This window comes from uncultured Maribacter sp. (genome assembly GCF_947500405.1).
Classification (GTDB): Bacteria; Bacteroidota; Bacteroidia; order Flavobacteriales; family Flavobacteriaceae; genus Maribacter_B.
In genome coordinates this window covers 115,344-467,986 of the sequence record NZ_CANMRY010000003.1, presented here as the reverse complement: position 1 = coordinate 467,986, position 352,643 = coordinate 115,344, and the positions used below count along the sequence as shown (strand labels likewise).

General features: G+C 32.1%; 276 protein-coding genes, 6 tRNA genes and 1 pseudogene (1 of these 283 only partly in view). 196 read left to right on the top strand and 87 right to left on the bottom strand.

Annotation, left to right across the window (positions count from 1 at the left end):
• Positions 1 to 102: 102 nt before the first annotated feature.
• A complete protein-coding gene (locus tag Q0945_RS06405) occupies positions 103 to 1,029 on the top strand; it encodes a DUF58 domain-containing protein (RefSeq protein WP_299432260.1) in 927 nt (308 codons plus the stop codon).
• Positions 1,030 to 1,104: 75 nt separating this feature from the next.
• Positions 1,105 to 1,178 (top strand) — tRNA-Asp (locus Q0945_RS06400).
• Between the two features lie 130 nt (positions 1,179 to 1,308).
• On the opposite strand, the gene Q0945_RS06395 is transcribed toward Q0945_RS06400, so the two are convergent.
• Together Q0945_RS06395 and Q0945_RS06390 are read right to left on the bottom strand one after the other, a co-directional pair.
• Positions 1,309 to 3,666, bottom strand: coding sequence for a DUF5060 domain-containing protein (locus Q0945_RS06395; RefSeq protein WP_299432236.1), 2,358 nt, complete (start codon positions 3,664 to 3,666; stop codon positions 1,309 to 1,311).
• Positions 3,667 to 3,719: 53 nt separating this feature from the next.
• Positions 3,720 to 4,760, bottom strand: coding sequence for a LacI family DNA-binding transcriptional regulator (locus Q0945_RS06390; protein WP_299432233.1), 1,041 nt, complete (start codon positions 4,758 to 4,760; stop codon positions 3,720 to 3,722).
• Between the two features lie 153 nt (positions 4,761 to 4,913).
• Here Q0945_RS06390 and Q0945_RS06385 point away from each other — a divergent pair, with 153 nt between their 5' ends.
• From Q0945_RS06385 to Q0945_RS06365, 5 genes are read left to right on the top strand one after another with little or no spacing between them, the layout of a single operon-like run.
• Positions 4,914 to 5,993 (top strand): isocitrate/isopropylmalate family dehydrogenase, encoded by a 1,080-nt coding sequence (locus Q0945_RS06385; RefSeq protein WP_299432230.1) that lies wholly within the window; start codon positions 4,914 to 4,916, stop codon positions 5,991 to 5,993.
• A gap of 4 nt (positions 5,994 to 5,997) precedes the next feature.
• On the top strand, positions 5,998 to 6,636 hold the full coding sequence (locus Q0945_RS06380; RefSeq protein ID WP_299432228.1) for a cyclase family protein: 639 nt from the start codon (positions 5,998 to 6,000) through the stop codon (positions 6,634 to 6,636).
• A 3-nt stretch (positions 6,637 to 6,639) separates the two neighbouring features.
• Positions 6,640 to 8,025 (top strand): four-carbon acid sugar kinase family protein, encoded by a 1,386-nt coding sequence (locus tag Q0945_RS06375; protein WP_299432225.1) that lies wholly within the window; start codon positions 6,640 to 6,642, stop codon positions 8,023 to 8,025.
• Positions 8,022 to 9,290: an MFS transporter gene (locus Q0945_RS06370; protein ID WP_299432222.1), complete on the top strand. Its 1,269-nt coding sequence runs from the start codon at positions 8,022 to 8,024 to the stop codon at positions 9,288 to 9,290. Before Q0945_RS06375 ends, Q0945_RS06370 begins: the two co-directional genes overlap by 4 nt.
• A 1-nt stretch (position 9,291) precedes the next feature.
• Positions 9,292 to 10,317 carry a Gfo/Idh/MocA family oxidoreductase gene (locus tag Q0945_RS06365; RefSeq protein WP_299432219.1) on the top strand — a complete coding sequence of 342 codons (1,026 nt, stop codon included), beginning with the start codon at positions 9,292 to 9,294 and terminating at the stop codon, positions 10,315 to 10,317.
• Between the two features lie 114 nt (positions 10,318 to 10,431).
• Here the strand turns inward: Q0945_RS06365 and Q0945_RS06360 are convergent, their stop codons facing one another.
• Genes Q0945_RS06360 through kduI form a run of 3 tightly spaced genes read right to left on the bottom strand, consistent with a single transcriptional unit; the run spans position 10,432 to position 13,250 of the window.
• Positions 10,432 to 11,598, bottom strand: a complete 1,167-nt coding sequence (locus tag Q0945_RS06360; protein WP_299432216.1) for a DUF4861 family protein — start codon at positions 11,596 to 11,598, stop codon at positions 10,432 to 10,434.
• Positions 11,599 to 11,616: 18 nt separating this feature from the next.
• On the bottom strand, positions 11,617 to 12,408 hold the full coding sequence (locus Q0945_RS06355; protein WP_299432213.1) for a gluconate 5-dehydrogenase: 792 nt from the start codon (positions 12,406 to 12,408) through the stop codon (positions 11,617 to 11,619).
• Positions 12,409 to 12,410: 2 nt separating this feature from the next.
• Entirely contained in the window at positions 12,411 to 13,250 is an 840-nt protein-coding gene (gene kduI, locus Q0945_RS06350) for a 5-dehydro-4-deoxy-D-glucuronate isomerase (RefSeq protein ID WP_299432211.1), read from the bottom strand.
• A gap of 120 nt (positions 13,251 to 13,370) precedes the next feature.
• Between kduI and Q0945_RS06345 the strand changes: the two genes are divergently transcribed.
• The 4 genes from Q0945_RS06345 (at position 13,371) to Q0945_RS06330 (ending at position 17,180) form a co-directional block, all read left to right on the top strand.
• Positions 13,371 to 14,396 (top strand): LacI family DNA-binding transcriptional regulator, encoded by a 1,026-nt coding sequence (locus tag Q0945_RS06345; protein WP_299432208.1) that lies wholly within the window; start codon positions 13,371 to 13,373, stop codon positions 14,394 to 14,396.
• 76 nt (positions 14,397 to 14,472) lie between these two features.
• Positions 14,473 to 15,420: a TRAP transporter substrate-binding protein gene (locus Q0945_RS06340; protein ID WP_299432257.1), complete on the top strand. Its 948-nt coding sequence runs from the start codon at positions 14,473 to 14,475 to the stop codon at positions 15,418 to 15,420.
• 1 nt (position 15,421) lies between these two features.
• Positions 15,422 to 15,883 (top strand): TRAP transporter small permease, encoded by a 462-nt coding sequence (locus Q0945_RS06335; protein ID WP_299432205.1) that lies wholly within the window; start codon positions 15,422 to 15,424, stop codon positions 15,881 to 15,883.
• A 1-nt stretch (position 15,884) separates the two neighbouring features.
• Positions 15,885 to 17,180: a TRAP transporter large permease gene (locus Q0945_RS06330; RefSeq protein ID WP_299432202.1), complete on the top strand. Its 1,296-nt coding sequence runs from the start codon at positions 15,885 to 15,887 to the stop codon at positions 17,178 to 17,180.
• A gap of 7 nt (positions 17,181 to 17,187) precedes the next feature.
• Here Q0945_RS06330 and Q0945_RS06325 read toward each other — a convergent pair whose 3' ends face one another.
• Entirely contained in the window at positions 17,188 to 18,057 is an 870-nt protein-coding gene (locus tag Q0945_RS06325; RefSeq protein ID WP_299432199.1) for an AraC family transcriptional regulator, read from the bottom strand.
• Positions 18,058 to 18,461: 404 nt separating this feature from the next.
• On the opposite strand from Q0945_RS06325, the gene Q0945_RS06320 reads away from it, so the two are divergent.
• Both Q0945_RS06320 and Q0945_RS06315 read left to right on the top strand, forming a co-directional pair.
• Entirely contained in the window at positions 18,462 to 19,508 is a 1,047-nt protein-coding gene (locus Q0945_RS06320) for a sugar kinase (RefSeq protein ID WP_299432196.1), read from the top strand.
• A 64-nt stretch (positions 19,509 to 19,572) separates the two neighbouring features.
• Entirely contained in the window at positions 19,573 to 20,241 is a 669-nt protein-coding gene (locus Q0945_RS06315) for a bifunctional 4-hydroxy-2-oxoglutarate aldolase/2-dehydro-3-deoxy-phosphogluconate aldolase (RefSeq protein WP_299432193.1), read from the top strand.
• A gap of 287 nt (positions 20,242 to 20,528) precedes the next feature.
• On the opposite strand, the gene Q0945_RS06310 is transcribed toward Q0945_RS06315, so the two are convergent.
• On the bottom strand, positions 20,529 to 21,416 hold the full coding sequence (locus Q0945_RS06310) for a LysR substrate-binding domain-containing protein (RefSeq protein WP_299432190.1): 888 nt from the start codon (positions 21,414 to 21,416) through the stop codon (positions 20,529 to 20,531).
• 77 nt (positions 21,417 to 21,493) lie between these two features.
• On the opposite strand from Q0945_RS06310, the gene Q0945_RS06305 reads away from it, so the two are divergent.
• From Q0945_RS06305 to Q0945_RS06270, 8 genes are all read left to right on the top strand, one after another.
• Positions 21,494 to 22,402, top strand: a complete 909-nt coding sequence (locus Q0945_RS06305) for a DUF1338 domain-containing protein (protein ID WP_299432187.1) — start codon at positions 21,494 to 21,496, stop codon at positions 22,400 to 22,402.
• A 61-nt stretch (positions 22,403 to 22,463) separates the two neighbouring features.
• Positions 22,464 to 22,886 carry a DUF983 domain-containing protein gene (locus tag Q0945_RS06300; protein ID WP_299432184.1) on the top strand — a complete coding sequence of 141 codons (423 nt, stop codon included), beginning with the start codon at positions 22,464 to 22,466 and terminating at the stop codon, positions 22,884 to 22,886.
• Positions 22,864 to 23,496 carry a Crp/Fnr family transcriptional regulator gene (locus Q0945_RS06295; RefSeq protein WP_299432181.1) on the top strand — a complete coding sequence of 211 codons (633 nt, stop codon included), beginning with the start codon at positions 22,864 to 22,866 and terminating at the stop codon, positions 23,494 to 23,496. Before Q0945_RS06300 ends, Q0945_RS06295 begins: the two co-directional genes overlap by 23 nt.
• 171 nt (positions 23,497 to 23,667) lie before the next feature.
• Positions 23,668 to 24,015 carry a rhodanese-like domain-containing protein gene (locus Q0945_RS06290; protein ID WP_299432178.1) on the top strand — a complete coding sequence of 116 codons (348 nt, stop codon included), beginning with the start codon at positions 23,668 to 23,670 and terminating at the stop codon, positions 24,013 to 24,015.
• A gap of 24 nt (positions 24,016 to 24,039) precedes the next feature.
• Positions 24,040 to 24,252 carry a DUF2892 domain-containing protein gene (locus tag Q0945_RS06285; RefSeq protein WP_299432175.1) on the top strand — a complete coding sequence of 71 codons (213 nt, stop codon included), beginning with the start codon at positions 24,040 to 24,042 and terminating at the stop codon, positions 24,250 to 24,252.
• 138 nt (positions 24,253 to 24,390) lie between these two features.
• Positions 24,391 to 25,722, top strand: coding sequence for a cytochrome ubiquinol oxidase subunit I (locus tag Q0945_RS06280; RefSeq protein WP_299432172.1), 1,332 nt, complete (start codon positions 24,391 to 24,393; stop codon positions 25,720 to 25,722).
• 3 nt (positions 25,723 to 25,725) lie between these two features.
• Positions 25,726 to 26,799 carry a cytochrome d ubiquinol oxidase subunit II gene (cydB, locus tag Q0945_RS06275; RefSeq protein ID WP_299432169.1) on the top strand — a complete coding sequence of 358 codons (1,074 nt, stop codon included), beginning with the start codon at positions 25,726 to 25,728 and terminating at the stop codon, positions 26,797 to 26,799.
• A gap of 9 nt (positions 26,800 to 26,808) precedes the next feature.
• Positions 26,809 to 27,102, top strand: coding sequence for a hypothetical protein (locus Q0945_RS06270; protein ID WP_299432166.1), 294 nt, complete (start codon positions 26,809 to 26,811; stop codon positions 27,100 to 27,102).
• On the opposite strand, the gene Q0945_RS06265 is transcribed toward Q0945_RS06270, so the two are convergent.
• Positions 27,099 to 28,097: a metal-dependent hydrolase gene (locus tag Q0945_RS06265; protein ID WP_299432163.1), complete on the bottom strand. Its 999-nt coding sequence runs from the start codon at positions 28,095 to 28,097 to the stop codon at positions 27,099 to 27,101. The two genes, Q0945_RS06270 and Q0945_RS06265, sit on opposite strands and share 4 nt — an antisense overlap.
• A gap of 81 nt (positions 28,098 to 28,178) precedes the next feature.
• Between Q0945_RS06265 and upp the strand changes: the two genes are divergently transcribed.
• Positions 28,179 to 28,832, top strand: a complete 654-nt coding sequence (upp, locus tag Q0945_RS06260; RefSeq protein ID WP_299432161.1) for a uracil phosphoribosyltransferase — start codon at positions 28,179 to 28,181, stop codon at positions 28,830 to 28,832.
• Positions 28,833 to 28,851: 19 nt separating this feature from the next.
• On the opposite strand, the gene Q0945_RS06255 is transcribed toward upp, so the two are convergent.
• The 7 genes from Q0945_RS06255 to nirB all read right to left on the bottom strand — a co-directional run bounded on the left by Q0945_RS06255 (position 28,852) and on the right by nirB (position 36,262).
• Entirely contained in the window at positions 28,852 to 29,514 is a 663-nt protein-coding gene (locus Q0945_RS06255; protein ID WP_299432158.1) for a response regulator, read from the bottom strand.
• Positions 29,515 to 29,890: 376 nt separating this feature from the next.
• On the bottom strand, positions 29,891 to 30,259 hold the full coding sequence (locus Q0945_RS06250) for a hypothetical protein (protein ID WP_299432155.1): 369 nt from the start codon (positions 30,257 to 30,259) through the stop codon (positions 29,891 to 29,893).
• Complete coding sequence (locus tag Q0945_RS06245; RefSeq protein WP_299432153.1) at positions 30,249 to 30,842, bottom strand: bifunctional precorrin-2 dehydrogenase/sirohydrochlorin ferrochelatase; 594 nt, start codon at positions 30,840 to 30,842, stop codon at positions 30,249 to 30,251. Before Q0945_RS06245 ends, Q0945_RS06250 begins: the two co-directional genes overlap by 11 nt.
• A gap of 2 nt (positions 30,843 to 30,844) precedes the next feature.
• Entirely contained in the window at positions 30,845 to 32,680 is a 1,836-nt protein-coding gene (locus Q0945_RS06240) for a PAS domain-containing protein (RefSeq protein WP_299432150.1), read from the bottom strand.
• A gap of 35 nt (positions 32,681 to 32,715) precedes the next feature.
• Positions 32,716 to 33,303 (bottom strand): DUF4202 domain-containing protein, encoded by a 588-nt coding sequence (locus Q0945_RS06235; RefSeq protein WP_299432147.1) that lies wholly within the window; start codon positions 33,301 to 33,303, stop codon positions 32,716 to 32,718.
• A gap of 27 nt (positions 33,304 to 33,330) precedes the next feature.
• Positions 33,331 to 33,708 carry a nitrite reductase small subunit NirD gene (gene nirD, locus Q0945_RS06230; protein ID WP_299432144.1) on the bottom strand — a complete coding sequence of 126 codons (378 nt, stop codon included), beginning with the start codon at positions 33,706 to 33,708 and terminating at the stop codon, positions 33,331 to 33,333.
• A gap of 37 nt (positions 33,709 to 33,745) precedes the next feature.
• Positions 33,746 to 36,262, bottom strand: coding sequence for a nitrite reductase large subunit NirB (gene nirB, locus Q0945_RS06225; protein ID WP_299432141.1), 2,517 nt, complete (start codon positions 36,260 to 36,262; stop codon positions 33,746 to 33,748).
• 127 nt (positions 36,263 to 36,389) lie between these two features.
• Between nirB and cobA the strand changes: the two genes are divergently transcribed.
• From cobA to Q0945_RS06155, 14 genes are all read left to right on the top strand, one after another.
• Complete coding sequence (gene cobA / locus Q0945_RS06220; protein ID WP_299432138.1) at positions 36,390 to 37,163, top strand: uroporphyrinogen-III C-methyltransferase; 774 nt, start codon at positions 36,390 to 36,392, stop codon at positions 37,161 to 37,163.
• Between the two features lie 124 nt (positions 37,164 to 37,287).
• On the top strand, positions 37,288 to 38,721 hold the full coding sequence (locus Q0945_RS06215) for an MFS transporter (protein WP_299432135.1): 1,434 nt from the start codon (positions 37,288 to 37,290) through the stop codon (positions 38,719 to 38,721).
• Positions 38,722 to 38,791: 70 nt separating this feature from the next.
• Complete coding sequence (locus Q0945_RS06210) at positions 38,792 to 39,514, top strand: Crp/Fnr family transcriptional regulator (protein ID WP_299432132.1); 723 nt, start codon at positions 38,792 to 38,794, stop codon at positions 39,512 to 39,514.
• Positions 39,515 to 39,768: 254 nt separating this feature from the next.
• Positions 39,769 to 40,182 carry a globin family protein gene (locus Q0945_RS06205; RefSeq protein WP_299432129.1) on the top strand — a complete coding sequence of 138 codons (414 nt, stop codon included), beginning with the start codon at positions 39,769 to 39,771 and terminating at the stop codon, positions 40,180 to 40,182.
• Between the two features lie 20 nt (positions 40,183 to 40,202).
• Entirely contained in the window at positions 40,203 to 41,036 is an 834-nt protein-coding gene (locus Q0945_RS06200; protein ID WP_299432126.1) for a DUF3365 domain-containing protein, read from the top strand.
• Between the two features lie 41 nt (positions 41,037 to 41,077).
• On the top strand, positions 41,078 to 41,557 hold the full coding sequence (locus Q0945_RS06195) for a resistance to Congo red protein (protein ID WP_299432123.1): 480 nt from the start codon (positions 41,078 to 41,080) through the stop codon (positions 41,555 to 41,557).
• A gap of 8 nt (positions 41,558 to 41,565) precedes the next feature.
• Positions 41,566 to 42,594, top strand: a complete 1,029-nt coding sequence (locus Q0945_RS06190; RefSeq protein ID WP_299432121.1) for a ferredoxin--NADP reductase — start codon at positions 41,566 to 41,568, stop codon at positions 42,592 to 42,594.
• 5 nt (positions 42,595 to 42,599) lie between these two features.
• Positions 42,600 to 43,313 carry a cytochrome c3 family protein gene (locus tag Q0945_RS06185; protein WP_299432118.1) on the top strand — a complete coding sequence of 238 codons (714 nt, stop codon included), beginning with the start codon at positions 42,600 to 42,602 and terminating at the stop codon, positions 43,311 to 43,313.
• A 310-nt stretch (positions 43,314 to 43,623) separates the two neighbouring features.
• Complete coding sequence (locus Q0945_RS06180; RefSeq protein WP_299432115.1) at positions 43,624 to 44,994, top strand: CmpA/NrtA family ABC transporter substrate-binding protein; 1,371 nt, start codon at positions 43,624 to 43,626, stop codon at positions 44,992 to 44,994.
• Positions 44,995 to 45,018: 24 nt separating this feature from the next.
• Positions 45,019 to 46,125: an ABC transporter permease gene (locus tag Q0945_RS06175; RefSeq protein ID WP_299432112.1), complete on the top strand. Its 1,107-nt coding sequence runs from the start codon at positions 45,019 to 45,021 to the stop codon at positions 46,123 to 46,125.
• 18 nt (positions 46,126 to 46,143) lie between these two features.
• Positions 46,144 to 46,983 (top strand): ABC transporter ATP-binding protein, encoded by an 840-nt coding sequence (locus tag Q0945_RS06170; protein WP_299432109.1) that lies wholly within the window; start codon positions 46,144 to 46,146, stop codon positions 46,981 to 46,983.
• 11 nt (positions 46,984 to 46,994) lie between these two features.
• The gene (locus tag Q0945_RS06165; protein ID WP_299432107.1) at positions 46,995 to 47,825 is read left to right on the top strand and encodes an ABC transporter ATP-binding protein; all 831 of its coding nucleotides are present in this window, start codon (positions 46,995 to 46,997) and stop codon (positions 47,823 to 47,825) included.
• Positions 47,826 to 47,931: 106 nt separating this feature from the next.
• On the top strand, positions 47,932 to 49,185 hold the full coding sequence (locus Q0945_RS06160) for a hypothetical protein (protein WP_299432104.1): 1,254 nt from the start codon (positions 47,932 to 47,934) through the stop codon (positions 49,183 to 49,185).
• A gap of 115 nt (positions 49,186 to 49,300) precedes the next feature.
• On the top strand, positions 49,301 to 49,978 hold the full coding sequence (locus Q0945_RS06155; protein WP_299432101.1) for a response regulator transcription factor: 678 nt from the start codon (positions 49,301 to 49,303) through the stop codon (positions 49,976 to 49,978).
• On the opposite strand, the gene Q0945_RS06150 is transcribed toward Q0945_RS06155, so the two are convergent.
• The 12 genes from Q0945_RS06150 to Q0945_RS06095 form a co-directional block, all read right to left on the bottom strand.
• Positions 49,979 to 50,734 carry a DUF5995 family protein gene (locus Q0945_RS06150; protein ID WP_299432098.1) on the bottom strand — a complete coding sequence of 252 codons (756 nt, stop codon included), beginning with the start codon at positions 50,732 to 50,734 and terminating at the stop codon, positions 49,979 to 49,981.
• Between the two features lie 252 nt (positions 50,735 to 50,986).
• Positions 50,987 to 54,121 carry a cytochrome c biogenesis protein CcsA gene (gene ccsA / locus Q0945_RS06145; RefSeq protein ID WP_299432095.1) on the bottom strand — a complete coding sequence of 1,045 codons (3,135 nt, stop codon included), beginning with the start codon at positions 54,119 to 54,121 and terminating at the stop codon, positions 50,987 to 50,989.
• An 81-nt stretch (positions 54,122 to 54,202) separates the two neighbouring features.
• Positions 54,203 to 55,696 (bottom strand): ammonia-forming cytochrome c nitrite reductase, encoded by a 1,494-nt coding sequence (nrfA, locus tag Q0945_RS06140; RefSeq protein WP_299432092.1) that lies wholly within the window; start codon positions 55,694 to 55,696, stop codon positions 54,203 to 54,205.
• Positions 55,697 to 55,707: 11 nt separating this feature from the next.
• Entirely contained in the window at positions 55,708 to 56,304 is a 597-nt protein-coding gene (gene nrfH, locus Q0945_RS06135) for a cytochrome c nitrite reductase small subunit (RefSeq protein WP_299432089.1), read from the bottom strand.
• A gap of 239 nt (positions 56,305 to 56,543) precedes the next feature.
• Positions 56,544 to 57,050 (bottom strand): ATP-binding protein, encoded by a 507-nt coding sequence (locus Q0945_RS06130; RefSeq protein WP_366135942.1) that lies wholly within the window; start codon positions 57,048 to 57,050, stop codon positions 56,544 to 56,546.
• Positions 57,050 to 57,550, bottom strand: coding sequence for a YdeI/OmpD-associated family protein (locus Q0945_RS06125; RefSeq protein WP_299432083.1), 501 nt, complete (start codon positions 57,548 to 57,550; stop codon positions 57,050 to 57,052). Before Q0945_RS06125 ends, Q0945_RS06130 begins: the two co-directional genes overlap by 1 nt.
• Positions 57,551 to 57,603: 53 nt before the next feature.
• Entirely contained in the window at positions 57,604 to 58,725 is a 1,122-nt protein-coding gene (locus Q0945_RS06120) for a PepSY-associated TM helix domain-containing protein (protein ID WP_299432080.1), read from the bottom strand.
• A 71-nt stretch (positions 58,726 to 58,796) separates the two neighbouring features.
• The gene (locus Q0945_RS06115; protein ID WP_299432077.1) at positions 58,797 to 61,196 is read right to left on the bottom strand and encodes a TonB-dependent receptor; all 2,400 of its coding nucleotides are present in this window, start codon (positions 61,194 to 61,196) and stop codon (positions 58,797 to 58,799) included.
• A 115-nt stretch (positions 61,197 to 61,311) separates the two neighbouring features.
• On the bottom strand, positions 61,312 to 62,073 hold the full coding sequence (gene bla, locus Q0945_RS06110; RefSeq protein ID WP_299432074.1) for a subclass B1 metallo-beta-lactamase: 762 nt from the start codon (positions 62,071 to 62,073) through the stop codon (positions 61,312 to 61,314).
• A gap of 46 nt (positions 62,074 to 62,119) precedes the next feature.
• The gene (locus Q0945_RS06105) at positions 62,120 to 62,683 is read right to left on the bottom strand and encodes a hypothetical protein (protein ID WP_299432071.1); all 564 of its coding nucleotides are present in this window, start codon (positions 62,681 to 62,683) and stop codon (positions 62,120 to 62,122) included.
• A gap of 74 nt (positions 62,684 to 62,757) precedes the next feature.
• Positions 62,758 to 63,156, bottom strand: coding sequence for a hypothetical protein (locus tag Q0945_RS06100; RefSeq protein ID WP_299432068.1), 399 nt, complete (start codon positions 63,154 to 63,156; stop codon positions 62,758 to 62,760).
• 142 nt (positions 63,157 to 63,298) lie between these two features.
• Positions 63,299 to 63,973 carry a hypothetical protein gene (locus Q0945_RS06095; RefSeq protein ID WP_366135917.1) on the bottom strand — a complete coding sequence of 225 codons (675 nt, stop codon included), beginning with the start codon at positions 63,971 to 63,973 and terminating at the stop codon, positions 63,299 to 63,301.
• Between the two features lie 11 nt (positions 63,974 to 63,984).
• Here Q0945_RS06095 and Q0945_RS06090 point away from each other — a divergent pair, with 11 nt between their 5' ends.
• Positions 63,985 to 64,503, top strand: coding sequence for a hypothetical protein (locus Q0945_RS06090; protein WP_299432065.1), 519 nt, complete (start codon positions 63,985 to 63,987; stop codon positions 64,501 to 64,503).
• Entirely contained in the window at positions 64,500 to 65,360 is an 861-nt protein-coding gene (locus Q0945_RS06085; RefSeq protein ID WP_299432061.1) for a hypothetical protein, read from the top strand. The genes Q0945_RS06090 and Q0945_RS06085 overlap by 4 nt, the downstream gene beginning before the upstream one ends.
• A 268-nt stretch (positions 65,361 to 65,628) precedes the next feature.
• Here the strand turns inward: Q0945_RS06085 and Q0945_RS06080 are convergent, their stop codons facing one another.
• Positions 65,629 to 66,282 carry a hypothetical protein gene (locus Q0945_RS06080; RefSeq protein WP_299432058.1) on the bottom strand — a complete coding sequence of 218 codons (654 nt, stop codon included), beginning with the start codon at positions 66,280 to 66,282 and terminating at the stop codon, positions 65,629 to 65,631.
• A gap of 322 nt (positions 66,283 to 66,604) precedes the next feature.
• Here Q0945_RS06080 and Q0945_RS06075 point away from each other — a divergent pair, with 322 nt between their 5' ends.
• Complete coding sequence (locus Q0945_RS06075) at positions 66,605 to 70,132, top strand: nitrate reductase (RefSeq protein ID WP_299432055.1); 3,528 nt, start codon at positions 66,605 to 66,607, stop codon at positions 70,130 to 70,132.
• 11 nt (positions 70,133 to 70,143) lie between these two features.
• Positions 70,144 to 71,586, top strand: coding sequence for a rubredoxin (locus tag Q0945_RS06070; RefSeq protein ID WP_299432052.1), 1,443 nt, complete (start codon positions 70,144 to 70,146; stop codon positions 71,584 to 71,586).
• 392 nt (positions 71,587 to 71,978) lie between these two features.
• Here the strand turns inward: Q0945_RS06070 and Q0945_RS06065 are convergent, their stop codons facing one another.
• From Q0945_RS06065 to Q0945_RS06050, 4 genes are all read right to left on the bottom strand, one after another.
• Positions 71,979 to 73,160: an MvaI/BcnI restriction endonuclease family protein gene (locus tag Q0945_RS06065; RefSeq protein WP_299432049.1), complete on the bottom strand. Its 1,182-nt coding sequence runs from the start codon at positions 73,158 to 73,160 to the stop codon at positions 71,979 to 71,981.
• The gene (locus tag Q0945_RS06060) at positions 73,157 to 75,364 is read right to left on the bottom strand and encodes a DNA cytosine methyltransferase (protein ID WP_299432046.1); all 2,208 of its coding nucleotides are present in this window, start codon (positions 75,362 to 75,364) and stop codon (positions 73,157 to 73,159) included. The genes Q0945_RS06065 and Q0945_RS06060 overlap by 4 nt, the downstream gene beginning before the upstream one ends.
• A gap of 226 nt (positions 75,365 to 75,590) precedes the next feature.
• Positions 75,591 to 75,773: a hypothetical protein gene (locus tag Q0945_RS06055; protein ID WP_299432043.1), complete on the bottom strand. Its 183-nt coding sequence runs from the start codon at positions 75,771 to 75,773 to the stop codon at positions 75,591 to 75,593.
• Positions 75,774 to 75,776: 3 nt separating this feature from the next.
• Positions 75,777 to 76,667 (bottom strand): sugar phosphate nucleotidyltransferase, encoded by an 891-nt coding sequence (locus Q0945_RS06050; protein WP_299432040.1) that lies wholly within the window; start codon positions 76,665 to 76,667, stop codon positions 75,777 to 75,779.
• A gap of 239 nt (positions 76,668 to 76,906) precedes the next feature.
• Here Q0945_RS06050 and hemN point away from each other — a divergent pair, with 239 nt between their 5' ends.
• From hemN to Q0945_RS06035, 3 genes are all read left to right on the top strand, one after another.
• Positions 76,907 to 78,268 carry an oxygen-independent coproporphyrinogen III oxidase gene (hemN, locus tag Q0945_RS06045; RefSeq protein ID WP_299432037.1) on the top strand — a complete coding sequence of 454 codons (1,362 nt, stop codon included), beginning with the start codon at positions 76,907 to 76,909 and terminating at the stop codon, positions 78,266 to 78,268.
• A gap of 11 nt (positions 78,269 to 78,279) precedes the next feature.
• Positions 78,280 to 79,101, top strand: coding sequence for a universal stress protein (locus Q0945_RS06040; protein WP_299432034.1), 822 nt, complete (start codon positions 78,280 to 78,282; stop codon positions 79,099 to 79,101).
• Positions 79,102 to 79,192: 91 nt separating this feature from the next.
• The gene (locus Q0945_RS06035) at positions 79,193 to 79,411 is read left to right on the top strand and encodes a hypothetical protein (RefSeq protein ID WP_299432031.1); all 219 of its coding nucleotides are present in this window, start codon (positions 79,193 to 79,195) and stop codon (positions 79,409 to 79,411) included.
• Between the two features lie 76 nt (positions 79,412 to 79,487).
• Here the strand turns inward: Q0945_RS06035 and Q0945_RS06030 are convergent, their stop codons facing one another.
• Entirely contained in the window at positions 79,488 to 81,278 is a 1,791-nt protein-coding gene (locus Q0945_RS06030; RefSeq protein ID WP_299432028.1) for a hypothetical protein, read from the bottom strand.
• Between the two features lie 234 nt (positions 81,279 to 81,512).
• Between Q0945_RS06030 and Q0945_RS06025 the strand changes: the two genes are divergently transcribed.
• On the top strand, positions 81,513 to 82,229 hold the full coding sequence (locus Q0945_RS06025) for a hypothetical protein (RefSeq protein WP_299432025.1): 717 nt from the start codon (positions 81,513 to 81,515) through the stop codon (positions 82,227 to 82,229).
• Positions 82,230 to 82,232: 3 nt separating this feature from the next.
• On the opposite strand, the gene Q0945_RS06020 is transcribed toward Q0945_RS06025, so the two are convergent.
• The 9 genes from Q0945_RS06020 to Q0945_RS05980 all read right to left on the bottom strand — a co-directional run bounded on the left by Q0945_RS06020 (position 82,233) and on the right by Q0945_RS05980 (position 91,352).
• A complete protein-coding gene (locus Q0945_RS06020; RefSeq protein ID WP_299432022.1) occupies positions 82,233 to 82,625 on the bottom strand; it encodes a group III truncated hemoglobin in 393 nt (130 codons plus the stop codon).
• Positions 82,626 to 82,652: 27 nt separating this feature from the next.
• Complete coding sequence (locus Q0945_RS06015) at positions 82,653 to 83,357, bottom strand: sulfite exporter TauE/SafE family protein (protein ID WP_299432019.1); 705 nt, start codon at positions 83,355 to 83,357, stop codon at positions 82,653 to 82,655.
• Between the two features lie 4 nt (positions 83,358 to 83,361).
• A complete protein-coding gene (locus Q0945_RS06010) occupies positions 83,362 to 83,808 on the bottom strand; it encodes a FixH family protein (protein ID WP_299432016.1) in 447 nt (148 codons plus the stop codon).
• A 101-nt stretch (positions 83,809 to 83,909) separates the two neighbouring features.
• Positions 83,910 to 85,325: a cytochrome c oxidase accessory protein CcoG gene (ccoG, locus tag Q0945_RS06005; protein ID WP_299432013.1), complete on the bottom strand. Its 1,416-nt coding sequence runs from the start codon at positions 85,323 to 85,325 to the stop codon at positions 83,910 to 83,912.
• Positions 85,326 to 85,366: 41 nt separating this feature from the next.
• A complete protein-coding gene (locus Q0945_RS06000) occupies positions 85,367 to 86,260 on the bottom strand; it encodes a cbb3-type cytochrome c oxidase N-terminal domain-containing protein (RefSeq protein ID WP_299432010.1) in 894 nt (297 codons plus the stop codon).
• Positions 86,261 to 86,265: 5 nt separating this feature from the next.
• On the bottom strand, positions 86,266 to 86,457 hold the full coding sequence (locus Q0945_RS05995) for a CcoQ/FixQ family Cbb3-type cytochrome c oxidase assembly chaperone (protein ID WP_121063262.1): 192 nt from the start codon (positions 86,455 to 86,457) through the stop codon (positions 86,266 to 86,268).
• 3 nt (positions 86,458 to 86,460) lie between these two features.
• Positions 86,461 to 88,662, bottom strand: a complete 2,202-nt coding sequence (ccoN, locus tag Q0945_RS05990; RefSeq protein ID WP_299432000.1) for a cytochrome-c oxidase, cbb3-type subunit I — start codon at positions 88,660 to 88,662, stop codon at positions 86,461 to 86,463.
• Positions 88,663 to 88,681: 19 nt separating this feature from the next.
• Positions 88,682 to 88,870, bottom strand: coding sequence for a cbb3-type cytochrome oxidase assembly protein CcoS (ccoS, locus tag Q0945_RS05985; protein WP_299431997.1), 189 nt, complete (start codon positions 88,868 to 88,870; stop codon positions 88,682 to 88,684).
• A gap of 91 nt (positions 88,871 to 88,961) precedes the next feature.
• A complete protein-coding gene (locus tag Q0945_RS05980) occupies positions 88,962 to 91,352 on the bottom strand; it encodes a heavy metal translocating P-type ATPase metal-binding domain-containing protein (RefSeq protein WP_299431994.1) in 2,391 nt (796 codons plus the stop codon).
• 185 nt (positions 91,353 to 91,537) lie between these two features.
• On the opposite strand from Q0945_RS05980, the gene Q0945_RS05975 reads away from it, so the two are divergent.
• Positions 91,538 to 92,173 carry a Crp/Fnr family transcriptional regulator gene (locus Q0945_RS05975; protein ID WP_299431991.1) on the top strand — a complete coding sequence of 212 codons (636 nt, stop codon included), beginning with the start codon at positions 91,538 to 91,540 and terminating at the stop codon, positions 92,171 to 92,173.
• A 93-nt stretch (positions 92,174 to 92,266) separates the two neighbouring features.
• Positions 92,267 to 93,169 (top strand): universal stress protein, encoded by a 903-nt coding sequence (locus Q0945_RS05970; RefSeq protein ID WP_299431988.1) that lies wholly within the window; start codon positions 92,267 to 92,269, stop codon positions 93,167 to 93,169.
• Positions 93,170 to 93,175: 6 nt separating this feature from the next.
• Here Q0945_RS05970 and Q0945_RS05965 read toward each other — a convergent pair whose 3' ends face one another.
• Positions 93,176 to 94,366 (bottom strand): hypothetical protein, encoded by a 1,191-nt coding sequence (locus Q0945_RS05965; RefSeq protein WP_299431985.1) that lies wholly within the window; start codon positions 94,364 to 94,366, stop codon positions 93,176 to 93,178.
• Positions 94,367 to 95,006: 640 nt separating this feature from the next.
• Between Q0945_RS05965 and Q0945_RS05960 the strand changes: the two genes are divergently transcribed.
• The gene (locus Q0945_RS05960; protein ID WP_299431983.1) at positions 95,007 to 95,558 is read left to right on the top strand and encodes a nitroreductase; all 552 of its coding nucleotides are present in this window, start codon (positions 95,007 to 95,009) and stop codon (positions 95,556 to 95,558) included.
• Positions 95,559 to 95,613: 55 nt separating this feature from the next.
• Positions 95,614 to 95,805 (top strand): hypothetical protein, encoded by a 192-nt coding sequence (locus tag Q0945_RS05955; protein ID WP_299431981.1) that lies wholly within the window; start codon positions 95,614 to 95,616, stop codon positions 95,803 to 95,805.
• Here the strand turns inward: Q0945_RS05955 and Q0945_RS05950 are convergent.
• Complete coding sequence (locus tag Q0945_RS05950; RefSeq protein ID WP_299431978.1) at positions 95,802 to 96,311, bottom strand: DUF456 domain-containing protein; 510 nt, start codon at positions 96,309 to 96,311, stop codon at positions 95,802 to 95,804. The two genes, Q0945_RS05955 and Q0945_RS05950, sit on opposite strands and share 4 nt — an antisense overlap.
• 144 nt (positions 96,312 to 96,455) lie before the next feature.
• Between Q0945_RS05950 and Q0945_RS05945 the strand changes: the two genes are divergently transcribed.
• From Q0945_RS05945 to Q0945_RS05860, 18 genes are all read left to right on the top strand, one after another.
• A complete protein-coding gene (locus Q0945_RS05945; protein WP_299431975.1) occupies positions 96,456 to 96,815 on the top strand; it encodes a BlaI/MecI/CopY family transcriptional regulator in 360 nt (119 codons plus the stop codon).
• Positions 96,815 to 98,848, top strand: coding sequence for a M56 family metallopeptidase (locus Q0945_RS05940; protein ID WP_299431973.1), 2,034 nt, complete (start codon positions 96,815 to 96,817; stop codon positions 98,846 to 98,848). Before Q0945_RS05945 ends, Q0945_RS05940 begins: the two co-directional genes overlap by 1 nt.
• A 174-nt stretch (positions 98,849 to 99,022) precedes the next feature.
• Positions 99,023 to 99,499 (top strand): hypothetical protein, encoded by a 477-nt coding sequence (locus Q0945_RS05935; RefSeq protein ID WP_299431970.1) that lies wholly within the window; start codon positions 99,023 to 99,025, stop codon positions 99,497 to 99,499.
• Between the two features lie 6 nt (positions 99,500 to 99,505).
• Positions 99,506 to 100,108, top strand: a complete 603-nt coding sequence (gene ruvC, locus Q0945_RS05930; protein WP_299431967.1) for a crossover junction endodeoxyribonuclease RuvC — start codon at positions 99,506 to 99,508, stop codon at positions 100,106 to 100,108.
• A gap of 23 nt (positions 100,109 to 100,131) precedes the next feature.
• Positions 100,132 to 101,292: a radical SAM family heme chaperone HemW gene (hemW, locus tag Q0945_RS05925; protein WP_299431964.1), complete on the top strand. Its 1,161-nt coding sequence runs from the start codon at positions 100,132 to 100,134 to the stop codon at positions 101,290 to 101,292.
• 134 nt (positions 101,293 to 101,426) lie between these two features.
• Positions 101,427 to 102,185, top strand: coding sequence for a cyclase family protein (locus Q0945_RS05920; RefSeq protein ID WP_299431961.1), 759 nt, complete (start codon positions 101,427 to 101,429; stop codon positions 102,183 to 102,185).
• The gene (locus Q0945_RS05915; protein WP_299431958.1) at positions 102,175 to 102,528 is read left to right on the top strand and encodes a DUF4260 domain-containing protein; all 354 of its coding nucleotides are present in this window, start codon (positions 102,175 to 102,177) and stop codon (positions 102,526 to 102,528) included. Before Q0945_RS05920 ends, Q0945_RS05915 begins: the two co-directional genes overlap by 11 nt.
• 7 nt (positions 102,529 to 102,535) lie before the next feature.
• Positions 102,536 to 103,150 (top strand): DUF4230 domain-containing protein, encoded by a 615-nt coding sequence (locus Q0945_RS05910; RefSeq protein WP_299431955.1) that lies wholly within the window; start codon positions 102,536 to 102,538, stop codon positions 103,148 to 103,150.
• A 5-nt stretch (positions 103,151 to 103,155) separates the two neighbouring features.
• Entirely contained in the window at positions 103,156 to 103,554 is a 399-nt protein-coding gene (locus tag Q0945_RS05905) for a Dabb family protein (protein WP_299431952.1), read from the top strand.
• A 10-nt stretch (positions 103,555 to 103,564) separates the two neighbouring features.
• Complete coding sequence (locus tag Q0945_RS05900; protein ID WP_299431949.1) at positions 103,565 to 103,924, top strand: MmcQ/YjbR family DNA-binding protein; 360 nt, start codon at positions 103,565 to 103,567, stop codon at positions 103,922 to 103,924.
• A 31-nt stretch (positions 103,925 to 103,955) separates the two neighbouring features.
• Complete coding sequence (locus Q0945_RS05895; protein ID WP_299431946.1) at positions 103,956 to 105,731, top strand: DNA mismatch repair protein MutS; 1,776 nt, start codon at positions 103,956 to 103,958, stop codon at positions 105,729 to 105,731.
• Between the two features lie 191 nt (positions 105,732 to 105,922).
• Positions 105,923 to 106,327 carry a response regulator gene (locus Q0945_RS05890; protein ID WP_299431943.1) on the top strand — a complete coding sequence of 135 codons (405 nt, stop codon included), beginning with the start codon at positions 105,923 to 105,925 and terminating at the stop codon, positions 106,325 to 106,327.
• Between the two features lie 85 nt (positions 106,328 to 106,412).
• Entirely contained in the window at positions 106,413 to 106,955 is a 543-nt protein-coding gene (locus Q0945_RS05885; RefSeq protein WP_299431941.1) for a heme NO-binding domain-containing protein, read from the top strand.
• Complete coding sequence (locus Q0945_RS05880) at positions 106,948 to 108,561, top strand: PAS domain S-box protein (protein WP_299431939.1); 1,614 nt, start codon at positions 106,948 to 106,950, stop codon at positions 108,559 to 108,561. Before Q0945_RS05885 ends, Q0945_RS05880 begins: the two co-directional genes overlap by 8 nt.
• Positions 108,539 to 109,672: an FIST N-terminal domain-containing protein gene (locus Q0945_RS05875; protein WP_299431936.1), complete on the top strand. Its 1,134-nt coding sequence runs from the start codon at positions 108,539 to 108,541 to the stop codon at positions 109,670 to 109,672. The genes Q0945_RS05880 and Q0945_RS05875 overlap by 23 nt, the downstream gene beginning before the upstream one ends.
• Positions 109,672 to 110,721: a HAMP domain-containing sensor histidine kinase gene (locus tag Q0945_RS05870; protein WP_299431933.1), complete on the top strand. Its 1,050-nt coding sequence runs from the start codon at positions 109,672 to 109,674 to the stop codon at positions 110,719 to 110,721. Before Q0945_RS05875 ends, Q0945_RS05870 begins: the two co-directional genes overlap by 1 nt.
• A gap of 4 nt (positions 110,722 to 110,725) precedes the next feature.
• Positions 110,726 to 111,049, top strand: coding sequence for an Hpt domain-containing protein (locus Q0945_RS05865; RefSeq protein WP_298484382.1), 324 nt, complete (start codon positions 110,726 to 110,728; stop codon positions 111,047 to 111,049).
• A gap of 1 nt (position 111,050) precedes the next feature.
• The gene (locus Q0945_RS05860) at positions 111,051 to 111,767 is read left to right on the top strand and encodes a LytTR family DNA-binding domain-containing protein (protein WP_299431930.1); all 717 of its coding nucleotides are present in this window, start codon (positions 111,051 to 111,053) and stop codon (positions 111,765 to 111,767) included.
• Between the two features lie 106 nt (positions 111,768 to 111,873).
• On the opposite strand, the gene Q0945_RS05855 is transcribed toward Q0945_RS05860, so the two are convergent.
• Positions 111,874 to 113,883 (bottom strand): tetratricopeptide repeat protein, encoded by a 2,010-nt coding sequence (locus Q0945_RS05855; RefSeq protein WP_299431927.1) that lies wholly within the window; start codon positions 113,881 to 113,883, stop codon positions 111,874 to 111,876.
• A gap of 421 nt (positions 113,884 to 114,304) precedes the next feature.
• Here Q0945_RS05855 and Q0945_RS05850 point away from each other — a divergent pair, with 421 nt between their 5' ends.
• Genes Q0945_RS05850 through Q0945_RS05840 form a run of 3 tightly spaced genes read left to right on the top strand, consistent with a single transcriptional unit; the run spans position 114,305 to position 117,080 of the window.
• Complete coding sequence (locus Q0945_RS05850) at positions 114,305 to 114,607, top strand: STAS domain-containing protein (protein WP_299431924.1); 303 nt, start codon at positions 114,305 to 114,307, stop codon at positions 114,605 to 114,607.
• A complete protein-coding gene (locus tag Q0945_RS05845) occupies positions 114,594 to 115,859 on the top strand; it encodes an oligosaccharide flippase family protein (RefSeq protein ID WP_299431921.1) in 1,266 nt (421 codons plus the stop codon). The genes Q0945_RS05850 and Q0945_RS05845 overlap by 14 nt, the downstream gene beginning before the upstream one ends.
• Before the next feature lie 15 nt (positions 115,860 to 115,874).
• On the top strand, positions 115,875 to 117,080 hold the full coding sequence (locus Q0945_RS05840; protein WP_299431919.1) for a glycosyltransferase: 1,206 nt from the start codon (positions 115,875 to 115,877) through the stop codon (positions 117,078 to 117,080).
• A gap of 106 nt (positions 117,081 to 117,186) precedes the next feature.
• Here the strand turns inward: Q0945_RS05840 and Q0945_RS05835 are convergent, their stop codons facing one another.
• The 3 genes from Q0945_RS05835 to Q0945_RS05825 are packed head-to-tail and all read right to left on the bottom strand — an operon-like array spanning position 117,187 to position 123,044.
• A complete protein-coding gene (locus Q0945_RS05835; protein WP_299431916.1) occupies positions 117,187 to 118,725 on the bottom strand; it encodes a glycoside hydrolase family 2 TIM barrel-domain containing protein in 1,539 nt (512 codons plus the stop codon).
• Complete coding sequence (locus Q0945_RS05830; RefSeq protein ID WP_299431913.1) at positions 118,706 to 119,953, bottom strand: hypothetical protein; 1,248 nt, start codon at positions 119,951 to 119,953, stop codon at positions 118,706 to 118,708. The genes Q0945_RS05835 and Q0945_RS05830 overlap by 20 nt, the downstream gene beginning before the upstream one ends.
• Position 119,954: 1 nt before the next feature.
• Positions 119,955 to 123,044: a hypothetical protein gene (locus Q0945_RS05825; protein ID WP_299431910.1), complete on the bottom strand. Its 3,090-nt coding sequence runs from the start codon at positions 123,042 to 123,044 to the stop codon at positions 119,955 to 119,957.
• Between the two features lie 252 nt (positions 123,045 to 123,296).
• Here Q0945_RS05825 and Q0945_RS05820 point away from each other — a divergent pair, with 252 nt between their 5' ends.
• Positions 123,297 to 124,439 carry a response regulator gene (locus Q0945_RS05820; RefSeq protein WP_299431907.1) on the top strand — a complete coding sequence of 381 codons (1,143 nt, stop codon included), beginning with the start codon at positions 123,297 to 123,299 and terminating at the stop codon, positions 124,437 to 124,439.
• A gap of 360 nt (positions 124,440 to 124,799) precedes the next feature.
• Here Q0945_RS05820 and Q0945_RS05815 read toward each other — a convergent pair whose 3' ends face one another.
• Together Q0945_RS05815 and Q0945_RS05810 are read right to left on the bottom strand one after the other, a co-directional pair.
• Positions 124,800 to 125,900, bottom strand: a complete 1,101-nt coding sequence (locus Q0945_RS05815; protein ID WP_299431904.1) for a DUF4407 domain-containing protein — start codon at positions 125,898 to 125,900, stop codon at positions 124,800 to 124,802.
• Positions 125,901 to 126,079: 179 nt separating this feature from the next.
• Positions 126,080 to 127,468: a dipeptidase gene (locus Q0945_RS05810; protein ID WP_299431901.1), complete on the bottom strand. Its 1,389-nt coding sequence runs from the start codon at positions 127,466 to 127,468 to the stop codon at positions 126,080 to 126,082.
• 97 nt (positions 127,469 to 127,565) lie between these two features.
• On the opposite strand from Q0945_RS05810, the gene Q0945_RS05805 reads away from it, so the two are divergent.
• From Q0945_RS05805 to Q0945_RS05750, 12 genes and pseudogenes are all read left to right on the top strand, one after another.
• Positions 127,566 to 127,647 (top strand) — tRNA-Leu (locus Q0945_RS05805).
• 296 nt (positions 127,648 to 127,943) lie between these two features.
• Complete coding sequence (locus Q0945_RS05800) at positions 127,944 to 129,830, top strand: O-antigen ligase family protein (protein ID WP_299431898.1); 1,887 nt, start codon at positions 127,944 to 127,946, stop codon at positions 129,828 to 129,830.
• Entirely contained in the window at positions 129,830 to 130,954 is a 1,125-nt protein-coding gene (locus tag Q0945_RS05795; protein ID WP_299431895.1) for an efflux RND transporter periplasmic adaptor subunit, read from the top strand. The genes Q0945_RS05800 and Q0945_RS05795 overlap by 1 nt, the downstream gene beginning before the upstream one ends.
• 37 nt (positions 130,955 to 130,991) lie before the next feature.
• Positions 130,992 to 134,081: an efflux RND transporter permease subunit gene (locus Q0945_RS05790; protein ID WP_299431893.1), complete on the top strand. Its 3,090-nt coding sequence runs from the start codon at positions 130,992 to 130,994 to the stop codon at positions 134,079 to 134,081.
• Positions 134,068 to 135,624, top strand: a complete 1,557-nt coding sequence (locus Q0945_RS05785; RefSeq protein WP_299431890.1) for a TolC family protein — start codon at positions 134,068 to 134,070, stop codon at positions 135,622 to 135,624. The genes Q0945_RS05790 and Q0945_RS05785 overlap by 14 nt, the downstream gene beginning before the upstream one ends.
• 22 nt (positions 135,625 to 135,646) lie before the next feature.
• A complete protein-coding gene (locus tag Q0945_RS05780; RefSeq protein ID WP_299431887.1) occupies positions 135,647 to 135,850 on the top strand; it encodes a hypothetical protein in 204 nt (67 codons plus the stop codon).
• A 259-nt stretch (positions 135,851 to 136,109) separates the two neighbouring features.
• Complete coding sequence (gene lepB, locus Q0945_RS05775) at positions 136,110 to 137,150, top strand: signal peptidase I (protein ID WP_299431885.1); 1,041 nt, start codon at positions 136,110 to 136,112, stop codon at positions 137,148 to 137,150.
• A gap of 19 nt (positions 137,151 to 137,169) precedes the next feature.
• A complete protein-coding gene (locus Q0945_RS05770; protein WP_299431882.1) occupies positions 137,170 to 140,334 on the top strand; it encodes an efflux RND transporter permease subunit in 3,165 nt (1,054 codons plus the stop codon).
• A gap of 393 nt (positions 140,335 to 140,727) precedes the next feature.
• Complete coding sequence (locus tag Q0945_RS05765; RefSeq protein WP_299431879.1) at positions 140,728 to 140,979, top strand: hypothetical protein; 252 nt, start codon at positions 140,728 to 140,730, stop codon at positions 140,977 to 140,979.
• Positions 140,980 to 141,179: 200 nt separating this feature from the next.
• Positions 141,180 to 142,214 carry a BF3164 family lipoprotein gene (locus Q0945_RS05760; protein ID WP_299431876.1) on the top strand — a complete coding sequence of 345 codons (1,035 nt, stop codon included), beginning with the start codon at positions 141,180 to 141,182 and terminating at the stop codon, positions 142,212 to 142,214.
• Positions 142,215 to 142,410: 196 nt separating this feature from the next.
• Positions 142,411 to 142,767: a hypothetical protein gene (locus Q0945_RS05755; protein ID WP_299431873.1), complete on the top strand. Its 357-nt coding sequence runs from the start codon at positions 142,411 to 142,413 to the stop codon at positions 142,765 to 142,767.
• 87 nt (positions 142,768 to 142,854) lie between these two features.
• Positions 142,855 to 142,967 (top strand): annotated as a pseudogene (locus Q0945_RS05750) (BfmA/BtgA family mobilization protein); the annotation flags it as partial.
• 157 nt (positions 142,968 to 143,124) lie between these two features.
• On the opposite strand, the gene Q0945_RS05745 reads toward Q0945_RS05750, so the two are convergent.
• A complete protein-coding gene (locus tag Q0945_RS05745; protein ID WP_299431870.1) occupies positions 143,125 to 143,850 on the bottom strand; it encodes a response regulator transcription factor in 726 nt (241 codons plus the stop codon).
• On the bottom strand, positions 143,847 to 144,920 hold the full coding sequence (locus Q0945_RS05740; RefSeq protein WP_299431867.1) for a histidine kinase: 1,074 nt from the start codon (positions 144,918 to 144,920) through the stop codon (positions 143,847 to 143,849). The genes Q0945_RS05745 and Q0945_RS05740 overlap by 4 nt, the downstream gene beginning before the upstream one ends.
• Positions 144,921 to 145,053: 133 nt before the next feature.
• Between Q0945_RS05740 and Q0945_RS05735 the strand changes: the two genes are divergently transcribed.
• The 15 genes from Q0945_RS05735 (at position 145,054) to Q0945_RS05665 (ending at position 170,775) form a co-directional block, all read left to right on the top strand.
• On the top strand, positions 145,054 to 147,309 hold the full coding sequence (locus Q0945_RS05735; RefSeq protein ID WP_299431864.1) for a GH92 family glycosyl hydrolase: 2,256 nt from the start codon (positions 145,054 to 145,056) through the stop codon (positions 147,307 to 147,309).
• Complete coding sequence (locus Q0945_RS05730) at positions 147,309 to 149,186, top strand: sodium:solute symporter family protein (protein ID WP_299431861.1); 1,878 nt, start codon at positions 147,309 to 147,311, stop codon at positions 149,184 to 149,186. Before Q0945_RS05735 ends, Q0945_RS05730 begins: the two co-directional genes overlap by 1 nt.
• Positions 149,187 to 149,195: 9 nt before the next feature.
• The gene (locus Q0945_RS05725) at positions 149,196 to 150,164 is read left to right on the top strand and encodes a glycoside hydrolase family 130 protein (RefSeq protein WP_299431858.1); all 969 of its coding nucleotides are present in this window, start codon (positions 149,196 to 149,198) and stop codon (positions 150,162 to 150,164) included.
• 3 nt (positions 150,165 to 150,167) lie between these two features.
• Positions 150,168 to 151,247: a carbohydrate-binding family 9-like protein gene (locus tag Q0945_RS05720; protein WP_299431855.1), complete on the top strand. Its 1,080-nt coding sequence runs from the start codon at positions 150,168 to 150,170 to the stop codon at positions 151,245 to 151,247.
• A gap of 6 nt (positions 151,248 to 151,253) precedes the next feature.
• On the top strand, positions 151,254 to 152,348 hold the full coding sequence (locus Q0945_RS05715; RefSeq protein ID WP_299431852.1) for a family 10 glycosylhydrolase: 1,095 nt from the start codon (positions 151,254 to 151,256) through the stop codon (positions 152,346 to 152,348).
• A 3-nt stretch (positions 152,349 to 152,351) separates the two neighbouring features.
• On the top strand, positions 152,352 to 154,628 hold the full coding sequence (locus Q0945_RS05710) for a GH92 family glycosyl hydrolase (protein WP_299431849.1): 2,277 nt from the start codon (positions 152,352 to 152,354) through the stop codon (positions 154,626 to 154,628).
• A gap of 2 nt (positions 154,629 to 154,630) precedes the next feature.
• The gene (locus tag Q0945_RS05705; protein ID WP_299431846.1) at positions 154,631 to 155,608 is read left to right on the top strand and encodes a N(4)-(beta-N-acetylglucosaminyl)-L-asparaginase; all 978 of its coding nucleotides are present in this window, start codon (positions 154,631 to 154,633) and stop codon (positions 155,606 to 155,608) included.
• A 296-nt stretch (positions 155,609 to 155,904) separates the two neighbouring features.
• The gene (locus Q0945_RS05700) at positions 155,905 to 156,876 is read left to right on the top strand and encodes a type I phosphomannose isomerase catalytic subunit (RefSeq protein ID WP_299431843.1); all 972 of its coding nucleotides are present in this window, start codon (positions 155,905 to 155,907) and stop codon (positions 156,874 to 156,876) included.
• Between the two features lie 11 nt (positions 156,877 to 156,887).
• A complete protein-coding gene (locus Q0945_RS05695) occupies positions 156,888 to 159,230 on the top strand; it encodes a GH92 family glycosyl hydrolase (protein WP_299431840.1) in 2,343 nt (780 codons plus the stop codon).
• An 8-nt stretch (positions 159,231 to 159,238) separates the two neighbouring features.
• A complete protein-coding gene (locus Q0945_RS05690; protein WP_299431796.1) occupies positions 159,239 to 161,533 on the top strand; it encodes a GH92 family glycosyl hydrolase in 2,295 nt (764 codons plus the stop codon).
• 224 nt (positions 161,534 to 161,757) lie between these two features.
• A complete protein-coding gene (locus Q0945_RS05685; RefSeq protein ID WP_299431793.1) occupies positions 161,758 to 164,847 on the top strand; it encodes a SusC/RagA family TonB-linked outer membrane protein in 3,090 nt (1,029 codons plus the stop codon).
• A 14-nt stretch (positions 164,848 to 164,861) separates the two neighbouring features.
• A complete protein-coding gene (locus Q0945_RS05680) occupies positions 164,862 to 166,391 on the top strand; it encodes a SusD/RagB family nutrient-binding outer membrane lipoprotein (protein WP_299431790.1) in 1,530 nt (509 codons plus the stop codon).
• An 11-nt stretch (positions 166,392 to 166,402) separates the two neighbouring features.
• The gene (locus tag Q0945_RS05675) at positions 166,403 to 168,268 is read left to right on the top strand and encodes a LamG-like jellyroll fold domain-containing protein (RefSeq protein ID WP_299431787.1); all 1,866 of its coding nucleotides are present in this window, start codon (positions 166,403 to 166,405) and stop codon (positions 168,266 to 168,268) included.
• A 79-nt stretch (positions 168,269 to 168,347) separates the two neighbouring features.
• Positions 168,348 to 169,658, top strand: coding sequence for an L-fucose:H+ symporter permease (gene fucP, locus Q0945_RS05670; RefSeq protein ID WP_299431784.1), 1,311 nt, complete (start codon positions 168,348 to 168,350; stop codon positions 169,656 to 169,658).
• Positions 169,659 to 169,695: 37 nt separating this feature from the next.
• On the top strand, positions 169,696 to 170,775 hold the full coding sequence (locus Q0945_RS05665) for a peptide-N-glycosidase F-related protein (RefSeq protein ID WP_299431781.1): 1,080 nt from the start codon (positions 169,696 to 169,698) through the stop codon (positions 170,773 to 170,775).
• Positions 170,776 to 170,877: 102 nt separating this feature from the next.
• On the opposite strand, the gene Q0945_RS05660 is transcribed toward Q0945_RS05665, so the two are convergent.
• Both Q0945_RS05660 and Q0945_RS05655 read right to left on the bottom strand, forming a co-directional pair.
• Positions 170,878 to 174,486 (bottom strand): glycosyl hydrolase-related protein, encoded by a 3,609-nt coding sequence (locus Q0945_RS05660; protein WP_299431778.1) that lies wholly within the window; start codon positions 174,484 to 174,486, stop codon positions 170,878 to 170,880.
• Between the two features lie 17 nt (positions 174,487 to 174,503).
• Positions 174,504 to 178,106 (bottom strand): glycosyl hydrolase-related protein, encoded by a 3,603-nt coding sequence (locus Q0945_RS05655; RefSeq protein WP_299431775.1) that lies wholly within the window; start codon positions 178,104 to 178,106, stop codon positions 174,504 to 174,506.
• A gap of 415 nt (positions 178,107 to 178,521) precedes the next feature.
• Here Q0945_RS05655 and Q0945_RS05650 point away from each other — a divergent pair, with 415 nt between their 5' ends.
• From Q0945_RS05650 to Q0945_RS05640, 3 genes are read left to right on the top strand one after another with little or no spacing between them, the layout of a single operon-like run.
• Positions 178,522 to 179,724: a CaiB/BaiF CoA-transferase family protein gene (locus tag Q0945_RS05650; protein ID WP_299431772.1), complete on the top strand. Its 1,203-nt coding sequence runs from the start codon at positions 178,522 to 178,524 to the stop codon at positions 179,722 to 179,724.
• 28 nt (positions 179,725 to 179,752) lie between these two features.
• On the top strand, positions 179,753 to 182,446 hold the full coding sequence (locus Q0945_RS05645) for a GH92 family glycosyl hydrolase (RefSeq protein ID WP_299431769.1): 2,694 nt from the start codon (positions 179,753 to 179,755) through the stop codon (positions 182,444 to 182,446).
• A 43-nt stretch (positions 182,447 to 182,489) separates the two neighbouring features.
• Entirely contained in the window at positions 182,490 to 184,814 is a 2,325-nt protein-coding gene (locus tag Q0945_RS05640; protein WP_299431766.1) for a GH92 family glycosyl hydrolase, read from the top strand.
• Between the two features lie 103 nt (positions 184,815 to 184,917).
• Here Q0945_RS05640 and Q0945_RS05635 read toward each other — a convergent pair whose 3' ends face one another.
• Both Q0945_RS05635 and Q0945_RS05630 read right to left on the bottom strand, forming a co-directional pair.
• The gene (locus Q0945_RS05635) at positions 184,918 to 186,495 is read right to left on the bottom strand and encodes a solute:sodium symporter family transporter (protein WP_299431763.1); all 1,578 of its coding nucleotides are present in this window, start codon (positions 186,493 to 186,495) and stop codon (positions 184,918 to 184,920) included.
• 33 nt (positions 186,496 to 186,528) lie between these two features.
• A complete protein-coding gene (locus Q0945_RS05630; RefSeq protein ID WP_299431760.1) occupies positions 186,529 to 187,398 on the bottom strand; it encodes an inositol oxygenase family protein in 870 nt (289 codons plus the stop codon).
• A gap of 400 nt (positions 187,399 to 187,798) precedes the next feature.
• Here Q0945_RS05630 and Q0945_RS05625 point away from each other — a divergent pair, with 400 nt between their 5' ends.
• The 23 genes from Q0945_RS05625 to Q0945_RS05515 all read left to right on the top strand — a co-directional run bounded on the left by Q0945_RS05625 (position 187,799) and on the right by Q0945_RS05515 (position 225,816).
• Positions 187,799 to 190,852 carry a TonB-dependent receptor gene (locus Q0945_RS05625; protein ID WP_299431757.1) on the top strand — a complete coding sequence of 1,018 codons (3,054 nt, stop codon included), beginning with the start codon at positions 187,799 to 187,801 and terminating at the stop codon, positions 190,850 to 190,852.
• A gap of 18 nt (positions 190,853 to 190,870) precedes the next feature.
• A complete protein-coding gene (locus Q0945_RS05620) occupies positions 190,871 to 192,532 on the top strand; it encodes a RagB/SusD family nutrient uptake outer membrane protein (protein ID WP_299431755.1) in 1,662 nt (553 codons plus the stop codon).
• A 107-nt stretch (positions 192,533 to 192,639) separates the two neighbouring features.
• Positions 192,640 to 194,715, top strand: a complete 2,076-nt coding sequence (locus Q0945_RS05615) for a GH92 family glycosyl hydrolase (RefSeq protein ID WP_299431752.1) — start codon at positions 192,640 to 192,642, stop codon at positions 194,713 to 194,715.
• Positions 194,716 to 194,717: 2 nt separating this feature from the next.
• Positions 194,718 to 196,346: a glycosyl hydrolase family 28 protein gene (locus Q0945_RS05610; RefSeq protein WP_299431749.1), complete on the top strand. Its 1,629-nt coding sequence runs from the start codon at positions 194,718 to 194,720 to the stop codon at positions 196,344 to 196,346.
• A 5-nt stretch (positions 196,347 to 196,351) separates the two neighbouring features.
• Positions 196,352 to 198,658 carry a GH92 family glycosyl hydrolase gene (locus Q0945_RS05605; protein WP_299431746.1) on the top strand — a complete coding sequence of 769 codons (2,307 nt, stop codon included), beginning with the start codon at positions 196,352 to 196,354 and terminating at the stop codon, positions 198,656 to 198,658.
• 98 nt (positions 198,659 to 198,756) lie between these two features.
• On the top strand, positions 198,757 to 200,196 hold the full coding sequence (locus Q0945_RS05600) for a glycoside hydrolase family 125 protein (protein ID WP_299431743.1): 1,440 nt from the start codon (positions 198,757 to 198,759) through the stop codon (positions 200,194 to 200,196).
• Positions 200,197 to 201,273, top strand: a complete 1,077-nt coding sequence (locus tag Q0945_RS05595) for a phosphatidylinositol-specific phospholipase C1-like protein (protein WP_299431740.1) — start codon at positions 200,197 to 200,199, stop codon at positions 201,271 to 201,273.
• Positions 201,236 to 204,214, top strand: a complete 2,979-nt coding sequence (locus Q0945_RS05590; RefSeq protein WP_299431737.1) for a glycosyl hydrolase 115 family protein — start codon at positions 201,236 to 201,238, stop codon at positions 204,212 to 204,214. Before Q0945_RS05595 ends, Q0945_RS05590 begins: the two co-directional genes overlap by 38 nt.
• A 7-nt stretch (positions 204,215 to 204,221) precedes the next feature.
• On the top strand, positions 204,222 to 206,015 hold the full coding sequence (locus Q0945_RS05585; protein ID WP_299431734.1) for a metallophosphoesterase: 1,794 nt from the start codon (positions 204,222 to 204,224) through the stop codon (positions 206,013 to 206,015).
• Positions 206,016 to 206,030: 15 nt separating this feature from the next.
• On the top strand, positions 206,031 to 210,062 hold the full coding sequence (locus Q0945_RS05580) for a two-component regulator propeller domain-containing protein (protein WP_299431731.1): 4,032 nt from the start codon (positions 206,031 to 206,033) through the stop codon (positions 210,060 to 210,062).
• A gap of 146 nt (positions 210,063 to 210,208) precedes the next feature.
• Complete coding sequence (gene fucP / locus Q0945_RS05575; protein ID WP_299431728.1) at positions 210,209 to 211,519, top strand: L-fucose:H+ symporter permease; 1,311 nt, start codon at positions 210,209 to 210,211, stop codon at positions 211,517 to 211,519.
• A gap of 148 nt (positions 211,520 to 211,667) precedes the next feature.
• On the top strand, positions 211,668 to 212,693 hold the full coding sequence (locus Q0945_RS05570; protein ID WP_299431725.1) for a LacI family DNA-binding transcriptional regulator: 1,026 nt from the start codon (positions 211,668 to 211,670) through the stop codon (positions 212,691 to 212,693).
• A gap of 64 nt (positions 212,694 to 212,757) precedes the next feature.
• Positions 212,758 to 215,613, top strand: a complete 2,856-nt coding sequence (locus Q0945_RS05565) for a glycosyl hydrolase-related protein (protein ID WP_299431722.1) — start codon at positions 212,758 to 212,760, stop codon at positions 215,611 to 215,613.
• A 23-nt stretch (positions 215,614 to 215,636) separates the two neighbouring features.
• The gene (locus Q0945_RS05560) at positions 215,637 to 216,341 is read left to right on the top strand and encodes an RraA family protein (RefSeq protein ID WP_298554141.1); all 705 of its coding nucleotides are present in this window, start codon (positions 215,637 to 215,639) and stop codon (positions 216,339 to 216,341) included.
• A 38-nt stretch (positions 216,342 to 216,379) separates the two neighbouring features.
• On the top strand, positions 216,380 to 217,840 hold the full coding sequence (locus Q0945_RS05555; protein WP_298554138.1) for a sugar porter family MFS transporter: 1,461 nt from the start codon (positions 216,380 to 216,382) through the stop codon (positions 217,838 to 217,840).
• A gap of 1 nt (position 217,841) precedes the next feature.
• Positions 217,842 to 218,258, top strand: coding sequence for a hypothetical protein (locus tag Q0945_RS05550; protein ID WP_299431718.1), 417 nt, complete (start codon positions 217,842 to 217,844; stop codon positions 218,256 to 218,258).
• An 11-nt stretch (positions 218,259 to 218,269) separates the two neighbouring features.
• Complete coding sequence (locus Q0945_RS05545) at positions 218,270 to 219,067, top strand: glucose 1-dehydrogenase (RefSeq protein ID WP_299431715.1); 798 nt, start codon at positions 218,270 to 218,272, stop codon at positions 219,065 to 219,067.
• A gap of 53 nt (positions 219,068 to 219,120) precedes the next feature.
• Positions 219,121 to 220,173: a lactonase family protein gene (locus Q0945_RS05540; RefSeq protein WP_299431712.1), complete on the top strand. Its 1,053-nt coding sequence runs from the start codon at positions 219,121 to 219,123 to the stop codon at positions 220,171 to 220,173.
• 29 nt (positions 220,174 to 220,202) lie between these two features.
• Positions 220,203 to 221,357: an ABC transporter substrate-binding protein gene (locus Q0945_RS05535; protein ID WP_299431709.1), complete on the top strand. Its 1,155-nt coding sequence runs from the start codon at positions 220,203 to 220,205 to the stop codon at positions 221,355 to 221,357.
• A complete protein-coding gene (locus Q0945_RS05530; protein WP_299432254.1) occupies positions 221,344 to 222,114 on the top strand; it encodes an enoyl-CoA hydratase/isomerase family protein in 771 nt (256 codons plus the stop codon). Before Q0945_RS05535 ends, Q0945_RS05530 begins: the two co-directional genes overlap by 14 nt.
• 2 nt (positions 222,115 to 222,116) lie before the next feature.
• Positions 222,117 to 223,304 (top strand): CoA transferase, encoded by a 1,188-nt coding sequence (locus Q0945_RS05525; protein WP_299431706.1) that lies wholly within the window; start codon positions 222,117 to 222,119, stop codon positions 223,302 to 223,304.
• 6 nt (positions 223,305 to 223,310) lie between these two features.
• Positions 223,311 to 224,381 carry a mannonate dehydratase gene (locus tag Q0945_RS05520; protein WP_299431703.1) on the top strand — a complete coding sequence of 357 codons (1,071 nt, stop codon included), beginning with the start codon at positions 223,311 to 223,313 and terminating at the stop codon, positions 224,379 to 224,381.
• A 43-nt stretch (positions 224,382 to 224,424) separates the two neighbouring features.
• On the top strand, positions 224,425 to 225,816 hold the full coding sequence (locus Q0945_RS05515) for a glycoside hydrolase family 76 protein (protein WP_299431701.1): 1,392 nt from the start codon (positions 224,425 to 224,427) through the stop codon (positions 225,814 to 225,816).
• A 938-nt stretch (positions 225,817 to 226,754) separates the two neighbouring features.
• Here the strand turns inward: Q0945_RS05515 and Q0945_RS05510 are convergent.
• Positions 226,755 to 227,990 (bottom strand): glycosyltransferase N-terminal domain-containing protein, encoded by a 1,236-nt coding sequence (locus Q0945_RS05510; protein WP_299431698.1) that lies wholly within the window; start codon positions 227,988 to 227,990, stop codon positions 226,755 to 226,757.
• A 96-nt stretch (positions 227,991 to 228,086) separates the two neighbouring features.
• Here Q0945_RS05510 and Q0945_RS05505 point away from each other — a divergent pair, with 96 nt between their 5' ends.
• From Q0945_RS05505 to Q0945_RS05495, 3 genes are all read left to right on the top strand, one after another.
• On the top strand, positions 228,087 to 229,235 hold the full coding sequence (locus Q0945_RS05505; protein ID WP_299431695.1) for a DegT/DnrJ/EryC1/StrS family aminotransferase: 1,149 nt from the start codon (positions 228,087 to 228,089) through the stop codon (positions 229,233 to 229,235).
• 55 nt (positions 229,236 to 229,290) lie between these two features.
• Positions 229,291 to 230,307 (top strand): UDP-glucose 4-epimerase GalE, encoded by a 1,017-nt coding sequence (gene galE / locus Q0945_RS05500; protein ID WP_299431692.1) that lies wholly within the window; start codon positions 229,291 to 229,293, stop codon positions 230,305 to 230,307.
• Positions 230,308 to 230,382: 75 nt separating this feature from the next.
• Entirely contained in the window at positions 230,383 to 230,742 is a 360-nt protein-coding gene (locus tag Q0945_RS05495; protein ID WP_366135880.1) for a hypothetical protein, read from the top strand.
• Between the two features lie 4 nt (positions 230,743 to 230,746).
• Here the strand turns inward: Q0945_RS05495 and Q0945_RS05490 are convergent, their stop codons facing one another.
• Positions 230,747 to 231,151 carry an alpha-ketoglutarate decarboxylase gene (locus Q0945_RS05490; RefSeq protein ID WP_366135878.1) on the bottom strand — a complete coding sequence of 135 codons (405 nt, stop codon included), beginning with the start codon at positions 231,149 to 231,151 and terminating at the stop codon, positions 230,747 to 230,749.
• 218 nt (positions 231,152 to 231,369) lie between these two features.
• Between Q0945_RS05490 and Q0945_RS05485 the strand changes: the two genes are divergently transcribed.
• Both Q0945_RS05485 and odhB read left to right on the top strand, forming a co-directional pair.
• Positions 231,370 to 234,168 carry a 2-oxoglutarate dehydrogenase E1 component gene (locus Q0945_RS05485; protein ID WP_299431683.1) on the top strand — a complete coding sequence of 933 codons (2,799 nt, stop codon included), beginning with the start codon at positions 231,370 to 231,372 and terminating at the stop codon, positions 234,166 to 234,168.
• 23 nt (positions 234,169 to 234,191) lie between these two features.
• Complete coding sequence (gene odhB, locus Q0945_RS05480; RefSeq protein WP_299431680.1) at positions 234,192 to 235,403, top strand: 2-oxoglutarate dehydrogenase complex dihydrolipoyllysine-residue succinyltransferase; 1,212 nt, start codon at positions 234,192 to 234,194, stop codon at positions 235,401 to 235,403.
• A 46-nt stretch (positions 235,404 to 235,449) separates the two neighbouring features.
• Here odhB and Q0945_RS05475 read toward each other — a convergent pair whose 3' ends face one another.
• Entirely contained in the window at positions 235,450 to 235,896 is a 447-nt protein-coding gene (locus Q0945_RS05475) for a retropepsin-like aspartic protease (RefSeq protein WP_299431677.1), read from the bottom strand.
• Between the two features lie 36 nt (positions 235,897 to 235,932).
• Between Q0945_RS05475 and Q0945_RS05470 the strand changes: the two genes are divergently transcribed.
• From Q0945_RS05470 to Q0945_RS05435, 8 genes are all read left to right on the top strand, one after another.
• Complete coding sequence (locus Q0945_RS05470) at positions 235,933 to 236,700, top strand: TatD family hydrolase (protein ID WP_299431674.1); 768 nt, start codon at positions 235,933 to 235,935, stop codon at positions 236,698 to 236,700.
• A gap of 31 nt (positions 236,701 to 236,731) precedes the next feature.
• On the top strand, positions 236,732 to 237,769 hold the full coding sequence (locus Q0945_RS05465) for an asparaginase (RefSeq protein WP_299431671.1): 1,038 nt from the start codon (positions 236,732 to 236,734) through the stop codon (positions 237,767 to 237,769).
• Between the two features lie 67 nt (positions 237,770 to 237,836).
• Positions 237,837 to 237,924, top strand: a tRNA-Ser gene (locus Q0945_RS05460).
• Between the two features lie 75 nt (positions 237,925 to 237,999).
• Positions 238,000 to 238,746, top strand: coding sequence for a MotA/TolQ/ExbB proton channel family protein (locus Q0945_RS05455; protein WP_121063147.1), 747 nt, complete (start codon positions 238,000 to 238,002; stop codon positions 238,744 to 238,746).
• A 24-nt stretch (positions 238,747 to 238,770) separates the two neighbouring features.
• Positions 238,771 to 239,202 (top strand): hypothetical protein, encoded by a 432-nt coding sequence (locus tag Q0945_RS05450; RefSeq protein WP_299431667.1) that lies wholly within the window; start codon positions 238,771 to 238,773, stop codon positions 239,200 to 239,202.
• Positions 239,203 to 239,220: 18 nt separating this feature from the next.
• A complete protein-coding gene (locus Q0945_RS05445) occupies positions 239,221 to 239,847 on the top strand; it encodes a biopolymer transporter ExbD (RefSeq protein ID WP_299431664.1) in 627 nt (208 codons plus the stop codon).
• 20 nt (positions 239,848 to 239,867) lie between these two features.
• A complete protein-coding gene (locus Q0945_RS05440) occupies positions 239,868 to 240,344 on the top strand; it encodes a biopolymer transporter ExbD (protein ID WP_299431661.1) in 477 nt (158 codons plus the stop codon).
• An 82-nt stretch (positions 240,345 to 240,426) separates the two neighbouring features.
• Positions 240,427 to 241,116: a porin family protein gene (locus Q0945_RS05435; protein WP_299431658.1), complete on the top strand. Its 690-nt coding sequence runs from the start codon at positions 240,427 to 240,429 to the stop codon at positions 241,114 to 241,116.
• Positions 241,117 to 241,266: 150 nt separating this feature from the next.
• Here Q0945_RS05435 and Q0945_RS05430 read toward each other — a convergent pair whose 3' ends face one another.
• From Q0945_RS05430 to pyrH, 6 genes are all read right to left on the bottom strand, one after another.
• Positions 241,267 to 241,872, bottom strand: a complete 606-nt coding sequence (locus Q0945_RS05430) for a hypothetical protein (protein WP_299431655.1) — start codon at positions 241,870 to 241,872, stop codon at positions 241,267 to 241,269.
• Entirely contained in the window at positions 241,872 to 243,326 is a 1,455-nt protein-coding gene (gene rpoN / locus Q0945_RS05425; protein ID WP_299431652.1) for an RNA polymerase factor sigma-54, read from the bottom strand. The genes Q0945_RS05430 and rpoN overlap by 1 nt, the downstream gene beginning before the upstream one ends.
• Positions 243,327 to 243,366: 40 nt before the next feature.
• The gene (asnS, locus tag Q0945_RS05420) at positions 243,367 to 244,800 is read right to left on the bottom strand and encodes an asparagine--tRNA ligase (RefSeq protein ID WP_299431649.1); all 1,434 of its coding nucleotides are present in this window, start codon (positions 244,798 to 244,800) and stop codon (positions 243,367 to 243,369) included.
• An 80-nt stretch (positions 244,801 to 244,880) separates the two neighbouring features.
• On the bottom strand, positions 244,881 to 247,268 hold the full coding sequence (locus tag Q0945_RS05415) for an MMPL family transporter (RefSeq protein ID WP_299431646.1): 2,388 nt from the start codon (positions 247,266 to 247,268) through the stop codon (positions 244,881 to 244,883).
• A gap of 155 nt (positions 247,269 to 247,423) precedes the next feature.
• Positions 247,424 to 247,981 carry a ribosome recycling factor gene (gene frr, locus Q0945_RS05410; protein WP_121063132.1) on the bottom strand — a complete coding sequence of 186 codons (558 nt, stop codon included), beginning with the start codon at positions 247,979 to 247,981 and terminating at the stop codon, positions 247,424 to 247,426.
• 40 nt (positions 247,982 to 248,021) lie between these two features.
• Entirely contained in the window at positions 248,022 to 248,729 is a 708-nt protein-coding gene (pyrH, locus tag Q0945_RS05405; RefSeq protein ID WP_298484349.1) for a UMP kinase, read from the bottom strand.
• A 181-nt stretch (positions 248,730 to 248,910) separates the two neighbouring features.
• On the opposite strand from pyrH, the gene Q0945_RS05400 reads away from it, so the two are divergent.
• Entirely contained in the window at positions 248,911 to 250,782 is a 1,872-nt protein-coding gene (locus tag Q0945_RS05400) for a peptidase M61 (protein WP_299431641.1), read from the top strand.
• 105 nt (positions 250,783 to 250,887) lie between these two features.
• On the opposite strand, the gene tsf is transcribed toward Q0945_RS05400, so the two are convergent.
• From tsf to rplM, 4 genes are all read right to left on the bottom strand, one after another.
• Positions 250,888 to 251,844: a translation elongation factor Ts gene (gene tsf / locus Q0945_RS05395; RefSeq protein WP_121063125.1), complete on the bottom strand. Its 957-nt coding sequence runs from the start codon at positions 251,842 to 251,844 to the stop codon at positions 250,888 to 250,890.
• Positions 251,845 to 251,942: 98 nt separating this feature from the next.
• Positions 251,943 to 253,013, bottom strand: coding sequence for a 30S ribosomal protein S2 (gene rpsB / locus Q0945_RS05390; protein ID WP_299431636.1), 1,071 nt, complete (start codon positions 253,011 to 253,013; stop codon positions 251,943 to 251,945).
• 233 nt (positions 253,014 to 253,246) lie between these two features.
• The gene (gene rpsI, locus Q0945_RS05385; protein WP_121063121.1) at positions 253,247 to 253,633 is read right to left on the bottom strand and encodes a 30S ribosomal protein S9; all 387 of its coding nucleotides are present in this window, start codon (positions 253,631 to 253,633) and stop codon (positions 253,247 to 253,249) included.
• Positions 253,633 to 254,088, bottom strand: a complete 456-nt coding sequence (gene rplM, locus Q0945_RS05380) for a 50S ribosomal protein L13 (RefSeq protein ID WP_299431632.1) — start codon at positions 254,086 to 254,088, stop codon at positions 253,633 to 253,635. Before rplM ends, rpsI begins: the two co-directional genes overlap by 1 nt.
• A 251-nt stretch (positions 254,089 to 254,339) precedes the next feature.
• Here rplM and Q0945_RS05375 point away from each other — a divergent pair, with 251 nt between their 5' ends.
• Positions 254,340 to 254,825 (top strand): lipocalin family protein, encoded by a 486-nt coding sequence (locus tag Q0945_RS05375; RefSeq protein ID WP_299431629.1) that lies wholly within the window; start codon positions 254,340 to 254,342, stop codon positions 254,823 to 254,825.
• A gap of 58 nt (positions 254,826 to 254,883) precedes the next feature.
• Here Q0945_RS05375 and polA read toward each other — a convergent pair whose 3' ends face one another.
• On the bottom strand, positions 254,884 to 257,724 hold the full coding sequence (gene polA, locus Q0945_RS05370) for a DNA polymerase I (RefSeq protein WP_299431626.1): 2,841 nt from the start codon (positions 257,722 to 257,724) through the stop codon (positions 254,884 to 254,886).
• A 301-nt stretch (positions 257,725 to 258,025) separates the two neighbouring features.
• Between polA and Q0945_RS05365 the strand changes: the two genes are divergently transcribed.
• Together Q0945_RS05365 and Q0945_RS05360 are read left to right on the top strand one after the other, a co-directional pair.
• Complete coding sequence (locus tag Q0945_RS05365) at positions 258,026 to 259,255, top strand: metallophosphoesterase (protein ID WP_299431624.1); 1,230 nt, start codon at positions 258,026 to 258,028, stop codon at positions 259,253 to 259,255.
• 92 nt (positions 259,256 to 259,347) lie between these two features.
• Positions 259,348 to 259,644, top strand: coding sequence for a thioredoxin family protein (locus tag Q0945_RS05360; RefSeq protein WP_121063107.1), 297 nt, complete (start codon positions 259,348 to 259,350; stop codon positions 259,642 to 259,644).
• Between the two features lie 79 nt (positions 259,645 to 259,723).
• On the opposite strand, the gene Q0945_RS05355 is transcribed toward Q0945_RS05360, so the two are convergent.
• The gene (locus tag Q0945_RS05355) at positions 259,724 to 263,032 is read right to left on the bottom strand and encodes a DUF2723 domain-containing protein (RefSeq protein ID WP_299431620.1); all 3,309 of its coding nucleotides are present in this window, start codon (positions 263,030 to 263,032) and stop codon (positions 259,724 to 259,726) included.
• Between the two features lie 165 nt (positions 263,033 to 263,197).
• Here Q0945_RS05355 and Q0945_RS05350 point away from each other — a divergent pair.
• Positions 263,198 to 263,269: transfer RNA gene (locus Q0945_RS05350), tRNA-Gln, on the top strand.
• A 78-nt stretch (positions 263,270 to 263,347) separates the two neighbouring features.
• Here the strand turns inward: Q0945_RS05350 and Q0945_RS05345 are convergent.
• Positions 263,348 to 263,809, bottom strand: a complete 462-nt coding sequence (locus tag Q0945_RS05345; RefSeq protein WP_299431617.1) for an RNA methyltransferase — start codon at positions 263,807 to 263,809, stop codon at positions 263,348 to 263,350.
• A 12-nt stretch (positions 263,810 to 263,821) separates the two neighbouring features.
• Complete coding sequence (locus tag Q0945_RS05340; RefSeq protein WP_299431614.1) at positions 263,822 to 265,144, bottom strand: cation:proton antiporter; 1,323 nt, start codon at positions 265,142 to 265,144, stop codon at positions 263,822 to 263,824.
• Between the two features lie 222 nt (positions 265,145 to 265,366).
• Here Q0945_RS05340 and rimP point away from each other — a divergent pair, with 222 nt between their 5' ends.
• Genes rimP through infB form a run of 3 tightly spaced genes read left to right on the top strand, consistent with a single transcriptional unit; the run spans position 265,367 to position 269,939 of the window.
• A complete protein-coding gene (gene rimP / locus Q0945_RS05335) occupies positions 265,367 to 265,828 on the top strand; it encodes a ribosome assembly cofactor RimP (RefSeq protein ID WP_298484336.1) in 462 nt (153 codons plus the stop codon).
• Positions 265,829 to 265,841: 13 nt separating this feature from the next.
• Positions 265,842 to 267,074 (top strand): transcription termination factor NusA, encoded by a 1,233-nt coding sequence (nusA, locus tag Q0945_RS05330; protein WP_298484335.1) that lies wholly within the window; start codon positions 265,842 to 265,844, stop codon positions 267,072 to 267,074.
• Between the two features lie 42 nt (positions 267,075 to 267,116).
• A complete protein-coding gene (infB, locus tag Q0945_RS05325) occupies positions 267,117 to 269,939 on the top strand; it encodes a translation initiation factor IF-2 (RefSeq protein ID WP_299431610.1) in 2,823 nt (940 codons plus the stop codon).
• Positions 269,940 to 269,975: 36 nt separating this feature from the next.
• On the opposite strand, the gene Q0945_RS05320 is transcribed toward infB, so the two are convergent.
• Positions 269,976 to 270,359, bottom strand: a complete 384-nt coding sequence (locus Q0945_RS05320; protein ID WP_299431607.1) for an SPOR domain-containing protein — start codon at positions 270,357 to 270,359, stop codon at positions 269,976 to 269,978.
• A gap of 227 nt (positions 270,360 to 270,586) precedes the next feature.
• Between Q0945_RS05320 and Q0945_RS05315 the strand changes: the two genes are divergently transcribed.
• The 9 genes from Q0945_RS05315 to Q0945_RS05275 all read left to right on the top strand — a co-directional run bounded on the left by Q0945_RS05315 (position 270,587) and on the right by Q0945_RS05275 (position 283,204).
• Positions 270,587 to 271,927, top strand: coding sequence for a cytochrome c3 family protein (locus Q0945_RS05315; protein ID WP_299431604.1), 1,341 nt, complete (start codon positions 270,587 to 270,589; stop codon positions 271,925 to 271,927).
• Positions 271,928 to 271,961: 34 nt separating this feature from the next.
• Positions 271,962 to 275,075: a TAT-variant-translocated molybdopterin oxidoreductase gene (locus Q0945_RS05310; RefSeq protein WP_299431601.1), complete on the top strand. Its 3,114-nt coding sequence runs from the start codon at positions 271,962 to 271,964 to the stop codon at positions 275,073 to 275,075.
• A 35-nt stretch (positions 275,076 to 275,110) separates the two neighbouring features.
• Positions 275,111 to 276,847 carry an NrfD/PsrC family molybdoenzyme membrane anchor subunit gene (nrfD, locus tag Q0945_RS05305; RefSeq protein WP_299431598.1) on the top strand — a complete coding sequence of 579 codons (1,737 nt, stop codon included), beginning with the start codon at positions 275,111 to 275,113 and terminating at the stop codon, positions 276,845 to 276,847.
• Positions 276,848 to 276,851: 4 nt separating this feature from the next.
• Positions 276,852 to 277,382 (top strand): DUF3341 domain-containing protein, encoded by a 531-nt coding sequence (locus Q0945_RS05300; RefSeq protein WP_299431595.1) that lies wholly within the window; start codon positions 276,852 to 276,854, stop codon positions 277,380 to 277,382.
• A gap of 2 nt (positions 277,383 to 277,384) precedes the next feature.
• A complete protein-coding gene (locus tag Q0945_RS05295) occupies positions 277,385 to 277,945 on the top strand; it encodes a cytochrome c (RefSeq protein ID WP_299431592.1) in 561 nt (186 codons plus the stop codon).
• Between the two features lie 15 nt (positions 277,946 to 277,960).
• Entirely contained in the window at positions 277,961 to 279,295 is a 1,335-nt protein-coding gene (locus tag Q0945_RS05290) for a quinol:cytochrome C oxidoreductase (protein ID WP_299431589.1), read from the top strand.
• 28 nt (positions 279,296 to 279,323) lie between these two features.
• Positions 279,324 to 280,382, top strand: a complete 1,059-nt coding sequence (locus tag Q0945_RS05285; RefSeq protein WP_299431586.1) for a cytochrome c oxidase subunit II — start codon at positions 279,324 to 279,326, stop codon at positions 280,380 to 280,382.
• A 43-nt stretch (positions 280,383 to 280,425) separates the two neighbouring features.
• On the top strand, positions 280,426 to 282,252 hold the full coding sequence (locus Q0945_RS05280) for a cbb3-type cytochrome c oxidase subunit I (RefSeq protein WP_121063077.1): 1,827 nt from the start codon (positions 280,426 to 280,428) through the stop codon (positions 282,250 to 282,252).
• A 127-nt stretch (positions 282,253 to 282,379) separates the two neighbouring features.
• The gene (locus tag Q0945_RS05275) at positions 282,380 to 283,204 is read left to right on the top strand and encodes a DUF2807 domain-containing protein (RefSeq protein WP_299431583.1); all 825 of its coding nucleotides are present in this window, start codon (positions 282,380 to 282,382) and stop codon (positions 283,202 to 283,204) included.
• A 35-nt stretch (positions 283,205 to 283,239) separates the two neighbouring features.
• On the opposite strand, the gene Q0945_RS05270 is transcribed toward Q0945_RS05275, so the two are convergent.
• The gene (locus Q0945_RS05270; protein ID WP_299431580.1) at positions 283,240 to 285,501 is read right to left on the bottom strand and encodes an acyl-CoA dehydrogenase; all 2,262 of its coding nucleotides are present in this window, start codon (positions 285,499 to 285,501) and stop codon (positions 283,240 to 283,242) included.
• Positions 285,502 to 285,618: 117 nt separating this feature from the next.
• Between Q0945_RS05270 and ruvB the strand changes: the two genes are divergently transcribed.
• Together ruvB and queG are read left to right on the top strand one after the other, a co-directional pair.
• Positions 285,619 to 286,641, top strand: a complete 1,023-nt coding sequence (gene ruvB, locus Q0945_RS05265) for a Holliday junction branch migration DNA helicase RuvB (RefSeq protein ID WP_299431577.1) — start codon at positions 285,619 to 285,621, stop codon at positions 286,639 to 286,641.
• Positions 286,642 to 286,662: 21 nt separating this feature from the next.
• Positions 286,663 to 287,583 carry a tRNA epoxyqueuosine(34) reductase QueG gene (queG, locus tag Q0945_RS05260; RefSeq protein WP_299432251.1) on the top strand — a complete coding sequence of 307 codons (921 nt, stop codon included), beginning with the start codon at positions 286,663 to 286,665 and terminating at the stop codon, positions 287,581 to 287,583.
• A 2-nt stretch (positions 287,584 to 287,585) separates the two neighbouring features.
• On the opposite strand, the gene Q0945_RS05255 is transcribed toward queG, so the two are convergent.
• Positions 287,586 to 288,623 carry a LacI family DNA-binding transcriptional regulator gene (locus Q0945_RS05255; protein ID WP_299431574.1) on the bottom strand — a complete coding sequence of 346 codons (1,038 nt, stop codon included), beginning with the start codon at positions 288,621 to 288,623 and terminating at the stop codon, positions 287,586 to 287,588.
• Between the two features lie 248 nt (positions 288,624 to 288,871).
• Between Q0945_RS05255 and Q0945_RS05250 the strand changes: the two genes are divergently transcribed.
• The 29 genes from Q0945_RS05250 to tsaB all read left to right on the top strand — a co-directional run bounded on the left by Q0945_RS05250 (position 288,872) and on the right by tsaB (position 324,490).
• The gene (locus Q0945_RS05250) at positions 288,872 to 291,517 is read left to right on the top strand and encodes a TonB-dependent receptor (protein ID WP_299431571.1); all 2,646 of its coding nucleotides are present in this window, start codon (positions 288,872 to 288,874) and stop codon (positions 291,515 to 291,517) included.
• Between the two features lie 71 nt (positions 291,518 to 291,588).
• Positions 291,589 to 291,930 (top strand): glutaredoxin domain-containing protein, encoded by a 342-nt coding sequence (locus tag Q0945_RS05245; protein ID WP_299431568.1) that lies wholly within the window; start codon positions 291,589 to 291,591, stop codon positions 291,928 to 291,930.
• A 2-nt stretch (positions 291,931 to 291,932) separates the two neighbouring features.
• A complete protein-coding gene (locus tag Q0945_RS05240) occupies positions 291,933 to 293,228 on the top strand; it encodes an MFS transporter (protein ID WP_299431565.1) in 1,296 nt (431 codons plus the stop codon).
• Between the two features lie 64 nt (positions 293,229 to 293,292).
• Positions 293,293 to 294,231, top strand: a complete 939-nt coding sequence (locus Q0945_RS05235) for a sugar kinase (RefSeq protein ID WP_299431563.1) — start codon at positions 293,293 to 293,295, stop codon at positions 294,229 to 294,231.
• Positions 294,232 to 294,275: 44 nt separating this feature from the next.
• Positions 294,276 to 295,997: a glycosidase gene (locus Q0945_RS05230; protein ID WP_299431560.1), complete on the top strand. Its 1,722-nt coding sequence runs from the start codon at positions 294,276 to 294,278 to the stop codon at positions 295,995 to 295,997.
• Positions 295,998 to 296,109: 112 nt separating this feature from the next.
• Entirely contained in the window at positions 296,110 to 298,404 is a 2,295-nt protein-coding gene (locus Q0945_RS05225; RefSeq protein WP_299431557.1) for an NADP-dependent malic enzyme, read from the top strand.
• 27 nt (positions 298,405 to 298,431) lie between these two features.
• Positions 298,432 to 299,013 carry a Holliday junction branch migration protein RuvA gene (ruvA, locus tag Q0945_RS05220; protein ID WP_299431554.1) on the top strand — a complete coding sequence of 194 codons (582 nt, stop codon included), beginning with the start codon at positions 298,432 to 298,434 and terminating at the stop codon, positions 299,011 to 299,013.
• 5 nt (positions 299,014 to 299,018) lie between these two features.
• Positions 299,019 to 306,197 (top strand): cell surface protein SprA, encoded by a 7,179-nt coding sequence (sprA, locus tag Q0945_RS05215; RefSeq protein WP_299431551.1) that lies wholly within the window; start codon positions 299,019 to 299,021, stop codon positions 306,195 to 306,197.
• Between the two features lie 103 nt (positions 306,198 to 306,300).
• Complete coding sequence (gcvH, locus tag Q0945_RS05210) at positions 306,301 to 306,681, top strand: glycine cleavage system protein GcvH (RefSeq protein ID WP_299431548.1); 381 nt, start codon at positions 306,301 to 306,303, stop codon at positions 306,679 to 306,681.
• 37 nt (positions 306,682 to 306,718) lie between these two features.
• A complete protein-coding gene (locus Q0945_RS05205) occupies positions 306,719 to 307,072 on the top strand; it encodes a VanZ family protein (RefSeq protein WP_299431545.1) in 354 nt (117 codons plus the stop codon).
• Positions 307,073 to 307,128: 56 nt separating this feature from the next.
• Positions 307,129 to 307,833 (top strand): energy transducer TonB, encoded by a 705-nt coding sequence (locus Q0945_RS05200; protein WP_299431542.1) that lies wholly within the window; start codon positions 307,129 to 307,131, stop codon positions 307,831 to 307,833.
• Positions 307,834 to 307,951: 118 nt separating this feature from the next.
• A complete protein-coding gene (locus Q0945_RS05195) occupies positions 307,952 to 308,755 on the top strand; it encodes an energy transducer TonB (protein ID WP_299431539.1) in 804 nt (267 codons plus the stop codon).
• Between the two features lie 217 nt (positions 308,756 to 308,972).
• Positions 308,973 to 309,875, top strand: a complete 903-nt coding sequence (gene cyoE, locus Q0945_RS05190; RefSeq protein WP_299431536.1) for a heme o synthase — start codon at positions 308,973 to 308,975, stop codon at positions 309,873 to 309,875.
• A 2-nt stretch (positions 309,876 to 309,877) separates the two neighbouring features.
• Positions 309,878 to 310,459: a cytochrome c oxidase subunit 3 gene (locus tag Q0945_RS05185; protein WP_298484308.1), complete on the top strand. Its 582-nt coding sequence runs from the start codon at positions 309,878 to 309,880 to the stop codon at positions 310,457 to 310,459.
• A 99-nt stretch (positions 310,460 to 310,558) separates the two neighbouring features.
• The gene (locus tag Q0945_RS05180; protein ID WP_299431533.1) at positions 310,559 to 311,533 is read left to right on the top strand and encodes a cytochrome c oxidase subunit 3; all 975 of its coding nucleotides are present in this window, start codon (positions 310,559 to 310,561) and stop codon (positions 311,531 to 311,533) included.
• Between the two features lie 50 nt (positions 311,534 to 311,583).
• Entirely contained in the window at positions 311,584 to 311,967 is a 384-nt protein-coding gene (locus Q0945_RS05175; protein WP_299431530.1) for a cytochrome C oxidase subunit IV family protein, read from the top strand.
• A gap of 83 nt (positions 311,968 to 312,050) precedes the next feature.
• Positions 312,051 to 312,677, top strand: coding sequence for a hypothetical protein (locus Q0945_RS05170; protein WP_299431527.1), 627 nt, complete (start codon positions 312,051 to 312,053; stop codon positions 312,675 to 312,677).
• A 5-nt stretch (positions 312,678 to 312,682) separates the two neighbouring features.
• Positions 312,683 to 313,390, top strand: coding sequence for an SCO family protein (locus tag Q0945_RS05165; RefSeq protein WP_299431524.1), 708 nt, complete (start codon positions 312,683 to 312,685; stop codon positions 313,388 to 313,390).
• 1 nt (position 313,391) lies between these two features.
• Positions 313,392 to 313,925 carry a DUF420 domain-containing protein gene (locus Q0945_RS05160; RefSeq protein ID WP_299431521.1) on the top strand — a complete coding sequence of 178 codons (534 nt, stop codon included), beginning with the start codon at positions 313,392 to 313,394 and terminating at the stop codon, positions 313,923 to 313,925.
• 10 nt (positions 313,926 to 313,935) lie between these two features.
• Positions 313,936 to 314,145 carry a hypothetical protein gene (locus Q0945_RS05155; protein WP_299431518.1) on the top strand — a complete coding sequence of 70 codons (210 nt, stop codon included), beginning with the start codon at positions 313,936 to 313,938 and terminating at the stop codon, positions 314,143 to 314,145.
• A 107-nt stretch (positions 314,146 to 314,252) separates the two neighbouring features.
• Entirely contained in the window at positions 314,253 to 315,497 is a 1,245-nt protein-coding gene (locus Q0945_RS05150; RefSeq protein ID WP_299431515.1) for an ABC transporter permease, read from the top strand.
• 3 nt (positions 315,498 to 315,500) lie between these two features.
• Positions 315,501 to 316,760 carry an ABC transporter permease gene (locus Q0945_RS05145; RefSeq protein WP_299431512.1) on the top strand — a complete coding sequence of 420 codons (1,260 nt, stop codon included), beginning with the start codon at positions 315,501 to 315,503 and terminating at the stop codon, positions 316,758 to 316,760.
• A 34-nt stretch (positions 316,761 to 316,794) separates the two neighbouring features.
• Positions 316,795 to 317,907: an efflux RND transporter periplasmic adaptor subunit gene (locus tag Q0945_RS05140; protein ID WP_299431509.1), complete on the top strand. Its 1,113-nt coding sequence runs from the start codon at positions 316,795 to 316,797 to the stop codon at positions 317,905 to 317,907.
• A 103-nt stretch (positions 317,908 to 318,010) separates the two neighbouring features.
• On the top strand, positions 318,011 to 318,712 hold the full coding sequence (locus Q0945_RS05135; protein WP_121063037.1) for an ABC transporter ATP-binding protein: 702 nt from the start codon (positions 318,011 to 318,013) through the stop codon (positions 318,710 to 318,712).
• Positions 318,705 to 319,934, top strand: coding sequence for an ABC transporter permease (locus Q0945_RS05130; protein WP_299431503.1), 1,230 nt, complete (start codon positions 318,705 to 318,707; stop codon positions 319,932 to 319,934). Before Q0945_RS05135 ends, Q0945_RS05130 begins: the two co-directional genes overlap by 8 nt.
• Position 319,935: 1 nt before the next feature.
• Positions 319,936 to 321,198: an ABC transporter permease gene (locus Q0945_RS05125; RefSeq protein WP_299431500.1), complete on the top strand. Its 1,263-nt coding sequence runs from the start codon at positions 319,936 to 319,938 to the stop codon at positions 321,196 to 321,198.
• Between the two features lie 32 nt (positions 321,199 to 321,230).
• Positions 321,231 to 322,388: an efflux RND transporter periplasmic adaptor subunit gene (locus Q0945_RS05120; protein WP_299431497.1), complete on the top strand. Its 1,158-nt coding sequence runs from the start codon at positions 321,231 to 321,233 to the stop codon at positions 322,386 to 322,388.
• A gap of 32 nt (positions 322,389 to 322,420) precedes the next feature.
• Positions 322,421 to 323,791, top strand: a complete 1,371-nt coding sequence (locus tag Q0945_RS05115; protein ID WP_299431494.1) for a TolC family protein — start codon at positions 322,421 to 322,423, stop codon at positions 323,789 to 323,791.
• An 18-nt stretch (positions 323,792 to 323,809) separates the two neighbouring features.
• The gene (gene tsaB, locus Q0945_RS05110) at positions 323,810 to 324,490 is read left to right on the top strand and encodes a tRNA (adenosine(37)-N6)-threonylcarbamoyltransferase complex dimerization subunit type 1 TsaB (protein ID WP_299431491.1); all 681 of its coding nucleotides are present in this window, start codon (positions 323,810 to 323,812) and stop codon (positions 324,488 to 324,490) included.
• Positions 324,491 to 324,532: 42 nt separating this feature from the next.
• On the opposite strand, the gene Q0945_RS05105 is transcribed toward tsaB, so the two are convergent.
• Both Q0945_RS05105 and Q0945_RS05100 read right to left on the bottom strand, forming a co-directional pair.
• Positions 324,533 to 324,733 (bottom strand): dodecin family protein, encoded by a 201-nt coding sequence (locus Q0945_RS05105; protein WP_298484292.1) that lies wholly within the window; start codon positions 324,731 to 324,733, stop codon positions 324,533 to 324,535.
• A gap of 69 nt (positions 324,734 to 324,802) precedes the next feature.
• Positions 324,803 to 325,705 (bottom strand): NifU family protein, encoded by a 903-nt coding sequence (locus Q0945_RS05100; protein ID WP_299431487.1) that lies wholly within the window; start codon positions 325,703 to 325,705, stop codon positions 324,803 to 324,805.
• Positions 325,706 to 325,828: 123 nt separating this feature from the next.
• Between Q0945_RS05100 and Q0945_RS05095 the strand changes: the two genes are divergently transcribed.
• Positions 325,829 to 326,824, top strand: a complete 996-nt coding sequence (locus Q0945_RS05095) for a type IX secretion system membrane protein PorP/SprF (protein ID WP_299431484.1) — start codon at positions 325,829 to 325,831, stop codon at positions 326,822 to 326,824.
• Between the two features lie 64 nt (positions 326,825 to 326,888).
• Here Q0945_RS05095 and Q0945_RS05090 read toward each other — a convergent pair whose 3' ends face one another.
• Together Q0945_RS05090 and Q0945_RS05085 are read right to left on the bottom strand one after the other, a co-directional pair.
• Positions 326,889 to 328,058 carry a vWA domain-containing protein gene (locus tag Q0945_RS05090; RefSeq protein WP_299431481.1) on the bottom strand — a complete coding sequence of 390 codons (1,170 nt, stop codon included), beginning with the start codon at positions 328,056 to 328,058 and terminating at the stop codon, positions 326,889 to 326,891.
• Positions 328,059 to 328,092: 34 nt separating this feature from the next.
• Positions 328,093 to 329,034: a DUF4349 domain-containing protein gene (locus Q0945_RS05085; RefSeq protein ID WP_299431478.1), complete on the bottom strand. Its 942-nt coding sequence runs from the start codon at positions 329,032 to 329,034 to the stop codon at positions 328,093 to 328,095.
• A 111-nt stretch (positions 329,035 to 329,145) separates the two neighbouring features.
• Between Q0945_RS05085 and Q0945_RS05080 the strand changes: the two genes are divergently transcribed.
• The 7 genes from Q0945_RS05080 to Q0945_RS05050 all read left to right on the top strand — a co-directional run bounded on the left by Q0945_RS05080 (position 329,146) and on the right by Q0945_RS05050 (position 340,353).
• Positions 329,146 to 331,341, top strand: a complete 2,196-nt coding sequence (locus Q0945_RS05080; protein ID WP_299431475.1) for a histidine kinase — start codon at positions 329,146 to 329,148, stop codon at positions 331,339 to 331,341.
• Positions 331,341 to 332,069, top strand: coding sequence for a LytTR family DNA-binding domain-containing protein (locus Q0945_RS05075; RefSeq protein ID WP_299431472.1), 729 nt, complete (start codon positions 331,341 to 331,343; stop codon positions 332,067 to 332,069). Before Q0945_RS05080 ends, Q0945_RS05075 begins: the two co-directional genes overlap by 1 nt.
• Positions 332,070 to 332,081: 12 nt before the next feature.
• Positions 332,082 to 332,597: a gamma carbonic anhydrase family protein gene (locus Q0945_RS05070; protein ID WP_299431469.1), complete on the top strand. Its 516-nt coding sequence runs from the start codon at positions 332,082 to 332,084 to the stop codon at positions 332,595 to 332,597.
• Between the two features lie 47 nt (positions 332,598 to 332,644).
• Entirely contained in the window at positions 332,645 to 333,529 is an 885-nt protein-coding gene (gene fabD, locus Q0945_RS05065) for an ACP S-malonyltransferase (protein ID WP_299431466.1), read from the top strand.
• A gap of 161 nt (positions 333,530 to 333,690) precedes the next feature.
• Complete coding sequence (locus Q0945_RS05060; RefSeq protein WP_299431463.1) at positions 333,691 to 337,410, top strand: Calx-beta domain-containing protein; 3,720 nt, start codon at positions 333,691 to 333,693, stop codon at positions 337,408 to 337,410.
• A 5-nt stretch (positions 337,411 to 337,415) separates the two neighbouring features.
• Positions 337,416 to 338,423, top strand: a complete 1,008-nt coding sequence (locus tag Q0945_RS05055) for a type IX secretion system membrane protein PorP/SprF (RefSeq protein ID WP_299431460.1) — start codon at positions 337,416 to 337,418, stop codon at positions 338,421 to 338,423.
• Positions 338,377 to 340,353, top strand: coding sequence for an OmpA family protein (locus tag Q0945_RS05050; protein WP_299431457.1), 1,977 nt, complete (start codon positions 338,377 to 338,379; stop codon positions 340,351 to 340,353). Before Q0945_RS05055 ends, Q0945_RS05050 begins: the two co-directional genes overlap by 47 nt.
• Before the next feature lie 4 nt (positions 340,354 to 340,357).
• Here Q0945_RS05050 and Q0945_RS05045 read toward each other — a convergent pair whose 3' ends face one another.
• From Q0945_RS05045 to mutS, 5 genes are all read right to left on the bottom strand, one after another.
• Positions 340,358 to 341,617, bottom strand: coding sequence for a divalent metal cation transporter (locus Q0945_RS05045; RefSeq protein WP_366135850.1), 1,260 nt, complete (start codon positions 341,615 to 341,617; stop codon positions 340,358 to 340,360).
• Positions 341,618 to 341,671: 54 nt separating this feature from the next.
• Complete coding sequence (locus Q0945_RS05040) at positions 341,672 to 342,307, bottom strand: ElyC/SanA/YdcF family protein (RefSeq protein ID WP_299431454.1); 636 nt, start codon at positions 342,305 to 342,307, stop codon at positions 341,672 to 341,674.
• Between the two features lie 118 nt (positions 342,308 to 342,425).
• Positions 342,426 to 342,512 (bottom strand) — tRNA-Leu (locus Q0945_RS05035).
• A gap of 41 nt (positions 342,513 to 342,553) precedes the next feature.
• A tRNA-Gly gene (locus tag Q0945_RS05030) sits at positions 342,554 to 342,625 on the bottom strand.
• A gap of 99 nt (positions 342,626 to 342,724) precedes the next feature.
• Positions 342,725 to 345,307 carry a DNA mismatch repair protein MutS gene (mutS, locus tag Q0945_RS05025; protein ID WP_299432245.1) on the bottom strand — a complete coding sequence of 861 codons (2,583 nt, stop codon included), beginning with the start codon at positions 345,305 to 345,307 and terminating at the stop codon, positions 342,725 to 342,727.
• Positions 345,308 to 345,487: 180 nt separating this feature from the next.
• Here mutS and Q0945_RS05020 point away from each other — a divergent pair, with 180 nt between their 5' ends.
• Positions 345,488 to 346,033, top strand: a complete 546-nt coding sequence (locus Q0945_RS05020) for an RNA methyltransferase (protein ID WP_299431451.1) — start codon at positions 345,488 to 345,490, stop codon at positions 346,031 to 346,033.
• 99 nt (positions 346,034 to 346,132) lie between these two features.
• Here Q0945_RS05020 and folK read toward each other — a convergent pair whose 3' ends face one another.
• The gene (gene folK / locus Q0945_RS05015; RefSeq protein WP_299431448.1) at positions 346,133 to 347,278 is read right to left on the bottom strand and encodes a 2-amino-4-hydroxy-6-hydroxymethyldihydropteridine diphosphokinase; all 1,146 of its coding nucleotides are present in this window, start codon (positions 347,276 to 347,278) and stop codon (positions 346,133 to 346,135) included.
• Between the two features lie 71 nt (positions 347,279 to 347,349).
• On the opposite strand from folK, the gene sppA reads away from it, so the two are divergent.
• Positions 347,350 to 349,110: a signal peptide peptidase SppA gene (sppA, locus tag Q0945_RS05010; protein WP_299431445.1), complete on the top strand. Its 1,761-nt coding sequence runs from the start codon at positions 347,350 to 347,352 to the stop codon at positions 349,108 to 349,110.
• Between the two features lie 73 nt (positions 349,111 to 349,183).
• On the opposite strand, the gene Q0945_RS05005 is transcribed toward sppA, so the two are convergent.
• On the bottom strand, positions 349,184 to 351,370 hold the full coding sequence (locus Q0945_RS05005; RefSeq protein WP_299431442.1) for a DUF5723 family protein: 2,187 nt from the start codon (positions 351,368 to 351,370) through the stop codon (positions 349,184 to 349,186).
• Between the two features lie 137 nt (positions 351,371 to 351,507).
• Here Q0945_RS05005 and Q0945_RS05000 point away from each other — a divergent pair, with 137 nt between their 5' ends.
• The gene (locus Q0945_RS05000) at positions 351,508 to 352,221 is read left to right on the top strand and encodes a queuosine precursor transporter (RefSeq protein ID WP_299431439.1); all 714 of its coding nucleotides are present in this window, start codon (positions 351,508 to 351,510) and stop codon (positions 352,219 to 352,221) included.
• A 44-nt stretch (positions 352,222 to 352,265) separates the two neighbouring features.
• Positions 352,266 to 352,643 carry the 5' portion of an AsmA family protein gene (locus Q0945_RS04995; RefSeq protein ID WP_299431436.1) on the top strand. Its footprint extends 2,364 nt past the window's final position, so 378 of the gene's 2,742 nt are visible here — the first part of the coding sequence; it begins with the start codon at positions 352,266 to 352,268; the stop codon falls past the right edge of the window.

Genomic DNA, 352,643 nt, shown 5'->3' with positions numbered 1-352,643 from the left:
AGCCAAAAGCCAAAAGCCAAAAGCCAAAAGCCAAAAGCCAAAAGCCAAAAGCCAAAAGCCAAAAGCCAAAAGCCAAAAGCCAAATATTGTTATATTAGTAGTATGAAGTTGCAATCTCAATTACAAAAAGCCTCCATTTTTCAAAATTTAGAATTACTTGCTAGTCAGGTTGTAGAGGGTTTTATAAGCGGAATACATAAAAGTCCTTTTCATGGGTTTTCTGCTGAATTTGCAGAGCATAAAATCTATAATAGTGGAGAAAGTACAAAGCATATTGATTGGAAGTTATTTGCAAAGACAGATAAGTTGTATACTAAAAAATACGAAGAAGAGACTAATCTAAGGTGTCATATGATTTTAGATAATTCGGCATCTATGTATTATCCTAAAGTAGAAAAAATAGGGATAGATAATTTAAATAAAATAGGATTTTCTGTACTTGCTATTGCAGCTTTAATGAACGTTTTAAAAAAGCAAAGAGATGCAGTTGGTTTAAGTGTGTACGCTTCTTCTTATCAAAATTACTATCCAGAAAAGGGTAGTGAGCGTCACCATCAAATGTTATTGACAAAACTTAGTGAAATAAGTCAAGATGCCAGCCCTAGTAAAGAAACTAAAACCTATACCTATTTACATGAAATAGCAGAAAATATAAAAAGAAGGAGTTTAGTGTTTTTGTTTACTGATATGTTTCAGTCTACATTAGATAACAAAGCTTTGTTTGATGCATTACGTCATTTAAAGCATAATAAGCACCAAGTAGTGCTTTTTCATGTTTTAGATAAGCAAACAGAATTAAATTTTGATTTTGAAAATACACCAAAACGTTTTGTAGATGTAGAAACAGGTGAACATATAGATTTGTATTCAGATACAATTAAAAAGAATTATGAAAATAAGTTACATGCTGCAATAGAGGAACTTAAGTTAAAATGTGCCCAGTATAAAATTAGATATGTGGATGTAGATGTAGCGTCAGATTTCTCTAAAGTCTTAAATACTTTTTTAGTAGAGAAACATAAATTTTAAAATTATATAAATTTTTAATGAAAATTGTTTGTGTAATTCAATAAGCGGCGTATATTTGCAACCGCTAAAAGCCACGGTCTGGTAGTTCAGCTGGTTAGAATACCTGCCTGTCACGCAGGGGGTCGCGGGTTCGAGTCCCGTCCAGACCGCTTTTAAGAAAAGCCTTTCAAGCAATTGAGAGGCTTTTTCTTTTTAAATAGGTGCAGTATTCATTTTTCTTTTTTATTACGGATCAAGCGCAATTTTTGCTTAAACACAACTTTTAGGAATAATACTATACTATTCTTTAACAACAAGAATAACCCAGTCTAATTGTTTCTTGTCAGGGGACTTTCCTAAAGCTACAACACTGCCCCCTTTGACTTTTTTTACTTTAGATTTCTTTAAAGTACCACCTTGTTTTGGGTTATACCAAAGAACTTTATATTCTCCTGTAGCATTTGTTAAATCTAAAGTTGAGGTTAACTTAGAGTTTAAATAAACAACATAAGTGTCATTTTCTTTTGCAAGACAATAGACTGTATTCTTGTTCTCAGAATTGTCTACTAAGTTATTGTTGTTTTCCATTTCCCAGAAAGGAACGTTGTTGTCTTTAAAGAAATTAATGGCATGTACTGCTTGGTTCCAAAACAAATCTCTAGAACGGTAATCTTGGCAAGTAATATCAGAATTAGCGTGCTTGTAACCAAAGTACCATTCGTTACCCCAACCACCGGCCATGAAAGTACCCCAAAGAGCATTTCTTCTAGCAACATCATGCCCTGGGTTTTCATCATCTGGTAATAAAGAATGTTGTGCATCGCCAGGTTCATCTACTGCAGCCGCCCATTGAAAACCAGCTTCTTTTGATATTTTTAATAAGTGTAATACCTCTTTATGAACGGCGCTAAAATCAGATTTGTGGGTTTGTATAGATGGGCCAGTTAATCCACTATCAGGGCCTAATAAATCATCATACTTTACGCCATTATGTATTACCAGATGATGATGGTAAGGATCGTGTTTTTTAAAATAATGTGTCATTGCTAATCTTTCTTCTGTACTTTGCGGAGGTGTTGGGTGGTCTTTTATCCATTCTCCATTTTCTTCACATAAATTCCAGTTTAAAGCTAAGTGATGTCCAAACCTAGCCATTAATTCTCTATAATATAGTTTACTGTTAGCGCCTACACCACCATTATCTAGTAAGCCTTGGTTTTCTACTTCTAAAGTTTTAAAATGAAGAAATAAACCTAATTTTTGCGCATATGCAAAAAGAGATTCCCATTGGTCCATTTTAGAAACATCAATACGGTCATAGGTATCATAATTTATATAGGGAAATACATTTTGATCATCGCCAGCAATATTATTAGTTAAAAAGGAAACTGAATTTAAATTTTTGGATGCTAAATAATTTAAAGCGCCAACTATTGCTTTCCCTTTACCATTTTTCCATGTTAAATCTCCATTTTTCCAATCTTTTTCATGTGCTTCCCAGGTCTTTACTAAATTGTCTTTATGACCATCATTATGGAAAGTACCATCAAAATCTATATATGATAGAAAATTTTCTGGAGCATCTGGCCCTTGTTTTAAAAAGTATTCTCCTGTTTCAGCAAATTTTAAATAGCGTTCACCAACATATTGGAGCCTACCTTTTGCTCTAAAATCTTTTCCTTTTTTATCGGTATTTTTAATGGTAAATTTACCTGTAGTACCATCCATATAACCGCCACTTAGTCCTGAATTAATTTTATCGCTAATAGCAACCCAATTCCCTTTTCTGAAATCTACTTTGTAAGTCCATTCTCCTATTTCATCTGGGGCAAAATGTACACGCCATTTATTACCTTCTGTTGCAGAAGATTCTCCAGCATAACCATCTGCAGCAAAATAGCCTGGGATTACATATTTTTTACCCGTTTTAGTATGTGTAAAGGTAGTATTAAAACGGAAGTTCATAAATGGATTATTTTTCTTAGTCTCAGATGTAAGAGGTCCATCAAAAGTAAGAGTTACTTTATGCCATTTTTTTAATTCACCTTCTATTTTAATGCTAGTATTTTCGTTTCTATCATTTAGACTTTTAAGTAGTTTATCACCTTTCCCTATTGGGGTAATATTTATACCACTCCATCGGCCTCTACTAAATTCTTTTTGATCTTTACTTCCAATTTTCCCATCAATGGTAATAATGTCATTTGTGTTTAATTGTACATCTAAAAATGTTTTACCGTAGTCTGCCCCTTCTTCAAAAGCCTCTGTGCTTAATTCTGGTCTAAATGTTCCTTGTAAAAAGTTATTTACGGTAAGTGTAAAAGAAGATCTACCGTCATTTTCTCCAACACCATGCACTACTATATCAAATAACCCAGAAGCGCCTGTATATTTATAAGTTGCTTTGGCAGTTTCATTTTTATTAGGGTTAATTGCTAACCAATTCTTATCTACATAAAAACTATTGTTTTCTATATTAAAATCAGTCGCTTTAATGGATGTATAATCTGGGTATTTTTCTTGAATTTTATCCATTAAACCAACATCATTTTTTTCTTCAGAAATTTTCTGATTTTGAGCGTTGGCATTAATTGTAAATAAAATAATAGTAAGTGTAGCTGCTAAATTTATTCTTAGTTTTTTACTTAAATGTTTCATTAATGAAGTTTAATTGTAAGCGTTAATTCTTTTTTGGTGTTTTAGATTTAAGTTTACGTTTTTCTATTTTTATTTGTAGAGTTACGTACCACTAAAAATGATTTTAATATTCTCTTTTCATATACTTTTTTAAAATTGGTGAGTTGTTTTAAAAGAAGCTGTGCAGATTCTTTTCCCATTCTATAACCAGGCTGATCTATACTAGTTAAAGAAGGTTCTAAAAGTTCATCTATAGGTTCATTATTAAAACCAATTAAAGACAAATTTTCAGGTATAGCAATTCCTCTTTCCTTTGCAGCTAACATTACACTAATTGCTATTTGATCACTAAAAGTTAAAATCCCATCTGGGTAATCAGGAGAGTATAGTATAGATCTTGCAGCAGTTAATGTACTTTCTCTATCAAACCTGCTATAAATTATATGATTGTTATCTAATACTATATTATTATCCGCTAAAGCGTCTTTAAAACCCTGAGCTCTTTCTTTATTTATTTGTAGTACCTCTGGACCTCCTATATACGCTATTTTTTTACATCCAACAGAAATTAAATGCATAACAGCTTCATAAGCAGCTCTTTTATTGTCTATGGTTACTTTATGCGTAATTACATCATTACACTCTCTATTAAAAAAAACTAAAGGAATACCTAATTTTTTTAACTCAAAAAAATGTGAAAATTCTTTGGTTTCACTAGCCAAAGAAGCTATTATGCCATTTACCCCAGCTTGTATAAGCTCTTTTACTAAGCTTTTTTCTCTTTCATAAGATTCATTAGATTGGCACACTATAATATGCATCCCTTTTTGTTCTGCAACATGCTCTATACCGCTTATTGCCATGGCATACAAGTGATAACTAATTTTAGGAACTATTACTCCTATAAGGTTAGATGCTTTCTTTTTTTCTTCACTAAGTATATCTATAGATAAATACCCCATTCTTTTTGCGGTATTTTTTACCATTTCTTGTGTTTTTCTACTAATCCTAGGATTGTTTTTTAAAGCTCTAGAGACGGTAGATATAGAAATGTTTAGCGTGTCTGCAATATCCTTTAAAGTAGGAGCTTTTTTATCTCTTGCTTCTTTTGTCATAATTGTATTTTTGCGCAATTTTTTGCACAAAAAATAGTGTATATTCAATCAAATGTAGTTAAAATTACATAATTTTGAATTCAATTAATACTAAAATTATTAAATAAACATTTTGTAGTTGCGCAAAATTGCGCAAAAATAATTCACTTATAAATGGGAAAAGCGTATAAAATAGCCGTTGTAAACGGAGACGGAATTGGAGCAGAAATTGTACCAGCAGGTGTTTCTGTATTAAAAGCTGTTGCAAAAAAGCATGGTTTTGATTTAGATTTAAATGAATTGTCTTGGGGAGCAGGTCATTATTTAAAATATGGAGAATTTATGCCAGAAGATGGTATAGAGCAAATGAAAAAATTTGATGCAATTTATTTTGGAGCTGTTGGTTTACCCGAAGTAGATGATACTTTACCAGCTAGAGATTATACATTTAAAGTAAGGGGAAAGCTTAAGCAGTATGTAAATTACAGGCCTGTAAAATTGTTTTCTGGAATAGACAGTCCGTTAAGAGATAAAACACAAGAGGATATAGATTTTGTTGTGGTTCGTGAAAACAATGAAGGAGAATTTGTTCAAAATGGACAAATAATGCATGCAGAAGAAGCTGGTGGAGTTGCTACAGATACTAGTGTGTTTACTAGATTTGGAATAGAACGTATTGCGCACTACTCTTTTAAATTAGCAAGAAAAAGGAGAAGTAAAGTAACTAACGTAACTAAATCTAATACCTTAATACATAGTCTTGCTTATTGGGATAGGGTTATTGCAGAGGTTGCAGAACAGTATCCAGATGTAGAATACAATACAATGTATATAGATAATGCATCTGCAAGTTTTGTGCTTCGTCCAGAAGTTTTTGATGTAATTTTAACTACAAATCTTTTTGGAGACATATTATCAGATTTAGGAGGTGCTATTATGGGTAGTCTTGGTCTTGGAGGAAGTGGAAACATTAATCCTGAAAAGGATTTTCCTTCTATGTTTGAACCTATTCATGGTTCTGCTCCAGATATTGCAGGGCAAAATATAGCAAATCCAATAGGTCAAATTTGGTCTGCTGCAATAATGTTAGAGCATTTAGGAGAAATAGAAGCAGCTAAAGATATTATGAAAGGGATTGAGCACACTACTTCTAAAGGTAATTTAACCAAAGATCTTAAAGGAAATGCATCTACCTCTGATGTAGCAAATAGTGTTGTAAATTATATAGAATCTACAGAATTAATAGTTGCATAAGAGAATGAACGACAAGAAAATTATAGATTTAACCCTGTCCATAAATAATACTATGAATGGGGTTTCTATAGAACCTTCTCGTACAATTTCTAAAGACGGTTGGAACGCAACAACTCTAAATTTATACTCTCATAGTGGCACTCATATGGATGCGCCCATTCATTTTGGTGTAAATACGCAGACCATAGATGCTATACCTGTTAACAGGCTCATTTCTAGTGCTTGGAAGGTAAATGTAACAGCAATAAAGCCCAAAGAATTAATTACTATAAAACATCTAGAGGCTATTACAGATAAAATTAGCCCTGGAGATAGTGTTTTATTACAAACAGGTTGGAGTAAAAAAATAGAATCAGAAGAGTATCGTAATGCATTGCCTAGAATAAGTAAAGAATTGGCTTTATGGCTTGGAGAAAAAAAAGTAAATATTATAGGTGTAGAGCCACCATCTGTTGCAGATGTTAATAACATTGAAGAAGTAACGGAAATACATAATATTTTAATGAAGAATGATATTATAATAATTGAAGGGCTTACCAATTTAGAAGCCCTTTCTTCGTCAAAGTTTACATTGGTTGCACTTCCTATAAAGGTAGAAGGTGGAGATGGTGCTCCGGCAAGAGTAATAGCAATAGAGGAATAAATAATGCTAAAAGAAGAAATTTTAAAATCTATTGAAGGGGGAGAACAGTTACAAGGTTTTGTAGATGCGATACGTAAAGAGCTAAAAAAAAAACCTAAAACTATTGTTGTTTTAGATGATGATCCTACTGGAACACAGACAGTTTATAATGTACCAGTAATTACGGAATGGACAAACAAGGTTCTTGAAAAAGAAATACTTAGTAGCCCTGTTTTTTTTATTTTAACTAATTCTAGAAGTTTGCAAATACAAGATGCGAATATATTAGCAGCATTAATTGGTTCTAGACTTAATAAGTTATCTAAAAAACATAAAAAAGAGTTAGTTTTAATTAGTAGAGGAGATTCTACTTTAAGAGGACATTATCCTAATGAAGTATATGCTCTTGCAGAGGGATTACAAATACCAAAAGCTAAACATGTATTAGCACCTGCTTTTTTTGAAGGAGGTAGGTATACCTATAAAAATACTCATTACGTAAAAGAAGGTAAGGAGTTTATTCCAGCAGCAAAAACACCATTTGCAAAGGATAATACTTTTGGCTACTTATCTTCTAATCTTATAAATTGGATAATAGAAAAAACAAATACTAAAGCAGACCCTAAAAATATTGGGAGTTTATCTATTAAAGAATTAAGAGAAAATTCAGAGGAAGATTTACAAAGTGTTCTTATAAATCCAAATATATCATATATAGTTGCTAATGCAACATCTTATGCAGATTTAGAGAAACTAGCCTTGGCATGTTTGCAAAGTAAAGAAACTATAATATATAGAACAGCTGCATCTTTTGTGAATGCTATTACAGGGATACTTCCAAAAGATTGTTTAACTAAAAAAGAAATATTTGAAGAAAATTCTAAATCAGGTTCTTTATTAGTAGTAGGGTCTTATGTTCCGAAAACGACATTACAATTAAATTATTTAAAAGAAAATACAAATGCTATTTTTTTAGAGTTAGATGTTACTAACGTATTAAATACTGCTGTTTTTAGTAAGGAAATAGAAGAGTTAATTTTTAGAGTAAATAGTAATTTAGAAAAAGGAGAAGACGTAGTTCTTTTTACTAGCAGAACTATTATTAAGGGGGCTTCAGAGTCTAAAAGTCTAGAGATTGTAAACTTAGTATCTAATGGGCTTATATGTATAGTTAAAAATTTGTCATGTACTCCTAAATATATAATTGCAAAAGGAGGAATCACCTCTAGTGATGTTGCTACAAAAGCATTGAAAGTTAAAAGAGCTCTTGTAATGGGGCAAGCAATAAAAGGCGTTCCTATTTGGCAACTAGGAGAGGAGAGTAAATTTCCTAAAATGCCATATATTATTTTTCCAGGAAATGTAGGAGATGAAACAGCATTATATGAACTATTAAAACTTTTAAAATGAAAAAAAACAGCTTTTTTCCCAAACGTTATTTTATGGTAGTAGGCACTTTTCTTTTAGCCTTATTATTATATGTAGATCGTATTTGTATTTCTGTAGCTAAAGAGCCTATTGCAGAGGCTCTTAGTTTAAGTGATAAACAAATGGGATGGGTTTTGGCTGCTTTTTCTCTTGGGTATGCTTTTTTTCAAACGCCTTCTGGGATAATGGTAGATCGTTTTGGTCCAAGAAAAATATTGACTATTATAGTTGTTTTATGGTCTTCTTTTACGGCAATTACAGGAGCTGCATGGAATTTTATTTCATTATTAATAATTAGATTTTTATTTGGCGCTGGAGAAGCTGGTGCTTTCCCTGGTATGTCTAGAGCAATTTATAGTTGGATTCCTTTAAAAGAAAGAGGAATAGTTACAGGAATTAATTTTTCTGGCTCTCGTTTGGGAGCAGCTTTTGCTGTACCCATTGTTGCTTGGGCAATAACAGATTTTGGTTGGCGTAACACTTTTGTAATATTAGGAGTTTTAGGTGGCGTTTGGGCAGCTTGTTGGTATATGTTTTTTAGAGATACACCAGAAGAGTTAAAAAATATTAGCGATGAAGAAAAAGACTTCATAATATCGCAAAGACAAGAAAAAAACACGAATGCTACTACCAAAAAAATACATTTTGGAACATTAATGAAATCTAAAAATATGTGGCTTGCGATGGGGCAATACTTTTGTAGCAATTTCACTTTTTTCTTTGCACTTACTTGGTTGTTTCCATATATTAAGAGTGAATATCAACTAGATACTGTAGAGGCAGGGATGTACACTGCAATACCTTTAATTTTTGGAGCTTTTGGGAATTGGTTTTCTGGTTGGTTAATAGATAAGATATATAAAAAAGGAAAATGGGATAAATCTAGAATATTTCCGGCATCATTAGGCTTTGCTCTGGCAGCAGTAGGTTTATTAGGGAGTGTTTATATGAGTTCTGCTTTAGGTGCAATTATTTTTTTAAGTATTGCCATTTTTGGTGCAGATATGACCCTGCCACCATCATGGGCATTTTGTATAGATATTGGTAAAAAACATGCAGGGACTGTTTCTGGCACAATGAATATGGCTGGTAATATAGGAGCGTTTATAACAGCTTTATTATTTCCATATTTATTATCTTGGACAGGAAGTACAATTTTATTTTTCATTTTGGGGGCAATATTAAATGTTATAGCTATTCTATTATGGTTTAATATGAAGCCGCGTAAACACTTTTCAGAATATTAAGATGAATAAATTAAGAGGAGTAGCCGTTGGTACAGGATATTTTAGTCAGTTTCAGTATGAAGCATGGGAGCGTATAGATAACGTAGAAATTGTAGCGGTTTCTAGCAGAAGAATAGAAAAAGCTCAAAAAATATGTGATACATATGGTATTAAAAAAGCATACGGGGACTTTGAACAGATGTTAAAGCAGGAAAAGCCTGATTTTGTAGACATTATTACGCCACCAGAAACACATGCTAATTTTTGTAGAATTGCTATACGTCATGGTGTCCATATTATTTGTCAAAAACCATTAGCGCCAACCTATGAAGAGTCTTTAGAAATTACTAATGAGATTAAAAAATCGAATGTACGAATGATGGTACATGAAAATTTTCGTTTTCAGCCATGGCATAGAGAAATAAAAAAACTCTTGAATAAAAAAACCGTAGGAGATAAGTTACATACAATTAATTTGCGCATGCGTATGGGTGATGGTTGGCAAGAAGATGCATATATGAACCGTCAACCTTATTTTAGAGAAATGGAAAAGCTGCTTATATACGAAACGGGAATACATTTTATAGATGTGTTTCGTTATTTAGTAGGAGACATATCTCAAGTGTATGCTAAATTAAGAACTTTAAATTCTAATATAAAAGGAGAAGATTTTGCTTGGGTACAGGTAGAATTTTCTAATGGAACGCTTGGGTTTATAGATGCTAATCGTTTTAATGAAAATACATCAGAAGACCCAAGATTAACATTTGGGGAGATTTTAATTGAAGGAGATAAAGGAAGTATACGTTTATATCATGATGGTGTTATTACAATACAATTGCTAGGAGAAAAAGAAGTGAAGCATGATTATGTATATGAAAAAATTAATTTTGCTGGCGACTGTGTGTATTTTACGCAAGAGCATTTTATAGATTGTTTACGCTCTGGTGCAGCATTTGAAACGGACGTTTTTGCGTATTTACAAAACATAAAAGTTCAAGATAAAATTTATGAGTCTAATAGTATAGGCGCACAAGTTACCATCTAGTAAAATAGGGGTAAAAATAAAACTCATAATTTAAATTTAATAAATTATGAGTTTTAAAAAAGTAGATTTTTTTAGTTATAAAGTGCTTGTTTTAAACTATGATTATAGTGTTGTTTAACGCCACTTTAGAGTTATAGGGGAATTTATTTTTTTTGAAAAATTACGAATATGATTTTCCCATTCATGTTGGGAATTTAATTCTACTCTTTTTTTCCAACCAAAACCTGAATAATAAGTTACGTGGTTGTTTATTACTTTAATATTTGCAAATGCATTACTTAAATCTTTAGTAGGAGTGTCGTATTTTTCGAAGGAAGAAATATAATTTTTGGGTACTATAATCGCCGTTCCTAATTCAGAATCTCCATGTGGTTGCCAATAGCTTGTCCATCCTTCTTCGTTATTTGTATTAACTATACCGTCTTTTTCGTGAAGTGTTAAGCCCGCAGAAATTTCATTAGTTCCTTTAATAGTACAACTAAATTTAGAAAAGTAACTACCATAATCTAAACTTATAATTTTTGACTCTTTTATAATACTTCCATTAGCACTCCAATCTGCATATTCTACATAAAAGCTAGTTCTAATAGGACCAGTAGTTATTGTTCTCCATTTTGTATAATTTTTAGAAAAGTAATAAGCAGAGTCCTTTTTAACAGCAATACCTCCCACACCGCGGCTAACACCAACATGAAAGTTATCTAGACCCTCTCCGTTATCTTCGTGGTAGCTTCCGTCTGTTTTTAATTCTTTATGGTACCATTTATTTATAATTGGGTAATCTACTTTTTTTAACCAAGCGTCTACACCACTAGAAAGAGTTCCTCCTGGTGTACCATCTTCTTTCATTTTTTGGGCAGTAGGGCCAAATATTCTAAAAGCAACTTTATTATTTTCCCAAGCGTAGTCATCTGTACGTTCAGGTACAAAACGAGAGTAGCAACTTTCTTCCGTCTTTGGAATTTTTTTAAGTTGTATTACTTTATATTCTTTTTCTGAGTTTGGTGCAATTTCTGGTTGAAATAAAATCTCGTCCATAATGCCATCCCCTTCATTATCTATTAATTGTGTAGTGATGATTTTGCCAGTGGCAACATCTTTAATCCCAATACTATCAAGAGTTTCTTTTTTTAAAAACTCTTTAGATAAAGAAACAGTTTCAAAAGACCTTTGTAAATTAAGCGAATTTTTAACAATGAAAATAGAATTCTCTTTTTTAGAGTTGCAAGAAAATAATAATACTATTGTAGCTATAAATATAAAAGTCTTTTGAGTGTTCATGTTATAATTTTCTTTTTTTTATTCGTTACTAGGTTTACCTATAGTTGCAAGTATGCCGCCATCTACGTATACTACATGACCATTTACAAAATCACTTGCTTTGGAGCTTAAAAAGATTGCAGCGCCAGCTAAATCATCTGGGTTTCCCCATTTTGCTGCAGGTGTTCTGTTAACTATAAAATCATTAAACGGGTGTCCGTCTACACGTATAGGTTCTGTTTGTGAGGTAGCAAAATAGCCTGGTCCAATACCATTAATTTGTATGTTATGTTTTGCCCATTCTGTCGCCATATTCTGAGTTAACATTTTTAGACCGCCTTTAGCTGCAGCATACGCACCTACAGTATTTCTGCCAAGTTCGCTCATCATTGAACATATATTTATGATTTTGCCTTCTTTCCTAGCAATCATTCCTTTTACAACATGCTTAGAAACAATAAAAGGACTTACTAAATCAACATCTATAACCTGCTTAAAATCTGCAACCTCCATGTTTTCTAGTGGAATACGTTTAATTATTCCAGCATTATTTACTAAAATATCTATTGAGCCAACTTCTTTCTCTATAGTTTGTATAGCTTTTATTACCGCATTTTCATCCGTAACATTAAATTTATATCCAATGGCATTAATGCCCTCAGTTTTATAATATGCTACAGCTTCATCAATTTTTTGCTGCGATGAATTTCCGTTAACAATTATAGTAGCGCCAGCTTTTCCAAGTCCTTTGGCCATTGCCATTCCAAGTCCATGCGTACTACCAGTAACTAAAGCTACTTTTCCTTCTAAATTAAATAGTGAAATACTCATAATTATCTTAATTCAGTTATTTTAGCAACATCCATATCTGAATAATCTAAATTTTCACCAGCCATACCCCAAATAAAGGTATAATTAGAAGTTCCAGAACCACAGTGAATAGACCAAGGTGGAGAAATTACTGCTTGGTGGTTTTGCATCCAAATATGTCTTGTTTCTTGTGGCTCCCCCATAAAATGACAAACAGCTTGTTCTTCAGGAATGTCTATATAAAAATAAACCTCCATTCTACGGTCATGAACATGTGCAGGCATAGTGTTCCAAACACTTCCTGTTTTAAGTTCTGTCATTCCCATTTGTAATTGGCAAGTAGTTACAACACCACCTATTATCATTTGGTTAACGGTTCTATGATTGGCGGTTTCTAAAGAACCTAATTCTAATTTATTAGCTTCTTCTAAACTTACTTTTTTTGTTGGATAATTGGTGTGTGCGGGAGCAGAATTTAAATAAAATTTAGCAGGATTTTTAGGGTCATCACTTTTAAAAACAACATCTTTTATTCCCATTCCAATATATAGAGCATCTTTAAGTCCTAGAGTGTATACTTCACCATCTACTTCAACAGAACCATTTCCTCCAACATTTATGATTCCTAATTCTCTTCTGTCTAAAAAGAAACCAGCTTTTAAAGGATCTATTGCTTCTAATTTTATAGGAGTAAGAGGAACAGCAGAACCAGCAATGTAACGATCATAATGAGAATAGGTAAGGCTTATTTTACCAATTTGCATTAGATTATCTATTAAAAATTCTTCTCTTAACTTTTTGGTGTCGTATTCTTTTACTGCTTCTGGATTAGAAGCATATCTAGTTTCGTAAATAGTATTCATAATAAATGATGTTGCGTTAATTAATTATACTACAAACGTAGTAAAAATAATGAATTAATACAATCGATTGTTTTTTTTAATATATTTTAAGTTATATTTGGAGAGAGTTTTTTTTGAACAATGGAAAATAATACAATAACTATACATGATATAGCTAAAACTTTAGAGATAGATAGCTCTACTGTTTCTAGAGCTTTAAATAATAGTGATAGGGTTTCTTTAAAAACGAAAAAAAAAATATTAGATAAAGCAAATGAATTAGGGTATCAAAGAAATTTATTGGCATCTAATCTTAGGAAAAATAAAACAAATACAATAGGTGTTGTTGTTCCAAGAATATCTAGACATTTTTTTTCTTCTGCCATTTCTGGTATAGAAAAAACTGCTTTTAATAAAGGATATAACGTAATTATTTGCCAATCTTTAGAGCAGTTAGAAAGGGAACAAAATTTAATAGATACTTTAGCTGCAAATAGAGTAGATGGCGTTATAATGTCTATATCCATGGAAACGTTTAATTATAATCATCTTGAAAAATTAAAAAAAAATGGAACCCCAGTTTTAATTTTTGATAGACATTGTAATTTTTCGGTTCATAGTACTGTTTTACTAGATGATTTTCAAGGTGCTTTTGAAGCTACGACGCACTTAATTAACCAGGGGTGTAAGAATATTGTTCATTTTTCAGGCCCAAGTAATTTAAAAGTATATCAAAACAGACTACAGGGGTATAAAGCTGCACTAGAAAAGAGCAATATGAATTTCGAGGAGAAATATGTTCTTAATTCTCATTTAATGAATAATGATGGAATCTTATTAGCAGAAAAAGTATTAAAATTTTCAGAAAAGGTAGACGGTATTTTTTCGGCAAATGATGTTGCTGCTATTAGCGCCATGCAGCGTTTTAAGAAAGCAGGTATTCGTATACCTGAAGACATTGCTATGGTTGGCTTTAGTAACGAGCCAATTTCATCCGTTATAGAACCTGCGCTAAGTACTATAGATCAGTCGGGAAGTAAAATGGGTAAAATAGGAACTGAGTTGTTAATAGAGCAAATTAAAAATAAATCAAAATTAGCAAAACCAGAAAAAGTGATAATTAAGCCTTCTTTGCTAATACGCGAATCTTCACTAAGAAAAAGATAATAATTGATTATAAGTTACAATGTATAAAAGTATGGTTTATAAGAGAAATAGAGGTGTAACTTTTGGTATTCTACTAATGGTAGCTATATTAATAAACGGTTGCGGAGAAATATTAGAGAAGCGAACATTAAAACTAGGGCACGGATTAGATGTTAGCCATTCTGTACATATTGCCATGGTTAAAATGGGAGAGGATTTAGAAAAATTATCTGGAGGAAAAATGACTTTAGAAATTTATCCTAGTCAGCAATTAGGAACGGAAAGACAATGTTTAGAGTTACTACAAATAGGGAGCCTAGATATGACCAAGGTTTCTGTTGGGGTTTTAGAAAATTTTGCTCCAAAAATGAAAGTGTTAGGACTTCCTTTTTTGTTCCGAGATAGAGAGCATTCTTTTAAGGTTTTAGATGGTCCTATTGGGCAAAAATTATTAAGCGATGGGGAGAAATATTGGTTAAAAGGATTAGGTTATTATGATGCTGGTAGCCGTAGTTTTTACACTAAAAGCAACCCAGTTAATACACCAGAAGACCTTGCAGGATTAAAGATTAGAGTAATGGAGAGCGTTACTGCAATGGATATGGTAAATAAATTAGGCGGTGCGCCAACGCCTATTTCTTGGGGAGAACTTTATACCTCATTGCAGCAAGGAGTTGTTGATGGAGCCGAAAATAATCCACCTAGTTTTTATTTATCTAGACATTATGAGGTTTGTAAGTTTTATAGTTTAGATGAGCATACAGTTTTACCAGATGTTCTTATAGCTGGAACACATTTATGGGAAAAGTTAAATGAGCAAGAAAGAGTTTGGTTAAAAGAAGCGGTTAAGAATTCTGTTATTTACCAAAGAAAACTATGGATGAAAGCAGAAAAAGAAGCTCTAGATGCAGTGCAAGAAGCTGGAGTAAAAATTATAAGACCAGACAAAACATTGTTTTTAGAAAAGACAAAAGACATCTTTAATCAATATAAAGAAGATGAAACTATGTACTCATTAATTAAAGATATACAAGCAATAAAATAGTATGGAACTAAGAGATAAAATAGATAAAATATTAGGAAAAATCTTAATACTGATAATGAGTATTATGGTTATAAATGTTTTGTGGCAAGTGTTTAGTAGATATTTTCTTGGCGCGCCAAGTTCTTTTACAGATGAATTAGCAAGATACCTTATGATATGGGTTGGCGTTTTAGGAGCAGCTTATGTATCTGGTAAGAATAAACATGTTGCTATAGATGTTTTACCATCTAAACTATCAAAGAAAAAGCAAGGTAAATTAAACCTAATTGTAAAAATATTAATTATACTTTTTTGTCTTTTTGCATTTGTAATAGGTGGAGCTAGACTTGTATATATTACTTATGTTTTGCAACAATATTCTCCCGCATTACAAGTGCCATTAGCTTTAGTATACATGGTATTGCCAATTAGTGGCATATTAATTATCTATTATAAAATTTCAGACATCTTAAAAAATAAATAGCATGGAGTATTTTCCAATTCTTGTTTTAGTAATTAGTTTTGTTGGTTTATTAGCTATTGGGACACCAGTAGCATGGAGTATAACCATTTCTTCACTGTTAACAATGCTTGTGAGTATACCTGCAATGCCTGCTTTTACTACAGTAGCGCAACGTATAGGTACTGGTTTGGATAGTTTTTCGTTGCTTGCCATACCGTTTTTTGTTCTCTCTGGAGAGTTAATGAATAAAGGAGGTATAGCACATAGGTTAATTGCATTTGCAAAAACAATAGTTGGAGCTCTTCCAGGAGGGTTAGCTTTAATAAATGTTATTTCGGCAATGCTAATGGGAGCTATTGCAGGCTCTGCAATGGCATCGGCTTCTGCAATGGGAAGTATTTTAGGACCAGAAATGGAAAAAGAAGGATACTCTAAAGAATTTGGAGCGGCAGTAAATATAACTTCGGCTACTACCGGGTTAATTATTCCTCCTAGTAATGTTTTAATTGTTTACTCACTAGCAAGTGGAGGTGCATCTATAGCTGCTTTATTTTTAGCAGGATATATCCCTGGAATACTAACAGGATTGTTTTTAATGATAGTAGCCTCTTTTTGGGCTAAGAAGAAAGGATATAATGTGGGAAAGAGGAGTAGCCTTAGAGAGATTTTTAAAACTTTTATTACTGCTTTACCTAGCTTATTTATGTTAGTTGTTGTTATTGGAGGTATTGTAACCGGTATTTTTACAGCAACAGAAGCTTCTGCCATAGCAGTTTTATATAGTTTAATTCTTGGTTTTGTCTATAAAGAAATTTCATTTAAAAGTCTACCTCAAATTTTATTAGACTCTTCTGCTACCACTGCAATTGTTATGTTGTTAATTGGAGCTTCCATGAGTATGTCTTGGGCGCTTTCCTATGAGAATATTCCGCAAGATATTAGTACAGGATTATTAGGACTAAGTGATAATAAAATTATGATACTTCTTATCATAAACTTACTATTATTAGTAGTTGGAATATTTATGGATATGACGCCAGCAGTACTAATTTTTACACCAATATTTTTACCAGTGGTTACTAAATTGGGCTTAGATCCGGTGCATTTTGGAATAATAATGATTCTTAATTTATGTATTGGTTTATGTACACCACCAGTTGGCTCGGTCTTATTTGTTGGCGTTGGTGTGGCGCAGACAACCATAGAAAAGGTGGTAAAGCCATTATTACCGCTCTTTGTAGCAATGATAATTGCATTATTTTTGGTAACCTATTTTCCTCAATTAAGTTTATGGTTGCCAGGGTTGTTTAATTTATAGGAATGTGTTAATTAGTATATGTAAAATGCTTTAAATATTCTGAAGGTGTTTTGTTTGTAATATTTTTAAATTGTCGGTTAAAATTGGAGATGTTATTAAAGCCAGATTCATAACAAATACTTGCAATATTTCCTCTTTGTTCTATAAGTTGGTTACATGCATAGCCTATACGTACTTCATTTAAATACCTGGAAAAGGTTTTTCTATTAATACGTTTAAAATACCTGCTAAATGCAGAGGGGTTCATATTTGCAACATTGGCAACATCTTCTAAGGAAATAGGTTTATTAAAATTTTCAAATATATATACGTACGTATTGTCTAATGTTACATTTTTTGTTTTGTTAAAGGCCTTAATGTACCCTTCACTAGATAGTACTTCATAATTATTATGTGATGCAAGATTGTTTAAAATTTTTAATAATTCTATAGTTCTTTCAAAACTATTTAATGAAGAAATGTTTTCAATTTTTTCGGGTATAGAAGAGTCTACATCTATAAATTTAATTCCAAATTTTGCTTTTTCTAAAAGTTTTCCAATAGGTTTCATTTCTTTGGCTTCAAAAAAATCTTTTCCTAAAAATTCTTCTTTAAAATGGATAACAATGTCTTCGGCCATTAGGCCAGAATTTGCTTCAAAATAATAATCATCATTAACCCACATGTGTGGAAGGTTCTTTCCAATTAAAACAAGGTCACCTTCTTCAAATTTTTTAATACTATCGCCAACAAATCTTGTTCCAGTACTTTTTAAGGTTAAAACCAATTCTAACTCCGGATGGTAATGCCAAACTTTTAAAAAAGAAGGTTCGTTATGTCTAGTAACTGTAAAAGAGGTATTCTCAAGGTTGTCTCTACTTATAAGGTGTAATTTCATAGTATTTACTTAGATACTGCCCGCTAATCTTAACAATATAAAACAAAATTAACGGTTATCTGTTGTTTATGGCAAAAATAGTATTACTATTGGTCGTTTTTGTGGTAGGAATTCTTTATTTGGTAATATACATTTGCATAAATTATCAAATTTTAAATAAAAGAGTCTAATGAATGTGAAATGCATAGCTTTTGAGACTCTGAAACTTTTTTGCTAAAAGAAACTTACTTCTGTCTTTATTTGAAATGCAACATTAGAAGATTTTAAGATATAGTAAGTAAATTAAATCAATTTTCAATGGAACCTTTACCTCGCATAGTGTTGATTCTTTAGAAAAAATATAAAATTATGATAGTTGTTAAAACTTAAATATTTTTTAAAAACTTTAATCAATTTAAAATCAGATGAAAAAAGTAGTAACCTTCGGAGAGATAATGCTAAGATTAGCACCTCAAGGATTTTTAAGATTTTCACAAGCAAATAACTTTGATGTTGTTTATGGTGGAGGAGAATCTAATGTTGCAGTATCATTAGCTAATTATGGTGTTCCTGTAGATTTTGTAACTCGTTTGCCAAAGAATGATATTGGTGAATGTGCATTAATGGAAATGCGTAAGCGTGGTGTTGGTGTAGATAAAATTATATATGGTGGAGACCGTTTAGGGATTTATTTCTTAGAAACAGGAGCAGTAAGTAGAGGTAGTAAAGTAGTTTATGATAGAGCGCATTCTGCTATTTCTGAAATAGAATCAGGAATGATTGATTGGGATGCTGTTTTTGAAGATGTAGAATGGTTTCATTGGACGGGCATTACTCCTGCAATTTCGCAAGGAGCTGCGGATGTATGTTTAGAAGCAGTAAAAGCTGCTAGTGCAAAAGGAATAACAATTTCTACAGATTTAAACTATAGAGCTAAGCTTTGGAATTTCTGTGATGATGCGCATAGAGAGGCTATTATGACCGAGATAACTTCTTACTGTGATATAGTTTTAGGAAATGAAGAAGATGCAGAAATGCATTTTGGTATTAAGCCAGAAGGGATTAGTGTACAAACAGAAGGGCATAATGTAAAAGCAGAAGCTTTCTTATCTGTTTGTGAGCAAATGATGAAAAAATTCCCGAAAGCTAAAAAAGTAATTACTACATTACGTGGTTCTATTTCGGCTTCTCATAATACATGGGCAGGAGTATTATATGATGGTAAAACATTATTCCAAACGCGTCAATACCAAATTACGGATATAGTAGATAGAGTAGGTGGTGGCGATTCTTTCATGGGAGGATTAATCTACGGATTATTAAAATACCCAGAGGATGACCAAAACGCACTTGATTTTGCTGTTGCGGCATCTTGCTTAAAACACACAATTAAAGGTGATGCCAACTTAGCTACTGTTTCAGAAGTTGAAAAACTTATGGGTGGTGATGCTTCTGGCCGTGTTGCTAGATAAGTTTTTAAATTTAAAATAACAAATCCTCTTCTTAATTGGGGAGGATTTATACATAAAAAAAGATATGGCACAATATTCAAGAATAGAAGTAGCTAGTGTTATGAAAGAAACTGGGATGATTCCTTTATTTTTTCATAATGATATAGAGTTAAGCAAAAAAGTTTTAAAAGCTTGTTACGATGGTGGAGCTCGTTTAATGGAGTTTACTGCTCGTGGAGATTTTGCTCACGAAGTTTTTGGTGAGTTAACAAAATATGCAATTGCAGAATTACCTGGTATGATTATGGGAGTTGGTTCTGTAACTGATGGAGCAGCTGCTTCATTATATATGGCTTTAGGAGCTAACTTTATTGTAACTCCAGTTTTAAGAGAAGATATTGCAATTGCTTGTAACCGTAAAAAAGTATTATGGTCTCCAGGTTGTGGTACTTTAACAGAAATTACTAGAGCAGAGGAATTAGGTTGTGAAATCGTTAAATTATTTCCTGGCGATATTTACGGACCACAGTTTGTAAAAGGAATTAAAGGCCCGCAACCATGGACAAGTGTTATGCCTACAGGAGGAGTTTCTCCGACGGAAGAAAATTTAAGAGGTTGGTTTGATGCCGGTGTTACATGTGTTGGTATGGGGTCTAAATTAATTTCAAAAGAAATTATAGCAAATAAAGATTATGCTAAATTAGAGCAAGACGTAAAAACGGCACTTGCACTAGTAAAAACGGTAAGAAAATAATTTTTTAAAAGAGGCTGTCTAAAGACGGTCTCTTTTTTATTATTTCTTATCATCAAGGGAATGAAATCTAATCTTATACGGAAGACCGACAGTCGGTATAAATTGAGTATTCCTCTGTACTTGCAACAAAAAAGAGGTTTATTAATTACGAGCTTTAAGTTGCTACATTTTGGTTATACTTTCCTGTTTCAAATTCATTAATTCTCACAACTATATACCTAGTCTAATCATAACTATTTTACAATATAAAACGCAAGTATAAAAGGCTATGCTGAAGCTTTTATTACTTAAATTAAAGTTAAAAGGTGCTTTAATCCTGGGTTGTCATTATTTTTATGCCAAGCAGCATAAAGCTCTGTTTTCTGCGGAATATTTTTAAGTTCTATATACTGTACTTTATAATTAAAGTTATCTCGTAAAGAATTTGGGATGATAGAAATACCCATGCCGTTTTCTACCAATCTAAAAATTGTAGGGGCATGTATAGATTTGTGCGAGACTTTTGGACTAAAACCATGTTCTGCACATAAGTTTAGTATTTGCTGGTAGTATAACGGGCTATTTTCGTTTGGGAAAAGTATAAATGAAGCCTCAGAAAGTTGTTTTATAGTTTTAAAGTTAGATGTATTTATAGCGTAATCCTGTGGTAAAACTAAGGTAAAATGTTCTTTAAAAATTGGTTTTAATAGTATGTTAGCGTTTACTTTATTAGAACGCATAAAACCAATATCTATAGTGTTATCTTCTAGATGTTTTAATTGGTCAATATTAGTTAGCTCTTCTAGCTGTAGTTTTATTTTAGGATGTTCATCATCAAAAGATTTTAAAATAGGAGGCAAATATTGTTGCATTGCCGATGCTACAAAACCTATTTTTAAAGCTCCTTTTTTTCCTTCATTTTGTAATATCCAATTTTGAACAGAAGAATCTACTTGTTTTATTATTTTCTTAGCTTCAATTAAAAATAATTCCCCAGAGGTATTTAAAGATACATTTCTATTATTACGTTCAAAAAGTTTTGTTCCAACAATAGATTCTAAAAGAAGTATTTGCTGACTTAAGGCCGATTGTGAAATAGATAAAACCTCGGCAGCTTTTCTAAAATGTAAAATTTCTGCTAAAATAATAAAATAGCGAAGTTGTCTTAACTCTATTTGATTAGTAATACTTATCATTTAATAATTAATAAGAATTGTTATTAATTAAAAGTACTATTAATTTTAAGAGATATAGATGCAAAAAATATGCTATTATGAATTTTGATAAAAAAAGTGGGTTAGGTAACGTTTTAGAAGGCTTGTTTAAGCCATATTTAGAGCGTGTGCCAGATGTTAGTAAAATAACAGCTGCAATGGTTAGTAATGGTCTTATAACAAGTCAAGAAGATATTGTAAATGACCATATAGCTTTTAGAACTTTAGGTGTTCCTAATTTAGGGGTAAACTCTTTTGAAAAAATATTTTTGCATTACGGGTATACTAAAGAAGATTACTTTTTTTTTGAAGAAAAAAAACTAGATGCTTACTGGTATGCACCACCTTCTCCAGAATATCCACGAATATTTATTAGTGAGTTACGTGTAAAAGATTTGTCAAAGAATGTACAAGGCGTTATCTTAAAATATACTAAAAATATTACTATAGATCCGGTAGATAAATTAGATTTAAATATTGCAGAGGAAGTAGGAGACTTCTTTTATAAATCGCTTTGGCAATTACCTTCTTTAGAAGATTATAAAACACTACTTGCAGAGAGCGAATATGCTTCTTGGGTAATCTATAACAGGTATTATTTAAACCATTATACAATTAGCGTACATGAGTTGCCAGAAGCCTATAATACCGTAGCCAAGTTTAATGATTTTATAGAATCTATAGGGGTACGTTTAAATACTGCTGGCGGAAAAATTAAAACTAGTGCAGACGGACTTTTAAAGCAAAGTAGTACTGTTGCTAAAATGATAGACGCAGAGTTCTCTAACCATAAAAAAGCCAAAATATCTGGTAGTTACGTAGAGTTTGCAGAACGCTTGCCTTTACCAGAATTTGCAAGTATAGATCCTTCTAAATTAACAAGAGAGCAAAGAAGAGAAGGTTTTGAATCTGCAAATGCAGATAAAATTTTTGAGAGCACGTTTAGTACGCAAACACAAAAAGAATAGTGTAACATTTGTTACTTTTATAGTTAGCGTAAAAGGCTATTTTCGTAGGTAAAAGAATACGATGTCTTTTAAGGGAACAAAACTTTACAGTATTTTATTTCTAAAATGTCCAAGGTGCCATGAAGGTATTTTTTTGGAGGCTAACCCTTATAAAATAAATAACTTTAATAAGGTTAAAAAAAACTGCCCTTGTTGTAATTTAAAATATAGTATAGAACCTAGCTTTTACTATGGCTCTATGTATGTTTCCTACGGTGTTGGTATTGCTGTTGCTGTAGCAGTTTATGTATTAATTCAAATTTTTAACTTAGAGTTTAACCTTTTTTTTACCTTTATTAGTATTATTATAGGGTTACTAGTAACTATGCCATATATAGGTGCAGTTTCAAAGTCAATTTGGGCCAATATTTTTTTTAATTATGATAAAGATATTGCGTCTAAAGTAAAAAGGGAAAGGCAAAATGATTCAAGAATTAAAGGATAACTACAAAGACGTTTTTGAAGAAGGTTTAATTAATGAAATTAACCAAGTGGCTACCTTTAAAGAAATTCCAGAAAATTTTAAGATAATAGAGATAGGAGATTATATTAAATCTATGCCTTTACTATTATCTGGAGTAATAAAAATATTTAGAGAGGATACTAATGGGGATGAATTGTTACTTTATTTTTTAGAGAATGGAGATACTTGTGCCATGACCTTAAGCTGTTGCATAGGACAATCTAAAAGTGAGATTAGGGCAGTTACAGAAACACAGGTTAAGTTACTTATGATTCCTGTTCAAAAAATGGAAGAATGGATGGCTAAATATACTAGCTGGCGCGCTTTTGTTTTAAATAGTTATCATAACCGTTTAAATGAAGTTATGGAGACGGTAGATAGTATTGCTTTTCTAAAAATGGATGAGCGTTTGCTAAAGTACCTTAAAGATAAAGCAAGAGTTACACATAATAATAGTATACATAATACCCACCAAGAAATAGCTTATGAACTACACACTTCTAGGGTGGTAGTTTCTAGACTTCTTAAAAAGCTAGAAAACATGGGTAAAATAGAGCTAAATAGAAATCATATTCGTTTAGTAGAATTATAATTTTTTCTTTTCCAATGTAACATATGTTACCGTAGTATACAATTTCATAACCTAAATTTACATAGTGTTTAAATAGTACAATTTGGATGCATCTTGGTTGGTTGTTTAAGGAAGCGGTTATGGAAAAATAATCGTTTCCTTTTGTTAACTTATTTATTTTAAAAATATAATATGTCATTATTACGTAGTTTGTTTGGCGCAAAGAAAGATTATTCAGGGATTGTTGAGGTGTTACATAAAACATCTTTTAAATCTGCTATTTCTGATAAAAAAGTCCAGATTATTGATGTTAGGACTCCCAATGAATTTGGACAGGGACACATAGAAAACGCAATGAATGTAGATTTTTTTAATCAATATAGTTTTACTAGTTATTTTAAGAAGATAGATAAAAAAGAGCCATTATATATTTATTGCCGCTCTGGAGCGCGCAGTAAAAAAGCATCTCACAAATTAGCCGATATGGGTTTTGAGAAAATTTACGATTTACAAGGAGGATATTCTAATTGGAAGTTATAAAAGTTTAAACTAAAATTTAATAGTATGAAAAAAAATATGAATACCACAGACCGTATTATTCGTTTTATTATTGCAGGAGTAGTTTTAGCATTATATTATACAAATGTAATAGGCGGAACTTTAGCATATCTACTTATTACTTTATCTATAATTTTTATTGTTACAGGTTTTGTAAGTTTTTGCCCGTTGTATAGAATTTTTGGAATAAGTACTTGTAAAATAAAAAGCAATAAATGAGTAATTTTTTAAAACTAAATTTTGTTAAAGGTGAAACAAATGTTTCGCCTTTTTTATGCTATAATAATTTCCTTTTTTAGTTCTATGGAGTACCTTGCAATTGTTTAAATGAAATAAGCTTCAATAAATTTCTTTAGTATGGAAGACATGCTTTTTTATGATAGGTTGCAATTTGCTTTTACTATCACATTTCACTACATATTTCCGCAATTAACCATGGGATTGTCTTTGTTGATAGTCTTTTTTAAAGGGAAATACCTAAGGAATAATATTGAGAAGTATAATGATGCTGCTAAGTTTTTCATGAAAATTTTTGCCATAAATTTTACTATGGGAGTGGTAACGGGAATTCCTATGGAATTTCAATTTGGTACCAATTGGGCAAAGTTTTCAGAATTAACAGGTAGTGTAATAGGGCAGACTTTAGCAATGGAAGGAATGTTTTCTTTCTTTTTAGAATCTTCATTTTTAGCACTTTTTATTTTTGGAGAAAAGTTAATGGGGCAAAAGCTACATTTTCTAACAGGTTTTTTAGTTTTTTTAGGCTCCTGGGCTAGTGGTTGGTTTATTTTGGCAACCAATGCTTGGATGCAACACCCAGTAGGGTACGAAATTTTAGATAATGGTAAATTTGTTTTAGAGAATTTTTCGGCATTATTCAGTAATCCATGGCTCATACCTGCTTTTTTGCATAACCAATTGGCATCCGTTGTAACCTCTTCTTTTGTTGTAGCAAGTATAGGTGCTTTTTATGTGTTAAGAAATAAACAAACAGAATACGGAAAACTGTTTTTAAAAACAGGAGTAATTTTTGGATTAATATCTAGCCTTTTAGTAGCTTTCCCAACAGGAGATTGGAATGCAAAAAACGTTGCAAAATACCAACCAGCGTCTTTTGCTGCTATGGAAGGAATTTTTGAAACAGAAGAAGCAGGAGCAGAGATTGTACTTATTGGGCAGCCCAATATGGTAGAAAAAAAGTTGGATAATAAAATAGCAGTACCTAATATATTGAGCTTTTTAACCTACCAAGAATGGGATAGGCAAATTCCAGGAATGGACCATTTTAAAAAGGAAGAATTGCCAGATAACATTCCGGCTCTCTATTATTCTTATCATATAATGGTTGGTTTAGGAACTATTTTTATTGGGGTTATGTTTTTGTCGGCTTTCTTTTTGTGGCGAAAAAAATTATATACATTAAAGCCACTATTATGGACTATTATGTTTTTAGTTCCTTTTCCTTATATAGCTAATCTTACAGGTTGGTACACTGCAGAGTTAGGAAGGCAACCATATTTGGTTTACGGTTTGTTAAGAACAACCGAAGGTATTTCTCCCACAGTTTCTTCTGGGAATACATTATTTACTTTACTAGGTTTTGTAGCCCTGTATATGCTTCTAGGATTATTATTTTTAGTCTTGGTAGGAAAAACTATTAACGAAGGTCCAAAACACCAAACACATTAAATTATGGAACTATTTTGGTACATAGCAATAGCAGTTGTTTTAACAATGTTTTTTATTTTAGATGGATATGATTTTGGAACAGGAATAATTCATTTATTCTTTGCAAAAGAAGAGAAAGACAAAGAAGTAATTACAAAAGCTGCAGGTTTATTTTGGGATTCTAATGAGGTTTGGTTAGTAGCCGCAGGAGGAATGCTTTTTATGGCTTTTCCAACCTTTTATGCATCTGTATTTAGCGGCTTTTATTTGCCTTTAATTTTAGTTTTGTGGTTAATTATTTTTAGAGCAATAGGATTAGAACTTAGAGGTCAATTTAAGTTTCAAATGTGGAAAGATATTTGGGATGCTTCTTTTGGAGTTTCTAGTCTATTACTAGCTTTATTTTTTGGTATTGCTCTGGGTAATATTGTTAGAGGTGTAAATTTAGGTGGGGTTGAGAAAGGAATTTCAGAATATGAAGCACATTATTTTTTCCTACCATTATGGGATAGTAGTTTTAGTCCGTTAAGCAAAACTCCTGGAGTTATAGATTGGTTCACCATTATTATAGGAATAATATCTGTAGTTGCTTTAACAATTCATGGGGCCAATTGGATTATTTTAAAAACAAACTCAACTATAAATAATAAACTTAAAGGTGTAATTTTAAGACTAAATATTGTACTTGCTGCACTTACCATTTTCTCTTTAATTGTTTGGAAAATTATTAACCCAAATTCCTTTGATAATTTTATACAGAAACCCTATTTAATGGTATTTCCTATTATTTACCTTACTGGTTTAATAGGACTGTTTTTTATTAAAAAATTAAAGAAAGATGTGTATGCTTTTACACTATCTACTTTGCTGATATTAGGAGGAATTACATCATCCTTAGCATCTTTATTTCCAGTGTTGTTACCTTCTGTAAATACGGTAAATGAGCCTTTAACTATATATAATACTGCTGCTACAGAATATGGTTTGTCTGTTGCTCTAAATTGGGGAATAATAGGTTTTATACTTCTTTTTGTTTACATGATTATTCAAAAAAGATTAATGGGAGGTAAAATTGATACTATGGATTATGGGCATTAATATTCTGGTATGACAGGTACGCTAATAGCATTAATTAGTATTCTAGTAGGAATAATAGCTGCTAATAGTTTTGGGTATACAGTTAAAAAATATTCCTTTGGTATCATGGGTAATACCATAGCCGGCGTTTTTGGAAGTGTATTTTTAATTAAATCTTTTGGAAGATTAGGCTTTGACCCTTGGTCTATAATGAATAACGAAGATTTTGTAGGTTTACGACTAGTTATAAATATAGTAGTTTCTGCATTAGGCGGAGTTGTAGGTCTAATTTTAGCAAAATTGCTTTACAATAAGATTAATTAGTTTCCTTTTAATCGGCCCCATAAATCGCTAAGTAATTTTTTCCCATTCTTAGAATTTTTTGGAACTTCAGTAAACATAACTTTGTTAGAATCCTTTACAGTAATCTTATACTTAAAAACAAAATTTTGCGAGTTTGGCTCTAAGCTTAAAAGACCAAATCGTAAATCATTAAAATATAAATTGTTATCATTTTTTTGGATAATATACCAGCCCTCAGAAATAGCAATCATTCGTTGTACACTCGTATCTTCAACTAAGTTTTTTAAAAGATGATGGTTTTTGGGGTAAGTTTCAAACCGGATTGGTTGGGAATCAAAAAAAGAATAGTTTCCTAATAAATAATTATCCTTAGTTTTTACATTTGCGCTCCACAAAATAGTATTTAAAGCAGATGGTCTTGTGTCTAATTGTAGATACGCTATATTTTGTTTTTCTAAGGCATCTTTAAATTTATTAAAAGCAATCCATTTTAGTAAAAGTGTTAGTAGCAAATAACCAGAACTTACCAGTAACCCCATTCTATTATAATAACCGCGTTTTTTTGTAGTACGCTTTTGTCGCATTGCTAGTAATAAAAATATTAAAAACGGTAATGTATACAAAGGGTCAATAACAAATATGTTTTTAAAGGCTAATCGTAGATCTAAGGGCCAAAATAGTTGCGTTCCCCAGGTGGTATGCGCATCTAACATTGGATGCGTTATAAAAGCCCAAAAGAATAACCAAGACCATGCATTAATGTCTTTATGTTTTTCATATCTAGAAACTAGCCAACCAAATATTGGCGCAAAAACAATAGAAAATAAAATAGAATGCGTAAATCCGCGATGAATTTCTAACGCTGAAACAGTATCTGTAAAGTAGGAAGCAAATACATCTAAATCTGGAATAGTACCAGCAATGGCACCATAAAGCATTGCCTTATTTCCAATTTTTTTTCCTAAAACAACTTCGCCAACTGCTGCTCCTAATACAATTTGTGTGAGTGAATCCATAGTATGTATTCAAAAGTAAGTTATAGCAACATACTTTACCAGTATAAATCTGTAATTTAGTAAGCGAAATTTAAATGCCTTATGATCATACATCACCTTGCTTTAGAAAATTCGATTTTAAGCAAATTTATAACAGAAATAAGAGATAGCACTATTCAGAAAGATACCATGCGTTTTCGAAAAAATATAGAGCGTATTGGAGAGGTTTTAAGTTATGAGTTAAGCAAAACTTTACATTTTGAAGCTACAGAAGTGCAAACTCCTTTAGGTATAAAAAACACATCAAAATGTATAGATAATATTGTTCTTTGTTCCATTATGCGTGCAGGATTACCTTTACACCAAGGAATATTAAATTATTTTGATGATGCGGAAAATGCATTTATATCAGCATATAGACATCATCCAGATGGGAAAGATAATTTTGATGTAATTGTAAAATATTTAGCAGCTCCTTCTATAGAAAAAAAGACTTTGATTTTAGCAGACCCAATGTTGGCAACAGGTAAAACATTAGAGAATGTTTTAAAGGCATTAGAAACTCATGGTACACCAGAACAAATACATATTGTTGCGGTAATAGGATCAGAAGAAGGTGTAAATTTTATTGAAAATGTATTTCCTGAAAATACGCATCTTTGGATTGCTGATATAGATTCTGAGCTTAATTCCAAAGGTTATATTATTCCTGGTTTAGGAGACTCTGGAGATTTGTCTTATGGAGGAAAATTGTAAGGAGAAATAATTTTATAAACTATATAAACCCTTTTTCTTTAGCAGTTTCAATAAGCTCCCTATCTGAGGCTTCTTTGTTTCCAAAATAAGCCTTTATTTTCTTTTTACGCCTTTCTATACTAGCAATAGATAGGTGTACAAAATCTGGTAAATTCTTCATTTTTTCACCAACCGATAAAAAGTATAAAATTTTAATGTCATAAACATCTAGAGTAGGGTTCTCCGAGTTTTGAACATTCTTTAGTTTTTTAATTTTGCTAGAAAAGTAGTTTCTATCATTTAGAACAGCATCAATAGCATCTAGTAATATTTCTGGAGTTGTTTCTGTTTTAATAATATATCCATCTGGCTCTAAATTATTAAGAATGCTGTATATTCTTTGGGTATCTCCTATAGAGCTTAAAACAATAATTTTAGAGTTTATTGTTTTTCTAATTTTAATTCCTAAATCTTCACCATTTATTAAAGCATAATCATTATTAACTGGTAAGCGTATATCTAAGAAAACTATATGAAAAAAATCTGGTTCATTTTGTTCAATTAAATTTATAGCTTCTACACTATTTTGTGCTTTGTAAAATTCAAATACATAATTATCACTAAATTCATTTAATGACAGTTCATAACCTTTTAGGATTATTGGATGGTCATCGACCATTAAAATTTTTATTATAAGTTTCAAAATTTCAAAAATCTAGTTTAAACCAGATATATTTTTTTATACATAAGTTTCTGTAACAATTGTAAAATTATTACAGAAGCACCATAGTACTTTTTTATGTAATTAATGGTTAGTGTTAATAATTGCGCAATATAAAAATTACTTTATAAGATGATTTTACTTTACGTAAGTAAGTTCTCACTTATTGCCTAAAAACACTGTTTTTTAGTAAAATAGAAGGAAAAACCATCACGTTATGATGTGTTTATGCTCTATTGTTGTTACCAAAGGAGTATAAATATTTATGAATAAGATATTGACGCAAGAATATTTTAAAAATAAAAAAACTAACGCTTATTGTATGAAATTTGTTATTGTAAGAAGAGTTTGTAAAAAATTAAATTAATGCTTTGGGGTTAGGATAGTTATCGGATTGATCCTCTACGGTTTCATCCATACAAACAAAATCTTTTTCTACAAGTATAGATAATGAATTTGCAGCATCAATTTTTAGAGTGTGTTTATGGCCAATTATAGTATTGGTAGGCCATTCTAAACAATCTTTTTTTGGTATATAGATGGTAATTGTGTTCTCTAGATAAGAAGCCTCCATCGTATTTATAACTTCTTTAGCAGTAATTGTGTAGATTAGTGTATTGTCTGGAAATACAATTTTTTCTGAAAATGAACCTGTTTTTGCTAAACTGTCTACTTCTGTTTTTGTAAGTCTAAGACGTACAGAATTTCCTCTTATTCTAATTTTCATTAGTATCTTTTTTACTTACTAAACCTTTAGTAAATTCATTTAATGTTTCTACTTTTTCTTCAAAATCTCCTTTAATAGTTTTCCTAAATTCATTAAGATTTTTTACTAAGTCATCTATATTATCAGGAATAACATCTTCAAAGAATTGTCGTAATCTTTTTGCTGTGGTAGGCGATTTTCCGTTTGTAGAAATTGCAACTTTTACATTCCCTTTTGTAACAATGCCTCCCATATAAAAGTCGCAAAATGGTGGATTATCGGCAACATTAACAAGAATGCTTCTTTCTCTACAATCATGGTATACTTGCTCATTAACAGTAACCTTGTCTGTAGTAGCTATAGCTATATGCTTCCCTTTTAAATATTTCTCATGATAAGCATCTTTAATAATCTTTACATGATGTTTTTTTGCTAAGGCAAGTGTTTTATCTAAAAAATCTATAGAAACCATTTCTACTTTTGCATTAGGACTTGACTTTAATAAAAAAGTAAGTTTTTCTAAACCAACATTACCCCCGCCAACAACCAAAATACTAAGTTCCGATACTTTTAAAAATATGGGATATAACTCGTTACGCTCCATTTTTAATCTTCTTTATCTGTTTTGTAGTTTATAGTTATTCTAGTGCCTTCTTCTGGAATAGAGTTTATAAACAATCTGCCATTAATATAACTTATTCTTTCTTTCATAAAAAATAACCCCATGCCACCATCACTATTATTTTTAGGGGCTTCCTTTAAAATAACAGGGTCAAAACCTTTACCATCATCGTCTATTACTACACTTAAAATATGGTCAGTATAATTTATGGTTAGTAAAATATAGTTAGATTCTGCGTATTTTATGGCATTATTTATGGCCTCTTGTGTAACTCTATAAATATTGGTTTCTGCTAGAGAATCAAACCGAAAATTACTTTCAGTTTTGTTATCAAAAAGAATGTTTTTTCCAGTTAATCTAGAAAGTTCTGTGGTCATTTTTTGTAGTGCAGGTAATATACCATGATCACTTAATTCTGGCGGTGTTAAATTAAAAGTGGCAGTACGCACCCCTTTTATTAAGTCAGAAGTTAATTCTTTTAAATAGATGATTTTTTCTTTCGCTTTTTCTTGATTTTCTAGGTCAATAGATTCTATATTAAATCGTAAAGCTGTTAACATTTGCCCTATACCGTCATGAATATCTTTGGCAATACGTTTGCGTTCTTCTTCCTGTCCTTCTACTATTTGGCTTGCTTGTCTCTTTTTTTGAAGTATTCTTTCTTCATAATTTTCTTTTGTAAGTTTTTCAACTTGCATTAAGTGTTTTTTTCTTTCAGTAATATCAGAACATAAAATTAAAACACTTTGTTGCCTGCTAGATTGGTACATAGGAATTATAGAAATGTCTAACCAAATGGTTTTACCTGTAGTAGTAATTTTTATTTCTTCATTTCTTATGCTATTCTTTTTATTGCTTTTTAAAATCTCTTTTAAATACTTTTGTTGCCCTTGATCTGTAGTTAAAAGTTCTTGAAGTGGTTTTTTTAAATCTTCATGAGAACACCCAAGTAGGGTAATAAATTTTTTACTAATAAAAACAATACTACCGTCTTCTCTAGCACTTGCAAATAAGGCAGCATTATCAATTACAAAATTTAATTCTTGAAGCTCTTGTAAAGACTTTTCTTTCTCATCATACAGTTTTTGTATTTGAGAAGCATTTTTATCTGATATTAATTTGTGTTTCATTAACTTAGAAATACTATTTCTAATTTGGATAGAAAGAGGTCTAAAAATAAAAACCATTTCTAGAAATAGAATTAATAAAGAAAAAGCTAAAAGTAGATATTCTTTGTTTTTTAATTTTTGAAGTTCCTTTCTACTTTGTTTATCATACGTATTAACAATAGTGTCCATTATGTTAAGAAAAATTCTTTCTTTTTTTAGTAAGATAGAGGTGTTTTCTTGGTATTCTTTTGTGGTGTGGTAGTTGGGAGTATTTGCTGCTTTAAGAATTTTAGTAATGGCACTTACCATTGCATTATGGTGCGGGTTTAAATCTTTAAATAGTTCTTTAATTGGGCTGTAGTTTTCAACAACAATATCCATTTCTTTGTCGCCAAATTGTAATGCTTTATGAGAAGCAGTCCATTTAGATAAAGTAGTTTTTATTTCTCCAATAATTTGGTCTTTTTCACTTTCATTTTTCACCTCTTTTAAAAGCAATATTTCCTTTACTAGTTTTTGACTAAAAGCCCGCTGCCTACCTGCAATATTTATTATTCTAGAATCGTCTAGTTGGGTATTAATATTTGTTTGTATTAATATTTGCGCTATAATAACCGTAAGTGCTATTGCAGATAAGGCAAGCAAATACCATTTGCGAATCCTATTAAAGGTTTCGGTATCTAATGGTTGTTGCAATTTATCTTCGCTCATATTAGAATAAAATTATTCCCGATAAGGGTAATTTTTTAGGCTATTGCTTTTGTTACTAATGCTAAAGAAGCATCTGATAAAGGTAGTTTTAAAGCTGCTTGGTGTCCTTTGTCAGACATTTTACGCCATGTTTTCTGTAAAATATCTATTAGTTTGTCCTCTTCATATTTTTTAGCAAAAGGTTCAAAATAAAACTCTAGAAAAACCAAACAAATTACATCTTCTAATATTTGCGTTTCTTCATTTTTTTTAAGTTGTTTCTTTTCTAGAAGGAAAGCAACTTTATCTATGGTTTCTTGATCATAGCCTACTTCTTTTAATATTTCAGAAGATTTTTTAGCATGATATTTTTTTAAATCTTGTCTCCATTTAAGATAACCAACTCTATTCATTTCATAGCTACCTCTTGCAATTTCCCATCTGCAAATATGTTGGCAACGTGCAGTAAGTTGCAATGCTTCTGATGCATTTGGTGCAAACGTATTTAATTTGTTTGTCATCCTTATAGCATATAATACTTCTTTTGCGTATGTTTTTCCTTGGTATTCTTCTTTATTTGGGTCTTTTTCATTTGCAGCATCAAATAAAGAATATGCTTTTTGTAATTTTTCTGTAGTTGCCATATATAACTAGGATTAGTAAATCCAAAGCTATTCAGAAAAACCTACATACACAAAGTCATTTTCAATTTTTACAGGATATGTTGCAATTGCTTCTAAATCGCCATTTAGATTCTCGCCATTTTCTAATGAAAATATCTTTTTGTGTAAAGGGCAAGCAACCATAGGAATACCCTTGTGGTCCCCAATCATTCCTCTACTTAAAACCATTTCTTGTTTTTCTGGAGATAGGTTTTGGCAAGCATACCATGTATTTAGTCTTTTAAAATTAAATACGGCAATTTGCAAATCTTTATATTTTACACATGCGCCTCCATCTTTTGGAAAGGCAGTAACTGGTGCTGCTTTAAACCAGATAGTTACATCTTCTGGTTTTACTGTGGTATATTTATCTGAAAGTATGTTCATTATTTAAAATTTAGAAATTGGTTGTTTTAAAACTTAATTAGACCCATTTTTCTGGCATTTTCTGCTCTCTTAATGGCACAAAAACTAAGTTGTCATCTTCCTCTTCACTATTTACGAAGTGGTTAAAACGTTTCATCATTTCTGGGTCATTAATAGCTTGTGTCCATTCGCATTCAAACTTATTAACTAGCGTTTGCATTTCATTTTCTAAATCTTCTGCAATTCCTAATTTATCTTCAATAATTACTTCTTTTAAATAATCAAGACCACCTTCTAAACGTTCTTGCCATGCTGCTGTTCTTTGTAGTGGTTTAGCAGTACGCATGTATAACATTAAGTAACGGTCTATATATTTAATTACCGTTTTGTTATCTATTTGCTCTGCAAATAACTCGGCATGTCTTGGTGTAGCACCACCATTGCCACCAAGGTATAAGTTCCAACCACCTTCTACAGCAATTAAACCAAAATCTTTTCCACGAGCTTCGGCACATTCACGAATACAACCAGAAACACCACCTTTAATTTTGTGAGGTGCGCGTATTCCTCGGTATCTATTTTCTAGTTCAATACCAAAACTTACACTTTCATCCATACCGTAGCGACACCAAGTAGAACCCACACAAGTTTTTACAGTTCGTAAAGATTTTCCGTAAGCATGTCCACTTTCAAAACCATGGCCTATTAAATCTTTCCAGATTAATGGTAATTGGTTTAGAGTTGCACCAAATAAATCAATACGAACGCCACCAGTTACTTTTGTATATAAATCATATTTCTTAGCAATTTCTCCTAGTGCAATTAACTTATCCGGTGTAATTTCTCCACCAGGAACACGAGGAACAACAGAATACGTTCCATTACGTTGAATATTGGCTAAGAACCTATCATTAGAATCTTGTATGGCATATTCTTTATTGGCAGTATCTGCATTTATACTAGCCATTAAAGATGCTACAACTGGTTTGCATAACTCACAACCATGACCACCGTTTCCGTGATTGTCTAGAACTTCATCAAAAGTTTTATATCCTTTTACTTGTATTATTTTATATAAATCCTGTCTGTTTAAATCAAAGTGTTCACAAACGGTATCTTTAACTTCTATACCTAAAGATTTTAAAGTAGCTTCCGTAAGGTCTTTAACCATTGGTTTACAACCGCCGCAGCCAGTACCTGCTTTGGTGCAACTAACTACATCTGCTAAATCTTTAGATTCTCCACTTTCAATAGTCCCGCAAATTTGTCCTTTTGTAACATTTTCGCAAGAACATATTTGCGCTTCATCTGGTAAGTCCATAACATCGCCAAAAGAACCGCCACCTTCAGTAGCAGGTAAAATTAATTGTGCAGGGTCTTCAGGAATGGCCATTCCGTTTAAATAAATTTGGTGTAACATGCTATAATCTGTAGCATCACCAACTAGAATACCACCTAATAATTTTTTGCCATCAAGACTTACGTTTATTCTTTTATATAAATGTTGGGTTTTATTTTCAAATATTATAGAATGTCCTTTTGCTGCGGGCATAAAAGGTTCTCCAAAACTAGCAACATCTACTCCAATAAGTTTAAGTTTGGTAGACATGTCTATTTCTTCTGCCATTACACTCTTGTTTTCTCCTAATATTTGGTCTACAGCAACCCCTGCCATATCATAACCTGGAGCAACTAAACCATATATCATTTGGTTATAAAGAGCAATTTCTCCTATAGCATAAATATTAGGATCCGAGGTTTGCATTTTATTATCTACAACAATACCGCCACGTACGCCCATTTCTAAGCCGCTTGTTTTAGCAAGTTCATCTCTTGGACGAATACCTGCAGATATAATTAGCATTTCTACATCTAATACATCGTCTTCTCCAAATTCCATTCCTGTAATAGCTTTATCTCCTAAAATTTGGTTGGTAGCTTTACTTAAATGTATGTTTAGTCCTATAGATTCTAACTTGAGTTGTAATACCTGACTACTTCTAGAATCTAGTTGCCTTGGCATTAATTTAGGTGCAAATTCAACAATATGTGGTTCTAGTCCCATATCCATTACAGCTTTTCCTGCCTCTAAACCTAATAATCCACCGCCAAGTACAGCCGCTTTTGCATTTGGGTTAGTTTGTTTTAGTTTAGCGGCATAAGCAAGCATACCTTCTAAATCTTCAATAGTTCTGTAAACAAAAACCCCTTCTTTCTCCACACCTTTAATAGGAGGTACAAAAGCAGAAGAACCGGTTGCTAAAACCAAATAGTCGTAGGATAACTCACGGTCTTTTGCTGTGGTAATTTTTTTTGAGGCCTTGTGAATATCTGTAACACGTTCGTCAACAATTAAATCTATGTTATTTTCCGCATACCATTTAGCAGGAGCCATTTCTAATGCTTTTGCATCTTGATTTTCAAAAAACTCACTTAAATGTACACGGTCATAAGCAGGCCTTGGTTCTTCACCAAAAACTATAACCTTAAATTTTTCACTTCCTTCTTTGGTGACAAATTTTTCACAAAACTTATAACCAACCATCCCATTTCCAACTACTATTATAGTTTTCATACGTACTTGTTTAGATATTACATTACAAAAATACGTATAATTACGTATTTTTTATATAATTTTATCAAAATAAACGCGTAGTTTTGTTGCAGAATTCACAATTGTTAGTCCTAAAAAATTAGAAATTATGATTAAAAGCAAAAAACCAAGAATATCTTTAGTAGGAGCTGGCCCTGGTAGTAGTGACCTAATAACACGTAGAGGTTTTAAGCTTTTACAGTCTGCAGATGTAATTTTATATGATGCTTTAATTAGTAAAGAACTCTTATGTGAGATTGATGAAAATATTCCAAAAATATACGTAGGTAAAAGATGTAATAAGCATTCTTATACACAAGATTCTATAAATAAGTTATTAGTAGAAAAAGCATTTGAATGTGGTCATGTAGTACGTTTAAAAGGTGGGGATCCTTTTGTTTTTGGCAGAGCTAGTGAAGAAATAGAATATGTAGAAAATTTTGGTATTCCAGTTAGTATAGTTCCTGGGGTAACTAGTGCAATTGCTGTTCCGCAAAGCCAAGGTATTCCGGTTACTAAAAGAGGGGTTAGTAGTAGTTTTTGGGTAATGACTGCAACAAAAAAAGACAATAACTTTTCTGAAGATTTAAAGTTAGCTGCGCAATCCTCTGCAACTATGGTTGTTTTAATGGGAGTACGTAAGTTTAATGCTATTGTTAAAACCGTAGCTATTTATAGGGGTAATAATACTCCTTTTGCATTAATACAAAACGGGACCTTAGTAAATGAGTCTTGTGTTTTAGGAACTTTAGGAGAGGCTATGAGTTTGTATAGTAAAATAGATGTTACACAGCCAGGGATTGTTATAATTGGTAATGTTGTATCAGAACATCCTGCATTTTTTGAAGAAGAATTACAGCGAGTTCTGCATGATTACATGTAATTTCTATGTCTTTTAATAGTTTTATTTATGATTTTCTGTTTTTATACACCTACTTTTTCTCATTTTCGTAATTTTTTCATATTTCATAGTAAAATGATTTATAATTAAGTATAAATACGTAGTTTTGAAATTCATTACTAAGTACAAACGTATAGTTATAGAAAATATGGATTCTAAAAAAGCAACAAAGCTACAGTTACTTAATTTTAAAAGTATTTCTACAAGAACATTTTGGATAACCTCTATAGCATTTTTCTTGTGCTTCTTTTCATGGTTTGGTATAGTGCCTTTTATGCCAGATGTTGTTAAGGATTTAGGGTTAACACCAGAACAAAAATGGAACTCTATTATTCTTGCCGTTTCAGGGACTGTATTTGCAAGATTGGCAATTGGTAAATTATGTGATAAATATGGACCGCGCTTGTGTTATACCTGGATGTTAATGATTGGAGCTTTGCCCGTTATATTAATAGGGTTTGTACAAACGCCAGAACAATTTTTAATATGTAGGTTATTTATAGGTTTTATTGGGGCTTCTTTTGTAATTACCCAAGTACATACCTCTATAATGTTTGCATCAAATATTGTTGGTACAGCAAATGCAACTTCTGCAGGATGGGGTAACCTTGGAGGTGGAGCTAATAGATTAGGAATGCCAATTATTGCAGCTGCGGTAGTGAGTTTAGGAATTGCTGAAGCGGAAAATGCTTGGAGGTATTCTATGATTATTGCAGGTATTACTTGTTTTATAATGGGTATTGTATATTTCTTTTTTACGCAGGATACGCCAGAAGGAAACTATAAAGAATTAAAAGAAAGAGGGGAGTTACCTACAAGTAAAAAAGACGAAATAGGTTTTTTAGAAGTTTTAAAAGATTATAGAGTTTGGATACTTTTTTTAATATACGCTGCTTGTTTTGGAATGGAACTTACAGTTTACGGTACTATGGACGATTATTTGCAAAATAGATTTGGATTAAGTAGAAGTTTTGCAGGAAATTTAGTTCTGTCTTTTGCTTTAATGAACATTTTTGCAAGAACCTTAGGAGGGTATTTTGGAGACATGTTTGGAAGGCTCAAAGGATTAAGGGGTCGTGTAATTTTCTTGGCTGTAATCCTTGCTATAGAGGGTATTGTTCTTACCACTTTTTCTACAGCAACTAGTATAGTAGTGGGTATGGGATTTTTAATTGCCTTTAGTTTAAGTGTACAAATGGCAGAAGGTGCAACATTTTCTGTAGTTCCTTTTATAAATAAAAAAGCAATAGGTTCTATTTCAGGAATTGTAGGAGCAGGAGGTAATGTAGGTGCTTTTGTTGCAGCTATGCTTTTAAAATCTAAGTCGGCAGTAGCAGAAAGTGCTGCAATAGCTTCCAATTCTCAGCTTGGAGAACAGGCAGTTAAATCTGCACAAATGGCAGCATCAGCATCAGCGGTTTCTAGCGGTTATTTTATAATTGGAGGTTTTGTTGTTCTTGCAGGAATATTAGCATTGACTATTAAGTTTGCTCCTGTAACAGAAGAAACACCAGAATTGGTTTTAAAGGCAGATAAATAATGGTTTAGTAGATGAGCATTGGTAATTTAAAGCAGTAAATATGCAATCAAACACAGAAAACATACAAAAAATGAGAAAGAAATCCATGTCTGGTATTTCTTGTAATACGTGTGAGAATGCAAAGTGTTTGATGAAAAAAAACATTGCATCTAAAATAGTTTTAGACTTCTCTTATGAGAAAACAGATATAAACTGTAAAAAAGGACAGCAGTTTATTATGGAAGGAGCACCTGTAAATGGATTGTTTTTTATTTTAAAAGGAAAAGTAAAAGTTTTTAGAACAGGTATTAATGGTAGAGAGCAAATAGTACGTTTTGCTAAAGAAGGAGAAATAATTGGTCATAGAGGTTTTGGAACCGAGGAGTATTATTCCATTTCTGCAGTAGCATTAGAAAATACTACACTATGCTATTTTTCTAAAAATTTGTTGCAATATGCTTTAAAGGAAGATGCAAGTTTTACCTATGATTTAATGCTTTTTTACGCAAATGAACTTAATAAGAGTGAGGCAAAAGTAAAATCAATATCTCAAATGACAGTTAGGGAAAGAGTAATAGATACACTTCTCTATGTTAACAGAAAATTTGGGCAACTTAATGGTTATATAAACCTTCAATTAAGTAGAAAAGAATATGCAGATTATGCTGGCACAACAGAAGAGCAAGTAATACGTATTTTATCAGTCTTAAAGAAGGAAAACTTAGTAATAGCAAAAGGAAAGCGTATAGGTATTCCAGATGTAAAACTTCTCAAAAGAGAAATATCGGAGCACAATTTCTATTTAGATACATAGTAAGTGTTTGTAATAGTTAGTTGTTTATTTTTTTCAAACCTTTCTGAAAAGGCTGCATTTATGCAGCCTTTTTTATGTATTAAAATCACATTTAATAAGAGAAAAAAACATTATTGTTTATGAAATAATAAATATTTTCTTCTGCCTTTAATCATACAAGATTTAAGTTTCGGTCTTTACATTTGTCTAAGTAAGAATACGTAAAATACGTAATCTTTATTTTTAGAATAACCATTAAACTAAAACAATCTATTATGGAAGAAAAAACAATTTCTCTTGTTCAGGAATCATTCGAAAAGGTAAAACCAATTGCCTCTACGGCAGCAGAGATATTTTACGCTAAGTTATTTGAGCTGGATCCAGCATTAAAGCCTTTATTTCCATCGGATCAAGAAAAAATGGCAACGCAAGGTAATAAGTTAATGACCATGTTAGGTAGTGCTGTTGCAGGATTAAGTAATCTGGAAATGTTAGTTCCTGTTTTAGAAAACCTTGGAAAAAAACACGTGGAATACAAAGTAGAACCCTCTCATTATAATACCGTAGGTGCAGCTTTATTAGACACACTTTCTGTGGGGTTAGGGGATGATTTTACTCCAGAAGTTAAAGAAGCATGGGCATCAGTTTACGGAACTATGTCTGACGTAATGATAAAAGCATCTTACTAATAAGTCTAAAATATACTCATATGAAAAAAATTGAAAAAAACCCAGTATTAGTAATCGCTATTTTATTAACTAGCCTTATTCTTCTTAATTCATGTGGAGGGGTTCCTGAAGAAAAAGTAAAAAATGGGGAGATGGCTAATAATGCTTTTTCTGTAGAAGAGGTTCTGGAAATGGTTGCAGAAGAGAATGATGTTACGAGAACTCTATACACCAAAGCTATTGTTGGAAAAGGAAAATTACAAGGAATGAAGTTTGATGAGGATTGGAGAAAAGATGATGTAGAAGCTGGACCTTTACCAGCTCTTTTTTTAAGAGGTGTGGCAACAAGTATAAGAAAAAGCCCAGTGCCATTAGGACTATATTTGGGTTCCGATTTTCCTGTAAATGCGGCAAATAAGTTTGAGGGGAAACAAGCAGAGCTTTTTGAAAAAATAAAAGAGGATCAAAAACCACAATTTTTTTATGAAGAGGATACAAAATTACATACCGCTATGTTCGCAGATTTGGCTAGTGCAGCCGCATGTGTTACTTGTCATAATAAACACCCACAAACTACAAAGGATGATTGGAAACTAGGAGATGTAATGGGTGCAACAACATGGCAATATCCTAAAGATTCTTTAACCTATAAAGAAACAATTGATGTGTTAAACTCTTATGCAATGGGGACTGTAGATATATACGTAGAATACTTAAATGAAATAGCTGCATTTAAAGAAAGTGAGAAACCAACAATTGGAGATAAATGGCCAGTAGAAGGGAATTACTTGCCAACGTCTGAAGTGTTTTTAGATAGTGTTAAGAAATTAACTTCTTACAAAACAATGAAAAAATTAGTAGCTGTAAGGGAGTAAACTAAATAGCAAATTTTTAACCTCTATTAGATTTTATATTAGTGAAAAGTAATAACAACTCTACTATTTTAGGATTGGTATTGTTATCCGTCTTTTTTGTATTCTATTTTGGGAATATAGAATGGGTGTGGTTACAAGAACTGCAACAACAAGAAAACTATAAAAGATGGTCTGGCTTAGGAGTGGCGTTGTTTATCATTTTTCAGTGGCTGTTGACCTTTACTCGTGTAATAAAAAGGTTTAGACAAAATGCCATAAAAATGATAACAATCCATAAATGGTTAGGAGCAATGAGTCCTCTTCTTTTTTATATTCATAGTGTAAAATTAGGATACGGCTATATAGCTCTTATGTCTTATTTGTTTTTTGCTAATGCCCTTTTAGGGTATATAAATTTAGATGTTATAAAAAGTAAAGGAGAAATTTTATTTAAAGGTTGGATGATTTTTCATGTGGCATTTTCAATAATCATCTCCATTTTAATGTGTTTCCATATAGTAATGGTGTTTTATTATAAATAAGTCTATAAATGAAGTTATTAGTAAAAGAAATAATACAGGAAACAAAAGACGCTGTAACAATCTGTTTTAAAAATGGGAATTTTTTTAAAAAGTTATCTTATAAACCAGGGCAGTTTATGTCAATAAATGTCCCTATAGATAATGCAGTACATAAAAGAGCATACTCCTTTAGTAGTAATCCCTACACCGATTCAGATTTGAGAATAACAATAAAAAGAGTAGATCAGGGCTTAGTATCTAATTATATTCATGACAATTTTAAAGTAGGAGATAAATATGAGGTGGATAAACCAACAGGAAGTTTTTATATAGCCCCAAGAAAAGAGACTATAAAACAATATGTTTTTTTTGCTGGAGGTAGTGGTATAACCCCAATATTTTCTATTGTAAAATCTGTTCTAGAAAAAGAACCAAACTCTAAAATCCTCTTAGTGTATGCTAATCAAAATTACGAAGGAATTATTTTTAATAAAGAGATTGAAAACTTAACTAAGAAATATCCTTCATCATTCAAAGTAGAACATATACTTTCTAAGAGTGATAATGCACCATTAAATTATTATTCAGGATTGCTTACAGAAGAAGTTTTGATAGCAATTATGGAAAAGCATAATTTAAAATTCGATTCTAATGAATATATGATTTGTGGTCCTTTTGGATATATGGAATGTGTTAAAGAAATTTTAAACACTAAGAACGTTTCGCCATCTAATATTAAGGTCGAAGTTTTTGCAAGTCCCAAAATAGCAGTTGTCGGGGAAAATGAAGAATGCGATGTAGAAATTAATTATGATAATGAATCCTATAAAATTAAAGTCCCTAAAAATAAATCTATTTTACAAATGGCAATGGTAAACAATATTGCTTTACCATATTCTTGTAGGTCTGGTATGTGTTCTACATGTAAAGCATCTTGCTCTAAAGGAGATGTAGTAATGACAGAGGGGCATTTTATGCCACCAGAAGAAGTAGAAGAAGGTAAAATATTAACCTGTATAAGCTACCCTGCTAGTGAAAATGTTGTAATTAATTTTTAAAAGGTATGTTTAAAATAAGTCCATTAAGAAAAAGACAATTTACTGGAGGTATTATAGGGGTACTAATAGGAATATGCGTTGTTCTGTTTTTAACCTTAAAGTCTTCTGAGGAATATATCTCATTAGGGCCAATGAATGAAGGGCATGATGATTTATCTTGTGTTACTTGCCATGCCGATGCTAAAGGGAATTTATCCCAACAAATACAATCTAATATACAATTTGCAATTGGCATGAGAGAGCATAATGTAGATTTTGGAACCCAAAATGTTACGGTTGAAAATTGTTTGCAGTGCCATGATAGACCAAATGACAGACACCCTAATCATCGTTTTTCGGAACCAAGATTTAAAGAAATTATAAAAGTAATAGACGCTACAACTTGTATTACTTGCCACTCAGAACATAATGGAGAGAGAGTTACTATTGCAGCTGTTAATTATTGTATGAACTGTCATCAAGATTTAAAAGTAGAAGAGGACCCTATAGATGTTGCTCATGAAACACTTATAGCAGAAGAACAATGGAATACATGTATACAATGTCATGATTTTCATGGAAACCATAGATATGAAGTTCCAACAAAATTGCAAGATACTATTCCTATGCAAACAATTAATGCATATCTAAAAGGAGGCAAAGATCCTTATGGAACGGATAAAAAATATATTGGTTTGTCTGAGCCAGAATGGATAAAATTAAATTTAAATAAGAAATAAATTAAGAGCACATTTGTTTTTATAAAAAAGCCAACTAAATACGTATTTAGTTGGCTTTTTTTATTCTAAGTAGTAGTTACGTAGCCTTTTTTATTAGGTTATACGTATTGATTATTTTTTGTAAAGTATTATAAAACACACTGTTATTGTGTAAATATGTTTTTTGATAGTTTTTAATCTGTTAGTTGTATGGTATAACCATGGTGTAAAAGACGGATTTAAGATGGGTAATGCCATAGAATACTTTTAGTGTTACGTATATATTTGCCTTGAATAAGTATTAATACGTAGAACATTTAAAATTATAAATATGAAAACTATCTTTAAAAAAACCGCTTTTTTGTTACTTCTTGTCCTAGCGGCATCCTGTGGTGATAAAACAAAAAAGGCAGCTACCGAAGCGGCAACTGAAGCTGCGGCTACAACATTAGAAATTGAAAAACCACAATTAACTTTTGGCTTTATAAAATTAACGGACATGGCGCCTTTAGCCATTGCAAAAGAAAAAGGCTTTTTTGAAGAAGAAGGATTGTTTGTTTCTGTAGAAGCACAATCTAACTGGAAAAATATTTTAGATCGTGTTATTGATGGTCAGTTAGATGGTTCTCATATGTTAGCAGGACAGCCAATTGCTGCAGGAGCAGGTTTTGGTAGACAAGCAGAATTGGTTACCCCTTTTTCTATGGATTTAAATGGAAATGGTATTACAGTATCTAATGATGTTTGGTCTAAAATGAAGCCAAATGTTCCTAAAGGAGCAGATGGTAAACCAGTACACCCAATTAAAGCAGATGCTTTAAAACCAGTAATTACAGAGTATAAAAATTCTGGTAAAGCTTTTAAAATGGGAATGGTATTTCCAGTATCTACACATAACTATGAAATTCGTTATTGGTTAGCAGCAGCTGGTATTCACCCAGGAATGTACACAAAAGATAATGTGCAAGGGCAGATTGATGCTGAGGTATTATTATCAGTAACTCCTCCGCCACAAATGCCAGCAACTCTTGAGGCAGGTACTATTTATGGATACTGTGTAGGAGAGCCATGGAACCAACAAGCAGTATTTAAAGGTATTGGTGTACCAGTTACAACAAACTATGATATCTGGAAAAATAACCCAGAAAAAGTATTTGTAATGACAAAGAAATTTGTTGAGGAAAATCCTAATACGGCAGTAGCTGTTACTAAAGCACTTATTAGAGCTGGTAAATGGTTAGATGAGCCAACTAATAGAGCTGAAGCTGTAAAAATATTATCTATGTCGCAATACGTAGGTGCAGATGAAGCAGTTTTAGCAAACTCTATGACAGGTACGTTTGAGTTCGAAAAAGGAGACAAGCGTGAGATGCCAGACTTTAATGTATTCTACAAGTATAATGCAACTTACCCATTCTATTCTGATGGTACTTGGTTCTTAACACAAATGAGAAGATGGGGTCAAATTCCCGATGCTAAGCCAGTAGAGTGGTACTCAAATACTATCAAAGATATTTATAGACCAGATATCTGGGAAAAAGCAGCGAAAATATTAGTAGCAGAAGGGCATATTCCTGCAACAGATATTCCAGATACAGACGGGTATAAGCCAGCTACAACAGATTTTATAGACGGTACTAAATATGATGCAAAAGACCCAATAGGGTACATCAACAGCTTTTCAATAGGAAACAAGGATTAAAGCTAACTATTTAAACTAATAATTATGAAGCAAAGTATTACTTTAAATAAAATAACGCAACTAATGGGTTTTGGTTTTTTAAAACCCATTACAGCACTATTTACAGGAAAACCACAGAAAGAAGATATTGTAAACTTTTTAAAGAAGATTATTGTACCACTATTGTCTATTCTTTTATTTTTAGGAGTTTGGCAAGGAGGATCTACAGCTCTTTTTAATAAGGAAGCAAACTTTAAGATAGAAAAAGCCTTAGCAGATCAAGGACAAGCAGCTGCCGATGAAATGAGAGCGTGTATTGCTTCTGGAGAAATTAGTTGCCAGCCAAATACATTGCCTTCTCCATCTCAGGTTTGGGCTTCTTTTAAAACTTTATTAGAAGATCATAAAGTTATTAGCGCAGATAAACTTGCTTTTAAAGAAAAGACTGCAGTAATGAATGAAAAAAGAATTGCTGCAGGTAAAGAGCCTATAACTTATACAGGAAGACCTTCTTTTGTAGATCAAATATTTACAAGTTTAAAAACGGTATTCGCGGGGTTCTTATTAGCATTAGTTATTGCAGTTCCTATTGGAGTCGTAATTGGTTTAAGTACAACATTAAGAAGTTCTTTTAATTGGTTAATTCAAATATTTAAACCAGTATCACCAGTAGTATGGTTGCTTTTAGTTTTCATGATTGTTAAAACATTAACTAAAGATTCAAATTCAGATAGTGCATTTATCATTTCTTTTATAAGTGTTGGTTTGTGTTCTATGTGGGCAACATTAGTGAATACGGCAATGGGGGTTTCATCCGTGGATAAAGATTATATAAATGTAGCAAAGGTTTTAAAATTAGGGCCAATGCAAAAAGTGTTTAAAGTTATATTACCTTCCTCATTGCCGTTAATTTTTACAGGATTACGTATTACACTATCTGTTGCTTGGATGGTACTTATTGCTATTGAACTTTTAGCACAAAGTCCTGGATTAGGATCCTTTGTTTGGGAAGAATTTCAGAATGGAGCAATAGACTCTAATTCTAAAATAATTGTAGCAATGTTTATTATTGGAATTATTGGATTCTTGTTAGACCGTATTATGCTAACCATACAAAACATGGTTTCATTTAATAAAAATGAAGGAGTATAACCACTAAAAATTAGGACTATGGCATATTTAGAACTAAAAAATGTTTGTAAAACATATGAAGACGCTTCAGGAGGAACAGAGGTTCTTTCTAATATAAATTTAACCATTGAAGAAGGAGAATTTGTTGCTATAGTAGGTTTTACAGGAAGTGGAAAAACAACACTTGTAAACTTAATAAACGGACTAATTAAACCTACTAGCGGAGAAGTTTTGTTTAAAGGAGAGCCTGTTACAGATACTAGTCATGAACGTGGCGTTATTTTTCAAAACTACTCTTTACTACCTTGGCTTACGGTTGGTCAAAATGTTTATATGGCAGTAAAAGAAGCTTTTCCAAAAGAAAGTAAAGAAAAATTACAGGCTATCGTAAAAGACTATGTTGCTATGGTTAGTTTATCTCCTGCAATTAATAAAAGGCCAAAAGAACTTTCTGGAGGTATGCGTCAAAGAGTTGCTGTTGCAAGAGCTTTGGCAATGAACCCAGAAATGATAATTATGGACGAACCTTTAGGGGCTTTAGATGCGTTAACCAGAGGTAATTTACAAGATGAAATTTTAAATATTTGGTCTAAAGATAAACGTACTGCTTTGTTAATTACGAATGACGTAGATGAGGGTATTTATATGGCAGACCGTATAATTCCTCTAAAGCCAGGACCAAATGCAACTCTGGGGCCAGAGTTTACTATAGATATTGAAAGGCCAAGAGATAAAACTTCATTAAATGATAATGAAACCTACAAGAAGAATAGAAACGCTATCATAGAATACTTAATGGATATAGGAAATGAACGTAAATCTGTTTCTAATGAAACCTATGAACTTCCAGAAATAAGTCCAAAAAGTTTTGTTGCATAAAAAAATATAAGATGAAAACAGCGACAATAAATACAGACACTAGCACATTATCAGAAAACGGAATTCAGTTTCCTTCTAAAGTAATGTTAGATCTACATAATTTAAAAAAAGTATACCCAACTCCAAAAGGAGATTATGTAGTGTTAGAAGACCTAAACCTTCAGATTATGAAGGAAGAATTTGTGACAATAATTGGGCATTCTGGTTGTGGAAAAACAACCATGTTATCTATGATTGCTGGTTTAAACCCTATTTCTGGTGGAAACATAGCAGTATTAGGAAACCCTGTAAAAGGGCCAGGTCCAGACCGTGGTGTTATTTTTCAGGCGCCAAGTCTTATGCCTTGGATGACTGCATTAGAGAATGTGTTATTAGGAGTAAACCAAGTTTTTCCTCATGCTTCTAAAAAGGAGCGTAAAGATATTGCTAAGTATTACTTACATAAAGTTGGTTTAGATGGTTCTTTTGATAAAAAAGCAATAGCACTTTCGCAAGGTATGCAACAGCGTGTAGGTATAGCAAGAGCTTTTGCAATAAAACCTAAAGTACTTCTTTTAGATGAGCCTTTTGGAATGTTAGATTCTTTAACGAGAGGAGAATTACAAGACATATTAATTGAAATTTGGAATAAAGAAAAAATAACAGCAGTAATGATTACACATGATGTGGATGAAGCAATTTTTCTTGCGGATCGTGTGGTTATGATGACAAGTGGCCCTAGTGCAAAAATTGGAGATATTTTAAATATAGATTTTGAAAGGCCAAGAACTAGAAAGTCTGTCTTAGAACATGACGATTATTACAAATACAGAAAACACTTAATTGAATTTTTGGAGCATTAAAATATAGTATTAAAAAATAAGATGTTTAAGCTTTGGTTAAAACATGATAAGCATCATAAAATTAAGTAATTAAAAAAAATATTTTTATCACATCAAACAAACTATTATGAAAAAACAATTATTACTTTTAGGTATAGCCTTACTAAGCATCCAATTTGGATATTCGCAATTTATTTTAGAAGGAGAATTTCGTCCAAGAGCAGAACTATTTAATAACGGATTTAATTATAGATACCAGCCAGCTACTGCTGCTCCCGCAGGGAACCTTTCTGGTCGTGAAGGTACAGATGCTTTTGTAGGTACTTCAGTAAGAGTAGCGCTAAATAGCACCTATATGACGGAGTCTTATAAGGTATACATTGGTATACAAGAAGTATTTAGATTTGGAGATAGAACACAAATATCTGCGGCTGGTAATGGTAATTTTAGAATTCAAGAGGCTTGGGCAGATTTAAAGCTTTCAGAATTTTGGAGTTTTAAATTAGGTAGGCAACCGCTTTCTTATGATGATCAAAGAATTTTAGGGGGCTTAGGTTGGGCGCAACAAGCACGTACCCATGATGTAGGGGTATTAAAATATAAGAAATCTGGCTTTGCATTAGATGCAGGTTATTCTGTAAATACTCTTGGCGATAATATTTATGATACTGCCTTATTATTTTCATACAGAAACTTAGCTTTTGCCCATATTAGTAAAAAATCTGAAAAGTTTAATATTAGTGGTTTAGTAATGAATACTACTTTTCAAAATGGAACAGATGATAAATCAAACCTTTTAACTGCTGGTGTACATGCAGGGACTAAAATTGGTAAATTAGGTTTAGCTGCAAATGCTTACATACAATCTGGTGAAAGAGCTGGTGCTGTAGATGTAAAAGGCGCTTATTTATTGAGTTTAGATGCGACACTTAAAGCAACAGATAAATTTACAGTTCTTGGAGGTGTAGAGGTAATTTCTGGTAGGGAAGATGATTCGGCTCCTTTCTTCCCATTGTATGGAACAAACCATAAATTTAATGGTCTAATGGATAGGTTTTATGTAGGTAACCACGCTATAGGTAATGGCTTGGTAGATTTAAACCTTGGAGCTAGTTTTAAAGTAGGTAAAGGATACAATATAACTTTAAAAGGGCACACGTTCTCTGAAGCATCTAGCGATAAAAATTCTTTAGGGTCAGAAATAGATTTTGTAATTGCAAAAGGCTTTAAAGGGTATAAGTTAGTAGCAGGGTATTCGCAATTTTTTGAAAGCGATGATTTTCCAAATCCAGCTGGAAACCCAGAAGCTAAATCAACACAAAATTGGGCTTGGGCTATGTTAATTCTTAAACCTAAATTTTTAAATACAACAAAAGAATAAGTTATAAAGAAGCTTTGCTTCAAGCATGCTACCATGGTCCTTTAGTTTCAGTGGCTGTGGTAGCTTTTTTTGTACTACGTATTTTAAATTATATTTGTAAAAATTTGAATATTTTATGAGTACAACTACAAGCATAGTTTTAGCAGATGATCATTCTTTAGTAAGAGACGGTATTAGAGCATTATTAGAAAGCGAACAGGACTTAGTGGTTATTGGGGAAGCTTCTAATGGGCAAGAAGCTATTGCAATGGTTGAAGATAAAAAACCAGATGTTTTAATCATAGATATACGTATGCCTGTTTTAAATGGCATAGATGCTGTTGCTCTTTTAAATAAACAAAATGTAGTGGTTAAAACCATAATACTTTCTATGCACGATTCAGAAGAATATATTTTAAAATCTGTTAGTGCTGGTGCAAATGGCTATTTATTAAAAGATACTGGTAAAACAGAATTTATAAAGGCTATACATACGGTTAGAGAAGGAGGTAAGTATTTTAGTGGAGCAATATCTAATGTATTGGTAAATAATTTATTAAACCCTTCTAAGGAAACTGCTGAAGTAGTTAGTAAAGAGACAGAAAAAGAAACTCCTTTTAACCTTACAAATAAAGAGTTAAAAGTACTTGAGCTAGTATTATCTGGACTAACAAACAAAGAAATATCAGAAAAATTACAAAATAGTAAACGTACAGTAGAAACGCATAGGTTTAATTTAATGCGTAAAATGGAGGTTAAAAATTTAATGGAGCTTTCTAAAAAAGCCCAAGATTATAATTTAACTAGTATCTAATTAGTTTTCTTTTAATCTTTGAATAATTTTACCAACATTTTTTTCTTCAAAAAAGCTAATTAGCTTTAAAGCTGTTCTTATAAGAAAAGCTCTTGGAGCTTTTATAATTGTACTTAAAGAGACTACTAATTGGTCTAGATCTTCAATAGCTTTTTTATTTGCATTGCCATCTAAAGTGTGTAAATGCATTGCACTAATCCAAGATTGTTCTCTGGCTTTTCGCATGCTAAAATCTATAATTTGTTCATCAGATTTTACACCAATAACATCTAATAAGAATAATAGTGGAGATACTCTTCCTAATCTTTTTTGAAGTTCGTTGGTAATGTTAAAAAGAACCGTATTTACTTTGTTAAAATCCTTTGCAATAGCTCCAATATCTTTCCCTTTCATAGTTTGGCTTGTAGCAATGCCTAAATCTAAATTTATATGCGCATTAATACCAAGCATTATATGTTGTAGAATGGTAAGAGGCTCTGTTTTACATTGAAATGAAAACTCCCAACATTTACTAACAGGAAACCCTTTTTTATAGTTATGGTAAGCTTCTAAATATAGATTAGCAAAAGCAACATCCATTCGTTGTAGTTGGCTATTATCTTCAAAATTTCCAAGTTCTACTTCTTTAAGAACTTCAGCAGTTGTTCTTCTATATACATAAGCAAACAGACCTAAACGATCATTATTTGCAATAGCATCATCAATTATGAGGTCTAGTTCTACTAAAACCTCGGATATTGTAGTAGGTTTATGCATGTTTGTGTTAAAGTTAAGCTATACATGTTGATCAAATAAAATTGGGTTACCGTCGGGGTCGGTTATTATAAACAACTATTAGTGTCATTTTTTATTGTATCTACTTTATTCCAAGACTCTAATAGGAATATTAAAAAATATTAAATTGTTTTAGGATTTTATATACTGAGAGTATTAGGAAACGCTCCTAATTCAACATTAATTACTATAGTTGGCTTATTTTTAGAACGGAAATTTTTAGATTTTAAAAACTTATACATTAATGGGGACCTTATTTTTATTTCTAAAATAAGCTACTATAGCAACTACAAACATAAAAGCAACTAAGTAATACACAAACTGCGGTATAGGTATTGGGTCTCCTGCTGCATAACTGTGCAAACCAGATAAATAATAGTTAACCCCAAAAGACGTCATTATAATAGACCAAAAGGCAAACATACTAGCTACATTTAGCACATAGCTACTTTTTAAAGCTGGCACAAAACGTAAGTGCAATACTATGGCATAGACTATAATACTAATTAAAGCCCATGTTTCTTTGGGATCCCATGCCCAATAACGCCCCCAAGATTCGTTTGCCCAAATACCTCCTAAAAAAGTGCCTATGGCTAGTACAAACAAACCTATGGTCATAGAAGACTCATTGATATACGAAAGCTCTTTAATTTTAAGGTCTATCCTATCTTTTGTTTTTGGCGTTTTAATAATCATTAAAATAAGTGCCATTAACCCTAATACTGCAGATAATGCTAAAGGCGCATAACTACTTACTATAGTTGCTACATGTACTTTTAACCAGTACGATTTTAGTACCGGCATTAGGTTGGTTATTTCGGGATTAATCCAATCTAAATAACTCACAAATAATAAGGCTCCAGAAAATAGTGTTGCTAAAGGTAATGCAAAGTCCGACTTTCTAAACGTTAGAAACCCGCATAGCATAAGTACCCATGCCACGAAAATTAGCATCTCGTACCCATTACTCCATGGCGCATGCTGCGCTACATACCAACGTAATAGTATATTACCACCAAATAGTATAAAACTAATTAGAGTTATTACAATGCCTATATTCCATACTATTTCTATACTTTTTTTATCGGTAAATACTTTTACCATGGCTAATACTAAAAGCACTAATCCTATCATGAAAAGCACTTGAAACAGCCAAAAATTAAGGTTTATATCGTTATACCAAAGTTCTGCAGCTATACGCTTTTCGCTAGGAATAATATCTTTTCCTAATACATTCTGGTAAGTATGTATATACCCTAACTGTTCTGTGGCATCTTTCCATTTTTGCCCAGCTACATTATTAAAATAAGCTGGCATAATTCCTTTTGCAAAATTACCGTCTTCTTCTGGAAAATCTTGAAAATGGTGGGTGTAGGTAAACCAGGTGTTATTAGGATCATTACTATTCGGAAAAATCTTTAAATAATTACCAATAAATACATTGTAGAGAATATTAAAACGCTCATCTACTTTTAAAACTTCTTTATCGAACTCATTACGTTCTGCTGGTTTTTTCTGGTTGGCAATTTCTACATCTCTAGAGAATCTATATTTCCCACCTTCTCCTAAAAGATTTTGGAAAGAAATTAATCCGTTTTCTCCTAATTCTAAAGACTCGTAAATAGTCCCTAATTTTTGCTTATCAATTTTAATTATTGGTACGCTTTCCCAGTAATTTGCAGAGACATGCATGGCCAAAAAGGTTTGATTGGCATCTAGTTTTACCGTTGCTCCATTCTGACTTAATTTAAAATATGGTTTTCCAGAAATTTTACGTAAAAATTCTGATGCTAGTGTATTTATAGGTTTAATTCTACCATCTAAATCTTGCACCACGAGCCTACCAAATAAAGCGGCATGGTCTACATCTATAATTTGCTTGGGTTGTTTCTCTTTGGTCTGAATAGGATTTGCATGCAATGCACCAAAACCTAAAAATAAGAGCATTAGTATCACCGCTTTCTTTTTCTTTAGTTTACTTAGTTTTTTATTTACTTCTCTAAACCTAGATGCTTTACCAAAGAGTGTAAAAAACATACCTATTCCCATTAATAAATAGCCTATATACGTAACCCAAGTACCTACAGCATCATGATTTACAGATAAAACTGTTCCTTGCTCATCGGTATCATAACTAGCCTGAAAAAAGCGATAACCTTTATAATCCAAAACGTTATTCATAAAAATACGATAAGGCGTCTCTACGCTTTCATCTATAACCGTAACCTCACTAGCATAAGCAGACGGACTTGTAGAACCTGGATAGCGTTCTAATTGAAAATCGTTTAGTTTAATAGAAAACGGAGTTTCTTGTGCTTCTGCACCATAGGATAATACCACAGAAAGGTCTTTAAACTCTGCTTTATGCTGTGTTGGTAAAAAACCTTGTCTATATAATAAATTAGTGGTTTTCATTTCGTCATTTAAAACCACATCTACCAATAAGGCATCATCTTTATTAGGGTCATTATCTTTTATTTTATCAGAAGTACTTACAATAGCAATTTTTGCATTGGGATAAAAGGCTGTTGGAACAAAAGAGGCATCACCATCTCTATACAAGGTTCTTAAAGTCATATTCATAAGGGTATCTTTCTTTATTACCCCAGCATTCTGCGTTGCCATTATAAAGAAATCTAAATTTCTTGGTGAATGTATTTTAAAGTCTCCATCTTTCTCTATAATATTTATTACATCTTCTCCTTCGGTCTCAAAACCAACCAAATGCTTGTGTTCCCCTATTTGTTCTATTTCTCCTTTTTCTAAAAAAACGGTTCCTCTACCATTCCCTGAAGTAACCACGAGCTCTAATAAGGATTTTCCGCCTTCTACATTATCCTCAATTTTTGGTAAAGCATCGGCAACAAATTTGTTATACTTAATCTCTATTGGCGTATTTTCAAAATCTGTTTGTATAGAAAAATTATTATTGGTTAAAGGTGAAAAGCTAATTTCTTTAAGTACCACTTTTGTAGTCTTACCGTCTGATATTTGAGCCTTAATAAAATTAGCATCAGAAATAATAGTGTTTGATGAAGCTCCTTCTCGTATACGCATAACGCCACCATAAGAAGTATACCTTGTAATCGCTGCGCCAATTATTATGAGTATAAATGCTAAATGAAAAAGAAGAATGGCCCACTTTTCTTTTTTAAGAAGTTTGTATTTAAAAATATTAAGAAAGAAACTAATAGCAAGCCCAACCATAACTAGCTCAAACCAGAGTGCGTTATAAATTAATTTCCAAGCTGTAGCGGTACCATAATCATTCTCTACAAATGTGGCAATTGCCATAACGACTCCAAAAGTTAAAAGAAGCAATAAAGCTAAAACAGGAGAAGCTAGTATTTTATATATTTTTTTGGTCATATCAATCTTAAAAAAAATATCCTCATGCACTATAACAGTGATGAGGATGAGTTATATAATTATTTCTATTGTATTAGAAATTTAGTTCATAGAAACAGCTTTTGTTTCCATTTTAGCCTCACGAGCTTTGGCAGCTTCCATCCACTTAGGTAATAAATTCTTTTTAAATGCTTCTTTATCTGCCTCTAATTTTTCTATATCCATACCAATATATTCTTGAGCTTTCTCTTTTGTAGAAATATCTGGCATCTTTATAGGTTTATTATGTCCTAAATCTGCTAATAAACGTGCTAATTTAACTCTAGCTTCTGCAGCAACATCTAAACCACTACCAATTACTCTTCCTATTTCTACAGGAGAGTGGAAAGATGCTCCGTGAGACGCTGCTGAATAATCCCAACGCCATTGTGCATGACGAATATCTTGTAATACAGGTTTCATTTGCTCTTCAGATGCTCCTAATTCCCATGCTTTACCAGCTTCTACGTGTGCCTTAACTAATAGGTTTTCTAACTTAATTCTATTTTCAGTTGCTTTGCGCTGACGTTCGTAAACGTTCTCCATTAACTTTTCTGACTCTTCTCTATGGCAAGTTTGGCAAGCATTAGCCATATTGTTTAAAGGAGATTGCACATGGTGGTCCGTAAATTTCTGTCCTCCTTCACTCTTATATGGCATATGACAATCTGCACAAGAAACACCTCTATCTGCATGCACACCAGTTTTAAAAGTTTCATACCCTGGGTGCTGTGCTTTTAGCATTGGTGTTTTACTAATTTTATGTGTCCAATCAGAAAATTCTAAATCGTCATAATACTTTTCCATATCTTCTACAGCCATACCTTCTTTCCAAGGGAAAACTAAATACGGCACTCCTTCTTTACCTGGTAGATTTTTATTAAAGTAATATTCTACGTGACATTGCGCACAAACTAAAGAACGCATTTCTTGGTGTGTTGCTTGGTTAATATCTTTCCCCATAGCATCAAAAGCCTCAACCAATGCAGGTCTTGTGATTTTTAGTTTCATATTATCTGCATCGTGACAATCTGCGCAACCAATTGGGTTAACAATTTCTTCTCCTTTATCAGCCCATTTACCAGAGTAAAATTCTGTAACTCCGTTTTCACTCATTAATCTAGGAACATCAGGACTTTTACACGTCCAACATGTAGCAGGCATTGGGCCATCGCCTTTACCTGTTGGGCCTCCTGTTCTTAAAGTGTTATGAATATCTTCTATTGCATAAGAGTGTCCTCTACCTTGGTTATAATCTTTAGAGAAACCATACCCTGCAAAAAGAACCACTAGTCTTGGGTCTTCTTCTAAGACATCGCGCATTGCAGAACCACCTTGGTAACTAGCAAAAGTTGTATCTGCAGTTTGCAACCAAGATTGGTATTCTTTAGGATAGTTTTCTCCCCACACCTCATTCCTAGGTTCATTTTCGCTAATATCTACTTTGGGTACATATTGGTACTTTGCTTCGCTTTTTCTATTAATAATACTAGATGCAAGTAATCCTAATAGAAATACAGCAATGATGGTTACAATGAATAAGACTTTATTTTTCATATTCTTGGTCGTTATTTGTTCGTTTCTTTTTCTAACCAAGAAGGAATAACTGCTTCTTCTTGATCGGTTGGTAATGGTGCTATATTATATTGTAATGTTGAAATACCTTGGACTTTTCCATGTGGAATCTCCACATGACAGCTCCAACACTGTCTTTCTGTTCTGTTTTCCGCATGGTTATCTATCCAACCATCATATTTAGTTTGTGTTACTTGCTGAACATGACAACGAATACAATTGTTTTGTACAACTTTTTGCGATGCCTCTTTCATAGTTATAACATCTGGCTCTGCTCTTAAGGTAAAAACAGAAGCATGATATAATCCGTCTTTGGCTTTAAAAAAGTATTTATTTATTACATTGTCTTGAGGAACGTGACAATCATTACAATTTGCCCATTCTCTATGCGAGCTATGCATCCATCCATTATACACTGGAGTCATAACATGGCAGTTAACACATGCCTCCGGATTGTCTGACATATAAGAAACTACTTCTCCTTCTTTTGCTAAAAACAAACCTATACCTATAAATACAGCAATAAGAGATACCGCTGTAGTTCTCCATTTGGAGTTTTTTTTAGGTAATATTTTTGGTATTTTTTTCAATTTTGGTTGTTTGTTTCATCAGTAAATATAAAGAATAAAAATTGACTTATTCTCCTGATTTACAGTTTTTTAAGTAAAAAAATTGCATTTTAAAAGTAAATGATATTTTATGATAATTATCATTTTTTATTTAAAATATTTTGAATAAGAAATAAGTTTATAGTACTTACAATACTATCTTATAATAGTCATTAATAAAATAATGATTTGGGGTTTTGTCCTGTGTAGAAAAAGAACAATTACCCTGTAATGATAATTCCGTTTTTCATTTCTAATTCTGAAGGTTTCTCGAACCAAGTTTCCATAAAATCAAAATTTTCCTGACTCACCTCAAATTCAAAGGTTTCCCCTTTTTCTGTATTTCTTTGTAATACTCTCTGCAGTCTTATTTCTTTAGAAATATCTAAAAAATGCGTAGTTGTTTTAAAACCTTTTAATGCAGCAAACGTTCTAAATTTTTCACGATGTTCTAATTTAGAAAGACCTAAGTCTAGAATAGAATCTACACCAGAAGCTTCTAATTGTTCTATTAAATTGCATATCATTTTTTCAACCCTTTCAATCCTTTCTAAAAACCAGCCTAAGCCATCGGTTTCTTTTTTATCTGCAAGGAATAAAGTATTGTTCCATGTATCTATTGAAAAAATGATACCATTGTTTTTTGTTTTTAAAGAGTTAGAGTATGTTGTTTTTCCAGAACCAGTATTACCAACAATTAAATGTATCATTCTATTTTTTTTCTTAATTATAGGGAGTTTTCTTTATCTCTAAAACGCAATTTTTTCTCCACTTTTTCAAGCATTTGTGCTATCCTATTTGCTTTAGTTTCTTCGGTCTTTGCTTGGTATATCCAATCTAAATACGTCTTTTGTTCTCCTTCGGTAAAAGAGGTAAAGTTATGTAGGATTTGTTTAGGTTCATTTTTAAAGCATGCTAAAATCTCAGACGGAATTTCTAATGTAGATATATCAGAATATAAAACAACATGAACATAGTCTCCAGACTGTTTTTTAATTTTTTTGCGAATCTCAGCCTTTACAGGTAAAAACAATTTACCATTCCCCATTGGCATTAATTTGTATTGTTTTAAAGCATAGGCATCAATGGAACCTTTTACTTTTACCCATCCAAAAGGGGTGTTTTTGTTCTGAAGTATCTCAGGTATTTCGGCATAGGTCCAACCACCTTTGCCTGGGAATTTTTGAAGTAGATATTCTTTATTAACTAAAGGTTTTTCGTCTTGCATTATTTGCTATGGTAGTAATAAACAAGCCTAAAGATATAGAATTTGTTTATTATTTAGTTATAGCTTTTTTTCTTTTTATAAGTTCTTCCATACCAAAGTAAAATTCCAGTAACCGGTAAGGTTGCAGTAAGTAAGCTAACTAAAAAAGTAATTATTTTGCCAAAAATCCCGCCAATAGCTCCAATATGAATATCATAATGCATGCGCAAAATTTTATCGGCCACTTTAGCATTTTTATATTTACCATAAATACTAGTTGTCTCTAATTCTTCTAAAGTGTTTTGGTCAAAAAAACGAAAGTCCGAATCGTAAAATGTACTTTTATTATTAGAGACTTCTATATAAATACTTTCTTCTTTGGTTTTAGGGTAGTGTAGTTCAAAACTTTCGGCTTCGGAAGACTCTTTTAAAAGTTTTGTGATTAAAAAATCCATAGGGACTGTTTTTTCATCCATTACAGGTTCGCTTGTGTTTTTTGGGATTATAAAACGAGTTTCTTTTTCTCCACCAGATGCAATATAAACCACATATTTAAGCCAGTTATAAGAAATCATAGAACCTGTGAAAGCCAGAATTAATGCAAGAGAGCAAATGTAAAAGCCAACTACGGTATGTAAATCAAAGTTTTTGCGCTTCCATTTGGTGGTATCTTTCCAATCAAATTTTAGGCGTTGTTTTAAGTTTTTCCTTTTTTTAGGAACCCATAATATAAAGCCAGATATAATGATAAGAATAAAAATTAATATGGATGCGCCTACTACTTGCTCTCCAATATATTTAGGAAGCCATAAACGCATATGCCCTTTTAATATAAAAGCAAAAAAACCAGAAAGGTGATTATCTATTTGTATTACTTTTCCAGTATACGGATTTAAAAAAACACTTTGATAAAATTCTGGTTCTGCATTATAAAAAATTACTTCAATAGCATCCCCTGCTTTTTTAAAAATAGTACCATGAATGGTGTTTTCTGGGAGTACTTTTTCGGCAATTTTTTTTGCTTGTGTTGGGGTTAGTATAGCTTTATCTTGTATTTCAACTTTTTTGTAGTCATCATATAAACTTTCTATTTCTTCTCTAAAAGCCCAACAACAGCCAGTTATAGAAACAATAAATACTACTATACCAGTAGCTAAACCTAATATTTTGTGGAGTTGAAATATAACTTTTTTCACTTTGTTATTTTGTTTAATAAAAAAGACTTAACTATAGATGTGGGGAACTACACCTATAATTAAGTCTAAAACTAAAATTTATAATTTACTGCCGCTAAGATTACTCTTTGTTGTTGTGGAGTTACTGTGCTCCATCCTGAGTAATATGTTTTGTCGCTTAAATTGTTTCCTTTAACACTACATCTAAATTTATCTGTTTCATAATATACAGATGCATTAAAAATAGTATAGGATGGAATATCGAAGCTACCAGTAGTAGATTTGTAATCTACCATTGTATCGTATTCAGATGCACCATTGAATCCTGCTCCAACTCCAAACCTACTTAGGAATTTATAGTCTGCCCAAAAGTTATACGTAATTTCTGGCCCAGATTCTCCGTAGCGATTTCCTTCTAAACCGGTCGCAGATGGAGAGTCTTTAATTTCAGAATCATTATAACTAAATCCGCTATGTAAATTTAGCCCTTTAACTGGGCTGGCATTTAGCTCTAGTTCTATCCCTTGGCTATTTATTTTAAGGTCTTGTGTTTTTGTAGCCCAATAATACTTGTTATCTACAGTAATATTATAGTAGCTTAAAGTTGTTTCTAACTTGTTATGAAATAAGTTGGTTTTAATACCAAATTCTAGTTGATTGGCTTCCTCTACATCATACGATTGTAACGTAGTTTCTCCAGTGCCAAAATCTGTTATGTATTGTGGGTTAACATAAGAAAATCCGTTTTGGTAGTTAGTAAAAATAGATACTTCGTTAAGTATTGGCTGAAAAACAATACCAAATTTTGGTGACCAAGTAGATTGGGTATATTCTGTTTCATTATCAGTATCCGTATTTTGGTCTCCCTTATAATCAAATCTATCATAACGTACACTTCCCATAATAGATAAAGAAGGGAGTATATTTATAACATCAGAAACATAAGCGCCTAAAATATTTTGATGAACATCACTATCTATATTTTCTAAACCTCTTAGTGCTGCGTTTATATTTTGAGCATTAATTTCTGGCTCTCCAAAAATTAAATCTCCATTAATATTTATGGTGTGTAAATACCCCCAGTTAGAACTATTATCTATTGTTTTTGTATCTAAATAATCTACCCCAACAAGTAATTTGTTTTTTAAATCTCCAATTTTAAAATCTCCGGTAAAGTTTTGTTGCAGATTTAGGGTTTTTGTTCTAGCGTCTGTATCTTGTGCAGATAAACTAAAATTTTCTGTACCTATTGGTGCACTTGGGTCTGTATAATCTGCAACATTCCATAAGTAGGTATAATACCCGTTAGATTTTGCAATACCACCAGCAATAAGAGTTTGTGAAGACCAATTGTCTGTTATTTTCCATGCAATTTCTCCGCGGTAATTTTGTGTTACATTTTCTATGGTTACATCATTATTGGTAAATGATAAATTGTTGTCGTACCCTAATTCTTCAATAGTATTAAAAGCTATAGGGCCAAATCTATTTAAGAATAAAAAGGGTTCATTAGTTTGCTCGTTACTAGAGGCTTCATATGAAAAGTTGAACGCCAATTTATTATTTACTTTGTAAGTTAATGAAGGGGCAACAAAAACAGATTTTTTAAAGCCAGCATCTTGAAAACTATTATCTTTTTGGAAGCCAGTATTAAAGCGTAAGGATAGTTTTTCATTATTAGAAATATTTACATCTACATTTAATTTTGCAAAATCATTAGAACCGCCAGAAATTGTAATTTCTCCACCTGTACTATTGTATGGTTTTTTAGTAATAATATTTATTAAGCCTCCGTAAGAGATAACAGAGCTTCCAAATAAAGTTCCAGATGGGCCTTTAATAACTTCTACACGCTCTACGTTTGATGGGTTAATAAAACCATTGGTAATACCAGCTACACCATTTACAAGTTGCGGTTGTACTGCAAATCCACGGCTAGAATAATAACCAGCACCATCGCCACTTCTACCAGTAGAGGACCATAATTTAGAAATACCTGCTGCATTTTTTAAAGCATCTTCAAAGGTGTTTACAGACTGCGATATTAGTAATTGACTGGTAATAGTATTATACACCTGTGAGTTTTCTATATTTTTTAAAGGCATTTTAGATACATAAGCACTTTTTTTTCTAGAAAACTTATTCGTTCGGCTTGCTTCTACAACCACTTCATTAAGCATTTCATTCCCTTCTAATAAAAAAATAGGATCTAGATTTAAAGAAGTATTATTGGTAATGCTAATTGGAACTTCTTTTGTTTTATAACCAATGTAAGATATAGAAACTATGTATTCTCCATTTGTAATATTTTCTATTTTAAACTGTCCATTTTCATTAGTCTGTGACCCGTTTATAGTATTCTTAAGTATAACATTTACACCAAATAATGGTTCTTTGGAATTGTTAGTAATAACTCCCGTAATGCTTGCACTTTGTGATAATCCTAATTGTGTTACTAGAAAAAGTAATAGGATAAGTAATGGTTTGCTCATTTATTCTTATTTAGACTTATTAAAAATAATTTATTTTTGACAAATGTATTCTTTGGAGTTTAGTTCTCCAAATTATTTATAATAAATCTAAATAGTGATTTTGTAAGGTATTGGTTTACTTAAGAATGGCTTTATTTAATTTATTAGAAAATAAGCTAATTGTATAGTCCAAAAGTTCTGTGCCACCTATTTTTCCATGACCAGGAATAACCACTTTTATCTCTGGTTTTTCTTTTTTTATTTTAGCAACAGTTGCAGACCATTCATTTTCATTAGCATCTCCCAAATAGCCTTTTGTTGCATTTAGAGTTTTAATTAGGCAACCTCCAAAAAGAACTTGTTCCTCTGGGATGTAACTAACTACATTGTCTTTGGTATGCCCTTCTCCATAAAAGTTTGTAAAAACAGGTTTTTTCCCAATAATTAGTTTTAATTCTTTAGTAAACCCTTCTTGGGGCAACACTTTAACTTTGTTTTTCTTTGCTAGTGAAATTGTTTTAGTACTAGCGTAACTTTTTGTCCCGTTTGCATGAAATTCTTCAAGTCCTCCTAAACAATCGTTATGAAAATGAGTAGCTACTACGGCTGTAAGTTTCTTTTTTTGTACGTTTTCTATCCAATTTATAAGTTGTCTAGAAACCGTATTATTAGTAGGAGTATCAAAAACTATAGCTTCATCTTCATTAAAATACACCATGCCATTACAGGCAACTTTTCCAAAGTCATTAGTTTGTAAATAGGAGGTATGAACAAAAGTATTAGTACTAACCTGTTTAATTTTTAAACTATCTGTAGTTAACCCTTTTATAGTTTTTTTTGAGGTAGAACAGGAGTAGCAAATAAAGATACTAAGTAGTGATAAAAGAGCCTTGTACATAGAAAAATAAAAATTATAATAATTCTGTTTTTTAGATTAAAAGGACTTAATTTTCTTTATTATATAAGTTTATTGCTTTTATATATTTTTGCCCTCCTTTTTTAGTTTGGTCATAAATAAAACCGTCCAATTCTGGATGTTTTATACTAACCCAGTTTAAAATTTTAGTTCTGTTTTTAATAAATATTGTATCCTTAAAATTTAGATAATCTGTTGTTTCAATACTACTTATTTTAGCATTTTTAAAATGTATAGTTTGCTTAGTAACAATTGGTTCTTCATGTAAAAATAATATTCTCTTATCCATTTTGGAAATGGTGGCTTTAACAACTCCGTTTTCTTCTTTAATATCAAGTGTTTTGTAAGTAGGTTCAAATATAGCATCCCATTGGAGCCATTCTTTATATTCTTCTATAGAAAATATTTGTTTATAATTACTCTCTTTAGTTAATAGGCTGTCTCTTAATAAAGCTTCTATTCCTACGTCATCAGAATTGTTAAGGGCTTTGTAGTATTCTTTTGCAATTGTAAGTTTCCCTATTTTTTCTTCAGAATTTTTGCAGGATATAAATCCAATTAATAATAGCGTTACAATTATAAGTTTATTCATTATTATAATGCTCAGTTTTTTTAAATTCAATACTTCTGGCTTTTAATTATTCCCAATTTCCTCTATTATTTTAACTAATTCTGAGAAGATTTAGAGTCTTGTTTTATGGTGTTATACACTTTTTCTAGTTTTTCCCAATACGTAGCAAACATTCTTTTATTAATTTGAAAGTAAGCTTTAATTATAATAGTTTTTAATTTATTTCTTTTAGATAAGGAGTCTATTATGCTATTTGTTAACCAGTCTTCATCAAAACCAGTCCAGACACCTGCAACACTAATTAAGTTATAATGTAAAACCGGAAAAAGCTCATAGGTATTAATTTCTTTTACTTTGTTTAAAGAGTATGGACTTTCTATAATTTTTTTTGCAATGGATTTTAAGGCATATTCTTCAAGTTCGGTATCCAGATAAAAATTGGATAAGGCAATCCAAATAGGTTTTCTTTCTTCTATGTTTAAAGTTTTACTCATTTAAGTAAAATGTAATATTTAAACTAAATTAAGCATATTTCTAAAGTAATTAGGGACTCTTTTTTAACATTTAAAAAAGAGGATTATCTATACGAAGTATGCCCTACAGAAGAACGATATTTTTAGTAGTTTTTTGTAAATTTTAGGAAAGCGTTCTTAACCAGCTCATATGGTTAGATATTAAGAAGGCTTCTTGCAGGCCATGAAGGGTGTCTGTATCTATTTCTGTCTTACCTTGCTCAATATTTTTGTCTCTTAAATTAGATAATTTTGTGTATTTGTCTAATAAATTCTCCTGAGCATCTTCAATAGCCTCTTCTGTAATTTTATTTTTATCTTCATTAGATTCTAGACTGTTTAAAGATAATTGTAAACTAATAGAAATCTTTTTAATAAGATTATTAAAGTCCTTAGAAGCAGGAGTAGTTTTATGGTTTATTATAAAATTTCCTATAGACGCAATAGCAGAAATCATTGTTTGGTTAAGAGTTACAATTTCATAAATTAATTGAAATTCTTTTTGCTTAGATTTTGGATCTTGTGTTAAACGCTGAAACGCCGCATTTAAATTACTAATAGCTAAAAAGGCTTCTTTTCTAGCTAAATTATATGGCAATCTGTTTTTTGAAGGTTCTTTATAAAGGTTTTGCATTGCTAAAAGATATTCCCTGTTCATTTTTAAAGTTTCTAGAAGTACTTGTTTTATATTATTTACTTCCCAACTTGGAAAAAGTAGGTAGTTAGCAACTATAGATATGGTTGCGCCAATAATAGTATCAAGTACACGGTATTGTACTTTCGAATTTGGATACTTCAATTAACATAAAAGTGAAAAACAGACTTGTTCCATTAAATGAATATTTACCAGATTTTTTAAAAATAATTATTAATAAAGATAGTTTTCAACACTTTGCTAATGATGATGAAGATATTATAATAAATCAACAAAAGTTTATGCCCCTAATATGTTACGAAGTTTTCTACACTTTTTTTGTTAATCAACACATTAGAAATTCTCCTGTAATTTATTTAATTTCAAGTGAAAAATTTTTAAATGATTCCTATTATGGTAGATTACAATATGACAATATTTGTAAACTAAGAGCAATTGAACAAAGAACACCTATAATAAAGGCTTCAAACTATGGAAAATCACTTTATATAGACTCCAAAGGTAAAATCGAAAATGAGTCTGAAGAAAAAATTAACTTTTTTAAAGTATATATCCCTGATGTTAAAGAAACGATATATAATAAAACAGGGAATTGGATATCTTTTTTAGTCATATTAGCGCTACTTTTAATTAATGTAATCTTTGAATGTTTTTCTAAAAAAATAATGAAATGAAATATATAATATATATTATCATTAGCTTACTAGCATTAACTTTTTCATATTCACAAAACTCAAATACCGAAATGGCATTGTATAATATAGGGTCAGGGGCTATTGGTGGGAGTATTGGGGCAGTTATTAATAAAAAGAAAGGAGAAAAAACAGGAAAGGTTCTTCTCAAAGGTTTTTTACAAGGAGCTCTAGGGGGTTATTTAGTTTATGAAAGTAAGAACCGAATTGGTAAAATAGTAGAAAAAGGAAGGCTAGAACATTCTTGGGAAGGCAAAATACTTAACTCAGCAGGTGTTTCTATTATTGAAAACGCTGCTTCAAATCGTGATTTTTGGGATAAATGGCACATTAATATCGGATTTAATAGACTTGAATTTTATACAAAAAATAAATTTAAATTTAAATATAAAATAACGCCAGTATCTTTGATACTCACAACAATTGTGGCAACTAAAAATCAATTTGATTTTGAAAATACTTTACGAACAGGAGAATTAATTTTTAAAAATAACGCTATAAATGGAAATAACTACTCTGGACTTACTTACGGTAATGTAATAATATTTAATAAAAACCTAGATGATATAACAAGGACACTTTCACATGAAATTATTCATGTTTATCAATACTATGATTTTAATTATATAAATTCATATTTTGATAAACCTCGCAAAAAATGGAAAGAAAACATTTCCTTTATAGAAAAAATGAATTCTGTTTTTTATATGGATTTTCAAGCAGGAGTTTTAAGAAGCCTCTATTTAATAGAAAATTCTAACAGGACCAATTATTATGATAATTTTTTTGAATATGAAGCTGGTTTTTATTCCAAAACAAGCGACTTTATTTTAAAATAAATCATACGTTATAGAACTTATCCTAAAATTCTAAATTGACCTTGATAATATCATTAATTTTACTAGTATAATTTGGAGATAAAAAGTTGCGTTACATCTTCAACTTGCTTTTAATTCCATAGGGAGCATTGAGAAATCTAAAGCGTTTTTAGTACTATGCAGCTGTAGCATTTTTGTGTAGTTAGAACCAATATCTCAAATATCACTCACCAATAAGCACTTTTAAACCTTCTTTCTTTTTTCCTCCGACCCCATGATATAAACACCATTATTTATTCTTCTTAAAATTGTAAGCAATTCTAAAACTTAAACCAATTGCTTTGGTATTATAATTTTCGTTAGAAAAATCTTCTGCTGTAAAATCTAGTTTATTTAGTGCTTTCCCTGCGTTAAATCCTGTGTAAATTAGATAAAGGCCACATATGGTATTGTCTGACCATCCGTAGCCTTCAATCCCAAATGCAAAAGACCAAAAATGAATATCTGCTTTCGATTTTTTTTCAATTTCAAGAGAATTAGAATCTATTAAATTTCCAGTTGCATGAATAGTTCCGAAACTATATTTAGGTATTAGTACCAAACGATATTCTTCATCACCATAGAATAATTTAGGGGCAAAACCCCAAATAACGGTACTGGCATCCCGTTTTAAAAAAGATTTGTAGTTTACCATTCCAAGGTTGTCAAAATCTGAATTTTCATCTTCATCATTACCTTTATAATATGAAATATCAATTTCAGGAGCTAAGAATTTATAGGAAAACAATTCAGCCCCAGCAGACAATTTTAAATATACGTTTGGACTAGGTTCAAATTGTTCTTCATAGAAGCCGCCAATTTCACCAAATACTTTTGGAGTGGAAAATTGGTTAAAAACCAAAACAGGGAATACGAAAAGGCAATACAAGAAAATTTTAAGCATTTCAGAGTATCAACAATTATTATACGAAATAATTCTAATTTTTAAGATATTTTTTTAGGTAGATTATAATTTTTCCTACGCTAAAATAAGGTGAATTTAAAAGCAATTATTTAGAAATTAAAAATATGAACTAGGATTTTAGTATCAATGTATAGCCTACGTAATTGTATAGATTTGTTATACATATTTCTTGTTAAGAACTATTGTTTTTTGAGAATTCTGTTTTTTAAGCCCTAAACAATTATGATATATTTACTACGTATTTATACGTAATTTTATATCTTGCATGCATAGAATATAAGTGTCCCATAATACAAAGACAATGCAAGAAAATAAGATTCATAAAACTATATGTAGCTATTGCGGTGTAGGCTGCGGGATAGACGTATCGGTAGATAACAAAGGAACCATTACAGTAACAGGAGACCAAGATTATCCTGTGAATAAAGGAATGTTATGTTCCAAGGGTATGAATCTTAATTACGTAGCACAAGATACTACAGACCGTATTTTGTATCCAGAAATGCGTTATAGCCGTAACCACCCAATGCAAAGAGTGTCTTGGGATACTGCTTTTAAGCGTGCGGCTGGTGTTTTTAAAAGTATTATAGATAAGCATGGCCCAAATAGTGTAGGGTTTTATGTGTCTGGGCAATGTTTAACAGAAGAATATTATTTGGTAAATAAACTTACCAAAGGTTTTATAGGTACTAATAATATAGATACCAACTCGCGTTTATGCATGAGTTCTGCGGTTGTAGGCTATAAAAAAACAGTAGGAGAAGACTCGGTTCCTATTGCCTATGCAGATATAGAATTGGCAGATTGTTTTTTAATAGCGGGGGCAAACCCAGCATGGTGTCATCCAATTCTTTTTAGGCGTATAGAGAAACATAAGGAAGAGAATCCAGATATTAAAATAATAGTAGTAGATCCTAGAAAAACGCAAACATGTGCCTCGGCAGATTTGCATTTGCAAATTCTCCCTGGTACCGATGTTATTCTTTTTAATGCTATTGCTCGTTGTTTAATAGACAAGAAAAAAATAGATAAGAAATTTATAAAGCAACATACCGTAAATTTTGAAGCTTGTAAAGAAAGTGCCTATCAATTATCGGTGCGCCAAGCAGCAGAAAAATGTGGTATTCCTGCAGAAGATATTCGTAGAGCTGCCAAATATATTGGCGATGCTTCTGGGTTTATTAGTATGTGGACTATGGGGCTTAACCAAAGTATTATTGGAGTAGATAAGAATGTGTCTTTATTTAATCTTTCTCTACTAACAGGACAAATAGGAAAACCCGGTTCTGGGCCATTTTCACTTACAGGGCAACCAAATGCTATGGGTGGTCGTGAAGTTGGTGGTATGGCAAGTTTATTGGCTGCGCATAAAGATTTAGAAAACCCGGAGCACCGAAAAGAAGTATCCGATTTTTGGGGTGGAAAAGAAATACAAGCAGCAGCAGGTTATACTGCTACCGAAATGTTTGATGCTCTAGATAAAGGAGATTTAAAAGCAATATGGGTAATTTGTACCAACCCAGTAGTATCTATGCCAAATGCCAAAAAAATAGAGCGAGCCCTTAAAAATGCAAGTTTTGTTGTGGTACAAGATATATCTCATAATTCTGAAACTTCTAAATATGCAGATTTACTTTTACCAGCCGCTGGTTGGTTAGAGAAAGAGGGTACCATGACCAACTCGGAACGTAGAATTAGTTATTTGCCTAAGGTTATAGACGCTCCAGGAGAAGCATTACCAGATGCAGAAATTCTTTGGAAATTTGCACAGGCAATGGATTTTAAAGGTTTTGATTATGAATCTGCTAGTGAGGTGTATGATGAACATTGCTTACTTACCAAAGGCACAAAAATTGATATTTCTGGTCTTTCTTATGATAGATTAAAGGAAGAAGGTAGTTTCCAATGGCCAGTACCACACCGTACACACCCAGGAACGCCAAGACTTTTTGAAGATAAGAAGTTTTATACAGGAGACAATAAGGCGCATTTTAATGCTCCAAAAAATATCTATAATAAATCCGAAGAAACAAATACTGAGTTTCCTTTAATCTTAAATACAGGAAGAGTTCGGGACCAATGGCATACAAGAACTAAAACAGGAAAAGTAAATAGGTTGCTTACTCATATACCACAACCCTATTTAGAAATGAATAAGGTAGATGCTTATTTGCGCCAACTAAAAGAAGGCGATATTGCAGTAGTAAAAAGCCGTAGGGGAGAGGTACAAGTTAAAGTTCAGATTAATTATGATATTAGAGAGAGTGTTGTGTTTTTACCAATGCACTGGGGAAAAATATTAAATAACGATTTTGGTAGGGCTAATAACCTTACTAGTGAGTTGGTAGATCCAATTTCTAAAGAACCAGATTTTAAGTATTGTGCGGTACAGGTAGAAAAGTTTACTAAAAAAGAACAAAAAATTATTGTAATTGGAGCGGGAGCAGCAGCCTACCGCTTTATACAATCGTATAGAGAAAAGAATGAGGTAGATGAAATTCATGTTTTTTCTAAAGAAAAAGACCCTTTTTATAATCGGGTACTTTTACCAGAATATGTAAGTGATGAACTTTCTTGGGAAGCGTTAGAAAAACTTAAAAAAGGAGAGTTAGAAAAACTAGAGGTAGATTTACATCCTGGAAACGGAATAGCAAAAATTAATGCAGAACAAAAAACTGTAGTAGACGAAAAAGGCAATACTCATTCTTATGATTTACTTATTATGGCTACAGGAAGTAGAGCTTTTGTTCCTGCAGATGTGCAAATACAATTACCTGGGCGTTTTACTATGCGAGAGCGTGGCGACGCAGATAAGCTTAAAAAATATTTAGGAGAAACTGGCTTGCCTTCAGAAGAGCAGCATGTAGTAATTGTTGGAGGTGGTTTGTTAGGATTAGAACTTGCTGCCGCTCTTAAAAAAAATAAAGTAAACATTAGTATTGTACAACGTGCCCCTCGTTTAATGGAACGCCAATTAGATCGTATTGCAAGTAGGTTATTAGCAGAAGACGTTAGAGAGCGTGGTATTGAAATTTATTTTGATAATGAGGTAAGTACCGTTTTTCAAGAAAAAGATAGCAAGCATTCTCTTTTAGTAAATCTAAAAACTGGCCGAACTATTAAATGTAACGCCATTGTATACGCTATTGGTACCAGACCAAATATAGAACTTGCAAAGCAAAGTAACTTAAAAACAAGAAGGGGCGTAGTGGTAAATTCTTATTTAGAAACTAGTGAGCCTTCTATTTTTGCTTTAGGAGAAATTGCAGAATTTAATAGCTCGCTCTTTGGAATAACGTCCGCAGCAGAACAACAAGCAGATATAGCTGCAAACTATATTTTAGGAGATTATGGTAGTATGTATTCTGGTTCTGTATTAATGAATATTTTAAAGTTCGAGAATCTAGACCTTTGTAGTATTGGTATGGCTTATGCTCCTGCAAACGATCCTAGCTATGAAGAAATTATTTTAATGGATGTGAGTAAGCGTTTTTATAAAAAATGTATTGTAAAAGACGACATGTTAAAAGGCGCTATTTTAATGGGGGATAAAAATGAGTTTGCAGAATTTAAAAGACTTATAGAAGAGGAAATAGAATTATCAGAAAAAAGGAACGAACTTCTCCGTGGTGCTACAAATACAGTTCCTTTAAAAGGGAAATTGGTTTGTTCTTGTAGCCAAGTAGGCGAAGGCAATATTGTAGAAGCTATACAAAATGGATGTACAGAGTTTTCTAAATTATGTTCCGAAACAGGTGGCGGATTAGGTTGTGGTAGTTGTAAACCAGAGATTAAAGATATTTTAAATTCCCAATTAGCAACAGTTTAAAAAGAAGTGGTATGAATGATGATTTGCATAGAATTTTAATAAAAGGCGGAATTACTTCTCCAGGAGAATTAAAAGATAGTATTACTATGTTAGAAGCTGCTGGGTTAAAAGAAGTGTATTTTGGTTCTCGCCAAGATTTACTTTTTCCGCTTAAAGATGTAAGTGAAAAACGATTAGAAAGTCTGTCACAGTTTAATACGGATATAGAATCGGAAAGAAGCTATCAAAATATAGTATGTTCCTACGTTTCTGCCGATATTTTTAATATGACGCATTGGTTAAAAGGTTCTACCTATCTCTATATTTTAGAAGGTTTTAATTACCAACCACTTCTTAAAATTAATATTACAGACCCAAAGCAAAGACTGGTGCCAATTTTTAGCGGAAACCTAAACTTTATAGCATCAGAAAATGAAGATTATTGGTATTTATATATAAAATTGCCAGAATGGGAAGAGGGTGCTTATTATCCTGTGTTAGTCTATAGCTGGGATATTACTAAAATATCTAGTGCTATAGAGGAGATTTATGAGGAGGTAGCATCTATAGACGATATCTTTTTTCTCCTAAATAAAAAGCTAGATACCAATAATAAGATTATGGAAAAGGAACTACAAATTCCGTATTTAACTTTTCCGTATTATGAAGGTATGAACCGTATGGGTCTAGATGAGTATTGGCTAGGTTTATACTGGCGCAATAATAAATATGATTTAGATTTTTTAAAGCATTTTTGTGATTTTTGCTTGGATAATAGTATTGGTAAAATATGTATTACCCCATGGAAATCTTTTATTGTAAAAGGAATAAAAACAGAAAGTAGACCACAATTAGAGCGCTTTTTAGGACAATGGGGAATTAATATTCGTCATTCCCAATTAGAAATGAATTGGCATTTACCTGTAGACGATAAAGAAGCCTTAGAGCTTAAAAAATTCCTAGTTCGTAGTTTTGATCAAAATGATATTAGTACCTACGGACTTACCTTTGGCATTAGTAATTCTCCTGGTAAAAGAACGCATTTTGCATCGGTTTTAATAGAAAAAAACACACCGCCAACTATTGTAAAAGACTATGAAGTAAGGCCAACGTATAATGTGCTGCATTTTAAAAACTTTGACCCTAATACACAAGTGTATCAAATGTATGCCCAAGATGTAGATAAAATAGAATTACCTGGCTTGTTAATGGAACTTAGTAAAAAATATTTTGGACAATTAGGAAGTGTATCGGTACCAACTAAAAAGAAAATTAAGACCAACCCAGAAGAACCATCAGAAGTTTACCAATGTAATTCTTGTTTTACTATTTATGACCCTTTTTATGGAGATTTTAAAAGAAATGTAAAAGCAGGTACTTCTTTTGAAGAGTTGCCAGAGAATTATTCTTGTCCTGTTTGCGAGGCTCCAAAAAGTAGTTTTAAAGAAACACATTTAGTTTTAGGAACTAAGTAGAAGGGTTATTACTTACCAATCACCGTTTAAGGTAGATAAGTAGCTATTGTTGTCTCTTGTTTTTAAAACTCAATTGTAGTATAATTATCGGTCTAGTGTATGAAACGTAGTGTGTAAAAAGACACTAACTTTTCGGATTAACACAGAGCCGAAATTTTAATTTTTATGTTTATTTTTTTCTAAATAAAACCAAACTAAAAATTTGGCGGACTTAATAAATAAGTAAAACCTTTGGTAAAGCCTTTACAAGCTATGTTTTATACATATTGTTACCTGGTTGGCGTTTTTCCGCAAACTTACTAGTGTTGGCAAAGACATACTCTTTTACAGTTTTGGTTTAACTTGGATAGTGCGACTGGAAATGTGTATGGTTTTCAGCGTTGGCAATTCTGCTATGTCATTAAATCATACCTTTCACTTGGCGGAAACAGTAATTCAATTCCTTTCGGTTTAATTTTAAATAAAGGACCTTTTTCTACAACTTTCCCTTTTAAATTTCGTTTAATTAAATGGTCAAGTGTTATAATTCCTTGCTCAATTAACAAATCAAATTGGGAAGAGATTGGCTTTTTAGTATGTTCTACCAGCTTATATTGAAAATGCTCACGGTCATTTATTCTGGTACTTTCGGCTTCTACCCAAAAGGTTTCTTTATGTTTTGACTTTAGTCGACTATGAAGTTTGTCTAACGTCCAAACCACAAAATCGCCAACCTCTGGTTTGTCAGAGTTTTCAATCAGTTGTTTAATGTCACTATCGATTCTTAAATTCAATCCTTGCGAGTTTCTCGTAATTGCCGAAACTGTGCAATACAGCTTAAAATCCTCTTCTCGTTCATAGCCGAAGTTATCAAGAATTTCTGCCGAACTTTTAAATTTACTCAATTTCCAATCTGGAACTTGTGCAAATAGATTTTTTCGATTTGTTCTACTGTTTCTAAATGATTTAAGCTCAATTCCTTTGTAATCTGGTTGTTTGGAGGAATTAATGTCAATTCCGAGTGCTGTTTCAAGTGTTCTTCCAACCGAAGTGTCAGCGTCAACCATTGAAGGAATTGGGCCAGCATTTGCTATTTTTCTTAACATAGCCAAAAGCTCAAAAGCGACTTCGTTCTCAGTTGTGTTAATTGCATTAATTAACTCTTGAAATGGATTCAGAATTGAAGAATTAATCAATTCTCTGATATCTAATTTTGTTAAGTTGAAAACTTGAAATCGGTTATTAAAGTAAGTTATTCCAATAATATCGTTTGGGTCAGCAACCTTTATTAGACTATAAAACCAAATCCTTGGGTCTCCCTTTTTTGTTGAAGGACGATATAAAGATGCTTTCGATTCTATAGTCTTATAACCAGTATGAATAATTGCTGGAATCATTACTTTACTCTCCGTTCCTTGACTTTGTAATTCGTAGTCGTGTATATTCTCACTTTTTAAATAATTACGGACAGAACCAGTCGCATCCATTATGGATTTTTTTAATCCTGTTTCGGTTGGTTCAATTAAAGTGAGAGAAACTTGGTTTTTGGTCAGTAATTTTATTTTGTCTTGTTCTACGGTTGTAAGTTTTCTCACTTTATATGTTTTAAAATTTCACTTGCTACTGCTCTCGCTAATAATGGTGGAACAGCATTGCCCACTAAAGTGTATTGTGGCACTTCTGTTTTTCTGTTATTTCCACCTGTTGAGCGTTTTCCTTGAAATACAAAAGAGTCATCAAAGGATTGTAAACGTGCCATTTCTCTTACTGTTAAAGACCTTGGCGAATTATAGTGAATATAATCGTCAGCAATAGTCATTATGGTAGAGCTTTGTTCGTCTGGTTTTAAAACATTGTAATTTCTCTTATTTGTAGAAAGATTTAACTTTTCAAGTTCAGGTTGAGCTTTTCTGTAGTTTCCATTTTTTAAAATGACACCAAGTCTTTCAATAACGGTTTCGTTTTGATTACTCGTTTTGTGATTGTTTAGTATGTCAAAATACTTTTCTCCATTTTCAAGTGCTTCACTATTTCTAACATAAAACGGCTTAGTTTGTGGTTTGAAACGTTCAATCAATCGACCTTTTTTTGACCACTCAGCAAATGATTTTCCACCTTTTGAAATTGGTTTTCCATCAATTCTACGTTTCTTTAAAAGTTTAGCCATTTTTTTGGCTGTTCCATTGTATTGAGCTGAAATGTCAACCATTTCGTAGCGGTGAGCTTCTTGATTATTACCTATGAAATCCAAGTCATACAAAGCCTCAAAAATGGTGACTTTTTCTTCTTCTGAAACTGTTGCCGGAATTTCAGAAATATACTTTTGGTCTTTGCGGCAACCAATAAAAAGTACTCTTTCTCTATTTTGTGGAACACCATAATTTGATGCGTTAGCAACAAATGGCTGTTCTATTTTATAAAGCCTAATGTTTTTAAGAATCGTTTCTAACTCTTTGATTTGTTTTGTATTACAATGCGATTTTAATATTTCAATGGATTCATCAAAAGACGTTGTGTAGATTTTTAAAGATGTAATAATGTCTTCGCAATCTTTTTTATATGCACTTGGTACTTTTAAAATTTTGAAAGCGTCTTCAATTTTTGAAATCACATTTTCAGAACTAATTTCTGTAAGGAAATCTGTGAACGCATTTGCGAAATTGTCGCTATCTATATTGCAGAAATCTTTTTCCTTTATAATATCACGTTTTAGTTTCTCCCATTCTTTTGTTCTAGCTAAAAGGTTAAAACCGTGGCGAATTGTGTTGATATTCTCGTCCGTTTTACTTGTTTTGTAATCAGCTATTTTTGGCGTTAATTTTCTAAATCTATTTTCCACAAAAGTGATGAAATCAGCTTTTCCAATTTCTTTATCTTTTTCTAGTAGTTTCTCTAGTTCTACACGCTTTATAATACTATCAAAAAGGAATGAATTTGATTCTTTTCTTATTTTTTTAATGAATGAGATTAGTAATGGAATTTCTTTTGTGTCGACAATCGAGTTAATCTCTTTGATGATTAGTTCTTTTATTTTACCTTTTTCTTTTGTCAAAACCCCTTTGACATTTTCCATAACGAAGTATTTTGGTTGTAAAACCTTTATTACTTCTAGATAATGAGAGAATAAATCATCCTTTTTATCGAATTTTTTTCTTTTCCCTGCAAGACTGAAACTTTGACAAGGTGGTCCGCCACAAACAACATCTATTTTTCGTTCATTTATTTTTTCTAATAAGTTGTCTAAAAAGTCTGGCTCAGTAATATCTTGTTTAAGAAATTCTGCATCTAAGCCTAATTGGTGGTTGTAACGAACAACGTGAGTTAATTCGCAATTTTCATTGATATCATTGGCAACTACGAAATCAAAGAATTTGTTGTTGTGCTCAGCTTGCAAAAATCCCTCACTAAAACCACCTGCTCCTGCAAATAAGTCTACAAAAGTGAAGGGTTTTCCATAAAGAGCTAACTGTTCTTTTACAATATTTACATTGCTATTCTCTTTATAGTTTTCGATGTGTTCGTTTAATACGCTTTTGACTTCATCCTGAACAAAGGTTTTTTTGTTAGAATGGTGCAGAAGTTCATCCGCTCGTTCTCTTAGAAAATCCAAATAATGGTTGATTTCGTGAGATTCTACACTTAATCCAATAGCTTTCTGTTTGGATTTGTTGAACTTTTTCGGTTCTATTTTCTGTCCCGTAGAAACCTTAACTTGACTTCCGTTACAGTTTATTCGTAGGTGAATTGGTGCAAACCCTTTTTTGTCTGGTTTGTCTAAATAAAAATTAATTGTTGCCATAATTATTCACGGACGTTTTTACGTACACGGACAAATTTACGGACATATTTTATAATTCCTAACTTAATTTTGTTTTTTATTCAGATTAAGAGTTGGGAAAAGGCAATCTCTTTTTATTTTGTGAGGAAAGAGCAAAATAAAATGTGCTTGGTTGTGCGGCCGGTTTTCGATTGCAGATAACTTCCTGTAAGGAGGTAATAACATTGGTTATGTTTTGCATTAGTGTTTACTGTATAAAAAAAATAGTAGAATTTATATGCTGTAAAATGTATTTTGGGGTATTCTTCTTAGATCCTGAGAAAGTAGTATTAATTAATCCGTTTGTAATAGGAGTAAAATGATACTTTCTAGCATCGTCTATAAAGTTAGATATTATGTTTTGTAATGCAGTATTAGAATACGATTGCATAATTTAATCTTGCCACATAGGAACAGGGTATTGTTCATTATCTGTTCTTTCTTTTAAAGCTTTTACCACTTCTTCACGATCTGCGGCATAGGTAATACCAAACCACTGTTCATTAGAAGGGATTGTCTTAATAGTATCCTCGCCAGACTCCATTATTTTTTTAATAATTAATGGTAGGTATAATTCACTGCTTTTTACTAATCTATCGTCTTCCAAAAAGGTAATAAATTCTTCTTCAATAGTTTGGAAAATTTCTGGTTGGCATACCCAAAAATTTAGACTAACTAATTCCTCTCCATTAAAATTTACTCCAGTAGTAATATCGGTAATTACATTGGCTTTCTTTTCAATTTTCAAATGTTCGTCTATAGCAATTAAATTATTGTCACCATCTGTTTTACAAATTCCTCTAGAAACAGAACCGTTGGTAGATAAGGTGTCTTTTAAGGTATAGCCAACCAAGCCATAGCTATTTTCGCTATCTGGATTATTTAAGAATTTTGCAGCATTAACAAAAGCTTCTTTACCGTAATAATCATCAGCATTTATTACTACAAAAGCATCTTCAATTACATTACGGGCAGACCATACGGCATGAGCAGTACCCCAAGGTTTTTCTCTATCTTCCATAAAAGCAACACCATAAGGAATGTCAGAAGTTTCTTGTGCAATTACATCTAACTCTATATCTTCAGGAATACGTTCGTCTAAGTGGTTGTGTGTAAAGTCTACTTTATCTTTTTGGGTAATAACCACAATTTGCGTAAAACCGGCTTCTATAGCATCAAAAATACTGTACTCCATTAAGAGCTCTCCATTAGGGCCTAAATCATCAAACTGTTTTAATTTTCCATATCGGCTTCCGCGTCCGGCAGCCATTAATAATAATGTCATAATTTAAAAATGTTAAAAAGTAGTATTTATACTACTATAAAGATATTTCAAAATTTGGTTAGCATTAGAATTTAACGTTAAATCTAATATTTTGTTTTGTGTAAATAAAAGAAAATCATCAAAAAAAATATTTAAAAAAGTAAAGGAATATAAATAGCTGTAATAATAGTCTATTTACATGATATTTATCATATTTTTTAGAACTATGCATGTCTATGTTTGTAGTGTAAATAACAGGTATGTGCAGTTTAATAAAAAAATATAATGTTTCGGGTCCTAGGTATACTAGTTACCCTACGGTTCCTTACTGGAATATGGATACATTTTCTGGAAAAAAATGGGAAACTACCCTTGTAAAAAGTTTTAAAGAAAGTAATTCTAAAGAAGGAATTAGCTTATATATACACTTACCTTTTTGTGAGAGTATGTGTACCTTTTGTGGATGCCATAAACGCATAACAAAAAAACACAATGTAGAAGAACCTTATATAGATGCCGTTTTAAAAGAATGGGATTTATACACCCAATTATTTTCGGAAAAACCTAAAATAAAAGAATTACACTTAGGTGGTGGAACGCCAACGTTTTTTGCTCCTGAAAACTTAGAAAAACTTATAAGAGGAATTTTTAGAAAAGCTGATAAAGCGGATGGATATGAGTTTAGTTTTGAAGGACACCCAAATAATACCACTAGAGAACATTTACAAGCTTTATATGATGTAGGCTTTAGAAGGGTAAGTTATGGAGTACAAGATTATAATGAAACCGTACAAAAAGCAATACATAGAGTACAGCCTTTTAAAAATGTAAAAAGTGTTACAGAAATTGCTAGAGAAATAGGGTATACCTCTATTGGACATGATATTATTTTTGGCCTGCCGCACCAAACTTTAGACCACGTTAAGGAGACTATTTTAAAAACTAAAGAGTTACGTCCAGACCGTTTAGCATTTTACAGTTACGCACATGTGCCATGGTTAAAGGGTAATGGACAAAGAGGGTATAAGGATACTGATTTACCATCTGCAGAGGAAAAAAGAGCGCAGTATGAAGAGGGTAAAAAATTATTAGCACAAGTAGGGTATACAGAAATAGGAATGGACCATTTTGCACTTTCTAATGATAGTTTATATACCTCTATGAAATCAGGAAAATTGCATCGTAATTTTATGGGGTATACGGCATCTAAAACGCAACTTATGGTTGGTTTAGGGGCATCTAGCATTAGCGATAGTTGGTATAGTTTTGCGCAAAATGTAAAAAGTATAGAGGAGTATAAACACTTGGTAAATAATAATATAATTCCAATTTACAGAGGACATATATTAACCAAAGAAGACCAAGTAATAAGAAAGCATATTTTAAACCTTATGTGTACTTACCAAACTTCTTGGGCCTATGAAACAATGAGTTTTAATGATGTAGATACAGTTTTAGAAAACCTAAAAGAAATGCACTTAGATAATTTAGTGATTATTTCTCATAACAAATTGGAAGTAACCAAAAAAGGAAAGCCTTTTATTAGAAATATATGTATGGCTTTTGATGTGCATTTGCATAGAAAAGCACCAGAAACAAAATTATTTTCAATGACAATTTAAACCCTACTATCATGAAAAAAATAATAGTACTTATAGATTTTTCAGAACAGTCAGAAAATGCATTAAAAGTAGCTGTTTCTATCGCAAAAAAACACGATTCAGAGATTTTAGCATTGCATATGTTAGAACTTAACTCTGCTTTAATTTCTTCGGAAGCCGGAATGCATCCAGAACAAACGGTGTTCTTTTTAAAACTTGCAGAAAAACGTTTCAAAGATTTTTTAAATAAAGACTATGTAGCAGATAGTACAATAACGCCAATAATTAAACATTTTAAAGTTTTCTCTGAAGTTAATGAGGTAGCCAAAAAGCACAATGCAGATATGATAATTATGGGCTCTCATGGTACTGATGGGTTAAAAGAAATATTCATAGGTTCTAATGCAGAAAAAGTGGTTAGAAATGCTGAAATTCCTGTTTTGGTAATTAAAAAAGAGCATATAAACTTTAAGATAGATCGTTTTGTTTTTGCTTCTGATTTTGAAGTAGACAAACTACCTGCATTTAAAAAGGCAAAAGATTTTGCAGCTATGTTACGTGCAAAATTAGATTTGGTATATATAAATATACCTGGAGATAATTTTTTAAGTACTTCAGATGCTTATGAGAAAATTAATCTTTTTTTACAAGAAGGAAATATAGGAGCTGAGGTTACTATATATAACGATTATAGTGTAGAAAAAGGAATTTTAAATTACAGTGAAGCTAGTGGTGCAGATATTATAGGCATTCCTACACATGGTCGTAAAGGGTTATCCCATTTTTTTATGGGTAGTATAGGAGAAGATATTGTAAACCATGCAGATATGCCTGTAGTTACTTTTAAAATGTAAGGATTAATTTTTATATACGTTTTGTTGACGTGAAGGGGGAGGTTGTAGTTGGCCTTCCCCTTTTTTATGTGAAATTTAAAATAATAGAATTATGTACAAAATAAATAACAGTATTAAAGAAACAAAGTTTAATGGTTTGCAAATAAGTAAACTAGCAAAAACCGATACTTTAGAGATTCTTAGTATAAGTATGGAAAAAGTGGCCGTTTTTCCAAAACACAGCTCTCCTACAGATGCTCAATTAGTAGTTCTAGAAGGAGATATTTCCTTTCATATAAATAATGAAATTTATAGTCTAAAGAAACAGTAAAGTTTTAGTTTTCCAAAGGATATAGAACATTGGGTGGAGGCTAATGATAACTCAAAATTTTTAATAATAAGATAATTTATAGGCATTCCTGTTTTAGATGTCCGTCTAATATAATAGATAATTCATTTAATTTAGCCTCCTGTTTAGTAAGCCCTTTTAGAAAATTAAAATCTTCACTAAAAAGAGATTTATAATAATTTATACCATCTAATAAGTTATTTCTAAATGTAATTAAATATTTAATTTGCTTAGGAGTACTTAGGGTGTTAGTCTCATTAATTTTTTCTTTAAAATAGGTAAGGTAAATACCTAGTTCTTTAATAAACATATGAGGGCGGTCCTTTCTACTAATTACATTTTTACGACCATAAATATGGTCGGTAATTTCATTAAGATTCATGATTTTAGAAAAATAGGCCATGTTAGGGCCAGGGCATATAGATACCCCATCTCCTTCGGTCTTTGTACTTAAACCGTATGCTAGTAAAGCAGACGTTCCTAAACCAACACATGTACAAGATTTTTCTATAATTTTTGCGTATTGTTTTTCGTATGCTTCTTTAGGTACCCCCTCTTTCTCTAAGGCTTTTATTTTTAAATATTGGTATTGTCTAGATGCCGTACATAAACCAGACTCTTTAAAGTCTTTATTTAGAGAAACAAACTTTTTAGGGCAAGAACTTCCTGGTCTTCCTTTACGTATGTTGGTGGCTTTTTCTACATCTTTTGTGTTGCCTTTTAGACTGTGAAAAGGAATTCCTAAAGGCGAAATGTTACTTAAATATAAATCATTTTCTTTAGCAGTTGTAAGTTTGTCTACCGTAGCTTTATCTACTGTTGTAGCTTCTGGAACTAATAAAAAAGGAGAGCCCCAACCAACTGAATCTACTTGGTAGTGGTTTAAAATAAAATTATGTTCTTCAGCAGTACCAACACCACCTTGTGCAGTTAGCTTAATAGGAAGTATGTTTTGCGGTATAGTTTTGTTTTTTCTTTCTAAAGCGGGAATTAAAATAGCATAAATATTTTCGGATAAAGCATCTTTTTCGTTTTTAAATTGCTCTAAAATAGGCCCCATTAAATAGCCGTCTGTAGCAAAAGCATGTCCGCCACAGTTTAAACCAGATTCTATTCTATATTCAGAAACCCAAAGTCCCTTTTTAGCTAAAAATTTACCCTGTATTAAGGCAGACCTATAGTCACTTACCTTAAGAACAATTTTCTTTTTAATATTTCCGTTTTTGTCTGGGAAAAAGTCATCAAACTGTTCTATATAGCTATACAATTTAGGATTCATCCCTGCCGATAAAATAAGAGAAGAATTAACGTTACTGTTAGCGTAGCCTCTAAGTGCAGCATGCGCATCGTTATATTCTGTTGGGAGTTGTTTGTTTTTTATATAATTGTCTTTATCTACTTTGGTCATAATATTAACATCTATACTACCCATAGTAAGATTTTCTTTCAACCAATTTTTAATTTCCTCTAGATTGAAATTGTTTTTTGTTCGTTTATTAAATTCTTTTTTTAAGTAGGAAGTGTCTGGTAAAATAGAAAAGTATTTTTTTATTTCGGAGCTAGACTCTTGGGTTGCCACCTTTAGTGCTTGGAACTTTTCTTCGGCTAAATTTTGAATAAGATTTAGGTAAGATGTTATTCTTAAAGCTCTAAAATCTTTTGTTTTATCTGTAATTTCCGCATAGGGTAAGTTAGAAATCTCGCAATACATTTTGCGTAGTTTTTCTAATAAAATATCATCTACTAAAGAGATAACAGAATCTATTCCTAAGTAAGAAACCTTTAAAGGAGAATCTATAGTAAACCCAATTCCCATTACAGGAATATGAAAAGAATGTGTATTTGCCATGAATATTTTTGTTTTGCAGTTTTATGAAAATAACCAACTGCAAATTTTCTACTATTCTGGCTCTTAGAATATGATATATGTCAGTTCTTGGGGGATGTTTATTTTAATTAGTTAGAGATTTAATAATTGTAAGTATCTTTATTTTGAAGTTGAGCTGAATTTAATATGAATCTTTGCCCTTTATGTCAAACAAATCTAGCGGACAAGAAAAATTCGCATATCATACCAAAATTTTTGGGTAAACCTTTATTTAAAAATATAAAGCCAGGGAATATATTTCAAGTAAATAAAAGTGGGAAGACTAGGAAAATACAAGATATTCCCAAACAGGATTTTTTAATTTGTACAGTTTGTGAAAAGAGAATGGAAATATTGGAAACTTATTTTGCAAAAAAATTAGTTTCAATTAATGATTACAATAACAGAAAAGATAAATTTAAAATAATTAAAATTGGCCCTAATGAAATATTAAATTGCTTGGATATAGACCCTTTATTATTTAAGTTATTTTATTTTTCTATTATATGGAGAGTTTCAGTTACTTCAAATTCTTCATTTAAAAATTTTAAATTACCAATTAAAATTGAATCAGAAATTGGTTCGTTTTTAAATGATAATCTCTTTAGTAGTCATAAAAACTTATTGAAGAATTTAAGTCTAATAAAATCATACCCAAAATATCATTTAATAGTTTATAAAAATAAAGAAGCTAAAAGTCTTTTTTCAGGAATTTTAACAGCTTTCCGTATGTCTGAGGATCATTTTGGAATTTTCACAAGTGATATGATTTTGTTTTTTTATTTAAATGATAATAAAATAGATTATCTATCTGAATTAATTTCGAATAAAGAAGATGGAAAAGTTAAGTTTGTCTTGACGAACTCCAATCAATGGAAAGATATTAACTTAGCTGTTATTGAGCATCGATTACTAAATAATAAGTATAAGTGAAATCTACTTCCCTCTACTCTCAAACATTTTCAGGAACAACATGGTAGACATTTTTTGCGCTCTATTTTTTGCAATCCAGGCGGTTTCTCCATCAAACAAATCATCTATAGTAGCGTACCAGGTATTTAACCACAAACCAAAATGTTCAGAAGTAATAGTGACATTAGTTTTAGCATCTACCTCTTGGTGCGCTTTAACAGGATTTCCATGGTATTTACGTTTTAGAAAGAGTTGGGTTTCCCAAAAATCGGTTAATAGATTTAAATGCGTATCCCAATCTGTAATTATGGTGTTAAAAATTGGCCCCAAAATTTCATGTACTCTTATTTTATCATAAAAAGTATGTACAAGCAATTTTACATCGCTTCTATCTTGAATATCTTGCTTTTTAGACATATCTTATCTATTAAAATGGTAAGATAGTTAATTATGGCATTCTATTTTTGCAGAAACAATTTCGGTAACTGGTTTTGGAGAAATATAAGGTATACCCAAACCTAGTCCTCTTAAAATAAATAGAACTCCTATTATAATTACAAAAGTTGGAATTAATTTTTGCACCTTTTGTTTAGTAACGCCTTTTAATAAATTGCTAAAATAAATAGTAGTAGTCATTAAAGGAATAGTACCTATACCAAAAAGGAGCATGTATAAAGAGCCTTCCCAAATGTTTGCCATAGCAATTGCGCCAAATAATGCCATATATACCAATCCGCAAGGGAGAAAACCATTTAAAAAACCTATGGTTAAAAAAGTATCTGGAGTTTTCTTTTGTAATTCTTTTCCTAGTTGCGATTTAACCTTGCTTATTACTTTGTAAATGGGCTTAGAAAAATTGTATTTATGAAACGTTTTATAGGGAATAAGAATTACCAATATCATTACTATACCAATAATAATGGAGAGTTTTTGTTGTAAACCAAATACCTGTAAGCTCTTGCCTAAAAGTCCAAATAAAAGCCCCATAATGCTATAGGCTAGTAACCTTCCAAAGTGGTAAATAAAAATTTGTGTAAATTTTTTAAGATTACTTTCTCTATCTACCGGGAGCATAAATGCAATGGGGCCACACATGCCTACACAGTGTAAACTTCCCATAAGTCCCAATAATAAGGCAGATAGTATCATTTTTTTACTTTATATAAGTAATACTTTCTTTATGTAAGTAGTCTTTTTCGTTATAATTCCAGAATATTTTAATATCCCAGCGACCATCTAACAAGCGTTTGTCAGGTATGAGCAAATGTGAATTGGACAGACGTAATGGTAAGTCAAAATCCAAGTGCTTATTAGATGGTCTGTAAAAGGATATGTTACCTGTAATATTTTCTTCTTCAATATTTTTTGGAAATTTAATAGATAAACCTTCGGATGTTTTTACAAATTCTATTTTTATACTTTTTCCATTAATGGTAGCATCTATTTCGTTTTGATAGCCTAGTTCTGCTTTATAATATTCTTCAATTACTAAATCATGATTAGCTTTATGATCGGTACTCATTTTAAAAACAAAAAAGAGAATAAAGCCTATAAAGCCAATAAATGCGATAACAATTCCGGTTCCCCAATTAATTTTCATACTTTTTCTTTTTATTATTTGCTATTTATATACTTCGACGCTTGCTTCTAAATATTAAATTAATTTTCCATTAACTACCTCATGGGATTACCTAGAGGTTGTTACTTATAACTTCTAGGCCCTAAAAAACGAGCCGTTGTAGTTTCAATGAGTTTATCTTTACTAAATATTCCTATTTTTAGTTTGTCTTTATCGCCATTTAAGGCTGCATTATTTATTTCTATAAATAAAGTTCCTTCCGCTAATTCTTGTGCAGGCACCGTAAAATCGTCATGGCGAACTAGCTCTATAGTACCTTTATGAGATAAGAGTTTAAAGCTTACATCATCAATATTTTTTGAAGTCTTGTTTACTAGTTTGTAGGTGTACACATTACTAATAATATTTCCTTCTTTATGCTCGTATAATTGGCCAGGTAATCGTAAAATATTTGCTTCTACTTCATTTCTTAAAAAAAGCATCCCGGCAAGAATTCCAATTAAAATAAAAAGCACAGCAGAGTATCCTTTTAACCTTGGTGTGAACTTAAATTTTGCTTTTTTCTCTATATTATCTTCACTTGCATAACGTATTAACCCTTTTGGAAGATTTACTTTTTCCATAATAATATCGCACTCATCTATACAAGCAGTACAGTTTACACATTCTAGTTGTGTTCCGTTCCTAATATCTATACCTGTTGGGCAAACATTTACGCATTGAAAACAGTCTATGCAATCGCCATTACCAAGCGCATAACGGTCTTCGTTTTTCCTAAACTTTTTTCTTCCGTTTTCTCCTTCTCCTCTTTTATGATCATACGCAACTACAATAGATTTATTGTCTAAAAGTACACCTTGCATTCTGCCGTATGGGCATGCAATAATGCAAACTTGCTCTCTAAACCACGCAAAAATAAAGTAGAAAACTCCTGTAAATATTAACAAAGAAATTAAGGTGCTTATATGGTTTAAAGGATTTTCTGTTACATATTGTATTAGGCGGTCACTACCAATTAAATAGGCAAGAAAAACGTTAGCAATAAGAAAAGAAATGATGAAAAATATAAACCATTTTAGAACTCGTTTTCTTATTTTATCTGCATTCCAAGGCTGTCTTTCTAGTTTTATTTGTGCGCCACGGTCGCCATCAATCCAAAACTCTATTCTTCTAAAAACCATTTCTAAAAAAATAGTTTGCGGGCACATCCATCCACAAAAAATACGACCAAAAGCTACGGTAAAAAGGGCAATAAAAATTACACCAATAATCATAGAAATTACAAACAAATGAAAATCTTGAGGCCAAAAAGGAAATCCGAATATATTAAAACGTCTTTCTAAGACATTAAATAGTAAAAACTGATTTCCGTTTATTTTAATAAAAGGAGAAGCAACTAAAAATAATAGAAGACCATAGCTTACCCATTTGCGATAATCATAGAATTTACCACTTGGTTTTTTAGGAAAAATCCAAGCACGTTTACCCTCTTCATTGATGGTGCCAATTGTGTCTCTAAAATTTTCGTTTTGCGCCATTACAAACCTTTCTTTATGTTAAAATTAGAATTGTTTGGTAGTTATTCTTGCGTTGTATCTGGGGCCTCCCAAATGTCCCCTTCAGGAGCTTTAGGGTTAGCAGGTTCTTTACCATTAATTTCTACTAAAACGTAACTTGCTACTTGTGCAATTTCTGCAGGTTTTAAGTTTTGTTTCCATGCAACCATTCCTTTTCCGTCTCGTCCACCTTCAGAAATGGTATTAAATACATTTTTAATACCGCCGCCAAGAATCCAGTTTTTATCGGTTAGGTTAGGTCCAATACCACCGCCGCCATCAGCCATGTGGCAAGCAACACAGTTTGCGGCAAAAATAGCTTGGCCGGCCTTAATATCAGTAGCTTCTGTTAATAGCTCTACCGTGCTAGCATCCACTAAATCTTTAGCTGTTTTTTTATATTCTTCTATTGCTATTTGTGCTGCAGCAACTTCTTGCTCATATTCTAAATCTTGGTCATAATCATTAAAAACATGAAAGCGAAGTAAGTAAACTACAGCAAAGATTATAGTGCCGTAGAACATATAAACCCACCAAGGTGGTAAAGTGTTGTCTAACTCTCTAATACCATCATAATTGTGGTCTAGAACAATTTCTCCTTCTTTTTCTATTGGTTTGTTGCCCGTAAGTTTCTTATATATTTTAGAACCATAAGCCCATTCTCGTTGTTGGTTTTTGGATTCTGTATATCGTTTTTTTGCCTCTTCGGAAAGGGTTTGGTAGAGTACATTTTCTATTGCTTTTAATATTATTTCTATTGCAATTAAAAGAAGTAATACTAATAGTAAAAAAACGAGGCTAACAGGGTACTCTATAAATGCAGGTTTATCTCCAGAATCTATGTAATATTCCATTATTCCAAAAACAAGGAAGAAAATTACAGGAACTCTTATCCACCAAGGTGCTATATTTTTCATAGTATTTATTCTTTAGATTGGTTATGGTTATCGTTTTCTAATGGAATATTACTTACTTCTTTTATATGTTCTTTTGATGCGGTTATTACCCATAAAAAAAGAACAACAAAAAATAAGAAGAAGATTAGTAAGGATAGCATTGGGTATGTTGCAACACCATCTATAGTTTCCATATATCCTTTTACAAATTTGAACATAGCTTATTTATTTTCTGAGATTAGTTCTCCTGTTTCTTTAACTTTAATATCGGTTCCTAAACGTTGTAGGTAAGCAATAAGAGAAACTATTTCTCTATCTCGCATTTCTACAAAATCTTCTCCGTTTTCAGCAGCATATTTTTTGTCTTCTTCATAGTTTTTAGCAAAATCTGGATCCGCGTAAAGGTTTTTTTCAATCTTTTCTGCTTGTTTTGCCATTGTAGCATTTGCATTAGCAATATCTTTTTTGGAATATGGTACTCCTAAACTTACCATGGCTTCCATTTTTGCTTGCACGTCGCTACGGTCATGTTTATCTCTTACCAACCATTGGTATGCTGGCATAATAGAACCCGAGGAGGTGCTTTGCGGATCGTACATATGGTTTAAATGCCAGTTATCTGAGTATTTTCCACCTACACGTAATAAATCTGGTCCAGTACGTTTACTTCCCCATAAAAATGGATGGTCATATACAAACTCTCCTGCTTTTGCATATTCGCCATAGCGTTCTACTTCACTTCTAAATGGTCTTACCATTTGCGAATGGCAACCAACACAACCTTCTCTTATATATAAATCTCTACCTTCTAATTCTAGTGGTGTATAAGGTTTTACACTGGTAATAGTTGGGATATTAGATTTTACCATAATAGTTGGTATTATTTGAATAATACCGCCAATTAAGATTGCAACGGTTGCCAAAATGGTTAATTGTATTGGCTTACGTTCTAACCAAGTATGAAAAGTTTCGCCAGCAGTTCTCTTTTTAGAAACTCTAGTAAGCGGAGCAGCCTCTGCTAATTCGTCTTCAACTTTTACTCCAGATTTTATAGTTAGTACAATGTTGTATACCATTACTAAAGCTCCAATTATATACATGCTACCACCAATAGCACGCATCCAATACATAGGAATAATCTCGGTTACAGTTTCTAAGAAGTTACCGTAAACTAAAGTTCCGTCTGGGTTAAATTCTTTCCACATTAACGCTTGTAGGAAACCAGCAACATACATTGGCAGAGCATAAAGGATGATTCCTAAAGTTCCTATCCAAAAATGGAAGTTAGCTAGGCCATTGGAGTATAATTTTGTTTTAAACATTTTTGGCGCCAACCAGTAAATCATTCCAAAAGTCATAAAACCATTCCATGCTAATGCACCTACATGTACGTGAGCAATAATCCAATCGCTAAAATGGGCAATGGCATTTACATTTTTTAAAGAAAGCATAGGTCCTTCAAACGTTGCCATGCCATAACCAGTAATGGCTACTACCATAAATTTTAAAGTTGGGTCTGTTCTTACTTTGTCCCAGGCACCTCTTAGAGTTAATAAACCATTTATCATACCACCCCAAGAAGGAGCAATAAGCATAATAGAAAATGCAACTCCTAAATTTTGAGCCCAATCTGGTAAGGAAGAATATAATAAGTGGTGCGGTCCTGCCCAGATATAAATAAATATTAAAGACCAAAAGTGAACAATAGAAAGTTTATACGAATAAACAGGTCTGTTCGCTGCTTTAGGAACAAAATAATACATAAGCCCTAAGAACGGAGTAGTTAAGAAAAATGCTACGGCATTATGACCATACCACCATTGTACTAAGGCATCTTGTACTCCTGCATAAACTGAGTAACTTTTTAAAGCACTTACCGGAAGTTCTAAGCTATTAAATATATGAAGTACGGCTACGGTTACAAATGTACCCGCATAAAACCAAATGGCAACATATAAATGACGTTGTCTTCTTTTTATCATAGTACCAATTAGATTTACCCCAAAAGCAACCCAAACTAAAGCTATAGCAATATCTATAGGCCATTCTAGCTCTGCATATTCTTTTGATGTTGTATACCCTAATGGTAATGTAATTGCTGCTGCAACAATAATAAGTTGCCATCCCCAGAAATTAAATTTACTTAGAAAATCGCTAAACATTCTAGCTTTAAGTAAACGTTGGGTAGAGTAGTAAACTCCTGCAAAAATTGCGTTACCCACAAAGGCAAAAATAACTGCGTTTGTATGTAAAGGGCGCAAACGACCAAAACTTAACCATGCTATGCCATCTGTTACATTTGGGAACAAAAACATAAAGGCTAATAAAAGTCCTACCGACATTCCTATAATACCCCAAAACATAGTGGCGTAAAGGAAATTTTTTACGACTTTGTTATCGTAATAAAACTGTTGTACTTCCATAATTAATTCCTCTTTTTATTTAGTTGGATTTATTTTTAGAATCTTTTTTTGGTGTAGTTTTTACTACTAGCTCATCTTCAAAAAGCATACGTACAGATGGGGTATAGGAATCCTCATACTGTCCATTTTTAACGGATAGAATAAATGCTACAAAAAAAATAATAGCAACAATAATACTAATCGTTAATAACACATATATAACACTCATACCTACCTGAATTGCAATGTAAAATTACACCTGCTATACTACCTATTATATGACTTTTATCAGGTTTTGAATTTATTTTTAAACCTGCGTTTTAGCGTAATTTTTTACCTAAAAAGTTGGTTGCAATTGTTGTAAAAGCAACTACGCTTATAGAGCTTAAAGGCATTAATATGGCTGCTATTACTGGCTCTAGTTGCCCTGTAATGGCAAAGTATAGCCCTATTATATTGTATAATAATGAGAGCAGAAAACTCCATTTAATAATTTTTATCGCTTTTTTAGAAGCTAGGATATAAGTGTATAATTCCTGAAATTTTGTAGCATCTAAAATGCCGTCGCAGGCAGGAGAAAATACATTTACATTTTCTGAAATTGCAATACCAACATTACTCTGTGCTAAAGCTCCAGCATCATTTAAACCATCGCCAACCATCATTACCGTTTTTCCTTGGTCTTGAAGAGATTTTATAAACTCTAATTTATCTTCTGGTTTTTGATTAAAATATAGTGGAGTAAGTTTTGGAAGTAATTTTTCTAATCTAGTTTTCTCCCCAGAATTATCCCCAGAAAGTATAGCTAATTTTAATGTTTTAGACATTTTTGAAAATAAATTAGACACCCCTTCTCGGTATTCATTTTTAAAAATAAATCTCCCTTTGTATTTATCATTACTACTTATGTGTACCGATGTGTTTTTAGCATCTTTAATGCTAGTATTTTTTACAAAACTTGCGGAGCCAATTTTAATCGTAGCATTTTCTTTAGTGCCTATTATTCCTTTTCCTATATGTTCTTCATATTCGTCTAATGTTACAATACTTTGTTCTGTTAGCATACCATATAATGACCTACTTAAAGGGTGGTTAGAAGAACGGAGTGTATTCTTTAATAAAGCCTCTTCTTCCTGGGAGAGGGAATAACCTTCATAAGTAGCAGTGCTTTTTTTGGCGGTAGTAATAGTACCAGTTTTATCAAAAATTGCAGTGTCTATTTTAGCTAATTGCTCTATAGTATAGGTGTCTTTAAGATAGAATTTATTTTTACCAAAAATACGGAGCATATTTCCTAAGGTAAAAGGAGAAGCTAATGCAATAGCACATGGGCAGGCAATTATAAGTACGGCTGTAAAAACATTTAGCGCCATACTTGGATTATACAACAACCAAAATAAAGTAGATAAAAAAGCAATACTTAAAACCCCAATAGTAAAACGTTTTCCAATACTATCTGTAATAGATTGGAACCTGCTTATTTTATTGGTTTTAAAAATAGAATTACTCCATAGTTGTGTAAGATAACTTTGAGAAACTGTTTTTAAAGCTTCCATTTCTATGGCACTATGTAGTTGTTTGCCGCCAGCAAAAATTTTATCTCCAGAGACTTTTGTTACAGGTTCCGATTCTCCTGTAACAAAACTATAATCTATTTTAGAATACACACTAAGTAAAATGCCATCTACAGGAATTAATTCTTCATTTCTAATAAGAATTTTATCTCCTTTTTTTATGGCATAAACTTGAGTGGTTTCTTCTTTTTTGTTAGGTAAAATACGTGTTACAGCAATAGGAAAGTAAGATTTATAATCCCTTTCAAAAGACAAAAAGGAATAGGTTTTTTGTTGAAAAAATTTCCCTAATAATAGAAAGAAAACTAGCCCAGTAAGGCTATCAAAAAAACCGGGTCCCCATTGTAGAATAATTTCTGTTGTACTTCTTAAAAATAAAACTAAAATTCCAAGAGCAATAGGAACATCAATATTTAAAAGCTTAGAACGTAATCCTTTATAGGCCGAAATAAAATAATCTTGCGCAGCATAAAAAACTACAGGTAGCGAAAAGGCAAACATAATCCACCTAAAAATATCTTGGTATTTGTTTAACCAAAACTCGCCGCCATTTTGGGCACTAGAAGCTAAATCAAAATATTCTGGGAATGATAAAAACATAACATTGCCAAAAGCAAAACCTGCAATTCCTAATTTATAAAGGAGTGTGTTGGTAGTACTTTTTTTTGGATTATTATAATCTTCTAAAGAAATGGTAGGTTCATACCCAATATGCGATAATAGTAACACTACTTTTTTTAAAGAAATAGACTTTGGATTATAGGTAATACGGACTGTTTTTTTTGGGAAATCTACCTGAGAATTACTAATGTGTTGGTTTAATTTATTAAGGTTTTCTAATACCCAAATACAAGAACTACAATGTATATGAGGAATGTATAGGTTTATTATTTGTATGTTGGTATCCTTAAATTCTAACAGTTTCTCTGTAATTTCAGTCGCGTCTAGAAAATCATACTTGCCTTCTACAATATTAGGTGTAGCTCCTGCAGAAGTTTCTATATCATAATAATAAGATAAATTGTTGGTAGAGAATATTTCATAGACGGTTTTACACCCATTACAACAGAATTTTTTTTCATCAAAATCTACTATAGTGCTTGTACAATCATCACCACAATGGTAACATTTTTCCATTTTATTTAAACATTTGCTAATACCTGATACAAAGGTTGTCATAAGGGCAATAAGGAAACATGATATTTGTCAGGTTTTGTTTACCTTGTTACGTGTAATTTTGTAGTGTCAGGTAAAAAAAAGCAGTACTTATGGAAACAAGATGTGAAAATTGTATAGTCCGAAAATTTAATTCCTTAAGGGCAATGAATAAGGAAGAGTTAAAACAAGTTTCTGATGCTAAAGTTTCTAAGAAATTTAAAAAAGGAGAAGCACTTTTTGAAGAGGGAGAGAAGTTAAATGGAGTATATTGTGTTAGGGATGGTGTTTCTAAACTTTCTAAGCTAAGTGCAAACGGGAAAGACCAAATTGTAAAATTAGCAACTACAGGTGAAGTAATGGGGCAACGTGCAGTAATTGTAGAAGAGCCTACTAATTTAAGTGCTGTAGCGGTAAATGATGTTGAGGTATGTTTTGTTCCAAAAGAGATTATTTTAGATAGTATGCATAAAAACCCCGATTTTACTTTAGAGGTTTTACGGCATATGGCGCATGATTTAAAAGAGGCAGACGATGTTATTGTAAACATGTCTCAGAAGACTGTAAAGCAACGTGTAGCAGAAGCTTTTTTATATTTAAAAAATAATTACGGAGTAGATGAGGAAGGATTTTTAAACCTTACTTTATCTAGAGAGGATATAGCTAATGTGGTTGGCACTGCTACAGAGTCTTGTATTCGTATTATATCAGAATTTAAGAAAAAAGGGTATCTTAAAACTTCCGGAAAACGTATTATTATTACCAATGAAAAAGAACTGCAAGATTTGGTAAAAGGATTCTAAAATTAAATATTTTTCATAAATACCAAAACTGACATTTGTCATAGTTTTAAAAATGCACTAAAGATAACTTTACAACTTAGTTAAAAGAGTAGCATGAAAAAAATAGTAATACCCACCGATTTTTCGGATAACGCTTGGAATGCAACTAAATATGCATTGGAACTTTTTAAAGAAGAAGAATGTACTTTTTTTTTAGTTAATACCTATACTCCAGCAATAGCAAATAGCCGCTTTATGGCAGCCGCTATAAATGGAACGCTAATTGAAGGTGGAGTTTCTTTAGCATCTAAAAAAGGCTTGCAAGCAATAGTGAAAAAAGTAAAGAAAAGTTATAATAACCCCAAACATTCTTTTAGAACCATATCTTCTTTTAGCTTATTAGTTGATGAGATAAAGGAAATCGTAGAACAAAAAAATATAGATTTAATAGTAACAGGAACCAAAGGTAGTTCTGGTGTAGAAGAAATTTTTATGGGAAGTAATACGGTTCGTATTATTAAATCCATTAAAAATTGTCCTGTTTTAGCAATACCAGAGCGTTTTGACTATAGTAGCCCTTTAGAAATGGCATTTGCGACAGATTTTAATCGGTTTTATTCTCTATCAGAATTACAACCATTAATTACTTTAGCAAAAGCTTTTAAATCTGTAATACGCATTGTACATGTACAATATGAGATAAAGGCATTAACAGAATTGCAGCATTTTAACTTAGGAATGCTTCGTAAATATTTTGATGAGGTAGAGCATTATGTGCATACGGTGTCCGAGTTAAATTCTATCTCTAAAACATTAGAAATTTTTAGCTCGGAGTTAGATATTCATTTATTAGCAATGCTTAATTACCAACATAGTTATATGGAAAAAGTGACAAGAGAACCTGTTGTTAAACGTATCGCTTTTCATACACAAATACCATTACTAGTAATTCCGGAACTAGGAATGGTGCCACCATCTAATGCTTATAAAAAAGAACAAAATGTTCTAGTTAAATAGCTTGGCTTAGTTAGTTTTCCAAAATTTATCAGTTTCAGGAATGTCTTTTTTATGTCCTAATGTAAAGGGACTAAAATGTAATTTCGCAAAAAGATACCAAGCAGAGGAAGATATTGCAGGAGTAAGGTCTGCATGATCCCAAAGAAGACCTGCACCATAGCTTGTACCATGATTTGTGGTATACGGTATACCCTGTGCATTTTCAGAAGAGGTGCTTTTTATAAATGTTTTCTCTAAATTTTTAATTATATCGCTAGCTTCTTTATTTTTATTTTTTTGTTGATAAGCAACTAAAATTTGTGCAGTACCTTCTAACCATATAACATCTTTATCCTCATCAAAAGCATACCCAGTAATATGCTTCCCATTTGTAGTATTAATTTGAGTGTTTTTATAACGGTCTAATTTTGTTAATGCTTCTACAGGGAAATCAGGGAAAATACCAATACTTAAACCATGTAAGTCTAAAGCATATTTGTAATCCGGATTTTCTGGCCAAGCAGTTAATAATTTCTCGGTGCTATCCCAACGGTTTGTTTTTAAAAAAGAAAGAATACTAGTATGAAAGTTGTCATATCCAGATACCGCATTAAAAGCAGTTATGATACCTTCGGTTACTTTAGGAATTTCTGAGCCATCTTCATTATAACCACCAATTAAACTACCGTCTTCTATTTGTAAAGAACGCAACCAACTTTCAAGAGCATTTGCCATTACGCCATATTTTTGCGTTTGTGTTGCTTTATGGTAGTGATTAAGGGCAATTAGTAACCATGCATTATCTCCCATCCAAGTTCTACTACCTTGTTCTCCTTTATTGTTTCTAAATTGATAAAACCCGCCAGAACCATGTAATAACTCTGTTTGAACCTTATCGTTAAAAAAATCAAATATTTTTTCTGCCTTTAAAATTTCTCCTTGTTTTATATAAACTAAAGCAGCTAAAGAGTTATCGTATAAAGAAACAAAATCAGAATTTTCAGAACTTTCTAAAAGCCCGTTTGCTTGTTGCATATTTAAAACCCATCTATTAGTTTTTATTGCAGCTGCAGATAAATTAATAGTAATAGGTTCTTCTATTGGCATTAGCTCTGGAGTTAACTTGTCTTTAGAGGGTTCTTCAAATGTTAGCTCTTCTTTAGAACAAGAAGTAAGTGCAAAAGAAATACAAATTAAAAGTAAAACAGATATACGCATAGCTTAGTAAATAATTATCTGTTGTAAAATTAAATACCATTCTAATGTTGAAAATGAATACACGTTGAAATGTAAGGTTTTTCGCTATATGTTACAATTGCTTATAGTTAATCTTATTTAATAGTTATTAAACAGATGGGATGATTTTATAGAAGAAACATTTGGTAGTTAAAAATGGAAGTTTGTCTATATGTTTTATTTATTCAAATACTTAAATAGATAAAAACTTTAGTATCTTTGAGCCGTTGTGTTGTGTTTCAATTTTATATTGAAACAAAGTGTAGCTATCGATAATAGTATCGATACTATCCGATGAAAGGCTTTCCATAATGGGAGGCTTTTTTTGTGAGCATTTGTTAAGTTTTGATATTTAGCTTCTTATGGTTTTGTAGAATGTAGTGAATTGAAGGAGATACTAATTTTACAGCTCAGGTATCACTTGTAAATATTTTTAATAAATAAAGACTTTAAGATGCACATAAAATTTATAGAACTAAAAAATATATAGCAACGAGCAGTGCTCTCTGCAGTTTGGAAAAATGACCATAGAAATAAGTCATTGGGTACATGTATAAGTATGTTGTTCTCTACTAAAGAATCTACCTCTTAAAATCTTATCTTTATAGCAAATTAAATGTGAATGATTTTTGATATAATAAAGAATAGACGCTCTATTTTTCCTGCACAATATAATACGAAGCCAATTGCAAAAAAATCTATAAAAAAAATACTAGAAGCTGCCAATTGGGCTCCTAGTCATAAAAAAACCGAACCTTGGCGTTTTAAAGTCTTACAAGGCGAGAAGAAAGCCGAGTTGGGAGAATTTTTATCTAATACATACATAGATATTACGGAAAACCCCAAGCAAATAAAATCTAAAAAACTTATAGAGAATCCTAAAAAGGCTGGAGCAGTAATTGCTATTTGTATGCAAAGAGACCCTTTAGAAAGTATTCCAGAATGGGAAGAAGTTGCCGCTGTAGCAATGGCAGTACAGAATATGTGGCTTTGTTGCACAGAAATGGGAATTGGTAGTTATTGGAGTTCTCCGGGACTTATAAAATATATGGATGAGTTTTTTGATCTAAACGAAGGAGAAAAATGTCTTGGTTTTTTCTATATGGGATATTCTGATGAGGAACCAGTAGAAGCTGTTAGAAAGCCAATAAATGATAAGGTAGAGTGGTTGTAACAATTTAGGATAAAGCTTATTGGAGCATATTTTTATTTTTTAAATACTAGAATTTATGTTAATAAAAAATATAGTAATAATCGTTTTTGGTATTTTTCTATTGGGTTGTGATGGAGACCTTAAGCAAGGAAAATGTGAGGAAGGTTTTTTTGAGCAAAACACCCCTGATGGTGGTAGTTATTGTGTGCCTTTAGGAGAGCAAGACAGTATTGAAAATGAAAATCCTGATGCCAAAAAGTTGCATTAATTAATAAAAGGAAATAGTTCATTTTTATATTCCCATGTTTTAGAAATAAATAGTACAAGGAAAATAATAGAAACAGCAAATTTTAAGAAGGTTCCAGTAAGGAAACCCAGAAAAGAACCAAAAGCCGCTTTAAGAGCAGTTTTATTGTCTACTTTGTTTGTTAGCTCACCAACCAATGCACCTAAAAAAGGGCCAATTATTATTCCACCAGGAATAGGTATAACTATACCTAGAATTAAACCAATAGCAGTACCTACCATACCAGCTTTAGTACCTCCAAATTTTTTTGCGCCTAAAATGGGGATTATATAGTCTAGAACCCAAATAATAACAGCAACAGCTAAAGTTGCGCCTAATAACCAGTATTCTTTAGGAACAACAGAAGTTAAATGTAAAACTAAAATTCCTAGCCAACTTATTGGAGGGCCAGGTAAAACAGGTAAAAAGCTACCTATTATACCCACAAACATTAATATTAAGCCTAAAATTACTAAGAAGATATCCATTTAACTGTTTTTCTATAGGACTAATGTAGTACGTTATTGTTACATATTTGGTATAAATTATCATAGATTTTAATAGTTTAAACTAAAAAATTAGTTTAAACTAATTTTTTAGTTATATTTGTGTAACTAAACTTTTAGTTCAATATGAAACAACTCACAAAAGCAGAAGAAGAGGTAATGCAAATTATATGGCAATTACAAAAATGTAATGTAGCATCTATAATAAAAGAATTACCAGAACCAAAACCAGCATATAATACAGTATCTACTATTGTTAGAATTTTAGAAAGTAAAGGTTTTGTAGATCATGAAAAAGAAGGGAAGGGGCATTTTTATTTTGCGTTAGTTCCTAAATCTGACTATAGTAACCAGTCTATAAATAAAATAGTAGATGGTTATTTTCAGGGTTCTTTTAAGAGTATGGTATCTTTTTTTATGAAGAAAAATGATATGAGTCTGTCGGATTTAGAAACCATATTAAAGGATATTAAAAGCGAAGAATAATGATACAGTATGTGGTAGAATGCATTGCTTTTCAGTTAGTTTTTCTAATGGTATATGATTTTTTTTTAAAGAAAGAAACATTTTTCCAATGGAATAGGGTATATCTTATTGGTTCTTATGCGTTGTCTTTGTTGTTTCCTGTAATAAAAATTACAGCGCTTAAAACTAGTCTGCCAGAAGATTTTATAGTGTATCCAGAATATTTCTGGCAACAAGACTTGCCAGAAATAGTTGTTACAGAAAAAGCCTCTAATTGGTTTTTGAATATGCCTTTAGAAAATAGAATTTTAGCAATAGGAATGTGCATAGCATTTCTAATTTTTAGTTATAAATTATATCAACTTAGAAGATTAAAAAAACAGGGTAAAATTCAGTTTTTTAGTAATTATACCCAAGTGCTATTAGAAAAGAGCACTTCTGCTTTTTCTTTTTTTAAGACCATTTTTATGGGAGATCAGATTAAAAAGGAATATTATGAGAGTATTTTAGAGCATGAGTTAGTGCATATAAAACAAAAACACACCTACGATTTAATGTTTTTTGAGGTTATGCGTATTATAAACTGGTTTAACCCTTTGGTCTATATCTATCAAAGAAGAATATCCGAATTGCATGAATTTATTGCAGATTCTCAAGTATCAAAAAAGAATAAAAAAGAGCAGTATCAGATACTGTTATCACAAGTTTTTCAGACAGAAAATATATCATTCATCAATACATTTTTTAAATCATCATTAATTAAAAAACGAATAGTTATGTTACAAAAACAGAAATCAAAAAAGAGTTACCAGTTAAAGTATTTACTATTAGTGCCCTTAGTATTGGGGATGTTGTTTTATACTTCTATGGCCAAAGGAGAAGGAGTTACAAGTAATTCTGAATCTAATAATCCAGAAGACATTGTATTAATAGCGGAGATTAAAAAGGAAATTAAGAAGGAATTAGATAAGGGAGGTACAATGGAAGAAGTTTCTAAAAGCTTCGCTAATCAAATAAACATAAAAGGCGATGAGTATATTTTTTCTAAAAAAGAATATTTTAAATTTAGAATAGTAAATAATTTAATGTCTAAAAATTATAAGGTTAGGTTTGGAGATGATGTGAAGACGGATTATAAGCCAAGAAAACAATCATTACCAAGTTCTGAGGAATATGAATATTATTTGAATAGAAGAAAGGCTTTTCAGATTTTAGATAAAAATTTAGATATATCTATTCCAAGAAAAACACATGATGTTGTTTTGGTAAAAAAAGCGGATACTTATGGTAGAGATTGTTATGTATATAAAGTCTCTAACATTAAAGATTTATCAGGGGTAGAAATCCAGAGTTTTAACGAAAAGATGGGAAAGGTATTTGCTTTAGGAAGTCTATATAAAAGTGTTATAGTAGAAGATGTTAAAAATGCAGTTCGCGTATTTAAAAAAGAAAGTTTACAAAAAGAAAAAGGAAAGACTCCAATTGCTTTTTCAAAAGTAGATAAAGTTCCAGTTTTTCCGGGTTGCGAGGGTATGGAAGATAAGAGAGCATGTTTTAATACAATGATGCGAAAACATATTGGAGATAATTTTAAGTATCCACTTGAGGCTCAAGAAAAAGGAATACAAGGGAAAGTATATGTTTTATTTGTGATTTCTAAAAATGGAGAGATTACAGGTTTAAAAATGAGAGGGCCTCATAAATTACTAGAGAAAGAAGCAAAACGTATTATATCTAAACTCCCGAAGATGAAGGCAGGTGAGAGTAAGGGTAAGAGTGTAGATGTAGGTTATTCTATTCCAATTGAATTTAAGTTAAAGAAAGATGTAAATAAAAATTCTAGTGGAATAGAGATTCAAGATAATGGAGTTAAACTTAAAATGGATAATCCTCCTTTAATTTTAGTAGATGGGAAAGAAATAACCAAAGAAGAAATGGAAAAAATTGATAAGGATAGAATAGAATCTATTAATGTTTTAAAAGACAAATCTGCAACCGAAAAATATGGTAATAAAGGTAAAAATGGAGTTATAGAAATAACTTTTAAAAAGTAGAATAACATTCTCATTGTTTATTAAAAAATCCGAAGATTTTCTTCGGATTTTATTATTTGAATTATGTTTTTAAAGAGGAAATAAGGAAAAAGCATTTTTGTTATTTATTAAATTATTTTACTAAAGTTAAAAGTCCTTAAAATATCGTAATTTTCCCCAAAAGAATAGTGTAAAATGAATAAGCTTTGGATCTTTGTGTTTATATGTAGCCTTGCTTCATGTAATCCTTTTGTATCTAAAGAAGAAAAAACGCAAAATCTAGTAAATAAAGAATTGCTAGAAATGGACTGGAATACTATAGATAATTACCCACTTTTTTACACTTGTGATGAAACAGCAACTAAAGAGGAACAAAGAATTTGTTTTGAAAACGAATTGATTTCTCATTTTTCTGAAACTCTAAAAGAGTTTGAGTTTACTATTGCTCCTGAGGTAGATAGTACGGCATATGTTGTATTTGTAATTGATAAAATGGGAAAAATTAAAGTACTTAATATAGAAAAGGACCCTGCAATTATAGAAGAAATGCCAGAGTTTGATGGTGTAATAACCCAAAGCCTTAAGAACTTACCAGAAATAGACCCAGCATTAAAAAAAGGAATTCCTGTAGCTACAAAATTTAGAATTCCTATAGTTTTACATAGTAATTAAAAGAACTTGGCAAACGAAAAAATTATATTAGGAATAGACCCTGGAACTACCATAATGGGATTTGGAGTAATTAAGGTGGTAAATAAGAAGATGCAGTTTGTTCAAATGAATGAGTTATTACTTCAAAAATACAAGGATCCTTATACTAAGCTAAAACTTATTTTTGAACGTACTATAGAGCTTATAGATACCTATCATCCAGATGAAATTGCTATAGAAGCACCATTTTTTGGCAAAAATGTACAATCCATGTTAAAACTTGGTAGAGCGCAAGGTGTGGCAATGGCTGCGGGTTTGTCTAGACAAATACCTATTACAGAGTATTTACCAAAAAAAATTAAAATGGCAGTTACTGGTAGCGGTAATGCTAGTAAAGAACAAGTAGCAAAAATGTTAAAAAGTATGTTAGGTTTAAAAACCTTACCAAAAAACTTAGACAGCACAGACGGACTCGCAGCTGCGGTGTGTCATTTTTATAATTCGGGCAGAATAGAAGTTGGTAAAAGTTACACCGGTTGGGATTCTTTTGTAAAACAGAATAGCCCCCCAACCCCTAAAGGGGGTGTAAAAAATACAACGGTAATAAATTTGCGTAAAAAGAAAAAATAATAGCTTTAGAATCAAACTTCAAAATGAAAAATAAAAGGAGTTCCCCCTTTGGGGGCGGAGGGGGCTTATACATCCACATCCCTTTTTGTAAACAAGCCTGTCATTATTGCGACTTTCATTTTTCTACCAGTTTAGGAAAAAAAGAAGCTATGCTTTCTGCTATTGGTAAAGAATTAGAACTACGAAAATTTGAGTTTAAAGATGCCATTGTAGAAACTATTTATTTTGGAGGAGGTACACCATCTGTACTAGATACCTCTGAAATTAACAAACTTATAGAAACGGTTTATGGTAATTTTAAAGTAATAGAGAATCCAGAAATTACTTTAGAGGCTAATCCAGATGATTTAACCTCAGAAAAGTTACAACAACTTCATGCATCAGACATTAATAGATTAAGTATTGGTGTACAGTCTTTCTTTGAGGACGATTTAAAGTTAATGAATAGAGCACATTCTAGTACACAAGCACATCAATCTTTAAAAGCAGCAACAACACTTTTTGATAATATTTCTATCGATTTAATTTACGGAATGCCAAATATGACAAAGGAACTTTGGTTACAAAACATAGAAACCGCATTGTCTTTTAATATTCCACATATATCTAGCTATGCTTTAACGGTAGAACCAAAAACGGCTTTGGCTAGTTTTATTAAAAAAGGACAATTAGCACCTTTAGATGAGGAGTTGGCACAAGAACATTTCTTTATTTTAAAAGAACGTTTAGAAAAAGAAGGGTTTATTGGGTATGAGGTTTCTAACTTTGGAAAACCTAATTACTTTTCTAAAAATAATACGGCGTACTGGTTGGGTAAAAAGTATCTAGGAATAGGGCCTTCTGCACATTCCTATAACGGAGAAAATAGAAGTTGGAATATAGCAAACAACCCCAAATATATACAAGCAATAGAAAAGGGAGAGCTTCCTGCTGAGGTAGAAAAACTAACTATTGTAGATAGGTATAATGAGTATGTAATGACGGGGTTGCGAACCATTTGGGGAGTTTCTTTAAATAGGGTTGCATCTGAATTTGGGGAAGAATATTATGAATATTTAGTACAACAATCTAAAAAGCATATAGATGAAGGTTTGTTAGTTGTAACCCAAAATGTATTGCTGGTTACTCCTAAAGGTAATTTCTTAGCAGACGGAATTGCTTCCGATTTATTTAGGATTACATAAGATTAGAATTTATCTTTAACTTAATATCAAGATTTAAATGCTTTGAGACTTTCCTTGAATTCTAAAAGTATTCTTGTACACTTATTTCTTAAGCTTGTTATGATGTTATATCGTAGAAAATAAAAAATTAAACTGTGTTAGCAACTGTTCAACATAAAACTAAAACTGTAAAAATAGACCTATCTAAACCTTTGGATATTTCTATGGCATTGCAAGGGAATGCCTCTAATGTAAATGCCTGGTATGTAAAGCACCCAACAATAGAACCCCATACAGAAAGCGATTTTATAGGGAAAGTAAGTGAGGGTAGTTCTACCAATTTTAATGATATAACATTTAATCCGCATGCGCACGGGACACATACCGAGTGTTTAGGACATATTACAGAAGAATTTTATTCTATAAATGAGCAGTTAAAACAGTTTTTCTTTTTAGCAGAAGTGGTAACTGTAGCTCCAGAGGCGTTGGGAAAAGATTTTATTATATCTAAGAAGCAGTTACAATATGCTCTAGGTAATAAAAAAAGAGAAGCTATTATAATACGAACACTTCCTAATTTAAGCGATAAGAAAATAAAGCAGTATTCTAATACTAATCCACCATACTTAACAGAAGAAGCCATATTGTTTTTGGTAGATAAGGGTATAGAACATTTGTTAATAGATTTGCCTTCTGTAGATAAAGAAAAAGATAACGGAGCACTTGTAGCACATAAAGCATTTTGGAATATAAATGGGGAACCAAGAAAGCAAGCAACAATAACAGAGTTTATTTTTGTAGATAATAGTATTGAAGATGGCACTTATATGTTAGATTTACAGGTAGCACCTTTTCATAATGATGCATCGCCAAGTAAGCCTGTTTTGTATAAAATTATAACGAATGAAAAATAGTCTAAAAATAGAAGAACTTTGCATGTTTTTTCTTGGCATTTTTATGTTTAGCATTTTAGGATACCCTTGGTGGCTTTTTTTAGTATTAATTTTAGCACCAGATATAGGGGCTCTTGGATATATAATAAATTCTAAAGTAGGGGCTTTTAGTTATAATTTATTTCATCATAAAGGAGTGGCAATTGCATTATATTTTATTGGAATATATTTGTCATTCCCTCTTTTGCAATTAGCAGGGACTATTCTGTTTTCACATTCTTGTTTGGATAGAATTTTTGGTTATGGTTTAAAATATGAAAAAGGATTTAGATTTACACACCTTGGAGAAATAGGAAAAAAATAAAATTACTATGTTGGAAAGTTTTTTAGGATTACTTCTTGGTGTTGTAGGTACATTTTGGGGATATTCTATTTTTAAAAGAAAAGAAAGTAAAGAACTAACAACACACCAATCTACCGTATTATTAGAAAAGATTAAAAGTGTGTGTAAGTTAATATCTGTAGAAGGAGACTTTGCTGAAATATATAGATATGAAAATACTAAAGAACGTTTTTTAAGTCTTGTAAGTAGTAAAAAGAAAGCATTAATAGTAATTAATGCTAAGGCGCAAATAGGATACGATTTAAAGAAAATATTTATGCATGCCGATACTAAGAATAAAAAAATTATTTTAGAGCAGTTTCCACAACCAGAAATTTTATCTATTGTTCCAGAATTAGAATTTTATGATATTAAAAACGGACTTTTTAACTCCTTTACACCAGATGATTTAACATCATTAAATAAAGAAGCAAGAAAACATATTGAGGAAAAAATACCAGAAAGCGGATTAATGGATACCGCTAGAAGAGAGGCGTTAGAAGCAGTTTTAGTTATAGAGAGTATTGTACAAACAATAGGTTGGAAATTAGATTATTCTGCACTTGAATTAACAGAATCACAAAGAAAATTAGTAGAAAAATAAATAAAATGAAAAAGTTACTTATAATTGCAATAGTATTAATTAGTAACGTAAACAGTTACGGACAGACAAAAGAAAACGTGAAAGAGTTTGATTCTAATTTTGCACATACCGTTTATTTTTGGTTAGAAAACCCTGATAAAGAAGAAGACCGTAAAGCCTTTATTACATCGTTAAGAAAATTTTTAAATGCGTCTAAGTATGCAAAAACTAGTTTTATAGGCTATCCTCCAAAAGCAAGTAGAGATGTGGTAGATGGTTCTTTTACATTCTCTTTAATAGTCTCCTTTGCTTCTGCAGAAGCGCAACAAAATTATCAGGATGAAGATGTGCATTTAAAATTTATTGAAGAGTCTAGTAAACTATGGACTAAAGTAATTGTCTATGATTCTGTAAGCGCAGAGTAAATGTAAACGAATGAATGTTGAAGAATTAAGAGATTATTGTATTGCAAAAAAAGGAATTACAGAAGAATTCCCTTTTGATGAGCATACCCTTGTCTTTAAAGTAATGGGTAAAATGTTTGCTTTATGTTCTTTAGAAAGAAAACCACCGCAAGTTAACCTTAAATGTAACCCAGAAAGAGCAATAGAATTAAGAGAAACTCATGACGGGGATATAATAGCAGGGTATCATATGAGTAAGGTACATTGGAATACCTTATTTTTAGACCAACTACCTAAAGATTTAATAAAAGAGCTCATAGATCATTCCTATGAACTAGTAGTCTCTAAGTTTACAAAGAAGCTTAAGGCACAGTTAGATGCTCTTTCTTAATACTTCTAATATTTAATTATACACCCTTTTTATGCAGGAATTAATTTCCTTTTATATCCAAGAAATAAGTAAGCATCAAGATAAATTAGCACGTACAAAAAAGCAATTATACGCATCTAGTATGTTGCGTCTGTTAATTTTTTGTATTGCAATAGCGGGAATTTATTTTTTTTATGGAAACACAAAAATTATTGTTGCTATTATTTTAATAACAGTAGTAGTATTTCTTTATTTAGTTACGCGGCACGGTGGGTTACAAAAGAAAAGAGATAAAATAAAAGCTCTTATAGCTATTAATGAAACAGAGGTGCAAGTTCAAAAAAGAAATTTTTTGAACTTGCCAGATGGTAAAGAATATAAAAACCCATTACATGCGTATAGCCAAGATATAGATTTATTTGGTCGAGGTTCTTTTTATCAATATTGTAATAGAACAGCTTTAGTACATGGTAGTGAAACTTTGGCAGACTTGTTTAAAGAAAATACTGTAAATATTATAGAGGAAAAACAAGACGCTATAGAAGAACTTAGCCAAATGCCTAAGTGGCGGCAAGAATACTCTGCGATAGCTTCTATGACTAAAACGGAGACTTCTGTACATGTGATTCAAAAATGGCTGGGCAATTACACACCATTCATGCCCAAAATAATGCAATACATTCCTTTGGTTTTTTCTATTTTATCTATTGGAGTGCTTTGTTTTTATTTTTTTGATAAGCTACCAGAATCCTCTTTAATAATTTTGTTATTTGTTGGTTTAGCAATTACAGGTATGTATACCAGGAAAATAACTAGGTTAGGTACTAATGCATCAAAAGTTCAGAATACCTTTGAACAATACAACCAGTTACTTACCATCATAGAAAACACAGATTTTAAATCTTCATTACTACAAGAAAAGAAGCAACAAATTATATCAGAAAGTATAAAAACTTCTAAAGTTTTGCATGAGTTTTCACGTCATTTAGGAGCACTAGACCAGAATAATAATGTTGTGTATTTAATATTTGGGAATGGACTTTTTCTAAGAGGATTAGCAACCTGCTGTAAAATAGAAAAATGGATAGCTTTGCATGGAAAAGCTGTAGAAAAATGGTTTCAAGTAATAGCTTTTTTTGATGCTTATAACAGTCTGGGGAATTTTGCTTTTAATCATCCAAAATATACGTATCCTATTATAAAACAAAATAGTAATACAATTCTTAATGCAAAAGAGGCTGGGCACCCACTGCTAAATCCTGAGAGTACTATTTTAAATGACATAGACATACAAAAAGAACAGTTTTTTATTATTACAGGAGCTAATATGGCAGGGAAAAGTACGTTCTTAAGAACAGTATCCTTGCAAATAGTAATGGCAAATTTAGGATTACCTGTTTATGCCAAAGAAGTATATTATTCTCCTATTAAACTAATTACGAGTATGCGAACTACAGACTCGCTTACCGATGATGAATCTTACTTCTTTTCAGAATTAAAAAGACTAAAGTTTATTGTGGATCAAATACAGCTGGATCGTTATTTTATTGTTTTAGATGAAATTTTAAAAGGAACCAATAGTACAGATAAAGCAATTGGCTCTAGAAAGTTTATACAAAAATTAATTCGTTCGCAGTCTACAGGTATAATAGCAACGCATGATTTAAGTTTATGTGAAGTGTCAAAAGAACTCTCACAAGTAAAAAACTATTATTTTGATGCAGAGATTATAGATAATGAATTACATTTTGATTATAAATTTAAAGAAGGTATTTGTAAGAATATGAATGCATCATTTCTACTTAAAAAGATGCAAATTATAGATTAATTGTTAATTTTATTAACAAGTATGATGCTCTACAAACCTATTATTTAATAGGCTCTCATCGTTTAAAAGCATAGTTTAATCTGTTCTTATCTTTATTTATTTTCCATTCATCTATAGTAAATTGCATTTTACCGTTAGTTCGTTACTATATTAAATAAAAAAAAGAAATTTGTAGTATAAATCTTATTAATATGTTAAATGTATTATTTATTGAAGACGATGCTATTGAAACAATGAAACTTAATAGAACAGTTTCTAAGTTACAATTAAAGCACAAAATTACGGAAGCTAAAAATGGAGAAGAGGGACTTGAGTTTTTAAGGTCTGATGAGGTCTTGCCAGATATTATTCTTTTAGACTTAAATATGCCTAAAATGAGCGGCATAGAATTCTTAGAAATACTAAAGGCAGATTCTGTTTTAAAATATCTTCCTACAATTGTTCTTACAACATCTGAAAATAGAGCAGATTTGCTAGAATGTTACCGTATTGGTATTGCAGGTTATGTTATAAAGCCTTTAAAATATGAGGATTACGAAAAGAAATTAGAAAGTGTTTTTACGTATTGGCAAAATAATGAGCTAGTTAAAGCCTAACAAAATATTAAGTTTCACAACATTATTTTTACAAAAAGAAGTATAATTCCTACATTTATTCAAGAAATTTTATATATTTTTTAGAATGAAAGGAATTGTTTTTACTGAATTTTTAGAAATGGTGGAGTTAGAATTTGGCTTAGAAGTCGTTGATTCCATTATTGAAAATTCAAATTTACCTTCAGAAGGTATCTATACATCTATAGGTACGTATGATTTTAATGAGATGCTAAGTTTAATCACAAATCTTAGCGCAGAGGTTAAAGCCCCCGTAGATGATTTAATCTATGCCTTTGGCCTTTTCTTATTTAATAGTTTAGTAACAGCACATCCAGAGGTTGTAGAAAATTATAAATCTCCTTTAGGTCTTATTTATGCTATAGAAGACCATATTCATGTGCATGTAAAAAAACTTTATCCAGAGGCACAACTACCAACATTTAAAATAGTAGAAACTACCCAGAATTCTATGTCTTTAATATATTGCTCATCAAGAGGTTTATATAGATTAGCGCATGGTTTAATAGAAAAAACTTTTGAGTATTTTAATGCTACAGCAATAGTAAAGTACACACTTATAAAAGAGGACGGTACCGAAGTTAAATTTGATATTGTACAAAATGGATAGTAAGGAAGTTATTTTACTTAAAAAGGCGCTAGAGCGTCAAAAGAAGGCTAGACAACAAGCTGAAAGAATTTTAGAGGAAAAGTCTAAAGAATTGTATGATGCTAGTTTACATTTAAAACAAACTAATAAAGTACTAGAAAATCTTTTAGATCAAAAGACAGCGCAGATAGATAATGTTTTTGTAAACATTATTGACCCCTATCTAATAATGGATTTAAAAGGGAAAATAATAAAAATGAATTCTGCAGCAGAAGAATTTTTAGGATTTTCTAAAGAAGAAAATGTAAAACTTACAGAACTTATTCATCCTGATTATAAAGAGTATTCTAAAGCATCTTTTAAATCTTTATATACAACCGGATTAATTAAAAAATTTAGACCAGGAATAATAACAAAAAATAATGGACTTAAATTTATAGAGGTAAATGGTAGTCTAATAAAAGATAAAAAAGGAAATATAAGTGGGGCACAAGGCGTATTCCGAGATATTACTGCCGAGTTAGAAATGAAAAATCTTTTAAATACACAAAGGCAACGTTTAGATATTATTGTAGAGCATTCTCCGCTAGGTATTTGGTTAACTTCTAAAGATGCTTTGATAAAAGTTAATAGTACTATGCAAAAAATGTTGGGATATACAGAAGAGGAGTTGCATTCTATGAACCCAATGGAAATTACTTCTTTAGAAAGTTTAAATGCATCTAAAGAATACAGAGAAAAACTATTTAAAGGAGAAATAGACGACTTTTCTCTAGTAAAAAAATACTTAAGAAAAGATGGTTCTTCTTTTTCTGCAAAAACAACAGTTAGTGCAGTAAGGAATAATAAAGGAGAGCTAAGGTATGAAGTAGCTTTAATAGAAGACATAACCCATGAAATTGAGCTAGAAGAAGAAAAAAAACAATTAGTAAAAGATTTAGAATCTAGTAATAAAGGATTGCAAGAATATGCGCACATAGTTTCTCATGATTTAAAATCCCCTTTAAGAAGTATTAGTGCACTTACTACTTGGATGTATGAAGATTATAAAGATAAATTAGATGATAATGGTGTATATAATCTAAAAATGATGCAGGATAAGGTAGAGTCTATGGATAAACTTATAGATGGTATTTTAAAATACTCTACCATAAAGAGTGATAATTTAGATAACTCTATTGTTGACGTAAATGAGGTGGTACAAGAGATAAAAGATATAATTTTTATTCCAGATCATGTAACTGTAAAAACAGCAAATAAATTACCAATAATTTATGCAGATCGCACCAAAATTCATCAATTAATACAAAACTTTTTAAGTAATGCAGTAGTACATATAGAACGCGAAAAAGGTTTAGTAGAAGTTGGTTGTGAGGACCGGGGCACACATTGGGAATTTAGTGTAAAAGATAATGGCGTTGGTATTCCTAAAGAATATCACGAAAAAATATTTAAAATATTTCAATCTATAGGAAATAAAGAAAGGTCTACAGGAATAGGACTTTCTATCGTTAAAAAGATAATAGATTTATACGAAGGAAAAGTTTGGTTGCAAAGTGAAATAGGTAAAGGAACCACTTTTTTCTTCACCCTAAAAAAACAAGATGAAAATACAACAAGCAATTAAGGAAGATAATAAAGGGTGGCGTTTTTTAGGTAATAATGATGAATTAACCAAGCCTTTAGTATTAGTTTTTGGAAATAGATTTTTATTAGAAAATAGTCATATTTATGAAGAAATTAAATCACTTTTTCCAGATGGCGAGATTGTATTTGGCTCTACTTCTGGCGAGATTTTAGGAGAAAAAGTAATAGATAATAGTATTTGTTTAACTGCTATAGAATTTGAAAAAAGTACGTTTAGAATAACAAGTGCTAATAGTAAAAATTATAAAGACAATACTGAAAAATTAGGAGTGGAACTATTAAAAACATTACCCCAAGAGGGTCTTAAACACGTTTTTGTAGTATCGGAAGGTAGCACTGTAAACGGTAGCACTTTAATTTTAGGATTAGAAAAATATTTAGGAAAAAATATAAATATTTCTGGCGGACTTTGTGGCGATGATTCTAGGTTTGAAAAAACTTTAGCAGCATATAATAAAAACCCCGAACAAGGGGAGGTTGTTGTAATAGGACTTTATGGAGAAACGCTAGAGGTTAGTTGTGCAAATTATGGAGGCTGGACAGGTTTTGGTCCAGAAAGAATAATTACAAAATCTGTAGATAATATATTGTATGAATTAGATGGGCAACCAGCTCTAGATCTATATAAAAAATATTTAGGTGATAAAGTAAAAGAATTGCCAGAAGCAGCATTACTTTACCCGCTAAGTGTAAAAGCACCAGGAGAGAAAGTAACAATAGTACGCACTATTTTAAACATAAGTGAAAAGGATAATAGTATGATACTGGCAGGAGACGTACCAGTAGGGTCTACAGTGCAATTAATGATGGCAACCGTAGATGATATTGCAGAAGGCGCTTTTAAGGCAGCAAATTTTGCTATGAGAGATAGAAAAACGCAGCCAGAATTGGGACTTTTAGTTAGTTGTGTAGGCAGAAAACTTGTAATGGACCAAAGAACTGAAGAAGAAGTAGAAGAGGTAATAGATGTTATTGGAGAACAAGCAAAAGTAGCTGGTTTTTATTCTTATGGTGAAATGGCACCTTTTGCGGGGCAAGAAAAATGTAAATTGCATAACCAAACCATGACACTAACCCTTATAAGCGAATAATGCACTCTTTACTAAAAAGACAAATAAGAAAATTTTTACCCGATAATTTAGAAGGTACACCAGAAATGGACGAGTTTTTATTGGCCATAAGTAAATCGTATTATAATAATGATGAAAAGTTAGAAATGATACAAAGATCTACTACTATTAGTTCTAAAGAACTTTCTATAGTAAATGCAGAACTAAGAAAAAAAATAGAATCTCAAAAAAATATATTTATTTCTTTGAGTAAAGTAGTAAAAGTAATGGATGATGATTCTATAGATGCTGTAGATTATGAAGAAGAACATATAGATCCATTAAAAATAGCGGCAAGTATAGAAGAGCAGACAGAAAGAATTATTGCCTTAACAGCAGAAAGAAAAGAGTTGTTAAAAGATTTAGAAGAACAAAATGAGTCTTTAAATAATTATGCGCATATGGTTTCTCATGATTTAAAGTCGCCAATAAGAAATATGCATACTTTAATGAGTTGGATATCTGAAGAGGAGAAAGAAAATTTTTCGGAGGAAAGTGAATACAATTGCTCTTTAGTTATACAAAACCTAACCAAAGTAGATAATTTAATAGATGGTATATTAAGGCATGCTACTTTAGAGGCGCATGAAGAAGAGAAAACTAATGTTTCTATAACTCATTTATTAGAAGAAATAAAAAGTACAATATATATACCACAAAATATAGAACTTATAGTAGAGGGAGATTTACCTGTTATTTATAAAGATAAATATAAGGTAGAACAGTTATTTAAAAATTTAATTACAAATGCGGTTACAGCAACAGAAGAGATTAAAGAAGGAAAAATAATAGTAGGGTCCATAGAAAAAAAAGATTATTGGAAGTTTAGTATTAAAGATAACGGAAAAGGAATACCAGAAAAATACCAAGAAAGCATATTTAATATGTTTAAAAAATTGGAAAATAATGCAAATGCAACTGGTATAGGGTTAGCTTTAGTTAAAAAAATAATTAATATCTATGAAGGAGAAGTATGGCTAGAGTCCCAATTAGGAAATGGAACTACTTTTTATTTTACAATAAAAAAATAAGATTATGAGTGAAGAGCAACCAAATTTAAATTATGTAAAAGAATTAGCTGGAGGAGACCAGTCCTTTGAGCAAAAATTTTTAGGAATAATAAAAAGTGAATTCCCAGTAGAAAAACAAACCTATATAGATTGTTTAGCAAAAGAAGATTATAATGCTACAGCAGAAATAGTTCATAAACTAAAACATAAATTTAATATCTTAGGCTTGCAAAAAGGGTATCGTTTAGCAGTTGGTTTTGAAGAACAACTAAAATATGGAAACAGTAAGCTTAAGGATGATTTTTTAAGGATACTAATTACCATAGAAAATTATATTTTAAATATTTAATATGAAATGCATTATTGTAGATGATGAGGCAACCGCTAGAGCAGTGGTCGCTAAATTTTGTGAGGATTCCCCCGAAATATCCGTAGAGGAGGACTTTTCTAATGCAATAGACGCAATAAAGTTCTTAAATAAACAAGAAGTAGATGTTGTTTTTTTAGATATACATATGCCAGGGTTTACGGGTTTTGATTTTGTAGAGACTTTAAAAAACCCTCCCAAAATAGTTTTAATAACATCGGATAAGGATTTAGCACTACAGGCTTATGAGTACGAAGCCATTGTAGATTATTTGGTAAAACCCCTTACTAAAGACCGTTTTATTAAATGTCTTAATAAAGTAAAAACGGCAATACAAAACCAAGCTATTATAGAAAATGCTTCCAGTACTAATAATACTCTAGGTTTAGGAGAGCTATTTATAAATATAGACCATCGCTTAATTAAATTAAAGTTCAATGAGATACTTGTAATACAAGCCTTAGGAGATTATATTAATATAAAAACAGAAAAAAACGAATATAAAGTACACAATACATTAAAGAAAATAAAAGAAAAATTACCTACAGATGTTTTTTTACAAATACACCGTTCCTATATAATAAACTTCACAAAAATTATAGATATAGAAGATAATAGTGTGCTAATAGACAAAAATGTTATTCCTATTAGCAGGTCTAATAAGCCTAAACTTATGCAACATTTAAACCTATTAAAGTAATAAATATTAGTAATTCTATATTACCAATATTTAAATTTCTCTAGGCCTCCTTATATTTTAAAAGCTGTTTTTTAAAGAATACCTCATTGTTTTTCTCTGAGATTATTTACTTTAAAGCTATTTGCTTTTGCAGCTTATTATAGAATAATGGTTGTTTAGTAAAAAGCCACTTTATTTTTAAGCCTACCTCTGTAAATTGAAACCCTGCTGCGGTTGCAGAAGCTATATTACTATACTTACCATATACAGAACCGTTAAGTCTTTTAGAAAATTTATGTTGTATGCCCGTTTCTGCTCTAAAAATAACAGTCATTGGGTCTTTTTCTACCTTTTGGTATCCAGAAGCAGCACTAATCATGGCTGTTGTTTTCTCTGAGAACTTTCCTCTAATATCTGCGAATAATTCCACAGCTTGGTAAATAGACGGACTAAAGTATATAGTTGGTACTTGGTTGGCAAAACTTAAGTACTGATAGTTAATACCAACTTTTACAGCAGGTTTTTTAAATAGATTATAATACAAAGAACTAAATAATAAATTTCTCGCATTACTATCTGTTTGTTCTGTGTACATAAGTTGTGTGTACCATCCTAAATTAAAAGTGGTTCCTAAATTATAGGTTAAGCCATAATGGTTCATAACAATTTCCCTTTCAATAAGGTCGGCATTAAAACTTTGTACTTCTCTAGTGTAAATAAAGTCTAAGTTTTGTAAAATAAATGGTTGTGTTTGTAACCTAATATCTAAAACAGGTTGTGAAAAATCTGTATCTGTAGAGATAGATTTATTTATACCAATTATGGCTTTAAGATTAGTTTTTGGAATAAGTTTATACTCCAAGCCAGCCGTCATTACATGAGAAGTAGCTTTGTTTAAATTTATACTATTCTCTGTTGTTCTAAATTGATAGGAGAAGAATGAAGCAAATTTTGTGGATAACAGTAAGTTTGCGGAAGTTTTACTAGAAAAAGCAGTGTTATTACCGTTATCAAAAGTATAGCTTGCATGCTCCTCTACACTGGGAGTGTATTTTAAATCTAATTTTTCAATAAAATTAGAAGCATCTTTTTGTTTTTTATAATAAACTAAGGTTTGCTTAGCCGCTCTATATGCAGATATTATTTTATCAGAAGCAAATAAGGCATTTGCTTTTCCTAAATTTCCATCAAAAGAAGCACTATCATTTTTAAGTATTCTATCATAATTAGTAATACTCTTTTTAAAATTTGCGGTGTACATGCCTAAAGTAGCGTCAAGAGCCATTATCCAATTTCTATTTGGGGTTGCCCTATTAAGACTATCTATTTTTAATCTAGCTTTTTTATATTTCTGGTTCCATATTAAAGCCTGTATATATCTATTATAAGTACGTTCTGTTAACTCTGTATCTTTTAATGGTAATACAGCTTTTTTTGCTTTAGAGGCAATATTTAATGCCTCTTTATCATGTTCTCCAATGTGTTCTGCAAGGGCAATACCATTTAGTGCAACTATAGAATCCTTACTATTAGTTGCATATCTCTTATAGGTTTTTTTTGCTTTTTCTACACTCTTAGTAATTAGGTAAAGATTTGCTAAATTTTTTAAAGCATCTTTATCTTCAGGAAAGTCTTTAAAAATACTTTTTAAGTATGTTTCTCCTTTTGCATATTGTTGGTTATTAACAAATTCATTAGCATACCCTAAACGCATATACTTTTTAGACACTAATGCACTTTGGTTTTTAGGGTCTAGCGCTATAGCTTTATCTACCCATTCTAGAGCTAATTTATATTCCTTAAGATTACTTAAAGTATTTGCATATCCTAAAACGGCACCAAACTTATCAGGAAAGTCGGCAACTAATTTTTTGTATAATGGTTTGGCAGATTCATAATCTTTAGACCATAAATAAGATTCATTGTAATTAATTTCTACTTCAAAATCTCCAGGGTATTCTTTAAGTAAATCTGAAAATAAAGCATTTGCTTTTTTAGGTTCTCCACTTAAACCAACTGCTCTACCATAACATAATCTTGCTGTTTTATTTGTAGGATTATTTTCTAGAATATCTTTAAAAAAAGACTCTGCATTTTCAAAATTTCCGTTTTCAAGAAGTTTAAAGCCTTTACTCATATCTTCTTGAGACCTTATTATAAGGGATATAAATAGAAATAGGAGGATACTATATTTTTGCATTTTTATAAAGTAAGTAATTTATTACATTGTGATAACGAATGTTTTTTTAAAATATGCGATAATTATGTAATAAATTATTTGTGCAAAAATTAATTTTTCAATGTAAATTATTAAAAAACAATATGTTAAGTGTTTTTTTTGTATTTGTTTCAAATATATCGTATAGTATATGTCTTCTTCATGTTACAATTACTTTCTTCGTTTTTTTTGTATTTAATTTATTGTTTATCAGATAATTAAGTTATTTAATAAAATTAAATAAGAAAAAACTTACAATTTTTTAAACAAATTACGTTATCTATTATACTGTAATTAATAGTACAGGCAATAAATCTTAACCTACAAAATAAAAATACCTATGGCAATAGAAATTAAAGAGAATAGCGGAATGTTTGAAATTTTGGGAAATATATCTTCTCAGAATATGACATCTTTAAAAAATTATTTTGAATCTATCATTCCAATATCAGAAAGTATTATTCTCAATATAGAAAAGGTGGGAGGTATAGATAAAAGTGGTGCTTATATGTTAGAAAAGTTATATAAAGGCGCTGTAGAAAAAAATAAGATTATATCTATAATAGGTAGGCAAAACAAGAAAATAGCTTCTATTATGAAAAATACTAAAACGCATTATATTTTAAGCAATGATCGCGTTTAAACTTGTATTAAAAAAAATATCCCCCGAACAATGGTTTATGGGTAGTGTACTTCTAGTAAATGGAGGTAACTACCTGTACAATCTTTTTTTAGGAAGAATTTTAGGCCCAGCAGCATTTGCAGAAGCAGCTCTTTTAGTAACCTTATTACTTGTGTTGTCTTTTATGGGAATGACTTTTCAGTTAGCAACTGCAAAATTTGCAGTTATTTTTGCAGATGAAGAGTGGCAAAATTTTAGAAACAAAATATATAAACAAGCTAGTTACGTAGGTCTTGTTATTGGTTTGCTAATTTTAGTTTTTGCAAAAAAGTTGCAAATCATTTTTAATACAGAGAGTCACTGGATGTTTGTAGTCTTTGCTATAGGTATACCTTGTTACTTTTTTATGAGTGTAAATAGAGGTACTTTTCAAGGGCAATTAAAGTTTAATAAACTATCTATTACTTACCAAACAGAAATGTGGAGTAGGTTATTAATTACTATTGCTTTAATTTATTTAGTGCCTTTGCAGCCAGGAATATTAGTGGCTTTAGGAATATTAATATCGTTTTTGTTTGGTTTATTTCCTTCAGATGTTAAAGGGTTATCCTTTAAGAAAGTTGGCGAAATGTTACCAGAAAACACAAAAAAAGTTTCTCAATTTATTTGGTTAACAGCGTGTTATGAACTAACTCAAATAATAATTAATAATAGTGATGTCCTTTTAGTAAAACATTACTTTAATGCTTTAGATGCTGGTTTGTACGCTTCTTTGGCTTTAATTGGTAGGGTTGTTTATTTTGTAGCTTGGATGTTTGTAATGTTGTTATTACCAACGGTAGTACAAAAACAAAAAGACGGAGAACCAACTGCACCAATTTTATTTAAATATGTTTCCTATATAAGTTTACTATCGGCTTGTATAGTTGTAGTATGTTATCTTTTTCCAGACTTAATTATTACGCTTATGTTTGGAGATGCTTACATATCTGTAGCAGGTTTGTTATGGCAATATGCTTTAGCAACATCACTCTTTGCAATCTCTAACATCTTTGCATATTACTTTTTGTCATTAGATCATTACATACCAGTAATACTTTCTGGTTTGTTAGGAATGTCGCAAGTACTATTAGTTGCGTTTTTTCATGAAAATTTAGAAATGGTAGTACATATGCAAATAATTGCAATGACTATACTTTTAGTAGTACAACTTATATATTTTATCAATAAAAAGAAAATATCTAAAAAAAAGGATAATAGACCCAAGTTATAACCTAAACCTATAAATATGAAATTAGCAATAGTAACAGCCTACCCACCTAGTAAGGTTACTCTAACAGAGTATGGCTACCATTTAGTAAAACATTTTAGATTACAAGATCAGGTAACAGAAATTATCTTAATAACAGATAAAACGAAAGAACTTAAAGATTTAAGTTTTGAAGAAAAAGGTTGCAAAATAACAGTAAAAGAAGCCTGGGATTTTAATAGTTATTCTAATATTTTTAGAATTAATAAAGCAATTTCTGAAACCAAACCAGATGCGGTATTATTTAACTTGCAGTTTTTAAAGTTTGGAGATAAAAAAGTACCTGCGGCATTAGGTTTACTATTACCTTTTATATGTAAAATGCGTGGTATACCAACAATATCTTTACTACATAATATTTTAGAAAAGGTAGATTTAGCAAATGCTGGATTTACGAATAATAAACTATTACAAAGAATATATAATTTTATAGGAACAACGCTAACACGTTTTGTTTTAGCATCAGATATTGTAGCTGTAACTATTAGTAAATATGTTACTACATTAAAGAAAAAGTATGATGCTACAAATATTGCATTAATTCCTCATGGAGCTTTTGAAACTCCTCCGGAACCAGATTATAATTTACCTGAAGGACCAAAACAAGTAATGGCTTTTGGAAAATTTGGAACCTATAAAAAGGTAGAAATATTAATAGAGGCTGTTGAGGAAATTAGAAAAAGAACATCTGAAAATATAGAAATAGTAATTGCAGGAACAGATAGCCCTAATACTCCGGGATATTTAGATAAAATGGCTAAGAAATATGCGCAAGTTTCCCAGCTAAGATTTACAGGATATGTAGCAGAGGAAGATGTTCCTAAAATCTTTGGAGATAGTGCGTTAGTTGTTTTCCCGTATACCTCTACAACAGGTAGTTCAGGTGTATTACACCAAGCTGGTAGTTATGGAAAAGCAGTTTCTTTACCAGATTTAGGAGACCTTAGTATTTTAGTAAAAGAAGAAGGATATAAAGGAGAGTTTTTTGAGCCAGATAGCGTAAATTCTTTAGCAAACGCAATAGAAAGTATATTAACTAATGATGCGTATAGAAGAAGTTTAGGTAAAGCAAATTATAAAGCAGCATGTTCTTTACCAATGTCTGCAATTACAGAAATGTATATAAATCATTTTAACAATATTATTGCTAAGAAAACAGGTTCTCCTGTTTTAGAAAGTAAGTAAAAAATAGAGTTCGTTTAGGTTAGTTGAAAAAGGAAGGTAATTTTAAATTACCTTCCTTTTCTTACTTAAACACTTTTACTAAATAATTAATATTTAACAAAAATATTTACTTTAAAGATAAAGCTTTAAAAGCTGGTTTTTTATTGCCTAAAGAGTCTAAACATCCAAAAAAGTGTTGTTTTTTAGATTTCCAAGGTAAGCTACCTGCAACAGAACTAGGTACATTTTTAAAATCATAAAGTGTCCAGAACATATAAGGAACTTTTTCTTGTTTAAGGATATTTTGCATTTCATTGTAATACTCAAGTTGGCCCTGTTCGTCGGCTCCTCTATAAAAATTCCATAACCCTTTATATGAAGACATACCATATTCTTGTAAAAGTTTTGGTTTAGTAGGTATAACACTTCTTAAGGTATTATAAGCTTCAGTAAACTTACTAGGTTCTCTATAGTAATGAAAAGAAATAAAATCTACATTATTGGCTAGCTCTATTCCGGCCTCAGGAGAAGACCACCCTATAGTAACAGGATGATTTTTGTCCCATTTTTTTATATTCTCAATCATTTGTTCCAACCAACTTAAAACACGTTCTTTTCCGCGAGATTCAAAATCTAAATCGGGTTCATTTTTTATATCCCATGCAAGTAGTGCAGGATGGTCTTTTATGGCATTAACAATTTGTTCTGCATGCCTATGGGTTAAGGTCCAATTAGACACATCATAGTCGCCATAAAAATCAAAAAGAGTAATTAAAACCTCTAAATTAGTTTCTTCTGCTAAATCTAAAACCTTTTTAAGTAGTGCTAGTTTTTTTGGGTTAACTCTATTTTTTCCAAAATCTTCATATTGTATAAAAATTCTTAGCGTATTTAATCCCATACGCTGTATTATTTTAAAATCATTTTTAATAATACTGTCGTTAAATCGCTTCCCAAAAGTATCCCAAGAAGAGTCTTTGGGGTAGTAATTTATTCCTTTTATATTCTCAATCTTTTTTAACTTTCCTTGAATTTTTCGCGGCTCTATTTTAGTAGTGTCTTTTGGTGTGGGTATTTCTTTTAAATGCCTTATACGCCAAAAGCCGTCTTCTAAAAGCATCATTACTTGGTAGCTCGTAGTGTCTTTTTCTTTAAAGAGGAGCTTTTCTCCTTCATAGGTTTCCTGGTATTCTTCTACATTATAATCTTTAAAAACTACCATGGTGCCATCTGCAGTATAAAAATCTAAAGAACCATTGTGGTTTAAAGTTGTGCGTTTGTACCAGTTTTTGTTTTTTAAATTTAAATCTATATTATCATATAAACGAACTCTAGCACTGTCTGTATAAAAATCTTCAATACCATAACGATCATTTTTTTTGTAGGCTATATTACGTACATGCCAAGCGTTCATGTAGTCATTGGTAATTTCTCCCAATGCTTGTTCTTCCATTTGTCTTCCTGGGTTTTCTATGCTAGACCACACTAAACTTGGTTTATACACATCATCCATAGGTACTTCTAAATGTAACATAGAAGTTTTGTCTGCTCCAGTATTCATAAATGCCCACGCAGCACCTATTCCAGATATGATAAGGCCATTTATAGCTAGGAAGGTAGTTATAAGAACAATTCTGTATAATGTTTTATTTAGTTGTATTGCCATGTATATTCTTTGTAAACTCTTTAATAATACCTGCAGCTTTTAACTTTAATATATATTCCCCATCGGCAAGAAAATACTCGCCTAAGAATATATTACAAACTCCGTCTTTGGTAGTTGTTTTTTTAGATTCAATGAATTTCCCATTCGTATCATAAATATCTAATTGTAATAGTAGTCCGTCGGGAATAAGCTGTTTCATAAAACTCTCAAACGGACCAATATCTATATTTCTATTTCCTTTTGAAAAATGAACAGGATAGTCTTTAATAGCGGCTTTAAAGCTGAATTCTGTAACATTACTTTCTGCAGCACCTGTTATAAAGGCTTGTATTTCCCATTTAGAGGCTTTGTCTGGGTGTAAGGTTTTGGCTTCTGCAATACCATTTAATGTGGTTCCAATAGTATATAAATACGCATCTTTTTCATTTTTAATAATAAAAGTTACAAGTGTACCATTAGTTACTATGTTTCCAAATTCATCTTTGATAATATCGGATGTAAATGTGATTATTTGATTACCATCTGCAAAATTATGAGCGCTAGAACTACTAATAGAAAAATTTACAGCATTAGAAGGATAAACAATAGTAGCAAGCTCTTTAGAGGTAGTTCCGTTGCATTCTGAGGTTACCAATATTCTGCCAGATTTTAGTGTAGCAGCTACATTGTACCAAGCAACAAAATTTTTTGTAGCAATTTTTAATTCCTCTATATTTTCTAAAAATTGATGTTTAACAGTTACTTCTGTGCCATTGTCTAAAGGATTGTCATAAGCATCTGTTGGAGATATAGTTAACATAGAAAAATCATTGTAACCAGCAGTTACACTACGTGGGCCAAAGTATGATTCTACATACGTGGCTTTAGGAGCATTAGTGGTAATAGTATGTTTGCCATTTAGTACTGTTTTACCATGTAATAATAGTTTCCAACGAAAAGGACCAGCTATTCTTGTAAAGTTTGTTGGAATATTAAAATTGATTTGTTCAGAATCCTTTATCTCTGGATGCAGTAAAACATTCCCGTAGGCATTTTTAATTTGTAGTTTGTATGCATTAGCATTATTATCTGTTTTAAATGATAGTGCAATAGGAGTGCCAGCAATAGTATTGTTTAGGGTAGTGGTAAGCGCAATATTTTGGGTGTTAGTAACCTTTGGTTGTTCTTCTTTTTTATCAGAACACCCAAGTAGTAAAAGACTTAAAATTATAAAAACTTTAAAGGGCATACTATTTAGGATTACCTATGTAACTGTTAATTTCAAATTTTAAATATTCATATCCTTTTCCTTTAAAAGGATAGGTCTGTTTTTTGCCATGTGTTAACTCTCTATTAGGGAATATTTTGTCTGCAATAGCTTTGTTTGGAGAACCATTAACAAAGCAGTTTTCTAGACCACTGGTTATTACTTCTAAACTATCTAGATCTAGAGGTTTGTAATTAAAAAATTGTTTTCGTTGTATACGAACCCCTTCTGTGACAAATTTATGATCTACCCAAAGTAGTTTACTATTTGCATCATAATAAGAAATTATTAATTGCGGAATAGTAACTTCTTGCACACCAGAATTAAATAAAACCCCATTAAAACCTTGTTCCGTGTATTCCATGTCTTGTAGGGCTAAATGTTTGTATAAATCTGTATTAGCTGTGTTACCAGCAGATTGCAAATTAAATTTAGTAGGTTGCTCCTCAAAACTAACAGGTGTAAACTCGTCAGGATTAAAAGTTGGTGGTAAGGTATCTTTGGTAGAAGACCATGCTATACCTTCAAAGTTAATTTTAAAGGTTGTTGTTTCCTTAGGCATTAACTTATGTTTAATTTGATGTTTGGCATTATAATTAGCTAACTCTTTGTTATTGTCATTGTAGAGTGTTGCTTTAATAACAATATCTGCTGGGGTATTATCCACGTTTTGTAACTCGCCAATAATACTATATTGACCTTTGTATTTTACAAGTTTGGCCGATAGTATTTCTAAAACAGGTTGCTTTAAAACATCTTCATGGTAAGTTTCTTGCGTAGTAATTTTTCTTCTACCATGATTATAATAAGTGGTGCCGTTTGCAGTAAAAAGTTGGTCTGGAGGTATATCATTATCTACTTTTAAAGTTTTTATATACCATTTGTTTTTCCTCTTTATTAGTTCATGAAAGTCGTTGTTAAATACATTTTCTAAAGGGGTAATCCATCTTGTAGCTACTTTTGCTTTTGCGCTATTTTTGGTTTCATCATAAATTTCTATGCCCAAAGAATCTAGTTTAGCGTAAGAACTTAAAATACCATCGGTAACGGAAACCTCTAACATATACTGGGCAATATCAATATTTTCTTCTGGGTCTATGTAGGAATGTGCTCTAGAAAACTCTTTAAAATCTAAAGCATCATAATAAGATTCTACAACATTGTTTGGGGATAATTGCGTAACGTTTTTTATATAAAATATATACATGCCGTACCCAATACATATTAGTACAAGTAAGGCCCACCAGTGCGAAAATGTTAAAAGTCTAGACGGGAATTTATTATAAGGGAGCTCTAGTTTCATAAAAGAATGTTCTTCTAATTTTCTAGACTTTAATAAACGCACCCATATCATTTGGATATTAACAAATATGGCTATTAGTACAGTTGATAGAGGAATTATTCCCCACATAATTTTCATTATGGTTGGTACATCTTGTTTGGGCATAATTTGCGGTATGGGAGCCACATTTAGTTTCTCCCAAACCATAATTCCATTTTCTAATTGTTGCAGGCGTTGCCAACCGCAATAATATAGAATGGGGTCATAGAATTTATCATTAGAGAAAATATATTTTAGATTATATTTTTCTGGTACGGTTAAAAATTGCTGTAAGGAACCTATACCTTCTACACCTCTAAATTTAGAATTTTCTATCCGTTCAATAGCTCTAGTTGTTAGTTCGGGTAACCTTCGAGCGGAATGATAATTTCCATCTACAGTCATGGCTTTAGTTTGTGCAGATAACCAAGCCATTTGGTCGCCAAAACCTAGCGGTAAATATCGCCAAGAATCATGGGAGTCTGCCCCTAAAAAGTTTACAATGGGTAGCATTTTAATTTTGGCGGGTTGAGACGGTCTAAAGTACCCTAATGTCATGGTAAAAAGTACCATGAATAACATTCCGCCAGCTATTAATCCGCCAAGAACTCTATGGTAAACACCTCCAAATTTTTCTTGGACTAATGTTTTTAAATCCCCTTCTACCATGCGGTATGCAAACTCTGCAAATATGGGGAGCGCCATAATGGTAGCCCACAGTGTAAATCTATCTAGTGTAAGAATATTAAAGGCCATTTCGCCCAACATTAAACGTGGAATAGGAGTAGTACCTCCAGTTCCTAAAATGGTTAATAATGTAAAAGACAATCCAAAGAAAAGATACCTTTTACTAAAATACCTATAGAAGAAATAGGGTAAAATAAATAGAAAAACACCCCATGGTATTAAGAAGAAAACTAATCCTGAAGAAGTTATTTCTAAGAAGTTATCTCTTGAGCCATGCGGAATAGCAACTTGGGTAATTGGATTTCTTTTAGAGTTGTACCAATAAGGGAAAATACAGAATACAAGTAAAAATATGGCGGTACCACCAAACTTAGCTATACGCCAAAAGTGTTGTAAAGTAGTGCTCCAGAATACTTTAAAGGAAAGTTTTTTATAAGAATTAACCTTTTCTCTGGCGGCATCCATTACGGTCATTCCCATTAATGGAGCAATAAAAAATACCATACCAAAAAGCGGTGTTACATGATGTGATGTAACTGTCACGGCGAGCATAGTTGCAGACGTAATAAAATAACGTGTTTTACCAGTTTTGATATATAAATATATTTCTGTCATGGAATGCAACAAAATAGAAAGTGCGGATACGCTAGGTAATTGTCCAAAAATATGTAAGGTTTCAACAAACGTAGAGGAGAAAACAGCCATAACAGCACCGTAGCCAGCAATTCTTCTACTACCCGTCATTAATAAGGTGTACCTGTAGGCTCCTGTAATGAATAATACAATAGCAATTAATGCTACGGTATACATTCCAAATTTTAAGCCACCAATATAAGAGAGTATTCCAATGAGTTGATGTACTAATGGGGGGTAAGATTGTACCGTAAAACCAGTATACCACCTATATTCCCACGGGTCAAACCAACTATCTGCATAATGGTCTGCAAAGAAAAGATGTATTAATGCATCATAGGTATACTCTAAAGTGAAGAAAATAGCAGAACCATGAAAGGCAAGCCCAACTATAAGGGCTAAAATTAAGAGAGTGTTTGTTTTTTTCTTCAAAAGCTATTAAAAATCCAATTCTGTATAAAGATATAAATAAATTTATGAGATGTGCATTACAATAAAAGATGAATAACTTGCGTTTTATGAAAGAAATTACTTACAAATTGAGTATATTACTCTATATTTTAGAGAATTAGAAATTTTTTTTAAGAGTGAGTCTCTTTTGTAAAGTACAATTTTTTTTAAAAACCCAAACTTAATAAACAAGAACCTTAAAAAGGATCATGTTATAAACTTAAAAATGTATTTATGAAAATCCTCGCTATTGATGACCAACAACTAATACTATTATCTCTGGAGAAGAGACTAGTAGAGTTAGGGTATGATATTAAAACAGCCAATTGTGGTAATGATGGTAAATTTTTATTTGAATCTTTTAAGCCAGACTTAGTAATAGTAGATATTAATATGCCAGATATGTCTGGATTAGAAGTGGTTAAACACATTAGAGTAGAAAAAAAATCTGATACTCCAATAATGGTTATGTCTGGTAATACAGATGAGAATGTAATTATGGATGGTTTTGATCTAGGAATAGATGATTATATGAAAAAACCAGTGAGTTTAAATGAAGTTGCAGCTCGTGTTAAGCGTATTTTGGGAGATAACAAAACTTCTGTTAAAAACACTGAAGAAACTTCTTCTAGAATGTTGCAAGAATATTGTGTTGGTGTTGTTATACCATGTTATAACGAAGAAGAACGTTTGTCTGGAGTGGAGTTTAGAGATTTTGCGCACCGTAATTTAGGATACCATTTATGTTTTGTAAATGATGGTAGTACAGATAAAACCTTAGAGGTTTTACAAGAGCTTAGAAAAGGAAATGAAGATACGATTAGTATTTATGATTGCGAGAAAAATGGGGGTAAAGCCGAAGCCGTTAGGCAAGGGGTATTACACTTAGCAAAAGACGAGCAATTAGATTATATAGGATATTTAGATGCAGATTTGTCTACAGACTTTAGAGACTTTGATGATTTAGTAAAAACCCTTCAGAACTCTGACTTTAAAATTGTTAGCGGCTCTAGAATGAGTAGGATGGGAGCAAATATTACAAAAGAATCTGCAAGAAAGATTATTAGTATGACTATAAATCTTATTATAAGAACTATACTAGGAATGCCATTTAATGATACCCAATGTGGTGCTAAAATAATGGACAAAGACATTGTAGAGAATATGTTTTCTAAAAAGTTTATTACAAGATGGCTTTTTGATGTGGAAATATTTATGCGTATGCGTAAACATTATGGAAAGAAAAATGTGCAAAGTTTAATATGTGAGCAACCCTTAAAAAGATGGGTGCATGCAGATGGTTCCAAACTATCTATGAAAGATTCTGTAAAAATTGTGGGGCAATTAGCTAAAATTGCTTTTCATTACAATACCTGACAGCGAGGTAATTAGTTGGTTTTGTAAAGTGCACTATGTCCATGACTATAAGTGCACTTTTCTTTAACTATGGAGAATAAGTGTTGAGAGGTAGTAAACGGTCATTCGTCTAAAATTTATAATTAGCTTTTTAATAGTTGACTACTTTTGGAGTAACCAAAAACCCAAATTATGAAAGCTAAGAAAAAAAAGAAATACACTGGTTTTATTTTAACGAATAAAGCAAAAAAAATTTACGAAATATGTGACATAAAATTTTCAGATAAGGCAATTATCTTGAGTACATTATAAATAAAAATAATTAGGTAGTTTCCCCAAGTATTACCAAAAAGACCAGTTTTAGACAAAACTGGTCTTTTTTTATGTTTGCTTTACTTGTATATGATAAAATGCATTAGCCTGTTTTTTTAGGAGTTCTTTTGCTTTTTCTTTTTTAAATGCATAGACCTCTTTTTCTTCCTTTATTTCGGAATATATTTTATTATTTAAGTATACATCTGTTTCTAATAACTCTTCTCTCTGCTGTATTTTTTGGTTTATCCAGGTTTTTATGGAGCTTTCTTGTTCTTCTAATTTCCAATCATATTCTCCTTTTGGAGACAGTAATTTGGCAATTATAGGAGAGGTTTCAATTGCCAAGAAAAGCAAAAAGATAAAAAAAGAAGGGAGCCATGGCAGTTTTTTCAAAGCATTGATTCTGGCCATTAACCCATCAAAACCATCAATAATTGGTTGAGATGTATTTATAGCATTATTATAATCTTCTTTTAGCTTTGAAATTTGCTTTTCAATAACAGTAGTTTTTTGATTATTGGTTTCTTTTAAAGCTTGTAATTCTATTAAGGAAGCATCGTGCTTTTCTCTTTTTTCTTCGTAAACGGGACCTTTGCCCAAAAGTTTAGTCCCAGCAGTACCTTCTGCTTCCAAAATGTAAATATCATATAAAGTATTGGTTTCCTTTTCTTTTAAGAGAATCTCATTCTTTAATTGAATAATGTTATTTTTTAATGCAGATATCTCAGGAGTATACTGCTGTAAAATTTGTTGCTTATTGGCTAGAGAAAGATTATTCTTTTGTTCTAATAAAACTTGATTAATTTCTTTCTCGAATATTTTTATTTCTAATGGTTTAGATATTACAATGGCAATAATAATTGCTATAATTATTCTAGGTAATGCTTGTAAAAATTCTTTTTTAAAAGAGTCTCTTTTCTTAATTGTAGAGACAATAAAACGGTCTAGATTAAAAATTAAAAGACCCCATAGAAGTCCAAATAATATAGAAATATAAATAGTGTTAAATACATTGTATAGTGCATAGGAACAGGCAATAAATGCCATTAGTGCTGTAAAAAATACTGTTGCGCCTATACCTACATATTTATTTTGCTCTCCATTAGAGCAGTTTTTTAAGATAGCAGAGTCTGCCCCAGAACAGAGGATAAAAAATTGCTGTAACATAATTTGATTGATTGATGAATTACATAGGACGCCAATTGAGAAAATTAGTTACATTTTTTTAATTTTTTCTTGCGTTAGGGATTGAAGTGGCATCCTTTCTTTTTTAAGTTTTTCTCTTAAGAAAGAAAGATATAACGGAAAGCCCGCCCTTTAGGAACGCCACAATAATTGCTCTTTTTTTATTTAGATAGCTCTGTAAAGTATTTATAAAAATATGGTATTGTTTCTATACCTTTTAGATAGTTCCACACGCCAAAATGCTCGTTTGGGGAATGTATAGCATCACTATTTAGACCAAAGCCCATAAGTATTGTTTTACTGTTTAATTCTTTTTCAAAAAGGGCTACAATAGGAATACTACCACCACTGCGTTGCGGAATTGGTTTTTTTCCAAAAGTAGCTTCATAGGCTTTAGAGGCGGCACTATAACCAATAGTATTAATTGGAGTAACATAGCCTTGACCACCATGGTGTGGTGTTACTTTTACCGTTACAGCTTTGGGCGCAATTTTTTCGAAATGGGTTTTAAATAGTTGGGTAATTTTTTCCCAATCTTGGTTAGGAACTAATCGCATGGAGATTTTTGCATAGGCTTTACTGGCAATTACGGTTTTAGCACCTTCGCCAATATAACCACCCCAAATTCCATTTACGTCTAAGGTGGGTCTTATAGAGTTTCTTTCATTAGTACTGTATCCTTTCTCGCCATATACCGCATTAATGTCTAACGTTTTTTTGTAGTTTTCTAAGCTAAAAGGAGCTTTTGCCATTTCGGCTCGTTCTTCTTTAGATAGCTCCTCTACTTTATCATAAAAACCAGGAATGGTAACACGATTATTTTCATCATGCAAAGAAGCAATCATCTTGTTTAAAATATTTATTGGGTTAGCAACAGCGCCACCATATAAACCAGAATGTAAATCTCTATTTGGACCAGTAACTTCTACTTCTACATAACTAAGGCCACGTAATCCTGTGGTAATTGAAGGCACATCATTAGCAATCATTCCAGTATCAGAAATTAGAATAATATCATTTTTTAGTTTTTCTTTATTCTCCGCTACAAATATCCCTAGGTTGTTACTGCCAACTTCCTCTTCTCCTTCAATCATAAATTTTACATTACAAGGCAGTTGATTGGTTTTTACCATAAATTCTAGAGCTTTAACATGCATATACATTTGCCCTTTATCATCACAAGCACCACGAGCAAAAATAGCACCATCGGGGTGTTTGTCTGTTTTTTTAATTATAGGTTTATATGGCGGAGAATCCCAAAGTTCTATAGGATCTGCTGGTTGTACATCATAATGGCCATACACTAAAACTGTAGGTAGGTTTTTATCTATTATTTTTTCGCCATAAACAATTGGAAAGCCTTTAGTTTCACAAATTTCTGCCAAATTACAACCTGCATTTAATAAGGATTCTTTAATTTTCTGTGCTGCTTTTATAACATCTTTAGAAAAAGCAGGGTCTGCACTAACAGACGGTATTTTTAATAGATCAAAAAGTTCGGATAAGAAACGGTCTTTATTGTTTGATATGTAGCTTTTTATGTCTTTCATTGTGGGCTCTAATTCGTTAGCTTAAAAATACAAAAGAACTTTTTTAAAGATAGATTATTTTAAAATTGATTTTTTACTTTATATTTGCAATCCTTTTGCAGGCGTGGTGGAATTGGTAGACACGCTAGACTTAGGATCTAGTGCCGCGAGGTGTGAGAGTTCGAGTCTCTCCGCCTGTACAAATAAAAAGCCTTTCAAGAAATTGAAAGGCTTTTTTAGTTTAAAAATTCTGTTTTGATTTTCAATTTAATAATATCAATGTTTTTAAATTAATATTCACGGTGTAGGATAAATACATCTAATATATAATAGAAAGTTATTTTTTTAAACACCTCTCAAAAAAGTTCTAGAATTTAAAATAGGAAATTACCTTTTTATTTTTACATACAGGTTAGAGCAGGACATTTATAATATATTTAATTTCTTACTTTATGTGTGCGTATTATTTTGTATATGTGGTAAAAATAAGTATTATATGGTTGCTATTAGAATGACATGGATTACTTTTCTTCAAGCAACTAAAAAAACACTTATTTTTCTTATATTTATAGTTCTATTAATTGGCCTTCCGCAAGTAAATTTAGTAGATTACCCACAATCTACAATTACTAGTAAATTTATTATTTTTTCATATGGTTGCTTAACTATTTTGAGTATTAGTTTACTTCTAATATTACTTAAAAAAAGAGCAATTCATATTTCCAAAATAGATATACTTCTTTTATTTTTTTTAGGGTATATTATTTTAAATAGATATTTGATTCAATCAGATTTTGGCTTTTCAATTAGGTATTTTGAGCTAATAGGTTTAGGAATTCTATATGTAGTGTTAAGAAATCTTTCTTTTAAGGAGTTTACATGGTTATTGGTAGCTGTAATAATTTCAGGTATTATACAAACAAGTTATGGTAACTTACAATTATTAGGGTATTATGCCTCAAATCATTCTGGATTTGCATTAACAGGAAGTTTTTTTAATCCAGGACCCTATGCGGGGTTTTTAACTGCCGTTTGGTGTATAGCTCTTGGCATGTATTTGTTTAAAGAAAAAATAGTTACACATATTCAGATTAAAAACAAAACGAAAATAAATAAGTTTATAACATTTTTTTTTAAATACATTTCTTTTATAGGTATTGTATCTATTGTATTGGTTTTGCCTGCTACACGTTCTAGAGCTGCTTGGTTAGGAGTATTAGCTAGTAGTGTTGTTTTAATAGAATATAGGTATTCTTTTTTCATTAACTTTTTAAAAAATTCTAAAAAAATAAAAAAAATTATTTTTTTAGTAGTATCCATAATTATTACAGGTTCTTTATTGATAGGCGCTTATTATTTTAAAAAAGGTTCTTCAGATGGACGTTTATTTATTTGGAAAGTTGCAACATCTATGATTAAGGAAAATCCTTTTTTTGGTGTTGGTTTTGATCGTTTTAAAGCGCATTACATGAACTATCAGTCGGGTTATTTTGCTCAACAAGGAAAAACTATGGAAACTTTAGTTGCGGATAACACATATTATGGGTTTAATGATTTTTTGCAATTCATGACAGAGAACGGATTTTTTGGAATTGTATTTTTTCTTTTTTTACTATATTTTTTTATTAAAATAAAAGTAAAAAAGGAGCATTATTTTGTTCTTATCATTTTAAATTCTAGTTTGTTAGCTATTGGATGTTTTGCATTTTTTTCATACCCGATGCAAATAATACCAATTAAGCTAATTTTAGTATTAATAATAGCTTTCTTATCTACATTGGATGTTAATAAGTATATCTTTTTAAAAGATTTTAAAGCATTGAAAAGATTTAAAGTAGTAATTTTTAGTATTGGTGTTATTAGTCTTTATCAAACGATTCCATACGTTATTACGTTAGATCAAAATTTTAAAATTTGGAAATCAGCTTTAAATAGTTATCAGTATGGCAATTACGAAAGTGCAATAGAAGAGTATGCAAAAGTATATCCAGAATTAAAAAAAAATGGAGATTTTTTAATGAATTATGGTAAAGCACTTTCCATGAATAATCAAAATACAGAAGCTATAAGAATTTTGGAAGAAGCTAAATTATACTTAAATACAACGATTATTGAAACTGCTTTAGGAGATAGTTATAAGAGAATAAAACAATATGATAAGGCAGAAATGGCTTATAAAACGGCTGCAAATATGATACCCGTTAGGTTTTATCCCATGTATTTGTTAGCGAAATTATATGAAGAAAGTGGCGAAACAGTAAAAGCAATGACTATTGCTAATAAAATACTGAATAAAGATATAAAAATACCTTCAACAGCAATTAAAGAAATCCAAGCAGAAATGAAAATGATTCTACAACGTTCTGAAAAACTTATTAAATAATGCATTCAATACACAAAGTAAATTGTCTAAAAGCATTAATGTTGGTTTTAGGATTAATAGCTTTTTTTGTTTTTACCAATTGTTCAGAGAAAAAACAGAAAGAAACAGAAGTAGATGTTATAGAGAAAAAACAATTTCTACCTGAAAAAAATGAAGTAGATGTTATTGTTCTGGAAAAAGCTGTTTTTAAGAAAGAGATAGTAAGTAATGGTAAGTTAGTTGCACTTCAAAAAAACGATTTAAAATTTGATCTAACTGAAAGCCTTGAAAAATTATATGTTAATAATGGAGATTATGTAAAGAATGGGCAAACATTGGCTTCTTTAAAGAGCTTTACATATGAACAAACATATACTAAAGCTATAATTAATTTAAAGAAGGCAGAATTAGAATTTCAAGATAAACTCATTGGTCGCGGGTATGATACATTTAATAAAGACAGTATTCCTAAGAAAGAGTATACTATGCTAGCTATACGTTCAGGTTATAAAAATGCTTTGCATGAATTAGAAAATGCAAGATTTAATTTAAAAGCAGTAAAATTGGTAGCTCCTTTTAATGGTAAAGTTGCTAATATTAAACGTAAGCAGTTTGAGCAAATAAATGCGGGAGAGACCATTATGACATTAATTAATGATGCCATTTTTGAAGTTGAGTTTTATTTAATAGAATCAGAAATAGGACAAATAGATATCCATACAAAAATACAAATGGTACCTTTTGCTCTTTCTAAAAGCTATGAAGGGAGTATTGTGGCCATAAACCCAGTAGTAGAAAAAGACGGTACTATTTTGGTGAAAGCCAAAGTTAAAAATGACGGTAGTTTACTGGAAGGTATGAACGTAAAAGTACGTATCCAAAAAGACATTCCAAATCAATTTATTGTACCAAAAGAAGCGGTTATTTTAAGACAAAATCAGGAAGTATTATTTACTCTTAAATCTAATAAAACCTATTGGACTTATGTGCAAACTACGAATGAGAATAGTAATGAATACACAGTAATTTCTCACCCAGAGAAGAGTAGTGCTACATTAACGTTAGGAGACACTATTATTGTTTCCGGTAATTTAAATTTAGCACATGATACCGAAGTTTCGATTAAATCTATACAAAGTAATTAATACAAGTTTTAGAAAAAATGACGAATTGTAATTTTCTATGGTAAAATTTTTAATTCATAAGCCTATAGCCGTTTTAATGACCACTTTAGGAATCCTTATTTTGGGTTTGTATGCTTTTGGGTTTATACCTGTCTCTTTAATGCCAGATATTGATATTCCAGAAATAACAGTACAGGTTTCCGTAGATAATATGTCCGCAAGACAATTAGAAGATGTTGTGGTTAAGCAATTACGTAGAAATTTAATGCAAGTAAGCCATTTAAAAGATATAAAAACAGAGACAAGTAGTGAAAAGGCTATATTAAGATTGAGTTTTTATCATGGGACTAAAATAGAATACTCGTTAGTAGAAGTTAATGAAAAAATAGATAGGGCTATGGGAAGCTTCCCAAATTCGATAAAACGCCCAAAAGTTATTAAGGCAAGTGCTACGGATATTCCTGTATTCTATTTAAATATGACTTTAAAGCAGGACTTTGAACAGAGAAAGGAGCTATCTCAAAATCACTTATATCCTGTAACACAGGAATTTGTAGATTTTAATAGGTTTGCTAACCACGTAATTCGTAAACGAATAGACCAGATCGCTGAAGTGGCCATGGTAGATGTTAGTGGTTTGGTGGCTCCAGAGATTTTAATAATGCCAGACTATAATAAACTAAGTGCACTACAAATTAGTTTAGATGAATTAGAAATTTCGATTAAAAAATACGATTTAGAGATAGGGAGTTTATTAATTAAAGACAACCAATATCAATACGATGTAAGGCTAGGATCTTCCTTAAAAAATATTCAGGAAATAGAAAATATTTATATTCATAAAAATAATAGACTTTTTCAACTAAAAGAATTAGCACAAGTAGTAGAGCATCCACAAAATAGAACAGGTTTAGTATTGTCTAACAGCAAAGAAGCTATTACAATGGCAATTATTAAGCAAAGCGATGCTCGGATGGGTAATTTAAAAAAATCATTAAATACTCTTTTAAAGAATTTAGAAAGAGATTACCCTAATATAAACTTTTCTATTAATAGGGATCAGACAAAGCTATTAGACTATGCAATCAATAATTTATTACAAAGTTTAATCTGGGGAATGCTTTTAGCATTTGGTGTTATGTTTTTATTTTTAAAAAATGTAAAATCACCTTTGTTAATTGGTATTACCATTCCTGTGTCTATTATTATCTGTTTGTTATTCTTTCAATTGTTAGATGTCTCTATTAATATAATTTCTCTTTCAGGATTAGTATTAGGTATTGGATTGATGATAGATAATTCTATTATTGTTATAGACAATATTACACAATATAGAGAGCAAGGCCATACCTTATCCAAAGCTTGTGTTTTAGGTACAAATGAGGTTTTAAGACCATTATTTAGTTCAGCGCTTACAACCTGTGCGGTATTTTTGCCATTGATTTTTTTAAGCGGTATTACTGGAGCTTTATTTTATGATCAAACTATAGCTATTACAACGGGGCTCTTTGTGTCCTTATTAGTATCTATTACTTTATTACCAGTTTTATATAGATTATTTCACTTTAAAAGTACCAACAATGTAATATATATAAACCGTTTTCTTTCGAACATAAATACACTAGATTATACCGTTTTGTATGAGAAAGGGTTTAGGTGGGTTATGCGTAAACAAATTGCCTCTTGGAGTATTTGTTTTTTATTGTTAATTACAGCTATAGTTTTGTTTTTGGTACTTCCCAAAACTACAATGCCTAATTTTTCGACTACAGAAACTTTGTTAAAAATAGATTGGAATAATCAAATAAATGTAGATGAGAATAAGCGTAGAGCCTTGGAATTACTAGAATTTGTAGAGAAAAGTGTAAAAAACCATACGGCTCTTGTTGGAACCCAACAATTTTTACTAAATAAAGAAACAAAAGCAAGAACTTCTGAAATTACTATTTATTTACAGTGTAATACTTCTAAAGAATTAACTAAAATTAAAGAGGACATAAGACAATTTCTAAGGGATAAATACCCGACATCTCTTTACAAATACAAAGCTGTAGATAATATTTTTAATTTAATATTTTCTGAGGAAGAGGCATCTTTGGTGGCACGTCTAAGGCATGTAGAGGATTTAGGAAGTTCCCAAAACAAGCAACTTCAAAATATATGGTATCAGGTACAACAAAAACTTAAAAAGTTAGAATTAAAACCTATTGCTTGGCAAGACTATATGACTCTGGTTGCAGATAAAGAAAAACTAATGATTTATGATGTAGAAGCAAGTACGCTATTTAATACATTAAAAAGTGCCTTTAACGAACGAGAAATAGTATCCATTACGGACAATCAGAATTTTGTGCCTATTATTTTAGGAAACACTACAAAAAGTATTAATGCGGTATTAAAAGAAACTACTGTAATGTCCAAAGATAGTGCTGTTTTTCACGTGCAAGATTTTATTAGAGTTGCTACTTCTAAAGACTTAAAAACAATTAGTGGTGGTAAAGAAGGAGAGTATTTTCCTTTAGAATTACAAGTGGAAGACAATAATGTAAAATCCACGATAAGTAGTATAAAAAATATCTTATTAAAGAACAAAAATTATGATGTTAATTTTAGTGGAAGTTTTTTTTCCAATCAAGAATTAATAGAAGAACTAAAAATAATACTATTCATTTCTTTGATTTTGCTCTACTTTATTCTGGCATCTCAATTTGAGTCCTTTTTAATTCCTTTAATAATTTTATTAGAAGTTCCATTAGATTTAGCTGGCGCTTTTTTGTTTCTAAAACTATTTGGCATGAGTATAAATTTAATGTCTATGATAGGTATTGTTGTCATGTGTGGTATTATTATTAATGATTCTATTTTAAAAGTAGATACTATTATTCAATTACAACAAAGAGGTTTCTCATTAATGAAAGCTCTTTTGGTATCAGGGAAACGCCGTTTAAAGCCTATTCTTATGACTAGTTTAACTACCATATTAGCGCTTGTGCCCTTATTATTATCAAATGGGTTAGGGGCAGAGTTACAAGCGCCATTAGCTATCGCGTTAATTGGAGGAATGTTGGTGGGCACGCTAGTAAGTTTGTATTTTATTCCTTTATGCTATTATTATTTATCTAAAAATAAAATCTATGCTAAGAAATAAATTAAACAACCTGTTCGTAATTGAGGCTAGATTTACCCATGTCTTATTTCAAATCACTCTAGTTATATATTTAGCCTTAAGTAATTTTAAAGTCTACTCGCAACACGTAAATGCACCTGTACAAATTAAGGAAAACTTTACGCTTACTAATATTTTAGACTTAGCAGCTAAAAATTCATTAGATGCAGTTAAAGCAAAACAAGAATATAGTGTAGGTTATTGGGAATTTAAATCCTTTAAATCTAGTCTATTACCTAAAGTAAATTTAAGCCTACAACCCTTAACCTATAATAGATCGGTAATACAGCGTTATGATTCGCAGCAGAATATTGATGTATATAGATCTCAGCAAAATTTAAATAGTTTTGCTAATCTTTCTGCAACGCAAAATATACGAGCTACTGGTGCCAGTTTGTTCTTAAATTCTACTCTTAATAGATTAGAAAATTATGGCGATTTAGCTAATGAGAGCTACAATGCTAAACCTTTTAGTATAGGTCTTATACAACCTTTAATGGCTTTTAACGAATTTAAATGGCAACATAAAACAGCTCCTCTTGAATATGAAAAGGCGCAACAAGATTTTATTTACGAGTTGCAAACTATTAACTTAAAGGCTGTTAAGTTATTTTTTAGATGGGCGCTAGCTAATAAAAAATTAGAAATAGCAGAAGAAAACAAAGTTTCTTCTCAAAAATTATTTAAAATGGGGAAACAACGTTATGATATTGGGTCTATAGAAAAAGACGATTTACTTAATTTAGAATTAGACGTATACAATGCTAATACTAACTTAACGCAAAACGAACAAGATTTAGAAAAAACAAAAGCGGAATTGAAACTATTTTTAAGGTATGATTTACCTTCTAAAGCAATACCAGAACTCCCCGAATTAATTTCAGAATTGCAGATAGATATTAACGAAGCTATTAACTATGCCAATACAAATAACCCAGATATTTTAAATTTAAAATTGCGAAAGATAAAAGCGTTAAGAGATTTAGATCAAGTCATAAAAGAAAATCGTTTTGATTTATCCTTAACAGCAAGTTACGGTTTAAATCAACAGGCAAATACATTTAATGCCGTTTACGGAAATTTTTTAGAACAAGAAATGGTTGCTATACAATTAAATATCCCCATTTTAGATTGGGGAGAACGTAAAGGAACTATTAAAACAGCTAAAATAAATAAGGAAGTTGTTGCAATAGAATTGCAGCAAGAAGAGAATAGTTTTAAACAAAATATTACAATAAAGATTAATGCTTTTAACCTTCAAAAAGAATTAGTTTTAGGCGCATTACGTACTAGTGAAATTTCAAGAGAGTCCTATAAAATAACAGAAAAACGCTTTTTATCTGGTCAAGTAGATTTGTTGAATCTAAGTAGCTCTAGACAAGCATGGCAATTAGCCACAGAAAATTATATACAAAGTTTACAAAATTATTGGGCACTCTATTATGAAGTGCAACAATTAACATTATACAATTTTAGAAGTAAACATCATTTAAAACAAGATTTTAATGTCATTTTAAGCAATTAACATAATAACAAATACAACTATTATGACATATTCTGAAAGAAAAGAAAAGGAAAAGCACTTATTGTATTTAATTGAGCATAAAATGCTGTATTCACTAGAAAAAGTGGCTGTAGATTATGACTGTAGTATAAAAACTATAAGAAGAATGATTGGTAGTTTACGAGAAGAGGGTTATGATATTTATTTCTGCAGAAAAACCTATAATTATTATTTAAAAAGTATCTAATAGACAAAATTTGTCCATGAAAGATCTTAATTTTGTAGGAATTAGATTTAACATTTGAGTTTAATAACCTCTTTTTTAGAATTTTAAAATTAATAGTTATTAAGTATTCTTTTATTTTAGAAGATAAATTATTTTCCCTCTAAAGATATATTTTATAGGGGAAGAGAGGTAAAATTATAAAAATCTCTTTTGTTTTACAGATAGCTCTTTTTCACTATTTTTTTAGTTATAAGCTAAGGTTTAGTAAAGTTTGTTATATATGGTAAATATTGTTAAATATTCTTTTTTTAGAAAAATTTATAAAAGAATACTACTAGTACTTTTAGTTTTTAGTATTACTATTTTTTTAAAGTTACTAATTTTCGATATTTATAAAATACCAAGCTCATCCATGAATAATACATTATATCCAGGTGATGTTATTATGGTTAATAAGCTAAAGTATGGACCAAAATTACCACGTTCTCCTTTTGAAATACCATTGGTTAATATAGCTTTTTACTTAAATAATAAAACTAGAGCAACTATGAATACCCAGTGGTGGAGTTATAAAAGATTGCCAGGGACTACAACTGTGAAAAATGGGGATGTTTTTGTTTTTACTATGTTTAAAAAAAATATGATAATAGTAAAGCGTTGTATGGGTGTAGCGGGAGATACTTTAAAAATAGAAAAGGGAGAAGTTTATGTAAACAATAAAATTTTAAGACCTTCTAAATTGATACTTAATAACTATAAATTTAAAATTAAGGATAAAAAAAAATGGGATGATGCATTAGACTCTATAGGGTTAGATATAACCATTAATAAAATTCAAGATAATTATTTTGGGGCTGCACTATCGCATGAAGAAAAAAAACGACTTCAAAAATTAAGCATTGTGAGTGATTTAATTAAATATAAAGACTCTTTAACTCTTGAGAGTTCTGTATACCCAAAATCTCAATACAACCAATGGAATTTGGATGATTATGGTCCCTATATTGTTCCAAAAAAAGGAATGGAAATAAAAATGACTCCCGAAAATTATGCTCTGTATAGTAAGGCTATTAATTCACATGAAGATGTAGAAATAAAAAAAAATAAAGACGATTATTATTTAAATGAAAAAAGGATAACACACTATACTTTTAAACAAGACTATTATTTTATGATGGGAGATAACAGAAAAGGCTCTCTTGACTCTAGGCGCTGGGGGGTTGTGCCAGAATGTAGAATTATTGGTAAAGTACAGTGCGTATTATTTTCTTATTATCAGAATAAATTTAGATGGAATCGTTTGTTTAAAAGTGTAAACTAATGAGATTATAAAATAATAGATGAAATATAACCTGTCCTCCTTTTCTATTATTATAATTTTTGCCAGCCTATCTATAGTTGGTGTAAGTTTAACACCTTTACTAGGTCTACAGTTAACACCTACAAAAAAAACAACATCTTTATACGTAAATTATAATTGGCAAAATACTTCTTCTAAAGTTATAGAACAAGAAGTAACTTCTAAATTAGAAGGTGTTTTTAACACCATAAAAGGGATTAAAAAAATAAGTTCAGAATCTAATAAGGGAAGTGGATCTATTACAATAGATTTTAAAAAAAACACAGATATGGATGTGGCGCGTTTTGAAATAGCAAACCTAATCCGTCAAAGTTATACAGAACTTCCAGAGGGCGTTAGCTATCCAAAACTATCATCGAGCGGTGAAAACGAAAACAACCCTCCTTTACTATCGTATAGTATTAATGCAAATGAAACTCCATTTCATATTAAAAAATATGTAGAGAATCATATGATTCCAAAAGTATCCAATATTAAGGGTATTAATAAAATAAATGTATATGGCGCATCTCCTTATGAGTGGGTATTGGAATATGATAACAGAAAACTTAAACAACTCAATATAACTATAGAAGATATTAAAACAGCAATAGATGATTTTTTAAAAATTAGGGCATTAGGAAATGGTATCATAACATCAAAACATAATGCAACCGTACAAGAAATATCCTTAGTCTTAAAACATAAACTAGAAGATGAGAATATTGTTTGGGATAAAATCCCTATAAAAAAAATAAATAACAGAATTATTTATTTAGAGAATTTAGCTAAATCAAGGTATAAGGAAGGGGTTATAAATAATTATTATAGAGTTAACAGTTTAAATACGGTGAATTTAGTTGTATATGCAGAAAAAGGAGTTAATACTATTGCATTGGCAAAGAAGATTAAAAATCTTTTAAAAGTTTTAAAAAAGGACTTACCTAATGGATATTCTTTAAAACTAACGAAAGATTCTACGGAATATATTGTACAAGAATTGCAGAAAATAAAATTACGAACCCTGTTTTCTTTTGTCATTTTATTAGTACTAATTATTTTAATAAATAGAAGTTTTAAGTATTTATTGGTATTGTTTTTAAGTATTGTAACAAATTTGCTCATAGCTATTATTTTTTATTATCTACTTAAAGTAGAGCTTCAATTATATTCATTTGCTGGTATTACTATTTCATTTGGAATAATAATAGATAATAGTATTATTATGATAGACCATATAAGAAACAAGGGTAATAAAAAAGTTTTCTTAGCTATTTTAGCGGCTACTTTAACAACCATTGGAGCTTTAATGATGGTTTTTTTATTAGAAGAAAATCAACGAAATGATTTATGGGATTTTACTTTAGTTATTTCCATTAATATAGGGGTGTCTTTATTAATATCTCTGTATTACGTACCTGCTTTATTGAGGGAAATAAATTTAAAACAAAAACCTATTAAATTTTCTAGGAAGCGAAAACGAAGCATTTCTAAATTTACCAGAGTATATTTTAATATTATAGTTTGGATGCGTAAGCCGCAATTTAAGTGGTTTTTTATTGTATTATTTATTCTTGGGTTTGGGTTGCCGTTACATTTATTACCTAAGGACGTAGAAGGAGAAAGTAATTGGGTAAGTATATATAATAGTACCCTAGGTAATGTATGGTTCAATACTGAAATACGTCCTGCATTAGAAAAATATTTGGGAGGGTCTTTACGATTATTTACGGAGGATGTATTTGAGAATTCTTATTACAGTGAACCAGAACGAACAACGCTTAATGTAACAGGAACTATGCCTGATGGTTGTACTATAGGACAGCTTAATACAGCTATTCAGAAAATGGAAAAATATATAGGGCGTTTTGATGAAGTGGAGTTATATGAGACTAGTATTAGTAGTTATAAAAATTCTAATATTTCTATCTATTTTAAAGATGAATATGAGTTTGGTGGTTTTCCTTTTAAATTGAAAAATTTATTAGAATCTAAAGCTATTAGTTTAGGAGGTTTAGATTGGTCTGTAAGTGGAGTGGGAAGAGGTTTTTCTAATGCTTTAGCAACAGGATTTAAAAGTAATAGAATAGAATTAGAAGGGTATAACTACGACAATTTATACAGCTATGCTGAACTTTTAAAGAAACAGCTGTTAGTGAACTCTTCTGATAGAATTAAAGATGTTGAAATTACTAGTGATGGTTGGGGAAGTAATACATTAGAAGAGTATTATTTAGATTTTAATTTAGAAAAACTAGCTATAGCAAATACCTCACAGTTGCACTTGTATAGTTATTTAAAAAATCAAGTGTACTCAGGAACATTAACGTCTATTATTCAAAATAATGAATTACAACAAGTTAAATTGGTATCAGAGAGTTATCAAAGATTTAATGTCTGGGATTTAAAGAATACCCCTATTTCTATTGAAAATAAGCAATACAAATTAGACCAATTAGCAAGTATTGAAAAAAGGAAAACAGGAAATGTAATACGAAAAATTAATCAACAATATAGATTAACTGTAGCTTATGATTTTCTAGGTTCCCCAACTTTAGCTAAAAAAAATAGAGATTATAATGTTAATGAGTTAAATAGAAAATTACCTATAGGATATAGGGTTTTCGAAAATTCATATAATCGTTGGGATAAAAATAATAAAGAACAATATTATTATTTGCCTTTAATCGTAGGTGTTATTTTCTTTATATGTAGTGTTTTGTTAGAATCGTTAAAACAACCTATCGCTATTATAAGCATGATTCCTATTTCTTTTATCGGTGTATTCTTAACATTCTATTTTTTTGATTTTAATTTTGATCAAGGTGGTTATGCGGCTTTTGTTTTATTATGTGGTATTAGTGTTAATTCAGCATTATATATTATAAATGATTATAATAATTTAAAAAAACAATACCCAAAGAGAAATACTCAATTACTATATTTTAAAGCTTTTAATTACAAAATAATTCCAGTAACATTAACTATAGTATCTACTATAGTTGGTTTAATCCCTTTTGTTTGGAGTGGACAAAATGAAGCCTTTTGGTTTTCATTTGCTGCTGGTTCCATTGGAGGATTGTTGTTTTCTTTACTTGGAATATTTTTTTATCTACCTATTTTTTGTCTAAAAACCAAAATAAATTACTTGAAAAGTTTAGCATAAATTAAGAGTAATTACCATAAGTGCTCTTTTTTTTTGAAAAAGACTTGCTAGTAGTCAAAACTAATTTTTAAAATTCATTTTTCATATAATATTCTTTCTTTTTAATAGCATATATTCCTACAAATTTGTATATTGTATACATCTAAAAAAGTAGAGTATAGTGTGTTATTATATAGCCAATGATGAAAAATTATGAAGTAATAATATATTCTATGTTTATAGCAATAATTAAGAGATAATTTTTTCAAAAAAAGTATAACCTAAATTAAATAATCTGCCAATGAATTAAATTTAAAATAGATAATAAGAGGAGGAAGTTTAGCTTTAATAAATAGGGAGATATTATCCTCATGTTAACATTTTATTAATTATAAATAAAACAAAATATAAATTATGAAAAATATTAAAAAAATAAAATATGCATTGTTTGCAGTAATGGCTGCTTTTGTAATGGTTTTAACGCTTACCACAAATAGCGAAGGTTTTTCATCAGGAGATACAGATTTAGTTGGTCTAGATGCAATAGCTAGTGCAAACGCAGAAGATTGTACAGTTGCTCTTTATTGTGCTCCAGGTAGGCAAATTTGCAAAACTGTACCAAATGGTGGAGTATACCTCGGAATACCATATTGGGATTGTAGATAATTTTTTGAGAGAGAATATTACCCTCTATAAATAGCAAAAGTGAAACGGTTTAGTGATGTATTTTTGTATATGAATATTTAATTTTTTTAAATATTCATTATGGGGTATAATTATATACTAATTGCAAAGGTGTTTCTACAATAATTATTGTAAATGAGCGCCTTTGTTTAATTTAGAAAAAGAACACAAACTTATTTTTTATGAAACTTACAATAATATCTTTTTTTATTTTACTCATTTTTATGTCCTGTAAAAAGGAAAAACAATTAGATTCTTTCGAAGAATTTTTTAATTCTACAGACATTAAAGAATTAGTTGGAAATGAAGTTATACTAAAATCAGATACTCTTTTTTTTTCAAGTATGTATGAAATGTTAAATGCAGAAAACCTTTTAATTATAAGTGACCCTGACCCTGAGTATAATTTAAAAATTGTGAATTTAATAACTGGGCAGGCTCGAGGATTTTGTAAAAGAGGAAGGGGGCCTTACGAAATGAAAGCTCCTATTTCTACTTTTTCTCTTGATTCTAAAAACAGATTGTTATATGTGACGGATAATTTTAATTACTATAGTTTTTCTTTAGATAGCCTAAAAAGAAAAGTTGATGCACCTCTTTCTTATATTGAAATTAAAAATAATGGAGGTAATTTTTTACATTCTACTTATGCCTATGGAGGTTATGTAGTAGGTGGAAGTTTTGAAAATAAGATTAGTACAATGAACATTGAAAATTACAAAATAGAACAAAAATATAATTACCATAATGGTCCCTTAGTAGAGCAAGCCTTTTTTTATAATCATCCAAACAAAAATAAGTGTGTATATTTTCAATCGAAGTCTGCAATAATGGGGTTAGTAGAATATGATAAAGGGGAAGTAGACCTAAATGAAAAATCTTGGTGGAGTACAGAGGAAAAAGAGGTTGTTAGTGAGAAAATAAGAAAAACAGAACCTTCGAAGAATCCTAAAAATGGATTTATTACCAGTGCTGTTTCTTCAAAATATATTTATACACTCTACAGTGGGAAAATTTTGAAAGGCAAGAATTCTGAAGCATTTATGGACTATTTTACATCGAATATGGTTTATGTTTTTGATTGGAAAGGAAACCCAATCAAGAAATATAAACTAGATAGGGAAGTAAGTTCTATTGCAATTGATGATAAAGACGAAATTCTGTATGCAGGATCCTTAGATAGTAAAGATTCTAATATCATTAAATATGCGCTGTGAATTTAAAAAGACTCTAGTACTATTCATGGGAGTATGTTTCATAAGCTTAATTTACTCTTGTAAGAACAATGAAATACGTAGGATTAGTAAAGAGATTAAACCTTGGTTAGGAAAGCAAGTGTATCTTCCTAAACTTTCTAATAAGAGAACTCTTGAAAGGAACCCATTATCTCCTCTTGAAAAAAAGGTTAAAATTATGACGATTATCGATGCAAGCTGTGGAACTTGTATAGAAGAATTTGATAAATGGAAAGATTTTATGAAATCTACCGATACAACCTTAGTTGGGTATGTTTTTTTGCTGTATTCTAATGATGATTTAATGACATTTGAAAGTACAAATGCAAATTACTTACAATTCACGTATCCCTATTTTAATGATAAAAAAAACGAAGTAATAACGAAGAATGGTTTTAACCTTGAACAAAAAAACAATAACACATTTTTATTAAACAAAAAAAACGAGATTATATTGGTTGGAAATCCAATTTACAGTAATTCAGTGTCCAAATTATATTTAAAAGAGATTTCTAAGATTTCTAATGCAGATTAATGTTATAAGGATTTTTTATTACAAATTTGCTATATAGTTGAAGTAGAATATATACTCCTCAACTATTTAGGCCTATTTTTATAAAGCACAAGAAGAACCATTGAAGTTAAACTTTTAAAAAGAATCAATGCAGTAATCGCCATAATACGAGACGTAGAAAAAAGTAAACTAAGCCAACTGTGGCTATGACCCAATCCTTGATTTGAAATGAAACAGCCAACAAAAAAGGCACCTAGTTTATTAAGTAGTCCCTAACGTTAAAAATGGATACTAGTTAGCTGTAAAGAAATATAATAAAGTCGGTATATGGTAGACTACGATAGAAGCGTTTAAGCATTATCATTTTTTGATAAACTGTTAGTGAGTTTTATAGTTTAGTATTTTACTTTTTACATTCTCAACATAAGATCTTCCAATAGTATATCTTATGCCTTCAATCTCAATGCTACTTCCTTCAACAACGTCAATTTTATCTATGGCCACAGTATAAGATCTATGTATTCGTATAAAATCCTGCTCTGGAAGTAAATTAGTGAAATTAGCTAAGGTGCTATGAATTATGTATTTTCCTGCTGAGGTATTAATTTTTAAATAATCTTTTAAACATTCAATAATAAGAATTTCATCTAAGAATATTTTCTTCATTTTTTTCTTATCAATCTTAATAAAAAGATGCCGGCGCACTTTTTTAGAATTTTGTAGGTCATTATTAGATTTATTATCAATTTTTAATCTCCTAGTAATTTTATTTAGCGCATTTAAAAACCTTGGAAATTCAATAGGTTTTACTAGGTAATCTATAACATCTAATTCATAGGTTTGAACAGCAAATTCATGATATGCGGTAGTAACAACTAGTAAAGGTGGGTTTTTAAGGCTTTTAATAAACCCTAATCCATCTAAAACTGGCATGTTTATATCTAAAAAAATAACATCAACGGTATTTTTTTTTAAAAAGTTTAAGGCATCTATAGCATTGTTAAATGTATTTACAAGTTCATAACCTTCTATTTGTTTTAAATAATTTTTTACAACATTTATAGCTAATGGTTCATCATCTATTATTAAACATTTTATACTCATGATACTCTTATTTTAAGTTCTACAAAAAAAGTATTTGTCAACTGTTCTTCTTTGAGAGTTAGTTCGTAGTCGTTTTCATCATAGCCTAGAGCAAGTCGTTTACTTACGTTTTTAAGGCCTATACCTCCAGAATGGCCAATGTGATTTGTTTGGGTAACTTCAGAAGGCATTGGGTTTGAAACTGTAAAGTAGAGAAAGTTTTCTTTAATGACTAATGATATATTGATTTTTACATAACCAATATTTTTATTCACACCATGTTTAAAAGCATTTTCAATAAATGCAAGTAATAAAATGGGGGCAATTTTCTTATCTTTTATATCTCCAGAAATAGACATTTTAACCTCTAATGTATTATCATGTCTTACTTTTTCTAAGTCTAAGTAATTTTGAATGCAAAGAATTTCGTTTTCTAATGTTTGTCGTTTTTTTCTTGTTTCATACAAAAGATAACGCATTAACTCGGATAGTTTTAAAATTATTTTTGACGTTTTGTCAGATTTTTCTATAGCTAGGGAGTGAATGTTGTTGAGGGTATTAAAAAAAAAATGAGGAGAAATTTGAGTTTTTAAAAATAATAATTCTGTTTCAAGATTTGCCTTTTCTAAGTCAGTTACGCGTTTATGTTCTTGTAAAAAGTCGAGAGTAATTTTAATGGCAGTTACAAAGGTAATAACATAAAGTTCCCCAATCATCATGTCTATTGCATAATTTAATGTGAAATTAGTAGTTACAGAAGGTCCTTCTGGCCAAACATTGGTACTTACCAAGAAGTAGGTTAAATTAAATTTTAAAAGTACCATTAAAAATATACTAGCCAATAAAGTAACTATAAATACTAAATATTTTTTTTTGAAAAGTAACTTAGGAATTAGTAGATAAATTGTCATGTAAGACAATATCATATGAATAGGAAATCCAATTAAATTGGTTTTTAAGGAGTATACATAATCATTAAAATAGCTTCCCCATCTTAAAGTATTAAATGAAAAGTAAATCAACCAAAAAATGATATGATAGGTTATTGATACTTTATAATTACGCCCAGAATCAAGCTTTATATTTGGCATAGATGTTTGTTTTTTCTAACGAATCAAACTTAGATTAAATTAGGTGTTTAGCTTTGTTAAGATGTTATCCGTCTAAAATTATTTGTGATTTCGATAAAATTATGAATTTTTATATTATCAAGAATTATTCACTATGAAGCCTTTAATTAAACTTTTTTTTTTAGTAGTATTTTTATTTAGTTGTAAAGATAAAAAGGCGCTAGTTAAAGGTACTAAAACTACTTTAATAACTAAAGTAAACCCTTTTATTGGTACCGGAGGGCATGGTCATACCTATCCAGGTGCTACTATTCCCTTTGGAATGTTACAAGTTAGTCCAGTGAATGGTATAAGTGATTGGGATTGGTGTTCTGGTTATCATTATTCAGATTCTATAGCCATTGGGTTTAGCCATTTAAGTTTAAGTGGAACGGGTATTGGAGATTTGGCTGATATTCTTTTTATGCCAATAAATAGAGAAGTTGATTTATCAATAACCCCAAAATCTAGAGACAGTTTATGCTATAAGTCTAAATACAATCATGAAAATGAAATAGCTACGCCTGGATATTACCAAGTTTTTTTAGAAGATCCTAAAATAAATGTAGAAATAACAACATCAAAAAGAACTGCCTATCATAAATATACTTTTAAAAAAGATGAGAAGCAATCTGTAGTTATTAATTTAGGCTTTGCCATAAATTGGGATAAAGCAACAAAATCTGCTATAACTATTGAAGATGAGCAAACCATTAGTGGGTACAGGTTTAGTGAAGGATGGGCAAAAAATCAGAAAGTATTTTTCGTTGCCAAGTTTTCAAAACCTATATCAAATTCAAAGCTTTATGCAGATGGCATTCTAAGTAATAGTAACATTTCAGAGGGAATAAAAACTGCATCACAGCTATTTTTTGAAACTAACAATGATGAAAAATTATTGGTAAAAGTAGCAGTGTCTTCAGTAAGTGTTGCAAATGCTAAAGACAATTTAGAAACAAATGGTTTTAATTTTGATGTAGTTAAAAAAGAAACAGAAGGTATATGGAATAGTGCTTTAGCTAATATTGTAGTAGAAACACCAGTAGACTCTTTAAAAACGATATTTTATACAGCATTATACCATAGCCAACTGGCTCCAGTAACTTTTAGTGATAAAAATGGACAGTTTAGAAAAGAAAACGATAGCATTATAAAAGCGGATAATTATACCGCTTATTCAACACTATCGCTATGGGATACCTTTAGAGCTGAACATCCTTTACTTACATTAATAGCGCCCAACAAAGTTACCGATATTGTAAAGTCTATGTTGGCGTATTATGAAACAAAAAAAATACTTCCCGTGTGGACGTTATATGGGAATGAAACAAATACCATGACGGGCTATCATTCCATACCAGTAATTGTGGAAGCTTATGTAAAAGGTATTCGTGGTTTTGATGCTGAAAAAGCGTACGAAGCTATGAAAACAACTATGATGCAGGATGAAAGAGGGCTAGTACATTATAAAAAACATGGCTATATTCCTTATAATTTACAAGATGAGTCGGTTACTATAACACTTGAATATGCTTATAATGATTGGTGTGTTGCACAAATGGCAAAGGCATTAGGTAAAAATGAAGACTATAACTTCTTTTTAGAACGCTCTAAAGCATATCAACATTTGTTTGATAAAGAAACAGGTTTTATGCGTGGAAAGTCTGATGATGGAGTATCATGGAATAAACCCTTTGATCCTAAACACTCTAATCATAGAGAACATACAGATTATACAGAAGGTAATGCATGGCAGCACAGTTGGTTTGTGCCGCATAATGTTGAAAATTTCATTAAACTTCACGGAAATTACGAAATCTTTACTAGTAGATTAGAACAGTTATTTAGGGAGAATTCAGAAATTACAGGGGATAATGTATCAGTAGATATATCTGGTTTAATAGGTCAATACGCACATGGTAACGAACCTAGTCATCATATTGCATATTTGTTTAATAAAGCGGGGAAACCATGGCGAACTCAATACTGGGTAAAGCATATTTTAGATACGCAATATAATACCACTCCAAATGGGTTAAGTGGTAATGAAGACTGTGGGCAAATGAGTGCATGGTACGTGTTAAGTTCTATAGGTTTGTATCCTTTAAATCCGGCTTTAGCTGAGTATGAAATTGGGAGTCCTATTTTTGAGAAGACAACTATAAACCTACCAAAAGATAAAACATTTAGCATAATAGCTGAAGGGGTATCTAGCAAAAATATCTACATACAATCTGCAACACTTAATGGAGCTATTTTTAATGAAACATCTATATCACATAAAAAAATATTAGATGGTGGAACATTACATTTTATAATGGGAGCAGTGCCTAATAAGAGTTGGGGAATAACTAAACTTATAAAAGAATAATGAATAGTATTGATGTTACAATTATCATATTATATGTAGTACTAACCCTAGGTGTTGGAATTTGGATTTCCAAAAAGGCATCAAAAGGGTTAAGTTCTTATTTCCTTGGCGGAAAAAGCATTAAATGGTATTACTTAGGCTTAAGTAATGGTTCGGGTATGTTTGATGTTTCTGGTACAGCTTGGATGGTTGGTATTCTTTTCTTGTATGGCGTAAAGAGTTTTATGTTTATGTGGGTGTGGCCAATTTTTAACCAGATATTCGTAATGATATTTTTAGCTGCATGGATAAGGCGCTCCAATATAATGACTGGTTCTGAATGGATTTTAACACGTTTCGGAGATGGTAAATCTGGAAGAGCCTCTCACTTAATTGTAGCTATTTTTGCTATAATAGCATCTGTTGGTTTTATAGCCTATTTTTTTGAAGGTGTTGGTAAGTTTATGACCATTATTTTACCATGGGATTTAACACTTATGATGGGAGATGCTGTGTTATTAAGCTCAGATCAAAATTATGCTTTAATCATCATATTTTTAACTACTATTTATACTATTAAAGGTGGTATGTTTTCTGTAGTTGCTACAGAAGTGTTGCAATATTTTATTATGGTACTCGCAGGAGTCTTGGTGGCAGGTTATGCGTTTATTAATGTAACAGATGTAGAAATTACCAGCGTATTGTCTGAACAATGGAGTAATTTGTTTTTTGGAGCTGAACTAGAAGGTTCGTGGACTGGAAAGTTCGAAGCGTTTAATGAACTTATAGACACACATGGTTATAAAATGTTTGGTGCGTTTATTGGTATGTCTCTTTTTAAAGGGTTTTTTGCAAGTATTGCAGGTCCTACACCAAGTTATGATATGCAACGTATTTTGTCTACAAGGTCTGTAAAAGAAGCTGCATATATGAGTGGATTCACAAACCTTGTACTTTTTATACCAAGATATTTACTTATTGGGGGTATCGTTGTTTTAGGATTAGTGTATTTGGCTCCCGAAATGGCAAGTTCCAGTTCACTAAGTCTTGGGGATTTAGAGGTTATTTTACCCAAAGTAATCAACAATCATGTACCAGTAGGTATAAAAGGGTTGTTGTTAGCAGGACTTTTAGCGGCTTTTATGTCAACCTTTTCGGCTTATGTAAATTCGGGGCCTGCATACATAGTTAATGATATTTATAAAAAGTATTTTAAACCTTTGGCTACACCAAAGCACTATATAAAAGCAAGTCATTTAGCATCTTTTGCTATTGTAGCTTTAGGTGTGTTTATGGGTTTTTTTGCAGAGTCTATCAATTCATTAACATTATGGATAACAAGTGCACTTTTTGGCGGTTACGTAGCAGCAAATTTCTTAAAATGGATTTGGTGGCGTTTTAATGGTTGGGGTTATTTCTGGGGTATGACATCAGGTTTATTTATTGCAACTATTCAATTTTTACTAGATCAAAATAAAGACAATTTTGAAGTAGGAACCTGGATGTGCGATGCTGCACATATGCCAGCTATTTATGTGTTTCCCGTAATATTTATAGTGTCTATATTGGGTTCTTTTTTAGGAACTTGTCTTACGCCTCCAACAAGTATGGAGACTCTAAAAAGTTTTTATTCTAATGTGCGCCCTTGGGGTTGGTGGAATCCTGTTTATAGAGTTCTTAAAGATGAAGATGAGAATTTTGAAAAAAACAAGGACTTTGTAAGTGATATGCTAAACTGTATTGTTGGAATTGTTTGGCAATCTAGTATGATATTATTACCCATATACCTCATGATAAGAGATTATCCAAAAATGTGGTTAGCTCTTGTAGTGTTTATTATAACTACCGTTATTTTAAAATTCACGTGGTTAGATAAAGTAAGAAAATATAAAAATTAAATAGATTAAATGAGTTCAATTCCATGGCAAGATAAACCAGAAGGAAGTCAAGATGTTGTTTGGCGCTATTCTGAAAATCCAATAATTAAAAGAGATGCTATTCCAACATCTAATAGCATATTTAATAGTGCTGTAGTTCCTTTTAAAGAAGGTTTCGCAGGCGTATTTAGGTGTGATAATAAAGCGGTGCAAATGAATATTTTTGCAGGTTTTAGTAATGATGGAATTAATTGGAATATCAACGAAAATCCAATAGATTTTAAAGCAGCAGACGAAGCACAAGTTTTAGGTGATTATAAATACGACCCTAGGGTTATTTTTATAGAAGATCGCTATTGGATTACATGGTGCGAAGGACATAATGGTCCAACTATTGGAATTGGTTATACCTATGACTTTGTAGAATTTTTTCAATGTGAAAGCGCTTTTTTACCCTTTAATAGAAATGGTGTGTTATTTCCTAAAAAAATAAATGGAAAATATGCTATGATGAGTCGCCCTAGCGATAACGGTCATACTCCTTTTGGCGATATTTATATGAGCTATAGTCCAGATATGAAATATTGGGGGGAACACAGGCACATGATGTCTCCAACAGCATTTAAGGATAGTGCTTGGCAATGTACAAAAGTAGGTGCAGGATCCGTACCTTTTTTAACCAATGAAGGTTGGCTTATGTTTTATCATGGCGTTATTAATACCTGTAATGGGTTTAGATATGCCATGGGTTCTGCAATACTGGATGAAAATAATCCACACATTGTGAAGTTCAGAACGCAACCTTATCTACTAACGCCGTCGGAACCTTATGAGCAAATTGGAGATGTTCCTAATGTAATTTTTCCATGTGCCTCTTTACAGGATGTTGAAGCCGATAAAGTTACTATTTTTTATGGTGCCGCTGATACAGTTGTAGCATTAGCCTTTGGTTATATAAGTGAAATATTAGAATTTACTAAAAGTAATAGTATTGTTTAAAATATGTATAAAATAGTGTTATTATGTTCTATTTTTAAGAAAGACTTATGTTTTATATGCCTTTTATTTCTATGTCTTCCGCTAGCTAGTTGCGCTCAAGATGCAACAAACCGTATTATCCCTAAAACATATATTGCAAATCATATAAAAGAACCTATTAAAATAGATGGTTTAGGATTAGAGAACTCTTGGAAAAATGCCGAGTTTTCTGATTTGTTTATAGATATAGAAGGAGTAAAAAAACCAAAATATAATACCCGTGTAAAAATGCTCTGGGATAATGAGTATATTTATTTTTTAGCAACTATGGAAGAACCTCATGTGTGGGGGACTTTAAAACAAAAAGATACGATTGTTTATTATAACAATGATTTTGAAATTTTCATAGACCCAGATGGCGATGCACATAATTACTATGAATTTGAATTTAATACTTTAAATACACTTTGGGATTTATTCATTACAAAACCATATAGAGACGGTGCATTGGTATTAAATGATTGGGATGCTAACGGTATAAGATCTGCTGTGCATATTGAAGGGACATTAAATAATCCTAACGATATAGATAAAAGTTGGAGCGTAGAAATTGCTATTCCTTTAAAGGTGTTTAATACGTCGTATCATCAAATTGTAGAATTGAAAGATAAGTTTTGGAGAGTAAATTTTTCTAGGGTTCATTGGGATTTTCAATTAGAAAACAATAGGTACTCTCGCAAAAAAAATAATTCTGGAGTATTTGAGTCAGAATACAATTGGGTATGGTCTCCGCAAGGCGTTATTGCAATGCATCAACCAGAAACTTGGGGCTATGTGTATTTTGCAAGAGGAGCTTCACAAGAAGCTAAAAACTTTGTAATTCCTAAAGATGAACATATCAAGTGGTTTTTATTTGATTTGCATAAAGGTTTAATGGATAAAACAATAACACCTAAAGATGTTGGTGCTGCAAAATTAGTTTTAAAACAAGAAGTAATACCTACATATCAATCTCATGAAACGGGATATAATATTTGGGTTAAAAGTCCATTTACGGGAAATAAAATTATTATAAACAAAAACGGTCAAATCATTATAAAATAATTCAAAATGAAACATAATTTATATATTATAATCATCACTTTGTTTTTAGTGGTTTCATGCACTCAGCAAAAAAAAGAAACAGTTGCTAAAACAGATGAGCCTGTAGAACTAGCTTTTAAATATTGGGCATGGTACGGTGCAGGTGCTGGAGTAGCCGATAGTATTCATAAAAAACAATTTAAAAAATATGCAGATAACGGCATAGATGCTGTATTAATTGATACCAGAGCAGATGCCAATTATTTATCTAAAATAACACCTCTCGCTATAGAAGAAGGTTTGGAAGTGCATGCGTGGATGTTTACCATGAACAGACCAGGCGACACAACTGCCCTAAAACACCCAGATTGGTATATGGTAAGCCGTAGTGGTAAATCGTGTTTTGACAACCGCCCTTATGTAGATTATTATCAATGGTTATCGCCAAGTCATCCAGATGCGCGTCAACATATATGGAATTTAGTTGAAGGTTTAGCTAAAGTTGATGGGGTTACAAGTGTGCATCTAGATTATATAAGATATCCTGATGTGTATTTGCCAGTAGGTTTATTACCGAAGTATAATTTGGTTCAAAATGAAGAATTACCAGATTTTGATTTTGATTATTCTGATGCTGCCGTAGAAAAATTTGAAAAATTATATGGACGAAACATAAAAGAAGTAGAAGTGCCAGCTATAGATATTGAATGGAAACAGTTTAGATTAAACGAAATTAAAACAGTAGTAGATGGCGCTTATGACATAGCACATAAACACGGTAAAAAATTAACAGCCGCTGTATTTCCATATCCAGAAATGGCAGACCATATGGTGCGTCAACGTTGGGATAAATGGAATATTGATGAAGTATTACCTATGATTTACAATAATTTTTATAATGAAGGTTTAGATTGGGTAAAATTTGCTTCAGAACAGGGGATAAAAGATTTACAAGGTAGAAATACACAATTACACACGGGTTTATACCTTCCTGAAATGGATGATGAAACCGTAGTTAATGCTATTAAAGCAGCTAAGGAAAGTGGAGCGAGTGGTGTCGCATTTTTCGATATTCAAGATTCACATTTCGAAGTGATTAAAGTATCAAAAACAGAAAAATAATCTATGAAAAAAAGCTTCATTTATATAACTTTTGTATTGGTATTTGGAGCATGTAGTAAATCTAAAACTACAAAGGCGGACACTAATAACATGTTGGTGGATTATGTTAATCCTTTTATAGGAACAGATGGTCCTGGTAATACCTACCCTGGTGCAACAGTACCTTTTGGAATGGTGCAATTAAGTCCAGATATTGGTATTCCTGGCTGGGATAGAATTGCAGGGTATTATTATCAAGATTATATAATTACGGGCTTTTCACACACGCATTTATCGGGAACTGGAGCTGGAGATTTATATGATATTTTGGTAATGCCAGTAAACAGTAGGTCAAAAAAAAGGATTGAAGCTAATAATTTTAAACCCTTTTCGTCTTTTAGTCATGACCAAGAAAAAGCATTTCCCGGCTACTATTCTGTAGATTTATTAGACTATGGTATTAAAGCAGAATTAACCGCTACAAAACGCGTAGGTATTCATCGCTATACCTTTCCAAAAGATGGCAGTAGCGAAATACATATAGATTTAGGCTATGCTTTAAATTGGGATAAGCCTACAGAGACTTATCTAGAAAAAGTAAACGATACCACTATTCAAGGTTATCGTATGTCTACAGGTTGGGCAAGAAACCAAAAAGTGTATTTTCAAATGCAGTTTTCAAAACCTTTTGATACGCATAGCTACTTTAAAGGTGACACACTGAAGATTTACCCCATGAAAGGGAACACTAAAATGGTGCTCAAATATCAAACGATGGAAGATGAGCAGATTATTATCAAAACAGGATTATCTTCAACAAGTTGTGAGGCTGCTTCCTATGCCATAAAAATGGAAACTACAGGTTTCGATTTTGATTATCAACAGGAAAAAACAACGCTTATTTGGGAAAATCAACTTAAAAAAGTAAAAATAAAATCAAAAGACGACAATAAGAAAAGTGTGTTTTATACAATGATGTATCAATCCATGTTAGCACCAACATTATTTAGCGATTATGGTGGCACTTACAAAGCGGCTAATGATGAAAATGGAAATTACAAAACAGGCGTAAAACCTATTGCTAGAGCACGAGGGTTTCATCGATACGATACTTTTTCGTTGTGGGATACCTACAGGGCGGCGCATCCGCTTTACACCATTTTACAGCCAAAATTAGTGCCAGATATGATAAAATCACTCTTGGCACATTATGATGAAACAGGTGAGCTTCCCGTTTGGTCTATGCAAGGGAGTGAAACTAATATGATGATTGGTTATCATGCGGTGCCAGTTATTGTAGATGCTTATTTTAAAGGCTTTAAATTTAATACAGAAGTAGCCTATAAAGCGTGTAAAGAAAGCGCTATGGTTAATGATAGACAAATAGATATTTATAGAGCCAAAGGATATATTCCTGTTGATAAACATCATGAAAATTGGTCGGTTTCAAAAACCATGGAATATGCTTATGATGATTGGTGTATCGCTATGTTTGCAAAAGGTTTAGGAAAGCTTGACGATTACAGAATTTTTATAGAACGCTCTCAAAATTGGAAAAACCTTCACAACAAAAATAACTCGTGGTTTCAGCCTAAAGATGAAAAAGGGAATTTTATAACCCCTTTTATTCCAAAAGAATATAGTCCATATTTTTGCGAAAGCAACGCATGGCAATATTACTGGTACGTGCCGCATGATGTTGGTACACTAATTGAAAAAACAGGAGGTGCAGAACGTTTTGAGCAAAAGCTAGATTCTATGTTTTCGTATTATCCCGAGCCAACGGACAAACTACCTGTTTTTAGCACAGGGATGATTGGGCAATATGCGCACGGTAACGAACCAAGTCATCATGTAGCGTATCTATATAATTACTTAAAAACACCATCTAAAACTCAGAAATTAGTTCGAAATATTTTAGAAAACCAATATAAAAATGAACCAAATGGGCATTGTGGAAATGAAGATTGCGGACAAATGTCGTCTTGGTATATTTTTAATGCATTAGGGTTTTACCCTGTAAATCCTGCACAAGGAGTTTATAATTTGGGAGCACCATTGTTTGAAGAAGCAACAATCCAACTGCAAAATGATAAAACCTTTAAGGTTATTGCAACCAATCATGCTTCAGAAAATATTTATGTTGAAAGCATGACCCTAAATGGAAAAGTATTAGATAGACTATATATCACACATAAAGAAATTATTAATGGTGGTGTTTTAGAATTTAAAATGACAAATACTCCCAATGATGCTTTGTTTGATAAAACACGCTTGCCACAACAAAATAACATCTATTGAATATGAGATTTTTAAAAGCCATATTAATTTTTAGTGTAATATTTAGTTTTAATGCTTGCGAAAATTCAACTTCAAAAAAAGAAAAAAAGCAAATTATAAAACCAGTAGTCATTTCAACATGGAATCACGGGTTAGTAGCGAACGAATCGGCTTGGGAACTTTTAATAAACGGAGGAAGTGCTCTCGATGCCGTTGAGGTTGGTGTAAAAACCGCAGAAGCAAACCCAAATGTACAAACTGTAGGTTTAGGTGGCTTTCCCGATAGAGAAGGAAAAGTAACTTTAGATGCTTGTATTATGGACCAAAATAATAATTGTGGTTCGGTAGCATTTTTGCAACATATAAAACACCCTATTTCTGTAGCGCGAAAGGTTATGGAAGAAACACCTCATGTAATGTTAGTTGGAGAAGGCGCATTACAATTTGCATTAGAACAAGGGTTTGAAAAAGAAGACTTGTTAACCGAAAAATCTAAAAAAGCTTATGAAGCGTGGTTAGTTAATTCTAATTACAAACCTATAATTAATATAGAAAACCACGACACGATTAGCATGTTGGCGTTAGATGAAAACGGTAACCTTTCTGGGGCGTGTACCACAAGTGGGGCATCATGGAAAATGTATGGACGCGTAGGAGATTCGCCAATAATTGGAGCAGGCTTATTTTTAGATAACGAAGTTGGTGCAGCAGCAGCTACAGGCATGGGAGAAGCCATGATAAAAACAGCAGGAAGCGCTATGGTAGTAGAATTAATGCGCCATGGAAAATCGCCAGAAGCAGCCTGCAAAGAAGTGGTAGAACGTATTTATAAAATATATCAAAACGAGCCAGATTTAGAGTGGTTGCAAGTAGGCTTCATTGCTTTAAATAAAAATGGCGAATATGGTTCTTATTGCTTAAGGCCAGGGTTTAATTATGCTGTACAAACGAAGTCTATAGAGAATCAATTAATAGATGCTAAATATAAAATCAAAATATAAGAGCTCTGTTGCTTTTTAACGAAAATAAAGAATAAGGTAAATATAAAGAAGGAGTCCTTAGAGTTTACTACATTTAAAGATGGATTAGTTATCTAAAAAAATAGAAAATCAATATATCTCCATGATTTTGATTAAATATTACAGCTAAAATTATCGCTATAAATGTAATTTTATATATGAAAAAACTTAGCATTATTTCTACGTTTTATAATACTGCTTTTAGCGATGTTATAGTATAATGAATTGAAAAAAGGTGCTGTTTGGAAAATATATTGTAAAACTTTAACTAAATATAAATGAATTTATACCCTTTAAAATTTACGCCCCTTTATAAATATAGAATTTGGGGAGGCGAAAAATTAAAAACAGTTTTAAATAAAGATTATACAGAAGAAAGCATAGGAGAATCTTGGGAGATTTCAGGAGTTGAAAATGATGAAACCTTGGTTGCAGAAGGGCTTCTTAAAGGTAAAAGTTTAAAAGCATTAATAAATGAGTTTAAAGGCGATTTTGTAGGTAATAGTGTCTACGAAACCTTTGGCGATAAATTCCCGTTACTCATTAAATTTATTGATGCTAAAACACCATTATCCATACAAGTGCACCCAAGTAATGAGATAGCAAAAGAGCGTCATAATTCGTTTGGTAAAAATGAAATGTGGTATGTTATGGGAGCCGATAAAGATGCAGAATTAATTGTTGGTTTTGATGAAAAAATAAATCAAAAAGACTATAAAACCCATTTAGAAAATAATACGATTTTAAATGTAATGCATCATGAAATTGTAGAAAAAGGCGATACATTTTATATTCCAACGGGTAGAGTCCATGCTATTGGTGCTGGTGTTTTATTAGCTGAAATTCAGCAAACATCAGATATTACCTATAGAATTTATGATTACGATAGAGTAGATGCTAAAACGGGTGAAAAGCGCGAGTTGCATAACGATTTAGCAATTGATGTTATAGACTATGAAGTGCACGATGCTTATAAAACAGATTACAAAGTAGAGACAAATAAATCAAATACACTAGTGCATTCGCCATATTTTAAAACCAATATTATTGCATTAGATGGTGCGATGAAAAAAGACTATTCAAATGTAGATTCTTTCGTTATTTATACGTGTGTTGAAGGTGCAGCTAATTTAAGTTGTTATGGTGAACGCTACGATATTAAAAAAGGGGAAACAATTTTAATTCCTGCAAGTTTAAATGAACTAGAATTAGAATCAAAAGGGGCTAAAATTTTAGAATCGTATTATTAATGAAAAGATGCATGAAGACAGTTAAATATTTATTTTGTGTATTATTTTTAAGTATGTTTTCTTGTAATCAAGAAGCGGAAAAAGAAAGTACTTCGAATATAATTTCGGAAAGCGAAAGTTTAGTAGATTTTGTAAACCCTTTAATGGGAACAGACTCTTCTTTCGATTTATCAAACGGAAATACATACCCAGCAATTGCAACACCTTGGGGAATGAATTTTTGGACACCAATGACTTCCAAAATGGGAGATGGTTGGACATACAAGTACGATGAAAACAAGATTCGAGGGATTAAACAAACCCACCAACCTAGTCCGTGGATAAACGATTATGCCGCATTTTCATTAATGGCGGTAACGGGCGATTTAAAATATCAAGAAGACGAACGTCAATCTTGGTTTTCTCATAAAGCAGAAACTGTAAAACCACACCATTATAGTGTGTATTTAGCAGATTATGATGTTACTGCTGAGGTTACACCAACAGAGCGAGCAGCTCACTTTAAATTCACCTTTCCAGATAATCAATCTTACATTCTATTAGATGCTTTTTTTAAAGGATCTATGGTTAAAATTATACCCGAAGAACGAAAAATTATAGGCTACTGTAGAAATAATAAAGGAGGCGTTCCAGAAAATTTTCACAACTATTTTGTGGCAGAATTTGATAAAGATTTTGAAGTAACGCACACTTGGGGCGATAATTGGAAACTATTAAAAAACTCTAAAGAAAGCGAGGGAGAACATGTTGGAGCCATTGTAGGTTTTAAAACAAAACGAGGCGAAGTAGTTCATGTAAAAGTAGCATCATCATTTATAAGTTTAGAGCAAGCAGAACTCAATTTAAACCGAGAAATAGGAGCCGATACTTTTGATAATACGTTAGCAAAAGCAAAGGCATCATGGGAAACCGAGTTAAATAAAATTACAATTGAAGATGATAATATAGATAACATCAGAACCTTTTATTCTTGTTTATATCGTGTTTTATTATTCCCAAGAAAATTACACGAATTAGATAAAGACAATAACATAGTGCATTACAGTCCGTATAACGGCGAAGTTTTACCAGGTTATATGTTTACCGATAACGGATTTTGGGATACCTTTAGAGCTGTTTTTCCTTTTTTCAATATGGTCTACCCAGAGCTAAATAGCCAAATTATGGAAGGATTGGCAAATACCTACAAAGAATCTGGTTGGTTGCCAGAATGGGCTAGTCCTGGACATCGCGATTGTATGATAGGTTCTAATTCATCTCCAATTATTTCAGATGCATTTTTAAAAGGTGTTACTATAGATAATGTTGATTTGCTTTTAGAAGCCATGATTAAAAATGCGACTACAGCAGAAAATAGACCGCTTTCTAGAGGTGGAAAAGTGATTAAATCAGTAGGACGAGAAGGGGTTAATTATTATAACAAATTAGGTTATGTGCCTTACAATGTTGGGATAAAAGAAAACGCTGCCCGAACCCTTGAATATGCTTATGCCGATTTTACAATTGCGCAAATGGCAAAAAAACTAGGTGACGAAGATTTGGCAAATACATTTTATAAACGTTCTTTAAATTATAAGAATTTATTTGATTCTGAAACAGGTTGGATGCGTGGTAAAAATGAAGACGGTTCGTTTCAATCGCCTTTTAATCCATTAAAATGGGGCGATGCGTTTACCGAAGGTAACAGTCTACATTACACATGGTCTGTTTTTCATGATGTCAATGGTTTAATTGATTTAATGGGAGGGAAAGAAGCTTTTGTAAACCAATTGGATGCTGTGTTTAACATGCCGCCAGATTTTGATAATTCGTATTACGGCTTTACCATTCACGAAATAAGAGAAATGCAAATTATGAATATGGGGAACTATGCGCATGGTAATCAACCTATTCAACACATGATTTATCTGTATAATTATGCAAATACAAGTTATAAAACGCAAGAAAAAATCAGAGAGGTATTAACAAAATTATACACGCCAACACCAGATGGGTATTGTGGAGATGAGGATAACGGACAAACATCAGCTTGGTACGTATTTAGCGCATTAGGTTTTTATCCTGTTACGCCAGCCGTAAATCAATATGTTATTGGCAGTCCTTTATTTAAAAAAGCAACCATACATTTAGAAAATGGAAAAACGTTTCAAATTTCGGCACCTAATAATTCAAAAGAGAATTTTTATATTCAATCGGCAACTTTAAATTCCGAAGCTCATAACAAATCATTTATTACGTTTGATGCTATTCAAAATGGAGGTGAATTATATTTTGAAATGGATAGTACACCAAATAAAAAATGGGCTAGTGATGCTGATACTGTGCCGTATTCGTTGAGTTCAAATTTAAAATAATTCCAAATATGAAATCTTTTTCAATAGTATTATCTCGATTATTAGTTGTTCTTTTTATTTCTTTTTTAGGATGTAAAAATGAGACTTTAAAAGATGCTACAGCGAAAAAAGAAATTGAGAAATTAAAAGATTTCACGCAATATGTAAATCCGTTTATAGGAACTTCCAATTTTGGAACCACCAATCCTGGTCCTATTGCGGTTCGTGGTATGGCTAATGTATCGCCGTTTAATGTAGCAGGTCATCAAAACTTACCTTTAGAAAAAGATAGCCGTTGGTTATCAACACCGTATATCAATGAAAACCCTTTTTTAACGGGCTTTAGTCATGTTAATTTAAGTGGTGTGGGTTGCCCAGAGCTTGGCGTAATTTTAGCAATGCCAACAATAGGGAGTTTAGAAACAAATCATTTAAAATATGGTTCAACTTATTCAGAAGAAAACGCAACTGTAGGTTATTACAGCAATAAAATTGATAAATACAATGTGAAAGTTGAAGCTACGGCTACAACACGAGTAGGTGTAAGTAAATATCATTTTCCTGCTGGAGATGCTAATATTCTTTTAAATCTAGGTTTAGGATTAACGAATGAAGAAGGTGCTATGGTAAAAGTGGTATCGTCTACTGAAATTGAAGGAATGCGTAGCGTAGGGTCATTTTGTTATTACAAACCAGAAGAAGCTTATCCTGTTTATTTTGTAGCGCGCTTTTCAAAACCTGCTGATGAATTTGGTATTTGGAAAAAACCAAGAAACTACACAGGTGTGGAAGCAGACTGGATGACGTATAATGCCGAAACACGAATTAAAGAAAACTATACAAAAGAAGTGGTTGGCGATAGTATTGGTGCGTTTATGCGTTATAAGTTTGATAAACCATTAACGGTTGAAATGAAAATAGGCGTCTCCTACGTGAGCATAGAAAATGCACGTGAAAATTTAGAAAAAGAAACAGCAGATAAAAGTTTTGACGATATTCTTGCTGATGCTAAAAAAGAATGGAACACGTATTTATCGAGAATAGAAGTTGAAGGCGGTACAGCCGATGATAAAACTATTTTTTACACTGCTTTATATCATACATTAATTCACCCTAATACTTTAAACGATTTTAACGGCGAGTATCCAAAAATGAAAACTAGGGAAACTTTAAAAACCGATGGTACGCGTTACACTGTATTTTCGTTATGGGATACTTACAGGAATTTGCACCAATTGATGAGTTTGGTATATCCAGAACAACAATCGAATATGGTAAAAAGTATGTTGCAGATTTATGATGAATCAGGTTGGTTACCAAAATGGGAACTAAATGCAACTGAAACCACAACCATGGTAGGCGATCCAGCGGGTATTATTATAGCAGATACTTATTTAAAAGGTATTCAAGATTTTGATGTTGAAAAAGCTTATGAGGCCATGAAAAAGAGTGCAACACAATTAGATAATAACCCGTTGCGCCCAGGTATTAAAGATTATATTAATAAAGGGTATTTAACTACAACAACTGTTTATAGCGGCTCAGTATCAACCACCCAAGAGTATAATGTTTCAGATTTTGCTATTGCGCAATTAGCCAAAGTATTAGATAAAAAGGAAGATTATGAGGTGTTTTCTAAACGCTCTATTTCATATAGAAAACTCTTTGATAAAGAATTGAATTTATTGCGTCCTAAAAATCATGATGGGAGTTGGGTAGCACCATATAATCCTGAAGCGGGTGCTAATTTTCAGAAAAACTTAGGTTTTATAGAAGGTAATGCATGGCAATACACCTTTATGGTTTCTCATGATACTAAAGGGCTTATAGAATTAATGGGAGGCGATACACCTTTTGTAAATAGATTGGAAGATGTTTTTAAGAAAAACCAGTTTGATATGGCTAATGAGCCAGATATAAATTATCCATTTTTGTTTAATCATATAAAAGGGCAAGAATATAAAACGGGACAAAAAGTGCATGAACTATTAAAAAAATACTTCAAAAACACACCAAACGGACTTCCAGGAAATGATGATACAGGTACTATGAGTGCTTGGGCTGTTTTTTCTATGATGGGAATTTATCCAGTAACTCCTGCAGAACCTAAATATGCTATTACTACTCCTGTTTTTGATAAGATTACAATAAGGTTGAATAATAAATATTATAAAAATAGCCAATTAGTTATTAAAGGAGGGGGAAATAAAAAAGGTAAGATTAAGGGCGTTAAATTAGGCAATACGAATATAAAAGGGTTTTTTATTAATCACTCGGATTTGATAAAAATGGGTTCCTTAACTATTAGCAATAAGCAAGATTAGCCTTTTTTTAAAGAATCGTTTTTATCATATAATATACAGGATTTAGTGATTGGTTTAATTAAGGTTTTATTTTGAAAAATTACTAATCAGTTACAATATAGAATGTTATAATCGCAAACTCCTTTTCAAAACTGTTGTTTGTCGAAAAACTACTTCATTACTAGCGTTTTTTTTGTTGTTTTATATTTAACAATTAATTAACTAAAAATAAAACTCAATAAATTATGACAAAAAATGTACTTAAACTTCTGTTTATGTTAAGTATACTGTTTTGTTACAGTATGCAAGCTCAGACGACTGTAAGTGGAACAGTAGTTGATCCAAGTGGTCTTCCATTGCCTGGGGTAAACATTACAGAAAAAGGAACTTCGAATGGTGTGTCAACAGATTTTGATGGTAATTATTCTATTAATGCAAATTCTTCTTCTGTACTATTATTTTCTTATTTAGGGTTTGTATCTCAAGAGATTACTGTTGGAAATCAGAAAACAATTAGTATTACTTTGATTGAAAGTCTTGAAGCTCTTGATGAAGTTGTAGTAACGGCTTTAGGTATTAAAAAGGAAAAGAAAGCATTAGCTTATGCTGTACAAGAAGTAGATTCTGAAACCATTACAGCTACTGCAAATCCTAATGCAACATCAGCTTTACAAGGTAAAGTAGCTGGGGTTAACATCACCAATTCTGGTGGTATTACTGGTAAGCCTAGAATTGATATTCGTGGTGCGAGTTCCCTAAGCGGAAATGATCAATTGCTCTGGGTAATAGATGGCGTGCCGTTTTCTACGCAAGATTTTACAACAGATGCAGAAGATTTATTTGGTGGTAACTCTAATGGTGGAGGTTTTTTGGACATTAATCCAGATGATATAGAAAGTATGTCTGTTTTAAAAGGTGGTCCTGCTGCTGCATTATATGGTGCACGTGGGGGTAATGGGGTTGTACTTATAACAACCAAAAGTGGTAAACGTTCCCAAGGTTTGGGAATATCCTATACAGGCTCTACAACATTTTCTAAAGCTGGATATTTTCTAGATACGCAAAAAGAGTATGGTCAAGGTATAGATGGCGTTTATGATTCTAGTTCTAGAGTAGCATGGGGACCTCGATTTGATGGCGTAGAAAGAGTGGCTTGGACTGGTGAGTCAATACCTTATCAATCTGAATCCAATTTATTAGAAGACTTTACAAGAACAGGTGTAAGTACAAGACATGCTATAACTTTTACCAAAGGAAGTGAAGATGGAAACTTTAAAGTATTAGTTAGTAAGGATGATACACAAGGTATTTATGAAGGGCAAGCTTTAGAGCGTTTAAATTTTGATTTTAAAGCTAATTATGATATTAATCCTTGGTTAAATGTTGATGCTAAAGTGTCTTACATTAATACACAAGGATTTCAAAGACCTACCATTGGTAGATATAGTTTTGTATCGTTTTTTAATACAACACCTGCGAATATTCGAACTCAAGACTTATCACCAGGCTTCATTTTTGAAGACAGTAAGAACAAAGAAATTTTATATGGACCTAGTGCTGTTCTGACCGAAAATGCAAATGCAAATAACAGGAATCCATATTTCTTACAAGCGCAAACTTTTAATAATGATCAGCGTAATAGATCATTTGGATATTTGGCAGCCAATGTTAAGTTTTCAGATGCGCTTAGGTTAAAAGTTAAGTATGGTTTAGATATTTATAGATATGAGCAAGTATTTGGAACGCGTTTTGAAGATCAAATATTTTTTAATAATTCACCAAGTATTAATACTTCAGAGTCTTTTTTTAAAGAAGAAAACTCAGAGTTTTTGTTAAGTTACACTAAAGACCTGAACGAAGATTTTAACTTTGGTGTAAGTGTAGGTGGTAATCAAATGCGAAGAGGAGTAGAAACTCTAAATGCTTTGTCAGGTAAATTGGATTCTGAAAGTACACTTTTCTTAAATGCAGGTACTAACGTTCAAGCTAATGAAGAATTCATAGATGAAGAAATTCATTCCCTATATGGTTTTGCTGATGCATCTTACAAGAATTATTTATTTCTTAATGCTACGGTTAGGAATGATTGGTCCTCTACATTGCCTACAATAAATAACTCTTTTCTGTATTCATCTGTTGGATTAAGTGCATTAATTTCAGAAATGGTTGAGATGCCAGATTGGATGAATTATTTAAAGGTAAGAGGAACTTGGGCAGAAGTAGGTAAGGCATCTACACCACAAACTACAAACCCAACATTTAACGTTTTTTCAAGTAATTTCAATTTGTCACAATCTACCACTCCAAATGAAGGAGTCGATCCTAATTTGCAGCCAGAAATTTCAACTACAACTGAATTTGGTGTAGAGTTTAGGTTGTTGAATAATCGTTTAAATTTTGATATTGCTTTGTATGACGAACGTACAAGAAATCAAATAGCACCTGTGCCTGTAAATTCAACAGGTCTTTTTTCAACTTTACTTACTAATGTAGGTGAGATTTCTAATAAAGGTATAGAGGTGTATGCAAACATAGTACCTATTAAAACCGAAGATTTTAATTTAGGATTGACTTTAAATTTTGGGACTAATAAAGGGGTAATCGAGGAGTTGCCAAATGGCACTGATTTTTTTCCATATTTTACGAGTAACACCATTATAGAAGAAGTTCGCGGTTATGAAGGGGAAAAATATGGCGATATTTACGGATTTAAATACCAAAGAGATAATGCTGGAAATATTATAGTAGGAGCAGATGGTTTACCTGCAACAACTAGTGAAAAAGAGAAAATTGGAAATATTCAAGCAGATTTCACAGGATCTGTTGGTCTTAATGCTACTTATAAGAGTTTTTCATTAAATACTTTGTTTATAATGCAACAAGGAGGAGATATATACTCGTTAACAGAAGCTTCAGCAACAGGTTCAGGTAATACTCCAAAAACACTTTCTTTTGGGAGAGATCCATTTTTTACGCCTAATGGTGTTTTAGCAGATGGTAGTACAAACACTACAATTGTATCTGCTCAATCCTACTGGCAGACAGTTTCTGGGATATCCGAAGAGTTTCTTTATGATGCTTCTTTTATGAAATTGGGAGAGGTTTCCCTTGGTTACTCTTTACCTAAATCCACTTTGAATTCTTTAGCTAAAGGTTTTTTGAGTGATGTTAAAATTTCTGTAATTGGGAGAAATTTATTTTATCTTTTTAGAAATACTCCAGGTACAGTACCTGATGCTGGTGTTTTTAATTCTTCCGTAGGGGGTCAAGCTTTTGATTTTTCAGCAGTACCCGTTGAGAGAACCTATGGTGTTTCACTAAATGTTAAATTTTAAAAAAAAAGAGAATTATGAAAAAAATATTAATGTTATTAACAGTCGTCTTTTTTATGGCGTCTAGTTGTACAGAAAATTTTGAAGAAATTAATACAAATCGTACTGCGGTTACTGTTCCAGAGCCAGGGCAATTATTTAATAGAATTGTAACTACTCCTGTTTTTGATTATCAACGTAATGTGAATTTATATGCCGATTTTTATGCACAATACTGGTCAAATACTGTTGGTGGTTTTGAATCTGGTCGTTACGAGTATGTGGATGGATGGGCTTTTACAGGATGGAATCATTTTTTTGTTGACGGTTTAGCCAACATCAAATCACTTCAACGCATATATGGTAATGATCCATTTTACAATAATTTAATACAAGTTTTAGAAATTTGGGAAGTTTCCGAATGGGCTCGTATGTTAGCCTATTATGGCGATTTACCATATTTTGAAATTGATTTTGCATCAAAAGTACCATATGATTCAGAACGGGATATTTACTATGATTTATTTGAAAGATTAAACAACGCTGTAAATGCATTAGATTCTAGCGCAGCGGACCAGTTTATAATGTCTAGTGATCAAGATTTAATTTATGGTTGGGATTTAGATAAGTGGAAACGTTTTGGTAATTCTATGCGACTAAGGTTAGCTATGAGAATATCCAATGTAGATCCCGCTAAAGCTCAAAGCGAAGCTGTAGCAGCTATTAATGCAGGTGTTATGCAAAGTAATGGTGATGTAGCCCATATACCAGCTTGGGTAAATGGTTTTTATGATTATTTGCGTAATATGGCTATTTTATGGGACAATATCAGATGTTCTAAAACATTTATTGATATGATGTACTCTCAAACATCAATGGAAGATCCTAGGGCAAGAATTTGGTTTGATTACAAAGAAAGCTCGCCAATGTTTGGCAGTGAACGTCTTGAAGGGGTAGAAAATGGATATAATATCTTACCCGCAGATGCTAATGATTTTGCAACAATGAATACGAATACTACATATATTGGTTTTACTGGAGATGATGGGGAAATAGATCATTATCAACCAGTAATGCTTTATCCCGAAGTTTTATTTTTACAAGCCGAAGCCGCATTGCGTGGATGGACAGGAGGAGATCCAACAGCGCTTATGCAAGAAGGTGTTAGAGCTTCCATGGAATTTGTTGGAGTAGATCCTGTAGCAGCTAATAACTATATAAGTGAGCTTTCTCCTTTATCAGGGTCTAATGAAGAACAATTAAAACAACTAATTACGCAAAAATATATTTCAAATTTTCCTAATGGAAGAGAAGCTTGGGTAGACTTTAGACGTACAGATTACCCAGATCTTACTTTACCTATTGACGGTGTAAGTAGTTCATCATCTGTATCTCCTGATACATATGTTAAAAGAATTAGATATCCTGATAATGCTTTTAACACAGAGCAGGATATGTTACCTGCAGATCAAAATACAATTGATACAAACCGTATGGATAATAGGTTATGGTGGGATACTGCCGATAGTAAGACTAAATCAGGCGGTTTGATGAATAGTAATTTCTAAAAAAAAAGAATATGAAAATATTAAATAATTTTAAAAAGATAGCGGTAATACTACCTTTAGTATTGTTGTTTTTTATAGTATCGTGTGATAATGATGATGAGCCAACCCGCTCTTTTGATATTGCTCAGTTAGAATCTAAAATATCCGAAGCGGAAAGTTTAATTGCAACAAGTGTTGAAGGAATTAATGCCGGGGATTTTCAGCCAGGTTCTAAACAAAGTTTACAAGATGTTGTAAATTGGATTTATAAACGTATTGAAAGTTCAAAAGCTCAAGGAGATATAGATGACGCTTTTGTAAAACTAAATGCTGCGATAGATAAATTCTCAGTGAGTCTTGTTTCTGAAGCTTTCCCATGGGTACAACACGGGGTTGGTTCTGGAATAGAACTTTCAGACAATATTAAACAAGCAATGTATAAGCCTTCTACTATTGAAATGGAAATATATATAGTAGACCTAAACCAATTAGGATATGCTAATAATCTATTTAGTACTGAAGATGAACCATCTAGAGGATTGGGGTCTAGATATCAAGGCAGTGGTCGAATACAGGTTCAAGCTGGTACTGCTGATGGGTGGCCAGAGTCTCCTTGGTCTCCAGATGGAACTATGAAATCTGGTGAGTGGATGAATGTTGCTTATACTAATACTGGTAACGAACAAAAACTTTATATAAACGGACAACTGGTAACAACTCTTAGTTCAGTTCCAGAAATGACAGACGTTGCAATGTATTTAGGAAACAGCCCTTCTTTTAATGATCGTTCATGTAATACTTTATTTAAAGAATTTAAGGTATGGGATTCTGTATTTGACCAAGGAACAATACAAGCAAATATTGGAGTAACAGTTGATGGAACTGAATCTGGTTTAGTTGCCTATTTCCCATTTAGTTCTAATTTAGGAGATAGTTTTTCTGATGTCATTGGTAACTCTACAGCCACTTTAAAAGGAAATTTTGAATGGGTAACAGAGCCGCCAGTTATAGTTTTAGACTATACAAATTTAAATGCTGCTATTCAGCAAATGACAGATTTTAGAGCTACTGCAGTAGAAGGCGATATGGATGGTGATTATCCAGTAGGTACAATTGATTATATAGATACTTTATTAGCTAATGCTAATGATGTATTGGCTAATGATGGAAGACAAATAGCCTTAGATGATACAGCGAGTGCATTAATTGATTCAATAGCTCTGATAAACGCGAATTTAGTAGCACCGGCAGACGGAGTTTATGTTGATAGCGAAGATCCAAGTTCCGTTGGTTTAAGAATTACACCAAACTATACACCACAAGGCGATTATACTTATGAATTCGAAGTAAGGTTAAAAACTTTAAACTTAACAACTAACCCTCCAATAGGGGATATCATGGGTAATGGTAATATTGGTTTTCGTGTAAATGGTTATGCTGAATTAACAGAAGAAAATGTACTTAATTCTGGTGGAGGATGGAACTGGACTAACGTAGAAGGGTTTGGTTACATTGGTCCAATGTATCCTGCTGGAACATTAAAATCAGGAACTTGGCATCATGTAGCTATCGTACATGATAATACAGCAATGACAACTTCAATATATGTTGATGGTGATATGGTAGGACAGTCTACTGATATAGGAGTTCCAGCAGTATCTGGGTGGGCAGAAATTTGGTTAGGAAATTCATTTGGTTTTAAAATGAACGGTGATATAAAAGACTTTAGGATTTGGGATGAAGTTCGTTCTGTTGGACAATTTGATGCTGACATAGATGGTACAGAAGCGAATCTTCAAATATATTTCCCACTAGATAGAGTTAAAGGTATTCAGTTTACAGATGAAACTGGAGATTATGCTGGAGAAATGAGAGGTATTATTTGGAATAAAGAATAGCTTAATCTAAATATTTTTAAAAAAAAGAAGAACCTTTTACTGGTTCTTCTTTTTTAATTATCAATGAATTTAGAATATTATGGAAAAAAGGGATAGCAAAGTTAAAGTAGTTCCTAAAGAGGTTTTAGTGCCTTTTATATTAGTTACTTCTTTATTTGCGTTATGGGGTTTTGCTAATGCTGTAACTGACCCAATGGTGCAAGCATTTAAAAAAATTTTAGAATTGTCTAATTCCCAAGCAGCTTGGGTACAAATGGCATTTTATGGTGGCTATTTCTGTATGGCTTTACCAGCAGCTATATTCATGCGTAAATATTCTTATAAAGTAGGTATATTAATAGGCTTAGGCTTATACGCTATAGGTGCTTTATTGTTTTATCCGGCAGCTATTACAGAACAATTTTGGTTTTTTTGTTTAGGCTTATATATTTTAACTTTTGGATTAGCTTTTTTAGAAACGGCTGCAAACCCTTATATATTAGCAATGGGTTCAAAAGAAACAGCTACACGACGTTTAAATTTGGCGCAGGCATTTAACCCTGTAGGTCTTATTGCTGGTTTGTTTGTTGCACAGCAGTTTGTACTAAAGAATTTAAAATCTGACGATGTTGTAGATTTTAATTCCTTAGATGAAGCTTCAAAGATTTTGATAAAAACATCTGACTTATTAGTTATTCGTAATCCTTATGTAATTCTTGGTTTGGTTATTTTAGGAGTTTTTGTATTGTTCTTAATAAATAAAATGCCACAGTCTAAGGAAAATGGTGATATGTCTAATATTACCGAAACCTTTTCAGCTCTTTTTAAGAATAAAAAATATGTTCTGGGAGTATTAGCGCAAGTATTATATGTTGGGGCGCAAATTATGTGTTGGACCTATATTTATCAATACGCAGAGGCTATAAATATGGATAGTGTTACAGCGGGTTATTATCAAATGATTGCTTTTGTCATTTTTACAATAGGACGAATAATAGGAACTTATTTGTTACGATTTATAAGTTCTGGAAAATTACTTATGTATTTTGCTATTTTGGCAATGGTATTTGTTGGTGCTACGATCCTAATGAAAGGTGTTATTGGTTTGTATAGTTTAGTGGGTGTGTCTTTTTGCATGTCTTTAATGTTTCCGACCATCTATGGGATTGCTTTAAAAGGCTTAACGGAAGAGCAATCTAAAGTTGGTTCAGCAGGTTTGGTGATGGCGATTGTAGGTGGTGCTTTAATGCCAAAATTACAAGGAGAAATTATTGATATTGGAGGTAACGGGGTTGCCGATGTGAGTATTTTATCAGTGCCAGAAGTAAATATCTCTTTTGTACTACCTTTATTGTGTTTCACCTATATTGCTTGGTATGGTAAGAAGGTATTTTCTAATTATGAAAGATAATATAGATGCCAAAATAAAAGTCAGCAAAAATAAATCTATGAAAAAGTATTTTTTCAAAAAAAAAATAAAGTTGTCATTTTACCTAATTTTTATTTTAGTATTTAGTTTTTGTAGTAGTGATGCCGTAAATAATGAAATTAAATTCGGGGATGAAAATCCACCAGAGAATTTTGAAATCTTAAATTATAAAACATTTAGTCAAACAAGAATTGCGTTTGGAGCAGGCTTAAGCCAAAGTAAAATTAGTACGTTTACTTTAAACGCGAATAATGCAAAAGTAAAGTCCATCAAAATGTTTATCAATTTGGATTGCCCATCTGTTGGTTGTAATATATGGGACGTATATGCTAACATAAGTGTTAAGGACAAAAAAACGAAAAAGTGGTTTGAACTAGGTCGTTATATTACACCCTATGGCGTTGATACATCACAGCTTACTAGAGGTATAGAAATAGATGTTACCGATTTTAAGTCTTTGCTCGAAGGTCAAGTTGAGCTAAGAGCATTTATTGAAACTTGGGGCGACGATGGCTGGAATTTATCTGTTGAATTTGATTTTGAAGAAGGTATTCCTGATTATCCTTATTATGCCGTTTCAGAAGTTATAGCATATAACGCTTTATCTTTAGCTGGTGTACCTTACGGAAGTAGTACTGCAGGATTTGATTTAACCAAAACCATAGCAATACCAAGTAATGCCTTTAGTACACATTTACGAACAGTTATATCTGGTTGGGGGCATGCCACTCCTGCAGATAGCGATGGCAGAGGTTGTGCAGAATGGTGCTTTAGAACACACCAAATTTTAATTAATAATGACCCCAAATTTACACACGAATTAAAACCTATTGGATGTGGAAGTAATAAAATAAACCCACAACGCGGTAATTGGGCACCCGATAGAGCAGGTTGGTGTCCTGGTATGGCTGTACCACCAAGAGTTGATAAGTTTGATAAATCTAACTCAAATGTAACTTTCGATTTTGAGTATGATTTTGAAGATTGGGTGTCAGATGGAGGAACACAATCAAGCCAAACTGGAGCTTATTATGCTATTTCAACTTATATTGTAGTTAAAAGCAAAACGCCAATAGAAGCTCCTGTAGTGAACGATTAAAGTACAATTTTGATGTTTTTTGGAAGTTACGTTGATTCCAATAAATAAAAATGGCTATCTAGATTCGGATAGCCATTTTTATTAAAAAAAGGATGGTTGCTATTAATCAGTTTCTAAGCTAAAAGTCTCTATTGAGTATTTACCCACTTTTAATGCAGGAGCAACAGGTACTGGATTTTCTTCAATAATATTAGTATGGTTTTGAGACTTAATATTAAAGTAAGAAGATATGTTTACCGTTTCGTTGGTATCCTTTACATTATACATTCTTGCAATAAAATCTTCTGAGTCTTCTGCTTTTTTAACCGTAGTTACAATCACATTTTCAGAATCTATAGAAAAGAAACTTAATTGTTCTGGTAAATACGATTTAGCTGATGTTACAGTGTTTAAAACTACTTGTATAGGCTCATTTTCTTGTTTAGCAACTTTTTGTCCTACAATACTTCCTGCTTTAGTTGAGGTAAATACATTATGAAAGTTGTGGTTGCCACCTTGCGAATATTCATTGCCTTCCCAATGGCAAGAGGTTCTACTTGCTAATAAAAGGTTTTGTAATATTGGTGTGCCAGCTTTAGTTTTACCAGTTGGATCTATCCAATCTGCTGCAGCTACAGATGAGCTTAAGGTTACTGATATATCATCATCAGTAGCCGAAATCCAATCTATAATAGCTCTTGGGTGTACATCTTTGCAAAGTGGCGTATAACGTTCTCCTGCTGTTTCAATTTCGTCTTTTCCAACACGTACACTTCCAAAAGGTACTTCATGCGCTATTTCTGGATTATCCATATTTAATGGAAATGCGGTTCTAAATTCTCTGTATAATTCTCCAGACCAATTACGTAAGCTTGTATTAAAATAAACACGTTTTAAATCGTGATATAAGGTTACATCCTGTCTTACAATAGCATGATTAATTTGTTGTTCTAATCTGTATTTGGTGTAAACCACACCATTTTCTAAGATTTTCCATTCGGTATTGTGAGCACTTACTTGATCGTAATCTTTCATGGTAGGTTGTTGCACATCTCCAAATTCTCCTGCGCCATTTCCAACCGATTCCATTGTAAACACATCGCCAGCTTTAAATACACTGCTGTCAAATAATTCTTTCTTCAGTTCTTTGTCATATACGCTAGTAATACCACCTTTTTCAAAATTTATAGCGTAAAATGAATTCTCATACGTACTAGTTGTAGCTGAATTGTTTTTACCTTTTGAGGCCGAATTTTTATCTTGTAAGTAGTACGTAGCATAACCTATGGAAGGAATATCTTTTGCTATAAAAGTAACATCAATACTTCTAATACTACCATCGTTATAATATTTAGCATTAGATGTTTGAGATGGCACTTCTTTTTTATTAGCAGATACAATAGTGACATGTTTTATATTGCCTTTAGTAAATTTTAAAGTTGTAGTTATTGGGTCTGTTCTTTTCCATGATAAACTATTAAAAAGCACGATAGGTTTTCCTAATTTTTCGTTCTTTTTAATTTTAGATGAAATAAGTTCTATACCATCATTTAAAAGGTTTTGCCCCATGGTTCTAGATTTTACAAAACTCTCTTTAAAAAGGTTGTCTGTAACATCGCCATCATGACCACCCCAACCATGGTCTGGGTAAATTTTGGCCTGCCACGCTTCATCAAAGGCTTCAAAGGGATATGGCGATAAATCTGGTTCAATTTTATTTGCTATAGATAAAAACTTTTCAGCGGCTGGTAATAATTTAGAGGCTTCTCTACTTGCTGTAAGTGCATCGTGATGCCCAGGGCCATGAATGTAAACCCATACATTAGGGCGTTCTCCCATTATGGTATCTACTTTAGTGGCATTCTTTTCTGCTAAAGGAAAAAATTCATCAACTGTCATTAATTCCATTTTTGGTAAATTAACGTCTATAGCTTTACCTTCAGCATCTTTTACTTTATCAAAGGTATTCCAGGTATCAATATAATCTGAATAATCAATAGCAGGTAGCATGTCTTGACTAGATAGTAAAGGGGTTTGTATCTTACCTTCGGCAAAACTATTTTCCCAATACAATACTTGTTCTGCACCATATTTCATTTTGTTATTCATATCTCTAGAAAGATACAGTAAATCGTTACCGTAATGCCCAGGTGAATAGGTAAATACAGAGCTTCCGTCAGGGCTAGCCCAATGGAACATGCCTTTTGCATGCCTACTAATTACCATATAATCAACACCAGCTTTTTTTAATATTTGTGGGAGTTGCATTGTTTTTCCTGGTACATCAACATTCCAGTAAACTTTAGAGTCGTAACCACCAAAGGTTTTCTTTACCCATTTTTTTCCTAAGTACAACTGTCTCACTTGGTCTTCAGCATCATACATATCTTCGTAAGGGCAATTGTAAGTAGCGCCAACAGACATTAATTTTCTTTGCAGCAATGTTGTAATTTGCTCTTCAGAGCCTGGGTGTCTTTCAATATATTCGCGAAGCATTAATCCATCTTCAATATCAAAACCATAATCATCTCTTATAAAAGCATCTTTAAGTACTGGTGCAAGGAGTAAGGTGTCTCTTAAAATAATGCATACTTCTGGTCTGTCTACCCAAGCAATATCTTGGTGGCTAGAGTTCATAATAGATACCAGTCCTTTTTCATATTTTTTATTAAAAAAGTCATCATAGGTGTCAAAAAACTCTGGCTTGTATAATTTTGCTAATGAAGCTGTCCAGTTAGGGTTGTAATTAGTAATATGATGGTATAAAAAAGGTCCTTCAATATCTGATTTCATGGCTTTACCGTCGCCTTTATTAAAAGTTAAAGCAATTTCTTGATTATTGTAAACAATACTGAACGATTGTTTTGGTGCTGCTATGTTAAATGATGTTTTGGCAAGTTGGGCTTGGCCAGAAAAGGTTTTAGTTTTACTTTTTTTTCCGTCTGAAATGACGTAAACAGATCTTCCTGAAAAATGTGCAGGTGCATCTATATAAAGTTTTCCATCTTTTTGTTTGATACTAAAGGCAGCTTCATCGGTAACAGATTTATTGATGCGTTCTACAACATCTGTACCTTTAAAAATCATAAACCAACAGTTGGAGCTTTTTTTACGCCCAACAACTTTAATTTTTGCACTTTTTCCTTTTTTTAGAGATGATGTAGGTACGGTTAAACGAAAAGCACCAAGACCGTCGCCGTTTAAATCACGCCTTACTAAAATGTATTCGGCATGACCATTCCCTGGGTTTTCTGTTATAGAAAGTGAGCCATCTTTATTAGAATTGAAAGTTAGTAATGGTTTGTCATTTACAATAACATCAAACGATTCTCTGAGGTTAAAATCAATATCACTAATAAAAAAGAAGTTGACTTTATCTTTAGCATAGTTTTTAGGAACTTCTCCTGTTAAAAATTCGAATCCTTTTTTTCCTGTGGTAGCTCTTGAAATCATCGCTACATTCATGTCTTCTCTTATAGACGGATATAAGAAATATTCAGAACCAGAAAGCATTTCTTTATATCCTTCAATATCATCTTTACAAATTTGGTGTAAACGATAATTGGTGTTAAGACTCTCTATATGCCCAACATTACTCGTGCCACCGTGAATAATTGAAGTGTTGGTATTAGGCTTTATGCTGTTGTTAGCATAACAAATACTAATTGTAATTAAGGTAATGCCTAGATAACAAATTAGATTAAAGATTGATTTTCGGTTTTTAATTTTCATTTTTTAATGTATTAATTTTATTTAGTTCCAAGGCTAAAAGTTTCAATGGCATATTTACCAAGTACTAATTTTGGTGCTATTGGTTTAGGATTTTCTTCTATAATATTAGTATGCTTGTAAGAGTTTATATTGAAATAAGAAGACATATTTACGCTTTCATTTCCATCTTTAAGATTGTACATTCTCGCAATAAACTCTTCAGACTCTTCCGCTTTTTTAATTGTTGTGATGATGACATTTTCCGCATCAATTTTAAAGAAACTCAAATTTTCTGGTAAGTATGGTTTTAAAGTGGTTACAGGGTTTATAACAATTTGTATAGGTTCGTTTTCTTGTTTTGCTATTTTTTGTCCCTTTACACTTCCTGATTTGTTGGATGTAAATACATTATGGTAGTGATGGTCTCCACCTTGTAAATATTCATTACCCTCCCAATGGCAAGATCTTCTACTGGCTAGTAATAAATTTTGTAACATAGTTGTATTGGTTTTTCCTGTTGGGTCAATCCAATCGGCAGCAGCTACAGATGAGCTTAAAGTTATGGCTACATCATCATCTGTTGCAGAAATCCAATCTATAATGCCTCTTGGGCGTACATCTTTACAAAACGGTGTGTACCATTCGCCACCAGTTTCAATTTCATCTTTACCAACGCGTACGTTTCCGAAAGGTACTTCGTGAGCTACCTCAGGACTATCCATGTTTATAGGAAATGCTGTTCTAAATTCACGATACAATTTACCAGACCAATTGCGTAAACTGTTATTAAAGTAAACGCGTTTTAAGTTATGATACAGCGTTACATCTTGTCTTACTATACTATGTAAAATTTGTTGCTCTAGTCTATATTTTGTATAAACTGGGCCATTTTCTATAATCTTCCATTTAGGATTATGAATGCTTACTTGGTCAAAATCTTTCATAGAAGGTTGCTGTATATCTCCAAACTCGCCAGCACCTGTTCCAAAAGATTCCATAGTAAATACTTCTCCTATTTTAAACACATCTGTTTTAAATAAGTTTTTCTTAAATGCTTTATCATATACTTGTGAAATACCACCATCTTCAAACGTGATATTGTAAAACGGATTCTCGTAAGTATCTAGCGTGGCGTTTTCATATTTGTTTTGTTTAGAGCTGATTTTGTTTTGAATGTAATAGGTACTATAACCAATAGAAGGAACCTCAGCAATAAACGTAATAGCTATACTTTTAATACTGCCATCATCATGTAATTGTTTGTTGTTAGTTTGTGATGCTATTTCTTTTTTATTTGCAGAAACAATAGAAATATTTTGAATTTTTCCTTTAGGAAAATGAACCGTAGTGGTTACAGGGTCATTCCGTTTCCAGGATAAACTATTATACAATACGATGGGTATACCTAATTTTTTATTAGATTTTACATAGCTTGATAAAAAGTTAATCCCTTTATCTAAAAGGTTTTGCCCTAAAGTTCTTGATTTTACAAGATTTGCTTGAAATAAATTATCGGTAACATCGCCATCATGACCACCCCAACCGTGGTCGGGATAAATTTTAGCTTGCCAAGCTTCATCAAATTCCTCAAATGGATAAGGCATTTTAGCAGGTTCTATTTTATTAGCTATTGATAAGAATTTTTCGGCAGCTGGTAGTAACTTAGAGCCTTCTCTACTTGCCGTAAGTGCATCGTGATGCCCTGGCCCATGAATGTAAAGCCATACGTTTGGGCGTTCTCCTAAAATAGTATCTACTTTTGTAGCATGTTTTTCGGCAAGTGGCATATACTCATCTACAGTCATTAATTCCATAGGTGGTAAATTCACGTCTTTAGGTTGTCCTTTTTCATCTTTTAAAGTATCAAATGTATTCCATGATGCTATATAATCAGAATAGTCAATAGCGGGCAACATATCTTGGCTAGATAGTAGTGGCGTTTGTACTTTACCATCTTCAAAATTCTTCTCCCAAAACTTTATTTGTTCAGCACCATATTTTATTTTAGAGTTCATGTTACCTCGCCTTAGCATAGTTTCATCAACACCATAATGCCCAGGGGAATATGTAAAAACAGAGCTTCCATCAGGACTAGCCCAATGAAACATCCCTCTAGAATGTCTACTAATTACCATATAATCTACACCTGCTTTTTTTAGTATTTGTGGTAATTGTAACGTTTTTCCAGGTACATCTACGTTCCAGTATACTTTAGAATCGTACCCCCCAAAGGTCTTTTTTACCCATTTTTTACCAAGATATAATTGACGTACTTGGTCTTCGGCATCATACATATCTTCGTAAGGGCAATTGTATGTAGCGCCAACAGAGATTAATTTCTTATTTAAAAGTGTTGTAATTTTTTCTTGAGATTCTGGGTGTCTGTTAAGATATTCTCTTAGCATTAAACCATCTTCAATATCAAACCCGTAATCGTCTCTAATAAAAGCATCTTTAATTACAGGTGTTAAAAGCATCGTATCTCTTAATATAATGCAAACCTCTGGTCTGTCTACCCATGCAATGTCTTGATGACTTGAGTTCATGATGGAAATACCTCCATCTGCATATTTTTTATCAAAGAAATCGTCATACGTATCAAAATATTCGGGACGATACATTTTTGTTAAAGAAGCTCGCCAACCATTTTTATAGTTGGTTTTATGATGGTATAAATAATGCCCTTCAATATCGGTTTTTGATGTTGTACCATCGTTGTTTTCAAAAAGTAATGACAGAGCTTCGTCTCCATAAACAATTTTGAAGTCATTTTTAGGAGGCGCAATAGTGAATGATGCTTTTGATTGTTCGCCCAACACCTCAAATGTTTTTACTTTGCTTTTTACACCGTCGCTAACAACATATACCTTTCTTCCAGAAAAATACCTAGGAGCGTCTATATAAAGTTTTCCATTTTTTTCTTTAATATCAAAAGCAGTTTCAGTAGTTGCAGATTTTTTAATACGCTCTACAGCATCAGTAGCTGTAAAAATCATAACCCACGCATTATCGTTTTTTCTATGGCCTTCTATTTTAATTTTTGCAGATTCTCCTTTTTTTAAAAAAGAAGTTGGTACGGTTAGTCGCATGGCACCATAACCATCTCCATTACCGTCACGCTTAATCAAAACAAACTCAGCCTTGCTTTTGAATATATTATCTGAAATATTTAAAGTTCCATCTTCATTGGCCTTAAACGTAAGTAGAAATTTGTCGTTAACATGTATTTTAAAATGGTCTCTATGCTTTAGCGAAATGTTGCTTAACATAAAAAAGGTAACGCTCTCTTTAGTATAATCTACAGGAATTGTACTTGTCAAAAACCCAATAGGCTCATCGTTGCTATTAGACCGGGTAAATAGTGAGCTATACAGCCCATCCCTAATCGACCCATAAGCTCCAAATTCTCGTCCGCTTAGTGATTTGCTATAGCCTTCTGTATCATTTTTGCAATTTTTGTAGAGTTTGTAGTTGGAGTTTAGCTCATGAATGTGACTATTACTATTACCTTCATGAAATACTATTGTAGTTTTAGTTAAATTAGGTTTAACTCCATGGGCATGAATATTAACAGCCAAAAGAAGTATAAAACAAAAACAATCCTTAAAATAAATAGAAAGTTTTTTAATATTCAAGAGCATAATTAATTAAATTTAAACAAATTTTTAAGAAAAACTAAATCGGTTTAGTTATCAAATATATTAAATAAATTTAGTTTTTTTAGTATTGAAAACGATAAGTACTTACTTTATTTATAGCTATTTATGAGTTGTATTTAAGTTTTGAGGGTTTTTATAGCCTTAAAAGTGCTATTTAGGTATTTCTAGGAGGTGTTCGTCGAAATGTTAATTTTATTAAATATTTGAAAATTATATTTATAGAGTAGTTTAAAATTCTTGAAAACTAGTATAAAATGGATTTTTAGAAGTATTTATTTCGTTCTGCTTAGTTAGAAAAGAAGTTAAAATAGTCATGAAATATCTCAAAAATGAAAATTTAGAATGAGCTTAAAAAGTTTTAAAAATTTAGATTTTACACTAATATAAAATTATAAAAATGCAAGAAGCATTAGAAGGCGTTAAGGTTTTAGATTTTTCACAATTATTACAAGGGCCTTATGCAACCCAAATGATGGGTGATTTGGGTGCAGATATTATAAAAATAGAAAGAAACGGAACTGGAGATATTTATAGAGGTATGACATTTTTAAACAAATGGATTGCCAAAGACGAATCGCCTTGTTTTATGGCTTGGAATAGAAACAAACGCTCATTATCTATAGATATTAAATCTGAAGAAGGAAAAGAAATCATCTACAAACTTGTTAAAGATACAGATGTAGTAGTTGAGAATTTTCGTCCTGGAGTGATGGCGCGTTTGGGTTTTGGATATGAAGATTTAAAAAAGATTAACCCAAGCATTATTTATTGTTCAGCAAGTGGTTGGGGTGCAGATGGCCCTTATGTAACTAGACCAGGGCAAGACTTGTTAGTGCAGAGTGTTAGTGGTGCTGCGATGACTAGTGGAAAAAAATCTGATGGCCCTGTGGTATTAGGAACATCGCTTTGCGACCAAGTAAACGGATTGAATTCTGTTTATGCTATTCTTGCAGCATTATATTTTAGAGAGAAAACGGGTAAAGGGCAAGAAATAAAAACAAATTTATTGTCGTCTGCTATAGCTTTTCAAATGCAGGATTTCTTTGCAATTCAGAACTTAAATACCCCTTTTGAACGACCAGAATCAAATATAGGACACCCAGGAAGTGGAGCACCATTTGGAACATATAAAACAAACGATGGCTATTTAACAATAGCTATGAATCCATGGGCTAAGTTAGTTGAGGCATTAGGAGAACCTAAGCTTATGCAATATGATGATGCGCAAGTACTTTATGATAAACGTGACGAAGTTCATGCTGCAATAGAAGCTGTAACAATAACCAAAACAGCAGATGAGTGGTTAGATATTATGCTGGAAATGGATTTGTGGGTGGCCAAAGTACATAACCATACTGAAGTAGAACAGAATCCGCAGGTCATTCACAATAAAACATTTGTAGAGGTAGAACATCCTAAAGCTGGTAAAGTAAAGGTTACTAATATACCATTTACTATGAGCGAAACTCCTGGGAAAATAAAACGACCATCGCCAATGTTGGGCGAACACGGAGAAGAGATTTTAGCAGAATTAGGACTGAGTAAACAAGAAATTCAAGAGTTAATTAATGAGAATGTTATAACAATAGAGAGGCTTTAAAAGCAGTTTATTAAACCTTTAGAAATATATGAAAAGCGTAACCTTAACAGTATCCTCAAAATTAGTATATACATTAGTAATAGGTACGCTTTTAACAGTAAGTTGTAATCCTAATAAAACTCAAGATTCACTTACCGAAGTAAATTCTTCAATAGATTACATTGATACACGAATAGGAACAAAACCATGGTCTGGTAAATCTACCTTAAGTCAAGCCGAATTACCGCAAGGACATGTTTATCCTGGTGTTGGAGCACCTTTTGCAATGACACAGATTAGCCCACAAACCACAAAAAAAGATATTCCGTATTGGTGGGAGCATGAAAAAATTCAAGGATTTAGAAGTACGCATTATCCAAACGGAGCCTCTATGTCTGAATATGGTTCGCTAACTATAATGCCTATGGTTGGAGATTTAAAAATTACACCAGAAGAACGCGCATCCACATTTAACCATGCTAATGAAATAGCAAAACCACATTATTATTCGGTTACTTTAGAGGATTACAATATTAAAGCAGAATTAACTGCTGTTGCTAAAGCTAAGTTTTTACAGTTTACGTATCCAGAATCAAAAGAATCCCATATTATTATAGATAACCCTGTTGCACATGGTTATTTTCGTGTAAATCCAAAAAAAAATGAGATAGAAGGTTATACAGACAATACGGGTAGAACTGGAAATATGGGCTATACCGGCAGAGAATTTGCATCGTATTTTGTGGCAAAATTTAGTAAGCCTTTTGATAGTTTTACGATAGTACCAAAACCTGATATAACTAAGACATCTCTACTATTTCCTGAAGGATTTACAGGTGAATTTTATAACAATCTAAACTTATCTGGAAAACCAAGTGTTACAAGAAATGATGCTATTATAGATTTCGAGTGGAGCGGATCTCCTTTTGCAGGCATAAAACCAGATCTATTTTCAGCAAAATACATTGGTGAACTCGTAACAAAACAATCAGGAATTCATAAATTCTATGTTACTAGTGATGATGGCGTACGCTTATTTATAGATGAAAAATTAGTTATAGATTCTTGGTATAATCGAGGTGCAACTACTGATACGTATAGCATTTCTTTAGAAGCCACTAAAACATATAGCATTAAAATTGAATATTTTGATAGTGGTGGCGGTGCTACATTAAAGTTTGGTTGCGCACCTCCAGTAACACATGCGCCAGAACAAATTAGTCTAATGGCAACTAAAGGCGCTGAGGCTAATGCAGTTCATATATCTTTTAAAACTAACGAAGGCGAAAAAGTACAAGTTAAAATTGGGACTTCTTTTATAAGTATAGACCAAGCAAGAAAAAATCTAAATAGTGAAATTAATCATTGGGATTTTGAAAAAACAGCAGAAGAAACCAAAAATAAATGGAATCAAGCACTAAGTAAAATCAAAATTGAAGCCTCAGAAACAGATAAGAAAATTTTCTACACCGCTTTACAACGTTGTATGCTTTTACCAAGAAATATAACAGAAGATGGTTATCATTATAGTGCGTTTAATGGCAAAGTAATGCCAGGAGTTATGTATACTGATTTTTCTTTATGGGATACATTCCGTTCGGAACATCCATTGCTTATACTTCTTGAACCTGAGAAGGTTTCAGTAATGATTGAAGCGTTGCTTAACTCTTATGATGAAGGCGGTTGGATTCCAAAATGGCCAAGTCCAGGCTATTCAAACATTATGCATGGTACACATGGCGATGCTGTAATTGCGGATGCATACGTAAAAGGAATCAGAGGCTATAATGTTGATAAAGCGTTTGAAGCCATGATGAAAAATGCAACTACTAAAAGTACTGGTCGTTATGTGGCGCGTGCAGGAATTTTAGAGTATCAAAAATTAGGGTATGTACCTACTGATAAATATGGAGAGTCTGCCATAAGAACCATGGAGTTTGCTTATGACGATTATTGTATAGCTCAAATGGCGAAAGCTATGGGTAAAACAGATGTTTATGATGAATTTATGGCACGTGCATTATATTACAAGAATTTCTTAGACCCGGAAACCAAAATGGTGCGAGGAAGAAATGCAGATGGTTCTTGGCGAGATGCTAACGACCCATCAATTAGTGGGTGGGCGTATGGAAGCGACAAGGATAGAGAAAATTATTTTCGAAATATTACTCTTTTTGCACCACAAGATGTGCAAGGATTAGCCAATTTTATGGGAGGCAATCATAAACTAGAGGAATACTTAGACCATTTCTTTAAAAACGACTTCTATTACGTAGGCGATGAATATTCAATGCATTCCCCATACTTATACAATTATGTTGGAGCACCATGGAAAACGCAAAAATTAATCCGAGAATTAATTAATGATAATTTTGAAGACACTCCTGGTGGCTTACCAGGTAATGAAGATTGCGGACAAATGTCGTCTTGGTATATTTTTGGAGCCATGGGATTTTATCCTACCTGCCCCGGAAGTCCAACCTATCAAATAGGAAGCCCCGCATTTAAAAAGGTAAGTATAGATCTTGCAAATGGTAAAGTCTTTACTATAATAGCGAATAACAATTCAAAAGAAAATGTGTACATACAATCTGCGACTTTAAATGGAGAAGCTTACACAAAATCTTGGATTCATCATGATGCTATTATGAACGGCAGTACTTTAGAATTTGAAATGGGACCAAAGCCTAATAAAGATTGGGGAGCCTTGAAAGGAGATAGACATGCTTCAATTAGTGAATAATTGAAGCGAAAAAATAGTATTGTTTATAATTAAAAAAACTTTTATGAAGACTAGAATAATAAATATAAAGCTCATTTTATTGATGGTTTTTTTCGTGTTGAGTTGCACAAAAAAATCAAAACAAAAAGCACCAATTCACGCAGTGGATTATACCTCCTACGTAAACCCATTTATAGGAACCCAAAACGAAGGACATACATTTCCAGGAGCAACAACGCCCTTAGGAATGGTGCAACCAAGTCCAGAATCTTATAATATTCATTACAAAGGATATGAAATGGATCATATTGCTGGTTATCAGTACAACGATCCTTGGTTAATAGGCTTTACTCAAACACATTTAAATGGTGTAGGATGCCCTTCTATGTCCGATATTTTATTACAACCTCTAAACACAGATACTATTAATAGTGAATCTAGATTTAACTATAAATCTACATACACAAAAGATTCTGAAATAGCCAAACCAGGTTATTACAAGGTGTATTTAGATGATTTTAAAGTACAGGTAGAGTTAACGGCTACAGAACGAGTGGCATATCATAGATATACTTATGACAATGAAAAAAATGCAAAACTCCTAATTGATTTACAATACGGCGTCTCTTGGAATATTAATGAAATACCTTTAAATATTTTAGAAGCTAATCAACAATTTGAAGACGACTATACGTTAACTGGCTATAGAAAAGCTAGGGTTTGGGCACCCAGAGATTTGTATTATGTAATCAAATTCAATAAGAAAATTGTGAAAAAGCAAGAGCTAACACCAGCAGAAAACAAAGATGAAAAGGCACCACGCTATATTCTTGATTTTGATATGCAAGGTGCTAAAGTTCTTGAAGTAAAAATTGGAGTATCTACAGTAGGAATAGCAGAGGCTAAAAAGAACTTAGATACAGAAATAAGTACATGGAATAGTTTTGATTCCATTAGAGCAGCAACCAACAAAAAATGGAATGACATATTAGCAAAGTTTCACTTAAAAGGAAACGAAGATAAAAAAGTAGCGTTTTATACTAGCTTGTACCATCTTTATATTCAACCTAATAATATTGCAGATGTAGATGGAGGATTTAGAAGTGCCGATTCGGGTGTGCAAAAAGCAACCAGTGGTAAATACTATTCAACATTGTCTCTCTGGGATACGTATCGTGCGGCAAACCCAATGTACACAATTCTTAGTCCAGATTTAGTAAGCGATATTAATACCTCTATGCTTGATAGTTATAAATTTATGACTGTTGATTCATTAAATCCCAAAGAAGCTAATAAGTACTTACCAAGATGGCAACTTTGGGGGCAAGAAACGCATACTATGGTTGGTAACCATGCTGTACCTGTAATTGTTGATGCTTATTTAAAAGGCATAAAACCAAAAGGTTATAGTGATGAGGAAATTTTTGATGCTGTTTGGACATCTTTAACCAAACCACATTACCGCAATCATGTAGAATTGATAGATTCCTTTGGATATATTCCTTACGATGTTAAACTGTCTAGTATTGATGATGGTAGAGAAACGGTATCACGTCTTTTGGAGAATACATACGACGATTATGCAGGGGCTTTACTTGCTGAAAAGCTAGGAAAACAAAAAGAGGCTGACTTCCTTAAAAAAAGAGTTACTTATTATAAAAATGTATATGACAAAGAAAGTGGTTTTATGCGAGGTAAAAATGCTAAAGGAGAATTTAAAAAAGAGGTAGATTTATCTGAAGTGGTTGGCGAATGGCTTAAAGGTTCAGATTTTACAGAAGGTAATGCATACCATTATCAATTTCATGTCTTACACGATATTTCAGGTTTGGTTGCTATTATGGGAGGTAAAACAGAATTTGGAAAAAAATTAGACGATTTATTTTATTCAGAATCTAAACCAGAGGTAAAAACTTTAGTTTGGAATATTCATGGTACGTACGGTCAATATTGGCATGGAAATGAACCTTGTCACCATTTGCCTTATTTGTACAAATATTCAGATAAACCCTATAAAACAGATAAAATCATAAAAACACTAATTGATGAATATTATTACACAAAACCAGATGGTTTGATGGGGAATGACGATTGTGGGCAAATGTCTGCATGGTATATGTTTGGTGTACTTGGTTTTTATCCAGTAAATCCAACAGGAGGACACTATGTTTTAGGAGCTCCGCAGTTAGAAGAAGTAGTAATAAAACTTCCAAATAATAATACATTTACAGTAAGAGCTAAAAATTTAAGTAACACCAATTTTATTGTTGAATCTGTAGCACTAAATGGAGAGGTATTAAATAGAAATTATATCACTCACGAAGAAATTATAAATGGGGGAGAATTAATTTTTAAAATGATTAGTGAAGCGTCTTTAAAGAAGCAGTAGCTTTCATATAGAGTAATAAATAACAAAGGAGGAGTAGAAAATATTTAGTCTCTTCATTTTAAAATAGAATAAAAAAAGGTGTAATATTAATTTTATAAAATTCTTACGAAAGCAAGAAATAGATAAGAACTGTTAAAAAAACAAGTGCAATTCCATAAGCCTTCACTTTAGGCCAAGACTTTTCTACAACTTCTTGTTTCATACTATAATAATCCGTTTTAATTTCTGAAGGATACATTTTAGAAACTAAAAACATGATTGCAAAATTTAAAAGAAATTCGATACCCCACAAATGCACAAAATGGATGTTTACTTTAAGTATAAAAGTGGTTAGAATGTAAAATGTAAATCCAAAGAAAAGTCCTGCTTTTGCGCCCTTAGTATTTATTTGTTTAAAGAATATTCCAGCAATTATAATAGAGGAAATAGGAATAAAGAAAATGCCGTTTAGTTCTTGTAATAACTGGTATAAACCATCAGGAGCATAAGCAACCATTGGTGCTACAGCAATAGCTATTAAAGCTAGAATAACAGACGATATTTTACCATATTTCACCAATTTAGCATCGGAGGCATTTTTATTAAAAATCTTTTTATAGATATCTAAACAAAAAATGGTGCTTGCTGAGTTTAGTACACTATTAAATGTGCTTAAAACAGCGCCCAGAATAACAGCAGCAAAAAAACCAAAAAGATAAGATGGTAATACCTTTTTTACCAACATAGGATATATTAAATCAGGTGTTGCATAATAGGTATCTTGAAAATAGTAATAAGCAATTAGACCTGGTAAAACAATTATGGCAGGAACAAAGAGCTTCAATACACCAGTGTAAATAAGTCCTTTTTGAGCTTCAACTAAATTTTTAGCTCCAAACGCTCGCTGAATAATAGCTTGATTCATTCCCCAGAAATACAACTGATTAATCATTAATCCGGTAAACAAAACAGAAAAAGGAAGCACCGAATCTGGCTTACCAATAATATCAAATTTATCTGGCGCAAAATGGTACACTGTGCTTAAGCCATCAAACATATTACCATTACCAATTTGATATAAGGCAATTGTGGGTATAAGAAGTCCTCCTAGCATTAAGCCAATACCGTTTAAAGAATCTGAGTATGCTACAGCTTTTAAACCGCCAAAAATGGCATACATAGAACCAATAATACCTATGGCTAAAACAGTATAAATAAGCGATTCACTTTTTGATACATTGAATATTGCAGAAAAATCAAAAACACTTTCAATATTAATAGCTCCAGAATATAAAACAATTGGTAAAAGCGTTATAATAAATGATGACATTAGCAAAAAGGCAACAACAGAGCGTATTACACCATCAAAACGCCTTTCTAGAAATTCGGGGATGGTAGTTATCCCCAATTTTATAAACTTCGGAATAAAATAAATAGCTGCAATAACTAAAGCAATAGCAGAAGTAACCTCCCAAGCTATTATAATAATACCGTTTTTATAAGAACTTCCATTCATTCCTATTAAGTGTTCCGTAGAAATGTTGGTAAGTATCATAGACCCTGCGATGATTGGGCCTGTTAAACTTTTTCCAGCTAAAAAATAACCCTCTGAGGTTGTGAATTTATCTTTTCGGAGTTTATATGTTGTATAAAGTATTACGAATAAGGTAAATCCAAAAAATCCTAAATAGGTATAAAACATTATTGTTTGGCTGGTTAGTTAGTTTCTTAGTTCTTAAAATTTTAGCGTGTCGGGTAGGTATTTTTTAACAAGTTCTTGGTAATAAGGTTTTAGAGATTTAACATCTGGTTTAACAGGTGCTTTTGTATATAAATCGTAAGGATTGAATTTCTTTACCCATTCAAACATTTCAACATCTTTTTCATTCATCAAGTGGCTATATTCGTTTTCTCGATGTTGTGCATAGAAAGAATGATATCTTATAATATATAATGCTGGCTCCGGTAAATGATCTTTCATGATTTGATATAAATACTCATCATGTCCCCAGCTCATTTTAACATTGTCTAACCCACAATTTGGAGAGTAGATACCATATTTAGTATTGTATTTTGGGTTTGTTGAATCAGGGTTGTTAGCAAAATAATTAGCGTGTACAATTTTATCAGAGAATTTACAACCTACAGGGAAAGTATCTCCAACTACAGCCCATTGAGGTTCTCCAAATAAACAAAGCACCTTGCCAACATCATGTAAAAATCCCGTTAAGACAAACCAGTCTGGATGTCCGTCGGCTCTTATTGCTTCAGACGTTTGTAATAAATGTTGTAGTTGATCTAAATCAATATCAGGGTCGCTATCATCAACAAGGGTGTTTAAGAAATCAACAGCTTCCCAAATAGACATTTCTTTTCTATTAAACTCTAAAAAACCAGCTTCTTTTTCCGAGACAAAATCATAGGTTTGAAATATATGATTAAGTCTATAAAATTCTTTTACACTTTCAGCTCTATCTGAATCTTCGTAGTTTCTAAAGTCTTCTTTTTCTTTACCATTAGTATCGGGGTCAGGATATCTTTTAATTAGATCTTCTTCCCAATGCTCTATATTCTCTAGAGGTTGATGAATTGATGATTTTTTCATACTACTAACTTTATTTAATTTTTATTGGCTAATTTCTCATTCTAAAAATTGAATTAGTTTAATAAGCTTAAATTTTCAATACAATAAATGAGATAAAATGATGTAAAATCAGTTTATAACAAATTTAAGAACAGTAGTATATGCCATGATGGACTAATAATTTATTTATATGGATTATTTAATCAAAAACACTTCACTACTTTATTTATTTTAGAGATTTATATAATGTATTTTTTTGATAATGATTGAAATTTAAGATTAAATTTATGTAAGATAAAGCTTATATTTTTAATTAGCTTTAAAGAATATTTCCATGTTTTTGATGTAAAATTCCATATCAAATTTCAAGTCTTAACTTAATTTTAACGAAATAATTATGCCTAATCTAAAATTTATTAAAATGAAAAAACTAAAACTATTATTGATTGCCTTTTTTATAGGTGTTTTATCAGTTTTCGCACAGGATAATGTATCAGGTGTTGTTACTGATGAGCAAAATGTGCCTATACCTGGGGTCAATGTACTTATTAAAGGGACTTTAATTGGTACGTCAACAGATTTTAATGGTAATTATGAAATACAAGCCAACAACGGTGATGTAATTATATTTTCGTACTTAGGGTTCAAAACAAAGACAGTTGGGTATTCGGGACAATCAACTTTAGATATGCAATTACTAGAGGACACAGCACAGCTAGAGGAGGTTGTTGTAATTGGTTATGGGTCAGTTAAGCGTAAAGATTTAACAGGTTCAGTAGCTTCAATTGGAAGTAATGAAGTAATTGAGCAGAGAAAAACAGATGTAGCTCAAGCTTTACAAGGTCGCTTAGCAGGTGTAGATGTTAGGTCGCTAAATAATAAACCTGGTGCACCTCTTTCCATTACAGTAAGAGGTAATGGAGCTCTTAGAAACAATAACCAACAAAATGATGGTATAAGCGATAGTCCTACGGATGATTTAGGAGCGCCTCTGTATGTTGTTGATGGAATTTTTGTTGATAATATCAATGCATTGAATCCTGCAGATATTCAACAAATAGATGTTCTTAAAGATGCTTCTTCTACTGCTATTTATGGAGCAAGGGGAGCTAATGGAGTTGTAATAATTACAACGAAAAGCGGTGTTGAAGGTAGAACACGTTTTACGTATGACTCATCTTTTGGTGTGCGTAGTGTAGTTAATTCACCAGATTTTTATGATGGTGATGAGTATGTTGCGTTTACTAATGATGTGGTAAGAGCACGTGAGTTTGCTAATTTACTTAATGCAGGACCTGCTACAGCTTCGGATTATAATAATATTGTACCAGATAATACAGTTGAATTTATAGGCGCGGAAGAACAGAGTAACGTTGCAAACGGAAGGTATACTGATTGGATTGGAATGTTTCAAGAAACAGGAATTCAAACAAGTCATACATTGTCAGCATCTGGAGGACAAGATGGACTTATTTATAATGCATCAATAGGGTATTTAAAAGATGAAGGCGTTGTAGGTATAGAAGATTTTGAAAGATATAATCTTTCTGGGTCGTTATCTAAAAAGGTTAGTGATAAGTTAACATTTGGTTTAAAAACATATATAGCTTTTTCTGAAAGAGAAGAAGGAAGCCGCGAATTATTTAGAAGCTCTTTCCGTTTGGCACCAACAGTAGATCCTTTTGAGGATGATGGCTCAATTACATTAATCCCTGATCAGCAAGATCAACGTTTTATCAATCCAATTTATGAACAAGAGGGAGCTTGGAGAACTAATACTAAAAGGTTTGATATCATAGCAAACGCATTTTTAGATTATAAACCTTTAAAATGGCTAAGCTTAAAAACCCAGTTCTCCCCAAGTTTAGTTTATAGTAGATTTGGTGAGCATAGGGCTTTATTGACAAAAGCAGCTAGGAATGATCCAGGAAGAACTAGGGCTGTATATAACTCAGCGTCTATAGTAACTTATGCTTGGGATAATATTGCTAATATGAATTTTAATGTTGGCGATAATAATAGTTTAGGAGCTACATTAATTTCCTCACTGTATCATAAAGAATTTGAAAAAGGAGATATACAAACACGTAATTTAGCGGATGAATTTTTATTTTATAATACTGGACAAGGTACAGATATACGTGATTTTGATAGTGATTTTATTAAAGAGAATATAGCATCTTTTGCAGCTAGATTAAATTACTCATTTAAAGACAAGTATCTATTAACTGTTACAGGTCGTTATGATGGAGCTTCGCGTTTGGCTACAGGTAATAAATGGGATTTCTTTCCATCTGCTGCTTTTGCTTGGAAATTATCACAGGAAGATTTTATGCAAAATATTTCTTGGCTTAATAACATGAAGTTGCGTTTAAGTTATGGACAAACAGGTAATATAGATACAATAAGACCATATCAGTCTTTTTCTGCTCTTAGTGGAGGAACTTATTTATTTGGAGATGATTTGGTATCTTCCCAACAGGTTGATCGTTTGTCAAATAGAGAATTAACTTGGGCAGTAAATACTGAAACTAATATTGGTGTAGATATAGGGCTATTTAACAATAGAGTTAATATAACTGCAGATTATTACAATAAAGATACAGACGGGAGTTTGTTCGGAAGATCTTTATTAGCTGTTTCTGGTTTTAGCACTGCAGTTGGAAACTTTGGAGAAGTAAGAAATAGAGGTCTTGAGGTTGTTTTGAATACTACCAATATAAAAACCGAAAATTTTAAATGGCGAACTAGTTTTAACTTTACAAAAAACAAAGCAGAAGTATTAAAAATTGACGGTGGTATTGAAGAAGTACCTTTTAACCGTCATGGTGTAACAAAAGTAGGAGCAGACCCATCAGCTATTTTTTCTTACGAAAATGATGGTATCTGGCAGCTAGATGAGTATGCTGAAGCAGCTACATTTGGTGCCAGACCTGGGCAATATAAATTTGTAGATCAAAATAACGATGGTGTTATTAATAATGAAGATAAAGTAGTAATAGGTTCTACTTCACCTGATTGGTTTGGAGGTATGACTAATACTTTTAGCTATAAAAACTTTGAAGCAAGAGTTCAGGTAAACACTCGTCAAGGATCATTAGGACATTCAGAGTTTTATCAAAATTTTGCACCTTATCAAAATGACCAAGCAAAATTTAATAAAATTAATTTAGATTACTGGACTCCTAATAACCCCAATGCGTCAAGACCGGCACTATCTTATGCTCACCCAGGAGAATACTACTATGAGGAGTTTGATTTTGTTAAAATAGGTAATATAGGTTTAACTTATTCACTTTCATCAAATATATTAGACAAGTTAAATCTAAGTAGTATGAGACTGTCTTTAGATATTCAAAATCCATTTATTTTCACGGATTATGAAGGGCCAGATCCAGAAACTGGATTACAGAATTCTTACAGTTCTGCTTATATGACGAAAACAGTATTGTTTGGATTAAATGTATCATTATAATTATAAATTGTAAACAAGATGAAATCAATTTTTAAAATACAAAAAATAGTTTTATTACTAGGCTTAATTTTTACGGCCTGTGACAGCTATATAGAAGAGGAGTTTTATGGCGGTTTAGTTGCCGAAAACTTTATAGACGAAGATAATGCAGACCAGTTAGTAGCAGGAATGTATAGTAATTTACGTGAACTTTATAAGAAGGGCTACGGTATTATGTTTTCTGGTACGGATATGTTTACCTCACAAGATGATGTAAGAAGTAACTTGCCGATAAATGATTATTTTGGTTTAACAGCAAGTGAAGGTAATGCAGCAGAGTTTTGGGGGAAAAATTATAGTTTAACTACAGATGCTAATACAGTTATCAATCGTTATGAAAATCAAATTTCTTGGAGCGATGCTAATTTAGCTGTTCGTGATAATGGAATTGCTCAGGCAAAAGCTTTAAGAGCTCTTGGTTTCTATAATTTAGTTAGACATTTTGGAGGAGTAGTTTTAGATTTAAATGAAACAACAACCATACGTACAGATTATGTACGTGCTACCGAAGCAGAGACATTTACTCAAATTATAGCAGATTTAGAGGCCGCTATTCCTAATTTAGGAGATACTCCACAAACAGGCAGAATGTCTAAACGTGCAGCGCAGCATTTATTGGCAGATGTTTATTTAACAAGAGCTTATAAATCGTTTGGAAGTGATGCAGATTATACAACAGCTGCAAATTTAGCAGAACAAGCTATTGGATCTTATGATATAAGAAGTCAAACTTATGCTCAAGTATTTGACTACGGTAATCAGGTAAACCCTGAAGTCCTTTTTGCAGTACAGTATGGGTCAAATGGAAACTTTGACGATAGAAATAATAATAAGCATGGTGTTTTTATGAACCCTATTGATAATTATGCAGGTATAGGAAGAAATAATCCATACGGAGCCAATAATACTAGCTTAATGCCAACACCTCGTTTCTATGAGTTATTGGAAAGTAATGACTCGAGAGATGAAGTAACACTACATAGGGTCCTATTTGCAGATGAAGATGCTACTTTTACATCTCCTGAAGGCTCTGATAATGTTGTTGTAGGAGATACAATCGTATATTATCCTAAAGAGTCTATTGATGCCGTAGAATTAGCAGATAAATTAAACAGATATTGGGTATATCAACCAGATCAATATTTATTTGGACTTCCAGATAATATACCTGGAGCTATTTATCAATATTCTTCTAATGTTTTAAGAACTAATTTCCCAATATTTAAAAAGTTTGATGATGTAGGTATTGACGCCGAAAATGGTGGATCTAGAGATACGTTTTTATTTAGAATTGCAGAAACGCATTTGATTGCAGCTGAGGCTAATTTAGGTGCTGGTAATACAAGTGCAGCATTGAGTCATATTAATAGAGTAAGAGAACGTGCTACAGGTGTAGCAAATCATTATGCTTCTGTTGATATTGATACTATTTTAGATGAAAGAGCTATAGAACTTGCTGGAGAAGAAGACCGATGGGCAGTTTTAAAGCGAACAGGTAAATTAGAAGAACGTATCAATATGTATAACCCACATAATGTTGATCATGGAGTGTTTGCTGCAGATACGCATCTAGTAAGACCAATTCCTGATAACGAGGTTGCTCTATCTGAAGGATCTTTAGATCAAAACCCTAACTACTAGGTAGGATTTTGCTTATTAGAAATAAAAAAGTTTAATTGTTTAAGTTAGTTATTTTAGTTTATAAAGGCAGATGAGTTTTTTGTCTGCCTTTATTTTTTAACTTCATTATGCGCATATACCTTACACTTGTTTTTCTAAGCTTGTTTTGTTGTAAAAGGCAAAATAATATAGTTCCTCAACCAGAGGAAAAGCAAAGCAATGCAGTATATATAAACCCTTTTATTTCTACAGAAAACGACCATGGGCAAACAGATGTTGCTGCCAGTGTTCCTTTCGGAATGGTAAAACCATGTCCAGATACAAACCCAATAGCACATTCTGGGTACGATTACAGTGCTAAAGAAATCATTGGTTTTTCAAATACCAGATTTTCTGGTGTTGGATGTAGAGGCGTAGGAGGGAATTTAAGAATATTACCTTTTGTTATTTCAAAAGGAGATTCAATTTCTAAAGGTCTAACATATTCAAAAGAAAGTGAAAAAGCTAAAGCTGGATATTATTCAGTGAACTTAAACAACGGTGTAAAAACGCAGCTTACTGCAACTAGGCAAGTAGCATTTCATCAATATACATTTCCAGAATCTAAAAATGCTGGATTTACCATAGATTTAGCAAGTAGTTATGCAGGTCACGTATCTCATAGTTATCATGTAGAAAATGGTATTATTAGTGGCAAAATAACAAGCGTTAATGTTTGTAGAAAAGGTAAATACACATTTTACTACGCTATTAGATTTAATCATGAAGTATCAGAAGTAACTGAAGATAATTCTAAATTAATTTTTAAGTTTTCAACTAAAAATAATCAAGATATTTTATTACGATGTGCTTTGTCGGTTGTTGATGAAAACAGTGCCATTCAAAATTTAAAGTTATCAGAAAAATTAAGCTTTCCTGAAGTTAAACAGCAAGCATTTAAATCATGGAACAATCTTATGGATGTTGTTCATGTAGAGACAGAAAATGATACACTAAAGGAATTATTCTATACACATTTGTACCACGCAACACAATCGCCATTTATTATAAATGATGAAAATGGAGTGTATAGAGGTAGTGATGGTAATCAATACAAATCTAATTCATCGCATTATCACGGTTGGTCTGTATGGGATACGTTTAGAACAAAACTTCCTTTATTTTCATTTTTATATCCAAATAGATATAAAGACATGTTAACGTCTTTAAAAGCATTGTACAAACAAGGAAAACCTGATTGGGCAACAGAAACAGAACCTTTCTTAACCATTAGAACAGAGCATACCATAGCTATTGTGTTAGATGCATATCAAAAAGGAATTTTGCCATTTCCATTATCAGATATTTATGAAGAAATGAAAGCAGAAGCTGAACATTTACCGTTTAAATCGCCAGATAATGTACTAGAATCGAGTTATGATTTATGGGCACTTTCAGAAATTTCTAAAGCTTTAGGAGAAAATGCAGATGCTAAATTTTATAGAGATAAAGCTTTTGAATATAAAACCCTTTGGAAAGACAAGTTTTTAACTATGGATGAAAATTCAGATATCATGCATGGAGACGGATTGTACGAAGGCACGTTGTGGCAATACCGATGGTTTGTACCTTTTGATATAAAGGGAATTCAAACCATGATAGGAGGTAAAGATGAGTTTGAAACTCAATTAGATTATTTCTTTGAAAACGAATTATTTAACATAGGTAACCAACCCGATATTCAAGTGCCGTATTTGTATAATTACACAAATTCGCCATGGAAAACGCAAAGGTTAGTCGACCAATTGTTAAACAAGGAAACGAATAATTGGTACGGAACACACCATAAATTAGAACAACCCATTACGCGTAAAATTTTTACCAATACGCCCAATGGTTACATCAAAGAAATGGATGACGATGCAGGAACTATGTCGTCATGGTACGTATGGTCTACAATGGGGGTATATCCTATTTTTCCAGGAAGTACTCAGTTGGCATTAAGTACACCACAATTTGATAAAATTACTATAAAAACAAATGATAAACCGTTGCAAATAATTACAAACGGTAGAACATCAAAAAAGATATACATTCAAAAAGTAACATGGAATGGAGTAGAAATTAACTCAAGTATTATAGACTTTAATTTAATTTCTAAAGGCGGCATTTTGCAATTTGAATTAACAGATACACCCAATAAAGACTGGGGTAAACAAAATTAAACATGGCATACAAGACAAAATGTAGTACTTCTGTTTTATATGTTTTTTTACTGATTTTATTTTTTTGGTCATGTAAAGAAGCAACTGAAACACCTGTAAATGTCTCTCAAAGTGAAGTTAAAAAAGAGTATCTAAAAAAGACTAATAATAAAGAATATTTGGTTACAGATTATGGTATAGTTGGTAACAGTAAAATATTAAATACAGTTGCTTTACAAGAATTAATAGATAAAGTTCATCAAGCCCATGGTGGTACTTTAGTATTTCCTAAAGGAGAATACCTTTCTGGTAGTCTTGTAATGAAATCTAATGTAAGCTTGTATTTAAAAGCAGGTGCTGTTTTATTAGGGAGTACAAATCCTTACGATTATAAAGATGTACCAATGCCAGAACGACCTGAATCTCCAAAGAGAGACGATTACTCGAATATGGCATTTTTAGTAGCCTATAAAGCCAATAATTTTAAAATCTACGGCAAAGGTAAAATAGATGGACAAGGGAGAGCTTTGGCACTAAGTATAGATAGTTTACACCATTCAGGAGAACGTATAGACCCAAAGTATAATTACAGGCGCATGCGTCCCAATGAAACGGCAAGACCTAAATTATTCAGGTTTTCAATGTGTAAAAATGTAGATGTCTTGGATTTAAATCTTCAAAATGGAGCATGCTGGGGACTTTCTTTTGAGTTATGTGAAAAACTAAAATTAGATAATCTTAAAATAGTTAATAGAGCCTTTTGGAATAACGATGGTATGGATATTACCGATTGTAAAAATGTACAAATAACCAATTGCGATGTAGATTCTGCCGACGATGGCATTTGTTTAAAATCGTATTTCCCAAAGTATTATAATGATAGCATATATATTGCAAATTGTACAATTAAAAGTAGTGCAAGTGCATTAAAGTTTGGAACCGCTTCTTACGGTGGATTTAAAAATGTAACTATCGAAAATATTAATGTTTTTGATACATTTCGTTCTGCAATAGCTATTGAAAGTGTTGATGGAGGTGCTATAGAAAACATTAGTGTGTCTAATATTGTTGCTAAAAATACAGGTAACGGTATTTTTATTCGCTTAGGTCATAGAGGTGGAGAACAACCGGGAACCATAAAAAATGTACATATAAAAGATGTAAAGGTTGAAATACCTTTTGGAAGACCAGATATAAATTACGATTTAAGAGGACCAGAGGTCGATTTTTTCCACAACCCTTTTCCATCTTCAATTGTAGGTATTCCTGGGCATAATATAGAAAATGTAATTATAGAAAATATAGATATTACGTATCCTGGTAGAGCATCAAAAGGAATGGCTTATGTGCCTTTAAGTAGATTAGAACAAGTGCCTTATAAAATAAAAGATTATCCAGAGTTTTCAATGTTTGGAGAACTGCCTGCTTGGGGGTTTTACGTTCGCTATGCAAAAGATATTACTTTTAAAAATGTAAATTTAAAACTAGAAAACAAAGATTTTAGACCAGCATTTGTATTTGATGAAGTAAACGTTTTAAATATAGAAAATGTGGTTTTACCAGAAACTAATCACAAACAATTTGCATTAAAAGGAACGCATGAGGTAACAAAAGATGATGAATTGAAAACGGCTACTGCCATTATTAAATAGGCCCAATGAGATATTGTAAATTTTTTATATTGTTTATACTATTATCAGTTTTTGCTTGTAAAAATGATAGTAAACAAATAATCACAGATGAGGTTTATAAAGAGGTCGATTTTTCAAATATGGTCTATCCTCAACTAGATACAGAAAATTCTAGATGGTTTTTCTTTTCGTCGGCATGCCGTCCTTTTGGAATGGTAAATTTAAGTCCAGATAACGAAATAGACGGAGCTTGGGGTAGTGGTTATCGTTATAAAACAGATACAATAAAAGGATTTAGCCATATTCATGGTTGGCAAATATCTGGTGTTTCTGTAATGCCAGTTACCTTTTCCGAAGAAAATAAAAATAGCATTTTTACCGATTTCTATTCTAAATTTAGTCATGATAATGAAGTGGTAAAACCAGGTTATCATAGCTTAGAACTTCAACGTTTTAATATTAAAACAGAATTAACAAGTACCAAACGTGTCGGTTTTCATAAATATACATTTCCTGAAAAATCTGAAGCAGGAATCCTATTAAATTTAAATACCGTTTTAGGGCCTAGCGATAATGCAAATGGCATATTAAAACAAATTAACGATAAAGAATTTGTTGGCTCTGTAGTAGCTACGCCAACCCATAGAAGACCAAAAGATTTAAAAGTATTTTTTAAAATAGCTTTAAATCAGTCTGTAAATCATCTTCAAAAAGATGAAGAAACAGGGAATTACATGTTGCATTTTAAGGATTTGAATACGCCGCTTTTAATGAAAGTTGCTATTTCATATACCTCAGAAGAAAATGCTAGTTTAAATATGAAAACAGAATTACAACATTGGGATTTTAATGCTGTAGTTTCAGATTCAAAAGACGAATGGAATAGCCTTTTAGGTAGAATAAAAGTTGAAGGGAATACTGAAAAGCAACAAAAGAGATTTTATACAGACTTGTGGCATGCGCTTCAAGGAAGACGAACCATAAGTGATGTAAATGGTGCGTATCCAGATAATACAGGAAAAAGCTTTAGAATAGGGCAATTGCCTTTAAAAGAAGATGGTACGCCTAAGTTTAATCATTATAACTCAGATGCTTTTTGGGGAGCGCAATGGACAATAAATACTTTATGGGGCTTAGTATATCCAGAAATTTATGAAGAGTTTACATGGTCTTTACTGCAATATTATAAAGATGGAGGTTTAGTTGCTAGAGGACCTTCAGGAGGAAATTACACGTTTGTAATGACAGGAAGTTCGTCCACACCATTTTTTGTGAGTGCCATTCAAAAAGGTATTCTAAAAAATAATTTAGAATATGTATACGAAGCTCTAAAGAAAAACCATATGCCAAATGGTATTATGGAAAAGGCGGGCTATGAGCATAAAACACAAAAAGGAGGTGGTCTTAAATATTATTTAAAAAATGGTTTTGTGCCGCATCCAAATCCAGAAGGTAAATTTGGAGGGCATCAAGATGGTGCAGGTTTAACTTTAGAATATGCGTATCAAGATTGGACGTTAGCCCAATTGGCATTAAAGTTAGGCAAGAAAGTAGATTACAATTATTTTATGAAGCGTTCTAAAAACTATCAGAACCTATTCAATAAAAAAATCGGGTGGATGCAACCCAAAAATATAAAGGGACAATGGCAAGCTGACTATAGTCCTTACAATTATGAGGAAGGTTTTATAGAAGCCAATGGCGCACAATCCACATGGTTTGTACCTCATAATATTCCAGAATTAGGAGAATTAATGGGAGGAAAAGATGTGGCTGCCGATAAATTGAATACCCAATTTGAAGAAGCAGAAACCTTAAATTTTACCTCTGGAACATCACATGCATCAGAATTACATCCAGAATACAGAAAGATTCCAATAAACTATGGCAATCAACCCTCTATACAAACAGCTTTTACTTTTCATAAACTAGGCAGACCAGACTTAACACAGTATTGGTCTCGAAAAGTAACATCTACCGTTTTTGGAGGTTTAGCACCATCAACAGGTTATAATGGAGACGAAGACCAAGGATTAATGGGAAGTCTTGCTGTGTTAATGAAAATTGGTTTATTCCAAATAAATGGCGGAACAGATGCAGATGCAGAATATCAAATAGGAAGTCCTATTTTCGATAAAATTTCCATTCAATTGCATCCCGATTATCATTCAGGAAAAACCTTAGAAATTCTAGCCACTGATAATAATGAAACCAACGTTTTTGTAAAGGAAGCGACCTTTAGTGGTAAGTCATTAAAAGAATTTACCTTGTTTCATAAAGACATAACGAGTGGTGGTGTGCTTAACATGAAAATGGAAGCCAGAGATAATTAAAGTGTATTATCTTTAGTGTATTAGGATGATATCTATTTTCTTAGAGACACTAATCCTTATTTTATTCGTACCATTTTCAGATGCTAATTCTTAAATAAATGACAACAAGAAGAAAATTTATAAAACAAAGTGCTTTGGGTGTTGCTGGACTTACGGCATTAAACTGTTCTGCTTTAGGAGTAGCTCAGGATTTTCAAGCGTATCCTTCCAACAGACCTATTCCTTCTAAAAGAACATTTGTTAGTGATGCGGTTGAAAAAACTATAAAAAATGTAAAAAAAGGTATCAATAATAAAGAATTGGCGTGGATGTTTGAAAACTGTTTTCCAAACACTTTAGATACCACAGTAGATTATGAGATTATTGATGATAAACCAGATACATTTGTTATAACAGGCGATATTGATGCCATGTGGTTGCGAGATTCTACAGCTCAAGTTTGGCCATATTTACCTTTGGTTCATAAAGATGAAAAACTAAAAAATTTATTTAAAGGCTTAATAAATAGGCAAACCAAATGCGTGTTGCTAGACCCTTATGCCAATGCATTTTACAAAGATGTTGCAAGACCAACAAAATGGAAAGACGATAAGCCAACGCCACAGTCAGGTATTCACGAACGTAAATGGGAAATAGACTCTTTATGTTATGCCGTTCGTTTGGCTTACGGATATTATAAAGAAACTGGAGATACTTCTGTTTTTGATGCAGATTGGGATAAGGCCATGCGATTAGCAGTAGAAACCTTAAGAACAGAACAACGCAAAAATGGAACAACACCCTATTATTTTGAACGCGTTAGAAGAAATAAAAACGTTACAGCACCTTTTAGTGGAAAAGGCAGACCAATAAAACCAGTAGGACTCATTTGTTCTGCATTTAGACCATCTGATGATGGTACGATGTACCCCTTTTTAATTCCATCAAACCTGTTTGCAGTAGAATCTTTAGCACAATTAAGTGAGGTTTATAAAACGGTTTTTAAAGACGATTTGTTTTCTAAAGAATGTGCTTCATTTTCTAGCGAAGTATTGCAAGCAGTAAATAAATATGCCATTTCAGAGCATTTACACTATGGTAAAATATATGCCTACGAAATAGATGGTTTTGGGAATAAAGTATGTATAGACGACCCTAATATTCCGTCATTAATCGCCATGAAATATTTGATGAATGAAGCGTTTTACGATTCCGAAGTCTATAAAAATACAAGAGCCTATTTGTTGAGTGATGATAACCCTTATTATTTTAAAGGGAAAGCAGGCGAGGGGCAAGGTGGCCCACATGCAGGTTTAGATACCATTTGGCCTATGGGCATTATTTTAAGAGCCATGACAAGTGATAATGATGAGGAAATAATTTGGTGTATCAAACAATTGATGAATACGCATAATGGTTCAGGATTTATGCATGAAACCTTTCATAAAGATGATGCTTCTAAATTCTCTAGGTCTTGGTTTGCTTGGGCGAATACCTTATTTGGAGAACTAATTTTAAAGCTATACAACGAAAAACCGAAACTTTTAAAATCTATTTAAATGAAACAGCGGGCTCTTTTATGTCTGATTATTGTTGTCTGTTTTGGGTGTGTAAATAAAACACATTTAAAACTGAATGATATTCAGGTTATTGGAAGTCATAATTCATATAAAATAGGTATAGAAAAACCATTGTTAAATTATATTGGAACTATTGATTCTAGCAAAGCAAAATCTTTAGAATATGAGCATATTAGTATTAAAGAACAGCTAAATCTAGGTTTGCTAAATTTAGAATTAGATGTGTTTTACGACCCAAAAGGTGGTCATTTTTCCAATCCGAAAGGTTTAGAAATTGTAAAACAATCTGGAGCTATTCCAATGCCTTATGATGAAGATAATACTTTAGAAGCATCCGGATTTAAATTATTTCATATTCAAGATATCGACTTTAGAAGTCATCATTTGTTATTCAAAGATTGTTTAAGCGTGATGAAGCAATGGTCGGATGAAAACCCAACACATACACCGATTGTCATCTTAATGAATACGAAAGATAAAGCACTACCACAGTTAACAAAACCACTGCCATTTTCAGTCAAAGCCTATCAAGATTTAGATGCTGAAATACGTTCGGTTTTTTCAAAAGACGATTTGATAGTACCAGATGATGTGCGGAAAGATTTTAATAATTTGGAAGAAGCAGTCCTAAAAAACGGCTGGCCAAAATTAGAAGACTGTAAAGGGAAATTCCTTTTTGTTTTAGATGAAAAAGAACAAAAAAACAAGCTTTACATCAACGGTGATAACACACTAAAAAACTGCGTATTTTTTGTGAATAGTAAAGAAGGAAATCCTGAAGCTGCGTTTAGAATTGTGAATAATCCCATTACCGATTTTGAATATATAAAGCAGCTAGTTGCAAAAGGGTATATGGTACGCACGCGTGCCGATGCAGGAACTAAAGAAGCTAGAGCAAACGATTACACCAAATTTGAAAAAGCAAAAGCATCAGGAGCGCAAGTAATATCTACCGATTATTATAAACCATCAACATTATTTAAATCTGATTTTGAAGTGAAGTTTGATGATGGCACTTATGAAAGGATTAAAAAAGCAGCAGAATACAATGACTAAACTAGCTATTCAACTTTTATTTTTAATGCTCTGTTTTTCCGCATGGGGGCAAAATACGGTTCAATTTCCATTGGTTAAAAATGGAGAAATAGCTTCAATATTCATTGATAAAAAAGACGCAGAAGTGGTTAGAATTGCTTCTGTAATTTTAGCAAACGATGTAAAAAATGTTTCAGGAAAAACAGTTGCAACTCATCAAAATAGAGCAGCACACCAAATTATAGCAGGCACATTAGGGAAAAGCAAAGTAATTCAGCAATTCGTTAAAAATCATAATATTGATGTTTCTCAAATTAAAGGCAAATGGGAAACATATAACATTCAAGTTATAAATAATCCTTCCAAAGGAATAAAAAAAGCATTAGTAATTATCGGTTCAGACCGAAGAGGAACTGCCTACGGACTGTTAGAAATATCTCGAAAGATTGGTGTATCTCCTTGGGAATGGTGGGCAGATATTACGCCAGAAAAGCAACAAGAATTAGTTTTAAATATAGAAAACAAGACTTATGGTGCGCCATCAGTAAAATATCGAGGCATTTTTTTAAATGATGAAGATTGGGGCTTACAACGTTGGGCAGCATTAAATTACGAACCTGAAACGGGAGATATTGGCCCCAAAACGTATGCAAAAGTATTTGAGCTTTTATTGCGTTTAAGAGCCAACACCATTTGGCCTGCAATGCATAAATGCACAAAGGCATTTTATCATTATCCAGAAAATAAAATAGTTGCCGATAATTATGCCATAGTTATTGGAAGTTCGCATGCAGAACCCATGCTGTGTAATATAAACGCTGAATGGCATCATGAAACTATGGGCGATTATAGATACGATACGAATTCAGAATCCATAAAATCATTATTTAAAAAACGAGCAAAAGAAACGGCAAATTTTGAAGGTATTTATACTGTCGGAATGCGTGGAGAACACGATTCGCCTATGATAGTTGGCGAAGATGATACCGATGCTCAAGTAAAACTTCTAGAAAAAGTGATAGCCGACCAACGCCAGATTCTTAGAGCCAATACAAAGCGAGGAGTTGCAAAACCACAGGCATTTGTACCTTATAAAGAGGTGTTGCATTATTACCAGAGTGGTCTAGACTTGCCCGAAGATATTAGTTTGGTTTGGACAGATGATAATTACGGATACATGCGCCAATTAAGTAACGAACAAGAACAAAAAAGAAGCGGAGGGGCAGGAGTTTATTACCATACCTCGTATTGGGGAAGACCCCACGATTACCTTTGGTTAAATTCTACAAATCCTGTTTTAATGTGGGAGGAAATGACGAAAGCCTATGAGTTTGGGTCTCAAAACATTTGGATTCTGAATTGTGGCGATATCAAACCACACGAGTACAATATCGAGTTGTTTTTAGATATGGCTTGGAATATTGATGCTTTTAAAAATGACGATTCAGTTAAAAATCACCATCTAAATTGGAGTGCTAATGCATTTGGAAAAGAAAACGCAAAGGCTATTACCGATTTGATGTTTCAATATAACCAATTAGCCTTTCAGCGCAGACCAGAATTTATGGCTTGGAGTAGCGTAGAACCGGTTACCAAATCAGGAGAAACGGAGTTGACACAATATCATTATGGCGATGAAGTTGGTAAGCGCATTCAAGCACATCAAAATTTAATTAGTGATGTAAATGAAATTCAAAAGAATATTCCAGCATACCGAAAAGATGCCTTTTATCAACTAATTCATTATCCCATTACAGGCGCATCGAATTTAAATCTTAAATGGCTTTACAGTTATAAAAATAAATTTGTTGCAGCTCAAGGAAGAGAAAGTGCTAGCTACTTTGCTACGAAATCTTTTGATGCATTTAAAGCAATTCAAAAAGAAACGGACTATTTTAATAATACGCTTCAAAATGGAAAGTGGAAGCATATTATGACAATGGAGCCAAGGCATTTGCCTGTGTTTGCTGAACCAACGGCAACAATCCCTCTAAAAGAAAAAACGAGTACTTTGGGTATGGCATTAGAAAGCTATCAAATGGAAGTAAATGATGCGGTTATAAATTCCTATGCCGATGTTTTACCCGTTTTTAACGCTTACACCAAAAACAAGTATTACATCGATTTATTTTTAAAAGGAAAAGATGAATTGGAATGGGAAGCAGTGCCTAAAGCAAATTGGATTATAATCTCGAAAACATCAGGAATACTGAATAAAAACCATTTAGAAGAGCGTATTTGGGTAACTATAGATTGGGATAAAGTCCCGAAAGGGGAAAACAGAAAAGAAGCACCTTTGGGGCACGATTATCAACTGATTCCACCAAGTTTTAAAGTAAATTCTGGAATAGATTTTATTTCAAAAGGAAAAACGACTCATATTGGAGTATCTGTTTTTAATCCAAAATTAAAGGAGTTGGAAGATTACAAAGGCTTTGTTGAAGACAAAGGATTTGTTTCTATAAATGCAGAAAACTTTTCTCGTAAAGTTGATGGGAAAGAAGCAAAATGGACGACTTTTAATGGTATTGGTTACACAGGAAATGTAAGTGTGGCATTACCACGAAAAGCAAATTCTGAAACAGAATTGGAAGCTATAAAACAAAATAGTCCTATTTTAGAATATGACTTTTATGCGTTTAATTTTGGAGAAGTCGATGTGTTTTTGCAAGCCATTCCAACACATGCACCCAATAATAAGACAGGTGTGCGTTGTGCCATAGCTATAGATGATGCAGAACCTGTTATAGTCGATTTTCAAACTTTTGGGAGAAGTGATGCTTGGAAACAAAATGTATTAAAAAATGCATCACTACAATCTGTAAAGCAAATTGTAAATACAGCAGGAAAACACAAATTAAAAATTTGGATGGTAGATGCTGGCGTAATGATAGACCAAATTTTAATCGACTTTGGAGGATGGAAAAAATCGTATGCATTTCCTTCAGAAACTAAAATGTAGTATCTAAATGTTCAAAAGACTTAGTGTCATTTTTATTGGTTTGCTATTGTTTACTTGTAATGAGAAGCAAGGAAAAATAGATAAGAGTTTTAAAGTGGCTTTTATGGCAGATGTGCATTTGCAAGATATTTACGGAACGTTTTCAGATAATGAGTATAAAGGTGTTTTAAATTCAGCAACAGGCAAATATACCTTGGCAAGAACCATGCAATCGCAATTGCAATCTACGCGATTATTCAACGAAAACTATTTTGCTTTTTTAGCTGCTTTAGATGATGTAGCGTCTCGAAACATAAAATATGTAGTACTACCAGGCGATTTTAGTGACGACGGACAAATGCTTAACATAAAAGGATTAAAACGGATATTAAAAAAGTATTCAGAAACGCATGATATTGAGTTTATACTTACAACAGGAAATCATGACCCTGTGCGCCCGTTTTACCAAGAGTCGGGTAAATACGATTTTCTTGGAGAAGGCGGAAAACAACAACCTATTTTTAGTTCCGAGAAAGCATTTAAAGCTGAAGAAAATCAAGAATTGAACCCCATTTTCACCAAAGACATTGCTAAGTTGGGGTATAAGGAAATACTTTCCGAATTAAAGGATTTTGGCTTTTTCCCAAAGGAAAAAGATGTGTATTGGGAAACACCGTTTTCAGATTATACGTATTCAAATTATCAATTTAATGAGGCAATACAACAGGCCGATTTATTGAACAGAAATTATGAAATTCCGCCTTTTGGCAACAAAATTCCAGATGTAAGTTATTTAGTAGAACCCACGGATGGACTTTGGTTTTTAGCTATCGATGCGAATGTTTATGTGCCAAAGAATTCAAAAAATTATGGTAGTGCAAGTATTGGTTATAATAATGTTTTAACGCATAAAAAACACTTGTTAAATTGGATTAAAACTGTTACACAACGTGCAGAAAAGTTAAATAAAAAACTAATTGTTTTTAGTCATTATCCAACTGTAGATTTTAATGATGGTGCCTCGGAACACATTCAAAATTTATTAGGAGAAACTAAAATGCAATTGCACAGAGTACCTAAAGAAGTTGTTGCAAAAGCTTTTGTAAATGCTGGTGTAAAAGTCCATTTTGGCGGGCACATGCATATTAACGATACGGGCATAGCAACTTTTAAAAGTGGTAGTTTGGTAAACTTTCAAATTCCATCATTAGCAGCATATATTCCAGCGTATAAAATTGCAACTGTATCAGCCAAAGAATTTAAAATAGAAACTATTGTAGTGGATAGTGTTCCTAGGTTTAGGGAGTTATTTTTCCTTTACAAACAAGAACATCAAAATTTGAAAAAGAATAACTCAAAAACAGTATGGGATTCCGCTATTTTAGAAGCCAAAAGTTATAAAGATTTTACGCAATTTCATTTAAAAGAATTGGTGCGATTACGATTTTTAGAAGAAGATTGGAATATTTCTTTTACCGATTTTCTAGTAGAAGCAACAGGGGAGGATTTACTAAAGTTTGCTTCAGAGGATACTAAAAATAATACTGAATTTAAAACTTGGACGGGTTTTGATATGCTTTTTGATTTATACCGTTTACGTTCTGCCGATGCTCTTGCTTTTAGTGATATTGGAGAAAAAAGATTAGATAATTACAAACAAATCATTGAACTGTTTCAGGATAAATTTCAGCATTTAAAAACACCTTCTAATAGACAAAAAGACTTCAATCAGTTTTGCTTCATCTTTAAAAAGTTTTTAAATGGCGAGCCATCTGAAAATTTTGTGATAAATTTAGAAGAGCACAAAATTATAGTTAACTAAATATCGAGCACCAATTTGAAAACGAATAGCCTGTTTATATTTTTCATTTTTATTAGTACTTGCATAACAAGTGCTCAAGAGCTCGTTTTTGAACATTATAATGAAGTAAATGGACTATCTCACAACTCAGTAAGGTCTATTGTACAAGATAGCAAAGGCTTTTTGTGGATTGGTACATTTGGAGGAGTAAACAGGTTTGACGGTTACGATTTTAAAACCTTTGAAGTTAAAGTTGATGATCCTAATTTTCTGAATAGTGATGATATTTTAGAGATTGTTGCAGACAAGCACGATAATCTTTGGATTGCAACAGACTTTGGTTTAACTAAATACAATATTCCAACACATACATTTAAAACGTATCATAGCAATAAAAAAAAGAAGAATGCAATTGTAGGAGATAAAATCAGGTCTATTTTTATTGATAACTCAGATAGACTTTGGGTGGGCACCATGCAAAATGGAATATGTTATTTTAATAAAAAAGAAGAACGTTTTTATAAAGTCAATGCAGATGGAGCTAAGAATATAAGGTCAATTTATCAGACTAGCGATGGTAAAATATGGTTTACAACTTTTAATAAAGGTGTTTTTAGTCTTACCATAGATGAAAATAATAATATATCTAATTTTAAAAATTATAAACTATCTCCAAAAAAAGAAGCGTTTATTAATGATTCGGATGCGTATTTTATTTTAGAAGATAAGTTGCATGACTTATATGTAGGAACAAAAGATGGATTATATCAATTTGATAATAATGATAACGAATTTAGCCTGATTCATAAAGATAATTCTGCAGATTATTTTAGATGTTACACTATAGCACCAGACGGGAAATACTGGTTTGGAACACTTAATGGTATTATAGAATGTGAAAGTATTGATGACATAAAAAACAATACATTTAACCGTTATGTTCCAGATATTAGAAACACAAGTTCTTTAGTAAATAACTATATTCTTTCACTTTTTTTTGATCAATCTGGCATACTATGGATAGGTACTGAGAATGGCTTAGATAAATTAGATCCTTACGAAAATCAATTTAAATCCATAAAGGCAAATTTTACTTCAAGTGGCAATATTCCAGTGATAAGCTCTTTTGCAAAAATCTATGATAATAAATTGTTAGTAGGAACTCACTCTAATGGATTATACATTAAAGATGGAAATCAATTTAGTCAAATATTAAAAAAATATAAAAAAATTAGTAGTATTTATACAACTAACAATGTTGATTTTTTTATTGGATTATGGAATGGAAAAGTTCTGAATTATAATATAAAAACAAACAAACTCAAAGAATTAGATGTTGGTTTTAAATCATCTCCAATATCAACGTTTTATAGATTATCTGACACAAAATTATTAATAGGTTCTGTTGGTGAAGGTTTAATGGAGTTCGACTTAAATAAAAAAACGTTTTCCAAAATTAATCCAGAGTTAGATGCCATGCAAGACATCAATAAAATTGTTCCTGATAACGAAAATATTTTATGGTTGGCTACAGAGGAAGGTATTATTAAATATAATATTGCTAACAAGGAAACAAGGCATTATAAATCTGAGGAAAATAAAAAAGGACTATCTAGCAATAAAGTAAAAGATATTATTATTGATAGTAAAGGAATAATTTGGGCGGGAACACGAAAAGGACTCAATTTCTACGATCCTTTAAAAGATGATTTTTTTGTTAAAGAAGATCCAACTGAATTGAAAAATAGCTGGATAACAGATATGACTACCGATGTTCATGGTTGTTTATGGCTAAACATGAACTACAATAAAATAGTAAAATATGTTCCTGAAAAAAATGAGTATAGATCATTTCATATTAATAACGGTGTGCGTTCTAATCTTATTAATAAACGTGGTTTTTTACAATATGATAATACTAGAATTTATATAGGAGGGGATAAGAATATTATATATTTCTCGCCTATTGATATAAAGGAAAACACAAATGTACCTAAACCTTTAATAACGGAATTTAAAATACAAAACAAGGAAGTATTACCGGGAATTGAAATTGATGACCAAATAGTGCTTAATAAAGATTTAAACTATGATAATGCGGTTGATTTAAAATATCGGAATCGTAATTTTTCAATAAAATTTACAATACCATCTTATGCCAATGAACGTTTAAATACATACGAATATAAATTAGAAGGTTTTGATGATACTTGGAATACTACTCCAAGCAATGCAAGAACTATTCAGTACACAAACTTATATCCAGATGATTATATTCTAAAAGTAAAAGCTTCAAACAATAATGGTTATTGGAGTAAAATTTCATCTTATAATATAACAATAGCTCCTCCTTTTTGGTTAACATATCAATTCTTTATTATAGTTTTAATATTGCTATCAGTACTCATTTATTTTTTAAGAAAGCAGATAAAATATCGAATTAAACTAAAGCAAGAACTTTTACTTGAAAAGGTTAAAAGAGAACGAGATGAGAAATTGAATAACGAAAAGCTACGGTTTTTTACAAATATTTCTCATGAATTGCGAACACCATTAACCCTCATTTTAGGTCCTGCAAAACAATTGTTAAAATCACAGGGTGAAGAACAGCAATTAAAACATAAAATAGGATTAATTCATCAAAATGCAAATAGGCTTTTAAGGCTTGTAAATCAAATACTAGATTTTAGAAGAGCAGAAACAGGAGAATTAAAATTAAAAGTTTCTGAAGTTGATGTTATACAGAGTACTAAAAGCATTTTTTATTCTTTTATAGAACTAGCGCAATCTAAAGATATAAACTTCAATTTTAATACCGAAGATGATTCAATTATATGCTGGGTAGATATAGATAAGTTGAATAAAATACTTTACAACCTCTTGTCAAATGCCATGAAGTTTACAAACAATCATGGGAATGTAGATTTATTTATTGGTATTGGAGGCAAAAAAAAGAAATCCTTAATTATTGAAGTTAGTGACGACGGTATTGGTATTCCACTTGAAAGTCAGGAGAAAATATTTTCAAGATTTTACCAAGCTAAAAACAGTATGAAAAGTACCACTGGAACAGGTATAGGTCTTTCCTTAGTTAAAGCTCTAGTCGAAATTCATAAAGGTGCTATAAAGGTAGAAAGCGCTACAAAAAAAGGAAGTGTTTTTACCATTGAATTACCTGTTTATAAAAATGCGTTTACTATAGATGAAATTCAAGAATTAGATAATGAAGATATTCAGAAAGGGACAAATGAAATCATAATTGAGGCACCTTTAGCTTTAAGTAAAACAGATAGTACGAGTTTAAGTTTAAATACAAATATTAAACATAAAGTTTTAGTAATAGAAGACAATTCTGAACTAAGAAAATACGTAGTAGGCTATTTATCTGAATTTTATACAGTTTATGAAGCTGAAAATGGAAAAGAAGGTTTAGAAATATGTAAAAAGATAAAACCTGCTTTGTGCGTTGTAGATGTTATGATGCCCATTATGGATGGTTTTAAATTCGTAGAAGCTTTGAAAAGTGATGAAAATATAAGTCACGTTGCAGTTATTTTGCTAACAGCTTTAGCAGAAAATGAAAATAGGATTAAGGGCTATAAAATAGGTGTAGATGGTTATTTGGTAAAACCATTTGACCCTACCTTATTAAAATCGAGAATAGACAATGTTATAAAAATTCATTTTGATTTAAAACAACGATTTTCAGGAGTCGCAGAAAGTGATGTAATGACCTTGGCACATTCTCAGATTGATATTGATTTAGTGTCTAAAATTAAAGAGGTAATTGAGACTAATTTAAATGAGCCTAATTTATCGCCAAGTTTTATTTCAGAAGAAATGGCGATGAGTTCTTCAAAATTATATAGAAAAATTAAACAATTAACAGATTTATCGCCAAACGAATTCATCCGAACAATTCGTTTAAAAAAATCAGCCAAACTTTTAAAGACTAAAAACTACAATGTATCTGAAGTATCAGATATGGTTGGGTTTAATGACCCATTATATTTCAGCAGAGTTTTTAAAAAGCAGTTTGGGTATGCTCCAAGTAAACTAATAAAATAGAAGCTTTTTAAGTTTAAAATACCATTAATAAAAAACGATTCTTTTGTGAATATCCATGTATTTGACTAATATGTCTGTATGCAATAATTAGCTAAATGCGATATTTGATTTTCTAAAACAAAACTTTAAAACTTATTAGTGAACATATGAATTCAAAACAAAAATTTGAAGTTGTACCTAAAAATATGTTAGTGCCTTTTGTATTAGTAACATCACTTTTCGCACTTTGGGGCTTCGCAAACGCTGTTACCGATCCAATGGTACAAGCCTTTAAAAAAGTATTAGAACTTTCAAACTCTCAGGCTGCATGGGTGCAAATGGCATTTTATGGCGGATATTTTTGTATGGCTTTACCAGCAGCTATATTCATGCGAAAATATTCTTATAAAACGGGAATTTTAATTGGTTTAGGTTTATATGCCGTCGGGGCTTTATTGTTTTATCCTGCTGCGACAACAGAACTGTTTTGGTTTTTTTGTTTGGGTCTGTATATTTTAACTTTTGGTTTAGCATTTTTAGAAACTGCTGCAAACCCTTATGCTCTAGCAATGGGTCCCAAAGAAACAGCAACACAGCGATTAAATTTAGCTCAAGCATTTAATCCTGTAGGATTGATTCTTGGATTATTTGTTGCGCAACAGTTTGTTTTAAAAAATTTAAAATCTGATGATATAGATAATTTTAGTGCCCTTGAAGAAGCCTCCAAGTTATTAATAAAAACTTCAGATCTATTAGTAATTAGAAACCCATATGTAATTCTTGGACTTGTACTTATAGGTGTTTTTATTTTATTTTTTGTTAGTAAAATGCCGCAATCTAAAGCCGAAGGAGGCATGCCTAGTATTGGTGATACTTTTGCCAATTTAGCTAAGAATAATAAGTATATTTTAGGTGTTTTAGCTCAAATATTATATGTAGGCGCTCAAATAATGTGTTGGACATATATTTATCAATACGCAGAGGCTATTGGAATGGATAGTGTAACAGCTGGATATTACCAAATGGCTGCATTTATATTGTTTACATTAGGGAGAGCTATTGGTACTTATATGTTACGATTTATTAGTTCTGGCAAGTTATTAATGCTTTTTGCTTTATTGGCTATGGGCTTTGTGTTAGGAACAATTTTTATAAAAGGTTTAGTTGGTTTGTATGCATTAGTTGGCGTATCGTTTTGTATGTCTTTAATGTTTCCAACAATATATGGAATTGCACTTGGAGATTTAACTGAAGAGCAATCAAAAGTTGGGTCAGCAGGACTAGTTATGGCTATTGTTGGCGGAGCATTAATGCCAAAATTGCAAGGCATGATTATAGATTTGGGAGGTAATGGCGTATCTGATACTAAAGTATTAGGTGTTTCAGAGGTTAACTTTTCATTTATATTACCATTGTTGTGTTTCTTATATATTTCATGGTACGGTTATTTTGTGAATTGCAAACGGGTAGTAGTTTAATTTTTTCAATTTATAAAAGAAGGCCAATAAACAATAATTTTGTGTAGTTGGTTTGTATGTGTTAAATTTTAAAAGCAATTTTTTAGGATAATTAAATCTAATTAACTTTATTTGTATAGTTAAAGCTAAACCGATTTAGTCTCTGTAAATGAAAAAAGTATATCTAAAGGATATTGCAAATGATTTAAACGTTTCCAAGACGGCGGTTTCACTAGTTTTAAATGGTAAAGGAGACGAAAACAAAATAAGTCAAGTCACCCAACAAAAAATTGTAGAATATGCTAAAAAGCATAACTATATTCCAAATCAATTAGCACGTGGGCTAAGTAGAGGTAAGAGTGAAACTATTGGTTTAATTATTCCTAATATTTCAGATACATTTTATTCTAAAGTCTCGGGTGTAATTGAAAGGAAAGCAAAAGAACAAGGGTACACAGTACTTTTTAGTAGTTCTTATGAAGATTCTGAAAAGGAGGGAGAGCTAATACAGTCAATGTTAAATAGGCAAGTGGATGGACTAATTATAGCATCTACGCAGAAGAATCAAAAAGAAATTGATTTTTTAAAAAAAGAGAAGTTTCCTTTTGTTTTGTTTGATAGACATTACCCTAATAAGGATACCGATTATGTGGTAGTTGATAATTATTTAGGCACTAAAAAAATTACTGAGCACCTTTTAAATTTAGGCAGAGAACAAATAGGGTTGATAACATTGAAACCAGCTTTAGAACCTATTGCGCAAAGACTTTTGGGATATAATGATGCATTGAAAAGTTTTAATATTGAATCAAGAAAAGAGTATATAATTGAAATTGAGCGCGAAGCATATTTAGAGGAAATTGAAAAGGCTGTATCAAAATTAATATTAAGTTCAACGCCTGTTGATGCTATTGTATTTGCAACGCATTATTTGGCTTCACAAGGATTAAGAGTACTTAAAAAACTAAATATAAATGTCCCGCAAGATGTAGCAATTGTTAGTTTTGATGAGTTAAGTGCTTTTGATATTGTTGAGCCACCAATTACAGCGGTAATTCAGCCTATTAAAGAAATAGGTTGTTCAGTCATAGAAATATTATTAAATAAAATTGAAAGCACAGTTCAGCAAGACATAAAGCCAACTGTCTTAAAAACAAAACTTGAAATAAGAGAATCTTGTGGTCAATTATTATGAGTAAAATAATTTTTTAATCAATAACTAAACCGATTTAGTGAAAATATAATTAAAATTAATAGTAATGAAAAAACACTCAATTTTAATCCTAATGCTAGTTTTTAGTTTTGCATTTGGACAAAAAACAATCAACATTAATTACGTAGAACCTTATGAATATACAGAGGTTACCGGAAATTTATTAGCTAAAGCAAGTTTAGATGTTGAGAAGCATCAACATTATAAAAAAGTAGTTTTAGAAAGTGGTAAAACAATAGAGGTTAAATATGAAGATGGTAAAGCGTGGCTTTGGTTGCCAGTTTTTGGAACTCCAGAAAGCATGACATTCGTTGGTACTTCTAGAAAGTATACTACAAAGCAATTATTCACACCTTTAGTGACAACAGACTGGGGGTATTTTGAAGAAGGTACATTTCATGTTATTTCTTCATCACACCAAGATATAGCGTGGATGGATACACCTGGCCATTGTAGACATGAACGTATACATGATATTATTGCGCCAGCCTTAGACATCATGCATGACGATAAAGGGTTTCATTTTGGAATGGAACAAACGCTAAACCTTAAAGAATTTATTGAAGAGTTTCCAGATAGAAAGCAAGAGGTTATGACACGCTCTAACGAAGGAAGATTTACGTGGGGAGCAACCTACAATCAACCTTATGAAGGGATGCAAACCGATGAACAATTGATTCGAGAAATGTATTTTGGAAGACGTTGGCTTAAAAAGAATTTTGAAGGTAACGATGTGGTTACCGCTTTTAATACAGACGTACCAGGAAGAACGCTACAGTTTCCTCAAATACTAGCAAAATCTGGTGTAGAAAACTTATTTGTTTCGAGAATGAAAGAAGGTTTTTATAATTGGTACTCCCCCGACGGTTCATCAATACCAACATATAGCCCAGGGAATTATGGCTGGGCTGTTATGTTTTATAAACTTTTTGAACAAGATGCCATTGAGGCAATGCACAAATTACAATCAAGAGTAAAAATGTGGGGAGATTATTATAAAGAACGAAATCTGCCACCTCATTTTGCTATATTAATTAGTAACGACGCTGCTGGACCTGCAAATTATGGGAATATTGTGTCTGAATGGAATGCTATTATAAAGAAAACAGGTGTAAAAATGCCAATACTAAGGCATTCTACGGTAACCGCATTAATGAATGAAGTAAAAACACCAGATGCCGTTTTTGAAACAATTTCTGGGGAAAGACCAAATATATGGTCTTACATTCATGGACCTGGACATGCAAAAGCAATTACTGCTTCAAGAAAAGCAGGACGTTTATTGCCTTCAGCAGAAATTTTTGCTTCAATAGATGCCGTTTTAAATGATTCGTTTAATAATTATCCAACAGAAGCAATTTCTAATGCCTTTGAAGAATCCATTTATCCAGATCATGGTTGGGGAGGAAAGAACGGACATATAACCGATAGTATTTTTCGTTCTAAATTAGAATTTGCTGCTTCTGAAGCAGATAGATTAATTGAAAAATCACTTCAATCAATCACTAAAAAAGTAAAAACCAACCGCAACAATGCCATTGTTGTTTATAACGACCTTTCTTGGGCAAGAACCACTACTGCAACTGTAGATTTAAAAGACAATTCAAATTATTACGTTGTTGATGCTAATGGAACAGCTGTTGCTTCACAGATAACGAAACGAGACGGAAAAAGAACACTGGAGTTTGTGGCTCCGAACATTCCATCTTTAGGATATGCTACATTTTACTTAAAAAAAGGAAAAAAATCAGTTAAGATTAAAAAAACGGTATCCCCTAACGCACTAAGTAACGAATTTTACACATTACGATTAGGAGATGGTGGTTTAACTTATTTGTTTGATAAGAAGTTAAATAAAGAAGTAGTGAAAACAACAAGATTTACTGGTGGAGATATTATTACCATGAAATATGATGGTAATGGTGCAGGGGAGTTTACCCAAATGACAGAACCTAAAATGGACGGTTTTAATAAAACAAGTCAACATAAATCAAATTGGGAAATAGTAAGTGATGGGGCAGTTTATACCGAGTATAAAAACAAGGTTAAGTTTAAACATGCAGATATTGTTCAATATGTAAAAGTGCATCACCATATTAAAAAAATCGATTTTTCAGTTGATATTTTAAACTGGGATGGTACTCACAATCGTGAGTTTAGATTCATGCTACCTTTAGATATGGAAGATTCCACAATTAAATATGAAGTACCTCTTGCAATTGCAGAAGTAGGAAAGTCAGAAATGAAAGAAGCACCACGCGGGTGGGCGTGGGGTGGAACTTACGATCAAAAACCTGTAGAGATTCATCCAAGAGAAGTAATGAATTTTATTTCTTCAGAAAAAGATGGTTTTCAAGTAACCTTAGCTACGGATGTTTCATTAGCAGACTGGATAGATCCAACGAGAGAATCGGTAGAATATACAGTGCTTCAAGGTATTCTTATGGCATCACATAAAAGTTGCCACGGCGAAGGGAATTGGTACCATCAAACAGGAGATCATCATTTTGAGTTTTCAATAACATCAAATAAAGCCAATGATGAAACGTCTTATCAATTTGGAAATGGTTCAAACCACCCATTACAAGTTGTAAAACAAGACAAGAAAAACTATTCAGGAACTTTACCTACAAGTCATAGCTTCTTTAACGTTTCAGACCCTATGGTACGCGTTAGTACTATTAAAAAAGCGGAAGATGAAAATGCACTTATTTTAAGACTTGTTGAGCTTGATGGGAAAAATAGTCAACCAACAATTACTTTACCTAAAGCAGCTTCAGAAGTGATTAAAACAAATTTAATTGAAGAGGAAGTTAAAACACTTGATGTAAATGGTAAGAATATAAAAATTGATTTAGGTAACAACGCTATTGAAACCTATAAGATTCTACTAAACAACTAATTAATATTTTGTAATTAAATTATATGAGCAGTACAAAGAAAATATGGAAAAATGATAAAGAGCTATTCAGTATAGCTAAATCAGAATTATTCGTTGCCTTAGTAGGCGATATTTTAGATACACTTGGTTATCAACATCAATTTCTTCCACCAAATATAAAACCTTTAAACACAGATTTTGTTTTAATAGGAAGAGCTATGCCTGTGTTAGAAGCGGATGTTTTTGAAGAGTCTGCTGAAAATACCAATAACCCAATGATGAAAAAACCTTTTGGGATTATGTTCGAAGCTTTAGACGATTTAAAGGAAGATGAAGTTTACATCTGTTCAGGGTCGTCTCCAAGATATGCACTTTGGGGTGGATTAATGAGTACAAGAGCTATGAAACTCAAGGCAGCAGGGGCTGTACTTCATGGCTATTCCAGAGATACAAACGAAGTTTTATCGCTTAATTTTCCAACATTTTCTTATGGTGGTTATGCACAAGACCAAGGTCCACGAGGAAAAGTGATAGATTATAGAGTGCCAATTGAAATTGAAGGTACGCGCATCAATCCAGGAGATATTATTTATGGAGATAGAGATGGTGTAATTATAGTACCTAAAGCTGTTGAAGAAGAAGCATTTATGGGTGCCATAGGAAAAGCTAGAGGCGAACAGTTAGTTAAAAAAGCTTTAGAAGAAGGTATGAGTACTGTTGACGCTTATAATAAATTCGGAATTATGTAAAAGTAAAATGCAAACTAACTAAACTAAAACCACATATTATGAGTACTAAAAAATCTAACTATTTATTGGGAATCAGTTTTGTGTCTACCATCGGAGGATTTCTGTTTGGATACGATACAGCTATTATCTCTGGCTGTAATTCGTTTTTAGAACAGCACTTTCAATTGTCCGCAGCCATGTTAGGTTGGGTAGTATCATCAGCATTACTGGGTACAATTTTAGGCTGCGTAGTGGCAGGGTCTATAACAGATAAATTTGGAAGAAAAAAGGCACTTATTTTAGCGGCACTTTGTTTAACCGTATCGGCCTTAGGTTCTATGTTACCGCCACAATTTTTAGGTAATTTGGATAACAACTTTTGGATAACATCAGATGTTACTACATCTTTTAATTTCTTAATAGTAGTCAGATTAATAGGCGGTATTGGTGTTGGTATAACATCTGTAGTAGCACCAATTTATATTTCGGAACTTTCTAAACCAGAGAGTAGAGGCAAAATGGTGTCTTTATATCAGTTGTCCATTACTTTAGGTATTTTATTAGCCTTTTTAATAGATTGGATTGTATTAAGTAATGCAGGCGATGCGGCAGGAGTCATTACTAAAGAGCCGTCTTCATTTTGGAATTGGCTATTTGTAGATGAGTTATGGCGTGGTATGTTTGGTACAGAAGTTCCTATTGCATTACTATTCTTAGGCTTACTTTTTATAGTGCCAGAAACCCCTAGATGGTTAATTACTAAAGGGAGAAAAGTTGAAGCGTTAGCGATAATGGAAAAGATACTTGGAAAAGAAGAAGCACAACTGGAGATGAAAGAAATAGAGGCTCTAGAAAAAGAAGAGACAGGAGGCTTTAAAGAATTGTTTCAACCGTTTTTAAGAATTCCACTTTTAATAGGTATTCTACTTCCAATGTTTGCGCATTTAAGCGGTATTGCAGCAATAATGTACTATGCACCAAATATTATTAACGAATCTGTAAAAAGTGTAGAAAGTGCTTTTTTAGGTGCGGTTTTAGTGGGGGTTGTAAATAGTGCATTTACGTTTGTAGCCATTTCTCAGATTGAAAAGTTTGGTAGAAAAAAACTACTACTTATAGGAGTTGTAGGCGCTTTTATTTCACTATCTGGTGTTGGTATATTGTTCGCTATTGGTTCACAATATGTTATCATACCGTTACTAATGTACGTAGCAAGTTTCGCATTCTCATTTGGTCCAATTGTTTGGGTTATTATTAGTGAGATTTTCCCCACTAGAATACGAGGTTTAGCGGTGTCTATCGGAAGTTTCTCATTAATGGTTACTGGTTTTGTAGTCACGCTTACCAATCCTGTTTTAATAGAAACTATTAATGCTTCTGGAACCTTCTTTTTATATGCCTTTTTAACCATGCCAGCCATTTGGTTTATATGGAAATTTGTTCCAGAAACAAAAGGAAAAACTTTAGAAGACATAGAAAAACACTGGCATTCATTAATTAAGACTAGAAACAAATCATAAAATGATAGAAACATATAAAATAGAGGGCGATGGGTACCATCCTTTTTTAATACGAGAAGGATGGCAAGTAGCTCAGCTTAACTATCAGGAAGAACAGCATATTGATAATATAAAAAGACTAGATGTTCATCTAGAAACAGATGAGGTTTTTGTTTTAACAAAAGGAAACTCAGTATTAATTGCAGCCAAAATAGAAGATGGAGAGCCCGTTTTTGAATTGCAGCTCATGGAACAACAAAAAGTTTATAATATCCCACAAGATATGTGGCATAATATAGCCATGGAAGAAGGTAGTGAAGTTATAATTATAGAAAAATCGAACACACACATTTCTGATTTTGAATTTTTTCCATTAAGTAATGAGAAACAAATTGAATTAAAGGAAAAGGTTAAAACTCTTTTTAATACAGTAAAGTAAACATAAGCAACATGAAACATATTGATTTAACTAGAAAAACAGCTTTAGTTACTGGGGGAAGCCAAGGTATAGGAGCCGAAATTTGTAAGCAACTAGCAGCTTGTGGTGCAAACGTTTTTATAAATTATTACAGTAATAAGGAAAAGGCAGAACTCGTTGCCAAAGAGATAAGAAAGTCTTTTGATGTAAAAGTAGCTATTGGTAGAGCAAACGTATCTAAATTTAAAGAGGTTAAAGCTATGTTTAATAAACTAGATGAAGAACTCGGCAGTTTAGATATTTTAGTAAATAATGCTGGTAGTGAAAGCGTAGAGCATGTTTTAGATTTAGAAGAAGATGAATGGGATAGAGTATTAGACATCAATCTAAAAGGTCCTTTTTTGTGTGCTCAAGAAGCGGGACGAAGAATGGAATTAAAGAAATCTGGTGTTATTATAAATATTTCATCCATTCATGATACAGTTCCTAGAAAAGGTTTAATTCATTACTGTTCTGCAAAAGCGGGTTTAAAAATGTTCTCAAAATGCTTGTCTCTAGAATTAGCAGAAAGTAATATAAGAGTGGTTTCTCTAGCACCAGGAGCTATAGAAACTAATATGAATAGAGAAGAAATTAACAAATTTGGTCGAGAAAAATTCAACAATTGGATTCCATCTGGTCGCGTAGGTAATGTTACCGAAGTTGCAAATACTGTAGCCTTTCTTGCTAGTGATATGGCAGCCTATATTAATGGTTCAGACCTTTATATAGATGGTGCGTATATGAATCATACCATACAGTATGACCCACGGCCACCACGTAAAAAATAATAAATCATAATTTATTTATGAAACTGATTCTCTTAACATTAACGCTACAAAGTATGGCAATATTCTATACAGGAAGTTACACGCAAGCGGGTGCACCTGCCGAAAACCCAACAGGTAATGGTATAGGGTGCTTTCAGCTAAATTTAGAAACTGGAGAAATTAAAAACCTGTACTATACAAAACAACGTAGCCCTAGTTATCTTACAATTTCTGAAGACAAAAAATATCTCTATGCTCTTGAGGAAATGTTTGAAAACTTAAACCCTAAAGTGTATGCGTATAAAATTGAAAAAGATGGGGCATTAACACTTTTAAACTCACAAAAAATAAATGGAGATTATGCATGTCATTTAGATATAATTGAGGATAAACTGGTGTTAGCTAATTATGTTTCAGGAAATTTATTGTCTTTTCCAATTCTAATCGATGGGAGTTTAGCACCTTGTTCGCAAGAGATTAAACACAAAGGTACAGGGCCTAATACAGAACGACAAGAAGCTGCACATGCCCATATGGTATATCCTTTTGGAGAAGATAAAATGTATGGAGTAGACTTAACTTTAGATACAGCCAAGGCATATCAACTAAATCCTATTTCTAAAAAATGGGAGGCTAAACCAAATCTTGATATTACAATTGAGAAGGGTAGCGGTTCAAGACATATGGTTATGGATAACACCGAAGGTTTTGCTTATATATTGGGAGAGTTAACAGGAGAAATTTCTGTGGCTGACTTACAAGGAAGTAAACCTGAAATTATACAAAAATTAAGTTTTATTCCAGAAAATCATACGGGAGCTATTGGTGGTGGTGCTATTAGAATACATCCAAACGGGAAGTTTTTGTATGCTTCAAATCGAGGGACAGAAACTATCGCAATATTTAGAATAGATAGTGAAACTAAACAATTGAATCTTGTGGGGCATCAATCTACTAATGGTAAAACACCTAGAGATTTTAATATAGATAAAACTGGCAATTGGCTTATTGTAGCAAATCAAGATTCAAATGTATTGGTAGTATTTCAAATTCATCCAAACACTGGAATGCTTCAAGAAAAATCTAAGCTAGAAGTACAAACACCAGTAAATATTTGCTGGTTGTAAATTGAAAAAATAAATAATCATAATCTAAAATGATTGAACTTAAAGGTATAGCGTGGGACCACCCACGAGGGTATGAACCTCTGATTGCAGCATCAAAGGCATTCAAAAAAACAAATCCGAAAGTAAATATTCAATGGGATGTACGCTCTTTAAAAGAATTTGGAGACATGCCAATAGAGGATTTAATTGGTAAGTACGATTTTATAACTATTGACCATCCTTACATGGGGCAAGCTGATAAAAATGGATTGTTACTTAAATTAGAAACATGTGTTTCTTCGGGAGCATTAGAAATATTAAAATCTGACGCTTTAGGTAAATGTTACGATATATATAATTACAACAGCCATTTCTATGCAACGCCTATAGATGCAGCGGCTTTAGTGGCTTCATATAGAAAAGACCTTCTTAAAAATACAGGTTTAAGCTTCCCAAAAAACCGTGAAGAACTTAAAGGGTTTTATAAAAAACTACCATCAGAGTTTTCAGTAGCATGGGCACTATGTCCAACCGATATTTGGTGTACATTTCTAAGCCTTTGTGCTCAGAATTATGGTAAAGGCTTTATTCAAAATCAATATATAAATTCGCAAGTTGGAGTGGAGGCATTAGACGATATAAAGTTTCATGCAACGCATAGTTATCCAGAGTCTTTAAACTGGAACCCTATTCAAATATTAGACAGCATGGGTAATGAAGATGAAATCATTTATTCACCGTACTTATTTGGATATACCAACTATTCCCGAAAAAATTACACCAAAAACATTGTGCATTTCACCAATAGTCCAGTTGGCCGGCAACAAAACGTGTCAACAATAATGGGAGGTGTAGGACTAGCAGTATCAGCTTTATGTAAGCATCCTTCAATAGCTGCAAATTTTGTGATGTATGCCGCAAGTGCAGCTATTCAAAAAGGTGTTTTTACTTTAAATGGGGGGCAACCCGCAAGTAAAACTGCTTGGGAAAATGCAGAGAACAATGTGCTATGTAATAACTTTTTTAAAGACACTAAGTTAACCATTGAAAACGCTTACATACGTCCACAACATCCAGGATGGAATCAATTTCAGGAGCATGGTGCAGATATTATTCATGAAGGGATATTGAAAAATATAAGCTCTGAAATTATCATGAAAGATTTAAACGAACTTTATAAATCAGTTGGTAATGAAAACATTTAAAACGATACAGATTGAAGTTACAGATAAAATAGCGGTGTTAAAATTTAACCGCTCCTTACAATTAAATGCCATGAATAGGCTGATGATGGATGAAATTGTTGAAGGTATTCGATGGATTAATTCAAATAATAAAGTAAACGTCGCTGTCATAACCGGAGAAGGAAGAGCGTTTATGGCTGGAGCCGATATAAAAGAGTATGGTAGTCAAACTGCTGAAGAGTTTGATGCATTTCAAGAAAAAGGAATGCAATTGTATGATGCTATAGAACATGCATCAAAACCATGGATTGCCGCCGTAAACGGTTTTGCGCTAGGGGGTGGCTTTGAAATTGCTTTGTCTTGTGACATGATTGTAGCTTCAGAAGATGCCAAAATGGGATTGCCAGAAGTGTTTTTAAGTTTAATTCCTGGAGGTGGTGGTACACAGCGATTGATTCAAAAGATAGGTGTAAACCGTGTTAAGGAAATGTTGTTTTTAGGAGGGCAATACGATGCTAAAACCTTAAACAATTGGGGTATTGTTAACGTCATATTTTCAAATGATGACTTTCTTTCTCAGGCTATGGATTACGCGGGTAAATTGTCTAGAAGACCACAACAGTCTATTGCGCAGTTAAAACGCTTGGTAAACTTAAGTATGACGGCAACCCCTTTTGAAGAACGCATAAACAATGAAGCACGCACCGTTAAAAAATTGTTTTTACATGAGGAAGCACAACAGGCCATTCAAAGTTTTATAAAAAAATCAGAAAAATAACTATGGAACAAAACGGACCATTAAAAGGATTGGTTGTTGCCGATTTTTCACAATTAGCGCAAGGCCCTTGGGCAACACAGATGTTAGGAGACATGGGTGCGGAAATCATAAAAATAGAGCCCCCCAAAGGCGATTGGATGCGTCATTATGCTTATGGCAATCTGTATCCAAAAGGCGAAAGTATTTCGTTTATTAGCTTCAACAGAAATAAAAAAAGTATTGCACTCGATATGAAAACCGATGAGGGCAAACAAATAGCAAAAGATATTATTGCTAAAGCCGATATTCTTTTAGAAAATTTCCGTCCAGGAGTTATGGAGCGTTTGGGTTTAGGCTATGACAATATGAAAGTGCTAAACCCTAAATTGGTGTATTGTTCAAGCTCGGGTTACGGTGCATCTGGCCCTTATTTAAAACGACCAGGACAAGATTTACTGGCACAATCTATTAGTGGTGGGCCATTTCTAAATGGAAAAAAAGGAGATTTACCAGTAGTTACAGCCGTTGGACAAGCAGATTTATTAACGAGTTTGTTTATTGTACAATCGGTTTTGGCAGCTATTTATTCACGCAGCGTTACAGGAAAAGGTCAAAAAATAGAAGCTAATTTATTGAGTTCGGCAGTAGGGTTTCATACTCAGGAAATAACGGCGTTTTTACATAAAGGTGAAAATCCTGAACGTAGTGAAAGTGGTATTCCAAATCCGTGGCTTGGAGCACCGTATGGATTGTACGATACAAGTGATGGCTATATTGCTATAGGCATGAATACCGTGCGCAAATTAGCCCAGGTTATCGGTTTGGATAAATATGATAATGAAGCATTCAATTCAAATAATATTATAGAAGGAAGGGATGATATTCGCAATGATTTCAATGCGGTTTTTAAAACAAAAACTACTACCAAATGGTTAGATATATTGCTAGCAGAAGATATTTGGTGTTCCCAAGTTAATAGTTTTAAAGAGATGGTAGAAGACCCTCAGATAAAACACAATAACATGATTTTAGAATATGAACACCCAACAATAGGTAAAGTAAAAACTACAGGTTTCCCTGTTCAATTTAGTGATACGCCACAAAAAATTGATAAACCTGCACCATTATTAAATCAACATGCCGAAGAGATATTAAAGCACTTTAGTAGCTATACAGATGAAGAGATTAAAGCATTTTTAAAACAAAAATAGTATAAGATGAAATTAGGATTTGGATTATACCGTCACATGCTCAATGAGCAGCATTATAAGTTTGCAAAACAATGTGGTGCTACACATTTAGTGGTACACATGGTAGATTATTTTGGTAATGCAGACAACAGTAAATCTAACGCCAACCAGCCTATTGGTGGCGATAGAGGTTGGGGTAAAGCAGGTAATGGCGAGCTATGGACTTTAGATGAACTTCTTAAAATTAAAAAAGAGATAAATAGTCACGGTTTGGAATGGTATGCCATTGAAAATTTCGACCCTTCTATTTGGCATGATATTCTTTTGGATGGCCCAAAAAAAGAAGCACAAATAGAATTGGTTAAAGAGCAGATTCGTATAGTTGGAAAAGCAGGAATACCTGTTTTTGGATACAATTTTTCTTTGGCTGGCGTATCTAGTAGAGTTGAAAAACCATTTGCTAGGGGAGGCGCTGTTTCTGTTGGGATGGAAGGTTCAGTAGACGAAAAACCAATACCTAATGGCATGGTTTGGAATATGGTTTACGATGAAAATGCGCCAGAAGGCACCGTAGAACGCGTATCTCATGATACACTATGGGAAAGATTGCAGTATTTTCTAGATGAAATTATTCCTGTTGCAGAAGAAGCGGGTGTGAAAATGGCTGCTCACCCAGACGACCCACCAATGCCCTATGTTAGAAACACACCGCGATTGGTTTATCAACCAGATATGTATCAGCGTCTTATAGACATGCAACCCAGTGAAAGTAATAATCTTGAATTTTGCTTAGGCACCATTGCAGAAATGACAGATGGCAACGTTTACGAAGCAACAAACAAATATAGTAAACAAAATAAAATTGCTTATATCCATTTTAGAAATGTAGTAGGTAAAGTGCCTAATTATAAAGAGGTATTTGTGGATGAAGGAGATATTGATATGTTTAAAATTTTAGAAATTTTAAAACAGAATAATTTTGAAGGCATTTTAATTCCCGACCATACACCGCAAATGAGTTGCGATGGTTCTTGGTACGCAGGTATGGCTTATGCTATGGGCTTTATGAAAGCAGCTTTAAGGGCTGTGAATGAGTAATAAAATTGAATAATCATTATTAAATAGTATTAAAAGTCAAGACGTGGAAAGAAGAAAATTTATTCGAAATACGAGTTTATTTGGAGTGTCTTTAATGAGTTTTTCTTCATTTACTTCTTTTGCTCATTTTAATTCAAATGTACCAGAAAAGATATTAAAAAATCAAGCTTTATTAGCATTTAAGCGCTTTTCGGAAGTTTGGAATTTTAACGATTTTTGGAAAAGAGGAAATACCTTCGATGCTTGTCTTGTTTTTGCTGATGCGCTACAAAAACGTTGGCCTGATGATAATCAAGTTAATGATATTCAAAAACAAATTGAAGTAATGCTAGAGGAAAATTTAACCTTTTTCAATAGTTATGATCCTGGTGAACTTTGGGCGGATGATTTTGGTTGGTGGGGGTTAATGGCACTAAATGCAAGAAAACATCTTTTAAAAATTGATAATAAAGAGTTGTCTGATACTTATTTAAAGCTATCTACCGATTTATGCTGGGAGTATAAAAAGAAAACAGCTTACGATTATACAGAGGATGCAAAACCTGTCCTTCACGGATGTAGAAATGGAGATGCCAACGGACATAGTAAAGGGGTTAAAAATACAGTAACTAACGTATTACTTTTTTTATTATCATCACGTATTTATAGACTTTTATTGGATGAAAGTATTAAAGAAGATAAGAATAAATATCTAGATATGGCCTATAGCCAATGGGTTTGGTTTGATAACTGGTTCGGTCTACAGGAATTCGAGTACCTAAAGAAACTAGACGCTAATGGGGCATTAGTTCAAGAGCGACCAATGGCTTTTGTTGAAGATTCTACATATCAAGAAAAAATTCACCCACCATGGGCAGAAGGATGGGTTTGGACTGGGGATCAAGGAATGATAATTGCTGCTTTAGTAGATATGTTAGCTATTAAGAATGAATTATCTGATTATTTAATTGAAAACAATATCGACCCCGATTTTAAAATAGATGATTACGAATCAAAACTAAAAAAATATATAAAATTACTGGGAAAAGGTGTAAAAAATGCATTTGTGTCTGATGCTGATGGTATTATTAGAGAAGCACCATGCTTATCCAGTTTTGGACCCAAACATGGTAGAGATTATTTAGCTGGTAGAGGTATTATGATGCGTTACTTAGGTCAAAAAGAAATAGATAATTTAATAGATATAGATTTAGCCGAAAACGTATCAAAAACTTTAAATGCTATTTGGGAAACAAGAGATAAATCTAATAATCAGTTTCAACCAGAGTTTACAACTTTGGAAAATGATAAATTATATGTTAAACAATTTAAACAACTTTGGGGTTTAGCTGATGAGGTTTATGAGTGGAATCTGGATATGATGAAAGAAAAGAATAAAAATGGGGTTTGCCAGTCTATAGGTTTAGATTTTTTAGGCGCAGCCCTTCGGAAATAAACTATATAATTTGGTTATTAAAAAACTATATGATAAGATATTAATATAGAGAGAAAAGAGGCAGACTTAATGCAAATCTTTTTTTTAAGTTATTACACAAAAATCTAACGGGGAACTTAAAATTATTTGGTATGATGTGATAATACAAGACGGTCGTGTTATTTGATAGGATGAGTTGAATCATCATAATAGTATGTGTTCAATATAGAGATGAAAAACTATCAGATATTATGTTTACTGATTTTGGGAGGAGTGAAACATAATTAGAAGATTCTTATGAACGTGTCAAAAGAATGAATAGAAGTCCTTAGAATATATATTCAGGATAGATTTACAAACAAAAAGCTCCTTTAATAAGGAGCTTTTTTGACTTGTCATAATCAAATTTTAAACAATAAATAGGAAGTTAATTTGGGGAAACCTGCGCTTTTAATCTAAAAAACACCTACGGCCCAAAGAATAAGACATACTACTACAGTAAGTAAAATACCAACTAAAGTAATTACGGTTAAACTAAGGAATCCGTTCAGTAATTTTGTACCGAATGTAATTTCCTGTTCCATAATTATTATTATTTGTTACAATGTAATGTTTTAGGAATAAATAAAGCCGATTTTTCAAGGATATTTCGACTAAATGCTTAGTTTTTAGTATGTTGCTTCGGTAAAATGCGTGTTTTTTCGATGAAATAACAAAGTTTAATACTTAATTCTTGGTAAATGAAAAGAGGATATTTGTGCAGTGATTTATTAATTGAGAGCAATTATTGGTCTTAAAGTGTTTTTTTTCTTGACTTTCTTTTGGTTTAGGAGCTTCTTTAAGAATATTAGGTTTTGTTTTTTTATCACTTTTAGAATTTTTTCAAGAAAACAGGCAAAGGAAACTAAGTATTAAAAAAATGTAATCTGGAGTAACTTTATAGATATTGAAACAAGGAGTTACAATACTTTACGAATATAATCTAGTATTTGGATGCTTGCTCCAGTATTATTAATTACATAGTTTTTGTTAATATCACTTGTTTGGTTATATAATATTTTGTCTGAAAGGAATAGATTCATTATTTCTTTGAACTCTAAAACATTTTTTATGGACAATATTCCTTTCTGTAGTGTAAGCTCTTCTGCTTCTTTAAATCCAGAGTAATTAGGGCCAATTAGTATAGGAATTCCAAAAACAGCAGGTTCTAAAGTGTTATGTAGGCCAGTTACAAATCCTCCTCCAACATAAGCAATATCTGCGTAACTATAAATTTTAGTTAGTAACCCAATAGTGTCTACTAATAAAACATCATAGGAGTTAATAGTTGTTTGTTCTATTTCGGAATAAAGTACTACTTTTTTTGATATAGACTTTTTTAAATTATTTATATGTTCTTTTTTAATATTATGAGGTGCAATTACATATTTTAAGGTTGATGAATTATTATTTATATAGTCTACTATTATTTCTTCATCTTCAGGCCAAGAACTACCAGCAATAAAACATTTAGAATTGCCTTTAAAATTTTGCATAAAATCTAAGGTATTATCTCTTTGGAGTATTTCGGAAACTCTATCAAATCTAGTGTCTCCACTTATAGTAGTATGGGTGTAATTTATACTATTTAATAGAATTTTAGAATTACTGTCTTGCACAAAAATATGAGTAAATTTAGATAGTATATTCCGCATGTAATGACCATAACTTTTAAAGTAAATTTGTTCTTTGTTAAAGAAGGCAGATATAAGTATGGTAGGGATTTTTCTTTTGTGAAGTTCTCTTATGTAATTAGGCCAAACCTCATACTTTACAAAAATAGCTAGTTTGGGTCTCGTGGTTTTAATGAAATTTACTGCATTAGATTTAGTGTCTAATGGTAAGTAGGTTACTAGGTCAGCAGTTTTTGTGTTTTTCTTTACTTCATAACCAGAAGGAGAAAAGAAAGTAACTAAGATTTTATAAGAGGGATAGTTGTCTTTTAATTTTTCAATAATAGGGAGCCCTTGTTCAAATTCGCCAAGAGATGCTACATGAATCCAAATTATAGAATCATTCGGAGTCAGTTGTCCTTTTAAGATTGGAAAAACATTTTTTCTTCCCTTTATAAAAAGAGCAATTTTTGGACTAAAAAGAGCAATAACTCTAAGTAGTACCCCTGCAAGTAAAACTATAATATTGTAAAAAAAATGCACCTATTTGTGGTTTGTTGCTAAAATACGTTTCTTTCCATAAAATCATTGGTAGAGCTGCCTTAATTTTTTGTAATTTTATACACTTAATAAGAGCAAATGAGAAAAATTCAGATGGTAGACCTTCAAGGGCAATACCAATCTCTTAAAGAACAAGTAAATGTATCCATTACACAAATTTTAGAATCTTCTACATACATTAATGGGCCTCATGTACATGCTTTTCAGAAAGAATTAGAAGAATATTTAGGCGTAAAACATGTAATACCATGTGCTAATGGTACCGATGCTTTACAAATTGCAATGATGGGGTTGGGGTTACAACCAGGAGATGAGGTTATAACAGCAGATTTTACTTTTGCAGCTACAGTTGAGGTAATTGGTTTATTGCAATTAACACCAGTTTTAGTAGATGTTGAGCTAGATACCTTTAATATAGACCCAGTGGCTATAGAAAAAGCAATAACGCCAAAAACAAAAGCAATTGTACCGGTGCATTTATTTGGGCAATGTGCTAATATGGACGCTATTTTAGAAATAGCGGATAAGTATAATCTTTTTGTAATTGAAGATAATGCACAGGCTCTAGGTGCAGACTATAATTTTGAAAATGGGAGCAAGCAAAAGGCAGGAACTATAGGGCACGTTGGCTCTACAAGTTTTTTCCCTTCTAAAAATTTAGGCTGCTACGGAGATGGAGGGGCAATATTCACAAATGATGATACCTTAGCGCATACTTTAAGAGGAGTTGTTAATCATGGTATGTATGAAAGATACCATCATGACGTTGTGGGTGTAAATTCTAGATTAGATTCTATCCAGGCAGCAGTCTTAAGCGCAAAATTACCAAACTTAAATTCGTATTGTGAAAGCAGAAGAACAGCTGCAAGAAAATATTCAAAAGCATTTGAGGGTCAGGCAAATATTGTTGTGCCAGAAATGGCTCAAACCAAAGGTAATAATTCCTATGACAATCATGTGTTTCATCAATACACATTAAGAATAACTAATGGAAAAAGAGATGCATTAGTAAAACATCTTAGTGAAAAAGATATTCCTTGTGGTGTTTATTATCCTATTCCTTTACACAAGCAAAAAGCTTACGTAGATGAAAGGTATTTAGAAGAGAATTTTACAATAACAAATCAACTTGTAAAGGAAGTAATCTCTTTACCAATGCATACGGAGTTAGATAGTGAGCAGATTAACTATATAACTAATGCAGTTATCGGTTTTGTTAATGAATAAACTAGCTTAATGGTATTATTGCAATGTCTAAACATTTACCATAAAATAAAAATAAATGAAAATACTTGTTACTGGAGGTCTTGGGTTTATAGGCTCGCATACGGTAGTAGAATTGCAAAATGAAGGTTATGAAGTAGTAATTATTGATGATTGTTCTAATTCTTCTGAGAAAGTTTTGGAAGGAATTACAACTATTACTGGAAAGACACCTTTATTTGAAAAAATAGATTTAAAAGAAAAATCTAAAGTAGAAGATTTTTTTAAACGCCATGCAGATGTACAAGGTGTTATTCATTTTGCGGCATCAAAAGCTGTTGGTGAGAGTGTAGAAAAGCCTTTGTTATACTATGAAAATAATATAGGAACATTAGTATATCTGTTAAAAGAGTTAGTAGCTAAAAACAAAGCTAGTTTTATTTTTAGCTCTTCTTGTACGGTTTATGGGCAAGCAGATGAAATGCCAATAACGGAGAGTGCTCCAGTAAAACAGGCAGAATCTCCTTATGGTAATACCAAACAAATGGGAGAAGAAATAATTGCAGATACTTGTAAAGTAAATGCTAACTTAAATGCAATAGCATTACGATACTTTAACCCAATGGGTGCGCATCCAAGTGTTCAGATTGGAGAATTACCAATTGGAGTGCCACAGAACTTAGTGCCATTTATAACACAAACGGGGGCTGGTTTAAGAGAGCAGTTATCTGTTTTTGGAGATGATTATCCTACATCAGATGGTACATGTGTTAGGGATTATATATATGTAGTAGATTTAGCAAAGGCGCATGTTTTAGCATTAAAAAGATTGTTAGAAGGTAAAAATTCTGATAATTATGAGGTATTTAATGTGGGGACAGGAAAGGGGAGTACTGTTTTAGAAGTAATCAAGAGTTTTGAAAAAGTATCTGGTAAAAAATTAAATTACAAAATAGTAGATAGAAGAGCAGGAGATATTACTACCGCTTACGCAGATACAACTAAAGCAAATGAAGTTTTAGGTTGGAAATCTCAGTATTCCTTAGATGAAGCAATGAAATCTGCTTGGAATTGGGAGCAGAAAATAAGAGGTTAATTAAAGAGAATATAATTATATTAAACAGGGGAAACATATTTATATTTCTCCTGTTTTTTTATTATTAGAGAATAAGTGTTTTTGGAAGAGAACTATAATAATAGTGAGGAGATTTTACAACAAGCAATAAAAGAATTGTTGTATGCTAATTTAGTTGCACAACTAACTAAAGATTTTTCTTTAGCGAATATTCCTTTTTATGTGAAAGAGGATATTAAAAATAAAGAGCTGCAAAGGTTACTTCATGAGAAATTGTATCTGCTCATCATGGAAAAATTTAATGATTATCTCAATTTGTTATATATTATAGATGTTCCTGAGAAATTGTTTAAAGGAATTAAAGTAACAGATGTTGTGGAAGTAGCAGAACAAGTCTCTTTTTTAATCTTAAAAAGAGAATTTCAAAAAGTAAGACTAAAGGCAAAGTATAGTTAGTTTTTTAGAAATAGACTCTTACAAAAGGCATCCATGCATCAGCATAAATACTTTTGTTTTTATCATATAGTAAATCATATCTAATGCCAAAAGTAACATTGTTACTTCTATACCCGGCACCTAAAAATAAAGCAGGAGACCAATAATCGTTTTCAAATATTGTATTACTTTCATTAACCCTTAATTGTTCTATTTCTGCAGATAATTGTAACAAGGGTATTGGGTTATAGAAAGTAACAATACTACCACCGTATGCTAAAAATTTATTGGCATCATATTTAGCATAATTTACGGATAGACCAACACCGGCAGAAAAATAATTATTTACATCATAAATTGCGCTAGGAGATATAGTCCCGTTAAAACCTCCGTTAGTAAATCCTAAACCTATACCACCTCCAAATCTCACATTTTTCCAAAATGAGTTCTGTGAAGTAGAGTTTTGAGAGAAACAAAAAGTATTGCTAAACGCAAAAAAAATAAAGATAAACAGGCTTTTTAATAAGGTTTTACTCTTTTTAATCATAAATATTTATTTATTACTAATAATAACACCTAATGTACTACTAGAAATGGTAAAAGTTGTATTTTTGATAAAATTTGTTCTAAAGTTACAGAAAAAAATTCATGGATAAATATTCCTTTTTAAATGCTGTGCATACCTCTTTTTTTGCAGAGTTATATGACAAATATTTAGTAAGCCCAGATAGTGTAGAGCCAAGTTGGAGAGCATTCTTTCAAGGCTTTGATTTTGGTATGGAGAGTTCTATAGATGAGCTTGATATTGCACCAAGTAGTGGAGCAATAATTGATGCCAATGGGCAAAAAATAGAAGTCCCAGAATCGTTGCAAAAAGAATTTCAGATAATAGGCTTAATAGATGGGTATAGAACTAGAGGTCATTTGTTTACAGAGACTAATCCTGTAAGGGAAAGACGTAAGTATACACCAAGCCTAGATATTGAAAACTTTGGTCTTTCAGAAAACGATTTAGATACGGTTTTTAGTGCAGGAGAAATAATTGGTATAGGGCCAAGTTCTTTAAGAGAAATTATTAAAAATTTAAAAAGTATATACTGCGACGCTATTGGTGTGGAGTATATGTATATACGTAATCCTGAACGTGTAAAATGGATTCAAAATTGGCTAAATGTTAATGATAATAGACCTAAGCTAGATGCTGATGGAAAAAAACATATATTAAAAAAGTTAAATCAAGCAGTTTCTTTTGAAAACTTTTTACATACCAAATATGTAGGTCAAAAAAGATTCTCTTTAGAAGGGAATGAGTCTTTAATACCAGGGTTAGACGCAATTGTAGAGAGAGCTGCCGAAATGGGAGTAGAGCAATTTGTAATGGGAATGGCTCACCGTGGAAGACTAAATGTTTTAACTAATATTTTTGGTAAATCTGCTAAAGATATTTTCAGTGAGTTTGATGGAAAAGATTATGAAGAAGAGATTTTTGATGGAGATGTAAAATACCATTTAGGTTGGACCTCGGACCGTATGTCTGATAATGGTAATAAAATAAAAATGAATATTGCGCCAAACCCATCGCATTTAGAAACGGTTGGTGCTGTTGTAGAAGGTATTGCAAGGGCTAAGCAAGATGCCCATTATAAGGATAATTTTTCTAAAGTATTACCAATTGTAGTGCATGGAGACGCAGCAATTGCAGGGCAAGGTTTGGTTTATGAAGTTGTACAAATGGCAACTTTAGATGGGTATAAAACAGGAGGTACAATTCATGTAGTGGTAAACAACCAAATAGGGTTTACTACGAATTATTTAGATGCTAGATCTTCAACATATTGTACAGATGTTGGTAAAGTTACTTTGAGCCCCGTTTTACATGTAAATGCAGATGATCCAGAAGCTGTAGTTCACTCTTTCCTATTTGCATTAGAGTTTAGAATGCGTTTTAGTAGAGATGTATTTATAGATTTACTAGGATACCGTAAATATGGACACAATGAAGGAGATGAGCCTAGATTTACACAACCTAAACTATATAAAGCAATAGCCAAGCATAAAAATCCAAGAGATATTTATGCGGCTAAATTAATTGCAGAAGGTGTAATAGGTGCAGATTATGTGAAAGAATTAGAAAACCAATATAAAGCCTCATTAGAGGAAGAATTGGTAGACTCTAGAAAAGAAGATAAAACAGTTATAACCCCTTTCATGGCAGATGAATGGAGCGGATTTGAAAATGTTCGTGAATGGGAAATGATGAAACCTATAGATACTACATTTAATGCTAAAGATTTATCTGAAATTGCTAAAGTAATTACAGAGCTTCCATCGGATAAAAAATTCTTAAGAAAGGTTGAAAAGTTAATAAGAGATAGGAAAAAAATGTTCTTCGAATCTAATAAATTAGATTGGGCTATGGGAGAACTTTTGGCTTACGGCTCCTTATTAAAAGAAGGCTATGATGTAAGAATGTCTGGTCAAGATGTAGAAAGAGGTACTTTTTCTCACCGTCATGCGGTAATGAAAGTGGAAGAAAGTGAAGAGGAAGTTTTATTGTTAAACGCCATTAGTGGTGACCAAGGAAAGTTTCAAATTTATAACTCTTTGTTATCTGAATACGGTGTGGTAGGTTTTGATTACGGTTATGCCATGGCAAGCCCTAATACATTAACTATATGGGAAGCACAATTTGGAGATTTTAGTAATGGAGCTCAAATAATGCTAGATCAGTATATTTCTGCAGCAGAAGACAAGTGGAAATTACAAAACGGATTAGTAATGCTTTTGCCTCATGGTTATGAAGGGCAAGGAGCGGAACACTCTTCTGCAAGAATGGAGCGCTATTTACAATTGTGTGCAAGAGATAATATGTATATCGCAGATGTTAGTACACCAGCGCAAATGTTTCATATTATGCGTAGGCAAATGAAAGCGAATTTCAGAAAGCCATTAATTATTTTTACACCTAAGAGTTTACTAAGGCATCCAAAAGCAGTTTCTTCTGTAGAAGAGTTTGCTGAAGGAGGTTTTAAAGAAGTTATAGACGATGCTACTGTAAGTGTTGCAAAAGTAAAGTCGGTAGTATTCTGTACAGGTAAGTTTTATTATGATTTATTAGCGGTAAAAGAGGAAGATAATAGAGAAGATGTTGCTTTAGTTCGTGTAGAACAATTATTTCCTTTACCTGCGGACCAAATGAAAGCAATTATCAGTAAATATAAAAATGCAGATGATTTTGTTTGGGCACAAGAAGAGCCTAGAAATATGGGAGCATGGAGTCATATGATGATGCATTTTAGCGATGCTCATAAACTTCGTGTAGCATCAAGACGTTTTTATGCAGCACCAGCTGCGGGTAGTGCCGTACGATCTAAAATGAGACATCAACAAGTAATAGATTATGTTTTTGATAAAACCAAAGACAATTTAACAAGACAAAAGAAATAATAATACATCAAATTAGATAAGTAATGATTCTAGAAATGAAAGTTCCTTCTCCGGGGGAGTCTATAACAGAGGTAGAAATAGCAGAATGGTTAGTAGAAGATGGTGATTATGTAGAAAAAGACCAAGCCATTGCTGAAGTAGATTCAGATAAAGCTACTTTAGAATTGCCAGCAGAACAGAGTGGTATTATTACACTAAAAGCTGAGGTTGGAGATGCAGTTGAGGTGGGTGCTGTAGTTTGTTTAATAGATACTAGTGCTGCAAAACCTGAAGGTGGTGAAGTAGTAGCGGAACAGAAGAAAGAAGAAGCACCAAAAGAAGCTCCTAAAAAAGAAGCTCCTGTAGCAAAGGAAAGTTATGCAACAGGAAGCGCGTCTCCAGCGGCTAAGAAAATACTTAGTGAAAAAGGAGTTAGTGCTGCTTCTGTAAAAGGAACAGGAAAAGATGGTAGAGTAACTAAGCAAGATGCGGTTAGTGCAGTTCCATCTATGGGGACTCCGTCTGGAGGTAGTAGAGGAGAAAGTAGATCTAAACTTTCTATGTTGCGCCGTAAAGTTGCAGAGCGTTTAGTTTCCGTTAAAAATGAAACGGCAATGTTAACTACTTTCAACGAAGTAGATATGGGGCCTATCTTTGCGTTGAGAAAACAATACAAAGAAGATTTTAAAAATAAACATGGAGTAGGTTTAGGTTTTATGTCTTTCTTTACTTTAGCAGTAGTACGTGCATTAGAGATGTATCCTTCTGTTAATTCTATGATAGATGGTAAGGAGATGCTTTCTTATGATTTCTGTGATATTAGTATTGCGGTTTCGGGACCAAAAGGATTAATGGTTCCTGTAATTAGAAATGCTGAAAATTTAACTTTTAGAGGAGTAGAGGCAGAGGTTAAGAGATTAGCTATACGTGCAAGAGAAGGAGAAATTACCGTTGATGAAATGACAGGTGGCACCTTTACAATTACAAACGGAGGTGTATTTGGTTCTATGTTATCTACACCAATTATTAACCCACCACAAAGTGCTATTTTAGGAATGCATAATATTGTAGAAAGACCAGTTGTAAAAGACGGAGCAGTAGCAATTGCGCCAATAATGTACGTGGCACTTTCTTATGATCATAGAATTATTGATGGTAAGGAATCTGTAGGTTTCTTAGTAGCAGTAAAAGAAGCATTAGAAAATCCAGAAGAAATACTAATGGATTCTAACGTTAAAAAAGCATTAGAAATGTAGTTTTTTTTACAATTATAACTTATTAAAAAACCTAAAGACTATTTCTTTAGGTTTTTTGTTTTAAGTAAACACATTTTTTACTGTAATCTATTATAGCTTTTGCTTTTTTTAGCACATCTGCACCAATTATACCATCTACAGGTAAACTATTTTGGGAGGCTAAGGCAGTGTTTACATGCTGTAAATCAAATAAAACAAGTTTCAGTTTTTTGGTTTCCCAGCCCTGAATTGTTAAGTTGTTTTTTGTGGAAACTAAGGTTTCCATCTCTGTGGCACCTGCTCCAGCAGCCTTTATTTTAGATTCCTTGGTAGTAAGATTAAAAAAGGTGATTTTGTTAAAGCCCACACATGTGTTAGATGCTCCTGTGTCTAAGATAAAACGACCAGTAGTTCCATTTAATGAGGCTATTATTTCAAAATGATTTGTTGCTGTAAGTACTAGTGGTACTTTAATATAGTTTTTCTTATTTAAAAAACTTTTCAGAGACGCCATAGATTCTTTTTATAAAGATAACGCTATTTTTACAGGATGATTATAACAGATACACACACACATTTATATAGTGAGGCTTTTGATGAGGATCGTACTGAGGTTATTCAAAATGCTATAGATAATGGAATAGAAAGATTTTTTATCCCGGCAATAGATTCAACGTATACAGAGTCTATGTTACAGCTAGAAAAATCTTTTCCAGACAATGTCTTTTTAATGTCTGGATTGCACCCTACACATATTAAGGAAAATTTTAAGGAAGAACTAGAACATGTAGAAGTGCAATTAGAAAAAAGAAACTATTATGCGGTAGGTGAAATTGGTATTGATTTGTATTGGGATAAAACGTTTCTAAAAGAACAGCAAGAAGCTTTTAGGCTGCAAATACAGTTAGCTAAAAAATATAAACTTCCAATAGTTATACATTGTAGAGATGCTTTTGATGAAGTTTTTGAGGTCTTAGAGCTAGAGAAAGGAGAGAACTTATTTGGAATATTTCATTGTTTTACGGGAACATTAGAACAAGCTAAAAAAGCTATTACTTATAATATGAAACTAGGAATAGGGGGTGTGGTTACTTTTAAAAATGGAAAAATAGATACTTTTTTAAATAAGATAGATATAAAATATATTGTATTAGAGACAGATGCTCCTTACTTGGCTCCGGTGCCGTATAGAGGTAAAAGGAACCAAAGTTTGTATGTTTTAAATGTATTAGAAAAAGTAGCTACTATATATGAAAAGACAAAAGAAGAAATTGCGTTACAAACAACATTAAATTCTAAAGAAGTGTTTGGGGTGTAAATGCTTAGATTTAAAAAAGGATATGCCATATATGAGTTTAAAAAATAGCAAAAGTAAAATACTATTAATTTATACCGGCGGTACTATAGGTATGGTTAAAGATTATGAAACCGGAGTATTAAAGGCATTTAATTTTGATGAACTTTTAAGTAAAATACCAGAGCTTAATCAATTAGATTGTACTATAAACACTATTTCTTTTGAGAACCCAATAGATTCATCAAATATGAATATAGAGCATTGGGTAAGTATAGCTACTATGATAGAAGATAATTATGATGCTCACGATGGATTTGTTGTATTGCATGGGAGCGATACTATGAGTTATACTTCTTCTGCACTGAGTTTTTTATTAGAAAACTTAGCAAAACCAGTAATATTTACCGGGTCACAATTGCCAATAGGGGATTTGAGGACTGACGCTAAAGAAAATTTAATTACTTCTATTCAGATTGCGGCACTAAAGGAAAAAGGAAAAGCTGTTGTGCAAGAAGTGGGATTGTATTTTGAATACAAATTATATAGAGCTAATTGTACTACAAAAATTAATGCAGAACATTTTGAGGCCTTTGCATCCTTAAATCACCCTCCGTTAGTTGAATCTGGAGTGCATTTAAAGATTTATGAGGAAAATTTGTTCAAACAAAAAGCTTCTAAAAAATTTTTTGTGCATAAAAAAATGAATAATAATATAGCTGTATTAAAACTTTTTCCAGGTTTAAGTTCTCAAGTTGTAAAATCGGTTATTAAAACATCAGGTTTAAAAGCAATAATTTTAGAAACCTATGGCGCAGGAAATGTTTTTACAGAAGAATGGTTCTTAGAATTGTTAAAAAAAGCAAAAAAAAATAACATATTAATTATTAATATAACGCAGTGTTCTGGAGGTAGTGTAATAATGGGGCAGTACGAAACTAGTAAGGCATTAAAGGATATGCAAGTAATTAGTGGTAAGGATATTACAACGGAAGCGGCTATAGCTAAGGTTATGTATATGTTAGGTAGTGGTGTATCTTTAAAGTCCTTTAAAACTATTTTTGAAACATCCCTTCGAGGAGAAATGCGTTAAAAATAACTTAGAATATTTCTCTAACTAATATTTTTTTTGTTATTTGGCACACCTTTAAGGCTAATCTAGAGAGGTGGCCGAGTGGTCGAAGGCGCACGCCTGGAAAGTGTGTATACCCCAAAAGGGTATCGAGGGTTCGAATCCCTTCCTCTCTGCAGATTTTTTTAATTATAATATAAATTTTAATTATCTTTAACCCTATTAACTAACTAAATTTAAGTTTGAAAAAAATGAAAAGATTATTCTCTACCCTAGCAATGACTGGGTTATTTGTTCTAAGTGCAAATACAGTAAGTGCAAAAACATCAGCAGCAGTTGTAATATTACAAGGAGATGCTGAAGCAGCAAAAAGCTTTACACAAGTATTAAAAGAAATGTTTATCACTGGGGGCGCTGGCTTCATGGGGATAGTACTTTTGTGTTTAATATTAGGTTTAGCAGTTGCAATTGAAAGAATTATTTATTTGAACTTGGCGAGCACAAACTCTTCTAAGTTAAAGCAACAAGTAGAAGATGCTTTAGCTTCAGGTGGTGTTGAGGCTGCAAAGGAAGTTTGTAGAAATACAAAAGGACCTGTTGCTTCTATATATTACCAAGGTTTAGATAGAGCTGGTGAAAGTGTAGAATCTGCAGAGAAAGCTGTTGTAGCTTATGGTGGTGTACAAATGGGTCAGTTAGAAAAGAATGTTTCTTGGTTATCTTTATTTATCGCAATTGCTCCAATGCTTGGTTTCATGGGTACGGTAATTGGTATGATCCAAGCCTTCCAAAAGATTGCAGCTGTAGGTAATTTAAGTGCATCTCTTATTGCAGGAGATATTCAGGTAGCATTATTAACAACAGTATTTGGTCTTATTACGGCTATTATTCTACAAATCTTTTATAACTACATTATCGCTAAGATTGATAGTATAGTAAATGATATGGAAGATTCATCAATCTCTTTGATTGATATGTTGGTAGATCACAAAAAATAAGTCGGACTAAATTCAAGTAATGTCATGCATAAAATATTAAAAATAGTTTTAATAGTAGTGGGTCTTATCGGGGCAGCCTTATGGTTTATGCTTCCAGGTAAAGATGTTCCCGTTGCTGAAGCTGCAGAAAATGGCGCAATGGGCGCAATGTTCTTAATTACATATTTATTGCTAGGTGCAGCAGTTGTATTTAGTTTAATATTTACTATTAAGAATTTATTATCAAACCCTCAAGGTATAAAGAAAGCTCTATTTGTTATAGGTGGATTTTTATTAGTTGTAATTGTTTCTTACGTTTTAGCTAGCGGTACAGATGTAGATGATAAGGCTATGGCTATGAGCGATGAGAGTACTGTAAAGAAAATAGGAATGGGATTAAATATATTTTATATCCTTACTATAATTGCAGTAGGATCTTTGGTAATACCAGCAGTAAAAAAAATGTTTAGTAAATAAAAAAATAATAGAACAACTATGGCAAGAAGAGCGGGAGCACCAGAAGTAAGCGCCGGTTCTATGGCAGACATAGCATTCTTATTGTTAATCTTTTTCTTAGTAACTACTACTATTGAAACAGATGCAGGTTTGGATCGTATGTTACCGCCAATTGAGCCGCCAGAGACCGATGTTGTAATTAAGCAGAAAAATATTTTTCAGGTTAATTTAAACAAAGATGGTCAGTTACTAGCCGATGGAGAGTTAGTACAATTAAATCAGTTAAGAGAAAAAGCAACAGCTTTTTTAGATAATGGAGGAGCAGTTTCAGGTTCACCTGATTATTGTAACTATTGTAAAGGGAAAAGAGATGCAAGTTCATCAGATAGTCCTGCAAAAGCAATTATCTCTGTAAAAAGTGATAGGGAAACCAAGTACGGAACGTATATAACTGTACAAAACGAATTGGTGGGAGCTTATAACGATTTAAGAAATAGAGAAGCGCAGCGTTTGTATAAAAGAGATTTTACAGACATGGAGGCAGAATATCTTAATCCAGAAACGGATGCAAGTGTAAAAGAAGATTTAAAGAAGAGAGTTAAGAGAATACAAGAATTGTTTCCTCAAAAGCTTTCAGAAGCAGAAACTTCTTCTTCATCTAATTAATAAAAGTTAAATAAAACAGTATGTCAAAATTTGCAAAAAAGAAAGATGGTGAAGTGCCTGCGGTATCTACTGCATCCCTTCCAGATATTGTATTTATGCTTTTATTCTTCTTTATGACGGTTACCGTTATGAAAGATAGTTCTGTGAAAGTAGCTAATGAACTTCCACAAGCTAATGAGATTAAGAAATTGGAGAAGAAAGATAGGGTAATTACTATATATGTTGGTGCACCTACAAAAGAGTACACCAAGACATTTGGTACAGAACCTAAAATTCAATTGAATGATAAATTCGCTAATCCAAATGAAGTTGGAGATTATATATTAATGGAGCGTGCTAAGAAATCGCAAGAACTTCAGAATGTATTAACTACTTCTTTAAAAGTGGATAAAGAAGCTAATATGGGTTTAATATCTGATATTAAACTAGAATTAAGAAAAGTAAATGCCCTTAAAGTAAATTATACTACTTACGAAGGAGATGCATTTAAAAATTAAATTAGTTAGTAAAATTTTTCAAACTTTTACAAGCGCTTCAAATTTTGTTTGAAGCGCTTTTTTATTTCTGTAACTTTACCTTATGGTACGGATTTTAATTTCTCTTGTATTTGTTTTTGCTTCTTTATTTGTAAATGCGCAAAAAGAGATAGATTCTACATTTGTGGATTCTAATTTTTTGGAAGACCAATTTTACATTGGTGTTACCTATAACTTTTTGGTTAATAAGGATGATGCAATTAATCAAAGAAATTTATCCTACGGTTTGCAAGGTGGTTTTATAAAAGATATACCATTAAATACATCTAGAAAGTTGGCTTTAGGTATAGGCCTAGGTTATGCTTTAAATAATTACTATTCTAATCTTAGGGCCACCGATACAGGTTCTGGTATAGATTATTCTATATTAAATAATACTGGAGATTATAAACATAATAAAATAGAATCTCATGTAATTGAAATGCCATTAGAGTTTCGTTGGAGAAACGCTACAGGTACTGATTATAAGTTTTGGAGAATTTATGCTGGTCTTAAATTAGGCTATGTACTAAGTACAAGATCTAAGTATATTGGCAACATTGTTAGATCTTCGTTTTATAATAAAGACACTTCAAATTTTCAGTACGGTTTGTCTTTTAGTTTTGGGTATAATACCTTTAATATTCACATGCACTACTCGTTAAGTAATTTGTTTAATGATTCTACTTTTTTAAATGGCGAGCGTATAAATATGAAACCATTAAGAGTGGGTTTAATTTTTTATATTTTATAATTAAGTGTAAAATATAAGTGTTCTGCTTAATTATTGCTATATCATTATAATAATGGAGAAAACTTCACTGAGCCTCTTAAAATGCGTTATAAGCTAGTATAGAGCGCAGAAGTTATTGGTGTTTTGTAATTTGTAGAATAGGAATTTATATTATAACCAAAATTTAATGGTAAGTAGTTGTGAAAATACTCCCACAAAAAAGCCGATTAAAATTTCGGCTTTACTATGTGCTTTTAAATATAACCTTGAAGAAGCAACTAGACCAGTAGCAATTGTAAAAAAACAAAGACCAAGAATTATATTTATTTCAAAATGAACGCTAAGGCTAATTAAATACATTAATAAACTACCCATGCTTATTAAATGCATGCTGCTTTTAAAGTTAAAAAATAGTAAAAGTAAAGAACTAAAATAAGCGCCTATAAGCCCTATAAAGAAATAATATAACTCACTAGTATAGTTGTAGGGTATAACCTTATAGACTATTATAAATAATAATGTAATGTTTATGTATAGGGGGTATTTTCTTTCCTGTAAAGAAGGCATAAATATAGTGTTAACTATGCCTATACTTTTTAGGATAAAATAAGATATAATAGGAATAACAATGGTTAAAATAAAAATTGGCAATATGCTACTGCTTTGTAGCTGTATTGGACTGTATTTAGGGGTTAACAAAAAATAAGAAAGTGTGCCAATTATAGGTGTAAATAATGGATGAAATATATAAGAAATTACTTCTTGAAAATTTTTCATTAAATCTTTTTACGTAATCTTGCTACAGGTATTCCTAGTTGTTCTCTGTATTTAGCAACAGTTCTTCTAGCTATAGGATATCCTTTTTCTTTTAAAATTGCAGCTAACTTATCATCTGTTAATGGTTTTTTCTTAACTTCTTCTTTAATAACAGTTTCTAATATTTTTTTAATTTCTTTTGTAGATACATCTTCTCCTTGCTCATTTTTCATAGATTCGGAAAAGTATTCTTTTATCAATTTTGTACCATATGGGGTATCTACATATTTACTATTTGCAACTCTTGAAACAGTTGAGACATCCATTTGTATTTCATCAGCAATATCTTTTAAAATCATAGGTCTTAAGCTACGCTCATCTCCAGATAAAAAGTATTCTTTTTGGTAATGCATTATGGCATTCATGGTAATAAATAGAGTTTGTTGTCTTTGTCTAATAGCATCAATAAACCATTTCGCTGCATCTAATTTTTGCTTAATAAATAGAACCGTATCTTTTTGTGATTTAGACTTTTCTTTAGAGTCTTTGTAGCCTTGTAACATGTTGTTGTATTCTCTACTTACATGTAATTCAGGAGCATTTCTGCCATTTAAAGTTAATTCTAATTCGCCTTCTACAATTCTAATAGAAAAATCTGGCACTACATGTTCTACAAGTCTGTTATTTCCTGCAAAAGAACCTCCTGGTTTTGGATTTAGTTTCTCTATTTCAGAAATAGCATCTTTTAGTTGTTCTTCTGTTATATTATGTTTTTGAATAAGTTTCTTGTAGTGCTTTTTTGTAAATTGGTCAAAGGATTTTTCAAGAATGGTTATTGCTAGTTCTATGTTTAATGTTGCTTCTTTTCTTTTTAGTTGTATAACTAAACATTCTTCTAAGGATCTAGCGGCAACACCTGGTGGGTCTAATTCTTGAACAATTTTAAATACTTTTTCAATTTTATCTTCATCCGTATATATATTCTGGGTAAAAGCTAAATCATCTAAAATATCGGCAACAGGTCTTCTTATATAGCCACTTTCATCGACGCTGCCAACTAGAAATTCGGCAATAGACCATTCTTCATCAGTTAAATTAACCGTGTTTAGTTGGTTTATTAAATATTGATTAAAAGTGGTTCCTGCAGCATATGGAATACTTTTTTCGTCCTCATCTGCACTGTAGTTATTTGCTTTTGTGCGGTAATCAGGAGTCTCATCATCACTTAAGTAATCGTCAATATTTATATCTTCCGCAGCTATAGTTTCGCTATCTGTTTCTTCATAAATATCGTCATAATCCTCTTCATTATTTTCGCTATCTTCTTTACCTTTTTCTAACGCAGGATTTTCTTCTAATTCTCTTTTTAGTCTTTGTTCAAAAGCTTGTGTAGGTAGTTGTATTAACTTCATCAGCTGTATTTGCTGTGGAGATAACTTTTGAGATAATTTAAACTGTAAATGTTGTTTAAGCATAGATTTACCTTGTACTACCTACTAAATTAGTGAAATTGAATTAAAATTCAGCATTTTGTGGGGTTCTTGGAAAAGGAATAACGTCTCTAATATTACCCATTCCTGTAGCAAAAAGGACTAAACGCTCAAAGCCTAATCCAAATCCGCTATGAACAGCACTTCCAAATTTTCTTAAATCTAAATACCACCAAAGTTCTTTTTCATCAATTCCTAAAGCAGCTATTTTTTCTTTTAAGACATCTAAACGTTCTTCTCTTTGAGAACCACCAACTATTTCTCCAATACCAGGGAAAAGAATGTCCATAGCTCTTACTGTTTTACCGTCTTCATTTAAACGCATGTAAAATGCTTTAATATCTGCTGGATAATCAAATAAAATTACTGGACATTTAAAGTGTTTTTCAACTAAATAACGTTCATGTTCACTTTGTAAATCTGCTCCCCAACCTTCTATTGGATAGTTAAATTTTTTCTTTTTATTTGGTTTGCTATTTCTTAAAATGTCTATTGCTTCGGTATAGCTAACTCTTTTGAAATTGTTATCGGCAACAAATTTTAATTTTTCTATAAGAGGCATTTCACTACGTTCTGCTTGCGGCTTAGTTTTTTCTTCATCTAGTAACCTCTTTTCTAAGAAAGCTAAATCTTCTGCACAATTTTCTAATATGTAGTTAATCACGTCTTTAATAAAATCTTCCGCTAAATCCATATTAGCATCTAAATCATTAAAAGCAACTTCGGGTTCTATCATCCAAAACTCAGCTAAATGCCTAGATGTATTAGAGTTTTCTGCTCTAAAAGTAGGGCCAAAGGTGTAAACTTTCCCTAATGCCATTGCGTAAGCTTCGGCTTCTAGTTGTCCAGATACTGTTAAGTTGGTTTCCTTACCAAAGAAATCTTCTTTATGATTAATTTCTCCTTCTTCTGTTAAGGGCGGATTTTTTTGATCTAGTGTTGTTACTCTAAACATTTCTCCTGCGCCTTCTGCATCTGAACCAGTAATAATTGGGGCGTGAAAATAATTAAAATCATTTTGTCTAAAATAATTATGAATTGCAAAAGATAATGCGGAACGCACACGCATTACAGCAGCAAAAGTATTGGTACGAATACGTAAATGAGCTTTTTCTCTTAGAAACTCAAGAGAGTGTTTTTTTGGTTGTATAGGATATGTTTCTGGGTCTGCAATACCATGAACATATATACTTTTAGTTTGTATCTCTACGCTCTGACCGCGACCTTGGCTTTCTACTAAAGTTCCAGTTATTTTTAAAGCAGCACCAGTTGCTATTTGTTTTAAAAGGGAGTCATCAAATTCTTCAAAGTCTACTACACACTGTATATTGTTAATAGTAGATCCATCATTTAAAGCAATAAAACGATTACTTCTAAATGTTTTTACCCATCCATTAATAGTTACTTCTTGTAATAATAAGTTGCCAGATAAGAGTTCTTTTACGCTAGTAGATTTCATATTAAAATGCATCAAAATTTAAAAAGTCAAAGATATGCTTTTTAATAAAAAATTGATGTTTCTAACAGGTATAAATAGGATTAGTTTCTATCTTCTTCTTTAGGTAAAATATCTATCTGAGGCTTTTTTAATACTTGTTTGTTAGCTATGCTTCTTTCTAAGGAAAGCAGTAGAGAGGGGAGTAGGATTAAATTGGCAAGCATTGCAAAAAGTAAAGTTGCAGAAACTAAAGCCCCTAGAGCTACCGTGCCACCAAAATTTGATATAATAAAAACCGAAAAACCAAAGAATAAAACAATAGAGGTGTAAAACATGCTAACTCCTGTTTCTTTTAACGCAGCATATACAGATTTTTTTATTCTCCAGCGGTTTGCTATTAGTTCTTGCCTATATTTTGCTAAAAAGTGTATTGTATCATCTACCGATATGCCAAAAGCAATACTAAACACTAAAATTGTAGATGGTTTTATGGGTACTCCAGCAAACCCCATAACACCAGCAGTTACAACTAGCGGTAAAAGATTAGGTATTAGAGAAATAACTATCATTCTAAAGGAACGAAATAAGTACGCCATAAATAATGCAATTAATAAAATTGCAAGTGCCAACGATAGGATTAAGTTTTTTACAAGATACTTAGTGCCTTTTAAAAAGATTAAAGCACTACCAGTCATATATACTGTAAACCTTTCATTTGGGAATATTTTAGCAATATTTTCATTTAATTTTGCTTCAATTTCTTCCATTCTGCTTGTTTTTACATCTTTCATAAAAGTTGTAATCCTTGCAGTTTGCCCAGTACTGTCTACAAAACTTTTTAGCATGTTGCCATTATCTGCAGATTTACGAGCAACATCCATGATAAAATTATTCTCTTGCGTAGTTGGTAATTGGTAATATTTTGGAATACCATTATAAAATGCCTGTTTAGAGTATTTTACTAAGTTTACAACAGAAACAGGTTTAGAGAGTTCTGGAATTTCTTCAATAATGCTACTCAACCTGTCTATTCTTTTTAATGTTGCAGGTTTTAAAACACCTTTAGGGCGTTTGGTATCTACAACAATTTCTACAGGCATTATACCATCAAACTCTTTTTCAAAGAAACGAATATCTTTAAAAAATTGTTCTTTTTTTGGCATATCTTCGATTGGGCTTCCAGAAATATCAATCTGGTAAATCCCTATAATACTAACTACTAGTAAAACTATAGAAGTAATATAAACTGTAATTCTTTTGTGTCTAACAATACGTTCTGTCCAATTTACAAAAGCATCAATCCATCGTTTATTTAAATGTTTTAAATGTTTTGTTTTAGGTAAAGACATAAAACTATAAATAATAGGAATTATAAGTAGTGATAAAATAAAAATCCCAATAATATTTATAGAAGCTACAATACCAAATTCTTTTAAAAGCTTACTATCTGTAATAATAAAAGTAGCAAAGCCAGAAGCAGTGGTAATGTTTGTCATTAATGTAGCATTACCAATTTTAGAAATTACACGCTGTAAAGAAAGAGCTTGGTTACCATGTTTTTTTACTTCTTGTTGGTATTTGTTTATTAAGAAGATGCAATTTGGAATACCTATTACAATAATTAGTGGCGGTATTAGAGCTGTAAGTACTGTAATCTCATACTGTAAAAGACCTAAGATTCCAAAAGCCCACATAACACCAATTATAACTACACACATAGAGATAAATGTTGCTCTAACGCTCCTAAAAAAGAAAAAGAAAATTAAAGAGGTTACTCCTAAAGCAGCTAATATAAACTTCCCAATTTCATCAATAATGTTTTGGGAGTTCATGGTGCGTATATATGGCATCCCTGATATACGAACATCTAAACCTGTTTCTTCTTCAAAATTATCTATAAGATGTGTCATATCTTTTAAGATAAAATCTTTTCTTACCGAGGTGTTAACAATGTCTTTGTCTAAGTACATTACGGTACGTAGCGTACCGCTTTTTTTGTTGAATAATAAATTTTCGTAAAATGGTAAATTATTAAATAAATGATTTTTAATGCTATCTACTGCTGCTTGTATTTTGGGAGCCTTTTTTAATAATGGTTCCATAACAAACTGCATTTTGGTGGTGTCTTTTTTTAGTTCTTGTAAGTTATCTGTAGATAAAACAAAATCTACTTCTGGAAAAGCACCTAATTGTTTGCTAAGTTTGTTCCAACGATTAAAATTATCTGTAGTAAAAAAAGTACTGTCTTTTATTGCAAATACAACAGCATTACCTTCTTCACCAAATTGTTTTAAAAAAGAATTATATTCTAAATTAACGGGGTGGTCATCTGGTAATAAATTTGCTTGGGAACTGGAAAAGCGCATATTTTTCCATTGTAAGCCCATAAAAACAGTGAAAGCTACTATTAGTAGTAAAATTAAAATTCTATTTCTAAGGATTATATTTGCGGTTTTAGCCCAAAATCCTTTTGTAAGTTTAGCTACCATTAATTAACGCTTGTTTTTGTAAAAGCAATTGTAAAATTGCAAAGGCAAAGGTAAAAAATGATACCTTGTGTTCCTAAAATTACCTAGTTAGAATAGTCTTATAAGTACAAAAGCGACCATTATAGTCGCTTTTGTAAGAAAAATTTGTAGATAGATTATACTTTCATGATTTCAGCTTCTTTTAATACAAGAAAAGCATCAATCTTTTTGGTGTATGTATCTGTTAATTCTTGTATGTCTGCTTCTGTGTTTTTCTTCACGTCTTCAGAGGCATCTTCTAAATTTTTTACTTCTTTGTTGCCATCTTGTCTTGCAGAACGAATACTAACTTTTGCATCTTCAGCTTCCCCTTTTGCTTGTTTAGCTAAATCTCTTCTTCTTTCTTCAGTTAACGGTGGAACGTTAATGATAATGCTTTCCCCATTATTCATAGGATTAAATCCAAGATTTGCAATCATAATTGCTTTTTCTATTTCTTGAAGCATATTTTTTTCCCAAGGCTGTACTGTAAGAGTTCTTGCATCTGGAGTGTTTACATTTGCAACTTGAGATAACGGTGTTTGTGATCCATAATAATCTACCATTACACTAGATAGCATTGCAGGAGTTGCTTTTCCAGCGCGGATTTTTAAAAATGCTTTTTCTAAATGTAATAAAGCAGATTCCATACTTTCTTTAGTGGCATCTAGTATAAATTGTATTTCTTCGTTCATTAGTTAATTTTTAATATATCTAACATTAATAGAGTAAAGATTATAGATTTACTACCGTTCCTATATTTTCTCCATTTACAAGTTTTATTAAATTACCTTTTGTGTTCATATCAAAAACAACAATAGGTAATTCATTTTCTTGACTTAAAGTAAAAGCAGTAGTATCCATTACTTTTAGGCCTTTATTTAATACTTCCTTAAAAGAAATAGTGTCAAATTTGGTAGCAGTTTTGTCTTTTTCAGGATCAGAGGTATAAATACCATCTACACGAGTACCTTTTAAAATTACATCCGCTTCAATTTCAATTGCTCTAAGTACTGCAGCAGAATCTGTTGTAAAATAAGGATTTCCTGTTCCGCCACCAAAAATAACAACACGGCCTTTTTCTAAATGGCGCATTGCTTTTCTTCTAATGAATGGCTCGGCAACTTCATTTATTTTAATAGCAGTTTGTAATCTTGTTTGTACATCTTTTAATTCTAGTGCACTTTGTAAAGCTAGTCCATTTATTACAGTAGCTAACATACCCATATGGTCTCCTTGTACACGATCCATTCCTGTGGCAGCACCAGCTACTCCTCTAAATATATTACCGCCGCCAATTACTATAGCAACTTCAATACCTTTAGCTACAACTTCTTTAATTTCTTCGGCATACTCCGCTAATCTTATTGGATCTATTCCGTATTGCTTTTCTCCCATTAGTGCTTCTCCACTAAGTTTTAAAAGTATTCTTTTGTATTGCATGTTATATAATTAGTTGTCGCAAAAATAATCAAAAATATTTATCCTTATAGTATTGTTTTTGGGATATGATTGCCTTAATTATTTCTAAATACATCTGGAATACTCTATTAAATTTTATATCCTTGCATTTAAGAAAATAATATAGCCTTAAGGTTACTTTAATTTAAAATTAAAAAGCATAATGAGAAAAATAATTTTTGTATTAATATTGGGGATGTTGTTATATGGTTGTGGTGCAACAAAAAATGTAGGCACGGTTACTAATTCTACTATAATAACGCACATAGATATTTTAAATGTTGTAGATGATAAAGTTTTAGTTACAATCAACCCTGGAGTAATAAATACAGATACGACAACATTTTTAATTCCCAAAACAATTCCTGGGACGTATAGTATAGATGATTATGGTAAATATATTGATGGTTTTAAGGCGATAGATTATGAAGGGAATCAATTATCATTTACACATAATGATGTTAATTCTTGGGTAATATCTGACGCAAAAAAATTAGATAAAATTATGTATTATGTAAATGATACATACGATACGGAAGCACAAGTATCTGATGCCGTTTTTTCTCCTGCAGGAACAAATATTTTGAAAAACCATAATTTTGTGCTTAATCTTCATGGTTTTGTTGGTTATTTTCAGAATTTTAAAGAGGTGCCTTATGAATTGCATATAACAAAACCTAAATCTCTTTTTTCTACGACATCACTAAAGGTTAAGAGTAATAAAACTTTACAATTAGAGAAAGATGTTTTTACTGCTAATAGGTATTTTGATGTTATTGATAATCCAATATTATATGCTAAGGCAAATACCGAAAGTTTTCAGATTAATGATATTACGGTAACTTTAAGTGTATACTCTCCTAATAACGTGTATACTGCTGCTAGTTTAAAAGAGCGTATGGAGAAAATGATGACAGCTCAAAAAGCATTTCTAGGAGATATAGATGGAACAAAAGAATATAACATTCTTTTGTATTTATCTAAAATGGATAATGCAGATGCTAGTGGTTTTGGTGCTTTAGAACACCATACTTCAACGGTGGTTGTTTTGCCAGAAGCTATGCCTAGAGAAAGATTAGAACAGGCAATGGTAGATGTTGTTTCTCATGAGTTTTTTCATATAGTAACGCCATTAAATGTGCACTCTAAAGAAGTGCAGTATTTTGATTTTAATGATCCAAAAATGTCACAGCATTTATGGATGTATGAGGGAACAACTGAATATTTTGCTAACCTATTTCAAATTCAACAAGGCTTAATTTCTGAAGATGAATTTTATAAAAGAATAATGGATAAAGTGGCTAACTCTAAAAGCTATGATGATGCTATGTCTTTTACTACAATGAGTAAAAATATACTAAAAGAACCTTATGAGAAAAACTATGCTAATGTATATGAAAAAGGAGCTTTAATAAATATGGCTCTAGATATTACATTACGTGAATTAAGTAATGGGGAAAAAGGAATTTTATGGTTAATGAAAGAACTTTCTAAAAAATATGATGTTTCTACTCCTTTTGAGGATGATAAATTAATTACTGAAATTGTAAAGATGACGTATCCAGAATTACAAACATTTTTTGATACCCATGTTATAGGAAGTACACCAATAGATTATGCTACTTATTTTGCTAAAGTAGGTTTAGGGAATGTAACAGAGCAACAGCAAACTGGATATTTTTTAGCAGGAGAAATACCGTTTATAGATGTAGACCAAGAAAATAATAATGCCGTTTTTGTAAGAGAAGGTATAGAATTGAGTACTTTTTATACAGATTTAGGTGTACAAGGAGGAGATGTTATAAAAAGTATTAATGGCACTCCAATTAATTTAGCAGCAATAAGACCTATAATAGGAGAGAGCTTTGGTTGGACTCCAGAAACCCTAATTAAGATGGTTGTGGTTCGTAATGGTAAAGAAGTTGTTATTGAAGGAAAAGTTGGTAGTCCAATTTTGAATGTAACTAAACTATCTAGTATGGATTCTGTGTCAGAAAAGAGTTTAAATCTTAGAAACGCTTGGTTAAAAAATTAATCGGTTGCTAAAAATTAAATATGCTGCTTCATAAAAGCAGCATATTTTTTTACATAAAAAAACCGTCTCTAGAGACGGTTTTAATAATTTGTGTTTAGGGATTATTTATCCTAAAGCAACGCGCTTAAAGCTTGTTACAGATAAATCTCCAGCAGAAGCAACATATTTAGCAACGTTTATTTTCTCGTCCTTAATAAAATTCTGATCTAATAAGCATTGTTCTTGGTCTAAAGTAGTATTGTCTGCAATAAATCTTTGCATTTTACCAGGAAGAATTTTATCCCAGATTTTCTCTGGTTTTCCTTCTGCAGTAAGCTCTGCTTTTGCAGCTTCTTCAGCTTTAGCTAAAGCTTCGTCAGTTAATTGCGCCATAGAAATATACTGAGGTACGTTTTTAAGAGTTTTTCCTAAACGGCCTAATTCAATATTATCTTTTTCTATAACTGCAATTCTAGCTTCTGTTTCAGAAGCAATATATGCAGGGTCAAAATCTTTATAAGATAAAGTTGTTGCACCCATTGAAGCTACTTGCATAGCAACATCTTTAGCAACTACTTCGTTCTTAGAAGTTAAACCAACTAAAGCAGCAATTTTGTTAATATGAACATAAGTGCCAACATAAGGAGCTTCTAACTTCTCAAAAGAGTTAATTTCTAATTTTTCACCAATTACACCTGTTTGTTCAATTAATTTATCAGCAACTGTCATTCCTCCAAAATCAGATGCTAAAAAATCTTCTTTGTTGTCAAAGTTTATTGCTTTGTCAGCAAGTTCATTTGCTAAAGCAAGAAAGTTTTCGTTTTTACCAACAAAGTCAGTTTCACAACCTAATACAATTGCAACACCAACAGTATTGTCTGCATTTACTTTAGAAACTGCAGCACCTTCAGATGAATCTCTATCTGCTCTTTTAGCAGCAACTTTTTGTCCTTTTTTACGAAGAACTTCAATTGCTTTGTCAAAATCTCCTTCTGCTTCTACTAGGGCTTTTTTGCAGTCCATCATTCCTGCACCTGTAGCTTTTCTTAATTTATTTACTTCTGCGGCGGTAATTTTAGCCATTTTCTTTTATTTTTTTTGATTATGTAAAATAAGACACAATTATTGTATCCGGTTTTAGGGTAATGTTAAATTATAGATATTTTGATGTATCTATAAATTTATTCTACACCACCTTTTACGTTATCTTGCCATTCTTTAAGCTCGTCCCACTTACCATCGGCAGCCATTTGTGCTTGCTTTGGCCAAGAAGTTGGATCTAAATGAGCCATTCTTGAGCTAGCTTCTGTTAAGATTGTTTTAATCTTTTCTGCATCACCTTTAGCTAAATCAGCGAAAGTAACAAATCCAGCATTTACTAGAGCCTCAGCAGCTTTAGGTCCAATTCCTTCTACTTTTGTTAAATCGTCTGCTTTTGCAGGAGCAGCTTTAGCTACAGGAGCAACAGGTGCTTCAACTTTAGCTTCTTCCTTCTTAGGAGTTTCTGTTTTTGGAGCTGCTTCTTTTTTAGGAGCATCTTTCTTTGGTGCTTCTTGCTTGCTAGATTTACGTTCTGCTAATCCTTCTGCAATTGCTGCAGTAACTTGCTCCATAATAATGTCTATAGATTTAGATGCATCATCATTTGCAGGTACTACATAATCAATATCTCTTGGATCACAGTTAGTATCTACCATAGCAAAAATTGGAATATTCAATTTTTGAGCTTCTTTAACAGCAATGTGTTCTCTCATAGTATCTACTATGAAAAGAGCGCCAGGTAAACGAGTCATTTCAGAAATAGAACCTAAGTTCTTTTCTAATTTAGCTCTTAAACGATCTACTTGTAAACGTTCTTTTTTAGAAAGAGTCATGAAAGTACCGTCTTTCTTCATACGATCAATAGAAGCCATTTTTTTAACAGCTTTACGAATAGTAACAAAGTTGGTTAACATTCCACCAGGCCATCTTTCCGTAATATATGGCATGTTTACTTTAGATACTTTATCAGCAACTATGTCTTTCGCTTGTTTTTTTGTTGCAACAAATAAGATTTTTCTACCAGATGCAGCTATTTTGTGTAGTGCCTCGTTAGTTTCGTCTAATTTTGCAACCGTTTTGTAAAGGTTAATTACGTGAATCCCATTACGCTCCATGTAGATGTAAGGAGCCATGTTTGGATTCCATTTTCTTGTAAGGTGTCCAAAGTGTACACCTGCTTCTAATAATTGTTTTACTTCGACTTTCGCCATTTTTGTTTTAGTTTACGTTCTTATGAATTAGCAATACTAGAGTGGTATGCATATGTATGCAAGCCTCTACTATTTAGATGCTAAACTAAATGGGCGATTTTAAAAACCTACCCTTACTTATTACTACTAGAAATGGTAATAAGATTTTTAAGTGTCTCTTTTTTGAGACTTTCAATGAACTAGTTATAAAATATAAAAAAGGGTATTCGAAAGAATACCCTGGTATTTCTGTATTAACGTTTAGAGAACTGGAATTTCTTACGAGCTTTCTTCTGACCAAATTTCTTACGTTCCACCATTCTTGGGTCTCTAGTTAAAAGACCTTCTGGTTTAAGAGATAATCTGTTTTCAGCGTCTACTTCGCACATAGCTCTAGATAAAGCTAAACGAATAGCTTCAGCTTGGCCAGTGTTACCACCACCATAAACATTTGCTTTAACATCATAACTATCAACAGTGTCCGTTAATGCAAAAGCCTGTTTAATTTTGTATTGTAAAGTTGCAGTTGGAAAATATTCTTTTAAATCTCTAGAGTTTATAGTAATATTTCCTGTTCCTTCAGAAAGATAAACACGAGCAACAGCTGTTTTTCTTCTACCAATTTTATGAATTATCTCCATTATTTAAATTCGTTTAAGTTAATAACAGTTGGTTTTTGTGCTTCTTGACCGTGGTTAGGACCTACATTAACTTTAAGGTTTCTGAATAATTCAGCACCTAATCTAGTTTTTGGAAGCATTCCTTTTACAGCCTTTTCCACAATACGCTCAGGTGTCTTAGCTAACATATCTTTTACAGATGTGTGGCGTTGACCTCCTGGGTATTCTGTATAACGACTATAAGATTTAGTATCCCATTTGTTACCAGAAAGGGTAATTTTTTCTGCATTAATAATAACTACGTTATCTCCACAATCAACATGAGGAGTGTAATTTGTTTTATGCTTTCCTCTAAGTATTTTTGCTACTTTTGAAGCAAGTCGCCCTAACGTTTCTCCTTCAGCATCAACCAATACCCATTGCTTGTCTACGGTTGTTCTATTTGCTGAAACAGTCTTATAACTTAATGTATCCACTACTGCTATTTTTTTCTATTATACACTTCTTTCCCTTTAAGAGGGCTGCAAATGTACAACTATTATGTTGAAATACAAATGGTTGTTTCTTATTATTTTTTATTTTTTTATTCCAGTTTGTGAATTTATTGATTTTCCTTTGTTTTATATACGGTTTGTGTTGTTTTATATAGTTCAGGCAGTGCAATATTGTTTGTTAGTTTACGTTTTGTTCTAGTTACCAGTAAAATAAATAACCAAATACTAAACCAATGAAAAAATTAACATTTATTATAATTGCAATGGGTACTCTTTTTTCTTCTTGTTCAAAAGATGCAATATCTGAAAAGGATTCTCTTATTGGAAAATGGGAACTTGTAGAGTTTAATGTAGATGCAGAGGCTGCAGGCACATATTTAAATTTAGCAGAAGATGCTTTAGAGAAACTTATAAAGGAAGATTGCGCTATCGTAACTTTTGAGTTTAAGGAAGATGCAACTTTAGTTAGTGAAAATGCAATTAATTATCTAGAGTTCAATGCAGGTGCTACAGGGTTAATAGTTGATTGTCCAAGTGAAAAGGATATTGAAACTACAACATATACCTATGAAGATGGGGTCTTGCAATTTAAAGATGAAAATGGAGAAGATATTAGAGCAAAAGCTTCAATAGAAGGAGATGTGATGACAGTAGATGCAGAAGGCTTAGATTTACCTAATTTTAATACTAAAGGTGAACTTATATTTAATAGAAAATAAATAAGCTCATTTTAAAATATATAATAAGCTATTAAGAATTTTCTTAATGGCTTATTTATTAATGAGCTTCTAACCAATTGTCTCCTAAACCAACTTCAACATCTAATGGAACTGCTAATGTATAAGCATTTTCCATTTCAGTCTTAATTAAATTTTGTAGTTTTTCTAATTCCGGCTTATAAACATCAAAAACCAATTCATCATGTACTTGCAGTAGCATTTTGGATTTGTAATTGCCCTCTTCAAGTTTTTTGTAAATATTAATCATGGCAATTTTAATAATATCTGCTGCACTACCTTGTATTGGTGCATTTACTGCATTACGTTCTGCTGCGCCACGAACTATAGCATTACTGCCATTGATATCCTTTAAATATCTACGACGACCTAAAACGGTTTGTACATAACCATTATCGCGAGCAAAATTTACTAGCTCACTCATGTAGTTACGTAGTTTAGGGTAGGTTTTGTAATAAGTATCTATAAGTTCTTTTGCCTCTCCTCTAGAAAGGTCTGTTTGGTTACTTAAACCAAAAGCAGATACACCATATATTATTCCAAAGTTTACAGTTTTTGCATTGCTACGTTGCTCTCTTGTAACTTCTTCTATGGGAACATTAAATACTTTTGAAGCAGTAGATGCGTGAATATCTTCTCCATTTTTAAAAGCTTCAATCATTGTGGTTTCTTCACTTAAAGCAGCAATAATACGAAGTTCTATTTGTGAGTAATCTGCTGCTAGTATAGTGTAATCTTTATTTCTAGGTATAAAAGCTTTACGTACTTGTCTTCCTCTCTCCGTTCGGATAGGAATATTTTGTAAGTTAGGATTGTTACTACTTAATCTGCCTGTAGCGGCAACTGTTTGCATATAATCTGTATGCACGCGACCAGTACTTTCTTCAATCTGTTCCGGTAAGGCATCTACATAAGTGCTTTTTAATTTAGCAAGACCTCTGTAATCTAAAACATTTTGAATTATTTCATGGTCTTTTGCTAAATACGATAAAACATCTTCCGCGGTAGAAAACTGACCTGTTTTGGTTTTTTTAGGTTTGTCTACTAGTTTTAATTTATTAAATAAAATTTCTCCTAGTTGTTTTGGGGATGCAATATTAAATTCTTCGCCAGCAGCTTCATATATTTTTGAAACTAGAATATTAATATCATTATCTAAATCTTTAGAAAGAGAGTTTAAGAATGTCTTATCTAAGTTTATGCCTTCTAATTCCATTTTTGCTAAAACATGTAAAAGTGGAATTTCAATATCTTTAAAAAGACCATCTGTTTTAGCTTCAGAAAGTTCTGGTCTAAAGTGTTGCGCTAATTGGTAGGTAATATCTGCATCTTCAACAGCATATTCCGTTTGTTTTTCTAACGGAACATCTCGCATGGATAACTGATTTTTACCTTTTTTTCCAATTAACTCGGTTATAGAAACTGGCGTATAGTTTAAATACGTTTCGGCTAAAACATCCATATTATGACGCATATCTGGGTTAATTAGATAGTGTGCTAACATGGTGTCAAAACAAGGGCCTTTAACTTTTATGTTGTATTTATCAAGAACCTTAATATCATACTTTAAATTTTGTCCAATTTTTTCAATAGCCTCAGATTCAAAAAATGGACGTATCTCCTCTATAAGTTTTTGAGCTTCTTCTTTATTTTCGGGAAAAGGAATATAAAAGCCCTTTGTGGCTTCCCAAGAAAAAGCAATACCTACTAACTCAGCAGTTAGTGGGTTTAAACCGGTAGTTTCTGTATCAAAACATACAGAAGCTTGCTTTATTAAATTTTGAACAAAAAGTTTCATTGCCATTCCTGGAGCAATACTTTGGTAGGAATGTGCAATGTCTTTTATTGTTTTTCTGCTAGATACGGCTTCTAATGTTGCAGGAGAATCTCCGTCGTTTCCAAAAAGAGAAAACTGGCCTTGACCAGCTGGGTTGGCTTTTTTAGGGGCTGTTTTTTCTGTTTTTGATGGGGTTTCTGTGAGGCTTTCTTCTTCTTTTGGAGCAAAAAGCTTTAAGAACTGATCTCTAAGTCTTCTAAATTCTAGTTCTTCAAAAATTTCCTGAACTTTTTCGCTATTAGGAGTAGAGAGCTTATAGTCATCTGCTTTAAAAGTAACATTACAGTTAATATCTATTGTAGCAAGTTTTTTAGAAAGTAATCCTAATTCTCCGTTAGCTTCTACTTTTTCTTTCATTTTTCCTTTTAGCTTATCGGTATTTGCTAAAAGACCTTCCATAGAGTCAAACTGTTCTATAAACTTTTTTGCAGTTTTATCTCCTACGCCTGGCAATCCTGGAATGTTATCACTGGCATCCCCCATCATCCCTAAATAATCTATAACCTGTTCTGGTCTTTGTACGCCAAATCGTTTTTGAATTTCTGGAATCCCCCAAATTTCAATACCATTACCCATGCGAGCAGGCCTATACATGAAAATATTTTCGGAAACCAATTGCCCAAAATCCTTATCAGGAGTAACCATGTAGACTTTGTAATCTTCTTTTTCGGCTTGTTTTGCTAAGGTTCCTATAATATCATCGGCCTCGTAACCTGGTAAAACAACAACAGGGATATCCATAGCATTTAAAATGTCTTGAATATAAGGTATGGCTATACGAATAGCATCTGGTGTTTCGTCTCTATTAGCTTTATATTCGGGGAACATTTCGGTTCTTTCTACACTACCACCTTTGTCAAAACAAACGGCTAAATAATCGGGTTTTTCTCTTCTAATAACATCTAAAAGTGAATTCATAAAACCCATAATTGCAGAAGTGTCCATTCCTTTAGAATTTATTCTTGGGTTTTTTATAAGTGCATAATATCCTCTAAAGATTAATGCAAATGCGTCTAGTAAAAAAAGTCTTTTTTGTTCTGCCATTAGTGTTATTGTTGTAGAATTTCAAAACTACGAATTAATGTGGTAAGGTATAAAATATTGTGTTTTTAATATAAGGTTTTATATCTAGTTTAAGAATGATGTAGATAAAAAAGAGGGATGTTTGTTAAGAAAAAGAAAGGGTTTTAAAAAAAATATACCTATGTTACTTTCTTAGAAAGTTTTACAAAGTGGGGGACACGAGTTTAAGTGCTAAAAGAACAGAAGTGTAAAGCGTTAAATAAAAGGTAAAATATTAATAAAGAGTTTTCTAATCAAATACATTTGCAAAAAAATAATAAGAATGATTCGTATAGTACTATTTACATTACTTTATTTAATTTTAGGATTATATGTTGTGCAAGGCTTTAAAACGATAACAAAAAATCCGTGGATAGTTTACCTTTATATTAGTTTGTCTGTATTGGTCTTGCTTAATTTTTTATATCAGTTTGTAATTGTAGAGGGTTCCAGTGGAGCTTTAACTAGGGTGAAAACGTATGCTTTTAGTTTTTTTGTCATACTATTAGTATTTAAGCTGGTGACAGTTATTTTTCTGTTTTCTGAAGATGTTTTTCGTTTTTTATTTGCTACTTATAGTAAGTTTTTTGGTGAAGATAAAGTATTTAGTATGCCCGATAGGCGTAAATTTATAAGCACACTAGCATTAGGTATAGCAGCAATTCCTTTTGGAGCATTGCTTTATGGAATGTATAAGGGGAAATATAACTTTAAGGTTTTAAAGTATGATTTAGAGTATGATGATTTACCAGATTCTTTTGATGGATATCAAATTACCCAAATATCCGATGTGCATAGTGGAAGCTTTGATAATCGTGAAAAGATTGAATATGCTATAAATTTAATTAACGAGCAGAAAAGTGATATTTTATTATTTACGGGTGATATGGTAAATAATAAAGCAGAGGAAATGTATCCTTGGAAAGACCTTTTTTCTACTTTGGAAGCTAAAGATGGAAAGTTTTCGGTTTTAGGAAATCATGATTATGGAGACTATGTTAAGTGGCCTTCTAAAGAAGCTAAAGTAGAAAATCTTAAGGAGCTAAAAAAAATACAAAAGGAGATGGGTTTTCATCTTTTGTTGAACGATAGTAAGTATATAATTAAAGGGGAGGATAAGATAGCATTAGTAGGTGTTGAAAATTGGGGAAAAGGCGGATTTAAAAAAGCGGGAGATTTACATAAGGCTACTTCAAAAATTAATAATAAGGATTTTAAAATATTAATGAGTCATGACCCTTCGCATTGGGAGCAAAAAGTTATAAAACACCCATACCATTATCATTTAACTTTAAGTGGGCATACTCACGGAATGCAATTTGGAATTGAGATTCCTGGATGGATAAAATGGAGCCCAGTTAAATGGCGTTACACCTATTGGGCAGGTATTTATAAGCAGGCAGGACAGTTTATAAATGTAAACCGTGGATTTGGATTTTTAGGATACCCTGGTAGGGTAGGAATATGGCCTGAAATAACAGTAATAACCTTAAAGAAGAAAAAGTTAACATGAATTTAACCTATTGTGTGGCTTGCAAATGCCTATGTATTAGCGGTATTTTAACATTTTTTATTACATTTGGCTAATAATGCAAAGTTAAACATATGTCTAAATTTGGTGAATTAATAGATTTAAACGTTCCTGTATTGCTTGATTTTTACGCAGAATGGAATGATCAATCTACTGCCATGCATGCTATATTAAGAGATGTGGCCGCTGCCTTAGGGGATAAGGGAAAGGTTATAAAAATTGATGTAGATAAGAATAAAGAGCTGGCTCAGGCTTTAAGAGTAAAAGGCTTACCTACTTTGATGATATACAAAAAAGGAGAAATGGTTTGGCGACAAAGTGGCGAGCAAGATGCTAATACACTTATTGGTATTTTAAACGAGTATTTATAAATTCCTCTTATTAAAAACAAAAAGCAAGGTGCATATACACCTTGCTTTTTTATGCTTTTGTTTAAGAATAAAACATTAGTTATTCGCTAACGGTTTGTAAAGTGCTGTCTTTTATTTGTACAGTATCTTTTAAATCAGGATTAGTTGTGTTGGGCTCAATAATAGGTTCTTCTACTATTTCATCTTTATAAAAATGCTGGAATTTATCTATGTATTCATTAAATATTAGCGTTTCCTTTTCGGCCATCTCGCGATCGTTATTAGAGATAAGAATATCTATATTTCTTCTATAAGCTTCCATGTCAGTAATAATTTCATCAATTTTACTATATTGCTCATCTAGCGTAGTGCCAGCATAATAGTCTAAACGTTCTTGGTATTTGGTTTTTAGCTTACTAAATAAATCTCTTGCTTTTGTTGTTTCGCCTACTTTATAGTAGCCATCTACAAAAGGTTCTACAAAAGTATAATACCCAAAGTAATCTACAGGCATTTGTGTAATAGAAAGATCTATTATTTCTTTTGCCTTGTCTATTTTGTTTTCTTGTAATAAAGCTTCTGTAAGGCGTGCTAGATTCCCTCTAAAGGATAGGCCTTGGATTCTTGTTTGTGTATCATGATAAATATCTGAACCAGAATTTCCCCAGTCCCAACTTTTTACTATGGAATACATTAAATCGGTATCTATACGTCCCATGTCAAAAGAATTTTTTCTTTCTGTTTTAATAGGAACTAATTTGTAGGCAAGACCGTCTAATTGTAAATAATCTTTCATCCAAATAAATTCTGCATCGTCAAAACTTCCTCCAGAAAAATAGATAGGCCTTTTCCAATCATTATTGGCTAGAATGTCTAGCATCATCATACTCTTTTTGGTAATAGCAGAAGGTAGTTCAATGTCAATATAATCAACAATTAATGCACTATCTTTTGCTTTTACAAGTCCATTTTCAAGAACATTCTTTTTGTTTACAGGTATCCGTATTTTATTAGTTGGGTAATACACCATATTCTGTGTGTTTTCAGAATGAGCACTAAGGTCTCCACCTTGTTGTTGTAAAATGTATTTTAGTTTAGTACGTGGTTTGTCACTATCTATCCAGTTTATAAAATCTTTTACAGACCACCTGTTTTCTGTCATGCTTTGGTGGTATAATACATCTCTTGAACCCCAACGGTATTTATTGTGAGTAATTTGTGATGGTATAGGGTCGCTTTCATAAGCTTTTCTCTTCATTTGATCTACATACCAATCTGTTTCAAAAAGGCTTGTACATATTATGCGAACATCTGTACGATACTTTTCAATTTCTTGCGCGTACCATAGTGGAAAAGTATCATTATCTCCTATGGTAAATAATATTGCTCCAGCATCTTTTTGACAAGAATCTAAATATGCTTTGGCTGATGATTTTGCAGTAAATTTTCCGGATCTGTCATGATCATCCCAGTTTTGATATGCCATTAATGTTGGTACTGCTAAAAGACAAATAATGGTTATTGCGGGGGCTAAAATTTTTGGGGTTATTAATTTTTTAAGTTCAAAAAATAAACCATATACACCTATGCCTACCCAAATTGCAAAAATATAAAAAGAACCTACAAGGGAATAGTCTCTTTCTCTTGGCTGAAATATATATGGGTTTGTATAGAATTGGATAGCTAAACCGGTGAATAAGAAAAATACAAGTAAGGCCCAAAAATGTTTTGGATTTTTAGAAATTTGAAAAAACAAACCTACAATACCAAGAATTAGTGGTAAAAAAAAGTAAGTGTTTCTTCCTTTGTTATTTAAAACATCAGAAGGTAGGTTTTCTTGACTTCCTAGTCGCCAGCTATCTATAGGGGTAAAGCCGCTTATCCAATTTCCATTGTCATTATATCTACCTTGAATATCGTTTTGCTTACCAACAAAATTCCACATAAAATAACGTGTATACATGTAGTTAAATTGAAACTCTATCATGTATTTAATGTTTTGCCAAACAGTTGGTGGTTGCACCTCTATATATTCACTAAACCTTCTTAGGAAACTAATATATTGTTCGGTATCTATTTCTCCGGTTCTTAATCCTTCTTTAACCTGACTTACGGCTTTTCTTAATTCATCATTAGATTTTGTCATTTTAAAATCTAATGGTCCAAAATAGCGCATGTAGTTTTCGGCGTGTTGTGTACTCCACATTCTGGGTAAAAAGCCAACATGCTTTTCATTTGGCCCAGGTAGCGCATTTTTGTAATGATTTACAATTACATATTTGCCTAAGGCGTAGTCTTTTTCGTATTTTGGTTTTTCATCTCTTTCAGGACCAGCTTCTGCAAAAGCATCAGAATAGTAACCTCCAAAAAATGGACTGTCTACGCCTGGGTATTGTTCTCTGTTGTAATAGGCTAATAATGATCTAGCGTCTGATGGGTTATTTTCATTAATAACAACATTTGCATTAGCTCTTATAGGTAACATTAACCATGATGAAAATCCTAAGAATAAAAATAAAAGACATAAAACTATGGTGTTTGCTGTTATAAAATTGTTTTTTCTAGTATAGTTTAATCCAAAATAGAAAGCCGCAACAAATAATATTCCTATTATTATAGAGCCAGAGTTAAATGGTAGACCTAAATTGTTTACAAAGAAAACTTCTCCCCATCCAAAAACTTTTAAAACATAGGTTAAAGAAAATTTATATACTAACATTAAAATAGCAATGACAACCACATTGGCGATAAGAAAGTTTTTTACAGTAGTTTTTTTGTACTTTTTAAAATAATAAAGTAAACCTATAGAAGGTATAGCCAAAAACCCCATAAATTGAATTCCGAAGGTTAGGCCAACTACAAAAGAAATAAGAATAATCCATTTACTTCCTCTGGGGTTTTCTAAATCATCAGTCCATTTAAGTCCCATCCATAGTAATAAAGCCATTATAAAGCTAGCCATAGAATAGACCTCTGTCTCTACAGCATTAAACCAAAAACTATCAGAATAAGTAAAAGTTAAAGCGCCAACTACACCACTTCCTAAAACAGCAATAGCTTTGCTGTTAGTAAATTTTTTATCAGGATTAATTAATTTTTTAGTTAAGTTGGTAATGGTCCAAAACATAAACAATATAGTAAAGGCACTAGATACACCAGATACAAAATTTACCATACGAGCTATTTGTTCTGGTTCAAATGCAAACATAGCAAAGAAAGCACCTATCATTTGTAGTAATGGAGCTCCAGGAGGGTGGCCAACCTGTAGTTTAGCAGATGTAGCTATATACTCTCCTGCGTCCCAGAAACTACTTGTAGGTTCTACGGTTAAAAAATATGTAATAAGTGCTATAGAGAAAACTACCCATCCTAAGATAGTGTCCCATTTTTTGAAGTTTTTAGAAAACATGTAATTCGAAGTTTTACCTGATGGCGAATTTACTAATTAATATAGATACAAAGGAATAATTTTTATAAACCTTAACAGGCTTTTTACGTATTTTTTAAATTATTATTTAAAAAATGCTTGTGCAAATGAAAGTTTGTTTTAAATTTGCACGCTCTTAATGATTATTGGCCCATGGTGTAATTGGCAACACTCCGGTTTTTGGTACCGTCATTCAAGGTTCGAGTCCTTGTGGGCCAACTAAAGTTTAAGTTTAAATCCTAGCATCCTAGATGTTAGGATTTTTGTTTTTTATATAGATGCTTTTTTGCGTGATTTTTATTGCATAGGTTTGTTTCTGCTTCTGTCATAGAGTACTATGCTTCCTGCTACAGCTACATTTAAGCTAAATTCAGAATCAAATTGAACTAGAAAATGGCAACGTTCCATGGCTTCAATTGTTAGTCCATTGTCTTCTGCACCTAGTAAGTATACACAACGTTTGGGATGAGAAAAGGTTTCTAGGTTTACTGCATTTTTGGTTTTTTCTACGCCAACAATGCGTACTCCTTTTGGTAAGTGTTCAAAAAAATCATCAAAATCTTTGTAATGGTAGTAAGGGAGTGATTTTACTGCATTATGGGTATCGCAGGCTTGATTAGCATATCTTTTTCCGATAGTAAAAATAAAACTAGCTCCTAAATTTTGAGCGGTACGCCATAAAACCCCTAAGTTTTCAGGTGTTTTTCCGTTTTGAATGCCTATTCCAAAAAAGGTCGTTGTAAAATTATCTGGTTGCATTTTTTATAGGGGTTATTCTCCTTTTGAGGCTTTAAGTGTATTGTCTTGGGGTTCCATGTTTTCAATTTCATGGTCATCTGTATTGTTTAGTATGTCTTCAGCTTCATTTCTCTCCATAACTTCTTCATCTATCTCATCTAAAAGCGTATTCATTTTACGTTTGTCTTTAATCATTGCCCAGGTCATAACTAAGCTAGTTGCAATTATTACAAAAAGTAAAATTCCAGATTCAAAAGTTGCTACTTGGGCTTCTTTGGGTATATTGTAAAATAAGAGAACGGTAATAAGACCTCTAGGAGCAATAAAAAGTTGAGGAGTTATGTCTTTCCCTAAAAATAGTTTCAGAATTATAAATCGGATAATATATATAGACACTATAATTAATAAACTTACAAATACTACGGTAAGGTTAAATAATGAGGATAGGACAATTGTTATTCCAAATATTACAAAGAAAAATGTGCGAACAATGAATGCCGTTTCTAGGGTTATGATATGGAGTTCGTGGTAAATTTGATGAATTCTCTCGCTTTCTAGAAATACTTTTGTTTTACCAGGAAAAAACAATTTTACATTAGCAATAACTAATCCAAAGATTAATATTATAATTAGAGAAGATAAGTGCATTTTTTTTCCAATGGCGTAAAGAAGTAGTAGTACTGCTATCAATAAAAATTGTTTAGCTTGACTTTTTATGCGTTGAAAAACAAGGATTATCGCGTAACTAGCTATAAGCGCAATGCTAATAGTTAAAGCAATGTTTCCTGCAAATGCTGTAACACCAGTACCCTCGGAAGGATTTAAGCCTCCAATTAAGAAATAAAACATCATTATGCCCATAATATCAGAGAATGTACTCTCGTAAATATGAAATTCTTTCTTGTGTTCAGATAGTCCGCTAACACTAGGTATAATTATGGCACTAGAAAGTATGGATAGTGGCGTGGCGTAAAGCCAAGCAGACTGAATACTCATGTCTTCAATAAAATAATGTAGTATTAGTGCTGCTACCCATGCAGAGCCTATTAATCCTAGTAAAGCAATGGCGGTAGCTTTTAGTATGGGTATTATTTTACTTTTTTTAAGTTCTAATTCTAATGCGGCTTCTAGAACAATCATAATAAGCCCTATAATTCCTAGGAGTTCTAATGCGCCATCAAAATTTGGTAGATTGGGCATAAAAGATTTTAGGGCGTATTGTAAAATAATCCCAAGTACAATTAACATAAGTACAGATGGGATATTGGTTTTTTTAGAAATTCCGTTAAACCAAAAAGAAAGAACTACAATAAGAGAGGCTCCTATAATTAGGTTGTATGAAGAAAATATTTCCATTATAGTTGGTTAATGTTGGTTTAAAAGTAGTATTTCTAAATTGTAATTTTAAAATAAATAACAATAGATTATAGTATTTTACTAGTTATCTTGTTTTTAGGGTGTTAATTTAGTGCCTTAAGCATGTGTAAGAAAATAAAATTATTTGTATATTTGCAAAACTGAAAGGATATAAAGTATTCATGAGGGGACATTTTGTCCCCTCTTTTATTACTTAAAATTATGCTTAAACATAGGGTTAAAGAGTTGTTAGAGGTTGCTTTGCAAGAAGATGAGTCTATTTTTTTGATAGATTTAGCAATTACATTAGATAATAAAATTAACGTGGTTATTGATGGAGATAACGGAGTTACAGTTAAGGATTGTGTAAGAGTAAGTAGAGCAATTGAGCATAATTTAGATAGAGAAGAAGAAGATTTCTCTTTAGAAGTAGCTTCGGCAGGAGCAGCTTCTCCATTGGTTATGCCTAGGCAGTATAAAAAAAATATAGGAAGAAAAGTAGAGGTAGAAACCGAAAACTCTTCTTATGAGGGTAATTTGACTGTTGCAAATGACGAGTCTATTACGCTAGAATGGAAAGCAAGAGAACCTAAGCCTATTGGTAAGGGTAAAGTTACAGTTCAGAAAAAAAAGGAAATTCCTTTTTCTGAAATTAAGAAGGCAAAAGTTGTATTAAAATTTTAATAGATAAGTAAAAATGGAAAATATTGCGCTGATTGAATCTTTCTCGGAATTTAAAGATGACAAATTTATAGACCGAGTAACGCTAATGGCGATTTTAGAGGATGTTTTTAGAAATGCTCTAAAAAAGAAATTCGGTTCGGATGATAACTTTGATATTATTATAAATCCAGATAAAGGAGATTTAGAAATTTGGAGAAATAGAATCGTAGTTGAAGATGGTGAGGTAGAAGAGCCTAATGAAGAAATATCTTTAGCGGAAGCTCGTAAGATTGAACCAGATTTTGAAGTTGGAGAAGATGTATCTGAAGAGGTAAAGTTAATAGATTTAGGAAGAAGAGCAATTTTAGCATTACGTCAAAATCTTATTTCTAAAATCCATGAGCACGATAATACTACTATATATAAGCAATTTAAAGATTTAGAAGGCGAAATATATACTGCAGAAGTACATCATATTAGACATAAGGCAATTATTATGTTAGATGATGAAGGGAATGAAATAATTTTACCAAAAGACAGGCAAATACCTTCAGACTTCTTTCGTAAAGGAGATAATGTAAGAGGTATTATAGAAAGTGTAGAATTAAAAGGTAGTAAACCAACCATAATAATGTCTAGAACTTCTCCTAAGTTTTTAGAGCAATTATTTTTCCAAGAAATACCAGAAGTTTTTGATGGTTTAATAACGGTTAAAAAAGCAGTTCGTATTCCTGGAGAAAAAGCAAAAGTTGCTGTAGATTCTTATGATGATCGTATAGATCCTGTAGGAGCTTGTGTGGGTATGAAAGGTTCTCGTATTCATGGAATTGTTAGAGAATTGGGTAACGAGAATATAGATGTTATTAATTTTACAACAAATCCCCAATTATTAGTTACAAGAGCGTTAAGTCCTGCAAGAGTCTCTTCTGTTAAGTTAGATGATGAGAAAATGACAGCTCAAGTTTACTTAAGACCAGAAGAGGTTTCAAAGGCAATTGGTAGAGGTGGTCATAATATTAGATTGGCTGGTCAATTAACTGGTTATGAGATAGATGTGTTCCGTGAAGGAGTGGAGGAAGATGTAGAATTAACAGAGTTTTCTGATGAGATAGATGCTTGGATTATTGAAGAATTCAAGAAGATTGGAATGGACACTGCAAGAAGTGTTTTAGAGCAGGATGTTAATGATTTGGTAAAAAGAACCGATTTAGAAGAAGAAACAATTGTAGAAGTTGTTCGTATTCTAAAAGAAGAATTAGAAGATTAACTATATATTAGCAGTAATTTTTAAGAACGGCAATCAGTATTTATGGCAGATAATGCAAAAATAAGACTTAATAAAGTTCTTCGTGAACTTAATATTTCATTAGATAGGGCGGTAGATCACCTTAGTTCTAAGGGGCACTCTATAGAAGCAAGGCCTACTACTAAAATTTCTGATGAAGTTTATCAAGTCCTTCTGGATGAGTTCCAGACGGATATGAGTAAAAAAGTTGCGTCTAAGGAAGTAGGAGAAGAGAAAAGGAAAGAGAAAGAGGCAATTCGTGTTCAGTTAGAACAAGAGCAAGAGGAAAGAAGACTTGTTAGGGAAAAGAGAAATGCTTCAGAGCGTATCATAAAAGCTAAAGTAGAGCTTTCGGGACCTAAAACTGTTGGTAAGATAGATTTAAGCCCAAAAAAGAAAGTAGAAAAAGTTGAGCCTGTTGAAGAAAAATCGACTCCAGAAAAACAACCAGAGGCTCCAGTAAAGGAAGAGCCAGTAGTAGAGAAAAATGTTGAAGCTGCTGAAATTAAGGTTGAAGTAAAAGAAGAGGTTAAGCCTGTTGAGGTCTTAAAAGATGAGGAAAAATCTCAGACAAAGAAAGAAGAAGTGAAGGGAGCGGTTACTCCTGAGGTAGAAGATAAAGAAACGGCAACAGAAGAAGCTGCATCCCCAGAGAATGAGAAGATAACCACGCAGTATAAAAAACTTAGTGGACCAAAAATTACTGGTGATAAAATAGATTTATCCAAATTTCAAAAACCAAAGAAAAAGAAAGAGGATACTAAAGATTCTAATGCGGGAGGAGATAAGAAAAAGAGAAGAAGGAGAATTGTAAGTAATAATTCTGGTGGGGCAGGGTCTAACAATAGAGGTCCGGCAAGACCAGGAACTAGAGGAGCGGGGCCAAGAGGTAATAATAACAAAGGTGGTAAGCGTTTTACACCTGTTGCTAAAGTGGAGCCTACAGAGGAGGATGTTCAAAAACAAGTGCGTGAAACCTTAGAGAAACTACAAGGGAAGTCTAAAAAAGGTAAAGGTGCTAAGTATAGAAGAGATAAAAGGGATCAACACCGTCAACAAACAGAGAAGGATCTTGAAAAACAAGAACAGGAAAGTAAAGTATTAAAAGTAACAGAGTTTGTTACGGCTAGTGAAGTTGCAACTATGATGGAAGTTAGTACAACAGAAATTATTTCTGCATGTATGTCTTTGGGTATGATGGTTACCATGAATCAAAGATTAGACGCAGAAACATTATCTATTGTTGCTGATGAGTTTGGTTATGAAGTAGAGTTTATAACTGCGGACATTGAAGAAAGTATTGTTGAAGAGGTGGATGCTCCTGAAGATTTAGAAGCAAGGGCTCCTATTGTTACGGTAATGGGACATGTGGATCACGGTAAAACTTCGTTATTGGATTATATTCGTAAGGAAAATGTAATTGCAGGAGAAAGTGGAGGTATCACCCAGCATATAGGTGCCTATGGTGTTAGTTTGGAGAACGGTCAAAAAATAGCGTTCTTGGATACTCCTGGTCACGAGGCCTTTACAGCAATGCGTGCTAGAGGAGCTCAAGTAACAGATATAGCTATTATTGTTGTTGCTGCAGATGATGATATAATGCCGCAAACTAAAGAAGCAATTAGTCACGCGCAAGCTGCTGGTGTGCCAATAGTTTTTGCGATAAATAAGATAGATAGGCCAACGGCCAATCCAGATAAGATTAAAGAAGGTCTTGCGCAGATGAATTTATTAGTAGAAGATTGGGGAGGTAAAATACAATCTCATGATATTTCTGCTAAAACGGGTACTGGAGTAAAAGAACTTTTAGAAAAAGTATTATTAGAAGCGGAGTTGTTAGAATTACAAGCGAATCCTAAGAAGTTGGCAAATGGTACTGTTGTAGAAGCTTTTCTGGATAAAGGAAAGGGGTATGTATCTACTATTCTAGTGCAGACGGGAACTTTAAAAATTGGAGATTATGTATTAGCGGGTACCACTAGTGGTAAAATAAAAGCAATGCATGATGAAAGAGGGAATAGTATTAAGACAGCTGGTCCTTCAACTCCAATATCTATTCTTGGTTTAGATGGAGCTCCTCAGGCAGGGGATAAATTTAATGTTTTAGAAGATGAGCGTGAAGCTAAACAAATAGCTACAAGACGTTCTCAGTTGCAAAGAGAGCAGTCTGTAAGAACACAAAGACATATTACATTAGATGAAATTGGTCGAAGAATTGCACTTGGAGACTTTAAAGAGCTTAATATTATCCTTAAGGGTGATGTGGATGGTTCTGTAGAAGCTCTAACAGATTCTTTCCAGAAATTATCTACTGATGAAATACAAGTAAATATAATTCATAAAGGAGTTGGTCCAATAACAGAATCAGATGTGTTGCTTGCATCAGCATCAGATGCCGTTATAATAGGATTTAATGTCCGTCCAATGGGTAATGCTAGGCAAGTTGCAGAAAAAGAAGAAATAGATATCAGAATGTATTCAATCATTTATGATGCTATCAATGATCTTAAAGATGCAATGGAAGGAATGTTGTCTCCAGAGATGAAAGAAGAAATTACAGGAACAGCAGAGATTCGTGAAACCTTTAAGATTTCTAAGATTGGAACAATTGCTGGTTGTATGGTTACAACAGGTAAGATATTTAGAAACTCTAGTATTAGGTTAATTAGAGATAGTGTAGTAATTTATACTGGAGAGTTTGCTTCTTTAAAGCGATTTAAAGATGATGTTAAAGAAGTTGCTAAAGGGTATGATTGTGGTCTTCAAATTAAAAACTATAATGATATAAAAGAAGGAGATATAGTAGAAGCTTTCCAAGAAGTAGCAGTTAAGAAAAAGCTTAAATAAGTAGTTTAAAATGCAAGAGAATAAAAAAAAATCGACCTATTTGGTCGATTTTTTTGGTTTTAAAAGTATTGCTTCGGGATATTTTTTCCGTACCTCTTTGAATTTCCTTTCTGCTTCTAGTTTAGATTTAAATCTACCTAATCTTACTCTGTATGTTGGGGAGTCAAAATCTATTTTAGAAGACAAGGTTGGGAAGTCTACTTCAACATTGGATTTTATCCTTTGTGCTCTAGCGTGGTTTCCAAAACCAACTTGAATCCTATAGTAATTAGAACTAGAGTTAGCATCAGAGTTTGACGATTTGTAAAGAGTAAGAAGCTCTGTAATCTTAGTATCTTGAGTTATAGTTATTTGACCGTTTTGACCAAATGTAGCTATCGTAATAGATGTAAAAGCTATAATTGTTAGTAATGTTTTCATATTGATTCGTTTAGCGTAAATAGTAGCTTTACAAAAGTAATTTTTAAATATGATTTATGTGTTTTTTTTGATTATTTAGAATTGTTATAAATTACAAATTATAAATACCTTAACATTTTCAAAATAAAGTCTATGTTGTATTTTTGCCATCGATTTAGGTGAAGATATGGTTACTTTAAAATGATAAAGCCATTATCGTGCCAAATACCGATTGAAACATTCTATATATGAAAAAGGTTACATACCGCAATCAGATTTGTAAAGTATTAGGAGTAAGTTTTGTATTCTTTCTATTTTTTTCTGTTTCTCTTTTAGCTCAAGATGATGCTTCTGTGTCAGGAGGAGATGCTGTAAAAGGTAAGGCATTGTTTAATCAAAATTGTGCTGCTTGTCATTCTTTAACTCGTAAAATGACTGGTCCTGCTTTGGAAAAAGTGGAATCTCGTTTGTCTGAAGACGAAGGGTTAGATAGAGAGTGGCTTTATGCTTGGATTAAAAATAGTCCTGGTGTTATTAAGTCTGGAGATGCTTATGCTAATAAAATTTATGCAGAGTACAATAATGCTGCAATGACAGCTTTTCCAACACTTTCAAATGCTGATATTGATAATATTTTAGCGTATACTGCTGCTGCTCCTGCTGCACCAGTTGTTCCAGCTGCAGGCGCTGCTGTTTCTGCGGTAAGTTCTCAATCTTCTAGTATTTCTAATAATGTAATATTAGGAGCCTTGGTTTTTGTGTTTGCTCTTTTGGTAGTTATGTTGTTTTTAGTTAATAAGACATTAAAACGTATAGCTAAGGCAAATGGTGTAGAATTAGAACAGGAAAATGCAAAAAAGAAATTACCTATTTGGAAAGCTTTTGCTCAAAATCAATTTTTGGTTTTAGTGACTGTTATTTTAATGATGTTAGGAGGGGCTTATTTTGTGTATGGTTATTTAATGCAAGTGGGTGTTGATCAAGGTTATGCTCCAATACAGCCTATTCATTATTCTCATAAAGTACATGCAGGAGATAATAAGATAGAATGTAAGTATTGTCATTCTTCTGCAAGAGTGTCTAAGACTTCGGGTATTCCTGCCTTAAATGTTTGTATGAATTGCCATAAATCTATTTATGAGTATAAAGGTAATCCGGAAGGGCCATCTGCAGAGGATATAGCTAATGGGTATACAAATGAATTTTACACTGGAGAAATTAAGAAGTTATATGCTGCTGTAGGTTGGGATGAGGAGTCTCAGAAATATACAGGAGAAAGTAAGCCTGTGGAGTGGGTTCGTATTCATAATCTTCCTGATTTTGCATATTTTAATCACTCGCAGCACGTAAGTGTGGCAGGGGTGGAGTGTCAAACATGTCATGGTCCTGTGGAGGAGATGGAGGTCATGGAGCAATTTGCGCCATTAACAATGGGTTGGTGTGTAAATTGTCATAGAGAAACTAATGTTAAAGTGGAAGGGAATGCTTATTATGAAAAAATACATTCAGAACTTTCAAAAAAATATGGTGTAGATAAGCTTACTGCTGCTCAAATGGGTGGTTTGGAATGTGGAAAATGTCACTATTAATCTTAAGTAAAAGAAGCTAATTACATATATAAGTATGGCATCAAATAAAAAATATTGGAAAAACGAAGCGGAGTTAAATCCTAGCGATTCCATTGTTGAAACCTTAAAGCAAAATGAATTTGCAGAAGAAATTCCTGTGGATGAGTTTTTGGGTGATAAAGAGAATTTATCTGAAACTAATACAAATAGAAGAGATTTTCTGAAGTATGTTGGTTTTAGTACAGCGGCAGCATCGTTAGCGGCATGTGAGGGTCCTGTTGTTAAGTCTATTCCTTATGTAGTGCAGCCGGAAAATATTGTTCCTGGTGTGGCTAATTACTATGCAACTACTATTGCAAATGGATTTGATTTTGCAAATATCTTAGTAAAAACAAGAGAAGGTAGGCCAATCAAGATTGAAAATAATACAGATGCTAAGGTTGGTGGCTTTGCAAATGCAAGGGTGCAAGCTTCTGTTTTGTCGTTATATGATAGTACAAGATTGCAGGGGTCTTCTAAAGGAGGTGAGGCTGTTGCTTGGAGTGCTTTAGATGCAGAGGTTGTTTCTAAAATAAATGGCTTAAAAAATTCTGGAAAACAGGTTGTGTTCTTGACACAGTCTTATGCTAGTCCGTCTACTTCTAGATTAATAGAGCAATACAAGGTTTCTAATCCAAATATTAAGCATGTAGTTTATGATGCTATTTCTCAAGACGCTGCTTTAAATGCGTTTGAGAAAAGATATGGAGAAAGAGCTTTAGCGGATTATGATTTTGAGAAAGCTGATATTATAGTTTCTTTCGGTGCAGATTTTATTGGAGATTGGCAAGGTGGAGGATATAATTCTGGTTATTCTAAAGGGCGTGTTCCAAAGAATGGAAAAATGTCTAAGCATGTGCAGTTCGAGGCAAATATGTCTTTATCTGGTGCAAATGCGGATAAAAGAGTTCCTTTAACGCCAATGCAACAAAAAGTTGCTTTAGCAAAATTATATGCTAAACTATCTGGAACATCTGCAGGTGGGGAAATTCCTGCTTATGCAGAACAGGCTATAGAAAGTATTGCTTCTGCAATTAAAAAGAATAAAAAAGGATCTGTTGTAGTAACAGGTTTGGATGATGTTAATGCGCAAGCTGTTGTTCTTGCTATTAATGAAATGTTAGAAAGTAGGGCTTATGATGCTCTAGCTCCTAGATATGTAAGACAAGGGAATGTTAAAGCATTAAATACTTTAATTTCTGATATGAATTCAGGGAAGGTTGGTGTTTTGGTAATGGATGGGGTTAATCCTATGTATTCTTTGCCTAATGCGACTGATTTTAAATCTGGTTTAGAGAAGGTTTCGTTATCTGTTGCTTTTTCAACAAACTGGAATGAAACTACGGAGTTGGCTACATATACAGCTGCTTCAAACCATTATCTGGAGTCTTGGGGTGATGTTGAAATTAAAAAAGGGCATTATAGTTTAATGCAACCTGCAATAAAAGAATTGTTTGATACAAGACAATTTCAGAGTTCTTTATTAAAGTGGATGGGTAGTGATGTTACTTATTATGATTTTATTAAAGAGACTTGGACTTCTGCTGTTTTAAACGGAGCTGATTGGAATAAGGCATTGCATGATGGTGTTTTTGTTGTTAGTGCAGATGTTGAGGCTGTTGTTGTGCCTACTGCGGCTGTAGAAGGAGAAGAACAGGTGGATGTTTTTGGAATAGGTTCAGCAGTTAGGAGTTTGTCTAATGCTACAAGTGGTGGAGATTTTGAATTAACACTATATTCTAAAACAGGAATGGGTGATGGGCAGCAAGCTAGTAACCCATGGTTACAAGAGTTTCCTGATCCAATTACGAGAGTTTCTTGGGATAATTATGTTACTGTGTCTAAGGCGGATGCTGAGGCATTAGGATTAGAAAATCATAATGTTGCTAATGGTGGTATGGATGGTAGCTATGCAAAAGTAACAGTTAACGGTGTTGCTATTGATAAAGTTCCTGTTGTTGTACAGCCAGGTCAGGCTAATAAGTCTATTGGTCTTTCATTAGGGTATGGTAAAAAAGTAGGATTAAAAGAAGAGATGCAAACAGGAGTTAATGCTTTTGCTTTGTATCAAGGGTTTAGTAATATTCAGTCGGTTGCTATTGAAAAAGCTGCTGGTAATCATGAGTTTGCTTGTGTTCAATTACACAAAACGCTTATGGGAAGAGGGGATATTATTAAAGAAACTAGTTTAGAGATATTTAATACTAAAAATCATAAAGAGTGGAATCCTCAGCCAGTGGTGTCATTGGATCACCAAGAGGTTCCTGCTACATCTGTAGATTTATGGGATAGTTTTGATAGGTCTATTGGGCATCATTTTAATATGTCTATAGATTTAAATGCATGTACTGGTTGTGGTGCTTGTGTTATTGCTTGTCATGCAGAAAATAACGTTCCTGTTGTTGGTAAACAAGAAGTTCGTAAATCTAGAGATATGCATTGGTTGCGTATTGATAGATATTATTCATCAGAAGAAAGTTTTGAAGCTGATGATACTAAGAAAGAGGAATTTGATGGCCTTTGGGGAGATAAAGGTTCTCTAGGAGGTTTTGGAGAGTTAGAAGATCCTTCCGCTAATCCGCAAGTTGCTTTTCAGCCAGTAATGTGTCAGCACTGTAATCATGCTCCTTGTGAGACTGTTTGTCCTGTTGCTGCAACATCACATGGTCGTCAAGGTCAAAACCAAATGGCTTATAATAGATGTGTGGGTACAAGATATTGTGCAAACAATTGTCCTTATAAAGTAAGAAGATTTAACTGGTTCTTGTATAATAACAATGATGAGTTCGATTATCATATGAATAATGACTTAGGTAAGATGGTTCTTAATCCTGATGTTAATGTTAGGTCTAGAGGTGTTATAGAAAAATGTTCTATGTGTATTCAAAAAACACAAAAAACTATTCTAGATGCAAAAAGAGATGGACGTGTTATTAAGGATGGAGAATTCCAAACAGCTTGTTCTTTAGCATGTGGAGACGGAGCAATAGTCTTTGGAGATATTAATGATAAGGAAAGTGAAGTGGCTCATTTAAAAGAGAGTAACCGTATGTATCACTTATTGGAACATGTGGGAACTAAGCCAAACGTATTTTACCATGTACAGGTAAGAAATACAAACGAAGCATAATCAAACAAATAAGAAAGTAACTATAATTAAAGTCTATGGCGTCGCATTACGAAGCACCTATAAGAAAAGCCCTAGTTGTTGGTGATAAAGGTTACCATGATGTAACAGTGGATATTGCTGCTCCTGTAGAGGGAAGAGCTAATAAACATTGGTGGATTGTTTTTTCCATTGCATTGGTAGCATTCCTTTGGGGATTAGGTTGTATCATTTATACCATATCTACGGGTATCGGAACTTGGGGACTTAATAAGTCTGTAAACTGGGCATGGGATATTACTAACTTTGTTTGGTGGGTAGGTATTGGACATGCAGGAACATTAATTTCTGCGGTATTGTTGCTTTTTAGACAAAAATGGAGAATGGCAATTAACCGCTCTGCAGAAGCAATGACAATATTTTCAGTTGTTCAAGCAGGTTTGTTTCCAATTATACACATGGGTCGTCCATGGTTAGCATATTGGGTATTACCTATACCTAATCAATTTGGTTCTTTGTGGGTAAACTTTAATTCCCCTTTACTTTGGGATGTATTTGCAATTTCTACTTATTTATCTGTATCCTTAGTATTCTGGTGGACAGGTTTATTACCAGATTTTGCAATGCTTAGAGATAGGGCTATTCTGCCTTTCCAAAAGAAAATTTATGGTCTATTAAGTTTTGGATGGAGTGGGCGTGCTAAAGATTGGCAACGTTTTGAAGAAGTATCTTTAGTATTAGCTGGTTTGGCTACTCCTTTAGTACTTTCTGTGCATACTATTGTATCTTTTGATTTTGCTACCTCTGTAATACCAGGATGGCATACAACTATATTCCCTCCATACTTTGTGGCAGGTGCAATATTCTCTGGGTTTGCAATGGTAAACACCTTGCTAATCATTATGAGAAAAGTGTGTCATTTAGAAGCGTATATTACAGTACAACATATTGAGCTTATGAACATAGTAATTATGTTAACGGGCTCTATTGTAGGTTGTGCTTATATAACGGAGTTGTTTATGGCTTGGTATTCAGGAGTGGAGTACGAACAATACGCTTTTTTAAATAGAGCTACAGGGCCTTACTGGTGGGCGTATTGGTCAATGATGACTTGTAATGTTTTCTCTCCTCAGTTTATGTGGTTTAAAAAGTTACGTACAAGTATTATGTTCTCTTTCTTTATTTCTATTGTTGTAAACATAGGGATGTGGTTTGAAAGATTTGTAATTATTGTAACATCATTACATAGAGATTATTTACCATCTTCTTGGACAATGTTCTCTCCTACTTTTGTAGATATAGGAATATTCATAGGTACTATTGGGTTCTTCTTTGTATTGTTTTTATTATATGCTAGAACTTTCCCAGTAATAGCACAAGCAGAGGTTAAATCTATTTTAAAGTCTTCTGGTGAAAAATATAAAAAGCTTAGAGATGCTGGTTTACCAACTTATGAAATCACAACACCTTTAGTAGGTAATAAAGTTGAAAAAGTTGTTGAAGAACAAATTAATGAGGTTATTGAGCCAAACGAGAAAGATGTGTCTGACTTGCTAGGGACTTTAGGTTCTTTTAATGCAGATACAGATACTGCCGATGATTTGAAAAAAGTTAAAGGTATTGGTCCAAAAATGGAAGTAACATTAAACCAAATTGGAATATATACTTTTGCTCAAGTTGGTAAAATGACAGAAAAGGAATATAATCTATTAGATTCTATCACAGGGTCATTTCCTGGTAGAGCACAAAGAGATGATTGGGCAGGTCAAGCCAATAAATTAAATTCAAATAAATAAGAATATGGCATCTAAAGTTATACATGCTTATTATAATGATGATGAAGTGCTAATGCATGCAGTCAAAAAAGTTAAGGCAGCTAAACATCATATAGAAGAAGTTTTTTGTCCTTTTCCTGTGCACGGTTTGGATAAAGCTATGGGCTTAGAGCCTACTAGATTAGCTATTACAGCTTTTTTATATGGTTGTGTTGGTATATCTGTTGCAACTTTAATGATGAATTTTATTATGATTGAAGATTGGCCACAAGATATAGGTGGTAAACCAAGCTTTAGTTATATTGAAAATATGCCGGCTTTTGTACCTATTATGTTTGAATTAACTGTGTTTTTTGCAGCTCACTTAATGGTTATTACTTTTTATTTAAGAAGTAGATTATGGCCATTTAAAAAAGCTGAAAACCCAGATGTTAGAACAACAGATGACCTTTTCTTAATGGAGATTGAAATTCATGAAAATGAATCAGAATTAAGAGAATTGTTAGCAGAGAGTGGAGCTGTAGAAATTAATATATCAGAAAAAAACAGTCATTAAATATGAACAGTTTTAATAAAGTAATAGTTGTATTTGGATTAGTGCTTTTAGCAACATCTTGTGCTGATAAAAGTAAGCCTAATTATCAATATATGCCTAACATGTATGAATCTGTTGGGTATGAAGCTTACGGTGAAGCAGATTTTTTACCTAATGGAATGGAGGCAAAAATGCCAGTGGAAAATACTATTTCTAGAGGATGGATTCCTTATGGAATAGAAAATACACCTGAAGGTAAAGAAATTGCAAGATTAAACCCTAGTCCATTAGATTCCTTACAAAGTGTGTCTAATTTAGCAAAAGGTAAAGAGCTATACGGTATATATTGTGCCATTTGCCATGGACCAAAAGGAAAAGGACAAGGTACTTTGGTAAAGAGAGAAAAAATATTGGGTGTTCCTAGTTATGCAGATGCAGCTAGAAACATAACTGTAGGCACAGCTTATCATACGGTGCAATATGGTTTAAACTCAATGGGTTCGTATGCTTCCCAAATGAATACAGAAGAAATGTGGCAAGTTTCTGAGTATGTAATGGCATTGAAACAAGATTTAATAAAATAATACATAGATAAGAATATGTACACGTTTTCAAACAGATTAAAAATTGCTTCATTTATATTAATGGCAGTTGGACTTATAGGTATTGCAGTAGGATTTATTTCTGCACCATCTACAGTTGAAGAAGCTAAAGCAATAGTTGCAAGTCATGATGCTCATGGAGACAGTCATGCTACAGAATCTCATGGAGCTATTGACGCTCATAATACACATGAAGCAGTAAATGCACATGATGAAGGACATAGTTCTTCTCATGATGAGCATTTATTACATCAATTACAAAACAAGCCATGGGCAGCATTATATGTTGCAGCATTCTTCTTTATGATGATTGCTTTGGGGGTGTTGGCTTTTTATGCTATTCAAAGAGCTGCGCAAGCTGGGTGGTCACCATTATTATTTAGAGTAATGGAAGGTATTACTTCTTACTTAGTACCAGGTGGTATTATTGTATTTGTAATTCTAGTATTATCTGTTATGCATATGAACCATTTATTTGTTTGGATGGATGCAGATGTTGTAGCTCATGATCACTTACTACAAGGTAAAAAAGGATATTTAAATCCGATATTCTTCTTAATACGTGCCGCTATATTTTTAGCTGGTTGGATATTATATCGTGAGTATTCTAGAAAGTTATCTTTAAAACAAGATGAGTCTAATGATGATTCTAACTTTAAATTAAATTTTAGAATTTCTGCAGGGTTTTTAGTATTCTATCTTATTTCAGAATCTATTATGTCTTGGGATTGGATTATGAGTGTGGATCCACACTGGTTTAGCACCTTGTTTGGATGGTACGTATTTGCAAGTATGTTTGTTTCTGGCATTACAGTAATAGCATTGGTAACTATATATTTAAAATCTAAAGGGTATTTAGAAGATGTAAATGATAGTCATATTCATGATTTAGCTAAATTCATGTTTGGTATTAGTGTATTCTGGACATACTTATGGTTTTCACAGTTTATGTTAATTTGGTATTCTGATATTCCAGAAGAAGTAACCTATTATGTAACACGTATACAGGATTTTAGATTGCCATTTTTTGGTATGATAGTAATGAACTTTTTATTTCCAGTTCTATTATTAATGAACAGTGATTATAAACGAGTAAATTGGTTTGTTGTAATGGCAGGTGTTGTAATTCTTGCAGGACATTATTTAGATATATTTAATATGATTATGCCTTCTACAGTTGGTGATCAGTGGTTCATTGGAATACCTGAAATAGGAGCTGTATTATTTTTTGCAGGTTTATTTATATTCTGGGTATTTAGAGCTTTAAGTAATGCGCCATTACAGCCAAAACGAAATCCTTTTATAGAGGAAAGTAGACATTTTCATTATTAATAAGTAAGGTATAATATTAAATCATACAATGACTACATTATTAACTTTAGTTGTATTAGTTCTAGTGGCAATTGCAATATCGCAAATGACCAAGATGTTCGAACTCTCACAACTCACTACGGAGAATTCTCAAATTGCAAATGATCAGGATAATAAAATCAATGGTTATTTATTATTTGCTTTTTTAATATTTATTTATGGTATTACCATTTTTAGTTTTTGGAAATACACTAAAGTATTATTACCAACTGCTGCTTCTGCGCATGGTGCGGAATATGATTATTTAATGTTGGTATCTTTTATCATCATATTTATAGTACAAACGTTAACACAAGCGTTATTACATTACTTTGGTTATAAGTATAGTGGTAAAAAAGGGAATAAAGCTTTATTCTATGCGGATAATGATAAGTTAGAGTTTATATGGACCATTATCCCTGTAATTGTTTTAGCAGGATTAATTCTTTGGGGGCTTTACACTTGGACTGAAATCATGGATGTAAATGATGAAGATGATCCTATTATTGTTGAATTATATGCGCAACAATTTAATTGGACCGCAAGATATGCAGGTGATGATAATGTACTTGGTGGCGCTAATGTAAGAATGATAGATATTGATAATGCTAATATATTAGGATTAGATCCTGCGGATAGTTATGCTGCAGATGATATTATTGTTAAAGAGTTACATTTACCAGTTGGTAGAAAAGTGAATTTTAAAATGCGTTCACAAGATGTCTTGCATTCAGCTTATATGCCACATTTTAGAGCACAAATGAATTGTGTTCCTGGAATGATAACTGAATTTTCTTTTACTCCTATAACAACAACTGCTGAGATGCGATTAGATCCTGATGTAGTTGATAAGGTTAAAAGAACAAATGCTATAAGAGCTAAAAAAGCCGCTTTAGGCGAAGACAATTCTGATCCATGGGAGTTTGATTATATTTTACTTTGTAATAAGATTTGTGGAAAATCGCATTACAATATGCAAATGAAAATTATAGTGGAAACAGAAGAAGAATACAATAAATGGATAAAAGAACAAAAGACTTTTAAACCATCTATAGCTTCTGTAAACTAATTACAAGTAAAATAATAAATTAACAAAAAAATAAAGTTCGATTATGTCAGCAACAGCACATGCACAAGTAGATGGTCACGAAGAGGATCATGGACATCATCATCACAAAGAAACCTTTGTAACAAAATATATATTTAGTACAGATCATAAAATGATTTCTAAGCAGTATTTAATTACTGGTTTAATCATGGGTACTATTGGTATAGCAATGTCTATCTTATTTAGAATGCAAATTGCTTGGCCAGGAGAATCTTTTCCAATATTTGAAGCTGTATTAGGAAAATGGGCTCCAGGAGGTGTAATGGATGCGGATATTTATTTAGCATTAGTTACTATTCATGGTACTATAATGGTATTCTTTGTACTTACCGCTGGTTTAAGTGGTACGTTTAGTAACTTACTTATTCCTTTGCAAATTGGTGCAAGAGATATGGCATCAGGGTTTTTAAATATGGTGTCTTACTGGTTATTCTTTTTATCTAGTGTAATAATGGTTTGCTCTTTATTTGTAGAGGCAGGACCTGCAGCAGCAGGATGGACAATTTATCCGCCTTTGAGTGCACTGCCAATGGCACAACCAGGTTCTGGTATGGGTATGACATTATGGTTGGTTTCTATGGCTATATTTATTGCATCTTCATTACTTGGGTCATTAAACTATATAGTTACAGTTATTAACTTACGAACAAAAGGTATGTCAATGACAAGATTACCACTGACAATATGGGCATTCTTTGTAACAGCAATTATTGGTGTTATTTCGTTCCCAGTTCTTTTATCAGCAGCATTATTACTTATAATGGATAGAAGTTTTGGAACCTCATTCTTTTTATCAGATATATTTATTCAAGGAGAAGTTTTGCATTATCAAGGAGGTTCACCTGTTTTATATGAGCACTTATTTTGGTTCTTAGGCCACCCAGAAGTATATATTGTATTATTGCCTGCATTGGGTATTACGTCAGAAGTAATGTCTACCAATGCTCGTAAACCAATTTTTGGATATAGAGCTATGATTGCGTCTATAATTGCAATTGCATTCTTGTCTACAATAGTTTGGGGACACCATATGTTTATTTCTGGAATGAATCCTTTCTTAGGATCTGTATTTACATTTACAACACTATTAATTGCAATACCATCTGCGGTAAAGGCATTTAACTATATAACCACACTATGGAAAGGTAATTTACAGTTAAACCCTGGAATGTTATTTTCTATAGGATTAGTTTCCACTTTTATAACAGGAGGTTTAACAGGTATTGTATTAGGAGATAGTACACTAGATATTAACGTTCATGATACATATTTTGTGGTAGCACACTTTCACTTAGTAATGGGTATATCTGCACTATATGGTTTATTTGCTGGAGTTTATCACTGGTTCCCAAAAATGTTTGAGGGTAAGATGATGAACAAAAACTTAGGATATGTACACTTTTGGATAACAGCAGTTTGTGCCTATGGAGTATTCTTTCCAATGCACTTTGTTGGTATGGCAGGTGTTCCCAGAAGATATTACCAGAATACAGCATTTCCAATGTTTGATGAATTAACAGATGTACAAGTTTTAATGACTGTATTTGCAATAATTGCTGCAGGAGCGCAATTAATATTCTTATACAATTTTGTTAATAGTATCTTTAATGGTAAGAAAGGTTCATTAAATCCATGGAGCTCTAATACATTAGAATGGACTACTCCACACGAACATTTTCATGGAAACTGGCATGGTCCAATTCCAGAAGTTCATCGTTGGGCTTATGATTATAGTAAGGTAGATGCAAATGGGGAATATATTATACCTGGTCAAGATTTTGTTCCGCAAACAGTTCCTTTGCAACCAGATGAAGAAGAAATGCATCACTAATTAGTTGTGCATTAAAATATAGTAAAGCCTAACTTTTATAGTTAGGCTTTTTTTTGTTGTAATTTGAAAAGTATATGGTTTTTTTATAATATATTACAGTAACCATTAACGTTTAAATTTATTTACAATGAAAAACATATTAATTGCCACCTTATTGTTTTTTTGCGCCTATAGCTATGCGCAACGCAAACCTAAAATTAAAGGAAATAAGAATGTAATTGATGTTGTTCAAGACTTACCCTCGTTTTCAAAAATTGAATTAAATGATGACTTAGATATTACTTTAAAAAGAGGAAATGTTGAAGGGTATGCTATTACAGCAGATGATAATTTAATAGATGTTTTAAAATTACGAGTAGTAAATGGAACACTTAAAATTAGTTCTTTCTATAAAATTACAAGGAAAAAGAAATTAGATATTGTTGTAAGTTATGTGGATCTAAATACTATTGTTATGAGGACTGGAAGAATACGAATGAAGGATATAGTAGAGTCGGAAGAACTTTATGTAAACACATTTGAAGACTCTAAATTAGAATTAAATGCACAATCTCCTTATGTGGAGATTAATATGGAAGGTAATAGTTCTGGTAATTTTAATATAGATAGTGATTCTTTACAAATAAATTTAAAAGACCGTATAGATGTTTCTATATACTCTACAAGTTCTACGAATTCAATTTTCATGACAGATACATCCTCTGCCAAAATGGATGGTACTACTGATGTATTGACTGTAAAACTTTTAGGTTCCTCTAATTTAAAAGCAGAAAGACTCCAGTCAAGTACTGTTTCAGCTACTTTGTCTGAATCTCCTAGTGCTAGAGTTTATGCCTCAGATACTATAGAATTGTCTTCCTCCGGCTCTTCTAAGACTTATTTTTATGGAGATGGTAAAATGGTTTTGTTAGATTTTTTAGATACATCTGAATTACATAAAAAAAAGAATTAAATTTATTTAATAATCTAGATGTAACTGCTCCGATGTTATTTGCTAATCGGAGCAGTTAAGCAATGCTCTGGTATTCCAAAACCATCTACAAGAGTATTTATATGGGGTCTTAGCTCTGTGCTAAGTCTTTCTACGCGTTGCCTTATTGCCTTAGATTTTGTAGCACCTATATAGCCTTGTTCTAAATACCAACTGGCATCAATTCTTATTTCATGTAGAGCATATAAAACGCCTAGTTTTTTAAATAGGTCGGCATATTTTTTATCTTTAATTTCAGTAATAGAATTATAATAATATTCGTATGCTATTGCTATGCTGTATGCTTTTCCTAAGTTTATTAAATGTGTTTGTACTTTTAAAAAAGCTTGATAAGATGGCACCCCTTTTTTTATGTACCCTTGTATGCGTTTGGCAATAGAATATGTTAATCTTCTTGTTCTATAGTTAAGAGCGTTTTTATGAAATTCTGGATCATATAAATGGTCTTTATCTACTTTGTTTGTATAAATAGGGTTGGCAGTTGTAACGGTATCATTTATCTGTTTGCTTAATAGTTTTAATACAGATAAAAAACCTGCACTATTAAATTCTGCCTTAAAATCCGATAACACTCCTTTTGCTGCTAATTGTAGCAAAACAGTGTTGTCCCCTTCAAAAGTTGTAAAAATGTCTACATCATTCTTTAAATCTGCTATTCTGTTCTCTATTAGGTATCCTTTTCCTCCGCATGCTTCTCTACATTCTTGAATGGTAGAATTTGCATACCATGTTATAATCGATTTTAAACCTGCGGCTTGTGTTTCTACTTTTCTTTTGTCTGAGTTTTCATTACAATATTCATGCATCATTTTGTCTAAAGTAAAGTGATAAACATATGCTTTAGCCACTAATGGGATTAATCGTAATTGGTGCGATGGATAATCCATCAACAAATCTTCTTGCATTTTTTTATTGTCATTAAACTGTCTTCTTTGTAAAGCATGTTTTATAGCAATTGTTAAAGCCATTTTTGCACCACCTAAACCAGCTCTGGCAACGCAAATTCTTCCGCCAACAAGGGTTCCAAGCATGGTGAAAAATCTTTTATTAGGATTTTCAATTTTAGAAAAATAAGAACCGTCATTTGTAATAGATCCATATTTATCTAATAAATTATCTTTTGGTACCGCGACTTGGCTAAACCATATTTTACCATTGTCTACACCATTAAGTCCTAATTTATATCCGTTATCAACTACATTTATTCCAGGTAGTAAGTTGTGGTTTTTATCTCTAAGAGGAACAAGAATTGCATGCACACCTTCATTTTTTCCATTCACAATAAGTTGGGCAAAAACAGAAGCCATTTTAGAATCTAAAGCATTTCCTATATATTCTTTGTTGTCAATTTTACCTGGGGTGTGTATAATTATCTGATTTGTTTTTTTATCATACGTAGCTGTTGTTTTTACGCCTCTTACATTGGACCCATGCCCTGTTTCTGTCATAGCAAAACAACCTAATAAAGATGCTTCTCCAGTATTTTTTAAATATAAGTCATGATGTTTTTTTGTACCTAGTTTTTGAATACTTCCACCAAACAGTCCAAATTGAACGCCAAACTTAATGGCCATACTGCCATCTACAAACATCATGTGCTCAAAAATTGCAGCGTAACCTTCCATATCTTCCTTTCCCTTATAAGCTGTAGGGTACGCCATTGCTCCATAACCTTTATTTGCAAGATGTTTTACTTGTTCTAATACTTTTTTTCTGTGAGCGCTTTTATCGCGAATAGTTTCCCAATTAAATATAGTAGCAGATAAATCTTTCCTAAAAGTATCTATTACTTTGGCTTGTTTGCCTTTTAAAATAGTATCTATTATTGCATTGTCATATTCTTTAGATACATTGTTAGTACTTATTTTAACCTCAAATAAATGATTATAGTGGTTAGGTTGCATACCTAGATTAAGTTCTATTTTCTTTAGACTTTCGTTAAAAGTGCTTTCGGAAAAATATGAGGCAGTTATTTTTTGACTATAAAAAGTTAATGGATAAGACTCACTTTCTATTAATTTGGTTTTAGAGGCGTCAATAATTTGTTTCCAAATTTTAACCTCTTTGTCTTTAAGGGAGTTTTCATTTTTTAACCAAGAAAGCAGTAGTTCTTTATCTTGATTCTCTAAAGTACTATCTTCCTCTAATGCATGTTTCACAACATTAATTTCAGAAGCAGATAATAAATCATCTGCCCAAATAATATAAAAAAATGGAAGGTATTGTGTTACGCCTTTAGAGTATTGTATATTTTTCATGAGATGAATTTACAATAATAATTAGATACTTTTTTTGTTATTTAAAAAATATGATGGTATAATACTTGTTAATTCTATTAAACTAATAGCGTTTGATTTTTGCTATCTTTGTTTACTATGAATGAAAATTTGGATCCAACTACTGGTAATTTTTCTTCGGAAGAGTTTGATATAGAAAGAGCTTTAAGGCCAGTTACTTTTAATGATTTTACTGGGCAGGAACAGGTTCTTGAAAATCTAAAGATTTTTGTAGAAGCGGCAAACCAAAGAGGAGAGGCATTGGATCATACTTTATTTCATGGCCCTCCAGGATTAGGAAAAACAACTTTAGCTCATATTTTAGCAAATGAACTTGGTGTAGGTATAAAAATTACGTCGGGTCCTGTGTTAGATAAACCAGGAGATTTAGCTGGTTTGTTAACAAACTTAGAAGAACGAGATGTATTGTTTATTGATGAAATTCATAGGCTTAGTCCAATTGTAGAAGAGTATTTGTATTCTGCAATGGAAGATTATAAGATTGATATTATGATTGAAAGTGGGCCAAATGCAAGGACGGTTCAAATAAATTTAAATCCGTTTACACTAATAGGAGCAACTACAAGATCTGGTTTGCTTACAGCTCCTATGCGAGCTCGTTTCGGAATTCAAAGTAGACTACAATATTATTCTACAGAGTTATTATCTACTATCGTAGAACGAAGCTCAGAAATTTTAAACGTACCTATAACTAATGAAGCTGCTATAGAAATTGCAGGCAGAAGTAGAGGTACACCAAGAATATGTAATTCCCTTTTAAGAAGAGTTAGAGATTTTGCTCAAATTAAAGGTAATGGTAGTATAGATATTGATATTTCAAAGTTTAGTTTAAAAGCATTAAATGTAGACGCGCATGGGTTAGATGAAATGGATAATAAAATACTAACCACCATTATAGATAAATTTAAAGGAGGTCCAGTAGGAATATCTACTATTGCAACGGCAGTATCTGAAAGCCCAGAAACTATAGAAGAAGTGTATGAGCCTTTTTTAATTCAGCAGGGTTTTATAATGCGTACTCCAAGAGGAAGAGAAGTTACTGAGCAAGCGTATAAGCATTTAGGTAGAATAAAAGGAAATATTCAAGGAGGATTGTTTTAGAAATTAGTAATAGCACTTTTGATAGATATAAAAGAAAAACATAGTGCATTAATTAAAGAAGAAGCCAAGCGTCTTGGTTTTCTTTCTTGCGGAATATCCAAGGCAGATTTTTTAGAGGAAGAAGCTCCAAGACTAGAAAAATGGTTGCAAGAGAATAGACATGGACAAATGCAGTACATGGAAAACCATTTTGATAAACGACTAGATCCACGTTTATTAGTAGAAGGTTCCAAATCTGTAGTGTCTTTACTGCTTAATTACTATCCAAAAGAACAGCAAAATAAAGATGCTTATAAACTTTCTAAATACGCTTACGGTAATGATTATCATCATGTAATAAAATCTAAACTCAAAGAACTTCAGAATTTTATAAGCACAGAAATTGGAGACGTTGGTGGTAGAGCTTTTGTAGATTCTGCTCCAGTTTTAGATAAGGCTTGGGCAGCAAAAAGTGGTTTAGGGTGGATTGGGAAACACAGTAATTTATTAACCCAGCAAGTAGGTTCTTTTTACTTTATAGCAGAACTTATTTTAGATATAGATTTGGCTTATGATGCTAAAGTAACCGATCATTGTGGTACTTGTACGGCATGTATAGATGCTTGTCCAACACAAGCAATAATAGAGCCATATAAAGTAGATGGTAGTAAATGCATTTCCTATTTAACTATAGAGTTGAAAAACGAAATGCCATCAGAATTTCAAAATAAAATGGATAATTGGATGTTTGGGTGCGATGTTTGCCAAGATGTTTGCCCTTGGAATAGGTTTTCAAAACCGCATTCAGAACCATTGTTTAATCCGCATCCAGATTTGTTACGTATGGATAAAAAAGACTGGGAAGAAGTTACTGAAGAAGTTTTTAAAAAAGTATTTCAAAAATCGGCCGTAAAACGAACTAAATTTTCTGGTTTACAAAGGAATATTAAATTTTTAAAATAAAACTATAGAATTTCTTTTTTAGTAGATTCTCGTTTAACAAGCTCTGTTTTTAGAATAATTTCTTTATGGTTTATGAGTTCCTTTTTTTTTGTCTTTTTGATTTCTTTATAAAGTTGTTTAAAAGCAGTTTTTCCCATTAAATACCCTGGTTGATTTATTGTAGTCAGTGTTGGCGATATTACGGATGACATAAACCAATTACTAAAACCTACTATGGATATATCCTCAGGAATCTTAACTCCTTGGTTGTTAAATTCAGTCATTGCACCAATGGCCACTAAATCGGTATTTATAAATATGCCATCTACATGAGTGTGGTCTTTTAATAATTGCCTTGCATTCTTTTTACCCTCTTCAAAACTCATGTCACCGCATTCACAGATATATACTAAAGAAGGGTCATAGGGTAGATTGTTATCTAGTAAAGCTTTTTTGTAACCTAGAAATCTATCAATAGAATTTTGAGGTAAAAGAGCACCTCTAAAATGTGCAATACGTTTACAACCAGTATTTATTAAGTGCTGAGTAGCACAATATGCTGCTTGCCTATCGTTAATGATAACTTTGGTACACTTAACAATTTTTGCAATCTTATCAAACATCACAATAGGTTTGTTTTGAGAAATAACGTCTTCTAAATGTTTGTAATCACCAGTACCATTGGCTAAGGAGATTAAAATGCCATCTACACGTTGGCTTAGAAGCAAATCAATTTGTTTTTTTTCTAATTCATAAGATTCATTAGATTGTAAAATGATAACCAAATAACCTTTTTTTTCGGCCTGGGCAACAATCCCCTTAATAACGCTAGAAAAAAAATGGTGTACAATTACCGGAATTATTAAACCAATAGTTTTAGATTCTTTAGTTCTTAGATTTACAGCAAATGTATTTGGTTTGTAATTTAGTGTTTTGGCAAGTTCTTTAACTAAACCTTTTGTTTTTTTACTAACATCTGGGTAGTCTTTTAGAGCTTTTGAAACAGTTGGTATGGAAATATTTAAATGCTCTGCTATTTGTTTTAAGGTTGCTGGTTTCATATAAAATATTAAAAAGAATTAAACTTAAATCAACAATAATAAGAAATAGAAAAAATGGAAAAATATAATTTTTTTTAAAAATTAACATGTTTATTGTTTCTAATATAAAGATAAATATACAAAATCGAAAACGTTTTCGGTAAAATCGAAAACGTTTTCGGTAATTTTATTCTATTTTTTTTTGCTGTTAAAATATAGATTGCATAAAAATTATACTAGATTTTTATTAACTAATCAAAAAAACTCATATGAATTTATTAAAAATGAAATGTAGCTTTTTACTCTTCGTATTATTTTCTGTAGCTACAGTTGTTGCACAATCAACAATTTCAGGAAAAATTAATGATACTAATAATGTTCCCTTAGGAGGAGTAAACATTATTATTGACGGGACAACTAAAGGTGTAGTTACTGATTTTGATGGAAACTATACTTTAGGTAATATGGAAGATGGTAGCTACGTTATGAAATTAAGCTACTTAGGATATAAGGCAATATCCAAAAATGTAGAAATTAACGGTGCAGACTTAGTGTTAGATTTTATTATGGAAGAAGACGCTCAGTTTTTAGATGAAGTAGTTGTTACTGGGGTAGTAAATGCTAAATCAAAATTAGAATCTAGTGTCTCTGTATCTACTATGAATGCTAAGATAATAGAGGAGGCATCACCAAGAAGTGCTGGGGAGCTTTTTAGAAACATTCCTGGTATACGAGCGGAGTCTTCCGGTGGAGAAGGAAATGCGAATTTCAATGTTCGTGGTGTTCCAATATCTTCAGGTGGTTCTAGGTACTTTCAAATTCAGGAAGACGGTTTACCATTAAATTTATTTGGAGATACTTCTTTTGGAAACGCAGATAATTTTTTACGTATAGACTCTAACATTGGAAGAGTAGAGGCAATTAGAGGAGGTTCGGCTTCGACACAAACATCTAATGGTCCTGCAGGTATTATAAATATGATTAGTAAGACTGGAGAAAAAGAAGGAGGTTCCATAGGAGCGACTTACGGTTTAGACTACCAAACTAGTAGATTAGATTTTGAATATGGTACATCTTTAGGAGAAGGTTTATTTTATCATATAGGCGGATTTATGAGAGCAGGAGAGGGGCCAAGAGAAATTGGGTACCAAGGGAATAAAGGAGGACAAATAAAAGCTAATCTTACTAAAAAATTTGATAATGGTTATGTGCGTACTTATTTTAAATTTTTAAATGACAGATCTGTTATGTATTTGCCTATGCCAATGTTGTTAGAAGGAGACAATGCAAATCCTACTTATTCTAACTTACCTGGTTTTGATATTACTAATGATGCTTTACAATCAGCATATTTACAGCAAAGCGCAGGAACTTCCCCTTTTGATGGAGGAGGAACACATGTAAACGATGTAAGAAACGGGAACAATCCTAGATCTACATCTATTGGTGCAGAATTCTCTTTCGATTTAGGAGGTGATTGGAAAGTAAATGGAAAAGCTAGATACTCTAAGAATGGAGGAGAGTGGGTTGCTCCATTTACCGCTGCAGTAGGTACAGTTTCGGAAATTGAAGCTACAGCAAGAGGTGCAGCGGCTACAGAAACAACTCGTCCAACGGGTGCATTAGTTTATTCGGACGGAGCTAGAGAACCTTTTGCTCCTGCAAATGGTTTGGCGCAAATAATACATATGTTTGATGTTACTATAGATGATTTAAGTAATTTTTTTAGTGATGTAAAAGTAACTAAGAAATTAGGAGATAATATAGGGGTTACAGCAGGTTTATTTAGTGCCACTCAGAATACAAAAATTGGTTGGCAATGGAGTTCATTTATTTCAGAAGTTAAAGGGGGAGGAGAAGCAAGGTTAGCAGATTTTGATGGCTTTTCAAGAAACGGACAATACTCTTATGGAACTCCAGTATGGGGTAACTGCTGCCAACGTAAGTACAATACAGTACATAATGTAAATTCTCCTTATGTAGGTTTAGACGCTGATATTACTGAAAAATTAAATTTTGATGGTAGTGTGCGTTTTGAAAATGTTAGAGTAAATGGAACTATACAAGCAGGACCAACCAGTCAGGATAATTACGATTATAATGGAGATGGTATTATACAAGGTATTGAAGAGGTAGTGCCAGTAATAGCAGGTAACGCAGGACAAGTAGTGAATGATGATTATAACTTTATATCTTTTTCTGCAGGACTTAATTATAAATTGAGTGATAGAGCAGCTGTGTTTACAAGGTACAGTTCTGGGGCCTCAGGTAGAGCGGCAGACAGAAACTCTTATGGTACAGATGGAAAAGCTGACGTACAGTATGATGAAGTTTCTCAATTAGAAGTTGGTTTTAAGAAAAGATTTGATAAAGGTATTCTTAATCTAACAGGTTTTGTTAGTAATACAGATGAAGGGCTAAGTAACGAATTAAATAGAACAGTTGGTAATCCGTTTAAAGCTTTGGGAATAGAAGCAGAAACTGTTCTAGCTTTTGGCGACAACGTAGCCGTTAATGGTTCTGTTACTTGGACAAAAGCAGAAATTGATGGTGGAGATAACAAAGGAAACACGCCAAGAAGACAAGCTGATTTTGTTTTTAACTTATCACCAACATTCTCTTTTGGAGAGAATAAACAACATTTATTAGGTGTTAGCATGTTAGGTACATCTAAATCTTATGCTCAAGATGACAACGCTTTGGTTATGCCAGGATATGCTTACCTTAACTTGGTAGCTAAAGTAGGTTTAACTGAAGGTCTTTCTTTAGCTTTTAATGTAAATAACATTTTCGATACCGTAGGTATTACAGAAGTAGAAGGTAATGGCGACGGTGCTTTTGGAGCTAATCGTTTGGCAAGAGCTAGGTCAATTAGTGGTCGTTCTTCCACAGTCTCGTTACAATATAAATTTTAAGTTAAGGTTGTTTAAGAAAGGGGTAGTAGTTTGGTAACTTACATATTACCCCTTATTAACTTTCATTGGAAATGAAATACGTAATATTCCTTATACTTTTATTTAACATCTACGATACAAAACCAAAAGCTTTAGATAGTTATGAATCGCAAGAAAAGAAGACTCTTATAGTATACGGAAGTGCCTCATGTCATTATTGTATTGACACAAAGGAATATTTGACTAAAAAAAACATATCCTTTATTTTTTACGACTTAGATATAGAGTCTGATAAAATTTTAGAAATGTATGATAAATTACGTAAAGCGAATATAAGTACTGCTAATTTTCAAATACCAGTAGTAGATAAAAAAGGACATATTATTACTAATGATTATGACACTTTTGAAGTGTTTTTAAGCAAACTAGACTAAAGATGTTAAAAAAAACTAAATTAAGTTTCTGGCAAATACTGAATATGAATGTTGGATTCTTTGGAATTCAATATAGTTTTGGTTTACAACAAAGTGCAGTAACCCCAATTTATGATTTTTTAGGAGCGAGTCCTGATCAGATTCCGATATTGCATCTTGCTGGTCCAGTAACTGGCTTATTAGTACAGCCTCTTATAGGTGCATTAAGTGATAAAACATGGAGTCCAAAGTTAGGAAGACGTAAACCTTATTTTTTAATAGGAGCAATTCTATGTAGTTTAACTTTATTAGCATTTCCTTTTAGTAGCTCTTTATGGATGGCCGCAGGATTATTATGGATACTAGATGCAGGTAATAATACAGCAATGGAACCATATAGAGCACTTATTGCAGACAATTTAGATGATGAGCAGCAGCCTTTAGGTTTTCAAATGCAAAGTTTTTTTACAGGATTAGGACAAGTGTTAGCTAATTTATCATTGTTTATTTTTCCATTAATATTTATAGGCGTAACAGGAGCATTGCCAACTTGGGTTTATGCCTCTTTTTTCTTAGGGTCTTTTTGTTCTATAGCTTCAGTTTTATGGAGTATTAGAAAGACAAAAGAAATTCCTCCAACAGAGGAAGAACTAGAAAAACTGAAAGAGAAGAGAAGTATTTTTGAACCTTTAATAGAAATTTTTTCCGCAATTAAAGATATGCCAAAGGTAATGTGGCAATTAGCACTAGTATACTTGTTTCAATGGTATGCACTCTTTTGTTATTGGCAAAATTCATCTAAAAGTGTAGCACTTTCCGTTTGGAATGCAACGCCAGATAATAAAGAAGCTTACAGTGAAGCGGTTGGTTGGACTGGTTTAGTAAATGGGTGGTATAACGTAGTAACTTTTTTAGTAGCTTTTGCTTTAGTTGGATTTGCAAAAAAATATAGTGCAAAAAAAGTACATGCATTTTGTTTATTTATTGCAGCAATAGGCTTTTTAGCATTTCCACATATAGAAAATAAAAACTTCTTATTTTTTGCTATAACTGGTTTCGGAATTGGTTGGGCAAGTATGATGGGTATTCCATACTTAATGGTTGTTTCAGATATTCCAAAGGAACGTTATGGAGTTTATATGGGTATTATAAATATGATGATTGTTGTGCCAATGATTATACAAACATTGACTTTTGGGTATATTTTAAAACATTTTTTAAACAATGATCCTCGAAATGCTATCACTTTTGCAGGAATACTTCTACTAGTGAGTATGGTTTGCACTTTATTTATTAAAAAGAAGAAAGTAATTAATTAGAAATAAATTCTATAAGATTTAGAATTATGGAATAAAATAAAATTCTAGTATAAATAGAAATAAATTGAAAAATAATAGACAAGAAATAGATGTTTTATGTGTTGGAGAAGTTCTGATTGATTTCATTGGGCATCAATCAGAGGTTTTAATAAATGAAACAAGAGATTATCATAGATATTTGGGAGGGTCACCTACTAATGTAGCAATGAATGTTGCAAGATTAGGGTTAAAAACAAATTTAGTAGCTACAGTTGGTAATGATGGTTTTGGAGAATATATTTTAAGAAGACTTACAAAGGCAGGAGTAATTACAGAGAATGTAAAGAAAATAGAAGATAAACCAACAAGTGTTATTTTTGTATCAAGAACGCAAGCTACACCAGAATTTATCCCTTTTAGATCGGCTGATTTTTTTATTACAGAAGATCAAATAACTAAGGAAACACTTTTAAATACTAAAATATATCATACTACCTGTTTTGCTTTAACTCAGGAACCTGCACAATCAACCATATTACAAAAAGCAGAAGAGGCGTTCAATTTAGGGTGTAAGTTGAGTATAGACGTAAATTACGCTAAAAAGATGTGGAAGAGCAAAGAAGAAGCTCTAAAAATAATTAAAGCGTATTGTAAATATAACCCTTTAGTTAAAGTTAGCGTAGATGATATGTTAAGACTTTTTGGGGAAACTTTGCCAGATGAAGAAATATTCAATTTTTTTCACTCACTAGGCGTTGATGTAATTTGCTTAACTATGGGTAGTAAAGGAGTTAAATTGTCTCAGAAAGGTGAAGAAACTATTTGGTTACCAGCTATAAAAGTTACTCATATTATGGATGCTACAGGTGCTGGGGATGCTTTTTGGTCTGGATTTTTATACGCTTATGTAAAAGAAAAATCCATTAAAAAATGTTTAGAAATAGCGTTACAATTAGCAGCATTAAAATTACAAAATGTTGGAAGGCTTCCAGATCAGATAAATATTTTATCTAAACTTCTGTAAATTAAAATATTCTTAAAACGTAATAGTTTTTTATAAATACACATATGTTACAAGAAAATATAGGTAATGGGGTAATGTTAAATGCATATCCAGATAGTATAGGAAGTAAGTTACAAGACACTATTGCAATGCTAAAAATGACGGAGTTTAAAGATGTTTTTTCATTTTTTTATATACTTCCTACTTTTTTTAATAGTGATTTAGATAGGGGTTTTTCTATTATAGATTATAACCTAAATAAAGAATTGGTATCTCCAGAAGACTTAGTAGCATTACAAGAACTAAATATTACCTTAAAGTTTGATATTGTTTTAAATCATTTATCGGTAGCATCTCCTCAATTTAAAGATGTTTTAGAGTACGGAGACGCATCCGAGTATAAAGACTTTTTTATTAATTGGAATACCTTTTGGGAAGGTTATGGAATAAAAAGAGCAGATGGTTTAATAGAACCTCATAAAGAGTTTTTAAATAAACTCTTTATGAGGAAATCTGGTTTACCTATATTAGATGTTTACTTTCCTGACGGTTCAAAAAGACCTTATTGGAACACTTTTTATCAACAAATAACTTACCCTAAATTTAAGGTTTCCGATATACAGCATATAGAGGAATTATCTAAAGAAGAAGCAACTGAAATATGCCTTAAAATTAATAATGCAATATTGCAAAAAAAAGACCTTAGTGCTATAGAATTTGGAAAATATAAAGAAGAAGTTTTTCAAATAATAAATAAGAAGCGCAGTTATTTAGGGCAGATGGATGTAAATGCTAATTCTGAATTAGTTTGGGATTTTTATGAGGAGACCTTAAAAAAAGTTAGTAGCTATGGGTGTAAAATATTACGCTTAGATGCTTTTGCTTATTTACACAAAGAAGTAGGTAAATCTAATTTCTTTAATACACCAGGGACATGGAATTATTTGGAGCGAATAAAAAAGATGGCTCAGAAAAATAATCTGCAACTGTTACCAGAGATACATGCAGAGTATGGACTTCATTTACATGATGAAGTAGCTAAGGAAGGATATCATATTTATGATTTTTTCTTGCCAGGTTTAATGATACATACTATTGAAAATCAGTCAAGTGCTGCATTAGTTAAATGGGGAAAGGAGATTGTTCTTAAAGAGTATAAAACTATTAATATGCTGGGTTGCCATGATGGTATTCCTGTTTTAGATTTAAAAGGTAAGGAAGTTGACGGAATTTATAAGGACGGTTTATTAGAAGATGCGGCTATAGAACAAATTATGACCACTATCATCAATCGTGGGGGTAGAGTAAAAAATCTTTATGACCCATCAGGAAAGAAAATCTCTTATTATCAAGTAAACGCAACGTTTTTTAGTGCTTTAGGAGAAGAAGAACAAAAATTATTACTTGCCAGAGCAATTCAAATGTTTATGCCAGGAATTCCCCAAGTTTGGTACCTAGATCTTTTTGCGGGTAAAAATAATTATGCTGCTGCAGATAAAGGTGGTAGTGGAGGGCATAAAGAGATTAATAGGACAAACTTAACTATGAAAAATATTAAGGATGGTTTAAAGAAAGATATAGTAAAAAATCAACTTAAAATAATACATTTACGAAATACTTTAAAAGCATTTTCCGGAACTGTGGATTTCATTAAAACTTCCGACAATATGTTAAATATTGAATGGAAAAATGGAAGTAATATTGCAACTTTAAAAGTTAATTTAAAAACCTTATCATTTACTATTAACTACTCTGAATCAAGTATAGAAAAAACATTGTATTTCTAAAGGGTTTAATTATATAAATTACCTACGAAGTATAAGTACAAAAAAAATATTACGGTTTAAGTAAGTCAATACTAAAGAATACCTTTAAATTTGCTTATTTAAATAGTATTACATGAGTACAGAAAAAAGTAGAAGAGAAGCATTAATATATCATGCAAAGCCAATTCCTGGTAAAATAAAAGTTGTTCCTACAAAACCTTATACAACCCAAAGAGATTTAGCACTTGCTTATTCTCCTGGTGTTGCAGAACCATGTTTAGAAATAGAGAAGGACAAGAATAATGCTTATAAATATACTGCAAAAGGAAATTTAGTAGCAGTAATATCTAATGGTACAGCGGTTTTAGGGTTGGGTAACATTGGCCCAGAAGCATCTAAACCAGTAATGGAAGGGAAAGGATTACTTTTTAAGATTTTTGCAGATATTGATGTTTTTGATATTGAAGTAGATACCGAAAATGTGGAGGAGTTTATACAAACTGTAAAAAATATAGCACCTACATTTGGAGGAATAAATTTAGAGGATATAAAAGCTCCAGAAGCTTTTGAGATAGAAAGGAGATTAAAAGAAGAATTAGATATTCCTGTAATGCATGATGATCAGCATGGAACTGCAATTATTTCTGCAGCAGCTTTGTTAAATGCTTTAGAACTTACTGGAAGAAAAATAGAAGAAGCTCGTATTGTTGTTAGTGGTGCTGGAGCAGCAGCAGTGTCTTGTACAAGATTGTATAAGGCTTTTGGTGCAAGTGCAAAGAATATTGTAATGTTAGATAGTAAAGGGGTTATACGTAAAGACCGTGACAATTTAACAAAAGAAAAATTAGAATTTGCATCGGATCGTAAAATAGATACGTTAACCGAAGCAATGGTAGATGCAGATGTTTTTGTTGGTCTTTCTATAGCAGATATTGTAGATCCTAAAATGTTGTTATCTATGGCAAAGAATCCTATAGTTTTTGCAATGGCAAATCCAAATCCAGAAATAGGGTATGACTTAGCTTGTAGAACAAGGGAAGATGTGGTTATGGCTACTGGCAGATCAGACCATCCTAACCAAGTAAACAATGTATTAGGTTTTCCTTTTATTTTTAGAGGAGCTTTAGATGTTAGAGCAACTAAAATTAATGAAGCTATGAAAATGGCTGCCGTTAAAGCTTTGGCGGAGTTAACAAAGGAACCTGTTCCAGAGCAAGTAAATATTGCTTACGGAAAAACACGATTAGCTTTTGGCAAAGATTATATAATTCCAAAACCTTTTGACCCAAGATTAATATCTGAAATACCGCCAGCAGTTGCAAAAGCAGCAATGGAAAGTGGGGTTGCTAGAGAACCAATAGAAGATTGGGATCGCTACAAAGAAGAGCTTTTACAACGTTCAGGAAGTGATAATAAAATAGTAAGATTATTACATGATCGTGCTAGAAGAAATCCTAAGCGAATTGTTTTTGCTGAAGCTGAACATTTAGATGTGCTAAAAGCAGCTCAAATTTCTTATGATGAAGGAATTGCTATTCCAATTTTGTTAGGAAGAAAGGATATTATTAATGAGCTTAAAAAGGAATTAGAGTTTGATGCTGATATAGAAATAATTGACCCAAAACAAGATGAAGCTCAAGAAAAAAGAGAACTTTATGCTAAAACTTATTTTGAGAAAAGACAGCGAAATGGCGTAGGTATGTATGGTGCTTTAAGAAAAATGAGAGAACGTACGTATTATGGCTCCATGATGGTGGTAGTAGGGGATGCAGATGGGATGGTTACAGGGTATTCACGGGCATATCCATCTGTGGTAAAACCTATTTTTGAAATAATAGGTAGAGCAGCTAATGTTAAAAGAGTATCTACTGTACATATTATGGATACCAAAAGAGGACCAATGTTTTTGGCAGATACCTCTATAAACATAGATCCAAATGCAGAAGAACTTGCAGAAATTACACAAATGACAGCTAACGTAGCAACTACATTTGGTTTTACACCAGTAATTGCAATGCTTTCCTATGCAAACTTTGGCTCTTCTGTAAATCCAAAGGCTAAAAAAGTAAAAGAAGCAGTAAGTATGTTGCATCAATCTAATCCAGATTTGATAGTAGATGGAGAAATCCAAACCGATTTTGCACTAAATAAGGAGTTGTTAGAAAGCAAATTTCCATTTTCAAAATTAGCAGGAAAAAAAGTAAACACATTAATATTTCCAAACTTAGAATCTGCAAATATTACATATAAGTTGTTAAAAGAGCTTAATGGTACAAATTCTATAGGGCCAATTGTAGTTGGTTTAAAAAAGGCAGTTCATATTGTGCAACTTGGCGCAAGTGTAGACGAAATTGTAAATATGACAGCAGTTACAGTAATAGATGCTCAGGAAAGAGAGAAAAGAAAACAAGCAAAGCAGGCAGAATAAATAGAGTAAAAAGTTAATACATAGTTTATGATTACGCATTTAAATGGAAAATTAGTTGAGAAAAATCCAACTTATGTAATAATAGAATGTGCAGGAGTAGGATATTTTGTAAACATATCTTTACATACATTTTCTAAAATTACCGATGCAGAAAATATTAGACTATTAACACATTTACAAATTAAAGAAGATTCCCACACCTTGTATGGTTTTGTAGAAAAGTCCGAGAGAGAAATATTTAGATTGTTAGTATCTGTCTCTGGAATTGGTTCTAGTACAGCAAGAACCATGTTGTCTTCATTAGAACCTTTGCAATTAAGAAATGCTATTGCTAATGGAGATGTTGCTATAATACAGTCTGTAAAGGGAATTGGAGCAAAAACGGCACAACGAGTTATTTTAGATCTTAGAGATAAGATTTTGAAAGTTTATGATATAGACGAAGTTTCCACCGGTTCAAACAATACAAATAAAGATGAAGCGTTATCTGCTTTAGAGGTTCTTGGATTTGTCAGAAGACAAGCAGAAAAAGTGGTTGATAAGATCATGACCCAAGATTCTACACTTAGCGTAGAGAACATTATAAAACTCGCGCTTAAAAATTTGTAAAAAGTTTGAAACAAGGGGCAAAAAAAAATCTTAAATTATCATTTAAGTTTGCTTTCCTATTTGTTTTGTTTTTTGCCACAGTTGTTACAACTGTGGCACAAGACAATACAGGGAAAACAACTAATGAACAACAGGTAGATTCTGTGAAAACAGGGTTTGATTTGGGTAAAATTTTACTTGAAAACCCAGAAAGTATAGTCTCTAAGTACATTTATGATACAGAACTAGATCGTTATGTATATAATGAAAGTATAGGAGATTTTGATATTGGGTACCCAATAATACTTACTCCAGAAGAATATTTAGAATTAGTAAAAAGAGAAGGCATTAAGTCTTACTTTAAAGAAAAGTCGGATGCCTTTGCAGGTAAAAAAGCAGGAAGCAAAGAAGCTAAGAAAAACTTACTTCCAGTTTTTTATAAAGACAATAAATTTTTTCAATCCATATTTGGAGAAGGTGGTATAGAAGTAATACCACAAGGTTCTGTGGCAATGGATTTAGGTGTTATTTGGCAAAAAAATGATAACCCATCCTTATCACCAAGAAATAGAACAAACTTATCTTTTGATTTTGATCAGCGTATTAGTTTAAGTATGCTTGGTAAAATAGGAGAACGTTTACAAGTAACAGCAAATTACGATACCGAAGCAACTTTTGATTTTCAAAATATTGTAAAGTTAGATTACACCCCAACTGAAGATGATATTATACAATCTATAGAGGTAGGTAACGTAAATATGCCTTTAAATAGCTCTTTAATAACAGGAGCACAAAGCTTATTTGGAGTAAAAACACAATTGCAATTTGGTAAAACTAGGGTAACAGCTGTTTTCTCGGAACAACGTTCTCAGAATAATACCGTTGTAGCGCAAGGTGGTGGTACTGTAAATGAGTTTTCTATTACAGCTTTAGATTATGATGAGGATAAACACTTTTTCTTGTCTCACTATTTTAGAGATAATTATGATGAAGCTTTAGAGAATTACCCATACATACGTAGTCAAATACAAATAACTCGTTTAGAAGTTTGGGTAACTAACCGTAGCCAACAAACATTAAATGTTAGAAATGTTGTGGCAATACAGGATTTAGGAGAAGCTTTAGAAGATAAAACAAGAATTGGGTCTCAAAATGGAGATCCATCTGGTTTTTTTAATAATCCAAGTAATAGGCTGCCTAGGAATGATGCCAATGATTATAACCCTATGGCAATAGGTTCTGGAGCTTTAACAGAATCTATTAGAGATATTGCAACTGTAGAAGCAGGATTTAATATTCCAGGATACCAAGTAAACCAAGGTTTTGATTATGCTATTTTAGAAAATGCAAGAAAATTAGAGCCTAATAGAGATTATGAGTATAATACACAATTAGGGTATATTTCTTTAAATCAACGGTTAAGTAATGATGAAGTTTTAGGTGTAGCTTTTCAATATACCTATAATGGAGAAGTATACCAAGTAGGAGAATTTGCAAATGGTGGTGTAGATGCAACAACAGTATCTGGGGGAGTAAACCCAATAATAGAAAATAATACCTTAGTTCTTAAACTATTAAAAAGTAATATTACCAATATTACAGATCCTATTTGGGATTTAATGATGAAGAATATTTATGCTACTGGAGCATATAGATTAAGTCAGGAAGATTTTAAAATGAATATTTTGTATTCTGACCCTACACCAAGAAACTATATTACACCAGTAGAGCCTTTTCCGGCTCCAATTAATGGAAATAAAGATTTACAAGAAAGAATATTATTAGATGTTTTTAATTTAGATAGATTAAATACGTATAATGATGTGCAAAAAGGTGGAGATGGTTTCTTTGATTTTATCCCAGGTTTAACCGTAGATACGGAAAGTGGTAGAATAATTTTTACAAAAGTAGAACCGTTTGGAGAGTTTTTATTTGATGAACTTGGTAGCGGAAACTATACAGATGAAAACTCATTTAATCAAAACCAAGAAAAATATGTCTTTAAAGACATGTATGAGTTAACTAAAGCTGCTGCACTTCAAAACCCAGAAAAAAATAAATTTTTATTAAAAGGGCGTTATAAATCGGAAGGGAATAATGGTATTCCTATAGGAGCTTTTAATGTTCCTAGAGGCTCTGTTCGTGTTACTGCAGGTGGCCGTCAATTACAAGAGGGAATAGATTATACCGTAAATTACCAAGCGGGTACCGTACAGATTTTAGATCCAAGTTTAGAAGCATCAAACACGCCAATAAATATCTCTGTAGAAAATAATGCAGTATTTGGGCAACAAACAAGAAGGTTTACAGGTGTAAATGTAGAGCATCAATTTAATAAGAATTTTGTCTTAGGTGGTACATTTTTAAATTTAAATGAAAGGCCTTTAACGCAAAAATCTAATTATGGAGTAGAGCCAGTAAATAATACCATTTTTGGATTAAATGGAAATTTCTCTACGGAAGTTCCATTCTTAACTAGAATGGTAAATAAGCTTCCAAATATAGATACCGACGTTCCTTCTAATGTTTCTATGCGTGCAGAAATAGCTTGGTTAAAACCAAACTCACCAAAGAATGCAGATTTCCAAGGAGAAACTACCACTTATTTAGATGATTTTGAAGGGGCGCAAGCTTTAATAGATATTAGAGCATCTTTAGGGTGGACACTTGCCAGTACACCTTTAGAATTTGGAGAAGTTAAAAATGAAAGACTATACGGTTCTGGAGTTACAGATCCAGATAACCTTTTAAATGGTCATAGAAGAGCAAAAATGGCATGGTATACTATTGATCCAATTTTTTATACAAACCAAAGACCTTCTGGTATTAGTGATAGTGATTTATCTACAAACCCAACTCGTAGAGTTTTTATAGATGAAGTTTTTCCAGAGACGGATCAAGCTCAAGGGCAAACTAGAGTGCAAAGCACTTTAGATATGGCATATTATCCTAATGAAAAAGGGCCATATAATAATAACCCAGATTTTAGTGCAGAAAATTCTGCTGATAAATGGGCAGGAATTATGCGCTCCTTAAGTAGTACAGATTTTGAGCAATCTAATGTAGAATTTGTTCAATTTTGGGTGTTAGATCCGTATGTAGATGGTATAGCTACTAGTCCTGGGGAATTAGTTTTAAATTTAGGAAATATATCGGAAGATGTATTAAGGGATGGTAAAAAGCAGTATGAAAATGGTTTGCCAGATACGAACAATACAGAATCTACGGCGCCTACTTCATGGGGGGAAGTTCCGCAAACGCAAGCTTTAGTGTATGCATTTGATGCAGAAGAAGCTAATAGAACTATACAAGATGTTGGTTTTGATGGTTTAAGTGATGCTAATGAAGGTACTGTTTTTAATAATAATTCAGGAGCAGATCCTGCATTAGATAATTATGAATATTATATTAATAAAGAGGGGGATATTTTAGAGCGTTATTTAAATTTTAATAACCCAGATGGTAACTCTCCTGTAGGAGTTTCTAATACTAATAGAGGTTCTACAACTTTACCAGATGTAGAAGATATAGATAGAGATTTAACCATGAATACGGTAAATAGCTACTATGAGTATAGAATAGAAATAAAACCTAATACTACTGTTAATGATAAATATGTAACAGATATAAAAGAAGGCATTACACCAGAATTACCAGATGGTTCTAGTTTAAACCGTAGATGGATTCAATATAAAATTCCATTAAGTGATTTTTCTGAAGCTGTTGGTGGTATTAACGACTTTAGGTCGGTTAGTTTCATGCGTATGTATATGACGGGTTTCACTAGTCCAACAGTATTGCGTTTTGCTACCTTGGATCTAGTTCGTGGAGATTGGCGTACGTATACAAAATCTTTACAAGAAGATGATATTGATAATAATGCAGCAGATGATGGTACAGTAATAGATGTAAATACAGTAAACGTAGAAGAGAATAGTACAAGAAACCCAATCCCTTATGTATTGCCTCCGGGAGTAGTAAGAGAGCAATTAAATAATAACAATACTATTATCCGTCAGAACGAGCAGTCCTTATCTTTTAAAGTTGAAAATTTAGAGTCGGAAGATTCTAGAGGTGTTTTCAAAAATTTAAACATAGATATCCGTCAGTATAAAAAACTTAAAATGTTTATGCATGCGGAGAAAATTAATGATGGTGATTATTCAGACAATGCTACGCCATTAGTTGGTTTCTTAAGAATTGGAACAGATTTTTCTGAGAATTATTATCAAATAGAATTGCCACTACAGTTTACACCTTTTAACGCAACGTCTGAAAGTGAAATATGGCCAGACGTTAATCAATTAGAAGTTTCTGTTAGCGATTTAAATAAAATAAAATCAGAATTAATAGCAAGCGGTAATTTTAACGAAACGCAATATTTTGAGGTAGAAAACGGAACTATAATTCCAACAACAGAATTTGCGCCAAGAACGTTAGGAAGAATACGTGTTGGTATAAAAGGGAACCCATCTTTAGGTAGTATTCGTTCTATGATGGTGGGTATAAAAAACTTAGATAATTTAAGAGCTCGTGGAGAAGTTTGGTTTAACGAACTTCGTTTAGCTGGTTTAGATAATAATGGTGGTTGGGCAGCTGTTGCAGCGGTAGATGCTAACATTGCAGATTTTGCAAATGTATCTGCAACAGGTAGTAGAAGTACTTCTGGTTTTGGTGCCGTAGACCAAATGCCAAATGAAAGAGCTAGAGAAGATGCTATTTCTTATGACGTAGTTACCAATGTTAATGTAGGGCAATTGCTTCCAAAAAAATGGGGTATTCAAGTTCCTTTTAACTACGGAATATCAGAACAATTAATTACACCAGAGTTTGATCCTGTTTATGATGATTTAAAGTTAGATGACTTAGTAGATGCTGCAGATACAGACCAACAAGCAGATGATCTTTTAGAACAAGCAGAAGATTATACAAAACGTACAAGTATTAATTTAATAGGTGTTCAAAAAAATAGAGGAGAAGAAGCGGATGCTAATTTTTATGACATTGAAAATTTTACATTTAATTATTCTTATAACGAAACAAACCATAGAGATTTTGAGATTTCAGAACTAAGAGATCAAAAAGTTAATACAGGTTTTGTTTATAATCATAATTTTAAACCAGTAGAGGTAGCGCCTTTTAAAAAGAAAGATTCTTTGTTTAATGGGAAGTATTTGCAATGGTTAAAAGATTTAAACTTAAACCTTTTGCCAAGTAGTATATCTGTGAACTCTAATATTAATAGGCAGTTTAATAAACAACGCTTTAGAGATGTATTAGAAGAAGGTGTAGATAAATTAGAGCTGCCAGAATTACAACAAAGAAATTATCAATTTAACTGGCAATATGCTGTAAACTATAGTTTAACAAAATCACTTAGATTAAATTTAACTGGTTCTAATAATAGTATTGTTCGTAATTATTTTGAAGAAGATGGTAATCCAGATTCTAGAATAGACGAAACATTAGAATTGTGGGATGGTTTCTTTGATATAGGAGAGCCAAATAGGCATGCGCAAGAAATGCAGTTAAATTATGAAATACCTTTTAACAAGATACCAGCGTTAGATTTTATAAGTGCCCAGTATAGTTATACAAGTAATTTTGATTGGCAACGTGGAGGTGATGCATTGGCAGAGGTAGCTTCAGATGCATTAGGCTATCAAGCATCAATTAATACGGTGCAAAATGCAAATACGCATAACCTTACTGCGTCTTTAACTATGCAAAAGTTTTATGACCTTTTAGGACTTAAGAAGAGAACAGGTAAAGCATCTGCAAAAAATGCACTTGCCAGAAAAGATAAAGCAGGAAATACAAAAGAGGCAAAAAAGGAAAAAGGAAAAACAAGTGGCTTATTTAATACAGCTGTAGATGTTTTGACTATGGTAAAGCGTTTAAATATAAATTACAATGAGAGTAATGGTAAATTGCTTCCAGGGTATACGCAATCTATTGGTTTTATTGGGACAACAAGGCCATCTGTAGGTTTTATTTTTGGTAGCCAGGCCGATGTTCGTTTTGAGGCTGCTCGTAACGGTTGGTTAACTCCTTTTCAAGAGTTTAATGAGCAATATGTTGAGCGTACAAATAAGCAGCTAAATATTACTGCAACTGCGCAACCAATAAAAGATTTAACAATAGATTTATCTGCAGATAGGCAGTATTCTAATAGTTACCAAGAAAATTTTCAAGTTAATGATTTAGGAAACGGAGAGTATCAATATGAAAATTTATTAGGAAATAATTTTGGAAACTTTAGTATATCAACAATAATGATTGGTACTGCTTTTGGAAAAAGTGATGAATTTGATTCGGATACGTTTCAAGAATTTAAACAAAATAGAATTACAGTTGCTAATAGGTTGGTTAGTGATCGTGGAGAAACAGTTGGGGCATTAGATGCAGATGGTTTTCCAGAGCGTTATGGTAAAACACAACAAGAGGTTTTATTACCAGCATTTTTTGCTGCTTATACTGGGCAAAAAGCAGATAGGGTTAATTTAGATGCCTTTAGATCTATTCCTATTCCAAACTGGAATCTTAAGTATACTGGTTTAATGCGAAACAAATGGTTTAAAAAGAAATTTAAACGTTTTTCTTTAAGTCATGGCTATAGAGCATCTTATAGTATAAACTCTTTTCAGACCAATCTAGAAAAGCAAAATGGAGATGTAAATTTAGAAAATGGAGATGTGTTGCCAGATAATATTATTAGCAATGTAGTTTTAACAGACCAGTTTAATCCATTAATGCGAGTAGATTTTGAAATGAAAAATTCTGTGAGTGTACTTGCGGAAATACGTACAGACAGAGCTCTTTCTCTAAGTTTTGATAATAATTTACTGACTGAGGTAAATGGAAAAGAATATACCGTAGGATTAGGGTATAGAATTAAAGATGTAAAATTTGTTACCAATATAGGAGGAGAAAAAACAAGACTTAAGGGAGATTTAAACCTAAAAGCAGATGTAACATTAAGAGATAATATTACAATTATTAGAAACTTAGATATAGATAACAACCAAATTACTTCTGGACAAAATTTATTGTCTATTAAATTTACAGCAGACTATGCATTAAGTAAGAGTTTAAATGCGCTATTCTTTTATGACCATTCATTCTCCCAGTTTGCAGTTTCTACAGCATTTCCACAAACAACTATAAATGCAGGGTTTACACTTAGATATAATTTTGGAAACTAAGTTATAATAGCTCTGTGGTAATCAGCTTAACTTAAGTAGCTTATTTTTTTTGAATACTGTTATAGAATCTGTTACATTTGTTTCGCTAATTAAAAAATATATTATGAATTTACCATCGGAATTAAAATATACAAAAGATCACGAGTGGGTTACTATAGAAGACAATGTTGCTACAGTAGGTATAACAGATTTTGCGCAAGGAGAACTTGGTGATATTGTTTATGTTGAAGTAGAAACACTGGATGAAACTTTAGATAAAGATGAAGTTTTTGGAACTGTAGAGGCGGTTAAGACTGTATCCGATTTATTTTTACCTTTAAGTGGCGAGATAATAGCTTTTAATGAAAGTTTAGAAGAAGAGCCAGAAAAAGTTAATACGGATCCTTATGGAGAAGGTTGGATGATTAAAATAAAAATATCGGATGATTCTCAAATAGAAGAATTGCTAAGTGCAGACGCTTATAAAGAGTTAATAAGTGCTTAAAAAAAGTATATATAGAACTTTATTTATAAGCTGGTTGATGTTAGTAACATTTGCCAGCTTATTTTCTTTTTCGGAGGGTAGTACTCCTAAAATAAATATTCCACATTTTGATAAAGTGGTGCACTTTGGATTTTATTTTGGAGCTGTTGTTTTAGGTGTCTTTGCAGTAAGAGAGCATACGCGTGGAAATACAGCTCTAAATAAAGGAGTCTTTTGGATGATTTTTTTTGCAATTATTTTCGGCATAGTTATTGAGATTTTACAATTAACATATACTTCTGATAGACAGGGAGATGTGTTAGATGTTTTAGCAAATAGTTTTGGCGCAATTTGTGGGGGAATAGCAATAAAAAGCTATTTTTCTAAGAAATGGGCGTTAAAATGGAAATAGTATTTGCATTTCTATTAAAATATTAGTTAAATTAGCAATCACTAAATTATATAAATATGGAACTTAAAAAGAATCCAAAAGCGGATTTAACAAAAAATAGTAGTTTATATTTCGTTATAGGACTAGCTGTAGTTATGTTAGTTGTTTGGCGTGCATTAGAATGGAAAACATACGAAAAAACTAATGAGTATGATGTTTCAATGAATGTTGATGATGAGTTAGATGAAGAAGTTCCAATGACTGAACAAATAAAAACACCACCACCACCACCACCACCAGCTGCACCTGAAATTATAGAAGTAGTTGAAGATGAAGAGGAAGTGGAGGAAACTGTAATAGAATCAACAGAAACTAGTCAAGAAGAAGAAGTTATTGAGGTTGAAGATGTGGTAGTGGAAGAAATAGAAGAAGATATAGATGTCCCTTTTGCAGTTATTGAAAACGTACCAGTTTTTCCTGGTTGCGAAAATGAAAGTAACAAGAGAGCTTGTTTTAATAAAATGATGCAAAAGCACATTGGTAAAAACTTTCGTTATCCAGAAATTGCTCAAGAAATGGGTGTTCAAGGTCGTGTAAGTGTAATGTTTGTTATTCAGAAAGATGGTAGCATTGGTGGGGTTAGAATGCGTGGACCAGATAAAAACTTAGAGAAAGAAGCAGCTAGGATTATAAGTAAGCTTCCTAAAATGACGCCAGGTAAACAAAGAGGAAGAGCAGTAAGAGTACCATTTAGTATACCAATTACCTTTAAGTTACAATAGAATATTCCATATATAATATTTAAAATCCCGAGCCCTAGGCTCGGGATTTTTTTTGGTACGCTTCTTGTATTTTAACATAATTATAACAATCCCGGTAACGGGTCTAAAACGTAATATTATGAATAATAACACAGGTAATCCTGCAAATTCTCACGGCAATGAGAATTGCAGCAAGCGCAACAGAGTAAGCCATAAAAATGGCAAACACAGTGTAAATTTACAAAAAAGAGGTTCTACAAGATTTCAATTTGGTTTAATAATAGCTATGATCATAGTTTATTTTGCTTTAGAAGCATCTTTTGAGTCTTTTCAAGGAAATAAGATTGTGTATAATGAATTAGAACCTGAAGTTTTGGAGTACTATCCAGACTTGAACGATATGAAGGTGGAAGTCCCAGAAGAAAAGAAAATCATAAAGCCAAAGGTTAAAAGTACTTCTTTTGAAATAATAGAAAATGATAAGGAGGTAAAGCCAGAGTTAGAATTTATAGATAAACCAAAGGATGATACTAGTGAAAATTTAAACCCTAATACTATTGAGTTTAAAGATCCTGATCCTATAATTGAAGAAGTAATTTTTATAGCAGTAGAAGATAAGCCTATTTTTCCTGGTTGTGAAAATGTTGGTAAGGAAGAGCGTTTGGCATGTTTTACAGAAAAAATGCAAAATCATATACAACGTAATTTTAAGTATCCACAAGGAGCGCAGGAATTAGGAATTAAAGGAAGGGTGCATGTTGGTTTTAAGATTGGAAAAGATGGATATATATCAGATATACAACTTAGAGGTCCTCATAAATTATTAGAAAAAGAAGCTGCTAGAATTATTAGTAAACTTCCAAAAATGACACCAGGGAAGCAAAGAGGAGAACCGGTTAAGGTTCCTTTTAGTATTCCAATAAATTTTAAGCTTAATCAATAACAATACTAAAATGCAGCAGCAATTACTATTGCTACTGCATTTTGTTTTTAAAAATCTTGTGTTTATAATATTTAATTATAAGATTATTCTTTAAAATATTCGTTTTCACTAGATTAACTTTGTAGTAATGTTTCTTATGTAAATATAAATACATGTAAATCGTTGCAAAAAATTAGACTTGGGGTTATATTTGCAGCCCTCAATTAGATGGTTTAAAATGAAAACAGCGGTTAGCACAGTAGAAACAAAGACCTGGTCTTTAATTTATGCTGATTTTAAGGAGATTACAAAAGCAAGACTTGCTGTAAGTGTTGTGTTTTCTTCTATAGCTGGTTATTTTTTAGGAGCTTTAGAAATTAACTTCATTTCTATTCTTCTTTTATCATTTGGTGGTTATTGCATGGTAGGAGCTTCTAACGCTTTTAATCAAATAATAGAAAAAGATTTAGATGTTTTAATGGATAGGACTAAAAACAGACCTATTCCTGCAGGGAGAATGACTGTGAATAAGGCTTTAATATTGGCAGTAGTATTAACAGTCATTGGTATTATTTCTTTATACATTTTAAACCCTAAGACGGCTATGTTTGGGGCAATATCTATTTTTCTTTATACCAGTGTTTATACACCTTTAAAAACAATAACCCCTTTATCTGTATTTGTTGGTGCTTTTCCAGGAGCCATTCCTTTTATGTTAGGATGGGTTGCTGCTACAAATGATTTTGGTATTGAGCCAGGTACCTTATTTATGATCCAATTTTTTTGGCAATTCCCTCATTTTTGGGCTTTGGCATGGATGTTAGATGAGGATTATAAAAAAGGAGGTTTTAAAATGCTCCCTACAGGGAAAAAAGATAAGGGAACAGCACTGCAAATTATAATGTATACTATTTGGATGTTGGTAATATCTGTAATTCCTGTGTTTGGTTTTACTGGGAGACTGCATTTATCTATACCAGCTGCAATTGTTGTTTTTGCTATGGGATTAGTAATGCTTGTTTTTGCATTTAAGTTATATGAAAAAAGAGATAATAAATCTGCTAGAAAATTAATGTTAGCAAGTGTAAGCTATATTACGTTAATGCAAATAGTTTATGTTATAGATAAATTTTTACAATAAAAATGGATTTAACACAAGGAACAGCAAAAGAAAAAAATGCAAGAGCAAAAATAATGATGCTCTGGTTTGGTATCATAAGTTTACTTATGGGCTTTGCGGGATGGACTAGTGCATACATAATTAGTAGTAGAAGAGAAGACTGGGTTACAGAAATTAATTTGCCGTCTTCCTTTTATATTAGCACGGCCGTTTTAATACTTAGTAGTATAACCTACATTTTAGCTAGGAGAGCCATTAAAAAAAGTAATGCTAAGAACGGAACTATGTTGTTATTTACAACATTAGGTTTAGGGATTGTTTTTATTGTATTGCAATTCAATGGTTTTTCTGAAATGGTAGCACAAGGGTATTATTTTACAGGGCCAACTAGTAGCGTAAAAATGTCGTATGTTTTTTTAATAGCAATGGTGCATATTGTGCATGTTGTTGCGGGTTTAATATCTCTGTTAGTTGTTATATATAACCAAGTAAAAGGTAAATACGATTCTGATAATATGTTGGGTGTAATTTTAGGTGCTAATTTCTGGCATTTTTTAGACCTCTTATGGGTGTATTTAGTACTGTTTATGACAATTGTTAAATAATATTTTTAAATAAAGTGAGTTTTGATAGGGATTCGGCTTTTCTAAAGAAGAAAAAAAAAGTATTTTTGTCCAAAATTCTAATAAAATAGTAATCTTTTTATGAATTCTACAGTAACAAGTACAAAAGAGAACGCATGGGCTGGTGGAGATAACCAACCTCTAGGAGCAAGTTATGGTAAAATGATGATGTGGTTTTTCCTTGTATCGGATGCCTTAACATTTTCTGGTTTTCTTGCAGCATATGGTTTTTCTAGATTTAAGTTTATAGAAACTTGGCCAATTGCAGATGAGGTTTTTACACACGTTCCATTTACACATGGTAGTTATCCTATGATATATGTGGCGTTAATGACCTTTATTTTAATTATGTCTTCTGTAACTATGGTACTTGCTGTAGATGCAGGTCATAAAATGCAAAAGAATAAAGTAATATGGTATATGTTCCTTACTGTTATTGGAGGCGCTATTTTTGTTGGTTCTCAAGCATGGGAGTGGAATACTTTTATAAAAGGAGATAAAGGGGCTTTAGAAACAAAAGGTGGTAGAATATTACAATTTGTTAAAGCAGATTCTGGAGAAAGAGCTGCATTAAAAGATTTTGCAATAACTATTCCAGGAGAAAGAGTAGAGCACGAGAATAAAAACGGAGTTTGGTTTTATGATGAAGGTTATGTGCCAAGCTATTCTGTTAAAGAAGTAGTAAAAGGATTTAAAGCAGACTCTAATATTTTAGTTCGTACAGAAACTATTAATGAAGAAGGGCATAAAACATTACTTTCTAGGGAAGAGTCTTTAAAGAAATTAGAAAGTGCAACTCAAGTTGTAGAGGGAGCTAATCTTATTCATAACGAATACGGTAGTAGACTTTTTGGAGATTTCTTTTTCTTTATAACAGGTTTCCACGGTTTTCACGTATTATCAGGAGTAATAATAAACCTTATTATTTTCTTTAATGTTGTAATAGGCACTTACGAGCGTAGAGGACACTATGAAATGGTAGAGAAAGTTGGTTTATACTGGCACTTTGTAGATTTAGTTTGGGTATTTGTATTTACATTCTTTTACCTAGTTTAATAAAAAAATAGATACACATTTCATTTTATTGAAATTTTAAAGCATAAATAATGGCACACGAACACAAATTAGAAATATTTAGAGGTCTTTTAAAGTTTAAGAGTAACACGCAAAAAATTTGGGGAGTACTTATCTTTTTATCTCTTGTTACTGCAGTAGAAGTTGTTTTAGGTATTATAAAGCCAGAATCTCTTACGGGAACTTCTGTATTAGGGATGAAATTATTAAACTGGATATTCATCATCTTGACTTTAGTAAAAGCATATTACATAGCATGGGACTTTATGCACTTAAGAGATGAAAAATCTGCTTTTAGAAGAGCTTTGGTCTGGACACCTATATTCTTAGTCATTTATTTAACATTTATTCTTTTAACAGAGGCCGATTATATTTATGAAGTTTATAAAGACGGTTTTGTTACTTGGAATTTTTAATATATAAATAGATTTAACAAATAAAAAAGACGGTGATTAAACCGTCTTTTTTATTTTTGCACAGTTATTTTATTAATGCATATATGAAAAAAGTTTTTGTCTTAGTTGTTCTTTTTATACTTCCAGTTGTAGCATATCTCTTTTTTGCATCTGGAGTAAATAACTTTGGTAAATTACCTATTCTTACAGAGAATATTAAAGACGTATCTTCCTTAAATACAGAAGTGACTTTTGCTAATAAAATATCTATTTTAGGATTTTTAGGTAGTAATGTAGAAGTTAAAAAAGGAGCTGCCTTTAATTTAAATCAGAAAATATATAAGCAATTTTTTGAGTTTAAAGATTTTCAATTTGTAATGATGGTTCCTGTAGGAGCAGAAGATAAAGTTGAAGAGCTTAAGAAAGAACTAGGAGGTTTAGTAAATATAGATAAGTGGAACTTTGTTTTTGCAGATACTTCTAAAATTCAAAATGTATTTAATAGTTTGCAAACCAATATTAAGTTAGACTCTAACTATTCTACACCTTATGTTTTTATAGTAGATAAAGACATAAGTTTAAGAGGTAGAACATCAGATGAAGATGAGGGTACTAAATATGGTTTTAACGCTAATTCTGTAGCGGAGCTAAATAATAAGATGGAAGATGATGTAAAGATTATTCTTGCAGAATACCGTATGGCTCTTAAAAAGAATGCTGCAAATAGATAGTACATATGAAAAAGAATTATACATACGTCTGGGTTTCTTTAATAGTTCTTGTCTTTGGAATTATTTTTATTCCAAGAATTATAGATAGAGTCAAAACAGGTACTATTGTAGATAATGATAGAATGAGCCGTTTAGCATTTATAGATATTAACGGGGAGCATAGAAGCATGCCAGAATTTTCTTTTATTAACCAGGATAGTTTAATTATTACTAATAAAGACTATATAGGAAAAGTATATATAGTAGAGTTTTTTTTTACCACGTGCCCATCTATTTGCCGAGTTATGAATAAAAACTTGGTAGAACTTCAAGATGAGTTTAAAGAGTTTAAAGATTTTGGAGTTGCTTCCTTTACTATAAACCCTGAACATGACACTCCAATGGTTTTAAAGGCATATGCAGAGGAACATGGAATTACAAATTTAGACTGGAATTTGCTTACAGGAGATAGGAAAGATATTTATGAATTAGCTAATAAAGGTTTTTATATTTTTGCAAAGGAAAATGAGGAGGTTGCTGGTGGTTTTGAGCATTCAGGAATGTTTGCTTTAATAGATAAAAAAGGATTTATACGCTCTAGGCTAGATGCGGCTAATAACCCAATAATATATTACAGAGGAGCAATTACTCCAAAACAAGGAAAAAATGAGGAAGGAGAAACAGAACAAATTTCTATTTTAAAAGAGGATATTAAAAAATTACTAGCAGAATAAAATGTCTAATACAAATAAAGAAAAACAATTTAATAGGCTTATAACCATTGTATCTATTATAGTGCCAATTGTTGTTGCAATACTTTTTGGAGTTAAAATTCCTAATGTTAAACCATTGTCTTTTTTACCTCCAATTTATGCGGGAATAAATGGCCTTACCGCAATTCTTTTAGTAATTGCGGTTTGGGCAATAAAGAATGGTGATAAAAAATTGCATCAAAAATTAATGACTACCTGTATTGGTTTATCTCTTTTGTTTTTAGTAATGTATATTGGGTATCACATGACGTCAGATTCTACTTCTTACGGTGGAAAAGGTGTTGTAAAATATGTTTACTTCTTTATATTAATTTCTCATATTGTACTTTCTATAGTAATAATACCACTTGTATTACGTACGTATGCTAAAGCATATTTAAATAAGTATGAAGAGCACAGAAAGTTAGCTAAAATTACTTTTCCTATTTGGTTATATGTAGCAATCACGGGAGTGGTAGTTTACTTTATGATTTCACCATATTATACGCATGTATAAAAATGTTAGCATGAAAAAAATAAGTGTAATTCTTTTTCTATTGTTTATTATTGTTCCAGACTTTTTGCAAGCCCAATGTGCTATGTGTAGAGCCGTATTGGAGAGTGGAGAGAATACTACTACTGCAGAAGGTGTAAATAATGGCATTGTTTATCTTATGGCTATACCATATATATTGGTAGGTGGCGTGTTTTATTTTATCTACAAAAGAATGAAATAGCGTTTTGTTTTTTTTTAACACTTCTTTACTGTAACAATTTTACCTTTTTGGAGTCTTATGGGTGCAGTACGTTTGTACTGTAAACATCAATCAATCAAAATCAACCTATGTTTGACATCGAAAGATGGCAAGAGATTTTTGATACCATTCAAAAAAATAAATTACGGACATTCTTAACCGGACTTTCTGTAGCTTCTGGAATATTTATTCTGGTTATTTTATTGGGATTTGGACAAGGTATGCAAAATGGAATTGCCGCAGAATTTGAACAAGACGCAGCTACTAGTGTTTGGGTGTGGCCTGGTGTAACTACAATAGAATATAAAGGTCTTAATCCAGGAAGAAGAATTACTCTTACCAATGAGAACTACGAATTTTCAACCCACCTATTAGAGGAAAGTATAGAATACCAATCTCCTAGAATTTTTGTTAGAAATGTTTCGGTAAATTACGGAAAAGAAGCTTTAGCTTATGGTATTCAAGGTGTTTCTAGTCAATTTCAACAAATAGAAAATGCTAAAATTACTGCAGGACGTTTTATAAATTATCATGATGAAATTAGTACAGGTAAAGTTGCCGTAATTGGAGAAAAAGTAAGAAAAGATGTTTTTGGAGATTTAGAAACTCCAATAGGAGAGTTTATAGAAATTTCAGGAATTCCTTTTAAAATTATTGGTCAGTTTAAAGAAAAGGAAGAAAGAGAGGAAGAAAGAATTTATATTCCAATAACTACAGCTCAGAAAGCTTTTAATGGAAGAGATAGGGTTAATAATTTAGCTTACACTTTAGCGCCGGCAAAAACTTTTGAAGAAACTGTTGCACAAGCAATGCAATTTAAAAAAGATTTAAAAGGATATTTACAAAGTGCTCATACTATATCTCCCAAAGATGATAACGCTATAGAAGTGTGGAGTGCTATGGAAGAAGCAAAAAGATTTTTTAACCTAACAAACAGTATAAAACTTTTCTTTTGGTTTGTTGGTATATGTACCATAATTGCAGGAGTAGTGGGAGTTAGTAATATTATGCTCATTGTTGTAAAAGAGCGTACCCGTGAAATAGGAATACGTAAAGCTTTGGGAGCAAAACCTTGGTCTATCGTTGGTATGATTTTGCATGAAGCTATTTTTGTCACCGCCCTCTCCGGATTCGCCGGATTAATATTTAGTATGGGGTTACTAGAAATTGTAGGGCCACATATAGAGGTTGATTATATTTTAAATCCATCTGTAAATTTTAATGTAGCTATAACAACAGTATTTGTATTAATTTTTGCGGGAGCAGTTGCTGGCTTTTTTCCCGCATGGAGAGCGGCAAGTATTCATACAATTGATGCCTTAAGAGACGAGTAAAATATGTTTAATAAAGATCGTTGGAAAGAAATTTTAGAAGTACTAACCAGTAATTGGTTTAGAACAGTTTTAACTGCCTTTGGAGTGTTTTGGGGTATTCTTATACTTATAATCCTATTGGCTGCTGGCAAGGGGTTAGAAAATGGGATAAAGTCCGATTTTGGGGATATTGCAACCAATACAATGTTTATGTGGACAAGAAATACTACTAAACCGTATAAAGGCTTACCAAAAGGAAGGCATTTTAATTTTAAGGTAGACGATGTGCAATCTATAAAAGATAACATTCCTAATCTTAGATTTGTTTCCCCAAGAAATAGGTTAAGCGGTTTTAGTGGAGGTAATAATGTTGTTAGAGGAATTAATGTAGGTGCATATAATGTTTATGGAGATTATCCAGAAATCATTAAACAGGAACCAATGGCTATAACTTCTGGTCGTTTTATTAACTACTCCGATATTAATGAGAAGAAAAAAATTGCCATTATTGGCGAGGGTGTAAAGACTGGTTTATATACGAAAGAAGAAAAAGTTTTAGGTACTTATATAAAAATACGAGGAATTAGTTTTTTAGTAGTTGGTACCTATAAGAAGATAAGTAACGATGGAGATGGAGAAGAAGCTCAAAAAGAAATTTATGTTCCGTTTACTGCTTTTTCGCAAGCTTTTAACAGAGGAGATAATGTTGGTTGGATGGCTATAACTGCAAATGATGGGAGCTCAATTTCTAACCTAAAAGAACGTATTGTGACATTAGTTAAAGAGAATAGAAAAGTGCACCCAGACGATAAAAGAGCGGTTGGTAATTTTGATTTATATGAACAATATAATAGAGTAGAAAGTCTTTTTGGAGCTATGCGTTTTATAGCATATTTCGTTGGGGTATTGGTTTTATTATCTGGGATTATTGGCGTTAGTAATATTATGCTCATTGTGGTAAAAGAACGAACCAAAGAAATTGGTATTAGAAGAGCTTTGGGAGAAGACCCATGGTCTATAAAATTACAAATCTTAATGGAATCTATTTTTTTAACCATAATATCTGGTATGGCAGGAATTACATTTGGGGCATTATTTATTTATGGGATAAATAAAATGTTAGATATAAACGGACCTGTAGATATGTTTATAAACCCAAGTGTAAGTATAGGAGTGGTAGTAGCTGCTTTAATGATACTAATTGTGTCAGGACTTTTAGCTGGTTTTATTCCAGCACAAAGTGCTATAAAAACAAAACCTATATATGCTTTAAGAGCAGAATAAAATAGCAATCAAAATAAATATTAAAATTTTAAAAATGAAAAAATCAGTAACAATCGTCATTTTACTATGCATTTTAATAACCTTTGGGGCTTCTATGTATTATTTGTATCAAAAAAATGCAGAGGATCCAACAGTATATCAAACAGAAATTCCTTCTAAAAAAACAATCATAAAAAAGACAATGGCTACAGGTAGTATTTTGCCTTTAGAAGAGGTTTTAATTAAACCAAATATCTCTGGAGTAATTGAAGAAGTTTATGTAGAAGGAGGAGATTATGTTAAATCTGGCGATTTGTTATGTAAAATAAAAGTAGTGCCAAATTTAAATGCACTTAATGACGCTAGAAATACTATTGATGAAGCAAAAATAGGTTTGGATGATCAACAAAGAAATCATTTAAGACAAAAGAGTTTGTATGATAAAGGGGTAATATCTAAAGTAGATTTAGAAAGAGCTCAGGTGTCTTATGACCAAGCAAAGCAAGCATATAGTGCAGCTAATAAAAGGTACGATATTGTAAAGACAGGAACAACAAGAGGTTTTGGTAATGCTGCAAATACATTAATTAGAGCAACTGTTAGCGGAATGGTGTTAGATGTTCCTGTAGAGGTTGGAAATCAAGTAATAGAAAGTAATAACTTTAATGAAGGAACTACAATTGCTTCTATTGCAGATGTAGAAAAAATGATTTTTGAAGGGAAAGTAGATGAGTCTGAAGTAGGGAAAATAAAAGAAAATTTACCTTTAGAAATTACAATTGGAGCTATTGAAAATAAAACTTTTGATGCTGTTTTAGATTATATAGCACCTAAAGGAGTAGAGGAAAATGGAGCAATACAGTTTGAAATTAAAGGGACGTTAAGTAAAAAGGACACTACATTTATAAGAGCGGGGTTAAGTGCTAACGCATCTATAATATTAGCTAAAGCAGATAGTGTTTTGTCTTTAAAAGAAGGTCTAGTACAGTACGATAATAAAACAAAAAAACCTTTTGTAGAGATTGCAATTGGAGAACAAGAATTTGAACGTAAAGAAGTAGAGTTAGGGGTAAGTGACGGTATTTATGTGGAAGTGAAAGAGGGTGTTAATGAAGGAGATAAAGTAAAAGTTTGGAATGAAATAGAGTCCGATGAAAAGTCTAAGTAATATTTAACAAATAATTTTGAAAGAAAAACGTAACAATTCAGGAACTTAGATGTCTAACTGTTATGTGTTTAAAAAATAGCCATCAAAAAATAAGATAACTATTATGATAGAAATAAAAGATCTTCACAAATCTTATAAAATGGGTAGCAATTCATTGCACGTGTTAAAAGGAATTAATTTTTCGGTAAAAGAAGGAGAATTAGTAGCTATTATGGGGTCTTCTGGTTCTGGAAAATCTACACTTTTAAATATTTTAGGAATGTTAGATGAGTTAGATGAAGGTTCTTATACGTTAGATGGTGTTCCAATTAAAAATTTAAATGAAACCAAAGCAGCTCAGTATAGAAATAAATTTTTGGGCTTTGTTTTTCAATCCTTCAATTTAATAAATTACAAAAGTGCTATGGAAAATGTAGCGCTACCATTATACTATCAAAAAGTAGGTCGTAAAGAACGCCAAGAAAAAGCGCTAAAATATTTAGAGCAAGTAGGTCTTAAGGAATGGGCAACACATTTACCTAACGAGTTGTCTGGGGGACAAAAACAAAGAGTTGCAATTGCAAGAGCAATGGCAGCAGAACCTAAAGTACTTTTGGCAGATGAGCCAACAGGGGCATTAGATAGTAAAACCTCTTATGAGGTAATGGATCTTATTCAGAAAATTAATGACCAAGGGAATACTATTCTTTTAGTAACGCATGAGCCAGATATTGCAGATATGTGTAAACGTATAGTACATTTGAAAGACGGAGTTATTATTGAAGATAAAAAAGTAGAGCAAGTAAGAGCATCTCAATATGTTTAGTAGAGACAACTGGAAAGAAATTTTTGAAACTATTCAAAAAAATAAACTTAGAACATTTTTATCTGGGTTTACGGTTGCTTTAGGTATTTTAATTTTTGTAGTTCTTTTTGGTTTTGGTAATGGTCTTAAAAACACTTTTTCTAAGTTTTTTGAGGATGACGCGCAAAACATTATTACCCTTTTTCCTGGACAAACATCAAAACCATATAAAGGTTATAAATCTGGAAGACGAATAGAATTTGATAATTCGGATTTAGAAGATATTAAAACCAATTTTCCAATTTTTCTAGAATATATTACACCAAGAATATCAAGAAATGGTCTAGTAAAATATAAAAATGAATCTAATAATTATTCTACAAGAGCAGTAGCACCATCACATCAAATAGCAGAGAAGACTATTATTATGAAAGGCAGGTATCTTAATGTAAAAGATATTAAGGAAAAGAGTAAAACTGCCGTTATTGGTCGTCTGGTAGAAAAAGACCTATTTGGTGCAAAAAATGCAATGGGAAAATATATAGACATTGCAGGGAGCGCATTTAAAGTTATTGGAGTATACCAAGACGAAGGTGGCGATGATGAAGAAAGACGTATTTATATACCATATACTACAAGGCAGTTAATAGAAAAAAATACAGATAAGGTAGACCAAATTATTGTAGCCTTTAGGCCAGAACTAGGGTATGCAGGAGCATTGGCATTAGATAAAGGAATAACAGAATTTATAAAGAATAAAAAGTTTATTAACCCTAATGATCAGAACGGCCTTTATGTAAGAAACGTTGCAGAGGGTTTAAAAAACACACAACAAATGGCTTTTGTTTTACAAATGATTGTTGGTTTTGTAGCAATAGGTACTATCATAGCAGGTATTATAGGTATTAGTAATATTATGGTTTTTGTAGTAAAAGAGCGTACTAAAGAATTAGGTATTAGAAAAGCTTTAGGAGCCACACCAAAAGCAGTAATAGGAACTATTTTATTAGAATCTGTTTTTATTACTACAGTTTTTGGTTTCATAGGAATGATTATAGGAATAGCCATTCTAAATTCTATGGGAGATAAATTAAAAGACCGTTTTATAACAGACCCCTATATTGATATGCCAATTGCAATTGGAGCAACAATTTTGTTAATTATTTTTGGTGCAATTGCAGGGTATATACCAGCAAAAAGAGCAGCAAGAATTAAACCTATTGTAGCATTAAGAGACGAATAATATGAAGTTTTTATTTGACAGCAATACATGGCAAGAGATTTTTGGTTCTATAAGTAAGAATAAAACCAGGACAATAATTACAGTAATAGGTGTTCTTTGGGGTATTTTTATATATGTAGCACTTTCTGGTGCAGCTAAAGGTTTAGATAATGGTTTTGATAAAGCTTTTAAAACCGTAGCTATGAATAGTATGTTTGTTTGGGCACAAAATACAAGCATGCCGTATGATGGTTTTAAAACAGGTAGATCTATGCAGCTTAAATTGGGAGATGTAGAAACTTTAGAAAATAGAATTCCTGAAATACAATACATAGCACCAAGAATTACGCAAGGACAATTTGGTTCTAGACCAGTATATACAGTTAGAGGCCAAAAATCTGGTTCTTATACATTAAATGGGGATTATCCTATATACACAAAAATATCTACAAAAAAAATATTTGATGGAGGTAGGTTCATAAACCAAGAAGATATGGACCAAGCCAGAAAGGTTATTGTTATAGGGGAACGTATACAACAAGAACTCTATAAAAAAGGAGAAGACCCTGTGGGTTCTTATGTTCGTGTAGGGAATGTATATTTTCAAGTAATAGGAGTGCATAAATTAGCACAAGGGGTAAGTTTCGACTCGGATAGTGCTATGTTTATTCCATTTTCTACGTATCGTAAATTGTATAATTCTGGGGATAATGTAGGCTATTTATGTATAGCTGCTTATGATGATGCAGATGTTGTACAGGTAGAAAAAGATATAAAAGCAATATTAAAAAGTACACATAGAGTAAACCCTAAAGATGAAAGAGCGTTTGGTTCTTTTAATTTAGGCGAACGCTTTGGTGAAATTATGGGTTTTGCAGACGGATTAACGTTTATGTCCTTAGTAGTAGGTATAGCTACCATATTGGCAGGAGTAATAGGTATTGGGAATATACTTTTAATTTCGGTAAAAGAACGTACCAAAGAATTAGGAGTGCGCAGAGCATTAGGGGCAACCCCCTCAGAAGTAAGAAATCAAATTATATTAGAGTCTGTTTTTTTAACCCTTATAGCAGGAGTAGTGGGTATTATATTAGGTGCGGGCTTACTTAGTGGATTAAATGCCTTTACTAAAGATGCAGACTTTCCATATGCCAACCCAACAGTACCCATACCTTATGTTTTAGGAGCTTTGACAATCATGGTAATTTTAGGAACATTAATAGGTTTAATTCCAGCGCAAAGAGCAGTAAGTATTAAACCAATAGATGCATTAAGAGAAGAATAATAAAACCAAACATAAAATAAACAAAAATTAAAATGAACAAAACTGTAAAGTATATTCTAATAAGTCTTTTGGTATTAGGTGCGTTATGGGCTGCTGTATTTTTTATAAAATCTAATAGCAAATCTGCAATTACGTATGAAACTAGTAAACCATTTATTTCTAGTATAGAGAAAAAAACGGTAGCAACGGGGAAAGTTGTGCCAGAAGAAGAAGTAGAGATAAAACCTCAAATTTCTGGTATTATTCAAAAAATATATTTAGAAGAAGGGGCAAAAGTTAAGGCTGGAGATTTAATTGCACTTATTAAAGTGGTTCCTAATGAACAATCTTTAAACCAGTCCAGAGGTAGGGTTCGTAATGCAGAGTTGGCATTAAATAATGTTAAGATAGAATTTGATAGGAATAAAAACCTTTTTGATAAAGGTGTAATTTCTAGTCAAGACTTTAACGCAATTCAATTACAATACAACCAAGCGCAACAGGAACTAAAAAATTCTAGAGCAGATTATCAAATTATTAGAGTGGGTTCTTCTGGAGGTTCTTCTAGTGCAAATACAAATATTAGAGCCACAGTGGCTGGTACAATTTTAGAAATTCCTGTAGAAGAAGGGGATCAAGTTATTCAAAGTAATAATTTTAATGATGGTACTACTATTGCTTCCATTGCAGATTTAAATAAAATGATTTTTGAAGGAAAAGTAGATGAAGGTGAAGTAGGAAAATTAAAAGTAGGTACGCCTTTAAAAATTAGTTTAGGAGCGGTTGAAGATGTAGAGTTAGATGCAAAATTAAAATTTATAGCACCTAAAGGTGTAGAAGAAACAGGAGCTGTTCAATTTAGAATAGAAGGAGATGTAGAAATTAAAGATGACCTTTTTATCCGTGCAGGGTATAGTGCAAATGCATCTATTGTATTAGAAAAAAAAGAAGATGTTCTTGTAATTCCAGAAGCGTTACTACAGTTTGATAAAAAAACAGATGAACCTTATGTAGAAGTTGCTAATGGTAATGTAGAAGACCAAAAGTTTGAAAGAAAAAATATTGAAATTGGAATATCAGATGGAGTTAATGTAGAAATTATTTCAGGTATTACTGAAGAAGATGAGGTAAAACAATGGAATAAAACAGAGCCTATTAAAATTGGTGATGAAGATAAAAAAGGGGAAGATTCCGAAGAAAATGAAGAGTAAAAACATCAATCAATAATCAAAAACAATCAAAAATGAAATTTAAAATAACAACACTATTTTTAGTTTTAGTGCTGGGTATTGCTTCTGCGCAGGAAAAGAAATGGACTTTAGAAGAGTGTGTTACTTATGCAGTAGAAAACAACCTTACTATTGAACAGTTTGCCTTAGATTTAGAGAATACTAAAATTGAAGAGTCTGATGCTTTTGGTAATTTTTTGCCAAATTTAAATTCTTCTATAAGTGCAAGTAATAATACAGGTTTTTCTATTGTTCCAGGAACAAACGCGCCAACAAATCAGTCTACTTTTTCGGGTAGTGGGAGTTTAAGTTCTAGTGTTACTTTGTTTAATGGTATGCGTAATATTCATGCTTTAAATAGAGCAAAGTTGAGTGCTATTGCTAGTCAATATAGATTAGAAGATTTAAAAGACGATATTCGTTTAAACGTTGCTAATGCATATTTACAGGTGTTGTCTAATAAAGAAGCTTTAAAAGTGGCAAGAGCACAGTATGCAATTACGGAACAAGATTTAAAAAGAACCAAGGAATTAGTAGAATCGGGTGTTGTTCCCAAAGGAGATTTACTAGAGATTGAAGCTACAGCTGCTACACAAGAACAGCAAATTGTAAACGGTGAAAGTTTGGTGTTAATTTCAAGAATAAGTCTTTCGCAACTTTTACAAATTACAGATTATCAGAATTTTGATGTTTCGGATGAAACCTATGAAATTCCACCTTCAGATGTTTTAAATAATTCGGTAAAAGATATTTATAATAAAGCGTTAACCTATAGAAATGATATTAAGTTATCAGAGTCTAATGTTTCACTTGCAGAGAAAGATGTTAAAATAGCTAAAGGGGCTTTATATCCTACTTTATCTGCTTCTTTTAGATATAGCACGGGGTATTCTAATCGTAATGAAATTTTAGCACCTGTTGATCTAGCTAACCCTGAAACCGTTTCTTTTTACACTCCTAATTTTACTGATCAGCTTTGGATTTTTGATGGGGTATCTTATGGAGCGCAATTAAGTGTGCCAGTTTTTAATGGTTTTAGCGTTAAAAACAACATAAAAAGAGCAGCTATTTCTTTGGAGAAAAGCAAATTGCAGTTAGAGCAGGACAAGCTAGATTTAGAATCTAATATTCAACAAGCCTACGTAGATGTAAAAACTTTTCAGAAAGCCTATGAGGCTGCGGAGAAAACTTTAGAAGCAAGACGCCTAGCTTACAATTATTCTAAAGAGCGTTTTGATGTTGGTTTAATGAATGCTTTCGATTTTAGTCAGGCACAATCTAGAGTAGATAATGCAGAAGCAGATGTAGTACGTGCCAAATGCGATTATATTTTTAGATTAAAAATACTGGAATTCTATTTTGGTATTCCTATTAGCTTAAACTAGATTATATTTGTAGCCATTATGGCGATAATTTTAAATTTAGAAACCGCAACAACTAACTGTTCTGTTAGTATAGCAAAAGATGGAGAGCTTATTGTTTTAAAAGAGCATAACTCTTCTAATTATTCACATGCAGAACAATTACACGTATTTATAGAGGAAGCTTTGCAAGAAGCTTCCCTGTCTATTAAAGATATAGATGCCATTGCGGTAAGTAAAGGCCCAGGTTCTTATACAGGTTTGCGTATAGGGGTGTCTGCAGCAAAGGGACTATGTTTTTCTTTAGATGTTCCTTTAATCTCTATAGCCACACTGGAAAGTATGTCGTATCAAGTAGTTATGGAAGAAAATGCAGTAATTATTCCGGTTTTAGATGCAAGAAGAATGGAAGTGTATTCTTCTGTTTTTAACGCTTCTTATTCAGAAATAAGAGAAACTCGTGCAGAAATTATTGACGAAAGTTCTTTTAGAGATTATACAGAAAAAGGGAAAGTCATTATTGCTGGAAGTGGAGCCGAAAAGTGTAAAGAGATTTTAACACATCCTAATTTTGAATTTTATACTACAGTTATCCCTTCAGCAAAAGAAATGGCATCATTATCTTATCAGAAATTCAAAGACAAGAATTTTCAAGATGTAGCTTACTTTGAGCCTTATTACTTAAAAGATTTTGTTTTGTTACAAAAAAAGAAAAAGGAATAAAAAAAGCGCCTAGTTAGGCGCTTTAAGAATAGTATTTGTAATTTATTTTACTTCAAAAGTAATTTTTAGGTTTACTCTAAAATCCGTAACCTCGCCGTCTTCTACACTTGCACTTTGGTCCTGTACATATACAGAACGAATGTTTTTTACACTTTTAGAAGCATGAGAAACTGCTTTTTTAGTTGCGTCTTCCCAACTTTTGCTAGAATTTGCTAATACTTCAATAACTTTTAAAATTGCCATAATTAATGATTTTTGTTTTCTCTAAAGTAAGAAAATAAAACAGAAATCCCTAAACCTAAAGCAAAGCAGTTAACCGTTTACAGCAACTACCTCGTTTATTTTATCGCCCATCATATTTTTAAGCATAGTTTCTATTCCATTTTTTAAAGTATAAGTAGAAGACGGGCAACCGCTGCAAGCACCTTGTAGTATTACATTTACGGTTTTAGTGTCTTCTTCATAAGATTGGAATAAAATATTACCACCATCACTAGCGACGGCTGGCTTTACATATTCTTCTAAAATATCTACAATTTGCTTAGAAGTGTCATCTAGGCTTACCGCTTTTTCTACTTCTATAGGAGCGGCAACTTTTGTTTGCTGTTCAATAGAATCTGAAACCACTTGTTTTCCTGCGGCAATAAACTCTCTAATAAGTTCTCTTAAAGGCATAGTAATGTCTTCCCATTCTGCAACATCATATTTAGAGACCGAAACATAATTTTCATCAATAAAAACTTGTTTAACAAAAGGAAGTTGAAATAACTCTAGTGCTAAAGGAGAGTCTTTTGCTTCATCAATATTCTTAAACTCAAAAGCTGTGGCAACAATTTTTCTACTAGCTACAAATTTCATTGTAGTTGGGTTAGGCGTAACTTCTGCATATACCGTTACAGCAATAGGTTTGTCTGTGTTCTCTTCTATAACAACTAGCTCGCCAGAATTTAAGTATTCTACTAATTGTTTTGCAACTTCATCCTTAACATCATCCCAAGCAACAATATCATACCTTTCTAAGCCAATAAAATTGCCAGAAATATAAACAGTCTTAATAAAAGGAAGATAAAATAACTGTTGCGCTAAAGGTGAATTTTTTGCTTCATCAATATTTTTAAATTCGTAATTAGTATGACTTGTTAATAGGTGATTTGTTTCAAATTTTAATATGTTAGGATTGTTTGTGCTAACAACTGTAATAGTGTACTCCTTCATGAATCTAAATTTTATACAAAAATACAAAGTAATTCTTAGTTAAACCTTGGATAATATTGTTGTATTTGTCTCGTTATATTATATGTTTGCAAGGTGTAACAACCAATTAGCCCTATTTACTAGATGAAAAACCGCATTTTATTTCTATTTTCTTTCTTTGTGTTAAGTTTTAATTCTTATTCGCAGGAGGGTATTCCAGTATATTTTGATTATTTATCTGATAACTATTATTTAGTATTTCCTTCCATGGCAGGTATTGGAGAAGGAGGTAAAGTTCGTGGTACTATTAGAAAACAGTGGTTTAATGTAGATGAAGCACCAAGTTTACAGACATTAAATGCGCATTTTAGAGTTGCAGATAGTGATAGTGGAATAGGTGCTATATTTTATAATGATGCGAATGGATATCATTCGCAAACAGGATTTAAAGCTACATACGCACATCACTTACGAATGGGTGGTGGAGATGTAAGGTCTTTAAACCAACTATCTTTTGGTTTAAGCGCAGGATATTTACAAAGTAATTTAGATGAATCTGAATTTAGAAGTGTGATTCCAGATCCTATTGTCAATGGAACTAATAATAGTGTTGGTTATTTTAATGTAGATTTTGGAATGTCTTATAATTATAGAGATTTTTATGCACATGCGGCAGTATTAAATGCTTTAGGTAGTGGTAGAGATTTGTATACTGCTATAGAAATTGATAATTTAAAAAGATATTTAATTTCTGCTGGTCATATTTTTGGAAGAAACGAATGGCAAGTAGAGCCTTCCGTATTATTTCAATTAACAGATTTTACAAAAGAAAAAACATTAGATATAAACGGAAAAGTTTATAGAGATGTAGATTTTGGGAGATTATGGGCGGGGATATCTTATCGTAGAAGTTTTGATGGTGCTCAGTTTCAGTCTAACGGAACTTTTGGAGAACAAAGGTTGCAATTAATAACACCAATTATAGGAGCTAATATTAACAATTTCTTAGTTTCTTATAACTACTCTTACCAAATGGGAGATATTCGTTTTGATAACGGAGGTTTTCATCAAATAACAGTGGGCTACGATTTTGGACAATCAGAACGTAAGTATGATTGTTATTGTCCAGCAGCACAGTAAAAGGAAAATGTGTTTACCTTAGGAAGGATAAACACATTATAAAACAAAACCTAACAATTAAATTTTATTCTTCCCATTTATAGTTTTTAGAAGCAGCTTGCTTTTGAATAGCCCTTAACATCGCATTTTCTAATTCTCCCTTTGCATTTTCTTTTTGGTTTTTAGCAATGTAAGAGTTTCTCTTTTTATTCAAATCTTGTATTTCTTTTTGGATTTTAACTCGCTCTGCCTTTTTCTCTTTAATATAACTTTTAATTTCTGAGTTAGATTTTTCTTTTAACTCTGTAGGTAAGTCTTCCTTTTTAATTTTAGAAACTTCAAAAGAAGCATCATCTGCAGCATCTACTAAATCCCAGTTTTTATTTTTATATAATCTAGAACTTTTACTAACGGCACGTTTTACAGCAATAGCTTCTTCCATTTCCATAGCATTACTATCTTGCGTACTTTGCATTTTATGTTTAGAAGCCCCAAGTGAACCGTAGGAAATATAGGTTTTGTTTAACTTAGAGTTTAGCTTTATAATTACCTCATCATAAGGGGTGTCTATATGTACAACTTTTTTATTGTGGTCAATTGCAATATATTCACCACCAGTTAGCGTAGCTCCTTTTTTCCATTTACTATTTATGCCTTGTTCGTAATTACCACAAAAGATAGTATTTACAATAACATCTTTTTCTTTAGCATTAGTAACCGCATCCTCATAATTTAATTTTCCTTGTGTAAAAGGCTCGTTACCAGCAATAAAGATTAGTTTTAAATTGTCTTGGTTGTTTCCCCATTCTAATTGTTTTAAAGAAGTTTGTATTACTTCGCCACAATATTCTTCACCGCCATTAGTAGTAAGCGAAAATAATTTTTCAGAAATTTCATCTAAATCGCCACTAAAATTTAATACTTGCTGTATATATCCTTCTTTAGAAGATAAAGCATCATTCCCATATTGATACAATGCAATTTGTAGATTTGGTTTTGCTTCATTTTCGCATTTTGCATGGGTAAATTTATTTACAATATCCCATAATTGTGCTTTAGCTTGGTTTATTAAGCCATCCATGCTATTACTAGTATCTAGTAATAAAGCAATTTTAACAGTGTTATTAGTAGCAGGTTTTTCTGTAAGTGCCTGCGCATATATAGTTTTTGTTTTCTTTTTTGGTTCGCAACCAAAAGTTGTGGTGCAAATTAGCACTACGATTACAAGACTAATAATAGAGTTTACTTTTTTCATTTTATTGTTTTTTAGAATTATTTTTTATTAATTTTTAAGATGTTTTTAATTTATTAATAGTGATACTAACTAAATAGGCGAAAAGAGCTAAAAAGGATAATGCTGCCATTATTTTTATATAAGTTTCTAGTGTCCATTCTAAAACAGATAATATTTTAGTTGTTATGGAGGTATCTATCTTTTTGCCTTCAGATAAGGTAAATTGTACCGTACAGAATTCATTCTCATCATCAAAATTACCAAGGCTAACCCCTAAATCTTGAAGCTGTTGTTCTATCTCTAGAATTCTATTTTCTAACTGCATAAACTCATCAATCCTGCCACCTTTAGCTTTTAAATATACCAGAGCTGTTCTAATTTTTTCAAGAGACAGTTTTTTAGCATTTAGCTCTTTGTATTCATTGGTTTTATCGGTTTTTGTAATTTGTTTAGCCGAAACAATACCTATTTTTATAAGACTTTGGTACATGTCGTCAAAATTTTCGGGAGGTACACCAATAGAAAAATTTAAATTTCTATTACCAGCATTACCACTTTTGTTTTCATATTGTATTAAAGCCTTGTAGTTTTTTATCTGGCTTCTAATTAATTTTTCATCCGAAATAAAATCTGATGTTCCAGAACTAATTTTTGCTATTTTTTCATACTTCTGGTCTATTCTAGTTTGTGGAACAGCGCTAGTGTTAGAGAATACTTCATGTTTTTTAGAAGCATAATTTTTTCTAACATCCCAAATAGTTTCAGAAATAAGTTGATTGTTAAATTGTATTGGAGTTTCTTTTTCGTTGTAACTATATATAAAACGTATTATAAACAGTGTTATAAAACCTCCGATTAGGAGCATTACATATTTTTTAAAATTCTGTTTTTTTTTGTTGTCATTTTTTAGGTATTTGTGTTGGGTCAAATCTATGGGCAACTTATTTTTAAAAAAATGAGGAATGAGGGAGAGTGCCTTTTCAATGCGTAAAAGCATGTTTTAACTTTTTAAAGGCGTAAAAAAGGAGGTTTAAAGGCTGAAATGTCGTGAAAGTCCATTTTTTAATGCCATATAAATCTGCTAAGTTTACGTTATTATATAAAAAGCATGCAAAAAGCGCTATACATATTTATTGTTCTATTTAGTTTTTGTTTTGGGAGCTATGCTCAAGATTTTAATTCTAGAAAAGAAATAAAGGGTTCTGTAAAAGGAAAAGAAAATAGAACACCTATACGTAATGTTGAGGTATATACAAATAATGGACAATACACCAGTACAGATAGTTTTGGAGAATTTAAAATTAAAGTTGCAATAGGGGACGAAATTACATTTAGAAGTTCAGAAATAGAAACCGTATACTACACGGTTAAAAGTTTTGAAGATATAGATGTTTTGGTAGAAGGATATTCTTCACCATCTAAAAATACAAGAAGCACAAGTTCTTGGAGAGGAAGTAGCAGACATAAAATTTTATTAGATTCTGCAAAAAAATATAAAAAAGAAGATATAGCAAAGAGCATAGATTTTATTACCCAATCTATTGCAAGTTTAGGGAAGCGAGCCAATAAGTTAGAATTGGCAAAATCACTATCTCTTTTAGGAGAAGTGTACCAGCAACACAACCAAACAGATTTAGCAATTTCTAGTTATTTGGATGCTATTGAGGCTTACAAATCTTCTAAAACATCCCTTTTGTTAGGAAAAGCTTATGTGTTAAATGGAGAGTATAAAAAAGCTATTAGTACTCTAGAACCATTATTAAAAATTAAAAGCTTAGCACCATTTCAAAAAGTTGCTTTGTATGAGGCAATTGGAGATAGTTATAAAGGTTTAGAAAATGTAAATCAGGCTGTGTCTTTTTATGAAGAAGGGTTGGTTATAGCTAAGAAAAATCAAATAGCGCCAAAGTTGGCCGATTTAAATTCTAAAATTGCAGATGCTTATTTTAGTGATAATAGAAATGTAGAAGCAGAAGGGTTTTATACAAATTCTTTAGAATTATCTGAAAAGCAAGCCCCGCAAAGAGCAATTCAAGAAAAGGAAAAAGTAGCCGATTTTTATAATAAGAAGAATAGGTATGATGAGGAAATTCAACTTCGTAAAGAAACACTAGGAGAGTTAAATAGCTTTGGAAAAGTAAAAAAAAGTAAAGAATTAGGAGATATACCGGCAGACTCAATAACATCCCAAAGAGTAAACTATAAAATTGCCAATGCGTATGTAGCACAACGAAAATATGAAGAAGCTATACCGTATTTAGAAAAGAGTATTGTAGAGGCTGATGTAGAAGACGATTTGGTGGTGCAGAAAGATGCAACACGTAAATTATCGGAAGTATATAAGTATAAAGGAGATTTTAGTAAGGCTCTTGAAACCTATCAAGAATATGTAAAAGTGGTAGATACTCTCTATGTAAGAAAGGAACAAGAAATATCGCAAGCAGCCAGGTTTAATAGAGAATTGGCATCTAAACAAAGTAGAATTTCTGGTTTAGAACAAGAAAGAGAGTTATCGCAAAGTAAATACGATTTGGCTTCTACGGAGCAGCAGCTATATCTGGTAAATAATAAACGTCAAAAATGGGTTATTTACTCTTTAATTATGGGCTTAGTATTAACTGCATTGGCAGCTTTTTTCTTTTACAGGAGTAACCAGCAACAAAAAATAGCAAATAATTTATTAGCGCTACGTTCTTTGCGAACACAAATGAATCCACATTTTATATTTAATGCGCTTAATTCTGTAAATAATTATATTTCTAAGAATGATGAAAGAAGCGCTAATAGATATCTAAGCGATTTTTCTACCTTAATGCGAGCAGTTTTAGAAAATTCGGAGGAAGACTTTATTCCGTTAACAAAAGAATTAGAGTTGTTAGAACTTTATGTAAAGTTAGAGCATTCTCGTTTTTCAGATAAATTTGAATATACCATTACTATAGATGAAAAAATAAATGTGCCATCTTTTCAAATACCGCCAATGTTATTGCAACCTTATATAGAAAATGCCATATGGCATGGGTTACGTTATAAAGAAGAGAAAGGTTTTTTAAAAATAAATATAGAATATGTTTCTGATGAAGTTATACACATTGCTATTGCAGATAATGGAATTGGAAGAAAAAAATCTGCAGAGTTAAAAACCCAAAATCAGAAAAAGCAAAAATCTAAAGGAATGGGAAATATCAAAAAAAGAATAACCATTTTAAATGAGATGCATAAAGATAAAGTAGATGTATCTATCTCTAATTTGCAAGAAGATGGTACCGGAACAAAAGTGCAATTTATACTCAAAAAAGAATAATGGATTTAAAAGCAATTATAGTAGAAGATGAGGCAAATAGCAGAGAGATTCTTCGTAATTATTTACAAAAGTATTGCCCTAAAGTAACCTTAGTAGGCGAGGCCAGTTCTATACAAGAAGGCTTAAAATTAATAGAAGAAAATGCGTTAGATTTAGTTTTCTTAGATGTAGAAATGCCTTTTGGTAATGCTTTTGATTTGTTAGAGAAAGTTCCAGAACGAAGTTTTGAAACGGTTTTTGTTACTGCTTATAACCAATATGCAATGGATGCTCTTAATAACCATGCGGCATATTATTTAATGAAACCTATAAATATAGATGAGTTAATAATAGCGGTAGATTATGTATTGGAAATAAAACAGAAGGAAGCAAAGATATCGGATACTGTTTTAACCCCAAAAATAAACGGAGTAGAAGGTAAAATAACCTTGCCGCAACAAGATGGTTTTCAAGTTCTAAATGTTGCCGATATTTTATATTGCAAGGCAGATGATAATTATACCGAGATATATTTAGAGAACAAGAAAATTGTAGTTAGTAAAACCTTAAAATATTTTGAAGAAGCATTATGCAAATTTTCCTTTGTAAGAATTCACAAGTCTTTTTTAGTAAATGTAAATGAGATTGTAAAATATAGAAAAGGAAAAGGAGGTAGTGTAGTACTCTCTAATGGTAAGGAAATAATAGTTTCTGCTAGTAAAAAGAAAGAATTACTATCCTTTTTTTAAAAAGAATAAAATATGATAATAAAAACTGTTAAAGGAAAAACACCAGAATTTGGAGAAGATTGTTTTATAGCAGAGAATGCAACCATTCTTGGAGAAGTTACTATGGGAGACCAATGTAGTGTATGGTATAATGCAGTTTTGCGTGGCGATGTTCATTACATTAAAATGGGAAACAAAGTAAATGTACAAGACGGTGCTATAGTGCATTGTACCTATAAAAAATCGCCAACCACAATAGGTAATAATGTTTCTATAGGGCATAATGCTATAGTACATGGTTGTACTATAAAAGACAATGTTTTAATAGGAATGGGAAGTATTGTTATGGACGATTGTATAATAGAAAGTAATAGTATTATAGCTGCAGGAGCGGTAGTTACTAAAGGCACACATGTAAAAGAAGGTGCTGTTTATGCAGGAATGCCAGCAAAAAAAATTAAAGATATTAGTCCAGAGTTAAGTTCTGGCGAGGTAAATAGAATAGCAGATAATTATGTTAAGTATGCTAGCTGGTTTAAAGAAGAATAGGTAAGTTATTTTTAATATGTATTTTTGCCGCCTTAAACACGAATAAAATGAACGCATATATATTTCCAGGACAAGGAGCTCAGTTTGTAGGTATGGGGTTAGACCTATTTGAAAAATACCCAATAGCACAAGAATTGTTTAACCAAGCTAATGCAATTTTAGGTTTTTCAATCACGGACATTATGTTTGAAGGAACACCGGAAGAATTAAAACAAACCAAAGTAACACAGCCTGCTATTTTTCTTCATTCCGTTATTTTAAGTAAAGTAATGGGGGATGCCTTTAAACCAGATATGGTTGCTGGGCATTCTTTAGGAGAATTTTCTGCATTGGTAGCCAACGGGGTATTGAATTTTGAAGAGGCTTTAAAATTAGTTTCTCAAAGAGCTTTAGCAATGCAAAAAGCATGTGAAATAAAGCCAAGTACAATGGCTGCTGTTTTACGATTAGAAGATGCTGTGGTAGAAGAAATATGTGCATCTGTTAGTGGAATAGTTGTACCAGCAAATTATAACTGCCCAGGACAATTAGTAATTTCGGGTGAGGTAGAAGCAATTAATAAAGCTTGTGAAAAAATGAAAGAAGCAGGAGCTCGTAGAGCTTTGGTGTTACCTGTAGGTGGAGCTTTTCATTCTCCGTTAATGGAACCAGCAAGAGAAGAACTAGCCACGGCAATAGAAGAAACAACATTTAACACCCCGAACTGTCCAATTTATCAAAATGTAACAACAACAGCTGTTACAGACGCTACTGAAATTAAGAAAAACTTAATCTCACAACTTACAGCCCCTGTTAAGTGGACACAAAGTGTACAAAACATGATAGCAGATGGTGCTACTTTATTTACAGAAATTGGTCCTGGGAAAGTATTACAAGGTTTAGTTAAAAAAATAGAACCTTCTGCAGAAACAAGCTCTGCAATTATAGAATAACTACCCAATAGCCAATAATAATGTATTTTATCCAAAAAAATCTAATTTAAGCCATTTCCTGAGGTAATGGCTTAAATTTTTAGTAATATTGACACCCAAATTTTACCCTATAAGTATCTGTTTTGCTGTGGATTGAATTCGTGTTAATTCAAAAAACAGTTATGAAATTGAAAGAAAAATATAGTATTAAAAATAATTTATTTACAAAGAAAAAAATGCTTTTTTCTTTGTTTTTAATGTTGTTGTTTTCTGTTTTTATGGGGCAAGCACAGACGGTTAGTGTTACACGTGTAGGAGCCCACCCTACAGAGGTAACTCCAGAGCCTGCAATAAATGGTAGGTTTAGAGTCTCTAGAACACCATTTAACGTATTATCTCCTGCACTTAGTGTTACTATTAGTGTAGGGGGTACAGCTGACCCAACAGATGATTACACACCAATAGCAACAACAGTAACTATTCCAGCAGGATCTGGGAGTAGAGTAGTAAACATAGGGAGCATTGTAGATGATGTTATTGTAGAAGGAGACGAAACAATAATACTTAGTGTTGTAAATCAACCATCATATGATGTGTCTACAACTCAAGGTTCTGTAACATTATTTTTAAGAGATAATGATTTTGAACCAACTCTATCTGCTACAGATGCAACCGCAACAGAAGCAGCAGGAGCAGGTAGAACAGGAGAATTTACAGTAGATTTAGGGAGTGTAAACTATACAGGTTCCCCTATTACTGTAAATGTGTCTAGGTTAGGAACTTCCACAGCTTCTACAGCAGATTATTCTAGTGTGCCAACACCAACAAATGTTTCTATTGCTGATGGGGAACAAACAGGTACTATAACTATAACACCTGTAAATGATGATTTTGCTGAGGGAAACGAAACATTAACAGCAAGAATTATAGGAGGAACAGGCTATGAGTTAATAGCTCCTGCAGCTCTTAGAACGGCCTCTATAACAATAACAGACGATGATACAGTAGGAGTAAATGTTTCCGCGATAAGTGGCAATACAACAGAGGCAGTAGGTACTGCAACGTTTAGAGTAACTTTAAATAGTCAACCTACAGCAGCAGTAAATGTTGCTTTATCTAGTTCAGATACAACAGAAGGAACAGTACCTGCAACAGTAAATATCCCTGTTGCTAATTGGGACACAGGAGTTCTTGTTACTGTAACAGGAGTAGATGATGTGCTAGTAGATGGATCACAAAATTACAATATAATTACAGGTAATGTAACTTCTGCAGATGCAAATTATAATGCTTTAAATGGTGGGGCAGTTGCTAATGTTCCAGTTACTAACGAAGATGATGATATTTATACAGCAACCCTAACCGCTACAGATGCGACGGCTACAGAAGCCGTTGAAGTAGGGAGAGATGGTGTTTTTACAGTAGATTTAGGAAGAGTTAATACTACAGGGAGTGCAATAAATGTTAATTTTCAAATACTACCAAGTTCTACCACAACAGGAGTAGATTATGCAAGTATTGGTACGTCAGTTTCTATTGCTAATGGGAACCAAACAGGTTTAATAACTATTAACCCTACTAATGATGCTATTCTAGAAGGTTCTGAAACAGTAGCAATACAATTAGTTGCTGGTGCAAATTATGAATTAGGAACGCCAATATCCGTTATTACAGATACAGTTACCATACAAGATGATGATACTGCTACACTTACAATAGAAGATGTAACAGTAAATGAGGATGTCGTTGGGGGTAATTTGGTGTTTACAGTAACTTTAGATAATGCTGTAGACGGTGGCACAACTGTTAGTTACACATTTTTAAACGGTACAGCAACAGGTGGTGGTGTAGATTATACAGGTGTAGCTAATAGTGTAACTTTTGCGGGAACAGCAAGTGAGACAGAAACAATAGAGGTTCCAATTGTCGATGATACAGAATTAGAAGAATCGGAGACTTTTACTATTCGTTTAAGTGGTGCCACAAATGGAGTTCTTATAGGAGGAGGTACAGCAACGGGAACTATTGGTGATGACGATAATTGTGCGCCAACACCATTGTTAAGCCCAGATGCGCCAAGCGCAGAATTTTGTGGAGATATACAAGCAAATTTAAATGATTATACAGATTCAGCACCACCAGCAGGAATGGTTTTAACTTGGAGTCAGTCTTCTAATCCACTTAATGCGGGAGCGCGTTTAACAGCAGCAGAAAGTCAAGATGTAACGGTTCAAGGATCATTCTTTGGTTATTTTTATGATAGCGCTAACGATTGTGCGGGGGGCGTTTTAGAAATTGAATTAATATCTAATGATATACCTACAATAATTTCTACAGCAGGAGAAACAAAATGTGATTCAGATTCTGGATTAATAACAGCAACTCCTAGTGATGGAGCATCTATACGATGGTTTGATAGACCAACTGGAGGAACACAAATAGGTGCAGGAAGCTCTTTTGTAACACCTATAGTGGATGAAAGCACATTTTTTTATGCAGAAGCCATAGCAAATGGTTGTCCTTCACTAGAAAGAATAGCTGTTGAGGTAACTATATTGAAAACTCCTTTATCAGGTACGGCTAGTAATGCAGTAGCATGTAATTTAAATTCTACGCAACAACCGTTAAGTCTTATAGATTTAGATACTCGTTTATCAGGAGATGTAGATAAAGGGGAGTGGACTTTTGTGTCAGGCCCATCCACATTAGAGATTAATCAAGACAATGAAGTTAATTTCTTAGAAGAAGCAGTAGGGGAATATATATTTAGATATACAACTACTGGAGCGCAAACCCCATGTACAAATAGCTCTACAGATGTTACTATTACTGTGGTCTCAGACTGTACACCAGATCCTATAGATTTAGAAGTTTTAAAAACACTAAATAACCCTAATGCTATAATAGGAGAGAATGTAATATTTACCATTACAGTGAATAATATATCTACTAACGAAGCAAAAAATATAACAATAGGAGATGTTCTAGAATCAGGATTTTTATATGTTTCTAGTGAAGCATCTATGGGAATGTATAATGAAGTAAGTGGTAATTGGATTTTTGAAGATTTAGAAGCAGGAGAAAGTGCAAGCTTAATTATTGAAGCAACAGTACTAGAAGGAGGGGTTTATAGTAATACGGCAGAGTTATTAGAATCATTTCCATTAGATAATAACTTAGCAAATGATACAGCAACAGTTTCTTTAGAATTAGAAATTCCTGAAGGAACCGATTTAGAAATTACTAAAACAGCACTAAGTAGTAGACCGCTAGTAGGTGATGAGGTAGTATTTACTGTAACTGTAAAAAACAATTCAAAAGAAGGAGAGAGCGTATCACAAATACGAATTTCAGAAGAAATTGATATAGAAAATTTTGTACTTGCGGAAGAGCCAATAAGTGAGCCAGGGAGTACTTATGATATAAATACAGGTGTTTGGACTATTCCAGCTTTAGCAAGAGGGGAGGAAGCTGTGTTAACAATTACAGTAACTGTACCCAACGAAGGGATGTTTACAAATACAGCAAGCTTGTTAAGTTCTTTTCCAGCAGATAGTAATGCAGAAAATAATGAGGCAGTTGCGGAGGTTATAGTTAGTGTTCCTACACCAGCTGAAGAAGGATTTTTGTTTAACCAATTTTCTCCAAATGGTGATGGTACAAATGATGTTTTAAAGTTTCAAGACACAGATGTGTTGCCAGATTTTTCAAATGTTTCTATTACAATATTTGACCGTTATGGTAATGTTGTAGTAGAAAAGAGTAATATCACAGACACTATAATTTGGGATGGATTGTATGAAGGGAAACAGTCACCTGCTGGAACCTATTTTTATGTTTTAAATTTAGTAAATGAAGGTGGCGTTGAGGTTAAAAAAGGCTGGATACAGTTAATAAGATAATGTATATGAAATATAAGATAGGCATACAAAAACAATTTTTGTTTGTTTCCATATTACTTTTGTTATTTAGTATAACATCGGTTTTTGCTCAAAAAGAACCCCAGTATACGCAGTACATGTATAATATTGGGAGTTTTAATCCTGCCTATGTTGGTAGTGTAGAGTCTCCTGAGATAAGTGCAGCTTATAGAGCACAATGGATAGATATTGATGGAGCACCAAGAACAATACGTTTAGGTATAAACCTACCTTTCCAAAATGAAAAAATGGGATTGGGTATTAATATTGTAAATGACCAAATAGGACCTTTAACACAGACTTTTTTAGATATAGCATATTCTTATCAAGTTAAAGTAACCGATGAAACAAAACTTTCTTTTGGTGTAGATGCTGGAGGCTCTTTTCTAAATGTAGATTTTTCCAAAGGAACGTTTGAAAATCCTAAAGAGCCAATTTTAGATAGAGGAGAAACCGTAAATAAATTTTACCCTACTGTAGGTGCAGGTCTTTTTATGTACGGTAATCAGTGGTATATTGGAGCTTCGGTACCTAACTTTTTAACAGATGGTGTGTACAATGAGGATGTTGCTACTGTTGTAGAAGATAAAATACAATTTAATTTTGTTGGAGGTTATGTTTTTAATCTATCTGACGGACTTAAATTTAAACCTGCATTTTTAATAAATTCATTACAAGGAGCTCCTGTTAATATTAATGTGTCTACTAATTTCTTAATTAAAGACGTATTTACAGCAGGTATATCCTATAGAGTAGATAATGCTTTTAGTGGTTTGGCTGGTTTTCAAGTATCAAACACAATGTACATTGGATATTCTTATGACTACAATACGAATCTTTTAGGAGATTTTAATAGTGGCTCGCATGAATTTATTCTTAAATTTTATTTAGGTAAAGGTTCAAGCTCAAATGGTACAAGTAAATCTTCTTCTAAAGGGGAGAAACAAAATGCAAAAGGAAAACCAAAACAAATTGATACTCCAAGATTCTTCTAAAGCTAATAAGAATATGAAATTTAGATATATTATAATAGTATTTTTAGTGGTAAGTAATTTATCTTTTGGACAGAATAAAAAGTCTAAAGCAGATATATATTTTTATGAATATAATTTTACTAAGGCTATTCAAGAGTATCGTAAAGAGGAAATAAAATGGCCCCTTACGCAAGAACAACGATTAAAACTTGCGGATAGTTATTTTCAAACAAAAGATTTTAAAAACGCGGCGCAATTATATGTCAATATTAATAAAGAAAATGATACTATTTTATCTACACATAGGGTAAATAAAATGCTTCAAAGTTTGTCTAAAAATAACCAAAAAGAAAGGGTTGATGCTTTTTTGCAATCTAAATCACATTTGTTGTCTGAAGAATTATTTCAAAATTATCAATTTAATAAAGAATTGTTAGCTGGAGGGATAACCTCTCAAGATTTTAAAATAGAAAACCTTTCTATAAATAGTAGTCAAGCAGATTTTTCTCCATCTTTTTATAAGGATAAAATATTATTTAGTAGTAGTAGAATAGCTAGTTACAAAAAAGCTTCTAAATCTAAAGAGGAAGGTTACCTTGATATTTATATTGCAAAAGTAAATTCAACGGGAGAGGTTTTAAATCCTAATCCTTTTACTGAAATACCAAAATTTAGCTATCATGAGGCTACACCTTATTATTCAGAAACTTTAAAAAAGCTTTTTTATATACGTTCTAATAGTAATGGCGATAATATGGCTTTTAATGAGGAAGGTAAAAATTCTTTAGCTATAGGTGTCTTTGATGAGACTAATGTTTTTAGGTATTTGTTAAAGGATTTAAGCACTTCTTTTTATTATCCATTTTATGAGGTAGATACAAATAGATTATATTTTGCTGCTAATTTTAGTGATAGTTTTGGAGGTACAGATTTGTATTATGTAGAAACAAATAATGGACAAATTATGTCTAGACCAATTAATCTAGGTGCTAAAATTAATACACCTGCAAATGAAATAGCACCTTATATACATAATGGTAGTTTGTATTATGCATCAGATATATTTTACGGCTTTGGTGGAATGGATATTTATAAAACTAGCATACAAGCTGACCAGAGTTTTAGTATACCAATTAATTTAGGGAATGGAATTAACTCTAAATCTGATGATTTTGGATTAATTATAAAAAATGGCGATAGTAATAACCTAACTGGATATTTTTCTTCCAATAGAGCAGGAGGAAAGGGGAAAGACGATATTTATAAATTTAGTGTATCTGACCAAATAGGTCTAAAAACTTTTTCTATAAGAGGTAGAGTGGTAAATTCAAGAACGCGTAGAGGTGTAGAAAAAGCTTTTGTAAAACTATTAAATAATAGAGGAAGTGTTATAAGAGAAATATATACTAATGATGATGGAGATTATAGTATAGAGCTACCTTGGCAAAAACAAATAACAATAAATACAAGTAAAGAGGGATATTCTTCTTTTTCAGTAACTTATAATGAAGAAGGAATGGTAGAGGCGCAAAAAGTTCCATTAAATATGGGTATTGTGGCTTTAAAAGATTTGATTGAAGAAAAAGAAAATAAAAAAGTTATTAAGCTTAATAAATTCTACTTTGATAAAGGGAGGAGTGAAGTAACTCCTTTAATAGCTGCGGAATTAGATAAAGTTATAGAGGCTATAAGAAAGTTTCCTCAATTAAAACTAAGTATAGAAACCCATACAAGTAGTAAAGGGTATAATTCTACAAATAAAAAAATATCTCAAAAAAGGTCCGATGCTATAAAGTTTTATTTACTTAAAAATGGAGCCTCTGTCTCTAATATCGTTGGTTCTATTGGTTATGGAGAAGAACAAATTATTAATAGATGTGTAAATGGAGCATATTGCTTAGACTTTTTGCACAAACAAAATGAAAGAACTTTAATTGTTTTGGTTAAATAAATTGTTAAAATATAACTATCCAAAAGTAGTATATAGAAAATAACAATAAGAAAGTTATACCTATATATGTTAAGATTTTAAGTCCTTTACCTGGTTGTTGGTGTACGCTAAGATCTTCACTAATAACATTTTTTAAATTCATATAGCCTATAATAGGTGCAACAATAAAAGAAACAAATGTTGCAAGAGCAACTAATTGTCCCATGTTTGCTCCAAAACCTGCAATGACAGTAAAATTTATTAATGCTAGTACAATTACTGCAATTGTGAATAATCTTTTACTAGAATTTGTTTTTTTTATTTTCGGTTTTAATAATTGTAAAATATCTACACTAACTCTTGCAATAGCATCATGAGCTGTCATACATGTACTAAACATAGTAGCAAAAGCAGCTAATGATATAAGAATATAAGACCAATTTCCAATATGTATAGTAAATAAATTAACTAGTTGGTCAGCAAAAATAACTGCACTACTACTTAATAAGGTGTTAGTTCCGTATAGCGTTAGCCAACCTATTATTAAAAAAAGAATAGCTAATATGGAAGTTATGATATAGCCAGTATTAAATTCTTGAAGACTTGTTTTAAGACTTGGTTTATTTCCTTGTATATTCCATTTTTCTTTACTCCATAGGCTAACCCAACTAGAGGCTTCTACTGTTGTAGGCATCCATCCCATTAAACCTATTAAAAAAAGAATGCCAGCCTCATTAAAAATTGAAGATGGTTTATAGTTAAAAACTTGTGCTACTTGGCCTTTATTAAGTACTAATAGAATAGTAGCAAGAACAGCAAACAAAAGTATAGTGACAACTATTTTTAAAGATTTTTCTAAAAAAGAATACTTACCAATAATTAAGAGAAAACTAATAAAGGTAAAAAGAGATAAAGCAATTATAGGAATAGGTATAGATGAAATTTTTAAAAGATTAATTAAAAGCCCAGAGGTTACTATGTATAAGGCGGCTAATATTGTAAAAGTACTTATGAATGTAATTAAGGCATAAAATACTAAGTATCCTTTACCGCGGTTTAGATAACCTTCAATTAGGGTTTTATTTGTAGCATTTGTATAACGTACTCCGAACTCAAAAAAAGGATATTTTAGAACATTTGCAAGAATAATGGGTATTACCATAATCCAACCATATTGGGCACCTGCTTTGGTAGACATTACAAGATGCGATGTGCCAATAGCCATACTAGCAAATAATAGCCCTGGCCCTATATTTTTAATGATTGTTTTTAGGGTAGATGTCAAATTAGGTGGTGTTTCTTTACTTTTTAAAAATACTATAATTTAAAAAGTAATTTTTTATTCTATTACTATTTTGTCACCAAAAAATTTTGGTTGGGTATTAAACAATAAGTCTATAAATACTTTTACTCTAGCAAAATACTCCCTGAGGTGCACTTTAAATCCAGATTTACCTTCAATGTCCTTGGCGTTAAATCCAATGGCACTTAACCCTTTTTTTTGAGCAATATATATAGCCCTTTCGTTGTGAAATTTTTGAGAAATTATAGTTACAGAGTCCAAGCCAAATACGGCCTTGGCTCTAACCATAGAATCTAAGGTTCTAAAACCAGCGTAATCTAGAAAAATTTTTTCAGCAGGTATTCCTTCCTTTATAAGGTCTTTTTTAAATGTATCTGGCTCATTATAGTATACACTACCATTATCTCCGCTAACGAGTATAAAATCAATTTTAGAAGCATTAAATAGTGTTATAGTGGCGTTTATTCTGTGCGTGTAATAAGGGTTTGCATGTCCACTAATGAGTTTTTTAGAGGTTCCCAATACTAAACCAACTTTATTCTTTGGTATAGATGAAGTATCTCTGAAAGTTTTATTCTCTGTGGAAGAACTAATAACAATATTAGACAATAAAAGGGAAAAAAGGGGTACTAGTAGTATAAATGCTAAAATTTTTTTTAACTTCTTTTTCATGTAGAAAAACCTTCTAATCTTAAAGGTAGGAATTTGTTTTATAAAAACTTAGATAGTGTTTATATAAAAGTTTATTAAAATAAAAAACCCTTGAAAATCATACGATTAACAAGGGTTTTGGTACTCGAGATGGGACTTGAACCCATACGGACTAATGTCCATTGGATTTTAAGTCCAACGTGTCTACCAATTCCACCACTCGAGCCTGTACTGTTGTAAATAACAGCCAATTGGTATATTATACTGAGCGAAAAAAGGGATTCGAACCCTCGACCTCCACCTTGGCAAGGTGATGCTCTACCCCTGAGCTACTTTCGCATTATGTTTAAGAACAAGTGTCTGTTTCCAGACGCGGGTGCAAATTTAAGATAATTATATAAATTGCAAAGTAATTTTTAATAAAAAATAGATTTTTTTTTAAGAGGTGGCTTTCTTCTTTTTTACAAGCAAGCGTTTAATTTCATTTAACTTCATTAATGCTTCTACTGGAGTTAATGTATCTATATCTAAATGAGTGATTTCCTCTTTTATTTGTTCTAATAATGGGTCGTCTAGATTAAAGAAACTTAATTGCATTTCATTTTGAACAGATTGTAATTTATCTGTAAGTTCTTCGCTAGAATGTGATTTTTCTAGTTTTTTTAGAATTTTATTAGCTTTAGAAATTACTTGTTGTGGCATTCCAGCCATTTTTGCGACGTGTATTCCAAAACTATGTTCGCTACCTCCAGGAGTAAGTTTTCTTAGAAAAAGTACAGTGTCTTTTAATTCTTTAACGGATACATTGTAATTTTTTATACGTTCAAAAGTAGTGCACATTTCATTAAGTTCATGATAATGTGTTGCGAACAAGGTTTTTGCTTTTGCTGGGTGTTCATGCAAATACTCAGAAATAGCCCAAGCAATAGAAATACCATCATAAGTACTTGTTCCTCGTCCTATCTCATCTAAAAGAACTAAACTGCGTTCCGAGAGGTTATTTAAGATAGAGGCTGTTTCATTCATTTCTACCATAAAAGTAGATTCTCCCATAGATATATTGTCACTAGCGCCAACTCTTGTAAATATTTTGTCTACCAAACCTATAGTCGCAGCTTCTGCAGGAACAAAACTTCCCATTTGCGCTAATAAAACTATTAAAGCGGTTTGTCTTAATATGGCAGATTTACCACTCATATTTGGACCCGTAATCATTATTATTTGCTGCTGTGTTCTATCTAAGTGTACATCATTGGCAATATAAGTTTCTCCTAGTGGTAATTGTTTTTCAATTACAGGGTGTCTTCCATTGGTTATAGATAAATCGGTAGATTCATTTACCTCAGGTAAAACATAATTATTTTCTTTTGCTAACTGTGTAAAACCACAAAGGCAGTCTAGCTGTGCTATTAGTTGTGCATTGTTCTGTACTGGCGCAATGTATTCTTGCATCCAAATTACAAGTTGGGAGAATAACTGTTGCTCTAAACTTAATATACGTTCTTCTGCTCCAAGTATTTTGGCTTCATATTCTTTTAGCTCTTCAGTTATATAACGTTCTGCATTAACTAAAGTTTGTTTGCGTATCCATTCTTCAGGAACTTTATCTTTATGCGTGTTACGCACTTCTATATAATACCCAAATACATTGTTAGATGCTATCTTAAGAGAGCTTATTCCAGTTCTTTCGGTTTCTCTAGCAAGCATGTTATCTAAATATTCTTTGCCGGAAAAGGCAAGCCCTCTAAGTTCATCTAACTCTTCGGAATAGCCTTTGGCAATAGCATTTCCTTTTAGAATATTAACTGGCGCTTCCTCACTAAGCATTTCTTTAATTTTACTTCGCAGTAAATCACAACTATGTAATTGGTCTCCTATAAGATTAAGCGCTTCGTTTTTAGCATTTTTAGTAAGTTGCTTTAATGGAATAATAGCTTCTAAAGAATTTTTTAGTTGAATAATTTCTCTAGGATTTACTTTGCCAGTAGATACTTTAGAAATTAAACGTTCTAAATCGCCCATTTGCTTTATCCAGTGCTGTAATTTATCTAAATCTTCTTCTTGTTTAGATAAATAAGTAATAACCGCATGCCTTTTTTGTATTCTTTCTAAATTTTTTAGAGGAAGTGCAAGCCAACGTTTAATCATTCTTCCTCCCATTGGAGAAATAGTTTTGTCAATTACATCTAATAAAGTAACAGCATTTACGTTTTGAGAATGGTAAAGTTCTAAATTTTTAATGGTAAACCTATCCATCCAAATATATTCATCTTCGGCAATTCGTTGTAGTTTGTTTATATGTTGTAATTGGTTATGCTGCGTTTCGGATAAATAATGTAAAACTACACCAGAAGCAATAATACCATTAATTAAATGTTCTACACCAAAACCTTTAAGGGTACTTGTTTTAAAGTGATTAGTTAGGGTTTCTTTGGTATAATCTTCCTGAAAAACCCAATCTTCTATAAAAAAGGTATGAAACTGTGTTCCAAAAACCTCTAAAAATTCTTTTTTATGCGCTTTAGAAATAAGTATTTCGTTAGGAGCAAAGTTTTGTAAAAGTTTGTCTATTTGTTCTTCTGTACCTTCAGAGGTTAAAAATTCTCCTGTAGAAATGTCAACAAAAGCAACACCTAATTTTTTTCTACCAAAATGTACAGCACATAAAAAGTTGTTAGTTTTAGCATTTAAAATATCATCATTTAAAGCAACACCAGGGGTAACTAATTCCGTAACGCCTCTTTTTACAATGGTTTTGGTTTGTTTAGGGTCTTCTAACTGGTCACAAATTGCAACTCTTTGCCCAGCTTTAACAAGTTTAGGTAAATAGGTGTTTACAGAATGATGTGGAAACCCAGCTAGTTCTGTTTTTTCTCCTCCATTGTTTCTGTTTGTTAAGGTTATACCTAATATTTTGGATGCTTTAATAGCATCTTCACCAAAAGTTTCGTAAAAATCGCCAACCCTAAAAAGTAACATAGCATCTGGATACTTTGTTTTAATAGTGTTGTATTGTTGCATTAAAGGGGTAACCTTCTTTGTTTTTTCTTTAGCTGCCAATTGGTAATTTTTAAAGTATTTTTGTAACCTAACGAAAATAATATTTTCCTTATAGAATATACACCATTGTTGATATTTCAGGATAACTTAAAAAAAGCAACAATTGTGTATTTTATTTTGGTGTTTTATTAATAGAAGTAAATGAGAAAATTAAAGAATGAAGAATTAGACCGCTTAGATATAGAAGGGTTTAAGAATGCTAATAAAACTCCTGTTGTTGTTGTTTTAGATAATATAAGGAGTTTAAATAATATTGGTTCTGTTTTTAGAACCTCCGATGCTTTTTTAATTGAGAAAATATACCTCTGTGGTATTACTGCAACTCCGCCAAATAAAGATATTAATAAAACCGCACTTGGAGCAACAGAAAGTGTAGCTTGGGAGTATAAAGAAAGTACACTAGATGTAATTCAGAATCTTAATGCGGAGGGATATACTAGTTTAGCAATTGAGCAAGCAGAAAATGCCACAATGCTTCAGGATTTTAAAGTAAAACCTAATGAGAAATATGTTTTAATTTTTGGAAATGAAGTAAAAGGGGTTTCACAAGAAGTGGTTAACATTTGCTCTGGAGTATTAGAAATTCCACAATTCGGAACTAAACACTCTTTAAATATTTCGGTTAGTGCAGGTATTGTTATTTGGGATGTTTGGAGTAAAATTAAAGCAAAAAAAAACCCAACCTAAGTTGGGTTTTAGAGTAAAGTTTGAGTTAGTTAGTTGCATAAATGCTTCTGCAATTACGGCAATTGATTTAAAGTGTGCAAGGAAATTGCCAAAATTATGTTAATTTATTTGTTGAAATGCCAACGTCAAGACCTTATCTATAATTATTTGATAATCCTTTTCATTAGCTACAAAATCTAGTTCGGTAACATCTATTACAAGACTGTTTTCTTTGGGGTAGCCTTTAAGAAAATCAAAATAACCTCTATTAATTTTTTCTAGGTAATCGGTTTTAATACCTTGTTCATAGTCTCTTCCCCGTTTTTTAATGTTTTCTAAAAGGCGCTCAGTTGTTTGGTATAGGTATACATAAATTTGTGGTTTTTTAACCTCCTTATGCATAAAATTGAATATTTTTCTATACAATTCATATTCGTCTTTTTGTAAAGTAACTTTAGCAAAAATTAGAGATTTAAAAATATCATAATCACTAACCATAAAGTCTTTAAAAAGGTCAAATTGGGAGGTGTCATCAGAAAATTGTTGGTATCTATCTGCTAAAAAAGACATTTCTAAAGGGAAGGCATACCTAGATTGGTCTTTGTAAAAATTTGGTAAAAAAGGATTTTCAGCAAATCGTTCTAATACGAGTTTTCCATTAAAGTCTTTTGCAATTTTGGTAGCCAAAGAAGTTTTTCCTGCGCCAATGTTACCTTCTATAGAAATGAACTGGGAAGTTGCTAATAATTTTTGTTTACTACAAAAAAGGACATTCTTTGTTTTTGTTAAAACACTTTTGTCTTTACATTCTTGAATTAAATTTCTAGTATCTTTTTTTAAAATTGGATGATAAAATTGTGGAGCTATATTTGCAAGAGGTTTTAAAACAAAAAGTCTTTCCTGTAATTTAGGATGTGGTATAGTTAAATTAGGGTCTGTTTGTATTAATGTATCGTAATAAACAATATCTAAATCTATGGTTCTAGATTGGTAACCAGTGTTGGCAGACCTTTCTCTTCCTAATTTTTTTTCTATTTCTAATAAATTAAAAAGTAAATTTTCTGGAGATAATTCTGTTTGTATATGCAAACATGCGTTTAAAAAATTTTCTCCAGAAAATCCCCACGCAGGACATTCGTACACTTTGGAGCAAGTTTTTACAATACCAATATTTTTAGCAATTAAAAATATTGCTTCTTGTATGGTTTCTAGTCTATTACCTAAGTTACTGCCAATAGAAATATAAGTGTCTGTTGTTTTGTTCATAATATTCAGGCAAAATAAACAAAACAAATTCAATTGGTTATCTTTGTTAGCTAATATTAACAGCTTATTTAATGAATTTTTTAAGAAATCTTCTGGCAGCAATTTTAGGATGTATTATAGCTTTTGGGATTGTATTTATAATGTTTGTGATTTTTATTGCTTTATCTAGCAGTAATTCGGAAACTGTAGAAGTAAAACCAAAATCTATTTTAGAACTACAGTTGCAGCAACCAATAAGTGATTATGTAGGAGGAGATGAAGAAAACCCTTTTAAGGCTTTGTTTCAAAAATCAGAAGATTTAGATAGAATTATTCATGCTATAAAAGTTGCAAAGAATGATAAAGACCTTGTAGGTATAAGTATAAATAATAATTTTTTAATGTCGGGTTGGGCGCAAACACAATCCATTAGAAAAGCTTTAGAGGATTTTAAAACTAGTGGTAAGTTTATTTATTCTTATGGCGATTATTATATGCAGAAAGATTATTATTTGGCTAGTGTTTCTGATTCTATCTTTTTAAACCCAGTTGGAGTGTTAGATTTTAAAGGATTATCTACAGAGGTTTTTTTTTATAAAGACTTGCAAGAGAAAACAGGCGTTAAAATGGAAGTTATTCGTCATGGGAAATATAAAAGCGCTGTAGAGCCTTATTTAAATGATACAATGAGTGATGCTAATAGAACTCAAATAAAAGAGTTAATAGGGTCAGTTTGGAACTCAGTTGTGGATGATATTGCATTAAGTAGAAATATTACTGTAGAGAATATGAATATTATTGCGGATACTTTAGGGGGTAGAATGCCAAAACATGCAAAAGCTTCTAAATTAATTGATGCTATAACGTATTATGATGAGTATGAAAAAAAGCTGAAAAATGCAGCCGGAATTGAAGAAGATAAAGAAATTAACCTTTTAAGTATTCAAGAGTATAGTTCAAAAGCAAATACTATAAAATTACATAAAGGGGAGAAAAAAATAGCTGTAATTTATGCACAAGGAGAAATATTATACGGAGAAGGAAGTAATGAGGTAATAGGCCAGGGACTTATTAATGAAGCTATTATAAAAGCAAGGGAAGATGAAAAAGTAAAAGCCATTGTTCTTCGTGTAAATTCTCCTGGTGGTAGTGCTTTAACTTCAGATATTATATGGAGAGAAGTAGTATTAGCAAAAGAAGTGAAGCCTGTAGTAGTTTCTATGGGTAATGTTGCTGCCTCTGGAGGGTATTATATTGCTGCTGGTGCGGATAAGATATTTGCGGAACCAACAACCATTACAGGCTCTATTGGTGTTTTTGGAATCATACCCAATGTAAATGAGTTAGCTACAGATATAGGAATTAATGCAGAACAGGTTGGGACAAATAAAAATTCTGTTGGGTACTCTGTTTTTGATCCAATGTCCGATAATTTTAGAGGGAAAATTCAAGAAAGTATAGAAACTACTTACACAACTTTCTTGGAGAAAGTGTCTAGCGGAAGAGGGATTTCTATGGCGCAAGCAGATAGTGTAGCACAAGGTAGAGTTTGGAGTGGTGTAGATGCAAAACGTGTTGGTTTGGTAGATGAGTTGGGAACTTTGGATGATGCTATTAATGAAGCGGCTAATTTAGCAGGAATTGAAAAATTTGGAATTAAAAAGTTTCCTAAATATAAAACCGGAATAGAAAAATTAATGGAAGATATAGGAGGGGCGAGTATCTTTAATAAAGAAGGAATTATTTCTAAGGAAATTGGTCCAGAAGGGTATGCTATACTAAAGGAGATAAAAAAAGCAATGAACCAAAAGGGAGTCCAAGTAAGAATGCCCTATGCTTTAAATATTAAGTAGTGGAAAGTATTTTAATACTATTGACTAGTCCTAAATAATCGATACAGATTATTTAGGACTAGTCGTTTATGGTTTACTTAACTAAGTTTATTTCAACCCTTCTATTTTGTTCCCTACCATCTTTATACATATTGGTAGCTATAGGTTTTGTTTCGCCATAACCTACTGCACTTAATCTAGAGGAGTCAATACCTTTTTCAATTAAAAAGTCTTTAACAGAATTGGCTCTGTTTTCAGACAATTTTTGGTTGGTAGCAGCACTTCCAATGCTATCGGTATGTCCTTCTACAGAGAACTTTGCATTAGGATACTCCTTTAAAATTTGTATAATTTCAATTAAAGCAGTTGTAGATTCAACTTTAATAGATGTTTTTCCAGTGTTAAACAGTATGGTTTTTGCGTAACTGTTAAGTGTTTTTTGAACAGTTTCTGTAACTTCTGGGCATCCATTATTAGCTGTTGTTCCAGCTTTTTCAGGACAATTATCTTCTTTATCTAAAATAGAATCTCCGTCAAAGTCTTTCCAAGGACATCCATTGTTTTCTACAGGCCCTACTTCTTCCGGGCATTTGTCCTCTTCGTCATAAATAGAATCTCCATCGGTATCTTTATAAAGACAGCCATTATTTTCTGGTAAGCCTGCTTCTTCAGGACATTGATCGTCTTTATCTAAAACAGTATCTCCGTCTGTATCTTTCCAAGGACAACCATTATTTTCTACAGGTCCTGCTTCTTCAGGACATTGGTCATCTTTATCTAAAACAGTATCTCCATCGGTATCTTCCCAAGGACACCCGCTATTTTCAATTGGTCCGGCAACTTTAGGGCATTTATCTTGTTTGTTAGTTACACCGTCACCATCTTTATCTTTTGGACTTTTTTGGGTGATAGGAATTTTAAGTCCTAAATATACATCTGCAGCTTTAGAGTCATTACTAGTTAATAAAGAAAGTATAGATCCAGAACCTACATATAGTGGTCCAGCTCTAAAACCAGCTCCCCATTGAAATCCGCTACCTTGTATAAGACTAAGAGGCATGTAGAAACTAAAACCTTTGCTTTCAAAACGAGGCGTTAAGGAAGCTATATTAGCAATTCTGCTTGTGTTTTCTTTAGAGTTAGAGCTAAGAGAAAGGTCTGCATTTAGATTTAAATAAAACTTTTTAAGCATATTCCAATCTGCATTTAAATGCAAAGCTGTTGGTAATATTGCTTTTGTAGCAGAACCAGAGTTAATTTCGCGATAAAGGTTATTTAAAACATCTTCAAAATTTTCTTCATTTTCAAAATCATCTTCATTTACGGTATTTGCTATATCATACGTTTTTGCAGTTCCGTTTTTGTAGTTTATACTACCAATATCTGTAATAGATACGCCAAACTTAAATTTATATTTGTTTTTATCTTTACGGCCATAAATATTTCCGTCTGCATCTGTAGAATTATAAGAAGCAAAGTCTGGTCTATATTCATAAACAAAACCAAGGTCTACGCCAAACCCTTTTGCTCCATCCATGATTTCAAGGTCAAAATCTTCAAAATTACCATCAATATTTTCACTATGGCCATAGTTTACTTCTCCAGTAGAAGTTATGCTTCCTGTCGTGGCTCCGCCGCCTAAATCGCTTCCATCTGCATCATAGTCTATTGTTACTTCTTTACCACTAGTATATGCATTTCCAAGTCCTTGTAAATATTTTAAAGAAATACCACCTTTTACAAAGTGTTGTTCTTTGTTGTAAATGGTTCTTGCGTACGTTATGCCAACTTCTGCCCAAGCATTACCTGTTAAATAAAAATCATCTTCATCTACATTAAAGTCTTCAGTTTCATCAAAATCATTAGAAATACTTTCGTAAGTCTCTCCGTTAATTTTGTTAATATTGTAATTAACACGCATTCTGCTAAAAATAGCAATAGCGCTTTTTTTATCCAAGTTGAACATAAAAGCTGGCCCTAATACATCTACATTACCAAATATATTATTACTGTTTGATGGGTTTTTAGAAGCGTCTTCTTCAAAATCAAAATCGCCACTTGTAACGTCCGATAATTTTATGCCATAATAATCATTAGCAAAAAAGACGCTAGCTCCAAAAAGGTTAACGTCGGTTTTAAATCTAGAGTCTGTAATGTTTGCAGGGTTAGATATAACACCGTGAACACCACTGTAGTTATCTGTTAAAAATCCTATATAGCTTTGCGAATGGGTAAAATTTATACTAAAAAAGAGTAGTGTTAGCAGAAAATTTTTTTTCATGGTGTTTGTTTTAAAAGGTTGGTTAAATGCAAATATACATAACCCTTAATTTTTTACATATACTATGTGTTATTATAAAGTAAAATGTAATTAATTCTTAGAGCGTAGTTTTTTATTTTGTTTGAGTATTTTTGAATATGCTAAAATTAGAAGATAAGAGACTTGCTTATAAAATATACCTGTATTTAGGAGCTTTATTTATTACATCTTTAGTTGTTTCTAATTTAATTTTTCAAAAATTCTTTTATTGGAAGCCTTTTGGAGATATTACTATTTTTGGAGCACCTTTATTTGAAATTTCGGTTGGGATATTACCTTACCCAATTACATTTTTAATAACAGATTTAATCTCTGAAATTTATGGAAAGAAAAAGGCAAACCAAATTGTTGTAGCTGGTATTTTTGCTTCATTCTTTTCTATGGCAATTGTATTGTTAGCTAATTATGTTCCAGCAATAGGTGCTTCCCCAATTAATGATGCTACTTTTAATAGTGTTTTTTCATTATCACCGCTAGCTGTTCTTGCTTCTATGTTGGCGTATTTATTTGCTCAATTTGTAGATATACAAATCTATCATTTTTGGAAAAAAGTAACCAAAGGCAAGCATTTATGGCTTAGAAATAATTTTTCTACCTTCTTTTCTCAGTTTATAGATACATTTACAGTTGTTGGCTTATTATGTGTTTTTAAAGTACTTCCGTGGGATTTGTTTTTTGGATTAGTTGTTAGCGGATTTATTTTTAAGATAATTATAGCATTTGTAGACACCCCTTTTCTATATTTCTTCGTATATATTATAAGAAAAAGATTTAATCTGACAATAAATCAGGAAATTGACTTAGAGGCATAATTTTTTTACTGGTTTTAAGTTGTAATTGCATATTCTTATCATATATGAAAAAGAAAGTTTTTAAAATTTTGGGGATAGTGTTTCTAGTAGTAATAGCAACACTTATTGCAGCACCTTTTTTTCTAAAAGGAAAAATTGCAGATATTATTAAAAACAAGGTAAATCATAGCGTAGATGCTACCTTTAATTTTAGGGATGCTAACCTTAGTTTATTCTCTAGTTTTCCTAATGCAAAAGTACGTTTAGAAAACATTTTATTAGTTAATAAAGCTCCCTTTGAAGGAGACACTCTTTTTTCTTCTAATAACATAGAGTTAGAAATGTCTATAAAAGAGCTTTTTAAAGGCGCTAATGAGCCAATAACTATAAAGAGTTTAGCTTTAGATAAGGCACTTCTTAATATTCTTGTAAATGAGAAAGAA

Coding starts and splice junctions, on each gene's coding strand:
- Q0945_RS06405 (WP_299432260.1), top strand. CDS start 103: ATGAAGTTGCAATCTCAATTACAAAAAGCCTCCATTTTTCAAAATTTA.
- Q0945_RS06395 (WP_299432236.1), bottom strand. CDS start 3,666: ATGAAACATTTAAGTAAAAAACTAAGAATAAATTTAGCAGCTACACTT.
- Q0945_RS06390 (WP_299432233.1), bottom strand. CDS start 4,760: ATGACAAAAGAAGCAAGAGATAAAAAAGCTCCTACTTTAAAGGATATT.
- Q0945_RS06385 (WP_299432230.1), top strand. CDS start 4,914: ATGGGAAAAGCGTATAAAATAGCCGTTGTAAACGGAGACGGAATTGGA.
- Q0945_RS06380 (WP_299432228.1), top strand. CDS start 5,998: ATGAACGACAAGAAAATTATAGATTTAACCCTGTCCATAAATAATACT.
- Q0945_RS06375 (WP_299432225.1), top strand. CDS start 6,640: ATGCTAAAAGAAGAAATTTTAAAATCTATTGAAGGGGGAGAACAGTTA.
- Q0945_RS06370 (WP_299432222.1), top strand. CDS start 8,022: ATGAAAAAAAACAGCTTTTTTCCCAAACGTTATTTTATGGTAGTAGGC.
- Q0945_RS06365 (WP_299432219.1), top strand. CDS start 9,292: ATGAATAAATTAAGAGGAGTAGCCGTTGGTACAGGATATTTTAGTCAG.
- Q0945_RS06360 (WP_299432216.1), bottom strand. CDS start 11,598: ATGAACACTCAAAAGACTTTTATATTTATAGCTACAATAGTATTATTA.
- Q0945_RS06355 (WP_299432213.1), bottom strand. CDS start 12,408: ATGAGTATTTCACTATTTAATTTAGAAGGAAAAGTAGCTTTAGTTACT.
- kduI (WP_299432211.1), bottom strand. CDS start 13,250: ATGAATACTATTTACGAAACTAGATATGCTTCTAATCCAGAAGCAGTA.
- Q0945_RS06345 (WP_299432208.1), top strand. CDS start 13,371: ATGGAAAATAATACAATAACTATACATGATATAGCTAAAACTTTAGAG.
- Q0945_RS06340 (WP_299432257.1), top strand. CDS start 14,473: ATGGTAGCTATATTAATAAACGGTTGCGGAGAAATATTAGAGAAGCGA.
- Q0945_RS06335 (WP_299432205.1), top strand. CDS start 15,422: ATGGAACTAAGAGATAAAATAGATAAAATATTAGGAAAAATCTTAATA.
- Q0945_RS06330 (WP_299432202.1), top strand. CDS start 15,885: ATGGAGTATTTTCCAATTCTTGTTTTAGTAATTAGTTTTGTTGGTTTA.
- Q0945_RS06325 (WP_299432199.1), bottom strand. CDS start 18,057: ATGAAATTACACCTTATAAGTAGAGACAACCTTGAGAATACCTCTTTT.
- Q0945_RS06320 (WP_299432196.1), top strand. CDS start 18,462: ATGAAAAAAGTAGTAACCTTCGGAGAGATAATGCTAAGATTAGCACCT.
- Q0945_RS06315 (WP_299432193.1), top strand. CDS start 19,573: ATGGCACAATATTCAAGAATAGAAGTAGCTAGTGTTATGAAAGAAACT.
- Q0945_RS06310 (WP_299432190.1), bottom strand. CDS start 21,416: ATGATAAGTATTACTAATCAAATAGAGTTAAGACAACTTCGCTATTTT.
- Q0945_RS06305 (WP_299432187.1), top strand. CDS start 21,494: ATGAATTTTGATAAAAAAAGTGGGTTAGGTAACGTTTTAGAAGGCTTG.
- Q0945_RS06300 (WP_299432184.1), top strand. CDS start 22,464: ATGTCTTTTAAGGGAACAAAACTTTACAGTATTTTATTTCTAAAATGT.
- Q0945_RS06295 (WP_299432181.1), top strand. CDS start 22,864: ATGATTCAAGAATTAAAGGATAACTACAAAGACGTTTTTGAAGAAGGT.
- Q0945_RS06290 (WP_299432178.1), top strand. CDS start 23,668: ATGTCATTATTACGTAGTTTGTTTGGCGCAAAGAAAGATTATTCAGGG.
- Q0945_RS06285 (WP_299432175.1), top strand. CDS start 24,040: ATGAAAAAAAATATGAATACCACAGACCGTATTATTCGTTTTATTATT.
- Q0945_RS06280 (WP_299432172.1), top strand. CDS start 24,391: ATGGAAGACATGCTTTTTTATGATAGGTTGCAATTTGCTTTTACTATC.
- cydB (WP_299432169.1), top strand. CDS start 25,726: ATGGAACTATTTTGGTACATAGCAATAGCAGTTGTTTTAACAATGTTT.
- Q0945_RS06270 (WP_299432166.1), top strand. CDS start 26,809: ATGACAGGTACGCTAATAGCATTAATTAGTATTCTAGTAGGAATAATA.
- Q0945_RS06265 (WP_299432163.1), bottom strand. CDS start 28,097: ATGGATTCACTCACACAAATTGTATTAGGAGCAGCAGTTGGCGAAGTT.
- upp (WP_299432161.1), top strand. CDS start 28,179: ATGATCATACATCACCTTGCTTTAGAAAATTCGATTTTAAGCAAATTT.
- Q0945_RS06250 (WP_299432155.1), bottom strand. CDS start 30,259: ATGAAAATTAGAATAAGAGGAAATTCTGTACGTCTTAGACTTACAAAA.
- Q0945_RS06245 (WP_299432153.1), bottom strand. CDS start 30,842: ATGGAGCGTAACGAGTTATATCCCATATTTTTAAAAGTATCGGAACTT.
- Q0945_RS06240 (WP_299432150.1), bottom strand. CDS start 32,680: ATGAGCGAAGATAAATTGCAACAACCATTAGATACCGAAACCTTTAAT.
- Q0945_RS06235 (WP_299432147.1), bottom strand. CDS start 33,303: ATGGCAACTACAGAAAAATTACAAAAAGCATATTCTTTATTTGATGCT.
- nirD (WP_299432144.1), bottom strand. CDS start 33,708: ATGAACATACTTTCAGATAAATATACCACAGTAAAACCAGAAGATGTA.
- nirB (WP_299432141.1), bottom strand. CDS start 36,262: ATGAAAACTATAATAGTAGTTGGAAATGGGATGGTTGGTTATAAGTTT.
- cobA (WP_299432138.1), top strand. CDS start 36,390: ATGATTAAAAGCAAAAAACCAAGAATATCTTTAGTAGGAGCTGGCCCT.
- Q0945_RS06210 (WP_299432132.1), top strand. CDS start 38,792: ATGAGAAAGAAATCCATGTCTGGTATTTCTTGTAATACGTGTGAGAAT.
- Q0945_RS06205 (WP_299432129.1), top strand. CDS start 39,769: ATGGAAGAAAAAACAATTTCTCTTGTTCAGGAATCATTCGAAAAGGTA.
- Q0945_RS06200 (WP_299432126.1), top strand. CDS start 40,203: ATGAAAAAAATTGAAAAAAACCCAGTATTAGTAATCGCTATTTTATTA.
- Q0945_RS06190 (WP_299432121.1), top strand. CDS start 41,566: ATGAAGTTATTAGTAAAAGAAATAATACAGGAAACAAAAGACGCTGTA.
- Q0945_RS06185 (WP_299432118.1), top strand. CDS start 42,600: ATGTTTAAAATAAGTCCATTAAGAAAAAGACAATTTACTGGAGGTATT.
- Q0945_RS06180 (WP_299432115.1), top strand. CDS start 43,624: ATGAAAACTATCTTTAAAAAAACCGCTTTTTTGTTACTTCTTGTCCTA.
- Q0945_RS06175 (WP_299432112.1), top strand. CDS start 45,019: ATGAAGCAAAGTATTACTTTAAATAAAATAACGCAACTAATGGGTTTT.
- Q0945_RS06170 (WP_299432109.1), top strand. CDS start 46,144: ATGGCATATTTAGAACTAAAAAATGTTTGTAAAACATATGAAGACGCT.
- Q0945_RS06165 (WP_299432107.1), top strand. CDS start 46,995: ATGAAAACAGCGACAATAAATACAGACACTAGCACATTATCAGAAAAC.
- Q0945_RS06160 (WP_299432104.1), top strand. CDS start 47,932: ATGAAAAAACAATTATTACTTTTAGGTATAGCCTTACTAAGCATCCAA.
- Q0945_RS06155 (WP_299432101.1), top strand. CDS start 49,301: ATGAGTACAACTACAAGCATAGTTTTAGCAGATGATCATTCTTTAGTA.
- Q0945_RS06150 (WP_299432098.1), bottom strand. CDS start 50,734: ATGCATAAACCTACTACAATATCCGAGGTTTTAGTAGAACTAGACCTC.
- ccsA (WP_299432095.1), bottom strand. CDS start 54,121: ATGACCAAAAAAATATATAAAATACTAGCTTCTCCTGTTTTAGCTTTA.
- nrfA (WP_299432092.1), bottom strand. CDS start 55,696: ATGAAAAATAAAGTCTTATTCATTGTAACCATCATTGCTGTATTTCTA.
- Q0945_RS06125 (WP_299432083.1), bottom strand. CDS start 57,550: ATGCAAGACGAAAAACCTTTAGTTAATAAAGAATATCTACTTCAAAAA.
- Q0945_RS06115 (WP_299432077.1), bottom strand. CDS start 61,196: ATGAGCAAACCATTACTTATCCTATTACTTTTTCTAGTAACACAATTA.
- bla (WP_299432074.1), bottom strand. CDS start 62,073: ATGTACAAGGCTCTTTTATCACTACTTAGTATCTTTATTTGCTACTCC.
- Q0945_RS06105 (WP_299432071.1), bottom strand. CDS start 62,683: ATGAATAAACTTATAATTGTAACGCTATTATTAATTGGATTTATATCC.
- Q0945_RS06100 (WP_299432068.1), bottom strand. CDS start 63,156: ATGAGTAAAACTTTAAACATAGAAGAAAGAAAACCTATTTGGATTGCC.
- Q0945_RS06085 (WP_299432061.1), top strand. CDS start 64,500: ATGAAATATATAATATATATTATCATTAGCTTACTAGCATTAACTTTT.
- Q0945_RS06080 (WP_299432058.1), bottom strand. CDS start 66,282: ATGCTTAAAATTTTCTTGTATTGCCTTTTCGTATTCCCTGTTTTGGTT.
- Q0945_RS06075 (WP_299432055.1), top strand. CDS start 66,605: ATGCAAGAAAATAAGATTCATAAAACTATATGTAGCTATTGCGGTGTA.
- Q0945_RS06070 (WP_299432052.1), top strand. CDS start 70,144: ATGAATGATGATTTGCATAGAATTTTAATAAAAGGCGGAATTACTTCT.
- Q0945_RS06060 (WP_299432046.1), bottom strand. CDS start 75,364: ATGGCAACAATTAATTTTTATTTAGACAAACCAGACAAAAAAGGGTTT.
- Q0945_RS06055 (WP_299432043.1), bottom strand. CDS start 75,773: ATGCAATCGTATTCTAATACTGCATTACAAAACATAATATCTAACTTT.
- Q0945_RS06050 (WP_299432040.1), bottom strand. CDS start 76,667: ATGACATTATTATTAATGGCTGCCGGACGCGGAAGCCGATATGGAAAA.
- hemN (WP_299432037.1), top strand. CDS start 76,907: ATGTGCAGTTTAATAAAAAAATATAATGTTTCGGGTCCTAGGTATACT.
- Q0945_RS06040 (WP_299432034.1), top strand. CDS start 78,280: ATGAAAAAAATAATAGTACTTATAGATTTTTCAGAACAGTCAGAAAAT.
- Q0945_RS06035 (WP_299432031.1), top strand. CDS start 79,193: ATGTACAAAATAAATAACAGTATTAAAGAAACAAAGTTTAATGGTTTG.
- Q0945_RS06030 (WP_299432028.1), bottom strand. CDS start 81,278: ATGGCAAATACACATTCTTTTCATATTCCTGTAATGGGAATTGGGTTT.
- Q0945_RS06020 (WP_299432022.1), bottom strand. CDS start 82,625: ATGTCTAAAAAGCAAGATATTCAAGATAGAAGCGATGTAAAATTGCTT.
- Q0945_RS06015 (WP_299432019.1), bottom strand. CDS start 83,357: ATGATACTATCTGCCTTATTATTGGGACTTATGGGAAGTTTACACTGT.
- Q0945_RS06010 (WP_299432016.1), bottom strand. CDS start 83,808: ATGAAAATTAATTGGGGAACCGGAATTGTTATCGCATTTATTGGCTTT.
- ccoG (WP_299432013.1), bottom strand. CDS start 85,325: ATGGCGCAAAACGAAAATTTTAGAGACACAATTGGCACCATCAATGAA.
- Q0945_RS06000 (WP_299432010.1), bottom strand. CDS start 86,260: ATGAAAAATATAGCACCTTGGTGGATAAGAGTTCCTGTAATTTTCTTC.
- Q0945_RS05995 (WP_121063262.1), bottom strand. CDS start 86,457: ATGTTCAAATTTGTAAAAGGATATATGGAAACTATAGATGGTGTTGCA.
- ccoN (WP_299432000.1), bottom strand. CDS start 88,662: ATGGAAGTACAACAGTTTTATTACGATAACAAAGTCGTAAAAAATTTC.
- ccoS (WP_299431997.1), bottom strand. CDS start 88,870: ATGAGTGTTATATATGTGTTATTAACGATTAGTATTATTGTTGCTATT.
- Q0945_RS05980 (WP_299431994.1), bottom strand. CDS start 91,352: ATGGAAAAATGTTACCATTGTGGTGATGATTGTACAAGCACTATAGTA.
- Q0945_RS05975 (WP_299431991.1), top strand. CDS start 91,538: ATGAATAAGGAAGAGTTAAAACAAGTTTCTGATGCTAAAGTTTCTAAG.
- Q0945_RS05970 (WP_299431988.1), top strand. CDS start 92,267: ATGAAAAAAATAGTAATACCCACCGATTTTTCGGATAACGCTTGGAAT.
- Q0945_RS05965 (WP_299431985.1), bottom strand. CDS start 94,366: ATGCGTATATCTGTTTTACTTTTAATTTGTATTTCTTTTGCACTTACT.
- Q0945_RS05960 (WP_299431983.1), top strand. CDS start 95,007: ATGATTTTTGATATAATAAAGAATAGACGCTCTATTTTTCCTGCACAA.
- Q0945_RS05955 (WP_299431981.1), top strand. CDS start 95,614: ATGTTAATAAAAAATATAGTAATAATCGTTTTTGGTATTTTTCTATTG.
- Q0945_RS05950 (WP_299431978.1), bottom strand. CDS start 96,311: ATGGATATCTTCTTAGTAATTTTAGGCTTAATATTAATGTTTGTGGGT.
- Q0945_RS05945 (WP_299431975.1), top strand. CDS start 96,456: ATGAAACAACTCACAAAAGCAGAAGAAGAGGTAATGCAAATTATATGG.
- Q0945_RS05940 (WP_299431973.1), top strand. CDS start 96,815: ATGATACAGTATGTGGTAGAATGCATTGCTTTTCAGTTAGTTTTTCTA.
- Q0945_RS05935 (WP_299431970.1), top strand. CDS start 99,023: ATGAATAAGCTTTGGATCTTTGTGTTTATATGTAGCCTTGCTTCATGT.
- hemW (WP_299431964.1), top strand. CDS start 100,132: ATGAAAAATAAAAGGAGTTCCCCCTTTGGGGGCGGAGGGGGCTTATAC.
- Q0945_RS05915 (WP_299431958.1), top strand. CDS start 102,175: ATGAAAAATAGTCTAAAAATAGAAGAACTTTGCATGTTTTTTCTTGGC.
- Q0945_RS05910 (WP_299431955.1), top strand. CDS start 102,536: ATGTTGGAAAGTTTTTTAGGATTACTTCTTGGTGTTGTAGGTACATTT.
- Q0945_RS05905 (WP_299431952.1), top strand. CDS start 103,156: ATGAAAAAGTTACTTATAATTGCAATAGTATTAATTAGTAACGTAAAC.
- Q0945_RS05900 (WP_299431949.1), top strand. CDS start 103,565: ATGAATGTTGAAGAATTAAGAGATTATTGTATTGCAAAAAAAGGAATT.
- Q0945_RS05895 (WP_299431946.1), top strand. CDS start 103,956: ATGCAGGAATTAATTTCCTTTTATATCCAAGAAATAAGTAAGCATCAA.
- Q0945_RS05890 (WP_299431943.1), top strand. CDS start 105,923: ATGTTAAATGTATTATTTATTGAAGACGATGCTATTGAAACAATGAAA.
- Q0945_RS05885 (WP_299431941.1), top strand. CDS start 106,413: ATGAAAGGAATTGTTTTTACTGAATTTTTAGAAATGGTGGAGTTAGAA.
- Q0945_RS05880 (WP_299431939.1), top strand. CDS start 106,948: ATGGATAGTAAGGAAGTTATTTTACTTAAAAAGGCGCTAGAGCGTCAA.
- Q0945_RS05875 (WP_299431936.1), top strand. CDS start 108,539: ATGAAAATACAACAAGCAATTAAGGAAGATAATAAAGGGTGGCGTTTT.
- Q0945_RS05870 (WP_299431933.1), top strand. CDS start 109,672: ATGCACTCTTTACTAAAAAGACAAATAAGAAAATTTTTACCCGATAAT.
- Q0945_RS05865 (WP_298484382.1), top strand. CDS start 110,726: ATGAGTGAAGAGCAACCAAATTTAAATTATGTAAAAGAATTAGCTGGA.
- Q0945_RS05860 (WP_299431930.1), top strand. CDS start 111,051: ATGAAATGCATTATTGTAGATGATGAGGCAACCGCTAGAGCAGTGGTC.
- Q0945_RS05855 (WP_299431927.1), bottom strand. CDS start 113,883: ATGAGTAAAGGCTTTAAACTTCTTGAAAACGGAAATTTTGAAAATGCA.
- Q0945_RS05850 (WP_299431924.1), top strand. CDS start 114,305: ATGGCAATAGAAATTAAAGAGAATAGCGGAATGTTTGAAATTTTGGGA.
- Q0945_RS05845 (WP_299431921.1), top strand. CDS start 114,594: ATGATCGCGTTTAAACTTGTATTAAAAAAAATATCCCCCGAACAATGG.
- Q0945_RS05840 (WP_299431919.1), top strand. CDS start 115,875: ATGAAATTAGCAATAGTAACAGCCTACCCACCTAGTAAGGTTACTCTA.
- Q0945_RS05835 (WP_299431916.1), bottom strand. CDS start 118,725: ATGGCAATACAACTAAATAAAACATTATACAGAATTGTTCTTATAACT.
- Q0945_RS05830 (WP_299431913.1), bottom strand. CDS start 119,953: ATGCCCTTTAAAGTTTTTATAATTTTAAGTCTTTTACTACTTGGGTGT.
- Q0945_RS05820 (WP_299431907.1), top strand. CDS start 123,297: ATGAAAATCCTCGCTATTGATGACCAACAACTAATACTATTATCTCTG.
- Q0945_RS05815 (WP_299431904.1), bottom strand. CDS start 125,900: ATGTTACAGCAATTTTTTATCCTCTGTTCTGGGGCAGACTCTGCTATC.
- Q0945_RS05810 (WP_299431901.1), bottom strand. CDS start 127,468: ATGAAAGACATAAAAAGCTACATATCAAACAATAAAGACCGTTTCTTA.
- Q0945_RS05800 (WP_299431898.1), top strand. CDS start 127,944: ATGGTTGCTATTAGAATGACATGGATTACTTTTCTTCAAGCAACTAAA.
- Q0945_RS05795 (WP_299431895.1), top strand. CDS start 129,830: ATGCATTCAATACACAAAGTAAATTGTCTAAAAGCATTAATGTTGGTT.
- Q0945_RS05790 (WP_299431893.1), top strand. CDS start 130,992: ATGGTAAAATTTTTAATTCATAAGCCTATAGCCGTTTTAATGACCACT.
- Q0945_RS05785 (WP_299431890.1), top strand. CDS start 134,068: ATGCTAAGAAATAAATTAAACAACCTGTTCGTAATTGAGGCTAGATTT.
- Q0945_RS05780 (WP_299431887.1), top strand. CDS start 135,647: ATGACATATTCTGAAAGAAAAGAAAAGGAAAAGCACTTATTGTATTTA.
- lepB (WP_299431885.1), top strand. CDS start 136,110: ATGGTAAATATTGTTAAATATTCTTTTTTTAGAAAAATTTATAAAAGA.
- Q0945_RS05770 (WP_299431882.1), top strand. CDS start 137,170: ATGAAATATAACCTGTCCTCCTTTTCTATTATTATAATTTTTGCCAGC.
- Q0945_RS05765 (WP_299431879.1), top strand. CDS start 140,728: ATGAAAAATATTAAAAAAATAAAATATGCATTGTTTGCAGTAATGGCT.
- Q0945_RS05760 (WP_299431876.1), top strand. CDS start 141,180: ATGAAACTTACAATAATATCTTTTTTTATTTTACTCATTTTTATGTCC.
- Q0945_RS05755 (WP_299431873.1), top strand. CDS start 142,411: ATGACGATTATCGATGCAAGCTGTGGAACTTGTATAGAAGAATTTGAT.
- Q0945_RS05745 (WP_299431870.1), bottom strand. CDS start 143,850: ATGAGTATAAAATGTTTAATAATAGATGATGAACCATTAGCTATAAAT.
- Q0945_RS05740 (WP_299431867.1), bottom strand. CDS start 144,920: ATGCCAAATATAAAGCTTGATTCTGGGCGTAATTATAAAGTATCAATA.
- Q0945_RS05735 (WP_299431864.1), top strand. CDS start 145,054: ATGAAGCCTTTAATTAAACTTTTTTTTTTAGTAGTATTTTTATTTAGT.
- Q0945_RS05730 (WP_299431861.1), top strand. CDS start 147,309: ATGAATAGTATTGATGTTACAATTATCATATTATATGTAGTACTAACC.
- Q0945_RS05725 (WP_299431858.1), top strand. CDS start 149,196: ATGAGTTCAATTCCATGGCAAGATAAACCAGAAGGAAGTCAAGATGTT.
- Q0945_RS05720 (WP_299431855.1), top strand. CDS start 150,168: ATGTATAAAATAGTGTTATTATGTTCTATTTTTAAGAAAGACTTATGT.
- Q0945_RS05715 (WP_299431852.1), top strand. CDS start 151,254: ATGAAACATAATTTATATATTATAATCATCACTTTGTTTTTAGTGGTT.
- Q0945_RS05710 (WP_299431849.1), top strand. CDS start 152,352: ATGAAAAAAAGCTTCATTTATATAACTTTTGTATTGGTATTTGGAGCA.
- Q0945_RS05705 (WP_299431846.1), top strand. CDS start 154,631: ATGAGATTTTTAAAAGCCATATTAATTTTTAGTGTAATATTTAGTTTT.
- Q0945_RS05700 (WP_299431843.1), top strand. CDS start 155,905: ATGAATTTATACCCTTTAAAATTTACGCCCCTTTATAAATATAGAATT.
- Q0945_RS05695 (WP_299431840.1), top strand. CDS start 156,888: ATGAAGACAGTTAAATATTTATTTTGTGTATTATTTTTAAGTATGTTT.
- Q0945_RS05690 (WP_299431796.1), top strand. CDS start 159,239: ATGAAATCTTTTTCAATAGTATTATCTCGATTATTAGTTGTTCTTTTT.
- Q0945_RS05685 (WP_299431793.1), top strand. CDS start 161,758: ATGACAAAAAATGTACTTAAACTTCTGTTTATGTTAAGTATACTGTTT.
- Q0945_RS05680 (WP_299431790.1), top strand. CDS start 164,862: ATGAAAAAAATATTAATGTTATTAACAGTCGTCTTTTTTATGGCGTCT.
- Q0945_RS05675 (WP_299431787.1), top strand. CDS start 166,403: ATGAAAATATTAAATAATTTTAAAAAGATAGCGGTAATACTACCTTTA.
- fucP (WP_299431784.1), top strand. CDS start 168,348: ATGGAAAAAAGGGATAGCAAAGTTAAAGTAGTTCCTAAAGAGGTTTTA.
- Q0945_RS05665 (WP_299431781.1), top strand. CDS start 169,696: ATGAAAAAGTATTTTTTCAAAAAAAAAATAAAGTTGTCATTTTACCTA.
- Q0945_RS05660 (WP_299431778.1), bottom strand. CDS start 174,486: ATGAAAATTAAAAACCGAAAATCAATCTTTAATCTAATTTGTTATCTA.
- Q0945_RS05655 (WP_299431775.1), bottom strand. CDS start 178,106: ATGCTCTTGAATATTAAAAAACTTTCTATTTATTTTAAGGATTGTTTT.
- Q0945_RS05650 (WP_299431772.1), top strand. CDS start 178,522: ATGCAAGAAGCATTAGAAGGCGTTAAGGTTTTAGATTTTTCACAATTA.
- Q0945_RS05645 (WP_299431769.1), top strand. CDS start 179,753: ATGAAAAGCGTAACCTTAACAGTATCCTCAAAATTAGTATATACATTA.
- Q0945_RS05640 (WP_299431766.1), top strand. CDS start 182,490: ATGAAGACTAGAATAATAAATATAAAGCTCATTTTATTGATGGTTTTT.
- Q0945_RS05635 (WP_299431763.1), bottom strand. CDS start 186,495: ATGTTTTATACCTATTTAGGATTTTTTGGATTTACCTTATTCGTAATA.
- Q0945_RS05630 (WP_299431760.1), bottom strand. CDS start 187,398: ATGAAAAAATCATCAATTCATCAACCTCTAGAGAATATAGAGCATTGG.
- Q0945_RS05625 (WP_299431757.1), top strand. CDS start 187,799: ATGAAAAAACTAAAACTATTATTGATTGCCTTTTTTATAGGTGTTTTA.
- Q0945_RS05620 (WP_299431755.1), top strand. CDS start 190,871: ATGAAATCAATTTTTAAAATACAAAAAATAGTTTTATTACTAGGCTTA.
- Q0945_RS05615 (WP_299431752.1), top strand. CDS start 192,640: ATGCGCATATACCTTACACTTGTTTTTCTAAGCTTGTTTTGTTGTAAA.
- Q0945_RS05610 (WP_299431749.1), top strand. CDS start 194,718: ATGGCATACAAGACAAAATGTAGTACTTCTGTTTTATATGTTTTTTTA.
- Q0945_RS05605 (WP_299431746.1), top strand. CDS start 196,352: ATGAGATATTGTAAATTTTTTATATTGTTTATACTATTATCAGTTTTT.
- Q0945_RS05600 (WP_299431743.1), top strand. CDS start 198,757: ATGACAACAAGAAGAAAATTTATAAAACAAAGTGCTTTGGGTGTTGCT.
- Q0945_RS05595 (WP_299431740.1), top strand. CDS start 200,197: ATGAAACAGCGGGCTCTTTTATGTCTGATTATTGTTGTCTGTTTTGGG.
- Q0945_RS05590 (WP_299431737.1), top strand. CDS start 201,236: ATGAAAGGATTAAAAAAGCAGCAGAATACAATGACTAAACTAGCTATT.
- Q0945_RS05585 (WP_299431734.1), top strand. CDS start 204,222: ATGTTCAAAAGACTTAGTGTCATTTTTATTGGTTTGCTATTGTTTACT.
- fucP (WP_299431728.1), top strand. CDS start 210,209: ATGAATTCAAAACAAAAATTTGAAGTTGTACCTAAAAATATGTTAGTG.
- Q0945_RS05570 (WP_299431725.1), top strand. CDS start 211,668: ATGAAAAAAGTATATCTAAAGGATATTGCAAATGATTTAAACGTTTCC.
- Q0945_RS05565 (WP_299431722.1), top strand. CDS start 212,758: ATGAAAAAACACTCAATTTTAATCCTAATGCTAGTTTTTAGTTTTGCA.
- Q0945_RS05560 (WP_298554141.1), top strand. CDS start 215,637: ATGAGCAGTACAAAGAAAATATGGAAAAATGATAAAGAGCTATTCAGT.
- Q0945_RS05555 (WP_298554138.1), top strand. CDS start 216,380: ATGAGTACTAAAAAATCTAACTATTTATTGGGAATCAGTTTTGTGTCT.
- Q0945_RS05550 (WP_299431718.1), top strand. CDS start 217,842: ATGATAGAAACATATAAAATAGAGGGCGATGGGTACCATCCTTTTTTA.
- Q0945_RS05545 (WP_299431715.1), top strand. CDS start 218,270: ATGAAACATATTGATTTAACTAGAAAAACAGCTTTAGTTACTGGGGGA.
- Q0945_RS05540 (WP_299431712.1), top strand. CDS start 219,121: ATGGCAATATTCTATACAGGAAGTTACACGCAAGCGGGTGCACCTGCC.
- Q0945_RS05535 (WP_299431709.1), top strand. CDS start 220,203: ATGATTGAACTTAAAGGTATAGCGTGGGACCACCCACGAGGGTATGAA.
- Q0945_RS05530 (WP_299432254.1), top strand. CDS start 221,344: ATGAAAACATTTAAAACGATACAGATTGAAGTTACAGATAAAATAGCG.
- Q0945_RS05525 (WP_299431706.1), top strand. CDS start 222,117: ATGGAACAAAACGGACCATTAAAAGGATTGGTTGTTGCCGATTTTTCA.
- Q0945_RS05520 (WP_299431703.1), top strand. CDS start 223,311: ATGAAATTAGGATTTGGATTATACCGTCACATGCTCAATGAGCAGCAT.
- Q0945_RS05505 (WP_299431695.1), top strand. CDS start 228,087: ATGAGAAAAATTCAGATGGTAGACCTTCAAGGGCAATACCAATCTCTT.
- galE (WP_299431692.1), top strand. CDS start 229,291: ATGAAAATACTTGTTACTGGAGGTCTTGGGTTTATAGGCTCGCATACG.
- Q0945_RS05485 (WP_299431683.1), top strand. CDS start 231,370: ATGGATAAATATTCCTTTTTAAATGCTGTGCATACCTCTTTTTTTGCA.
- odhB (WP_299431680.1), top strand. CDS start 234,192: ATGATTCTAGAAATGAAAGTTCCTTCTCCGGGGGAGTCTATAACAGAG.
- Q0945_RS05475 (WP_299431677.1), bottom strand. CDS start 235,896: ATGGCGTCTCTGAAAAGTTTTTTAAATAAGAAAAACTATATTAAAGTA.
- Q0945_RS05470 (WP_299431674.1), top strand. CDS start 235,933: ATGATTATAACAGATACACACACACATTTATATAGTGAGGCTTTTGAT.
- Q0945_RS05465 (WP_299431671.1), top strand. CDS start 236,732: ATGAGTTTAAAAAATAGCAAAAGTAAAATACTATTAATTTATACCGGC.
- Q0945_RS05455 (WP_121063147.1), top strand. CDS start 238,000: ATGAAAAGATTATTCTCTACCCTAGCAATGACTGGGTTATTTGTTCTA.
- Q0945_RS05450 (WP_299431667.1), top strand. CDS start 238,771: ATGCATAAAATATTAAAAATAGTTTTAATAGTAGTGGGTCTTATCGGG.
- Q0945_RS05445 (WP_299431664.1), top strand. CDS start 239,221: ATGGCAAGAAGAGCGGGAGCACCAGAAGTAAGCGCCGGTTCTATGGCA.
- Q0945_RS05440 (WP_299431661.1), top strand. CDS start 239,868: ATGTCAAAATTTGCAAAAAAGAAAGATGGTGAAGTGCCTGCGGTATCT.
- Q0945_RS05435 (WP_299431658.1), top strand. CDS start 240,427: ATGGTACGGATTTTAATTTCTCTTGTATTTGTTTTTGCTTCTTTATTT.
- Q0945_RS05430 (WP_299431655.1), bottom strand. CDS start 241,872: ATGAAAAATTTTCAAGAAGTAATTTCTTATATATTTCATCCATTATTT.
- rpoN (WP_299431652.1), bottom strand. CDS start 243,326: ATGCTTAAACAACATTTACAGTTTAAATTATCTCAAAAGTTATCTCCA.
- asnS (WP_299431649.1), bottom strand. CDS start 244,800: ATGAAATCTACTAGCGTAAAAGAACTCTTATCTGGCAACTTATTATTA.
- Q0945_RS05415 (WP_299431646.1), bottom strand. CDS start 247,268: ATGGTAGCTAAACTTACAAAAGGATTTTGGGCTAAAACCGCAAATATA.
- frr (WP_121063132.1), bottom strand. CDS start 247,981: ATGAACGAAGAAATACAATTTATACTAGATGCCACTAAAGAAAGTATG.
- pyrH (WP_298484349.1), bottom strand. CDS start 248,729: ATGCAATACAAAAGAATACTTTTAAAACTTAGTGGAGAAGCACTAATG.
- Q0945_RS05400 (WP_299431641.1), top strand. CDS start 248,911: ATGAGAAAAATAATTTTTGTATTAATATTGGGGATGTTGTTATATGGT.
- tsf (WP_121063125.1), bottom strand. CDS start 251,844: ATGGCTAAAATTACCGCCGCAGAAGTAAATAAATTAAGAAAAGCTACA.
- rpsB (WP_299431636.1), bottom strand. CDS start 253,013: ATGGCGAAAGTCGAAGTAAAACAATTATTAGAAGCAGGTGTACACTTT.
- rpsI (WP_121063121.1), bottom strand. CDS start 253,633: ATGGAGATAATTCATAAAATTGGTAGAAGAAAAACAGCTGTTGCTCGT.
- Q0945_RS05375 (WP_299431629.1), top strand. CDS start 254,340: ATGAAAAAATTAACATTTATTATAATTGCAATGGGTACTCTTTTTTCT.
- polA (WP_299431626.1), bottom strand. CDS start 257,724: ATGGCAGAACAAAAAAGACTTTTTTTACTAGACGCATTTGCATTAATC.
- Q0945_RS05365 (WP_299431624.1), top strand. CDS start 258,026: ATGATTCGTATAGTACTATTTACATTACTTTATTTAATTTTAGGATTA.
- Q0945_RS05360 (WP_121063107.1), top strand. CDS start 259,348: ATGTCTAAATTTGGTGAATTAATAGATTTAAACGTTCCTGTATTGCTT.
- Q0945_RS05355 (WP_299431620.1), bottom strand. CDS start 263,032: ATGTTTTCTAAAAACTTCAAAAAATGGGACACTATCTTAGGATGGGTA.
- Q0945_RS05345 (WP_299431617.1), bottom strand. CDS start 263,809: ATGCAACCAGATAATTTTACAACGACCTTTTTTGGAATAGGCATTCAA.
- Q0945_RS05340 (WP_299431614.1), bottom strand. CDS start 265,144: ATGGAAATATTTTCTTCATACAACCTAATTATAGGAGCCTCTCTTATT.
- rimP (WP_298484336.1), top strand. CDS start 265,367: ATGCTTAAACATAGGGTTAAAGAGTTGTTAGAGGTTGCTTTGCAAGAA.
- nusA (WP_298484335.1), top strand. CDS start 265,842: ATGGAAAATATTGCGCTGATTGAATCTTTCTCGGAATTTAAAGATGAC.
- infB (WP_299431610.1), top strand. CDS start 267,117: ATGGCAGATAATGCAAAAATAAGACTTAATAAAGTTCTTCGTGAACTT.
- Q0945_RS05320 (WP_299431607.1), bottom strand. CDS start 270,359: ATGAAAACATTACTAACAATTATAGCTTTTACATCTATTACGATAGCT.
- Q0945_RS05315 (WP_299431604.1), top strand. CDS start 270,587: ATGAAAAAGGTTACATACCGCAATCAGATTTGTAAAGTATTAGGAGTA.
- Q0945_RS05310 (WP_299431601.1), top strand. CDS start 271,962: ATGGCATCAAATAAAAAATATTGGAAAAACGAAGCGGAGTTAAATCCT.
- nrfD (WP_299431598.1), top strand. CDS start 275,111: ATGGCGTCGCATTACGAAGCACCTATAAGAAAAGCCCTAGTTGTTGGT.
- Q0945_RS05300 (WP_299431595.1), top strand. CDS start 276,852: ATGGCATCTAAAGTTATACATGCTTATTATAATGATGATGAAGTGCTA.
- Q0945_RS05295 (WP_299431592.1), top strand. CDS start 277,385: ATGAACAGTTTTAATAAAGTAATAGTTGTATTTGGATTAGTGCTTTTA.
- Q0945_RS05290 (WP_299431589.1), top strand. CDS start 277,961: ATGTACACGTTTTCAAACAGATTAAAAATTGCTTCATTTATATTAATG.
- Q0945_RS05285 (WP_299431586.1), top strand. CDS start 279,324: ATGACTACATTATTAACTTTAGTTGTATTAGTTCTAGTGGCAATTGCA.
- Q0945_RS05280 (WP_121063077.1), top strand. CDS start 280,426: ATGTCAGCAACAGCACATGCACAAGTAGATGGTCACGAAGAGGATCAT.
- Q0945_RS05275 (WP_299431583.1), top strand. CDS start 282,380: ATGAAAAACATATTAATTGCCACCTTATTGTTTTTTTGCGCCTATAGC.
- Q0945_RS05270 (WP_299431580.1), bottom strand. CDS start 285,501: ATGAAAAATATACAATACTCTAAAGGCGTAACACAATACCTTCCATTT.
- ruvB (WP_299431577.1), top strand. CDS start 285,619: ATGAATGAAAATTTGGATCCAACTACTGGTAATTTTTCTTCGGAAGAG.
- Q0945_RS05255 (WP_299431574.1), bottom strand. CDS start 288,623: ATGAAACCAGCAACCTTAAAACAAATAGCAGAGCATTTAAATATTTCC.
- Q0945_RS05250 (WP_299431571.1), top strand. CDS start 288,872: ATGAATTTATTAAAAATGAAATGTAGCTTTTTACTCTTCGTATTATTT.
- Q0945_RS05245 (WP_299431568.1), top strand. CDS start 291,589: ATGAAATACGTAATATTCCTTATACTTTTATTTAACATCTACGATACA.
- Q0945_RS05240 (WP_299431565.1), top strand. CDS start 291,933: ATGTTAAAAAAAACTAAATTAAGTTTCTGGCAAATACTGAATATGAAT.
- Q0945_RS05230 (WP_299431560.1), top strand. CDS start 294,276: ATGTTACAAGAAAATATAGGTAATGGGGTAATGTTAAATGCATATCCA.
- Q0945_RS05225 (WP_299431557.1), top strand. CDS start 296,110: ATGAGTACAGAAAAAAGTAGAAGAGAAGCATTAATATATCATGCAAAG.
- ruvA (WP_299431554.1), top strand. CDS start 298,432: ATGATTACGCATTTAAATGGAAAATTAGTTGAGAAAAATCCAACTTAT.
- gcvH (WP_299431548.1), top strand. CDS start 306,301: ATGAATTTACCATCGGAATTAAAATATACAAAAGATCACGAGTGGGTT.
- Q0945_RS05205 (WP_299431545.1), top strand. CDS start 306,719: ATGTTAGTAACATTTGCCAGCTTATTTTCTTTTTCGGAGGGTAGTACT.
- Q0945_RS05200 (WP_299431542.1), top strand. CDS start 307,129: ATGGAACTTAAAAAGAATCCAAAAGCGGATTTAACAAAAAATAGTAGT.
- Q0945_RS05195 (WP_299431539.1), top strand. CDS start 307,952: ATGAATAATAACACAGGTAATCCTGCAAATTCTCACGGCAATGAGAAT.
- cyoE (WP_299431536.1), top strand. CDS start 308,973: ATGAAAACAGCGGTTAGCACAGTAGAAACAAAGACCTGGTCTTTAATT.
- Q0945_RS05185 (WP_298484308.1), top strand. CDS start 309,878: ATGGATTTAACACAAGGAACAGCAAAAGAAAAAAATGCAAGAGCAAAA.
- Q0945_RS05180 (WP_299431533.1), top strand. CDS start 310,559: ATGAATTCTACAGTAACAAGTACAAAAGAGAACGCATGGGCTGGTGGA.
- Q0945_RS05175 (WP_299431530.1), top strand. CDS start 311,584: ATGGCACACGAACACAAATTAGAAATATTTAGAGGTCTTTTAAAGTTT.
- Q0945_RS05170 (WP_299431527.1), top strand. CDS start 312,051: ATGAAAAAAGTTTTTGTCTTAGTTGTTCTTTTTATACTTCCAGTTGTA.
- Q0945_RS05165 (WP_299431524.1), top strand. CDS start 312,683: ATGAAAAAGAATTATACATACGTCTGGGTTTCTTTAATAGTTCTTGTC.
- Q0945_RS05160 (WP_299431521.1), top strand. CDS start 313,392: ATGTCTAATACAAATAAAGAAAAACAATTTAATAGGCTTATAACCATT.
- Q0945_RS05155 (WP_299431518.1), top strand. CDS start 313,936: ATGAAAAAAATAAGTGTAATTCTTTTTCTATTGTTTATTATTGTTCCA.
- Q0945_RS05150 (WP_299431515.1), top strand. CDS start 314,253: ATGTTTGACATCGAAAGATGGCAAGAGATTTTTGATACCATTCAAAAA.
- Q0945_RS05145 (WP_299431512.1), top strand. CDS start 315,501: ATGTTTAATAAAGATCGTTGGAAAGAAATTTTAGAAGTACTAACCAGT.
- Q0945_RS05140 (WP_299431509.1), top strand. CDS start 316,795: ATGAAAAAATCAGTAACAATCGTCATTTTACTATGCATTTTAATAACC.
- Q0945_RS05135 (WP_121063037.1), top strand. CDS start 318,011: ATGATAGAAATAAAAGATCTTCACAAATCTTATAAAATGGGTAGCAAT.
- Q0945_RS05130 (WP_299431503.1), top strand. CDS start 318,705: ATGTTTAGTAGAGACAACTGGAAAGAAATTTTTGAAACTATTCAAAAA.
- Q0945_RS05125 (WP_299431500.1), top strand. CDS start 319,936: ATGAAGTTTTTATTTGACAGCAATACATGGCAAGAGATTTTTGGTTCT.
- Q0945_RS05120 (WP_299431497.1), top strand. CDS start 321,231: ATGAACAAAACTGTAAAGTATATTCTAATAAGTCTTTTGGTATTAGGT.
- Q0945_RS05115 (WP_299431494.1), top strand. CDS start 322,421: ATGAAATTTAAAATAACAACACTATTTTTAGTTTTAGTGCTGGGTATT.
- tsaB (WP_299431491.1), top strand. CDS start 323,810: ATGGCGATAATTTTAAATTTAGAAACCGCAACAACTAACTGTTCTGTT.
- Q0945_RS05105 (WP_298484292.1), bottom strand. CDS start 324,733: ATGGCAATTTTAAAAGTTATTGAAGTATTAGCAAATTCTAGCAAAAGT.
- Q0945_RS05100 (WP_299431487.1), bottom strand. CDS start 325,705: ATGAAGGAGTACACTATTACAGTTGTTAGCACAAACAATCCTAACATA.
- Q0945_RS05095 (WP_299431484.1), top strand. CDS start 325,829: ATGAAAAACCGCATTTTATTTCTATTTTCTTTCTTTGTGTTAAGTTTT.
- Q0945_RS05090 (WP_299431481.1), bottom strand. CDS start 328,058: ATGAAAAAAGTAAACTCTATTATTAGTCTTGTAATCGTAGTGCTAATT.
- Q0945_RS05085 (WP_299431478.1), bottom strand. CDS start 329,034: ATGCTTTTACGCATTGAAAAGGCACTCTCCCTCATTCCTCATTTTTTT.
- Q0945_RS05080 (WP_299431475.1), top strand. CDS start 329,146: ATGCAAAAAGCGCTATACATATTTATTGTTCTATTTAGTTTTTGTTTT.
- Q0945_RS05075 (WP_299431472.1), top strand. CDS start 331,341: ATGGATTTAAAAGCAATTATAGTAGAAGATGAGGCAAATAGCAGAGAG.
- Q0945_RS05070 (WP_299431469.1), top strand. CDS start 332,082: ATGATAATAAAAACTGTTAAAGGAAAAACACCAGAATTTGGAGAAGAT.
- fabD (WP_299431466.1), top strand. CDS start 332,645: ATGAACGCATATATATTTCCAGGACAAGGAGCTCAGTTTGTAGGTATG.
- Q0945_RS05060 (WP_299431463.1), top strand. CDS start 333,691: ATGAAATTGAAAGAAAAATATAGTATTAAAAATAATTTATTTACAAAG.
- Q0945_RS05055 (WP_299431460.1), top strand. CDS start 337,416: ATGAAATATAAGATAGGCATACAAAAACAATTTTTGTTTGTTTCCATA.
- Q0945_RS05050 (WP_299431457.1), top strand. CDS start 338,377: ATGCAAAAGGAAAACCAAAACAAATTGATACTCCAAGATTCTTCTAAA.
- Q0945_RS05040 (WP_299431454.1), bottom strand. CDS start 342,307: ATGAAAAAGAAGTTAAAAAAAATTTTAGCATTTATACTACTAGTACCC.
- mutS (WP_299432245.1), bottom strand. CDS start 345,307: ATGCAACAATACAACACTATTAAAACAAAGTATCCAGATGCTATGTTA.
- Q0945_RS05020 (WP_299431451.1), top strand. CDS start 345,488: ATGAGAAAATTAAAGAATGAAGAATTAGACCGCTTAGATATAGAAGGG.
- folK (WP_299431448.1), bottom strand. CDS start 347,278: ATGAACAAAACAACAGACACTTATATTTCTATTGGCAGTAACTTAGGT.
- sppA (WP_299431445.1), top strand. CDS start 347,350: ATGAATTTTTTAAGAAATCTTCTGGCAGCAATTTTAGGATGTATTATA.
- Q0945_RS05005 (WP_299431442.1), bottom strand. CDS start 351,370: ATGAAAAAAAATTTTCTGCTAACACTACTCTTTTTTAGTATAAATTTT.
- Q0945_RS05000 (WP_299431439.1), top strand. CDS start 351,508: ATGCTAAAATTAGAAGATAAGAGACTTGCTTATAAAATATACCTGTAT.